The organism is Streptomyces sp. NPDC050264 (assembly GCF_040655895.1).
Lineage (GTDB): Bacteria > Actinomycetota > Actinomycetes > Streptomycetales > Streptomycetaceae > Streptomyces.
The window spans coordinates 1-353,471 of sequence record NZ_JBFAKV010000010.1 but is presented as its reverse complement, the minus strand read 5'-3'; the positions used below and the strand labels follow the sequence as shown (position 1 = coordinate 353,471).

The following is a 353,471-nucleotide window of genomic DNA, read 5'->3' as shown; positions in this document are numbered from 1 at the left end:
ACCGTCCCTCGTACGGTGGCGGTGACCGTGATCGCGATCGTGGTCCGCGCCGTGACGGTGACCGGCCCCCCTTCCGCCGGGACGACCGGCGCGATGACCGTCGGGACGACCGCCGTGGTGGCGGGCGCTACCGCGACGAGCGGGAGCGGGATCGTGAGCCGATCAAGCGGCTGCCGATCCCCGAGGACGTTTCCGGCTTCGAGCTCGACAAGGACGTACTGCAGGAGCTGCAGTCCCTGCCGAAGGGGCTTGCGGAGGACGTCGCCAAGAACCTGGTGATGGTTGCCCGGCTGATCGACGATGACCCTGAGGGTGCTTACGGGTACGCGAAGGTCGCCCTGCGGCTCGCGTCCCGTGTGGCCGCTGTGCGCGAGGCCGCCGGGTTCGCCGCCTACGCGAGCCAGAACTACAGCGAGGCCCTCGCCGAGTTCCGGGCCGCGCGGCGTATGACCGGTCACGTGGAGCTGTGGCCCGTGATGGCCGACTGCGAGCGCGGGCTCGGGCGGCCCGAGAAGGCGCTCGACATGGCCGGGGCGCCCGAGGTGCAGAAGCTCGACAAGGCCGGGCAGGTCGAGATGCGGCTCGTCGCCGCCGGTGCCCGTCGGGACCTGGACCAGTTGGACGCCGCCATCGTCACGCTGCAGAGTCCCGAGCTGGCCTCGAACTCCGTGCAGCCGTGGACCGCGCGGCTGCGGTACGCGTACGCCGACGCGCTGCTGGCCGCCGGGCGCGAGGACGAGGCCCGCGAGTGGTTCGCCAAGGCCGTGGAGTCCGACAAGGACGGCAGCACGGACGCGTCGGACCGGCTGGCCGAGCTGGACGGCGTCGAGTTCGTGGACGCTTTCGACGGTGACGACGCCGATGAGGCTCCGGCGCCGGCCAAGGGCGACGACAAGGACGACGACGAGGACGACGCCGAAGAGAAGTAGGCAGCGGGTGATGTGACGGGCGGGTTCCTTCGGGGCCCGCCCGTCAGTCGTTCGTGAGCGTGCGAAGGACCAGACCCGTGGCCGGCTTCGGGCCGAACGACGTCGACTTGCGGGGCATCGTCACACCCTGACGGGCCAGCTCGCGGACGACTTCCTCGCGGACCGGATGCATGAGGACCGCCGTGCCGCCGTCGTGCCGGGCCTTCTCGACCGTCGCCTCCGTGTCGTGGATGTAGGCGATGTCGGCGGGGGAGTCCTCGGGGATGCCCCAGACATGGCCGAGGAGCGTGGAGTGCAGGACCGTCGCGTCCAATGTCCGCCAGGCCTCCGGCCGGCCCGTCGGGATCGTCCGGGCGAGGAGAGCCGGGTCCGGGCGGTCGAGGAGGTGGTACGTGTCGTCGGCGCCCGTGAGCAGATACGCGTTGCCGAGGTGCGCGGCCTCGGCGAGGGTCTTCAGCACTTGGGGCAGAGTGCCCGGGACTTCTCGTACGCGGAAGTAGGGGGCGGCCGCCGCCAGTGCCTGGTCGACCGGGAGGCGGTTGAGGAGACGGTGGATGGCGCGGACGCGCAGGGGGTAGCGGGCCGTGTCGACGAGGAGGACCAGGCCGTGGTCCCACGGGGTCGGCGACGGATGTTCGGCGCGCAGTCGCAGATAGGTCGCCCAGCGGTGGTGGCCGTCGGCGATCAGGGCCTGGTGGCGGGCCAGGTCGTCATGGACCGTGCGGACGTCCGACGGGTCCGTGAGGGCCCACAGACGGTGGCTGTAGCCGTCCTCGGTGGTCGTGGAGAGGAGCGGGGGGCGTTGGACCGTGTGCTCGACTACGGCTGCCGCGCCCGTCGCGTCGCCGTTTCCCCGGTAGGTCAGCAGGAGGGGTTCGAAGTTCGCCGCCGTGGTGCGCATCAGGCCCGCGCGGTCCGCGACGACGTGCGGCATGACGTCCTCGTGCGGGAGGACCACGCCTTCGGAGGCCTCCGACAGGCGCAGGGCGCCGATGACGCCGCGCTGTAGCAGGTCGCCGTTGCGCTGTTCGTATACGTAGAGGGCCGGTTCGGCGTCGGGTGCGAGGACGCCGTCGGCGAGCCAGCGGTGCAGGGTGGCGGCCGCCTGGTCGTTGCGCGACTGCGGGGACGTGGCCTGCGGGAGGATCAGACGGACGATGTTGTGCGGGTCCGCGCTCTCCAGGTGCAGCAGTCCGTCCGGGCGGACGACGACGTCGTACGGCGGCGAGGTGACGGCCGCGAGATTGCCGATGCGCTCGGGGACGTAACGCACCCCTCGGAACGGGCGCAGATCCAGGCCGTCACCTGCAGTGTTCATCCGTGCATCGTACGAGTGTCAGAGGCTTGGGGGATGATCGGGGGAGTGGGATCGAAGGAAGGCGATACGGAATGAGCCAGAGTGCGAGTGGTACGCGTGACGGGGCGCCACGGGTGCGGCCAGGGAGCAGTACGCGGGCGCTGAGCGAGGCGTACGACACGGCGCTGCTCGACCTGGACGGGGTCGTCTACGCGGGGGGTCATGCCATCGCGCACGCCGTCGAGTCGTTGGCGGACGCCCGGGACGGAGGCATGGGGCTCGCGTACGTCACCAACAACGCGCTGCGCACGCCCGACGCCGTCGCCGAGCATCTGACCGAGCTCGGGATCCCGACCGGGGCGGACGACGTCATCACGTCGGCGCAGGCCGTCGCGCGGCTCATCAGCGAGCAGGTCCCCGAAGGGGCTCGGGTTCTGGTGATCGGCGGGGAAGGGCTCCGGGTCGCGTTGCGGGAGCGGGGGCTCGAGCCGGTCGACTCCGCCGACGACGAGCCGGTAGCGGTCGCGCAGGGGTACGGCGGGCCCGACATGGCGTGGAAGCGGTTCTCCGAGGCCTGTTATGCCATCGCGGCGGGTGTTCCGTGGTTCGCCTCCAACACCGACCTGACGATCCCGAGCGCGCGGGGAATCGCTCCGGGGAACGGGGCGGCGGTCGAGGTCGTCCGAATCGCGACGGGGGCCGAGCCGCAGATCGCGGGCAAGCCGCTGCCGCCGATGCACCGGGAGACCATTCTGCGGACCGGGGCCAAGACGCCGCTGGTCGTGGGGGACCGCCTCGACACGGACATCGAGGGCGCGTTCAACGGTGAGGTGGATTCGCTGCTCGTGCTGACCGGTGTGACGGACGGGGCGCAACTGCTGGCCGCGCCGCCGCAGCACCGGCCCACGTATGTGGACCGCGATCTGCGCGGCATGCTGACCGGGCAGCCGGAGGTGACCGAGGAGCAGAGCGGATTCGGGTGCGGCGGGTGGACCGCCACGGCCGGGGACGAGCGCCTGGAGCTGGAGGGGGACGGCGACGCCGTCGACGGACTGCGGGCGCTGTGCGCCGCCGCCTGGACGGCGGCGGGGGACGGGGCGTGCGAGCTGGACTCGGCGAAGGCGCTGGCGCGGCTGGATCTGTAGTGACGGCGTGGCGGGCGCGCCCCGTGAGGGCGCGCCCGTTCAGGCGGCTTCGCCGGACTGGGCCAGGGCGTCCTCCGAGGTTCCCTGGCGCCAGTACCCCGAGAACTTGACGCGTTTGCGGTCGAAGCCGCGCTCCTTCACCAAATGGCGGCGAACCGACTTCACCATGGACGACTCACCGACTACGAAGGCGTAGGGAGTGCCCTCGGGGAGAGCAGCCGCGCGGATCGCCTCCGGGGTGGTGCCCGAGGCGGTGAGCCAGGTGATGTCCGTGTCCGCGCCTGTGGGAAGGGCCTGGCGGTCCTCCGGCGTGGGCACCTCGATCCAGGCGCGGACGGGGACGGAGCCGGGCAGGTGGGCCAGGATGTTGGCGATGGCCGGCAGCGCCGACGGGTCCGCCGTCAGCAGGATCCAGTCGGTGTCGGCGGGCGGCCTGAACTCGTAGGCCTGGTTGGTGTCGGTGACCGGGGCGAAGACGCCCACCCGGTCGCCGGGGCGCGCCCGCAGGGCCCAGCGGGAGGCCGGGCCTTCGTCGCCGTGCGCCGCGAAGTCGACCGTCAACTCGCCTGCGGGGGCGTCCAGTTCACTAATCGTGTAAGTGCGCATGATGCCGCGCGTCGCGGGGTCCAGGGCCTGCCACGTGGCGTACCACTCGCCGGCGGCGGTTTCCGGTAGGTGCGGGGCCTGCTGCCCCGGCGACGGCAGGAACAGTTTGATGCGCTGGTCGCGGCCGGCCGTCGCCATGCGGGGCATGCCGGGGCCGCCGAAGACCACGCGGACCATGGACGGCGTGAGGCGTTCGACGCGCAGGACGTGCAGGGCGAAGAGGTCGAAGGGGGCCGGGGCCGGTTCCGTGGCGGGCGCGGCGGCAGTGGTCGTGGCGGCGGGCGCGGTGGGGGCGGCTGTCTCTGTCATGTCGTGAGCCTCGGGACTGTGCGTGTCGGAGGGTTTGCCGTTGCCGCACGGGGTGAGCAGTGCACCGGGGCCGAGCGCTTCGCCGGGCGCGAGCAGTGCGCGGCGGGGGCGGCCCGTGACAGGGCAGGAGGCATGGGAGATGCTTCTCTCGGTGCGGCTGGAGCAGCGGGGTGCGGTGCAGCAGGATGTGGCCAATTTGGAGGGTAGGCTAACCTAACCTCGTGTTGGTCGACAGTCCCCCAGAAACGAGCGCGGACACCGCTCCCGCGCCCCCCGGCCGCCGTGCGGCGATACGCACGGCCGGGCTTCTCGCCTCGGCCGTCGTGCTGGTCGCCGTCCTCGTGGCGAGCATTGCCGTCGGTGCCAAACCGCTTGCCCTGGACCAGGTCTGGCACGGGCTGTTCCACGACACGGGTACGTACGCGGACATCGTCGTCGGTGAGCGCGTCTCGCGGACGCTGCTCGGTCTGCTGGCCGGACTCGCGCTCGGCCTCGCCGGCGCCGTCCTTCAGGCACTGACCCGCAACCCGCTGGCCGACCCCGGCATCCTCGGCATCAACATGGGTGCCTCCGCCGCCGTCGTGACCGCCATCAGCTTCTTCGGGGTGACCTCGCTCAGCGGCTACGTGTGGTTCGCCTTCTTCGGCTCCGCCGCGGTCGGCGTGCTCGTGTACGTCCTCGGCGGCACGCGCGGCGCGACGCCGGTGCGGCTGGCCCTCGCCGGCACCGCGATCACCGCGGCCCTGTCCGGCTACCTCTACGCGGTGATGATCACCGACGACGTCGCGCTCAACCGCATGCGGTTCTGGCAGGTCGGCTCGCTGGCCAGCGCCAAGATGGACACGATCCAGCAGGTGCTGCCGTTCATCGCCGTCGGCGCGGTGCTCGCCCTGGGCCTCGCCAGGCCGCTCAACGCGATGGCCATGGGCGACGACACGGCCCGCGCCCTCGGCGCCCACCTCGGCCGGACCCGCGCCCTGAGCATGGCCGCCGCGACCCTGCTGTGCGGCGCCGCCACCGCGGCCTGCGGGCCCATCGTCTTCGTCGGACTGATGGTGCCGCACATCGTGCGCTCGTTCACCGGGCCCGACATGCGCTGGATCCTGCCGTACGCGGCGGTCCTGTCGCCCGTCCTGCTGCTCGGCGCCGACGTCGTCGGCCGGCTCGTGGCGCGCCCCGCGGAGCTCCAGGTCGGCATCGTCACCGCCGTCATCGGCGCGCCGGTCTTCATCGTTCTCGTACGCCGTCGGAAGTTGGCCCAGCTGTGAAGGCGATACGCACCCCGGGCGGGCTCTCCGTACGGCTCCACGTCCGCTCGGCCGTCGTCGTGGCCGTCCTGGTCGTGGCCGCGCTCGCCGCGAGCGTCGTGCTGATCGGCACCGGCGACTTCCCGATCCCGGCCCTCGACGTGCTGCGCACCCTGGCGGGCCACGGCGACGTCGGGCAGGAGTTCATCATCAACGACCTGCGGCTGCCGCGGGTCCTCGTCGGCCTCCTGGTCGGCGGCGCGCTCGGCCTGTCCGGCGCCCTCTTCCAGTCCATCTCGCGCAACCCGCTGGGCAGCCCCGACGTGCTCGGCCTCGGGCAGGGCTCGACCGCGGGCGCGCTCGTGATGATCGTGATCTTCGGCGGCAGCGCCACGCAGGTCGCCCTCGGCGCGCTCGTCGGCGGACTCGTCACCGGCTTCGCGATCTACGTCCTCGCGTGGAAGCGCGGCGTGCACGGCTACCGGCTCGTCCTCGTCGGCATCGGCGTCTCCGCTTTCGTCACCGCCGTCAACGGCTATCTGCTCACCAAGGCCGACTTCGTGGACGCGGCCCGCGCAACCGTGTGGATGACCGGGTCCCTCAACGGCCGCGGCTGGGAGCAGGTGTGGCCGCTGCTGGTCCTGTTCGCCGTGCTCGTCCCGGTCGTCGCCGCGTTCGGGCGTCCGCTGCGCATGCTGGAGATGGGCGACGACGCGGCCGGCGCCCTCGGCATCCGCGTCGAGCGCACCCGGCTGCTGCTGCTCACCGCCTCCGTCTTCCTCACCGCGGCCGCGACCGCCGCGGCGGGACCCGTCACCTTCGTGGCCCTCACCGCCCCGCAGATCGTCCGGCGCCTGACCAAGTCGCCCGGCCCGAACCTGCTGGCCGCCACCTGGATGGGTGCGACGCTGCTGATCGTCGCCGACCTGGTCTCGCAGCGGATGTTCGGCGCGGACCAGCTGCCCGTCGGCGTGGTGACCGGCGTCGTAGGCGGTGCCTATCTGCTGTGGCTCCTTGTCACCGAGCGCAAGGCGGGGCGGATATGAGCACCCGTACGCACACCTCTCAGGGGAACCGGGCGGACCAGCCGCACCAGAACCAAAGGAGCACCGCAGTGAACAGGCTGATAGCCGACGACGTGACCCTCGGATACGACCAGCGCGTCATCGCCGAGAAGCTGTCCGTGGAGATCCCCGACAACTCCTTCACGGTGATCGTCGGCCCGAACGCCTGTGGCAAGTCCACGCTGCTGCGCGCCCTGTCGCGGATGCTCAAGCCGAGCGCGGGCCGGGTCCTGCTCGACGGCAGCGTCATCCAGTCGATGCCCGCCAAGAAGGTCGCCAAGACGCTCGGCCTGCTGCCGCAGTCGTCGGTCGCCCCCGACGGCATCACCGTCGGCGACCTCGTCGCCCGCGGCCGCTACCCGCACCAGGGGCTGCTCCGGCAGTGGTCGCCGGAGGACGAGACGGTCGTACGGGAGTCCATGGAGTCCACCGGCGTCGCCGAACTCGCCGACCGGTACGTCGACGAACTCTCCGGCGGCCAGCGCCAGCGCGTGTGGATCGCCATGGCGCTCGCCCAGCAGACGCCGCTGCTGCTGCTCGACGAGCCGACGACCTTCCTCGACATCCAGCACCAGATCGACGTGCTCGACCTCTGCGCGGAGCTGCACGAGGAGCAGGGGCGCACGCTCGTCGCCGTCCTGCACGACCTCAACCACGCCGCCCGGTACGCCACCCACCTCATCGCGCTGCGCGGCGGCGAGATCATCGCCGAGGGCGCGCCGAAGGACATCGTCACCGCCGACCTCGTCGAGCGCCTCTTCGGGATGAAATGCCAGGTCATCGACGACCCGGAGACGGGGACCCCGCTGGTCGTGCCGGCGGCGCGCAAGGCGCGGCAGCAGACCCACGCGAAGGCCCCGGACGTGGCTAAAGCAGCGTCCTGAGGCGCAGCAGGTCGCGGAACGAGGCCTCCAGCCCGACCCGGCCGGTGGCCCAGGCCTTCGCGAAGTTCAGCCGGCCGTTCACCATCGCCACCAGGTCGTCGCCCGTCATCGAGAGGCGGATCTGCGCCTTCTCGGCGGGCGGCCCGGGGCGGGTGTCGAGCACCGTGATCCGGCCGTTCTCGAGGCGGCCGGAAAACGTCACGTCCAGGTCCGTGATCCGGCAGCTCAGCGAGCGGTCGAGCGCCACGGCGGACCGGACGTCCCCGCTCGCGCCCGCCATGTTGTCCGAGAGTTTGTCGAGCGCCGTGCGGCACTCCTCCGTAGTGGCCATCGTGATCGACGGTACACCGGGCTTCCGGGGTAGCGTCTTGGCATGAGTGAGACTCCCGCCGAAGCGGAGGCCGAGGCCGCACCCGGGGCTCCGGCTCCCGGCGAACCGTCGTACGAGCCCGCGGCCCCCGCTCCCCTCGGCATCGAGCGCACCCTCACGGGCAACGCCGACGTGGACGCGCAGCTGGAGCGGCTCGGCGATGTGGACCACCTCGCGGCGGACGGACACGTCGAGGTGTACGAGGATGTACACCAGGGGCTGCGGACCGCGCTGACCGCGCTGGACGCCGCGCCCCGACCGTCGTCCCCGTATGAGCACAGGAGCTGAACCGACCGTGGCAGGTGTGACACGTCGCCGCCTCGACGCCGAACTCGTCAACCGCAAGCTGGCCCGCTCGCGGGAGCATGCCAGCCAGCTGATCGCCGCGGGGCGGGTCAGCGTCAGCAAGATCGTCGCGACCAAGTCCGCGACACAGGTGGACACGGGTGTGTCGATCGTCGTCGCCTCGGACGACAGCGATCCCGAGTACGTCTCGCGCGGCGGGCACAAGCTGGCGGGCGCGCTGGCCGCGTTCGCTCCGCAGGGGCTCGTGGTGCAGGGGCGGCGGGCGCTGGACGCCGGGGCGTCGACCGGTGGCTTCACCGACGTCCTGCTGCGGGCCGGTGTCGCGCACGTCGTCGCCGTCGACGTGGGGTACGGGCAACTCGCCTGGTCCCTGCAGAGCGATGAACGCGTCACCGTCAAGGACCGTACGAACGTACGCGAGTTGACGCTGGAGGCGATCGATGACGTACCCGTGGACGTGGTGGTCGGGGACCTTTCCTTCATCCCGCTGGGCCTTGTGCTGCCTGCCCTCGCGCGGTGCGCGGCGCCCGACGCGGACCTCGTGCTGATGGTCAAGCCGCAGTTCGAGGTCGGCAAGGAGCGGCTCGGCAGCGGAGGCGTCGTGCGCAGCCCCGAACTGCGGGCCGAGGCCGTGCGGGGCGTGGCCGCGCAGGCGTTCAGGCTGGGGCTCGGTGTGCGGGGCGTCACCGCGAGCCCGCTGCCCGGGCCCTCCGGGAATGTCGAGTACTTTCTGTGGCTGCGTGCCGGGGCGCCCGAACTCGACCCGGCCGACGTTGACCGTGCAGTGGCGGAGGGGCCGCGTTGACACAGAGCCGAGCTCGTACTGTTTTCCTGCTCGCGCACACCGGGCGGCCCGCGGCCATCCGCAGCGCCGAACTCGTCGTCCAGGGGCTGCTGCGCAGCGGCCTCGGGGTGCGGGTGCTGGCCTCGGAGGCGGCCGATCTGCCGCTGCCGCCCTCCGTGGAACTGGTGAAGGAGGCCACGCCGGCCTGCCTCGACGGATGCGAGCTGCTCATCGTCCTCGGCGGCGACGGGACGCTGCTGCGCGGCGCCGAGTTCGCCCGGGCCTCGGGGGTGCCGATGCTCGGCGTGAACCTGGGCCGCGTCGGCTTCCTGGCGGAGGCCGAGCGCGACGACCTGGACAAGGTCGTCGACCGGGTCGTCACCAAGGAGTACGAGGTCGAGGAGCGCATGACGATCGACGTCGCCGTGCACCGCAACGGAGACGTCGTGCACCGCGACTGGGCGCTGAACGAGGCCGCCGTGCAGAAGACCGAGCCCGAGCGGATGCTGGAGGTCGTCCTGGAGATCGACGGCCGGCCCGTCACCGGGTTCGGCTGCGACGGGATCGTGTGCGCGACGCCCACCGGGTCGACGGCGTACGCGTTCTCGGCCGGCGGGCCCGTGGTGTGGCCCGAGGTCGAGGCGCTGCTGATGGTGCCGATCAGCGCGCACGCGCTGTTCGCGAAGCCGCTGGTCACCTCGCCGGACTCGGTGCTCGCCGTCGAGGTCCAGCCGCACACGCCGCACGGCGTGCTGTGGTGCGACGGGCGGCGGACCGTGGAGCTGCCGGCCGGGGCGCGGGTGGAGGTACGCCGTGGCGCTGTGCCGGTGCGGCTCGCCCGGCTGCACCACGCGGTGTTCACCGACCGTCTGGTGGCCAAGTTCGCGCTGCCGGTGGCCGGGTGGCGCGGGGCGCCGAACTAGCCCGGCCGCAAGGGCTCGTCAGGGGCCGTTGTCAGAGGCGTGTGCCAGAGTCCCGCTCATGCTCGAGATCGTGGTGACGACAGAGAACCGGCAGCGGCATGTCCGCCCGTCCGCCGAGGCGTTGGACGGGCTGGTCCGGCGTATCGGGGGTGACGGCGACCGGTTCCTCGTGGTGCAGCCGATACCCGACCTGCCGGACGTCTTCGCCCAGGTCTGGCACGAGAGCGGCGGGGACTACACCCTGGAGCGCCGGGACGGGTCCGCCGACCGGCACTTCCAGGCGGGGGTCGGCAGCCCGGAGACCGTGAGCGCGGCGTTGACCGGCTGGGCCCGCCGGGAGCCGGGCCGGGACGCCGGGCCGGCCTGGAGCCTGCTGGACATGGGGCCCGCCCGCGAGGTGCCGCCGCTCGACCTCGACACGGGCGAGCGCGAGGAGTGGGAGGAGCACGTCCGCGAACTCCTCACCGGCGGCTACGCCACCCGGGCCGAACTGACCGAGGCCGCCGAGGACGGCCTGGTCACCGAGGACCGCAGACCCGTCTCACGCATTCAGGCGGAGGCGCTCGCCGACCGGATGTGGCTGGAGCGCGTCGCCGAGCAGGGGCGGTGGGAAGGGGAGACCGACCCCGAGCGCCTCGCCCGGGCCTTCGCCGCGCTGGAGGAGTCCGGCATCACCGCCCGGGAGAACTTCGCCTGCTGCCGCTCCTGCGGCGACACCGAGATCGGCGCCGAGGCGGCGCCCACCGCCCGCGGCTACGTCTACTTCCACAGCCAGTGCACCGGCTCCGCCACCGCGGGCCACGGCCTGATGCTCCTGTACGGCGGATTCGACGGCTCGGAGGAGACCACGGGCGCCGTCGGCCGCGAAGTGGTCGCCGCACTCGACGCCGTCGGCCTGCCGACCGTCTGGGACGGCGACCCCGGCCGCGCCGTCCATGTCACCCCACTGGACTGGCGGCGCCGTCTGATCGGCTGAGCGGCCGGGCCGCCACCCCCGCGGGTGACAGAGCCCTCCACGGGCCCCGCGCCACCTGCCGATTCGGTCCGCTGGGCCGGGGCCCGTCGCACAGACGGTCCCCGACCTCGTAAGGTCGTGTCCGTGTTGGAGGAGATGCGGATACGGTCGCTCGGAGTCATCGACGACGCGGTGGTCGAGCTGTCACCCGGATTCACGGCGGTGACGGGCGAGACCGGCGCGGGCAAGACGATGGTCGTCACGAGCCTCGGGCTGCTGCTCGGTGGGCGGGCCGACCCCGCGCTCGTGCGGATCGGCGCGAAGAACGCGGTGGTGGAGGGGCGCGTCGCCGTGCCCGCCGGTTCGAATGCGCTGGCGCGCGCCGAGGAGGCCGGCGCCGAACTGGACGACGGGGTGCTGCTCGTCAGCCGTACCGTTTCGGCCGAGGGGCGCTCGCGGGCCCATCTGGGCGGCAGATCCGTGCCGGTGGGAGTCCTCGCCGAGCTGGCCGACGAACTCGTCGCCGTGCACGGCCAGACCGACCAGCAGGGACTGCTGAAGCTCGGCAGACAGCGCCAGGCGCTCGACCGGTACGCCGGGGACGCCGTCGCGGTGCCGCTCGCCGAGTACGCGACCGTGTACAAGCGCCTGAAGGCCGTCGGCGCCGAGCTGGACGAGATCACCACGCGCGCCCGGGAGCGGGCCCAGGAGGCGGATCTGCTGCGCTTCGGGCTCGACGAGATCGCCGCGGTCGAGCCGCGCGCCGGTGAGGACGTCGAGCTGGCCGAGGAGGCCTCGCGGCTCGGGCACGCGGAGGCGCTCGCCTCGGCCGCCGCGACCGCGCACGCCGCGCTCGCCGGGAACCCCGAGGACCCGGAGGGCGTCGACGCCACGACCCTGGTCGGCGGCGCGAACCGGGCCCTGGACGCCGTACGGGCCCACGATCCGGCCCTGGCCACGCTCGCCGAGCGGATCGGTGAGGTGCAGATCCTGCTCACCGATGTCGCCGCCGAACTCGCCGGGTACGCCGACGACCTGGACGCCGACCCGCTGCGGCTCTCGGCCGTCGAGGAGCGGCGGGCCGCGCTCACGCAACTGACCCGCAAGTACGGCGAGGACGTCACGGGCGTGCTCGGCTGGGCCGAGGCGAGCGCCGCGCGGCTGCTCGAACTCGACGGCGACGACGAGCGGATCGACGAGCTGGCCGCCGAACGTGACGCGCTGAGCCGTGAACTCGGCGTACTGGCGCAGGAATTGACGAACGCCCGGACCGAGGCCGCCTCCCGGTTCGCGGCCGCCGTCACGGCCGAACTGGCCTCGCTCGCCATGCCGCACGCCCGCGTCTCCTTCGACATCCGGCAGAACGAGACCGACGCGGGCGACGGCGTCGAGATCGACGGCCGGAGCGTGGTCTGCGGACCCAGCGGTGTCGACGAGGTCGAGCTGCTGCTCGCGCCGCACCCCGGGGCGCCGCCCCGCCCCATCGCCAAGGGCGCGTCCGGCGGTGAGCTGTCCCGGGTGATGCTCGCGGTGGAGGTCGTCTTCGCGGGCACCGATCCCGTTCCCACGTACCTCTTCGACGAGGTCGACGCCGGTGTCGGCGGCAAGGCGGCCGTCGAGATCGGCCGGCGCCTCGCCAAACTCGCCAAGTCCGCGCAGGTCGTGGTCGTCACGCACCTGCCGCAGGTCGCGGCCTTCGCCGACCGGCAGCTGCTGGTCGAGAAGACGAACGACGGGACCGTGACGCGCTCCGGTGTCACCGTGCTCGAAGGCGAGGACCGCGTACGGGAGTTGTCGCGGATGCTCGCGGGCCAGGAGGACTCGGAGACGGCGCGGGCCCACGCGGAAGAGCTCCTGGAGACGGCTCGGTCCGATGCCTGAGGCGCAGGCCGGAGCCCTGGGGTGACCGCATGATCGACGTCACCCGCACCCTCCGTTCCGCCGTCCTGGCAGCCGGCGTCACCCGCGCCGCACGCACCGCCTTGCGCCGTACGAAGCCGGGTGGCGCGGAGCTGTGGGAGCGGACGAACCACGCCGGCCGCCCGGTCGATCTGTGCTCCGGGCCCGCCGTCACGGTGGGTGTCGCGGCGGGCGCGCTCGCCGCGGAGCCGGGCACAAGGGCGGCGGCCCTCGTCGCCACGCTCGCGGGCGGAGCCTGTGGCGCCTACGACGACGTGGCCGGGGCGGGCGATCCGCGGCGCGGCTTCCGGGCGCACCTCGGGGCGCTGCGCGACGGCGAACTCAGCAGCGGCGCCGTGAAGTTGTTCGGCATGTCGGCGGCCGGGCTCGTCGCGGGCGCGCTGCTGAAGGAGCGCGGTGTCGACAAGGTGCTCGCCGGTGTCGTCGTCGCGGGCACGGCGCATCTCATCAACCTCGTGGACGTACGCCCCGGCCGGGCGGCGCAGGCCGCGCTCGCCCTGGGCGCCGCCGGGCTGCTGCGCGGGTCGCTCGCGGCCGCGCCGATGGGGGCCGCCGCGGCCGTGCTCCCCGACGATCTCGCCGAGCACGGCATGCTCGGCGACTGCGGCGCACACGCCCTGGGTGCCGCGCTCGGCGTGGCGATCGTCGCGGGCAACGGGAGGGCCGGGCTCGCCGCGCACGCCGCCGGTATCGTGGCGGCGGTCGCCTGCGGGGAGCACGTGAGCGCGTGGGCCCGCAAGGATCTGCCCCAGGTCCTGGAGCAGGTCCTGGAGCAGGTCCGCCAGCAGGGCGTGCGGCAGGCGGACGACTCACCCATGTGAGTGGTCCGGTGCGCCGTGTTGCCCATGGCCGCGCGGTGGGGGACCGTGACCGGTGCCGGAACGTGCGTACGGGCTGGCATCCTTGGCCGAGACCGTTCGAACCGACCCCTCAGGAGCCCCGCCGCGTGAGCCACGTGAGCAGCCACTCAGCGCACGGACAGTCGCCGCTGCGCACCGTGCAGGTGCTGGGTGGCGGCAGTGCGGGCAGCAGCGCCCATGTCCGGTCGCTGGCCGCCGGGTTGGTGGCCCGCGGGGTGCGGGTCACCGTGTGCGCGCCGTCCGAGGCCGAGCGGGCGTACGGATTCGGCGACGTCGGCGCCCACCATCTCGCGGTGCCGCGCAGCAGCGACCCGGCGTCCGTCGCCGCGCTCCGCGTGGCCTGTGCCGACGCCGACCTGGTGCACGCGCACGGGCTGCACGCGGCGCTGCGCGCCTCCCTCGCGCTCAGCGGCCGCCGCGTCCCGCTCGTCGTCACCTGGCACACCCGCGGTTACGCCGAAGGGGCCCGCTCCCACCTGCTGCGGATCCTTGAGCGGCGCGTCGCCAGGGCCGCGTCCGTGGTCCTCGGCACCTCCTCCGACCTGGTCGACCGGGCCAGAGCGCGCGGCGCCCGCGACGCCCGGCTCGCCGCGGTCTCCTTCCCGCCGCCGCGCCGCGCCGCGCGCACCGACGACGAGGACGCCGAGCGCTCCCGCCTCAAGACCCGGGCCGAACTCGGCGCCCTGGGCCGCCCGTTGCTGATGGCCGTGGGCAGTCTGGAGCGGCACCGGGGCTACGACGTCCTGCTCGACGCCGCCCACGCCTGGCTCGGCCTCGACCCGGCGCCGCTGCTCGTCATCGCCGGGGAAGGGCCCGAACGGGCCGCGCTCCAGCGGCGTATCGAGACCGAGGGGCTGCCCGTGCGGCTCGCGGGCCGGCGCGACGACGTCTCCGAACTGCTGCCGGCCGCCGACCTCGCGCTGCTCCCCAGCGGCTGGGAGTCGCGTTCGCTGCTCGCGCAGGAGGCGCTGCACGCACGGGTGCCGCTGGTCGCGACCGACGTCGGCGGCATCCCCGAACTTGTCGGAGAGGGCGCCGAGTTGGTGCCGTACGGGGACGCCCCGGCGCTGGCCCGGGCGGTCGAGCGGCTGCTCTCCGACCCCGGCCGCCGCGCGGAACTCAAGGACCGGGGCAGTGCGCAGGCCGCGTCCTGGCCGACCGAGGACGCCACCATCGCGCAAGTCCTCAGCGTCTACGATGAGTTGACCGGCGTGTTCTGAGCCTTCCGCGTCGCGGCCGGGTCTACGGCACGTGGCGGCGGGCCCGCAGCGCGAGACTCAGCGCGAGCACGGTCTGCGGATCGTCGAGGTCCGTGCCGAGCAACTCCCCTATACGGGCCAGGCGGTTGTAGAGGGTCTGCCGGTTCAGATGCAGCTCGCGTGCCGTCTCCGCCTTGCGTCCCGCGTGCGCCAGATAGGTCTGGAGCGTGGGCAGCAGGGGCGGCTTCGAGCGCTTGTCGTGGTCCCGCAGCGGACCGATGGCCCGCTCCACGAAAGCCGACAGAGCCCCTTCGTCGTGGCAGTGCAGCCGCCACAGCAGCAGATCGATGTCCAGGCGCCGCGCGTCGTACCAGGCCCTGTCGTCGAGCCCCTGCGCCGCCGTCGCCGTCTCCGCAGCGTGCCGCAGACCTGCCGCCGCGGCGGCCCAGCTCCCCGCCCCGCCGACCACCACGACCGGCGCCTTGGCACCCGTCCGCTGCATCCCGGCCCGCTCCACCCCGGTCCGCAGCGCCGTCGCGACCCGCTCGGCGACCGCCGTGCGCTCCGACTCCGAGCGCAGGCCGAGCAGCAGCGGCACCCGCCCTTCGACGGGCCGTACGCCCAGCAGGACCGGCACGCCGACCGAGGCCAGCTCCTCCGACACGGCCCGCGCGAGCACCGCCCAGCCGCCGCCGGGGGAGAGGCCCACCGTCCCGGCCGACGCCTCCGGCAGCCGCATCACCACCGGGAGCAGCGGCCCCTGGCCGGTGGGCTTGAAGCCGAGGACCCGGGCCTGCGCCGGGGCGTCCTCCGGGGTGATCCGGCCCTCCGCGAGATCGGTGAGGAAGTCGCCGCGCCCGCGCGCCGCCAGCTCCTCCTCCTGCCGGGCCTGCATCAGCACCACGGCGAGCGACCCGGCGGCCCGCTCCGCCGCGATCCGGTGCACCGGCGCGAGCGGCGCCGTCACCGGCAGCAGCACGAGCCGCGCCCGTACCGAACCGGCCCCGGGACCGCCGCCGGGCACGTCCACGAGCACGGCTCCGCCCGGCGGCTCGTCCTTGTGGGTGGCGCGCATGCCCTCCCAGACCTGCAGCGGATCGGCGATGTCGGCGGCCACGCCGGCCGCGTACAGGAGCTGCCCGTCGGCGGTCTCCAGGAAGGCCGGGTTGCCGCTGAACTCGGCGAGGATGCGCAGTACTTGAGGAACGCCACCGCCGCCGAGCAGGGCCTCGGTGCACCGGCGGTGCACTTCCTCGGCCCGCTGGAGCAGCGCGTAGTGCCCGTTGACGATCTCGGTGTGGATCTCCTCGGTGACCGTCACGAACGGCACCTCGCGGTGCAGCTGCACCAGCGGCAGGCCCGCCGCCCGCGCGGTCTCCACGAGCGCCGCGGGCAGCCGCGCGAACCGCTGCCCGAGCTCGATCACCAGCGCCGCGATGCCCCGGTCGGCCAGCTTGCGCACGAAGGCCCGCTGCTCGGCGGGGCGCGTCCCGATGCCGTACCCCGTGGTCAGCAGCAGTTCACCGCCCTTGAGCAGCGACGCGATGTTCGGCACCTCGCCCGCGTGCACCCAGCGCACCGTCCGCCGCAGCCGGTCCCCGCCCGCCACCACCTCGGGCAGCCCGCTGCGCAGCCCCGGCAGCTCCAGTGCGCGCTGCACGGTGATGCCGCCGGGGGTGCTCTGCGGGGCCGACGGGGTGAGGGAGCTGTCCATGGAGCGGACGGTACCGGCGGGTGCGCCCCGCCGGCATTCCGGGGTCAGCCGCTGTACGCCCCCGAGGAGGTCAGCCGCAGTGCCGTGTCGATCAGCGGCACGTGGCTGAACGCCTGCGGGAAGTTGCCGACCTGACGCTGCAGGTGCGGGTCCCACTCCTCGGCGAGCAACCCCAGGTCGTTGCGGAGGGCGAGCAGCTTCTCGAAGAGCCTGCGGGCCTCGTCGACCCGGCCGATCATCGCCAGGTCGTCCGCCATCCAGAACGAGCAGGCGAGGAACGCGCCCTCGTCGCCCGGCAGCCCGTCGACGCCGGAGTCCTCGCCGTCCGTCGGGTAGCGCAGGATGAACCCGTCGGTCGTCGACAGCTCCCGCTGGATCGCCTCGATGGTCCCGATGACCCGCTTGTCGTCCGGCGGGAGGAAGCCCATCTGCGGGATCAGGAGCAGCGACGCGTCGAGCTCCTTGCTGCCGTAGGACTGCGTGAAGGTGTTGCGCTCCGGGTCGTAGCCCCGTTCGCACACGTCCCGGTGGATGTCGTCGCGCAGTTCGCGCCACTTCTCCAGCGGGCCGTCCGCGTCACCGGACTCGATGAGCTTGATGGTGCGGTCCACGGCCACCCACGCCATGACCTTCGAGTGCACGAAGTGCCGGCGCGGCCCGCGCACCTCCCAGATGCCCTCGTCCGGCTCGTCCCAGTGGTCCTCCAGGTACTGGATGAGCCGCAGCTGCAGCAGCGAGGCGTAGTCGTTGCGCGCGAGCCCCGTCATGTGCGCGAGGTGCAGCGCCTCGGTCACCTCGCCGTACACGTCGAGCTGGAGCTGGTGCGCCGCCCCGTTGCCGACCCGCACCGGCGCCGAGTTCTCGTAGCCGGGCAGCCAGTCGAGCTCCGCCTCGCCCAGCTCCCGCTCGCCCGCGATGCCGTACATGATCTGCAGGTTCTCCGGGTCGCCCGCCACGGCCCGCAGCAGCCACTCGCGCCAGGCGCGGGCCTCCTCGCGGTAGCCGGTGCGCAGCAGTGACGACAGCGTGATCGCCGCGTCCCGCAGCCACGTGTACCGGTAGTCCCAGTTGCGTACGCCGCCGATCTCCTCCGGCAGCGAGGTGGTGGGCGCGGCCACGATGCCCCCGGTCGGCGCGTACGTCAGCGCCTTCAGGGTGATCAGGGAGCGCACGACGGCCTCGCGGTAGGGGCCGTGGTACGTGCAGTGCTCGACCCACTCGCGCCAGAAGTCCTGCGTCGCCGCGAGGGCGCCCTGCGGGTCCGGCAGCGGCGGCTGGTCCTTGTGCGAGGGCTGCCACTGGATGGTGAACGCGACCCGTTCGCCGGGCGCCACCGTGAAGTCCGAGTACGTCGTCAGGTCCTTGCCGTACGTCTCGGTCTCCGAGTCCAGCCACACGGAGTCCGGACCGGCCACCGCGACCGTGCGCCCGTCCACTTTGTGCACCCACGGGGTGATACGCCCGTACGAGAAACGCATCCGCAGCGCCGAGCGCATCGGGACGCGCCCGCTGATGCCCTCCACGATCCGGGTCAGCTGGGGCGCGCCGTCACGCGGCGGCATGAAGTCCGTGATGCGGACCGTGCCGCGCGGGGTGTCCCACTCGGATTCGAGAATCAGCGAATCGCCGACGTAGGTGCGCCGCGCCGCGGTCGGCGGCTGTGTATCGGCCGTATGCGCGGGGCCGAGGCGCCAGAAGCCGTGGTCCTCGGTGCCGAGCAGCCCGGCGAAAATGGCATGCGAGTCGAAGCGGGGCAGGCACAGCCAGTCGACTGTGCCGTCCCGGCAGACCAGGGCAGCGGTCTGCATGTCTCCGATAAGTGCGTAATCCTCGATGCGCCCGGCCACGTGCATCTCCAGTCGAACGGCCACGTACGCCCTTTGACTGCTGTGGAGCGTCGAGGGGCGATCGCAATGCGGTCTCAGCGGTCAACGGTCTAGATCGGTCAACGATCAACGGTAAGGCAACGGTAAGGAGAGTCGACGATCGTCTTGATACGCCGTCGGGATGGGTCGTTGTCAAACGAACTGACGAGCCGGTTGTTCCGGCAGAGACACCGGCGATCGGATCTCGCGCTCCGGTGAACGGTCGGGAACGGACAGGGGTGGTGCCGTTGTGGTGCCGTTTTCCTGATGTGACTCGCCAGCCGCATGGTCCGAGCAGGATACGTCGCCCCCAAGTGATCCGCGTGCCGCTCCTGGCAACGCGCCTGCGCCGAACGGGTGAGCGCCCCGTGATGAAGTCGTGTGCTCGTGGTGACACGTGTGCGGAGCGTGGCCGGAAGCACCCTCGTCCCGTCGCTGATACCCTGGTAGCCCGTGAGCCGGTGGTCCCAGAACCCCCGAACCGCAGCGACGGCGCCTCCCCCGAAAGTCCGGAGAGCACGCCGGTACGCACCCTCCAGACCGCGACCACGGGAGCCCCCTCTTGGCCATGACGCCCAAATCCACGACGACCAAGCACATCTTCGTCACCGGGGGTGTCGCCTCCTCCCTCGGCAAGGGCCTCACGGCCTCCAGCCTCGGGATGTTGCTCAAGGCACGGGGCCTCCGCGTCGTCATGCAGAAGCTCGACCCGTACCTGAACGTCGACCCCGGCACGATGAACCCCTTCCAGCACGGCGAGGTGTTCGTCACGAACGACGGCGCCGAGACCGACCTGGACATCGGCCACTACGAGCGTTTCCTCGACGTCGACCTCGACGGCTCGGCCAACGTCACCACCGGCCAGGTCTACTCGCAGGTCATCGCCAAGGAGCGGCGCGGCGAGTACCTCGGCGACACCGTCCAGGTCATCCCGCACATCACGAACGAGATCAAGCACCGCATCCGCCGGATGGCGACGTCCTCCGACGCTGTCGATGTAGTGATCACCGAGGTCGGCGGCACCGTCGGCGACATCGAGTCGCTGCCCTTCCTGGAGACCGTCCGCCAGGTCCGCCACGAGGTCGGCCGGGACAACGTGTTCGTGGTCCACATCTCGCTGCTGCCCTACATCGGCCCCTCCGGGGAGCTGAAGACCAAGCCCACCCAGCACTCGGTGGCCGCCCTGCGCAACATCGGTATCCAGCCGGACGCCATCGTGCTGCGCTGCGACCGCGAGGTGCCGACCGCCATCAAGCGCAAGATCAGCCTGATGTGCGACGTCGACGAGGACGCCGTCGTGGCCTGCCCGGACGCCCGCTCGATCTACGACATCCCGAAGGTCGTGCACACCGAGGGGCTCGACGCGTACGTCGTCCGCAAGCTGGACCTGCCGTTCCGCGACGTGGACTGGACGACCTGGGACGACCTGCTCGACCGCGTCCACAACCCCGACCACGAGATCGTCATGGCCCTGGTCGGCAAGTACATCGACCTGCCCGACGCGTACCTGTCGGTGACCGAGGCGCTGCGCGCCGGCGGCTTCGCCAACAAGGCCCGCGTCAAGATCAAGTGGGTCACGTCGGACGACTGCAAGACCCCGGCCGGCGCCGCCAAGCAGCTCGCCGACGCCGACGCGATCTGCATCCCCGGTGGCTTCGGCGACCGCGGTGTGTCCGGCAAGGTCGGCGCGATCCAGTTCGCCCGCGAGAACAAGATCCCGCTGCTCGGCCTCTGCCTGGGCCTGCAGTGCATCGTGATCGAGGCCGCGCGGAACCTGGCCGACATCCCCGACGCCAACTCCACCGAGTTCGACGCCGCCACCGGCCACCCGGTGATCTCCACCATGGCCGAGCAGCTCGACATCGTCGCCGGTGAGGGCGACATGGGCGGCACCATGCGGCTCGGCATGTACCCGGCCAAGCTCGCCGAGGGCTCCATCGCCCGTGAGGTGTACGACGACAAGGAGTACGTCGAGGAGCGCCACCGTCACCGCTACGAGGTGAACAACGCCTACCGCTCGGAGCTGGAGAAGAAGGCCGGTCTGCAGTTCTCCGGTCTCTCCCCGGACGGCAAGCTCGTCGAGTACGTCGAGTACCCGCGCGAGGTCCACCCGTACCTGGTCGCCACCCAGGCGCACCCGGAGCTGCGCTCGCGCCCGACGCGTCCGCACCCGCTGTTCGCCGGTCTGGTGAAGGCCGCCGTCGAGCGCAAGGTGGCCGCAGCCGCGGGTGCCGCGGGTTCCGCGGGTTCCGAGGGCACCGCGGGGGCGAAGAAGGCCAAGTAAGGCTTGTCACACAAGCGATGTACGGTTACCGGGGTGCGTGCCTTATGTGGCACGTGCCCCGGTTTCTTTTTTGTGCGTGGGAGGACGTGTCGACATGACGACGATCAAGGACACCGCCGAGAAGTGGGAGGTCCGGGCCACCGAGACCCCCTTCGTCGGGAACAAGACCTCCGTGCGCACGGATGACGTCGTCATGCCCGACGGGTCGGTGGCGCGCCGCGACTACCAGGTCCACCCCGGCTCCGTGGCCATCCTCGCCCTGGACGACCAGGAGCGGGTCCTCGTCCTGAAGCAGTACCGCCACCCCGTCTCCATGAAGCTCTGGGAGATCCCGGCCGGCCTCCTCGACATCCCCGGCGAGAACCCGCTGCACGCCGCGCAGCGCGAGCTGTACGAGGAGGCGCACGTCAAGGCCGAGGACTGGCGCGTCCTCACCGACGTCTACACGACGCCGGGCGGCTGCTCCGAGGCCGTGCGCATCTTCCTCGCACGGGACCTCTCCGAGGCGGAGGGCGACCGCTTCGAGGTGGAGGACGAAGAGGCCGACATGGAGCTGGCGCGAGTGCCGCTGGCGGACCTCGTCCAGGGGGTGCTCGCCGGTGACCTGCACAACAACTGCCTTGTGGTGGGCGCGCTTTCGCTGAGCGCCGTGCTCGCGGGGAGTGCGGGCGGGGTCGACGGGCTGCGCCCCGCTGAGGCGGAGTGGCCCGCGCGGCCGTTCGAGGTGTAGCGCCCCGCGTCCGCCAAGTCCGGTTTCGTCTGCGCCCCCGGTCCGGTGGGGCCGCGGCGGAACGGAACGTGGCAGATGCCACGCCGATGCGACGATCCGCTGATCCGATCAGGGGACCTACGCGCGCCGCCCGCCAAGGACGAAGCCGCCCCCTGAACTAGGCTCGGACCGCCCCTGCCGACCCCCGGAGGGGATGGGTGAGACGGAGCGTGGCCCGTGACGGATCAGGCGGTCGAGTCGGACGACGAGGCGGCGGTCGAGACGTCCCGCAAGCGGCGTCGCGCCCGCCGGGGTCAGGACGTGGCGGGGCGTCAGTTCCTGGGGCGCAGGCGAGAGTTGAAGGAGCTGCGGTCCGACATCGAGCGGGCCGGGCTCGACACCCTGTCCGGCCGCAAGACCCCGCGCGCCCGCGTCCTGCTGATCGCGGGCCGCCCCGGAACCGGTCGTACCGCCCTCGCGGAGGAGCTGCTCGACCAGGTCGCCGACCGGTACCCGGACGGCGCCGTGCGCACCCGGCTGACCGCCCCCGACGGCACCCCCGTGCCGACCGAGCGCGTCGCCCGCGAGCTGCTGACCGCGCTCGAACTGCCCGCGCCGCCGGGCGAGTCGGCCGACGACCTGACCGCGCGTCTGCGCGAGGGACTGGCCGTCCGCCGGGTCGTGCTGCTGCTCGACGACGCGGGCGATGCCGAGAGCGTCGACCCGCTGCTTCCCGACTCCCCGGACTGCCTGGTCGTCGCCGTCGCCGAGGGGCCGCTCACCGGGATCCCGGACGTGCGGCCCTGCACGCTGGGCGGGCTCGACACCAAGTCCGCTCTCGAACTCCTCACTCAGCACACCGGGTCCGTCCGGGTCACCTGCGACCCGCGCTCCGCCGAGTCCCTGGTGGAGCTGTGCGGCGCCGAACCCGCCGCGCTGGAGATCGCCGGCGGCTGGCTCGCCGAACGCCCCGAGGAGTCCGTGGCCGACCTGGCCAAGCGACTGCACTCCGTCGAGGGCGTCGGCGAGGGGCCCGCCCTCGCGCGGGCCTTCCGGCACTCCTACGCCTCGCTGGCCGGGCCCGCCGCGCGGATACTGCGCTATCTGTCGCTGGCGCCCGAGGGCTATGTCGACCCGCACACCGCGTCCGCGCTCGCGGGCTGTTCCGTGTCCGCCGCGCGCACCACTCTGGACGACTTCGTCGCCCTCGGGCTGGTCCGCGCCGTGGACTCCCGGCTGCCGCAGTACGAGGTGCCCGGCTGCCTGGTGCCGTTGCTGCGCGGGCTCACCGAGACGGCGGACCGGCCGGCCGAGGTGCAGCTGGCCCGCGCCCGGATGCTGGAACGGACCGTCCGGCTGCTGACATCGTGCCGCGCGATCACCGAGCCGGACGGGACCCCGGCCCGCAAGAAGCTCGCCGGGCTGCCCAGCGCCCTGCGCTTCGCGGACCCGGCGGCGGCCGCCGAGTGGCTGCGCGTACGCCAGCCCTCGCTGCTCGCCGCGGCCCGTCTCGCCGTGGCGGACGGCGAGCTGGACACGCTGGCCAGGCGGCTGATGGCCGCGCTGGTGCGGGCCATGGTGGCGCACCGGGGGACCGAGGCCGCCGCGCCCGAGCTGTACGGGATCCACCGGCTGGTTCTCGATGTCGCCGAGCGCAGGAACCTGCCGAGGGAGAAGGCCGCCGCGCTGCTCAACCTCGCCGACCTCGATGCCGCGACCGGGCGGACGCAGGAGGCCCTCGCCCGTTATCGGGCCGCGCTGGACGCCGGACGGGCCGCGCAGGACCCGTACGCGACCGGCCGCGCGATGGAATCCGTAGGCGGCGCCCATCAGGAGCTGGGGGACTGGCAGCGGGCCGCCGACTGGTACGGCCGGGCGCTCGCCCAGCGCCTCACCCGGGGCGAGCGGGCCGACGCCGCGCGCCTCCACGGGCGTATCGCCGCGGTCCACACGTACGCGGGGCGCTACGGCGAGGCGCTGCGGGGCTGGCGCTCGGCCGTCGCCGGGTACCGCAAGGAAGGCGACGTCCCCGCCCAGGCGAGGGCGTTGAGCGAGCTGGCCCGGGTGCAGGAGTACGCGGGGCGGCCCGAGGAGTCGCTGCGCACCTGCCAGGAGGCGGTCGAGTGGGCGCGGCAGGCCAGGGACGTACGGCTGCAGGCGGCGCTCCAGCTGCGGCTCGCGGACACGCTGGAGCGGCTCGGCGACCCCGCCGCGGCCAAGCTGCACCGGGGTGCGGCCGAGCGCATGCTGGGAGAGGAGATGCCCGGCGGCCCCGTCGGCGGCGCCCCGAAAGCAAACCCTTCGGAACAAGCCACTAACACCTACGAAATCCGTAGTACATCTGCGGAAGATTGATGCATCGAAAGGCTAGACAGCGAGAAGACCTTCATTAGACTGGCTCCGCCGCGTACTTCCGTGGCGTCTCCCGGTGTGTCCGACGGCGCACTGGTATGCAGTGTGTTGTCCGAGATATCCCCTGAGCCAAGGACCGTGATCGACGATGAAGGTCGGCATCCCCCGCGAGGTCAAGAACAACGAGTTCCGGGTGGCCATCACCCCGGCCGGCGTGCACGAGCTCGCCCGCCACGGCCACCAGGTCTTCGTCGAGCGGAACGCCGGTGTGGGTTCCTCGATCACGGACGCCGAGTACGTCGCCGCGGGCGCGCGCATCCTCGACACCGCCGACGAGGTGTGGGCCACCGCCGACCTGCTCCTGAAGGTCAAGGAGCCGATCGCGGAGGAGTACCACCGCATCCGCAAGGACCAGACGCTCTTCACCTACCTGCACCTGGCCGCGTCCAGGGAGTGCACCGACGCGCTCCTGGAGTCCGGCACGACCGCCATCGCCTACGAGACGGTCGAGACGGCGAGCCGTCAGCTGCCGCTGCTCGCCCCGATGTCCGAGGTCGCGGGCCGACTCGCCCCGCAGGTCGGCGCCTACCACCTGATGGCCGCCAACGGCGGCCGCGGCGTGCTGCCCGGCGGTGTCCCCGGCGTCGCGGCCGGCAAGGCGGTCGTCATCGGCGGCGGCGTCTCCGGCTGGAACGCCGCGCAGATCGCCATCGGCATGGGCTTCCACGTGACCCTGCTCGACAAGGACATCAACAAGCTCAGGGAAGCCGACAAGATCTTCGGTACGAAGATCCAGACCGTCGTCTCCAACGCCTTCGAGCTGGAGAAGGCGTGCCTGGAGGCCGACCTCGTCATCGGCGCGGTGCTGATCCCCGGCGCCAAGGCCCCGAAGCTCGTCACCAACGAGCTCGTCTCGCGCATGAAGCCGGGAAGTGTCCTTGTCGACATCGCGATCGACCAAGGCGGCTGCTTCGAGGATTCGCACCCGACCACGCACGCCGAGCCGACCTTCCCGGTCCACGACTCGGTCTTCTACTGCGTCGCGAACATGCCGGGCGCCGTGCCCAATACGTCGACATACGCGCTCACCAACGCCACGCTCCCGTACATCGTGGAACTGGCCAACCGCGGCTGGGTCGAGGCGCTGCGCCGCGACCCCGCGCTCGCCCTGGGACTCAACACCCATGACGGCAAGGTGGTTTACAAGGAGGTCGCGGAGGCGCACGGCCTGGAGCACCTCGAGATCGAGGCCCTGCTCGGCTGACCCCCGTCAGTGACGACGTCAACAGAAGTCGTCAATCTCACGCCTGCGGCCGGACCTTGCGAGGGGTCCGGCCGTAAGCGCATGGGTACGGACTTGGTCAACTCGCCTTGAACGTAACCCTTTAACCGATTCGCGCACCCATGAAACGCGCCGAAGAACCGTCGCACGCCCTTGACATGAGGGTGTCCCTTTGCCGACACATCGAGTCGGGAACGACGGATTGTGTTGCTGCGGAGCGGTGACACGCCATAGAGTCGCCAACCGTCGGCAAGGTGCCACGCTGACCTATCGATAAATGTTCCTGGTCACATCCAAGGAGGTAAGACGACTTGTGAATGAGTCGACATTTACTCCCGGAGGTGGCCAGCCAGGCGGACAGGGACCCGCGGGGCTTCAAGCTGTCGGCTCCGTAGCTGTGCGTACCTTCGCGGCCCGCCAGAGCGGCTACCAGAGCAGCCCCCAGCAGAAGCCGACGCAGACAGCACACCAGAGCATGGATGGCCATCACGTGAACGCCATGGCCGGCGACCGAAGCGGCGACACACACAGCCACTTCGCCGACTACGACGAACTGTCCCCCGAGGGGCACTTCTACGACCCAGACGCCGAGTACGAGCCCGACCCCGAGTACGCGGCCACGCTTGCCCCGGACGCTGCCCGTCAGCGCCGCGAGCGCGTCGGCCCCACCGGGCGTCCGTTGCCGTACTTCCCGATTCCAGGACCGCTGACCGATCACGGCCCCGCGAAGATCATCGCGATGTGCAACCAGAAGGGCGGCGTGGGCAAGACCACGTCGACCATCAACCTGGGTGCCGCGCTCGCCGAGTACGGCCGCAGGGTCCTGCTCGTCGACTTCGATCCGCAGGGCGCACTGTCGGTGGGCCTGGGTGTGAACCCGATGGAGCTCGACCTCACGGTCTACAACCTGCTCATGGAGCGGGGGATGTCCGCGGACGAGGTCCTTCTCAAGACCGCCGTACCGAACATGGACCTGTTGCCGAGCAACATCGACCTGTCCGCTGCCGAAGTGCAGTTGGTCAGCGAGGTCGCGCGCGAGTCCACGCTGCAGCGGGCGCTGAAGCCGCTGATGGCCGACTACGACTACATCGTGATCGACTGTCAGCCCTCGCTCGGCCTGCTGACGGTCAACGCGCTGACGGCCGCGCACAAGGTCATCGTGCCGCTGGAGTGCGAGTTCTTCGCGCTGCGCGGTGTGGCCCTGCTGACCGAGACCATCGAGAAGGTCCAGGAGCGCCTGAACCCGGAGCTGGAGCTCGACGGCATCCTCGCCACGATGTACGACTCCCGCACGGTGCACAGCCGTGAGGTCCTGGCCCGCGTGGTCGAGGCCTTCGACGATCACGTGTACCACACGGTGATCGGGCGCACGGTCCGCTTCCCGGAGACCACGGTCGCCGGTGAGCCGATCACCACGTACGCCTCGAACTCGGTCGGTGCCGCGGCCTATCGTCAGCTCGCCAGGGAGGTGCTCGCCCGGTGTCCCGCCGAGTGAGTCTGCCGGGGGCCGACGAACTGTTCCGTACGACCGGGGGAATGGCACTGCAGTCGTCGTCGCCACGGCGTCCGGCAAACGGTGAGGTGCGGGTCCCGGGACCGGCGGGCGAGAGCGACGAGGCGGCCGCCTCGTCGTCCGCCGCGGACGAGGGCGACGCGGCCACGGGGTCCGCGCCCTCCGCCGAGCACACGGCCGCGGAGGCCGAGTCGGATGCCGGCTCGCGCAGCCGGGCCGCCGCCGAGGCCGGGGAGAAACCGGCCAGGCGTGCTTCCACGGGTGCGCAGGAAGGTTCTGGCAGCGGGCGCGGCTCGACCGCGGCCGCCCGGCGCCGCTCCCGCGCCGCCAACCGGCGCCCCAGCGGCCGTGAGCGGCACGACGAGAAGATCACCGTGTACGTCTCCGCCGAGGAACTGATGGACCTGGAGCACGCACGCCTGGTGCTGCGCGGTGAGCACGGGCTCGCCGTGGACCGGGGCCGGATCGTCCGCGAGGCGGTCGCCGTGGTCCTGGCCGATCTGGAGTCCCGCGGGGACGCGAGCATTCTCGTACGCCGGCTGCGTGGGCGCTAGCTGCGTCGGCGGTAGCCTCCGGCAGTGATGCCCGTGAACGATTCCTCTCCCTCGCCCGACCGGAGCGCCCGACGGCGTGCGCTGGGTCGCGGTGTGGCCCCGCCGGCCGAGGCGGAGGCCGCGGCGCCGGGTCCGCAGACCGCCGGGCCGGCTGTTGAGCCTGTATCCGAGCCGGAGCCCGCGGCCGAGGCCGAGGCCGACGACGGGCGCTTCACGGTGCGGCTCGCCAACTTCGAGGGGCCGTTCGATCTGCTGCTGCAGCTGATCTCGAAGCACAAGCTGGACGTCACCGAGGTCGCGCTGTCGAAGGTCACCGACGAGTTCATGGCCCACATCCGGGCCATGGGGCCGGACTGGGACCTCGACCAGACCACCGAGTTCCTCGTCGTCGCCGCGACCCTGCTCGACCTCAAGGCCGCCCGACTGCTGCCCGCCGCCGAGGTGGAGGACGAGGCCGACCTCGCGCTCCTCGAAGCCCGTGACCTGCTCTTCGCGCGGCTGCTGCAGTACCGCGCGTACAAGCGGATCGCCGACATCTTCAGCGGGCGCCTCGACGACGAGGCGCGCCGGTATCCGCGAACGGTGGGTCTGGAGCCGCACTACGCGGAGCTGCTGCCGGACGTCGTCATCCGGATCGGCGCCGAAGGGTTCGCCGAGCTCGCGGTGAAGGCGATGCAGCCCAAGCCCGAGCCGCAGGTGTACATCGACCACATCCACGCCCCGCTGGTGAGCGTGCAGGAGCAGGCCGGGCTGGTGGTGGCCAGGCTGCGGGAGCTCGGCGAGGCCAGTTTCCGGGAGCTGGTGGCCGACACCGACGACACGTTGACCGTCGTGGCGCGGTTCCTGGCGCTCCTGGAGCTGTACCGCGAGAAGGTGGTCGCCCTGGACCAGGAGACCGCGCTCGGGGAGCTGCTCGTGCGCTGGACCGGCGGCGAGGACGAGGCGGAACCCGTCGTGACCGACGAGTTCGACCGGGCCCCAGAGGTGCCGGGCGACAGGGATCCGCAGAAGGAGAGCGCGGAATGAGCGTGCAGACCGACAGCGCGGGCGGCGACGTGACCGGTGGAGACAGGACCGGTGTGGCCGGGCTCGCCCTCAAGCCCGCTCTCGAAGCCGTTCTGATGGTCGTCGACGAGCCCGCCACCGAGGAACACCTCGCCAGGATCCTCCAGCGGCCCAAGCGCGTGGTCGCCGACGCGCTGCGGGAGCTGGCCGACGAGTACACCGTGCAGGGGCGCGGCTTCGAGCTGCGGCTCGTCGCCGGGGGCTGGCGCTTCTACACGCGGCCCGAGTACGCCGAGGCCGTCGAGGGTTTCGTGCTGGACGGGCAGGTCGCCCGGCTCACCCAGGCGGCCCTGGAGACTCTGGCGGTCGTCGCGTACCGCCAGCCGGTGAGCCGGTCGCGGGTCTCCGCGGTGCGCGGAGTCAACTGTGACGGGGTCATGCGGACCCTGTTGCAGAGGGGTCTGGTGGAGGAGGCGGGCGCGGAACCCGAAACAGGTGCGATCCTGTACAGGACGACGAACTACTTTCTGGAGCGGATGGGCCTGCGCGGCCTGGACGAGCTGCCGGAACTCGCGCCCTTCCTCCCCGAGGCGGACGCGATCGAGGCCGAGACTCTCGAAGGGGTTCCGTCGTTCGACCCGGACGCACCCGATGCGCCGGGTTCCGAGCACACAGCCGACTAGACGGAATTTTGATGCGAAGCAGCAGCGGCAGGAACAGCAGCGGAAACAACGGCGGGAGCCGTGGTGGCAACAGCGGCGGCCGCGGCGGGAGCAGCGGTCGGAGCAGTGGCGGCCGCCCCGGAAGCAGTGGTGGCGGCCCCCGCGGAAGCGGTGGCGGTCGCGGTGGGAGCAGCGGTGGTGGCCCTCGTGGGAGCAGTGGCGCCGGTAGCGGCGGTCGCGGCGACTACCGCGGTGGCGGTAACGACCGCGACGACAAGCAGCCCGCCAGGCCCAAGAACCCGCGTCCCGAGGAGCGGCGTTACGACGTAGGTCCCGGCGGCACGCAGGACGGCCCGAAGTCGGGCCGCGGCGCCTCGGCGCGGGGCGGCGCCAAGGGCGGTCCCAAGCGCGGACAGCAGTCGGGCGGCCGGACGACTCCCTCGCGCTCCCGCGAGTACGAGACGCGGACCGAGGAGCGCAACCGCGACCGGTACGCGGGCAAGCCGGAGATCAAGCTCCCGAAGACCTTCCCCGGCGCCGAGCAGGAGGGCGAGCGCCTGCAGAAGGTGCTGGCCCGTGCCGGTTACGGCTCGCGGCGTGCCTGCGAGGAACTGGTCGAGCAGTCCCGCGTCGAGGTCAATGGCGAGATCGTCATCGAGCAGGGCATGCGCGTCGACACGGAGAAGGACGAGATCAAGGTCGACGGCCTCACCGTGGCCACGCAGTCGTACCAGTTCTTCGCCCTGAACAAGCCGGCCGGCGTTGTCTCCACCATGGAGGACAACGAAGGACGTCAGTGCCTCGGTGACTACACGAACAACCGTGAGACGCGGCTGTTCCACGTCGGGCGGCTCGACACCGAGACCGAGGGCGTCATCCTGCTCACCAACCACGGCGAGCTGGCGCACCGGCTGACCCACCCCAAGTACGGGGTGAAGAAGGTCTATCTCGCGCACATCGTCGGCCCGATCCCGCGCGACCTGGGCAAGCAGCTCAAGGACGGCATCCAGCTGGAGGACGGGTACGCGAAGGCGGACCACTTCCGCGTCGTGGAGCAGACCGGCAAGAACTACCTGGTCGAGGTCACTCTGCACGAGGGCCGCAAGCACATCGTGCGCCGGATGCTCGCCGAGGCCGGGTTCCCCGTCGACAAGCTGGTCAGGGTCTCCTTCGGGCCGATCGCGCTCGGCGACCAGAAGTCGGGCTGGCTGCGGCGTCTGTCGAACACCGAGGTCGGCATGCTGATGCAGGAAGTCGACCTGTAGGACCCGTAGAACCCTGAAGGACCTGCCTCAGGGCTTGTCTGCAGCAGCCCCCTCCCTTTAAAGTCGCTTAGACCAATAAGGGAGGGGGCTGCTGTATGCACGGCTACGACAAACACGCCTATGAACCCTTCGCCGTCACCGTCGACCTCGCCGTCTTCACGCTCCGGGCCGGCCGGCTGCACATCCTGCTCGTCGAGCGCGGCCAGGACCCGTACGCGGGGCGCTGGGCACTTCCCGGCGGATTCCTGGAGCCCGACGAGTCCGCGGAGAGCGCGGCGCGGCGCGAGCTCGCCGAGGAGACCGGGCTGACCGATGTGGCCGGGCTCCACCTGGAACAGCTGCGCACCTACAGCGAACCGGACCGGGACCCCCGGATGCGGGTCGTCTCCGTCGCCTTCGCCGCGCTGGTCCCGGACGCACCGCAGGCCCAGGGGGGCGGGGACGCCGCCCGCGCCGCGTGGCTTCCGTACGAGCCCGGCGCCCGTGGCGCGTACGGGCCGCTCGCCTTCGACCACGACCTGATCCTCGCCGACGCGCACGAGCGGATCGGCGGCAAGCTCGAGTACACCTGCCTGGCCACCGCGTTCTGCCCGCCCGAGTTCACGCTCGGCGAGCTGCGACAGGTCTACGAGGTCGTGTGGGGGACGGATCTGGACCCCGCCAACTTCCGCCGCAAGGTGCTCGCCACACCCGGCTTCGTCGAGCAGGTGCCCGGTGCCTCCCGGCTGACCGGGGGCCGGGGGAAGCCGGCGGCGCTGTACCGCGCCGGGGGCGCCCTGTCCCTGCTGCCGCCGCTGCTGCGGCCCGCATCCGAATCCCCGGAAGGACCCCGCTCATGACCAAGAGGCCCGCGACCGGATCGCTGCTGGGGCTCGCGCTCGGTGACGCGCTCGGATTCCCGACCGAGTTCAACGACGTGCCGTCGATCCTCGCCACATGCGGACCGTGGCGGGAGATGGAGCTGCCCGGCCACCCCGTCGCGTACATCACGGACGACACGCAGATGGCGCTGGCCGTGTCGCGCGGGGCCGCCAGGGCCGCCGGACGACTGTGCGGACCCGAGCGGTACGCGCACATCATGCGGCAGGAGTTCATCGCCTGGAACCGCTCGCCCGACAACAACCGCGCCCCCGGCAACACCTGCATCACCGCCTGCCGCCTCCTGGAGGACGAACAGCGGGACTGGCGTGACGCCAGCCAGGTGCAGTCGAAGGGCTGCGGCGCCAACATGCGGGTCACACCCCTCGGCCTTCTGCCCCACCTGACCGGCGAGGTGCGTGCCGCCGCCGCGCAGACCCAGGCCGCGCTCACCCATGGCCACCCGACCGCGCTCGCCGCCTCCGATCTGACGGCGTACGCCGTACGGCTCCTCGCCCAGGGAACCGAACCCACGGGCCTGGTCGGGCGGTTGCGCTCGTACGCCCTCGACAACCGCACCCGGTACTGGGAGAAGTGGCTCGGCGACCTGTGGCGGCGGAGCGGGCAGGACGCGAGTCCCGAGGCGTTCATCGCACGGGGCTGGGACGAGTGCCTCGCCGTGCTCGAACGGCTGGAGACGGCGCTGCGGGACGTCAACCCGGAGACCGACCCGTGCCTGGCCACCGGCGCGGGCTGGATCGCCGAAGAGGCGCTCGCCACCGGCCTGTTGTGCTTCCTGCTCTTCGTGGACGAACCGGTGCTCGCCCTGCGCCGCGCCGCCTGTACGTCCGGCGACTCGGACTCGATCGCGGCCCTGGCCGGTGCCTTCGCGGGTGCTCACCTCGGGGCGGACGCCTGGCCCGAGAAGTGGGTGGAGCGCATCGAGCACCGGGACGAGCTGATCGCGTTCGGGACGAAGTGGGACGCGCGTTAGCGGTCGCGCCGGCGGTCGTCAGAGGGACTCAAGGGCCGAGGCGCGGCGGGTGCGGGTCAGGAAGGCCTCGACGCGGGCCCGGTCCGGTTCCGCCGGGAGCGCGGTGCGGGTCGCCGCCTCGTCCGTCTCGGCCGCGAGGCGCGTCATCCGGCGGTCGATCTCGGGCCACGGCACCTCGCCCCGCCTGACCGCGAGCAGCGACTCGCGCCGGTCACCCACGTCGATGGTCAGCGCGCCGGTGCGCAGCAGGTCCCGGCAGGACATCAGGAGGCGCAGCATGTGCATGGCGTGCTTCCAGCGCGGGGCGCCGTGGACGCGGACGTCGGCCTCCAGCTTTCTGTGCTGGCCGGCCGCGTAGCGCGCGAACGTGTCGTGGGCCCGGCGGGAGAGGAACGCGTCGCGCAGGGAGAGCAGTTCGCGGCCCGTCCGCGAGACGTGCTCGACGAGCGGTGAGTGCAGGCACTCCAGGATGTTCGGGTTGGCGCGCAGGGCCAGTTCGCAGAAGCGCTCCAGCTCCCAGGAGAACTGCTCCCGCGCAGGGCCCTCGACGTGGGTCGGCGGCTTGTCGAACCGCCAGTACAGCGGAGTCGGCGCCAGATACACCCCGCGCCGGTCCGTGTCGCTCGCGTCCGTGGCCAGGCCGAAGGCGCGCGAGCCCATGACGCAGGCGTAGATCGTGTGGTCGCGCACCAGGTCATCGGGGCGCGGATGTGCCGGTTCCATGCGGGGAGCGTAAGGCGTCGCCTCAGCCGAGCGAGATCGATTTTCCGCTGACCGTGATCTTCCGCGGCGGCAGCGGGCGCGGCGCCGGGCCGCCCGCCACCGTGGCATCCGCGATCCGGTACTTCGACCCGTGGCACGGGCAGTTGATCGTGCCGCCCGACACGGACTCGACCGTGCAGCCCTGATGCGTGCAGACCGCGGAGAACGCCTTGAAGTCGCCCTGGACCGGCTGTGTCACCACGACCTTCTTGTCGGCGAACACCTTGCCGCCGCCCACCGGGATGTCCGAGGTCTTCGCCAACGCAGCTGCCGCGGGCGGCTGTTGAGCCGATTCCCCCGGGGCGGTGGGAGTGGGAGAGGCCTCCGGCGGAGTGTCGCCCCCGCCGCCTTCGTCGCCGTACTTGCTGCAGCCGGCCGCGAGCGCCGCCGCACCCGCGACGAGCACGCTCCGCCGGGTCGCGACCGGTTTCATGTCGTCACCCCCACCGTCCGGAAGAACCACAGCGCCGACGTCACCCAGAGCAGCGTCAGGACCGCGAACACGAGACCGCCGACCACCGGCAGCAGCCAGCCGGGCAGCCGCTCCGCGCGCAGCAGCAGCATCTTGGCGCTGAACGCGCCGAAGAAGAAGCAGCCGAGGAACGAGTGCCACAGGACGCGGGTCGAGTACGTCTGGTAGCCGAGCCCGTAGAGACAGTGCACCGCGACCGGCACCGCCACCAGGAACGCGATCCGGCCCGACCAGCGGTGCAGGGCCGGCGCCCACGACGGGCCGCGCAGTCTCCCGTACACCATGAACGCCGACACGACCTGCACCAGCGCGAAGGCGAACGCCACCGTCGCCAGCCAGGACTTCACCGCGCTGGTGCTGGAGAACCCGGCCAGGTTGAAGGCCGTGCCCGCCGGGTCGTGGACCTTGCCGTACGTGCCGAGCGCCACGGCGACCACGGCCGCGACGGCGGCGGGCACCAGGTAGCGGGCCGGGTGCGGGCGGCGGTGGCCGGGGTCGGGGCTCGGGAAGCTCTGGGTCGCGGCGTTCGGATCGACGGTCATGGTTATCCCTCGCGAAGGTCGGGAGGTCGACGGGGATCAACAGGGGCGCCGGGCGGGCGGGGTGGTCAGGGCGTCACCGGGCGCGCGTTCAGCGGCTCGCCGTCGACGGTGACGGCACCCGTCTCCGGGTCGATGCGGGGCGCGGCGGACGGTTCGTCGTCGCGGCGGACGATGCCGACCTGGCGGCCGTCGGGCAGCACGATCCAGCCGCCGTCGATCTTCGCGCCGCGCACCTGGGCGGTGGCGCGGTACAGCCCCGACGGCTTGACGGCCTTCTTCGCGGTGAAGCCGTACGGGCGGTCCTCGATCCGGACGGTGCCGCGGATCCGGGCGTCGGCGAGTTTCCCCTCCAGCTCGGCGCCGTGACGTCCGCTGAGCTTCATCGAGCCGTCGTCCTCGACGCTCCCCTTCAGCCAGGACTCCTTGGAGCGGCCGTCGCAGAAATAGGCCACGGCCTTGTCACCGCGTACGGAGACGGAGACGGCAGCGGTGTCGTCGTCGGTGCGGCCCGCATAACTGGTCTTCGCGCTCGGGCTGCTGCTCGGGCTCGACGCCGTGCGGGTCGGCGAGGCCGACGGTGCCGGGGTCGTCGTGGCGGCGGGAGCGCCGGCGAACGACGCGCTTCTGTCGCCCGTCGTCGCGTTGAGCGACAGCATGATCACTGCCAGGGCCAGACCGGCGAACAGCGTGTAGAGGGGTCCTGCGCGCTTCATGACGAGCCTCCCCCGAGGCTGGACAGTGCCGTCCTCCATGCAAGCAGCTCCCGACGAGTGGCGACAGAGGGTGGTTGGGGTGACATTGGGGTGTTCGGCGGCTGTCTCGACAGACGGGCGCCGTGCACCGGCGCGCGGCGCCCCAACTACGCTGGACGGCGGCAAACGTACGGACATGACCAAGGAGTGACACCGTGGCGGTACGAGCGGTCCGGGGCGCCGTCCAACTCGAGCGGGACGAGGCCGGCCACATGGACGAGCAGGTCAGCGAGCTGCTCACCGCCGTCCTCGAACGGAACCGGCTGACCAGCGATGACCTGATCTCCATCTGGTTCACCGCCACCCCCGACCTGCACTCCGACTTCCCGGCGGCCGCCGCCCGCAAGCTCGGCATCGTCGACGTACCGCTGATCTGCGCCCAGGAACTGGACATCGCGGGCGCCATGCCGCGGGTCGTCCGGATCCTCGCGCACGTCGAGACCGAGCTGCCCAAGGCCGAGGTCGCCCACGTCTACCTCGGCGCCGCGGCCACCCTGCGCAAGGACATCGCCCAGTGAGAACCGCACTCGTCATCGGCACCGGCCTCATCGGCACCTCCGCCGCCCTGGCCCTGGCCTCGCGCGGCGTCACCGTGCACCTCGCCGACCACGACACGACGCAGGCCCGCACCGCGGCCGCGCTCGGCGCCGGGACGGACGAGCCGCCGCAGGGCACGGTCGACCTGTGCCTCGTCGCGGTACCGCCGGCCCATGTGGCCGCGACCCTGGCCGACGCGATGCGGCGCGGCACGGCCCGCGCCTACCTGGACGTCGCGAGCGTCAAGGGCGGCCCGCGCCGCGACCTGGAAGCGCTCGGCCTCGACCTCACCGCGTACATCGGCACGCACCCCATGAGCGGCCGGGAGCGCAGCGGCCCGCTCGCCGCGACCGCCGACCTCTTCGAAGGCCGCCCCTGGGTGCTGACCCCGACCCGGGACACCGACACCGAGGTCCTGAACGTCGCCCTGGAACTCGTCGCGCTGTGCCGCGCCGTGCCCGTCGTGATGGAAGCCGACGCCCACGACCGGGCCGTCGCACTCGTCTCGCACATGCCCCACCTGGTCTCCAGCATGGTCGCGGCCCGCCTGGAGAACGCCGAGGAGAGCGCCGTACGGCTGTGCGGTCAGGGCATCCGGGACGTGACCCGGATCGCGGCCTCCGAGCCCGGCATGTGGATCGACATCCTGTCCGCGAACCCGGGACCGGTCGCCGACCTGCTCTCGGCGGTCTCCGACGACCTGGACGAAACCGTCCGGGCCCTGCGGTCCCTGCAGTCATCCGACGACGCCAAGCGCCGCGAGGGCGCCGACGGCGTCGAGACCATGCTGCGCCGGGGCAACGCGGGGCAGAGCCGGGTCCCCGGCAAGCACGGAGCGGCCCCCGCGGCGTACGAGATCGTGGCCGTCCTCATCTCCGACCAGCCCGGCGAGCTGGCCCGCATCTTCGCGGACGCGGGCGCCGCCGGCGTCAACATCGAGGACGTTCGCATCGAGCACGCGACCGGTCAGCAGGCCGGTTTCGTGCAGCTCATGGTGCAGCCCGCCGCCGCCCCGAAGCTGGCGGCCTCGCTGCGCGAGCGCGGCTGGGCCATGCGGCAGTAAGAGGCGCCCGCAGGAGCCAGTAACCTTGTGCGGGGTGCTTTCGCGCCCCGCCCTCCTGCCCCGTGCACTCAGAAAGGTGTCCGTCACCGTGGAAACCGCCGCCCCGGCAGCCGTGATCGTCGCCATCGACGGACCCTCCGGCACGGGCAAGTCGAGCACCTCGAAGGCCGTCGCCGCCCAGCTCGGCCTGAGCTACCTCGACACCGGCGCCCAGTACCGGGCCATCACCTGGTGGATGGTGAACAACGGGATCGACCTGACGGACCCGTCCGCCGTCGCCGCGGTCGCCGGCAAGGCCGAGATCATCTCCGGCACCGACCCGGCCGCGCCCACCATCACCGTCGACGGCACGGACGTCGCGGGCCCGATCCGCACGAGCGAGGTCACCTCCAAGGTCAGCGCCGTCAGCGCCGTCCCCGAGGTGCGCGCCCGCATCACCGAGCTGCAGCGCTCCATCGCGGCCTCGGCCGCGACGGCCGGCAAGGGCATCGTCGTCGAGGGCCGTGACATCGGTACGACCGTGCTGCCCGACGCCGACCTCAAGGTCTTCCTCACCGCGTCGCCCGAGGCCCGCGCCGCCCGCCGCTCCGGCGAGCTGAAGGGCGCCGACGTCAAGGCCACGCAGGAGGCCCTGATCAAGCGGGACGCGGCCGACTCCAGCCGCAAGACGTCGCCGCTGGCCAAGGCCGGCGACGCCGTCGAGGTGGACACCACCGACCTCACGCTGCAGCAGGTCATCGAGTGCGTCGTCACCCTCGTCGAGGAGAAGCGGATCTCCCAGTGACTCCAGTGAGCCCGGTGAACCCTTCGGAACGTGGGGCCGAGGTCGGCCGGCGGATCGGCGTCGGTCTGATGTACGGGCTGTGGAAGCCGCGCGTGCTCGGCTCCTGGCGGGTGCCGGCGAGCGGCCCGGTCATCCTCGCCGTGAACCACTCCCACAACGTGGACGGCCCCATGGTCATGGGCGTCGCGCCGCGCCCCACCCACTTCCTGATCAAGCAGGAGGCCTTCGCCGGGCCGCTCGGCACCTTCCTCGAAGGCATCGGGCAGGTGAAGGTCGACCGGTCCGGCGCGGACCGGACGGCCATCACGCGGGCGCTCGGCGTCCTCACCGACGGGGGAGTGCTCGGCATCTTCCCCGAGGGCACGCGCGGCGACGGCGATTTCGCGTCGCTGCGGGCCGGGCTCGCGTACTTCGCGGTGCGCAGCGGTGCGCCGATCGTCCCGGTCGCCGTACTGGGAAGCACGGAGAAGCGCGGACGGTTGATAAAGGGGCTGCCTCCACTGCGCAGCCGGGTCGACGTCGTCTTCGGGGACCCCTTCGAAGCGGGCGACGGCAGCGGACGGCGTACCCGCACGGCGCTCGACGCGGCGACCGTGCGCATCCAGGAGCGGCTCACCGCGCACCTGGCGAACGCCAGGCGCCTGACCGGGCGCTGAGCGAGACTTTCAGTAGTGGACCGCGGTCCGCCGCGGAACACCGATCACCACGAATGAACGACGAGGTACGGACTTCATGAACGACCAGATCCAGCCCGAGGGCTCCCCGGAACACGAGCACGGGGCGCTCGGCGATGCCGAGTACGCGGAGTTCATGGAGCTCGCCGCCGAGGAGGGCTTCGACGTCGCGGACGTCGAAGGCGCGCTCGAGGAGGCGGGCCACGGCCCGCTGCCCGTCCTCGCCGTCGTCGGCCGCCCGAACGTCGGCAAGTCGACCCTCGTGAACCGCATCATCGGCCGCCGCGAGGCCGTCGTCGAGGACAAGCCGGGCGTCACCCGGGACCGCGTCACCTATGAGGCCGAGTGGGCGGGCCGCCGCTTCAAGCTCGTCGACACCGGTGGCTGGGAGCAGGACGTGCTCGGCATCGACGCGTCGGTGGCCGCGCAGGCCGAGTACGCGATCGAGACCGCCGACGCGGTGGTCTTCGTGGTGGACTCTACGGTCGGCGTCACCGACACCGACGAAGCCGTCGTCCGGCTGCTCCGCAAGGCCAACAAGCCCGTGGTGCTCTGCGCCAACAAGGTCGACGGCCTGAGCGGCGAGGCCGACGCCACCGCCCTGTGGTCCCTCGGCATCGGCGAGCCGCACCCGGTCTCCTCGCTGCACGGCCGCGGCACCGGCGACATGCTCGACGCGGTCCTGGAGGCGCTGCCCGAGGCGCCCGCGCAGACCTTCGGCACGGCGGTCGGGGGCCCGCGCCGGGTCGCCCTGATCGGCCGCCCGAACGTCGGCAAGTCCTCGCTCCTGAACAAGGTGGCCAACGAGGACCGCGTCGTCGTCAACGAGCTGGCGGGCACCACCCGCGACCCGGTCGACGAGCTCATCGAGCTCGGCGGCGTCACCTGGAAGTTCGTCGACACGGCGGGCATCCGCAAGCGCGTCCACCTCCAGCAGGGCGCCGACTACTACGCCTCGCTGCGGACGGCCGCCGCCGTCGAGAAGGCGGAGGTCGCGGTCATCCTGATCGACTCCTCCGAGACGATCTCCGTACAGGACCAGCGGATCGTGACGAGCGCCGTCGAGGCGGGCCGCGCGATCGTCGTCGCGTTCAACAAGTGGGACACCCTCGACGAGGAGCGCCGCTACTACCTGGAGCGCGAGATCGAGACCGAGCTCGCGCAGATCGCCTGGGCGCCGCGGGTGAACGTGTCGGCGCGTACCGGCCGCCACATGGAGAAGCTGGTCCCGGCGATCGAGACCGCCCTGGCCGGCTGGGAGACCCGTGTCCCGACGGGCCGCCTGAACGCGTTCCTCGGCGAGATCGTCGCCGCCCACCCGCACCCGATCCGCGGCGGCAAGCAGCCCCGCATCCTCTTCGGTACGCAGGCCGGCACCAAGCCGCCGCGGTTCGTGCTCTTCTCCTCCGGGTTCATCGAGCACGGTTACCGGCGCTTCGTGGAGCGGCGTCTGCGCGAGGAGTTCGGGTTCGAGGGGACGCCGATCCACATCTCCGTGCGGGTCCGGGAGAAGCGCGGCAAGAAGAAGTAGCGCTCAGCGTTCGCGGCGCGGACCGGGCGGCAGCGCGGCGGGGAGGAGACCTCCCTGACCGTGCTGCCGCCCGTTCGTCTGCCAGTGGTGCTGCTGGGCCGTCTGGTGGTGCGAGGTGTGGATCCGGGTCCCGTAGGGCGCCGTTCCGAAGGCCGTGAACCCCAGGTCCTCCTCGCCGCTGCGGTCGCCGGGCAGGGTCCGGAAGGACCGGCGGTACTCCGCGAACAGGGCGTCGTAGATCGGCGTGGCCGAGCGGCCGGCCGAGTAGTCCTCCGCGGGACGCATCGACGGGATGTAGTTCTGATACGGCTGGCGCCGTCCGGCGGATGAGGTGGGGTCGTATGGGTGCACGTATGTGCCAACGACCCGGGCCCCCGACGGATGCGCCCTTGGCCTCGGCTTTCGCGGGGCGTCAGGAGGGTGACCGGCGCATTCGTCGGGGGCCCGGGTGCGGATCGGGCCGCGGCTCAGGTGCCCGCGAGCGGCATGGCGGCGGCGACCAGCCTCCCGTTCGCCGCGGCCTTGTCGAGGGCGTCCCGCAGCAGGTCCTCGCGCGGCTGGCGGCCGATCGAGCCGGCGGGGGCGGCGCAGACGAGCACCGTGTGCGTCTTGTTGGCCGCGGCCCGCCAGCCGTCGGTGACCTGGAGCGGCTGGTGCGCCTGCCACCAGGCGACCTGGGAGGGGGTGCCGCCGGTGCCGGGCTGCAGCACGGCGTGCAGCTGGCCCATGGCGAGCAGGACCGACCAGCCGGGCAGCGCGTGCGGCGCCTCCGTCAGTTCGGTGACCGGCATGAAGCCCTGCTCGATCAGGAGCGGCAGGAAGTCGTCGCCCCCGCCGGGCTGGGCGCCGGGGCGGGCGATGGGGCCGGTCGGTTCGATGACGAGCGTGGGGTGCAGTTCCCCCGCGATCAGCAGCAGGCCGCTGGTCACGCCGAGCACGGCCTGCGTACCGCCCACCGGCGGTTCGCCGCCGCCGACCGGCTCCGGGGAGCCGGCCACGGACCGGACGGCGCCCTGGAGCTGGTCCTCGGCGACCTGGACCACCTGGGAGGGCAGGCAGCCGGCGTGGGCGAAGGCGAGGACAGCGGTCTCGTCACCGACGAACAGGACGGTGCTGGTGCGTTCCTGCGCGGAGTCGCCCGGGGTACGGCAGGAGGTGCAGTCGTAGCTGCCGGGGGTGTGGTCGCCGGCGAGCAGGCGGTCGGCTTCGTCGTCGCCGATCTCGGCGCGTACGTCGTTACTCACGTCGAGCAAGCGCGGCACGGGGGCTCCTCTGGATCGGATGTGTGCTTATGAAGGAACAACGGGCGATCTGTGGCCGGGGTCACGCCCGGAAGCGAACGGAATCCACCCATCCGAAGCGCACGGTGAAGAGACCCCCGGAATCTGTCACTCCACGGCAACTTCTAGGTAGTCCAAGCAAGTTGAGGGAGTGAGCTGAGTCACAGATCGTCGGGGCGACTGGTCGACAAATCCCGATATCGGCCAATGAAGTGGGTGGCCTGAACTCGTCGCTACTACGAGTAACAGTGAACTGGCCTGGAGCGACAAGAGGGTGGTTGATGCGAGTCCCGTGGGCTGCCTAGATTCCACCGCCGTCTGCACCTCGCAGCCCACGAGAGGGAATCTCATGTCCGTGCCGATACGTACGGCTCGAACGACAGCGGTGATCGCCGGAGCGGCTCTGCTCGCCCCCCTCGGCCTCCTCGCGACCGGTGGCTCCGCCCACGCGGCCGACCACGGAGTCTGGGACCGCATCGCCCGTTGCGAGAGCGGCGGTAACTGGCACATCAACACCGGCAACGGCTACTACGGCGGGCTCCAGTTCTCCGCCGGGACGTGGCGCGCGTACGGCGGAGGGGCCTACGCGGCCACGGCCGACGGGGCCACGAAGGGCCAGCAGATCGCCGTGGCCGCGAAGGTGCAACGCGCACAGGGCTGGGGCGCCTGGCCCGTCTGCTCGGGGCGGGCCGGCGCGTACGGCGACGCCCCGTCGGTCTCGGCGGCCAGGCCGAAGGCGGCCGAGCCGAAGGCCGTGAAGCCCGAAACGGTGAGGCCCGAGTCGGTGGAGCTCAAGTCCGCGCCGGCGGAACGCGGTTCGACGGGTGCCGACCGCGGCTCGATCCGGCGCGGCGGCTACGTCGTCCGCGACGGCGACACCCTGGGCAGCATCGCGGCGGCCCACGGCGCCACGTGGGGGAGCCTGTACTCCGTCAACAAGACGGTCATCGGTGGCGACCCCGACCTGATCCTGCCGGGCCAGCGGTTGCTGGTCGGGTAGTCCGAGTGGTGCCCCGCGGTTCCGCCCGGTGCGCCGACCGGGTGGGGCCGCGGCCGCCGCGGCGCGGCAGCGGGGGTGCCCCCGCCCCCGCTGCTTAGCGTTCCGCATGCACCTGATGCCCACGAGGCCCACGACGCCGCCGCCGAGGACGTACGTCCGGGCGGTGGTCCTCCTGGGCGGACTGCTCGCTCTGGCCTTCGCGCCGGCCGCCGCGTCCGCCGCCCCGCCGTCCGCCCGCGGTACGGCGGGCGTCGCTTTCCGGCCGCACGACTGCGCGCGCGAGCAGTGGCCGTGGTCCTGCCTCGCCGAGTGCGAGAGCGGCGGGCGCTGGAACGCGAACACCGGGAACTCCTTCTATGGCGGGCTCCAGTTCCGGCAGTCCACCTGGGAGGAGTACGGCGGCCTGAAGTACGCGCCGCGCGCCGATCTCGCGACCCGCGCCGAACAGATCGAGATCGCCGAGGAAGTGCTGCGCGGTCAGGGCTGGCGGGCCTGGCCCGCGTGCTCGAAGAAGTACGGGCTCGCCGGGCGCGTCCACGTGGTGCGGCGCGGCGAGACGCTCGCTTCGATCGCCCGCCGCTTCAAGGTCAAAGGCGGCTGGCAGGCGCTCTACGCGGCCGACAAGGAGATGATCGGGCCGGACCCGGACCGGCTCAACGCGGGCACGATGCTGCTCATCCCGCCGGCCTGACCTCACCGGCCTCGCCGCTGAACACCACGGCTCCGCGCCGGAGTTCGTGCACCAGCACCGCCGCCTCGCCCGGCCCGGCCGTCCGCAGGCCGGGCGGCAGCCGCTGTTCGGCCAGGACCACGCAGGCGTCGAGGCCGCGCAGCAGGGCGTACGTGCGGGCGGCCACCCCGGGCGACATGCCCTGGGCGGGTTCGTCGACCAGGACGACGCGGGCGCGGGAGAGCAGGGCGCGGGAGACGGCGACCATGCGCTGTTCACCACCGGAGAGGGTGCCGGCGCGGCGGGCGAGGAGCGGGCCGGGTTCGGGGTAGGCGGCGAGGGCCGGGGCGAAATCGCCGTCCGGGGCAGCGAGCCGCAGGTTGTCGGCGACACCGAGTGCGGCGAAGACGGCCTGCCGGTCGGGGACGAAGCACAGGCCGGCGACGGCCCGGGCGCGCGGCCTCCGCCGGGTGACGTCGGCGCCGTCCCACACGACGGTCCCCGCGGTGAGCGGGACGGTGCCGGCGAGGGCGCGCAGGGTGGTCGTGCGGCCGGACCCGTTGCGCCCCAGCAGCACGGTGACCGTCCCGGCGGGCGCGGCGAGACCGATGCCGTGCAGGGCTTCCAGGGGGCCGGAGTGCACGTGGGCGGCGCGGAGTTCGATGCCGCGTCTCATGGGTTCGACCCGGCCGTGCGGTCGAGGACGGTGCCCGGCGGGCCCGAGGCGACGATGCGGCCCGCCGCCATCAAGTGCACCGTGTCCGCGAGATCCGCCACCAGGTCCAGGTCGTGCTCGACGACGAGCAGGGCCGTCCCGTCGGCGGCCAGCGCCCTCAACAGCCGTGCCGGCGCGGCCACTTCGGTGCCGTCGAGGCCCGCGGCGGGTTCGTCGAGCAGCAGCACGTGCGGGCGGCCGGCGAGGGCGCGGGCCAGTTCCACGACAGCAGGATCAAGGCCAGCGCCGGCACCTGGATCGACGTATGAAGATCCGGGCCCGCGAAGCCCAGCGGCAGCAGGAACAGCACCGCCACCACCGGCCACACACCCGGCGGCACGGGCTTCGCCGCCCGCGGCAGCGCCCCTCGCCCGCCGATCCCCGGCAGGACGAGCGCAGCGACGAGCAGTGCGACCACGAAGAGATTCGCCCCCCACCGCCCGCAGCAGCGGCTCCGCCCAGCCGCCGGGGTGCAGCCGGGTCAGCCCGCTCTGCGCCACGCCGATCGCGAGCGCCACCGGCACCGAGAGGTACCGCATCCGCGCCGCGACGGCGACCGCCACGACCACCATCACCAGCAGCGGCAGCCCGTACGGGTCGAGGCGTACGAAGGGGGCGAGGAGCGCCCCCGTCAGGCCCGCCGTGAACGCGCCGAAGGCCCGGCCCGCCGCCACCCGGTCCGCGTCGATGCCGCCGAGGACGGCAAGCGGCCGGTTGTCGACGACGGCCCGCAGCTCGCCGCCGAACCGCGTCCACCGTGTCACCGCCCACACCGCCACCGCGATCGCGCAGACGACCGCGAGCTGCCCCCACGGATCGGCCGCGATCAGCGTCGGCGCGTCCTCCCGCGCGCCCGTGCCCCACAGCAGGGCCGCCGCCCCGACCAGGAGCACGAAGACGCCGATGGAGGCGACCAGAGTGCGCGCCGGATCGCCGCCCGCCGTCGCGAGAGGTCTGAACACCCCGCGTTCCAGGGCGAGTCCGAGTCCGGGGGCGACGGCCAGGAGCACGACTGCCGCGCCCGCCCACAGCGGCCAGGACCACACCACCGCGAACTGCCGCAGCAGATACGCGCAGAGCATGGCGATCGCACCGTGCGCGAAGTTCAGGACGCCGGTCGCGCGACAGGTGACGATCAGCCCGATCCCGGAGAGCGCCGCCGCCGCGCCCACCGAGAGACCCGCCGGCGCCAGGTCGTACGTCAAGGACGCCACGCCTCAACTCCCGTCAGGCGGCTCGCAGATGGGGCACGGTCCGAGTCCGTCGGCCGTCACGGCACCGGCGTCGGCGGGCACGGCCTCCGGCTTGCCCTCGACGAGCGGGCAGTCCGCCCGGTGCCACAGCGTGCCGCCGGGGACCATGAGGAGAGTGGCGTCGGAGGCGATCGGGGTGGCCGCCCGCGGCGATTCGGCCGGATCGGCGGCGACCAGCAACGTGTACAGCTCCTCCACCCGGGACGTGGCGAGGGCGCTCCTGCCGTGGGTGAGCAGTACCGCGCCCGCGACGATCAGCGCGGCGCCGGGCACGGTGCACGAGGCGAGATACGGCAGTTGGCGCTCGGCGAAGCGTTCGCCGGACATTCGTACCAGTCGGCGACACACAGCCCGGCCCCCGCGGCGACGGCGACGAGGCCCGCCCACAGGACGGGGCGGACGGTTCGGAGCCGGGCAGTCCGCATCGGTGACCCCCATGTCAGGGCGGAGTGTTCCTGCCTGTATCTGTCTGTATGTGCCTGCGTCTGGTCTTGGCGGCCGATCGCTTGCACTATGCCTTCTGGAGGCCAACCCAGCCAGCTCCGGGCGGAGTTGAGGCCCGGACCGACACCCCGGTGGTGAGCCAGATGGTTCTCGGGAGCAAGAAAAGGCCGGCCCGGCGCGGACGGGGCGCCGCCTTCATCCTCGCCGCGGCCCTGGCACTCGGCCCGGCCCTCACGGCGTGCGGCGACGACAGCGGCGGCGGCGAGAGCGTGCCGCCGACCCCGTCCTCACCGCAGCCCTCGACGCAGGGCCCCTCCTCGAAGGCGCCCGCACCGACGGCGCCCGCGGACAAGGCCGCGGCGGAGAAGGAGATCAAGGAGAACTGGAAGAAGTTCTTCGACCCGGCCGTGCCGTTGAAGGAGAAGCAGGACGTCCTGGAGAACGGCACCCGGATGCGGTCGGTCCTGGAGAGCTTCAACGGGAACAAGCGCGGCGGCCAGGTACAGGCGAACGTCGACACCATCACGTTCACCTCGCCGACCGCCGCCGACGTGGCGTACTCACTGGCCCTGAAGGGCGCGACGGTGCTGCCCGCCGCCAAGGGCACCTCGGTCGAGCAGGACGGCACGTGGAAGGTGTCCGTCAAGACCCTGTGCGCGCTGGTGCAGCTGAGCGGCAATGCGTCGCCGGGCCCGGGCTGCTGAGGCACTCGCGGCGGGACTCGCCCTTCTCGTGCTCGCCGGCTGCGGTTCACGGCTGCCGGAGAGCGCCTTCGAAGGCGGGGCGTCGCGCGGTGCGCCGGTGAACACGGCGGCGCCGATCCCCGTCGGCATCATCACGAGCGCCACGAGGCTGGGCCGCCGCGATGTGGTTCACGGACGCGGCGCGCTCCTGCCTCAAGGGCGGGGCCGGCCCCACGCGCGCGTGCCTCGACCGGTTCATGAGCCGCGGCACCCCGTACACGGCCGACGGACTTCTGCTCCCTGTGACGTACAGCATGCGGGCCCAACCGCCCACCACCCGAAAGACGTGTCTTTCGGTCGCCCGGTGGACGGACGGCCAGGGCTGGGTCACTCAGAATGGTGACATGAGGCGGACGTGCTTTGACGTCCCGCAACTCTCCTACCAGCCATGATGCGCCCCTGATGGACGAAATGGCCAAACGGTTCCGGAAAATACCTACCAATAAGGCAACTGTTCTGGAACAACATGATGATGGAGAACAACCCTCGCCAGGGCATCCCTGTCTAACCATCCGGTAGGCGGAGCACCCGGGCTGTTTCAGACCGATCAGACTGTCCGGACTGTCCGCGAGGAATGGTGGGATACGGGGACGCATGCAGATTTCTTTCTTGATTCACAATGCGTATGGGATCGGAGGGACGATCCGCACCACGTACAACCTCGCCAACACGTTGGCCGAGCAGCACGACGTGGAAGTCGTCTCCGTGTTCCGGCATCGTGACGAGCCCGTCTTCGCGCCCGACCCCCGCGTGCGGCTCCGTCACCTTGTCGACATCCGCAAGGGCTCCGCCGGGTACGAGGGCGAGGACCCCGAGTTCAAGAAGGCCGCCTCGGTCTTCCCCCGGCACGAGGGGCGCTTCGACCAGTACAGCGCGCTCACCGACCGGCGCATCTCCGAGCACCTGGCCGGCGTCGAGGCGGACGTCGTCGTCGGCACCCGGCCCGGCCTCAACGTGCACCTCGCCCGGCAGACCAGGCGCGGCCCGCTGCGCGTCGGCCAGGAGCACCTCACGCTCGACACGCACCCCCTCGGGCTCCGCCGGGAGCTGCGCAGCCTCTATCCGCGGCTCGACGCGCTGACCACGACCACCGAGGCCGACGCCCGCGCCTACCGCGACCGGATGCGGCTGCCCGGCGTCCGCATCGAGGCCATGCCCAACCCGGTGCCCGCGCCCGGCGTCGCGCCGGCCGACGGCAGCGGCAAGTGGGTCGTGGCCGCGGGCCGGCTCGCGCCCGTCAAGCGGTACGACCTGCTGATCAGGGCCTTCGGCAAGGTGCGCGCCGAGCGCCCCGACTGGCGGCTGCGGATCTACGGCGGCGGCAAGCAGAAGGACAAGCTGCGCCACCTCATCGACGAACTCGGCCTGTACAACCACGTCTTCCTCATGGGCACCGCCAACCCCATCGAACCGGAGTGGGCGAAAGGTTCCGTCGCCGCGGTCACGTCGACCTTCGAATCGTTCGGCATGACGATCGTCGAGGCGATGCGGTGCGGCCTGCCCGTCGTCGCCACCGACTGCCCGCACGGCCCCGGGGAGATCATCGACAACGGTGTCGACGGACGCCTTGTCGAGGTCGGCAACGTCGAGGCGATCTCCACCGGCCTGCTCGAACTCATCAACGACGACGAGCTGCGCCGGCGGATGGCGGAGAAGGCGCTCGTCAACTCCGCCCGCTTCGACCCCGCGCGGATCGCCGAACGCTACGAGGACCTCTTCGGGTCGCTCACCGCCCGCGGCGGCTCCACCGGGCTGATGCACCGGGCACGCGGCTCCCTGATGGGCGGCGCCTACGCCGTGCGGGACGCCCTCAAGTCGCAGGGGAAGGGACGCACCGCATGACGACGCCACTGGCCACGCCCAGACCCGTTCCCTCGTCCGACGACAGGACCGCCAGCATGGCACCCCGCGCCGACTGCATCGCCGATTCCGCCGGTGGGCTCACCTTCGACGTCTCCGACCACGGGTCGCCCGCCCCCGCCCACCTCGTGCTGGTGAACCGGGCCGGCGGGGAGGAGGTGCGACTGCCGCTCACCCCGGTGGGTGACGGCCGGCTGCGCGCCTCGCTGCCGATCAGCGTGAGCCTCGCGGAGGGGCGCTGGGACACGTACGCGCAGGTCGCGGGGGACGAGCCGGTCCGCCTCGTGCCCGGCGTGAACGATCTGCGCTCGCTGGTCGACCGCGCGCCCGGCGGTTCGCGTGGCTACGTGGCCGTGCGCATCCCGTACGCGACCAAGCACGGCAATCTCACCGTGCGCAGCTGGCTGCGGACGCCGCACGCCGAGGCCGGTGAACTGCGTATCACCGGGGGCGAGTTGACGGTTCGCGGGCGCGTCTACGGGACGCAGTTCTCGGCCAAGGCGCATGTGGAGATACGTTCCCGCGCGGCGACCGGACCGGTCCTGCGGGGCGAACTCACCGTGGACAATGCCGAGTTCGCGTTGCGTATCGGGTACGACGAGCTCTCCGAGGGGTATTGGGACCTGTGGCTGCGGCCCGGCGGTGACGACGGCCCCGCGGTGCGGGTGGCCCGTCTCCTCGACGACATCGCCGACAAGAAGCCGATCTTCGCCTATCCCGCGGCTCAAGTGACGGTCTCCGGGCGGGAGTTGTCGGCAGAGCCGTACTACACCGCCGACAACGACCTCGCGGTCGTGGTGAGCGCTGTCGCGTAGCGCCGGTCAGTCGCCGATGTGTGCCTCGGTGTCCGGGTTGTGCGCGCCCGGGGCGGCGTCCCCGTACGCCGCGAACTCCGGGTGGTGCAGGTCGAACGCCGGGGATTCCGAGCGGATCCTCGGCAGCGTCGTGAAGTTGTGGCGGGGCGGCGGGCACGATGTGGCCCACTCCAGGGAGCGGCCGAAGCCCCAGGGGTCGTCGACCTCGACCTTCGTGCCGTACCTGGCCGTCCGCCAGATGTTGTAGAGGAACGGCAGGGTCGACAGGCCGAGCAGGAACGCGCCGATGGACGAGAGCGTGTTGAGGGCCGTGAAGCCGTCCGCCGTGAGGTAGTCCGCGTACCGGCGCGGCATGCCCTCCGCGCCCAGCCAGTGCTGCACCAGGAACGTCGTGTGGAAGCCGACGAACAGGGTCCAGAAGTGGATCTTGCCGAGCCGTTCGTCGAGCATCTTCCCGGTCAGCTTCGGCCACCAGAAGTAGAACCCGGCGAACGTGGCGAAGGCGACCGTCCCGAACACCACGTAGTGGAAGTGCGCCACGACGAAGTACGTGTCCGAGACGTGGAAGTCCATCGGCGGCGAGGCCAGGATGACGCCGGTCAGGCCGCCGAACAGGAACGTGACCAGGAAGCCGACCGACCAGAGCATCGGCGTCTCGAAGGACAGGGAGCCCTTCAGCATCGTGCCGGTCCAGTTGAAGAACTTCACGCCGGTCGGCACCGCGATGAGGAAGGACATGAAGGAGAAGAACGGGAGCAGCACGCCACCCGTCACGAACATGTGGTGCGCCCACACGACCACCGACAGGCCGGTGATCGCCATCGTCGCGCCGACCAGCATCGTGTAGCCCCAGATCGGCTTCCGGCTGAAGACCGGCAGGATCTCGCTGATGATGCCGAAGAACGGCAACGCGATGATGTAGACCTCGGGATGTCCGAAGAACCAGAAGAGGTGCTGCCACAGCAGCGCGCCTCCGTACTGGGCCTCGAAGACCACCGAGCCGAAGCGGCGGTCGGCCTCCAGGCAGAGCAGCGCGGCCGCCAGGACCGGGAACGCGAGCAGTACGAGGATCGACGTGAACAGCGTGTTCCAGGTGAAGATCGGCATCCGGAACATCGTCATGCCGGGTGCCCGCATCCCGATGATCGTGGTCAGGAAGTTGACCGAGCCGAGGATCGTGCCGAACCCGGCCAGCGCGAGCCCCATGATCCACATGTCGGCGCCGACGCCGGGGGAGCGGGTCAGACTGTTCAGCGGCGCGTACGCGAACCAGCCGAAGTCCGCGGCCCCGCCCGGCACCACGAGCGAGCCGAGCACGATCAGGCCGCCGAAGAGGAACAGCCAGTACGAGAGCATGTTCAGGCGCGGGAACGCGACGTCGGGCGAGCCGATCTGCAGCGGCATGATCTCGTTGGCGAAACCGGCGAACGTCGGGGTAGCGAAGAGCAGCAGCATGATCGTGCCGTGCATCGTGAACAGCTGGTTGTACTCCTCGTTGCTGAGCATCTGCAGCCCGGGACGGGCGAGTTCGGCCCGCATCAGCAGGGCCATGAGCCCGCCGACCAGGAAGAAGGCGAACGCGGTGATCAGGTAGAGGTGGCCGATCTTCTTGTGGTCGGTGGTGGTCAGCCAGTCCACGACCACACGGCCCGGCCGCCGCTCCCGCACCGGCCCCACGGCCGCGGCCCCGGCCTGCACACCGGTCGTTCCCATCGCTTGCCCCCTCGCTGCGCGCGCCTCGGGCCTGCTTCCGAACTCCCGCCATGATGCTCGCGTCGCTCCCGCCGCGACAGAGGGCGGGTACCTCTTTCTGGCATGAACAGTTAATTCCCGGACTATCTCAACTCGCCCGGAGCGCCGCCGGATTCGGAATGCGGGGAGAATTGCGCGGGGCGGCTCTGGTAATGGACCGGGCCGCGCGCGGACGGATTCGCGGGGGCCTTCCGAATTCCGGACACCGAGCCCGGCGGAGCGTAGGTGAGAAGTGCGTGAGAAGTAAGGAACCGCCCGATCGTGTGAGGAAGTTCGACAGAAACAACCGTCGTGATCTTGTGACGAAAGCGTGACCGTACATAGCCGTGGCGGGCCCGCGCGGGCGAGCCTGGCGCCGCCCGGTCGCACCGCCTACGGTGGCTGTATGGCACCCATTCCGACCCCGCCCGCAGAGCCCCAGGACACCCTCGACGCGTACGTCGGACTCGGCGCCGAGCCGGCCGAGCGGCAGGCCCGCGGCCGTGGCTGGTCGACCGTCCGGCAGTTGCCGCCGGGAGCGATCATCACCATGGAGTACCGCGCGGGCCGGCTGAACTTCGAGGTCGACAACGGCACCGTGACGCGCTGCTGGAAGGGCTGACGTACGCGAAGGGCCCCGGAGCCTCTGGGAGGTTCCGGGGCCCTTCGCCGTGCGGGCTGGTTGTGCGTACCGGGCCCGCTGTCCTGGGGACGCGCGGTGAGGCGCTGTCCTACGCCCTCTGAGGGTCTGTCGTGGCCGCCCGGGCGGTGCCCCGCGCCACGGCGGGACGGCGGCTGCCGGCCGGACTGGCCGGCGTGCGGTCGCCCCGCGGGGTGTGCGGGCCCGGCGCGAGCAGGGCCGACGGGCGGGCACCGGGGCGACCGGCGCTCACCGGCTCGCGTGCCCGTATCCCGTCGTCGGCGGGGGCCGGGGTGCGCGTCGGGACCGGCGCGGGGGCCGGGGCGACGCCCGGCGCGGGCGCGGTGGCACCGGCGCGGCGCTCGCGCAGGCGGGCGCGGACCGAGAAGACCACGGCCTCGACGCGGGCGACCAGCGGCTCGAACCAGGGCAGCGCCAGCAGGATGAGCAGACCGGCGGCCCAGCCGAGAAGTACGTCGCTCAGCCAGTGCGTACCGAGGTAGACGGTGGTCAGGCCGACGCTCAGGGAGATCACCGCGGAGACCGCGGACAGCCAGCGGCGGGCGCGCGGCGTGGAGGCCAGATAGGCGAGGATGCCCCAGGTCACCACCGCGTTCGCGGTGTGTCCTGAGGGAAATATATCGCCGTTCTTCCACATCTCGTTCGAGCCGATGAGGGTGGCGTAGTGCGGGCCGGCGCGGCCCATGCCCAGCTTGGCGGCGCCCACCGTCACGTTGAGCAGCAGCAGTGCGGTACCGAACATCAGCAGCGGGCGCAGCGTGTGCTGCCGCCACGAGCGCCACCCCAGCCACGCCATCACCATGACGGCGGTCGGGCCGCGCTGGCCCAGGACCACCCAGTAGTCGAGGAAGGCGTGGATCTCGGGCCACTGCTGGTAGGGCCGGAAGAACATGACCTGCCAGTCGAAGGCGACCAGCCACGACGTGGCGAGCACGGCCACCACGATGGCGAGGTAGAAGGACAGGGTCAGCCCGAGGAGCACGACCCGGTGCCGGCTCATCCTGGGCATGTCCAGGTTGGCCGGCCGTTCGGGCTCGCGGTCGAGCCGGGCGAAGACCCGCTCCAGGCGGCGGGTCAGGTTTCGTTCGGTACGCACCCAATCGACGCTACAGCGGGCGCGCGGCGGACCAGCACGGAACAGTGGCTTTGTGATGACGATGTGATGTGGGATTGATCTCAGGACGCCGTCTATTCCGGGTAATCCGGTATCCGGGAAGGCAAGTCCGTGCGAATTCAATGATCGTTTCCGGGGGCTGATTATCGCGCGCTTATATGTGCGTTCACCAGGTGCTGGCACGGAATTCTCCGTCCGCTCATCGGGCCCACGGGAGTCGATCAAGGTCGCGCAAGATCGATCAGGGTCGCTCGGGTCCGGTCACGGCGGACCCGAGCCGTTGAGCCAGAACGCCCCGTAGACCGCGGAGACCAGCGCCAGCACGCCGAGCAGCCACGCCGACCTGCCGGTACGCCACCGGGCCAGCCCCACCGCGATCGGCAGCAGCAGCGGGAAGGCGGGCAGCAGCAGCCGCGGCTTCGATCCGAAGTACCCCGAAGCACACAGGGCAAGCGCGACGACGATCCCGGTGTAGACGAGCAGCGGCACCGGCTGCCGCTGCCGCACCCCGGCCACGTACAGCCGGATCACCAGCGCCACCCCGACGATCAGCCCGATCCCGGCGAGCGCGCCCAGCGGGGACGTGAACTTGTCGGCGACGAAGCGGGCGAACGCGGCGCCCCCGTCGAACCCGTTGCCCCACTGCCCCTGCACATCGAGGTAGCCGAACAGCCCGCCGCCGGTCCGGTGCCCGACCCACAGCACGTACGCCGCCGCGCCCACCGGGGCGAGCAGCACCCCGAGCACCAGCCGCCAGGAGGCGCGGCGCGCACGCACGGTCCACAGCACGGCCGCCACCCACACCGCCGCGACGACGGCCGCGCCGATCGGCCGGGTCAGCCCCGCGAGCGAGGCCAGCAGGCCCGCCGTCACCCAGTGCCGCCGCAGAACCGCGTACAGGCCCCAGGCCGCGAGGGCGGTGAACAGGGGCTCGCTGTACGCCATCGACGCCACGATCCCGACGGGCAGCGCCCCCCACAGGACGGCCAGGCAGATCCCCGCCCGGCGCCCGTACAGGTGATCCCCGACGGCGAAGATCCCCCAGGCCGCCGCGAGCGAGGCGAGCCAGCCGACGACCAGGCCGGCATCGGCGTAGGAGAGCGGGCCGACCGCGCTGACGAGGCGTTCCAGCCACGGCAGCAGCGGGAAGAACGCGAGGTTCGAGTGGACGCTGCCGTCCGGCAGCGTCACCGACCAGCCGTACCCCTGCCCGGCGACCCGGGTGTACCAGAGGGAGTCCCAGCGCGCGGTCAGCAAGGTGTGCGGACTCTTGCCCGCGGCCGCGCTCCACAGGGCGAGCGCGAGCAGACCGAGCGCGCGCACCCCCGCGTAACCGAGCAGTGCGGGCAGGGCCCGCCGCAGGGCGGGCCGCTCGTGTGGATCGACGTCGTTCACGGCCCCGATTATCGGTGCCGGCCCCAGCGGACCCGTGCGCCACCCCCGCCGCGCGAGTGGCGCACGCCACACGAGTGTGAGGACATCATGAGAGGTCCGCCACGTGTCAGTGGCCTGAACTCGCGTACTCTGACGGCTTACTCGCCTTTCGTAGCGGGGCCGGGAGAACCGCTCCTCCCGAGCCGAGACCATGGGCATCCCCAGCCCTCGGATCCGCCGATCGCGAGGACCACTGGGAGGTACGCACATGTCGAGGACGAGCACGGCCGCCGAGCGGCTGCGTCATCGGCCGGCCGCCACGGGAGTCCGCACGAACCGCTGGGTCGTCCTGGTGGTCCTGTGCACAAGCCTGCTTCTGGTCGCCCTCGACTCGACCATCCTGTACGTCGCTCTGCCCTCGGTCACCGAGGAGCTGCGGCCCACCTCGATCGAGCTTCTCTGGATCGGCGACGCCTACCCCCTGATCTGCGCCTCGCTCCTGATCCTCTTCGGCACCCTCGGCGACCGCGTCGGCCGCAGACGCATCCTCCTGCTCGGCTACGCCCTGTTCGGCGCCGCCTCCGCGCTCGCCGTGTTCGCCGACTCCGCCCAGGTACTGATCCTGGCCCGCGCCCTGCTCGGTATCGGCGGCGCGATGATCATGCCCGCGACCCTGTCGATCCTGCGCGACGTCTTCCCCGACCGGAACGAGCGGGCCGTCGCCATCGGCGTATGGACAGCGGTCGCCGCGATCGGCGCCGCCACCGGGCCCGTCCTCGGCGGCTTCCTCGTCGAGCACTTCTGGTGGGGCTCCGTCTTCCTCATCAACATCCCGCTCATGGCGGTCATGCTGCCGCTGTGCCGGATCCTCGTGCGCGAGTCCAAGGGGCGCGCGGACGGTCCCTGGGACCTCTTCGGCGCGCTGCTCGCGGCCCTCGGCGTCCTCGGTGTCGTCTACGGCATCAAGGAACTGGGCATCGACCGCGATCTGCTCGACGCGGGCGCCGTGCTGCCGTTCGTCGCGGGCCTGGCGCTCCTCGTGCTGTTCGTACGCCGTCAGCGCCGCCGCGAGCACCCGCTGATCGACATGCGGCTCTTCTCCCGCGCCGCGTTCTCCACCTCCGTCGGCTGCATCGTCATCGCGATGCTGGCGCTGGTCGGACTCGAACTGATCGCGGTGCAGTACCTGCAGCTGGTGCTGGGGATGAGCCCGCTGGAGACCGGTCTGCGGATGCTGCCGCTGACCTTCGCGGCCATGGTCGCGGGCGTCTTCGGCTCCGCGCTCCTGCGCCGGTTCGGGCCGCGCGCCATGGTCAGCTGCGGCTTCACGCTCACCGCCTGCGCCGTGCTGCTGCTCTGTCTGATGGGCGAGCAGGACCGGCCGTGGCTGCTCGGCGCCGGGTTCATACTGCTCGGCTTCGGCTTCCAGAGCACACTGTTCGGGGCCTACGAGTCGATGCTCACCGAAGCGCCGGCCGATGACTCCGGCGGCGCGGCCGCGATCGGCGAGACCTCGTACCAGCTCGGCGCCGGCATGGGCATCGCGCTGCTCGGTTCCGTGATGAACGCGGCCTACGCACCCGGTCTTACCCACGTGAACGGGGTGTCCGGCACGGCGAGCGGCGCGGCCGGGCACTCGCTGGGGGAGGCGTACCAGGTCGCCGCGCGGCTCGGTGGCGGGGCGGGGGACGCGCTGCGGGATGCCGCGCGGGCCGCGTTCGTGCACGGGCTGCACGTGACGCTGGTCGTCAGTGCCGTGCTGCTGTTGCTCGGCGCGGTGGCCGCGCTGCGGTTGCCGCGGCGGATGGAGTGCGACGTGCCTCCGGCGGATGAGCCGGAGCAGGCCGCGCCCCGGGCGTCGTCCCGTGCGGAGTCGTCGGTCGTGTGAGCGTCGGCGGGGTGTGACCCCGGCCTGCGGCCGGCGTGTGCACCCTGCCACCCGCCCGCGTCCCCGCAATCAACAGCGCGGGCAGGGGTGCTGGGCGGGCGCGCTCGGCCGGTGGCCGGGCGCACCACCCGGAACCGTCCCGAGCGGAGCGCCTCAGCTCTGGTTGAAGAAACCATCCGGCTGGTTCCTCGCCTCGCGGCCGGAGACGATCTGCGTGTCCGCGGGGGTCAGCAGGAACACCCGGGTGGCGACCCGGTCGATCGAGCCGCGCAGACCGAAGATGAGCCCCGCCGCGAAGTCGACGACGCGCTTGGCGTCGGACGGCTCCATCGCCGTGAGGTTCATGATGACCGGGACACCGTCCCGGAACATCTCGCCGATCCGCCGCGCGTCCCGGAAGCTGTCCGGGGTCACGGTGCCGATGCGGCGGTCCTGCTCCTCGGCCTCCTCCGCGACGACCTTCACGCGCGGGTCCGTCACCCAGGCGGCTGCGCCTGCGGCGGGCTCGGGCCCCTCGTCGTAGTCGTCGTCGTAATAACGCTCGTCATCGTTGTCGTCGACGAGGCCAAGCCAGGCACTCGCCTTGCGCACCGATCCCATGGACGCCTCCTCTCACAGCGGTTCCTCTGCGTTCCGTATCCCTATCGTCGTCCATCATGCTGATACGGCGCCAAGTGGATAGTCGCCGCGCGGGGTTTTCGTGACGGTACTGGTGCACAGTCAACACGGTGTTGTCCCCGTGTTCCCAAGGGCTGTACGGGGTACGGCTGCTGACAGGGAGTGAAATATGATTCTTCACGGCGTTCGGGTGACGTACGGTCCGTACGGGTGACCGAAGGGCGTCGCTGTGGCTCGGTACCATGCCGTGGTTCCTGGTTCACGAGACGTTGGCGCGGCGTGTCGGCTTGTTGACGGACCGTCATCCGGCGTACGGGGGAGTCGCCTTGTTCGGAATTGTCCGACCTTGCAGTCATCGGCTCGGTGAGGGACTGAAGGCTCAGTGGATGGCTCATCTCTGCGGGCTGTGCCTGGCCCTGCGCGGCGATCACGGGCAGTTCGCCCGGGTCGTCACGAACTACGACGGTTTGCTGGTCTCGGTCCTGACGGAGGCTCAGGCCGAACGGGCCGACGGCGGGCGCAGACAGGCGGGTCCCTGTCCGCTGCGCGGGATGCGTACCGCGTCCGTCGCGCGGGGCGAGGGCGCGCGGCTCGCCGCCGCCGTCTCCCTGGTGCTCGCGTCGGCGAAGGTGCGTGACCATGTCGACGACCGGGACGGTCTGTTCGCCCGCAGGCCGGTGGCGCTCGCCGCGCGGAAGGTCGCCGCGAGCTGGGGCCGGGCCGGGGCCCGTACCGGATCGGACGTCGGGTTCGACACGGCGGTGCTCGTCGACGCCGTGGAACGGCAGGCCGGGATCGAGGAGCTGGCCGGGCCCGGAGCGTCGGTGCTGACCGTCACCGAGCCGACCGAGACGGCGACCGCCGCCGCGTTCGCGCACACCGCCCGCCTCGCGGGCCGGCCGCACAACGCCGAACCGCTCGCCGAGGCAGGGCGGCTGTTCGGGCGGCTCGCGCATCTCCTGGACGCCGTGGAGGACCGCGAAGCCGATGCCGCCGCCGGCGCCTGGAATCCGCTGACCGCCACCGGAACCGGCCTCGCCGAGGCGCGGCGGCTCGCCGACGACGCCGTGCACGGCATCCGGCTCGCGCTGCGCGAGGTCGACTTCATGGACGGGAAGCTGGCGCATCTGCTGCTCGCGCACGAGGTGGGGCGCGCGGTGGACCGGGCGTTCGGGGCGGGCACGTGTGCCACGGGGCATGCCGCGCACTCCGGTTCGGCGTCCACGCCTCAGCGGGGCGGCGGGCAGGAGGGCTGGCTGCCGACCGGGGCTCCGGGCAGCCCGTACGCGCCCGGCGGGTCGGGGGCGTACACCTCGAACAATCCCTACGGGGGCGGCGATCCGGGTGGTCCGGGCGGCCCCGGCGGGCCCGGTGGCTTCGGGGGCGGGCCGTCCTTCCAGCCGCCCAGGCCCGGCAAGCGGGGGCTGCTCGCCGGGTGTGCCGTCGCGCTCGGGCTCTGCTGCACCTGCCAGGTGTGCTGCGCCGACGAGTATGAGGGCCCCTGGTCCCGGAAGAAGCGCGAGGGTCTCTGCGGCAACTGCAACTGTGGCGACTGCTCGTGCTGCGAGGCGTGCGAGTGCTGTGAATGCTGCTCGTGCTGCGACTGCGGACTGTGAGGCAGGGGTGCCGGTTCCGGCCGGGGCGCGGGGCCCCGGCCGCGGAACCGTCTCAGGCCCTGACCTCAGTCCTTGATCTCGGGCGGTGAGATCTGGGACGTGTCGACCGCCGACGCCGTCGTGCCCCACTTCTTGAGGATCTTCGCGTACGTGCCGTTCGCGATCAGCTTGTTCACCGCGGCCCGGAACGCGGGGGCCAGGGGCGTGCCCTTCTTGAAGGCGAAGCCGACGTCGAGGCGGTGGAACTCGTTGAGGAACTTCAGCCCCTCCTGCTGGTCCACCGCGTACCGCAGGCCGTTGATGGTGCTCATCACCACGTCGGAGCGGCCCTGCTGGAGCGAGGACCAGACGGCGCTCGACTCGGCGTACGTCTTGACGTCGTACGCCTTCTTGCCCGCTTCCTTGCAGATCCCCTTGTTCTCCTCCAGCGTCGCCTCGAAGGTCGTGCCCGCACCCGTCGCCACGTTCAGCCCGCACAGCTGCTTGAGGTCGGTGACCTTCTTCAGGTCGCTGTCCTTGCGGACGGCGAAGCCCTGGCCGTCGTTGATGTAGGTGACGAAGTCGATCGTCTTGCGCCGCTCGTCCGTGACACCGAAGTTGCCCGTGCCCAGGTCGTACTTGCCGCTGTCCAGGGCCGGCAGGATCGCCTCGAAGCCGGCGACCTCCTGGTTCAGCTTGATGCCGAGCACCTTGGCGACCGCGTTCGCGAAGTCGATGTCCTGGCCGACGATGGTCTTTCCGTCGGGCAGATACGTCGAGTTGGGCGGGGAACCGCCGACACTGACCGCGATCTTGAGGCTGCCGCTCTTGCGGACGTCCGCGGGGAGCAGCTTCGCCGCCGCGGGGTCCTTCGTGACGGCCGACACCACATCCTTCGTGGGGATCGTGGCGTTCTTCGCGGCGGCGGGTGCCGCGTCGTCGCCGGCGCCACCGGAGCCGCAGGCGGTCAGACCCAGCGCGGCGACGGTGATCAACGCGAACGTCGAGGTCAGGGATGTGGTGCGCATGGGGTGGGTTCTGCCCTTCGGTGATGACCGGCACGCGGGGTGGGGCGAGGGGAGGGGAGGGCGCAGCAGGGTGAAGGCGCGGGCGGATACGCGGAACTGCGCGTACCGGGACGCGTGGAAAAGAGGTGGGGAAGTGACGCGAAGACGCGAGGAGAAAGAAGAGTGACGCGCGCAGAAGGCGTCAGAAGGGCATCAACAGGACGCGGACCACACTCGACCGAAGTCGATGTGGGAGCGCGTGACCAGCCACTGCTGCGGATGCATGGGCACAAGTGGAACAGGCATCCGTTTCGGCGTCAACTCATCTGAGACGTACGGCTCACAGTCTGGACACCCTTGACAACGCAGCCGAACCGCCCCGTACTCTCAGGGGCGGTACCGCTGCTGAGGGGCTCCGGTGCCGATCTCGTACGAGCGACAGGCGTGCGAGCAACAGGTGTGAAGGCAAGACCGTGCTGGATGTCCAGCCCCACGGAGCCTTCTCATGTCCTCAGACACCCTCGCCAAAGTCCCGCCCTCGGCCCCGCCCGCCGAGACCGCCGTGCCGCGCATCGTCCCGCGGCGCCGCACCGGTCAGTGGGTCGCCGCGGCCCTCGTCCTCATTCTGCTCGGCCTCGCCGTCAACTCGGTCCTGCGCAACGAGGCGTTCCAGTGGGACGTCGTCGGGGAGTACTTCACCTCGACGTCCGTGCTGCGCGGGCTCGGGCTCACCCTGTGGCTGACCGCCTTCGTCATGGCGCTCGGCTTCGCCATCGGCACCCTGCTCGCCGTCATGCGGCTCTCCGCCAACCCCGTGCTGCGCGCGGTGAGTTGGGGGTACGTATGGCTGTTCCGGTCGATGCCCATCCTGGTGCAGCTGCTGTTCTGGTTCAACATCGGCGCCCTGTACCCGAAGCTCCTCGGCGTGAAGACGGTCGACCTGTTCGGGCCCGTCACCGTCGCCATCATCGGGCTGACCCTGCACGAGGCCGCCTATGCCGCCGAGGTCGTGCGTGGCGGCATCCTCTCCGTCGAGCGCGGCCAGATCGAGGCCGCCCAGGCGCTCGGGCTGAGCCGCTTCAGGCGCTGGCGCCGCATCGTGCTCCCGCAGGCCATGCGCTCCATCGTGCCGCCGGCCGGGAACATGCTGATCGGCACCCTCAAGGGCACCTCCATCGTCAGCGTCATCGCCGTCCAGGACCTGCTGTACTCGGTACAGCTCGTCTACCACCGGACGTACCAGGTCATACCGCTGCTCCTCGTCGCCACCATCTGGTACATCGTCGTGACCTCGCTGCTCAGTGTCGGCCAGTACTGCATCGAGCGGCACTACGCGCGCGGGACGACACGATGAGCGCGGCACGCTCGGTCCGGCAGTCCCTGGTGATCGTGGGCGCCGGTCCGCGGGGGACCGGCGTCCTGGAACGCATCGCGGCCAACACCCGTGACGACGCGCGGTCGTTGGAGCTCGACGTGCATCTCGTCGACCCGTACCCGCCGGGCCCCGGACGCATCTGGCGGCGCGAGCAGTCGCCGCTGCTGTGGATGAACTCGCAGGCCCAGGACGTCACCATGTACACCGACGACACCGTGCAGGTCGACGGGCCCGTGCTGCCGGGTCCCGCGCTGCACGAGTGGGCCGGGATCGACGGGCGCGTCTTCGCCGACCGGCGCAGTCAGGGCGGCTATCTGCGGTGGGTGTACGAGAAGGCCGTCGCCGGGCTGCCCGACGGGGTCGTCGTCCACCATCACGCACGAAAGGCGCTGCGGGTCGGCGGGCCGCGCCACGGCCGCCAGCAGGTGTGGCTGGAGGACCGCCCGAGGCCGCTGCTCGCCGATGTCGTCATCCTCGCCCAGGGCCACCTCGACGCCGAACTCGACGCCGAACAGGGGGCGTTGAGCGCGTACGCCGAGCGGCACGGCCTGGTCCATCTGCCGCCGGACTTCACGGCGGACACCGATCTGAGCGCGCTCGCACCGGGACAGGACGTCCTCGTCCGCGGCTTCGGGCTCGCCTTCGTCGACCTGATGGTGCTCCTCACCGAGGGGCGCGGCGGGCGCTACGAGGGTGATCGCTATCTCCCTTCCGGCCGCGAGCCCGTGCTGCACGTCGGGTCGCGACGCGGCGTGCCGTACCACTCGAAGATCGGCTACGACTGGGACGCGGCGGCGGGCGAGCGGCCCCCGCTGCCACGCTTCCTCGGTCCCGCGCAGATCGACGAACTCCTCGCCAGGCAGGGCGGGTTCGGCTTCCTGGCCGACGTGTGGCCGCTCATCGACAAGGAACTCGGCTACGCGCACTACCACCGCCTGTTCACCGCGCACCCCGAGCGCACCGCCATGGCCTGGGCCCACTTCGAGGAGAAGTACGCCGCCGCCCCGCTCGGGGCCGAGCTGCACGCCCTCGTCACGTCCGCCGTGCCCGACCCGGCCGACCGGCTCGACCTCGCCGCCCTCGACCACCCCCTCGACGGCGTCCGGCACACCTCGTACGAGGAGCTCCAGGAAGGACTGCGCGGCCACATCACCGCCGACCTGGAGCGCCGCCACGACCCCGCGCACAGCCCCGACCTCGCCGTCTTCCTCGGGCTGCTCTCCGTGTACGGGCAGGTCATGCGGCTCGGCGACATCGGCACCTGGTGGCACGGCTTCTTCAGCTACCTGGCGTCCGGGCCGCCCGGACCGCGGCTGCGCCAGCTGCTCGCGCTCTCCCGCGCGGGCGTCGTGAAGTTCGTCGGCGCCGACATGCGGATCAGCGCCGAGGGCGGGGTCTTCCGGGCCACCGGTGTCACCGTGCCGGGCCACGTCGTCGAGGCCCGCGCCCTCGTCGAGGCCCGCCTGCCGCAGCCCACGCTCGCCCGTACCCGCGACCGGCTGCTGCGCGAGCTGCACGAGGACGGGGCCCAGTCGACCCCCGCGGGGCTGCTGGCCGTCGACCCGGACGACGGGCGCGTCCTGTACGGCGACGGCAGCGCCCACCCGCGCCGCTTCGCACTCGGCCCGCACACCAACGCGCGCGGCGCCGGAGCCTTCACCCGGCCGCGGACGAACAGCCCCTCGTTCCGGCAGAACGACGCCACCGCGCGAGCGGTCCTCGCGTTCCTGCGCGACCTTTCCTGTCGCGCCACCGCGGCCTGACAGCGCCTGCCACATATCCCGGCGCCCGCTCCGCCCTCCCTTCCGAGCTTTTGATCTTTTGAGGTACCCCTATGCCGCTGACCAGTGATCCACCCATCGAGAAGAGCGACAAAGCCGCCACGGCCGCGCCCGCCACCGACTACGGCCGGCTGAAGGTCGTCCCCGTACGCCACCCCTGGCGCTGGGTCGCCATCGCCGCGACCGCGGTGCTGCTCGCCCAGTTCGTCCACGGCCTGGTCACCAACGCAGGCTGGGAGTGGGAGGTGTTCGGCGAGTTCTTCACCGCCGACGTCATCCTCAAGGCCGTCTGGACGACCCTCCAGCTCACCTTCTACGGCACGGCGCTCGGCTTCGCCCTCGGAATCATCCTGGCCTTCATGCGGCTGTCGCAGAGCCGGTTCCTGAAGACGGTGGCCTTCGGCTACATCTGGGCGTTCCGCTCGATCCCGCTGATCGTGCAGCTGCTGTTCTGGTTCAACCTGGCTTATCTGTACAAGGAGTTGCAGTTCGGCGTCCCCTTCGGGCCGGGCTTCTTCTCCTTCGACACGATGGGCCTGGTCGGCGCGATGAGCGCGGCCGTCCTCGGGCTCGCCCTGCACCAGGCCGCGTACGCCGCGGAGATCGTGCGCGGCGGTGTACTCGCCGTCGACACCGGCCAGTTGGAGGCCGCGGCCGCGCTCGGTATCCCGCGCCTGCGGCAGATCCGCCGGATCGTGCTGCCGCAGGCGATGCGCTCGATCCTGCCGAACGCGGCCAACGAGGTCATCTCCCTCTTCAAAGGCACCTCGATCGTCTCCGTCATGGCGATCGGCGAACTCTTCTACCAGGTGCAGGTCATCTACGGCCGCAACGGCCGCGTGGTGCCCCTCCTCATGGTCGCCACCGCCTGGTACATCCTCCTGACCAGTGCGCTCTCCGTACTCCAGTACTACGTGGAGCGCCACTTCGCGAAAGGCACGACCCGATGAGCGCCCCCGCTTCCGTCCCCGCGCCCGCTCCCATGGTCGACATCAAGGCCGTCCACAAGAGCTTCGGAACGCTCGAAGTGCTGCGCGGCATCGACCTGGAGGTGCGGGCCGGCGAGGTCACCGTCGTGCTCGGCCCGTCCGGCTCCGGCAAGTCGACGCTGCTGCGCACCATCAACCACCTGGAGAAGGTCGACAGCGGCTGGATCAGCGTCGACGGAGCGCTCGTCGGCTACCGCCGCTCCGGCGACAAGCTGTACGAGCTGCGCGAGCGCGAGATCCTCAAGCAGCGCACGCACATCGGCTTCGTCTTCCAGAACTTCAACCTCTTCCCGCACCTCACGGTCCTGGAGAACGTCATCGAGGCGCCCGTCGCCGCGCTCAAACGGCCCCGCGCCCAGGCGACCGAGAGCGCCCGCACGCTCCTCGACCGGGTCGGGCTCGCCGACAAGGCCGACGCCTACCCCCGCCAGCTCTCCGGCGGCCAGCAGCAGCGCGTCGCCATCGCCCGCGCTCTCGCCCTGGAGCCGAAGCTGCTGCTCTTCGACGAGCCGACGTCCGCGCTCGACCCGGAGCTGGTCGGCGAGGTCCTCGACGTCATCAAGGACCTGGCGCACCAGGGCACCACGATGATCGTCGTCACGCACGAGATCGGCTTCGCGCGGGAGGTCGCCGACACCGTCGTCTTCATGGACGAGGGCCGCATCGTCGAGCAGGGCGCCCCCCGCGACGTACTGGACGCCCCGCGCGAGGAGCGCACTAAGGCGTTCCTGTCGAAGGTCCTCTGAGCTCCCCCCCCTCAACTCACTTACGCAGCACCCTCTTTAGGAGTACGCCCATGCTGTCCCGTCGCACCCTCGCCGCCTCCGTCGCCGCGCTCGCCGTCGCCCCGCTGCTCGCCGCCTGCGGAGGTGACAGTGACGCCTCCACGAGCAGCGGCAGCGGCGGCACCAAGAAGGTCGGCAACATCAACATCGGCCCCGACCAGAACCGCATCCGCGGCAAGAAGGTCGACAAGATCGCGGCCCTGGTGCCCGCGGCGATCCGCAAGCGCGGCACGCTGCGGCTCGGCGGCAGTGCCGACGCCTCGCCACCGCTCGGTTTCTTCGCCACCGACGACAAGACCCGGATCGGCTCCGAACTCGACATCGCCACGCTCGTCGCCGACACCCTCGGTCTCAAGCCCCAGCAGGAGCAGGTGAGTTGGGAGAACCTCTTCGTCGGACTCGACAGCGGGAAGTTCGACGCGGTGTTCTCCAACGTGACGGTCACCGAGGAGCGCAAGGAGAAGTACGACTTCGCGACGTACCGGCTCGACAACATCGCGTTCGAGGCGAAGAAGGGCACGAGCTGGCGGGTGAAGGGACCCAAGGACGTCGCGGGCAGGACCATCGCCGTCTCCTCCGGCACCAACCAGGAGAAGATCCTCGTGGACTGGAGCAAGGAGAACGAGAAGGCAGGCCGGAAGCCCGTCACCATCAAGTACTTCCAGAAGGACACGGACTACTACCTGGCGCTCCAGTCCGGCCGCATCGACGCCTACCTCGGCCCGAACCCGTCCGCCGCCTACCACGTGGCGTCCGCCGGACAGTCCCAGATCATCGGCACCGTCTCGGGCGGCGGCGACCTGGTGCAGGGCAAGATCGCGGCGACCACGAGGAAGGACAGCGGGCTCGTCGACGCCTACGCCGCCGCCCTGGACCACGTGATCGAGGACGGGTCGTACGGGCGGGTGCTGAAGCGCTGGGACCTGTCGAGCGAGGCCGTGCCGAAGTCCGAGATCAACCCCAAGGGCCTGCCCAAGCCGTAGGCCCAGCGGGTCGCCGCGCCCCCGCGTGCTCGCCAACCCGACTGTCCTGCCGAAAGGTTCACCCACCCATGACCAGTAAACCCGGCCGGGGCCTGCCGCATCTCGCCGCGGCCGTCGACCTGCCCGGCACGTACGACGCCGAGCCCTACCTCCAGCTCGCCCGGCTCGCCGAACACGGCGCCCTCGACTTCGTCACGCTCCACGACAGCTTCGGCACGGCGGGCCCCGACAGCCTCTCCGTGCTGTCCAGGATCGCCCCGCGGACCTCCCGGGTCGGGCTCGTGCCGACCGTCACCACCACCCACACCGAGCCCTTCCACGTGCAGGCCGCCGTCGCCACGCTCGACTGGGCGAGCCGCGGCCGGGCCGGCTGGCGCCCCGACGTCTCGCTCGGCGACGACGAGGCACGCCTCTTCGGGCGCAGGCACGCTGCCGCGCCCGCCGACCTGTGGCAGGAGGCCGGCGAGGTCGTCGACGCGGCACGCCGGTTGTGGGACAGCTGGGAGGACGACGCCGAGATCAGGGACGTCGCCACGGGACGGTTCGTCGACCGCGGCAAGCTGCACCACGTCGACTTCGAGGGGCGTACGTTCTCCGTGCGCGGCCCGTCCATCGTGCCGCGCCCGCCGCAGGGCAACCCCGTCGTCGTGGTCGACGCCACCCAGCCGTACGCGTACGACGTCGCGGCCCGGCACGCGGACGTCGCCCTCGTCGGCGTCGCGGATCCCGCCCAACTGGCCGACGTGCGGGCCGGTTTGCGGCGCAGGGCCGTCGAGCACGGCCGCGACCCCGAGGCGCTGCGCGTCCTCGCCGCCCTGCGGATCGACCTCGGCGGCGGCGAGCACGCCGCCCAGCCGGGGCACGGCGGCGGCCCGCTGCCCACCGAGGACGGTCCGCTGTACCGCGGCGGCCCCGTGGACCTCGCCGAACTCATCACCGACTGGCACCGCTCCGGCGCCGCCGACGGCTTCCACCTGACGCCGCTCGACCCGCGCCGCGACCTGGAGCGCCTGGTCAACGGGACCGTGCCACTGCTCCAGCACCGCGCGCTGTTCCGCACGTTCTACCCGGGCAGCACGCTCAGGGAGCACCTGGGGCTCGCCCGGCCCGCCAACCGGTTCGCAGCCCTCGCGGGGGACCCGGCATGACCTCGACCCGTACCGCACGCAAGCAGATCCATCTCGCCGCGCACTTCCCCGGCGTCAACAACACGACCGTCTGGGCCGACCCCCGGTCGAAGTCCCAGATCGACTTCACCTCGTTCGAACACCTCGCCCGCACCGCCGAACGCGGTCTCTTCGACTTCTTCTTCCTCGCCGAGGGGCTGCGGCTGCGCGAGCACAAGGGCCGCATCCACGACCTCGACGTGGTCGGGCGGCCCGAGTCGCTCACCGTCCTGAACGCGCTCGCCGCCGTCACCGACCGGCTCGGGCTCGCCGCCACGGTCAACGCGACCTTCAACGAGCCGTACGAGATCGCCCGCCGCTTCGCCTCCCTCGACCACCTCAGCGGCGGCCGCGCGGCCTGGAACGTGGTGACCTCCTCGGACGCCTTCACCGGCGAGAACTTCCGCCGCGGCGGCTACCTCGACCGCGCGGACCGCTACACCCGGGCCGCCGAATTCGTAGAGCTGACAAGGGAGTTGTGGGACGCGGGCACCGAGCGCCCGTTCCGGCACGACGGGCAGCACTTCACCGTCGAAGGGGAGTTCACCGTCCCGCGCCCGCCGCAGGGCCACCCCGTCGTCATCCAGGCGGGGGACTCCGACGAGGGCCGGGAGTTCGCCGCGTCCGCCGCCGACGTCATCTTCACCCGGCACGGCACCCTGGAAGCCGGACAGGTCTTCTACGCCGACGTGAAGGCGCGGCTCGCGAGGTACAGGCGCGAGCCCGACGACCTCAAGATCATGCCGGGCGTGACGGTCGTGCTCGGCGACACGGCCGCCGAAGCACAGGAGAAGGCGTCGGAGATCCGCCGCCGACAGGTCTCGCCGCAGAACGCGATCCTCGCCCTGGAACAGATCTGGGGCGTCGACCTGTCCTCGTACGACCCGGACGGTCCGCTGCCCGACTTCGACCCGGTCGTCGACTCCGGCCTGACCCAGGGGCGCACGCACCGCGGCGACGTGCTCACCCTCGCCGAGAAGTGGCGCACCCTGTCCCACGCCAAGGGGCTGTCCATCCGGCAGACCGTGATCGAGGCGAGCAGCCGGCAGTCGTTCATCGGGACGCCCGACGCGGTCGCCGCCGAACTCGACGCGTTCGTCCAGGGCGACGCCGCCGACGGATTCATCCTCGTACCGCATCTGACCCCCGGCGGGCTCGACGACTTCGTCGACGACGTCGTGCCGCTGCTCCAGGAGCGCGGCGCGTTCCGCACGGAATACGAGGGCACCACGCTCCGCTCCCATCTGGGACTGCGCACGCCCGCACCGCACCACGAAAGGACCCCGGCATGAGTGACGCCGCCGACCTCTGGAAGCAGTGGCACGAGGAGCGGACCGCCGCCGTCTCCGCGCCCTACGGCCCGCTCTCCCTCGCCGGCACGCACTGGCTCGACGACCATCCGGAGGGCCGACTTCCGGCCATCCCCGGACAGTGGCGCGCGGACGGCGACGCGCTCGTCCTCACCGCGAGCGCGGCCGACGGGCTCGCCGTGGAAGGACAGCAGGTCGACGGGGAGGTACGGGTCGCCGCCGACGCCACCGTGACGCTCGGCGAGCGGCACCTTGTCGCCATCGCGCGCGAAGGCCTGTGGGCCGTACGGGACTTCGACCCGGCCGCGCCCACCCGCAGGGCCTTCCAGGGAATCGACATCACCCCTTACGACCCGCGCTGGTCGGTCGAGGGACGCTTCACGCCGTACGAGAGCGCGCGCGAGATCCGCGTCGGGAACGCCGACGGCAAGGAGCGCGGGCTGGGGCTCGCCGGCGAGCTGACCTTCACGCTCGCCGGCCGGCGGCACACCCTGCGGGTGGCGCGGCAGGGCGACGGCCGGCTGTGGGCCGTTTTCGCCGACGCCACCAGCGGGACCAGCACCTTCCGGTTCCGCTTCCTGTATCCGCAGGCGCCCGACGAACAGGGCGGGACCACCGTCGACCTCAACCGCGCGGTGCTCCCCAATTGCGCCTTCGCCGACCACTTCATCTGCCCCTTCCCGCCCCCGGGCAACACGCTCGCCGTCGCGGTCGAGGCCGGGGAACGGAACCTGACGGCCCCGAATTCCGTCTGACCTGAGGAGCCGAGCCCCGACGGCGTACGGACCGTACGAGAGAAGCCGTCGGGGCAGGCCGCCGTGCATGGCCGAAGTCCGAAAGGCGCTCTTGCGGCGATCAGTTGACTCGTCGAATACTCCCGGACAGCGCTTGTCAGGGGCACGGCGTGTTCGGAATCCGGGCTTTCGCCGTGCCACCTGGCTGCGCCTCACGGGCCCCAACCCCACGTGGGCCCCCGACTTCCCTCGGGAGGAACGAGCAGTGAGGATCAAGCGCACCACCCCTCGCAGTGGCATAGCGAGACGGACCCGGCTGATCGCCGCGGGTACCGGCTTCCTTGCCGCGGCCGCTTTCGCCGCACCCTCGGCGCACGCCGCCGAAACCCCCCAGGCCTTCAGCGCCGCCGAACTCACCCAGACCAGTGATGCGGTGCGTGGCGCCGACATCGCCGGTACGGCGTGGGCCGTCGACGCGAAGACCAAACAGGTCGTCGTGACCGTGGACTCCACGGTCTCGCAGGCCGAGATCAACAAGATCGAGAAGGAGGCCGGAGCCACCGCGGGAGCGCTCAAGATCGAGCGCACGGCCGGCACCTTCAAGAAGCTGATCTCGGGCGGCGACGCCATCTATGCGAGTAGCTGGCGCTGCTCGCTGGGCTTCAACGTCCAGGACAACAGCGGGAACTACTACTTCCTGACCGCCGGGCACTGCACCGACGGCGCGGGCACCTGGTGGTCCAACTCGGGTCACACGACGACCCTGGGCACCACCTCGGGGTCCAGCTTCCCGGGCAACGACTACGGCATCGTGCGATACACCAACAGCTCGGTGGCCAAGTCCGGCGCGGTCGGCAGCCAGGACATCACGAGCGCGGCCACGCCGTCCGTGGGCACGACCGTCACCCGGCGCGGTTCCACCACCGGCATCCACAGCGGTAGGGTCACCGCACTGAACGCCACCGTCAATTACGGCGGCGGCGACGTCGTGTCCGGTCTCATCCAGACCACCGTGTGCGCCGAGCCCGGCGACTCCGGCGGTCCGCTGTACGGCGGGACGACGGCGTACGGTCTGACGTCCGGCGGCAGCGGCAACTGCACGTCCGGCGGTACGACCTTCTTCCAGCCGGTCACCGAGGCGCTCAGCGCGTACGGGGTGCACGTCTTCTGACCCCGTCGTCCGTGATCCCTCACGTACGATCCTGAACCGCAGCCAGCAGCGGGAGCCCCCGCCGGTCGATCCGACCGGCGGGGGCTTCTCTTGTCGGTCACCGTGGTCCGGCCCTCCCGTTGCTCCCCTGACGGGGCTACCGTCGAAGCAGAGGTCTGTCGCGCCCACTTCGGACCCTGGGGGGCCGTGCGATGGTGGAGGAACTGGTGGCGGCGGGAGTGGCCGTCGTCTGCGCCGGATCGGTGTACGGGATGGCTGCGGCGCGGGTCGTCAGGCAGTACGAGCGGGGGGTGGTCTTCCGCCTCGGCCGCCTCAAACCGGCGGTGCGCGGACCCGGGTTCACGATGATCGTGCCGTTCGTGGACAAGCTCCGCAAGGTCAACATGCAGATCGTGACGATGCCCGTGCCCGCGCAGGACGGCATTACGCGGGACAACGTCACCGTGCGGGTGGACGCCGTCATCTACTTCAAGGTCGTCGACGCCGCCGAGGCCGTGGTGCAGGTGGAGGACTACCGGTTCGCGGTTTCGCAGATGGCGCAGACCTCGCTGCGTTCGATCATCGGCAAGAGCGACCTCGACGATCTGCTGTCGAACCGCGAAAAGCTCAACCAGGGCCTGGAGTTGATGATCGACAGCCCGGCCATCGGGTGGGGCGTACAGATCGACCGGGTCGAGATCAAGGACGTGTCGCTGCCGGAGACCATGAAGCGGTCGATGGCCCGGCAGGCCGAGGCGGACCGCGAGCGGCGGGCCCGCGTCATCAACGCCGACGCCGAGCTGCAGGCGTCGAAGAAGCTCGCCGAGGCCGCCGGGGTGATGTCCGACCAGCCCGCAGCGCTCCAACTCCGCCTGTTGCAGACGGTGGTGGCGGTCGCCGCCGAGAAGAACTCGACACTCGTCCTGCCGTTCCCCGTGGAGCTCCTGCGGTTCCTGGAGCGGGCCACCCCCGGCGACGCGGGGCGCGCCGCGCAGGCCACCGTCCAGCAGCTGACGGAGCTGGACAGAGAGCCCCGGGGCGGGGTGCCCGGCGCCGCGGAGCCTCCGGCCGTGGACGGGGATGCGCCGTAGCGGCGCTTTCACACCGGCGATTTTCGGACAGGACTAGGCCTTACCCTCAGCCAGCCACTCTGTGCACAGGGTGTTTGCAATGGGAACCGACATGGGCGGGGCGGGGGCACTCAAGTGGTGAGGGGCGCATGGGGGTTCTCGGACGCGCGTCCTGAAGTCGACCTTGTGTGCTCCCTGTGACGGTCGGGATAGTGGGCGCGTCAGCCTCACGGATCCGGCCCACCCCCACATCGGGCCTGTTCCCAACCCCCCACAGGAGGCAGTGAGTTGAAGCACCGACGCATACCCAAGCGGCGCGTTGCCGTGGCCGGAGCGGGCATCGCCGCCCTGGCAGCCGCGGGCATCACCTTCCAGACTGCGAACGCGAGCACCGAGACGCCGAACGCGGCGCCCCGGACCCTCTCCGTCGCGAAGGCCGGAAACCTCGCCTCTGCTCTGACGAAGAACCTCGGCGCGGATACGGCGGGCAGCTACTACGACGCCAAGGCCAAGAACCTCGTCGTCAACGTGCTGAACCAGGACGCCGCGCAGGCCGTCCAGGCGGCCGGAGCCCGGGCCAGAGTCGTGGAGAACTCCCTCTCCGCGCTCAAGAGCGCCCGGACGACCCTCAAGAGCGACGCCACCATCCCGGGTACCTCCTGGGCCACCGACCCCGCGACCAACAAGGTCGTCGTCACCGCCGACCGCACGGTCAAGGGCGCGGCCTGGGACAAGCTGGGCAAGGTCGTCGACGGCCTCGGCTCCAAGGCCGAACTCCAGCGCACGCAGGGTGAGTTCAAGCCCTTCATCGCGGGCGGTGACGCCATCAGCGGTGGGGGCGGTCGCTGCTCCCTCGGCTTCAACGTGGTCAAGGGCGGCCAGCCGTACTTCATCACGGCGGGCCACTGCACCGAGGCGATCTCCAGCTGGTCCGACTCCAGTGGCCAGGAGATCGGCACGAACGAGCAGTCCAGCTTCCCGGACAACGACTTCGGTCTCGTGAAGTACACGGCCGACGTTCCGCACCCCAGCGAGGTGAACCTCTACAACGGTTCCGCGCAGCAGATCACCCAGGCCGGCGACGCGACCGTCGGCCAGAAGGTGACCCGCTCCGGGTCCACCACCCAGGTCCACGACGGCACGGTGACCGGCCTGGACGCCACCGTGAACTACGGCAACGGCGACATCGTCAACGGCCTCATCCAGACCGACGTCTGCGCCGAACCCGGTGACAGCGGCGGTTCCCTCTTCGCCGGTGACACGGCGCTCGGTCTCACCTCCGGCGGCAGCGGCGACTGCACCTCGGGCGGCGAGACGTTCTTCCAGCCGGTACCGGAAGCGCTCTCCACTTTCGGGGCGGAAATCGGCTGACCCGCAGTTTCGCACCCCGCCCCCGCAAAAGCGGGGGCGGGGCTTTTTCGGATATTCTTGTGAAAGCGTTCACAAGCGTTCACAAGCACTCAAGGGGCTAAGGTCCAGCCCTGTTCCGGCAGGTGAGAGCGGGTATCGGGTGATCCTTCGGTACCCCGTCGGGACTTTCTCCCTGTGGGCTGAGGCCCTTTTCCGCCCGCTGAGCCGACCGTATAGGTGTGGAATTTAACCATCAGCGAAAAGGTCGTGGAAAAGGGAGCCTGCCGTGGAAACCGAGGGCAAGGTCGACGAACTGGTCGCGCGTGCGCGGGCGGCGCTCGCCCGGTTCGAGACGTTCGACCAGGAGCAGGTGGACCACATCGTCAAGAAGGCGTCGCTCGCGGCGCTGAGCCACCACGGTGAGCTGGCGAAGGCGGCCGTCGAGGAGACCGGGCGCGGTCTGTTCGAGGACAAGGCGGTCAAGAACCTCTTCGCGTGCGAGCACGTCGTGAACTCGATGCGCGGACTGCGGACGGCCGGTGTCATCGCCCGCGACGAGATCAACGGCATCACCGAGATCGCCGAACGGGCTCCGAGGTCACCCCCTTCGCGGTCATCTCGGACCCGGCCGCCGCCCAGAAGTACCCCCTCGCCGACTACGCGCTCACCCCGGACGTCGCGATCGTCGACCCGATGCTGCCGATGCACCTGCCGCCGGCCGTCACCGCCGACTCCGCATTCGACGCGCTGACCCACGCCACCGAGGCGTACGTCTCCGTCTACGCGAACGACTTCACCGACGGCCAGTGCCTCCAGGCGATCAAGCTCATCTTCGAGAACCTGGAAGCGTGCGTGACGGACGGCGCGAAGAACCCCGGGGCGCGCGCGAAGATGCACAACGCCTCCACCATCGCGGGCATGGCCTTCGCGAACGCCTTCCTCGGACTCGTCCACGCCATGGCGCACACCCTCGGCAACACCTTCCACGTCGCCCACGGCCGCACCAACGCACACTGCTGCTGCCCCACGTCATCCGGCACAACGGCACCGTCACCCACAAGGCCACCCCCTGGCCGAAGGCCGAGACGTACCGGGCCCCCGAGCGGTTCCAGGAGATCGCGCGGATGCTGGGCCTGCCGGCCGCGACCCCGGCGGAGGGCGTGGAGTCGTACGCCAGGGCCGTCGAGGCGCTGCGCGACCGCTGCGGCGTCCCCGCCTCCTTCCAGGCCGAGGGCGTCGACGAGCGGACGTTCATCGAGGCGCTGCCTCAGCAGGCCATGAACGCGTACGCCGACCAGTGCGCGCCCGCCAACCCGCGGATGCCGATGATCGACGACATGCGGCAGCTGATGCGGCAGGCGTACTACGGAAACTCCGAGGGCGTCCCGCAGTTCTGAGCGGTTCCGAGCGGTCGCGGTCCGCGGGTCACCGCTTCGGCCAGTGCCACAGCGGTTCGTCCGGCAGGCCCTCGCGCCCCGCCACCGCCGTCCGGCCGGACTCCTTGACCAGTTCGATGGAGTCGAGGTCGACGCGGTGGCGGGGCGCGCCGCGTTCCAGGGCGTCCGCGAGCGGCCGGGCGTGCGTGACCACGACGACCTGGGAGTTCTTGGCCGCGGCGAGGATCAAGTGGGCCAGCGGGTCCAGGAGTTCGGGGTGCAGGCTGGTCTCCGGCTCGTTCAGGACGAGGAGTTCGGGCGGGCGCGGGGTGAGCAGCGCGGCCGCCCAGAGGAGATAGCGCAGGGTGCCGTCGGAGAGCTCGGCGGGACCCAGCGGGCGCTTCAGACCGCGGGCTGAGCTGGATCTCGAACCGGCCGCCGCTGTCGGCCACCCGGACCCGGCTGCCGGGGAACGCGTCCGCGACGGCCTCGTCGAGCGCCGCGTCGTCGCCGGTCTCCCGGATGGTCTGCAGGGCGGCGGCCAGGTCGGCGCCGTCGGGGGAGAGGACCGGGGTGCGGGTGCCGACGCGCGCCGCGCGGGCGGGCGCCCCGGCGTCGGTGCGTACATGGTCGTAGAACCGCCAGGAACGGATCAGCTCGCGCAGCCGGAGCAGATCCGGGGCGAGCCCGGGGTCGGCGAGCTCGCTCAGCATGCTGTCGTACGGGCGAAGCCCCTGGGTGCGGTGCCAGCTGCCGTCGGCGGCGCGGGTGCGCACCGCGGGGCCCGCGCGGTCGCACAGCAGGGCGGCGGGGCGCAGCACCGGTCCCGCCCAGGTGCACTCCCGCTTGATCTCCGGGTCGAGGGCGAACAGGGAGGGGGCGCCGCCCGGTCCGGCGCCGCTGGAGGAGGGCAGTCCGAAGTCGACGGCGTACCCGAACGCGTCGCCCGCGAAGCCGAGCCGCAGGCCCACCGGGCCGGTGTCGCGCTCGCCCGCCCAGAGCACCGAGGGAAGCCCGCCCTCGTGCGCGAGCGCGGCGACGGCCCCGCCGCGGGCCGCTTCGGCGAGCAGCCGCAGCGAGCGGTACAGGCTGGACTTGCCGGTGCCGTTCGCGCCGGTGATCACGGTGAGGCGGCCGAGCGGGACGATCAGACGGCGCAGGGAGCGGTAGTTCTCGACGGCGAGGGTCGTGAGCACGGAGCCTCCCGGACGGGTCTGCTTCGAGGCGTACTGCGAGATCTCCTACGACGTCACGACTCGACGGGGTCCGGCGGCGCCAGGAAGCGGCCCATCGGCAGTACCGGGCGGCCCCAGGTCGACGCCATGAGCTGGCCGGCGAGCAGATACAGCGCGCCGAGCGTGGCGCCGAGCCCGAACCAGCCCGCGACCCGGTTCCAGCCGACCAGGCCCGTGAAGCCGTTGCACGTCATCGCGACGAAGACGACAAGGACGCAGCTGAAAGTCAGCAGCAGGACCAGGTGGATGCGCCAGCTCGCCAGCCACAGCACGAAGACCACGAACACCCAGGGGAGCGTGAACAGGCCCATCGCGTCGCCGTGCAGCGACGGGTCGAGCGACGGCAGCACCCACAGGAGCATCAGCGCCTTCGCCATCCAGAACAGGCCGAAGCCGCCGAAGACCGTGGCGTGCCAGGTGTCGCCGCGCTGCACCTGGAACAGGCCCGCGAGCAGTTGCGCGAGACCGCCGATGAAGAAGCCGACCACGGGCACGTCGGCAGCCGCCAGTTTCTCGGGGAAGACCCCCGCGTCGATGCCGGTGGCGATCATCGTGACGACGATGAAGCCGGTCAGCCCGAGCGGGCCGAGCTGGGCCTGGGCGGTCGGCTCCATGCGCTTGACGGAGACGGCCTGGGCGGCAGGGCCCGAGCGGTTGAGGAAGCTCACGAGGCCACGCCGACGTGCGTCGACCCGTCCTCCGCCGCCCCGCCGCGCCGAGTACCGCTGCGCCTCTTCTCGCGCAGGCCGGGCAGCAGCAGCGTCACCACGACGCCGACCACCGCCCACGCCGAGAGGACCAGCAGGGACTTCGTGACGGCGTTGCCGTCGAAGTAGGCGATCGAACGGGCCGCCCAGGTGCCCGCGCCCGGCGGCAGCCAGGGCCCGATGGCCTGCCAGAACGGCGGCAGCATCGGCAGCGGGAACGCGCCGCCCGCGCTCGGGTTGCCCGCGACGACGATCAGCAGCACGGCCAGCCCGATGCCGACGATGCCGGTCAGCTCCTCCAGGGCGAGCGTGATCGCGCCGACCGCGAAGGTGACGAGCGCGCCGAGCCCGGCCAGGGCCCAGAAGGAGCCGGGCAGCGCGCCGAGGATCGAGTCGCCGATGATGAGCGAGCCGCCGATGCCGCCGACGATCGAGACGATCGCCATGGTGCCGAGCCGGATCGCCGCGCGCTGCGGGTTCGCGGCCTTGGACCCGGCGCTGATCGACATGATCGAGGCACACAGATACCCGCCGACGCACCAGCCGACGACGAGATAGAAGGACGAGAGACCGTCGAAGTCCTGGGCGGAGGCCGGTGCCACGTCGACCGTCCGCACGGTCCGTCGCTCCGCGCCGTCGACCTTGGTGGCGAGCGTCTCCAGGGCGTTCGCCAGGACGGTGCCGCCGCCGGACGCGACGAGCAGGGTGTCCTTGCCGCCCCGCGGGTCGAGGATCAGCGCGCCGTCGATCTTCCTGTCCATGATCTGCTGCCGCGCCGTCTTCTCGTCGGCGACCACGCGCGGATCCAGCGGGGAGCCCGGCAGTTTCGCCAGCCGCTGCTCGGTCTGCTGGGCGGCGGCCGGAGCCGGGGCCGCGACGCCGAACGGCACGTCCTTCGGCTTCGGATTGTGCAGCGCCCCCACGTACGAAGCGATGAACAACAGCTGCAGGGCGAGTACGCCGATGACGAGCAGCGCGGCGCGGGGAGTGACGGCGTTCCTGAACTCATCGGCGAACTTCATGCCCCCCACGGTCCGGCGGGGGGCCACGTCCCGCAGGCGGGGTGGGCCGAACGAGTACCGCCCACCCATCGTCGTACAGATGTTCGAAACTTGGTCTATGGTGGAGGTGGGGAAGGTGAGATCCGATTGGCTCGAGGTGTGCTGGAGGTGCGTGTGCCGGGCTTCACGCATCTGCACACCGTGTCCGGGTTCTCCGTGCGCTACGGCGCGTCCCACCCGGAGCGGCTGGCCGAACGCGCCGCCGAGCGCGGCATGGACGCCGTCGCCCTCACCGACCGGTCCACCGTCGCCGGCACTGTTCGATTCGCCAAGGCGTGTGCCAAGCACGGGGTGCGGCCGCTGTTCGGTACGGAACTCGCGGTCGGGAACCCCGAGCGCGGCGACCGGCGCCGGGCACCCGTGCGCGGCGGCGCCTTCATCGACGAATCGACACCCAGGGTCACCTTTCTCGCCCGGGACGGGGCGCGCGGCTGGGCCGAGCTCTGCCGCATGATCACCGCCGCGCACGCCGAGGACGCCCGGGACGCCCGGCTGCCGTGGGAGGAGAACCATGGGACCGGCCTCACCGTGCTGCTCGGGCCCGCCTCCGACGTGGGCCGCGCACTCGCCGCCGGACGCCCCGACAAGGCGGCCGGCCTGCTCGCCGCCTGGCGCGACATCTACGGCGACGACCTGCGCCTCGAAGCCGTCCACCACGGAAGGCGGGGGACCGGCCCCGGCTCGCTGCGGCTCGCCGCCCGCACCGTCGGCTTCGCCGCCGAGCAGGGGGTGCGCCCCGTCCTCAGCAACGACGTCCGCTACGCCGACCCGGGCGCGGGCCCCGTCGCCGACGTCCTGGACGCCGCGCGCCGCCTCGTGCCCGTCGACCCGGCCAAGGAGCTCGACAGTGGCGAACGGTGGCTGAAAGACGCCGACGCCATGCTGCGCGAGGCCGAGCGGGTCGTGGAGGCGGCCGGCTTCCGCCGCGACACCGCCCACCGGCTGCTCGAACAGACCCGGTCCACGGCCGACGCCTGCCGCGTCGACCCCGAGGGCGACCTCGGCATCGGCTCCGTGCGCTTCCCCGAACCGCACCTCGTGGGCGCCGGGCGGCGCACCGCGCACCGCGTCCTCGCCTCCCGCGCGACGGCCGGCCTGGTCCGCCTCGGCCACACGGGCGACCGCGCCTACTGGGAGCGGCTCCACCGTGAGCTGGACATCATCGCGCACCACGACTTCGCCACCTACTTCCTGACGGTCGCTCAGGTCGTGGACGACGTACGGGACATGGGGATCCGGGTCGCGGCGCGCGGATCGGGCGCCGGGTCGCTGGTCACCTACGCGCTCGGCATCGCCAACGCCGACCCCGTCGAACACGGCCTGCTGATGGAGCGCTTCCTGTCCGAGCGGCGCTATGTGCTGCCCGACATCGACCTCGACGTCGAGTCTGCGCGCCGCCTGGACGTCTACCGCGCGATCCTCGACCGGTTCGGCGCCGAGCGCGTCGCCACCGTCGCGATGCCGGAGACCTACCGGGTGCGGCACGCGATACGTGATGTCGGCGCGGCCCTGTCCATGGACCCCGCCGACATCGACCGCATCGCCAAGGCGTTCCCGCACGTCCGGGCCCGCGACGCCCGCTCGGCCATGGCGGAACTGCCCGAACTCCGGCAGATCGCCGGGGAGTTCGGGGACAGGCCCCGGCTGTGGGAACTGGTGGAGGCGCTCGACGCGCTGCCCCGCGGGGTCGCCATGCACCCGTGCGGCGTGCTGCTCTCCGACGCCTCCCTGCCCGCCCGCACACCGACCGTGCCGACCAGCGGCGAGGGCCTGCCCATGGCGCAGTTCGACAAGGAGGACGTGGAGGACCTCGGGCTGCTCAAGCTGGACGTGCTCGGCGTGCGGATGCAGTCGGCGCTGGCGCACGCCGCGGGAGAGATCGAGCGCGCGACCGGTACCCCCGTGGACATCGACGCGGTGCCGCAGGGGGACCCGGCGACGTATCGGCTCATCAAGTCCACCGAGACGTTGGGGTGCTTCCAGATCGAGTCGCCGGGGCAGCGGGATCTGGTGGGGCGGCTGCAGCCCGCCACCTTCCACGACCTGGTCGTGGACATCTCCCTGTTCCGCCCCGGGCCCGTCGCCGCCGACATGGTGCGGCCGTTCATCGAGGCGCGGCACGGCCGGGCGCCGGTCCGCTACCCGCACCCGGACCTGGCGGAGGCGCTGGAGGAGACGTACGGCGTCGTCGTCTTCCACGAGCAGATCATCAAGATCGTCGACATCATGACGGGCTGCGGGCGCGACGAGGCCGACCGGGTGCGGCGCGGGCTGTCCGACCCCGAGTCGCAGGGACGCATCCGGTTCTGGTTCGCGCAGCACGCGGCGGTGCGCGGCTATGACGCCGACACCATCGCGCGGACCTGGGAGATCGTGGAGGCGTTCGGCAGTTACGGGTTCTGCAAGGCGCACGCCGTGGCCTTCGCCGTCCCCACCTACCAGTCGGCGTGGCTGAAAACCCACCACCCGGCGGCGTTCTACGCGGGACTGCTCACGCACGACCCGGGGATGTACCCGAAGCGGCTGCTGCTCGCCGACGCGCGACGGCGGGGGGTGCCGGTGCTCCCGCTGGACGTGAACCGGTCCGCGGTCGCCCACCGTATCGAACTGGTGTCCGAGTCCGGCGGCTCCGCCGGCCCCATGGAGAAGTGGGGCGTGCGTCTCGCGCTCTGCGACGTGTACGGGATCAGCGCGGCGGAGGCCGCGCGCATCGAGGAGCAGCAGCCGTACGCCTCGCTGCTCGACTTCTGGGAGCGGGCCCGGCCGAGCCGCCCGCTCGCCACCCGGCTCGCCCAGGTCGGGGCGCTCGACGCGTTCGGCGCCAACCGCCGTGATCTGCAACTGCATCTGACGGAGCTTCAGCGCTCCGGGCAGGGCGCGCGCGGCGAGCAGCTGCCCCTGGCCGGCGGGCGGCGCACCGCCTCGGCCGGGCTGCCCGACCTCGGCGACACGGAACGGATCAGCGCCGAGCTGGGCGTGCTCGGCATGGACACGTCGCGCCACCTCATGGGCGACTACGAGCAGTTCCTGCGGGAGCTGGGTGTCGTGTCGGCGCGGCGGCTGCGGGAGGCCGAGCACGGCAGGACCGTGCTGGTGGCCGGGGCCAAGGCGGCCACCCAGACCCCGCCGATCCGCTCCGGCAAGCGGGTCGTCTTCACCACCCTCGACGACGGCACGGGCCTCGTCGACCTCGCGTTCTTCGACGACGCGCACGCCGCGTGCGCGCACACCGTCTTCCATTCCTGGCTGCTGCTGGTGCGCGGCACCGTGCAGCGGCGCGGGCCGCGCAGTCTGAGCGTCGTGGGCGCGGCGGCATGGAATCTCGCGGAGCTGACGCAGGTGTACCGCGAGAAGGGGCTCGACGAGGTGGCGCGGCGGATGGCCGCGCCCGGCCCCGAGGAGGAGACGGCCGCCCCGGACGGCGCCGACCGGCGGATCCGGCTCCCCAACGGGTACGAGATGCACCCGTGGGCCGACCTCAAGCCGGCCGGTGACGGAGTGCCGGGCAGTCATCGCAAGTTGTGGCACCAGAGTTCGGGAAGTGCGGGGTGAGCGCGGTGGACAGTGAACGCGAGAAGCGGGACGCAGAGTTGAGCGGGGAGCCGGGCGGTGTGCTGTGCGTGCGGTTCCTGCTGCCGCCCGCGGACGAGGCGCCCCTGCCCGGACTCCTCGCGCTGCTGGGCGAGTTCAGCCCGGCCGTCGAGGCGCTGCCGCCCGACACCGCGCTGGTCGACCTGCGCGGCGCCGTACGGTACTTCGGACGGGACGCGCGGCAGATCGCGTCCGTCATCCGGGTGCGGGCCGTCGCCCTGTACGACGTGGAGTGCGTGATCGGGGCCGGGCCCGGACCGATGCTCGCCCGGATGGCCGCACGCGGGGCCGCGACCGGCGTGACCGAAGTGGTCGGTGACGTAAGGGAGTTCCTCGCGGGGCGGCCCGTCGGCGCACTGCCCGGGATCGGCTCCGCGACCGCGCGGACGCTGTGCGAGTACGGGCTCGACACGGTCGGGCGGCTCGCCGCCGCACCGCTCTCCACGTTGCAGCGCCTCACCACGGCGCGCCTCGGGCGCGAGCTGCACGACAAGGCGCGGGGCATCGACCGCACCCGGGTCGTCCCGAACGCCGCCGCACGCTCCCTCGCCGCCGAACGCTCCTTCGTGCGCGACGAGTTGGACCCCTACCGGCACCGGCGCGCCCTGCTGTCCGCGGCCGACGAGGTGGGCGCCCGGATGCGGGACGAGGGGCAGGTGTGCCGCTCGCTGACCCTGACGGTGCGCTACGCCGACCGGTCCTCGACCGTACGCAGCCGGGTGCTCCCCGAACCGACCGCCCACTCCGTCGCCCTGGCGGGGGCCGCGTACCGGATGTACGAGGCGCTGGGGCTGCAGCGGGCCCGGGTGCGCGGTGTCTCCTTGCGGGCGGAGGGGCTCGGACCCGTCGAAGGCGCCTCGCGGCAGCTGACCTTCGACCCGGTGGACGAGCGGGCCCGGGTGCTCGAGGCGGTGGCCGACCGGGCGCGGGCCCGCTTCGGCCCCGGGGCGATCGTCCCGGCCTCGCTGGCCGCGTGAGACCTCAGGCGTTCGCCCGGGGCAGCGCGAGGCGCGGGCGGCCGAGGAGGCCGCGGCCGACGCGGTGCGGCCCTGGGCGGAGCGCCTGGGGGAGGGCGAGACCCGCGCGCTGTGCGAGCGGCTGACGGCGGTGGCGCCCAACGGACCTGTGCGACCCGCATGGTGACAACCCGTCAGAGTGGCTTCGCGCAACCACGCCGAGAAGTTTTTACCGACGCGTAACTTCACGCCTGTACTACCGGCGCGTAACTTGACGTGAGCACAGCAAGTTCCGTGCAGCCCCTGGCAACCTCCGCGCACCGCCCGTGCGCCCCCGAGTCACGCCCGTGCAACTCCCTTGAGCCGCAAGGAGATTCACGATGCTGCCCAAAAGCATGCTGCCCAGAAACAGCTGGCGGCGGGCGCTGCGCGCCGCGACCGTCGCCGCCGCGCTGTTCGCCGCCACCGCCACCCCCCTCACCGCCGCGCACGCGGCCACCGCGCCCACCAGCGGCTGGAACGACTACTCCTGCAAGCCGTCGGCCGCGCATCCGCGGCCCGTCGTCCTCGTCCACGGCACGTTCGGCAACTCCGTCGACAACTGGCTCGTCCTCGCGCCTTACCTGGTCAAGCGCGGTTACTGCGTCTTCTCACTGGACTACGGGCAGCTGCCCGGCGTGCCCCTCTTCAACGGGCTCGGGCCGATCGCGAAGTCCGCCGAACAGCTGGACGCCTTCGTCGACAAGGTGCGCGGCGCCACCGGCGTCGCCAAGGTCGACCTCGTCGGGCACTCGCAGGGCGGCATGATGCCGCGCTACTACCTGAAGTTCCTCGGCGGCGCCGCCGAGGTGAACGCGCTGGTCGGCATCGCGCCCGACAACCACGGCACGACCCTGAGCGGCCTGACCGAGCTGCTTCCCTACTTCCCGGGCGTGGAACCGCTGTTGACGCTCGCGACGCCGGGCCTCGCCGACCAGATCGCCGGATCCGACTTCGTCACGAAGCTCAACGCGGGCGGCGACACCGTGCCCGGCGTCCACTACACCGTCATCGCCACCAAGTACGACGAGGTCGTCACCCCGTACCGGACCCAGTTCCTCGACGGACCCGACGTGCGCAACGTCGTGGTGCAGGACCTCTGCCCCGTCGACCTCTCCGAGCACGTGACGATCGGCACCGTCGACCTCGTCGCCTACCACGAGGTCGCGAACGCCCTCGACCCCGCGCACGCCACCAGGACCGACTGCTTCAACTAGCAGGCGTGAGAGCACAGTTGAGGGCCGCCGCCTCCCGCAGGGCAGGGAGACGGCGGCCCCGTATCAAGGGTGCGGGTCAGCGGCTGTGCCGGCCGCCCGCCACCGCGCGGCGGCGCACCGAGGCGAACATGCCCGCCGCGCCGACCGCCAGGGCGGCCGCGCCGCCCATCGCGATGTACGCGGTGGTGGAGTCGCCGCCGGTCTCGGCGAGGTTCTCCGTGGTGCCCTGCGCGGCGAGCTGCTCGCCCGAACCGCCGCTCGTGCCGGCGTCGTCACCCGCGGTGTCGCCCGCGGCCGGGGACGCCGAGTCGTGGCCCTCGTGCGTCGCGGTGCCGTCGCCGCTCATGTCCATGCCGCTGTGGTCGACCGTCGACTTGTCGGCGTCCTCCGCGATCTGCTCGTCGGACGGCGTGGACGCCGCCGGAGCCGCGCCCGAGGCGGCGGAGCCGCTGCCGTCGTACGCCACGTCCGAGCAGGAGTAGAACGCCTCCGGGCTGTCCGACCGCTGCCAGATGCCGTAGATCAGCTGGCGGCCCGTGCGCTCGGGCAGCTTGCCGGAGAAGGTGTAGAAGCCGCCCTCGGCCGTCGGATCCGTGCTCGTCGCGACCGGGTTCTGCAGGTCCAGGTCGGACCAGGCCAGCGGCTTGGAGGCGTCGTAGCTCTGCTTCGTCATGTACAGGTTGAAGGTGCCCTTGTGCTGGGCGGTCACCTTGTACTTGAAGGTGTACGAGCCCGCCGAGACCTTCGTGGCGGGCCAGTCGTCGCGGGCCAGGTCCAGGCCCTTGAACTCGTCGGAGTTCGCCGAGCACAGCTTGCCGTCCGGGATGCGCTCCTGGGACTTGCCGCCGGCCTCGCCGTCCCGGATGCCGTTCCAGTCGTACAGGGCCTGCGAGCCGCCCGCGGCGACCGCCGCCTTGCACGCCGCCGACGTGGGGTTCTCGGCCCCCTCGGCGTAGCAGGCCGCGACCCGGCTGGCCGGGTCGCCGAGCGTGCCGTGCGCCGCGGCGGGCGTGGCGGACAGGACGGTGAGGGCGAGCGGGACGACGCCGGTGGCGGCGAGGGCGACGATTTTGCGGCGTTGGGGTATCCCCTGCTCGAACGTAGTGGAGAGCTTGGGGAAGGCCATGGGGAACTCCTTGATCGGCGGCACAGGGGTGGGGGGAGGTGCCGTTCGCTGCTGTGCCGAACGGACCCCGGTGACAGCGAAGTTAGCCCGGGAAATCGCGCCGATCGCCCCTTCCGGAGCCCCTGAGTGGATCTTTATGGCGCGCTTAAGGCCGGGCTCAGACTGTGCTCAGGCAGTCCACCGGTACCGGCGCTCGGGCCGCCCCGTGCCCCCGTAGCGGAGCGACACCCGGGCCCGGCCCGTGACGGCGAAGAACTCCAGGTACCGACGGGCGCTCACCCGCGACAAGGAGCCCGCCTCCAGGGCGCACTCCGCGGCCGACAGCCCCTCCGGGTGGGCGCGCAGGGTGCGCTCCACCAGCTCCGCGGTGTGCGCGGCCAGGCCCTTCGGAAGCTCCCGGGAGCCCGGCGGACGCGCCCCGAAGATCTGGTCGACGTCCTCCTGACGAGCCTCGCCGAGACCGTCGAGCCGCGCCCGCATCGCCGCCACGTGCCGCAACTGCTCCTGCAGAGCGGCCTGGTTGAACGGTTTGATGAGGTAGTGCAGCGCCCCGGCGCGCAACGCCGCCCGCACGATCTCCGCGTCCCGCGCCGCCGTGATGAACAGCGCGTCCACCGGCGCGCGCGAGGGGTCCCGCTCCTCCGCCGCCCGCAGCTCCCGCAGCACGTCGATGCCGTCCATGTCCGGCAGATACACGTCGAGCAGCACCAGATCGGGACGTACCGCATCGGCGGCGCGCAAAGCCTCCGCGCCGCTGTGCGCCACCCCGGCCACCACGAATCCGTCCAGCGCGGACACGTACCGGCTGTGCAGCTTGGCGACCATGAAGTCGTCGTCCACGACCAGCACCTTTGTCACTGGCGCAGGGTAGGTGCGCGACCACAAGGACCACAACGTTCCTTGCTTGCGGAAGAGAGACAGGCCGTCAACGCCTGGGCAACATGTGGGCCACCTCACAACCCGGAACCCCGTATCTCGACAGGTGGTGGCACCCGTGCGCCTGCGCACACCCCTCGCCCTGCTCGGGGCCGCGGCTCTCGTCCTGGTGGGTCCGCCGCTGCTCACCACGGGCAGCGGCGCCGACACCGGCACACAGATCCCCGGCCTGCGGCTCATGGTCCCCAACACGCCCGGCGGCGGCTACGACATCACCGCGCGCACCGCCGCGAAGAACGCCGAGGACGCCGGACTCACCCACAACATCGAGGTGTTCAACCTGCCGGGGGCCGGCGGCACCGTCGGTCTGACCCGGCTCGTCGGCGAACACGGCAACGGCAAGCTCGCCATGTCCATGGGCCTCGGCGTCGTCGGCGCCGCCCGCTCCAACCACGCACCGAAGACCCTCGCCGACACCACGCCCATCGCCCGCCTCACCGAAGAGGCGGACGTCGTCGTGGTCGCCAAGAACTCCCCGTACAAGGACATCGGGCAACTCGTCGACGCCTGGAAGAAGAACCCCGGGAAGCTGCCCGTCGGCGGCGGCTCGTCGCCCGGCGGCCCCGACCACCTCGCCCCGATGCTGATGGCGCGGGCCGCCGGCATCGCCCCCAAGAAGGTCAACTACATCCCCTTCGACGGCGGCGGCGAACTCCTCGCCTCCATCCTCGGCAACAAGGTCGCCTTCGGCGTCTCCGGCGTCGGCGAGTACCTCGACCAGATCAAGAGCGGCGAACTGCGCCTCCTCGCCGTCACCGGACCCGAGCGCGTCGCGGGCCTCGACGGCCCCACGCTCAAGGAGTCCGGCTACGACGTCGACTTCACCAACTGGCGCGGCATCGTCGCCCCACCCGGCCTCTCCGACACCCAGCGCTCCAAACTCACCGCGCTCGTAAGGAAGTTGCACGCCTCGAAGGAATGGAAGCAGTCCCTGAAGAAGAACGGATGGGACGACGCGTTCCTCGTCGGCGACGACTTCGGGACCTTCCTCGCCGCCCAGGACAAGAACGTCGTGTCCGTACTGAAGGAGCTGGGGCTGTGACGCTCACCGAGACCCCGGAACAGCCCCGGACCCGGCGTGCCTGGCTGCGCGACCACTCCGAACTCGGCGTCTGCGTCCTGCTGTCGGCGCTCGGCGCGCTCGTCCTCACCGACGCGCTCACCATGGACGTCGACCTCACCCAGCGCGGACCCGTCGGCCCGAAGACCGTGCCCGTCGTCGTCGGCATCGGCCTGCTCGTCGTCGCCGTCCTGCTCGCCGTCGACGTCCTGCGCGGCGGCCGCGGCGAGGCCGAGGGCGGCGAGGACATCGACCTGTCCGCACCCGCCGACTGGCGCACGGTCCTGCTCCTCGCCGGCGTCTTCCTCGCCACCGCCGTACTCATCGAACCGCTCGGCTTCCCCATCGCGGGCGCGCTGCTGTTCTGGGGCGCCGCGTACGCACTCGGCAGCCGCCACCTGCCACGCGACCCGCTGATCGCCGCCGGACTCTCCCTGCTCACCTACGCCGTCTTCAACAATCTGCTCGGCGTCCCCCTGCCGGGCGGCCCCCTGATGGGAGCGCTGTGACGCCATGAACGCCCTCAACTCCCTCATGGACGGCTTCGGTACCGCCCTCACGCCCATCAACCTGCTCTGGGCCGCGATCGGCGTCCTGCTCGGCACGGCCATCGGCGTACTGCCCGGGATCGGCCCGGCCATGGCGGTCGCCCTGCTCCTCCCGGTGACGTACGGACTCGAACCCACCGGCGCGTTCATCATGTTCGCGGGCATCTACTACGGCGCCATGTTCGGCGGCTCGACGACCTCCATCCTGCTCAACACCCCGGGTGAGAGCGCCGCCGTCGTCGCCGCCATGGAGGGCAACCCCATGGCGAAGGCCGGACGCGGGGCACAGGCCCTCGCGGCCGCCGCCATCGGGCACTTCGCCGGCGGCATGATCGGCACCGTCCTGCTCGTCGCGCTCGCGCCCAAGGTCGCCTCGCTCGCCGTCGACATCGGCGCGCCCGACTACTTCGCCATCATGGTCCTCGCGTTCATCGCCGTGACGTCCGTGCTCGGCTCCTCGCGCGTACGCGGCCTCGCCTCGCTCCTCATCGGACTCACCATCGGCCTGGTCGGCCTCGACCAGATGACCGGCCAACAGCGGCTCACCTTCGGCTCCTTGCAGCTCGCCGACGGCGTCGACGTCGTCATCGTCGCGGTCGGCCTCTTCGCGATCGGCGAAGCCCTGTGGGTCGCCGCGCACCTGCGCCGCACCAGCGGCGAGGCCATCCCCGTCGGCCGCCCCTGGCTCGGCAAGGCGGATGTGCGGCGCACCTGGAAGTCCTGGCTGCGCGGCCCGCTCATCGGCTTCCCGTTCGGCGCGATCCCCGCCGGCGGCGCCGAGATCCCCACCTTCCTCTCCTATGTCACCGAGAAGCGCCTCTCCCAGCACAAGGACGAATGGGGCAAGGGTGCCATCGAGGGAGTGGCGGGCCCCGAGTCCGCGTCCTCCGCGTCGGCCGCCGGCACGCTCGTCTCGATGCTCACGCTCGGCCTGCCGACAACGGCCGTCGCCGCGGTGATGCTGGCCGCCTTCCAGCAGTACGGCATCCAGCCGGGCCCGCTCCTCTTCGAACGCGAACCCGACCTCGTCTGGGGTCTCATCGCGTCCCTCTTCGTCGGCATGGTCCTGCTCCTCGCCCTGAACCTGCCGCTGGCCCCGGTCTGGGCGAAACTGCTGCGCATCCCGCGCCCCTACCTCTACGCCGGAATCCTCTTCTTCGCCGCGGTCGGCGCGTACGCGGTCGGCGGCGAGTCCCTGGACCTCGTCATCCTCCTCGTCATCGGCCTCATCGGCTTCGGCATGCGCCGCTACGGGCTGCCCGTCCTGCCCGCCGTCATCGGCGTCATCCTCGGCCCGAACGCGGAACAACAACTGCGCCGCGCCCTGCAGATCAGCGACGGGAGCGTCAGCGGGCTCGTCGACACCCCGTTCTCCGTGACGGTCTACGCCCTTGTCCTGCTCATCGTGGCCTGGCCACTGGCGAAGAAACTGCTGAAGAAGCCGGTGGTGCGGGGGAGGGGGAGTGACGTAGACAAGGCGGCATGAGCAGCGAACCCCATACGATCCGCCGCGCCGACGCGGCGGACGTACCGGCCGTCAAAGCCGTCACCGACGCGGCGTACCAGCCCTGCATCGCGCGCATCGGCGTCGTGCCCCAGCCCATGGAGGCGGACCACGCGGCGAACGTGGCGGCGGGCCGGGTGCACGTGACAGGGAACCCGGAGGTGATCGGCCTGGTCGTCGTCGAGGCGCGCCAGGACCATCTCTTCCTCGACAGCATCGCGGTCCACCCCGACGCCCACGGACAGGGAGTGGGCCGCGCCCTGCTCGCCTTCGTCGACGAGCACGCGCGCGCTTCGGGGCTGCCCGAAGTACGGCTCTGCACCAACGCGTCGATGGTGGAGAACCGGAGGCTCTATCCGCGGTACGGATACGAGGTCGTGGAGCGCCGGACCGACGGCCCCTACGACCGCATCCACTACCGCAAGCGTCTCACTCGCATCTGACCGTCCCGCCTACTCGTCGGGCCACCACGTCCTGCGCACATCCTTGCGGACCTCCGGACGCTCGCGCGCCGTCTCGGTCGCCTCTTCCCGCAGCCGGCGCGTGATGGTGCTCGCTCCGGTGGGCTTGTGCATGGTCACTCGGCGCATCGTGCCTCCTGTACCTACACGGGTTCCAACCTGCTGCCGTTGTAGACCTGTTCCCGGAGCGTTGCTCATCGAAGCGCAATTGTCAGTGGCGGTTGTCACGATGTGGGGATGACGCACTCACTGGGAAGCATCGAATGGGACGCGGCGGCGGCCGATTTCGACGACGAACCCGACCACGGCATGCGGGACCCCGAGGTCCGCGCCGCCTGGGCGGGGCGCCTCGCGGGCTGGCTTCCGCAGGCCCCCGGCGACCTCCTGGACCTCGGCTGCGGCACGGGTTCCGTGTCGCTCCTCGCGGCCGAGCGGGGACACCGCGTGACCGGCGTGGACTTCGCGCCGAACATGGTGGAGCGGGCCCGCCAGAAGCTCGCCGGGCATGACGCGGAGTTCCTGGTCGGGGACGCGGCGTCACCTCCCGTACCGGCGGCCTCGTACGACGCGGTGCTCGCCCGGCACGTGCTGTGGGCGCTGCCCGACCCGGCGGTCGCTCTGCGGCACTGGGTGACATTGCTGCGGCCCGGGGGGCGGCTCGTGCTGGTCGAGGGGGTGTGGGGCGAGGTGAGCCCCGCGGGGATACCGGCGACCCGGCTGGTCGGCCTGGTGCGGGACCTGGCCGACGACGTACGGCACGAGGAGTTGTCTCCCGACGCGCGGCTGTGGGGGAGAGCGGTGCGGGACGAGCGGTACGCGGTGGTCGCGACGGGACGCTGACCGGAAGGCGGCCGCTCAGCGCAGCAGCGCCGTGAACCTCCCGTCCCGCGCCAGCAGTTCGAGATCGTCCAGGGCCCGGGTCGCCGCTTCGGCTGCGGCCGGGTCCCGTTCGGTGAGGCCGCTCTGCGCGAACTCGTCCTCGTCCAGGCGGATCACCCGCGTGCCGTCGGCCGACACCCACAGGTCGAGGTCCAGGTCGACGGAGACGATGTCGCCGCTGTCGTCGCGGACCGCGGGGCGGGTGATGTCGCAGTACCAGCCCTTCAGCGTGCCGTCGCCCGACCTGACCTCCTTGATCGCGTACCAGCGGTCGCGCCAGTAGTGCTCCGTGAACACGTCGCCGGGCTCGAAGCGCACGAAGCCGAAGTCGCGCACGTCCTCGCCCGCCCAGTCGGCGCGCACGGCGACGTGTGCGCCGTCGTCGGACAGCAGCTCCGCGGGGTAACCGATCTTTGTGCGGCCCGCTTTGACGAGCCGCACGTTCACCACTTCACGGTGCACTTCAGGATCCGAGGGTGCGGACATGGCGGACCTCCGTCGCGTCGATTTCGTAGCCGAACCACCGGTTGATCGCGAGCATCGGCTCGTTGCCCGCGTCGTTGCCCGTGTACGCCACCGTGCAGCCGGCCGCGCGGGCGCGGTGCAGCGAGTCGTTCTTGGCGAGCTTGGCCAGGCCGCGGCCGCGCAGCGCGCGGGCCGTGCCGGTCATCCCGCTCGCGTAGCGGCCCTCGCCGTCCGTGTGGGCCAGGGTGAACGCGGCCGGGCGGCCGTCCACCACCGCCACCGTCGTCAGCGCGGGGTCGAGGAGCGGGTGGCGCCAGGTGTGCGTCAACCAGTGCTCGTGGTCGGCCGGTTCGGCCCCGATGTCGCCGGGCTCGTCGGCCGCGGTCTCCGCGTCCAGCGCGAACAGCGGGCGCGGATCCGCCGCGAAATCAGCCGCCGTGCGCAACTCGACGCCGGGTGGCGGCACTTGGAGGGGCGGCAACGCGTCGGCGGTCAGATCCAGACGCAGGAAGTGCGCGGAGCGGCTCCTGCGGTAGCCGTGGGCCGCCGCCCACGCGAGGTTCCGCGGACCGTCCAGGGACCAGCAGTGGACCCGCGTCGCACCGTGCCGGGCCAGATGCTCCTCGGCCGTCCGCAGCAGCAGGCCGCCCGCGCCACGGCTTTCACGGTCCGGGTGCACGTACACGTTGGCGTAGCCCTGGCCCGGCTCCGGGCTGTCGTACGCGAGACCGACCTGCGCCGTGCCGATCAGCTCACCGTCGCAGGCCACCGCGACCAGCTGGCGGTAGTGGGCGTCGGGGTGCGCGTGCGCCGCGTCGTGCGTGACCGACGCGGCCGTGGCGAGCATCCCGGGCAGACAGGTCCGACGGACCCGGGCGAAACCCTCGGCGTCCGCCGGGTCACCGGGGCGCAGAGCGCGGACGGTCACGGTCATGGGCGGCACGTTACGTGCCGCCCACGGCCGGGCGCCCCTCCTTTACGGCCGGCGCTGCGGGACGATCCGCGCTGCGGGACAATCGGGCGCGTGACCCTGAAGATCCGCATTGACGACAGCGCCGCCCCCTACGAGCAGGTGCGGGCCCAGATCTCCGAGCAGGCCAGGGCCGGGGCCCTGCCCGTCGGCTACCGGCTCCCCACCGTGCGCGGCCTCGCCGAGGAGCTCGGGCTCGCAGCGAACACCGTGGCCAAGGCGTACCGCGCCCTGGAGGCCGACGGGGTGATCGAGACGCGGGGGCGCAACGGCACACTGATCGCCGCCGCCGGGGACGCCGCCGACCGGGAGGCGTCGCTCGCGGCGCAGGCCTTCGCCGACCGGGTCCGGCGGCTCGGGCTCTCCGAGGAGGCGGCGCTGGCCGCGGCACGGGACGCGGTGCGCGCGGCGTACTCCTGAGGCGCGGGCTACAGGTACAACCCCGCTTCGGTGCCGCCCCGCTGGTCCGGCACCGCCGTCGGGGAGATGCCCCGGCGCAGCGCGTACAGCTCGGCCAGGGTCGCGCCCTCGCGGCCGAGACCCTCTTCCGTGCCCAGCCAGTTCGTGGCTTCGCGGCGGGTCAGCGGGCCCACCTCGATCCGGGCCATGCAGCGGCCGGGGCGGACCACGGCGGGGTGCAGGCGCTCCAGGTCCTCGTTGGTGGTGACCCCCACCAGCACGTTGCGGCCCTGGCCGAGCAGGCCGTCCGTCAGGTTCAGCAGCCGGGAGAGCGCCTGGCCCGCCGTGTGCTTGGCCTCGCCGCGGATCAGCTCGTCGCAGTCCTCCAGGAGCAGCAGCCGCCAGCGGCCGTTGGCCGTCCCGTCGTCCTCGCCGATCGCGATGTCCATCAGGTAGCCGACGTCGGAGAAGAGCCGCTCGGGGTCGAGCACGCAGTCCACCTGGCACCAGTCCCGCCAGGAGCGCGCCAGCGTGCGCAGCGCCGACGTCTTGCCCGTGCCCGGCGGGCCGTGCAGCAGGAGCAGCCGGCCCGCGATGTCCTCGGGCCGTGTCTTCATCAGCTGGTCCATGGCCTCGGCGACGGGTTCCGTGTAGTTGGACCGCACCTCGTCCCAGGTGCCCGCCGAGATCTGCCGCGTCGTACGGTGCGGGCCGCGCCGCGGCGACACGTACCAGAACCCCATGGTCACGTTCTCCGGCTGCGGTTCCGGCTCGTCGGCCGCGCCGTCCGTCGCCTGCCCGAGCACCTTCTCCGCCAGTTCGGGCGTCGTCGCCGTCACCGTGACGTCCGCGCCCCGGTTCCACCGGGAGACCAGCAGCGTCCAGCCGTCGCCGTCGGCGAGCGTCGCGCTGCGGTCGTCGTCGCGCGCGGAGCGCAGCACGCGGGCGTCCGGCGGCAGCAGCGTGGCACCGGAGCGGACCCGGTCGATGTTCACCGCGCGCGAGTGCGGCTGCTCGCCCGTGGCGAAGCGGCCCAGGAACAACGCGTCGACGACATCGGAGGGCGAGTCGCTGTCGTCGACGCCCAGCCGGACCGGCAGAGCGTCGAATGGGTTCGCAGACATGCCGCCATGATCCGGCACGAACGCGCGGCCCGCACGGGATTTCCGCAGCACGCCCCAGGCGTCCCGCGGTGAACCCTGTGACGATCCTGTGGCAACGGAAGCTGTTCCTCCGCCAACACGGCTCGTTACCCTTGCCCTTGATGGGACGTCATGGGTGGAATTCGGGGGCTCAGCGGTGGCGGATCACCGCCCTGATCGGTGTGGGGGTGGCCGTTTTGGCTCTGGTGCTGACGGTGATCAGCACCCTGCACGACAACACGGTGAACATCGCGGGCACCACGCCCGACGGCGACAAGGTGTACGGCACACCGGCCAAGCCGGCGAAAGCGCCGGGGCCCCGGGTCGGCTGGGGTTTCACCCACACCGAGCACTCCGCGGACGAGGGCTCCGACGTGGCCACCGAGCGCGCCGAGAAGCTGCTCGGCGAGCGCCCGATGCCGCAGAACGAGGCGCTCATGGGCTGGGGGGCGGACAACCCCGAGCCGGCAAAGGGGCGTTACGACTTCGAGGACATGGACCGCCGGATCGAGTTCATTCGTAAGTCGAGCGGCACTCCCGTGGTCACCCTGTGCTGCGCGCCCGACTGGATGAAGGGCGGCAGGGCGGGCGTCGACAACACGAACTGGAGCCAGGCGAACCTGGAGAAGGCGCCCGACCCCGATCACTTCCAGGACTTCGCGAACCTCGCGGCAACGGTCGCCAAGCGCTATCCCGACGTCCGCCACTTCATCGTGTGGAACGAGCTCAAGGGCTTCTGGAACGACGGGCAGGGCCGCTGGGACTACGAGGGCTACACGAAGCTCTACAACCTCGTCTACAAGGCGCTGAAAAAGGTCGACAAGGACATCATGGTCGGCGGCCCGTACCTGGTCATGGACAGTCTCGATCCGAAGCAGACCGACGGGGCCTCTGATGTCGTCAAGGGCGCCTGGGGGCGCCTGGACCAGCGGATCGTCGACGCCTTCGCGTACTGGAACAAGAACAAGGCGGGCGCCGACTTCGTCGTGGTGGACGGCTCCAGTTACACGAACGACGACGAGCCGCTGCCCGACGAGTTCAAGGCCACCGACAAGTTCACCGACGTCAGCAGATGGATCGAGCGGCAGACCGGGAACCTGCCCCTGTGGTGGGCCGAGTACTACGTCGAGCCCGCGGACAGGAACGACGCCCGCAAGGGCTGGAGCGAACCGCACCGCGTCGCCGTCCAGGCGGCTGGCCTGATGGCCATGGCGAGAGGTGGCGTCACCTCCGGTTTCTACTGGAACCCCGAGACGCTGAAGGGCAGTTCGTGCGCCGGCTGCATGTGGCGGCCCACGGACCGCGACTCCGGGGGCGGCGCGCTTCCCATGTACGACCTGGTGGCCACGTTCAACGAGGAGTTCGGTCCCGGGACGACGTACCGGCGCGTGGACATCGCCGCGGACGACAAGCCCAATGTGCGGGTGCTCGCCGACGACAAGGCCGTCCTGGTGGTGAACACCCTGAACCGGGCCATCAGCGCCAAGATCGACGGCAAGCGGTTCCAGATGCAGGGGTACGAGGTGAAGTGGCTGCGGCGGTAGAGCGTCCCGGCCGCGCACGGACGGGACGCTCTCCACTGGGTCCCTAGGTCCTAGTGCAGACCCATCGTGATGAACCGCTGGATCAGCGACGCGAGGACCACCGCGAGCAGGGGCAGTGAGAACCAGAACGTGGACTGCAGCCAGCGCTGTTGCCGCATGCTCGGGCGCACCGCGACCCGGACCGCTTCGCGCGCGGTCAGCAGCACGATCAGGGCGATCGCCGCCAGGGCGCCCACCACCGACCACGGCGTCCAGGTGATCTGCGGGCCGATCGGACCCGGGGCCGCCTTCTCGACCGCGCCGGCGGGCTCCTCGCGCAGCTGGTACATGGTCACGTCCTCGTTGACGTAGACCTTCTTCAACTCCTGGCGGTTGTCCAGGTTCTGGACGAGCCGGGTCGGCCACGTCCTCGCGTAGCCGACGTCGAGCTGGAGGTAGACGACCTGACTCTTGTTGATCATCAGATACGAGTTCGGGCCCGCGTCCTTGAGCGCCTTCACGAGGCCGCCGACCAGGACCGGGTCGACCGGCGCGAGCGTCGGCACGTACTGGACCTTCTCCATGTCGCGGGCGCCCCACGGAAGCGACGGCGTCACGTTGTCTACGGTGTCGTTGCTCATCCACAGCAGCCGGACCGTCGGGTCGTCGTGGGCGTAGACGAAGTCCATCGCCGCGACCTCGCCCGGCAGGATCCGCTCGAACGGCTCGTTGCCCCACCGGGCCACCAGGAATCCGCCCATGAGCAGCAGTCCGGCCATCAGCGCGGCCAGCGGGCCGAGACCGACCCGGTCCCGGTCCCGCTCCTTCGCGGTCGCCCCCGTGCGCGGGAACAGCGCGAGGCCGGCCAGGAGCGCGGCTCCCGGCAGGGCGAACATGAAGACGCGCAGCGCCATCTCACCGCCGTACGACTGCATGCCGAAGCCCAGGAACGGCACGAAGGTCAGCACGACGAGCGAGCGTTCGCGGTACTTCCAGTCGCGCCGCCGCCACCAGCCGTAGCAGGCGAACGCCATCACACCGCCCGCGAGCAGCACCCGCGTGTACAGGACCAGCTTGTGCGTCGAACTGCCGCCCTGGATACGGCCGGAGACCGAGGAGGTGACGTTGCCGCCGACGCCGCCGACGCCGCCGAACAGGTCGTTGAAGTGCCCCGACCAGTACGGCTCCGCGAGGAAGCCGAGCCAGACGACGACGATGACGCCGAACAGCAGCGGCAGGCCGCGCAGTTCGGAGCGGCCCACCAGGACCAGCACCGCGAGGACGCCCAGCATCACGAACGGGGTGAGCTGATGCGCCGGGACGGTCGCCGCGAACAGGGCGATGAGGACGCCGAGGAGCACCGCGCGCTGGCGGCGGTCCGTCGGCTCGACCTCCAGCTCGCCCGGCCGCCGCGTGGTCCACAGCACACGAGGCGCCCGGAACCAGACCAGCAGGATCGCCACGAACACCAGATAGAGGAGGTACGTGAAGCCCTGCGGCGAGAAGTAGTCCTGGCCCACCCAGCCGCTCAGGACGAAGATCCACAGGCCGGACCACTTGGCCCGCCAGCTCGCCCGGACCGACCGCAGCAGCAGGAACATCGGCGCCAGGTACAGGAGTTGGATCACCGTCGGCCACCAGCGGATGACCTCGGTGAGATCGCTGACGCCACAGGCCTTCGCCAGGAACGCGGCCGCAGCGAAGAAGCCGGGCCAGCTCCACCGGGCGTCCAGGTCGGGCACCGCGGAGCCCGTACGGTCGATGTAGTCCATGAAGCCCAGGTGCTGCCAGGCCGTCGCGAACCGCGGCTCCGTCTCCAGGACGGCGGGCAGCGCGTGCAGCGACACGACCGTGGCGAGCAGTGTGAGCAACAGCAGCCATCTGTTGGGGCGTTCGAGCCAGAGCAGGGACGCGAAGACGCCGATGAGCAGCGCGGCGCCGAGCAGCGTCATGGGCGGCAGGACCGAGATCAGCCCGAGCCCGCCCATCGCGTCCAGGTCCGCGTCGCCCATCCCGAGGACCGGACCCCAGTACAGGCCGAGCGCCGCGACGAGGAGCAGCGCCAGGACGACGACGGCCGGGGTCGGCCGGCCGGTTCGCCGGGATGGCTCGGCCGGCTCGCCAGGCCCGACCGGCTCGCCAGGCTCGACCGGTTCGGCCGGCTTCGCGGGGAGACCGGGCGCGGGCGCCGCCGGTTCCCGCGTGGTGAAGGGCGCGTCGACGCCCTCGTCCGCGCCGAGGAGCCCGGTGCCGCGCCTCCGCGACAGATCGACCGTCTCCCGGGACCCCGGCACCCCGGACCCGCCCTCGATGTGTCCGCCGCTCGACGCCTGCGAGGCCGAGGGCTTTTCCTCCACGAGCTCTACGGGTTCTGCGGCTTCTGCGGGCTCCGTGTGTTCCGCGGGCGCCGAACGCCCGCCCGCGCGGGGGGTCTTGAGAGCCCAGGTCGGCTGGTGCTGCGTGCCGCGCGGCGGCGTGACCGGTCCCGGCCGGACGTCCGGGCGCCACTCCTGGTGGTCCAGATTGAGCTGCACCGCGAGATGCAGCGTGTCGGAGTCCATCGCGTCGCGCAGCGCCCACTTCGGGCCCTTCTCCTGCGCGGCCGCCGGCACCTTCGGCGTGCCCAGGTCGGCGAGGTCGCCGTCGGGCGCCGCGTCCTCGACGAACGCCGCCCGGGGGGCGACGCGCACGACGCGCCACAGCTTCGGCGCGGCGATCGACACGATCACGGTGAGCGAGGAGATCTCGGCGACGCCCGCCCCCGTAAGCCCCATCCGGGGCAGGAGCAGCAGTGTCAGACCGAGCACCAGGACGCAGAGCAGACCCTGCAGCCAGGCCAGACCGGACGTCCGGCTCTGCGCCCGCAGCACCGCGAAGTACGTCTCCATGACCACCCGCAGCGCCGCGCCGACCGCGAACCAGCGCAGCAGCGGTGTGGCCGCGTCCGCGTAGTCCTGCCCGAACACGTGCAGCACGTACGGCGCGAGGAGGAAGAGCAGTCCGCAGACCGGGATCATGATGCGAGCCATCCGGCGCAGCGCGGCCCGGGTGTTCGCGGCGAGCTGCGCGGGATCGTGCGAGCCCTCCACGGTCAGAGAGGCACCCATGTTGATGGCCAGCAGATTGACCGTGCCGCCGATCGTGGTGGTGATGTAGAAGTACGCGTTGTCGGCGGAGCTGACCTGCGAGGCGATGAGTACCGGCACGAGATAGACCACGGCCAGCGAGAACAGCGAGCCCGTGTAGTCGCCCGCAAGGAAGCGGCCCATCTCGCGCAGCGACGGCGGGCTCGTCTTGCCGTCGGTGGCCGCCATGCGCCGGGGCACGAGCCGTCTGAAGACGAGCCAGCCCAGCGGCACCACGGAGAACGCGATCGCGACGACCCACGACACGAAGACGCCGGTCGTCGGCACGGCTGCGGCGAACGCGACGAGCAGTCCCAGCTTCACCGTGGAGAACACGGTATTGCCGACCGGTACCCACAGAGCGTTGCGCAGTCCGGTGAGCACGCCGTCCTGGAGCGTGAGCAGTGACCAGGCGATGACGGCCGCGATGAACCCGATCCCGTGCAGCGGGCCGTGCAGGAAGCGGTACGAGGGCCCCCATACGTCGAGCGTCAGCAGGAAGACGACCGCCGCGAGTGCGACGGCGACCGAACTCCCCGCGTACGTGCGGAAGATGAAGCGCCCGGTGGCGCGCCCGGCGATCGGTATGAAGCGGGCCAGGGCACCGGTCAGCGTCACGGCGGTGATGCCCGCGAGGAACTTCATCGCCGCGATGGCCGCGGAGCCCTGGCCGACCGAGTCCGCCGAGTAGTAGTGCGCGGCGGCCAGCCAGAAGCCGACGCCCAGGACACCGGAGATGCCGGTGTTCAGCATCAGCGCGTAGGCGTTGCGGAAGAGCTGGTTCCCACCCCCCGACCCCATGCCGTCCTCGCTGCCCTTCCTTGCGCGGCCCATGCCGGGCAGCCTGAGTCTGCGGCCGGGCGGCGCCTGCGGCCCGGTCGTCTGCGTCGGTGGTGCGGCCTGGGCCGTCGTCGTGTCAGACACGGGTACGGATTGCCTTCCGGCGGGCCTTTCGGACTCTGCGGACCAGGGCGTATCCCTTGGTGAGGGCGCGGTCCCCGGCGAAATTACGGCCGATCGCGCGGCCCTCGACCAGCCGCTCGAACTCGGCGGGGCCGGTGGACCGGCGCACGGTGACGCGCCGCAGGGCGTAGGGGCCCTGGCCGCGCCGGGCGAGACCGTTCCCGACGGCGAGCGACTGGGCGAAGCCGGCCGCGCGCACCGCCCGCCGCACCCTGCGGTCGGAGTGACCGTAGGGGTAGGCGAAGGAGACGGGTGTCGCGCCCAGCTCCCCGTCGACGATCTCCTTGCAGTGCCGCAGCTCGAACTCCAGCTCCTCGTCGCCCAGTTGGTCGAGCTGCGGATGCGTATGGCTGTGTCCGCCGATCTCCACGCCCTGCGCGGCCAGCGCGCGTACCTGGTCCCAGTCGAGCATCGTGTCCAGCCCGCCCCCGGTGTCGTACGCGCCCCGCAGCCACCCCGTCGAGACGAACAGGGTGGACGCGAAGCCGTACTTGGCGAGGACGGGCAGGGCGTGCCGGTGCACGCCCTCGTACCCGTCGTCGAAGGTGATCAGGACGGGCCGGTCGGGCAGCACCCGGCCGCCGCCTCGCCAGATCGCGGCGAGGTCGGCGGTGGTCAGCGGGGTGCACCGGTGATCGGCGAGGAACTGCATCTGCTCCGCGAACTGCCCGGGCGATACGGACAGTCCGCGGGTCGCGGGGCTCGGCTCGTGGGCGACCGCGTGGTACATGAGGATCGGGACGGGCGTGCCGTCCGGCCTCCGTGCCTGCGCACTCATGCCGCCGCCTCCGCTTCGTCCGCCGTCCCCGCCGTTCCCGCCGTCCCCTCCGGTTCCGGGTCGATCCGCACCACGGAGAAGGCGGCACCTGCCTTGCGCGCCCGGAAACTCCCGAGAACGTACCCACCGGCCGCCGTGGCCACTCCGGTCACGATGGCCCCGGCCCGGCCCGCGCCGCCCGGCCGGGCGAGCACGAAGTCCCGGAGCCCGCGCGCCACCCCGGTCGGCAGGACTCTGGTGGCGTAGGCACGCTCGGACTCGAGCCCCTTGCCCGCACCGACACTCCGGGCCACCAGAGCCTTCGACAGGCCTTCCGCGTAGGTGCGCGCACGGAAATAGGCGAACCGCTCCCGGCCGGCCGGGACCCGGTGATGGATCACGGCACGGTCGTCGATCAGCAACACCGCGTCCGGTCTCGCGCGGCCGAGGCGGATGCACAGCTCCGTCTCCTCGCAGCCGAGCGGGCGCTTGTCGCCGTCCCGGCCGATGCCCGTGGCGAAGCCGCCCGCCGCGTCGAAGGCGGTACGCCGGAACGAGGCGTTGCCGCCCAGCACGTTGCGCACCCGGACCTTGCCGCGCGGCAGCCCCTCGTAGGTGCACCCCACGACCCAGTCGAACTCCGCCGGGAACCAGACGGGCCGGCGCCCCGACGCCCAGATGGGCTCGGTGCGCCCGCCGACCGCCATCACCCGCGGGTCGGTGTACCCGTCGGCGAAGTGCCGCAGCCAGTCCCGCTCCGCGACCGCGTCGTCGTCGAGGAACGCGATGATCTCGCCGGCCGAGGCGGCGATGCCGGTATTGCGTCCGGCGGACAGGCCGCGCGGGCCCGCGTTCGCCAGCACCCGGACACCGGCCATCTCCTTGTACTCCTTGCCGAGACGGTCGAGCAGCGCCGGGTTGTGGTCGACGACCAGCAGGGTCTCCAGTGCCGGGTACGACTGGGCCCGTACGGAGTCGACCGCGGCGAGGATGTCGGTCCAGCGGTCCTCGGTGTACACGCAGATGACGACCGAGGCCGTCATCCGCATGGCGTGACGTCCCGTCAAGACCCGTCTCCTCGCACCGCGTTGAGCCTGGCCGCCGCCATCCTGGTGCGAAGGGCCCGCCGGTTGGAGCGCTCCTTCAGGATGACCTTGAGCACGCGCAGCCCGTCCCGCACGGCGCGCAGATTGCTCGCGCCGTGGATCCGCAGGTACTCGTGGCTCGGGATCTCCTGGACCCGCAGGCCCGCCTTGACGACCCGGATGTTCATCAGGGTCTCCACCTCGAAGCCGGTGCAGTCGAGGTCGATCTGGTCGAGGCAGTGCCGCCAGAACGCGTTGTACCCGTAGCACAGGTCGGTGTAGCGGGCCCCGAACTTGGCGTTGACGACCGAGCACAGCGCCCAGTTGCCGAGCTTGCGGATGGGCGTCATGTCGTCGGTGCCGCCGCCGTTGGCGAAGCGCGAGCCCTTGGCGAAGTCGGCGCCGGAGACGAGAGCGGAGACGTAGGAGACGATCTCCTCGCCGTCGGCCGAGCCGTCCGCGTCGACCATCACGATGATGTCGCCGGAGCACGCCTCGAAACCGGTGATCAGGGCATCCCCCTTGCCCTTTCCGCTCTGCGGTACGACGACGACCTCGGGCCACAGGTCCCGGGCCACCTCGACGGTGTTGTCGGTGGAATTCCCGTCCACGAGGACGACTTCGTGGATCCATTCCGGCAATGTCTTGAATACGTACGGAAGGTTTTCCGCCTCGTTCATGGCGGGAATGACCACGCTGACCCGTGGCGCGATGGCCAGGTGCGTGGAGATCGCCCGGTACTGGGCGGGTATTCGCGCCGGCGTGGCCCCGTCCGGGATCGCCGGTCGCACAACGGAACTGCTCATGAGTCTGGTCCCTCTCGTCCGGTGGACCGCCCGCCCCCGGGCGGTCCGGCTGAATATCCGGTTCGAAAGGGGGGTTCTCACCTACGGACATGACGGCATGGATCTCCGTACAGGCCGGGTGAGTTGGCAGAACACACCGGTTGGTTGGACCGGTCGCGCGGCACGCGACTCGGCGACCCACACAGCTGAGACGAGCGGTTCACCGAGCACGGCACCCCCCTACCGCGCCCCGCCCCGGTCCGTCGCGATCTTGAGCCCTCCCCTAGATCGCATTGCGTGATGGACCAATGCGGGTGGATGTATGACGGTATTGATGATTGAGACTGTATGGCAAGACCTGGAACGTGGCCTCACGTTTTTGTTGTTTTGACCCTTGCATGAACTGCTGTCCCTCTAGCGGATTTTGCCCATTCGTTTACGGAATCGGGCGGCCCACTGGAGCAGAAGGGCGAGGGCGCTCAGTGCCCCCACGGCGATCACCCCGCCGTCGACCGACCAGCGATGGGTGGCGAGCATGCCCTGGGCCACCAGCATCACCACGGCGATCGCGCCTGCGGCGGAGGTGAGACATCGGGCCCATGGGTCGAGGCCGCGCAGCGCCGCGGCGAACGCGGCGCCGGGCGCGGCGAGCAGGAAGAAGAGCGCGAGCGGTCCGCGCAGCGGCGAATCGGCGCCCGAGAGGACGAGGACGAGACCCGCGCCTCCCGCGACGACGCCCGCTCCCGACAGCAGGTACGGCGTGTCTCTGCCCGGTGGCGCGTCGACCGCCCCGCCCTCCGGGCCGTCCCCCGATGGTTGCTTGGTACCGATGGTCTGCATTGGCGACTTTGCCCCCCGACGCGCCGGATGCCGGGCTTCAATGTCGCGCAGCGGCGGGGGCGGCGTCAAGATGCGCAGGGTATGTGCGGAGTTCCCCGGAGGCGTCGGATGCCTCCGGGGAACTCCCCAATGCCTACGTTGAGTTGACGGGCCCTCAGGTGATTACTGGACGATCTTGAGCAGCTTGTTCGGCGAGCCGGAACCCGGGCTCGTGACGACGCCCGAGGTGGCGCCGCTCACCAGAGCCGAGGCGACCTGGGCCGGAGTGGCGGAGGTGTGGCCCGCCAGGTAGACGGCGGCCGCGCCCGCGACGTGCGGCGTGGCCATCGACGTACCGGAGATGGTGTTGGTCGCGGTGTCGCTGGTGTTCCAGCCGGCCGTGATGGACACGCCCGGCGCGAAGAGGTCGAGCACGGAGCCGTAGTTGGACCAGCTGGCCTTCGCGTCGGTGTTGCTCGTGGCGCCGACGGTGATGGCCTCGGTGACGCGGGCCGGTGACGAAGTGGACGCGTTCGCACCGGAGTTGCCGGCCGCGATCGCGTATGTGACGCCACTGGCGATGGAGTTGCGCACCGCCGTGTCGAGGGTGGTGCTGGTGCCGCCGCCGAGGGACAGGTTGGCGACGGACGGGCCGCTGTGGTTGTTGGTGACCCAGTCGATGCCCGCGATGACGCCCGCGGTCGTGCCCGATCCGTTGTTGTCGAGCACGCGCACCGCCACGATCTTCGCCTTCTTGGCGACGCCGTAGGTGGTGCCCGCGATGGTGGTGGCCACATGGGTGCCGTGGCCGTTGCCGTCCTGCGCGACGTTGTCCCCGTCGACGGCGTCGTAGCCGTTCGAGGCGCGGCCGCTGATCTGCGCGTGCGTGATCCGTACGCCGGTGTCGATGACGTACGCCGTCACGCCGCTGCCCGCGGAGTCCGGGTAGGTGTACGTGCCGGAGAGCGGCAGGGCGCTCTGGTCGATGCGGTCCAGGCCCCAGGGGGCGCTGGACTGGGTGGCGTCGACGTGGACGCGCTGGTTCTGCTCGACGGAGGCGACGGCCGGGTCGGCCGCGAGTCTGCCGGCTTCGGCCGAGGTCAGGCTGCTGACGGAGTACCCGTTGAGCGCGGTTTTGAAGGTCTTGCGCACGGCGCCGCCGTACTCGGATATCAGGCCCTTGCCGTCGGCCGACGCGGCCTTGAGGCCGGCCGCGCTCTGTGCGGGCTTCCTGAGCGTGACGATGTAGCTGCCCTTGATCGCCTCGGCGGATCCCGCCGCGAGGACCTTGCCCGTGGCCGGGGTGGCGGCCTGGGCGGGCAGGGCGGTGAGCGAGCCGAGCAGGCCGACGGCCGCCGCGGTCGAGGCGGCCGCGGTCACGAATGCTTTGGAGAGTGCCATTACGAGGGAGTCCTCCTCATAGGCGGCGCGCGCCGGGGAACGGGCGCGCGTCAGTGGGGGGTGTGCGCTGGGTGGCGCACACGGACCGTTGGAGCGAGGTGTTCCGTTCCCGGCCCGATCAGCAGACTCCGGCATCTACAGGCGTAGCTCAAGCGAGTTGAGGGTATGTCACAAGCATGACATGTACCTGCAATTGAACGACAAGCGAATCTCTGTCGTAGGTACTTCCCGGTAACTGTGTGGCGTGCTACCACAGTTGTGGCAGAAATCCTGCTAAGGGAGGTTCCATGAGACGTTTCCGACTTACGGCATACGTGACCTCGTTCCTCTTCGCAGCCGCGGCCGCCCTCACCGGGGCGAGCGTGGCCCAGGCAGCCGAAAACGCCGCGGCCACCGGCTATGTGGCCCTCGGCGACTCGTACTCCTCGGGGGTCGGCTCCGGCAGCTACGACAGCGGCAGCGGCGACTGCAAGCGCTCCACCAAGGCGTACCCCGCTCTGTGGGCAGCCGCCCACTCACCCTCCAGCTTCAACTTCACCGCCTGCTCGGGCGCCAAGACGGGTGATGTTCTCTCCGGACAACTCGGCCCGCTCGGCTCGGGCACCGGTCTCGTCTCCCTCAGCATCGGAGGCAACGACGCGGGCTTCGCCGACGTCATGACGACCTGCGCCCTGAGCTCCGAGTCCACGTGTCTCAACCGGATCAACACGGCACGCGCGTACGTCACCTCGACCCTCCCCGCCAACCTCGACAAGGTGTACACGGCGATCAGCGCGAAGGCTCCCGCGGCCCACGTGGTGGTGCTCGGCTACCCCCGCTTCTACAAACTCGGCGGTTCCTGTCTCGCGGGTCTGTCCGAGACCGAGCGGTCGGCGATCAACTCGGCGGCCGACCTGCTCAACTCCACCACCGCCAAGCGCGCCGCCGACCACGGCTTCACCTTCGGTGACGTGACCACCAAGTTCAGCGGACACGAGATCTGCTCCGGCTCCGCCTGGCTGCACAGCGTGAACTGGACGAACATCGGCGAGTCGTACCACCCGACCGCCGCCGGACAGTCGGGCGGCTACCTGCCCGTGTTCACGTCCGCGGCCTGACAGCCCGGCCCGTTCCCTAGTACGCGGGCGAACCGGTGGTGGCTCCGGTCGACGGGGTCACCACCTCGCACGTGACCGAATAGGCCACATGGCCGGAGGTCACGGCGAGGGGGCTGCGCACCTCGACACCGATCCGGTCGCGCAGCGTCCCGCCCGCCTCGTACGCCGTCCGGATCGTGTCGACCGTACGGTCGCGCGCGCCGCCCGAGCCGAAGCTCAGGGTCTTCCACTCCGGGTCGGACGGCTCCCCGCTCTTCGTGACCCAGCGGTACTCGACCTCGGCCGGGACGCGCCCCACAGTGATCGTCGCCGTGAACGCGGGTGCCTGGGCCGCGGGCACCGGGCACGCCCCGGAGTAGCTGCCCCGCACCGCGCTCACGCTGACCCGCACGGACTGGGCCGGGGTCGTGGTGTGCCCGCCACCACTTGCACCGCCGCCACTTGCACCGCCGCCGCTTGAGCTGCTGGCACTCGGACTTCCGCCGCCTGAATCGGTGTTGCCGCCCCCCGCACCCGAATCGCCCTTGCCGCCGGTGGAGCCGGAACTTCCCCCTGCGGAGCCGCCGCTCGAACCGCCGCCCCCTGAACCGCTGTTGGCGCCGCCCCCGTCGTCCTGGGAGACCAGCGCGTACGTGAGACCGCCGATGGCGAGCAGCAGGACGACGATGCCGGCCATGAGGGCGAGCGAGGCACGGCGCGCGGAGCGCTGGCCGTCGCCGGCGGGCGCCGTCGTCGCGGTGGCCGCGGCCCCGGCGCCGAACGGGGCCGCTACCGGAACGGCCAACGGGAGCGCGGGCGTGGCCGGTTGCTGCCGCGAAGTCACCGTGGGCGAAGCGGCGGCCGGCGACGCCTGCACCGGCCCTCCGCGCAGGGCCCCGCCCGCGCCCACGATCCGCAGATCGTGCTCGGCGTCCGCCGCGCTCGTCCGCTCGGCCGGATCCTTGCGCAGCAGCCCCTCGATGACCGGCGCGAGCGCGCCCGCCCGGCGCGGCGACGGCAGCTCCTCGTCGACGACCGCCCGGAGCGTGCTCAGCGGAGTGTCCTGCCGGAACGGCGAATGCCCCTCCACGGCCGCGTACAGCAGCACCCCGAGCGACCACAGGTCGGACTGCGGACCCGGGGCGCGCCCCAACGCCCGCTCGGGGGCGAGGAATTCGGGCGAGCCGATGATCTCGCCGGTCAAGGTCAGCGCCTGGGTGCCCTCGACCATGGCGATACCGAAGTCGGTGAGCACGACCCGGCCGTCGTTCGACAGCAGTACGTTCCCGGGCTTCACGTCGCGGTGCAGCACACCCGCCTCGTGCGCGGCACGCAGCGCGGCCAGCACCTCGGCTCCGATGTGCGCGGCGCGCTGCGGGGACAGCGGCCCCTCGGCGTCGAGCTGGTCGGCCAGGGAGACCCCGCGCACCAGCTCCATGACGATCCACGGCCGACGGTCCTCGGTGGCGACGTCGTACACCGTCACCACGTTGCGGTGCGAGACCCGGGCCGCGGCCCACGCCTCCCGTTCGAGGCGCGCGTACAGCCGCTCGACCTCGGCCGTCGGCAGCCCGGCCGGGGCCCGCACCTCCTTGACGGCGACCTCGCGGCCGAGCACCTCGTCGCGCGCCCGCCACACGGTGCCCATGCCGCCTTCGCCGAGCGGCTCGAACAGCCGGTACCGCCCCGCGATCACACGCTCCGTCACGGTGCCCCCATTCGCGGCATGACAAGTCTGAACAAAAGTAGCTCAACCGAGCGCTGTTGCAGCCCCCTTGAAGACCAGGCCGCAGCCGAGCGCGAGGACGACGCAGGCCGAACCGAGCGGCACGAGACGCTGCGCCGCGCGGCGGGTCCGCGTCCGCCGCCCGGCGATCCGGCGGGCCGCGAACGCCCCCGCCCGCACCACGACGAACCCGGCGGCGGTCAGGGTGACCGCCAGTCCGGCCCCGTAGGCCACGACGAGCAGCACGCCGAACCAGGCCTGCCCGAGCGCGGCGGCGCCGACCAGGACGACGACGGCGGACGGACTGGGGACGAGCCCTCCGGCGAAGCCGAGGAAGAGGGCCCCGCGGAGACTCGACCTCGGGTGGTCGTGGTGAGGGCCATGGCTGTGGCTGTGCCGGCCATGGGGGTGGGGAGGCGAGTGTCCGTGCGCGTGTCCGTGCGCGTGGGTCCTGGTGCGCCAGGCCTTGTGTACGAGCGTCACGCCCGCGGCCGTCACCAGGACACCGCTGGCCACGCCGAGCCAGGCCACGACCGACGGCGCCGCCGCCGAGCCGCCGATGACGAGGGCGCCGAGCGCGACCACGCCGAGCGTGTGCGTCACCGTGACCGAGGCGGCCAGCGGCAGCACGTCGCGCAGCCGGGCCCTGCCGCGGGCGGCCGCGGTCGCCGCCATCAGGGTCTTGCCGTGGCCGGGGGCCAGCGCGTGCAGGGCACCGAGCAGCAGGGCCGTGGCCAGGGCGAGCGCGGCGAACCCCGGGGTCAGGTCGTGCCGGGCGACCAGGCCGGTCAGCGCACTGGTCCACCGGTCGGCGCCGCGCGGCAGCACACTCGTCGCCGCGGGCCTGTCCGGGCCGTCGCCGCGCAGGGCAGGGCCGCCGGGCGTGACGTCGAGCGCGGCCGTCGTGGTGTGCGGCGGCGAGCCGAGCAGATCCCGGGGGTACCGGGTGAGGCGGTGCGAGAGGGAGGCGCGGGGGACATCGCTGCGGGCGAGGGTGGTCCGGTCGCCCCGGGCGGTGATCTCGTGCCAGCCGGGCCCCGGCCGGGCGGCCGCGTGGAAGGCGATGCCGGTGGTGTCACGGCCGCGGGGGAGCGGGGCGGTCGCCTCGCACTCCACGCGCAGGGTGCGGAGCCCGGCCTGACCCGGCCGGTACGCCCCGCCGCTCTCGCGGAGGGTGACGGGGGTGCGCGCGCCGCCGACGGTGAGCCGGGCCCCGCGGACCGCGTCACGGCACCGGTCCGCGGCCCAACCCGCCATGCCCGCACGCCTGATGGCGGGCCCCTCCTGGGTCGCGGGGATCTCGGCGAGGTCCTCGATGTGGGTGACGCGCAGCTGGGCGGGGGCCGTGACGAGACCGTCGTACGTGTTGGTGGTGAAGTTCCCGAGGGGGTGGGCGTGGGCTTTGGGCGCGGGGAGCAGGAGGGCGATGAAGGTGACGAGGGCGACGAGGGGGCCGAGCGCGGCCCACCGCGTACGCCGGGCGCCCGTCGTCGATGCGCAACGACTCACGACGCCTCCCGCAGCAGGGCGCGCGCCTCGGCGGCGCCGACCGGCGAGAACCCGGGATTGAGGCGCACCGCCCGCCCCAGCCACTCGTGCCGCTCCGCGCCCCGCGCGATGACACCGCGGTGGTAGAAGAAGGACGCCTCGCGGAACCCGGTCCGGGTGGCGAACCGGGCGAGGGGGAGGGCTTCGCCGTCCCGCCCGTTCACGTGCAGCGCCCAGGCCAGCGCGTCGGCCGTGTGCACGGTGTGCCGCCGGGCCCACTCGGCACGCGCCGCCCGCAGCGCGGCGGCCCGGTCGCCGTGGTCCGCAGCGGCGAGCGCCGTGTCGAGATCGACGTCGACCCCGTTGGCCCGGGCCAGCCTGGTCCATGCCGACACCAGCCCGTACTGCTGTCGGGCCGCCGCCTTGTCGCCCCGCGCCTCGTACAGTTCGCCGAGTGCGACCAGCGGGCCCGGCAGCGGGTAGCGCGCCACCACGTTCCGCAGGTCCCGCACCGCGTCGGCCGTGTCGCCCCGCCCGGCGCGCGCCCGGGCCCGGCACTCCAGCGCCGGCACGTACCCGGCGTCGGCACGCAGTGCCTGCCCGCACCGTCGCAGAGAGATGCCGAAATCCCCCTGTCGCCAAGCGAGTTGGCCAAGCGTGGTCGCGATGTACGCGACGTCGCCGGGTGACGTCGCCCCGGCCAGCGCCCGCGTGAGCACGCGGCGTGCGCCGGTGACGTCGCCGCGCAGTTCCCGTACGTAGGCGAAGCGCGTGAAGACGGGTACGCCGGGGCGCCGGGCGTCCGCCTCGTCCGCGGCGCGCGCCGCCCGCGCGTACCGACCGAGCTCGACGAGCGCGTCGATCCGGGTGGCCAGGGCACGCTCGCCGTAGGGGTTCACGGCGAGCGCGCGGCGGGCGTCGCGCAGCGCCCCGTGGAAGTCGTGCCGGGCCGCGGCGAGGGCGGCGCGTCCGGCGAGGGCGGCGTCGTTGCCGTCGGGGTGCAGCCTCAGGGAGTGGGCCAGGGCCCGGTCCGCCTCCGCGTACCGCGACGGGTCGCCCTGGGTGCGGGCCTGTTCCACGTACGCCGTGCCCAGGTTCGCCCAGCCCGCGAAGTCCTTCGGCTGGGCCCGCAGATGGGCCTGGAGCGAGCGCACGCCCTGGTCGAGGGCGCCGGTGCCGAGCCCCTGGAGCGGCGCGGCGGGTGCGACGGCGGCGGGCGCCGGAGCCTGCCCGCCGCCCCCGCCGATCGCGACCGCGCCCCCGGTGAGGGCGAGCGCCAGCGCGCAGGCGGCGACGGCGGTGCGTCCTGAGAAGCGCGGTGCCATGAACCGTGCCTTTCCGTGCGAAGGGTGGTCGAAGGCGCGGCCCGCGGGGGGACTTCACGCGAGCCGCGCCGTAGGGGAGGGGTCAGACGGTGCCGCGCCGCCGTCCCCGCGATCGCCACCAGAGGAGTCCGAGCCCGACGAGCAGCACGCCCGCCGCACCGGCCGAGGCCGACGCGATCACCAGGACGTCACGGTCACCGGACGGTCCGGTCGACGAACTGGCATTCAGCGCGCCACCGTTGAGGGCGCTGCGCGCCGCGTCGTCGCCGTTCTGCTTCTTCGCCGGCCGGCCGCGCGACCCGGACGTGGGCAGCGCCACGTACGGGAAGGAGTCGCCGAACTTCTGGTCGTTGGCGTTCACCGCGTCGCCCAGGTCGTTCTTGTTGCCGAGCAGTTCGCCCTCGACGGCCTGCAGTTCGATGTCGACGACGTCGTCGGCGAGCCGTCGGCCGTTGGGGAATCCGGCGTTGTCCCCGTCGAGGACGCCGAGTCGCTTCGGCGAACTCGCGGGCTCGATACCGGTGTTGAGGCGGAGTACCTCGGCGGGCCGCACGTTCGGCGGCTGGGTCAGCCCCTTCACACCGGTCAGGAACACCGACACCAGGTCGTCCCGGGGCTCCGCCGGGGCTTTGAGTTCGTAGATGGCCTGAAGGAGCTTCGGCAGCTCGGGCTCGGTCACGTACGGAAGGAAGTCGGCGTCGTTCCACGGATGCGAGGCGTTGAACTTGTCCTTGTCCTTCTGCGGGATCACGACCTCGTTGACCAGCGGCGAGCCGAGGCGCGACACCTGCGTCCAGCCGCCCTTCGCGTTCTTGCGCTGCGTCGTCGACCAGACGCCGACGATCGGCTGCTCCGCCGACTGCCGGATGGCGGCCGTCGGGACCTGCAGGGCGATCGTGTTGACGTTGTAGCCGGCGAGCGTGTCCCGGCCGACCTCGGACAGGTCGCCGCCGTACAGCAGGTCGAAGACGCGCAGGTCCAGGAAGAACGGGTCGTCGGCCTGCCCGGCGAACGCGGTCCCGCCGCCCCGCACTTCACGTATCGCCTGGGCGCGCAGGGTTTTGTAGTCCGGCATCGAGGCCTTGCCGACGTTCGACGGCGCGACCGGCACATCCTGGGCGACCTTCGACGTGGACACCACCTTCTGGTCCTTCAGCTTCAGCAGGTCGATGTCGTAGGTCTGCGAGACGTTGAGGTCCGGGTCGTCGAGCGAGCTCACCGGCCCGGTGTTGTAGAGGAAGGTGTCGCCGTTCCTGGTATGCGTGTCGAACGTCCAGCGGTAGAGCAGATCGCCCTGCCCGTCGCCGTCGCTGTCGATGTGGATGTCGTGCTGGGACTCCTCGGCGAACGGATAGAAGTTCGGCCCGCCCGCGGGCTCCTCGAACGGCGACCAGTTGGCGACGAGCGTCGTCGTGTCCGGCTTGTCGGGGCTGACGAACGCGTACACGTCCGTGTTGTCGTGCTGCGGGTCCCCCGAGATCAGCGGGGCCTCCCGGTGGCTGGAGGCGCGGGCCTGTCCGGGCTGAAGTGCCGTCGCGCCGGCGGCGGCGAGCCCCCCTGCGGCCAGCGCGCCGGTGACGAGCGCGGCCAGCGGGCGAACTCCGCGGCGGCTCAAGGCAGTTGATGTCATCGCGTCCGAGTCCCTGTCTCTGGTGTGTCCTCGGTGCCCGCACCGCGCGAGCCTCTCGACGGCCATTCGGGGCCGGGGGCGCGACGGATTGGTGCGGGATTCCGGCGGCCGTCGCCCATCCGCCCGAACCCCTGTCCCCGAACCACCTCCGGCAGCACAATGTGTGCGCGGACGGGAACGATGGGGGACCGCATGGACGGGGTGGACACCGCCGACGAACTGCTCGTCCGTGCGGCACGCGGCGACCACCGGGCCTTCGAGGAGCTGTACGGGAAGGTGTCGGGCCCGGTGTACGGCCTCGCGCGGCGCGTGCTGCGCGACCCCGCGCAGGCCGAGGAGGTGACACAGGAGGTGCTGCTCGAACTGTGGCGCACCGCCGCCCGGTACGACCCCGCACGCGGCAGCGCCCTCTCCTGGGTCCTCACCCTCGCCCACCGCAGAGCCGTCGACCGGGTGCGCAGCGCCCGCGCCGCCGGGGAGCGCGAGCAGCGCGCCGCCCGCCACGCGGACACCCCCGCCTTCGACCAGGTGGCGGAGGAGGTCGAAAGGGGGCTCGAACGGGAGTGGGTGCGCCGCTGCCTCGGCCGCCTCACCGACCTCCAGCGGCAGGCCGTCACCCTCGCCTACTACGACGGCTACACCTACCGCGAGGTCGCCCGCCGGCTGTCCGTGCCGCTCGGCACCGTCAAGACCCGGATGCGCGACGGACTGCTGCGGCTGCGCGCCTGCCTGGACGGGGCCCTGGCGTGAGCCGCCTGCCGTGGCCGCCGCGCGGCCGTCACTCACTGGCGGCGCCCTACGCCCTCGACGCGCTCGGCCCGCGCGAACTCGCCCGCTTCGAACGGCACATGGCCCGCTGCGAGCGCTGCGCCGCCGAGGCACGCGACCGTTCAGCCGACGCCCTGCGGCTGGCCCGTGCGACCGCCGTCCCGGCGCCGCCGGGCCTGCGTGACCGCGTCCTGGCCGCCGCACGCACCCTCGAACAGGAACCGGCCCCCGCACCCCCCGCCCCCGCACCCCGGCCGCGCCGCGCTCTCCTCGTGCCGCTCGCCGCCGGTGCCGCCGTGCTGGCCCTCGTCGCGGCGGTGCTGCTCGGGGTGGAACTGACCCGCACTCAGGACCGGCTCGACGCGCAGCGGTCCGAGGCACGTGAGATCGCCCACGTTCTCGCCGCCCCGGACGCCCGCGCGACGCGGGACGAAGGGCTGTCCGTCGTCGCTTCCGCCGCCCGCCGCAGCGCCGTGATCACCGTCGCGGACCTCCCCGCTCCGCCGCGCGGACGGGACCGTCAACTCTGGGTGCTGTCCGCCTCCCGGCCGCCGCGTTCCCTCGGCGTATTGCCCGATCAGGGCCCCGACACGCCGTTACTGGCCTCCGACTTGACGGCGAGCGCGACTTCACTCGCTGTAACGACCGAGCCGGACGGCGGCTCAAAACGGCCCACAAGTGCCCCTCTTGTCCAACTCGCCCTGAAATCAGTTGGATTCGGAGAGTAATCACCGAGGGGTCGTCAACCTCCCTGTGGGGTAGGTGAATCCTGTGACCGGGATACACGAGTGTCCCGCGGGGGCGATAGGGTTAACCTGCCCGGGCCGGGTGCCCTCGTATGGGTGGGGAGTGACATGGAACAGATAACAGTGCGCAGCAGGCCGCGTGTGCCTGCGATCACGTGTGGGAGCAGCGCGACCAGCTCGCGTCTCGACCGCCATCTCTCAGTGCTGGGCGGTCCCGCCGTCCCGCAGCGCGAGGTGGCAGAGGCGACGACGCTGATGCGTGAGCTCACCGCGCGTGACACCGCGCACAGCCGCGGCGACCTCGCCGCGCGGGTGCGACGGGTCTCGCTCTTCGCGCCACTGCGGCGACTGCGCCGCACGTTGTTCGGCGGCCGCTGACAGGCCGCCCGTCCAGCCGGGTTCAGACCCGTATCCGACCTCCACGCCGACCGGCGTACCGCTGCCTTTTCGCGACCGTCATCCCCACGGCATGCGGCGGGCGCCCCGGCGGGGGACTCGGATGCGGGTCTTTCCCGTTCCCTTGCGTACATTCCGCGTACGTTCGGCGCGCGCCGTAACACCCGTGTCATGCACGGATGTTGACGGAGCAACGTCCGGGACCCACTGTGTCGCTCGATCGTCGATGGCCGGTGTTGAGCTCCGCTCACCGTTCGCCGCGCGTGTAGCGGCGGACGGCGAGCGGTACGCACAGCAGGAGCAGGACCGCGCACCAGGCGAGCGAACCGGCCATCGGGTGCGCCACCGGCCAGGACGCGCCGTGCGGCACCGGAGCGTTGCCGAACAGGTCGCGGACGGCCGTGCACACGGCGCTGATCGGATTCCACTCGGCCAGGGTGCGCACCCAGCCGGGCATGCCGTCGGTCGGGATGTACGCGTTCGACAGCAGCGGCAGCATGAACGTCGCGCCGCCCAACTGCCCGGCCGCCTCCTCGCTTTGGGAGACGAGGCCGAGCAGGATGCCCACCCATGTCGTCGCGAACCGGAAGAGCAGCAGCAGCCCGAACGCGGCCAGGGCGCCCGGTACCCCGCCCTCGATCCGCCACCCCATCGCGAGCCCCACGAGAATCAGTGGCACGAGCCCGGCCGCGGTCGTCACCAGATCGGCGACGGCCTGGCCGAGCGGCACGGCGGCCCGGCTCATCGGCATCGTGCGGAAGCGGTCCATGACGCCGCGGTGCGTGTCCTGCGCCGACGTGAACATCCCGGTCATGATCCCGTTGGCCGCCGTCGCCACCAGCATGCCGGGCACGAGATAGGCCCGGTAGTCGCTGCCCGGCATGGCCAGGGCGCTGCCGAAGACGTACCCGAAGAAGAGCAGGAACACGATCGGCATCGTCTGCGTCATGATCGGGATCGCCGGGGCGTGCTTGATGCGCTGGAAGTGGCGGCCCAGCATCGCCGTGCCGTCGTACAGGATCGCGGTGCTCATGCGGCGACCTCCTCGGTCCGGTGGTGGGTACGTGTGAGACGCAGGAACACCTCGTCCAGCGTCGGCGGGCGCAGGGTGGCGTCCATCAACGGGACGCCGGACGCGTCGAGTTCGCGGACGACACGGGGGAGCGTGACGGCCGGGTCGAGGACGACCACGCCGACCGTGCGCCGCTCGGGGTCCAACCGGGGCCGCGCGCCGGTCAGTTGGTCCAGGACCACGGCGGCCGCGTGCAGCGCCCGCTCGCCCGCGTCGTCCGGGACGACGATCTCCGCGTAGTGGCCGATCTGCGCCTTCAGCTCGGCGGGGGTGCCCGAGTGCGCGGCGCGGCCCTCGTCGATCAGCACGATCTCGTCGGCGAGCTGATCCGCCTCGTCCAGGTACTGCGTGGTGAGCAGCACGGTCGTGCCCGCGCGGGCCAGCTCGCGGACGGCGTCCCAGATGGCGTTCCTGCTGTGCGGGTCGAGGCCGGTCGTCGGCTCGTCGAGGAAGAGGACGGCGGGCCGGGTGACCAGGCTCGACGCGAGGTCGAGGCGGCGGCGCATGCCGCCGGAGTACGTGCGCGCGGGCCGGTCCGCGGCGTCGGCGAGCGCGAACCGCTCGATCAGTTCGTCGGCCCGGGACCGGGGCGCGCGCAGCAGCCGGGCGAACAGACGCAGGTTCTCCCGGCCGGTCAGCTCCCCGTCGACCGACGCGTACTGTCCGGTGACGCCGATGCTCCGGCGGACGGCGTCCGGGGCGCTCCTGATGTCGTGCCCCGCGACACGCGCGGTGCCGGCGTCGGGGCGCAGCAGTGTGGTGAGCAGCCGGATCGCCGTCGTCTTGCCCGCCCCGTTCGGCCCGAGCAGGCCGCACACCGTGCCTTCGCGTACGGCCAGATCGAGGCCACGCACCGCGTGCACGGCCTTCGCGCCCGAGCCGAATCGCTTCTCCAGACCTTCACTAAGTACAGCGTACGTAGAAGTCATGGCGTCACCATAGCGCACTACGTACGCCGTACGTAACTACGATGGTGGGCGAGGTGATGATCAATGGCGGTCCGACCGGCCGTACCCGAAGTGATCTGGGCGCGCCCCGAGCGCGCCGGACGCGGCCCCCGGCCCGCGCACAGCAGGGCCGACATCGCGGCCGCGGCCGTGCGCGTGGCGGACGCGGAGGGCATCGACGCGGTCTCCATGCGGAAGATCGCCGCCGAGCTCGGCATGGGCACGATGTCGCTCTACAACTACGTGCCGCGCAAGGAGGACCTGTACGAGCTGATGATCGACGCCGTCAGCGCCGAGTACACGTACCCGGAACTCACCGGAGACTGGCGCGAGGACGTCCTCTCCCTCGCCCGCCAGGCCCGGACGCTGATGCACCGGCATCCGTGGATGCCGCGGCTGATGTCCCCGGTGTACGGATTCAGCCCGAACGCGCTCACGTACCTGGAGTACTGCCTGAGCTGCCTTGATCCGCTGGAGCGCCCGTACGGCGCGAAGTTGGAGCTGATCGCCGCGGTGACGAGCGTGGTGACGACGTACGTCGCCAACGAGATCGCCACGGGCGAGCGGACCCGGTCGCTGCCGTGGAGCGCCGAGCAGGAACAGGCGGTGCGGATCGCCTACCTGGGCGGGCAGGTGGCGTCGGGCCGCTATCCGCGGCTCGCGGCGGCGTTCACCGAGGATTCGGGGCCGATCGATCTGGAGGCGGTCTTCGAGCGCGCGCTGCGCAGGACGCTGGAGGGGTTCGTCGCGGTCCCGCCGGAGGGCGGCTGACGGGAGCGTCGCAGGCCCGTCCGTCACGGCGGGTCTGCGGGGGCGCCCCTGTCAGAGCAGGGCGAACTGCCCTCCGGGGCCTTCCTCGGGGAGGCCCCACACGGATGCCGGGCGGCGTGCGTTCTCCGGTACCGGCAGCACCCGCGCGCCCCGCAGTTCGTCCGGGCCGATCAGCTCACCGAGAGAACCCCGCAACTCCTCCTGCGGCGGCCGCAGTTCGGCCAGCAGGGCCAGAACCGTGACGAGTTCCAGCAGCTCCGACGTCCACGGCTGCGGCCACGTCGCCGGGCGCACGGCCGCCAGCGTGCCCTTCTCGGCCGGCGCGGTGCGGCGCGCGAACCACTGCTCCAGGACCCGGACCCCGCTCACGTGGAAGTCCCAGGACGCGGCCGGGACCGGCGAGATGCGCCCGTCGCCGACGAGGAGGGCCTCCTCCTCGCGGTCGTAGAGCAGCTCGGTGGGGCGGGCCGGCAGCGGGGCGCGGACGTAGGGGCGGCGGCCGCCCGGCAGCTTGGGGCGGCCGGCGCCCGCGCCGCGGCGGTGCAGCCACAGGACGCGGCGGCCGAGTTCGACACCGCGGGCCCAGACGCCCGGGTCCTTTGGCAGCGGCACCCGGCACTCCTTGGCGTCCCGGGCGGCCACCGCGAGAATCCAGGCCAACAGGTCCTCGGGCCGCACCTCTTCGTCGTAGGTGCCCGACAAGCGCGTGAGCAGGCCGGGCGCGACATTGGGTTCGGCGCCGCCGGGGCGGCGGTACAGCGGGCGGATCCGGCCCGGCCGCCCGGCGGGGGAGCGGCCTTCCGGCAGGACGGCGCAGGCCAGCACCGCGGGGCCGCCCGCGTCGGGCACGTACCCCTGCTCCACGAGGAACAGCTGTTGTTCGTCCGCCACCCGCCACAACTCGGGTCTGGCCGCGTCGATCAGCCGCTGGTCGGGGAGGAGCCACTGCTCGTCGAACGGTCCGTGCAGCACCCGCACCGGCTCCGGGCACGGCCCCTCGGCCCGCGCCAGCGGCTCGGTCCCCGCGCCGTGACCGGGCAGTTGGGCGGCGGCGGTGTGCAGGGTCCGGGACCGCGACGGTTCGAGCAGCGCTTCGCGCCGGTCCCGGGGTGAGCGTACGAACGTGTCCCAACGGGCTTTCAGGGACGCGGCGTCCGGCGCGACGGGCCAGCCGCGGCCCAGGCGCAGGGGCGCCACGGACCACGGCATGAGGTCCGCGAGCGGCATGGCGTCGGTGAGCGGCCCGTCGTTCGTCACGCCCGGCATGGTACGTCGCGCCTCCGCGGCAGGTCAGTCGGCGTCCAGCGTCACCGTGAACGAGAAGCGGTCCCCGCGATAATGGATGACCGCCACGTCGAGTACCTGCCCCTCCTCGTCGTACGTGATGCCTGTGTAGTGCAGGATCGGGCTGAGCAGCGGGACCTGGAGCAGCCGGGCCGTCTCCGGGTCCGCGAGCCGCGCCTCCACCGAGTCCGTGATCCGGCTGATCCGCACGCCGACCACGTCCCGCAGCACCTTCGTCATCGGCCAGCGCGCCAGGTCCGCCACGTCGACCCGCTCGCCCAGGTCGGGCCGCAGGTAGTTGCGGGCGTGGTTCGTCGGCTCGCCGGTCTTCTCGTCGCTGCGCAGCCGGTGGTACGTCGCGACGGACCCGGTCCCCGGGAACAGCTCGGCGTATGCCACCGGAACCGGTGCCGTGCCGTGCCCGAGCAGCTCGGTCGTCATCCCGGACTGCTGGGCCACGATGGCGTCGACGGAGCCCAGCAGACGTACCGGCGCGCCCTGCAGGGCCGTCGGCTCGATGAACGTGCCGCGGCGCCGGTGCCGGGTGATGAGCCCCTCGTCCTCCAGCTCCTTCAGGGCCTGGCGCATGGTGAGGACGGACACCCCGTAGTGCCCCGCGAGCTGTTCCTCGGTGGGCAGCCGCAGCGGGTCCCGCGGTGACCGGCCGAGTATGGAGGCGCGCAGGGATTGCGACACCTGATACCAGAGCGGCAATTTGCGGTTCAGGACGATCGAGTCCGGGGCGAATGACGTCACGGGTTATCCGTATCGGTCGCGGGCCTGCGATGCAATGCGGTGTCCGGAAGTGCGGCGCCCGCCCTCACGGCCTGAAATGGCGTTCGAGGCCGCGCCAGACGTCGTCGTAGGAACGCTGCAGGTGACCGGCGCCCGCGGCCTGGGCCGTCGCGGTGACGGGCCACCGCGTCTCGAACATGAACGCCAGCCCGTCGTCCACCTTCTGCGGCTTCAGCTCGGCGGCGCTCGCCCGGTCGAACGTCTCCCGGTCGGGGCCGTGCGCCGACATCATGTTGTGCAGCGAGCCCCCGCCGGGGACGAAGCCCCCCTTGCCGGCGCCCTTGGCGTCGTACGCGCCCTCGATGAGCCCCATGTACTCGCTCATCACGTTCCGGTGGAAGTACGGCGGGCGGAACGTGTCCTCGCCGACCAGCCAGCGCGGCGCGAAGACCACGAAGTCCACGCCCGCGAGGCCGGGGGTGTCCGACGGCGAGGTGAGCACCGTGAAGATCGACGGGTCCGGGTGGTCGTAGGAGACCGTGCCGATGACGTTGAAGCGGCGCAGGTCGTACACGTACGGGACGTGGTTGCCGTGCCAGGCGACGACGTCGAGCGGCGAGTGGTCGTACGTGGCCGTCCAGAGGTTGCCGCAGAACTTGTTGACGACCTCCACCGGCCCCGCGGTGTCCCCGGCGTCCTCGTACGCGGCGACCGGAGCCCTGAAGTCCCGCGCGTTCGCGAGGCCGTTGGCGCCGATCGGGCCGAGCTCGGGGAGGTGGAACGGGGCGCCGTAGTTCTCGCACACGTACCCGCGGGCCGCCCCGTCGAGGAGTTCGACGCGAAAGCGCACCCCGCGCGGGATCAGCGCGACCTCGCCCGGCGCGACGGCGAGCAGCCCGAACTCGGTGCGCAGCAGCAGTCCGCCCTGCTCGGGCACGATCAGCAGTTCACCGTCGGAGTCGCTGAACACCCGAGCTGCCATAGGGGAGTTGGCGTGGTAGAGGTGCACGGCCATGCCGGTGCGCTGCGTCGCGTCGCCGTTGCCCCCGAGGGTCCACAGGCCGGCCAGCCAGTCCGTACCGGGCGCGGGCGCGGGCAGCGGGTTCCAGCGGCGCCGGTTCGGATCGGGGACGGTCTCCGTGAAGGGGGCGGTGCGCAGCGCGCCGTTCTCCGCGCGGGTGAACTCCGGGTGCGCCGCCGACGGGCGTATCCGGTACAGCCACGAGCGGCGGTTGTGCGCGCGGGGCTCGGTGAAGGCGGTGCCGCTGAGCTGCTCCGCGTAGAGGCCGAGGGGGGCGCGCTGCGGAGAATTGCGCCCCTCGGGCAGAGCGCCCGGCACCGCTTCCGAGCTGTGCTCGTTCCCGAAACCCGACAGATAGGTCAGGTTTTCGGCCGTCTTGCGTGCGTCCCCGCTCATCTTGGCTCCCTAGCTCCTGATTCCTATGCTCAACCGTAGGATTCGGCGGTACCCCGCGCAAGAGGCCATCCCGCCAAGGCCTCCGCCCCCGAGACCTCCGTCCCAAGGCCTCCTCCCCGAGAGGGATCCCGGAACGTGAGCGTTCCTCTACTGTCCTGTGCATGCCCAGGACGCAGCAGGCCCGCGCCGCCGCGGCCGCGACCCTCCTGGCGTGCGCCCTGCTGACGGGCCTCGCCGGGTGCGGGAGCGACGGCGGCGGCCCGCGCCACGTCGGCACCGTCCTCGACAGCACCGACGACGAGGGCGGCCGCTACCGGCAGATCCCGAAGAAGGACGCCCCGGAGATCGGCGTCGTCGTCCAGCCGGACGCGGCCCCGCCGGGCGGCTGGGACATCCGGATCCGCATACGCCACTTCCGCCTCACCCCCAAGGGCACCCCGGCCCACGCCGTGCACGGCCGCGGCTACGTCCAGCTCTACCTGGACGGCCACCGCCTCGCCCGGCTGCGCACCACCGACCACCGGCTGCCCGCCACCCGCGTCACCCGCGGCACGCACCACGTCACCGCCCGCCTCTACGCCGACGACCACACGGTCTGGGCGGTCGACGGCGAACCCCTGGAAGCCACCGCCGACCTCACCGCGTCCGGCGCCGAGACCGACCCTCCCACCGGGCAGGGCCTAGGCTGACCGGCATGGCCCACCCCACGTCCCTGCGCCGCGCGCCCGTGCAGCGGCGCAGTGCCGAGCGGCTGACCCGGATCCTCGACGTCTGCGCCGAACTCCTCGACGAGGGCGGCTACGACGAGCTGAGCACGCGGGCCGTCGCGACCCGCGCCGACGTGCCCATCGGCTCCGTCTACCGCTTCTTCAGCAACAAGCGCGCCATGGTCGACGCCCTGGCCCAGCGCAACCTGGAGCGCTACGCCGGGCAGGTCGCCGAGCGGCTCGGGGCGATCCCGGCGGACGACTGGCGCGGCGCCATGGACGCCGTCCTCGACGAGTACCTCGCCATGAAGCGCACCGCGCCCGGCTTCTCCCTCGTCGACTTCGGCACGCAGATCCCCGTCGGCGACCCCGACGCCGACCCCAACCACCGCGTCGCCGACACCCTCACCGACCTCCTCGCCCCCCACCTCGGCCGCACCCCGGACACCACCCTGCGCCGCACCTTCCTCGTCGCCGTCGAATCCGCCGACGCTCTGGTCCGGCTGGCGTTCCGGCTCGACCCGGCGGGGGACGAGCGGATCATCGAGGAGACCAGGGAGTTGCTGCGGGCTTATCTGGCACGGGTGCTGGACTGACCGGCCCCTGCCCGCACACACCGCCGCGACCTGGAGTTTTGCGCTTATTGCTCGCGTGTCAACGTCTTGTTAACGCGATCGCACGGCCCCTAACGTCGCGCTGACCGCCATCCCCGGGCGGCAGTTCAACGGCGAACGTAGGGACCCACTCCATGCTGACAATCCTCGGATTCGTCATGATCGCCACCTTCCTGGTGCTGATCATGATGAAGAAGGTGTCGCCGATCGCGGCGCTCGTGCTCATCCCCGCGCTCTTCTGCGTGCTGGTGGGCAAGGGAGCGCACCTCGGCGACTACGTCATCGCCGGCATCGGCGACCTGGCGCCCACCGCGGCGATGCTGATGTTCGCGATCGTCTACTTCGGCGTGATGATCGACGTCGGTCTCTTCGACCCGGTCGTACGGGCCATCCTGCGCTTCGCCAAGGCCGACCCCGTCCGCATCGTCGTCGGCACCGCCGTGCTCGCCGCGATCGTCTCCCTGGACGGCGACGGCTCCACCACCTTCATGATCACCGTCTCGGCGATGTACCCGCTGTACAAGCGCCTGAAGATGAGCCTCGTCGTGATGACCGGTGTCGCCGCGACCGCCAACGGCGTCATGAACACCCTGCCCTGGGGCGGCCCGACGGCCCGCGCGGCCACGGCCCTCAAGGTCGACGCCAGCGACATCTTCGTGCCGATGATCCCCGCGCTCGCCGCCGGACTCGTCTTCGTCCTCCTCCTCGCCTACGTCCTCGGGCGCCGCGAGCGCAAACGGCTCGGCCATCTGTCCCTGGACTCCGTGGTCGACGACGCCGGGACCATGGCGGTGACCGGGACCGTCACCGAGACCGCCGACGCGAAGGTCCTGGTCGGCGCGGGCGGTGGCGGCAGCGGCGGCAGCGGCAGCGGTACGGCGGCCACCGGCGGGGGCGGCCACGCCGCGTCCTCGTACGAGAACGAGGACGGCGAGACCTTCTCCGGCCTCGACCCGCACCGCGCCACCCTGCGCCCCAGGCTGTACTGGTTCAACGCGCTCCTCACGGTCGCCCTGCTCACCGCGATGATCATGGAGCTGCTGCCGATCCCGGTCCTGTTCATGCTCGGAGCCGCGCTCGCCCTCTCGGTCAACTACCCGCACATGCAGGACCAGAAGGCCCGCATCGGCGCCCACGCCGAGAACGTCCTCAACGTCTCCGGCATGGTCTTCGCCGCCGCCGTCTTCACCGGCGTCCTGCAAGGCACCGGCATGGTCGACCACATGGCCGAGTGGGTCGTGAACGGCATCCCCGACTGGATGGGCCCGCACATGGCCCTGGTCACGGGCGTGCTCTCCATCCCCTTCACGTACTTCATGTCCAACGACGGCTTCTACTTCGGCATCGTGCCGGTCCTCGCCGAGGCCGGGAACGCGCACGGCGTCTCCACCCTGGAGATCGCACGGGCCTCGCTCGTCGGCCAGCCGCTGCACATGTCGAGCCCGCTGGTGCCCGCCGTGTACGTTCTCGTGGGCATGGCCAAGGTCGAGTTCGGCGACCACACCAGGTTCACGGTGAAATGGGCAGCGCTGACCGCCCTCGTGGTCCTCGGCGCCGGCCTGCTGTTCGGGATCGTCTGAGGAAGGCACCGTGACGTACAAGCCCGGGGAGACGCGGACCTGGCTGCTCCGCCTCGTCATCGCCTTCAGCTTCGCGCAGGCGGCGGTGTCGATGGCGCGGCCCGCCGTCTCCTACCGGGCCCTCGCACTCGGCGCCGACGAACGGGCGGTGGGTGTCATCGCCGGTGTCTACGCCCTCCTCCCGCTGTTCGCCGCCGTCCCGCTGGGCCGGCGCACGGACCACGGCCGCTGCGCCCCGCTGCTGCCCCTCGGCGTCGTGCTGATCTCCGGCGGCTGCGCGCTCAGCGGCCTCGCGAACTCCCTGGCGGCGATGGCCGCTTGGAGCGGTGTGATGGGCCTCGGCCACCTCTGCTTCGTCATCGGAGCCCAGTCGATCGTGGCCCGCCAGTCCGCCCCGGACGAACAGGACCGCAACTTCGGCCACTTCACCATCGGCGCCTCCCTCGGCCAGCTCATCGGGCCCGTCGCGGCGGGCGCCCTGATCGGCGGCCCGGACATGGCGGGCACCAGCGCCCTCGCCCTGCTCGTCGCGGCGGGCGGCTGCGCGGTCGCGCTCACGTCGTTGTGGCGCATCGAGTTCTCCCGTACGAGGACGGGTTCGCGGCCGGCGAAGGGCGCGGCGCGCGTCCCCGTCCACCGCATCCTGCGCACCCGCGGCGTCCCCGGCGGCATCTTCATCAGCCTCGCCGTGCTCTCCGCGACCGACATCCTCACCGCCTACCTCCCGGTGGTCGGCGAACACCGGGGGATCGCCCCGTCCGTCATCGGCGTACTGCTGAGCCTGCGGGCCGCCGCGACGATCGCGTGCCGGCTGGTCATGACGCCGCTCATCGACTGGCTGGGCCGGGCCGTCCTGATCTCCGCGACCTGTCTGCTGGCCGCGGTGCTGTGCGCGGGCATCGCACTGCCCGTCCCGGTCCGGGCGCTCGGCGTGATGCTGGTGCTGCTCGGTTTCTGCCTCGGCGTCGGGCAGCCGCTGTCCATGACCACCGTGGTGCAGGCGGCCCCTGCCGACGCCCGCTCCACCGCCCTGGCCCTGCGCCTGACCGGCAACCGCCTCGGCCAGGTCGCGGCCCCGGCCTCCGCGGGCCTGGTGGCGGGGGTGGTGGGCACGGCCGCGCCGTTCGTGATGCTGGGCGGGCTGTTGCTGGTCGCGGCGGGGCTCGGGGCGCGCGGGGTCCGGGAACCGGATGCGGCGCGAGGTGACGGGCGTCTCTGGCGTCGGAAAACTATCAGCGCTAGTTTGGGGGCGACGGCGAGGAAGACGACGAGTCCGCACCAGAAGGAGAGCCCATGAAGGCCCACGACGGGATGTACATCGACGGTGCCTGGCGCCCGGCCGCGGGCGGCGACACCATCGCTGTCGTCAACCCGGCCGACGAGCAGGTGATCGGCCACGTCCCCGCGGGCACCGCCGAGGACGTCGACACCGCCGTCCGTGCCGCCCGCGCCGCCTTCCCCGGCTGGGCCGCGACCCCGCCCGCCGAGCGCGCCGCCGGGATCGCCGCGCTCCGCGACGTGCTGCTGGCCCGCAAGGACGAGGTCGCCGAGACGGTCACCGCCGAGCTGGGCGCCCCGCTGCAGTTCTCGCAGGCGGTGCACGCCGGGGTGCCGGTCATGGTCGCGGGTTCGTACGCCGAACTGGCCGCGAGCCACCCCTTCGAGGAGAAGGTCGGCAACTCGACGGTCTACTCGGAGCCGGTCGGCGTCGTCGGCGCCATCACGCCCTGGAACTACCCGCTCCACCAGATCGTCGCGAAGGTCGCCCCGGCGCTCGCCGCCGGCTGCACCGTCGTCCTCAAGCCCGCCGAGGACACCCCGCTGACCGCCCAGCTCTTCGCCGAGGCCGTCCACGAGGCGGGGATCCCCGCGGGCGTCTTCAACCTGGTTACCGGGGTCGGCGCGGTCGCGGGCCAGGCCCTCGCCGAGCACGCGGACGTGGACCTGGTCTCCTTCACGGGCTCGACCGCGGTCGGCCGGCAGATCGGCGCGACGGCGGGCGCGGCCGTCAAGCGCGTCGCCCTCGAACTCGGCGGCAAGTCGGCCAATGTCATCCTGCCCTCGGCCGACCTCGGCAAGGCCGTCAACGTCGGCGTCGCCAACGTGATGGGCAACTCGGGTCAGACGTGCAGCGCCTGGACCCGCATGCTCGTCCACACCTCGCAGTACGACGAGGCGGTCGAGCTCGCGGCGACGGCGGCCGCGAAGTACGGCGACCGCATCGGCCCGCTCGTCAACGCCAAGCAGCAGGCGCGCGTGCGCGGTTACATCGAGAAGGGCGTCGCGGAGGGCGCCCGCATCGTGGCGGGCGGACCCGAATCCCCGCGCGAGCAGGGCTACTTCGTGCAGCCCACCGTCTTCGCCGACGTCACGCCGGAGATGGCCATCGCCCAGGAGGAGATCTTCGGCCCGGTCGTCTCGCTCATCCGCTACGAGGACGAGGACGACGCCGTGCGGATCGCCAACGGCACCGTGTACGGGCTCGCCGGCGCGGTCTGGGCGGGCGAGGAGGCGGAGGCCGTCGCCTTCGCGCGCCGCATGGACACGGGGCAGGTCGACATCAACGGCGGCCGCTTCAACCCCCTGGCCCCGTTCGGCGGTTACAAGCAGTCGGGCGTCGGCCGCGAGCTGGGCTCGCACGGCCTCTCCGAGTACCTCCAGACCAAGTCCCTCCAGTTCTGAGCCAGTTCCCTCCGGTTCCGCGTCAGCACCGAGTCCCGTTCAGGAGTTCCTCCATCATGGTTCGCGCCGCTGTACTGCCCGCCGTCGGCTCCCCGCTGGAGATCGCCGACATCGACCTGCCCGAGCCGGGACCCGGCCGGGTCCGCATCAAGCTCGTCGCCGCCGGGGTCTGCCACTCCGACCTGTCCCTGACCAACGGCACCATGCGCCTGCCGGTCCCCGCCGTCCTCGGCCACGAGGGCGCGGGCACCGTCGTCTCTGTCGGCGAGGGCGTCACGCATGTCGCGCCCGGCGACGACGTCGTCCTCAACTGGGCTCCGTCATGCGGCAGTTGTCACGCGTGCGCGCTCGGCGAGGTCTGGCTCTGCGCCAATGCCCTGGCCGGCGCCGCCGACGTGTACGCCCACCGCTCGTCCGACGGCTCCGACCTGCACCCCGGGCTCAACGTCGCCGCGTTCGCCGAGGAGACCGACGTCGCCGCGAACTGCGTCCTGCCCGCCCCGGCCGGTGTCCCGCTCACCGACGCCGCGCTCCTCGGCTGCGCCGTCCTCACGGGCTACGGCGCCGTCCACCACTCCGCACAGGTCCGCGAGGGCGAGACCGTCGCGGTGTACGGCGTCGGCGGTGTCGGCCTCGCCACGCTCCAGGCGGCACGCATCGCGGGCGCCTCGAAGATCGTCGCGGTCGATGTCTCCCCGGAGAAGGAGGAGTTGGCCCGCCGGGCGGGAGCCACCGACTACGTGATCGCCTCCGAGAACACCGCCCGCGAGATCCGTGCCCTCACGGGCGGACAGGGCGTCGACGTGGCCGTCGAGTGCGTCGGCCGCGCCGTGACGATCCGCACGGCCTGGGAGTCCACCCGGCGCGGCGGCCGCACCACGGTCGTCGGCATCGGCGGCAAGGACCAGCAGGTCACGTTCAACGCCCTGGAGATCTTCCACTGGGGCCGCACCCTGGCCGGCTGCGTCTACGGCAACTCCGACCCGGCCAGGGACCTCCCGGTCCTCGCCGAGCACATCCGCGCGGGCCGCCTGGACCTGAGCGCGCTGGTGACGGAACACATCACCCTGGACGACATCCCGGCGGCGTTCGACAACATGGTGGCCGGCAAGGGCGGCCGGGCCCTGGTCATCTTCTGAGCGGTACCGAGCCCATTCCGCGCCTGAGGTGGCGCACACAGTGCGCGCCTCAGGCGCGCGCGGAACCGCGCGAGAAGCCCCACCGGGCAGCGGCCGGGCGGACGAGACGGCGGGGGCCGCTCAAAAGACCTCCCGGACTCCCAGCTCCGCCGAGAAGAACGCCGCCCCGGACCCGGTGACCCGAACCGCCCGCTCGGACCCGATCCGCTCGACCCAGCCGGAGGCGAACGCGTGGCGGCACAAGGCCGCCCCCGCGACCCCGGCCAGATGAACGCGCCGCTCCGTCCAGTCGAGGCACCCCCGGGCGAGGGGCCGCCGCCCACCCGGATCGAGTGCGGCCCCGAGCACGCGGAACCAGCCGAGACCCGCGTCCGTCAGCGAGAACCCCGCGTCGACCCGCAAGAGCCCCCGCTCCGCCATCCCGTCGGCCACGGCGATCCCGAGCCGCCCGGCCAGATGGTCGTAACAGGTGCGCCCGCGCGCCATCGCGTCCCGCGCCGACGACGCCCGCAGGGTCGGGGGCCGCTCGCCGCCACCGGGCACGGCGTACGCGGCGAGCCCTTCCACGAGTTGCGCGGCCGGTGCGTCGGCGAGGCGTACGTACCGGTGCCTGCCCTGCCGTTCCTCCGCGAGGAGCCCGCCCGCGACGAGCTTGCCGAGGTGCTCGCTCGCGGTGGAGGCGGCGACCCCGGCGTGCCGGGCGAGTTCGCCCGCGGTCCAGGCCCGGCCGTCGAGCAGGGCCAGCAGACACGCGGCCCGGGTCTCGTCGGCGAACAGCGCGGCCAGCGCGGCCAGCCGCGGGGCACCGGGTTCCTTGGAAGCAGCCATGGCTCAAGGATGCGCCGGGCACGCTTCGGCGCGGACCGAAACATCGGCTGCCGGCACCGGTCAGTGCGCGGTCGCCACGACCTGCTCGTACTGGACGGAGAGCCCGTCGAGCAGCGCCGTGAGCCCCGTCTGGAACGCCCGGTCGTCCACGACGTCCTGGTGCTCCGCGAGCAGGTGCGCCTGTCCGAGGTGCGGATAGTCGGCCGGGTCGTACGCCGTCTCGTCGTCGACGAACCCGCCGGCGAACGAGCCGAGCGCGGAGCCCATCACGAAGTACCGCATGAGCGCGCCGATGGAGGTGGCCTGCGCGGGCGGCCATCCGGCGTCGGTCATGGAGCCGAACACGGCGTCGGCGAGCCGGAGCCCGGCGGGCCGCCGCCCCGGCCCCTGGGCCAGCACGGGCACGATGTTCGGGTGTTCGCGCAGCGCGGCCCGGTAGGAGACGGCCCAGTCGTGCAGCGCGGTCCGCCAGCCCCGGGTGTCACCGGAGTCGAACATCGACAGGTCGACCTGCGCGCTCACCGAGTCGGCGACCGCCTCCAGGATCTGGTCCTTCGTGCGGAAGTGGTTGTACAGGGACGGCCCGCTCACCCCGAGCTCGGCCGCGAGCCGCCGGGTCGAGACGGCCGCGAGCCCCTCGGTGTCGACGAGGGCGCGGGCCGCGTCGACGATGCGGTCGGTGCTCAGGAGGGGCTTGCGCGGTCGGGCCATGCGGCACATAGTAGGGCTGTCAGCCAAAAACTAGCAGTGCTAATTTAATGGCATCTGCCGCACGTGCCTGGGAGTCGTCCATGAATCTGGAGCTGAGCGAGGAGCAGACGGCCGTCCGTCGGCTCGCCAAGGACTTCGTGGACCGCGAGATCGCACCGAACGTGGTGACGTGGGACCGCGCCGAAGAGGTCGACCGCGGGATCGTCAAGAAGCTCGGCGAGGTCGGCTTCCTCGGCCTGACCATCGACGAGGAGTACGGCGGCTCGGGTGGCGACCACCTCGCGTACTGCCTGGTCACCGAGGAGCTGGGCCGTGGCGACTCCTCCGTGCGCGGCATCGTCTCGGTCTCCCTCGGCCTGGTCACGAAGACCATCCAGTCGTACGGCACCGAGGAGCAGAAGCGGGACTGGCTGCCGAGGCTCACGGCGGGCGAGGCCCTTGGCTGCTTCGGGCTCACCGAGCCGGGCACCGGCTCCGACGCGGGCAACCTGACGACGCGGGCCGTGCGCGACGGCGGCTCCGACGGGGACTGGGTGATCAACGGCTCGAAGATGTTCATCACCAACGGCACCTGGGCCGATGTCGTCCTGCTCTTCGCCCGCTCCACCGACGCCCCCGGCCACAAGGGCGTCTCCGCCTTCCTGGTCCCCACCGACACCCCGGGGCTGACCCGCCGCACCATCCACGGCAAGCTCGGCCTGCGCGGCCAGGCCACCGCCGAACTGGTCCTGGAGGACGTCCGCGTCCCCGCCACCGCGCTGCTCGGCCCCGAGGGCAAGGGCTTCTCCATCGCGATGTCCGCGCTGGCCAAGGGGCGGATGTCGGTGGCCGCCGGCTGCGTCGGCATCGCCCAGGCCGCGCTCGACGCCGCGGTCGGCTACGCGGGCGAACGCGAGCAGTTCGGCAAGTCGATCGCCTCGTACCAGCTCGTCCAGGAACTGATCAGCGACATCGCCGTCGACGTGGACGCGGCCCGCCTGCTGACGTGGCGCGTCGCCGACCTCATCGACCGTGGCGAGGAGTTCGCGACGCCCGCCTCGAAGGCCAAACTCTTCGCGTCCGAAGCCGCGGTCCGCGCCGCCAACAACGCCCTCCAGGTCTTCGGCGGCTACGGCTACATCGACGAGTACCCGGTCGGCAAGCTGCTGCGCGACGCGCGCGTCATGACCCTGTACGAGGGCACGAGCCAGATCCAGAAGCTGATCATCGGCCGCGCCCTGACGGGGGTCTCGGCGTTCTGAAGGCATCGCACTGAAGTCGTCGCACCGGGGGCGTCGCCCTGAGTACGTACATGAGTAGGGGAGCGGATGTGACTGCGGCCACATCCGCTCCATGCTGTGCCGTATGAGTGAGACATCGGTCAAGCAGCAGAACACCACGGCCTTCTACGGACAGGCCCTCGCCTCCTTCGCGGTGGCGCTCGCGGCGGTGGCCATCGGTATCTACAGCCTCGATGTGAGCGGCTGGATCCGCGCGTTCCTCGCCATCTCGGTCCTGTACCTGACGACGTCGGCCTTCACCCTGTCGAAGGTGATCAGGGACCGCCAGGAGGCGGACCAGATCGTGAGCCGGGTCGACCAGGCCCGCCTGGAGAAGATCCTCGCGGACCACGACCCCTTCAAGCCGGTCGTCTGAGCCACACGATCATTCCGGCCTAAGCGCCCGCTCACCCCGGAGGGTATGGTGTGGGCGCACGTACCCGGGAGGATGTGAGCGGACCGATGACGCAGGACGAGCGGGTCGAGGACCAGGCGATCGACGAGATGCCGTGGGCCGAGGTCACCCCCGACGCGGCCCGGCGACTGCTCGTCGCCGCGGTCGAGGCGTTCGCCGAGCGCGGTTACCACGCCACCACGACCCGCGACATCGCGAGCCGCGCCGGCATGAGCCCGGCCGCGCTCTACATCCACTACAAGACCAAGGAGGAGCTCCTCCTTCGGATCAGCCGCATCGGCCACGAGAAGGCGCTGGCGATCCTGCGCCGCGCGGCCGACGGCGAGGGGAGCGCCGCCGACCGGCTGGCGGAGGCGGTGCGCTCCTTCGTGCGCTGGCACGCCGGGCACCACACGACCGCCCGCGTCGTCCAGTACGAACTGGACTCGCTCGGCGAGGAGCACCGCCCCGCCATCGTGGAACTGCGCCGCCGCAGCGACAACGCCGTGCGCGAGATCATCAACGACGGGGTGAAGGCCGGCGAGTTCGACGTGCCGGACGTCCCCGGCACGACGGTCGCGGTGCTCTCCCTCTGCATCGACGTGGCCCGCTGGTTCAACACGGAAGGCCGCCGGACCCCCGACGAGGTCGGCGCCCTCTACGCCGACCTCGTGCTCCGGATGGTGGGAGCGCGGTCTCAGAAGTAGTAGCGGGACACCGACTCCGCGACGCAGACCGGCTTCTCGCCGCCCTCGCGCTCCACGGTGAACGCCACGGACACCTGCACCCCGCCCGGCACGTCCTCCACGGACGTGATCTTCGCCGTCGCCCGCAGCCGCGAGCCGACCGGCACCGGGGCGGGGAAACGCACCTTGTTCGTCCCGTAGTTGACGCCCATCTTCACGCCCTCGACCGCGATCAGCTGCGGACCGAACAGCGGCAGCAGCGACAGCGTCAGGTAGCCGTGCGCGATGGTCGTGCCGAACGGTCCCGCCTTGGCGCGCTCCGGGTCGACGTGGATCCACTGGTGGTCACCCGTCGCCTCGGCGAACCGGTCGATCCGCTCCTGCTCGATGCCGACCCAGTCCGTGTGGCCCAACTGCTCGCCGACGGCGGCCTTCAGCTCGTCTGCGTCCTTGAAAACCCGCGGCTCCGCCATGTCCAGTGACCTCCCAGGTCCATTGTCTAAGCGCTTGCTCAGACCTCCTGGCATGCTAACAACGCCGACCGCCGGGGCACTAGGCTCGGCCGGGTGCCACAGATCCCGGAGAAGATCCACGAGCTCACCGTCGGCCAGTTGTCGGCGCGCAGCGGCGCCGCCGTCTCCGCCCTGCACTTCTACGAGTCCAAGGGTCTGATCGACAGCCGCCGCACCTCGGGCAACCAGCGCCGCTACACCCGCGACACCCTGCGCCGGGTCGCCTTCATCCGCGCCGCACAGCGCGTCGGCATCCCGCTCGCCACGATCCGCGACGCCCTCGCCGAACTCCCCGAGGAGCGCACCCCGACCCGCGAGGACTGGGCGCACCTCTCGGAGGCCTGGCGGTCCGAACTGGACGAGCGCATCACGCAGTTGAGCCGCCTGCGCGACCACCTCACCGACTGCATCGGCTGCGGCTGCCTCTCCCTGGAGACCTGCGTGCTCTCCAACCCGGACGACGTCTTCGGCGACCGCCTCACCGGCTCCCGTCTGATGGCGGAGCGCCGGGACCGCCGGGCGCCGTGACCCGGGGACCCAGGGCCCGGAACACCGCGCTCAGGGCCACCGCCGCGATCGCCCCGGCCGCGACGCCGCTGCCGAACAGGGTGCGGGCCCAGGACGGCAGGTCCGCGTACATCTCCGGCGCCACGATCGGCAGCATGCCGACCACCAGGGCGAGCGCGATGACGACGCTGTCGGTGCCGTGCGTCAGATCGGTACGGGAGAGCATGCCGAAGCCCATCACCGCGATCACCGCGTAGATGACCAGGCCCGCGGCGCCCACCACCGGCTCCGGGATCGCCGCCAGCAGCCGGGTCAGCGGTGTCAGGAGCCCGCACACGATGAGCAGCACCCCGGCCGCCGCGGTGACGAACCGGCTGCGGACGCGGGTGAGCTGGACGATGCCGATGTTCTCGGCGCTGGTCACCATCAGCGACGTACCGAAGATCCCGGAGCCGAGCGAGACGAGCGCGTCGGCGCGGGCGATGCGCGGCACGTCCCGGCCCGGGTCGGGGGCGCGGCCGACGGCCTCGCTGTTGAGGACCGTCTGCCCGGTGGCCTCGGCCAGCGAGGCGAGCGCGAAGACCAGCAGCGGGATCGCGGCGAGCAGGTCGATGTGCGGGGCGCCGTACGGGAAGAGGTCCGGCAGGGCGAACGTGCCGCCGTGCGCGACCTGCAGTTCGGTCCCGGTGAGGACGGCGATCAGCGTGCCGCAGACCAGGCCGAGCAGCACCGCCATCTGCCGCCACACACCGCGCAGGACGAGGAAGAAGACGGCGATGACGCCGAGCGTCGCGAAGCCGAGCCCCGGTCCTGAGGCGACCATCGGTGCGGTCACCTTGATCATGTTGATGCCGATGAGGACGACCGTCGTCCCCATCACGAGCGGCGGGAAGAGCCGGACGAGCCGGCCGTAGAACGGCAGCACGCAGAGCAGGAAGGCGGCCGAGACCAGCACCGATCCGGACGCCGTCGCGGGGCCGTACTCCTGCGCGATCTGCAGGAAGATCGCCACGGCGGCGCCGCCCGGCAGCATCAGGAACGGCAGCCGCGCCCCCACCCGCAGCACGCGCACGCCGAGCGACTGGAGCAGCGCGCCGATCCCGCACAGCACCAGCGTCGCGCTGAGCAGCGACGCGGTCTGCCCGGTCGACAGCTTCAGCGTCGTCGCGATGAGGATGACGGAGGAGACGGGGGCGGCCACGCCTGCCAGCAGGTGCTGGCAGGCGAGGGGGGCCAGTCGCCGCAGTGGAAGGCGCTCGTCGACGGGTGCCACGGTCGCCTCGGCCGGGCTCGCGGTGGAGGTCACCGGTTCAGCCAGGGCAGCTCGGCGGCGGAGTAACGGTAGGAGCGGAACACGGCGTTGGGTTCGGAGGGGAACAGCTTGCGGACCTCTTCCTCCTGGTAGCCGCCGAAGAACGGGACGACGTACTCCCAGCAGAGATAGCCGTCCTCGGTCACCTCGAAGAGGCGGCCCGCGGGGGAGTCGGTGACCAGGGTGTTCCCGTTGGGCAGGCGCTGGGCGCTGCCCATGAACGGGGCGAAGAACGACTCGCGCGCCGGGTCGTGATACTCCCAGACGACCTTGCCGCTGCTCCGCTCGATCTCGATGACGCGGCTGAACGGCACGTCCCAGCGCGGCCGGAAGACGCCGTTGTCGAAGACGAGGAAGTTGCCGTTCTCCAGCTCGGTCGGGCAGTGCTGCTGCGAGACGACGCCCGGCTCGGAGCGCCACACGATGTTTCCGGTGGCGCGCTCGATGACGACGACGGCCGACACGGAGCGGAAGCTGGCGAGGATGTTCCCGTCGGCGAGCGGCAGCACGCTGTTGATGAGCGGGTAGTGCTCGCGGGAGTAGTCCGGGTGCAGGGGGAAGTCGTCGCGGCCGAGCCGCTCGGAGACCTTCCACTCCCAGATCCTGTTCCCGTCGGCGTCGACCTCGACGATCGTGTCGGCCCACACCGTGGAGCCGCCGGCCTCGGAGCCGGGGACCCCGCCGCGCACGGCCGCGGCGGCGTCACCGGTGAGCGGTTCGAGGGCGGTGTACAGGATCCGGCCGTCGCCGTAGTGGTGGGCGTCGTGGTGCTGGAGCGGGTCGCGGTGCTCGCGCACGACCGTGCCGTCCGGGGTGATCTCCTGCATCAGGCCGCCGCGGTACTTGTGCCACATCGGGAACAGGGCGGGTTCGTCGGGCAGGACGCCGCTGTAGGCGAGGTTCCCGTTGGGGAGGATGCGGGCGTGCCGGCCCGGGCGGTGCGGAAGGTTCCACCGGTGCACGACCTCGCCGCGCAGGTCGATCAGATACACCTCGCCGGCGCCGGTCAGCGGCGCGAACAGCGTGTAGCCGTCGTACGCGGTCTCCTCGTCCAGCGCGATCAGGCCGGTGCCGCGGCGGCGCCGCTGGTTCTGGTCCACACGAGCCATGGAGGCCCCTCCCGTGGTTAACTTTTTTAAGTGACAGTGAAGGAGTTAAGCACGGCGATAAGGTGCGCTGGAACAGGGGACGGATGAGAAGGGTGTTACAAGTACATGAACGTGGGACCGGGCATCCGGCGCAGGCGGCGCGCCCTTGAGCTGACGCTCGCCGCTGTGGCGGGGCGGGCCGGGGTCTCCGTCCCGTTCCTGAGCCAGGTCGAGAACGGCCGCTCGCGCCCCAGCATGAACTCGCTGCAGCGCATCGCCGACGCGCTCGACACCACCGCCGTCGAACTCCTCGCCGCCGCCGAGGCGCCCCGCCCGGTCGACGTGGTCCGAGCCAGTACCCCACCGGCGACCGAGGGCGGGGCACGCCCTCTCGTGCGTGGTCAACAGCGTCTGCACGCCCTGGAGTTCACCGGCGACCACGACTGGGACCGGGAGTACCGGCACGCCGGTGACGAGATCCTCTACGTGGCCGATGGCTCGGCGGAGGTGGAGGCGGACGGCACGCGCTACGTGCTGGAGCGAGGTGACACCCTCTACTGCGCGGCCGAACTCGCGCACCGCTGGCGCCCGTTGGAACCGGGCACCAGGGTCCTGGTGGTAGGCGTGGCAGGCCCGTAAGGGGTGCGGGGCAGGCGTGAAGCCGGGCCTTCAGCCGCCCAGGGCGGCCCTCACCAACTCCGCGTTCCCCGAAGTCCGCGCCCCGTCCGGCAGGACCATCGTGTCCTCGAGCCCGATCCGCATGTCCAACCCGAGTCGCGCGGCAAGCCTCAGCACCGGCCAGGCCCCGCCCTCCTCCCCGTGCAGCAGCACGGGCCGCCCGTGCGCGGAGCCGAGGTCGTCCAGCAGTGCGCGGGCCGTGCCCTCGGCCGAGCCGGGATCGGGGTCGGTCACCTCGGCGAGCACCCGCAGCACCCGCGGCGCGAGCGGCGAGGCCGCGAACCGCTCCGCCCCGTCCGTGCCCGACCAGACCCCCGCCTCCACCCCGACGCCCCGCTCCAGCAGGGCGGCGGCCAGCGCCTCCGCGCCCTCCTCGTGCCAGTTCACCGACGCGTGGTCCGGCAGGGTCGTCCACGCGCGGATCCGCTCCAGTCGCGCCGCCGGGTCGGGCTCGGCCCACGCGCCCGTGGTCACGCCGACCGGCACCGCCACCCGCTCCCGGACGGCCCGGAGCGTCGCCGCAACCGAACGTGGCGACAACGTGTCTTTACCACAGGGGGACTTGGGGTGAACATGCACATCCGACGCACCGGCAGCGACCGCCGCCCCGGCGGCCTCGGCCAGCGCGCCGGGAGACAGCGGGACCACCGCTCCGTCATCCGCACCACGCGCACCGTTCAGGCATACCTGCACGAACACCATGGGGCGATGGTGCCAGCAGCCACTGACAACGGGGGCCGGAAATGCCAGTTGCGATCAGCTCACTCAAGTACGAGTCCGCGCACTCGGGCGCGCAGAAGATCACCTACGACAGCGACGGCTACCACCTCGTGCGCTTCCCGTACGCGGCGGCCGAGGAGTCGTACGACCCGTGGAACATGCACGACGCGGCCGGTGGCGGGGGCGCCTCCGCGTACCCGGACGCCCGCTCCGGGCTGATCTGGCCGAGTCACGACGGCTGGGGCACCCTGTCGGCGCTGGTCTTCTGGGCGGCGGACAGCCGGGCCACCGAGTACCGCGCCCGCTTCGTGCGCGACCCGCTGAACCTCTCCACCGGGTACGACTCGACCGCCACCACCGACATCTCGGCCACCGGCGGCGGCCAGTACCGCTCCTACACCTGGCAGATGTTCGTGCACCCCGGCACTCCGGTCGGCCTGAAGATCTCGGCGCGGAGGGGGGACACCGGCATCGCGGTGCCGATCATGCTGGCCGAGTTCAAGCTCGCCATCCAGACGGACGTGATCAGGCCCTGATGTCCCTAGGGTTACTTACTGTTCCCTCAAGCGGGCGTCCTCAGGTAAGTTCAGGGAGTGCAACGACAGTACTACTCCCTTGACGAAATCGCCGACCTGCTCGGCCTGCACGTCCGGACCGTGCGTGGCTATGTGCGCGACGGACGGCTGAAAGCCACCCAGGTCGGCCGCCGGTACCGCGTCACCCGTAACGACCTGGAGGCCTTCACGGGCGCCCCGGCCGCGCCCCGCCCGGCCGGCGGGGCACACGCCGAGGCGTCCGTCATCGTGCAGGTCGACGGCGTGGACCGGGAGGCCGCGATGCGATTGAGCAACACGCTCGTCGCCTCGGCCAACAGCACCGGCGGCGACCGGCGCGGCGCGCGGCTGCGCGTGGAGAGCGTCTACGACGAGGAGCGCGCCGTGCTCAAGATCGTCGTGCTGGGCTCACCGGCCGAGGCGGCCGAGGTGTTGAGAATCGTCGACATGCTGGTGGAGGATCCGCGATGACCGAACCGAGCGACGTACTGCGGGAGATGGCGGGCGCATCCGTGTTCGTGTGCTCCCCGGACGGACCGCCCCTCGACGGCGAGCGCGCCGCGATCGACCTGATCGGCGAGGCCGGGTACCGCGGCGCCGCCTGGGTCGCCGTTCCGGCCGAGCGGTGCGGCCCGGACTTCTTCCACCTCCGCACGCGGGTCGCGGGCGACGTGGTCCAGAAGTTCGTCAACTACCGGATGGGGCTCGTGATCCTCGGCGACATCGACGCGAGAACCGCCGCCAGTACGGCACTTCGCGACTTCGTACGGGAGAGCAACCGGGGCCGTCAGTTGTGGTTCCTGCCCGACGCCGACGCGCTTAAGGCACGCCTCGTAGAGTCGGGGCGTGACACCACACGACGCGCCTGACCCTCATCTGCCCCTGCTCACCGCCGCGCGGGCCGACCGGCTGCGCGGCCTCGTCGCCGACCGTCTGCACGCCTGTACCGGCGCGCGCCCCACGGTGGCCGGCGACACGGCCGAGGCCGGCGGCCACCGTCACCCGCTGACGAACCTGGCGCAGCGCTGCCACGCCGCACCCGAAGAAACCTGGCCGGAACTGGTCGACGAGTTCTTCGCGAGTCTCGCCACCGCGTCCCAAGGCGGGGAGAGCACCGAGGAGTTGCTGGAGCGGACGTGCCTGCGTCTGGTACCGCCCGGCGCCGTCCCCGCCGACACGGCCGACGGGTTCAGCTACCTGCGCGGCGTCGCCGAGGGGCTGAACCTGGCGCTCGCCCTGGACGGCCCCGACTCCGTGCGCCTGCTCACCGACCAGGACGTGGCGCGCGCGGGCGCCGACGCGCTGTGGGCCGCCGGGCAGCGCAACCTGGTGCGGGAGCCGCTGCGTTACGAAGAAGTGCGGCTCGACGGGCACGCCGTGCTGTACTCCGTGTACGGCGACTCGCCGTTCGTCTCGACCAAGGCGCTCGTCCTGCAGGAACTGGTCGCCGAGGTCACCGGGCGGCGCATGCCCGACGCGGGCGCGCTCGTCGTCGTACCGACCCGGCATCTCCTCGCGTTCCATCCGATCGTCGACGGCAGCGTCGTCGACGCCGTCAACGACCTGGCCACGTACGCCTTCAAGGCCCACGAGGACGGCCCCGGTTCGCTGTCGCCGCGCGTGTACTGGTGGCACGAGGGGCGGCTGACCTCGCTCACCGTCATCGACGACGAGACCCGCACCTTCTCGGTACGGCCGCCCGCCGAACTTCTCGACGTGATGAAGGCGCTGCACGGACTCGACCGGGCCGGGCGCCTCGCCCAGTCCGCCACGGCGGCACCCGGTATCGACGAACTCGGCGCGGCGGCAACCGAGTCGGTCCGCGCGTTCGACGCCGACCCGGGCGGCCTGGACGACGCCTTCACCGCCGCGGTCGCCCTCGCCCACGCACATGCCGCGACCGACCCGGACGCCGGCCGGGTGGAGACCTGGGACGCCTGGTCCGCGGCCGTGCAGCTCGGCACCACCCTGTTCACCCCCGCCGCCGGGGGTCGCGCGCACGCGGACGCCCGTGCCTGGCTCGACGCCTTCTACCTCACCCTGGTGACCCGCGAGCGCGAGCGCACGACGCGGCTGTGCCAGGTGCCGCTCGACGATCTGCGCGGCGGCGACGTCCCGGTCGACGACTACGTCCTGCACTGGATCGACACCCTGCAGACCCACTGGCTCGACCGCCCCATGGACGACGTCGTGCAGAAGCTCGTCACCACCCTGGAGACGTCGCATCCGGAGGCCGCCACACTCGCCCCGAAGGACTTCCTGAACGCCGTCGAGTACCAGCCGGTCGCGCTGTTCCACCGGCTGCTCACCCAGGACCACGACGCTTTCGGCGAGGCACTCGCGGGCGCCCTTGCGCAGCACGGGAGTTACTGGGGGGACTCGGCCGCGCCGCGCGCGCGGGTGGCGCTCGGTCCGCTGGCGCTGGCCTGCCTCGCGTACGACATGGAGTTCCCGGTCGGCCTCGACGCGCCGTACCTGCCGAAGTACCTGCTCAACCGCGAGCGGCTGGAAGTGATCCCCGGCCAGGGGTGAATCCGGGGGTGCGCCGGTGTCGGCCCGCACCCCCGTCGCGCTGTACGTCGCTCTACGCCGTGACCAGCAGCCGCGCCCGCCTGGCCTCCGCCAGGGCCGCGGGGGTGAGAACGGGGCGCGGCACCACGATGCCGCAGTGGGAACAGACGGGGCCCGACGACGGTTCGTGCGCCAGGTCGTGCTTCCAGACGAGCGCCGTGCCGGTGCACACGGGGCAGTTCTCGCCGGGCTCGCGCTCCAGTGCCGCGATCAGCCGGCGGAGCACTTCGGCGAGCGGCTCGGCGGGGTGCACCGACGGGTCGTCGCACCAGGCGACCCCGAAGCCGCCCCAGGTCAGCCGGTGCCAGTCGTCCACGCTGCCCGGGCGGCGGAGCCCGTCGTGCTTCTCCTTGCGCCGACGCTGTGCGAAGGCGACTTCGTACGCGAGCCAGACGGCCCGCGCCTCCTCCAGCTCCTCCAGGGCCGCCACCAGGCGGGCCGGGTCGGGGGAGCGGTCCTCGGGGCCGAACCCGGCCCGGGAACACAGGTGGTCCCAGGTGGCCCGGTGGCCGTAGGGAGCGAATCTCTCCAGGCACTTGCGCAGCGAATAGCGCCGCAGTGCCAGGTCGCTCAACGGGTCGCGCACCTGTCTTGCCAGACTCCGGAATCCAGCCATCGCCCTGCACCTCCGTCACACGTACGTCGGCATCGCCGCAGCCATGAAGCGACGTCGCCGAGTAGACGTATCGACACGCGATTCGGATCCCTCTTCCGGGCGGTCGGTCCCATCCGATTTCCGATGGGGCCCATCACCGGCACCTTCTGAGGCCGGGGAGTCTTCGAGTGATCCCTGTGGTGATTCCGAAAACGTGACGCATGTTCATCTTCTGTCGTGGGCTAACCGCCGGTAACCTCCGGCTCACCATCGTCGGGAGGACCAGGCATGCGACGACGCATCCCACGAACCACCCAGCACAGAAAGTCCAGTAGCCCTCTGCGGAGACTTACGGCCACCGCGGCCCTCGTGCTCACCGCGGGACTGCTCTCCCCTCTCTCGACGGCCACGGCCGCCGACGAACCCGCGCCCGTCAGCGACTACTGCAAGGGGCAGTGCGCGGACATCCTGCCGCCCGGGGCGAACGGCAGCGCCACGCTTGCCGAGATCCTCGGCAACAAACTGTTCGGCACTCAGCCCGCACACGCCGACGATCAGCTCGGCCCGTACGACGCCCTTTCGTCCGGCTACCCCTCACTCACGGACGACACGCTCACGAACTTCTTCAACGACGCCTCCTTCGGTGTCCCCAGCGATCAAGTGGGATCCGTCACCCGCCCCCGCGACGACGTGACAATCACCCGTGACAAGAAGAACGGCGTACCCCACATCAAAGGTTCCACGCGGTACGGAACCGAGTTCGGCGCCGGTTTCGCCGCAGGTCAGGACCGCCTCTGGCTGATCGACCTGTTCCGCCACATCGGCCGCGGCGAGCTGACGTCGTTCGCCGGCGGCGCCCTCGCGAACCAGGGCCTGGAGCAGGAGTTCTGGCCGCAGGCCCCGTACACCGAGGACGATCTGCAGAAGCAGGTCGACTACATCAAGAACTCCGGCGGCGAGCGCGGCAAACAGGCCATGGACGACGCGCAGGCCTATATCGACGGCCTCAACTCCTACCGCGAGAAGTCCAAGAACGGCCGCTACTTCCCGGGCGAGTACGTCCTCACCGGCAAGATCGACGCGATAACGAACAGCGGCGAGATCCAGCCGTTCAAGGTGACCGACATGATCGCGCTGGCCTCGGTGGTCGGCGGACTGTTCGGCAACGGCGGCGGGGGAGAGGTCGACGCGGCCCTCTCGCTCATGAAGTCCCAGGAGAAGTACGGCGTCGAGAAGGGCACCCAGGTCTGGGAGTCCTTCCGCGGCCGCAACGACCCCGAGGCCGTCACCACCATCCACGACGGCACGAGCTTCCCGTACGGCGGCAAACCGGCGAACGCGCGCGGCCAGGCCCTCCCCGACAAGGGGTCGGTCTCCAAGGAGCCGCTCGTCCATGACCGCACGGGCTCGGCGGCGACGGCCGCCAAGTCCGGCACCGTGACCAAGGACCCGGTGCAGGCACCGACGAAGCTCAAGCCGCTCCAGGGCATGTACGACGACGGGGTACTGCCCGCCGACATGTTCACGGACTCGGCCTCCAAGAAGGGCATGTCGAACGCCCTCGTGGTCTCCGGCAAGCACACCGCGTCCGGCCACCCGGTCGCCGTGTTCGGCCCGCAGACCGGCTACTTCGCGCCACAACTGCTGATGATGCAGGAGCTGCAGGGCCCCGGGATCAGCGCGCGCGGCGTCTCCTTCGCGGGCGTCGGCATGTACATCCAGCTGGGCCGCGGCCAGGACTACTCCTGGTCGGCGACGTCCGCGGGACAGGACATCACCGACACGTACGCGGTGCCGCTCTGTGAACCGGGCGGCGGCACGCCCACCAAGCAGTCGACCTCCTACCTCTACCGGGGCACCTGCACCCCGATGGAGAAGCTGGAGAAGACGAACTCCTGGAAGCCGACGGTCGCCGACTCGACGGCCGCGGGCTCGTACCGCATGCAGGTCTTCAGAACGAAGTACGGCATCGTCACGGACCGCGCCACGGTCGACGGCAAACCCGTCGCGTACACGGCGCTGCGCTCGACCTACCGCCACGAGGCCGACTCGATCATCGGCTTCCAGATGCTCAACGACCCGTCGTACGTCACGGACGCCGCGTCCTTCGCGAAGGCGGCGCAGCACATCAGCTACGCCTTCAACTGGTTCTACGCCGACTCGCGGGACACCGCCTACTACAACAGCGGCGCCAACCCGGTGCGGGCCAAGGACATCGACATGTCGCTGCCGGTCAAGGCCGAACAGGCCTATGAATGGCAGGACTTCGACCCCACGGACAACACGGCGGCCCTGACGCCCCCGTCCCAGCACCCGCAGTCGGTCAACCAGGACTACTACATCTCCTGGAACAACAAACAGGCCAAGGACTTCACCGCGGCCAACTTCAGCCTGGGCGCCGTGCAGCGCGCCAACCTCCTCGACGACCGCGTGAAGAAGCTCACCGCCGCGGGCGGCGTCACCCGGGCCTCGCTCACTCGGGCCATGGAGGAGGCCGCGGTCACCGATCTGCGCGGCGAACAGGTGCTGCCGGAGATCCTCAAGGTGATCCGCAGCAAGCCCGTCGACGACCCGCAACTCTCCAAAGCCGTGCAGCAGTTGGAGGCCTGGGGCAAGGCGGGCGCGCAGCGCAACCAGACGTCCGCGGGCTCGAAGGCATACGCGCATCCGGACGCCGTACGGATCATGGACGCGTGGTGGCCGCTGCTGGTCAAGGCCGAGTTCCAGCCGGGCCTCGGCGACGACCTCTACCAGGCGCTGACGGGTCAGCTCACCGTCGACGAGGCGCCCTCGGCCGGACACGGACCGACCGGATCGCACGCCGGGTCCTCGTTCCAGTACGGCTGGTGGGGTTACGTCGACAAGGACCTGCGGACGGTGCTCGGGCAGCCGGTGCAGGGCAAGTTGGGGGACACGTACTGCGGTGCCGGGGATCTCTCGGCCTGCCGGGACGCGCTCCTGACGACGCTGGCCACCGCCGCGGCCGAGCCGGCCACCGAGGTCTACCCCGGGGACGACAGCTGTAAGGCCGGTGACCAGTGGTGCGCGGACACCATCATCCACCGGGCGCTCGGCGGGATCACGCACCGCGGGATCCAGTGGCAGAACCGGCCCACGTATCAGCAGGTCGTGGAGTTCCCGGCACACCGGTAGGTCCGGCAGCACTGTCCGGAACGCAGCGGGTGGCGCGAAGCCGCCCGCTGCGCGCCGCCCGCGCTAGGCGCGCACCCGCCCGGCCGCGAGGATCACCCGGGCCAGCTCCTCGTGGCAGATGTCGCTGTGCGCCCCCGCGGGAGGCGATCCGCGGCGGACGACCTGGGCCGCGTCCACGCTCACGCACCCCGCGCCCGGGACGCCCGTCCGCAGCGCGTCCGCGAGGGTGAGGCGGGCCGCGCCGGGAAGGTCCTGGACCCCGTCGTACCCCATCGCGCCCCAGCGGGCGCCGAGGTCGAGGAGCCCCCGGTCGTCCCCGGCGAGCCGGGACGCCAGCGGGTACATCGTGCTCAGCGCCGTGTCGAGGTGCGAGTAGCACGCCACCAACGGGCCGTCGATCCGCGCGTGTTGCCCCTTCAGGGCGCCTCGGCTCGCGAACGCGTAGTGGGAGAAGGCGCCCTGGAGCAACGTCACCGACTTCACGTTGCGGTCCGCGGCCCCCAGACCGGCCAGCGCGAACGACACGAGACGCGCCCCGAAACTGTGCCCCACCAGATGGACGCGCACGCCCGGCGTGTCCTGCGCCAGCCGGCCGAGCAGCGGGCCGAGCCCCTTCTTCCCGACCGTTCCGGCGCGCTTCTTCATCGCGAAGTACGTCGCCTGGCGCAGCAGTTCGTGGGCGCCCTGCCACGCCCTGGCGAAACCGCCGGGCAGCGCGAAGGCCGCCCCCGCCGTCGCCTCCAGAGCATCGGCGAACCCGAGGCACACGGCCTGCGTGTTCTCCTGGAGCATCGCGGGAACGGCGTGCGGGGAGCCGTCTTCCTCGGTGTCCGCTCCGCAGGCGGTGGGGTGGATACCGGCCAACTGCCGCACCAGGCCGCCGAACCGGTCGAACGCGTCGGCCCCGTCCGGTTGCCGGTCGAGGAGCCGGGCCAGCTGCTCGACGACCGGCCCGCTGCCCGGGAAGGTCGCGACGAGCGCGCGCCGCGTGCTCTCGTCGAGCGTGGTGCGCGGCGCCGCCGCCGCGGCCGTGAGCGAGGGGTCGAAGTCGGGGATCGGTTCGTCGGCGAACCGCATGGACGGCCACTGCACGCCCACGTACCCGAGCCGGGCCCCCGGCACGAGTGTCGGGAACGGCGCGAAGAAACGGTCGTAGAGGCGGGTCGCCATGGGCCGGTCGTTGTTCCAGCCGTGCGCGAGGACGACGAGGTCCCGCACCCCGCGCTCGCCCACCCCCCGCAGCAGCCGGTCGCGCCGCCCGGGTTCGGGGTCGCCGCCGGCGTCGAACATCAGCTCCCAGTAGGGACGTACATGTACTTCCGGTACGGTCATGGCCAACCCCCGTGGCAATCGTCCGTGCGGTGTGCCGCATCGTCCTGCCACAGGCGGGGGTTGGCCAGATCTGCGGTCATCAACCGCCTTATAAATCAGGCGAGTTCGCGCTCACGCGTCTCCGGCAGCGCCAGCACGCACAGCAGCGAGACGACCGCCATCGCGCTCACGTACCAGCCCACCGACGACGAACCGAACGCGCTCTGCAGCCGTGTCGCCACCAGCGGGGCCACCGCGCCGCCGAGCACACCGCCCAGGTTGTACGCGAAGGAGGCGCCCGAGTAGCGCACCCGGACCCCGAACAGCTCCGGCAGGTACGCGCCCATCGGGCCGTACACCACACCCATGCAGAACAGGGCCCCGCCGAGCGCGAGCGCGATGAGCGCGGGCTGCTCGGTGTCCATCAGCGGGAACAGCAGGAGGCCCCAGACGATCGCGAGGCCGGAGCCGGCGAGCACCATCTTGCGGCGGCCGCCCGCGTCGGAGCGCGTCGCGGCGAGCCAGGTGCCGGCCGCCAGGAACAGACACGCCACCAGCGACACCGCGAGCATGGTGCTGCGCGGCACGCCGAGCGTCTTCGTCCCGTAGGCGAGGCAGTAGGTCGTGGCCGTGTAAAAGAGGCCGTACGCGATGACCATGCCGCCCGCGCCGAGCAGGATCTCCTTCGGGTGGCGCTTGAAGACCTCCAACGCCGGTGCCTTGCTGGCCTCCTGATCCCGGATCACCTTGGCGAACACGGGCGTCTCGCTGATCTTCAGGCGGACGAAGAGGCCCACGGCGACCAGGAGGAAGGAGAGCAGGAACGGGATGCGCCAGCCCCACGACTTGAACGCGTCGTCGGACAGCGTCTCCGAGAGCAGCCAGAAGATGCCGGTCGCCGCGAAGAAGCCGACAGACGGGCCGAGTTGGGGGAACGCCGCGAACATGCCGCGTTTGCCGCGCGGCGCGTGTTCCACGGCGAGCAGCGCCGCCCCGCCCCACTCGCCGCCGAGGCCGACGCCCTGGAGGAACCGGAGCAGGACGAGCAGGACGGGCGCCCATACGCCGAGCGTGCCGTAGCCGGGCAGCAGCCCGACGCACGCCGTGGACAGGCCCATCAGGAGCAGCGAGGCGACCAGCACCGACTTGCGGCCGATCCGGTCCCCGAAGTGCCCGAAGATCAGCGAGCCGATCGGGCGGGCCGCGAACGCGACGGCGTACGTCGAGAAGGAGGCGAGGGTGGCGTTGAGGGAGGAGAGGTTCGGGAAGAACGCGTCGTTGAGGACGAGGGCGGCGGCGGTTCCGTAGACGTAGAAGTCGTAGAACTCGATGGCCGTACCGATGAAACTCGCCACCGCCACGCGGCGCAGGCTCTCCGGTTCGGGGCCGGCCTGCGCCGCGTCCGCGAGCGCGTTCTCCCTGGTTGAGTCGTCTTTGAGCACGTCGAGCACTGTCTCGGTAGGTGCATGGGGCAGTCAATGCTTGGGACGCGCCGTCTCGGGTGCTGAGACCTGCCGGGCGTGGCCCGCCTGTCCGTCCGCCCGCCGGTCTGCCCGCCCGTCCGCCTACTTGTATGTCAGATAGCGGCGGCGGACATTCCGGAACTTCGCCAGCTCCGCCTGCCACGCCCCCACGATCTCGTCCGTCGACGCTCCGGCGTCGACCATCGTGCGGACCCGGGTGGAACCGCTGAGCCGGTCGATCGCGTTGTCCGCGCGCCAGGCGAAGTCGCTCCACACCGCCTTGGCGGTGACGAGCAGCGCGATACCGGTGCGGACCGGGTCGTACGCCTCCCGGTCGTCGACGTGGATCTGCACGCCGCCGATCGTCTTGCCCTGGAACTTGGAGAACGTCGGGGCGAAGTACGCCTCTCTGAAGTGCACGCCGGGCAGGGCGAGTTCATTGGCCTTCGCCGCCCAGTCGCCGTCGATGCCGTCCGCGCCGAGCAGTTCGAAGGGGCGCGTGGTGCCGCGTCCCTCGGAGAGGTTCGTGCCCTCGAAGAGACACGTCCCCGAGTACACCAGCGAGGTGTCCGGCGTCGGCATGTTGGGACTCGGCGGCACCCAGGGCAGGCCCGAGGCGTCGTAGAAGTCGCGGCGCTTCCAGCCGGTCATCGGGACCGTCGCCAGCTCGACGGGGTGTGCCAGGTACTCGCCGTTGAAGAGGCGGGCCAGCTCCGTGACCGTCATGCCGTGCGCCTGGGAGATCTCCCGGCGCCCGACGAAACTCGCGAACTCCTTGTGCAGGACCGGCCCGTAGGCGCCCCGGCCGGTCACCGGGTTCGGGCGGTCGAGGACGACGAACTTCTTGCCCGCGAGCTGCGCCGCCTCCATACAGTCGTACAGCGTCCAGATGTACGTGTAGAAGCGGGCGCCCGCGTCCTGGATGTCGAAGACGATCGTGTCGACGCCGGACGCCGTGAAGATGTCCGCGAGTGCCTTGCCGCTCTTCAAGTAGGTGTCGTAGACCGGGAGTCCGGTCGCCGGGTCGTCGTAGCGCCCCTCCGAGCCGCCCGCCTGCGCCGTGCCGCGGAAGCCGTGCTCGGGCCCGAACACCGCGACCAGGTCGACGCGTTCGTCGGGGTGCATCACGTCGACGATGTGCCGCACGTCGCGGGTGACCCCGGTCGGGTTGGTGACGATGCCGACCTTCTGGCCGTCGAGCAGGGCGTAGCCGTCGGCGGCCAGCCGCTCGAAGCCGGTGCGCAGGCCGTGCCCGCCGCCGCTGGGTGCCGCGCTCGCCGTCCCGGCGCCGGCGGCAAGGCCGCCGACCGCGCCCACCGCCCCCGCGCCCGCCGCGAACAGGACTCGCCTGGACATGCTCATGCTGGGACCTCCGTGATCATCGGAACTGGCATGGTCATGCACGCTAGTGCCCGGACGGGCGGCACGGAACGACCTGGCGGCGAACCGCCGTGATCACCGGACGGAACCCCTTCCCCCACTCCATACCGACTGGTTAGTCTGCTGAGGCAACCGAGCCGTTTCGCGTCGTGTCGAAGGAGACCGATGGTGGAGAGTCTGCAGGGCCAGGGAGTCGTCGTCACCGGCGCGGGCGGCGGCATCGGCGCCGCGCTCGCCCGCCGGTTCGCGGCCGCCGGAGCCCGCGTCGTCGTCAACGACCTGGACGCGGCCAAGGCCGGAGCGGTCGCCGCCGAGATCGGCGCGACGGCCGTCCCCGGCGACGCCTCCGCGATCGTCGACGACGCCCGCGCCGCACTCGGCGGCACCGTCGACGTCTACTGCGCCAACGCCGGACTCGCCTCGGGCGGCACCGAGGCCGCCGCCGAGCAGGTCTGGGCAGCGGCCTGGGACGTGAACGTCATGGCGCACGTCCGCGCCGCGCACGCGCTGCTCCCCGACTGGCTGGAGCGCGGCAGCGGCCGCTTCGTCTCCACCGTCTCCGCCGCCGGACTGCTCACCATGGTGGGCGCGGCCCCGTACAGCGTCACCAAGCACGGCGCGTACGCCTTCGCCGAGTGGCTCTCCCTCACCTACCGGCACCGCGGGGTCAAGGTCCACGCGATCTGCCCGCAGGGCGTGCGCACCGACATGCTCACGGCGGCGGGCTCGGCGGGCGACCTGGTCCTCGCGCCGACCGCCATCGAGCCGGAGGACGTCGCCGAGGCGCTGTTCGCGGGGATGGCCGACGACCGCTTCCTGATCCTGCCGCACCCGGAGGTCGCCGAGTACTACGCGGCCCGCGCCACCGTCCCCGACCGCTGGCTGACGAACATGAACCACATCCAGCAGAAGTGGGAGACCTCCCTGTGACGGACACGACGAACATGACGGACGCGACGGACGCGACGGGCTCGATCTACGCGGCCCGGCCCTGGCTCGGCGTCCTCAGCGACGCGCAGAAGGCACCGGTCACCCCGGCCGCCACCGTCGCCCACGTCTTCGCCGACGCCGTGCGCCGCGCCCCCGACCGCACCGCCCTGGCCTACTTCGACGGCCGTCTCTCGTACGCCGAGGTGGACGCCCTCTCGGACTCGGTGGCCGGTCACCTGACCGCCCGGGGCCTGCGCCGCGGCGACCGGGTCGCGATCATGCTGCAGAACACCCCGCACTTCGTGCTCGCGCTGCTCGGCGCGTACAAGGCGGGCGCGGTCGTCGTCCCGGTCAACCCCATGTACAAATCGGGTGAGGTCGGGCACGTCCTGCACGACGCCGAGGTGACGGGACTGGTCTGTACGGACCGCGCCTGGGACACGTATCTGCGCGAGACGGCCGCCGACTCTCCCGTACGTATCGTGCTCACCGCCTGTGAACTCGACCTCCAGGAGCGGAACGACGAGCGGGTCCTGAAGTTCGACCGGGTGACGCCCGCGGCCGAGGACGCCGACGATCTGGTGACCGTGGCACGGGCCGGGCACGCGGCCCCCGCCGACCGCGAACTCGGCCCGGACGACACCGCGTTGATCAGCTACACGTCCGGCACGAGCGGCACCCCCAAGGGCGCCACGAACCTGCACCGCAACATCATGTACAACGCCGAGCGGCAGCGCACCGGGCTCGGCCTCCCCGAGGGCGCCACCTACTTCGCGCTGGCGCCGCTGTTCCACATCACCGGCATGGTCTGCGAACTCGTCGCGAGCTTCGCCAACACCGGGACGCTCGCCCTCGCCTACCGTTTCGAACCGGGTGTCGTCCTCGACGCGTTCACCGAGCACGAGCCCGCGTACACGGTCGGCCCGTCCACCGCCTTCATGGCGCTCGCGGCCCAGCCGCAGGCGACCCGCGAACACTTCGCCTCCTTCGCCTCCATATCGTCGGGCGGCGCACCGGTGCCGCCCGCCCTGGTGGAGAAGTTCCGCGCCGCCTTCGGCCCCTACATCCACAACGGCTACGGCCTGACCGAGTGCACCGCGCCCTGCGCGTCCGTGCCGCCGGGCGTCGAGGCCCCGGTCGACCCGGTCTCCGGCACCCTCGCGGTCGGCGTGCCCGGGCCCGACTCGGTCGTCCGCATCCTCGACGACCTCGGCAACGAGGTCCCCTTCGGCGAGCAGGGCGAGATCGCGGTCCGCGGCCCGCAGGTCGTGCCCGGCTACTGGCGCCGCCCCGACGCCACCGCCGAGGCCTTCCCCGACGGCGAACTGCGCACCGGCGACATCGGTTTCATGGACGCCAAGGGCTGGCTGTACGTCGTCGACCGCAAGAAGGACATGATCAACGCGTCCGGCTTCAAGGTCTGGCCCCGCGAGGTCGAGGACGTCCTCTACACCCACCCCGCGGTGCGCGAGGCCGCCGTCGTCGGCGTCCCGGACGCCTACCGCGGTGAGAGCGTCAAGGCGTACGTGAGCCTGCGCCCCGGCGCGGACGCCACCTCCGAGGAGCTGTCCGCGTACTGCAAGGAGCGGCTCGCCGCGTACAAGTACCCGCGCGAGGTGGAGGTCCTGCGGGAGCTGCCGAAGACGGCAAGTGGGAAGATCCTCCGACGGGAACTGCGTTCCCCCTCTGTATGACCGGCCCGATGACCGGCAGAGAACAGGAAAGGAAGGTGGCGGCAGTGCCCAGGACGACGACGGACGGCGACGGCACGCCCGTTCCGCAACGACTCCTCGCGGCCGCCACCCGGCTGTTCGCCGAGCGCGGCTACGACCGCACGTCGGTGCAGGAGATCGTGGAGGCGGCGGGCGTCACCAAGGGCGCCCTCTACCACTACTTCGGCTCCAAGGACGATCTGCTGCACGAGGTGTACGCGCGCGTGCTGCGCCTCCAGCAGGAGCGGCTCGACGCGTTCGCCGGCGGGGACGAACCCGTCGAGCGGCGGCTGCGCGCGGCGGCGGCGGACGTCGTCGTCACCACGATCGACAACCTCGACGACGCGTCGATCTTCTTCCGCTCCATGCACCACCTCAGCCCGGAGAAGAACAAGCAGGTACGGGCCGAGCGGCGGCGCTACCACGAGCGGTTCCGGGCGCTGATCGAGGAGGGCCAGAAGACCGGCGTGTTCTCCCGCGAGACCCCGGCCGACCTCGTCGTCGACTACCACTTCGGCTCGATCCACCACCTGTCCACGTGGTACCGCCCCGACGGCCCGCTCACTCCGCAGCAGCTCGCCGACCAGCTGGCCGACCTGCTGCTGCGGGCGCTGCGCCCGTAAAGCGGTCCAACAGCGCCTCGGCCGCCGGATTGCGCGGCCGGGGCGCACGACCCGCCAGGACGATCGCCCGTCCCGGCTCGGGCTGCCGGATGGTCACACACGGCAGCCCGGCCGCCTCACCGATCCGCCGCGGCACGATCGCCACCCCGATCCCGGCCCGTACGAGTTCCACGAGCAGCCCGATCTGGGTCACGTCACACGTGATGCGTCGTTCCAGGCCGCAGTGCGCGGCGAGCCTGCGTACGGCCGTCTCCAGACCGGTGCCGGCCCGGAAGTCGACGAACGGCTCGTCGGCGAGATCCTTGATGAGCGTGCGGCCGGCGCGGGCGAGCGGATGCCCGGGCGCGGTCACCAGCACCAGGTCTTCCCGCCAGATCCCGAACGAGGCCAGTCCGTCGGGCAGTTGACGGGCATCCGGCGCGAGGAACGCCAGATCCAGCTCCCCGGCCCGCAGCCCGTCAAGGAGCTCCGCCACGGGCGCCTCCCGTACGGACACCTGAATTCCGGGCCACTCCCGGTGGAACGCCGCGAGTTCGGCCGCCAGGTCGATACAGGTCAGCGTCTGGATGGTGCCGATCGCCACGCGCCCCGCGCCGAGCCCGGACACCCGGGCCACGGCCTCCTTCGCGGCGGCGGCCCCCGCGAGCAGCTGCCGCGCCTGGGGGAGCAGCGCCCGGCCGGCCTCCGTGAGCACGACGCGGCGCCCCGACCGGTCGAACAACTCCGCGCCCAGCTCGCGTTCCAGATTCCGGACCGACGTACTGAGCGCGGACTGCACGATGAGTTCGGAACGGGCCGCCGCGGTGAAGCTGCCCTCGTTCACGACCGCCACGAAGTGGCGCAGCTGACGTATCTCCACCCATCGATTCTATCGATGGGACCGAGCGAAACGATCTGTTGGACCCCGGCAGGGGCCCGGCGCGAGGGTGGTGGCCATGGATCACGTACCCCTGCTCTGGACCTCCTCCCACGCTCCGCGGATCCCGGCCGCCGTGCGGTTGGCGTCCCGCCAACTCCTGCGCGTGCGCTGCTTCTTGCGCCGGCTGGCGCTGATGGATCACGTGGGCGGCGGCGGATACTGACCCAGGGCCTGTCTTCAAACTCCCCTCGTCGCCGGGCAGAGGGGAGTTTGAAGACAGGCCCGAGGACCCTGGAGGAGCTCCAGAACCTACAGGTACTGCTTCAGCTCTCGTCGTGCCAGCGACCGCTGGTGCACCTCGTCGGGACCGTCCGCCAGGCGGAGCGTCCGCGCTCCGGCCCACAGCTCCGCCAGCGGGTAGTCCTGCGAGACACCGCCCGCTCCGTGCAGCTGGACCGCCTTGTCGATGATGTCGACGACCGTGCGGGGCGTCGCGATCTTGATGGACTGGATCTCGGTGTGGGCCCCGCGGTTGCCGACCGTGTCCATCAGCCAGGCCGTCTTCAGGACGAGGAGGCGCAACTGCTCCACAGAGACCCGCGCGTCCGCGATCCACTCCTGCACCACACCCTGCTGCGCGAGCGGCTTGCCGAAGGCGGTACGCGCGACGGCCCGCTTGCACATCAGCTCGATCGCCCGCTCCGCCATGCCGATCAGCCGCATGCAGTGGTGGATCCGGCCGGGGCCGAGCCGCGCCTGCGCGATGCCGAAGCCGCCGCCCTCCTCGCCGATCAGGTTGGCGGCCGGCACGCGCGCGTGGTCGAAGACGACCTCGGCGTGGCCGCCGTGCCAGTGGTCCTCGAAGCCGTACACCTGCATCGCCCGGCGCACCTCGACACCCGGGGTGTCGCGCGGCACCAGCACCATCGACTGCTGGCGGCGGATGTCCGGCCCGTCCGGGTCCGTCTTGCCCATCACGATGAAGACCTTGCAGTCCGGGTTCATGGCACCGGAGATGTAGAACTTGCGGCCCGTGATGACGTAGTCGCCCGAGCCGTCGGGGTCCCGCTCGATGAGCGTCGTGATGTTCGTGGCGTCCGATGAGGCGACCTCGGGCTCCGTCATCGCGAACGCCGAACGGATCTCCCCGGCGAGCAGCGGCTCCAGCCACTGCTTCCGCTGTGCCTCGCTGCCGAACTGGGCGAGCACCTCCATGTTCCCGGTGTCGGGCGCGGCACAGTTCAGCGCGGTGGGCGCCAACTGCGGGGAACGGCCGGTGATCTCGGCCAGCGGCGCGTACTGCAGATTGGTCAGCCCCGCGCCGTGCTCGGCGTCCGGCAGGAACAGGTTCCACAGGCCCTGCCGACGGGCCTCGGCCTTCAGTTCGCCGACCACGGCCGGGGTGTCCCACGGCGAGTCGAGCGCGGCGCGCTGCTCGGCCGCGACGGCCTCGGCGGGGTACACATGCGCGTCCATGAAGGCGAGAAGCCGCTCCCGCAGTTCCTCGGTACGGGCGTCGAATGCGAAGTCCATGGGTGGGTTCAGCCTTCCTGAAGGTCCTGGAGGGTGGTGCGGCCGTGCTCGATGAAGACCGGGACCAGTTCGCCGATCCGGTCGAAGCCCGCGCCGACCGTCTGGCCGAGCGTGTAGCGGTAGTGGATGCCTTCGAGGATCACGGCGAGCTTGAACCACGCGAACGCCGTGTACCAGGAGACCGCGGACACGTCGCGCCCCGAGCGCGCGGCGTACCGCTCGACCAGCTCGGCCGGGGCCGGGTGCCCGGCGGCGGTGGCGGTCGTGGAGATGGGGGAGCCCGGCAGTTCGAGGCGGGCGCTGTACATCACGAGCAGGCCGACGTCCGTCAGCGGATCGCCGAGCGTGGACATCTCCCAGTCGAGGATCGCCTTGATGCGGTCGACGCCGTCCGGGTCCTGGCGGACGAGGACGTTGTCGAGGCGGTAGTCGCCGTGCACGATCGTCGGCGCGGGCGAGGCGGGCAGCGAGCGGCCGAGCGCCGCCTGCAGCTCGTCGATGCCGGCCAGCTCCCGGCTGCGGGACGCGTCCAGCTGCTTGCCCCAGCGGCGCAGCTGCCGGTCGAGAAAACCCTCCGGGCGCCCGAAGTCGCCGAGGCCCACCTCGGCCGGGTCCACCGCGTGCAGGTCGACGAGCGTGTCCACCAGGCCGAGCACGGCGGCGCGGGTCCGCTCGGCGCCGAGCGGGGCGAGCTCCTCGGCGGTCCGGTACGGCGTCCCCTCCACGAACTCCATGACGTAGAACGGCGCCCCGAGCACGTCCTCGTCCTCGCACAGCAGCAGCGGCTCGGGGACGGGCACGGCCGTCGGGTGCAGCCCCGCGATCACCCGGTGCTCGCGCTTCATGTCGTGCGCCGTGGCCAGCACATGGCCCAGCGGCGGCCGCCTGACCACCCACTTCGCGGCCCCGTCGCTGACCTCGTACGTCAGATTGGAGCGTCCGCCCTCGATGAGCCGCCCGGACAGCGGACCGCCGACCAGGCCGGGCCGCTCACGGTCGAGGTGGGCGCGCAGCTGATCGAGGTCGAGGCCAGGGGGGTGACTCATCGCGGTCCTCCGGGAGTCCGGGTGGGTGAGGGGACGGAAGCAGCAGTGGGCATCATCATGCCGACCAGTCGGTATGTCGTCCAGTGGCGCACGGAAATGTGATCGTCCCAACCCTGCCTACGGTGCCCTGCCGCGGCGGCGTGCGAAAGGGCCCGGCACCAGGTGCCGGGCCCTTTCGCACGCCGATACGGGTATGCCGATACGGGATCAGTGGTCGTCCCAGTGCCCCTCGTGCTCCGCGTGCCGGTGGCCGTCGTGCAGGTAGTCGACATGATCGCCGTGGACGACCGACCGGTGCCCGCAGTCCGCGCCGTGCCGGTGCTCGTGGCCCTGGTGCGGCACGTGGGAGCGGGGTTCGCACTCGTCCCAGTGGCCGTCGTGCTCGGCGTGCAGATGCCCGTCGTGCGCGTAGTCGACGTGGTCGCCGTGCGGCACCGCCCGGTGGCCGCAGGCCGGGCCGTGCGCGTGCTCGTGGACGGGGTGCTCCTGATGGGAGGTGGTCATGCAGCTCACCTTCGGTGACGTCCGTGGTTGACGCGTCGAAGGCTAGCCCGAGATGTCCAAATAGATCCGGATCCGCACTGCGGGAATGTCACACCACGAGAGCCGCCGCGAACACGGCGAGCGCCATGGTGCACAGGGCCGCCGTCGCCGCGCTCCGCCGGGACAGCAGCGGGGGCGCCGCCTCGTTGAGGGCGAGCCCGGTGATCCTGCGGTGCGCGACCCACAGGAATCCCATCCACACGCCCAGGCACAGCGCCGCGGCCACGACGGCGAGCGGCCCGGCCCCGCCGTGCAGCACGGTCTTCACGGCCAGCACGGCCGCGACCGTGCAGGACAGCGTCGTACGCCGCCATGCCAGCCGGGTCCTGGCCGGCTGCAGACCGGGGTCGCGCGCGGGGCCGCCGCTCTCGCTCACCCCTCCCACCCCACGATCACCACGAAGACCATCGCCACGGCGACCAGCGCGACGACCAGACTCAGCACCGCCGGGAACCGCGACACCGGCAGATCCGCCCCGCGCCGCATCGCCCGCTCGCAGCGCACCCAATGGCTCACTGCCCGCAGCGAGCAGAGCACCCCGGCGGCGAGCAGCGCGAGCGCGAGGCCGACGCGCCAGGCCCAGCGCAGATCCGGCAGGAACTGGTCCACGGCGAAGCCGCCGCCGATCAGCGCCAGTGCGGTGCGCACCCACGCCAGGAAGGTGCGCTCGTTGGCCAGCGAGAACCGGTAGTCGGGCGTGTCGCCCTCGTCTTTGATCCGCTCGGGTGCGAACCATAGCCGGACGTTGCGCACGAATTCGATCACTCGCAGGACACTACCCGTGCGTCACCGATGAGCTTTCAGGCGCTCGTACGCCTCGAGGCCGTCCGGCGTCCACGACCACTCGTCGAGCCGCCGCTCCAGCTCGTCCGGGCTCAGGAACCCGTACCAGTCGATCTCCTCGGCCTGCGGCTTCACCGGCAGAGCGCAGATGACCTCGTAGACGTACGACCACCAGGAGCCCCGGGCGTCGCTGTCGTACAGGAACTTGAACAGGGGGGCGGGCGCCGGCAGGCCGCTCACCCCGAGCTCTTCCTCGGCCTCCCGCAGGGCGGCCGCGTCATAGCTCTCCCCGGCGCCGACGACGCCGCCGACGAACATGTCGTACATCCCCGGGAAGACGAGCTTGGTGGGGGTGCGGCGGTGCACGAAGACGTCGCCCCGCGGGTCGCGGGCCAGGATGAACACGCACCGGTGCCGAAGCTTTTCGGCGTATGCCTCGCCGCGCGGGGCCTGCCCGGTGACCCGGTCGTGTTCGTCGACGATGTCCAAGATTTCATCAGCGGGATTCATGAGGGGAGGGTATGTGCCCCGTAAGGGGCGCGGGGAACCGTGCGACCGGCCACGGCGTACGCGCCGCTCGGCGACGAATCGGCAACCCAGCGACGGCGCCGAGCCCCGCGGCTTCGTCCCGGCCCCCGCTCCTCAATCGTCGGAGGCGCTTGATTTGCCCGAGGTCACATGAACCCGCTCCCGGGCGCCGGCGCCCGGCATGGCCGGATGCAGCCCCAGCAGCACCACGCCCACCACGATCCCGGCCAGCCCGGCCGCCTCCCACGCCAGAGCCCCCGTGTCCATTCGCAGCCGGTCCCCGAGAAAACCCACCCCGCAGACGATCCCCGCCAACGGCTGCGCGGCGGTGAGCGCGGGCAGCGACATCCGCAGCGGCGCCGTCTCGAACGCGCTCTGAACCAGCACCAGGCCCGTCACTCCCAGGGCGAACACCGCGTACGGCTGCCATCCGGTGAGCAGGGCCTCCCAGCCGCCGGCGGCGAGCCGCTGACCGCTCACCCGGGTCAGCGCGTCCTGCACCCCGTACAGGAGGCCCGCCGCGACCGCGAGCAGCACGGGCCCGGCGCTGAGCCGGGATCGTTTCGCGAGCGCCGCGAGCGACAGGGCGCCGCCGACCATCACGCCGATGATCAGCCAGTGCCGCAGCGGGTCGGTGACCGCGCTGCCGCCGCGCGGCTGCCCGGCCACGATGAACGCCGTCACCCCGCCCGCCAGGAGCAGCAGCCCGGCCCAGCCCTGCCGGCCGAGCGGCTGTCTCGTCTGCCGGCGCGAGAGGACCAGGGCGAACAGCAGGTTCGTGGCCAGCAGTGGCTCGACCAGGGTCACCTCGCCCTTGCCGAGCGCGACGGCGCCGAGCGCCATGCCGCACACCATCAGCCCGATCCCGGCGAGCCAGCGCGGCACCCGGATCAGGTCGAGCAGCAGCCGGGGAGAGAGGAAGTCGCCGAGCGGGGCGTGCCGTGCCGCGTTCTGCTGGAGGACGAAGCCGATGCCCAGGCAGAAAGCCGCGCTCACGGAGAGGACGAGTACGAGAACCGACACGCTGCGCACCTCGGACGGCTGCTGAACGGGCAGGAGTGGCTATCTGCCGACGATAGCGTCCCGCGGCGCGGTCCGCCCCACGGGCGCTTCGGGCCGGCCCCCGGCACCCGGCCGTGATGTACTCGTGTCATGTGGGCAACACCGCAGTTCACGGCGGTGATTGGAGAATCCCGGCCGCGAACTGCTCGGACGTCGAGCCGAGTTGGTCAAGTCCATAACCGGCCCACTCTTGACGCGGAGGCCCCCGTACCGGTTTGCTGTGCGTGATCTTTCGTTCCGGGCCGCGCAGAGTCGCGTCGGCGTCCCACGTTCGTTGCTTCGTATCTGAAAAGTCGTGAAGGAACCGCCGCGGTGTCCCCACCCCCGCCTCCGCTCGGGCGCCCCCGCAAGAAGGCAGCGCACTCCTTCGACCCCGCGCTCGACGACACCGCACTCGTCACCGCCCGCACCGCCCTCGCCCAGGGCCGGTGGACCGAGGTACGGGCACTGCTCGCCGCCACCGGCGAGGACTGGGACCGCCGCGGCCACCGTGTGATGGGCCTGGCGCAGGAGCCCACCGCCGCCGCCTGGGTTGGCGACTGGCGCCTCGCCGAACCCGAGTCCACGGACGCCCCCGTCCTCCTCGCCTGCGCCGCCGTGTACCGCGCCGTGGCCGGCAGGACGCGCCCCGACAAAGCCCGCGACGCCTGCATGGAAGCCGCCGCACTGGTGCCCCGCGACCCGACGCCCTGGCTCGGACTGCTGCTCCTGGAACGCGAGTTGGGCCGCGAAGAGGATGTCGTACGGCTCTTCGACGAGGTGCGCCTGCGCCACCCCGCCCACCACCACGCCCACCACCTGATGGTGGCCCGGCTCGCCGAGCGGCGCGCCGACGCGGGACAGGACCCGCTGCACGAGGTGTACGACTTCGCGGCCTGGGCGGCCGAACAGGCGCCGCCCGCCTCGCCGTTGGCGGTCCTCCCGGTCATCGCGCACGCCGAGCGTTACCGCGTCCTCGCCCGGGCCGGCGTCGAACCCCCCGACCCGAAGGCGTCCGGGCACTGGGCGGGGCGGCGGGCCCGGCTCGTCATGAAGGCCGCGTTCGACTGGTGGCTGGAGTGGGGCGACCCGCACGACCGGGCCGGCGCCGCGCACCCGCGGGGCCGCATCGACCTCAACTTCCTGGCCCACGCCAAGTACTGCGAGGGCCGCCCGGCCGAGGCGGCCGCCCTGTTCCACCGCATCGGCCAGCACGTCACCCCGGCCCCCTGGTCGTACCCCGACCGGGAACCGTACGAAGCGTTCCGTGCCGCGCGCAGTGCCGCGCTCGGTACGGCGTAGGTGATCAGCCATCAACCAGTTCACATCGGAAGGGACAACCCCGCGATGACGACGGGCAGTTCGAGCACGAGCGGCAGAGCAGTGGCGGCCGAACCGGGCATCAGCACGTATCTGGGCGAGGAGAGCGCGCTGCGCGCCGGCCGGCTCGGCACAGCCGGGCTGCTGCTGTCCGTGCTCGCCGCGACCGGGCCGCTGATGGTGGTGGCCGGCGTCATGCCGACCACGTTCGCGGTCATGGGCGTGGTCGGCCAGCCGCTGCTCTTCCTCATCCTCGGCGTCGTCCTGACCCTCTTCAGTGTCGGCTACGCGGAGATGAGCCGGCACGTGCACAACGCGGGCGCCTTCTACGCGTACATATCCCGCGGGCTCGGCCCGACCACCGGCGCCGCCGCGGCCCTCGTCGCGCTCGTCGCCTACAGCGTGCTCCAGGTCGGCATCTTCGGCATCTTCGGCTTCGAGGTCTCTGGCCTCTTCCAGCAGTACCTCGACGTCGAACTCGCCTGGTGGATACCGGCCCTCGTGGCCGTCGTCGCGGTCGGCGTGCTCGCCCTCCTCAAGATCGACGTCAACGCGAAGGTGCTCGGCGTCCTGCTGCTCATCGAGGTCGCCGTCGTGGTCGTCTTCGACATCGCGGCGATCGGCGACCCGGGCGGCCAGGGCCTGTCCCTGCACGCCTTCAACCCGTCCACGCTCTCCGGCGTCGGCCTCGGCACCGCCCTGTGCTTCTGCATCGCCGGCTTCACCGGCTTCGAGCAGGCGCCCGTGTACGCGGAGGAGACCAGCCGCCCGCACATCCTGGTGCCCCGCGTGATGTTCCTGGCCGTCGGCGGCGTCGCCGTCTTCTTCGCGTTCAGCTCGTGGGCGCTCACCGTGGCCACCGGCCCGTCGGGCATCGTGGGCGCGGCCCAGAAGCAGTCGACGGGCCTCCTCTTCGGCCTCACCGAGGACCGCCTCGGCGGCACCTTCACCGACATCGTCCACGTCTTCTTCGTCACCGGCATGTTCGCGGCGGTGCTCAGCTTCCACAACGTGGTGGCCCGCTACGCGTTCGCGATGGGCCGCGAGGGGCTGCTCCCCGCCCGGTTCGGCCGCACCAACAGCGGTACCGGCGCGCCCGGCACGGGCTCGGTCCTGCAGTCGGTGATCTCGCTGATCGTCGTCATCTGCTTCGCGATCGCCGACGACGGCAAGGCCGGCGACCCGACGGCGCCGGTCCTCCACCTGTTCACGTGGGGCGGCAACGTGGGCGCGCTCGGCGTCATCCTGCTCATGGCCACCGCGTCCCTCGCGGTCATCGTCTTCTTCGTCAAGCGCGGCGCGGCGGGCGCGCAGGCCTGGCGCCTGGTGGCCTCCGGCATCGCGGGCGTCGCCCTCCTGGTGATCGCCGGCTACACGATCAAGGACTTCGACGTCCTGGTCGGCTCCGGCCCCGACTCCTCCCTGAACTGGGTGCTGCCCGGCATCATCGCCCTGGCCGCGATCGTCGGCGTCGTCTACAGCCTCGTCCTGCGCTCCCGCAATCCCGAGGCGCACGCCCGGATCGGACTGGGCAACGAGGCGTTCCAGCTGGAGAAGAAGGCGGGCTAGCCGGATGGGCCCGAGCGGGGAAACCTGACGGAACGGTGACAGTCATCGGTCAAGGCTGGCCTTCCGGCGGGCCCGGTGCTCGAATCGGAGCGTGAACGCACAACCCGGCCGTCCGGCCGACGAAGAAGGCGGCGCCCCCGTGGGGCGCCGCCTGATCCTGGGCATGCTGGGCGCGGGAGCCCTCACCGTGGCGGCCGCTCCCGCCCTCCAGCACGTCCTGGAGGGCGTCGCCCAGAAGGACCCCACCGGCCTCAGCGGTCTCCTCCCCAACGGCGGCGGCTTCCGTTACTACTCCGTCGCCTCCTCCGTCCCCCACAAGTCCGCAGGGAACTACCGCCTCACCGTCGACGGCCTCGTCGAGAGACCCGGCGCCTACACGCTCCCCGAACTGCGGGCACTGCCCCAGACCCGCCTCGTCCGCGACGTCCAGTGCGTCACCGGCTGGCGGGTCCCGGCCACCCCCTTCGAGGGCGTCCGGCTCTCCCGCATCCTGGACGCGGCCGGAGTGCGCCCGAGCGCCAGGGCCGTACGGCTGACCTGTTTCGACGGGACGTACAGCGAGAGCCTCACCCTCCAGCAGGCGCGCCGCGCCGACGTGTTGGTGGCACTGAAGATGCGCGACAAGGATCTGGCACACGCCCACGGCGGGCCGGTGCGTCTCTACGTGGCGCCCATGTACTTCTACAAGTCGGCCAAGTGGCTCTCCGGGATCACCGTCACCGACGAGGTGCGGCCGGGCTACTGGGAAGAGCGCGGCTACGACGTCGACGCCTGGGTCGGCCGGTCGAACGGACGCGGCGATGACCCCACCGTCTGAACTCCCCACCCGCGTAAGGCGGTTCACGCCCGCCGAACGCTGGGTGCACCGCGCCACCGCCGCGCTCATGGGCGTCTGCGTCGCCACCGCGGCCTGCCTCTACCTGCCGCAGCTCGCCGAACTCGTCGGCCGCCGCGCCCTCGTCGTCACCCTCCACGAATGGTCGGGGCTGCTGCTGCCCGCCCCCTTCCTGCTCGGCCTCGCCTCCCGCGCCTTCCGCGCGGACCTGCGCCGCCTGAACCGGTTCGGCCCGCACGACAGGGCCTGGCTGCGCGCGGTCGTGCGGCGCGGGCCGGGCCGCCGGGCGGGCAAGTTCAACGCCGGGCAGAAGCTGTGGGCGGCCTGGCTGGCCGGCGCCGTGCTGGTGATGCTCGGCACCGGCCTGCTCATGTGGTTCACGCACCTCGCGCCGCTGGCCTGGCGCACCGGCAGCACCTTCGTGCACGACTGGCTGGCGCTCGCCCTCGGCGTCGTGCTCGCCGGACACATCGGCATGGCGGTCGGTGACCCCGAGGCGCGCAGGGGGCTGCGCACCGGGTTCGTCGAACGGGACTGGGCCGCGCGCGAACACGGCGAGTGGCTCGACCGGGAGCCCGCCCCCGAAGCCGCGCCGGCCCGCCGCCGGTCACCAGGCGAAGGCCTCCGGGGACGGTCCCGGGCCCGGGAAGATCTCGTCGAGTGAGGCCAACAGGCCGTCGGGGAGGTCGAGTTCGACCGCGCGCAGCGCCGAGTCCAGCTGCTCCGCGGTGCGCGGACCCACGATCGGACCTGTCACCCCGGGCCGGCCGAGCAGCCACGCGAGAGCCACCTCGCCGGGTTCGAGACCGTGCTCGGCGACGACCTTCTCGTACGCCTCGACCTGCCCCCGCACCACCGGGTCCGCGAGCCCGTTGCCCGAGCGGCCGACGTTGGTGCGCGAACCGGTGCCCTCGCGCTGCTTGCGCAGCGCGCCGCCCAACAGGCCCTGGTGCAGCGGCGACCAGGGGATGACGCCGAGGCCGTACTCCTGGGCGGCCGGGATCACGTCCATCTCCGCGCGCCGCTCGAACAGGTTGTAGAGGCACTGCTCGCTGACCAGACCGACCAGGCCGCGCGTCCGCGCCGTCTCGTTGGCCTGGGCGATCTTGTAGCCGGGGAAGTTGGAGGAGCCCGCGTAAAGGATCTTGCCCTGCTGGATCAGGACGTCGATCGCCTGCCAGATCTCCTCGAACGGGGTGGCCCGGTCGATGTGGTGGAACTGGTAGACGTCGATGTGGTCCGTCCGCAGGCGCTTGAGCGAGGCGTCCACGGCGCGGCGGATGCTGAGCGCGCTGAGCCGGTCGTGGTTGGGCCACGACTGCCGGTTCCACGGGGTGCCGTCGTTCGTCATGTTGCCGTAGACCTTGGTCGCGAGGACGACCTTGTCGCGGCGGCCGCCGCCCTGCGCGAACCACGAGCCGAGAATGCGCTCGGTGGCGCCCTTCTCGTCGTCCGTGCCGTAGATGTCCGCCGTGTCGAAGAAGTTGACGCCCGCGTCGAGCGCGGCGTCCATGAGTGAGTGGCTGGTCTTCTCGTCGGCCTCGCCGCCGAAGTTCATCGTGCCGAGCACGAGTCGGCTGACCTTGAGTCCGGTGCGTCCGAGCTGGGTGTACCTCATGGCCGCACAGTCAACGCGCTGGAGTGTTCTCGAAGTCAAGCATGTGTGCGTACGGCACTCAGTTGCCGAAGTCGAGCAGCACCTTGCAGGAAGCGGCCCGGTCCGCGGCCAGTTCGAAGGCCCGGCCGGCCTCGGCCACCGGGACCACGGCGCTGACGAGCCCGGCGAGCGAGGGCTCACGCGCCAGGAGTTCCAGCGCGGAGTCGAACTCGGTGTCGAAGCGGAACGCGCCGCGCAATTCGATCTCCCGGCTCACCACCAGGTTCCCGGCGAACGGGCTCTGCCCCGGCGGCAGCATGCCCAGCTGCACCACCACACCGCCCCGCCGCACCCGGTGCAGACAGGCATCGAGCCCGGCCGCCACCCCGGACGCCTCGATCGCCACGTCGGCCTCGTCCGGCCACCCGGGATCGGCCGGATCATCCGCCCGTACGAGGATGTCGGCGCCCGCGACGGAGGCGTACTCCAGGGCCTTCGGGAGCAGGTCGGTGACCGTCACCCGGGCCGCGCCCGCCGCTTTCGCCGCGGCGACCACGAGGCATCCGATCGGGCCCGCCCCGGTCACCAGGATGTGCCGCCCGGCGACGTCCCCGGCCCGGCGCACCGCGTGCAGCGCCACCGAGAGCGGTTCGGCGAGCGCGGCCCGCTCCAGTGGCAGGCCCTGGGGAAGGGACCTCAACTGGTCTGCGGGGACGGCGAGTTCGGCGGCGAAACCGCCCTGGACGTGCGGGGTGCGGGCCGCGCTGCCCAGATAGCGGGTGTCGCGGCAGACGTTGCGCCGCCCGTCCCGGCACTCCGGGCAGACGCCGCAGGGGGTCGCCGGGTGCACGGCCACCGGGGTCCCGGGCGCGGGGCCCGAGGCGCCGGGCCCGTACGAGACGACGGTGCCGACGACCTCGTGCCCGAGCACCATCGGCTCGCGCAGCCGGAAGTCGCCGACGCCGCCGTGCCGCCAGTAGTGCAGATCGGAGCCGCACACCCCGCCGTACCGGACCGCGACCAGCGCCTGGCCGGGCCCCGGCACGGGGGTGGGGAGTTCGTCGACGCGCAGATCACCGGCGCCGTGGATCACGCAGCCCACCATGGCAACTCCCGAACTGGCTCGGACTCGGACTAGAGAACGCTGGTCATGCCGCCGTCGACGTACAGGATCTGTCCGCCGACGAAGTCCGCCGCGGGCGAGGCGAGGAACAGCACACCGCCCACGAGGTCCTCGGTGCGGCCCCAGCGCCCGGCCGGGGTCCTGCGCCGCACCCAGGCGCTGAACTCCTCGTCCCGGACGAGGGGCTCGGTCAGCTCGGTCTCGATGTAGCCGGGGCCGAGTCCGTTGACCTGGACGCCCGACGGGCCCCAGTCGGCGCACATGCCCTTGGTCAGCATCTTCAGGGCGCCCTTGGTGGCCGCGTACGGGGCGATGCCCGGGCGGACCACCTCGCTCTGCAGCGAGCAGATGTTGACGATCTTGCCGTGGCCGCGCTCGACCATGCCGCGCGCGGCCTCCCGGGCCACGAGGAACGCACTCGTCAGATTGGTGTCCAGGATCCGGTGCCAGTCGGCGTCGGCGAACTCCAGGAGCGGGGCGCGCAGTTGCATGCCCGCGTTGTTGACGAGGATGTCGAGCGGGCCGACCCGCTGTTCGACGTCGGCGATCCCGGCGGCCACGGCGGGGCCGTCGGTGACGTCGAACGCCGCCGTGTGGACCGTGCCGCCGAGCTCTCGGGCCGCCTTCTCCAGCTGACCGGAGTCCCGGCCGTTGAGCACGACCGTGCAGCCGGCCTCCAGGAGTCCGCGGGCCAGGGCGAACCCGATCCCGCGGCTGGACCCGGTGACCAGGGCGGTGCGGCCGCTGATGTCGAACAGGGGGTGACTCATCGACGTACGACTCCTCAAGCGGCCTAGATGACGAGCGACAGCAGCAGGACCAGGGCTCCCGCGACCACGGAGATGATCGTCTCCATGATCGACCAGGTCTTGACCGTCTGCCCGACGCTGAGCCCGAAGTACTCCTTGACCAGCCAGAACCCGGCGTCGTTGACATGGCTGAAGAACAGCGAGCCCGCGCCGATCGCGAGGACCAGGAGCGCCGTGTGGCTGTCCGACATGTTCGCCGCGAGGGGCGCGGCCAGACCGGCGGCCGAGACGGTCGCGACGGTCGCCGAGCCGGTGGCCAGACGGATCACCACGGCGATCAGCCAGGCGAGCAGCAGCGCGGGGATGGACCAGTCCTTGGAGATGTCCAGGACCATCTGGCCGACGCCGGAGTCGATGAGGGTCTGCTTGAAGCCGCCGCCCGCGCCGACGATGAGAAGCACGCCCGCGATCGGGGCGAGCGACTTCTCGGTGGTGGACTGCAGCTTGCCCTTGGTGAACCCGGCCGGGCGGCCGAGCGTGAACATGGCCACGATGACGGCCACGAGGAGGGCGGTCAGCGGGTTGCCGATGACGTCGAAGACGCGCTGGATCGTGTGGTCGGGGTTGTCCACGAGGATGTCGACCAGGGCCTTGGCCAGCATCATGACGACCGGCAGCAGGATGGTGACGACCGCGGCGCCGAAGCTCGGCCGCTTCTCCAGGTCGTCGGAGGCCCGCCCGGGGACCATCTTGTCGGGCACGGGGACGTCCACCCAGCGGGCGGCGTACTTGGAGAAGACCGGGCCCGCGATGATCACCGTCGGGATGGCGACGACGATGCCGAGCGCGAGCGTGATGCCCAGGTTGGCGTGGACCGCGTCGATCGCGACGAGCGGGCCGGGGTGCGGCGGGATCAGACCGTGCATGACCGACAGGCCGGCGAGCGCCGGGATGCCGATCCGCATCAGCGAGTAGTTGCCGCGCTTGGCGACCATCAGGACGACCGGGATCAGCAGCACGATGCCGACCTCGAAGAAGAGCGGAAGCCCGATCACGGCGGCGATCAGGACCATCGCCCAGGGCATCGCCTTTCCGCCGGACTTCCCCGCCCTGGCGAGGATCGTGTCGACGATCTGGTCCGCGCCGCCGGAGTCGGCGAGCAGCTTGCCGAGGATCGCGCCGAGCGCGATCAGCACACCCACACCGGCCACCGTGGAGCCGAGGCCCGCGGAGAAGCTGGTGATCGCCTTGTCGAGCGGTGCCCCGGCGAACGCGCCGAGCGCGAGCGAGCCGATGGTCAGGGCCAGGAAGGCGTGGAGCTTGAACTTCGTGATGAGCAGGACGATGACGGCGATGCCCGCGAGGACGGCGATCCCGAGCTGGGCGTGGCCCGCGGAGGTGATCGGCTCGACGGCGTCCGCTGCCAGCATCTCGACGCTGAGTCTGGTCACGGTCTATCCCTTGGTACGTGGGGAGGGGGGTTTCTGGGGGTTACTCGGAGTCGAGCGCGGCGAGGGACCGGACGGCCCGCTCCGCGATCTCGTCCGGGGAGCCCGACACATCGACGTCGACGCCCGTCTCGTCCGCCGCGAGCGGCTGGAGCGTGGCGAACTGCGAGTCGAGGAGCGCGGTCGGCATGAAGTGACCCTGCCGGTGGGACATCCGGTCCTCGATGAGCGCGCGGTCACCGGTGAGGTGGACGAAGACGACACCGGGCGCCTCGGCCCGGAGCCGGTCGCGGTAACTGCGCTTCAGCGCGGAGCTGCTGACCACCCCGCCGAGCCCGGCGCGGCCGTGGGCCCACTCGCCGATGGCGTCCAGCCACGGCCAGCGGTCCTCGTCCGTGAGGGGCGTGCCGGCCGTCATCTTGGCGATGTTGGCCGGGGGATGGAAGTCGTCGCCCTCGGCGTACGGAACGCCGAGCCGCTCGGCGAGCAGGGGACCGATCGTTGTCTTGCCGGTGCCTGCCACGCCCATGACCACGACGACGTGGGGGGTACTCATCGCTGCCTCGCTGTCTTCATCGACATGCTGTGTCACGTCACTGAAACCCAATAGGTCTGATTAATTCAAGAGCCTGTGACTTAAAAGTCAGACTTTTTGTTGCTCGTGCCGGAACCGTACGCTGACTGCATGACCACCAAGGACCGGGGGCTCCACGCCCGTGTACTGGACAGCCTCGGTCCCGCCATCACCGCGGGTGAGTACCCCGAAGGCAGCGTGTTGCGGACGGACGAGCTCGCCCAGCGCTACGAGGTGTCGCGCTCGGTGATGCGCGAGGCGGTGCGCGTCCTGGAATCCATGCATCTGGTGGCGTCGCGGCGCCGGGTCGGCGTCACCGTGCGGCCCGCGGGCGAGTGGAACGTCTACGACCCGCAGGTCATCCGCTGGCGACTGGCCGGCACCGACCGGCCGCGTCAGCTGCGCTCGCTCACGATGCTGCGCTCGGCGGTCGAGCCGGTCGCCGCGGGGCTCGCGGCGCGGTACGCGTCGGCGGAGCAGTGCGCGGCGCTCACCGAGTGCGCGCTCGGCATGGTCGCCACCTCGCGCGGCCAGCAGCTGGAGGCGTACCTCGTCCACGACATCGAGTTCCACCGGGTCGTGCTGAACGCGTCGGGCAACGAGATGTTCGCCCACCTCGGCGACCTGGTCGCGGAGGTCCTCGCGGGCCGCACCCACCACCAGGTCATGTTCGAGGACCCGGACCCCGCGGCGGTCACCCTGCATGTGCGGGTCGCCGACGCGGTGCGCGAGGGGAACGCGGAGCGCGCCGAGGCGCTCACGCGGGAGATCGCGGTCGGGGCGCTCCAGGAACTGGACATCCTGGCACCCTGAACCACCTTGTACGGCAGGGGAGTTACCGGCCCTTCGTCGTCACTCGATGAAGTCCCCGTCCACGTACACCCACGCGCCGGCCATCCGCAGGAACTGGCTGCGCTCGTGCAGCGAACCCGCGCGGCCGCCGTCCTTGAAGCGGGCGCGGAAGGTGACGGTGCCGCTCTGGTGGAACGCGGAGCCCTCGGTGGTCTCCAGGATCTCCAGGCCGGCCCAGGTGAGCGCGGGATCGAAGTCGATGGCCGGCGGCCGGGTGTCCGGGTGCCAGGTGCGCAGCAGGTACGCGGCGTCCTTGCGGGCGAACGCGGCGTACCGGGAGCGCATGAGCGCTTCCGGCGTGGGGGCGGCGGCGCGACCGGAGTGGTAGCGGCCGCAGCAGCTCTCGTACGGCTCGGGAAGTCCGCAGGGGCAGGTGGGGAGGGTGGGGCGTGCCATGAGCACATTGTCCCCCACCCCCGCTCAGGCCGGAGCGACGGTGAGCGGCGCCCCCTGGGTGCGGTCCGACGCAGGGCCCGTCTCCAGCGCGAACTCGCCCGGCTCCACGGCGAGTTCGAGGTCGCGGCCGACCGAGGCGAGCGTCTCGGCGGTCACCTCGAAGGACACGTCCCGGCGCTCGCCCGGCGCGAGGTCCAGGCCGGTGAAGCCGCGCAGCTCCCGCACCCGGGGCCACGACGAGCCGCCCGAGACGCGCCGCACATACAGCTGCACGGTCTCGCGGACGGCCGTCCCGCCCGTGTTCTCGACGGCGACCGTGCAGGTCAGACGCGGATCGCCGGCGGATACGGAAGTGCGGTCCAGCGTGGGCGGGCCATAGGTGACCGTCCCGTACGACAGCCCGTGCCCGAAGGCGTACCGCGCGGTCGCCGGCTGGTCGACGTAACCGCGGTAGCCGTGATCCTTGCCGTTGTAGAACACGGGGAGCTGGGCCGCCGAGCGCGGCACCGACACGGGCAGCCGCCCCGCGGGCGCGGCGATTCCGAAGAGTACGTCCGCGACGGCCCTGCCTCCCCACGGCCCGGGGTACCACGCGCTCAGCAGCGCCCCCACCCGCCCGGAGAGATCGGGCAGCGCGTGCGGCCGGCCCTGCACCAGTACCGCCACGACCGGCGTCCCGGTCGCCGCGACCGCGTCGAGCAGCGCCGACTGGCCCTCGGGCAGGGAGAGTTCGGCCAGATCCACGCCCTCGCCGCACGTCATGCCGACCGGGTTGCCGGACGAGACGACCGCCGCGCCGTTCGCCTCGAACCGGGTGCCGTCCTCGCGGGCGCTCGACCCGCCGAGCACGAGCACCGCGACGTCCGAGGCAGCGGCCAGGGCGACCGCCTCGCCGAGCCCGGACCGGTCGCCGCCGACCAGTTCGCAGCCGCGCGCGTACGTCACCTCGCGGTCGGCCCCGGCGGCGGCGCGGATCCCGTCGAGCACGGTGCTGCCGGTGCCGGGCCGCTGCGGCGCCGTGTAGTCGCCGATCTGCTGCGGCACGGAGTCGGCGTTCGGGCCGAGGACGGCGATCCGGCGCGCGACGGGCGGCAGGGGCAGGGTCGTCCCGTCGTGCTCCAGCAGCGTGACCGACGCGCGCGCGAGCCGCTCGCTCAACTCCTTTGCTTTGAAGGAGCTTTCACCGCTCTTGACGTACGGATCCTCGAACAGGCCGAGCCGGAACTTGAGGGTCAGGACCCGCCCGACCGCCGTGTCCAGCGTCTCCTCGGCCACGAGGCCGCGCTCGACGGCCTCGCCGAGCCGCGGGAAGCTCTCGTCCCACAGGCTGAGATCCGTGCCCGCCGTGAGCGCCATCGCGCCCGCGGCCGCCGGATCACCCGCGAGCCGGACCAGGCGGTCGAGCGCGCACCCGTCCGCCATCACGATCCCGTCGAACCCCCAGCGCTCCCGCAGGAGTCCGGTCAGCAGGTACGGGCTGGCCGCGCACGGCAGACCGTCGAACTCGTTGTACGCCGCCATCACCCCGGCGGCCCCGGCCCGCACCCCGGCGCGGGCCGCCGCCAGATGGATCTCGTGCAGCTCGCGGGCGCCGAGCTCGGTCGCCGCGCTGTTGCGCCCGCCGGCCGTGGCACCCTGCCCGGCGAAGTGCTTGAGCACCACGCCGACGCCCTGTGACCGCATACCGCGCACCAGCGCCTCGGTGAACCGGGCGGCCAGGTACGGGTCCTCGCCGAAGCACTCCTCGGCCCGGCCCCAGCGCGGGTCGCGCACCAGGTCGAGCGCGGAGACCAGCGCCACGTGACCGCCCCGGGCCCGGAGCTCCTGCGCCGCAGCACTCGCCGCCGCCTCGTAGAGGTCCGGGTCCCAGCTCGCGCCGACCGACAGATTCGCCGGCAGCACCGTGCCGTCGAGGGCCTGATGCCCGTGCGGCACCTCCTCGACCATCAGGACCGGGATGCCGAGCCGGGTGCCCTCCACGACGTGCCGCTGCACCGCGTCGGTGACCTGGGCCGCGTCCGCCGCCGTGATGCCGTCGGCGAAGGTCACGCCCGACCAGGGATCGGCGCGCTGCAACCCGTACAGGGCGCCCATCCCGTCGTACACCGCGACCTCCGCGCGGAACGCGTCGGTGAGCCGGTGATGCCCGTCGGCGCCGCGCTCGTAGGCGTGCCAGCCGTACAGGCGCTGGTTGACCTGGCCGACCTTCTCCGCGAGCGTCATCCGGCCCAGCAGATCCCGCACCCGGTCGGGCACCGGCGCCGCCGGGTCGCGGTACAGCGGCTCGCTCATCGCAGCTCCAGTACGCGGACGCCGAAGGCGGGCAGCGTGACGTCGCCGACCGCCTCGCCGGAGGCCAGGTCGTGCAGCGTCCCGTCCGCCGCCGGGCACACCGTGACCTCGTCGTCGGCCTGGCTGACCAGCCACACGAACCGGCGCCCGTCCTCGTGCACCAGTACATCGGCGCCGACGAACGGCTCGTCCACCGTCACCGCCCGCTGCACACCCGCGAGTTGGGCGAGCGCCGCGTACAGCCGGTGCGTCTGCTCGGGATTGACGCGGGCCGTGCGGGCGGCCATGTGCTCCAGCGGGTACGTGGCGAGCACGGTACGGCCGCGTCCCGTCTCGCGGCACAGCAGCGCGGGCCGGCCGTGTCCGTCCACCGCCACGACCCGGGCGTCCCGGGGCACGACGGGCAGGTAGGCGCGGCTGTCCTCGTTGCCCGCGACCGGGAAACGCAGCACCTCGCCCGCGCGGATGGAGCCGAAGTCCTCCTGGAACGTCATCTCCAGGGTGTCGTCCTCGATCGGCTCCGCGACCCCGTACGACAGCTGCTGCTCGACGCCGAACAGGCCGTCCAGGTCGTCGAACCAGGGGCCGCGCGTGCCCGGGTGCTCGCCCGAGCAGAACGACAAGTAAACGGTGGCGCCCTCGTCCGCCCTGCGTTGCAGCGCCCGCCGGGTCCGCGTCGTCAACTGCCGTGTCGCGGGCAGCAGATACAGGTCCACGTCCTCCGCGATACCGTCCGCCTCCCGGGTGAGACCCACCGGCAGATCGGCGGCGCGCGCGGCGACGTACCCCTGGTGCAGCGACGTGAAGATCAGCGGGCGGTCGGCGGGGCGGCTGTAGGGGTAGCCGCGCTCCAGGAACGCGGGCACGACCAGGGCCGCGCCCGCGTCCGCGCGACGGCACCGCGCGAAGTCGACGTCCTTCAACACCTCGGCGAACGCGGCGAGTTCACGCAGCGGCTCCTTCGGCGCGCCCGTGCTGTCCGTGATGCCGAAGTGCATCTCGAAGGGGTGGTGGTCGTAGGGCGACTGGTCCCACAGGTCGTCGTAGTCCGTGTTGTTCCAGGCCATCCAGCCCGTCGCGCCGCCGAGCAGCGAATTGTGCAGGGTCTGGCGGTAGTACACGCCCGCGTTCTTCGCGGACACCGTGTCCGTCGACAGGCCGAACTCCTCCAGGACCACCGGCTGCCCGGTGACCCCCGCCAGCTCGCACTCGAACGCGGCACGGTAGTGCTGGCGCGGCCGGTCCGTGTCCGAGCGGTACACGTGCGGGCCCACGAAGTCGACGTACTCGGCGGTGTCGCGCAGCGAGAACCCGTTGTCCCGGCCCGTCACCTCGATGCCCCACGCGCCGTCGCCGAGCGAGACCGGCTGCGTCGCGCCCGCCGCCCGCACCGCGTTGCACATCGACTGGGCCCACGCCGTCACGACATCGCTGGACGGCGGATCGACCTGGTAGATGCGGCCGTAGCCCGGCATCTCGTTCGTGATGAGCCAGCCGGTGACCGCCGGGTGGTCCTTGAAGCGGCGCGTCATCTGCGAGGCGAACCAGGCCTGGCGGCCCACCATCCACACGTCCTCGTACAGATCGCGGTTGCCCCGCCACGCCGGGTCCCAGTTCTCGCCGGACATGTGCCCCACGATGAACGTCGGCACCGTCCCCATGCCCAGTTCCCGGTGCGCGTCCAGGAAGTCGCGGAACCGCTCGCACAGCTCCTCGTCGATCCGGTGCGGCTCGGGGTGGAAGTCCGGCCAGTAGAAGAACGACCGCGTCATGTTCAGGCCGTGCTCACGCAAGCCCTGAAGCTCCTCGCGCACCACCTTCGGGTCGTAGTCGCGCCACATCAGGGGCCCGCCCGTGCGGGACCAGAAGTTGGCGCCGAGCCAGGGCAGGACGGCGGCGTCGTGGGTGAGGTGGGCGCTGTGGCGTCGCATGGTGGTACGGGTCTCCGATACTGAAGTGCGTGGTGCTGTACGTCAGTTGAGTGGGGCGGGGCCGGTCGACTCGCGGATCACGAGGCGCGGCCGGTCGTCGAGGCGCGCGGCGGGCAGGTCCTCGCCGCACCGGGCGAGCAGGGTCCGGGCGGCGGCCGCGCCGACCCGCTGCACCTGCTGGTCGACGGTGGTCAGGCGCGGGTGCAGCCAGCGGCCGAGCGGCAGGTTGTCGTAGCCGACGACGGACAGGTCCTCGGGGACGCGCAGGCCTGCCCGCTGGGCGGTGCCGATGCCGCAGACAGCCATCGAGTCGTTGGCGTAGACGAGGGCGGTGGGCCGCTCGCCGTCGGCGAGCAGTTCACGGGTCGCGGCGACGGCCGCGGCCTCCGAGAAGTCGGTGTGCCGCACCGCGGCGGGCGCGAGCCCGGACGCCGCGAGGGTCTCCTCGAAGACGGCGAGCCGCAGCCGGGTGTGCTGCAACTCGGCGGGGCCGGCCACGTACGCGATCCGCGTGTGCCCCAACTCCCGCAGGTGCTCGACGACGTCCCGCACACCCGCACCCTGGTTGCCGAGCCCGACGACCGGCACGTCCGTATTCGGGGTGGGCGCGCCGAGCAGGACGGCGGGCAGCCCGAGGCGGGTCAGGAGCGCCGGACGCGGGTCGTCGGCGCGGGCGTCCGTCAGCACGGCCCCGTCCACCCGGTTCTCGGCGGCGAGCCGTTCGTACAGCGCGCTTTCCTCCTCGACATCGGCGACCAGGTGCAGCAGCAGGCCGTAACCGCGCGGCGCCAACTCGCCCTCTATACCGGTGATCAGCTCGCTGAAGTGCGGGTCGGCGCCCAATACGTCGGTGGGCCGCCGCACGACCAGCGCGAGCGTGCGCGTACGGGCACTGCGCAACGCCGTCGCCGACGCGCTCGGCGACCAGCCGAGGTCCAGGGCCGCCTCCAGGATCCGCTGCCGCGTCGCCTCGGCGAGCCGGCCCTTGTCGTTGAACGCCTGCGACACCGCCGCCGTCGACACCCCCGCCGCGGCCGCCACCGCCTTGATGGTCGGCCTGACTCCGGTCTTCTTGCCGCTCACATCTTCACCGCCCCACTCACCAGTGCCTGCTGCATCCGCTTCTGCAGCACCGTATAGACCACCCACACCGGGACGAGCGTGAGGACGGTGCCGGCGGTCAGCACGCCGTAGTCCGTGCCGGTGATGGACTTCAGGGTGGGCAGCGCCACCTGGACGGTGCGCTGCGCGGGGTCCGGCCCGATGATGACGAGGGAGTACAGGTACTCGTTCCAGAAGGTCAGGAAGTTGAGCAGCAGCACCGTCGCGATGCCGGGCAGACACATCGGCGTGTAGATGTGCCGCAGGACCGCGAAGGTGGACGCGCCGTCCAGGCGGGCCGCCTCCTCCATCTCCTTGGGGATCGTCCGCATGAACTGCACCAGGATCACCACCGACAGCGGCATCGCGGTCGCCGGCAGGAACAGCACCATGAACGTCCGCGTGTGGAACAGACCGGTGGCCGCCGCCAGCAGGAACGTCGGGAACAGCGCCGCGAACGTCGGGATCAGGAAGCCGAGCGAGAACACCTTCTCGACGACCGAGGCCAGCCGCCCCGTCGAGCGGGCCAGCGCGAACGCCGCCGGGATCGCGAGCGCCAGCGTCAGGACGAGCGAGAACACCGTCACCAGCGCCGAGTTGACGATGGCGAGGCCCAGGTCCGCGCTCTCGAAGGCGGTCGAGAAGTTCCCGAAACCGTACGAGGACGGCAGCGCGAAGGGGTGCGCGAAGATCTCGTCGTTCGTCTTGAACGCCGAGGCGATGAAGTAATAGAGCGGGATGACGAGCAGCACCGCGTACAGCCAGACCAGGATGTGGGCGGGCAGCCAGGCCCGGCCGAACTTCGACCGCTTGCCAGAACTCACAGCAGACTTCATGGCGTACGACTCCGATCAGTAGCTCTGCCGGAACGCGCGCCGGATGGCGAGCAGTCCGACGAGGCCGACGAGGAAGAGGATGACGCCGACGGTCTGGCTGTAGCCGAGGTCCGCCGCGATGAACGCCTTCTGGTAGACGAGGAACGACAGCGTCGTCGACGAACTCCCGGGGCCGCCCTGCGTCAGGAGCAGCACATGCTGCGCCGAGCCGAACAGCGTCCACAGGAACTGCAGCATCGTCACCACGCCCACGTAGTCGCGGATCACCGGGAAGTGCACGCGCCACATGGTCCGCCAGTGCCCGGCCCCGTCCAGCTGCGCCGCCTCGCCCAGCTCGTCCGGCACACTGCCGAGCCGCGCCGCGAACAGCACCGCGGTGAAGCCGATGCCCGCCCAGATGTCGAGCGCGATCAGACACGCGAGCGCGGTCGAGGGAGAGGCCAGCCACGCGTCGGCGAGCGAGCCGAGACCGACCGCCTGCAGACCGCCGTTGACCAGACCGTCGGGGGAGAGGGCGGCGTAGAAGACCATGGCCTTCGCGGGCGTCGAGATCAGCCCGGGAATGAACAGCAGGTACCGGATGACGCGGTGGCCCGGCGGTTTCTGCGCCACGTAGTAGCCCAGCATGTACGCGCACACCACCATCACCGGGATGGCGACGACGAGCTGGATCGCCGTGTTGCTCACCGCGTCCCAGAACACCGGGTCGTCGAAGACGGTACGCACGTTGTCGAACCCGGCGAACGACACCGGCTGCAGCATGCCCGGCCAGTGCAGCGCCGCCACCACGAAGATGGCGATCAGCGGCCCCACCATGAAGACCAGGTACCAGATGAGCGCGGGCAGCGCGAGGATCGTGCCGCCCTGCCGGCGCGGACGGCCGCCGGAGCCGGGGGAAGGCGGGGTGGGGCGGCTGACCGCTGCCTCGCCCGCTGTCGACGTCATCGTCGTCATGGAGCAACTCCCTTACGTGAGAGGAGAGATGGGGCGGAGCGGTCAGACGCCGCGGTAGGCGGCTTCGAGGACCTGGCGGACCTTGGTGGCACTCGTGCCGCGCGTGAACGACGTACTCGTGGCGGTGACCAGCGGCTGCGTCGCCGCCGGTGGTACGAACAGGTCGGGCAGCAGCACCTGGCCCACGTCGGAGCCGAGCCGCTGCGCCGCCGCGACCAGCGGGAAGTCCGTGCTCACCGCGTCGGAGTGCAGCGCCATGTCGCGCCCGGACTCCTTGATGAACCGCGCGACCGTGTCCTCGCGGTAGAAGAACTTCAGGAACTTCTCGACGGCATCGATCTTCTTCGTGCCGTTCGGGCTGATCCAGAAGCCGATCAGGGTGTACGTGCGCAGGATCGTCGGCTTGTCGTGCGAGGCGCCCGGCGCCAGCGGCCAGCCGCCCACGTCCGTGTGGCGCGCCACGGTTTCCGGCACCTTGGCGAGCGCCGACGACATCGCCGACTGCATCGCCGCGGCCTGCGTGTTGAACTGCGTGGTCATCGTGTCCGACGTCAGTCCCTGCGCCTTGTCGGCGAAGACCCCGGCGTCGCGCAGCTCCACGAAGTAGTCGATGCCCCGGCGGGCCCCGCGGCTGCCGCTGAAGTCGCCGGTCGTGTAGACGTGCCGCGCCTCGTCCTCGCTCAGGAACGTCTGGATGATCTGCGCGAGCAGCTTCTGCCCGGTCCAGTCGTTGCCGCCGGTGGTGACGGGCGCGATGTTCTTCTTGCGCAACTTGCCGGCGGCGCTGATGAGTTCGTCGCCGGTCACGGGGACGCGGTCGACGCCGGCCCGGTCGAGCAGCGCCCGGTTGAAGGCGATCGGCCAGTTCGTGGCGAAGTAGGGGAAGGCGCGCAGCCGGTCCTTGCTGTCCGTCCAGGCGTCCAGGGCGACGGGCAGCACGCGCTCCCGCAGGCCCCAGTCGTCCAGATAGCCCTTGACGTCGACGGTGGCGCCGACGTCGGTCCAGGCCAGGGTCTTGTCGTACAGGTTGACCATGACGACGTCCGGCTCTTTGCGGGCCAGCCGCGAGGTCTCGTAGACCTGCGCGAGGTCGTCGCCGTTGACGAGGTTCCTGACCTTGAGGCCGGGGTTCTCCTTGCGGAACCGGTCCAGGGCCGAGAGGTAGGTGGGAGAGCCCGGCGCGGTGGTGCCGAGCTGGCTGTGCACCACGAGCGTGTCGGGGTCGTCGTCGGCCGCGGCGAGGGAGGAACAGCCGGACAGGGCGGGCAGGGCGGAGGCGGTGGCGAGCGCGCCACCGGCGGCGAGGAAACCGCGCCGACTCATCCTCGAGAACAGCACAGGGGGCACAGCGGTACGTCTCCAACCGGGATTGGTTAATCGATATACCTGCGGGGGTGCGAGCACCGTACGAGGCCCCTGGGGAACGGTCAACCCCCCGTTGCGCATGCTGAAACGGGGGGTCGCGGGGATATTGCGGGGGCTGAGGTCCGACCTGCTCGGGCCGGCTCGGCTCAGACCTGCTCGGCGCGGAAGGCCGCCGGTGTCGCCCCCGTGTGCTGCTGGAAGAACTTGGAGAAGTTCGCCGAGTCCCCGAAGCCGACCGCCACCCCGATCCGCCCCACCGGCAGCTCCGTGTGGGCGAGCAGCCGCTTCGCCTCCAGGATCACGCGCCGGTCGATGAAGGCCTTGGGGGTCTGGCCGGTCGCGGCGCGCACCGCGCGGACCAGGGTGCGGCGCGAGTAGCCGAGCTCGTCGGCGTACGCGCTGACGCTGTGGTTCGTCGTGTAGCCCTGCTCGACGGCGGCGCGGAACCGGGTGAACGTCGTGTCCGGCTGCGGCTCGCACGCGTCGGCCGCCGCCTGTGCGGAGACGTGCGCCACGCGCAGCATGAACGCCGTGAGCGAGTGCCGCAGCACCGACGTGTGCAGGCTCAGCGGCAGCGTCGCCGTGTCCAGGTACTCGCGCTGCAGCAGATCCAACGAGGCTTCGATCGCGGCGAGTTGGGCCGCGTCGGGGTGGAGCAGCGGCGGCCTGTCGTAGCGGTACAGGCCGGTCGCCTCGACGATCGCGCGCGGCAGGAAACCGGGCTGCATCGTGAGCGCGGTGCCGACGTACCGGTCGGCCGCGGAGAAGCCGTGCACCTGGCCGGGCCGGATCCACAGCACGTCCCCGGCACCGACCTCGTACTCCGTGAAGTCGACCATGTGGCGGACGGGGCCCTCGCGGAAGAAGAGGAGGACGTGGAAGTCGATGCGGTGCACGCGTCGCGACAGTCCTACGCCGCCCGCCCAGGGCCCGTCGGTGCCCATCGGCCCGACCTGCATCCCGACGCCGGAGACGCTCGCGCTCGGGTCGAAGGGATAGGTGCGGATGTGCGCTCGTTCCGCGGGGAGGGCTCCCAGATGTGCGCTCGTCTGCGCGGCGCTCTGCTCCGTCATTCACATTCCTTGGCTTCGACCGGTGTGCGTGTCCCATTTTCACCGAACGCTGGCACGCGGGCACCTACACAGCAAAAAGTATGACCTTTACCGTCGTAGGTGGTTCGACCAGGGACTTTGATTCTGGAAGGCCAGTGCCTCGTGGCACGTCAAGAGCACCACGGATGCGAAGGAAGCACTACAGATGAGCACGCAGACACCGGACGGCTTCGACCCCTTCGAGGGCCACTTCGAGTGGACCGAACTCGACCAGCGTGCCGTCGACACCGCCCGCCTCCTGGCGGCCGACGCCGTGCAGAAGGTCGGCAACGGGCACCCCGGCACGGCCATGAGCCTCGCCCCCGCCGCGTACACGATCTTCCAGAAGGCCATGCGCCACGACCCGGCCGACCCGGAGTGGACGGGCCGCGACCGCTTCGTCCTCTCGCCCGGCCACACCAGCCTCACCCTCTACACCCAGCTCTTCCTCTCCGGCTACGAGCTGGAACTGGACGACCTGAAGGCGTTCCGCACGCAGGGCTCGAAGACGCCAGGACACCCCGAGTACGGCCACACCGCCGGTGTCGAGACGACGACGGGCCCGCTGGGCCAGGGCCTCGCCAATGCCGTCGGCATGGCCATGGCCGCCCGCTACGAGCGCGGCCTCTTCGACCCCGAGGCCCCCGAGGGCACCAGCCCCTTCGACCACACCATCTGGGCGATCGTCTCCGACGGCGACCTGGAGGAGGGCGTCTCCGCCGAGGCCTCGTCCCTCGCCGGGCACCAGAAGCTGGGCAACCTCGTCTTCCTCTACGACGACAACCACATCTCCATCGAGGGCGACACCGCGACCGCGTTCTCCGAGGACGTCCTCGCGCGCTACGAGGCGTACGGCTGGCACGTCCAGCGCATCACGCCGCGCGCCGACGGCGACGTCGACGTCGAGGCCCTGCACGCGGCGCTCGCCGCCGCCAAGGCCGAGACCGGGCGCCCCTCGATCATCGCCATGCGCACGATCATCGCCTGGCCCGCCCCGAACGCGCGGAACACCGAGGCCTCGCACGGCTCCGCGCTCGGCGACGACGAGATCGCCGCCACCAAGCGCGCCCTCGGCTTCGACCCCGAGCAGTCCTTCGCCGTCGAGGACGAGGTCATCGCGCACACCCGCGCCGCCCTCGACCGCGGCGCCGAGGCCCACGCCGCCTGGGACAAGCGGCTCACCGAGTGGCGCGCCGACAACCCCGAGCGCGCGAAGCTGTTCGACCGCGTCGTCGCGGGCCGTCTTCCCGAGGGCTGGGAGGAGGCGCTGCCCACCTTCGAAACCGGTACGGGTGTCGCCACGCGCGCCGCGTCCGGCAAGGTGCTGCAGGCCCTCGGCCCGGTCATCCCCGAGCTGTGGGGCGGCTCCGCCGACCTCGCCGGCTCGAACAACACCACCATCGACAAGACGTCGTCCTTCCTCCCCGCGGGCAACCCGCTGCCCGAGGCGAACCCGTACGGCCGCACGGTCCACTTCGGCATCCGCGAGTTCTCCATGGCCGCGGAGATGAACGGCATCGCGCTGCACGGCAACACCCGCATCTACGGCGGCACGTTCCTCGTGTTCTCCGACTACATGCGCAACGCCGTCCGGATGTCGGCCCTCATGCAGCTGCCCGTCACCTACGTGTGGACCCACGACTCCATCGGTCTCGGCGAGGACGGCCCGACGCACCAGCCCGTCGAGCACCTCGCGTCGCTGCGCGCCATCCCGGGCCTCAACGTGGTCCGCCCGGCCGACGCCAACGAGACGGTCATCGCCTGGCGCGAGATCCTGCGCCGCGGCTCGGTCAAGCCGGCCCCGCACGGACTGGCGCTGACCCGGCAGGGCGTGCCGACGTACGAGGTCAACGAGCTTGCCGCCAAGGGCGGTTACGTGCTGGCCGAGGCCTCCAAGGAAACCCCGGACGTCGTCCTGATCGCCACCGGTTCCGAGGTGCACCTGGCCGTCGACGCCCGGCTGCGGCTGGAGGCCGAGGGCATCGCCACCCGCGTCGTGTCGATGCCGTCCGTCGAGTGGTTCGAGGAGCAGGACCAGAGCTACAGGGACAGCGTCCTGCCGCCGTCGGTGAAGGCCCGCGTCGCCGTCGAGGCCGGCATCGGTCTCACCTGGTACCGCTACGTCGGCGACGCCGGCCGCATCGTCTCCCTGGAGCACTTCGGCGCCTCCGCGGACGCGAAGATCCTCTTCCGCGAGTTCGGCTTCACCGCCGAGAACGTCGCCGCCCAGGCCCGCGAGTCGCTCGCCGCCGCCCGCGCCTGAGCACCCCACCGCTGTACCCAGAGCTGTACGAACGCTGTACCGAAAGAAGATGAAGCAGAACATGAGCAACGCCGCCTCCGCTGCCCCCTCGACGGCACCCCTCGCCTCCCTGTCCGACGAAGGCGTTTCCATCTGGCTGGACGACCTGTCCCGCAAGCGCATCGAGTCCGGCAACCTCGCCGAGCTCATCGAGAAGAGCCACGTCGTGGGCGTCACCACGAACCCCTCGATCTTCCAGGCCGCCATCGGCTCCGGTGAGGGCTACGAGGACCAGCTCGCCGACCTGGCCGTCCGCAAGGTCACCGTCGACGAGGCCGTCCGCATGATGACCACGGCGGACGTCCGCGCCGCCGCCGACATCCTGCGCCCCGTGTACGACGCGACGCAGGGCCGCGACGGCCGCGTCTCGATCGAGGTCGACCCGCGCCTGGCCCACGAGACCGAGGCCACCATCGCCGAGGCCAAGCAGCTCTCCTGGCTCGTCGACCGCCCCAACGTCATGATCAAGATCCCGGCGACGGAGGCGGGCCTGCCCGCCATCACCGAGGTCATCGGCCTCGGCATCTCCGTCAACGTCACGCTGATCTTCTCCCTCGACCGCTACAAGGCCGTCATGGACGCCTACCTCGCGGGCCTGGAGAAGGCGCACGAGCGGGGCATCGACCTCGCCGGCATCCACTCGGTCGCCTCCTTCTTCGTCTCGCGCGTCGACGCCGAGATCGACAAGCGCCTCGACAAGGCCGGCACGGACGAGGCCAAGGGCCTCAAGGGCAAGGCCGCGCTCGCCAACGCCCGGCTCGCCTACGAGGCCTTCGAGCAGGTCTTCGCCGGTGAGCGGGCCGCCAAGCTGGAGGCCGCCGGCGCCAACAAGCAGCGCCCGCTGTGGGCCTCGACCGGCGTCAAGGACCCCGCGTACAAGGACACCCTGTACGTCGACGAGCTGGTCGCCCCGGGCACCGTCAACACCATGCCGGAAGGCACCCTGAAGGCCACCGCCGACCACGGCGACATCCACGGCGACGCCGTCACCGGCACCTACGACGCCTCGCGCGCCGAGATCGCCGCCGTCGAGAAGCTCGGCATCTCCTACGACGAGGTCGTCCAGCAGCTCGAGGACGAGGCCGTCGCCAAGTTCGAAGCCGCCTGGAACGACCTGCTCGCCACGGTGGCCGGCCGCCTCGCCGGCAAGGAAGGTTCCTCCAAGTGAGCGTCACCGCCTGGCAGAACCCGCTGAGGGACCCGCGCGACCGGCGTCTGCCGCGCGTCGCGGGCCCCTCCGGGCTCGTCATCTTCGGCGTCACCGGCGACCTCTCCCGCAAGAAGCTGATGCCGGCCGTCTACGACCTGGCCAACCGCGGCCTGCTCCCGCCCGGCTTCTCGCTCCTCGGCTTCGCCCGCCGCGAGTGGGAGGACCAGGACTTCGCCCAGGTCGTCCACGACTCCGTGCGCGAGCACGCCCGCACCCCCTTCCGCGAAGAGGTCTGGGCCCAGCTCGCCGAGGGCATGCGCTTCATCCCGGGCGACTTCGACGACGACACCGCGTTCAAGCAGCTGCGGGACGCCGTCGACGAGCTGGACGAGAAGCGCGGCACCAGCGGCAACTACGCTTTCTACCTCTCGGTGCCGCCGAAGTTCTTCCCCAAGGTCGTCCAGCAGCTCAAGAAGCACGGCCTCGCCGACGCCCCCGAGGGCTCCTGGCGGCGCGCCGTCATCGAGAAGCCCTTCGGCCACGACACGACGTCGGCCAAGGAACTCAACCGGATCGTGCACGACGTCTTCGCGCCCGAGCAGGTCTTCCGCATCGACCACTACCTCGGCAAGGAGACCGTCCAGAACATCCTGGCGCTCCGCTTCGCCAACCAGATGTACGAGCCGATCTGGAACCGGTCGTACGTCGACCACATCCAGATCACGATGGCCGAGGACATCGGCATCGGCGGCCGCGCCGGCTACTACGACGGCATCGGCGCCGCCCGCGACGTCATCCAGAACCACCTGATCCAGCTGATGGCCCTCACCGCCATGGAGGAGCCCGCCTCCTTCGACGCCGAGTCGCTCGTGACGGAGAAGCTCAAGGTCCTCAGGTCCGTCCGGCTCCCCGCAGAGCTGGCCGAGTCCACGGTCCGCGCCCAGTACGCCGCGGGCTGGCAGGGCGGCGAGCGGGTGAAGGGCTACCTCCAGGAAGACGGCATCGACCCCGAGTCGAAGACCGACACCTACGCCGCAGTGAAGCTGGAGATCGACAACCGCCGCTGGGCGGGCGTCCCCTTCTACCTGCGCACGGGCAAGCGCCTGGGCCGCCGCGTCACCGAGATCGCCGTCGTCTTCCAGCGCGCCCCGCACTCCCCGTTCGATTCGACGGCCACCGAGGAACTCGGCCAGAACGCGATCGTCATCCGCGTTCAGCCGGACGAGGGCATGACCGTACGCTTCGGATCGAAGGTCCCGGGTACCTCGATGGAGATCCGCGACGTGTCCATGGACTTCGCGTACGGCGAGTCGTTCACGGAGTCCAGCCCGGAAGCGTACGAACGGCTCATCCTGGACGTCCTGCTGGGTGACGCCAACCTCTTCCCGCGCACGGAGGAGGTCGAGGAGTCCTGGCGCATCCTCGACCCCATCGAGGCGCACTGGGACGAGCACGGCAAGCCCGCCCGGTACGCCTCGGGAAGCTGGGGCCCGAAGGAAGCGGACGAGATGCTCGCACGAGACGGACGGAGCTGGCGCAGGCCATGAAGATCGACCTGACCGACACCACGGCAAGCAAGGTCAACAAGGCGCTCGTCCAAGGGCGACGCGAAATCGGGACCCCGGCCGTGGGCATGGTCCTGACGATGGTGATCGTCACCGACGAGGAGAACGCGTACGACTCGATCAAGGCCGCCGAGGAGGCGTCCCGCGAGCACCCCTCGCGCACCCTCGTCGTCATCAGGCGCACCGCCCGCACCCCGCGCGACCGGCAGGGCAACCGCCTCGACGCGGAGGTCCGGGTCGGCTCCGACGCGGGCACCGGCGAGACCGTGATCCTGCGCCTGTACGGCGAGGTCAGCAAGCACGCCGACTCGGTCGTCCTGCCGCTGCTGCTGCCCGACGCCCCGGTCGTCGTGTGGTGGCCGGTGGACGCCCCGGACGAGCCCGCCAAGGACCCGCTGGGCGCGCTCGCCGCCCGCCGTATCACCGACCTGTACGCCGACGTGGACCCGCTGGACGCCCTCGACCGGCGTGCCGCCTCCTACGCGCCGGGCGACACCGACCTGGCCTGGACCCGCCTCACGCCGTGGCGCTCCATGCTGGCCGCCGCCCTCGACCAGGCCCGCGCCGACATCGTCTCCGCGGCCGTCGAGTCCGAGGCCGAGAACCCCAGCGCCGAACTGCTCGCACGCTGGCTCGGCACCCGGCTCGGCGTTCCGGTCGAGCGCGTCACCACGGCAGGACCCGTCGTCACCGCGGTGCGTCTCGGCACGGCGAACGGCGAGATCCGCATCGACCGCCCCGACGGCCCGCTGGCCACGCTGTCCCTGCCGGGGCAGCCGGAGCGCACCCTCGCCCTGAAGGTCCGCTCGACCGCCGAGCTGATCGCCGAGGAGCTCCGCCGCCTCGACGCGGACGAGATGTACGCCGTGGCGCTCCACGGGGACGTCCCGGGCGCCGCCGACGCACAGGCCGCGCAGCCCGCGAAGACGGCCCAGCCCACGAAGGCGGCGCAGTCCGCGAAGACCGCGCAGCCCGCAAAGACCGCGAAGGCTTCCAAGGAGTCCGTTCGAGATGCCTGACACCACCCCCCTGCTGACGCGCCGCCCGCAGTGGACCGCCCTGGAGGACCACCGCGCGAAGTTCAACGGCACGCATCTGCGTGAGCTGTTCGCCACCGACCCGGGCCGCGCCGGGCGCTACACCGTGAACGTCGGCGACCTGCACATCGACTTCTCCAAGCACCTGGTCACGGACGAGACGCTCGCCCTGCTCCAGGAACTGGCCACCGCCACCGACGTGTTCGGTCAGCGCGACGCCATGTTCCGCGGCGAGAAGATCAACACGACCGAGGACCGCGCCGTGCTGCACACGGCGCTGCGCGCCCCGGCCGGCGCCGTGATCGAGGTCGACGGTGAGAATGTCGTACCGAAGGTGCACGCCGTCCTCGACAAGATGGCCGTCTTCGCCGACAAGGTCCGCTCGGGCGAGTGGACCGGACACACCGGCAAGCGCATCAAGAACGTCGTCAACATCGGCATCGGCGGCTCCGACCTCGGTCCCGCGATGGCTTATGAGGCCCTGCGCCCGTACACCGCGCGGGAGTTGACGTTCCGCTTCGTGTCGAACGTCGACGGCGCAGACCTGCACGAGGCCGTCCGCGACCTCGACCCGGCCGAGACGCTGTTCATCGTCGCCTCGAAGACGTTCACCACGATCGAGACGATCACCAACGCCACAGCGGCCCGCGGCTGGCTGCTCGCGGCGCTCGGTGACGAGTCGGCCGTCGCGAAGCACTTCGTGGCGCTGTCGACCAACGCCGAGAAGGTCTCCGACTTCGGCATCGACACGGCCAACATGTTCGAGTTCTGGGACTGGGTCGGCGGCCGCTACTCCTTCGACTCGGCCATCGGCCTGTCCCTGGTCATCGCCATCGGCCCGGCCGCGTTCCGCGAACTCCTCGACGGCTTCCACCTCGTCGACGAGCACTTCCGCACGGCCCCCGCCGAGGCCAACGCGCCGCTGCTGCTCGGCCTGTTGGGCATCTGGTACAACAACTTCCACGGCGCCCAGTCGCATGCCGTGCTGCCGTACAGCCACTACTTGTCGAAGTTCACCGCCTACTTGCAGCAGCTCGACATGGAGTCCAACGGCAAGTCCGTGGACCGCCAGGGCCGCCCGGTGGAGTGGCAGACGGGCCCGGTCGTCTGGGGCACCCCCGGCACCAACGGCCAGCACGCCTACTACCAGCTCATCCACCAGGGTACGAAGCTGATCCCCGCGGACCTGATCGGCTTCGCGAAGCCCGTCGAGGAGCTCGGTGAACTGGCGGGCCAGCACGACCTGTTGATGGCCAACCTCTTCGCGCAGGGCCAGGCCCTCGGCTTCGGCAAGACCGCCGACGAGGTGCGTGCCGAGGGCATCGCCGAGGAGCAGGTCGCCCACCGCACGTTCAAGGGCAACCACCCCACGACGACGATCCTCGCCACCGAGCTGACGCCGTCGGTCCTCGGCCAGCTCATCGCCCTCTACGAGCAGAAGGTCTTCGTCCAGGGCGCGATCTGGAACATCGACTCCTTCGACCAGTGGGGCGTCGAGCTCGGCAAGGTCCTCGCCAAGCGCGTCGAACCCGCCCTCACCGAAGGCGCCGAGGTCCCCGGCCTCGACGCCTCCACCCAGTCCCTTGTCACCACCTACCGCGCCCTGCGCGGCCGCAACACCACCGAAGGTAAGTGAACTGACATGCAGCTCGGTCTTATTGGTCTCGGCAAGATGGGCGGCAACATGCGCGAGCGCATCCGCCGCGCCGGCCACACCGTCATCGGCTACGACCGCAACCCCGAGGTCTCCGACGTCGCGTCCCTCGCCGAACTCGTCGAGAAGCTCGAAGGCCCGCGCGTGGTCTGGGTGATGGTCCCGGCGGGCGCCGCCACCCAGTCGACCGTCGACGAACTGAAGGAACTGCTCTCCGAGGGCGACCTCGTCGTCGACGGCGGCAACTCCCGCTGGACCGACGACGAGAAGCACGCCGTCGAGCTGGGCGTCAAGGGCATCGGCTTCGTCGACGCCGGTGTTTCCGGCGGTGTCTGGGGCCTGGAGAACGGCTACGCCCTGATGGTCGGCGGCACCGACGAGAACGTCGCCAAGGTCAAGCCGGTCTTCGACGCGCTCAAGCCCGAAGGCGACTTCGGCTACGTCCACGCCGGCAAGGTCGGCGCCGGGCACTTCTCCAAGATGGTCCACAACGGCATCGAGTACGCCATGATGCAGGCCTACGCCGAGGGCTGGGAGCTGCTCGAGGCCGCCGACTCGGTGACCGACGTGCGCGAGGTCTTCCGCTCCTGGCAGGAGGGCACGGTCATCCGCTCCTGGCTCCTCGACCTGGCCGTCAACGCCCTGGACGACGACGAGCACCTGGGCAAGCTGCGCGGTTTCGCCGCCGACTCCGGCGAGGGCCGCTGGACCGTCGAGGCGGCCATCGACCACTCCGTGCCGCTGCCCGCGATCACGGCCTCCCTCTTCGCGCGGTTCGCGTCCCGCCAGGACGACTCGCCGCAGATGAAGATGATCGCCGCGCTGCGCAACCAGTTCGGCGGCCACGCGGTCGAGTCCGCCAAGAAGTAACCGTCAAGAAGTAGCTGTCAAGAAGTAGCGGTACCCCGCGGCCCCGGCATCTGCCGGGGCCGCTTCGGCGGTCAGCCGTACATCCGGATCGACGACGGCGTGATGCTGGCCAGACTCAGCTCGAACCGCGCCCCCGATCCGAACACCGGGATCACCGCGTCGACGAACGGCACGACGTCCACGTTCCCGACCAGCGCGGCCTCGGCGTCCCGCCACGCCGCGCAGCCCGCGGAACCGGTCGACCGCCCGGCCCTGTCGGCCAGGGCGTCGTACTCCTTGTTGGCGATGCGCGAGAAGTTCGTACCGTCGGGCGGCGTGGGGCCCGAGACGAACGGTCGGATCTGCGACGGCAGCCCCACCGCCACCGGCAGCAGCACCGCGTCCCAGGAACCCGCGCCGGACAGGATCTGGCTGATGCCCGCGTTGTCGATGCCCTTCAGCGTCACCTTCGCTCCGACACTCTGCCACGCCTTCTGTACGAGCTCCGCGCCCGCGGCCGCCGTCGTCCCGATGGACGTGGCATAGCCGAAGGTGAGGGTGAGGCGCTTGCCGTTCCTGACCCGTACGCCGTCCGGGCCCGCCCGCCAACCCGCCTTGTCCAGCGCCGACTTGGCGGCCGCCAGATCATGCTCGGGCAATGCCCCGGTGGCGGAGTCGCCCGGACAGGCCTTCGGCGCGAGGGCCGCCATGCCGCGCGACGGTTTGCCGGTGCCGCTGGTGAGGACCTTGCCGAGTTCACTCAGATTCAGCGACCGGGTCAGCGCGCGGCGCACGGAGACGTCCGCGCCCGACCGGCCCGCCTCCTGGTTGAACCACATCTCGCCGAGCGCCGTCTCGGACGTGGCGGCGAACTGCTTCCTGGCCGTGAGGCGTTGCCGGTCGGGGCCGACCACTTGCGCCGCGTTCAGCTCGCCGGACAGCAGCAGGTTCGCCGAGGTCGTCTCGTTGGCGATGATCCGCACCCGGACCTTGTCGGGCAGCCCCTTCACGTCCTTGTGCCACGCGCCGGGCCCCCAGGCGTAGTCCTTGCGCCGGGTCAGCGTGTAGTGGTCGTTCGGCACGGTCTCGGTGAGGGTGAACATGCCGGTGCCGTGGCGTCCCTTGGCCAGCGAGGAGCGGTCGGCGAGCCCTTTCCCGCAGGCGATCGGCAGACCGCCGACGTTGCGCAGGAGGAAGGCGTCCGGCGTCTTCGACGTCACCCGGACCTCCCGCGCGGCCTCGTCGGCCCGCGCCACGGTGCCGGGACTGACGTACAAGCCGGCCAGCGGTGACTTGTTCCTCGCATCCCCTACGAAGTTGATGTTCGCGGCGACATCCTTCGCGGTCAGCGGGGAGCCGTCCGCGCAGGTGATGCCGCGGCGCAGCGTGAAGCGGGCGGTCGTGGTGCCGGCCTGCCACTTCTCGGCGAGCCCGGCCGTCGCGCCGCCGCTCTTGTCGAGGTTGATCAGCGGGTCGTAGAGGAACCGGTCGAGCTGGACGGCGCTCGACAGCACGGTCATGGCCGGGTCGAGGGTGCCCGGATCGGACGGGAGCGCCATGGTGAACGTCTTCCCGTCGACCGGGCTCCCCGCGGTCGAGGCGCCCCCGCCGCCCTGCGCCCCGCCGCACCCGGCGAGCCCCAGGACGGCGACGCCGACGGCCGCTGTCGCTCTGCGCGCTGAACTCATCCGTGTCTCCCGCGGGTTCGTGTGACTCGTGCGACTGGATGGACCGAGCCGTGCCGTGCCGGGGCTCCGTCGATGGCCACAGAGGCTAGAAGCAGGACCGCCGCCGGGCTTCGTCCGCGCGCACGAGCCGGACCCTCGCGATCCATCGGCTGCGACAAGGTGCGGTGCGGCGCCAGGCTCTCAGAGCCGTGGCCACAGCCGGAGTTGCAGCATCGCCGCGAACCGGGCGTCCGCGTCGGTGAGGTCGAGGCCGCCCACCTCCGCGAGGCGGCGCAGCCGGTAGCGGAACGTGTTGGGGTGCACGTGCACGGCCGCCGAGGCCGCCACGACGTCGCCGAACGCGTCGAGCCAGGCGCCCAGCGTCTCCACCAGACGGGTGTGGTGCGCGGCGTCGTAGGCGACGAGCCTGGCCACCGGGCCGGACGGCGGGTCGCCGCGCTCCGCGATCAGGTCGGAGAGTTCGAGCAGCAGCGAGTCGACGAGCACATCGGACAGGCGCGCGACGGGGCCGGGGCCCGACCCGGCCCGCAGGACCCGCAGCGCCCGGTCGGCGCAGGCGCGGGAGAGCGGGAGCGCGGTGACGTCCCGCGCGACGGGCCCCACGCCGGCCAGGAGCCGGTGCCGGTCACCGACGCGGGCCAGGAACTCGGCCGCCACCCTGGCCGCGCGCTGCTCGGCGTCCGCCTGGTCCGCGGGCACCGGCACGACGCCGTAGACGACATCCCCGATCAGCGCGGCCGCCGAACGGGGATGCACGGCGCTCAGATGCATCGCGAACGCGTCCGCGATGCGCTGCCGCTCCCCGACATGGCGTGCGTGCCACGCCGCGGAGCCGTCCTCGCCCGGGCCCTGCGCGAGGGAGAGGGCGAGCACCACACCCGGCTGCTCGGCGAGGCCGAGCCGGGCCACCGCCTCGGCCACCCCCGGGCCACCTTCGAGCGCGGTGCCGACGAGATCCGCGCGCAGCCGCCGCTCCACGTCGGCGCCGGCCCGCTGCCGCAGCAGATGCAGCGCCACCAGCTTGGCCGCGTCACCGAGGGCGCGGCCGCGCTCCGCGCTGAGCGGGCCCCGCACCGCCGCCCAGATCGAACCGAGGATCTCGTCGCCCGCGCGCACGGCGAGCGCCACCCGCGGCAGGCTCACCTCGGCATCGGCGTCGGCCGCGGCATCCACCAGAGGGTCCACGTACACCGCCCGGTCGTTGCGGTACAGGTCCTGGAAGACGCCGCGCTCCTCCATGCTCCGGGTGAACCGCTCCGGCACCTGGCGGCCGAGGATCGTCTCCACCCGGAACGGGTCGGCCTCGTCCTGGCGCCCGGAGAAGGCGAGCACCCGCCAGCTGCGGTCCTCGATGGTCACCGGCGCGTCGAGGAGCGCCGCGATCGCGTTGGCCAGCGCGAACAGATCGCCCGACGGCACCCCGCCCAGCGTCTCCTGGCCCGGCCCGCCGATATCGCCCTCGGCGATGAGCGAGCGCACCATCGCCGCCAGCTGCGCCCAGGTCGCGCCCCGGGTCAGCCCGAGCAGCGCCACACCGGACCGGGCGACCGCCTCGGTGACGCCCGCGTCGACGGTCACGGGGGAGCGCACCACGAGGCCCGCCGCGCCGTGCTTGCCCAGCGCGTCGAGCAGCGCGGCGATCTGCTCGGGGGTGTGGACGGCGACGCCCAGGACGAGGGCCTGGCGCGGTGGCACCGGTTCGTCCAGGGGGTCGTGGATGACGACCCCGCCGATGTCGTCGGCGCGGTCGGGATCACCGAGGACGAGGTCGAGGAGGGTGGAGCCGAGATCGTCCAGGACGCGCCGGAGACTGGCTCGAGGATGGGCGTTCACCGGGATGAGCACGCTTCCTACCGTATGGACGCGAAGGGGACCCGAGTTCGTCGTATGCGCCGAGATCCTAAGCGCCGTTCGTCGCGCACGACAGGGGTACCGCCGCGGCACGTCCTATGCCGCGACCCACTCCGTGTCCACCGTCACCTCGGCGAGCGCGTCGGCGAGCGGCTCGACGCCGAGTCCCGGCCCGGTCGGCACCGCCAGATGGCCGTCCGCCAGCGTGAACGGCGCCGTGATGTCGGTGCGGTAGTAGCGGTCGGACGCCGAGGTGTCGCCGGGCAGCGTGAACCCGGGGAGCGCCGCGAGGGCCACGTTCGCGGCGCGCCCGAGGCCGGTCTCCAGCATGCCGCCGCACCACACGGGCACCCCGTGGGCCACGCACACGTCGTGGATGCGGCGGGCCTCCAGGTAGCCGCCGACCCGGCCGGGCTTCACGTTGACGACGCTGGTGGCCCCGAGCGCGATCGCGTCGGCGGCCGAGCGGGCCGAGGTGATCGACTCGTCCAGGCAGATCGGCGTACGGACCTGCCGGGCCAGCTCCGCGTGGCCCCGGATGTCGTCCTCGGGCAGCGGCTGTTCGATGAGGAGCAGGTCGAACGGGTCGAGCCGGGCCAGGTGCCGGGCGTCGGCGAGCGTGTACGCGGTGTTGGCGTCGACCTGGAGCAGCACGTCGTCGCCGAACCGCTCCCGCACGGCACGCACCGGGGCCACGTCCCAGCCCGGCTCGATCTTCAGCTTGATCCGCGCGTACCCCGCGTCCAGGTATCCGGCGACCGCGTCGAGGAGTTCCGGCACCGAGTCCATGATCCCGACGGAGACCCCGCACGGGACGCGCTCGTGGACGGCGCCCAGCTCCCGGGCGAACGGGACGCCCCGCTCGCGCAACTCCGCGTCCAGGACGGCCATTTCGAGGGCTGCCTTGGCCATCAGGTGCCCTTTGAAGGGGGCGAGGGCCGGGGCGACGAGGGTCGCGTCGAGCCGGTCGCGGCGGGTCAGCGCGGGGACGAGGAAGCGGCGCAGCACGTCCGCGCAGCCGTCGACGTACTCCGGCGAGTACAGCGGATCGCTCATCGCGACGCACTCGCCCCAGCCCTCGCCGTCGGCGCTCTCGACCCGCAGCAGCAGCGTCTCGCGCACGGTCTGGGTGCCGAACGAGGTCCGGAACGGCGCGACCAGCGGCATCCGGATCCGGCGCAACTCCACTCCGCTGAGCTTCACTTGGCCACCTTCCTCTCGTGATCCCCGCCGTGCGGGGAGGTGTCGACGATGTACCAGCCCGACCGGTCGAAGCCGGTGATGCGGGCGCCCCCGGCGAGCAGCCCGTCGAGCGTCTCGCGCAGCGCCCGCCGCCACTCCGCGGCGCGGCCGGGGTCCTGGGCGCGCAGCGCCTCGATGTCCTCGGGGACCGCGACCAGGACGGTGGGCCCGTCGGTGGAGCCCCGCACCGGGCGGCCGTCCGGCGAGACGCCGAGGCCGACGACGGCGCCGGGGAGGTCCGCGGCCCGCAGGGCAGGCGCGGGCTCGCCGGAACACGCCGCCGTGACCTCGGGCGCGTCGAGCAGCCAGCCGACGAGCAGCCGGTCGGTGTCGTCCGAGCCGTTGATCTCGTCGTTCATCGGGCCGTAGAAGTTGGCCAGGTACTCAAGGGGCGAGGCGGCGAGTTTGCCCAGGTTGAAGTAGGCGTTGCGGCGCACCAGCGGATCGAACGTCCAGGAGACGGACGCCACCCCGCGCTGCAACGACCAGGCCCGCTGGTGCACCTTGAGCGCGTAGCCGACGCTGCGTCCGCGCATCCGGGCCGCCACGCCGGCGATGTGGCTGTGCAGCGCCTCGTGCGCGGGCGGCGAGAAGAACCCGACGCAGGCGCCGACGAGTTCGTCACCGTCGAAGGCGCCGCCGACGTAACTGCCCGCCTTGGAGAGCGCCCGCAGCAGCTCGGTCGTCACGGGTGGCGTCTTGCCGTCGGGCCGCCAGATCTTCTCGTACAGCCGCTGCACCGCCACGAGGTCGGGCAGCGCGTCCAGTTGGCGCACGCTCACCTCGGCGGTGCGGGCGGCGGTGTCCGCCGCGGCCACGGCACTGTCGACCACGCCGGCGGGCGGATGGGAAGGACTGGAAAGATCAATCACAGGTGTCATCTTCTTTGCCGTGGGTGCGCCGGTCATGGTGTGCGCGGACGAGAAGGAGCGGTCCGGCTCGTCGGCGCCGACTGCTTCAAGGGCGGTTCGCCGAACAGGAGTTGGTGGACGAGTGTGGCGACGAGGGCGGTGCGCCGGGGAAGTTCGGCCACTTCCACGTGCTCGTGATCGGCGTGTGCCCCGCCGCCCACCGCGCCGAGCCCGTCGAGCGTGGGGGTGCCGACGCCGGCCGTGAAGTTGCCGTCCGAGGCGCCGCCGACCGCGACCCCGCGCAGCGGCCCGAGGCCCAGGCCGTCCGCGACGCCGGCGGCCCGTGCGAACAGGTCGCGGGAGGCGTCGGCGTCGAGCGGCGGCCGGTTCGGACCGCCGCGCACCTCGACCCGGGACCCGTCGAGTACCGGCCGCAGGGTCCGCATCGCCCCGTCGACGCGGGCCTGCTCGACGGCGTCCCGCACCCGAACATCGACCGCGAACCTGCCCTGTGCGGCAACGGTGTTGGTGGTCGTCCCGGCCGTGAGCACCGTCGGCGTGACCGTGGTCCCCGCCGCGCCGTCGCCGAGGGCGGAGACGGTGAGGATCTGGTGCGCGGCCTCGACCGTCGCGTTGACGCCGAGGTGCGGTTCGAGCCCCGCGTGCGCGGCCCGCCCGTGCGCCAGCACCTCGTACAGGGACACACCCTTGCGTTCCGTCTTGAGGGCCCCGCCGTCCGCCGACGCCTCCAGGACCAGCGCGGCGGCACAGCCCCGCGCCTCGTCCTCGATGAGCGCCCGCGACGACGGCGAGCCCAGCTCCTCGTCCCCGGTGATCAGGATGCTCACCCCGGCGGGATCGCCGAGCGCGGCGACGGCGTGGAACGCCATCACCACCCCGGCCTTCATGTCGAAGCAGCCCGGACCGCGCAGCACCCCGCCCTCGACGGAGAACGGGCGCGCGGCCAGCGAGCCGAGGGGCCACACCGTGTCGTGGTGCCCGAGCAGCAGCACCCGGCGCGGCCCGTCGCCCAGCCGCCAGCGCAGATGCGTGACCCCGTCGAGCGCGATCCGCTCCGGGGCGGCGCCGAGCAGCGCCGTCCCGAGCCGGGCGGCCACGTCGGCGCTCCGGGCCACCGCCGCCAGATCGGCGGACGGCGACTCGGTGCGCACCAACTGCCCGATCCCGTCGAGCAGTTCGGGCAGTGCCGCTTCGAAGGTCCGTACGTCCACGTCAGCCGGCCTTCGGGTTGGCGCGGGCGCCGAAGTGGACGTAGGGCTCACCGGTCGCCAGCGTGTAGAACGTCACCGGGATCCACGTCTGCGTCCCCGCTTCCCGGCACACGTACAGATCGTCCTCGACCGGTACGAGGCCGAACTCCTGGACCGGCGTCGGCGTGAGGCTCGCCAGCGGGCCGGTGACGGTGTGCGTCAGCCTCAACCCGCCCTCGGCCTCGGTGACTTCGATGTGGGCGCCGGACCGCTCGTACACCCCCAGGTGCCGTGACGCGTCGACGGCCGGCGGTGCGGCGGCCGGGGCGAGCCGCGGCGGCACGGCGACCCCGGCGACCTCCGAGAAGATCTCCTCGAAGAGGTCCTCGTACAGATCCCGCGCGTTGCCGCCGTTCGTGAGCAGCGTGACCGCGAGCCCCTGTTCCGGCAGCAGCCGCAGGAACGCCGACTGGCCGATCGTGTTGCCGTCGTGCCCGATCAGCCGGTGCCCGTCCCAGTCGAAGCGCATCCAGCCGAGCCCCCACGAGTCGCCCAGCGTGTGCCGGTCGGGCAGCTCCGCCTGGTGCGCGGCCATCGCTGCGGCGGATGCCTCGCTCAGCACCCGGGTGCCGTCGGGCGCGAGGCCGCCGGTCAGGTGCAGCCGGGCGAAACCGAGCACGTCGGCGGCGGCCGCGGTGACCAGACCGGCGGGCCCGGCCGAGCGGGGCAGCCCCCACACGGGCGCCGGAGCGGGCTCGGCGCCGCCCTCGGCGACATGCCCCACGGCGGCCCGGTGCAGCAGTGCCTCCTCCGGCAGCGTCACCGCGCGGGCCAGCCCCAGCGGGGCGACCAGACGCTCGCGCAGCGCCTGGTCCCACGTCTTCCCGGTGACCTTCTCGATGACCCGGCCGAGCAGGCTGAAGCCCGAGTTGCAGTACGAGAACGTGGCGCCCAGCGGGTGGTTCTGCCCGGCCTCGTCGAGCCGGGCGACGTACCGCTCCAGGCAGTCGTCGCCGCGCCCGGTGTCGGTGAACACGTCCCCGTCGATGCCGCTCGTGTGGGTCAGCAGATGCCGCGGCGTGACCGCTTTCGTGACCTCCGGGTCCGAGAGGCGCAGGTCGGGGAGGACATCGGCGACCGGGGCGTCCAGGTCGAGGAGGCCCTCGTCGACGAGTTGCAGGATCACGGTCGCCGTCCACACCTTGGTGATCGACCCGATCTGGAACAGGGAGTCGTCGGTGGTGCTCACGCCGGTCGCCGTGTTCAGCACGCCGTGCCCCGCGAGGAGCCTGTCGTCGCCCGCGCCGTCGGTGCCGAGCCGCAGGATGCCGAGCGTCGCGCCCGGAACCCGGTGCCGACGGGCGAGGTGCGCGAGGCGGCGCTGCCAGTGCGCGGTGTCCAGGGCCGGCCTGCGCGGCTGTCCCGGCGCACCGGCGTACTCCTCGACCCAGTGCACGACGCGCCGACCGTAGTCGACGCGGTGCGAGGGCCGCCCGTCCAGCTGGAGCAGGTGCGTACCGCCCGGGTACAGCACGAGCCGGGCCGGGACGCCGCGCGAGCGCAGCGCCTGGAACCACTGCTCGGCCTGCCCGGCCGGGCACCGCTCGTCGCTGTCGCCCTGCGCGATCAGCGTCGGCGTGCGCACCTGGTCGATCCGGCTCAGCGGCGACCACTCGGCGTACCGCCCGGGGATCTCCCAGGGCAGTCCGCCGAGCTCGGCGACGGCGAGTTCCCGCCCGGCGTCCGAGGTGCCCGCCATGCTGGTCAGGTCGCTGATCACACCGCCCGCGACGGCTGCCGCGAACCGGTCGTCGCGGCTGGTCAGATAGCAGGTCATGAACCCGCCGTAGCTGTACCCGGTGACCGCGAGGCGGCGCGGGTCGGCGACGCCCTCGGCGACCAACTGGTCGAGCGGCCCGGTGAAGTCGGCCGCGTCCGCCGTCCCCCAGCCGCCGATCACGGCGGTGAGGAACTCCTCGCCGTACCCGTCGCTGCCGCGCGGATTGAGCAGCAGCACGCTCCAGCCGCGCGCCACGAGCTCCTGTTGGTACAGGCGCACGGGGTCGAGCGCCCCGTGCCACGCGTTGTGCGGCCCGCCGTGGATGTCTAGGAGCAACGGCCCCGCGTCCTGCCGCGCGGGGTCGCGCATCAGCCAGCCGTGCACGACGGTCCCGTCGGAGACGGTGAACTCCCGCTCCTCGCGCACGAACGGCACGGCCCCACCGGCGTCGCCGTGCGCGGTACGCACGGTCACCTCGCCGGACCCCGGGTCGACGACGGCTATCTCCCCGTACGAGGTGGCGGTGGCGAGCACGATCGCCGCGCGCCCGCCGCCCGCCGACAGGCCCGACACCTGCTGCGATCCGCCTCCGACGAGCAGGCGCGGGGCGCCCCCCGCCAGGGCGACGGTGTACAGGTGCGTGTGACCGCGGTCGCGCAGGCAGAACAGCACGGCGCGCCCGTCGTCGGTGAGCTGCGGCGGCCCGCCCGGGTAGCCCGGCCCGCCGGGCATCAGGTTGCGGTCCAGGACGCCGGTGAGGTCGGTGCTCGCGCCGCCGTCCAGCGGTTCCCGCACGAGCCGGGTGAGACCCGCGTCGAACCGTACGGTGCGGGCGACGAGCAGCGCCTTCCCGTCAGCGGTCCAACTCGCGGCCGCGGCGACGCCGTCGGCCGTGCCGACGAGGACCGGCTCGGCGTGGCGCGGCGCGACCTCGACGACGTACGCCGCACGGCGCAGCGTCAGGTCCGCGTCGGCGTCGCGCGCCGCGCAGAAGGCGAGACGGGCGCCGTCCGGCGACCAGTCGGGGCCGCCCGCCTGCCAGTCCCCGTGGGTGAGCTGCCGCACGCGCCGGCCCGCGAGGTCCAGCACATGGAGGTGTTTGCGCACGGTGCGCAGCAGGCCCGCGCCGTCCGCCTTGTAGCCGAGCCGGTCCGCGACGACCGGCTTACTCGCCCGCGACGCCGGGGCGGCCGGGTCCTCGCCGTCCGTCGCTTCGAGGTCGACGGGGGCGGTGAACGCGAGCGCGCTCCCGTCCGGGCTCCACACGGGGGCGCCCGCGCCGAGCGGCAGCGCCGTCAGCCGCTCGGCCTCGCCGCCGTCCACCGGAAGCAGCCATATCTGGGCGGGGCCGCCGTCCGGGGCGCGCAGGAACGCGAGGGACGCGCCGTCCGGGGACCAGGCGGGCGCGAAGTCGGCGCTGCCGCGCGTGAGTTGACGGGCCGGCCGGTCGCCCGCGCTGTCGACCCGCCACAGAGAACGGACGTCGCGGTCGGCGGCCCGGTCGCCGCCGCGCAGCACGTACACGATCTCGGTGCCGTCGGGCGAGATCGCGGGCTGCTCGGGCAGCGCGATGTCGTACAGGTCGTCGATCCGCGGGCGTCGGGTCACGGTGCGGTACCTCTTCCTCGAATGTCCCGGAGGGGCCGGTCAGGTGAGAGTGCTGGTGAGCAGGGCGCGTACGTTGCCCCCGAGCACCCGGGCGACATCGTCCGCGGCCCAGCCTCGCCGCAACAGCGCCCCGGTCACCAGGGGGAGTCCCGCGGGCCCTTCGAGGCCTGGCAGGAAACGGTCGGTCGGGACGCCCTCCACCGGGGCGTGCTCGCAGCACGGCGGAGTGGTGTCGGCGAGGACCTCCTTCACGAAGTCCGGTCCGAGACCTACGTGCCGGACGCCCGCGACGGACGCCAGATGTTCGATGTGGTCGACGAGCCGGTCCACGGTGAAGTCGCTCTCGTGCAGGAACGGGGCGAAGAAGTTCACGCACACCACGCCGCCGCCCGCCGCGACGTCCTTCACCTGCGCGTCGCTGAGATTGCGGTGGTGGTCGCGCAGGGCCCGCGCCGACGAGTGCGTGGCGATGACCGGGCGCGTGGCCAGTTCCAGTACGTGCTCCACGCCCGCGGCGCCGAGATGGCTGATGTCGTAGAGCATGCCGAGGCGTTCCATCTCGGCGAGCGCGGCCACCCCGGCGCGGGTGAGCCGGCTCCCGGCGCCGTCCTCGCCGCTGCCGTCGGCCAGCGCCGTCCGCCCGAAGTGGGCGAGCGAGGCGATCCGCACGCCAAGCCGGTGCAGAGTCTCCAGAAGCTCGACGTCCTCGCCGACGCCCGGGGCGCTCTCCAGGGCGAGCACGAGGGCGATCCGGCCGTCGGCGAGCGCGGCCTCGATGCCGCTACCGTCCACGCAGAGCCGCACCGCGTCGGCGTTCCCCTCCGCGATCCGGTGCGCGGCCTCGATCATCCGCAGCGTCCGGCGCAGCGCTCCCTCGGGCCGGTACGCGTCGTCGACGAAGACGGGGAGGACCTGTATGTCGACGCCGCCCGCCCGGAGTTGGGGAAGCCACCGCTCGCGGAAGAACACGGCCCAGCGCTCGACGGGCCGCGCCACCACCGCGCACAGCAGATCGTTGTGGGTGTCGGCGACGACGCTGCGACGGTGCAGCTCGGCTGCGGCGCTCATGCGCGAACTCCGTTCGTTTCTAAGGGAGATGAGAAATCGGATCTACGGGAGATGAGGGCGCGGCGAAATGGCAGGCGGCCCGGTGCGCGCGCCCCGCCGCGCCGTCGGCCGGGTCCGTCGTGACGCACAGCGTCCGCTCGGCGTGCACCAGGGGTCCTCGCGGGCAGCGCGGGTGGTAGCGGCAGCCGGCCGGCGGGCGGTGCGGGTCGCTCGGCTCCACGTCGGCGACTTCGCTCACCGTGTCCTCCAGCAGCGAGGTGTGCCAGGAAGGTGCCGCGGCCACCAGGTCGCGCGTGTACGGGTGTTGCGGGTCGGCGAGAACCTGCTCGGTCGGCCCGGCCTCCACGATGCGGCCGAGGTACATGACGGCGACGAGATCACTGACGTAGCGGACGACGGCGAGGTTGTGCGAGATGAAGAGCATGGAGAGGTCCAGCCGGCGCTGCACGCCACGCAGGAGGTTGAGCACCGCGCCCTGCACGGACACGTCGAGGGCCGAGGTGATCTCGTCGGCGATCACCACTTCGGGCCGTCCCGCCAACGCCCGTGCCAGTGCCACCCGTTGACGCTGCCCGCCGGAGAGGAGGCCGGGCCGCGTCGCCGCCCGGTCCGGGTCGAGGCCGACCAGTTCGAGCAGCCGGGCCACCTCGGTACGCCGGTCGCGGCTGCCCCGCGGCATGGCCTCGCCGATCGACGCGCCGATACTCATCCGCGGGTCGAGCGAGGAGTACGGGTCCTGGAACACCATCTGGAGCGGGCGCCTGCCGCGGCGGGTGCGGCGGCCCACGTCCTCCCCGTCGAGCAGCACCCGGCCCCCGCTGAGCGGCGCGAGCCCCACCGCCGTGCGGGCCAGCGTCGACTTGCCCGACCCCGACTCGCCGACCAGGCCCACCACTTGGCCGGACGGTACGGTGAGGGAGACGCCGTCCACCGCGGTCAGGGCCGAGCGCCCGCTGCCGTAGCGCACCCGCACCTCGTCGAAGGTCAGCTCACTCATGTGCCACCTCCGGCAGCTCCACCACGGACGGGTTCCCGGCGGCGACCACGGCGCCGTCCCGCGGATGCCAGCAGGCGACCCGGTGCGCGTCCCCCGCGGCCGCGAGGGCCGGGTCGGCGCTGTGGCACCGCTCGTCGGCGAACGGGCAGCGCGGCGCGAACGCACAGCCGGACAGCGCCTCGGCGGGCTCCGGGGGCCGGCCGGGGATCACCGCGAGCGGCGCGTCCCGGTCGGTGTCCAGGGCGGGCACGGCGGCGAGCAGCGCCCGCGTGTACGGGTGGCGGGCCGCGGTGAGCAGCCCCGCGGTGGGCAGGTCCTCCACCACCCGGCCCGCGTACATGACGAGGATCCGCCGGCAGGCCCCCGCCACCACGGTGATGTCGTGGCTGATCAGGAGAAGCGCCGTCCCGTCACTCTCGCGCACCCGGGTGAGGAGCCGGAGCACCTGCCGCTGCACGGTCACGTCGAGGGCGGTGGTCGGCTCGTCGGCGACCACGAGACGCGGCTCGACCATCAACCCCATCCCGATCATGGCCCGTTGACGCATGCCGCCGGAGAACTCGTGCGGGTACTGCCGCGCCCGCCGCGCCGCCGCCGGCACCCGCACCGCACGCAGCCGGTCCACGGCCCGCGCGTGCGCCTTGCCGCGCGTCAGCCCCTGGTGCTCCTCGGCGACCTCGGCGAGCTGACGGCCGATCCGCCGGGTCGGGTTGAACGAGGTCATCGGGTCCTGGAACACCATCGCAAGGGACGTGCCGAGCAGCCCCCGCACCTGCCGCGCCGGGGTGTCGAGCAGCGGCGTACCGAGGAAGTCCAGACGGTCCGCCGTGACCACGCCCGGCCGCTCGATCAGCTGTGAGACGGCGAGGGCGGTGAGGCTCTTGCCCGAGCCGGACTCACCGACCACGCCCACCGATTCGCCCGCGCCCACGGCGAAGCTCACGCCGCGCACCGGCGTCGTCCGGCCGCCGGGCCCGCGGCCGTCCGGTCCGGGAAAGGAGACGCGCAGGTTCTCCACGACGAGCACCGGGTCACCGGGTGTGCCACCCGAAGGCGCCGGCGCGGGGACCGGCGCCGGCGGGGGAGTGGACACCACCCGGGTCCGTGCTCCCACCGCCGCGGCCAGGGTCTCCCCGAACAGGTTGAAGGCGAGGCCCACGATCACCACCGCGGCGCCCGGCGCGAGCGCCGCCGCCGGGTTGACGTAGATCTGGTTGAGGCCCTCGCCGAGCAGCCGCCCCCAGTCGTAGTCGGGCGCCTGGACACCGAGCCCGAGGAAGGAGAGCCCGGAGAAGGCGAGCAGCGCCATGCCCGCGCCGACGGTGGCGTTCACGATCAGCGGCTCGGCGATATTGGGCAGGACGTGCCGCACGAGCAGCCGCGCCCGCCCCACCCCCGCCACCCGCGCCGCCGCCACGAAGTCGCGGCCCGACACCGACGCGGCCAGGGTCTGTGCGAGGCGCGCGAAACCCGGCGCCATCGCGAGCCCGATCGCCAGGACCGCGCCCTTCGCGCCGACCCCGAAGACGATCGCGAAGAACAGGGCGAGCAGCAGCCCGGGAAAGGCCACCGCGATCCCCACCGCGGAGGTCACCAGGCGCCCCGCCCACCGGGGCAGCACGCTGGGGGCCGTGCCCAGGACCGTGCCGCTCGCCACCCCGATCAGGGTGGCGAGCACGGCCAGTTCGACCGAGAGCCTGCTCGCCACGAGCACCCGGTGGAGGATGTCGCGGCCCAGGTTGTCGGTGCCCAGCGGATGCGCGCCCGACGGCCCCTGCTGGAGGGCGCCGGTGTCCACGACCGAGGCCCGGTCACCCCAGATCAGCGGCGCGAGGACGGCCAGCGCGAGCACGAGGACGACCAGCGCCGTCGCGCAGCCGCCCACCGGGGTGCGCAGGACGGACAGCCGCCCCGGCGCCTTGCGTACCGGCATCGGATCACGCCTCCCGGATCGCGGAACGGGGGTCGAGCAGGGCGAGCGCCACGTCGACCAGGAGATTCACGGACAGCACGCCGATCCCGTAGACGAGGACGACGCCCTGCACCGCGGGATAGTCCTTCTGCTGGATCGACTGGACGATCGTCGAGCCGAGCCCCGGCCAGGCGAAGACGTTCTCGACGAGGACCGTGCCCGCGACGAGCCCGGTGAGGACGAGCCCGCCGAGCGTCAGCGTCGCGGTCAGCGCGTTGGGCAGCGCGTGCCCCGCGTACACCCGGCGGGCCGGCAGCCGCTTGGCCCGTGCCGTGCGCACGAACTCGGCGCCGAGCACCGACAGCATCTCCACGCGCACCATCCGCGCGAGCACCGCCGCGGGCCCGACCGCGAGGGACAGCACCGGCAGGACGTAACTGCCCGCCCCGCCCCGGCCCGCCACCGGGAACCAGCCCAGCCGCACCGCGAACACGGACACCAGGCCGACCGCGAGCAGGAACTCGGGGATCGCCGCCAGGAACACGCTCGTCGACGTGAACGCCAGCTCCCCGCCGCGCCGCCGCCCGCCCCGCGTGAGCACCGCCATCAGCGCGCCCAGCGGCACCGCGATGACGACGGCGACCACGAACGCGGGCACCGCCAGCTGCACCGTCGCGGGCAGCCGGTCACCGATCAGCTCCGACACCGGGGTGCCGCTCGTCATGGACGTACCGAAGTCCCCGGTGAACAGCGACCCCAAGTAGTGCGCGTACTGCACCGGCAACGGATCGTCCAGACCGAGTGCCGCGCGCCGGGCCCGCACCAGTTCGGCGGGCGCCGTGGTGCCGAGCGCCGCCCGCACCGGGTCGCCCGGCACCAGGTGGATCATCAGGAACGCGGCCGTGAGCAGCACCCACAGCGACACCGCGAACCGCCCGGCGCGGCGCCGCGCGAACGACACCCACGGGCTCGCGAGTACGTCCGTCGGCGCGCTCGGCGCCGTCGGTCTGGCAGCGGCCGGTTCGGTCACGGGCAACGACCTCCGTAGGGCTCCGCGTGGGGACCCGCCGAGTGTCGCGCCGCGCGGGCGGCCGCGTGTTCGTCGCCGCCGACAAGAAGTCGCGCCTCGACTGGTGCCCGGAGACGAACGGATGCATCGGGTTCACTCGCGGACCGTCTTGACAACCGCATTGGTCCATACCAACTTATGAGGGCCACAGGAACGACATGGTTTGCGCACGTCCCCAAGTCCCCTTTGAACACAGGGAGTTCGCGTGTCCCCACACCGAACGCAAGGCCGCACCAGACGCACCGGCAGATCCCGTCTCCTCGCCCTCATCGGCGCCGCCGCCCTCGCACTCGGCGGCGCGGTCGCGCTGCCCGGCACCGCCCAGGCGGCCAACATCCTGACCGACCCCGGCTTCGAGTCGGGCTCGCTCGGCTCCTGGTCCTGCTCCGGCAACCTCGGCTCCGTGGTCTCCACCCCCGTCCACGGCGGCACCAAGGCCCTCGCCGGAGCGGCGAGTTCGAGCGACAACGCCAAATGCAGCCGGACCGTCGCCGTCCAGCCGAACACCGCGTACACCCTCTCCGGCTGGGTGCGCGGCAACTACGTCTACCTCGGCGTCGACGGCGGCGCGTCCACCTGGACCCAGTCCCCGTCCACGTACAGCCAGTTGACGGTGAAGTTCACCACCGGCGCGGCCCAGACCAGCGCCACCCTCTACACCCAGGGCTGGTACGCGCAGGGCACCTACTACGCGGACGACATCAGCCTCGACGGCCCCGGCGGCGGGGGCGGCTCCGACACCCAGGCGCCGACCGCCCCGACGGGCCTCACCTCCACCGGCAAGACGTCCTCCAGCGTCTCCCTCTCCTGGGGCGCGGCGAGCGACAACACCGGTGTCGCCGGCTACGACATCTACTCCGGCGGCAGCAACAAACTCCTCACCGTGTCCGGGACCTCGGCCACCGTCTCCGGTCTGACGCCGTCCACCGCGTACAGCTTCACGGTCAAGGCCCGCGACGCGGCAGGCAACAGCTCGGCCGCGTCCAACGCCGTCTCCGTGACCACCAGCGCGGGCTCCGGCGGCACCGGCTTCAAGCAGGCAGCCCCCTACCTCTACACCGGCTGGGGCGACCCGCCCAGCCCCACCACCGTCATGAACGCCACCGGCGTCAAATGGTTCACCATGGCCTTCATCCTCTCCTCCGGCGGCTGCACCCCGGCCTGGGACGGCCAGCGCCCGCTCACCGGCGGCCAGGACCAGACCGCGATCAACGCCATACGGTCCGCGGGCGGCGACATCGTCCCGTCCATCGGCGGCTGGAGCGGCAACAAGCTCGGCCCCAACTGCTCGACCCCGGAAGCGCTCGCGGGCGCGTACCAGAAGGTCATCGACGCGTACGGCCTCAAGGCGATCGACGTCGACATCGAGAACAGTGACGAGTTCGAGAACACGGTCGTGCAGGACCGCATCCTGAACGCCCTCAAGATCGTCAAGGCGAACAACCCGGGTCTGCGCACCATCCTCACCTTCGGTACGTCGACCACCGGCCCGACGTCCTTCGGCAACCGCCTCATCGAGCAGTCCAAGGCGCTGAACGCGAACATCGACGTCTTCACGATCATGCCGTTCGACTTCGGCGGCGGCAACGACATGTACGGCAACACCGTGAACGCCGCCGAGGGCCTCAAGACCAAACTCAAGTCGGTCTACGGCTGGGACGACGCCACCGCCTACGCCCACCTCGGCATCTCCGGGATGAACGGCCTCAGCGACCAGCAGGAGACCACGACCCCCGCCATCTGGACCCAGATCAAGGACTGGGCCAACAGCAAGCACATCGCCCGTCTCGCCTTCTGGTCGGTCAACCGCGACCGGCCGTGCGCGGGCGGCGGCGTCGCCGAGAACTGCTCCGGCATCAGCCAGGACAACTGGCAGTTCACGAAGATCACGGCCGGCTTCACCGGCTGAGCAACTGCACTACTGGTACGGGGACTTACGCGCGGCAGCCGCGCCGCGCGTAAGTCCCCGTAGAGCCCCGTTCGGTTACGCAACTTTACCGACGGTTCCACTGGGGCTCGCCTCCGACGCGAGGAGCTCCCCGTGCCCTCAGCAGCAGACCCGGTCCTCCTGGCTCTCGACTTCGGTGGCACCAGGACGGCCCTGACCGTCGCCGACCCGCACGGCACCCGGCTGCGCGACCTCACGGTCGGGACCGCCGCCGAACATCACCCACGACATCGCGAGCGCCCGCTACCTCTCCGAGCGCATCGCCGTCATGTACGGCGGCCACGTCGTCGAGACCGGCCCCACCGAGGACGTTCCCGCCCCGCCCCGCCCCGCCACCCGTACACCGGCCTGCTCCCGTCCGCCGTTCCCGACCCGCGTGCGCCCCTCGACATCGACGCGGCCACCGCGAGGCGGGGGAGTGGGCCGCGGCGCCGATCTCCTGCTGACCACGGTGTCCGGGACCCTGTACCGCCTCACCCCGCTGCGCCCCCCCGCGTCGAGGCCGGCACAACGGGTGACGACGCGGTCCTCATCGGCGCCCTCACCACGGCCCTGCGGGCGGCCCGCCCGCTGGTCTTCGAGCGCGGACACAAACAAAAAGACCCCAGATGAACTGGGGTCTTTCGCTGTGTCCGAGGGGGGACTTGAACCCCCACGCCCGATAAAGGGCACTAGCACCTCAAGCTAGCGCGTCTGCCATTCCGCCACCCGGACAAGGTGTCTGCCGCTTGTGCGGGGCGTTCCCCGCGGCGACACGGAGAACATTACCAGGGATTACGAGTGCTCCGATCACGCCTCCCGACCGGCCGCCGGGCCTGTGAACGGCACGTGACGAGGGTGGCCCGGCCTTGGGCGGGGGCGGCGCAAGAGAGAGGATGAGGGGGATCCACAGGGAGAGAGGAACAAGCGTGAGCGAGTCGAGCACGGGCAGGGCCGTCTCCGGACAGGACGAGGTCGTCGACCTCTGCCGTGAACTGATCCAGATCGACACCAGCAACTACGGCGACCACTCGGGCCCGGGCGAACGCAAGGCCGCCGAGTACGTCGCGGAGAAGCTCGCCGAGGTCGGCCTCGAACCGAAGATCTTCGAGTCCCACCCGGGCCGCGCCTCCACGGTCGCCCGCATCGAGGGCGAGGACCGCTCGCGGCCCGCGCTGCTCATCCACGGGCACACCGACGTCGTCCCGGCCAACGCGGCGGACTGGACCCACCACCCCTTCTCCGGCGAGGTCGCCGACGGGTGCGTATGGGGCCGCGGCGCCGTCGACATGAAGGACATGGACGCGATGACCCTCGCGGTCGTCCGCGACCGGCTGCGCACCGGCCGCAAGCCGCCGCGCGACATCGTCCTGGCCTTCCTCGCCGACGAGGAGGCGGGCGGCACGTACGGCGCCCGGCACCTCGTCGACCACCACCCCGACCTGTTCGAGGGGGTCACCGAGGCGATCAGCGAGGTCGGCGGCTTCTCGTTCACCGTGAACGAGCAGCGCCGGCTGTACCTCGTCCAGACCGCCGAGAAGGGCATGCACTGGATGAAGCTCTCCGTGGCCGGCACCGCCGGTCACGGATCGATGATCCACCGGGACAACGCGATCACCGAGCTGTCCGAGGCGGTCGCCCGGCTCGGCCGCCACAAGTTCCCCGTCCGCGTCACGAAGACCACCCGGGCCTTCCTCGACGAGCTCGGTGACGCGCTCGGCACCGAGCTCGACCCCGAGGACATGGAGTCGACGCTGGCCCGGCTCGGCGGCATCGCCAAGCTCATCGGCGCCACGCTGAGCAATACGGCCAACCCCACGCAGCTGGGCGCGGGTTACAAGGTCAACGTCATCCCCGGCGAGGCCACCGCACACGTCGACGGGCGGTTCCTGCCCGGCCACGAGGACGAGTTCCTCGCCGACCTCGACCGCCTCCTCGGCCCCCAGGTCAAGCGCCAGGACGTGCACGCGGACAAGGCCGTCGAGACCACCTTCGACGGGGCGCTCGTCGAGGCCATGAAGTCCTCGATCGTCGCCGAGGACCCGATCGGCAAGGCGATCCCGTACATGCTCTCCGGCGGCACCGACGCCAAGTCCTTCGACGACCTCGGCATCCGCGGCTTCGGCTTCGCGCCGCTGCAGCTGCCGCCCGAGCTGGACTTCGCGGGCATGTTCCACGGCGTCGACGAGCGCGTCCCGGTCGACGGACTCAAGTTCGGTGTCCGGGTGCTCGACCGGTTCATCGACGCGTCCTGAGAACGGTTCGCGTCAACACCATGTGATCGCAACAATCGTCCGTACGTGCGTACTTGCCTGAAAAGAGTGAAAGCGACCATAGGCTCGTAGCCTCATAACTTTCTCCTCGTTACAGGGAGTGCAGTCCGCGGCTGGGACTGCATTGCCAACGAGGAGGAATTATGATCAAGAAGATCGTCGCTGCTGCTGTTGCCACTGGTGGTCTCGTGCTCGCGGGTGCGGGCATCGCCGCCGCCGACGCGGGTGCCCAGGGTGCCGCTGTGGGCTCCCCCGGCGTGCTGTCGGGCAACGTTATCCAGGCGCCCATCCACGTGCCGGTGAACGTTTGCGGCAACACGGTCTCCGTGATCGGGCTGCTGAACCCCGCCTTCGGCAACACCTGCGTCAACAAGTGACGTTGTTGGGCCGCACCCCTTGAGGGTCTGAGTCCGTCGGCCCCGGAGCGCGCGCCATGCGCTCCGGGGCCGACTGGGCATTCGGCGCGGGTGCATACCGGCCCGCGCCCTTCGGTAGTGCTTGGGAAAAGTTCTAAGGCAGGGAAAGCTATGCGACAGGTCACCCGCAAAGGCCTGATCACTGTGGCGGCGGCGAGCGGTGTACTCGCGGTCACCGGCGGCTACGCGCACGCCGACTCCGGCGCGCACGGAAGCGCGTCGAACTCGCCGGGCGTCGCGTCCGGCAACTCGATCCAGGCCCCCGTGCACGTGCCGGTCAACCTGTGCGGCAACACGGTCAACGTCATCGGGCTGCTCAATCCGGCAGCCGGCAACAACTGTGCCAACACCTCGGACGGCCGCGGCAGCGGTTCGCACAAGCCGTCCCACGGCGGATCGAAGGCCGACGGGCACACGAGCGGCTCGCCGGGCGTCGGCTCCGGCAACCACGTGCAGGCCCCGGTCGACGTGCCGGTCAACGCGTGCGGCAACACGGTCTCCGTGGTCGGCCTCGGCAACGCGGTCACCGGCAACGACTGCGCGAACCCCGGCGGCGGCCACACCACCAGGCCGCCCGGCAAGCCGCAGCAGCCGCCGTCGAAGCCGGGCAACCCGGATGACCCGAACAACCCGGGTGACCCCAACAACCCGGGTGACCCGCACAACCCGGGTGACCCCGGAAACCCCGGCACTCCGGACGAGCCGGGCACTCCGTCGACCCGGGGCGGACACTTCGTCGGCCACCTGGGCACGGACACCCCCAACAAGCCGGAGACGCAGAGCGTCAGCCGGTCCGAGGGCAAGTCCCAGCTCGCGATGACCGGCAGCTCGCTGCCGCTCGGCGCGGCCATCCCGGTCGGCGCGGGTGCGCTCCTCGCGGGTGCGGTGCTCTACCGGCGGGCCAGGGCCGCCGCGTGACGGCCTGAGCCGAGCAGGCGGAACGGCAGTACGGCAGGACGAACGGAGCGGGCCCCGCACTGGCGGGGCCCGCTCCGTTTCCGTCGGCCCAGTCGTCAGGTTCAGGTCACCATGTGGCCCGTACCTGACGGATGATCCGCCGGCGCAGCCGCACGCGGCGACTGCCGTCGCGGCGCAGACTCAGTCGGTCCAACTCCCAGTGTCCGTACTCTGCATGGTCCGTCAGCAGACGCGTCGCATCCTTGCGGGAGACCCCGCGCGGCACGTACACGTCGACAAATTCGTATTCCGGCATCGCATCTATTGTGCGGGCAGTGGCCCGGTACGGATAGCGTCTGCACTATGTCTGATGCTGCGCAGCCCACCGCTGCCGAGGTACGCGCCGCCGCCGAGGCGGTCAAGGCTGCGCTCGACCGCCACTTGGCGGCTGTCGAGCGCAGGTCGGGAGAGGACGACCCGGCCGTCTACGAAGCGTTCAACGAGCTCGCCGCCGCGGCCGAGGAGTACGACGAACTCCTCTACGACCGCCACGACGAGGTCACCCCCTTCGAGATCCCCGGCGGCGAGGACTCGCTGCCGCCGTACACCGGTCCCGAGGAGCCGAACGCGCTGAGCGTGCTGATCCGACGCGACTACGCCGTGGTGGAGCCGCAGCGTCTTCTCGCCCAGGCCGGCCGGGTCGCCGACCTCGACGGCGACCCGGACATCGACACCGAGTCCGCGACCGGGGCGGGCAGCAGCGTCCACGCCGCGCTCGGTGTCCTCTTCGGCGAGTTCGAGCCCGACGAGATCGCCTCACGGCACAAGGAGTTCGGCCTGGAGGAGGGCGACTCCACGCTGTGGGTGATGGCCGCGGACGAACAGGCGGAGCCGGGGGAGTGGCTGGAGACCCCGTTCGACCAGGCGGACCCCCAGCGGGTCGTGTGCCGCTTCGACGTCAGCGCGGTCTTCGACGACGACGATGTCGATCCGGACGACGTGGACCCGGACGACGTGGAGGACGTGGAAGGCGTGGAGATCGACGAGGCACTGGAGGACGCCGACCGCCGGTGACGGCCCTGTGGTGCACGCCCCCGGCCGAGGGCGTGCACCTGGATCAGGCGCCGGGCACCTGCGCCCGGACCAGGTTCTGCAAGCGGGTGGTCCGGGGCTTCGCCGGTACCTCCGCGACAGCGCGCGGCAGCGCCGCGTCCGCCCCGTGCACGATCGACAGATGCCGCTCCCCGCGCCCGAACGCGGCGTACACCCAGGGCCGGCTCAGCGCTTGCGTCGCATCGCCGGGCAGCACCACCACGGCGGCCGGCCAGCGCAGCCCCACGGCCTGATGTCCGGTGACCGCCCAGCCGTGCCGCACGGCCCGCTCCACCTGCTCCTTCGGTACGACGACGGGCTCGCCGTCGCACTCCAGGCGCAGCCCCTCCGCGTCGGCGCCGAGCACCCGGCCGGGCCGGACCCGCCCGGGCGTCGGCACGTACACCACGCGGTCACCGGCGTCGAAGCCCCCGAACCGTCCGGGGCCGGGGTTGAGCCGCTCCTTCAGCGCCGCGTTCAGCGCCCGCGTCCCGGCCGCACCACCGTGTCCCGGGGTAATCACCTGGGTCTCCTCGGCCGGCACACCGATGGCCCGCGGCACCGAGTCGGCGACGAGCTGCACCGTGCGGTGGATCGCCTCGGCCGCGTCCCGCACCGGCACGATCACGACTTCCTTGCCCGGCGCCTCCACCTGGTTCAGCTCACCGATGCCGATCCCGGAGACCAGCTCGCCGATCGGCCCGAAGTCCGGGACGCGGGAGGAGACGCGGGGGCAGATCCCCGCCGCCAGGAGATCCGCGAACACCCGCCCGGGGCCCGCCGACCACAAGGTGCCGGGGTCCCCGCCGAGCAGGAGGCCGGTCCCGTCGGCGAGCAGCTCGACGAGGATCGCGGCGTCGTCCACGTCCAGCTGCGGGGCGTCCAGGACGACGAGCAGGTCGACGGCGATCGCCCCGTCGGTGTCCCGGCCGGGCCCCTCCGTCTGCGCGAGCAGTCCCGCGACCGTCGCCGTGGTCTCGGGGGCGCTCTCGGGGAGCTCCGCGCCGAGCTGCCGCGCGGCCCGGCGCCGCCCGTCCGCACTGTGCGCGACGACGCACACCCGAAGGCCGAGCCGGGCGGCGACGGCCGCCGCGGCGACCGGCTCCGCGCGGGCGGCCTCGCCACCGGTGTGCAGGACGAGCCGGTGCGCGCCGACGGCGCGGATCAGCTCGGCCGTCGTGCCCTTCGCGGCGGCCGCCGCGTCCTCCCAGCCCTCGCCGAGCGCGTCCCCGCCGAGCGGGCCGCCCTCCTTGGGGCCGGAGTTGATCAACCGGGCGATGCCGTCGGCGAGGCTCTCCTCGGCGAGTGCCGTCCGCTCCAGTCCGACCAGGACGCGGACCGGCCGCTCGACCTCCGCCTCCTCCTCGCCCTCGGCGGGCTCGGACTCCGGTACGGGCGCGTCGTCGAGGGCGTCCTGGAAGAGCAGCGCGTCCCCCTCCGCGACCGAGCTCTGCACGGCGGCGTCCGGGTCCGGCACGCCGCGCTTGCCGAGCGCCTCGACGAGGACGGGCAGGTCGAGGGCGGTGTGCCCGGCCACGGCCGCCTGTTCGAGCAGCCAGAGTGTGACGGCCCGGCCGCGCCGCTCGTCGTCCGGGGCGCACTCCGCGCCGAGCAGCGCCCGCGCGAACCCGTCGGCCTGCTCCGGTCGGACGCCGGTCAGGCGCAGCAACTGCCAGGGATCCGCGCGGAGTTGCTCGTCCGCGCCCTCGCCCAGGGTTCGGGCGGCCGACGTGGCGAGCGTGTCGGGCGCCCCGCCCTCGACGAGCACGGCCCGCACCGCGCCCACGGTCTCGGTGTCGGGCCCCGCGTCGACGGCGGGCGCGACGGGCTCGGGCCTGCGCGCCGGCTCGGGCACGACGACCCGGCGCGGCCCGCGCTCAGGCTCCGCGAACACGGTGGTGGCGGGCTTCTCCCCGCTCTCCACGGCGCGTACGGCGGCCAGCAGATCGGCGGCTTTCCCGCTCAGCTTCGTCCCGGCTTCGACCGGGCCTGCCTTGGCGGCCTTCCGCTCCGCGATCTTCTCCCGAAGAGCCCGCTGAGCGGCCAGTTCGGCCTCGGCCTCGGACGGTTGCGCGGCCTCTTTCTGCTCGGCCCCTTCGCCCTCGGCCCGTTCGCCTTCGGCGGCAGCCGCGCCGTCCTCGGCCGGCTCCGCGCCCTCTGCGGCGAGCGGCTCGTCCGGCCCGGCGTCGGGGCGTGCCCCGGACTCGTTCTCCGCGGCAGCGGACTCCGTACTCACAACGTGCTCCAGTCCTGATCGGGATAGCGGTGCACGGGCGCCGACACGTCGTCGAGCGCCTGGCAGATCTCGTCAGGAAGACTAAGCGCCTCCACTGACAACGCGGCCGTGAGCTGCCGCGCGTTGCGCGCGCCGACAATCGGCGCGGCCACCCCGGGCCGGTCCCGCACCCACGCGAGAGCGACCTGCAGCGGCGTCACCGCAAGACCGTCCGCCGCTATGGAGACCGCGTCCACGATGTGCCCGGCCGCCTCGTCCAGATACGGCGCGACGAACGGCGCCATGTGGTCGGAGGCGCCCCGCGAGTCCGTGGGCGTGCCCGAGCGGTACTTGCCGGTGAGTACGCCCCGGCCCAGCGGCGAGGACGGCAGCAGTCCGATGCCCAGGTCGAGCGCGGCGGGCAGCACCTCGCGCTCCACACCGCGCTGCAGCAGCGAGTACTCCATCTGCGTACTGGCCAGGCGCGTGCGCACACCCGGCGCCGCGAGCTGCCACGTGCCCGCCTTGGCCAGCTGCCACCCGCAGAAGTTCGAGACGCCCGCGTAGCGAGCGCGGCCGCTGCTGACCGCGATGTCGAGGGCTTGGAGCGTCTCCTCCAGCGGAGTCCCGGGGTCGTAGGCGTGGATCTGCCACAGGTCGACGTAGTCCGTGCCGAGCCGGGCCAGCGAGGCGTCGAGGGCGGAGAGCAGATGGCCGCGCGAGCCGTCGAAGCGCCGGTCCGGGTCGGGCACGCTGCCCGCCTTGGTGGAGATGACCAGATCCCGCCGTGGCACGAGGCCCTCGACGAGCCGCCCCAGCAGGTACTCGGACTCCCCGTCCCCGTACACATCGGCCGTGTCGACGAGGGTGCCGCCCGCTTCCCAGAAGGCTTTCAACAGGTCGGCGGCGTCGTGCTCGTCGGTGTCCCGGCCCCAGGTGAGGGTGCCGAGCCCGATCCGGGACACGCGCAGGCCGGTGCGGCCGAGATGCCTCTGCTCCATGAGCGCTGAGATTACTGGCCGAAGGTCATGATGTGGCCCCCTGTGGATAACTGTGCTTCGGCCCGGGACGCTAGGGTGCCGAGCAAGAGACGTTACCGATGGGTAAACCAGCGGATCCGTACGGCGTTAAGGGGATGTGGTCAATGAAGCTCGGCATCAATCTCGGGTACTGGGGCGCGGGCATGGACGCGGACAACCTGGCCGTCGCGAAGGAGGCCGACCGGCTCGGCTACGCGGTGTGCTGGGCCGCCGAGGCGTACGGCTCGGACGCTGCCACCGTCCTTGCGTTCGTCGCCGCGCAGACCGAACGGATCGACGTCGGCTCGGCGATCTTCCAGATCCCCGCCCGCCAGCCCACGATGACGGCGATGACGGCATCGACCCTCGACACCCTCTCCGGCGGCCGCTTCCGCCTGGGCCTCGGCGTCTCCGGGCCGCAGGTCTCCGAGGGCTGGTACGGCGTCAAGTTCGACAAGCCGCTGGCGCGCACCCGTGAGTACGTCGAGATCGTCCGCAAGGCGATGAGCCGCGAGCGGGTCTCCTACGAAGGCGCGCACTGGACGCTGCCGCTGCCGGACGGCCCGGGCAAGCCGCTCAAGCTGACCCTGCACCCGCAGCGCGAGCACATCCCGCTCTACATCGCCGCGATCGGGCCGAAGAACCTGGAGCAGACCGGCGAGATCGCCGACGGCGCCCTGCTGATCTTCCCGGCGGCCGAGCACCTGGAGGAGACCGCGATCGCGCCCCTGCGCGCGGGCCGTGAGAAGGCCGGCAAGACCATGGAGGGCTTCGACGTCTGCCCGACGCTGCCGCTCGCCGTGGGCGCCGACAAGGACGTGGCCGCCCTCGCGGACTTCTTCCGCCCCTATACCGCCCTCTACGTGGGCGGTATGGGCAGCCCCAAGCAGAACTTCTACAACCGGCTCGCGCGGAGCATGGGGTACGAGAAGGAGGCCGCCGAGATCCAGGAGAAGTACCTGGGCGGCGACAAGGAGGCAGCGGCCGCGGCCGTCCCGCACCAGCTCATCGACTCCACGACGCTGCTCGGTTCCGTGGAGCGGATCGCCGACCGGATGCAGGCCTACGCCGCCGCGGGCGTCACCACGCTGACCATCAATCCGGCCGGTTTCACGCTCGACGAGCGGGTGGCCGCGCTGCGGGCGGGCACGGAGGCGCTGGAGCGGGCCGGGCTGGCGTAACGGGAGTCGCGAGACGCACGATTCCGCGGCCGTGGTGGGGGCTCGGGGGGTCTTCCCCGCCACGGCCGTCACGGAGAACAACGCGCCATCGTGCGCGCGGTTACGCCTTCGTTCGGCACTCCGTCTCCTCCGTTCGGCCGAGTTGCACAGCACAGCTGTTGCCCCCCTTCGCCCACCGCATTTGACTCGTCTTTTGCGGAACACCGGATGCGGTACGCGGGCATGGAGGAACCACGATGCTGTCGGCCAGGAGCCTGTTCCAAGAGATCATCGACAACGACGAGTCGTTCCGGCTGTTCTGCTCCATCGCGGCCAGCGGCGAATCCCAGGGCGGCTGGGAGAACGGGCGGATCGCCGCGCTCGTCCCCGAGAGCGAACGCGCGCTCGCGCCCAAAGTGGCGCGGCACGGCGCCGACGAGGACAAGCACGGCCGCATTTTCAACGCCCTCATGAAGAAGCGTGGCCTGCGGCCGGTGCCCGTCCCGCACGAGACCGACTACACGATGCTGCTGGAGAAGCACGGCATCGGGCTCGCGCACGAGCAGCTCCAGCGGGACGAGCCGCTCTCCGTGCAGGACGTGGTCACCTACCTCGCGCACAGCCGCGTCACCGAACAGCGGGCCTCCGAGCAGATGGAGCTGCTGCGCAAACACTTCGCGGGCCATCCCGACCTCGGCCGCGCGGTGAAGATGATCTCCCACGACGAGGACAACCACCTCGCCTACTGCCACGAGGAACTGCTCCGCTTCGCGTACGCGGGCCACGGCCGGACCATCCAGAGCATCCTGCGCGAGTGCGCCCTCGTGGAAATCGCCGTCTACAGGGACGTCAGTCTGGCCGTCATGGACCACATGGGCCGCATTCTGGGGTGGTCCCGCGTGAAGTCGGCCGTGCTCGCCGCCGGGATCCACGCCGTGTACGCCTACGAGCGGGCCGGCGGCTGGCGGCGCATGGTGTCCCTGACGATGCCGCGGCGGCGGGACGCCCTCGGCGGTCGGGCGACCACCTCGGTGGAGTTCGTCTGACCCGCGCTACAGCCAGCCGCGTTTCTTGAACAACCGGTACAGGCCCAGCTCCAGGGCGGCCATCAGCACGATCACCGCGGGGTAGGACCACGCCCAGTGCAGTTCGGGCATGTGGTCGAAGTTCATGCCGTAGATGCCCGCGATCATCGTGGGCACCGCGGCCATCGCCGCCCACGCCGAGATCTTCCGCATGTCGTCGTTCTGCCGCACGCTCATCTGCGCCAGGTGCGCGGACAGGATGTCCGACACCAGCCGGTCCAGGCTGTCCACGGACTCGTTGACCCGCGTCAGGTGGTCGTTCACGTCGCGGAAGAACGGCTTCGCGCCCTCGTTCACGAACGGCACCCGGGCGAGGCCCCAGGGGCCCGCGCCGGAGAGCCGGTCGAGCGGCAGGGCCAACGGGCCGGTGGCGCGGCGGAATTCGAGGACCTGCCGCTTGAAGGTGTAGATCCGCGACGCGGTGTCCCGCGAGCCCCCGCGATCGGGGGAGAAGACCTCCGCCTCCAGCTCCTCCAGGTCGGTCTGCAGCTCGTTCGCGACCTCCAGGTAGTGGTCGACGGTGGCGTCCGCAATCGAGTAGAGGACCGCCGTCGGCCCCTGCTTGAGGACCTCCTGATCGGCCTCCAGACGCTGCCGCACCGCTTTCAGGGGCGCCCCCTCGCCGTGCCGCACCGTCACCACGAAGGAGTCGCCCAGGAACAGCATCAGCTCGCCCGTGGACACCTTGTCGCTCCGCGCCTCGTACACGACCGGCTTGAGGACCACGAAGAGCGAGTCGTCGTAGACCTCCAGCTTCGGCCGCTGATGCGCCTTCAGGGCGTCCTCGACGGCCAGCGGATGCAGCCCGAACTCCTGACTGACCAGGTCGAACTCGTCCTGGGACGCCTCGTGCAGGCCGATCCACACGAACGCGTCGCCCGTCGACCGCGCGGTGTCGAGAGCGTCGGAGAAGTCCGACGGGCCCTCGGTACGGCGCCCGTCCCGGTAGATGGCACAGTCGACGATCATGAGGCGCATTCTCCCCAGGGGCCCCCGGGGACGCACGCCCGCGTGCGCTTAGGCTGGCCCGTATGCCCACGCTGATCCTCGTCCGGCACGGACGCTCCACCGCCAACACCGCGGGTCTGCTCGCCGGGTGGACCCCCGGTGTGGCCCTCGACGAGCGCGGCGCCGCGCAGGCCGCCGCGCTGCCCGAGCGCCTTGCGGAACTGCCCCTCGCGCAGATCGTCGTCAGTCCGCTGCAGCGCTGTCAGGAGACCCTCGCGCCGCTGATCGCCGCGCGGCCCGACGTGGCCGTGAGCACCGAGGAGCGCATCGGCGAGTGCGACTACGGCGACTGGTCGGGCCGCAAGCTCGCCGAACTGACCGACGAGCCGCTCATGCAGATCGTGCAGCAGCACCCGACCGCCGCCGCGTTCCCCGGTGGGGAGTCGATGCGGCAGATGCAGCACCGGGCCGCCGAAGCGGTACGTGAGTGGAACGCGCGCGTGGAGCGCGAGCACGGCACGGATGCCGTCTATCTGATGTGCTCGCACGGCGACATCATCAAGTCTCTGGTGGCGGACGCCCTCGGGCTGCATCTTGACCTCTTTCAGCGCATCTCCGTAGAGCCGTGTTCCATCACAGCGATCCGTTACACACGAACGCGCCCCTTTCTCGTACGACTCGGTGACACCGGCGACTTCGCGTCCCTGGCGCCGCGCGAGGAGCCCGGGGAGGCGGACGCACCCGTCGGGGGCGGTGCGGGCGCACCGTGATCGTCGGCCGCAGTAGGGTGAAGCAGCCGTAAGCACGGTCGGGTTCGGTCGCAACGGCCGAGCCCTGCCAGTCGATCCCCAGATCCCCATGGAGACAGGACGTGTCCCGTCAGGTGTACCTCTACGATCCTCCGGAGCGGTTCGTGGCCGGTACGGTCGGGCTCCCCGGGCGCCGCACCTTCTTCCTGCAAGCCTCGGCAGGAACCCGGGTCACCAGCGTGGCGCTGGAGAAGACCCAGGTGGCCGCGCTCGCCGAGCGCATGGACGAGCTGCTCGACGAGGTCGTGCGGCGCAGCGGCGGCAACGCGCCGGTGCCCGCCGTGTTGCCGGGCGAGTCCTCCGACACCGCGCCCCTGGAAGCGCCCGTCGACGAGGAGTTCCGCGTCGGCACCATGGCGCTCGCCTGGGACGGTGACGAGGAGCGCATGATCGTCGAGGCGCAGGCCCTCGTCGAGCTGGACGCCGACTCCGACGAAGACCTGGCCGAAGCAGAGGAAAGGCTTCTCCAGGACGAGGAGAACGGTCCGCCGATGCTCCGGGTCCGTCTCACCGGGGTGCAGGCCCGCGCCTTCGCCAAGCGGGCCCTCGACGTCGTGAACGCGGGCAGACCGCCGTGCCCGCTGTGCAGTCTGCCGCTCGACCCGGAGGGACACGTATGTCCGCGCCAGAACGGATACCGGCGCGGCGCGTGAGCGACCAGGACCTCGTGCTCCTCGCCCGGGGAGAGCTGCGCGTACAGGGACAGATCCGCGACGCCTCGAACGCCGTCCTGCTGTGCACCGTCACGCACGAGGGCCGTGAGGCCCGCTGCGTCTACAAACCGGTGCGCGGCGAGCGCCCCCTGTGGGATTTCCCCGACGGGACGCTCGCACAGCGCGAGGTCGCCGCGTACGAGGTCTGCGAGGCGCTCGGCTGGGGCCTCGTGCCGCCGACCGTGCTGCGCGACGGCCCGTACGGCGAGGGCATGTGCCAGCTGTGGATCGACGGCCCCGCCGATGACGCTGAGGATGCTGAGGACGCCGAAGACGCCGAGGCTCTGGGCGTCGGGAGGCTGCTTGCCCTCGTCGACGCCCAGGAGCCTGCGGAGGGCTGGAAGGCCATCGGGTTCGCCGAGGTCGAGGAGGGGCGCACGGCGCTGCTCGTGCACGCCGACGACCCACGGCTGCGCCGGCTCGCCGTACTCGACGCGGTGATCAACAACGGCGACCGCAAGGGCGGACATCTGCTCGTCGACGCGGGGGACCACCTCTACGGCATCGACCACGGGGTGACCTTCAACGTCGAGGACAAGCTGCGCACCCTGCTGTGGGGCTGGGCCGGTGAGCCGCTGACCGAGGAGGCCACCGGCGCGCTGGAAGGGCTGCGGGAGCGGCTGCGGGACGGCGAACCGCTGGCCGTCCGGCTCGGCGAGCTGATCACCGGGGCCGAGCTGGAGGCCGTACGGGAACGGGTGGCCGCCCTGCTGAAGTCCGGCCGGCACCGGGAGCCGAGCGGCGAGTGGCCCGCGATTCCGTGGCCGCCCATCTGACCTGCGGTTCCGCCGTGCCCGAGGGCGGCTGTCAGTGGCCGGCGCTACCTTCGAGGCATGACCAAGCTGATTGTCGAGGACCGGATCGACCGTCCGGTCGAAGACGTGTTCCGCGCGATCGTCACGCCCGAGGGCCTGTCGAGCTTCTTCACGGCCGAGGCCTCCGCCGCCATGGTGCCCGGCACCACGGTGACCTGGCGCTTCGGGCATGTCGACGCGACGTTCGAGGTGCTCATCGGCGAGATCGAGCCGGATCGGCTCATCTCCTGGACCTGGCCGGGCGGCCAGGTCACCATCGAGCTCGCGGACGCGGATGGTGGCACCCGGCTGACCGTCACCGAACAGCCCATGGCCGACGGGATCGAGGGCGCGGCCCAGGCGGTGGGGCAGACACAGGGCTGGACGTACTTCATGTGCGGCCTGCGCGCCCATCTGCTGCATGGGATACGTCACTTCGGTCTCTCGGACGCGATCCGGGCCACGGTCGTCGCCTAGCGGGTGTGACATGGACGCGCAAGAGGGCCTGCTCGGCCAGGTGATCCGGTCCGGTTCGTATGCGGAAGGTCCGTCCGGTTACGCTCAAGGCATGCATGCCTGGCCCGCTTCTGAGGTCCCCGCCCTGCCTGGCAAGGGCCGCGACCTTCGGATCCACGACACCGCGACCGATGGGCTCGTCACACTCGACCCCGGTCCCGTCGCCCGTATCTACGTCTGCGGCATCACGCCGTACGACGCGACCCATATGGGTCACGCGGCGACTTACAACGCGTTCGACCTCGTGCAGCGCGTGTGGCTCGACACCAAGCGGCAGGTGCACTATGTCCAGAACGTGACGGACGTGGACGACCCGCTGCTCGAGCGAGCCGTGCGCGACGGCATCGACTGGTCGGGCCTCGCCGAGCGCGAGACCGCCCTGTTCCGTGAGGACATGACCGCCCTGCGGATGCTGCCGCCGCGGCACTACATAGGCGCCGTCGAGGCCATACCCGGCATCGTGCCGCTCGTCGAGCGGCTCCGAGACTCCGGTGCCGCGTACGAGCTCGACGGCGACGTCTACTTCTCCGTCGAGGCCGACCCGCACTTCGGTTCCGTCTCGAACCTCGACGCCGAGGCGATGCGGCTGCTCTCCGCCGAGCGCGGTGGCGACCCGGACCGCGCGGGCAAGAAGAACCCGCTCGACCCGATGCTGTGGATGGCCGCGCGCGACGGCGAGCCCAGCTGGGACGGCGGTTCGCTGGGGCAGGGCCGTCCCGGCTGGCACATCGAGTGTGTCGCCATCGCCCTCGACCACCTCGGCATGGGCTTCGACGTGCAGGGCGGGGGGTCCGATCTGGCCTTTCCGCACCACGAGATGGGCGCCTCGCACGCGCAGGCGCTGACCGGTGAGTTCCCGATGGCCAAGGCGTACGTCCACGCCGGGATGGTCGGACTCGACGGCGAGAAGATGTCCAAGTCCAAGGGCAATCTGGTCTTCGTCTCGACGCTGCGGCGCGACGGCGTCGACCCGGCCGCGATCCGGCTCGCGCTCCTCTCGCACCACTACCGGGCCGACTGGCAGTGGACGGACCAGGTCCTCGCGGACGCGGTCGCCCGTCTCGGGCGGTGGCGGGCAGCGGTGTCGCGGCCCGACGGACCGTCCGCGCAGGCGCTCGTCGAGGAGATCCGCGAGGCGCTGTCCAACGACCTCGACGCTCCCGCGGCGCTGGCCGCGGTCGACCGCTGGGCCGAGGCGCAGGCCGCCGGCGGGGGTACGGACGAGGGGGCGCCCGGCGTCGTCTCCCGGGCCGTCGACGCGCTGCTCGGAGTCGCTCTCTAGGCTCCCGATCCACCCGTTTCCCACAGCTGCTCCGGGGTCTCCCCGGAGCAGCTGTTTTTTTGTGGCTGTCACGGCCCTCTAGGCGCATGCTTGTTTCTGCGCTAAACACTGCTCATGCAATCAGCATCGAGCACGTCCACACGTCTCAGATCGTTGATCACCGTCGCCCTGCTCGGCCTCGCGGCCGCTTTCGCCGGGCCCGGTCTCGCGCGGGCGGACGCGTCCGGCACCGTCGGCGAGGTCACCGGATTCCATCCCGACGGGTCCCGCTACACGTTCGACGCCGGAAGCGCCGAGGCCCGCGTCAGTTTCGTCTCGAGCGAGAGCTTCCGCATCGAGCTGGCCCCCGACGGGAAGTTCACCGATCCGGCCGGCGACGACATCGTCCTGCCACAGGGCAGCCCGCCCGCGACCCACTGGAAGGACAAGGGGGACCGGTACGAGCTGAGCAGCAGCAAGGTCACCCTGCGCGCCTACAAGTCCCCGCTGCGGTTCGCCCTGTTCCGGCACGACGGCACCCAGGTGTGGGCCGAGAGCGCGCCGATCAGCTGGACCGCCGACAGCACGACGCAGAGCCTCGAACGCCGCGGCGACGAGCAGTACTACGGCGTCGGCATGCAGAACGGGCGAGGCAACACCTCGCTGCGCGGACAGACCGTCGAGGCCGAGGTCGACTACAACTGGGACGACGGGGGGCACCCCAACTCCGTCCCCTTCTACCTCTCCTCGGCCGGATACGGCGTCTTCCGAAACACCTACGCCCCCAACACGTACACCTTCGGCGAACCCGTCACCGCCGCGGCCAGGGAGCGCCGCTTCGACGCTTACTACTTCGCGGGCAGCGGCTCCGACAGCGCCAAGGACGTCATCGGGCAGTACACGAAACTGACCGGCAAACCCTTCCTGCCGCCGGTCTACGGCCTTGAAGTGGGCGACGCCGACTGCTACCTGCACAACGCCAACCGCGGTGAGCGGCACACCCTCGACGCCCTGAAGATCTCCGACCAGTACGTCGAGAACGACATGCCGCTGGGCTGGATGCTCGTCAACGACGGCTACGGCTGCGGCCACGAGAACCTCGCCGAGACGGCCGCGGGCCTGCGGGCGAACAAGACGCAGCTCGGCCTGTGGACCGAGGACGGCATCGACAAGATCGCCGACCAGGTGAAGGCCGGACAGCGCGTCGCCAAGCTCGACGTCGCCTGGGTCGGCGCCGGATACAAGTTCGCGCTCGACGGCTGCAAGGCCGCCTACCAGGGCATCGAGGACAACTCCGACGCGCGCGGCTTCACCTGGGCCCCCGAGAGCTGGGCGGGCGCGCAGCGCTGTGGTGTCCAGTGGTCGGGCGACCAGTCCGGATCCTGGGACTACATCCGCTGGCAGATCCCGACCTACGCCGGTGCCACGATGTCCGGGCTCGCCTACACGACGGGCGACGTGGACGGCATCTTCGGGGGCAGTCCCAAGACGTACGTACGCGATCTGCAGTGGAAGTCGCTGCTGCCGGTGACCATGACGATGGACGGATGGGCGGCCAGCGACAAGCAGCCGTTCCGGCAGGGCGAGCCGTACACGACCATCAACCGGAAGTACCTGAAGCTCCACGAGTCGCTGCTGCCCTACCTGTACGCGTACGCGCATGAGGCGACGAAGACGGGTGTGGGCGCCGTGCGGCCGCTCGCCCTCGAATACCCGGACGACCCGAAGGCCGCGACCGACGCCGCCAAATACGAGTTCCTGACCGGCGAGGACTTCCTCGTCGCGCCGGTCTACAAGGACACCGCCGTGCGCGACGGCATCTACCTGCCCAAGGGCACCTGGACCGACTACTGGACCGGCCGCGTCTACCGGGGGCCGACCACGATCGACGGGTACAGCGCCCCGCTCGACACGCTCCCGCTGTTCGTCAAGGGCGGTGCCACCGTGCCGATGTGGCCCGGCATCCGCTCCTACAGCGACCGCACCGCGGGCTCGCCGCTCGCGTGGGACATCTATCCGCAGGGCAAGTCCTCCTTCCAGCTGTACGAGGACGACGGCGTGACGCGCGCGCACCGCGAGGGCGCCTTCGCGACCCAGCGGGCCGACGTCGACGCGCCGCAGGCCGGTGCCGGGGACGTGCGGATACGCATCGGGGCGAGTCAGGGGGAGTTCAAGGGGAAGCAGAGCGCGCGGCCCTACTCCTTCACCGTGCACACCGCCGACGCGCCGAGCCAAGTACGGCTCGATGGCCGGAAGTTGAGCCGGGCCGCGTCCAAGAGCGCGTACGAGAAGGCCGCGAGCGGCTGGTTCTACGACCAGGACGACCGGGGCGGTGTCGTGCTCGTGAAGACCGGCAAGCTGTCGGCCCGGCACGCCTTCACGCTCGACCTGCGCGACACGGCCGCCGTGGGCGGGGCCGTGCCGGGCGCCGCCGCCGCGGTGAGCGCACCGGTGGATCAGGAGGTGGGCGCGGGCGTCGGCGGGAAGGTCGCCGTCGATGTCACCGCCGGCAGCAAGGACGCCACGGACGTCTCCGTGGCGCTGGGCCTGCCCGACGGGTGGCGGACCGACGGCGCCGTGACCGTCGGCCGCGTCCCGGCCGGCGCCACCCGGCGCGTGGAGCTCGCGGTCACCCCCGCCAAGGGCGCGAGCCCGGGGGAGCAGCCGCTCACCGCGACGGCCCAGTACGGCGCCGCCGGACAACAGCACACCGCGCAGGGGCACTTCGGGGTGAGCGTGATGCCGGAGCCGCCCACCGGGGACGCCTGGGCCAGTGATCTGGCGTGGCTGACGTCGACCAACGGGTACGGGCCCGCCGAACGCGACCGCAGCAACGGCGAGTCCGGCGCCACCGACGGACACCCCCTGACTCTCGCAGGGAAGACGTACGCCAAGGGCATCGGCGTGCACGCCGACTCCGACATCGAGGTCTATCTCGGGGGGCGGTGCACGGAGTTGACCGCCGACGTCGGGATCGACGACGAGATCGACGGGTACGGCGAGGTCGCCTTCTCGGTCGAGGCCGACGGCACAGTGCTGTGGACCTCGCCGAAGGTCACCGGCGCCTCGTCGGCCGTGCCGGTGGACGTGGACGTGTCCGGCGCGCGGCACGTGCGTCTGAAGGTGACCGACACGAACGGCTCGAAGACCGGCGACCACGGGGACTGGGCAGCCGCCGCGTTCACGTGTGCGGGCGGGAGCTGACAGGCATGGCGCTGTAGGCACCGGGACACGGGAGAGGGGCGCCTCCTCGCTGCGGAGGAAGCGCCCCTCGTTTCACCTGATGTGGTCGGACCCGGTTGGTCGGATCCGGTGGATCAGATCTTGCGCACGTGGATGCTGCGCAGGACCTGCTGCGAGTTGGAGTCCCAGATGCCGACGACCTGGTGGCCGAACGCGAAGGCTTCCTGGACCAGGTCGTGGGTCTGCGGGTTGGGGTTGGCGAAGATCCTGAACTGACCCTGGATGCGCAGTGCGATGAGACTGGGCTGGCCGGGCAGCGGCTGGACCACGTCGATGTAGGCGTCCGCGATGCCGGCCTGGAGCACCTGCTGCTGGACTTGCTGCTGGGCGTGTTGCACCGCGATCTGGGCGATCTGGTGGAGATGCTGCTGCACCTGCTGTTCGACCTGTTGCTGCTGGCCCTGCTGGCCCTGCTGCTGTTGGCCCATCTGCTGCTGCTGGCCGAGCTGCTGGATCAGCCCCTGGAAGGGCTGCTGCTGGCCGAGCTGCTGCAACTGCTCGAGCGAGCCGCCCATACCCATCGGCTGCTGCTGGCCGAAGCCCTGCTGACCGAAGGGTTGTTGCTGCTGCTGGCCGAACGGCTGCTGCTGGCCCTGCTGGCCGAAGCCCTGCTGGCCCTGCTGGCCGAACGGCTGCTGCTGCTGACCGAACGGCTGCTGCTGCTGGCCGAACGGCTGCTGCTGTTGCTGGTGTTGCTGGTAGGGCGACGTGCTCGGGAATTGCTGCCCCTGCTGACTCATCTGCGGGGTGATGCTCATGCGGGTGCCACCTTCCATCAATGGTTGGTTGCGTTGCGTCAGCCCGTGATCACCAGACCGACGATCTCGTCGTCTGAGAACCAGACACGTACATCGGGCCGTCCTCCCGCGAAGGCGGAGTGCACCGCCTGGCGGATGTCGGGGGACGGGTCGGTCAGATTGCGCCAGGTGCCCGCCACGAAGAGCCTGATCCGGGGCGGGAGTTCGGGCGGATACGGGATCAGCTCGTCCCAGTACCGGTCCGCCTGGCCCGAGCCGACCGTGGACGGCAGCACGTTCGTGACCGCCGCCTTGAGGTCGGGCCGGTTGCCGATCCGCTGCGAGGCGGGCCGGCCGGGGGCGTCCTGCTGCGGTGAGCCGCTCGCCCGGAGCATCTCGCGCGCCCGCCGCGATGTCATCGGACGCTGGCCCCCTGCCTTGAGCATGCCCTGGAGGGAGGCCAGCGCGCCGACGACCACAGGCGAGGCGGACGACGTGCCGGAGAAGGTGTCCGTGTACCAGGCGATCTCCTCGCTGCCGCCCTGCAGATCGCCGGGCCGGTCCCAGGAGCCGCCGGTGGTGGTGACCTCGCGGCCCCAGCCCTGGGCGTCCACGCGGGCGCCGTAGTTGGAGAAGGCGAGGCGCGAGCGGTCCGGGCCGTGGTCGCGGCCGTGCGTGCCCGGAGGCGGCGCGCCGGCGCCCACGAGGACCGCGTCGGAGGACCTGTTCGACGGGTTGAAGGGGTTGTGCCACCACGCCGGGAACTCGTCGGGCCGCCGCTCGTACACCGCGTCGTCGAGCGACTCGGCGCCGTTGCCCGCGGCGCCGACGACCACGACGCCCTTCGACGTCGCGTACTTGATCGCGGCGAAGTCGTCCGGCCACCACTCCAGCGGGATGTAGCCGCGTTGGTCGTCGCGCTCCGCGAAGTCGAACCGCGGACCCGGGCGGTGCAGCTCGATCAGCACGATGTCACCGGGGGAGAGCCGCTCCGCGGCCGCGTGGATCGCCGCCGCCGTACCGACGCCCTGGAACGACGCCGCCGCCGTCACGGCCTCCGGCGCGATGCCGGTGACCCCGTGCTCGCCGCGATCGCCGCCGATCACGCCGAGCACCGCCGTGCCGTGGTTGCGCCAGGCCACGTCCGAGATCGGCGTGCCGACCACGATGCCGGCCAGCTTCGCCGACAGGTCCTCGTGCCCGAGCTGCCAGGCGCCCTCGACGTCGATGACGGTGATGCCCTCGCCGCTGCCGCCGAGCCGCTGCCACGCCCAGTGCGCGTTCACGCCCTCGGGCGCGGGGCCCAAGTAGCGCTGGCGGGTGGTGAAGTCGGGGGTCGCGGCGGTCTTCTCCTTCATGCGCCGCGCCTCGTCGAACTCCTCCGGCATGGCGGCGGGCACCGCGCCCGGCTTCACATATGCCGTCACGATTCCGGGCAGTGCCGCGATCCGGGCCCGCAGCTCCTCCGTGCGGTCCGCGCCGCCGCGGACCCGGTAGAACAGCGCCAGGTCGGGGAAGTCCGCCCCGGCCGCCGCGGCCTCGGACACCCCCCGCAGCCGTTCCTCGCTGCCGAACAGCGGCTCGAAGGCGAGTTGTTCGTCGTCCAGGAACATGTTCAGAGCCGACAGATCGGTGCCCGCCGCCGAGCGCACGCCGTCGGCCTGGACGCGTAACTGGGCCTCAGGGCGGGCCAGGACGATGAGTTCTTCCTCTGCCCCGCGATAGCTGAAACCGGAACCTTCCGGCCCCGGGCCGGACGCTCCCGGCCCCGCCCCCGGGCCTCGCGCCGATTCCGCGTGCTGATCGGTCATCGCTCCACAGCTCCCCTCGCCCTGTCCGGCCGTTCGGATGTGCCCGTGCCGTGCTCGTCCGGGGCACACCTTGCTACGGCCGCGCCCGCCCGTCCACCCCTTGTTGGCCAAAGTGCGTTTGAAAACAAGTTGAATGGGGAACCCCCTGCAATCCGCAAGGAATCCGGTGTCACGCCACAAACCGGCCAAAGGGAAATCGGCACATGCCGTCGGACCTCGCCGGAGGCGGGTTCCGGGCCCATGGGCCCGTGACAGAACCGGAAGCATCAAGCCAATGAGTCCACGACGGAGGCGGGCGCCCGCGGCACCGTTTTTCCGGCACCGCGGGCGCCCGCCCGCTGCTTGTCCTACGACCTACTTGACTTGTTCTGCGTCTCCGCGGCCTAGTCGTCGCCTTCGTCGCCCTCCGGACGCGGTGGCTTCGGCGGGCGGGACCGGCCGCTCGGGTTGTCCCTCAGGTACGTCGAACCGTCCCCGCCGTCCGTCGCGTGACCGCTCGGCGGAGCACCCGGATCGCGACGCCGCAGATAGCGCTCGAACTCGCGGGCGATCGCCTCACCGGACGCCTCGGGCAGCTCCGCGGTGTCCCGCGCCTCCTCAAGACTCTGGACGTACTCGGCGACCTCGCTGTCCTCGGCCGCCAGCTGGTCCACGCCCAGCTGCCAGGCGCGCGCGTCCTCGGGCAGCTCGCCCAGCGGGATGCGCAGGTCGATCAGGTCCTCCAGGCGGTTGAGGAGGGCCAGCGTCGCCTTCGGGTTCGGCGGCTGCGAGACGTAGTGCGGGACCGCCGCCCACAGGGAGACCGCCGGGACGCCCGCGTGCGTGCACGCCTCCTGGAGGATGCCGACGATGCCCGTCGGGCCCTCGTACTTGGTCTCCTCCAGGTCCATGCGCGTAGCGAGATCCGGATCGGACGTGACCCCCGACACCGGCACGGGGCGCGTGTGCGGGGTGTCACCGAGCAGCGCGCCCAGGATGACGACCAGCTCGACGCCCAGCTCGTGCGCGAAGCCGAGGATCTCGTTGCAGAACGAGCGCCAGCGCATGGACGGCTCGATGCCCCGGACCAGGACCAGGTCGCGCGGCTTGTCGCCGCCGACACGGACCACCGAGAGCCGGGTCGTCGGCCACGTGACCTTGCGCACACCGTCTTCGAGCCAGACGGTCGGCCGGTTGACCTGGAAGTCGTAGTAGTCCTCGGCGTCCAGCGCCGCGAACACCTCGCCCTTCCACTCCTTGTCGAGATGCGCGACCGCGGATGAGGCGGCGTCGCCGGCGTCGTTCCAGCCTTCGAACGCGGCCACCATGACCGGGTCGACCAGCTCGGGAACCCCCTCGAGCTCGATCACCCAGCGCCTCCTTCCGACGTGCCCTCGCGTACCTGCCCACCTTACGGCGTCCGCGGGGACCCTCAGCAGCCCCCTGGAACCCGGCGGCTGCCGGAATCACTGCCCCGCGTCGCGGGGCCGCACTCCACCCGTGCGCCCTGTCACAGTGTCGAGCGCAGCCACTGCTCCACGCTCGCGATGTGCACCGTCGCCCACGACCGCGCCGCCTCCGCGTCGCCGTCGCGCAGTGCGGCGAGGAGCGCGCGGTGCTCGTGCAGGGTGCGGCTGACCGCGTCCTCCTGTGTCAGGCCGCGCCAGATGCGGGCCCGGGTGGTCGGTCCGGAGAGGCCGTCGAGCAGGGAGCACAGGACCGAGTTGCCGGAGGCCTTGACGATGCCGCGGTGGAAGTCGAGGTCGGCGGCGACCAGCTCCTCCACCGACGGCCCGGCGCCCAGGGCGTCCAGCTGGGCCGAGAGCTTGTCGAGCTGCTCGGCGTCGATCAGGGTCGCGGCCATCGCCGTCGCGGCGGGTTCCAGGATGCGGCGGACGGCGAGGAACTCCAGGACGGTGTCGTCGCGGTGGAAGTCGACCACGAAGCTCAGCGCCTCGAGCAGCAGTTGGGGGTCGAGGCTCGTGACGTACGTGCCGTCGCCCTGGCGCACGTCGAGGATGCGGATCAGGGAGAGCGCGCGCACCGCCTCGCGCAGCGAGTTGCGCGACAGGCCCAGTTCCGCGGCGAGTTCGCTCTCCTTGGGGAGCCGGTCGCCGGGGCGCAGCGCGCCCGAGACGATCATGCCCTTGATCTTCTCGATGGCCTCGTCGGTGACGGCCATGGCAGCCCCCTCTGCTCGTCCGGAGGGCCGATACCTCCGATGTCTCGGACCATTATGTGGCCACGAGCGGCGCGGGAGAGCCGGATGGGGGCCCGCACCCGACTCGCATCCCGGCGAGCGGCGCGCCCTCGGGCTCAGGCGGTGGCCTGCTCCTCGGCGCCCGCGCGGTACAGGCGGCGCAGCCGGACCACGCCCAGGTCGTGCTGGTAGAGGTTCTCGCGCTGGTCGGCGTCGGCCGGCATCGCCTCCAGCATCACCCGGTCCTGCTCCAGGACCGCCCAGTGGCGCTCCTCGATCAGCGTCTTGTAGAGGAACCGCCAGCTGTCGCGCCGCCAGCCCTGGACCGTGCGGTAGCGCCAGAAGAAGACGGCGCAGCGCTCCGCGTCGACCGGCCGCACCATGCCGACGATGCCGAAGGGGCCGCCGGGGCCCGCCGACGGCGGGTACGGGATCGACAGGTCGACCCAGTCCACGCCGGTGCGGCACAGCTCGACCCAGTCGAAGTTGACGCCCCGCTGGTCCGTCTTTTCGAAGAAGTAGCCGCGGTCGGTCTCCCGAATGCGGAACTTGGCGGTGGTGTCGCCGTCGAACATCGTGTGCGAGTCGTGGTGCAGGAACGCGTCGTGCATCGGGTCGAGCAGGTTCTCTACGGCGTAGCGCCACGGCACGTCCCACTCGGCGTAGCACAGGATCGCGTCGACGTCCGGGTCGGTCAGCGGCTCCGGAAGCGTCAACTCGACCGGCCCTGCCCGCTGTTCGCGCCCCCCTTGGCGTACTGCATGCGAACTCCGGCGGGCCGGCTCGCCGACTCCGGGCTCGTCTCCTCGGCCGGCGTCACCCTGCGCATGGACCGCCTGGAGAAGGACGGCCTCATCGTGCGGGAGCGCGACGCCGACGACCGGCGCGTCGTCTACTCCCGGCTGACCGGCGAAGGGCTCGCCAAGGTCGACGAGGTGTTCGCCGAGCACCTGGACGACGAACGCCGGATGCTCGCCGGGATCTCCCCGTCCGAGCGACGCCAACTCGCCCGCCTGCTCGGCAAGTTGGAGCGCTCGATCGTCGACTCGGACGAGGAGGAGTAGCAGGCGGTGGCCGGGCTCACTCCCAGAGCCGGCTCGGCGCCTCCTCGCGCACCACCGGCGCGATCTCCTCGGCGAACCGCTGCAGCGTCTCGATCTGCTCGCTCGTCCCCTGGCCGAAACCGTCGACAGTGATCGACTGCAGGTCGTGCCGGTACACCTCGTGGTACCCGAGGAGCTTGTCGATGATCTGCTGCGGCGAGCCGATCAGCTGCGGCCCGTCCGCGATGGCGTCCTCGATCGTACGGAACGGCGTGTTGTAGCCCGCCTTCTCGGCCAGGTGCGGCCTGAAGGACTGGGCGACCTTCGCCTCGTACAGCTCCTTGTACCGCTCGACGGCCTGCTCGTGCGTGTCCGCGATCAGCAGCCCGCCCGAGCCCGCCGCCACATGCGCCTTCGCCGGGTCGTGGCCGTACGCCTCGAACCGCTCCCGGTAGTGATCGATGAGCTTCGCGTACGCGGCCCGCGGCTGGATGGCGTTCGCCGTGAACAGTGGGTCGCCGTGGAGCGCCGCCAGCTCGGGGGAGTTGAGCGACGTCGCCGAACCGTGCCAGATACGGGGGAGTCCCGCGTACGGGCGCGGCACCGTCGTCACCGCCTTCAGCGCGGGCCGGAACTCGCCCTCCCAGTCGACGCCCTCCTCCGTCCACAGCCGGCGCAGCAGCTCGTACTTCTCCTTCTGCAGATCCCACTGGCGCGCCTCGTCGAGGCCGAACAGGTCGAAGTGCCCCGCCTCCGCCCCCTTGCCGATCACCAACTCGACGCGGCCGTGCGAGAGCTGGTCGAGCGTCGCGTAGTCCTCGGCCACCCGCACCGGATCGAGGATCGCGACGACCGTGACGCCCGTCAGCAGCCTGATCCGCGTCGTGCGCGCCGCCAGCGCGCCGAGCACCACGGTCGGACTCGACGACAGGAACGTGCCCGCGTGCCGCTCGCCGACCGCGTACGCGTCGTAGCCGAGCTCCTCCGCCGCGACCCCGACATCGACGACCTGCGCCAACCTGTCGGCCGCGGAGGGGAGTTCCCCGGACAGCGGATGCGGCGTGTGGCCGATGATGGACAGGACCTGGAACTTCATGGTGTCCCCTCGCTCACTGTGCCTGCGCGAGACCGAGGTGGCCGCGCAGCGTTCGGGTCTCGTACGTCACCGGGAGCAGCCCGCGCCGGATCAGCTCGGGCACGGCGCTGTCCACGAGGGCGTACACGTCCTCGGGCACGGCGACCGGCCGGATCCGGAAGCCGTCGGCCCCGCCGTCCCGGTGCCACTCCTCCAGCCGGTCGGCGAGGCCCTCCGGGGTGCCGGTGAACAGAGCCGCGTCGGACGTGAACTCCCCGAGCAGGGAACGCCGTTCGGCCGCCCGGGACTCGGTCGGGGCGAGCACCACGTTCAGCTCGGCCAGCACCTTGAGCGTCCGGCCCTCCGCGGCGGCGAGCGCGTCCACCTCGGCCCGGGTCCTGCGCAGACCCGCCACGTCGAACGGGGTGATCAGTACGGCGTCCGCGCGGCGTGCCGCGAACCGGTACGGCACGGTGTCGTGCGCGAGGGAGATCAGCGGCGGCCGGCCCTGCGGAGCGGTCCCGTCCTTGTCCCACTCCTCCGCGACCCGGCCGATGAACTCGGCTGCCCTGTCGAAGAGTTCGCCGACCAGGACATCACCCTCCGGCGTGCCGATGAGCCGCAGGATCCGGTCGTGCTCCACATCGTCGGCCGCGATCCTCGGCCGCACCCCGGCGCGCCCGCCACTGATGAGATCGAGCGTCGCGAACCGTGCCGCGTACCCGGCGGGCTGCCCGAGCACCGGGCCGAGCGGTACGAGCCCGATGCGGGTCGTCTCCCGCGCGGCGAGCGTCAGCAGCAGCGTCGAGTCGAGCCGGCCCGGACCGTCCTCGACGGTCACGAAGCCGAGACCGGCCGCCTCGGCCCGGCGCACGAGTCGGACGAAGTCGTCGGGCGCCTGCGCGGGATCGCCCGTCAGGGCGAGTCCGAGAACGAGCGGCGCTGTGCCCTGTGTCATATCAGTCCCCACTCCCGCGCCAGCAGCTCGTACGACCGGACCCGGTCACCGTGGTCGTGCGTGATCGTCGTCAGCAGCAACTCGTCCGCCCCGGTGGCCCGTTGCAGCACCCTGAGCCGGTCCGCCACCGTCCGCGCGGAGCCCACGAACTGGGTGTCCACCCGGTCGGCCACCAACTCCCTGTCCTCCGACGTCCATTGGTGTCGCCGCGCCTCCTCGGGCGTCGGGTACGCGATCGCGCCCTCGCCGCCGCGGATGGACCGCACCCACGGCGCGTACCCGGCGGCCAGCTCCCGCGCGGCCGCGTCGTCCTCGCCCACGACCACGTCCGCCGACACCACGACGTACGGCTCGGCCAGCACATCCGACGGCTTGAACGCGGCACGGTACGCCGCCACCGCCTCCAGTACCGTTCCCGGGCTGACGTGGTAGTTCGCCGCGAACGGCAGCCCCCGCGCCCCGGCGAGCTCCGCGCTCTCGCCGCCGCTGCTGCCGAGCACCCACACCTCGACTTCGGCGCCCTCGCCCGGTACCGCGTGCGCCCCCGGCTCCGTACCGGCGAGCAGCCCGAGCAGCTCCGCGAGCTGGTCCGCGTAGGCCGGGGTCTGCGCGCCCGGCTGCTGCAACAGCTCCAACTGCCGCTTGAAGCGCGGTGATTGCACGAGCCGGCCGAATCCGGTGAACCGGGGCGGGACGTAGAGCCCTTCGTCCGTGAAGGTGCCCTCGCCCGGCCCCGAAGCCCCGGCGGCCCCCGGCGGCGCCGCATTGCGCGGGCGGCCCGAACGGCCGAGTCCGAGATCGATCCGCCCGGGGAAGAAGGCGTCGAGGATCCCGAACTCCTCCACCACCGACAGCGGTGTGCGGTGCCCGAGCAGCACCGCGCCCGACCCCACCCGGATCCGCGAGGTCGCCTGCGCGACCGCCTGGATCACCAGTGCGGGGGCGGACCCGGCGACCCCGGGGTTGAGGTGGTGCTCGGCCAGCCAGTAGCGCCGGAAACCGAACTCCTCGGCGGCGCGCGCCAGTCGGACGGTCTCCCGCAGGGCGGTGGCCGCGTCGGAGCCGGAGGTCAGGGGCACGAGATCGAGCACGGAGAGCGGAACCGGAGGCATCTCCCCACTCTCGCTCGCGGACATTGCGGGTGTATGTACACCGCATGGCAGCAGCCCCGGGCACGCGTGAGGGGCGGCTCCCTCCGTGGGAGCCGCCCCTCAACTGAAGTGCCTGGAGGCCTACTTCTCTTCGAGAAGGGCCTGCACCTTGCCGCGCACGTCGTCCGTGGCGAGGCCCCGGATGGTCAGCGTGGTGCGGCGGCGCAGCACGTCGTCGGCCGTCTCGGCCCACTCGTGGTCACGCGCGTACGCGACCTGCGCCCAGATCTCCGGCGCGTCCGCGTGCACGCGCTCGCCGAGCGCCGGGTTCTCGTTGGCCAGGCGCGCGATGTCGAAGGCCAGCGAGCCGTAGTGCGTCGCCAGGTGCTTGGCGGTGTCGGCGGCCATCTGCGGACCGGACGCCGGGTTGTCCACCAGGAGGCGGTGCTCGACGGCCCGCGGGTTGGCGACACCGGGGAGCGGCATCCGCTTCGGCAGCTCGTTGATCGGCGCGAAGTCGTCACCGAGCGGGTGGCCCGGCAGCGACTCCAGCTTCTTCATCACCGTACGGCCGATGTGGCGGAACGTCGTCCACTTGCCGCCCGCGACGGACAGCATGCCGCCCTTGCCCTCGGTGACGACCGTCTCGCGCTTGGCCTTCGACGTGTCGCCGGGACCGCCCGGCAGCACCCGCAGACCGGCGAACGAGTAGGTGATGAGATCCCGCTTCAGCTGCTGGTCGCGTACGGAGAAGGCGGCCTCGTCGAGGATCTGGTCGATGTCCTTCTCGGTGACCGAGACGTCCGCCGGGTCGCCCTCGTACTCCTCGTCGGTCGTGCCGAGCAGCAGCATGTCCTCCCAGGGGAGGGCGAAGGTGATGCGGTACTTGTCGATCGGGGTGGCCAGCGCGGCCTTCCACTGCGAGGTGCGCTTCAGGACCAGGTGCGCGCCCTTGGAGAGGCGGATGGAGGGGGCCGCGTCGGGGTCCTCCAGCTTGCGCAGGTGGTCGACCCAGGGGCCGGTCGCGTTCAGCACGAGCCGCGCGCTCACGCCGAACTCGTCACCGCTCGTGCGGTCCTTGAGCTCCGCGCCGGTGACCCGGCCCCTGGTGAAGCGCAGGCCGGTGACCTCCGCGTGGTTGAGCACGACGGCACCGGCGTCGACGGCGGCGCGCACCGTCATCAGTGCCATCCGCGCGTCGTTCATCTGGTCGTCGCCGTACACGGCCACGGCCTTGAGGTTCTCGGTACGCAGCTCGGGCACGTCCTGCTGCGCCTTGCCGGGGGAGAGCAGGTGCCCGACACCGTCACCGAACACCGACAGCGCGCTGTACGCGAAGACGCCCGCGCCCAGCTTGGCCGCGCCGTGCGGGCCGCCCTTGTAGACGGGCAGGTAGAAGGTGAGCGGGTTCGCGAGGTGCGGCGCCACGTTCCGGGACACCGCCCGCCGCTCGAAGTGGTTCTCCGCGACCAGCTTCACCGCGCCGGTCTGCAGGTAGCGCAGACCGCCGTGGAGCAGCTTGGAGGAGGCGGAGGAGGTGGCGCCGGCGAAGTCGCCGGCGTCGACCAGAGCCACCCTGAGACCGGACTGCGCCGCGTGCCAGGCAGTGGAGATGCCCAGGATGCCGCCGCCGATCACCAGTAGGTCGTACGTCGCCTTGGAAAGCTGCTCGCGGGTCTCGGCGCGGCTCGGGTTGGAGCCGGTGGCCGGGTGCGTTCCGAGGGCAGGCACGGTCTGCAGGGTGGACTGGGTAGTCATGGTGGGGTCTTACTCCTCGACAGAGCTGTCTTCGAGCCAGCCCATGGACCGTTCGACGGCCTTGAGCCAGCTCTTGTACTCACGGTCACGGGTCTCCGCGGCCATGTTCGGGGTCCATTCCGCGGCCCGGCGCCAGTTGGCACGCAGATCCTCGGTGTTGGTCCAGAAGCCGACGGCGAGACCGGCGGCGTAGGCGGCGCCGAGGCAGGTGGTCTCGGCGACCATCGGGCGCACCACGGGTGCGTCCAGGACGTCGGCCAGGGTCTGCATCAGCAGGTTGTTGGAGGTCATGCCGCCGTCGACCTTGAGGGCCGTGAGCTCGACGCCGGAGTCCTTCGTCATGGCGTCGCTGATCTCACGGGTCTGCCAGGCCGTGGCCTCCAGGACGGCGCGCGCGATGTGCGCCTTGGTGACGTACCGGGTCAGGCCGGTGATCACGCCGCGGGCGTCGGGGCGCCAGTACGGGGCGAACAGGCCGGAGAAGGCGGGCACGAAGTAGGCGCCGCCGTTGTCCTCGACCGACGACGCGAGCGTCTCGATCTCGGCTGCCGACTTGATGAGGCCCATCTGGTCACGCATCCACTGCACCAGCGAACCGGTGACGGCGATGGAGCCTTCCAGGGCGTAGACCGGCTTCTGGTCGCCGATCTGGTAGCCGACCGTGGTCAGCAGCCCGGAGTAGGAGTTGATGGCCTTGTCACCGGTGTTCATCAGCATGAAGGTGCCGGTGCCGTACGTGGACTTGGCCTCGCCCTCGGCGAAACAGGTCTGGCCGAACAGGGCCGCCTGCTGGTCGCCGAGCGCCGAGGCGACGGGGACGCCGCGCAGGACGTCGCCGAGCGTGCCGCCGGTGACCTCGCCGTAGACCTCGGCGGAGGAGCGGATCTCGGGCAGCATCTCCATCGGGACACCGATGGAGGAGCAGATGCGCTCGTCCCAGCGCATCTCGTGCAGGTTCATCAGCATCGTGCGCGAGGCGTTGGTGACGTCGGTGACGTGCTTGCCGCCGTTCACCCCGCCCGTCAGGTTCCAGATGACCCAGCTGTCCATCGTGCCGAAGAGGATGTCGCCGGCCTCGGCGCGCTCGCGCAGCCCCTCGACATTGTCGAGCAGCCAGCGGGCCTTGGGCCCGGCGAAGTACGAGGCGAGCGGCAGACCGGTCTCGCGGCGGAAACGGTCCTGCCCGACATTGCGCCCGAGCTCACGGCACAGGGCGTCGGTGCGGGTGTCCTGCCAGACGATCGCGTTGTGGACGGGCTCACCGGTGTTCTTGTCCCAGAGGAGAGTGGTCTCGCGCTGGTTGGTGATGCCGATGGCCTTGATGTCGTCCCGCGTGATGCCGGCCTTGGTGACGGCACTGGCGACGACTTCCTGGACGTTCGCCCAGATCTCGTTCGCGTCGTGCTCGACCCAGCCCGGCTTCGGGAAGATCTGCTCGTGCTCCTTCTGGTCGACGGAGACGATCCGGCCGTCCTTGTCGAACACGATGCAGCGGCTCGACGTGGTGCCCTGGTCGATCGCCGCGATGAAGGGGCCTGCGGTGTGTGCGTCGGTCACGGGGTGCTCCTGAAAGTTCTCGATGCTCGGTCGGGGTGCTCGCGGTGCCGGGCCGGTCTACTTGAACGCGATGTTGTAGAGGCCACCGGCGATGGCGCCGCCGATCAGCGGTCCCGCGACCGGGATCCAGGCGTACGACCAGTCGGAGCCGCCCTTGTTGGGCAGCGGCAGCAGCGCGTGCACGATGCGCGGACCGAGGTCACGGACCGGGTTGATCGCGTAGCCCGTGGGGCCACCGAGCGAGAGACCGATGCTGACCACGACGAGCGCGGTGATCAGGGCGCCGAGGGTGCCCAGGCCGTTGCCGCCGTCGTTCAGGCCCTGCGTGAGGATGGCGAGGACCAGCACGACCGTCGCGATGATCTCCGTGATCAGGTTCTGCACGACGTTGCGGATCTCCGGGCCCGTCGAGAACACGCCGAGCGTGGGGCCCGCCTTGGGCGCGGCCTTCTGGTCGACGAGGCCGTCATCGTCCGGCTGCGCGGCGAGGACCTCCGGGTCGGTCAGGTGCGCGCGGAACTGTCCGTAGTACGTCGCCCAGACCAGCACGGCGCCGATCATCGCGCCGAGGAGCTGCGAACCCAGGTAGAGCGGTACGTCGCTCCACTTGGTGCCGCCCTCGATGGCGAGGCCGATCGTCACCGCGGGGTTCAGGTGGGCGCCGGAGACGCCGCCCGCGAGGTAGGCGCCGGTCAGGACCGCGAAGCCCCAACCGAAGGCGATGGCGACCCAGCCGGCCTCGTACGCCTTCGAGCGCTTGAAAGTGACGGCGGCGCACACGCCACCGCCCAGCAGGATGAGCACGGCGGTACCGATGGTCTCGCCGATGAAGATGTCGGAGCTGGACACCCGCGACTCCTTTGTCCTTCGTCCAGGGGAAAACCGAACCCCGGGGTCCCTCTCCGGTGGTCCGCGCCCTCAAGTGAGGGCGGTTTCGGCTGGCCTCGTCACACTCTAACGCTTATTGCCGGTAGGTGTTCGACAATGCCGACCGATGGACGCGAGTCTCGCCCCGGGGTTACACGATCGTCAAGGGTTCTGTTATTCAAACCACGATCGTTATTGATCGATCGTGCTTATCGGTGACTGTGTGGTGAGGGGCGTTCATCGATGGTCGCGCGGAAAGGTGCACTCTGCACCCTGAGACGGCGAAAGCCCCGTCCGGAGACGGGGCTGGAGCTGGGGGCGGAGTCGGCTCAGAACCGGCTGGCGCCCAGATCGCGCGAGACGGCACGGGCGCAGTCCCGTACGGCGGCGATCAGCTCGGGACGCAGCGCGCCCTTGTCGTCGGCCTTGCAGACCCGCTCCACCGCACCGGTGATGCCGACCGCGCCCACCGGCATCCGGTGCCGGTCGTGGATCGGCGCCGCGACGGAGGCGACGCCCTCCCAGGTCTCCTCGACGTCCTCGGCGTACCCGCGTGCGCGGGTCAGGTCGAGCACCGTCTCGAAGCCCGCGAGATCGGAGACCGTCCGCGCCGTGAAGTCCTTCCGCTCGGCCTCCATGGCCTCGCTGTGCGCGACCGGGTCGTACGAGGTCAGTACCTTGCCCAGGGCCGTCGAGTGCAGCGGCTGCATCGCCCCCACCTCCAGGACCTGCCGGCTGTCGTCGGGCCGGAAGACGTGGTGCACGATCAGGACGCCCTGCTGGTGCAGCACCCCCAGATAGACGGCCTCCCCGCTGGAGCGGGCCAGATCGTCCGTCCACACCAGGGCGCGCGCCCGCAGCTCGTGCACGTCCAGATAGCTGTTCCCGAGGCGCAGCAGTTCGGCGCCCAGCTGGTACCGCCCCGACGCCGCGTCCTGCTCGACGAAGCCCTCGGCCTGCAGCGTGCGCAGGATGCCGTGGGCCGTGCCCTTGGCGAGGCCGACGGCGGAGGCGATGTCCGAGAGACCGAGCCGCCGCTCACCGCCCGCGAGGAGCCGCAGCATCGCCGCGGCCCGTTCGAGCGACTGGATGTTGCGTGCCATCGCAGTCCCTTCCTCCCTCGGTTCCTCTCGCGACAGGGGTCGCATGGCATCGTTCGACAATGCTGAACAGTATCGGTCGTTGCCGACCTCCCGCTAATGCGGCGTGAGCCTATATTTCGGCCCGTTTCCTGTCAGCGACCGCCGCGGGCCCCCGGGAGACAGTGTGGCGTGGCACGCCGGGCGACATTCCACGCCGTGGACGTCTTCACGAGAGGACCTTGGTCCCGGCTACCCTGGCCGGGTGCGCCTCCAGCAGTGGAGCCGCAAAGCCGACAGCCGTCGCACCTCAGGGAGCACTTTCATGGCCTCGTTGCCAACGCCCGCCACCGATTCCCGAGCCCGCGTGGATGCCCTCCGCGAAGCCCTCGCCACCCGCGTCGTGGTGGCCGACGGCGCCATGGGCACCATGTTGCAGGCGCAGGATCCCACCCTTGAGGACTTCCAGCAGCTCGAAGGCTGCAACGAGATCCTGAACATCACCCGGCCCGACATCGTGCGCTCCGTCCACGAGGCGTACTACGCCGTGGGGGTCGACTGCGTCGAGACGAACACGTTCGGCGCCAACCATGCGGCGCTGGGCGAGTACGACATCGCCGAGCGGGTCTTCGAGCTCTCCGAGTCCGGGGCCCGGGTGGCCCGCGAGGTCGCGGACGAGTTCACCGCGTCGACCGGGCAGCAGCGCTGGGTGCTGGGCTCGATGGGTCCGGGCACGAAGCTGCCGACCCTGGGGCATGCCCCGTACACGACGCTGCGCGACGCCTACCAGCGCAACGCGGAGGGCCTGATCGCGGGCGGCGCGGATGCCCTGCTGGTCGAGACGACCCAGGACCTGCTGCAGACGAAGGCGTCGATCATCGGGGCCCGGCGCGCGCTGGACGCCACCGGTACGAACCTGCCGCTGATCTGCTCGGTGACGGTGGAGACGACCGGCACGATGCTGCTCGGTTCGGAGATCGGCGCGGCGCTGACCGCGCTGGAGCCGCTGGGCATCGACATGATCGGCCTGAACTGTGCGACGGGTCCGGCGGAGATGAGCGAGCACCTGCGCTATCTGTCCCGGCACTCGCGCATCCCCATCTCGGCGATGCCGAACGCGGGCCTGCCGGTGCTGACCAAGGACGGCGCGCACTATCCGCTGACCGCGCCGGAGCTGGCGGACGCGCAGGAGACGTTCGTCCGCGAGTACGGGCTGTCCCTGGTCGGCGGCTGCTGCGGCACCACGCCCGAGCATCTGCGCCAGGTCGTGGAGCGGGTCCGCGACCTGCAGCCCACCCGGCGTGAGCCGCGCCCGGAGCCGGGCGCCGCCTCCCTGTACCAGACCGTGCCGTTCCGGCAGGACACCGCCTACATGGCGATCGGTGAGCGGACGAACGCCAACGGCTCGAAGAAGTTCCGCGAGGCCATGCTGGAGGGCCGCTGGGACGACTGCGTGGAGATGGCCCGGGACCAGATCCGTGAGGGCGCGCACATGCTCGACCTGTGCGTGGACTACGTGGGCCGTGACGGTGTGGCCGACATGGCGGAGCTGGCCGGCCGGTTCGCCACCGCCTCCACGCTGCCGATCGTGCTGGACTCCACCGAGGTGCCGGTGCTGCGGGCCGGGCTGGAGAAGCTGGGCGGCCGCGCGGTCCTGAACTCCGTCAACTACGAGGACGGCGACGGACCCGAGTCCCGGTTCGCGAAGGTGACCCAGCTGGCGCAGGAGCACGGTGCCGCGCTGATCGCGCTGACCATCGACGAGGAGGGCCAGGCCCGGACCGTCGAGCACAAGGTCGCCATCGCCGAGCGCCTGATCGAGGACCTCACCGGCAACTGGGGCATCCACGAGTCGGACATCCTGATCGACTGCCTGACCTTCACGATCTGTACGGGTCAGGAGGAGTCACGCAAGGACGGGATCGCCACGATCGAGGCGATCCGTGAGCTGAAGCGGCGCCGTCCGGACGTGCAGACCACGCTGGGCCTGTCCAACATTTCCTTCGGTCTGAACCCGGCCGCCCGGATCGTGCTCAACTCCGTCTTCCTGGACGAGTGCGTGAAGGCGGGTCTGGACTCGGCGATCGTGCACGCCTCGAAGATCCTGCCGATCGCCCGGTTCGACGAGGAGCAGGTGCAGACCGCCCTCGACCTGATCTACGACCGGCGGGCCGAGGGCTATGACCCGCTGCAGAAGCTGATGGCGCTGTTCGAGGGCGCCACGGCGAAGTCGCTCAAGGCGGGCAAGGCCGAGGAGCTGGCGGCGCTGCCGCTGGACGAGCGGCTCAAGGCGCGGATCATCGACGGCGAGAAGAACGGCCTCGACCAGGACCTGGAAGAGGCTCTTGCGACCCGCCCGGCGCTGGAGATTGTCAACGACACGCTGCTGGAGGGCATGAAGGTCGTCGGTGAGCTGTTCGGGTCGGGGCAGATGCAGCTGCCGTTCGTGCTGCAGTCGGCCGAGGTGATGAAGAACGCGGTGGCCTACCTGGAGCCGCACATGGAGAAGTCCGACGCGGAGGGCAAGGGCACCATCGTGCTGGCCACCGTGCGCGGGGACGTCCATGACATCGGCAAGAACCTGGTCGACATCATCCTGTCCAACAACGGCTACAACGTGGTCAACCTGGGCATCAAGCAGCCGGTCTCGGCGATCCTGGAGGCGGCCGAGGAGCACCGGGCCGACGTGATCGGGATGTCCGGGCTGCTGGTCAAGTCCACGGTGATCATGAAGGAGAACCTGCAGGAGCTCAACCAGCGCAAGATGGCCGCCGACTACCCGGTGATCCTCGGCGGCGCCGCGCTGACCCGCGCCTACGTCGAGCAGGACCTGCACGAGATCTACGAGGGCGAAGTCCGCTACGCCCGCGACGCGTTCGAGGGGCTGCGCCTGATGGACGCCCTCATCGCGGTCAAGCGCGGCGTGCCCGGCGCCACCCTGCCCGAACTGAAACAACGCCGGGTCAAGGCCGGCAACGTGGTGATCGAGGAGCAGGAGGACGAGGGGCCCGCGCGCTCCGACGTCGCCGTCGACAACCCGATCCCCGAGCCGCCGTTCCGCGGCACCCGCGTCATCAAGGGCATCCAGCTCAAGGAGTACGCCTCCTGGCTCGACGAGGGCGCCCTCTTCAAGGGCCAGTGGGGCCTGAAGCAGGCGCGTACCGGCAACGGGCCCACGTACGAGGAGCTGGTGGAGACCGAGGGCCGGCCACGGCTGCGCGGCTGGCTCGACGAACTGCACACCAAGAACATGCTCGAAGCGGCTGTCGTCTACGGCTACTTCCCGTGCGTCTCCAAGGGCGACGACCTGATCATCCTGGACGACGACGGGAACGAGCGGACCCGGTTCACCTTCCCGCGCCAGCGCCGCGGCCGGCGCCTGTGCCTGGCCGACTTCTTCCGCCCGGAGGAGTCCGGCGAGACCGACGTCGTCGGCCTGCAGGTCGTCACCGTCGGCTCGAAGATCGGGGAGGCCACCGCCGAACTGTTCGCCTCCGACTCCTACCGCGACTACCTCGAACTGCACGGCCTGTCCGTCCAGTTGGCCGAGGCGCTCGCCGAGTACTGGCACGCCCGCGTCCGCTCTGAGCTGGGCTTCGCCGGCGAGGACCCGGACGCGATGGAGGACATGTTCGCCCTGAAGTACCGGGGCGCCCGCTTCTCCCTCGGCTACGGCGCCTGCCCGAACCTGGAGGACCGCGCCAAGATCGCCGCACTGCTCGAACCCGAGCGGATCGGCGTCCAGCTCTCCGAGGAGTTCCAGCTCCACCCCGAGCAGTCCACCGACGCGATCGTCATCCACCACCCCGAGGCGAAGTACTTCAACGCGCGCTAGCGCGGAGATCCAGCCGAAGTCGCGTCCGGATATATGACAACGCGCGGTATTCCGTGGCAGTCGTACACTGGTCGGTCCAGCGCAGGCCGGTCGCTCTCCCGTTCAGGGAGGGTGACCGGCCTTCTCGTCCCTCATGGAGGTGTACTCGGATGACCAGTACGGTCCCCGCATTCGGTACCCGAACGGCCGAAGGCTCCACGCTGCAGGCTGTGCTCCTCGACATGGACGGAACCCTCGTCGACACCGAGGGATTCTGGTGGGACGCCGAGAGCGCCGTCTTCGCCGGCCTCGGTCACACCCTCGACCCCGCCTGGAAACAGGTCGTCGTCGGCGGCCCCATGGCCCGTAGCGCGGGCTTCCTCATCGAGGCGACCGGCGCCGACGTCACCATCCCCGAAGTGACCGTCCTGCTCAACGACGCCTTCGAACGACGGATCGGCGAATCGCTGCCCCTGATGCCCGGCGCCGCGAGACTGCTCGCGGAGCTGGCCGCGCATCAGGTGCCGACCGCGCTCGTCTCCGCCTCGCACCGCCGCATCATCGACCGCGTCCTGCACTCGCTCGGCACCCAGAACTTCCGGCTCACCATCGCCGGCGACGAGGTCTCCCGCACCAAGCCGCACCCCGACCCGTATCTGATCGCCGCCTCGGGACTGAGCGCCGAACCCGGGCGCTGCGCCGTCATCGAGGACACCGCCACAGGAGTCGCCGCCGCCGAGGCCGCGGGATGTCACGTCGTCGCCGTACCGTCCGTGGCGCCGATCGAGCCGGCCCACCGGCGCACCGTCGTCCCCTCCCTCGAACACGTCAACCTGCCTTTCCTGCATGGCCTGATGACGATCTGACGGCTGCCGCTTGGCTGGATTCCGTTACCCGCCAACCCAGTTGAAGGTGTGACCTTTCCCACTTGACAGAGGGTCGACAGGTTCGGACAGCCGTGCTGCGCGACCGCCTCGCGCGCCGCCCGGCGTGACCTTGTGTCCCGATTGGTAGCCCCCTGCGCCTAACCTTCCTCCTGAGGTGTTTTCGGTGCGTCCACGCCTGATTCCGCTGCGTGATGGGCGCCCGGCTCCAGTGCCTGCGGACCGCGACGGCGAGCGCATTAATGTCGTCGCGAGAACATCGACGTAACCCACCCGTGTCCCGCGTGCGCCACCCCTGCCCGGCCCCACGGGAACGACAGCTCTGGAGAACTTCGAGCATGAACCGCAAGACTTTGGTGCTGCCGGCCGTCATCGGTCTGCTGGCCCCCGTGCTCGCCGCGTGCGGCGGGTCCGACAGTGGGGGCGAGAGTGGCGACGCGATCGCCGTGGGCACTACCGACCGGTTCGTTGCGTCGAAGGCGGTTCCCGCTCCGTTCGACCCCGCGTACGCCTACGACGTCGGCTCCTGGAACGTCCTGCGCCAGACCGTGCAGACGCTGATGGCGATGCCCCGCAGCGGCAGCGGCGACCCGGTGCCCGATGCCGCCGAGAGCTGCATCTTCACCGACAGCGGCAGCGAGCGGTACGTCTGCAAGCTGCGCAAGGACCTGAAGTTCGCCGACGGCCAGGCGGTCACCGCCGCCGACGTGAAGTACTCCTTCGACCGCGTCCGCGCCATCAAGAGCGACAGCATGGTGTACGGCCTGCTCTCCACGATCGACACGATCGAGACCCAGGGCGACCGTCAGGTGATCTTCCACCTCAACACGCCGGACGCGACCTTCCCGTACAAGCTGGCCACGCCCGTCGCCGGCATCGTCAACCCCGACGACTACGCGAAGAAGGCCTTGCGCAACGGCTTCGAGATCGACGGATCCGGCCCGTACACGATGAAGGCCGAGGTCAAGGACAACACCCTCGTCAAGGCCGTCTTCAGCAAGAACCCCAACTACAAGGGGCAGTTGCAGCCGAAGAACGACGCGGTGAACCTGGTCCCCTTCACCAGCGCCGACGCCATGGGCAAGGCGCTGGAGAAGGGTGACGTCGACGTGATGACGCGCGCCATGTCCCCGGAGCAGATCAGCACGTACTCGACCAACCCGCCGGAGAACATCAACCTGGTCGAGATGCCGGGCATGGAGATCCGCTACATCGGCTTCAACACCGCGACGGGCAGCGCCAAGGACAAGGCCGTCCGCCAGGCCATGGCGCAGGTCGTGGACCGCGGCGAGCTCGTGTCGAAGGTGTACGGCACCACCGCCGACCCCCTGTACTCGATGGTGCCCGCGGGCGTCACCGGTCACCAGAACTCGTTCTTCAACAAGTACGGCGACCCGGACAAGGCGAAGGCCACGGCGACGCTGAACCAGGCGAACATCACCACACCGGTCAAGCTCACCATGCACTACACGACCGACCACTACGGCTCGGCCACCAAGAAGGAATTCGAAGTCCTGCAGAAGCAGCTGAACGCGAGCGGCCTGTTCGACGTCGACATCAAGGGCGACGTCTGGGACACCTTCCGCGCCGCCGAACTCAAGGGCAAGTACGACGTCTACGGCATGGGCTGGTTCCCCGACTTCCCGGACGCCGACAGCTTCCTCGCGCCGTTCCTCGACAAGGACAACACGCTCGCGTCCCCCTACGCGAACAGCACCATCCGCACCGATCTGATCCCGGCCGAGCGCCGCGAGGCCGACCGGCTCACCGCGTCCAAGAGCCTCCAGCAGATCCAGAAGATCGTGGCCGAGGACGTGCCCCTGCTGCCGCTGTGGCAGGGCAAGCAGTACGTCGCCGCGCGTGACGACATCACGGGCGTGGAGAGGTCGCTGTCCTCCTCCTCCGTCCTCCAGCTGTGGGAGCTCGGCCGCGGCGTCAGCGGCTGAACCCCCGCACGGCACACACGAAGGCGGCGGCCACCTCCGGGTGACCGCCGCCTTCGCCGTACGTCCTCTGCGCCCCGCGTGACTACTGGGCGCCCGGGCGGACGAGCCCGCTCTCGTACGCGTACACGGCCGCCTGTACCCGGTCGCGCAGCCCCAACTTCGTGAGCACATGGCCGACATGCGTCTTCACGGTCGTCTCGCTCACGAAAAGGTCGGCGGCGATCTCCGCGTTCGACAGACCGCGCGCCACCAGCTTGAGCACCTCGACCTCGCGCTCCGTCAGCGTGTGCAACGTGTTCGGCACCGGCTCGTCACCCGACGGCAGATGGTCCGCGTACTTGTCGAGCAGGCGGCGGGTGATGCTCGGCGCGAGCATCGCCTCACCGCCGGCGACCACACGGATCGCCTGCACCAACTCGTTCGCCGGGGCGTCCTTCAGGAGGAAGCCGCTGGCCCCCGCCCGCAGCGCCTCCACGACGTACTCGTCGAGGTCGAACGTGGTCAGGACGAGCACCTTCGCCGGACCGTCCCGGTCCGGGCCGGTGATCTGCCGGGTCGCCTCGACCCCGTCCATCCGCGGCATCCGGATGTCCATGAGCACCACATCGGGTTGCAACGCCCGGACCTGATCGAGAGCCTGCAAGCCGTCGCCGGCCTCACCGACGACCGCGATGTCCTGCTCGGCCTCCAGAATCATGCGGAAGCCGGTGCGCAGCAGCGGCTGGTCATCGACCAGTAGGACGCGGATGGCCACGAAACTCTCCTTCGATAGTCCGGGCCCATTCTGCCCTGCTAGACCCCGCCGGACTCGGCCACCCTGACCTGAAGCGGCTGCGGCTCCCCGGCGAGGACCCCCGGGCCACCGGCCGGATCGTCCGCGGACGAGCGCACCGGCAGCGGATAGGGCGGGGGAGTCCCCCCGAATTCAGGACAGACCGCCCGGTGATCGCACCAACCGCACAGCTTCGTCTGCCGCGGCCGCCACTCACCGGTCTCGGTGGCCTGCCGGATCGCGTCCCACAACGCGTGCAACTTGCGCTCCACACGCTCCAGGTCGGCGATCACCGGGTCGTAGGTCAGGACATCCCCGCTCCCCAGATAGACGAGCTGCAGCCGCCGCGGCACCACACCCTTCAGCCGCCACACGACCAGCGCGTAGAACTTCATCTGGAACAGCGCGCCCTCGGCGTACTCGGGCCGGGGCGCCTTGCCCGTCTTGTAGTCGACGATCCGCACCTCGCCGGTGGGCGCCACGTCGACCCGGTCGATGATCCCGCGCAGCTTCAGCCCGGACTCCAGCTGGGCCTCGACGAACAGCTCCCGCTCCGCGGGCTCGAGCCGGGTCGGGTCCTCCAGCGTGAACCACCGCTCGACCAGCCGCTCCGCGTCGCCGAGCCACCGCGTCATCCGCTCGCCCTCGGCATCGTCGGCGAACAGCTCGCTCAACTCCGGCCGCGCCTCCCGCAACCGGTCCCACTGGCCCGGGATCAGCGACTTGGCCCGCGGCGCGGTCCGCTCCCCGGCCGGCGCGTCGAACAGTCTCTCCAGTACGGCATGGACCAGCGTGCCCCGCGTCGCCGCCTCGCTCGGCTTCTCCGGCAGCTTGTCGATCACCCGGAACCGGTACAGCAACGGGCACTGCATGAAATCGCTCGCGCGCGACGGCGAGAGCGACGCGGGCGCGACCGCGGCGACGACCCTGCCGGGGCCGCTCTCGGGGCCGGACTCCGGGCCCGTCTCGGTACTGGTCTCCATGCCACACGACGATACGGCCCGCCACTGACAGTCAGGCACCTGCGCGTTCCCCGCGTCTTGCGTAGCGTGGCCCGGGGGAGTCGCCCGGGGCTGCCGGACACCGTCCGCATACCATCGACGCCAGAACGTCCCGCTCCGGCGGGAGACGCTCGAACGAGGGGACCGAGGGATCACCGTGGACGAGAGCGGGCAGCCGCAGTCCGGCACCGGCGAGGCGACGCCGCCCACGCAGGACACCGGGAGGCGTCCCGCCCACCCCCACCCGACCGCGCCACCCACCCCGGCCGACCCCACCAACGAGGCCCCCGGCGCGCCCCGGACCCCCTCGGCCGAGCCGTATGACGCCGCACCGGCCGCCGGAGACACCTCCCCGCAGCAGCCCGCGGCCGATCCCGCCCACGAGGACTCCAGCGCGGGCCGGGGCCCTTCGTCCGGGCCGGACGACGCCGCGCCGGTCTCCGCAGACGCGTCCCCGCAGCAGCCCGTGGCGGATTCCGCCCGGGAGGGCTTCGGCGCGGGCCGGGGCCCTTCGTCCGGTCCGTCCGGGCCGGGTGGCTCCGCGCCGGTCTCCGCAGACGCGTCCCCGCAGCAGCCCGTGGCCGATTCCGCCCGGGAGGGCTTCGGCGCGGGCCAGGGCCCTTCGGCCGAAGCCTCCGGGCCGGGGGACTCCGCGGCCAAGAACCCCAGCGCGGGCCAGAGCCCCTCGGCTGAGCCGCCCGGCCCGGGCGACTCCACCCCGGCCAACGCGGCCGCACAGTCCGGCCCGGGTGACTCCACCGAGGTCAAAGCGGCCCCGTCCCCGGACCCGCGGGACGCGACCCCGGCGCACCCGTACGACACCCACCCCGACCGCAGCGCCGCCACCTCCGGCAGGCGCCAGCGCAAGGGGCCGGCCAAGCGGCCCGAGCCCCGGGGCGGCATTCTCATGGGGCGCCCCTTCGGCGTGCCGGTCTATGTCGCGCCCAGCTGGTTCCTCGTGGCAGCGCTCATCACCTGGGTGTTCGGCGGCCAGCTCGACCGCGTCCTGCCCGAACTCGGCGCCGCCCGCTACCTGGTCTCCCTCTTCTTCGCGGTCGCGTTCTACGCCTCCGTGCTCGTCCACGAACTCGCCCACGTCGTCGCCGCCCTGCGCTTCAAGCTCCCGGTCCGCCGGATCATGCTGCAGTTCTTCGGCGGGGTCTCCGAGATCGAGAAGGAGTCGGAGACCCCGGGCCGCGAGTTCGTCCTCGCCTTCGTCGGGCCCCTGCTCTCCCTCGTCCTGTCCGGCGTCTTCTACCTGGGGATGATGGCGGTCGAGCCCGGCACCGTCCCGGGCGTGCTGCTGGCGGGCCTGATGGTGTCCAACCTCATCGTCGCCGCGTTCAACCTGCTGCCCGGCCTGCCCCTCGACGGCGGCCGCATGCTCCGCGCCGTCGTCTGGAAGATCACCGGCAAACCCATGAGCGGCACCGTCGCCGCCGCCTGGGTCGGCCGCGCCCTCGCCGTCACCGTCCTCATCGGCCTGCCCCTGCTCACCCAGTCCGGCGCCCTCGGCCAGAACGCCGAGGACGTCAGCGGCATGGACACCGTCACCGACGCCCTGCTCGCCGCCATCCTCGCCGCGATCATCTGGACCGGCGCCGGCAACAGCCTCCGGATGGCCCGGCTGCGCGAACACCTGCCGGAGCTGCGCGCCCGCACCCTCACCCGCCGCGCCGTCCCGGTGGAAGCGGCGACCCCGCTCTCCGAAGCACTGCGCCGCGCCAACGAGTCCGGAGCCCGCGCCCTCGTCGTCGTCGACGTCGACGGCGAACCCCGCTCCCTGGTCCGCGAGGCAGCCATCGTCGGCGTTCCCGAACACCGCCGCCCCTGGGTCGCCGTCAGCGGCCTCGCCCAGGACCTCACCGACGGCATGCGCGTCTCCGCCGAACTGGCCGGCGAGGACCTCCTCGACACCCTCCGCGCCGCCCCCGCGACCGAGTACCTCGTCGTGGAGAACAACGGCGCGATCTACGGCGTACTCTCCGCGGCGGACGTCGAACGCGCCTTCGTGAAGGCGATGGCCCGCCCCTCCTAGAACACCCGGGAACCCGCGTGGTCGGCGGCCACCGCCAGGCCCGGTAGGCTGGTCACATGTCCGAACCGACCGGTGCCGCCCGCCGACGCGGGCCCTTCAAGGTCGGGGACCAGGTACAGCTGACCGACCCCAAGGGCCGCCACTACACGTTCACGCTCGAGGCCGGGAAGAACTTCCACACCCACAAGGGTTCCTTCCCGCACGACGAGCTGATCGGCGCTCCCGAGGGCAGCGTTGTCCGCACCACCGGAAACGTCGCCTACCTCGCGCTGCGCCCCCTGCTCCCCGACTACGTCCTGTCCATGCCCCGCGGCGCCGCCGTGGTCTACCCCAAGGACGCGGGGCAGATCCTGGCCTTCGCCGACATCTTCCCCGGCGCCCGCGTCGTCGAAGCGGGCGTGGGCTCCGGCTCGCTCAGTAGCTTCCTGCTGCGGGCCATCGGCGACGAGGGCATGCTGCATTCGTACGAGCGCCGCGAGGACTTCGCCGAGATCGCCAAGGGCAACGTCGAGCGCTACTTCGGCGGCCCGCACCCGGCCTGGCAGCTGACCGTCGGCGACCTCCAGGACAACCTGACCGACGGTGACGTCGACCGCGTCATCCTCGACATGCTCGCCCCGTGGGAGTGCCTGGACGTCGTCAAGAAGGCGCTCGTCCCCGGCGGCATCCTGTGCTGCTACGTCGCCACGACCACGCAGCTCGCCCGCACCGTCGAGTCCATCCGCGAGATCGGCTGCTTCAATGAGCCCACCTCGTGGGAGTCGATGATCCGCAACTGGCACGTGGAGGGCCTCGCCGTCCGTCCCGACCACCGGATGATCGGCCACACCGGCTTCCTGCTGACCGCCCGCCGCCTCGCGGACGGCGTCGAGCCGCCCATGCGCCGCCGCCGCCCCGCCAAGGGCGCGTACGGCGAGGACTACGACGGCCCGAACGCCGACGGCGGCAACCGCGGCCGCTGAGCCGTCGCCCCCGGAACGTACAACCGCACAACGCACCGGCGCCGCCGCCGAGTTCCCCACCGCCTACGGGAACTCGGCGGCGGCGTCCGTTCGTTGGCACAGCGGCAGCACCACAACCAGAAGCCACTCCGGAAAACGCCTGCCCCGGCGTTCCCCCGCACTGTGACGTATGGCACGATGCAGGCCATCCCCACCGGCACAGCCCTCACGGGAGACACTCCTAGTGCAGCAACCCGCCGTCCCGGAACTGGCGCACACCACCACCCGTCCCATCCACTGGCTGGCCACCGCGGCCGCGCTCGCCGCCGTCGTCGCGGCCTCCGGCTTCCTCCAGCCGGGCGCCGCCACCGCCGCCCAGGCCGAATCCAAGACGCCCGGCACCACTTCCCAGGCCGTCGCGCCGCCCGATCCGGCCGCGGTCCACTTCCCGCTCAACTGCGGCCCGGTCAAAGTCGTCGTGCAGAAGAAGGCCTCCGGCGACCTCGACGGCGACGGCAGACCCGAGACGGTCGCCGTCGTCCGCTGCGACGCCGGATCCGGTACCCCGCCCAACGGGGTCTATGTCCTCACCCAGCCCGCCGGGGCCAAGCCGCGGATCGTCGCCACGCTCCTGGACCCGAAGGACCGATTCTCCGTCAGCGCCTTCGGCGTCCGGGACGGAGCCGTCACCGCGACCCTCGACGGCTACTCCTCCGACGAGGTCCCGCGTTACCGCCCGGACGTCCACGACAAGGCCAAGTGGCAGTGGCAGGGCGGGCGGTTCGTCCGCTCCACCCCGGCCCGGGCCAGCAGCGTCTGAACCCGCGCGAGGGGCCCCGCACACCGGCATTCCGGTATGCGGGGCCCCTCGTCGTCGGTGCGGGCGGTCACCTGGCCGTCACGCCGCGTCGGGACCGTACACCTCGACGCTGTCCGAAACGCGTCGTACATGGATGCAGTCACCCGGGCACTCCTTCGCGGACGCCACGACATCCGTGAGAAGCGGAAGCGGTACGGGTGTTGATGCACCCGCGTCCTGCAGCAGCTCGTCGTCCGCGCTCTTCACGTAGGCGAGACCGTCGATGTCCAGCTCGAAGACCTCCGGCGCGTACTGGGCGCAGATCCCGTCACCGGTGCACAGGTCCTGGTCGATCCACACCTCCAGCGGAACACTGCTGTCGGTGCCGGATCCGGCCTCTTGCTGCACGGTCATGTCTCCTGCCGTTTCCTGCGTCGTGGCCCGGAAATTCGACTTCACAGGAGCAAGTCGGGCCGGGCCTGACGGGTGTTGAACAGTTCGACCCTACAACCGTCCGCTTTCCGATGTTGTTGGGTGGGTATTCACCTGACGTGAGGGAGAGCGCAAGGGTGAAGATCGGACACACCTCGACCGTCTTTGTGATCTAGGGGTTTCAATCAACACCCACCCAGGTAGGGTCTGGAAGCGTCCAGCTCCCCTTGGAGGAGGTGAGGACCGTGGCAGCCCACGACGACGACATCAACCGCGGCATCCGCCCGGGACGAGGGTCCGACGACCCCGCCGGGCAGATTGCCTATCTCGAGCAGGAAATCGCCGTCCTGCGGCGCAAGCTCGCCGACTCTCCGCGTCATACGAGGATTCTCGAAGAGCGGATCGTCGAGCTGCAGACCAACCTGGCCGGCGTGTCCGCTCAGAATGAACGGCTCGCCAACACACTCCGCGAGGCCCGCGACCAGATCGTGGCCCTCAAGGAAGAAGTCGACCGGCTCGCGCAGCCGCCGGCCGGCTTCGGAGTCTTCCTCACGGCAAATGAGGACGGTACCGCCGACATCTTCACCGGCGGCCGCAAACTCCGTGTGAACGTGAGCCCGAGCGTCGAGCTCGACGAGCTCAGGCGCGGCCAGGAAGTAATGCTCAACGAAGCGCTCAACGTGGTCGAGGCCATGGAGTACGAGAGCGTCGGCGACATCGTCACCCTCAAGGAGATCCTCGAGGACGGCGAGCGCGCCCTGGTCACCGGGCACACCGACGAGGAGAGGGTGGTCCGGCTCGCCGAGCCGCTGCTCGACGTCGTCATCCGTCCCGGCGACGCGCTGCTTCTCGAATCCCGTTCCGGCTATGTCTACGAGGTCGTACCGAAGAGCGAAGTAGAGGAACTCGTCCTCGAAGAGGTCCCGGACATCGGCTACGAGCAGATCGGCGGCCTGGGCAACCAGATCGAGCTGATCCGCGACGCGGTCGAGCTGCCGTACCTCTACCCGGACCTCTACAGGGAGCACGAACTGCGGCCGCCGAAGGGCGTGCTGCTGTACGGGCCCCCCGGATGCGGTAAGACCCTGATCGCCAAGGCAGTCGCCAACTCCCTTGCCAAGAAGGTCGCCGAGGTGACCGGACAGGGCCAGGGAAAGAGCTTCTTCCTCAACATCAAGGGTCCTGAGCTTCTCAACAAGTACGTCGGCGAGACCGAGCGGCAGATCCGCCTCGTCTTCCAGCGTGCCCGTGAGAAGGCCAGCGAGGGTACTCCCGTCATCGTCTTCTTCGACGAGATGGAATCCCTCTTCCGCACCCGTGGCTCAGGCGTCAGCTCGGACGTGGAGAACACCATCGTCCCGCAGCTGCTCGCCGAGATCGACGGTGTCGAAGGCCTGCAGAACGTGGTGGTGATCGGTGCCTCGAACCGTGAGGACATGATCGACCCCGCCATCCTGCGGCCCGGACGACTCGACGTGAAGATCAAGATCGAGCGCCCGGACGCCGAAGCGGCCAAGGACATCTTCGGGAAGTACCTCACCCAGCGCCTGCCGCTGCACGCCGACGACCTCGGCGAGCACAGCAGCGACCGGGCGGCCACGGTCCACAACATGATTCAGACCGCCGTGGAGCACATGTACGCGGAATCCGAGGAGAACCGCTTCCTGGAAGTCACGTACGCCAACGGCGACAAGGAAGTTCTGTACTTCAAGGACTTCAACTCCGGCGCAATGATCGAGAACATCGTCGGCCGCGCCAAGAAGATGGCCATCAAGGCCTTCCTCGAGCAGAAGCAGAAGGGCCTCAGGGTCTCTCATCTCCTGCAGGCGTGCATCGACGAGTTCAAGGAGAACGAGGACCTGCCCAACACTACTAACCCGGACGACTGGGCCCGGATCTCCGGAAAGAAGGGCGAGCGGATCGTCTACATCCGCACCCTTGTCACCGGAAAGCAGGGCGCGGACACCGGACGCTCCATCGACACGGTGGCGAACACCGGTCAGTACCTGTAAAAGACAGGGTGGCTGCGGGTGCCCGTACCGGGTGCCCGCAGCCCATTGTTTTTCCAGGCAACTACCACCGGGCCCCCCGCTCGACGTCGGAGCGAAGCAATGACGCAAATGATCTCCCCACCAGCGCAGAGGCGTTCTAGGCTCTTCAATGCCGCCGAGTCGCGCCGTGCGGGGACGGGCACCGCACACGCACCGGAGAACCAGCGGTACTTGAGCGCCGCCCCCGACCGAGGGCGGCGCCGGGCAAGGAGGGCCGCATGACCGTACGGCGAGTAATGGGCATCGAGACGGAGTACGGAATCTCCGTCCCCGGCCACCCCAATGCCAATGCCATGCTCACCTCGTCCCAGATCGTCAACGCGTACGCGGCGGCGATGCACCGGGCCCGCCGCGCCCGCTGGGACTTCGAGGAAGAGAACCCGCTGCGCGACGCCCGGGGCTTCGACCTCGCGCGCGAGTCCGCCGACTCCAGCCAGCTCACCGACGAGGACATCGGCCTGGCCAACGTCATCCTCACCAACGGGGCGCGCCTCTACGTGGACCACGCGCACCCCGAGTACAGCTCCCCGGAGATCACCAATCCCCGCGACGCCGTCCTGTGGGACAAGGCAGGCGAGCGCATCATGGCGGAGGCGGCCGACCGCGCGGCCCAGTTGCCCGGCGCCCAGCCGATCCACCTCTACAAGAACAACACCGACAACAAGGGCGCCTCTTACGGGACGCACGAGAACTACCTGATGAAGCGGGAGACCCCCTTCTCGGACATCGTGCGCCACCTGACGCCGTTCTTCGTCTCCCGTCAGGTCGTCACCGGTGCGGGCCGTGTCGGCCTCGGTCAGGACGGACACGAGCACGGCTTCCAGCTCAGCCAGCGCGCGGACTACTTCGAGGTCGAGGTCGGCCTGGAGACCACGCTCAAGCGCCCGATCATCAACACCCGCGACGAGCCGCACTCGGACGCGGAGAAGTACCGCCGGCTGCACGTGATCATCGGCGACGCGAACCTCTCCGAGATCTCGACGTACCTGAAGCTCGGTACGACGGCCCTGGTGCTCTCCATGATCGAGGACGGCTTCATCGCGGTCGACCTGGCCGTGGACCAGCCGGTCCGCACCCTCCACCAGGTCTCCCACGACCCCTCGCTCCAGCATCTGATCACTCTCCGTAGCGGACGCACGCTCACCGCGGTCCAGCTGCAGATGGAGTACTACGAGCTCGCCAGGAAGTACGTCGAGGAGCGCTTCGGTGCCGACGCGGACGACCAGACCAAGGACGTCCTGACGCGCTGGGAGGACGTCCTCGGCCGCCTGGAGACCGACCCCATGAGCCTCTCCGGAGAGCTCGACTGGGTCGCAAAGCGCGAGCTCATGGAGGGCTACCGGCGCCGGGACAACCTCGACTGGGACGCGGCGCGGCTGCACCTGGTCGACCTCCAGTACGCCGACGTACGGGCCGAGAAGGGCCTGTACAACCGCCTCGCGGCCCGCGGCAAGATGAAGCGCCTGCTGACCGAGGACGAGGTCGAGAGGGCCCGTACGGCGCCGCCCGAGGACACCCGGGCGTACTTCCGGGGGCGCTGCCTGGAGCAGTACGCGGACGACGTCGCCGCGGCCTCCTGGGACTCGGTGATCTTCGACCTGCCCGGCCGCGACTCACTGCAACGGGTCCCAACCCTCGAACCCCTTCGCGGAACGCGAAACCACGTGAAAGAGCTGCTCGACCGGTGCCGGACCGCCGAGGATCTGGTGCGCGTACTGTCCGGCGGCTGATCCGCGGCTGAAAGGCCGGCGGCAGGGGAATCACAGAGATGGGTCCCGCACGTTCCACAAACTGCGGGGCCGATGTCGGACCCGACTTGTAGGGTTCTGATCACGAACGGCCTGTACGACACGTACGACGTGTATGTCGAACCGAGCGGGGTGAGCTGGATATGGCGACCAAGGACACCGGCGGCGGACAGCAGAAGGCGACGCGCTCCACCGAGGAGGTCGAGGAGCAGGCACAGGACGCGCAGGCGACCGACGACCTCAAGGAGCGCCAGGAGAAGCTGAGCGACGATGTCGACTCGGTTCTGGACGAGATCGACGACGTCCTGGAAGAGAACGCAGAGGACTTCGTGCGCTCCTTCGTGCAGAAGGGTGGCCAGTAGGTCACTCCGGGCTTCGACCCGATGGTTCCCCTTGTGCGTGCCGGAGCCCGCGATGCGTTTTCGCACGGCTCCGGCCGCACATGTGGATCACCGCCACGAGATGGGTAGGGTCCGTGGCGTACTGTGCTTCAACTGCATTTACGTGGAAGGAAACGCGTGGAAGCCAACCCTCGTAGCACCGGGCGTCTGCCGGCGGCCTTCCTGACGCCCGGGTCGTCGTCCTTCATGGACTTCCTGTCCGAGCATCAGCCCGAGATCCTGCCGGGCAACCGGCAGTTGCCGCCGACGCAGGGTGTCATCGAGGCCCCGCACGGCACGACCATCGTCTCCGTGACGTTCCCCGGAGGCGTCGTGCTCGCCGGCGACCGGCGGGCCACGATGGGGAACGTGATCGCGCAGCGGGACATCGAGAAGGTGTTCCCGGCGGACGAGTACTCGGCCGTCGGCATCGCCGGCACCGCCGGTCTTGCCGTCGAGATGGTCAAGCTCTTCCAGTTGGAGCTGGAGCACTTCGAGAAGGTCGAGGGCGCCCAGCTGTCGCTGGAGGGCAAGGCGAACCGGCTGTCCACGATGATCCGGTCGAACCTCGCGATGGCCATGCAGGGGCTGGCCGTCGTGCCGTTGTTCGCCGGGTACGACGTCGACCGCGAGAAGGGCCGCATCTTCTCCTACGACGTCACGGGCGGGCGCAGCGAGGAGCACGGCTACGCCGCCACGGGTTCGGGTTCCGTCTTCGCGCGCGGGGCGATGAAGAAGCTCTACCGCGAGGACCTGACGGAGGAGCAGGCGACGACGCTGGTCGTGCAGGCGTTGTACGACGCGGCGGACGACGACTCGGCCACGGGTGGTCCGGACATGGCGCGGCGGATCTTCCCGATCGTCACGGTGATCTCGGAGGACGGGTTCCGGCGTCTGACGGACGACGAGTCGGCGCAGATCGCCCGCTCGATTCTCGAGCGGCGCCTGGAGCAGCCGGACGGTCCGCGAGCCGCTCTGCTGTGAGCCGCCCGTTCGCTCCTCTTTGCCCACTGACGCGTTACTGACAGAAAGGGACGGATAGCCGGTGTCGACGCCGTTCTATGTCTCACCCCAGCAGGCGATGGCCGACCGCGCGGAGTACGCGCGCAAGGGCATCGCCCGCGGTCGCAGCCTGGTCGTGCTGCAGTACGCCGACGGCATCGTGTTCGTCGGCGAGAACCCGTCCCGTGCCCTGCACAAGTTCAGCGAGATCTACGACCGGATCGGCTTCGCGGCCGCCGGCAAGTACAACGAGTACGAGAACTTGCGTATCGGGGGCGTTCGGTACGCGGATCTGCGTGGCTACACGTATGACCGTGACGATGTGACGGCCCGTGGTCTGGCGAACGTGTACGCGCAGACGCTGGGCACCATCTTTTCCAGCGCGGCCGAGAAGCCGTACGAGGTGGAGCTGGTCGTCGCGGAGGTCGGGGAGACCTCCGAGGGGGACCAGATCTACCGGTTGCCGCACGACGGATCGATCGTGGACGAGCACGGCTCGGTGGCGGTCGGCGGCAACGCCGAGCAGATCAGCAACTACCTCGACCAGCAGCACCAGGACGGCATGTCGCTGTCCGAGGCGCTGAAGCTGGCCGTGCAGGCGCTGTCGCGGGATACGAACGGGAGCGAGCGGGAGATCCCCGCGGAGCGTCTCGAGGTGGCGGTGCTGGACCGCAAGCGGCCGCAGCAGCGCAAGTTCAAGCGGATCGCGGGACGGCAGCTGTCGCGGCTGCTCACGGCCGAGGGCGCCGCCGAGACGTCGAAGGCCGCGTCCGACGCGGTGTCCGACGACGCCTCCGACGACGATTCCGCCGGGGAGTAGTCCGCAGTCCGTCATACGTGTGTGCCCCGGCCGGTTTCCGAACCGGCCGGGGCACACACGTATGTCAGGACTCGGTGCGCGGTGGAGGCGCTGTGGAGCCGCGCACGACCAACTCGACCGGAAGGGGCGCGGTTTCGGGTTCGCGGCCTTCCAGGACGGCGAGGAGCGCCGCCATGCCCCGTTCGCCGAACTCTTCGGCCGGCAGGCGCACCGTGGTGAGTTCGGGTTCGACGGCGGTGGCCAGTGAGAGGTCGTCGAAGCCGGTGACCGAGAAGTGTTCGGGGACGCGCAGCCCCAGGCGCCGGATGGCCTTGTAGGCGCCTGTGGCGAGCTTGTCGTCGTCGCAGACGATCGCGGTGGGCCGGACCGGACCGGAGGTGTGCAGGGCCCGCTGCGTGGCCGCCAGGGCGTCCTCGACGGTGAGGGCGGAGCGGACGGTGCGGACCGTGGTGCCGGGCACCTGGGCGGTTCTGGCGGCCAGCTCGTGGGCGCGTACGTCGAAGGTCCAGGACCGCACCGCCGAGGCGATGTGCAGGAAGTGCCGGTGGCCGAGGTCCAGCAGGTGGCCGGCGATCTGCCGGGTGCCGTCGGCGAGGTCGAGGTTCACGGTCGTGGCGCCGAGGCTGCCGGCCGGGTCGCTGTCGAGCATGACGAGAGGCAGGTCGTCGCCGCGCAGCGCGGCCACGGCGTCGGCGGCCATGGAGGAGGCCAGGATGCCGTCCAGAGCGGCACTGGCGGAGGGGAACGGGTCGCGGGCGGGGCCGACACCGTCGGGGGAGGGGTAGAGGACGACACCGAAGTCGTGCCGGGCCGCGATGCGGGCGGCCCCGGTGTAGACGCCCGCGAAGAACTCGTTGGTGAGGGCCGGGACGACGAGCAGGGCGGTGCGGGTGCGGCCCAGCCGGAGGTTGCGGGCGGCGAGATTGGGGCGGTAGCCGAGGTCGCGGGCGGCCGCGCGGACGCGGTCGGCGGTGGCCGCGGAGACCCGGCCGCGCCATTTGTCACCCATGACGAGGGAGACGGCGGCCTGCGAGACGCCCGCGGCGCGGGCCACGTCCCGGCTGGTGGGGCGGGCGGTCGCCGCTCCGTCCGTACCGCTGGTCACTGCTGCCTCCGTGTGTCGTGTCCCGGGGTGGTCGACGGTATCGGGTGGCTCCCCGGGCCCGGTGCGTGGTACGTATAACCCCGCGACGTTATACGTAACACTTCAGGCGGGGGCGGGCGATGGCCGCGGGATATGCGGAGATCCTCAGGGCGCGGCACGCGATGCGGCTGCTCACGGGCACGCTGGTCGGCAGGATGCCGAACGCGACGGCGGCGATCGCCATCGTGCTGTTCGTCCGCGCCGAGGGCGGCACCTACACGCTGGCCGGCGCACTCGCGGCGGTGTACGGGGTGGCCAACGCGATCGGTCAGCCGGTCCTCGGCCGCCTCGTCGACCTGCGCGGCCAGCCGAAGGTGCAGTTGCCGGCCGCTGTCCTGTCGGCCCTCGCGATGAGCCTCTTCGCGTTCGTCGGCACCGACTCACCCGTGTGGGCGTACGGGGCCGTGGCCGCGGCGGGACTGTTCACGCCGCCGCTGGAGGGCGGCCTGCGGGCACTGTGGCCGAGCGTCCTTTCGCGCGAGGACCAGGTGCACACGGCGTACGCGATGGACGCGATCGCGCAGGAAGTCATGTTCACCGTCGGCCCGTTGCTGGTGACCGTCTGCGTGTCACTGTGGTCGGCGCAGGCCGCACTCGTCGTCCTGAACGTCATCGGGGTGCTCGGCGCCCTCTCCGTGGTGGTGTCGAAGCCCTCCCGCGAGTGGCGCTCGGCGCCGCGCGAGGCGCACTGGCTGGGCGCGCTCCGCTCACCGGGCCTGCTCGTCCTGCTCGCCACCTTCCTGTTCATCGGACTCGCGCTCGGTTCCATCACCGTGGCCGGGGTCTCGTACGGGGACAGGAATGGCGGCGATGCGGTGTACGGCTGGATGATGGCGGCGCTCGGGCTCGGCGCCCTCGTGGGCGGAGTCGTGTACGGCGCGCGGCAGTGGAGTGGCGCCCCGGAGGCGCGACTTCGGTGGCTGGTGGCACTACTGGCGTTGTTCTACGTGCCGTTGACGCTGGTGCCGGGGCCGGTCGCGATGGTGGCGCTCACCGCCGTCGCCGGGGTGTTCCTCGCGCCGGCGCTCGCCTGCGCGTTCATCGTCGTCGACCGGCACGCGCCGCAGGGGACGGTGACGGAGGCGTTCTCCTGGCTCGTGACGACGTTCACGGTCGGGGCCAGCGTGGGGACGGCCGTCGCGGGGCCGGTCGTCGAATGGGGCGGCACACGGTGGGGGTTCACCGTGCCGGCGGCCACCGGGGCCCTCGCGCTGCTCGTGCTGCTGGCCACGGGGCGGGTTCTCGCGGCCCCGCGCACGTCCGGGCGTGTCGCGGCCATATCGGAAAATGATCCAAACCGTGCTGTCGAACCCCGTTTCAGCTCGGGGGATCGGGCGTAATGTTCAGTCATGGACCGCCGCATTTTCGGGCTGGAGAACGAGTACGGCGTCACATGCACGTTCAGGGGACAGCGACGCCTGTCTCCTGACGAGGTGGCGCGGTACCTCTTCCGCCGTGTCGTGTCATGGGGCCGCAGCAGCAATGTCTTTCTGCGGAACGGTGCCCGTCTCTATCTTGACGTGGGTTCGCATCCGGAATACGCAACACCGGAATGTGACAACGTGACCGAGTTGGTCACCCACGACAAAGCGGGCGAGCGCATTCTGGAAGGCCTGCTCGTCGACGCCGAACGACGCCTGCACGAGGAGGGAATCGCAGGCGACGTATACCTGTTCAAGAACAACACCGACTCGGCTGGAAACTCCTACGGCTGCCACGAGAATTACCTGGTGGCACGGCACGGGGAGTTCTCGCGGCTCGCGGACATCCTCATTCCCTTCCTGGTCACGCGTCAGTTGCTGTGCGGCGCGGGCAAGGTGCTGCAGACTCCGCGCGGTGCCGTGTACTGCGTGAGCCAGCGGGCCGAGCACATCTGGGAGGGCGTCAGTTCCGCGACGACGCGTTCCCGGCCGATCATCAACACCCGGGACGAACCGCACGCGGACGCCGAGCGTTACCGGCGCCTGCACGTCATCGTCGGCGACTCGAACATGTCCGAGACGACCATGCTCCTCAAGGTCGGCGCCACCGACCTGGTGCTGCGCATGATCGAAGCGGGCACGGTGATGCGTGACCTGACCCTGGAGAACCCGATCCGGGCGATCCGCGAGGTCAGCCACGACATCACGGGCCGCCGCAAGGTGCGTCTGGCCAGCGGCCGCGAGGCCTCGGCTCTCGAAGTGCAGCGCGAGTACTACGAGAAGGCCGTGGACTTCGTGGAGCGCCGCGGCATCCGCACGGGCACCGTCGACCAGGTCCTCGAACTGTGGGGCCGCACGCTCGACGCGATCGAGGCGGAGGACCTCGACCGCATCGGCACCGAGATCGACTGGGTCATGAAGTACCAGCTCATCGAGCGGTACCGGGCCAAGCACAACATGACCATGTCGCATCCGCGGGTCGCGCAGATAGACCTCGCGTACCACGACATCCACCGCCGCCGAGGCCTCTACTACCTCCTGGAGAAGAAGGGCCAGGCCGCTCGGATCTGCAATGACCTGAAGATCTTCGAGGGCAAGTCGGTACCGCCGCAGACCACGCGTGCGCGGCTTCGCGGCGACTTCATCCGCCGGGCCCAGGAACAGCGCCGTGACTTCACGGTCGACTGGGTCCATCTGAAGCTGAACGACCAGGCGCAGCGCACTGTGCTGTGCAAGGACCCGTTCCGCAGTGTGGACGACCGGGTGGAGAAGTTGATCGCCGGTATGTAGCCGCACTCACGGCTTCGTCCCGGTTCGGCCAATCCGGCGAAGGGCCTCGTACGAATCATTCGTACGAGGCCCTTCGGCCGTCCTTGGAAAAGGGGAGCGAGGGCCTAGAGTGGCCGAACCGTACTCGAGCGACTTGAGGATCACTGTGCGACGCCGACTTGCAGCTCTACTGATCGTGCCGGCACTGGCGCTGACCGCGACGGCCTGCGGCAGCGACGACGGCAAGAAGGACGCGACGGACAAGGCGGATTCCTCGTCCGCGTCGCCGAAGGCGGCCGAGGTGCCCAAGGCGGTCGACACCGCGGCCCCGATGCCGAAGGTGACCGGCGACGTCGGCAAGAAGGCGACGATCACGCTGCCCAAGGGCGACCCGAGCGGCAAGTTCGTCGTGCACACCCTCTCCGAGGGCGACGGCGCGGAGGTGAAGAAGAACGACCTGGTGTCGATGAACTTCACCGGCAAGCTCTGGAAGGGCGGCAAGGACCTCGGCACCACGTACGGCGCGCAGGGCGGCGGCGACCAGATGGTGACCGCGGGCGCGGAGGGTCAGCTCCCGGCGTTCGCGCAGGCCGTGGTCGGTCAGAAGGAAGGCAGCCGCGTCCTCGTCGTGGCGCCGCCGGCGGCCGGCTTCGGCAGTCAGGGCAACTCCCAGGTCGGCATCTCCGCCACGGACACGCTCGTCTTCGCGCTCGACGTCGGCAAGGTGATCCCGAAGAAGGCCGAGGGCACGCAGGCCGCGATCCCCTCGGACCTGCCGCAGATCAAGGCCGACAAGGAAGAGCCGGCCACGATCTCCGTCCCGAAGAACGACCCGCCGAAGAAGCTCGTCGACCAGGTCCTCATCAACGGCAAGGGCGCCGAGGTCAAGAGCGGCCAGACGGTCACGATGCAGTACAGCGGTGCCGCGTGGAAGCTGAACCAGGGCAAGGAGAAGGCGGAGCTGTTCGACTCCTCCTGGAAGACGGGCCAGCCGTTCTCCACCGCCATCGGCCAGGGCCAGGTCATCAAGGGCTGGGACACCGGCATCGTCGGCAAGCACGTCGGTGACCGGGTGCTCCTGGTGATCCCGGCCGACCAGGCGTACGGCAAGGAGGCCAAGGGCGAGACCCTGCCGGCCAACTCGACGCTGGTCTTCGTGGTGGACATCCTCGCGGCGCACTGACCGCGGGGGGAATGGCAGACTGTCCCGGTTGCCCAAACGCCAACAAGCAGGAGCATTTCACGTGAGCATCGACAAGCCCGAGATCGACTTCCCCGAGGGCCCGGCCCCGACGGACCTGGAGATCGTGGACCTCTGGGAGGGCGACGGCCCCGAGGCGAAGCGGGGCGCCACCGTCTCCGTGCACTACGTGGGCGTGGCCTTCTCCACCGGCGAGGAGTTCGACGCCTCCTGGAACCGCGGCAACCCGCTGCAGTTCCAGCTCGGTGCCGGCCAGGTCATCCAGGGCTGGGACCAGGGCGTGGAGGGCATGAAGGTCGGCGGCCGTCGCCGGCTGACCATCCCCGCGCACCTCGCGTACGGCGACCGCGGCGCCGGCGGCGGCCGCATCGCCCCCGGTGAGTCGCTGATCTTCGTCTGTGACCTGATCGCCGTCTGAGTTCGTCGGACATCGACCGCAAGCGGTCATCGGAGGGCCCATGCCAACAGGCATGGGCCCTCCCGTCTCCCTCCACCACCCTCAACCGGGCCCCTTCGGGACGCACCTCTTGCCCTCGGCTTTTGCCAGTACACCCCCGAGCGGTACGGTCATCCGTCGGGAGCTACATGAGGAAAGGGCGTCGATGGCCATTGCCAAGGCCGAGCGGCTGATGAATCTGGCGCTGTGTCTGCTCGGGACGCGGCGGCCGCTCAGCAAGCGCGAGCTGCGGGGGTCCATCGAGGCCTACCTGGAAGCGGGCAACGACGACTCCTTCAACCGGATGTTCGAGCGCGACAAGGACGATCTGCGCGAGCTGGGCCTGGTCATCGAGACCGTGGAGAACCTGGACGGCGAGGTCGGCTATCTCGCCCGCCGGGACAGCAACCGGCTGCCGCCCGTCACCTTCGACGGCGAGGAGGCCGCCGCGCTCGGTCTCGCGGCGAAGGTGTGGCAGCAGGCCCGCCTCGCCGGCGCCGCCAGCGGCGCCCTGCAGAAGCTGCGCGCCGCGGGGATGCCCGAGGACGTGGACCCGTACGAGAGCCATGGCGCGCTCGAACCCCGGATCCCCGTGCACGAGGCGTCCTTCGAGCCGCTGATGCTGGCCTGCCGCGACCGCAGGCCCGTCGTCTTCGACTACCGCAAGGCGACCGCCGCCCGGCCCGAGCCCCGGCACGTCGAGCCGTGGGCCCTGGAGTGCTGGCGCGGCCACTGGTACCTGGCGGGCTGGGACCGCGACCGGCAGGCCGAGCGGGTCTTCCGGCTGTCCCGGATCACCGGCAAGGTCCGCTCGCGTGCCGGCCAGTTCAAGGCGCCGGTACCGGACGTGGTGACCGTACGCGAGACCGTCGCGAGCTGGGCGGGGGAGAGCGCCACGCGCTCGGCGCTGATCAGGCTGCGCACGGGCGCGGGCTACCCGCTGCGCGCCAAGTCCGTCTCCGTACGGGAACTGGGCGACGGCTGGGACGAGTTGGAGATCCCGTACGGGCACGGGCTCGACGCCTGGCTCGTGGAGTTCGGCCCCGACGTGGTCGTGCTCGAGCCCGCCGAGCTGCGGGCCGATGTCGTGGACCGGCTGCGCGCCGTGGCCAAGGGCTGAGGGGGATAACAACCGTATGGCTTCCCATGCCATCGACCAGACCCGGCGGATGCTGTCGCTGGTGACGTACCTGCGCGAGCGCCCCGGCGCGCGCGTCGAGGATGTCGCCCGGGCCTTCGGCATCACCGAGGACGAGCTGATCTCCGACCTGGACGTGCTGCCGCTGTGCGGGACCAGCTTCCGCGGCGGTGATCTCCTCGACATCGACACCGACGGCGACCGCATCTGGTGGCACAACCCGGACGACGTGGCCGAGCCGCTGCGCATCGCCGCCGACGAGGCGACCGCGCTGCTGGTGGCCGCGCGTGCGGTGGCCACGCTGCCGGGGCTGCGCGAGAGTGACCGCCTCGCCCTGCTGCGCGCGACCGCGAAGCTGGAGGCCGCGGCCGGTGAGGTCGCGGGCGCGAGCGCGCGCCTGAACGTCACCTTCGAGTCCGAGGGCGGCGTCTTCGCGGACGTCGACCGTGCGATCTCCGAGCGGCGCCGGCTGTGGATCCGCTACTACTCGCCCGCACGCGACGAGGTCACCGAGCGGGAGATCGACCCGATCCGGCTGGTCAGCGTCGGCCACACCTACGTAGAGGCGTGGTGTCGCAGGTCCGAGGCGCGGCGTACGTTCCGGCTCGACCGGGTTGCCGAGATCCGGGTCCTGGACGAGGCCGCGGCGCCGCCCGAGGTCGAACTGCGTGATCTCTCCGAGGGACTTGTGCAGCCCGCGGCCGAAGACCCCGAGGTGGTGGTCGAGGTCGGGCCCGGCGGGCGCTGGGTCGCCGAGTACTACCCGCACGACAGCGCCGAGGAGTTGGCCGACGGTGGTCTGCGGATCACACTGCGTACGCCCGACCCCTCCTCGCTGCGCCGGCTCGCGCTGCGGCTGGGCAGGGACGGGCACATCGTGGCGCCGGCCGAGCTCGCGACCAGCGCGCGGGACGCGGCGCGGCAGGCGCTGGCCGCGTACGACGGGGCCGCGTGAGGAAGTTGGGCACGGCCTCGGGGACGTACGGCGCAGAAGTGATGAAAGGTGCGAAGGTGGTCAAAATGACTGGTGTGGCCGGTTTCACTGATATCGCCACGATGTCCGCTACGGTCGCCGCTCCGGCGCCTGTCGTCTTCAAGGCGGCCTGCCCGGACTGCCGCGCCCGTTTCGAACTGGACGCGACCGCGCTGCGGCTGGCGATCGGGGCCAGCCGGCGCACCACCTTCTACTCCTTCACCTGCCCCGAGTGCGGGACCGCGGTCCGCAAGCCCGCCGGTGAGCGCATCATCGAACTGCTCACCGGTGGCGGGGTGCGCACGCTCCGCCTCCACCAGACCGTCTAGGCTCGGCGCATGTTCTGGGCGATGCTGGCCGTGGCTGTGGGTTTCGTGGGACTTGCCGTGCTGGCCGTCTTCGCGATCAAGGTGTTCGTCGAGGCGCAGCGCCTCGGGCGTCAAGTCGCCGACACCACACAGCAGATCAACCGCGCCGCCGAGGAGCTGGAGCGGGCCGCGGTGAGCGTGGCGAAGGCCGGCGGCGACGCCGTCTGAGGGCCCGGTGCTGTGTGGTGCGGGATGGAAAGCGCTTTACCGCTGTGACCTGTCGGATCCCCAGGCCGGGCGGGTACGCTCCCTTAGGTGGCCTGGTAGTGAGGCGCGGGCCGCAACTGGGAGTACGCACAGGGATTGCCCCCTGTTCACCCCCACGGGATACGATCGCTGCCAGCACGGTGGTCGGACAACAGTCCGAGGTCCGATCGGTACCGGCAGTCCCGCCCCTGCCGCCTCAGTGAGAAGGTAAACGCATATGTTCGGTGGAAAGATCGGCGCCCCCGAGTTGATCATCCTGCTCGTGGTCGTCCTCCTCCTGTTCGGCGCGAAGAAGCTTCCGGACATGGCGCGCTCGCTCGGCAAGTCGGCCCGCATCCTCAAGAGCGAGGCCAAGGCCATGAAGAGTGAGGGTGGCAACAAGGATGCCGCTCCCTCGGACCCGCCGAAGCAGGACGACCAGCAGCCGCCGGCCCAGCGCACCATCCAGGCCTCCCCGGGCGACGTGACCAGCTCGCGCCCCGTGTCCGAGCCGACCAACCAGACGACGCAGAGCTGATCAAGAGCTGATCGAAGGCCGTCACTGCCACGGCGGCCTGTCGCACGAGATGAGGACGTGGGTTGCTCAACTCTGCCCGCAAGCAGGAAAAGGACCCCGAGGGGCGGATGCCACTCGCGGAGCACCTGCGTGAGCTTCGCAACCGGCTCGGGAAGGCCGTCCTGGCCATCCTCGTCGTCACGATCGTCGCTGCCTTCTACTACAAGGACATCATCGAGTTCTTCACGAACCCGGTGCTGGACTCCGTCGGCTGTGACAAGACCTTCTCGGAGCTCACGGCCAAGGCCGTCGAGAACAAGGACGCCAACGAGCAGTGCGCCCGCATCGTGCTCAACGGCCTGATCACGCCCTTCACGCTCGCCCTGAAGGTGTCGCTGATGGCCGGCGTCATCGGGGCCTCCCCGATCTGGCTCTACCAGTTGTGGGGCTTCGTCGCGCCCGGCCTGCACAAGCATGAGAAGAAGTACGCCACCGGCTTCGTGGCGACCGGCGTACCGCTCTTCCTCGGCGGCGCCTTCTTCGCGTACAAGACGCTGCCGACGATGGCGCGGGTGCTGCTGGACTTCTCGCCGGCGAACATCGACAACCAGCTGCCGCTCGACGATCTGCTCGACCTGATCACCCGCATGGTCATCGTCTTCGGTCTCTCCTTCGAGCTGCCGCTGCTCCTGGTCATGCTCAACCTCACGGGCGTGATCACCGGCAAGCGGATGCTCGGCTGGTGGCGCGGGATGATCATGGGCATCACGGTCTTCGCCGCGGTGGCCACGCCCAGCACGGACCCGCTCACCATGCTCGCCCTCGCCGGGCCGATCTGGGTCCTGTACTTCGCGGCGACGGCCTTCTCCTTGCTGAACGACCGTCGCAGGCGTCGGATCGAGGCGGCGGGCCCCGGCGACGACGAGGCGTCCGAGCTCGATCTCACCCCCGAGGACATCGACGAGGTGGAGCCGGTCTCGGCCACCCGGTCGCTGCCCGAGCAGTCCACCGGCGAGAACAACCGGATCAACGGTTACGACGATGTGACCTGAGGCAACCCCCGCTCGTGGCCGGACAGTTGTTAAGGTCCGGCCCGTGACCAGCGAGATCACCCTCTTCGTCAATCCCACCGCGGGACGCGGCCGGGGCGCGGGCGCCGCGCAGCCGGCCGCTTCCGCGTTGCGGGCGGCCGGCTTCTCCGTGCGTACCGTCATCGGGGAGGACGCCGCCGACGCACTGGTACGCGCGCGTGCCGCGGTGTCCCGGGGCACCGGCGCCCTCGTGGCCGTCGGCGGGGACGGTCTGGTGAACCTCGCCCTGCAGGCCGTCGCCGGCACGCGTACCCCGCTCGGAGTGGTCGCCGTCGGCACCGGCAACGACTTCGCGCGCTCCCTGGGACTGCCCGTGCGTGAGCCGGCCGCGGCGGGCGCGCTCGTCGCCGAGTCCCTCAAGGGAGCGCTGATCCGTTCCATCGACCTGGGGCGGATCGGCGGCCACTGGTTCGGCACCGTGCTCGCCTCCGGCTTCGACTCCCGGGTCAACGACCGCGGCAACCGGATGCGGCTGCCGCTCGGCCGCTTCAAGTACGACCTGGCGATCCTCGCGGAACTGGCCGCGTTCAAGCCCGTGCCGTTCCGCCTGACGCTCGACGACGGCTCCGTGCGCGAGATCGCCGCGACCCTTGTCGCCGTCGGCAACGGCACGTCGTACGGGGGCGGCATGCGGATCTGTGCCGACGCCGACATGAGCGACGGGCTGTTCGACATCACCGTGGTCGGGGAGTGCTCCCGTACGACATTGCTGCGCGTGTTCCCACGCGTCTACAAGGGGACGCATCTCACGCACCCCGTGGTCAGCTCCTACCGGGCGGCGCGCGTCGAGCTGGCCACCGCGGACGCCGCCGGCGTCACGGGTTACGCGGACGGGGAACCGGTCGGGCCGCTGCCGATGGTCGCCGAGTGCGTGCCGGGGGCGGTGCGCGTCCTTACCGGATAATGATCGTCCGTTGTCAGTGGTGGCCGGTAGGCTCGAAAGCACGATGACAGAGGACCTCTCCCCGGCCGAGCGGTATGCGGCAGCCCGTCAGCGGGCCGCAGAGCAGGCCACCGCGCTCGCTTCCTTCCGCGAGATGTACGACTTCGGCCTCGACCCCTTCCAGATCGAGGCGTGTCAGGCGCTCGAGGCGGGCAAGGGCGTCCTGGTCGCCGCACCCACCGGTTCGGGCAAGACGATCGTCGGCGAGTTCGCCGTGCACCTCGCCCTTCAGCAGGGCAAGAAATGCTTCTACACGACGCCGATCAAGGCGTTGTCGAACCAGAAGTACCAGGACCTCGCCAAGCGCTACGGCGCCGACAAGGTCGGCCTGCTGACCGGCGACAACAGTGTGAACAGTGACGCACCCGTGGTCGTGATGACCACCGAGGTGCTGCGCAACATGCTGTACGCGGGCTCGCAGGCGCTGATCAATCTCGGCTACGTGGTCATGGACGAGGTGCATTACCTCTCCGACCGTTTCCGGGGCGCCGTATGGGAAGAGGTGATCATCCACCTCCAGGAGTCCGTGACGCTGGTCTCCCTGTCGGCCACGGTGTCGAACGCGGAGGAGTTCGGCGACTGGCTCGACACGGTGCGCGGCGACACCGAGGTGATCGTCTCCGAGCACCGGCCCGTGCCGCTCTTCCAGCACGTGCTCGCCGGGCGCCGGATGTACGACCTCTTCGAGGAGGGTGAGGGCAGCAGGAAGGCCGTCAACCCGGACCTCACGCGGATGGCGCGCATGGAGGCGAGCCGTCCTTCCTACCAGGACCGGCGGCGCGGGCGTGCCATGCGCGAGGCCGACAGGGAGCGGGAGCGGCGCCAGCGCTCGCGGATCTGGACGCCGGGCCGGCCCGAGGTCATCGAGCGGCTCGACTCCGCCGGTCTGCTGCCCGCCATCACCTTCATCTTCAGTCGCGCCGCGTGCGAGGCGGCGGTGCAGCAGTGCCTGTTCGCGGGGCTGCGGCTGAACGACGAGGAGGCCCGGGCCAGAGTCCGCGAGATCGTCGAGGCGCGGACGGCCTCCATCCCGGACGAGGACCTGCATGTTCTGGGGTACTACGAGTGGCTCGAAGGGCTGGAGCGCGGGATCGCCGCCCACCACGCGGGCATGCTGCCGACCTTCAAGGAGGTCGTCGAGGAACTGTTCGTCCGTGGGCTCGTGAAGGCCGTCTTCGCCACCGAGACGCTGGCGCTCGGCATCAACATGCCTGCCAGATCGGTGGTGTTGGAGAAGCTCGTCAAGTGGAACGGGGAGCAGCACGCCGACATCACCCCCGGTGAGTACACGCAGCTGACGGGGCGCGCGGGCCGCCGGGGCATCGACGTCGAGGGGCACGCCGTCGTGCTGTGGCAGCGCGGCTTCAGCCCGGAGCACCTCGCGGGGCTCGCGGGGACGCGCACGTATCCGCTCAAGTCGAGCTTCAAGCCCTCGTACAACATGGCGGTGAATCTGGTCGAGCAGTTCGGCCGGCACCGCTCGCGCGAGCTGCTCGAAACCTCCTTCGCGCAGTTCCAGGCCGACAAGTCGGTGGTCGGGATCTCGCGTCAGGTGCAGAAGAACGAGGAGGGACTCGAGGGCTACAAGGAGTCCATGACCTGCCACCTCGGGAACTTCGACGAGTACGCGCGGCTGCGCCGCGAACTCAAGGACCGCGAGACGGAGCTGGCCAAGCAGGGTGCGGTCCAGCGGCGTGTGCAGGCGGCCGCTGCGCTGGAGAAGCTCAAGCCCGGCGACGTCATCCACGTACCGACGGGCAAGTTCGCGGGTCTCGCGCTCGTGCTCGACCCGGGGCTGCCGGCCGGGCGGACCAACGGACACCGCGGGTTCGAGCACCACGACGGCCCGCGGCCGCTGGTGCTGACCGCGGAGCGCCAGGTCAAGCGGCTGGCCTCGATCGACTTCCCGGTGCCCGTGGAGGCACTGGAGCGGATGCGGATCCCGAAGTCGTTCAACGCGCGCTCGCCGCAGTCGCGCCGTGATCTGGCGTCGGCGCTGCGCACCAAGGCCGGACACATCGTGCCCGACCGGCACCGCAAGGGGCGGGCACCGGCCGCCGACGACCGCGAGATCACGCGGCTGCGGGCGGAGCTGCGGGCCCATCCCTGCCACGGCTGCTCCGAGCGGGAGGACCATGCCCGCTGGGCCGAGCGCTACCACCGGCTGCTGCGGGACACCGGGCAGCTGGAGCGCCGGATCGAGGGCCGCACGAACACGATCGCGCGCACCTTCGACCGCATCGTGAAACTGCTGACCGAGATGGACTACCTGCGCGGCGACGAGGTCACCGAGCACGGCAAGCGGCTCGCACGGCTCTACGGAGAGCTGGACCTGCTGGCGAGCGAGTGCCTGCGCGAGGGGGTGTGGAACGACCTGAACCCGGCCGAACTCGCCGCGTGCGTCTCGGCGTTGGTGTTCGAGGCACGGGTCTCCGACGACGCGCTCACACCCAAGGTGCCGTCGGGGAAGGCGAAGGCCGCGCTGGGTGAGATGGTCCGGATCTGGGGTCGGCTCGACGCCCTGGAGGAGGAGTTCCGGATCAACCAGGCGGAGGGGGTCGGTCAGCGCGAGCCCGATGTCGGGTTCGCCTGGGCCGCGTACCAGTGGGCGTCCGGCAAGGGCCTCGACGAGGTGCTGCGGGAGGCCGAGATGCCCGCCGGGGACTTCGTCCGCTGGTGCAAGCAGGTCATCGACGTGCTGGGGCAGATCGCGGCGGCGGCCCCGCACGACGCGTCGTCGACGGTGGCGCGCAACGCGCGCAAGGCCGTGGACCAGTTGCTGCGGGGCGTGGTGGCCTACTCGTCGGTGGGCTAGAGCGCGTCCGCGGAGCAAGGCCGAAGGGCCCGGGACCGAGCGTCCCGGGCCCTTCGGCTGTTCCTTACGCCGCCGCCGCGCGGGACGCGTCCCGCTTCGCCACCTCTTCGCGGACGATCGGGATCACGTGGCGGCCGAAGTCGATCGCGTCGTCGAGCAGGTCGTAGCCGCGGGCCGACAGGATGTTCACGCCCAAGTCGTAGTAGTCCAGGAGGGCTTGGGCCACTGTTTCCGGGGTGCCGACCAGCGCCGTCGAGTTGCCGGCGCCGCCGGTCTCCGTCGCCGTGGGGGTCCACAGCGCGCGGTCGTGGCGCTCGCCCTGGGCCGCTGCCGCGAGGAGGCGCCGGGAGCCCGCGTTCTCCGGGTTCTTCAGCGGGTGGCGGCGGGAGAGCGGGCTGCCGGCCTTGCGGGCCCTGATGCGGGCCAGCGTGGCGTGCGCCTTCTCCCAGGCCAGCTCCTCGGTCGGCGCGATGATCGGACGGAACGCGACCTGGATGCGCGGCACGTCCGTGCGGCCCGCCGCCTTCGCCGCGGCCTTGACCGACTCGATCTGCTGGGCGGTCTCGGCGAGGGGCTCGCCCCACAGGCAGTAGATGTCGGCCTCCGCGCCGCCCGCCGCGTACGCCGCCGGGGACGAGCCGCCGAACGAGACCTGCGGGTGCGGCTGTTGGACCGGGAAGGTGTCGCTCACGAAGTCGCGGAAGCGGTAGTGCGTGCCCTCGTGGTCGAACGGCTCGTGCGACGTCCAGGCCTTCTTGATGATCTGGATGGCCTCGCGGGTGCGGGCGTAGCGCTCGTCCTTGGTGAGGAAGTCGCCTTCGCGCTGCTGCTCGTGGTCGTTGCCGCCCGTGATGAAGTGGACCGCGAGGCGGCCGTCGCTGATGCGGTCCAGGGTGGCGAAGGTCTTCGCGGCGAACGTGGGGTACGAGACGTTCGGCCGGTGCGCCACCAGGATCTGGATCTTCTCGGTGCGCGCGGCGATGTAGGCGGCCGCCGGGGACGGGTCGGGGGAGCCGGAGCCGTACGCGAAGAGGACGCGGTCCCATCCGTGGTCCTCGTGGGCGCGGGCGAGCCGCAGTGTGTAGTCCTTGTCGAAGGACGCCCCAGAGCGGACGGTGACTTCGGAACCCTCGTTGGTCGCGGCTATGCCGAGGAACTCTACGGGCACGGTGATACGCCTCTTCAGCTGTAAGGGGATGGTGTGTGGCGGGCCTGATCGATGTCAGGCGCAACACGCCGCCGACCACACACGACCGAAGTCGATGTGGTCGCGGGTTACCAGCCGCGGCTGAGGGCGCATGTGCTCAGTGGAACAGGGCGGCGCGTGAAACGTCAACGTCTGCTCCCTGGACGTGGGTTCGGACGACCGGACGCCCTTACTCCATGTGTGCGAATCGATGCTGAGCGTACAAATGGGAGCGAGTGTATGCCCGCCGCGCGCTTATTTCAGGGCCTTGCTGAATATGACTCAGCGATGATCCGGTCGGACTAAGCTCGCCCGCAGCGCACCGAGTTGAGATGGATTCGGGCGTTTGTTCTCCCGTGCGCTGATGGTTCGTATTGATCCCGGAACGTAGCGCGGCGAACCATCGCAAACTTCCCCGACCCGACCGTTCAGAGGGCATACATGGTGAGTGTTCAATCGCCTCCCGGTGGCCGAGACGTCCCCTACACACGCGTGCTGTTGCTGCCCGCCATGATCATGGCCGCCGCCACCGGAGCGGCCGTCGCCCTGGTCACGCACCCGGCACGCCCCGCCGTCGCCCTGTGCGGCGCGCTCGGCACGCTCCTGGTGGTCGCCGTCGCGGCCGAGACCGTCCGGCGCGGTCGCATCGTCAAGGGCCTGCGCGCCCAGTACGCGCGGCACACCGCCGAGCTGGAAGCGCGTATAGCCGCCCAGGAACACCGCACGATGCGCGTCGCCAAAGAGGTCCTGCCGCACGCCCTGTACCGGATGCGCACCGGCGACAACCCCAGGGACGCCGTCCGCAACACCTGCGACTCCGACCCCGCCTTCCGCGACACCACGCAGGGTGAGCGCGAACTGCTGCGCCTGGCCCTCAAGGAGATCGACCGCGAGGAGGCCATGCGCGACGCCGCGCAGCGCGCCTTCGTCTCCATCGCCCGCCGCGTCCAGGCCATCGTGCACAAGCAGGCCCAGGAACTCCGCGAGATGGAGGAGGACCACGGCCGCAACCCCGAGGTCTTCGACGACCTCCTGCGCATCGACCACGGCACCGCCCTGATCGGCCGCCTCGCCGACTCCGTCACCGTCCTCGGCAACGCCCGGCCCGGCCGCCAGTGGCCCAAGCCGGTCCGGCTCTACAGCGTGCTGCGCGGCGCCATGTCGCGCATCCTCGAATACCCGCGCATCGATCTGCACGCCATCTGCGACGTGGCCATCAAGGGCGTCTCCGTCGAACCCCTCATCCACGCCTGCGCCGAACTCCTCGACAACGCCACCCGCTACTCGCCGCCGCAGACCCGGGTGCACGTCACCGCCGTCGAGGTGCAGACCGGCATCGCCATCGAGATCGAGGACGGCGGCGTCAGCCTGGGCGAGGAGCAGCGCGCCAAGGCCGAGCGGATGCTCGACAAGGCCAAGTCCGGCATCGACCTCAACGACCTCGGTGAGAACCCGCGCCTGGGCCTCGCGATCGTCGGCCGGCTCTGCTCGATGTACGACATGCAGATCTCCCTGCGCCAGTCCGCGTACGGCGGCGTCCGCGCCGTCCTCGTCGTCCCGCGCGACATGATGAGCAGCGGGCCCGCGCCCGGCCTCGCCCACGGCATCGGCGCCACGGCCGTCCCGCGCGTCGACCACAACGGCGTACCGATCAAGGAAGAGCCGCGGTTGAAGAAGACGCGTCGTCCCACCACGGGACCGCGCCCCTCCGCCCCGCTCGTCGCCGCGGCGGAGGACGACGAACCCGTGGTCACGGAGTGGCGGGAGAACGGGCTGCCGCAGCGCCGCAGGAAGGTCGACACGAAGGTCATCGAGAACCAGATCATCGTGACGCCCCGCCACCCGGACCTGACGATGCCGCAGTCCGGTGCCAGGACCGCGGCCGCTCCGGCCGCCGCCACCGGGCCGGCCGTGGAGCCGGAGCACGAGCGGCCGGCGCAGCCCGAACCCGGCCTGTGGGTCGAGGCGTTCATGAACGGCCTCAGGCCCGACGAGGCCGCCGCGGACAAGCCGCACGACGACGCCTACAACCAACAGGCCGACCAGCAGGCCGACGAGGGAGAGCGCCAGTGATCCAGCAACGCGCCAATTTCGACTGGATGCTCAAGGAGCTCGCCGACGGCGTGCCCAATGTGCGCCAGGTGGTGGTGCTCTCCGCCGACGGGCTGCGCATCGCCCGGTTCGGCGGCGACCCCGATGGCGCCGACCGGATCGCCGCGGCCTGTGCGGGACTTCAGTCCCTCGCCTCCGCCGTAGCCTCCGAGATCGCGGAGAGCAACGGCAAGATGAACATGGTCATCATCGAGGTCGACGGCGGCTTCTTCTATCTGATGGCCGCGGGCAAGGGCGCGTACCTCGCCGTCCTCGCCGACCCGTACGTCGACGCGGGCCTCATCAGCCACCAGATGCGCGACCTCGTCATCCGGATCGGCGCCCACCTCACCAGCCCGCCCCGACGCAATGGCCAGACCGTATGACTCCTCGCTCCCCCGAACCCCCGTTCAGAGAAGAAGAACCGGCTCCCCAGCGCGAGCGCCGTGCGCAGGATCCCAAGGATCCCGAGCGGCTCTACGTCATCACCGGCGGCACCGACGGCGCCGAGCGCGCGCCGCTCGACCTGGTCACCCTGATCGTGGCGCGGGCCGACCCGCCCGTGGCCGCGCCGCCCGAACAGTCCGCCGTGCTGCGCATGTGCCGGGCGCCGCTGTCCACGGCCGAGATCTCGGCCTACCTCAACCTGCCGTTCAGCGTGGTCACCGTGCTGCTCGGCGAACTCCTCGCGGCCGAACTGGTCCAGTCGCGCGCACCGGTGATCCGCGGCGCCGTCGCGGACCGTTCCCTCCTCGAAGCGGTGATGCATGGACTACAGAAGCTCTGACGGCACCGGCGCCATGGACACGGCGGTCGGCAGCGTGCACATCCCCGGCCCGCGCGCCGAGGACCGGATGCCCGAGACCGTCACCTCCGCCGTGAAGATCGTCATCGTGGGCGGCTTCGGTGTCGGCAAGACGACGATGGTGGGCTCCGTCAGCGAGATCCGCCCGCTCACCACCGAAGAGACCATGACGCAGGCGGGCATCGGCGTCGACGACAACTACGGCTCGGAGACCAAGACCGCCACCACGGTCGCCATGGACTTCGGGCGGATCAGCGTCACCGACGAACTCGTTCTCTACCTCTTCGGAACACCGGGCCAGGAACGGTTCTGGTTCCTGTGGAACGGCCTGTTCGAGGGTGCGCTCGGCGCCGTCGTGCTCATCGACACCCGGCGCCTCGAAGTCAGCTTCGACGTGATCGGGCGGCTGGAGGAGCGCGGCGTGCCCTTCGTCATCGCCAACAACGCCTTCCCCGACGGGCCGAGCTACCCGACGGACGAACTGCGCAACGCCCTCGATCTCGACGCGCACGTCCCGATCATCGAGTGCGACGCGCGGCGCAGGGCCTCCAGCCGTGACGTCCTGCTGACCCTCATGCGCTATCTGCACGAGATGGCGTTGCATCGCGCCTGATGGCCCGAAGCGACAGCGCCTTGTCAACCACCCGTGCACGTTACCCAGTTGCCCATACGACCGGAGCGATCACCGTGACGCCTCCCTCCCAGCCCTCCCCGTCGTCCGCCGGATTCGACGACCTCGCAGACCCCTCGCCCGCCCCGCCGCCGGGCTGCCCCGCACACGCCCTCGGACCGGACGGGATGCGCCGGCTCTACGGGCCCGAGGCCGACGCGGACCTCGCGTCCGTCTACGAGAAACTGCGCGCCGAACACGGCTCGGTGGCCCCGGCGCTGATCCACGACGACGTACGCATGTGGGCGGTGCTCGGCCACGGTGAGAACCTCCACATGGTCCGCTCCACCTCCCAGTACAACCGGGACGCCCGGAACTGGACGGCCCTGAAGAACGGCACCGTCAAGCCCACCCACCCGCTCGCCCCCGTGTTCGGCTGGCAGCCCATCTGCTCGATGGCCGAGGGCGCGGAGCACCTCAGGCTGCGCGGCGCCGTCACCCACGCCCTTGAGATCATCGACCACCGCAGCCTGCGCCGCGCCATCAACAAGGCCTGTCAGGAGATCATCAACCGGTTCTCCGAGCGCGGCGCGTGCGATGTCGTCGGCGAGTTCGCCGAGCATCTGCCGATGATGGTGATGCTGGACATCTTCGGTGCCTCCGAGGCGTACAGCGAGCGCTTCGTGCAGGCCGCCCGCGACATGATCAAGGGCACCGAGACGGCGATCGCCAGCAACGAATACATCATGGGCATTCTCATGGAGCTCACGGCCCGGCGCCGGGCCGCCCCCGACGACGACTTCATCAGCCGTCTCATCGCGGCCCCCGCGGCCCTCACCGACGACGAGGTGGGCCAGCACCTGCGGCTCGTCCTCATCGCGGCGTACGAGGCCACGGCCAACCTCATCGCGAACGTGCTGCGCACCGTGCTCACCGACCCGCGCTTCCGGGCCCAGCTCAACGGCGGGCAGATGACGGTGCCGGAGGCGGTCGAGCAGTCACTGTGGGACGAGCCGCCCTTCAGCGCCATGGTCGCCTACTTCGCCAAGGTCGACACCGAACTCGGCGGGCAGCACATCCGGGCCGGTGACGGTCTGATCTTCGGCATCGCGCCGGGGAACGTCGACCCGGCCGTGCGGCCCGATCCGACCGAGCACATGCAGGGCAACCGCTCGCACCTCGCCTTCGGCGGCGGGCCGCACGAATGCCCCGGGCAGGACATCGGGCGTGCCATCGCCGACATCGGGGTCGACGCGTTCCTCATGCGGCTGCCGGATGCCGAACTCTCCGTCGACGAGCGCGAGTTGAGGTGGCGGTCCACCATCCTGTCGCAGCATCTCGTCTCGCTGCCCGTGGCCTTCACGCCCCGGGCGCAGCAGGATGTCATCACCAAGCCCAGCATGGTGCCGCCCCCGCGGACGGACTGGCAGGTCTCGTCCGGCGCGCCTGCGCCGGCCCCGGCCCCGGTCGCCCCCGCTCCGGTCGCGCCCGCGCCCGCCGCTGCGGAACCGGCCCGGGCCGGGACCGGTGCCTGGCAGAGGTTCCTGCGGTGGTGGCGCGGCTACTGATCCCACGTGTCGTACGACTCCCAGGCCCCCAGCTGTCGCTCGCTCACGAACCGGTGCTCCCGGCCGGTCACCGGGTCCCTGAACTCCAGGGTGCGCGCGAGGAGTTGCAGGGGTCTGCGGAAGTCGTCGGGCGCAGTCGGCTCCGCGATCCGGGGGTAGAGCGGGTCCCCGAGGAGCGGCAGGCCCAGGGCGTTCATGTGGACGCGTAGTTGGTGGGTGCGGCCCGTGCGGGGGGTCAGGTGGTACAGGGCCAGTGCGTTCTTGGGGCGCGCGTTCCTCGCGTCGTCCCTGACGCCTTTGAGCCGGACTGTGCTCTCGGCGTTGGGGGCGCCGCCCGGCACCTCGTACGCGGTGAGCACGCCCCGTTCCTTCTCGATCCTGCTGCGGACCGTGACCGGCAGCTCCACCGCCGGGTCGTACCCGGCCACCGCCTCGTACTCCTTGGTGACCAGCCTGTCCCGGAACAGGGTCTGGTACTTGCCCCGCTCCTCGGCCCGTACGACGAACAGCACGAGTCCGGCGGTCAGCCGGTCCAGGCGGTGTGCGGGGCTGAGGGTCCCAATGCCCGACTCCCGCCGCAGCCGGGCCAGTACGGTCTCGGCCACGTGACTGCCGCGGGGGGTCGTGGCGAGGAAGTGCGGCTTGTCGGCGACGAGGATGTGCTCGTCGCGGTACACGGTGTCGACCGCGAACGGTACGGGGGTTTCGGGGGGCAGGTCCCGGTGGAACCAGACGTGGCCGCCGGGCTCGTAGGGCGTGGTGGTCGTGACGGGTGTTCCGTCCCGGCCGACGATCCCGCCTTCGGCGATCATCGCGTCGATCGTCCCGTCGCCGGCGGCCAGCCGGGCCACCAGGTGGTTGCGCACCGTGTCCCAGTTGCCGTCGGCCGGCATCCGTACGCGTACGGGGTCGATGCCGTTCCGTTGGGGGAGCGGGGAGGGTGGGGTGCGGCGGTGTCTCATGTCAGGGGTCAGCGTACGGGCGCTGCGCGGGGGCGCGCTTCGAAGGGAGGGTGGCCGTCTGGTGTGCGCGCGTGCAGGGGTGCTGCGCGCGCATGCCCCGACCGGCCCTCCCGTCTCGTACGTGTCTGAACGCCGGGGGTGGTGGTCCGTCAGTTGGAGGCTGTCGGAGATTCCTGCTCCGCCTCCACCTGGGCGTTCCAGTCCCTCTTCGATGCCTGCCAGCCGTCCTCGTTGTGGCCCAGGCGCCAGTAGCCGGAGATCGACAGGTCCTCGCGCGGGATCTGCCGGTCCACGCGCAGGTGGCGGCGGAGCTCCTTCACGAAGCCGGCCTCGCCGTGCACGAAGGCGTGCAACCGGCCCTCGGGGAAGTCGAGCCCGGTGACGGCGGCGATCAGCGCCTGGCCCACCGGGTGGCCCGACCGGTGCAGCCAGGTGACCTCGACCGGGGAGTCGATCTTCTGCTCCTCCTCGGGGCCCTCGATCTCCAGGAAGACCTGCGCCCGCGCGCCCTGGGGCAGCGCCTCCAGGGCCGCGGCCACGGCGGGCAGCGCGCTCTCGTCGCCGACGAGGAGGTGCCAGTCCGCCGAGGCGTCGGGTGCGTAGGCGCCGCCCGGGCCCATGAAGTGGATCGTCTCGCCGGGCCGGACGCTCGCCGCCCACGGGCCGGCCAGGCCCTCGTCGCCGTGGACCACGAAGTCGAGGGTGAGTTCGCGGGCCGCCGGGTCCCAGGCGCGCACCGTGTACGTGCGGGTCACGGGCCACTGCTCGCGCGGCTGCTCTTCGCGGATGCGCTCCACGTCGAACGGCTCGGCGTAGGTCACTCCCGCCGGCGGGAAGAGCAACTTGACGTAGTGGTCGGTGTATTCGAGCTCGGGGAGGTCCGCGAGTCCGTCCCCGCCGAGCACCACCCGCTGCATGTGCGGGGTCAGTCGCTCGGTGCGCACGACCTGAGCCGAGCGGGCCTTACGGGGCTTGCGTGCGGGACGCTCGGCCATGTGCGGTCTCCCTTGTGTCCATGCTGGTACGTAAGTTAGGTAACCCTAAGCTAACACCTCATTCTGAGAGGGTGGTGAGGAGTCGGTGCAAAGATCCGCCCAATCCCCAGCGGGCCGCCAGTCGATCGAGAAGCTCCGGGTCGCGCGGCTCGCGCGGCAGTGCCGTGGTGACGGTCGGCAGGGGCACGTCTGCCGCCACCTGGACCACCTTCGGTGCCACCGCCAGATACGGGCGGGACTCGTCCAGGCGCTTGCGCTGGGTCGGTGTCAGTTTGGCCTTCGGGTCGTCGACCGCGGCCATGATCCCGGCCAGGTCCCCGAACTGCGCCAGCAGCTTCGCGGCCGTCTTCTCGCCGATGCCGGGGACTCCGGGCAGGCCGTCGCTCGGGTCACCGCGCAGCAGCGCCATGTCCGCGTAGCCGGAGCCGTCCACCCCGTACTTCTCGCGCAGCAGGTCCTCGTCCGTGATCTGCAAGGTGCCCACGCCCTTGAGGGGGTAGAGGACGCGGCGCTCGCGTTTGTCGTCGACCAGTTGGAAGAGGTCGCGGTCGCCGGTGACGATGTCGACCGGGCCGGTCGCCCGGCCGGTGAACGTGCCGATCACGTCGTCCGCCTCGTAGCCCTCGACTCCCACGCGCGCGATGCCCACCGCGTCGAGCACCGCCTCGATGATCGGCACCTGCGGGGAGAGTGTGTCGGGGATCTCCTCCTCGTCCGGCGTGCCGGACGCCGTCTCCTCGGCGACGCGGTGCGCCTTGTAGGAGGGGATGAGGTCGACGCGCCACTGCGGACGCCAGTCCGCGTCCATGCACGCCACGAGATGATCGGGGTGGTGGTCGTGGACGAGCCGGGTGATGAATTCGAGCAGCCCGCGCACGGCGTTGACCGGTGTGCCGTCCGGGGCCTTCACGGAGTCGGGGACCCCGAAGTAGGCCCGGAAGTACAGGGACGCGGTGTCGAGCAGCATCAGGCGCTGGTTGGCCGGGGTTTCCTGAGTCACGTCTCGCATCATGCCGCACCTCACTGACAGTCACGGGTTGTGCGGGAAGTGTGGGTGATTGTGGACGTGATGTGAGCTGGGTCACTCTTCTGTTTGCTTGGCATAAGCCTGGGCAGGCGCCGACTCGGAGCGGACCCGGTCACACGTTCAACTAATGAACGATTGGCCGGTTCAGGCGGGCAGACCCCGTACCGCACCACGGCCCGCCGGCGGGGGAGGCGGGCCGTACTGGTTCGACCCGAGAGGTGTATGTGTCCAGGCTTGAAGCCGAAGACCTGTACAAGGTGTTCGGCAGACGACCCGATGAGGCGGTGGAGCAACTCCGCCGCGGAGCCGACCGTGAGGAGCTGCGCGCCGACGGCACGACGGCCGCCGTGATCGACGCGTCATTCACCGTCGAGCCCGGCCAGATCTTCGTGGTCATGGGTCTGTCGGGATCCGGCAAGTCCACCCTTCTGCGCATGCTGAACGGACTGCTGGAGCCCACCGCGGGACACGTCCGCTTCGACGGTGACGACCTGACGCAGTTGTCGCCCCGCGAGCTGCGCGAGGTCCGCTCGAAGAAGATCAGCATGGTCTTCCAGCACTTCGCGCTGTTCCCGCACCGCTCCGTCCTGGAGAACGCGGGGTACGGCCTGGAGGTGCAGGGCGTCCCGCGCGTCGAGCGCGAGGCGAAGGCCACCGAGGCGCTGCGCCTCGCGGGCCTGGAGGGCTGGGAGAAGTCCTTCCCCGACGAGCTGTCCGGCGGTATGCAGCAGCGCGTGGGCCTGGCCCGCGCCCTGGCGACCGACGCCGATCTGCTCCTCATGGACGAGTCGTTCAGCGCGCTCGACCCGCTGATCCGGCGCGACATGCAGGACCAGCTGCTCGACCTGCAGAAGACCCTGAAGAAGACCATCGTCTTCATCACCCACGACCTGAACGAGGCCATGCGCCTGGGCGACCGCATCGCCGTCATGCGTGACGGCCGCATCGTCCAGATCGGCACCGCCGAGGACATCCTCGTCACCCCGGCCAACGACTACGTCGCGTCCTTCACCCAGGACGTCGACCGCTCCCGCGTGCTGACCGCGGGCGCGATCATGGCCACGCCCGAGGCGGGGTACACGGCGGCCGACGCTCCGGCGACGGTCACCGAGGACACCCCGATCATCGATCTCTTCACGCCCTGCTCGACCAGCTCCATACCCGTCGCCGTGACCGGCGAGGACGGTGCCGTCGTGGGTGTCGTGCCGCGGGAGCGGCTGCTCGCCGTTCTCGGCGAGCCCATGAAGTCCGTGGAGAGCGCGGACGAGAACAACGGCGCGGCCACGGGCCTCGTCAAGGAACCGAAGGACACTGTCTCCACGCCGCGTGGCGAGGGCGACGGTCCGGTGGAGAAGGTGAACGCCGGTGCCTAGGATTCCTTTCGGTGACTGGGTCAACGACGTGGTCGACTGGCTGCTCAACCACGTCGCCTGGCTCTTCGACTTCTTCAAGACCGTCTTCGACGGCGTCTACAACGGCCTCACAGACGTACTGCAGGCCCCTGAACCGCTGCTGCTCGCGGGCATCTTCGCCGTCATCGCCTTCTGGCTGCGCGGCACGCTCGCCGGTGTACTGACCTTCGTCGGATTCTGGTTCATCCAGAATCTCGAACTGTGGGACAACGCCATGATGACGTTGTCCCTCGTCCTCGTGTCGACGGTGATCGCGCTCATCATCGGGGTGCCACTGGGCATCTGGGCGGCCCGGTCGAATCGGGTCAGCGGCTTGTTCCGGCCGGTCCTCGACCTCATGCAGACGCTGCCGGCGATGGTCTACCTCATCCCGGCCATCCTGTTCTTCGGCTCCGGCGCTCCCGCCGGCATCGTCGCGACCCTGATCTTCGCGGTGCCCCCGGGCGTGCGCATGACCGAGCTGGGCATCCGGCAGGTCGACAAGGAACTGGTCGAGGCCGCCGACGCGTTCGGCACGAAGCCGAGCAACACCCTGATGCGCGTCCAGCTGCCGCTCGCCCTGCCGACGATCATGGCCGGTGTCAACCAGGTCATCATGCTCGGCCTGTCCATGGCCGCCATCGCGGGCATGGTCGGCACCGACGGACTCGGCGGCGACGTCAACGAGGCCATCGGCCAGCTCAACGTCGGCCTCGGCGCCGAGGCCGGTCTCTCGATCGTCATCCTGGCGATCTACCTCGACCGCATGACCAGCTCCCTCGGTCAGCAGGTCTCGCCGATCGGCCGCCGCGCGCTCGCCAAGGTGCGCGCCGCGCACGGCCTGAAGATCTGGTCCTACCGTCCCCGGCCGGCCGTCGCCGTGGTCGGCGTCGTGGTCCTCGCGCTCGTCGCGGGCGGCATGGGCATGTTCGGCGGATCCACCTCGTCGACCGCCTCGGACGACGGCACCAACGTCGGCCAGGGCAAGAAGATCTCCATCGGCTACATCCCCTGGGACGAGGGCGTCGCCTCCACGTACCTGTGGAAGGAGATCCTGGAACAGCGCGGATTCGAGGTCGAGACCAAGCAGTTCGACGCGGGCCCGCTCTACACCTCGCTCGCCCAGGGCACCGTCGACTTCGAGACGGACTCCTGGCTGCCGACCACGCACGCCCAGTACTGGAAGAAGTACGGCTCCAAGCTGGAGGACCTGGGTTCCTGGTTCGGCCCCACGTCCCTGGAGCTGACCGTGCCCTCGTACATGAAGGGCATCGACTCGCTGGCGGACCTCAAGGGTCAGGGCGCCAAGTTCGGCGGCAAGATCACCGGCATCGAGTCGAGCGCCGGCGAGACCGCGCTGCTCAAGAGCAAGATCCTCAAGGCGTACGGCCTCGACAAGGAGTACAAGGTCGTCGACAGCTCCACGCCGGCGATGCTGGCCGAGCTGAAGCGCGCCTACGCCAAGAAGCAGCCGATCGTCGTTCCGCTCTGGTCGCCGCACTGGGCGTACAACGACTACGACCTGAAGAAGCTCAAGGACCCGAAGGGCGCCTGGGGCAAGGGCGACGGCGTGCACTCGCTGGCCCGCAAGGGCTTCGGCACCGACTTCCCCGAGGTCAACACGTGGCTCAAGGACTTCAAGATGAGCGAGAAGCAGCTCACGAGTCTTGAGGCCGAGATCAACAAGACCGGTAAGGGCAAGCAGCAGGACGCCGTCAAGGCCTGGCTGAAGAAGAACCCGGGTGTCGTCGACAAGCTGGCACCGGTGAAGAAGCAGGGCACCGCGGGCGACTCCAAGGACCCCGTGAACGTCGCCTGGTTCCCGTGGGACGAGGACGTCGCCGTCACCTACCTCTGGAAGAACGTCCTGGAGAGGCGCGGCTACAAGCTGAACCTCAAGCAGATGGACGTCGGCCCGGTCTACACCGGTCTCGCCAGCGGTGACCTCGACGTCAACTTCGACGCCTGGCTGCCGTACGCGCAGAGCAACTACTGGAACAAGAGCAAGGACAAGCTCAAGGACCTGGGCAGCTGGTACAGCCCGACCTCCTTGGAAGTCGCCGTTCCGTCGTACGTGAAGGGCGTCAAGTCCCTCGCGGACCTCAAGGGCAAGTCGAAGACCTTCGACGGGAAGATCATCGGCATCGAACCGGGCACCGGCGAGATGCAGCTCCTGAAGAAGGACGTGCTGCCGGGCTACGGCCTGGACAAGGAGTACAAGGTCGTCGACGGCTCCACGCCGGCGATGCTGGCCGAGCTGAAGCGCTCCTACGCGAAGAAGGAGCCGATCGCGGTCGTGCTCTGGTCGCCGCACTGGGCGTACAGCGAGTACAAGCTGAACAAGCTGGCCGACCCGAAGAAGAAGTTCGGCGAGGGCAACACGATCCGGACGATCTCCAACAAGGACTTCCCCGGCAAGTACCCGCAGCTCACGAAGTGGTTCAAGAACTTCAAGATGAGCGAGGACGAGCTGGGCAGCCTGGAGGCCGAGATCAAGAAGCGCGGTCAGGGCCAGGAGGAGAAGGCCGTCTCCGCGTGGCTCGAGTCGCACCAGGACGTCGAGAAGCGGATGACCGCTTCCTGATCCTGTAGGTCCTGTCCGGGGATGACCCCGGAGGTCCGAGCCGAGGGGTGGGTTCCGTCGCAGCGGTCGCTGTGAGGGAACCCACCCCTCGGTGTGTTCCGCCCGAACGGGTCGTCTCCGTACGCTCGGTGGCACCGTGACCGCCGCCTGGCCCCGTGCCTTCGCCGCCACCGCGCTCGCCGCTCTCCTGCTCCTGACGCAGCTGCCCGCCGCCGGCGCCGCCCCGGCCTCGGCGGCCACCGCCCGTTTTGCGGCACTTGCCTCGGATGTCACCCAGGCGGACGGTCACCGCTACGGCATGACCGACGACACCGGGCGCACCATGGACGCCGCCCAGATCCTCCAGGCCGCCGACGGAACGTATCTGGCCGTGTACCACACGATGCTGCCCGACAGCCGCTTCCACGCCGCCGTCGCCACCTCCACCGACCTCGCGCACTGGCAGCGCCGCCACGACTTCGGCGCGGGATCCAGCCAGCCGACGCTCGCCGCCGACGGCCGGGGCGGCTATCTCCTCGCGTACGAGAAGGACCCGGACAACCACATCGCGGTACGCGGCTACGCCGGTCCGCGCGCGCTGCTCGCCGGGCGCGCCGCGCACTCCTTCGACGCGCCCCGCACGCTGTCGTCCTGCGCCGAGGGCACCCCGGCGATCACAGCCGTGCACGGCGCCACCGTCGAGCTGACCGGGCACTACCGCGCGGACTGCGACACCGACCGCCAACTCACCGCCACACTGCGGGACTTCACCCGCTGGCACGCGGAGCCCGCGCCCCGCCTCGACCGGGCCGTGCAGGGGTACGGCAACACCGGCAACATAGGCGACCGCGCGCCGCTGCGACTGGCCGGGCAGCCGATGGTGCTCGTCGAGGGGCAGCGCCGGCGCGACGACTTCGCGAGCTGGTCCACGTACGCCTACGATCCCGCGTCCGGCCGAGCCGACCGCGTCGGATTGCGCACCGCGGGCGGCTCGACGTCCTTCGCCAATCCGTCCGCGACCCTGCTCACCGACCCCGACGGCCATCCCGCGCTCCTGGTCAGCCTGTTCATCCCCCGCGAAGGGGCGGCGCCGGGGGAGTCCGGACAGCTCGTGTACTGGCGAGAGCTGTAGCGGACGCCCCGGCCGGGACGCACGGCTTCCCGCGCTCGCATGAAACCCGCGGGCGAAACTGCGTAGGGTGCATTTAAACGAGCAGGACAACGCGGTGGGAGGGAGCGGACGTCATGGACGAGCACAAGGAGCCACTGCGCGTGGGCGCGGCCGTCCGGCGCCGTCGCCGGACCCTCGAACTGACGCTCTCGGCCGTGGCCGAGCGCAGTGGCCTGTCCGTACCCTTCCTCAGCCAGGTCGAGAACGAGCGGGCCCGGCCCAGCCGCCGCTCCCTGGAGAAGGTCGCCGACGCCCTGGGCACCACCGCGGTCGAACTCCTCGCCGCGGCGGACCCCGCCCGCACGGTCGACCTGGTGCGCGCCGACGACACGAGCGTCGAGGACGTCTCCGCGGAGGACGGCGGCGACTTCGTCGTCCGCACCCTCGTCCGCGGCCACCACCAGATGAACGCCCAGGAATTCGTCGGCGACCACGACCCGGGCCGCGAGTTCCAGCTGCGCAACGACGTCCTGATGCACGTCACCGAAGGCGCCGTCGAGGTGGAGGCCGAGGGCCGCGCCTACCAGCTGGTGCGCGGCGACACGCTGTACCTGACCGGTGGCGTACGGCACCGGTGGCGGGCGACCATGGCGGAGGCGCGGGTCCTCGTGGTGGCCGTCGCGGAGCACATCGACGCGGTCGACGAACCCGGACCGAAGTAGCGGCCGTGCGGGTCGTCTCCCTGGTCCCCTCGCTCACCGAGGCCGTCGCGGTGACCCTGCCGGGCGTGCTGGTCGGCGCGACCGACTGGTGCAGCCGTCCCGAGGGGCTCGACGTGGTGCGGATCGGCGGCACCAAGAACCCCGACGTGGCCGCGATCGTGGCCCTGCGCCCGGACCTGGTCGTCGCCAACGAGGAGGAGAACCGGGAGCCGGACCTGGCCGCCCTGCGCGCCGCGAGGATCGAGGTCCTGGTCACCGAGATCCGCCGACTGCCGCAGGCGCTACGGGAATTGGACCGGGTGCTGGGCGCGTGCGGGGCGGCCTCGCGGCCCCGCTGGCTGGACGAGGCAGAGGCGGCGTGGTCCGGACAGCCCACGCCGGAACGCCGGTCGCGGGCCGTCGTGCCCGTCTGGCGCCGCCCGTGGATGGTGCTCGGCCGCGCCACCTTCGCCGGCGACCTGCTGGCCCGCCTCGGCGTCGACAACGTGTACGCGGAGCACGCCGAGCGCTACCCGCGCATCCCGCTCGACGAACTGCGGGCGGCCGGAGCGGACCTGATGGTGCTCCCCGATGAGCCGTACCGGTTCACCGCCGACGACGGCCCGGAGGCGTTCGCGGTCCCCGCGGCACTGGTCAGCGGGCGCCATCTCACCTGGTACGGACCGTCGTTGGGGGAGGCGGCGCAGGTGCTCGGCGCCTCCCTCCGCGCCGTGAACCTGCCCTAGCTCAGGCGCGCGGGCGTCGGCGCCACGAGCAGGCGGCCGTTGAGCAGGCCGCGCGTCGTGTGCGCCGCGGCCACCGCCCAGGCCGCGACCAGGACGACGTACAGCGTGACGGCCAGAGCGTCGAACGCGGCCAGGCCCGTGTGCTTGCCCAGGCCCTCCGCGCCGGTGACACAGGTGCCGACGGGGAAGGTGAACGCCCACCACGTCATCGCGAAACCCATGCCCCTGCGGCGGGCCCGCACCACCAAGGCGGTGGCGAGCGCCAGCCACAGCAGGGCGAAGCCCAGCACCGGGACGCCGTAGAGCACCGCGAACGCCGTGAAACCGTGGGCGTAGGAGGCGGGCAGGACACCGCCCGCGACGTCGGCGAACTTGTTGGCGGCGGTCGTCGACTGGCCCAGCGGGCCGAGCACGAGGAAGAGGGTCGGGGTCAGCGCGACCGGCAGCGGGCCCGTAGTGACGAGGCGCGCGAAGATCACCGGCAGCATGACGAGGGTCGCGAGCAGGCTGATGCCGAACATGCCGTAACAGGCGAGGAGAAACGTCTGCTGCCACGGCCCGGGCGGCAGATGCGGCACGAGCAGCGGGCCGACGGCGGCGGACACCATGGGTGCCACCACGGGCAGCAGCCACACCGGGGAGGCCTGGCCGGGCTCGATCCGGTGCCGGACCATCATCAGATACGGGATGACGACGGCCGCGGCGAGCCCGGTCAGGGAGCCCGCGACGAACAGCACCGTGTCGACGGCGACCGCCGCGCCGAGTCCGAGCCAGTCCCGGCCCACCAGCATCGTGCCGCCGCCGACCGCGAGCAGCGCCATCGACAGGCAGCCGTAGAAGGGGGCCACCGAGGGGTCCAGGAGGTGCGCCCGCGCCTGGTCGCGGTGGTGCGTCCAGTGCAGGGCCCGTGCCGCGAGGAGCACCAGCAGCGCCGCGAACGACAGCGCCCACACCAGGGTGCAGGCCGTCCGCAGCCCGGTGAACCCCACCGGCAGGGTCGCGCCGGCGTTCGCCACGATCGCGGTGCCCATCACGGACGCGTACCAGTTGGGGCCGAGGTGGCGGACGGCGGCGGCGCGGAAACCGCGGGCCCGCGTGGTGGACGCGGCGGGCGCGGCGGGCGCGGTGGGGTGGGCGACGGTGACCATGACTCCACCGTCGCGCGCGGCCGGAGCCCCCACCAGGGACGTTGCCACTATGGGGACATAAGCTTCCTTTATGAGCCAGGAGCGCAGTGAGCCCACGGACCCCATGAATCAGCCGCCGGGCATGCTCGCGCACCGCGTCCCCGACCTCGGCGCGCTGGAGCTGCTCCTCGCCGTGGCACGGCTCGGCAGCCTCGGCGGGGCCGCGCGCGAGCTCGGCATCACCCAGCCCGCGGCGAGCAGCCGGATCCGTTCCATGGAGCGGCAGCTCGGCCTCGCACTCGTCGACCGTTCGCCGCGCGGCTCCCGGCTCACGGAGACGGGCGCCCTGGTCACGGACTGGGCGCGGCGCGTCGTGGAGGCGGCGGAGGAGTTCGACGCCGGGGCGCAGGCGCTGCGCGACCGGCGGGACTCGCGGCTGCGCGTCGCGGCGAGCATGACGATCGCCGAGTACCTGCTGCCGCGCTGGCTGATCGCGTTGCGGGCGGCACGTCCCGACACCGCGGTGTCGCTGCTCGCCGGCAACTCCGCCGCGGTCGCCGGGCGGCTGCTCTCGGGCGAGGCGGACCTGGGGTTCGTCGAGGGTCTTTCGGTCCCCGCGGGGCTCGACTCGACGGTCATCGCCCACGACCGGCTGATCGTGGTGACCGCGCCGAGCCACCCGTGGGCCCGCAGACGCCGGCCGCTCACGGCCGCGGAGCTCTCCGCGACTCCGCTCATCCTCCGGGAACAGGGGTCCGGTACCCGGCAGGTCCTCGACGCGGCGCTCGGGGGGCTTGCCCGGCCCCTCATCGAGCTGTCCTCGACCACGGCGGTGAAGGCGGCCGCGGTGAGCGGGGCGGGGCCCTCGGTGCTGAGCGAGCTGGCTGTGGGGGAGGAGCTTTCCGCTCGGCGGCTGGTCCGCATTCCGCTGGAGGAGGTGCGGCTTGCGCGGGACCTCCGGGCGGTCTGGCCGACGGGGCACCTGCCGGTGGGGCCCGCCAGGGATTTGCTCGGGTTGACCCGGTCGGCCTGAGTTTTCTGCGGCGCGCCGCCGGTCCGGTCCTGTGCGCGGCGTCGGCGCTGAGGCCACGGGGCTCCGCCCCGGACCCCGTTCCTCAATCGCCGCAGGGGCTTGAACTGGTTCCGGCGGACGGGCTTAAAGTGACCCCGGTGAGCCAAGTACCGTCCGCCCGAGGTGATCGCGTGCCCTGGGACGCTCTTCCCGGGCACGTCGAGCAGGCCCTCGCCGATGCGCTCGGGGCCCCGGTCGTGGCGGCCCGGACGCAGGTCGGGGGGTTCTCGCCCGGGGTCGCGGCTCGGGTCGCCCTCGCCGATGGGCGTCGCGCCTTCGTCAAGGCAGTCAGCGGCGACGTGAACCCGGTGAGCCCGCACTTCCACCGTGCAGAGGCGAAGAACGCCGCCGCGCTGCCCGCCGACGTGCCCGCGCCGCGCTTGCTCGCCACGTACGACGACGGTACCTGGGTGGCGCTGGCCTTCGAGGATGTCGACGGCGCTCAGCCGCAAGTTCCCTGGGTGGAGGCGGAGTTGGGTCGGGTGCTCGATGCCGTCGAGCGGCTCGCCCGCACCCTCACGCCCGCGCCGCTCCCGGCGGCCCGGGTCGGTGACGCGTTCGCCGAGAACTTCGGCGGCTGGCGCCGACTAATGGAGGAGGGGCGGGTGGAGAGCGCGGGCCTCGGCGCATGGGCCACCCGGAACGCCCCCGCGCTGGCCGAACTCGCCGCACCCTGGGCCGAGTTCGCCCACGGCGACACTCTCGCCCACGCCGACCTGCGCGCCGACAACATACTCCTCACCGCGCGGGACGTGGTCTTCGTCGACTGGCCGCACGCGGTGCGCGCCGCCGACTGGTTCGACCTGCTCGTCATGCTGCCGTGCGTCCGCGCCCAGGGCGGCCCCGATCCCGAAGTCCTGTTCACCGGCCACCCGTTGGGCCGCGCCGCCGACCCGGAGGGCGTCACGCGGACGCTGGCCGCCCTGGCCGGCTTCTTCCTCGACCAGGCCGCGCGCCCGGCCCCGCCGGGGCTGCCGGGGCTCCGGGCGTTCCAACGGGCCCAGGGCGAGGCCGCGTTGGACTGGCTCAGAAGCCGTGCGGAGCGGCAGCGGCTCGTACCAGGCCTTCGGTGACCCGCGCGTCCTCGCCCATCTCGGGGTGCCACTGCACCCCCATGACCCAGGTCATGCCGAGCAGTTCGACGGCCTCGACCGTGCCGTCCGCCGCGTACGCCGAGGCCACCAGGCCCTTGCCCATCCGGTCGACGGCCTGATGGTGGTAGGTCGGGACGTCCGTCACCTCCGGCACCAGATCCCCGTACCGGGTGCCGGGCACCGGCGTCACGGTGTGGCGACCGAAGGTCCCGACCTCCTTCACGTGGCCGTCGAGGTGCTGGGTCAGCGTGCCGCCGAGGGCCACGTTCAGCAGCTGCATGCCCCGGCAGATGCCGAGCAGCGGTGTGCCGGACATCATCGCGGCCCGGATCAGGGCGAGCTCCCAGGTGTCCCGCTCCGTCGCCGCCGGACCCGTACGGGGGTCGCGCTCGGCGCCGTACCGCACGGGGTCGACGTCCGGGCCGCCCGCGACGATCACCCCGTCGAGCCGCGCCACCACCGAGGGCGCGTGCTTCGGGTCGTCGGGCGGCAGCATCACGGCGAGGCCGCCCGAGTCCTGCACGAGCCGGGGGTAGCCGGCCGGCAGGAGCGCCGCGGGCAGCTCCCACACACCCCAACTGGCCTGCTTCTCCAGGTAGGTGCTGATGCCGATCAGCGGCCTGCTCACCATGGTGCCGTGCTCCCCAGCCTCGGTCGTGCGGTCGTGCGGTCGTGCGGTCGCGCTCCGCGCGGCCTCAGAGCGTACGAGATCGTCGCGCCGGACACCGTGACGTTCAGCATGCGGGCACCGAGGACCCGAGCCAATGGCATCGACCCATACCTTTGTCAGGTCAGGAAGCCGCGCAGCAACGCCGCTGTCCCGGCGCAGTGCTCGCGCATCATTTCGCGCGCGCCGTCCGCGTCCCCGTCCAGCACCGCCTCCACCAGGGCGGTGTGCTGGGCTTGCGAATGCTCCAGGTTGCGTACGAGCAGCGGGATGCAGTCGAGGAGATCGTTCACCGTCGCGCGCACCGCGGCGTACTGGGCGGCGAGGGAGGGGGAGCCGCACAGTTCGGCGAGGGTGAGGTGCAGGAGCGTGTCCTGGCGGCGGTAGTCGGCGAGCGGTGCGTCGTGGGTGCCGGCGAGGGCGGTGCGCAGGCGTGCGGCCCGGGTGCCGTCGAGCCCGTGGGCCGCGCACAGGCCGGCGGCGCCCGCCTCCAGCACCTCCCGGAAGCGCAGCACGTCCTCGACGTCCACGCCCTTGGTGCGGCGCCGCAGCTCGTCCTCGCCCGCCGCGCCGGTGCGCGGCAGCACGAACGTGCCGCCGTACCGGCCTCGCCGCGACTCCACCAGGCCCTGGTCCTGCAGGACCTTCAGGACCTCCCGCAGGGTGACCCGGCTGATCCCGAGCCGCTCCGCCAACTCCCGCTCCGACGGGAGCCGTTCGCCCTGTGGTACGAGGCCGAGCCGGACGACCTGGAGGATCTGCTCCAGCGCCTCCTCGAAGCCGTTGCCCGCCCGGACGGGCCGCAGCACCGTCGCGAGGCCGCCGACGGCGTCCGTGTGCGACATCTGGCCCAACCCCCTTCCCAACCAAAGGTTCCCGGCAATACCTTATGGCTCTCGGCCGACCCAAGGGACCCCCGGGCCCCAAGGAGGTTTTTCCCGTGGCAGACCGCACACCCCCGCTCGCCGTGGAGGAGCTGCACGCTCTCGTCGCGGGCGGCGAGATCGACACTGTCGTCCTGGCCTTCCCCGATATGCAAGGGCGGCTTCAGGGCAAGCGGTTCGCCGCCAGGTTCTTCCTCGACGAGGTACTGGAGCACGGCACCGAGGGCTGCAACTACCTGCTCGCCGTCGACGCCGAGATGAACACCGTCGAGGGGTACGCGATGTCCTCCTGGGACCGCGGCTACGGCGACTTCGCGATGCGCCCCGACCTGTCCACCCTGCGCCGCGTCCCGTGGAACGCGGGCACGGCGATGCTGATCGCCGACCTCGCCTGGGAGGACGGCTCGCCCGTCGTCGCCGCGCCCCGGCAGATCCTGCGCCGTCAGCTCGACCGGCTCGCCGACAGCGGGCTGAGCGCCCAGGTCGGCACCGAGCTGGAGTTCATCGTCTTCAAGGACACCTACGAGCAGGCCTGGGACGCGAACTACCGGGGCCTGACCCCGGCCAATCAGTACAACATCGACTACTCCGTCCTCGGCACCGGACGCATCGAGCCCCTCCTGCGCCGGATCCGCAACGACATGGCCGTGGCCGGCCTCACCGTCGAGTCCGCCAAGGGCGAGTGCAACCCGGGACAGCACGAGATCGTCTTCCGCTACGACGAGGCCCTCGTCACCTGCGACCAGCACGCCGTCTACAAGACGGGCGCCAAGGAGATCGCCGCGCAGGAAGGCGTCTCGCTCACCTTCATGGCGAAGTACAACGAGCGCGAGGGCAACTCCTGCCACATCCACCTCTCGCTGACCGGCAAGGACGGCACGAACGTGATGGCCGGGCCCGACGGGATGTCCGAGACCATGCGCCACTTCCTCGCCGGACAGCTCGCCGCCCTCCGCGACTTCTCCCTCCTCTACGCCCCGCACATCAACTCCTACAAGCGGTTCCAGCCGGGCTCCTTCGCCCCGACCGCCGTCGCCTGGGGCCACGACAACCGCACCTGCGCCCTGCGCGTCGTCGGCCACGGCCGCTCGCTGCGCTTCGAGAACCGGCTCCCCGGCGGCGACGTCAACCCGCACCTGGCCGTCGCGGGCCTCGTCGCCGCGGGCCTGTACGGCGTCGAGCACAAGCTCGAACTCCCCGACGCCTGCACGGGAAACGCCTACGACGCCGGCTACGAGCAGGTCCCCACCAGCCTGCGCGAAGCCGCCGAACTGTGGGAGAACAGCGCCATCGCCAAGGCCGCCTTCGGGGACGAGGTCGTCGCCCACTACCGCAACATGGCGCGGGTCGAACTCGACGCGTTCGACGCCGCGGTGACCGACTGGGAGCTGCGCCGCTCCTTCGAACGCATGTGAGGACCAACCCGTTGCTCCCGTCACTCGAGGTACTGAACCCGGCGACCGAAGAGGTCGTCGCGACCGTCCCCGCCGCCACGGCCGAGGACATCGACGCCGCCGTCGTACGTGCCGCACACGCCCAGCGCGGCTGGGCGGCAGCCGCCCCCGCCGACCGCGCCCGGCTGCTCCGCCGCTTCGCCGACACTGTCGGCCAACACATCGAAGAATTGGCCCAGTTGGAGGTGCGCGAGGCCGGACACCTCATCGGCAACGCGCGCTGGGAGGCGGGCAACGTACGCGACCTCCTGCTCTACGCGGCCGGCGGCGCCGAACGCCTCAACGGGGCACAGATCCCCGCCCCCGGCGGCTTCAACGTCACCTTCCACGAACCGCTCGGCGTCATCGGCGTCATCGCCCCCTGGAACTTCCCGATGCCGATCGCCGCCTGGGGCACGGCCCCGGCGCTCGCGGCCGGCAACGCCGTCGTCCTCAAGCCTGCCGAGACGACCCCGCTGACGGCGCTGCGGCTCGCCGAACTCGCCCTGGAAGCGGGCCTGCCCGAGGGACTCTTCCAGGTTCTGCCCGGCCAGGGGAGCGTCGCGGGCCGCGCCCTGGTCGACCACCCGGGTATCGCGAAGATCGTCTTCACCGGCTCGACGCGCACCGGCCGCGAGATCATGGAGCGCTGCGCCGCCCGGGTCAAGCCGGTCACCCTCGAACTCGGCGGCAAGAGCCCCAGCATCGTCTTCGCCGACGCCGACCTGCCGAAGGCCCTCGACCCGTTCTCGTTCCTCGACAACTCCGGCCAGGACTGCTGTGCCCGCACCCGCATCCTGGTCCAGGAGTCCGTGTACGAGGAGTGCGCGGCGCTTCTCACGGAGGCGCTCGGCGCCGTCGTCGTAGGCGACCCGCTGGACGAGAAGACGCAGATGGGCCCGCTGATCAGCCGCCATCAGCTGGACCGTGTACGGGACTTCGTGCCGGACACCGCCGTCGGCATCCGGGGCGGCGTTCCCACCGGACCCGGATTCTGGTTCCCGCCGACCGTTCTCACGGGGGAGGCGGCCGACTCCGCCGCGGCCACGGAGGAGATCTTCGGGCCCGTCGCGGTGCTGCTGCCGTTCACCGACGAGCAGGACGCGATCCGCCTCGCGAACGCCACCCCGTACGGTCTCGCGGGTTCGGTCTGGACCCGGGACCTGGGCCGCGCTCTACGGGTGTCGGCGGCCGTCCGCGCCGGGAACCTGTCCGTCAACTCGCACTCCGCCGTGCGCTATTGGACCCCGTTCGGCGGCTACAAGCAGTCGGGCCTGGGCCGCGAGTTGGGCCCCGACGCCCTGACCGCCTTCACCGAGACCAAGAACGTCTTCATCAGCACGGACAGCACGGACAGCACAGACAGCACCGACAGCACCGACAGCACGGAGGCCTGAGCCCCTTATGACCGAAGAGAACATCTGCCGCCGCCTCGTCGGCCGCACCGCCGTCATCACCGGCGCCGGCAGCGGCATCGGCCTCGCCACCGCGCGCCGGCTCGCCTCCGAGGGCGCGCACGTCGTGTGCGGCGACATCGACGAGGCCGCCGGCAAGAAGGCGGCCGAGGCGGTCGGCGGGACGTTCGTGAAGGTGGATGTCACCGACGCCGAGCAGGTCGAGGCGCTCTTCAAGACCGCGTACGACACCTGCGGCAGCGTCGACATCGCCTTCAACAACGCGGGCATCTCACCGCCGGACGACGACTCCATCCTGGACACGGGCCTGGAGGCCTGGAAGCGCGTCCAGGACGTCAACCTGACCTCCGTGTACCTGTGCTGCAAGGCGGCGATCCCGTACATGCGGCGCCAGGGCAAGGGCTCGATCATCAACACGGCGTCGTTCGTGGCACGGATGGGCGCGGCCACGTCGCAGATCTCGTACACCGCCTCCAAGGGCGGTGTCCTCGCCATGTCCCGCGAGCTGGGCGTGCAGTTCGCCCGCGAGGGGATCCGGGTCAACGCCCTGTGCCCGGGCCCGGTGAACACCCCGCTCCTGCGGGAACTGTTCGCGAAGGACCCGGAGCGCGCCGCCCGGCGCCTCGTACACATTCCGGTGGGCCGGTTCGCCGAGGCCGAGGAGATCGCGGGGGCCGTCGCCTTCCTCGCCAGCGACGACGCCGCCTTCGTGAACGCCACCGACTTCCTTGTGGACGGTGGGATCTCGGGCGCGTACGTGACACCCCTCTAGACACCTCTGTGGGAACCCTGTGGCGGCGCCGCTCGTGCGTGTACGGTCCACTCACATGCGTAACAGTCATGTTGCCGCGTGGACTTCGGCCGTGGTCACCACCCTGGTGGCCGCGGCTCTCGTCTCCCCTGCGGCCGCCGCCACGTCCGCGTCCCCCGCGCCCGCCGCTTCCCGCGCCTGCCCGCAGCTGTCGAAGAAGCTGCAGTGGTACGGGAAGAACCGGGCCCAGCTCCAGCGCATGATCGACGAACGGGGCAGCTGCGCGGGTCACCGCGGCCCGCGCCCCGTCGCCGCCTTCGACTGGGACAACACCGTCTCCAAGAACGACGTCACCGACGCGACCATCGCCTGGTCCCTCAAGCACGACAAGATCCTGCGCCCCGCGAGCTGGAAGAAGACCAGCAAGTGGCTGACGGACGACGCCGACGAGGCGCTCACCGCGGCCTGCGGCACGGACGTCCCCGTGGGTGCCCCGCTGCCCACCTCCACCGACACCGACTGCACGGACGAGATCTTCAACATCCGTGAGTCCGGCAAGACCATGAGCGGCGCCGCCGCGTTCGCGGGCGACTGGAACCACCGCCGCACCGTGCCCCAGTACGCGTGGGTGCCGCAGCTGTTCGCCGGGCGCACCGTCCCGGAGCTGGAGTCGTACGCGGCCGCCGCCCGCAAGGAGGCCCTCGCCGCGCCTGTCGGCGCCACCCAGAAGCTGGGCACGCACACCATCCCCGGCTACGTCCGCTACTACGACCAGCAGCGCGATCTGATCCGGACGCTCCAGAAGGCCGGCTTCGACGTCTACATCGTGTCCGCCGGGTCCGAGCCGGTGACCGAGGTGTGGTCGCGGGGCGTCGGCATCGACCGCGAGCACACCATCGCGATCCGCTCCGAGCTGGACCGCAAGGGCCGCATCACCACGTACAACCAGGGCTGCGGCGGCGTCCCCGTGAGCCAGGGCGAGGCCATCCCGTACATCGACGGCAAGCGCTGCTGGATCAACCAGGAGATCTTCCACATCAAGGGCAAGGCGGCCTGGAAGAAGCAGAGTTGGGGCAAGCGCATCGCGCTCGGTGGCGGCGACGCCGACACCGACGTGACGTTCGTCGGCGACGCGACGGGCGCCCATCTCGTGCTCAACCGGAACAAGAACGAGATCATGTGCCGCGCCTACGACAACGCCGACGGACGCTGGGTCGCCAACCCGATGTTCATCGAGCCGCTGCCACGCAAGTCCGGCACGTACCCGTGCTCGACGGCCGCCGACAACCTGCCCGGGGGCGGATTCGGACCGCTGCTGAGGGACGACGGTTCGGTCGTGCCGGATCAGGTCGACTCGGTGTACTGACGCGCTACCGATCTCCGGAGCGGCCTACAGTGCCGGGATGAGCATGCCGCCGCCGCCCGGCTGGTACCCGGACCCCCAGGCCCCGGCCACCGAACGCTGGTGGGACGGGACCGCGTGGACCCGGGCCCACAGACCGGTGCCGGTGGCCCTCGCGCGGCCGCCCCGGAAGCCGGGCGGCGGCCGCGGCAGGGCCGTCGCCGTGGCCGCCACGGGGATCGCGCTGGTGGCGGCCATCGTCGCCGGTGTCGTCGTGGTCGTCTCCGGTGACGGGGACGCGGGCGGCACCGAGGCGCGGAACGGGCCCACCGCACGGTCCGGTTCGGCGTCGGCGCCGCCCACCACCAGCGCGGCGCCCTCCCCGACGGAGGACGCCACCCGCGTCACCGATCCGCTCAACGGCATCACGCTGCCCGTCGTCGACGGCTGGCAGAAGGCGGAGAACGTCGCCGACGACGACGTCCTGCTGACCACACCGCGCACCTACACCTGCCCGTACGACGACGGCCTGTGCCGCCACGGCACCGTCGCCACGCACACCGTGACCGGCGTGGCGGCCGGCGCGAGCGTGCGCGGCCTGGCCGCGAAGGACGTCTCCGACGCCGCCGACCTCGCCTACGACACCAACGCCGTCGGGCAGCGGCCGTTCGGCGGCATGACAGCCCACGAGGTCGTCGCCGCGCGGCAGGTCGCGGTCGCCGGGCGCGCGGGCTTCCTCGTGCGCTGGAAGGTCACGACGGCCGAGGGCCCCGGCGGTTACGTGCAGTCCGTGGTGTTCCCGTCCAGCGTCGGCTCCCAGTCCCTCGTCGCCGTGCGCTGCACCCTCGACGCGAGCGACGCGTCCCCGCCGCTCTCCGACTTCGACACGATCGTCAAGGGCATCCGCCCGGTGGGCGCCGCCGGCGGCGGGGGAGTGGGCAGCAGCGTCGGCCCGACCGACTAGCGGTGTCTACAGAAACGTGTAGCCCTCGCCGCGATACGTCGGCACGGCCGCCGTCACCGCGTCGCCCTCCACGAGGTGCAACACCTCGAACCGCTCGCACAGTTCACCGGCCTTCGCGTGCCGGAACCACACCTTGTCCCCGAGGAGCAGATCGTCGGCGGCCGAGCCGAGCAGCGGCGTCTGCACCTCGCCCGGACCCTCCTGCGCGTCGTAGCGCAGCCCCTCCGGCAGATACGGCACCGGCAGCCGGTCCGCGCCCGCGGCGCCCGACGCCGGATACCCGCCGCCCAGCACGGTGACGACCCCGACCCCGGGCCTGCGCACCACAGGCTGGGCGAACAGCGCGGCCGGCCGGCCGCTGAACGACGTGTAGTTGTCGAAGAGCCGCGGCACATAGAGGCCCGACCCGGCCGCGATCTCCGTGACCGCGTCCTCGGCGGCGGTGTGCTGCACACTCCCCGTCCCGCCGCCGTTCACGAACTCCAGGTCCGGCGCCACCGCGCGCACCGCCCGCACCACCTCGCCGCGCCGCACGGCCAGCTCCTTGCGCGCCGCGGCCTGCATCAGCCGGATCGCCCGCGACCGCACCGGACGCCCCGCCAGCGCGTCCCCGACCCCGGCCACATGACCCTCGTACGCCATGATCCCCACGAGCCGGAACCCGGGCCTGCGCGCCACCGCCCGTGCCAGGTCCGCGAGTTGGCCCGGGGTGCGCAGCGGGGAGCGCAGGGCGCCGATCCGGACCCGTCCGCCGAGGAGCTGCCACGACGTGTCGAGCTCCAGGCAGACCCGGATCTCCTCGCGGCCCCCGTCCCTGGCGTCGTCGATCAGCCGCAGCTGCGCCGGATCGTCGATCATCACGGTCACGGCGGCGGCCAGCTTGGGGTCGTGCGCCAGCTCGGCGAAACCGGCCCGGTCCGCGGACGGATACGCGAGGAGCACGTCCTCGAACCCCGACCGCGCCAGCCAGACCGACTCCGCCAGCGTGAATGACATGATCCCGGCGAACCCGTCCCGGGCGAGCACCCGCTCCAGCAGGGCCCGGCACCGCACGGACTTGCTCGCCACCCGGAGCGGCTTCCCGGCGGCACGGCGTACGAGATCGTCGGCGTTCGCGTCGAAGGCGTCCAGATCCACGATCGCCACAGGGGCGTCGAGATGTGCGGTGGCCCGGTCGAAGCGGGCCCGGTCGGCGGCGCGCGGTGTCATGACCGAAGCCTGCCAGAACCGATTACCGCAGGGTAGAGGGACGATCCGGGCAGATCGGTTGAGCCCGTGGACTGATGGGGCCGGTCCATGGGCAGGCCCGTTAGAGTGACGCGCACGCAGGCTGAGGAAACGGGGAGGCATGAGCACGGAAGCCCGACGTGTCCCTCCGCGCCCCACGACGCCACCGCCCCCGGCCGCCCCACCCCGCCCGGCGCACGCGCCCGCGCACGGGGACGACCCGCAACTCCCTCCCACGGCGCCCCCGTTGCCCAAGACCCCACCCCCGCCGGTGCCGTCGTCCCGCTTCCCGGACGCACCACCGCCCAGAGCCGCGAACACCACCGCGGCCCCCACGGGCACGACGGCCCCCCGCGCGACGCCCCTCCCGCCCGAGGCGACGCCCCCCAGGGGCACGGGGAACAGTGCGGCCCCCGCCGACACGGCCGCGGCCCCGCCCGCCGCGCAGGCGCCCCGAGCCATGCCGCTCCCGCCCGTGGCAACCGCGCCCGACCACAGCGCCACCACCCCCTACGACGGCGCCGCCCCGCACCTGAACGAGACCACCACCCGCCTCCGCCCGATACCCCCGGCCCCGCCGATACCGGCACCGACCCCCCGCAGAGCCGCCGGCACCGTCGACCTCACCCCGGTCCCGGGCACCGCCGGCAGGCCCTTCGTCCGGTTCGCGCGCCCCGAGCACTACGACGACAGCACGACCCGGCTGCGCCCCATCGGCGCCCGGCTGCGCCCCCGCGCCGCGGCCGCGGCGGCCTGCCTCGTGCTCGGCCTCGGACTGATAGGCGGCGCCGCGACCGGCACCCTGCTCACCGGTGACGACGGCGACGGCACCCTGAGCGCGCAGGCCGCCTACCGCGACGCCGCCGAACTGTGGCACGGCATCCCCGTCGACCGGCTCTTCCCGCGCACCCTGAACGGCGAGGGGGCAGGACCCGGCGGCGCCGACCGCACCTGGACCCGGATCGGCGTCGCCCCCGACAGCGGCTGCCGGACGGCCTTCGACCCGCTCCTGTACAAGGCGCTGCGCCCCGGCGGCTGCCAGCGCCTGCTGCGGGCCACCTACACCGACGCCACCCAGAGCAACGTCACCACCGTCGGCCTGATGTTCACCAGCGCCGACGCCGAGACGGCCAAGGCGCTGCGCACCCGCTTCACCGAGGACGGCCTCGACCGGCGCCCCGACCTCGTGCCCCGCCCGTACGCCGTGCCGGGCACCGTCGCCGCGGACTTCGACGACCCCCAGCGCGCGTCCTGGTCCATCAACGTCCTGACCGACGCCCCGGTCGTCGTCTACGCGGTCTCCGGGTTCGCCGACGGCCGCACCGTCGCGACACCCGAGCCCGCCGCCGAGGCCATGAAGGCGGGCGCCACCGACGCCGCCGCCCAGGCGGGACTGGGCCACGAGGCCCAGGGCATCGCCGACCGTGTCGAACGAGGCCTGCGCAAGGCCGTCCAGAAGTCCACGGAGCAGCCGTCATGAAGCACCCCCACCGGATCGCCGCCCTCGCGGGCGCCGCGGCTCTCACGCTGCTCCCGTCCGCCGCCGCGCACGCCGACTCGGTCCGCTCCCAGCAGTGGGGCCTGGCGGCCATGCACACCCAGGAGGCCTGGCGCACCACCAAGGGCAAGGGCATCACCGTCGCCGTCCTGGACACGGGCGTCGACGACCAGCACCCCGACCTCGTGGGCAACGTCCTCGAAGGCAAGGACCTCATAGGCTTCGGCGCGGGCCGCGGCGACCGGCCCTGGGCCCGCCACGGCACCGCCATAGCGGGCATCATCGCGGGCCACGGACACGGCACGGACAACGGGGACGGCGTCATCGGCATCGCCCCCGAAGCCACGATCCTCCCCGTCCGCGTGATCCTGGAGGACGGCGACGCGTCCCGCGCCAAGGCCCGCGAGACCCGCGGCAACGCCCTCGCCGACGGCATCCGCTGGGCCGCCGACCACGGCGCCGACGTCATCAACCTCTCCCTCGGCGACGACTCCCCGACCGCCCACGCCGAGGCGGGCGAGGACGAGGCCGTCCAGTACGCGCTGAAGAAGGGCGTCTCCGTCGTCGCCTCCGCGGGCAACGGCGGCAAGAAGGGCGACCACATCTCCTACCCGGCCGCCTACCCCGGCGTCATCACCGCCACCGCCGTCGACGCGGCGGGCAACCGCGCCTACTTCTCCACCCGCCGCTGGTACGCCACCGTCGCCGCACCCGGCCGGAACATCGTCACCGCCGACCCCGACCGCAAGTACTACTCGGCGTGGGGCACCAGCGCCGCCTCCGCGTTCGTCTCGGGCGCCGTCGCCCTGGTCCGCGCCGCGCACCCGGGCCTGAACCCCGCCCAGATCAAGCAGCTCATGGAGGACACCGCCGAGGACCCGCCGACCGGCGGCCGCGACGACTCACGCGGCTACGGCCTGGTCGACCCGGCCGCCGCGATCCGCGCGGGCGGGAAGCTGAAACCGCAGGGCCTGACCTCGGCCGCGTACGGCGAGAAGTACTTCGGCCCCGGCCCGGACGAAGCGGACGACGGAGGACCGGCCGGCTGGGTCGCACCGGTCGCCTACGTCCTCGGCGCGCTGCTGCTCGGCGCGGCCGTCCACCTGTGGCGCGGCCACCGGCTCAGCCGTCGTCGCTGAGCGACGGCACCGCGGCCTTCGCCACGTCCTCCACGAGCGAGATCCCGCCGTCCTTGGTGGCGCTCCCGTTGGAGAGCACGGCCACCAGATACCGCTTGCCGTCCACGCTCACCCGGCCGACGCTGTTGATGTCCCACAGCCCGGTGGTGCTGCGCTGCAGCCACCCGTTCTTCAGCTCGGCGCCTGCCGACCCCGCCGCGGAGACACCCCACGCCTGATCGCTCTCGACGTTCCCCATCAACTCCTGGACGTACGCCTGCGACGCCGTGCTCAGCGCGCTGTCCCCGACCCCGAACACCTGCTTGAGCAGGGTGAGTTGATCGGCGGCCGTGGTCTGCGTGAGCCCCCACAGCGGCCCGTCGCCGCCGCTGGTCCCGGTCAGCCCCAGGCGCTCGTTCGCCGCGTCGAGCCCGTCCGCCGTACCGATGGCGTCCCACAGCGCGGTCGTCGCCGTGTTGTCACTGTTCTCGATCATCGCGGTGGCGTACGCCTTCTCCTGCGCGGTGAGCGCCCGCCCGTCGTCCTGCGCCTGCAACAGCAGCGCGGCCAGCACGTCGACCTTCACGATGCTCGCGGTGTCGTACGTCCCGTCGCCGGACGCGTACGTCGCACTCGTACCGTCCGTCACGTCGAGGACGGCCACCGAGACCTCGCCGTCGTGCCCGTCGGCCGCGCTCCGCACGGCGTCGGCGAGCCGGGCGTCCCGGTCCACGGTCGGTGAGGGAGACGGTGACACGGAACCCCCATCGGCGGCGGCGACCTTCGACACGAGGGCAGTCGCGTCGTGCGCCTGCGCCTTCACGTAGACCGTAGTGCCGGCGGTGGCGGCGAGCAGCACCGCCGAGGCGACGGCCGCGTGGACGAGGGGACGCCGACGACCGGTACGTGCCCGCCGCCGACTGGTTCCGTGGGACATGCGACCGAGGGTGCGGCGCGGTCCTGTGAGGACCATGAGCCGCACCTCTGGGTCCGCTGAGAACCCGGGCCCGTCCCCTCGGTAGGGTCGGTGAACGTGGCGAACAAGAACATTCCCGACCCCGGCTTCTCCGACGACGACGGCACCGCGGACCCGCGCCTCGCCGAGGCGCTGACCGCCTGGTCACAGGACCGCACGGCCCACGGCCCGGTCCTGGAGGCGCTGAAGGACGCCCGTCTGCTGGTCCCGGTCGTCGCGGTCCTGGGCGAAGTGGAGGAGGACGAGAACGGTCTGCGCCGCGAGAAGACGAGTGACATGGCGGTGCCGACGCTCAAGGCCGGCCACCGCACCGCACTGCCGGCCTTCACCTCGACGCGCTCCCTGGCCCTGTGGGACCCCGAGGCCCGCCCGGTCGCCGTCCCGCTGCACCAGGCGCTCCAGGCCGCCGCCCACGAGAAGGCCGACACGGTCGTCCTCGACCTCGCGGGCCCGGTCCCGTACGAGATCACGGGCGCCGCGCTCTACGCCCTCGCCGAGGGCCGCACCACGGCCGACCCGCTGGCCGATCCGGCGGTCACCGGCGCGGTCCGCGCGGCGGTCGCCGCCGAGCCCGCGGTGCGCCGCGCCCACCTGGGCCCCGGCGCGGCGGACGGCGTCCTCGCCCTGGTCATCGACCCCGAGGCCGACCCGGCGGCGACGGCGCGGTCCGTGGCCGGGCGCATCGCCGCCGACGAAACACTGAGGGCCCGCCTGGTGCGCGGCCTCGACCTGGCACTTCTGCCGGCCGGGGCGACGCCACCGGGCGAGCCCTTCTACGTACGGGAAAGTTCCTAGCCGTACACGGCGCCCGTGTACTTCTCGCCCGGGCCCTGCCCCGGCTCGTCCGGCACGATCGACGCCTCGCGGAACGCCAGCTGCAGCGACTTCAGACCGTCGCGCAGCGGCGCCGCGTGGAACGAGCTGATCTCCGTCGCGCTGCCGTCGAGCAGTCCGGCCAGGGCGTGGATCAGCTTGCGGGCCTCGTCGAGGTCCTTGTGGGCGTCGCCCTCCTCGGTGAGGCCCAGCTTCACCGCGGCGGCGCTCATCAGGTTCACCGCGACCGTCACGATGACCTCGACGGCGGGCACCTCGGCGATGTCGCGGGTCAGCGCGTCGTAGTCGGGGGTCTGGGGCGAATCCAGAGAAGGGGCTGCGGGGGTGGCGTCACTCATGCCCCACACGATATGCCGCCCGCGCACCCGGTTGGGCGCACCCCCCAAGTACTGCTAACCTTGTGTAACGACCGGCCGGATACCCACGTCCACGACTGAGTAACCGGCCCACAAGTGGAGGCTCCGATCTCCCACCTGACTGCCCTCGCGGGCGGCGGGTCACCGGTCAGATGGTCCCCATCGTTCCGTACGGACGATGGAACCGTCCGAGTTTGCGCCCCGCGGTCCACCGTGGCGGTGCTCCGGTAGTTCTTTGGAGCCCCGCGTGTGTACCGTCCGGGGCATTTTTCATGTGCCGGCACGGTTGGTAGTCACAGAAAAGTACGCGGCGGTCCGCCAGGCCGTCGTGTGGTGCTAACCGAGGAGGATCCATCAGCGCCGAGCCCCGCATCAACGACCGGATTCGCGTTCCCGAAGTGCGACTTGTCGGTCCAAGCGGCGAGCAGGTCGGGATTGTTCCGCTTGCCAAGGCCCTTGAGCTCGCTCAGGAGTACGACCTCGACCTGGTCGAGGTGGCGGCGACAGCCCGTCCGCCCGTCTGCAAGCTCATGGACTACGGGAAGTTCAAGTACGAGTCGGCCATGAAGGCCCGTGAGGCGCGCAAGAACCAGGCGCACACGGTCATCAAGGAGATGAAGCTCCGGCCGAAGATCGACCCGCACGACTATGACACCAAGAAGGGTCACGTCGTCCGGTTCCTCAAGCAGGGCGACAAGGTCAAGATCACGATCATGTTCCGTGGTCGCGAGCAGTCCCGGCCGGAGCTCGGCTACCGACTGCTGCAGCGTCTCGCGAACGACGTCGAAGACCTCGGGTTCATCGAGTCGAACCCGAAGCAGGACGGCCGAAACATGATCATGGTTCTCGGCCCGCACAAGAAGAAGACCGAGGCGATGGCCGAGGCCCGTGAGGCGCAGGCCGCCCGCAAGGCCGACGCGAAGGCCAACCCGGGACGTTCGCAGAACGCCGCCGAGGAGCTTTCCGAGGACGATGCCGAGGCTCCGGCCGAGGCGTCCGCCGAAGCCCCCGCCGAAGCCCCCGCCGAAGCCCCCGCCGAAGCCCCCGCCGAGGCTCCTGCCGAGGCATGATCCGGCGGCGTACAGCCTGTGCGCCACGGATATCCACTGACACGTATGACGTTCCCCCGCTGCCGGTTCGAGCCACGGCGCGAACCGGCAGGGAACGCCACTGACGAGGAGAGAACGGCGCTATGCCGAAGAACAAGTCGCACAGCGGTGCCAGCAAGCGCTTCAAGGTCACCGGCTCCGGCAAGGTGCTCCGTGAGCGCGCCGGCAAGCGCCACCTGCTCGAGCACAAGTCGTCGCGCCTGACGCGCCGCCTGACCGGCAACGCCGAGATGGCCCCGGGCGACGCCAAGAAGATCAAGAAGCTTCTCGGCAAGTGACGTGCCGGCGCCTCGGCGCCGCGCACGTACCAGACCGGGACCTATTCGAATTCGGGCCGGGTGAGTCCAACCCCGGCCCCGCTACAAGGAGTTAAAAAGTGGCACGCGTCAAGCGCGCGGTAAACGCGCACAAGAAGCGTCGGGCGATCCTCGAGCAGGCCAGCGGCTACCGCGGTCAGCGTTCGCGTCTGTACCGCAAGGCCAAGGAGCAGGTCACCCACTCCCTGGTCTACAACTACAACGACCGCAAGAAGCGCAAGGGCGACTTCCGTCAGCTGTGGATCCAGCGCATCAACGCCGCTGCCCGCCAGAACGGTATGACGTACAACCGCCTCATCCAGGGTCTGAAGGCCGCCAACATCGAGGTGGACCGCAAGATCCTCGCGGAGCTGGCCGTCAACGACGCCAACGCGTTCGCCGCGCTGGTCGAGGTCGCGCAGAAGGCGCTGCCGGCTGACGTCAACGCCCCGAAGGCTGCCGCCTGATTCGCGGGTTGACCTGTACTTCGGACCCGTAGGCCTGTTGGTCTACGGGTCCGAGTGCGTCTGCCCCCGTCCGCCCCTAGGCATGATCATCCCAAGGTGAGTCACATGATCCCCGAACTGATCTCCCCCAAGTCGCCCCGCGTCTCCGCCGCCCGGCGGCTGGCCAAGCGGAACTTCCGGGGGAAGGAGCGGCTGTTTCTCGCCGAGGGGCCACAGGCCGTACGGGAGGCCGCCGCGCACGGGGCGCTCGTCGAGATGTTCGCGACCGTCGAGGCCGCCGAACGCTACGCCGACATCGTCGCGGAGGCGCGCGGCGCCGACGCCCGGGTGCACCTCGCCGACGAGAGCGTCATCGCCGACATCTCCACGACCGTGACCCCGCAGGGACTGGTCGGCATCTGCCGGTTCCTGGACACACCGTTCGAGGAGATCCTCGCGGTACGGCCCAAGCTCGTCGCCGTACTCGCCCACGTGCGGGACCCCGGGAACGCCGGGACCGTGCTGCGCTGCGCCGACGCCGCGGGCGCCGAGGCCGTGGTGCTCACGGACGCCTCCGTCGACCTGTACAACCCCAAGGCCGTACGCGCCTCCGTCGGTTCGCTGTTCCATCTGCCGGTCGCCACGGGCGTCCCCGTCGAGCAGGCCGTCGCCCGGCTCAAGGACATCGGCGTACGCATCCTCGCCGCCGACGGAGCCGGGGACGACGACCTCGACGACGAGCTGGACAAGGGCGCCATGGGCACCCCGACCGCCTGGGTCTTCGGCAACGAGGCGTGGGGGCTTCCCGAGGAGACCCGCGCGCTGGCCGACGCCGTCGTCCGCGTGCCGATCCACGGCAGGGCCGAGAGCCTCAACCTCGCGACGGCCGCCGCCGTATGTCTGTACGCCTCCGCGCGCGCCCAGCGCGCCCCCGGTGGATGCCGCCGCTGACCTGCGCCGGTCCGCGCGCCCGCCCCGCGCGCTCTCTCTGCGTCACCGGTGACTGGTAGTCCGTCACCCACGACTAGTAGGGTGGCGAACTCGGGGCCCACTGTGCCGTTGCGAGAGGTGGGGTACGGGGAGATGACGGTCCGCACCAGCAGGACACCGGGGGTGAGCGGACCCCCTGGGGCGGCCACGCCCGGTCTTGCCGGAGCAGGCCTCCACCCCGACGAACTGCCCGACGGACTCGTCGTCGCCGACGAGAGCGGCCACGTCGTCACGTTCAACGCCGCCGCGCAGCGCATCACCGCCGTCCCCGCCGCCGACGCCCTCGGCGCGCCGCTGGAGCGGGCGCTGCCCCTGGAGGACCTCGAAGGCCGTCGCTGGTGGCAGCTGACCGACCCGTACGGCGGCCTCGCCATCCGCGGCGGACAGCCCGAGCGGAACCTGCTGCTGCCGGGCGGCCGGGAAGTCCTGGTGACCGCGCGCTACGTGCGGACCCGCCCCACCGGACCCGTGCGCAGCGTCGTCGTCCAGATCCGCGACACGGAGGCCCGGCGGCGCACCGAGCGCAGCCACGCCGAGCTGATCGCCACCGTCGCCCACGAGCTGCGCTCCCCGCTGACCTCGGTCAAGGGGTTCACGGCGACCCTGCTCGCCAAGTGGGAGCGGTTCACCGACGAGCAGAAGCGGCTGATGCTGGAGACCGTCGACGCCGACGCGAACCGCGTGACCCGGTTGATCACCGAGCTTCTCGACATCTCACGGATCGACTCGGGCCGGCTCGAACTGCGGCGGCAGCCCGTCGACATCGGCGCCGCCGTCTTCCGGCACATCCAGGCGCACGTCGCCGCAGGTCAGGCGCCCGACCGCTTCCTGCTCCGGGTCGAACAGCCGCTGCCCGACCTGTGGGCCGACCCGGACAAGGTCGACCAGGTGCTGAGCAACCTGCTGGAAAACGCAGTGCGGCACGGCGAGGGAACCGTCACCATTGACGTGGAGCCCTCCACGACGGCCAGGGAATCGACCTCGGTCACCGTCAGCGACGAGGGCCCCGGAATCCCGGAGGAGTCCATGAACCGCGTCTTCACCCGCTTCTGGCGGGGCAGCAAGCGCGGCGGCACCGGGCTCGGCCTGTACATCGTCAAGGGCATCGTCGAGGTCCACGGCGGAACGATCACCGTCGGGCGGGCGCCCGGTGGCGGCGCCCAGTTCCGATTTACGTTGCCCGTGGCGGCGCCGGCGTACCTCAACGCCTGAGCATCGGCCCCACGGGCGCATTCACACACGTCACCCCCGCCAGACGAGTAGATCCGCGCACGCACCAGGCCGATCCGGTCCCGCCCTTCGGGCGAACGACGGGAGCGCGGATCCACTCGTCTAGACTCGTCCTTTGGCACATTGCGTCTCCACGTCAGAGACGGTTCGTCAGCCAATGCGGGACGGGTCGTAGACGGGGCCATCCGCCAGCCAATCGGAAGCACGGGAAGAGATGTCGGCACCGAACAAGTCGTACGACCCGGTCGAGGTCGAGGCACTGAAACCGGAAGAGATCGAGCGCGTACGGGACGAGGCGCTCGCCGCCTTCGCCGCCGCGGACTCGCTCGAGGCGCTTCAGGAGGCCAAGGTCGCGCACACCGGCGGCACCGCGCCACTGTCGCTCGCGAACCGCGAGATCGGCGCGCTGCCCCCGCAGGCCAAGGCCGAGGCGGGCAAGCGCGTCGGCCAGGCCCGCGCCGCCGTCGGCCGGGGCCTCGCCGCCCGCCAGACCGAGCTGGAGGCCGAGCGCGACGCGCGCGTCCTGGTCGAGGAGGCCGTGGACGTCACGCTGCCCTACGACCGCACTCAGGCCGGCGCCCGCCACCCGCTGACGACCATGATGGAGCGCGTCGCGGACGTCTTCGTGTCCATGGGATACGAGATCGCGGAGGGCCCCGAGGTCGAGGCGGAGTGGTTCAACTTCGACGCCCTGAACTTCACCCCGGACCACCCGGCCCGGCAGATGCAGGACACCTTCTTCGTCCAGGGCCCCGAGGGCACCGACGGCGACGAGTCCGGCGTCGTGCTGCGGACGCACACCTCCCCGGTGCAGGCCCGCTCGCTGCTCGACCGGGAGCCGCCGGTCTACATCGTCTGCCCCGGCCGCGTGTACCGGACCGACGAGCTGGACGCCACGCACACCCCGGTCTTCCACCAGATCGAGCTGCTCGCCGTGGACGAGGGCCTCACCATGGCTGACCTGAAGGGCACCCTGGACCACATGGTCAAGGCGCTCTTCGGCGACGACATGAAGACCCGGCTGCGGCCCAACTACTTCCCCTTCACCGAGCCGTCCGCCGAGATGGACATGGTCTGCTACGTCTGCCGCGGCGAGTCCGTCGGCAACCCGGACCGGCCCTGCCGCACCTGCGGCAGCGAGGGCTGGATCGAGCTGGGCGGCTGCGGCATGGTCAACCCGCGCGTGCTGACCGCGTGCGGCGTCGACCCGGAGAAGTACAGCGGATTCGCCTTCGGGTTCGGCATCGAGCGGATGCTGATGTTCCGCCACAACGTCGAAGACATGCGAGACATGGTCGAGGGTGACGTCCGGTTCACCCGGCCGTTCGGGATGGAGATCTGATGCGGGTCCCGCTTTCCTGGCTGCGGGAGTACGTCGACCTCCCCGCCACCGAGACCGGCCGCGACGTGCAGGCCGAGCTCGTCGGCGTCGGCCTCGAGGTCGAGGCCGTCGAGCAGCTCGGCGCCGACCTCAAGGGCCCGCTCGTCGTGGGCAAGGTGCTGACCATCGAGGAGCTGGAGGGCTTCAAGAAGCCGATCCGGTTCTGCACGGTCGACGTCGGCACCGCCAACGGCACCGGCGAGCCGCAGGAGATCGTCTGCGGCGCCCGGAACTTCGCCGTCGGCGACAAGGTCGTCGTCGTCCTGCCCGGCGCCGAGCTGCCCGGCGGCTTCGCGATCGCCGCGCGCAAGACGTACGGCAAGACCTCGCACGGCATGATCTGCTCCACCGACGAGCTGGGCATGGGCGACGACGGCACGCACGGCATCATCGTGCTGCCGCCGGAGCACGAGGCGGGCACCGACGCCATCGAGCTGCTCGAGCTCGTCGACGAGGTGCTCGACATCGCCGTCACGCCCGACCGCGGCTACTGCCTGTCGATGCGCGGCATCGCCCGCGAGACCGCCACCGCGTACGGGCTGCCGCTGCGCGACCCGGCGCTCCTCGACGTTCCCGCGCCGAACGCGTTCGGCTACCCGGTCCAGGTCTCCGACCCGATCGCCTGCGACCGCTTCACCGCGCGCACGGTCACCGGTCTGAGCCCCGAGGCCCGCTCGCCGATCTGGCTGCAGCGCCGCCTGCAGAAGGCCGGCATGCGCCCGATCTCGCTCGCCGTCGACGTCACGAACTACGTGATGCTGGAGCTCGGCCAGCCGCTGCACGCCTACGACCGCTCCCTCGTCCAGGGCGCGATCGGCGTGCGCCGCGCGCTGTCCGGCGAGAAGCTCAAGACCCTCGACGGCGCCGAGCGCACCCTCGACTCCGAGGACCTCGTCATCACCGACGAGCGCGGCCCGATCGGCCTCGCCGGAGTGATGGGCGGCGCCAACACGGAGATCGCCGACCACGCGGAAAACGCCGGGACCACCGACGTCGTCATCGAGGCCGCGCACTTCGACGCGCTGACCATCGCCCGCACCTCGCGCCGCCACAAGCTGTCCTCCGAGGCGGCCAAGCGCTTCGAGCGCGGCGCCGACCCGCAGGCCACGTCCGCCGCGGCCCAGCGCGTCGTCGACCTTCTCGTGCTCCTCGCGGGCGGCACGGCGGAGGAGGGCGTCACCGAGGTCATCTCCCCGGGCGCACCGCGCACCATCACCATCCCGGCCGACCACCCGGACAAGGTCGCGGGCGTCCGTTACGGCCGCGAGACCGTCGTACGGCGGCTGCAGGAAGTCGGCTGCGACGTCTACGGGCAGGACGCCCTGACCGTGACCGTGCCGTCCTGGCGGCCCGACCTGACCGACCCGAACGACCTGGCCGAAGAGGTCATCCGCCTGGAGGGCTACGAGAACCTGCCCTCCACGCTGCCGAAGCCCCCGGCGGGCCGCGGCCTGACCGAGCGCCAGCGCACGCACCGCCGGGTCGGCCGCGTCCTGGCCGGCGCCGGATACGTCGAGTCGCTGAGCTACCCGTTCATCGGCGAGGCCGTCTTCGACCAGCTCGGCCTGGAGAAGGACGACCCGGCCCGCCGCGTCGTCACCCTCGTCAACCCGCTCTCCGACGAGGAGCCCGCCCTCCGTACGACGCTGCTGCCGGGCCTGCTCTCCGCGCTGCGCCGCAACGACGGACGGGGCAGCCACGACCTGGCCCTCTTCGAGACCGGCCTGGTCTTCCACCCCCAGGACGAGCTGCGCATCGCCACCCGGCTGCCCGTCGACCGGCGTCCCACCGCCGAGGAGGTCGCGTCCCTCACGGCCGCGCTCCCGGACCAGCCCCGGCACGCCGCGGTCGTCCTCGCCGGCGCCCGTGAGCAGAGCGGCTGGTGGGGCAAGGGCCACCCGACGACCTGGGCCGACGCGGTCGAGGCGGCCCGCGTCGTCGCCCACGAGTCGGGCACCGAACTCGCCGTGGACCAGGGCCAGTACGGCCCCTGGCACCCCGGCCGGTGCGCCGCTCTGTACGTCGCGATCGACGGGGTCAAGACCCTCGTCGGCCACGCCGGTGAGCTGCACCCGCGCGTCGTCAAGGCCTTCGGCCTGCCGGCCCGCACCAGCGCCATGGAGCTGAACCTGGACCTCGTGGAGCAGGCGAGCGCCGGTGTCCTCCAGGCGCCGCGGATCTCGACCTTCCCCGTCGCCACCCAGGACGTCGCGCTCGTCGTCGGCAAGGACATCCCGGCCGCGGCCGTGGAGAACGCGCTGCGCGTGGGCGCGGGTGAACTCCTGGAGTCCCTGCGCCTGTTCGACGTGTACGAGAACGCGGAGCAGCTCGGCGCGGCGAAGAAGTCCCTCGCCTACGCGCTGCGCTTCCGTGCCGCCGACCGCACCCTGACGGTCGAGGAGGCCAGCGCCGCCCGCGACGCGGCGGTCGCCCAGGCCGCCGGGAGCACGGGAGCGGTGCTGCGCGGCGCGTAACGGCGCAGGCGGGACGTGGGTGAGGGGCGCATCCGGATCACCGGGTGGGCCCCTCACTCGTTCGGGTGAGGTGTCACCTGATCCGGTCACATCTGGGCAGGCGGTCGTCATGCGTACCAAGACCAGGGCGCCCACCCGCGGCTTCCGTACTTTCTTACGCACCTCACTCGGCAGGCGCCTGACCAGGGCCGTTCGCGCCGAACCCCAGCGCATCCGGCGCGCGTTGCTGATCGGTCTGCCCGCGCTCTGGGGCGCCGCCGCCATCACGTACAAGCTGACCTGCCCGCTCGCCCAGCAGAACAGCCTGTGCGTGCGCCTCGTGAGCAGCGCCGTCTTCTTCGTGGTGGGAAGCGGGCTGATGCTGCACGTACGGCACAGCCTGATGCGGGAGTTGCGGGACATCACGGCCGTCGCGGGCGCCGCCCAGTCCGTGCTCCTGCGACCGCTGCCGCCCCGGCTCGACGGGCTCGCCCTCGCCGCGGGCCGGCTCTGCGCCGACCGCGGTGCCAGCATCGGCGGCGACCTGTACGACGTCGTCGCCACCGATCACGGCGTCCGGGTGGTCATGGGGGACGTCCGCGGCCACGGGCTCGGCGCGCTCGCCACCGTGGGCGCCGTCCTCGGCAGCTTCCGCGAGGCCGCGCACGACGAGGACGGGCTCGACCGCGTACTGCGCCGGCTGGAGCGGACCCACGCCCGGCATCTGCGCCAGCGCTCCCGCGACGAAACCCCGGCCGCCGGAGAGGGCGATGCGGAGAACCCCCTCGCCGAGGACTTCGTGACCGTGCTGCTCCTGGAGATCCGGGCGGACGGCGCGGTGTACGCCCTCAACTGCGGCCATCCCTGGCCGTATCGGCTGCGACCGGGCGCGGCGCGCTGCGTCGAGCCGCTGACCGGCGGCGACCCGCTGCCCCCGCTCGGCCCGTTCCCGCTGCCCGCCGAGCTGGCGCCCGTGCGGTGCGGGCGGGTCCTGCCGGGGCAGGGGCTCCTGTTGCACACCGACGGTATCGAGGACGCCCGCGACGCGCATGGCCGGTTCTTTCCCCTGCAGGCCGAGCTCACCAAGGCGGTGCGCCGCCGGACCGTCGTGCCGGAGGCAGTCATCAGCGCCGTGTACGACCGGCTTCTGAGCCATACCGGCGGGCCGCCCAGCGACGACGCGACGCTCCTCGTGCTGCGCAACGACCGCGGGCGCGTTCCCCTCCAGCACGGTGAGTCCGTCGTCCGCACTGCCCACACGGTCGTCTGACGACGCGCACCGCCGGGGGACGTCGTCCGCCCGCCGCGGAGTTGTGGGCAGGCGAGCGGGCGGACGACGCGGGTTCGGGCCGCCGTCTGTACGAGGGGGAGCCGGCGGCCCGGCCGGCCTCTTGCGAGGCAGTTCAGTCAAGCGGGTGGAAACCGGCCACAACAGAGTGCACGGCGCCCGGAGTTGAGCATTCCGATCACACCCCGTGTGAAGGCGCCCGGACTAGGCTGGGAATACCGAGCCAACGGAGGGCATCCATGCAGCCCAACACCCTGCTCGACGCGATTCTCGACGAAGCCGGGATCTCTCATGCGGGCCTCGCCGCACATGTGAACCATGCGGGCCGGGCCCGCGGGCTCGCCCTGCGGTACGAACACACCGCCGTCGCCCGCTGGTTGAAGGGCCAGCGGCCGCGCGGCCAGGTTCCCGACCTGATCTGCGAGGTGCTCACGGGGCGCCTCCAGCGGCACGTCACCCTCGACGACATCGGCCTCGGCATCCCCGGCGGGCCGGCCGCACCGCACAGCTCCTCGCTCTCCGGCTTCGTGGAGCGGGCCACCGCGCTGTGGCGCTCCGACGAGCAGCAGCGCCGCCACATCCTCGACGCCCCGGCTGTCACCGGCACCCCCGCCGTGATGCCCGTATGGGAGTGGGAGAACCCGCCGGAGGACACCGATGTCTCGCGCGGCGGACGGCTTCTGGTCAGCCCCGCCGACATCGAGACGATGCGTTCGGCCCGCACCCACTACGAGCAGATGTACCGCAAGGCGGGCGGCATCGCGACGCGGACCCGCATCGTCGGCTTCCTCAACGCCGAGGCGGCGCCGCTGCTGCGCGGCCGGTACACCGATGCCACGGGCCGCCAACTGCACCGCGCGACCGGCGGGTTGGTCGCCATCGCGGGCATCTGCGCGTACGACTCGGACGCGCACGGCCTCGCCCAGCGCTACTTCCACCAGGCCCTGCGCCTGGCGAAGGCCAGCGGGGACAGGGGACTCGGCGCCTATGTGATAGCGCTCCTCGTCAACCAGTCGCTGCACATGCGCGAACACCGCCAGGCCGTCGCCTTCGCCGAGGCCGCGCTGCGCGCCGCCGGCCGGCACATCACCCCCGCGCTCGCCTCCGATCTGTACGCGATGCAGGCGAAGGCGTACGCCCACCTCGGCGACGGCACGAGCGCCCTGGAGTGCATAAGGCGTGCCGAGTCGGCCGCCGGGCGCATCAGACGCGGGCACGAGCCGGACGAGACCGGGTACGTACAGCCCGGCTTCGTCAACGTACAGATCGCCGAGGCCCTGTTGAGCCTCGGCGACTACGCGGCCGCCAGGGAGCACGCCGCCGAGGCCGTGCACAGCCCGGCGCACGACCGCGGCCGCGTGCACCGGCTGGCCGTGCTCAGCCAGATCCAGCTCCGCCAGGGCCACGCCGAACAGGCCGTGGCCACGGCCGTCGAAATGGCCGAGACGGCGCGGGGGATGGAGTCCCAGCGCCTGCGCGACAGACTCCGGGCGGTCCGCGAGCACCTGGTGCGCAGCGGCTGCGCCGGCACGGCCGAGGCCGCCGAACTCATCGACGGGGCGCTGCGCGTACCGCTCTGAGCCCTTACGTAGGACGCCCGGGGGCGCCGCTGCTGCGATATTGCCATCAACTAAGCGGAAGGTGGCAGAACCGTGCAGTGGACGAAACAAAACGAACAAACTGTGTATGAAAACCGCTGGTTCAGCGTCAACCTGGCCGACGTTGAACTCCCGGACGGCCGGCATCTCGATCACTTCGTCATCCGGCTGCGGCCGGTGGCCGTCGCCACGGTGGTGAACGAGGCGAACGAGGTGCTGCTGCTGTGGCGGCACCGCTTCATCACCGACAGCTGGGGATGGGAACTGGCGGCGGGCGTCGTCGAGGACGGCGAGGACATCGCGTACGCGGCCGCCAGGGAACTGGAGGAGGAGACCGGCTGGCGGCCGGGACCGCTGCAACACCTGATGAGCGTCGAACCGTCGAACGGCCTCACGGACGCCCGGCACCACATCTACTGGACCGATGAGGGAACGTACATCGGCCACCCCCAGGACGACTTCGAGTCGGACCGCAGGGAATGGGTCCCGCTCAAACTCGTCCCCGACATGATCGCTCGCGGAGAGGTCCCGGCCGCCAACATGGCGGCCGCGCTGCTGCTACTGCATCATCTGCGGCTCGGCTGACGCCTCCCGCATACCGGACGCCCGGACGCTAGTGCCCGAGCGCCTGCCATACCGTTATGGCCAGTGCCCCGACCGTGGTGAGCGCGGCGACCGCGGGCAGGGGCCAGCGGGTGTGCTCGAGTGCGGCGATCCGTGAGCTCAGATCGTCCTGATCCTTGACGGTCTGGTCGTCGCGGTGGGACAGCAGGGCGAGTTGGCCGTCGACACGGGTCAGTCCCACCTCGACAACACGGCGTAACTCTGCGAGTTCTTCAGGGACCACGGAATTCTCCGGGTCGGTGGTCACAGCTCCGCTCCTCTCCGTAGTCGTCACATCTTTGATGTGCGCATCGGAAGTCAACTCGCCTGGTGGACGCGGCGGGAGCGTGTGCGGAGGGCATATGCGAGTCCCCCGCTCACTCCCCGTGCGAACGAAGTGGGCCCGGTGCTCCGAAGAGCACCGGGCCCACTGGCGAGCACGGAGTGTGATCAGGGGTAGGTGTAGAAGCCCGACCCGGACTTGCGGCCGAGGCGGCCCGCGTCGACCATCCTCTGGAGCAGCGGGGGAGCGGCGTACAGCGGCTCCTTGTACTCGGTGTACATCGAGTCCGCGATGGAGGCGATCGTGTCGAGACCGATCAGGTCGGAGAGCTTGAGCGGGCCCATCGGGTGGGCGCAGCCCAGCTCCATGCCGTTGTCGATGTCCTCGCGGCTGGCGATGCCGGACTCGAACATCCGGATCGAGGAGAGCAGGTACGGCACGAGCAGCGCGTTGACCACGAAGCCCGAGCGGTCCTGGGCGCGGATCGCGTGCTTGCCGAGGATCTTCTCCACCAGCGCCTGGGCGCGGCTGATGGTGCCCTCGGACGTGGTGAGCGCCGGAATCAGCTCGACGAGCTTCTGCACCGGGGCCGGGTTGAAGAAGTGGATGCCGATCACGTGGTCCGGGCGGGACGTCGCCACGGCCAGCTTCACCAGCGGGATGGACGAGGTGTTCGAGGCGAGGATCGCGTCGCGCCGGGTGACGACCTGGTCGAGGACCTGGAAGATCTCCGTCTTGACCTGCTCGTTCTCCACGACCGCCTCGATGACGAGGTCACGGTCGGAGAACTCGCCGAGGTCCGTGGTGAAGGTGAGCCGCTCCTGCGTCTCCGCCAGCTCCTCCTCGGTGATCTTGCCGCGCTCGGCCGCCTTGGCGAGGGAGTTGAGCAGCCGGGTACGGCCGATCTCCAGGGCCTCACCGGTGGTCTCGGCCACCATCACGTCCAGGCCGCTGCGGGCGCAGACCTCTGCGATCCCGGCGCCCATCTGGCCACAGCCCACCACGCCGACGCGTGTGATGTCAGTCAAGGTGTCTGTCACCTCGTGCCTTTCGCTGTTCGTCCGGGGCCGCCGGCAGGCAGGATCCTCCCGGGTCTTTCGGATCTGCACGTTACCCCGTAGACATGGGAGCGGTGGAGCCCGGGTTAACGGCTGTTCAACCAGGCATCACCGTGGCACAGGAATCAGAGGGGAACCATGGGACGTATCTCACGTCGTGCTGTCACGCTCGGGGCCGCGCTCACGCTGGCCGGACTGACGGCGGGCGACGCCGTAGCCGGGGCCGGTCGCCGGGGCCGCCCCCGGCACGAGATGCGCGGCATGTGGCTGGCCACCGTCGCCAACCGCGACTGGCCCTCACGCCCGGGGCTGACCGTCGCCCAGCAGCGGTCCGAGCTCCTCGCGCACCTGGACACGGCGGTGCGCCGCCGTCTGAACGCGGTGATCTTCCAGGTGCGGCCCACCGCCGACGCCTTGTGGCCGTCGCCGTACGAGCCGTGGTCCGACGTCCTCACCGGTACCCAGGGCAAGGACCCGGGCTGGGACCCGCTGGGCACCGCGGTGACCGAGGCGCACCGCCGCGGCCTCGAACTGCACGCCTGGTTCAACCCGTACCGTGTCGCCAACCACACCGACCCCGGCCGGCTGATCCCGACGCACCCGGCGCGCGTCCACCCCGACTGGGTAGTGCCGTACGGAGGGAAGCTCTATTACAACCCCGGACTGCCCGAGGTCCGGCGCTTCGTGCAGGACGCGATGCTCGACGCGGTGCACAAGTACGCCATCGACGCCGTGCACTTCGACGACTACTTCTATCCGTATCCGGTCGCGGGCCAGACCTTCGACGACGACGCGGCGTACCGCACGTACGGCGGTGGCTTCACGGACCGGGCGGCCTGGCGGCGCGACAACATCGACCGGCTGATCCGGGAGACCGCGCGCCGCATCGACCGGACCCGGCCCCGGGCCCGGTTCGGGATCAGCCCGTTCGGGGTGTGGCGCAACCGGGCGACCGACCCGGAGGGGTCGGACACGGCGGCCGGCGTGCAGACGTACGACGACCTGCACGCGGACACCCGCAAGTGGGTGCGTGAAGGATGGATCGACTACATCTGCCCGCAGGTGTACTGGAACATCGGCTTCGCCGTCGCCGACTACGCCAAGCTCGTGCCGTGGTGGGCCGACGCCGTGCGGGGCACCGGGGTACGCCTCTACATCGGCGAAGCCCTCTACAAGGCGGGCGATCCGGCGCAGCCCGCCGCGTGGCAGGACCCCGCCGAGCTGTCCCGGCACCTCACGTACGCGGCCGGATTCCCCGAGGCGCGCGGGCACGTCTACTTCTCCGCGAAGGAGGCCGGGCAGGACCGGATCGGCGCCATGGCCCGGGTCGTCGCGGACCACTACGGCCGCTTCGGGGGCTGATCACTCGCGTCGGCCGACGACGGGCCGCACGACCGCGTCGGGGCCCGGCGACATGATCGCCTCGTGGCCGTCCTCGAAGCGGACACGGAACGGGGGACCGCCGTCGCTGCCGAGGACTTCGATGATCTGGGCGACCCGGTCGTGCTGACCGACGATCCGGCCGTGCACCAGGAGCCGGTCGCCTACGGTTGCGCGCATCAGGAGTGCCCTCCTCGCCATGCCGTGAGTTCCGGCAAGTCTACGGCGCAGGAGGGGAGTTGGGACCCCTGACGGCCGCTCAGCCGCGGGCGCGCTGGGTGACCGCGATGCACACGAGAACCGCGCCCGCCGTCAGCGGAGCCGCGACCGGCAGCTCCTCGCCCAGCAGGAACACCGACCACACGAGCGTCAACAGCGGCTGGGCGAGCTGGAGTTGACTCGCCTTCGGGATGCCGATCACGGCCATGCCCTTGTACCAGACGACCAGCCCGAGGAACTGCGAGCCCACCGCCACCCACAGCAGGCCCGCCACCGCGTGCCCGGTCAGCCGTACCGGCTCGTGCGCCAGCGCGACCGCCGCGCCCGCCACGGCGACCGGCAGGCACAGCACCAGCGCCCACGCGATCACCTGCCAGCCCGGCATGACCCGCGCGAGCCGGCCGCCCTCGGTGTAGCCGGCCGCGCAGATCAGCAGCGCGCCGAACAGGTACAGGTCGGCCCGGGTGAGGGCACCGCCGCTCTGCTGCACCGTGAACGCGATCACCGCCGCGGCGCCCGCGCACGCCGCGATCCAGAAGGTGCGGGAGGGCCGGGCCCCGGTGCGCAGCGAGGAGAGCACGGCCGTGGTCAGCGGCAGCAGGCCCACCACGACCGCCGAGTGCGCGGTCGTCGCCGTCCGCAGGGCGAGCGTGGTCAGCATCGGGAAGCCGAGGACCACACCGGCCCCGACGACGGCGAGCCCTCCCCAGTGCCGTCGCCGCGGAAGTGGTACGCGCAGAGCCAGCAGGCACCCGCCCGCGATCACGGCCGCGAGCACACTGCGGACGCTCACCAGCGACCAGGGGCCGAAGCCTTCGAGCCCCCACGCGGTGGCGGGGAAGGTGAGGGAGAACGCGACGACGCCGAGAGCGGCCAGGAGCGTGCCGGGGGCCGCTCCCGATGCCGGGGCCGGTGCGGCTCCGGAGGCGGACCTCCCGGCAATTGCTATCGCATCGTGTTCGGTAGCGCTATTCTCAGTCCTCATGCAAGAGCGTAGCAGCGTGGGTGAACTGGCGAAGCGGCTCCGGGACGAACTGAACCGCTACTCAGAAGGTGAGAAGCTGCCGTCGAGCCGGGCTCTCGTGGAGCGGTTCCGGGTCAGCCCGGTGACCGTCTCGCGGGCACTCGCCCGGCTCGCCGCGGAAGGGCTCGTGGTGACCCGGCCGGGCGCCGGCGCCTTCCGCTCCACGCCCCGCGCCGCCGCCCCCGCGGGCGACACGTCCTGGCAGGAGGTCGCGCTGAGCGCCGACTCCGCCACGGAACCCGTACCGCGCGCGGTGGACGCCTCGGGGGTGCTGATCACGCTGGCCGCGTCACCGCCCGGGGTCGTCGAGCTCAACGGCGGCTATCTGCACCAGGTGCTCCAGCCCGTCGGCGCGCTGGCCGCCGCGCTCGCCCGCGCGGGCCGGCGCCCCGGCGCGTGGGACCGGCCGCCCGTCGAAGGACTGCCCGAACTGCGCGAGTGGTTCGCCCGCGGCATCGGCGGCGCGATCACCGGCGCCGAGGTGCTGATCACCTCCGGCGGCCAGTCGGCGCTCGGCACCGCGCTGCGGGCGCTCGCCCCGCCCGGGGCCCCCGTCCTGGTCGAATCGCCCACGTATCCCGGCATGCTGGCGATCGCGCGGGCCGCGGGTCTGCGCCCCGTGCCGGTCCCCGTCGACCGGGACGGCGTCCGCCCGGAGCTGCTCGCGCGGGCCTTCGAGGCGACCGGCGCCCGCCTGTTCGTGTGCCAGCCGCTCTTCCAGAACCCGACCGGCGCAGTGCTCTCCGCCGAGCGGCGCCCGGAGGTGCTGCGCATCGCGCGCGAGGCCGGCGCGTTCGTCGTCGAGGACGACTTCGTGCGCCGCCTCGTGCACGACGACGCCGGCCCGCTGCCCCGCCCCCTGGCGACCGACGATCCCGACGGCGTCGTCGTGCACGTCTGTTCCCTCACCAAGGCGACCTCGCCGAGCCTGCGCATCGGCTGCCTCGCCGCCCGCGGCCCGGTCCTGGAGCGGCTGCGCGCCATCCAGGTCGTCGACCAGCTCTTCGTGCCGCGCCCCTTGCAGGAGGCCACGCTGGAACTCGTCGGGTCCCCGGCCTGGCCGCGCCATCTGCGCACGGTGGCAGGGGAGTTGAGGGCCCGCAGGGACACCCTCGCCGCCGCCCTCGCCCTGCGGCTGCCCGAACTGTCCGTGCCGTACATCCCGGTCGGCGGCTACCACCTGTGGGCCCGGCTGCCCGACGGTACGGACGAGCGCCGGCTCGTCGCGGGCGCCCTGCGCGCGGGCGTCGCCGTGGCGCCCGGCCGCCCGTACTTCGCGGCCGAACCACCGGCCCCGTACCTCCGGCTGAGCTTCGTGGCGGTCGCCGGGACGGCGGAGATCACCGAGGGCGTACGCCGCCTCAGGGCAGCCTGCGACGAGCTGCTGCCCGGGCCGCTGGAGACTCAGACCCTGCGGTAATCCGTCGTGAGGACCAGGTCCTTCGCCGGTCCCTTCACGCGCCACACCGTCCGCCAGCTGTCGGCGTCGTAGACCTCGAACTCACCCCGGTAGAGGTCGGCCGAGCAGGGGTGATCCGCGATGTGGTGGCCACCGCGCAGATCGAGGCCGTGGAAGAAGCGGCCGTCCGAGAAGCGGACGACAGCCGTGCCGGGCGTCCCGTCCGGCAGATAGCGCAGGGTCCGCTCGGCGGGGCGCGCCACTCCGCGCCATTCGAAGACGCCGGACTCGACGTGCAGCAGCCCTCCGCCGTCCGCCGCGGTGAACTCCGTGGTGCCGGTGAACCTGCCGGTCACGTCGTCGGCGAGATCCCGCACGGTCCGCTCCACGTGCCAGCTCCCGGCCAGGAACGCCAACACATCGGAAACCGGCCAGAGTTCACTCTTCACGCCCACCACTCCCGTACACCTCTGCGCGAACCGTTGACGCGCGTACCGCCACTTCCTATCTTGCCGTTCGGAGTTTAGGACGCCGTACGAAATCTCGAACGATCTGGCCAGGGAATGGGGAGTACGCATGACGCGTGGACGACGCAGGCGCTGGAGAATCGGGCTCGGGGCCGCGGTGGGCTCCCTGCTCGCCGGGACCGCCGTGCTGCCGTCGTCGGCCGCCGACGCGGCCGACGCGGCCGACGTCACCGACTACACGGTCACCGTCGACCCGAGCCGCACCGGCGCGACCATCGACGACTCCATGTACGGCGTCTTCTTCGAGGACATCAACCGGGCCGCCGACGGCGGGCTCTACGCCGAACTGGTGCAGAACCGCTCCTTCGAGTACACGACCGCCGACAACAAGGCGTACACCCCGCTCACCGCGTGGACGGCCGGCGGAACGGCCCGGACCGTCGACGACGACGGCCGGCTGAACGCGCGCAACCGCACCTACCTCTCGCTCGGCGCGGACGCGTCCGTCACCAACTCCGGCTATGGCACCGGCATCACGGTCGCCAAGGGCAGGACGTACGACTTCTCGGTCTGGGCCCGCGCCGACTCCGTGCTGACCGTCACCCTGGACGATGCGGACGGCGCGCTGGCCGCGCCCAAGCGGGTCAGAGCGAAGGGCGGCTGGACCAAGTACACGGCGACGTTCACCGCGAAGCGCGCCAGCACGACCGGCCGCCTCTCCGTCGCCACCACGCGGACCGCCGCCCTCGACATGGTGTCCCTCTTCCCCCGCGACACCTACAAAGGACGCGAGAACGGCCTGCGCAAGGACCTCGCCGAGAAGATCGCCGCCCTGAGACCCGGCTTCGTGCGCTTCCCCGGCGGCTGCCTCGTCAACACCGGGTCCATGGAGGGCTACGACGCGGCCTCCGGCTACCAGCGCACCCGCTCCTACCAGTGGAAGGACACGGTCGGCCCGGTCGAGCAGCGCGCCACGAACGCCAACTTCTGGGGCTACAACCAGAGTTACGGCCTCGGCTACTACGAGTACTTCCAGTTCGCCGAGGACATCGGCGCGATGCCGCTGCCCGTCGTGCCCGCCCTGGTCACCGGCTGCGGCCAGAACCAGGCCGTCGACGACGACGCGCTGCTCGAGCGGCACATCCAGGACACGCTCGACCTCATCGAGTTCGCCAACGGGCCCGTGACCAGCGAGTGGGGCAAGAAGCGTGCGCAGATGGGTCACCCGAAGCCCTTCCACCTCACCCACCTCGAAGTCGGCAACGAGGAGAACCTGCCCGAGGCGTTCTTCGCCCGCTTCAAGGAATTCCGCGCCGCCATCACCGCCGAGTACCCCGACGTCTCCGTCATCTCCAACTCGGGCCCTGACGACAGCGGTTCGGTCTTCGACGCGGCATGGAAGCTGAACAAGGACGCCGACGTCGACATGGTCGACGAGCACTACTACAACAGCCCGCAGTGGTTCCTGCAGAACAACGACCGCTACGACTCCTACGACCGCAACGGCCCCAAGGTCTTCCTCGGCGAGTACGCGTCCGGCGGGAACACCTTCGCCAACGCCCTCTCCGAAGCCGCCTACATGACGGGCCTCGAACGCAACGCGGACGTCGTCAAGCTCGCCTCCTACGCGCCGCTGCTCGCCCGCCAGGACACCGTCCAGTGGCGGCCCGACATGATCTGGTTCGACGACCAGAAGGCGTGGGGCTCCGCCGACTACGAGGTGCAGAAGCTGTTCATGCGCAACGTCGGCGACCAGGTCGTCCCGTCCACCGCCACGAACACCCCCTCGACGACCGCGCCCATCACCGGCGCCGTCGGCCTGTCGACGTGGGCGACCAGCGCCGCGTACGACGACGTGCGCGTCACCGGCGCCGACGGCACGAGCCTGCTGAACGACGACTTCAGCGGCGACGCCGGACGGTGGACCCCGTCCGGCAGCGGAAGCTGGAGCATCCAGGACGGGCGGTACGTCCAGTCCGACGAGGCCGCCGAGAACACCCTGGTCACCGCGGGCGACCCGAGCTGGCACGACTACGACCTGCACGCCAAGGCCACCAAGGAGTCCGGCAAGGAGGGCTTCCTCGTCGCGTTCGGCGTCAAGGACACCGGCAACTACTACTGGTGGAACCTGGGCGGCTGGAACAACACCCAGTCCGCCGTCGAACAGGCCGTGAACGGCGGCAAGTCGACGCTCCTGGCCACGGCCGGATCGATCGAGACCGGCCGCGCCTACGACATCGACATCAAGGTGCGCGGCCGCCAGGTGACCCTCTACCTCGACGGCCAGGAGTGGGGCTCGTTCAAGGACGACAAGCCCGCCGAGCCGTTCCGCCAGGTCGTCACGCGCGACAAGAAGACCGGTGACCTGATCGTCAAGGTCGTCAACGCGCAGGACGCGCGGGCCCGTACGACGGTGAAGCTCGGCGGCGCGAAGGTCGCGAAGTCCGCGGCCGTCACCACGCTCGCCGCGGCGCCCGAGGCGGAGAACACCGCGAGCGAGACCCCGGTGAGGCCCGTGACCTCGACCTTCGCCGGCGTCGCGGACACCTTCTCGTACACGTTCCCGGCGAACTCGGTGACGTTCCTGCGGATCAAGAAGCGCTGAACCCGTCGTGGCCCGGAGCCACGACGGGAGCCGCCGGAAACGCCGTGACCGCGCAGTCCACGCGGGCCGCGCAGCCGGTGGCCCCGCACTCGCAGGAGAGCGGGGCCACCGCGGCGCGCACGTCGCCGCGTGACCAGGGGCGGGCGAAGAACGCCGTGTACTGCGCTACGACGGCTTCGTTGGCCTCGCGGAGCAGTGCGCGGCGTTCCGCGCGGGAGGCGGAGTGAGGCCCGGCGGCGAGTGGAGCCGCCCAGCGTGCCGCCACCTCCTCGGTGACGTCGGTGTCGATGTCGACGGTCAGGAAGGGCGCGCCGGACGCCCGCACCTCGTCCTCGATGACGTCGGCGAGGCGCCGGTACAGGGCCAGCGGACCGGGCTTCAACTCCCTTTCCGCGAGCCGCTTTTCGAGGAGCGCGGGGGTGGGCAGCAGCCACAGGGCGGCCCGGCCGGGCAGGGCCCGGGCCGTCGCCGGGGTGATCACCGTGCCCTCGGCCACGGTCAGCGGGCCCGCGGGCAGCGCCCGTACGTCGTCCGCGACCATCCGCCCGCGCTCGTGGTGCAAGGACATCGCGAGCAGGTCCGGCACGGGCGCCGCCCAGCGGTCCTCCGGCGAGAGGGACTCGAAGCGGAGCGCCGCCGGACAGCCCGCGGCGAGCGCCCGGTCGCGGTGCGCCCACGTACGGGTGTCCGCGTGGTAGCGGCGCAGCCCGTGCCGCCGGGCCAGCCGCTCGGCGACCGTCGACTTTCCCACCCCGGGCGGTCCGCCCAGCCACACAACTGCCGTCACCCGGCTAGCCGTTCACGAACTTCAGGCTGCCGTCGTCGTAGCGGGCGCCCGCCACCGCGCCCGCGGGCGCCGCCGCGTCGATCGCCGCGAGGTCGTCGGCGGACAGCTCAAGCGTGGTCGCCGCGACGTACTCCTCCAGGTACGTCTGACGCCGGGTTCCCGGGATCGGCACCACGTCGTCGCCCTGGTGCTGGACCCACGCGAGCGCCAACTGCCCGGCCGTGACGCCCTTACGGGATGCGATCTCCTCCAGGCGGTCGACGATGGCGAGGTTGCGCTCCAGGTTCCCCTCGGCGAACCGCGGCTGGCCGCGCCGCATGTCCCCGTCCTGCAAGCCCTCCGTCGACTTGTAGCGGCCGGTGAGGAAGCCCCGGCCCAGCGGCGAGAACGGTACGAGCCCGATGCCCAGCTCCCGGCACACCGGCAGCACTTCGGACTCCACGTCCCGCGTCCACAGCGAGTACTCGCTCTGCAGGGCCGCGATCGGATGCACGGCGTACGCCCGGCGCAGGGTGTCCGGGCCGGCCTCCGACAGGCCGAGGTGGCGGACCTTGCCCTCGTTCACCAGCTCGGCGAGCGCGCCCACCGTCTCCTCGATCGGCACGCTGCGGTCCACCCGGTGCACGTAGTACAGGTCGATGTGGTCGACGCCGAGCCGCCGCAGGGACGCCTCGCACGCCTCGCGGACGTACGCCGCGTCACCCCGGATCGCGGTCGCCTCGCCGAGCTTGTTCGCGAACCCGAATTTCGTGGCCAGCACGGCCTGCTCGCGCCGCCCCGGCGCCGCGAGGGCCCGGCCGATCAGCTCCTCGTTGTGCCCGGCGCCGTAGAAGTCGGACGTGTCGAGCAGGGTGACGCCCAGGTCCAGCGCGCGATGGATCGTACCGACCGACTGCTCGTCGTCGGACGCGCCGTAGGCGTGGCTCATGCCCATGCAGCCGAGACCCTGCGCGGAGACGGTGAGCGAGCCGAGGCGGCGGGTGGGAAGGTCCGACATGAGTGCTGCCTCCTGTGATGGTGCCGGTGCGGAACGTACTCGACGCTATGACCTTGAGTGCGCTCCAGGTCAAGCGGGCGGCTGCGGTCTCCGGCGTCGAGGGCTCACTTGATTGCATAAACGTGCACAGCGACGTATAGTCATGCCATCCAAGAGGAGGGTTCCATGGCGGTACGCGCAGCAGTGGCGGGAGCGAGTGGATACGCGGGCGGCGAAGTGCTGCGCCTGCTGCTCGCGCACCCCGAGGTGGAGATCGGCGCCCTGACGGGCAACTCGAACGCGGGACAGCGGCTCGGCGCGCTGCAGCCGCACCTCCGCCCGCTCGCCGACCGTGTACTCCAGGAAACCACCCCCGAGGTGCTCGCGGGGCACGAGGTCGTCTTCCTGGCGCTGCCCCACGGGCAGTCCGCCGCCGTCGCCGAGCAGCTCGGCCCCGATGTCCTCGTCGTCGACATGGGCGCCGACTTCCGGCTCCAGGACGCGGGGGACTGGGAGAAGTTCTACGGCAGCCCGCACGCCGGTACCTGGCCCTACGGACTTCCCGAACTGCCGGGCGGCCGCGCCGCGTTGGAGGGCACCAAGCGCATTGCCGTGCCCGGTTGCTACCCGACCGCCGTGTCGCTCGCGCTGTTCCCGGCCTACGGGGCGGGGCTCGTGGAGAGCGAAGCCGTCATCGTCGCCGCGTCCGGCACCTCCGGCGCGGGCAAGGCGGCCAAGCCCCACCTCCTCGGCAGCGAGGTCATGGGGAACATGACGCCGTACGGCGTCGGGGGCGGCCACCGGCACACCCCCGAGATGATCCAGAACCTCAGCGCGGCCGCCGGCGAGAGGGTCTCCGTGTCCTTCACGCCGACGCTCGCCCCGATGCCGCGCGGCATCCTCGCCACGTGCAGCGCCAAGGCCAAGGACGGCGTCACCGCCGAGACGGTCCGGGCCGCGTACGAGAAGGCGTTCGCCGACGAGCCGTTCGTGGACCTGCTGCCCGAGGGGCAGTGGCCCGCCACGGCGGCGGTGTACGGGTCGAACGCCGTGCAGATCCAGGTCGCGTTCGACGAGGCCGCGGGCCGCGTCATCGTCATCAGCGCCATCGACAACCTCACCAAGGGCACCGCCGGCGGTGCCGTTCAGTCCCTGAACATCGCCCTGGGTCTCGACGAGACGACCGGGCTCTCTACGATCGGAGTCGCGCCGTGAGTGTGACGGCAGCCAAGGGATTCCAGGCCGCGGGTATCACCGCCGGAATCAAGGACAGCGGGACCCCGGACCTGGCCCTCGTGGTCAACCGCGGACCCCGCCTGGCCGCCGCGGGCGTCTTCACCTCCAACCGCGTCAAGGCCGCCCCGGTCCTCTGGTCCGAGCAGGTCCTCAAGGGCGGACTCGTCTCGGCGGTCGTCCTCAACTCCGGTGGCGCCAACGCCTGTACGGGTCCCAAGGGCTTCCAGGACACGCACGCCACCGCCGAGAAGGTCGCCGAGGTCCTCGACCTGAACGCGGGCGAGGTCGCCGTCGCGTCCACCGGGCTCATCGGCGTCCTGCTCCCCATGGACAAGCTGCTCCCGGGCGTGGAGACCGCGGCCGCCCGGCTCTCCGAGCACGGCGGCGAGAAGGCCGCCATCGCCATCAAGACCACCGACACCGTGCACAAGACCGCCGTGTACGAGGGCGACGGCTGGACCGTCGGCGGCATGGCCAAGGGCGCGGGCATGCTCGCACCCGGCCTCGCCACCATGCTCGTCGTCCTCACCACCGACGCCGACCTCGACAGCGACGCCCTCGACAAGGCCCTGCGCGACGCCACCCGCGTCACTTTCGACCGGGTCGACTCCGACGGCTGCATGTCCACCAACGACACGGTGCTGCTGCTCGCCTCGGGAGCCTCCGAAGTCGCCCCGGAGTACGCCGAGTTCGCCGAGGCCGTCCGCTCCGTCTGCGACGACCTCGGGCGCCAGCTCATCGGCGACGCCGAGGGCGCCAGCAAGGACATCAAGGTCGAGGTGGTCAACGCGGCGAGCGAGGACGACGCCGTCGAGGTGGGCCGCTCCATCGCCCGCAACAACCTCCTCAAGTGCGCCCTCCACGGCGAGGACCCCAACTGGGGCCGCGTCCTCTCCGCCATCGGCACGACGCGGGCCGCTTTCGAACCGGACCGGCTCAACGTCGCGATCAACGGCGTCTGGGTCTGCAAGAACGGCGGCGTCGGCGAGGACCGCTCCAAGGTCGACATGCGCTTCCGGGAGGTCACCATCACCGCCGACCTCGCCGCGGGCGGCGAGACGGCGACGATCTGGACGAACGACCTGACCGCCGACTACGTCCACGAGAACAGCGCGTACTCCTCATGAACCAGCCCGCCGCGCGGAAGCACACCGCGCTCCCCAAGGCCCAGATCCTCATCGAGGCGCTGCCCTGGCTGACCCGGCACCACGGCAAGACCGTCGTCATCAAGTTCGGCGGGAACGCCATGGTGGACGAGGAGCTGAAGGCCGCCTTCGCCCAGGACGTCGTCTTCCTGCACCACGCCGGGCTCAAGCCCGTCGTCGTGCACGGCGGCGGCCCGCAGATCAGCAAGGCCCTCGACCGGCACGGCATCGTGAGCGAGTTCAAGGCGGGCCTGCGGGTCACCACCGAGGACGCCATGGACGTCGTACGGATGGTGCTCGCAGGACAGGTCCAGCGCGAACTCGTCGGCCTGCTCAACCAGCACGGCCCGCTCGCCGTCGGCCTCACCGGCGAGGACGCGCACACCATCACCGCCACCAAGCACCAGCCCCGCATCGAGGGCGAGTTGGTCGACATCGGCCGCGTCGGAGAGATCACCGAGATCGACACCGGCGCCATCGAGGCCCTGCTCGCCGACGGCCGTATCCCGGTCGTCTCCTCGATCGCCCGCTCCCAGGACGATCACCATGTCTACAACGTCAATGCTGATACGGCGGCTGCGGCACTCGCTGCTGCGCTGGACGCCGAGACGCTGATGGTGCTGACCGACGTCGAGGGCCTCTACGAGGACTGGCCCCACAGCGACGAGGTCATCAGCCGGCTCACCGCCACCGAACTCGAGAAGCTGCTCCCGGACCTGGCGAGCGGCATGGTGCCGAAGATGGAGGGCTGCCTGCACGCCGTACGCAACGGCGTGCACACCGCCCGCGTCATCGACGGCCGCGTCCAGCACTCGATCCTGCTGGAGATCTTCACCGACGAAGGCATCGGCACGATGGTCGTGCCCGACGCACAGGACCACGGGGAACAGGGGGACGCAGCATGACCGGCACCGCGAACCAGGAGCTCACCCAGCGCTGGCAGGGCGCCCTGATGAACAACTACGGCACGCCGCGACTGCCCCTGGTCAAGGGCGCCGGCACCAAGCTGTGGGACGCCGACGGCACCGAGTACCTGGACTTCGTCGGCGGCATCGCGGTCAACGCGCTGGGCCACGCCCACCCGGCGGTCGTCGAAGCGGTCAGCACCCAGATCGGCTCGCTCGGCCACGTATCGAACCTCTTCATCGCCGAGCCGCCCATCGCCCTCGCCGAGCGGCTCCTCCAGCTCTTCGGCCGGGACGGCGCCGTCTTCTTCTGCAACTCCGGCGCCGAGGCCAACGAAGGCGCCTTCAAGATCGGCCGGCTCACCGGGCGGCGCCACATGGTCGCCACGACCGGCGGCTTCCACGGCCGGACCATGGGCGCTCTCTCCCTCACCGGCCAGCCCGGAAAGCAGGACGGCTTCACGCCGCTTCCGGGCGACGTCACACATGTCCCGTACGGGGATGAGGACGCGCTCCGGGCAGCCGTCACCGAATCCACGGCCTTCGTCATCATCGAGCCGATCCAGGGCGAGAACGGTGTGGTCGTGCCCGGCGACGGATACCTCAAGGCGGCCCGGGAGATCACCCGGGCCACCGGCACCCTGCTCGTCCTCGACGAGGTGCAGACCGGCGTCGGCCGGACCGGTCACTGGTTCGCGTACCAGGCGGCGGAAGGCATCGAGCCGGATGTCGTCACGCTCGCCAAGGGCCTCGGCGGCGGCCTGCCGCTCGGCGCGACCATCGCCTTCGGCGAGGCCGCGAAGCTGCTCAAGCCCGGTCAGCACGGCACGACGTTCGGCGGCAACCCCGTCGCCTGCGCCGCCGGGCTCGCCGTCCTCGACACCATCACGGCCGAGGGCCTGCTGCAGAACACCAAAAGCATCGGCGAGAAGCTCACGGCCGGAATCGAATCGCTCGGCCACCCGTTGGTCAGCCATGTCCGGGGCGCGGGCCTTCTGCTGGGTATCGTGCTCACCGGGCCGCGCGCACCCCAGGTGCAGCAGGCGGCCCAGGACGCGGGCCTCCTGGTGAACGCGCCCGCACCCGACGTCGTCCGGCTCATGCCCCCGCTGAACCTGACCGACGCCGAAGCGGACGTGTTCCTCGCGGCGCTGCCCGCGGTCCTGGATGCTGCCGCGGCCGACGGGGAAGCAGGAGTCTGAGGAATGGGACGACGACGATGAGCAGCAAAGCGGAGCACGCAGAGAACCTTGAGCGGACCGCCACGAACGCCGCGCTCGCCCACGGCCCTGCCGTGCCGCAGACGCGCACCGCGCGCCACCGCCGGATCGTGGATATCCTCAACCGGCAACCGGTGCGCTCACAGAGCCAGTTGGCGAAGCTGCTCGCCGACGACGGACTCAACGTCACCCAGGCCACGCTCTCCCGGGACCTGGACGAGCTGGGCGCGGTCAAGATCCGCAACACCGGTGGCGAGCTGATCTACGCCGTGCCCAGCGAGGGCGGCTTCCGCACCCCGCACGCCCCGCTCGGCGAATCGGCCAAGGAGGAGCGCATGCGCCGCCTCGCCGGCGAGCTGCTCATCTCCGCGGAGGCCTCGGCGAACCTGGTGGTGCTCCGCACACCGCCGGGCGCGGCCCAGTTCCTGGCCTCGGCCATCGACCAGGCCGAACTGCACGTCATCCTCGGCACGATCGCGGGCGACGACACGCTGATGCTGATCAGCCGGGACCCGGCAGGAGGCCAGGCCCTGGCGGAGCACCTGCTACGCCTGGCGCAGAACGACCACTGACCGCCCCCGCAACAAGCAAGCCCCTCCGGCGCTTGAGGAGCGGGGTCCGGGGCGGAGCCCCGTGACCTCGACTTCAACGCCGGGGGAGCGTCAGACCAGCCCGAGCACCTCAGCCAGCGCGGGCCCCACGAACGAGGCAAGCTCACCCCGGGTGGGCCCGGTCGCAGGCCCCCTACGGGTAACGGCAAGCGCCGCCGCCGCATTGGCACCCCGAGCCGCATCAACCGCCGCAACCCCCCGCCCCAACAGCGCCAAGAACGCCCCGACATGCGCATCCCCGGCCCCGTTGCTGTCCACGGCCTCCACGGGGAACCCAGGCACATGCACCACATCCCCGGAGCCGGGCGGAGCCAAGAAGCACCCGTCCGCGTCGGCCCGCACCAGCACCCCGGCCCCGTCCCGCAGCCGCCCGCGCAGCGCGAGCGCAGCCTCCCGCGGTTCGGCCACACCGGACATCAGACGGGCCTCCCGCGCGTTGCAGGACAGCCAGTCCGTGCGGGCCAGCACCGGATCAAGCACCTCGGCCGGAATGTCCGCCACCAGAGGCGCCGGGTCGAAGCAGACCCGTACCTCGTCGGGAAGGCCTGCCACCAGCGCGGACAGCAGCGGTCCGTTGACCTCCATCACCAGGCCGTATCCGGAGACCTGCACGAGGTCGCCGGCGCGCACGGCAGCGGCGATGCCCGCCGCCTCGTCCCGCGTCATGCGCGCGTCGACCCCGAAGCTCGTCACGAACGTCCGCTCGCCGCCCCCGTCGACCAGCGCCACACAGAACCCCGTGTCGCCGTCGGTACGTACCGGAAGCAGCGCCTCGACACCCTCCGCCGCGAGCGAGGCCCGCACCAGCTCGCCGTAGGGGCCGGTGCCGTGCAGCCCCGCGTACACGGCCCGGGCACCGAGCCGCCGTGCCGCCGTCAGGGTGTTGAAGCCGCCGCCCGCGTACAGCGCGGTACGGGTACCGATCACGTCGCCGCCGCGCTCCGGCAGCGTAGGAACGTCGATGACCAGGTCGGCGATGACGTTCCCGGCGAGCACGACACGGGAGTCGGCGGTGGTCGGGCCGGTCATCGGGTGGCCTCCTCAAGGGCGAAGGAGTCGGAGTCGGGGGAGTCGAGGGTCACCGGCGTGCGGCGCCCGAGCAGCGCGTACACCGCACCGCCCACGACGATCGCGACGAGCCAGCCGAGCCCGTTCTCGCCGAACCACGAGCCGGCCAGCGGCCCCTCGAACCACACGTCGTCGGCGCTTGTCGAGGCCGTCGTGAACAGCAGGCCGGCCACGATCGCCGCCACCCACGCGAGAACGGCGGGCAGATGGAAACCGCCGCGGTACCAGTACCGGCTGCCTCGCCCGGTGTCCATCACCGCCGACGGGTCGTACGCGCGGCCGCGCAGCATGTCGACGGCGATCACCCCGATCCACGCCGAGATCGGCACGGCGAGCAGCGTGAGGAACGTGCTGAACGGGCCGTAGAAGTCGTCCGCGATCAGCATGAAGTAGACGCCGCCGAGGAACATCAGGACGACGTCCACACAGACGGCCCAGGCCCGCGGAACGCGCAGGCCGAGCGTGATCATCGTCAGGCCGGCCGAGTACGTGGACAGGTGGTTGGACATCAGCAGTCCGCCGAACGCCGCGATCAGGTACGGCACCGCCATCCACGACGGCAGCATCGCGTTGATCGCCGCGACCGGGTCGGCCGACGTGGCGAGCGACGGGTCACCCGCCGTGAGCAGCGAGCCGAGCGAGATCAGCAGCACCAGCGGGATGCCCGCGCCGAACGCGGAGGCCCGCACGAGCCGCCCGCCGGGGATCGAGCGCGGCAGGTAACGGGCATAGTCCGCACCGGCGTTGGCCCATCCGATGCCGGTGCCCGCGGCGATGAAACCGATCCCCGCGACGACACCGCTGACCGGTCCCGCCGGGGTGTCCAGGACCTTCGACCAGTCCACGGTCGCGACGAGGAAGCCCATCACGATCAGGTTCAGGACGCCGAAGACGACCGTCGCCCACTTGTTGATCCACATGATGGTGGCGTGCCCGAGCCCGCTGATCAGCAGCGTGCAGACGATGAAGACCAGCAGACAGACCAGCGTGAGCACGGTGCCCTTGCCGACACCGAAGAGCGTGTTGAGCAGGGCGAGCAGCGCGTACGCCGCCGTGGTCGTGGTGATCGTCTCCCAGCCGACCCGGCTGAGCCATGACACCAGCGTCGGCCCGTGGTTGCCGCGCTGTCCGAACACCGCGCGGGACAGGGTGAGTGCGGGCGCGCCGCCCTTCTTGCCCGCCAGACTGAGCGCGCCGACCAGCGCGAACGAGCCGACCGCGCCGACGACCGCGACGAGCACGGCCTGCCAGATGTTCAGGCCGCGGAAGGCGACCAGCGTCGCACCGAGCGGCAGCCCGAGAATCGAGATGTTGGCGGCGAACCACGTCCAGAACATCTGGCCCGCGTGGCCGTGCCGCTCGCTGTCGGGGACCGGTTCGATCCCTCGGGTCTCCACGGTGCCGACGCGGTCGTTCTTCGTTGAAGCGGCCATCGCGGAACCTCCTTGCTCAAGTTCGGTACAGACGGGGGTGAGGACGGGGACAGGGGTGAGGACGGGGGCGGGGGTGAGGCCGGTGGCTCTCAGGGGGCGGTGCGGAAAGTGAGCAACTGCCTTGTCAGCGGCTCCAGTTCGAGCCCGTTGACCTCGCGCAGGGTGCGTACGGCGTCGGCGGGCAGGGCGCCCAGACCGCGGACGGAACCGGCGATCGCCCCCGCGATGGCGCCGATCGTGTCGCTGTCGCCGCCGAGGTTCGCCGCGAGGAGCGCCGACCGCCACGGGTCGCCGCCGGTCAGCGCGAGCACCGCGAAGGCCGCGGGGACGGACTCCTGGCTGGCCACGCTGGTGCCGATGAGCGTGTCGATCCGGTCGAGCGCCGCGGCCTCGTCGAGGCCCACGACCAGCTCGCGCGCCCAGCCGATGCGTGCCGGGATGCTCGCGCCCGCGATCCAGTGGCCGCGCCGCGCCCCGGCCGCCGACGCGGCGATCGCCGCGTCGAAGACGTCGTCGAGCGAGCCGCCCCCGACGCCGGTGGAGACGGCCGCGGCGACGGCCGCCGCGCCCGCGATGCCGATGTTCGTGTCGTGCGTGACCTGGCAGGACTCGACGACCCGGTCAAGGAAGGACTCGGTGTCGGCCGGGGACGAGGTGGGGGTGCGGGAGAAGGCGATGCCGACCGGGGTGACCCGCATCGCGGAGCCGTTCGTGGTGCCGTACTTGCCGGCCTCCTTCGGGTCGGTGCCACGGGCCACCGCGTCGAGCGCCGCCTTCGTCGAGGGGCCGAGCAGGTCGAAGGAGCCCTTGGCCTTCATCTCCCGTTCCCAGGACAGGAGTTCCTCGGCGAACCGCAGCGGGTCGACGTGCCCGCCGCCCTCCACGATCAGCCGCGCCACGATGACCGCCTGGTCGGTGTCGTCCGTGACGGACCCGGCGGGCATCCCGGCGCTGACCGGGTTGTCGGGCCGCGCGGGCTCGAAGCCGCTCAGGGTGCCGTAGGCGCGGACGACCTCCTCGCGCGACATGACCTGCGTCGGCATGCCCAGGGCGTCGCCGAGCGCGAGCCCGTAGAACGCCCCTGCGGCGCGGTCGAAAAGGACGGGGTCGGGGGTGTCGCTCACAGGTGGCCTCCTCGGCCGGTACGTACGTGCAATTGGAAACGGGACGGGTCCAGCAGGCTCGTCACCTGCTCGACCACGCCCCCGTCCGCGTCGCGGAACACCTGGGCGACGCGGAGGAAGGACTCGCCGGGGGAGCGCCGCAGGGCCGCGGCATGGGGCGCGTCGAGTCCGGCGACGGCGATGTGCGCCTCGCCGGACTCGGGGACCCGGCCGGCCGCGGCGAGCGACCGGCTCAGGGAGCCGCCGTCGAGGCCGCGCTCGACCAGATCGGCCAGCGGCCCGACCGCGGGCACCCGGCTGAACTCCAGCGACACACCGTGTTCGTCGGGCAGTCGCCGGACGCGGTCGAGCGCGATGAACTCGGAGCTCTCCAGGCCGAGTTCGGCGGCGAGAGCCGTGTCCTGTATCCGCTCGAACCGCAGCGTCCGCGTGGTGAGTTCCGTGCCCTGCTCGGCGAGCGCGCGGGTCCAGCCCAGGCGCTGGTCGAGCGGGGTGCCGTCGAAGGTGACGATCGAGCCGATCCCCGCGTGCGTCTCGATGAGTCCCTGCTCGCCGAGGACGCCGAGGGCCTGCCGTACGGTCGTCCGGCTGACCCCGAACCGCTCGCGCAGCGCGTGCTCGCCGGGCAGCCTGCTGCCGTCGGCGTGCACGCCCGTGCGGATCTCTTCGGCCAGTACGTGGGCGACTCGGTGATGCTTGTGAACCTGTCCAGGCATGTCTAGACCGTAGACACGAAGAAGCCGACCTGTCTACACCTGTCCAGTGTCGACTTGGTCGGCTTCTGTCGCCCGGCTGAGAACTCAGGCCTCGCTGACGGCCTTCTCGGCCGCCCGGGCCCGGTACGACATCCAGGCCGCGACCAGCGCGCCCGACACGTTGTGCCACACCGAGAACACGGCGGCGGGCAGCGCGGCCAGCGGGCTGAAGTGGGCCGTGGCCAGGGACGCGGCGAGGCCGGAGTTCTGCATGCCGACCTCGAACGCCATCGCCCGCGACGCCGGCGGCCCGAGCCGCGCGACCTTTCCGGCGCCGTAGCCGAGGGCGAGCCCGAGCCCGTTGTGCAGGACGACGGCCAGCAGCACCAGGGCGGCCGCCGACTTGATGGCCTCGGCGCTGCCCGCCACCACCACCGCGACGATCACGGCGATGGTCAGCGCGGAGAGCCAGGGCAGCACGCCGAGCACCCGGTCCACGTAGCGGCCGAGCACCAGCCGTACGACCAGGCCCGCCAGGACCGGCAGCAGCACGGTCTTGAGGATGTCCGTCATCATCGACCCCGCGTCCACCGGCAGGTACGCGCCCGCGAGCAGCAGCGTCAGCGGCGGGGTGATCAGAGGCGCGAGCACGGTGGAGACCGTGGCGACGGAGACGGACAGAGCGACGTCGCCGCGCGCCAGGAAGGTCACGACATTGGACGCGGTGCCGCTCGGCGCGCAGCCGACGAGGATCACGCCGGCCGCCAGCTGCGGGGACAGGCCGAGCGCGTGCGCGATGAGCCAGCCGAGCCCCGGCATGATCACGTAGTGCGCGACGAGCCCGAGCCCGACGGCCCACGGACGCTGTGCGACGCCCTTGAAGTCGCCGAGGGTCATGGTCAGGCCCATGCAGAACATCACGACGCCGAGCAGGTAGGGCACGTTCGTGCCCCACCCGGCGAAGGTGCCGGGCGTGGCGAGTCCCAGCGCGCCCGCGACGAGCACGAGTACGGGGAACACGGTGACCGCGAGCCGGGCCGCCCGGTCGGCGGACCCGCCCGCCCCGGGCGGCGTCTCGGGGGAACTGGGGATCGTCTGTTCGGTTTCGCTGTGCACCGGGCGATGCAACGCCGTCGTCGTACGCGGATGCAAGCGCGTCTCGATATGTGGTCGCTACATGCGTATGGGTGCCGGGTGGGGTGCCGGGTTCAGTACCGGGTGAGGGCCGTCGCCCCGCCCGACGTTCCGATGGCCATGTGAGGGGACCGCCCCGGCCGCACCCAGGTGAGGATCCGCCGCATGTCCGCCTTCGGCACGGACACGCAACCGGCCGTCGCCGCGCGCCCGTTCACATGGAGGAAGATCCCGGCGCCCCGGCCGCGCACCGGCCGCCGGTAGTTGAAGCCGATGACCAGGGCGTGCGCGTACTGCGTCCCGTAGTCGGCGAGGCGCTCGGACTCGGCGGCGCGGCAGTCGCGCGGGCGCGGCTCGGTCCAGCGGTTGTAGGAGCGCGAGGCGTTGTCCTGGCACCACCAGGAGGTGCCGCGCACCCGGCGGTACGGCACGGAGGTGCCGCCGGGCGCCGCCGCGTTGCCGAACGCGAACGGCAGGTCGTAGAGACCGGTGGGCGTCGTGTTCGTGCCCTGCTTGCGCCGGACCCCCTCGACGAGGCCCTTCGCGCCGAACCGCGCGGGCGCCGAACCGGCCTTCGCCCACCGGCCGTCCGCCCGCCGGTCCCACCAGGTGACGGTGCCGCTCGTCGAGGACGCGCGAGGCGCCTCGGCCGTGATCAGCTGGCTGCCGCCGCCCGTGTCCGCCATGCGGGCGGGCAGCGGGGCGGCGGCCGAGGCGGCGGGTGCGGGCGCGGCGCCGAGTACGGCACAGACCACGACAGCGCTGGCGATACCTGCTCGTAAGGGACGCATGGGTCAGAACGTAGCGGGCGGCAGCGGCAAGGGCAGCCCCGGTAGCCCGTCCAGGCTGAACTCGACGTGTTCCTTCTTGTGGAAGTAGGCGTCGAGCGAGGCGTCGTCCTCGCGCGCGAACCGCTTGCTGTGCAGATCGCGGTCCTCGTCGTACGTCATGAACGGCACCGCGTACCCACAGGTGTCGCGGATCAGGTCGGCCCGTACGACGATGACGGCGCGCAGGCCGTGCCGGGTCGGGTCGATGGTGGGGAAGTGGCCGAGCAGTTCGGTGAAGCGCGGGTCGTCGCGGAAGACGGGCTCGCCGCGGCCGTGCACCCGGACGATGTTGGGCGGCCCTTCGAAGGCGCACCACATGAGCGTGATCCGGCCGTTCTCGCGGAGGTGGGCGATGGTCTCGGCGTTCGAGCCCGCGAAGTCCAGGTAGGCGACGGTCAGTTCGTCGACGACGGCGAAGGAGCCCTTGAGGCCCTTGGGGGAGAGGTTCACCGTGCCGTCGCCGTCGAGCGGCGCGGTGGCGGTGAAGAAGACCGGCTGTGACTCGATGAAGGTGCGCAGACGACCGTCGATGCGCTCGTAGCTTTTACCCATGCCGGGATTATGACCCCGACGGGTGACCGGATTGACGATTCATGCGGAACTCTGCATAATCATGCAGAGCGATACTGTGGTCCGTGAATGTGATCCGTGCAAGCGGTCGGTGCACGTGGTCGCACATCATCCGGCTTGAGGAGCAGAGCACGTGAGCAGCAACACCGGCGATGTCCGCCTCTGGGGCGGCCGGTTCGCCGACGGCCCCGCCGAGGCCCTGGCGAAACTCTCCGCCTCCGTCCACTTCGACTGGCGCCTCGCCCCGTACGACATCGCGGGCTCCCGTGCCCACGCGCGCGTGCTCCACAAGGCCGGCCTGCTCACCCAGGACGAGCTCACCCGCATGATCGACGGCCTGGACCGGCTCGAGGCCGACGTCGCGGACGGCTCGTTCGTCGGCACCATCGCCGACGAGGACGTGCACACCGCCCTGGAGCGCGGCCTCCTGGAGCGCCTCGGCCCGGACCTCGGAGGCAAGCTGCGCGCGGGCCGCTCGCGCAACGACCAGGTGGCGACGCTCTTCCGGATGTACCTGCGCGACCACGCCCGCGTCATCGGCGGCCTGATCGCGGACCTCCAGGAGGCCCTCGTCGGCCTCGCCGAGGCGCACCCGGACGTCGCGATGCCGGGCCGCACACACCTCCAGCACGCCCAGCCCGTGCTCTTCGCGCACCACGTCCTGGCCCACGTCCAGCCCCTGTCCCGGGATGCCGAGCGGCTGCGGCAGTGGGACGAGCGGACGGCGGTCTCCCCGTACGGCTCGGGCGCGCTCGCGGGCTCCTCGCTCGGTCTCGACCCCGAGGCGGTCGCGGCGGATCTCGGCTTCGAGCACGGCTCCGTCGGCAACTCCATCGACGGCACGGCCTCCCGTGACTTCGTCGCCGAGTTCGCCTTCATCACGGCGATGATCGGCGTCAACCTCTCGCGGATCGCGGAGGAGATCATCATCTGGAACACGAAGGAGTTCTCCTTCGTCACCCTCCACGACGCCTTCTCCACCGGCTCGTCGATCATGCCGCAGAAGAAGAACCCGGACATCGCCGAGCTGGCGCGCGGCAAGTCGGGCCGCCTCGTCGGGAACCTCACCGGGCTGATGGCGACCCTCAAGGCCCTGCCGCTCGCGTACAACCGCGACCTCCAGGAGGACAAGGAGCCGGTCTTCGACTCCTGCGACCAGCTCGAAGTACTGCTCCCGGCGTTCACCGGCATGATGGCCACGCTCACGGTCAACCGGGAGCGCATGGAGGAGCTGGCCCCGGCCGGCTTCTCGCTCGCCACGGACATCGCCGAATGGCTGGTGAAGCAGGGCGTGCCGTTCCGCGTCGCGCACGAGGTCGCGGGCGAGTGCGTCAAGGAGTGCGAGCAGCAGGGCATCGAGCTCGACGAACTCACCGACGAGCAGTTCGCGAAGATCTCCGAGCACCTCACGCCCGAGGTCCGCACGGTGCTGAACGTGCCGGGGGCCCTGGCCTCCCGCTCCGGCCGCGGCGGCACGGCGCCGAGCGCGGTCGCCGTCCAGCTCGCCGAGGTCAAGCGGGACCTGACGGTGCAGCGGGAGTGGGCCGACGCGAAGAAGTAGCGGCCGTATCCCTGCTGAAGGGCCCGGTTCGTCCGTGCGTGGACGGGCCGGGCCCTTCGGCATGCATCAAGCGGGGAAGGGGCGCAGGGGTTCAGCGCCGGGACCGCGCCCCGCCCCCGTAGCTGGACAGGTCGAGCAGCAGCCCGCACAGCACCACGATCCAGCCGATGCCCTGCACACCGGCGACGGGGGCGTACGCGAGGACGAACCCCAGGGTCGTCCACGGCAGCAGGATCAGTCCGAGCAGCGGCAGCAGAACGCCGTTGAAGGCGCGGTCCACGAGGTTCGTGAACAGCCAGGTGAGGACGAGCGCGACCCGCGGCCCGATCGCCGCCATCGCCGCGAAGATGCAGCACCCCATGCCCGTACCTCCCGGAGACGTGAACGTACCGACAGTCGTAGCACTCGGTGAGCGGCCGGGCCACCGGAGTGATGAGCCTTATATCGATGAGACATTGATGTCTCATATGGGTTAACGTCGTCTCATGACGGTTGATCGCGAACAGGTGCTGCGCAGCGCCGCCGCCCTGCTCACCCGCAAGTCCACGGCCACGATGGACGAGGTCGCGCGGGCCGCGGGCATCAGCCGCGCCACCCTGCACCGGCAGTTCGCGGGCCGGGACGCCCTCGTCCGCGCCCTGGAGGACCTCGGCATCCGCGAGTGCGAGGCGGCTCTCGACCGGGCCCGCCTCGACGAGGACCGGGCCGAGGACGCGCTGCGCCGGCTCATCGGCGAGATAGAGCACGCGGCCCCGCTGCTCGCCCTCCTCGTCACCGAGAACCAGCTCTTCGAGGGCGACGGGCAGAACGTCGGCTGGGCCCGCCTGGACGCCCGGATCGCGGCGCTGTTCCGGCGCGGCCAGGAATCCGGCGAGTTCCGGATCGATCTGACCCCCGCGTGGCTGACCGAGGCGCTCTACGGCCTCATCGGCAGCGGCGCCTGGGCCGTGCAGGACGGCCGCGTGGCCGCCAAGGACTTCTCATTCATGATCGCCGAGTTGCTGCTCGGCGGCGCACGACGGAGCGTGGAACCATGATCAGCACGAAGCAGCACACCTCCGCGGCGGAGGTGGTGTCGCGCCCCGGACGGTGGCTCGCCCTCTGCGTCCTCGTGCTCGCGGTGCTGCTCGTCGCCGTGGACGCGACGGTCCTCGGCCTCGCGACGCCGTACATCAGCGAGGACCTGAAGCCCTCCGGCACCCAGCTCCTGTGGATCGGCGACGTCTACTCCTTCGTCATCGCCGGACTCCTCGTCTCGATGGGCAGCCTCGGCGACCGCATCGGCCGCAAGAAGCTGCTGCTGGTCGGCGCCGTCGCGTTCGGCGCGGTCTCGGTCCTCAACGCGTACGCCACGACACCGGAGTTGATGATCCTGGCGCGCGCCCTGCTGGGCGTGGCGGGCGCGACGCTCATGCCGTCGACCCTGGCCCTGATCCGCAACATCTTCCACGATCCGCGCGAGCGCTCCCTGGCCGTCGGCATCTGGGGCGCCATGGCGTCGGCGGGCGCGGCGGTCGGACCGGTGGTCGGCGGCTTCCTGCTCGAACACTTCTGGTGGGGCTCCGTGTTCCTCATCAACCTGCCCGTGATGGCGGTCCTCGTCGTGGTCGGCGTGAAGCTCATCCCCGAGTCGAAGAACCCGGTCCCCGGCCCCTGGGACCTGATCAGCGTCGGGCTCTCCCTGATCGGCATGATCGGCGTCGTCTACGCCGTGAAGGAAGCGGCGGCGCACGGCTTTCACTGGCAAGTGGCCGCCACCGCGGTCATCGGCGTCGCGGCGCTCATCTGGTTCGTCCGCCGCCAACTCACCCTCGACTCACCCCTGCTGGACATGCGCCTGTTCCGCAACCGCGGCTTCTCGGGGGCGGTCCTGGCCGACCTCCTGACCATCCTCGGTCTGTCCGGACTCGTCTTCTTTCTGTCCCAGTACCTCCAACTGGTGCAGGGACGGCGGCCGTTCGAGGCAGGTCTGGCCGAACTGCCCGCCGCCGTGGGCGCGGTGGTGGCCGGCCTCGTCGCGGGTGTGGTGGCGCGCCGCTTCTCGGTCCGTGCCGTCGTCGCGGGCGGCCTCGCGGCCGTCGGCATCGCCCTGGCCGCGCTCACCACGCTGAGCCAGAGCACGGGCTACCCGCTGCTCGGCGCGGTGCTCCTGGTCGTCGGTGTCGGGGCGGGTTTCGCGTTCACGGTCACCGCCGACGTGATCCTCTCCAGCGTGCCCAAGGAGCAGGCGGGCGCGGCGTCGGCGGTCTCCGAGACGGCGTACGAACTCGGCGCGGCCCTCGGCATCGCCCTGCTCGGCTCGATCGTCACGGGCGTCTACGCGGGCTTCACCGCGCCGCCCGGCACCGCCGCGGACGTGGCGTCGGCGGCCCACGAGTCACTGGGCGGCGCCGTCGAATCGGCCTCGTCCCTCCCGGCCCAGCAGGCCGACGCGCTGCTGACGGCCGCCCGGACGGCCTTCGTCGACGGCCTTCAGGTGGCGGCGGGCATCGGCGCGGCGGTCCTGCTGGCGACGGCGGTCGCGGCGTGGTTCCTGCTCAGGGGCCAGCACCTGGAGAAGTAGTTCAGGGCGAGAGCCCGGACGGCCGCGGAAACGGCTGGGCCCCGGCCACCGGAGAACTTCGGCGGCCGGGGCCCAGGCCCCTACGTCTGTGTGTCTACGCGGCCTTCGCCTTGGTGGCGTACATGTCCACGTACTCCTGTCCCGACAGCCGCATGACCTCCGCCATCACGGAGTCGGTCACGGCCCGCAGGACGTAGCGGTCGCGCCCCATCCCGTCGTAGCGGGAGAACTCCATCGGCTCACCGAACCGCACGGTCACCCGTCCGGGCCGCGGCATGCCAGAACCGCCCGGCTGCAGCTTGTCGGTGCCGATCATCGCGAACGGGACGACGGGCGCGCCCGTCATGAGGGTCAGCCGCGCGATGCCGGTGCGGCCGCGGTACAGCCGGCCGTCGGGGGAGCGCGTGCCCTCCGGGTAGATCCCGAAGATGTTGCCGTCCTCCAGGATGCGGCGGCCGGTCATCAGCGCGGCCACACCGCCGTTGGCGCCGTCCCGGTCGACCGGGACCATGCCGACGCCCGTGAAGAACCAGGCCATCAGGCGGCCCTTGAAGCTCTTGCCGGTGACGTACTCGTCCTTGCCGATGAAGCACACCTGCCGGTCGCAGACCAGCGGGAGGATCATCGAGTCGATGAACGTCAGATGGTTGCCCGCCAGAATGACGGGGCCGGTACCCGGAATGTTCTCGGCGCCTTCCACACGCGTGCGGAACATCAGGCGCATGATCGGTCCGAGCACTGCCTTGATGAACGCGAAGCGGGACAACGGGCCCTCCGGTGTCAAGGAATGGATGATGGGGTCTGTGCAGGTGAGGACGATACTCGCGGGCGGGTACCCCGTGCACATCGGGTTCACCGACCCGATACGCAGAGTTGACGCGAGTTCGCGCCCTGTTGATGTCCGTAAGACGCCCAGGAGTCATCCCGCGGCACCCTGACGTTCTGTCCGAGGTCTCCCACTCGTCACTCCCGCACACCTACGATCGATTCCGCTTTGACAGGTGCAAGGCGGGACTTGTGGGAGGAGTGCTTCATGGGGAACGAGAAGTCACAGAGGGCGCAGGACGCTCAGGAGACGCGCGGCGAGGGGGCGATGGGCCGCCGCTCCCTGCTGGGCGCCGCGGTGCTGAGCGCGGGCGCGGCCGCCCTCGCCGCACCCGGAGTCGCCAGAGCCGCCGAGCGCGACAGTGGCAGGAATCACTCCGGACAGGGCTACCGGAGCCTGCCCGTGCCGACGATCGTCGCGCACCGCGGCACCAGCGGCTACCGCCCCGAGCACACCCTGGGCTCGTACCAGTTGGCGCTCGACATGGGCGCGCACGTCATCGAGGCGGGTGACATCGTCCCGACCAAGGACGGTCACCTCGTATGCCGTCACGAACCGGAAATCGGTGGCACCACGGACGTGTCGGCGCACCCCGAGTTCGCCTCCCGCAAGACCACGAAAATCATCGACGGCGTCTCCACGCCCGGCTGGTTCACCGAGGACTTCACGCTCGCCGAGCTGAAGACGCTGCGCGCCAAGGAGCGCATCCCCGGCACCCGTCAGCACAACACCCTCTACGACGGCCGCTGGGAGATCCCCACCTTCGAAGAGGTTCTCAAATGGCGGGCGGCGCAGAGCAGGAAGCGCGGCCGCGAGGTGTGGATCCACGTCGAGACCAAGCACCCCACCTACTTCCGCAAGCTCGGCCTGGGCCTGGAGGAGCGCCTCGCCAAGCTGCTGCGCGCGTACAAGCTCGACCAGAAGAACTCGCCCGCCTTCCTGCAGTCCTTCGAGCCGACGAGCATCCAGCGTTTGAACAAGCTGGTCGGCAACCCCCTGGTCGTCCTGCTCTCCACGGCGAACTCCCGCCCGGCGGACTTCGTCGACACCGGCGACCCGCGCACCGTCGCCGACCTGATCACGCCCAAGGGCCTCAGGGAGATCGCGTCGTACGCGCAGGGCATCGGCCCGACCCTGGACCTGGTCATCCCCAAGGACTCGGCGGGCAAGCTGCTGGAGCCGACCACCCTGGTCAAGGACGCGCACGCGGCCGGGCTGATCCTGCACCCGTACACGATGCGCAACGAGAACACCTTCCTGCCCGCCGACTTCAAGAAGGGCACGGACCCGAACGCCTACGGCGACGCGTTCGGCGCTTTCCAGGCGTACTTCGCCACGGGTATCGACGGGATCTTTTCGGACAACTGTGACACCGCCCTCCTCGCCCGTGAGGACTTCGTCAACGGCTGACCCCCGGGAGCCGGTTGGAGTGAGACGCGGCCGCCCCGGCAACCGGGGGCCGAGCCGGCCGCGTCCCGCCGGGCATGACGTATGACACGGTGATCGAGACCCTGCGGCCCCTGCTCGCCGCGGAGGTGCGCGCGGAACTCCCCGGCGCCGCCGAGCCCCGCGACCTCGAACAGGCCGTATGGGTCCGCCTGCTGGAGCACCTCGGCACCCAGGGGCCGCCCCGGGACCCGGCGGCCTGGCTCGCGGCGACGGTCCGCGCGGAGGCGAACCGGCAGCGCGGCGCGGCCCTGCGCGAGTCGTCGTACGTCACCGAACCCGCCGCCGACACGGACGGGTCGGACCCCGAAAGCCAGGCGCTGGACCGGGAGCGCGCCGGCGCCCTGCACGCCGCCGTCCGCCGGCTCCCCGGCCGCTGCCCCCGTCTCATTGGTGCGCTGCTGTCCCCGAAAGACCTCACTTACCGCGAAATCGCAGGCGAGTTGGGTATGTCACAGGGCAGTCTTGGGCCGGAACGTTCCAGATGTCTGGGATGCCTGCGCAGAATCCTCGCGTCCGAGGTTGCGCCCGCGGCCGGTAGGGGAAAAGGGTGAGGGACAACCGGCGGACAGGTGAGCGGGAGGCATGCACACATGGGCATGAGCGTGACCATCTCTGCGGCGACCGAAGCGGACACCGAGCAGATTCTCAAACTGCAGTACCTCTGCTACCAGAGCGAGGCTCAGCTCTACGGGGACTACTCGATCGAGCCGCTCAGGCAGTCCCTCGACTCGGTGCGGGCCGAACTGACGGGCGGCACCGTCCTGGTGGCCCGCCTCGGCGACGAAGTGGTGGCCTCCGTACGCGGCACGATCGACGCGGACGGCACCGCCCGGATCGACAAACTCATCGTGCACCCGCGCATGCAGCGGCACGGCCTGGGCGGCCGCCTGCTGTCCGCCGTCGAGTCGGCACTGGGTACGGCGGGCACGGCCAAGCGCTTCGAACTCTTCTCGGGCCACCGCAGCGAACACAACCTGCGGCTGTACCGCAAGCACGGCTACACGCCGGTGTCGACGAAGCGGGTGGACGACCGGCTGACCCTGGTGACGCTGGCGAAGGATGTCGAGGCCGGCGCCCTGGCGACTAGCGCGTAGCGGTCTGTGCCCGGCGCAGCCAGAACAGGGCGGAGACGGGCAGGAGCACCGGGATGAACAGGTACTCCATCCCGTAGTCGGACCAGACGGTGGAGTCCGCGAACGCCGAGGGCTCCACCAGTGTCCAGGTCCCCACCGCCAGCACGCCCACGAGCTCGGCGGCGCAGCACACCAGCGCCGCCTTGCGGGCCGTCTCGCCGCCCCGCACGAGCGAGTACGTGATGAAGCCGTAGACGACGCCGGCGACCGCGGAGAGCGTGTACGCGAGCGGGGCTCTGCCGAAGTCCGTCGCGATCTGGAAGACCGAGCGCGACACGGCGCCCACGACCATCACGCCGTACAGCCACACGAGCAGCGTGCCGGGACCGCTCGTCAGCCGCCGGGACGCCTTCTTGTTCTCGGTCTCCTGCGAAGTCACAGCCACCTCATCCTCCCCAGATGTCATAGAGCCGTACTTCGAGAACGGCGAGCACCACGCCACCCGCGGCGACCGTCACCGAACCCCAGCGCGTGCGCTCGGTCAGCGACATGAACCCCGCCGCGGGGACACAGGCGAACGCCCCGATCAGATACGCGACGAAGATCGTCGTGCCCTGCTCCGGCTTCTCGCCCCGCGCCAGCTGCACGATCCCGACCACCAGCTGCGCCAGCGCGAGAACCGAGACCACGGCCATGCCGATGAAGTGCCAGTCCTTGGTCGGCTGGTCGCGGTAGGCGGCGAAACCGCACCACGCGGCGAGCGCGAGCGCGGCGAGACCCGTCACCAGGGTCAGGGCAGCAAGCATGGCCAGACCCTATTACGGGCCAAAAGACCTGATGCGCCCGCCCCCGGGGTGGCCCGTAGCCTTGGGAGACATGAAGATCACCGCTGACGCCCTGCTGTTCGACAACGACGGAACCCTCCTCTCGTCCGTGGAGTCGGTGTACCGCTGCTGGACCCGCTGGGCGCAGGAGTACGGGATCACCGCCGAGGACTTCGCCGCCGTCGAGCTGCACGGCCGCCCCGCCGCCGAGATCGTCGCCGACCTGCTGCCCGCCGAACGGGTCGCCGAGGCCGTGGCCCGCATCGAGCAGCTCGAGGTCGAGGACGTGCCGAGCGGCGGCACCCACGTCCTGCCCGGCACCTTGGAACTGCTCGCCTCGCTCCCGGCCGGCCGCTGGGCCGTCGTCACCTCCGCCACCCGCCGCCTCGCCGAGGCCCGGCTGGCCGCCGTCGGCATCGACCCGCCGCTGCTCATCGCCGCCGACGACATCACGCGCGGCAAGCCGGACCCCGAGCCGTTCCTGCTCGCCGCCGGGAAACTGGGCGTGGACCCGGCGCGCTGCGTCGTCTTCGAGGACGCCCCGGCCGGTCTCGCGGCGGGCCGCGCGGGCGGCATGACCACCGTGGCGTTGACCACAACGCACGAGGCCCGCGAACTCTCCGCGGACGCCGTGGTGAAGGACCTGTCGGCCGTGGCAGCGCTGGTCACCGAGGCCGGTGTGGAGATCACCGCCGCGGCCTGAGCGCCCGCACGCACCCGTCCAGCGCTGTCCGCTATTCGGACAGCGCGGGCGGCTCGCGTTCTCACGTCTGCTTTACTTGCCCGCATGACCACGACGAGCAGCCGCACCCTTGCGACCGAGGCGACGATGACGCCCGGTGCTCGTTGTATGTGTCGAATGTGCGCCTTCTGAGGGCCCCCGCCCGTTCTCGCGCCCCCGAAGCGAGTGCCCGCGTGCCCTGTCCGTAGGGAGTGACTCCGCAGGGAGAAGCAGTTCACCTACGTGACCGGGCCTGCCCCGCGCACAGATTCTCCGTACTGATGCCAGTACCGCTCCCCGTCCGGAGCGAGAGCCTGCCGCGCCCGGAACTCAGCCGAGTTCCCGAGATGTTTGCCCCGTGCCCGGCGCCACCCGTGCCGCGCACTCGACAGTGACGGAAACCCACGTGATCACCACTCAGGGCCTCACAAAGGTCTACCGCTCGCGCGGCCGCGAGATCACCGCCCTCGACGGCGTCGATCTGCATGTGCGCGAAGGTGAGGTGTACGGCGTCATCGGCCAGTCCGGCGCCGGCAAGTCCTCGCTGATCCGCTGCGTGAACCTGCTGGAACGTCCCACCTCCGGCACCGTGACGGTGGCCGGCCGGGACCTCACCGCCCTCGCCGGGCGCGGATCGCGCGCCGGCAAGGAGCTCCGCGAGGCGCGCAGCCGCATCGGCATGGTCTTCCAGCACTTCAACCTGTTGTCCTCGCGCACCGTCCAGGACAACATCGAGCTGCCCCTCGAAATCCTCGGCAAGTCGGGGAAGGAACGTTCCACCAAGGCGCTGGAACTGCTCGACCTCGTCGGCCTCGCCGACAAGGCCAAGTCCTACCCCGCCCAGCTCTCCGGCGGCCAGAAGCAGCGCGTCGGCATCGCCCGCGCTCTCGCCGGCGACCCCAAGGTGCTGCTCTCCGACGAGGCGACCAGCGCCCTCGACCCGGAGACCACCCGCTCCATCCTCCACCTCCTGCGCGACCTCAACCGGCAGCTCGGCCTGACCGTCCTGCTCATCACGCACGAGATGGACGTCGTCAAGACCGTCTGCGACTCGGCCGCGCTCATGCAGCGGGGACAGATCGTCGAGTCCGGCACCGTCGGCGAACTGCTCGCGACGCCCGGCTCGGAGCTCGCCGCCGCGCTCTTCCCGGTCAGCGGCGACGCCTCCGGCGCCGACCGCACCGTCATCGACGTCACCTTCCACGGTGAGTCCGCGACCCAGCCGGTCATCTCGCAGCTGGCGCGCACGTACAACATCGACATCTCGATCCTCGGCGCCGCGATGGACACCGTCGCGGGCAAGCAGGTCGGCCGCATGCGCATCGAACTGCCCGGCCGCTACGAGGAGAACGTCGTCCCGATCGGCTTCCTGCGCGAGCAGGGTCTCCAGGTCGAGCCGGCCGGGAGCACCGCCCGCGCGGACCGCGCGTCCGCACCGCAGAAGGAAGGTGTCACCAAGTGACCTGGTCGGAGATGCAGCCCCTGCTGTCCCAGGCGTGTTGGGACACCTTCTACATGGTCGGCTGGTCCACGCTGATCGCCGTCGTCGCGGGACTCCCGCTCGGCATCCTGCTCGTCCTCACCGACCGCGGCGGTCTGCTGCAGAACGCCGTGGCGAACAAGGTCATCGGGCAGATCGTGAACATCGTCCGGTCGATGCCCTTCATCATCCTGATGGTCGCCCTGATGACCTTCACGCGCTGGATCGTCGGCACCACCATCGGCCGCGAGGCCGCCATCGTGCCGCTCGCCGTCGGCGCCATCCCGTTCTTCGCGCGGCTCGTCGAGACGTCCGTACGCGAGGTCGACGGCGGGCTCGTCGAGGCCGTGCAGTCGATGGGCGGCAACACCTGGACCGTCGTCCGCAAGGTCCTCGTACCCGAGTCGCTGCCGTCGCTGATCTCGGCCACCACCACGACGATCGTCGCCATCATCGGCTACTCCGCCATGGCCGGCACGGTCGGCGCGGGCGGCCTCGGCGACCTCGCGATCCGCTACGGCTACCAGCGCTTCGAGACCCAGATGATGTGGATCATCGTGGCGATCCTCGCCGTCGTCATCGCCCTCATCCAGTTCGCGGGCGACAGCGGAGCCCGCGTCCTGCACCGCCGCGCCGGCAAGGGCGGCGAACCGCTCCGCTTCCGCGTACTCGGCGGCTTCCTGCCCGGCGGCCCGGCCGCCGCGGAGACCGCCCCCGCCAAGACCCGCTGACCCGCGGACCCGCAGATTCCTGTCTCCCCGTCCCACCCCGGCGGGTTGCACCACCCATGGAGAAAGGCACTTTTCGTGCGTAACACCTTCAAGATCACCGCAGCTGTCCTCGCCACCGGCGCCCTCACCCTGGGCCTGACCGCCTGCGGCTCCGACAAGGCCGACACCAAGGCCGACGCCAACGACAAGCTGGTCGTCGCGGCGACCCCCGTCCCGCACGCCGAGATCCTCGAGTACATCAAGAAGAACCTGGCGAAGAAGGCGGGCCTCAACCTCGAGGTCAAGGAGTTCACCGACTACGTCACGCCGAACACGGCGACCGAGGACGGGTCCGTGGACGCCAACTACTTCCAGACCACGCCGTACCTGAAGGACTTCAACAAGAAGCAGGGCACCCACCTCAAGTCGGTCGCCACCGTCCACCTGGAGCCGCTCGGCCTCTACTCCGAGAAGGCCAAGAAGCTCGACGGACTCAAGAAGGGCGGCACCATCGCCCTTCCGAACGACGCCGACAACGAGAGCCGCGCCCTGCGCTTCCTCGCTCGCAACGGGATCATCACCCTCAAGAGCGGTTCCGAGGCCACCGCGACGCCGCAGGACATCGCGAAGAACCCGAAGGACCTGGAGTTCAAGGAGGTCGAGGCGGCCCAGACGCCGCGCTCCCTCAAGGACGTCGACGCCGCGGTGATCAACGGCAACTACGCCATCGGGGCCGGTCTCAAGCCGGCCAAGGACGCCCTCGCCCTGGAGTCCACGAAGAACAACGCGTACAACAACGTGCTCGCCGTCAAGGAGGGCAACGAGGACGACCCGCGCGTGAAGAAGCTCGCCAAGCTCCTGACGTCGCCCGAGGTGAAGAAGTTCATCGAGGACAAGTACAAGGGCTCCGTCCTTCCCTCGTTCTGAGCGACCACCTCACAGCGACGACTTCACAGTTCTGAGAATCCGATGCGCACCGTCACCCTGCCCGCCGCCGTCATCGCCGGAGCCCTCGCGCTCGGCCTGACCGCCTGCGGGTCCGGCTCCGGCGCCGACGACAAGAGCGGCAAGCTCGTCGTCGGCGCCACTCCGACCCCGGCCGGCGAAGTCCTCACGTACGTACAGCAGAACCTGGCGAAGAAGGCCGGACTCGACCTGCAGATCAAGGAGTTCACGGACTACGTCCTGCCGAACACCGCGCTCCAGCAGGGCGAACTCGACGCCAACCTGTTCCAGCACACGCCGTACCTGGAGGACTTCAACAAGTCCAAGGGCACGACCCTGACCCCGGTCACGCAGGTCTACCTGCCGCCGCTCGGCTTCTACTCCAAGAAGACCGACGACGTCACCGAGCTGCGTGACGGGGCGACCGTCGCCCTGCCCAACGACGCGACCAACGAGGCGAGGGCGCTCGAACTCCTCGCCTCCCAGGGCGTGATCGAGCTCAAGAAGGGCGCCGGTGTGAACGCGACTCCCAAGGACGTCGTGAAGAACCCGAAGCACCTCACCTTCAAGGAGCTCGAAGCGGCGCAGCTGCCCCGCTCGTTGGACGACGTCGACGTGGCCGCCGTCAACAACAACTTCGCACTCGACGCGGGTCTCGACCCCAAGAAGGACGCCATCCTTCTGGAGAGCGCGAAGAACAATCCGTACAACAACGTCCTCGCCGTCAAAAAGGGCAACGAGGACGACCCGCGCGTCAAGAAGCTGGCGAAACTGCTGACTTCGCCCGAGGTGAAGAAGTTCATCGAGGACAAGTACAAGGGCTCCGTGCTCCCGGTCACCGGCGCCTGACCGACACACCGCGCATGGGAGCCGCTCCTGGCAACAGGCGCGGCCCCCATGTGCAGTTACGTGCCTTCATGCTGCATGCTGGGCACTTCACCCGGCCGACACGATGCTTTGAAGCGGCCACGAGGGTTACGGAGTGCCGCATGACGAAGACCTTCCCCGAGATCTCCATCAGCACGGAGCGCTTGGTGCTGCGTCCGCTCGACGAGGACGACGTCCCGGCCCTGGCCGAGATGATGAACGACGAGCTGATCGCCGCGTGGACGTCCGTGCCGCAGCCCTTCGACGAGGACGGGGCGCGTGACTGGATCACCGACTACGCGCCCGAGGAGCGGGCCGCCGGAACCGGCCTCGACCTCGCCATCACCGAGTTCCTCACCCAGCGCCTGGTCGGCGTCATCCAGCTGACCAAGACCAACTGGCACGTACGTTCCACCGAGCTCTCGTACATCGTCGCCCCCTGGGCCCGCGGCGAGGGCTACGCCTCCGAGGCCGCGCTCGCCATGGCCCAGTGGCTCTTCCGCGACCAGGGACTCGAACGCATAGAGCTGCGCACCGCCGCCGACAACACCGCCTCCCAGCAGGTCGCCCAGAAGATCGGCTGCATCAGTGAGGGTGTCCTGCGCAACGCCTGCATAGCCCGCACCCGCACCGAGGACGGCACCTGGGCCGAGGTCCGCACCGACTTCATCGTGTGGAGCCTGCTGCCCGAGGACATCGAGGGCGTCACCGAGCAGCTCGCCGAGGCCGGGGGTTTCACGGCCTTCTCGGACTGGAACTGACCCCACAGGCAGCCGCCAGACCCAGCAGGTACGCTCTCGGTGCCCCGCCCGGCCTCCTGTCACCCGGCGGCTTCCCCCGATCCGCGTACGCACGCGACGTATGTACGCACCCGAGCACACCCTGGAGACTGACGACGATGGCCGACCGGGTCACGGTGATCGGCTGGGACGGCTCTCCGCCGACCGCGGCGGCCCGCTCCGCGCTCGCCGCGGCCACCCTCGTGGCCGGAGCCGCCCACCACCTGGCGCTGCCCGAAGTGCCCGAGCGCGCCGAGCGGATCCGGCTGGGCAGTGTGGCGCTCGCCGCCCGCCGCATCGCGGGACACCGCGGCACGGCCGTGGTCCTCGCCGACGGCGACCCCGGCTTCTTCGGTGTCGTGCGCACCCTGCGCGCCCCGCAGTACGGCCTCGAGGTCGAGGTCGTACCCGCCGTCTCCTCGGTCGCCCAGGCCTTCGCCCGCGCCGGCATGCCCTGGGACGACGCCCAGGTGGTCGTCGCCCACAGCCGCACCCTGCGCCGCGCGGTGAACGTGTGCCGCGCCCACACCAAGGTCGCCGTCCTCACCTCACCCGGCGCGGGCCCCGCCGAACTCGGCCTCCTCCTCGAAGGCGTCCACCGCACCTTCGTCATCTGCGAGGAACTCGGCACCGACCGCGAACAGGTCACCGTCGTCACCTCCGACAAGGCCGCCGACCACGCCTGGCGCGACCCGAACGTCGTCATCGTCATCGGCGGCCCGCCCGCCGCCGGCGCCCCGGAGAACGGCGGCTGGCTGTCCGGCGGCGACCCCGACACCGCGCCCCGCGGCTGGGCCCTGCCCGCCGCCGAGTACGAGGGCCCCTTCGCCGAGGGCGAGAGCGAGCAGCTGCGCGCGGCCCAACTCGCCCGCCTGGGTCCTCGGCCCGGCGACCTCGTCTGGGACATCGGCTGCGGCAGTGGCGCGTTCACGGCGGAGGCCGGCCGCTTCGGCGCCGCCGTCATCGCCGTCGACCAGGACCCCGACGCCTGTGCCCGCACGCTCGCCGCGGCCCGCCGCTCCGGCGTCCAGGCCCAGATCGTGCAGGGCGCCGCCCCGCACATCCTGGAGGATCTGCCCGAGCCCGATGTCGTACGGGTGGGAGGCGGGGGAGCGGCCGTCGTCTCGGCCGTCGCCGACCGGCGGCCCGCGCGCATCGTCACGCACGCCGCGACACGCGACGCCGCCGAACTCGTCGGCCGGAACCTGACGGAGCACGGATACGACGTCGAGTGCGCCCTCCTGCAATCCGTCGAACTGGACACTCGTGCCTGGACGGAGAAGGAGCGGACCGTGGGGTTCCTGCTCTCGGGACGTCTGCAGGACCGCCACCCGTGACCCTGACGGCCCAACGCGCGCGGTAGGCTGGCCGATCGTTGTACCGCACCAGGACATGCACCGGTTCGTCGGCCAATGTCCGGGAAACGCACCACTTTTGGAGTGCGTGTGGTACAGCAGTGACCGGAGGACGCGCAACGTGGCGCAGTCCACAGAAGGCCGTGGCCGATCCAGGTGCCGTGGCCGGGATCCGGCCGGGACAATACCTGTTGTCCGGGACGGTTCGTGCCGCGCGGCGCGCGTGCTCGTTCTTCATACGGGCGGACTGCGCGCCGCTCCGGTCAGCGGCTCAGAAGGGGCTCGCATCTCCGGCGGTCGGCCGGGAGCGGCCGGGAAGTTCTCATCGATGGGCGAGGGGTAGGCATGACCGACACCGGTCAAGTTCCGGGCGAAGGGCTGCCGGAGAACGCAGGTGCGGTGGGACAGCCGGGCGCTCCCGCCCCGGGTGCGTACACCTACCTCGATCCCGCCGACGCCACCGTCGAGGACGACGAGATGCTCCTCATGCCGGGCTCCCAGGGCGCCTGGGGCGAGCCCCCGGCCCCGCTGCCCGCGCAGCAGCAGTACTCCCAGGAGTACGCGGCGGCGCCCGCCGTGCACGAGCCCGGCCCGCACGAGACGGGCGGCCGCGACAGCGGTCACCACGACCTCGGCGCGATGCAGACCCCGGCGCCGGCGGGAACCGGCCAGAGCGCCGGACGCCGCCCGCTGCACATGGGCCCGCCCACCCCGGAGACGGGCGGCGGCGCGGTGCGCTCGCTGGCCGACCGCGGCCCCGCGCAGCAGACCCCGCCCCACCAGATGCCGATGCGCCAGTCGGGTCCGCCCACCACCGGCCCGGAGTATCTCGACATCCCGCCGCAGGGCGCCGCTCCGTGGCAGTCCGCCGAGGCCGCGCAGCAGCAGTCCGCGCCCGCGATGCCGTCGGAGCCCGCGGAGATGCCCGCACCGGACCCCTCGGCCTTCTACGCCGAGCCGGACCCGCACTTCCCCCACCCGCAGACCCCGGCCGCCGGGGAGTTCGTGCCCGCCGCCGAGCCGACGCCGGTCGCCGCGTACGCGGGCCAGGGCGATCAGTCCGGCCAGTACGCCGCCGCGCACGAGCCGCTGCCGTACGACTTCCCGCCGGAGCAGGAGTCCGTGCCGGCGCAGCCCTTCGGCCAGTTCGTGCCCGTCGAGGGCACCGTGCCCACGACGCCGCATCTGGCGCCGACGCCGCCGCAGGCCATGGTCGTCCCGCCGCTGCCCGAGCCGGCCCCCGAGGCCCCGGAGTTCGCCGAGCTCCCCGACACACCGGAGTTCACCGACGCCCCGCAGGAGCCGGCCGTCGCCGGGCCCGTCGCGGAACCGGTCGCCGAGCAGCCGATCGTCGAGCCGGTCGCGGAGCCTCTGCCGCCCCAGACCTCCGAGGCCGCGCCGATTGAGCCCGCACCGGCCGAGACGGTGCCCGCGGAGACCGCACCCGTCGAAACCGTGCCTGTCGAAACCGTGCCGGTCGAAGAGCCGGCGCAGGAGATCCCGCCCGTCGAGGCCCCGCCCGTAGAGGTCCCGTCGGTCGAGGTCCCGGTCGCCGAGGTTCCGGTCGTGGAGACCCCCGTCGAGCAGCCGGTCGAGGCCGAGGGCGAGGGCGAGTTCGCGTCCGAGGCCGAGGGCCTGGCCGTCGTGCCCGCTCCCCGTGACGGCGGCCCCGTCGCGCCCCCGGCGCCGGAGCACGTCGAGCCGTTCGACGCCGAGGAACCCGACCTGATCGAGGTCGCCCCGGAGCCCGAGCCCCGGCCCGTGCCCGCCGCCGACGAGCAGCCCGTGGCCGAGCCCGAGCCGCTGCCCATGGACTTCGAGCCGGGCGCCGCGGCCGTCTCCGGGTACGACGACGCCGAGCGCGAGGCCGTCCTGCGCGTCATGCGCGAGCGCCGTGACATCCGCAACGGCTTCCGCAGCGACCCCATCCCGCACGAGGTCCTGCTCCGCGTGCTGGAAGCGGCGCACACGGCCCCGTCCGTGGGCCACTCGCAGCCCTGGGACTTCGTCGTCATCCGCTCCGCGGAGACCCGGCGCACCATGCACGAACTGGCCATGCGCCAGAAGGACGCGTACGCCAAGTCCCTCCCCAAGGGCCGGGCGAAGCAGTTCAAGGAACTGAAGATCGAGGCCATCCTCGACACCCCGGTGAACATCGTGGTCACCGCCGACCCGACCCGCGGCGGCCGCCACACCCTGGGCCGGCACACCCAGCCGCAGATGGCCCCGTACTCCTCGGCCCTCGCGGTCGAGAACCTGTGGCTCGCGGCCCGCGCCGAAGGCCTCGGCGTCGGGTGGGTCAGCTTCTTCGACGAGCGCGAGATGGTCCGCACGCTGGGCCTGCCCGAGCACCTCGAAGTCGTCGCGTACCTCTGCGTGGGCTACGTCGACGAGTTCCCCGAGGAGCCCGAGCTGATGCAGGCGGGCTGGTCCAAGCGCCGCCCGCTCTCCTGGGTCGTGCACGAGGAGACGTACGGGCGTCGGGCCCTGCCCGGCGAGGACCCGCACGACCTGCTCGCCGAGACCGTCTCCAACATCCGCCCGCTGGACGCCAAGGCGCTCGGCGAGGCGTGGGAGCGGCAGAAGCGGATGACCAAGCCCGCGGGCGCCCTCGGCATGCTGGAGATCATCTCCGCGCAGCTGTCGGGGCTCTCCCGGATGTGCCCGCCGCCGATCCCGGAGCCCGCGGCCGTCGCGATCTTCGCCGGTGACCACGGCGTGCACGCCCAGGGCGTCACCCCGTGGCCGCAGGAGGTCACCGGCCAGATGGTCGCGAACTTCCTGGGCGGCGGCGCGGTCTGCAACGCCTTCGCGAACCAGGTCGGCGCCGAGGTCTGCGTCATCGACGTGGGCGTGGCGAGCGAACTCCCGGCCACCCCCGGCCTGTTGCCCCGCAAGGTCCGCGCCGGCACGGCCGATATGACGACCGGCCCCGCCCTGACCCGCGAAGAGGTCAAGGCGGCCATCGAGGTCGGCATCGAGACGGCCCGCGACCTCGTCGCGGCGGGCAACAAGGCGCTGCTCACCGGCGAGATGGGCATCGCGAACACCACCGCGTCGGCCGCCCTGATCTCCGTCTACACCGAGGCCGAACCCGCCGAGGTCACCGGCCGCGGCACCGGCATCAACGACGAGACGCACGCCCGCAAGGTGGAGGTCGTGCGCCGCGCCCTCGACGTGCACCAGCCCGACCCGGCCGACCCGATCGGCGTCCTCGCGTCGGTCGGCGGCCTGGAGCACGCGGCCCTGGTGGGCCTGCTCCTGGGCGGCGCCTCCCTGCGTACGCCGGTCATCCTCGACGGCGTCAGCGCCGGCGCCGCCGCCCTGGTCGCCCGCGCCATCGCCCCCGAGGTGCTGGCCGCCTGCATCGCGGGCCACCGCAGCGCCGAGCCCGGCCACGTCGCCGCGCTCAACAAGCTGGGGCTGCGTCCCCTCGTCGACCTGGACCTGCGCCTCGGCGAGGGTACCGGCGCCCTGCTCGCCCTGCCGATCGTGCAGAGCGCGGCGCGCGCGATGCACGAGGTCGCCACGTTCGACTCGGCGGGCGTCACCGAGAAGTAGCCCCGCACCGATCGGAACGCCTGTCCACCGCTGTGGGCAGGCGTTCCGCACGGCGGAACCAGCGCCAGAGCACCGGCGAGCCCTGTCGACGGGCCAGGACATAAGCTGACCGCACCGGAAACCGCACGTCACCGGGCTCCGACGTCGCAGCCCCAAGAGCCCAGCCGCATCAGGAGCCGTACGACATGCCTCCCGCACAGCACCCCGCCTACCCGGTGGGACTCCGCCTCACCGGCCGCAAGACCGTCGTCATCGGCGGCGGCCAGGTCGCCCAGCGCCGCCTGCCCGCGCTCATCGCGGCCGGCGCGGACCTCACCCTGATCTCGCCCTCGGCCACCCCTTCCGTGGAGGCCATGGCGGACGCGGGGGAACTCACCTGGGTCAGGCGCCGCTATGAAGAGGGCGACCTCGAAGGCGCCTGGTACGTGCTCATCGCCACCGGCGACCGCACCGCGAACGAGCGGGCCTCCGCCGAGGCGGAAGCGGCCCGCGTCTGGTGCGTGCGCTCCGACGACGCCGAGGCGGCCACCGCCTGGACCCCGGCCACCGGCCGCACCGAGGGCGTGACCGTCGCCGTCCTGTCCACCGAGGCCGCCGACCGCGACCCGCGCCGCACGGCCGCCGTGCGCGACGCCCTCGTGGAGGCCCTGCGTGACGGCACCGTCAGCACCGAGCGGACCCGCACCCCGGGCGTCGCCCTGGTCGGCGGCGGTCCGGGCGACCCGGACCTGATCACCGTGCGGGGCCGTCGCCTCCTCGCCGAGGCCGACGTCGTCATCGCCGACCGCCTCGGCCCGCGCGACCTGCTCGACGAACTCCCTCCGCACGTCGAGGTGATCGACGCCGCGAAGATCCCGTACGGCCGTTTCATGGCCCAAGAGGCGATCAACAACGCTCTGATCGAGCACGCCAAGCAGGGCAAGGCCGTCGTCCGTCTCAAGGGCGGCGACCCGTTCGTCTTCGGCCGCGGTATGGAGGAGGCCCAGGCGCTGGCCGCCGAGGGCATCCCGGTCACTGTCGTCCCCGGCATCTCCAGCTCGATCTCGGTCCCCGGCGCGGCCGGCATCCCGGTCACGCACCGCGGTGTCGCCCACGAGTTCACCGTGGTCAGCGGCCACGTCGCGCCGGACGACGAGCGCTCCCTGGTCGACTGGGCGGCGCTCGCCAAGCTGACCGGCACCCTCGTGATCCTGATGGGCGTCGACAAGATCGGGAAGATCGCCCAGGCGCTGGTCTCGTACGGAAAGGCGCCCGACACCCCCGTCGCGCTGGTCCAGGAGGGCACCACCGCCGCCCAGCGCCGGGTCGACGCGACGCTCGCGACGGTCGGCGAGAAAGTGGTCGCGGAGGGCGTCAGGCCCCCGGCGGTCATCGTCATCGGTCCCGTGGTGCACGAGCGCCCCACACGTAACCAGCGGTAACAAGGGCAGTGCTCAACCGTTGGCACCACTCCCAGGACAAGGCAGTATCGACCCGTGGCTGAACCTCAAGGTCTCATCACCATCGAAGACCCCGACGACCCGCGCCTGCGCGACTACACGGGCCTGACCGACGTCGAACTGCGCCGAAAGCGGGAACCGGCCGAGGGCCTGTTCATCGCCGAGGGCGAGAAGGTGATCCGGCGCGCCAAACTGGCGGGCTACGAGATGCGCTCGATGCTGCTCTCCGCGAAGTGGGTCGACGTCATGCGCGACGTCATCGACGAGGTCCCGGCCCCGGTGTACGCCGTCGCCCCGGACCTCGCCGAACAGGTCACGGGCTACCACGTGCACCGCGGCGCCCTCGCCTCCATGCAGCGCAAGCCGCTGCCGACGGCCGACGACCTCCTCACCACGGCCCGCCGCATCGTCGTCATGGAGTCGGTCAACGACCACACCAACATCGGCGCGATCTTCCGCTCGGCGGCCGCCCTCGGCATGGACGCGGTACTGCTCTCGCCCGACTGCGCGGACCCGCTCTACCGACGCTCGGTGAAGGTCTCCATGGGCGCCGTCTTCTCCGTTCCGTACGCCCGCCTGGAAGCCTGGCCGAAATCTCTGCAGAACGTCCGTGAAGCAGGCTTCAACCTGCTCGCGCTCACCCCGGCGGAGAAGGCCAAGTCCCTGGACGAGGTGGCCCCGCACCGCATGGACCGCGTCGCGCTCATGCTCGGCGCCGAGGGCGAGGGCCTGTCGACCAAGGCCCTCATGGCGGCCGATGAATGGGTCCGCATCCCGATGGCCCACGGAGTCGACTCGCTCAACGTGGGCGCGGCGGCCGCGGTCGCCTTCTACGCGGTGGCGACCGGCCGGCCCGAACTCTGAACCCGCCCCGCCGGGGCGAGGATCACAGGCTCTGAGCCACCGCGATGGCCAGCGCCACGAGCAGCGTGACCACCACGAACACGAACAGCCGCTGGCGCAGCAGCCGCGGATTGGCGGGCCGCAGCTTCTTGCCGGGGCCCGTGCCGTTCGTACGGGGAGCGGGGCGCCCGGCGCCACTGCGCGGAGCGGGCCTGTTCCCGGACCGGGACGTCGTGGAGCGCGGTCCTGAACCGCCGCCCGTCCGCCCGTTGCCGGTCCGCGGCGGGGGCGTACCCGGCTGCGCACGCCGCTGGGTGCGCTGTTCCGCGTAACTCTCGGCGAGCCGTCCCGTCGGCCGGTCCACGTCGGAGCGCGGCGCCGGCGGCCGCGCCTCACCCAGACCCTGGGCCTCGCGGGCCGCGATCTCCTTGAGCCGCAGCGACAGTTGAAGCGTGCTGGGCCGCTCCTCCGGGTCCTTGGCGAGACACGCCCGCAGCAGCGGCGCGAGCGCGTCCGGCACCCCGCGCAGCTGCGCCTCCTCGTGCACCACGCGGTAGAGCATGACCTCGGAACTGCCGTGCCCGAAAGGCGATTCACCCGTGGCCGTGTACGCGAGCGTGGCCCCCAGGGAGAACACGTCGGTGGCCGGGGTGACGGCCGCGCCGCGCACCTGCTCCGGCGCGAGGAATCCGGGGGAGCCCACCGCGGTCCCGACATGGGTCAGCGTCGAGGCGCCGGTGGCCCACGCGATCCCGAAGTCGATGATCCGCGGCCCCTTCGGGGACAGCAGGATGTTCGACGGCTTGAGGTCGCGGTGCACGACCCCGGCCTCGTGCACGGCGACGAGCCCCTCGGACAGCGCGGCACCGACGGCCGCCACGTCGGAGGCGGCCAGCGGACCCTCCTCGGCGACCTTGTCGTGCAGCGAGGGGCCGGGCACGTACTGCGTCGCGAACCACGGCCGCTCCGCCTCCAGATCGGCGGCGACGAGCCGCGCGGTGCACCCGCCCCGGATCCGGCGTGCGGCGGAGACCTCGCGCGCGAAGCGCGAGCGGAACTCCTGATCCTCCGCCAGGTCCGGCCTGATCACCTTGAGGGCGACCCGCTGCCCGCGCCGGTCGGAGCCGAGATAGACGACGCCCATCCCGCCGGCGCCGAGTCGTCTGTGAAGCCTGAACGAGCCGACGACGCGCGGGTCCTCGCGCCTGAGGCGCATCATCGCCATGTTCATCCCCGCTGCTGCCCGGTCTCGTCTGACGAGCCACAGCTTACGTTTACGCGGCCGATCGTGTGCTCAGGCCGCGCCCTCACGCCGGATTGGATTGTCAGTGTCGGGTGGGAAACTTGAAAGGTGGTCAGGGAGCGCGGGATCAGGGCGGCTTGCGGCGGCCCCGGCTGCCAACCACCCGTCGCAGAAGGGGGATTGAGCCCATGAAGGGTGATCGGGTCGAGATAGTCGTAGATGCCGGGGACACGACGCGCACATACGAGGTGGTGGCCAGTCGCGCGGGGCGCAGAGTGGAGACCGCGGTGCGCAGAGGGGTGGTGGAAGTGAGCGAAGTCACCCGCTCCGGCTCCGTGGTGCGTACCGCGCGCTTCATGGCGACGCGGGTCCTCGCGCTGGTCGAGCAGCCCGTGCCGCGGGAGGACGCGGCGGAGAAGGCGGCCCGCACGAGCCGCCCCCTCGGGGAAGACCCCGAGACCGAGTAGAAGATCGGGGGCGCGTCTCCACCCAGGGGAGTACGCGGGGCGGGAGCGGTCATCCTCCGGGAGGCCCGGCAATCGGTACGAGGGCATGACGTCCCCGGTGGCCGCCGCCCATAGATTTGAGGTCAAGCGGCGGGTGCAGCACTCGTCCCCCGAGGTCAGGCACCCGCCGCTGCACAACTCAAGATCCTTCCGGACCAGTCCGGCGGGACCCGAGGATTCGACCGGGAGAGGGCCATGGCGCACACGACACCGCGGACGACAGCGTTCCGCAGCACGTGGGCCCGCAGGGCTGTGTCTTTCAACAGCCCCGCGACCGGCCGCCGCCACCCGCTGGTGGCCACGGCCATGGTTCTCCCTCTCGCGGCCCTTCTCGTCGTAGTTTTCGGCGGCTGGGACGCGGTGGTCGCACAAGCGTCGTCCGTGGGCGTGATGCTGGGGCGCTGAGCGGCGCCTCCAGGCCCGGAAGAGCGGTCCGGGCGGGGACATCCGACCATGAAACCCCGTGGGGACGGGGGTGCGGCGGACGGCACAAATGCCGCGTGCAGCTGGGGAGCTGCACGCGGCATTGCTTTTCCCGGCCACTTTTCGGCACAAGAGCGGCCGGGCAGGCCCTGATCGGGTCCGCGCATGCCCGTAGGGTCGGGGCGTGACCATGCCCATCGTGTCCGCGCTCCAGGCCACGGCCCGCGGTTCCGTCCACCGGGATCCCGGCTCCTGCGTCTGTGGTGCGGGGACCCTCGCCGACCGCCCCGACGGCACCGTCGTCCGGCACGGCGACACGGTCGCCAAGGCCCACGCCCCCGGCACGGACCCCGCCGACCTGCGACTGCGCCTCACGGTGGCCGCTCACCCCGCCCTCGCCGGGGTACTGCTGCCGCCCCTGCGCGGCGCCGCGGCGCCCTTGCACGACCGCCTGGTCACGTTCTGGCCGCACGGCACACCCGTCGACCCGGACCACCCGGAGCACGCCCCCTGGGAGGCCGCCGCCACCCTGCTGGCCCGCCTCCACACCACGCCCCTCCGCCCGCTCCCGCAGGCGCTTCCGCCGATGAGGGGGCCGGCCAAGGCGGCCCGCGCCCTGGCCAGGCTGGGCGCCACGGCCCCCGGTCACCCTGCCGCCCGGCCCGTCCGGGACGCCTGGCGCACGCTCCCGCCGTGGGCCCGCGCCGAAGCGCCGTACGAGCACGCCCGCGCGCTGTGCCACGGCGACCTGCACCTCGGTCAACTGGTCCGCCACCCGGCCCGCTCGGGGCCCTGGCTCCTCATCGACGTCGACGACCTCGGAATCGGCGACCCCGCCTGGGACCTGGCCCGCCCGGCAGCCTGGTTCGCCTGCGGTCTGCTGCCCACCGAGGACTGGACCCGTTTCCTCACCGCGTACCGGCAGGCGGGCGGCGCACCGGAACTCGCCGCCCCGGACCCCTGGCCCGCCCTCGACGTACCGGCCCGCGCCCTGACCGTGCAGACGGCGGCCCTCGCCGTCTCGAAAGCCACCGAGGCCGGCCGGCCCCTCGACGAGGTGGAAGTGGCCGTGGTCGACGCCTGTGACCGAATGGTGCGCGTACCGACCGAGTTGGGGTCCGAATCCGCCAAGTAGGGTGCGCAGGACGGAAGCCGGGAAGTGTTCCGGCGAAGCAGTGCCGAACGGCGAGGAGTTGACCCGTCCATGCAGTGTCCCAAGTGTCACGCACCGATGCACACGTACAACCGAAATGGCGTCCAGATCGAGCAGTGCAGCGGTTGCCGCGGGATATTCCTCGACTACGGCGAGCTGGAGTCGCTGACCCGGCTCGAGTCGCAGTGGCAGCAGCAGGCCCCACCCGCGCCACAGGCGTACCCGTCCGCCCCGGCCCCGGCCTGGGGAGCACCGCATCACGGCGGTCATCACGGCGGACACCACGGCCACCACAAGGGCGGCTTCGGCCGGATGCTCTTCTCCTCCTGAGCGGCTGAGGGACTGAGTCTCCGAGCACGAAGAAGCCCCCGGTCCGAGGACCGGGGGCTTCTTGCTGGTGCGCGATACTGGGATTGAACCAGTGACCTCTTCCGTGTCAGGGAAGCGCTCTCCCGCTGAGCTAATCGCGCGGGAACGGGCCAGACTCTACCAGGCTCCGTGAGGTGTGCTGCGTGCGCGATACTGGGATTGAACCAGTGACCTCTTCCGTGTCAGGGAAGCGCTCTC

320 protein-coding genes, 2 tRNA genes and 7 pseudogenes are annotated in these 353,471 nt (G+C 71.5%); 192 read left to right on the top strand and 137 right to left on the bottom strand.

Translation table 11 applies throughout. The annotated features are described in order from the left end of the window. Positions 1 to 170: 170 nt before the first annotated feature. Positions 171 to 929: a hypothetical protein gene (locus AB0J02_RS20855; protein WP_363195205.1), complete on the top strand. Its 759-nt coding sequence runs from the start codon at positions 171 to 173 to the stop codon at positions 927 to 929. 43 nt (positions 930 to 972) lie between these two features. Here AB0J02_RS20855 and AB0J02_RS20850 read toward each other — a convergent pair whose 3' ends face one another. Then, a complete protein-coding gene (locus tag AB0J02_RS20850) occupies positions 973 to 2,247 on the bottom strand; it encodes a DUF1015 domain-containing protein (protein WP_363195182.1) in 1,275 nt (424 codons plus the stop codon). 71 nt (positions 2,248 to 2,318) lie between these two features. Here AB0J02_RS20850 and AB0J02_RS20845 point away from each other — a divergent pair, with 71 nt between their 5' ends. Then, positions 2,319 to 3,371 carry an HAD hydrolase-like protein gene (locus AB0J02_RS20845; RefSeq protein ID WP_363195181.1) on the top strand — a complete coding sequence of 351 codons (1,053 nt, stop codon included), beginning with the start codon at positions 2,319 to 2,321 and terminating at the stop codon, positions 3,369 to 3,371. Between the two features lie 39 nt (positions 3,372 to 3,410). Here the strand turns inward: AB0J02_RS20845 and AB0J02_RS20840 are convergent, their stop codons facing one another. Continuing rightward, positions 3,411 to 4,286 (bottom strand): siderophore-interacting protein, encoded by an 876-nt coding sequence (locus AB0J02_RS20840; RefSeq protein WP_363195180.1) that lies wholly within the window; start codon positions 4,284 to 4,286, stop codon positions 3,411 to 3,413. Positions 4,287 to 4,507: 221 nt separating this feature from the next. Between AB0J02_RS20840 and AB0J02_RS20835 the strand changes: the two genes are divergently transcribed. From AB0J02_RS20835 to AB0J02_RS20825, 3 genes are read left to right on the top strand one after another with little or no spacing between them, the layout of a single operon-like run. Further along, positions 4,508 to 5,554, top strand: coding sequence for an iron chelate uptake ABC transporter family permease subunit (locus tag AB0J02_RS20835; protein WP_363195179.1), 1,047 nt, complete (start codon positions 4,508 to 4,510; stop codon positions 5,552 to 5,554). After that, positions 5,551 to 6,579 carry an iron chelate uptake ABC transporter family permease subunit gene (locus tag AB0J02_RS20830; protein WP_363195178.1) on the top strand — a complete coding sequence of 343 codons (1,029 nt, stop codon included), beginning with the start codon at positions 5,551 to 5,553 and terminating at the stop codon, positions 6,577 to 6,579. The genes AB0J02_RS20835 and AB0J02_RS20830 overlap by 4 nt, the downstream gene beginning before the upstream one ends. Beyond that, the gene (locus tag AB0J02_RS20825) at positions 6,576 to 7,481 is read left to right on the top strand and encodes an ABC transporter ATP-binding protein (RefSeq protein WP_363195177.1); all 906 of its coding nucleotides are present in this window, start codon (positions 6,576 to 6,578) and stop codon (positions 7,479 to 7,481) included. Before AB0J02_RS20830 ends, AB0J02_RS20825 begins: the two co-directional genes overlap by 4 nt. On the opposite strand, the gene AB0J02_RS20820 is transcribed toward AB0J02_RS20825, so the two are convergent. Further along, positions 7,465 to 7,812, bottom strand: coding sequence for an SCP2 sterol-binding domain-containing protein (locus tag AB0J02_RS20820; RefSeq protein ID WP_363195176.1), 348 nt, complete (start codon positions 7,810 to 7,812; stop codon positions 7,465 to 7,467). The genes AB0J02_RS20825 and AB0J02_RS20820 overlap by 17 nt on opposite strands. Positions 7,813 to 7,854: 42 nt before the next feature. On the opposite strand from AB0J02_RS20820, the gene AB0J02_RS20815 reads away from it, so the two are divergent. The 7 genes from AB0J02_RS20815 to AB0J02_RS20785 all read left to right on the top strand — a co-directional run bounded on the left by AB0J02_RS20815 (position 7,855) and on the right by AB0J02_RS20785 (position 14,819). Then, a complete protein-coding gene (locus tag AB0J02_RS20815; RefSeq protein WP_363195175.1) occupies positions 7,855 to 8,139 on the top strand; it encodes a hypothetical protein in 285 nt (94 codons plus the stop codon). A gap of 7 nt (positions 8,140 to 8,146) precedes the next feature. Continuing rightward, the gene (locus tag AB0J02_RS20810) at positions 8,147 to 8,962 is read left to right on the top strand and encodes a TlyA family RNA methyltransferase (protein ID WP_363195174.1); all 816 of its coding nucleotides are present in this window, start codon (positions 8,147 to 8,149) and stop codon (positions 8,960 to 8,962) included. Then, positions 8,959 to 9,864 carry an NAD kinase gene (locus tag AB0J02_RS20805; protein ID WP_363195173.1) on the top strand — a complete coding sequence of 302 codons (906 nt, stop codon included), beginning with the start codon at positions 8,959 to 8,961 and terminating at the stop codon, positions 9,862 to 9,864. The genes AB0J02_RS20810 and AB0J02_RS20805 overlap by 4 nt, the downstream gene beginning before the upstream one ends. Positions 9,865 to 9,922: 58 nt before the next feature. Continuing rightward, entirely contained in the window at positions 9,923 to 10,840 is a 918-nt protein-coding gene (locus AB0J02_RS20800; protein WP_363195172.1) for a hypothetical protein, read from the top strand. 135 nt (positions 10,841 to 10,975) lie between these two features. Continuing rightward, positions 10,976 to 12,700 (top strand): DNA repair protein RecN, encoded by a 1,725-nt coding sequence (gene recN / locus AB0J02_RS20795; protein WP_363195204.1) that lies wholly within the window; start codon positions 10,976 to 10,978, stop codon positions 12,698 to 12,700. A 29-nt stretch (positions 12,701 to 12,729) separates the two neighbouring features. Next, positions 12,730 to 13,560: a hypothetical protein gene (locus tag AB0J02_RS20790; protein WP_363195171.1), complete on the top strand. Its 831-nt coding sequence runs from the start codon at positions 12,730 to 12,732 to the stop codon at positions 13,558 to 13,560. Between the two features lie 125 nt (positions 13,561 to 13,685). Continuing rightward, entirely contained in the window at positions 13,686 to 14,819 is a 1,134-nt protein-coding gene (locus tag AB0J02_RS20785; protein ID WP_363195170.1) for a glycosyltransferase family 4 protein, read from the top strand. A gap of 22 nt (positions 14,820 to 14,841) precedes the next feature. Here AB0J02_RS20785 and AB0J02_RS20780 read toward each other — a convergent pair whose 3' ends face one another. Both AB0J02_RS20780 and AB0J02_RS20775 read right to left on the bottom strand, forming a co-directional pair. Continuing rightward, entirely contained in the window at positions 14,842 to 16,512 is a 1,671-nt protein-coding gene (locus AB0J02_RS20780; protein WP_363195169.1) for a PucR family transcriptional regulator, read from the bottom strand. A 44-nt stretch (positions 16,513 to 16,556) separates the two neighbouring features. Beyond that, complete coding sequence (locus tag AB0J02_RS20775; protein ID WP_363195203.1) at positions 16,557 to 18,359, bottom strand: glycoside hydrolase family 15 protein; 1,803 nt, start codon at positions 18,357 to 18,359, stop codon at positions 16,557 to 16,559. Positions 18,360 to 18,945: 586 nt separating this feature from the next. Here AB0J02_RS20775 and AB0J02_RS20770 point away from each other — a divergent pair. From AB0J02_RS20770 to AB0J02_RS20720, 11 genes are all read left to right on the top strand, one after another. Next, entirely contained in the window at positions 18,946 to 20,661 is a 1,716-nt protein-coding gene (locus AB0J02_RS20770) for a CTP synthase (protein WP_363195168.1), read from the top strand. Positions 20,662 to 20,755: 94 nt separating this feature from the next. Beyond that, entirely contained in the window at positions 20,756 to 21,391 is a 636-nt protein-coding gene (locus AB0J02_RS20765) for an NUDIX hydrolase (protein ID WP_363195167.1), read from the top strand. A 336-nt stretch (positions 21,392 to 21,727) separates the two neighbouring features. Then, positions 21,728 to 23,725, top strand: coding sequence for a tetratricopeptide repeat protein (locus AB0J02_RS20760; protein ID WP_363195202.1), 1,998 nt, complete (start codon positions 21,728 to 21,730; stop codon positions 23,723 to 23,725). A 145-nt stretch (positions 23,726 to 23,870) separates the two neighbouring features. Then, complete coding sequence (gene ald / locus AB0J02_RS20755) at positions 23,871 to 24,986, top strand: alanine dehydrogenase (protein ID WP_363195166.1); 1,116 nt, start codon at positions 23,871 to 23,873, stop codon at positions 24,984 to 24,986. A gap of 331 nt (positions 24,987 to 25,317) precedes the next feature. Continuing rightward, a complete protein-coding gene (locus AB0J02_RS20750) occupies positions 25,318 to 26,499 on the top strand; it encodes a ParA family protein (RefSeq protein WP_363195165.1) in 1,182 nt (393 codons plus the stop codon). Beyond that, positions 26,484 to 27,071, top strand: a complete 588-nt coding sequence (locus tag AB0J02_RS20745; protein ID WP_363195164.1) for a hypothetical protein — start codon at positions 26,484 to 26,486, stop codon at positions 27,069 to 27,071. The genes AB0J02_RS20750 and AB0J02_RS20745 overlap by 16 nt, the downstream gene beginning before the upstream one ends. A 27-nt stretch (positions 27,072 to 27,098) precedes the next feature. Then, positions 27,099 to 28,097 (top strand): segregation/condensation protein A, encoded by a 999-nt coding sequence (locus tag AB0J02_RS20740; protein ID WP_363195163.1) that lies wholly within the window; start codon positions 27,099 to 27,101, stop codon positions 28,095 to 28,097. After that, complete coding sequence (scpB, locus tag AB0J02_RS20735) at positions 28,094 to 28,759, top strand: SMC-Scp complex subunit ScpB (RefSeq protein ID WP_363195162.1); 666 nt, start codon at positions 28,094 to 28,096, stop codon at positions 28,757 to 28,759. Before AB0J02_RS20740 ends, scpB begins: the two co-directional genes overlap by 4 nt. 11 nt (positions 28,760 to 28,770) lie before the next feature. Then, on the top strand, positions 28,771 to 30,003 hold the full coding sequence (locus AB0J02_RS20730) for a pseudouridine synthase (protein ID WP_363195161.1): 1,233 nt from the start codon (positions 28,771 to 28,773) through the stop codon (positions 30,001 to 30,003). Between the two features lie 95 nt (positions 30,004 to 30,098). Further along, a complete protein-coding gene (locus AB0J02_RS20725) occupies positions 30,099 to 30,842 on the top strand; it encodes an NUDIX domain-containing protein (protein WP_363195160.1) in 744 nt (247 codons plus the stop codon). Continuing rightward, entirely contained in the window at positions 30,839 to 31,855 is a 1,017-nt protein-coding gene (locus AB0J02_RS20720) for an ADP-ribosylglycohydrolase family protein (RefSeq protein WP_363195159.1), read from the top strand. The genes AB0J02_RS20725 and AB0J02_RS20720 overlap by 4 nt, the downstream gene beginning before the upstream one ends. Positions 31,856 to 31,873: 18 nt before the next feature. Here AB0J02_RS20720 and AB0J02_RS20715 read toward each other — a convergent pair whose 3' ends face one another. From AB0J02_RS20715 to AB0J02_RS20700, 4 genes are all read right to left on the bottom strand, one after another. After that, positions 31,874 to 32,578 (bottom strand): nucleotidyltransferase domain-containing protein, encoded by a 705-nt coding sequence (locus AB0J02_RS20715; protein WP_363195158.1) that lies wholly within the window; start codon positions 32,576 to 32,578, stop codon positions 31,874 to 31,876. A 22-nt stretch (positions 32,579 to 32,600) separates the two neighbouring features. Beyond that, a complete protein-coding gene (locus tag AB0J02_RS20710; protein WP_363195157.1) occupies positions 32,601 to 33,050 on the bottom strand; it encodes a Rieske (2Fe-2S) protein in 450 nt (149 codons plus the stop codon). Continuing rightward, positions 33,047 to 33,631 carry a DUF6529 family protein gene (locus tag AB0J02_RS20705; protein ID WP_363195156.1) on the bottom strand — a complete coding sequence of 195 codons (585 nt, stop codon included), beginning with the start codon at positions 33,629 to 33,631 and terminating at the stop codon, positions 33,047 to 33,049. The genes AB0J02_RS20710 and AB0J02_RS20705 overlap by 4 nt, the downstream gene beginning before the upstream one ends. A 65-nt stretch (positions 33,632 to 33,696) precedes the next feature. Further along, positions 33,697 to 34,344 carry a hypothetical protein gene (locus AB0J02_RS20700; RefSeq protein WP_363195155.1) on the bottom strand — a complete coding sequence of 216 codons (648 nt, stop codon included), beginning with the start codon at positions 34,342 to 34,344 and terminating at the stop codon, positions 33,697 to 33,699. Between the two features lie 194 nt (positions 34,345 to 34,538). Here AB0J02_RS20700 and aroH point away from each other — a divergent pair, with 194 nt between their 5' ends. The 5 genes from aroH to der all read left to right on the top strand — a co-directional run bounded on the left by aroH (position 34,539) and on the right by der (position 38,972). Continuing rightward, positions 34,539 to 34,901 carry a chorismate mutase gene (gene aroH / locus AB0J02_RS20695; RefSeq protein ID WP_363195154.1) on the top strand — a complete coding sequence of 121 codons (363 nt, stop codon included), beginning with the start codon at positions 34,539 to 34,541 and terminating at the stop codon, positions 34,899 to 34,901. Beyond that, entirely contained in the window at positions 34,898 to 35,983 is a 1,086-nt protein-coding gene (locus AB0J02_RS20690) for a prephenate dehydrogenase (RefSeq protein ID WP_363195153.1), read from the top strand. The genes aroH and AB0J02_RS20690 overlap by 4 nt, the downstream gene beginning before the upstream one ends. 88 nt (positions 35,984 to 36,071) lie before the next feature. Then, positions 36,072 to 36,767, top strand: coding sequence for a (d)CMP kinase (cmk, locus tag AB0J02_RS20685; RefSeq protein WP_363195152.1), 696 nt, complete (start codon positions 36,072 to 36,074; stop codon positions 36,765 to 36,767). After that, on the top strand, positions 36,725 to 37,423 hold the full coding sequence (locus AB0J02_RS20680) for a lysophospholipid acyltransferase family protein (RefSeq protein WP_363195151.1): 699 nt from the start codon (positions 36,725 to 36,727) through the stop codon (positions 37,421 to 37,423). Before cmk ends, AB0J02_RS20680 begins: the two co-directional genes overlap by 43 nt. A 76-nt stretch (positions 37,424 to 37,499) precedes the next feature. After that, positions 37,500 to 38,972 (top strand): ribosome biogenesis GTPase Der, encoded by a 1,473-nt coding sequence (der, locus tag AB0J02_RS20675; RefSeq protein WP_363195150.1) that lies wholly within the window; start codon positions 37,500 to 37,502, stop codon positions 38,970 to 38,972. A 3-nt stretch (positions 38,973 to 38,975) separates the two neighbouring features. Here der and AB0J02_RS20670 read toward each other — a convergent pair whose 3' ends face one another. Both AB0J02_RS20670 and AB0J02_RS20665 read right to left on the bottom strand, forming a co-directional pair. After that, positions 38,976 to 39,257 carry a hypothetical protein gene (locus AB0J02_RS20670; protein ID WP_363195149.1) on the bottom strand — a complete coding sequence of 94 codons (282 nt, stop codon included), beginning with the start codon at positions 39,255 to 39,257 and terminating at the stop codon, positions 38,976 to 38,978. Between the two features lie 182 nt (positions 39,258 to 39,439). Continuing rightward, positions 39,440 to 40,234 (bottom strand): hypothetical protein, encoded by a 795-nt coding sequence (locus AB0J02_RS20665; RefSeq protein WP_363195148.1) that lies wholly within the window; start codon positions 40,232 to 40,234, stop codon positions 39,440 to 39,442. Between the two features lie 367 nt (positions 40,235 to 40,601). On the opposite strand from AB0J02_RS20665, the gene AB0J02_RS20660 reads away from it, so the two are divergent. Together AB0J02_RS20660 and AB0J02_RS20655 are read left to right on the top strand one after the other, a co-directional pair. Continuing rightward, on the top strand, positions 40,602 to 41,252 hold the full coding sequence (locus AB0J02_RS20660; RefSeq protein WP_363195147.1) for a transglycosylase family protein: 651 nt from the start codon (positions 40,602 to 40,604) through the stop codon (positions 41,250 to 41,252). Positions 41,253 to 41,367: 115 nt separating this feature from the next. Then, positions 41,368 to 41,943 carry a transglycosylase family protein gene (locus tag AB0J02_RS20655; protein WP_363195146.1) on the top strand — a complete coding sequence of 192 codons (576 nt, stop codon included), beginning with the start codon at positions 41,368 to 41,370 and terminating at the stop codon, positions 41,941 to 41,943. On the opposite strand, the gene AB0J02_RS20650 is transcribed toward AB0J02_RS20655, so the two are convergent. The 3 genes and pseudogenes from AB0J02_RS20650 to AB0J02_RS20640 form a co-directional block, all read right to left on the bottom strand. After that, positions 41,927 to 42,598, bottom strand: a complete 672-nt coding sequence (locus AB0J02_RS20650) for an ATP-binding cassette domain-containing protein (protein WP_363195145.1) — start codon at positions 42,596 to 42,598, stop codon at positions 41,927 to 41,929. The two genes, AB0J02_RS20655 and AB0J02_RS20650, sit on opposite strands and share 17 nt — an antisense overlap. Beyond that, positions 42,595 to 43,851, bottom strand: coding sequence for a hypothetical protein (locus tag AB0J02_RS20645; protein ID WP_363195144.1), 1,257 nt, complete (start codon positions 43,849 to 43,851; stop codon positions 42,595 to 42,597). The genes AB0J02_RS20650 and AB0J02_RS20645 overlap by 4 nt, the downstream gene beginning before the upstream one ends. A 3-nt stretch (positions 43,852 to 43,854) precedes the next feature. Then, positions 43,855 to 44,315: pseudogene (locus tag AB0J02_RS20640) on the bottom strand (hypothetical protein). Between the two features lie 162 nt (positions 44,316 to 44,477). Between AB0J02_RS20640 and AB0J02_RS20635 the strand changes: the two are divergent. The 4 genes and pseudogenes from AB0J02_RS20635 (at position 44,478) to AB0J02_RS20620 (ending at position 47,752) form a co-directional block, all read left to right on the top strand. Then, positions 44,478 to 45,038 carry a hypothetical protein gene (locus tag AB0J02_RS20635; RefSeq protein WP_363195201.1) on the top strand — a complete coding sequence of 187 codons (561 nt, stop codon included), beginning with the start codon at positions 44,478 to 44,480 and terminating at the stop codon, positions 45,036 to 45,038. A 146-nt stretch (positions 45,039 to 45,184) separates the two neighbouring features. Beyond that, a pseudogene (locus AB0J02_RS20630) lies at positions 45,185 to 45,469 on the top strand (amino acid ABC transporter substrate-binding protein); the annotation flags it as partial. Positions 45,470 to 45,671: 202 nt separating this feature from the next. Continuing rightward, positions 45,672 to 46,919: a glycosyltransferase family 4 protein gene (locus AB0J02_RS20625; protein ID WP_363195143.1), complete on the top strand. Its 1,248-nt coding sequence runs from the start codon at positions 45,672 to 45,674 to the stop codon at positions 46,917 to 46,919. A 56-nt stretch (positions 46,920 to 46,975) separates the two neighbouring features. After that, a complete protein-coding gene (locus AB0J02_RS20620; protein WP_363195200.1) occupies positions 46,976 to 47,752 on the top strand; it encodes a hypothetical protein in 777 nt (258 codons plus the stop codon). A gap of 6 nt (positions 47,753 to 47,758) precedes the next feature. Here the strand turns inward: AB0J02_RS20620 and ctaD are convergent, their stop codons facing one another. Then, complete coding sequence (gene ctaD, locus AB0J02_RS20615; protein ID WP_363195142.1) at positions 47,759 to 49,465, bottom strand: cytochrome c oxidase subunit I; 1,707 nt, start codon at positions 49,463 to 49,465, stop codon at positions 47,759 to 47,761. Between the two features lie 424 nt (positions 49,466 to 49,889). Between ctaD and AB0J02_RS20610 the strand changes: the two genes are divergently transcribed. Next, positions 49,890 to 50,105, top strand: coding sequence for an I78 family peptidase inhibitor (locus tag AB0J02_RS20610; RefSeq protein ID WP_363195141.1), 216 nt, complete (start codon positions 49,890 to 49,892; stop codon positions 50,103 to 50,105). Between the two features lie 109 nt (positions 50,106 to 50,214). Here AB0J02_RS20610 and AB0J02_RS20605 read toward each other — a convergent pair whose 3' ends face one another. Beyond that, positions 50,215 to 51,240, bottom strand: a complete 1,026-nt coding sequence (locus AB0J02_RS20605) for a phosphatase PAP2 family protein (protein ID WP_363195140.1) — start codon at positions 51,238 to 51,240, stop codon at positions 50,215 to 50,217. Between the two features lie 279 nt (positions 51,241 to 51,519). Further along, positions 51,520 to 52,653 (bottom strand): hypothetical protein, encoded by a 1,134-nt coding sequence (locus AB0J02_RS20600; RefSeq protein WP_363195139.1) that lies wholly within the window; start codon positions 52,651 to 52,653, stop codon positions 51,520 to 51,522. 247 nt (positions 52,654 to 52,900) lie between these two features. Here AB0J02_RS20600 and AB0J02_RS20595 point away from each other — a divergent pair, with 247 nt between their 5' ends. Further along, the gene (locus AB0J02_RS20595) at positions 52,901 to 54,520 is read left to right on the top strand and encodes an MFS transporter (RefSeq protein WP_363195138.1); all 1,620 of its coding nucleotides are present in this window, start codon (positions 52,901 to 52,903) and stop codon (positions 54,518 to 54,520) included. A gap of 153 nt (positions 54,521 to 54,673) precedes the next feature. Here the strand turns inward: AB0J02_RS20595 and AB0J02_RS20590 are convergent, their stop codons facing one another. Beyond that, positions 54,674 to 55,120 carry a cell division protein SepF gene (locus AB0J02_RS20590; protein WP_363195137.1) on the bottom strand — a complete coding sequence of 149 codons (447 nt, stop codon included), beginning with the start codon at positions 55,118 to 55,120 and terminating at the stop codon, positions 54,674 to 54,676. 344 nt (positions 55,121 to 55,464) lie between these two features. Between AB0J02_RS20590 and AB0J02_RS20585 the strand changes: the two genes are divergently transcribed. Beyond that, entirely contained in the window at positions 55,465 to 56,754 is a 1,290-nt protein-coding gene (locus AB0J02_RS20585) for a DUF5685 family protein (protein WP_363195136.1), read from the top strand. 65 nt (positions 56,755 to 56,819) lie between these two features. Here AB0J02_RS20585 and AB0J02_RS20580 read toward each other — a convergent pair whose 3' ends face one another. Then, a complete protein-coding gene (locus AB0J02_RS20580) occupies positions 56,820 to 57,761 on the bottom strand; it encodes an ABC transporter substrate-binding protein (RefSeq protein WP_363195135.1) in 942 nt (313 codons plus the stop codon). 484 nt (positions 57,762 to 58,245) lie between these two features. Between AB0J02_RS20580 and AB0J02_RS20575 the strand changes: the two genes are divergently transcribed. From AB0J02_RS20575 to AB0J02_RS20525, 11 genes are all read left to right on the top strand, one after another. Further along, positions 58,246 to 59,094, top strand: coding sequence for an amino acid ABC transporter permease (locus AB0J02_RS20575; RefSeq protein ID WP_363195134.1), 849 nt, complete (start codon positions 58,246 to 58,248; stop codon positions 59,092 to 59,094). Continuing rightward, positions 59,091 to 60,878 carry an FAD/NAD(P)-binding protein gene (locus tag AB0J02_RS20570; protein WP_363195133.1) on the top strand — a complete coding sequence of 596 codons (1,788 nt, stop codon included), beginning with the start codon at positions 59,091 to 59,093 and terminating at the stop codon, positions 60,876 to 60,878. Before AB0J02_RS20575 ends, AB0J02_RS20570 begins: the two co-directional genes overlap by 4 nt. 71 nt (positions 60,879 to 60,949) lie before the next feature. Further along, a complete protein-coding gene (locus AB0J02_RS20565; protein ID WP_363195132.1) occupies positions 60,950 to 61,846 on the top strand; it encodes an amino acid ABC transporter permease in 897 nt (298 codons plus the stop codon). After that, a complete protein-coding gene (locus tag AB0J02_RS20560; RefSeq protein WP_363195131.1) occupies positions 61,843 to 62,631 on the top strand; it encodes an amino acid ABC transporter ATP-binding protein in 789 nt (262 codons plus the stop codon). The genes AB0J02_RS20565 and AB0J02_RS20560 overlap by 4 nt, the downstream gene beginning before the upstream one ends. A gap of 50 nt (positions 62,632 to 62,681) precedes the next feature. Further along, entirely contained in the window at positions 62,682 to 63,653 is a 972-nt protein-coding gene (locus AB0J02_RS20555; RefSeq protein ID WP_363195130.1) for an ABC transporter substrate-binding protein, read from the top strand. Between the two features lie 68 nt (positions 63,654 to 63,721). After that, positions 63,722 to 64,801, top strand: coding sequence for an LLM class flavin-dependent oxidoreductase (locus tag AB0J02_RS20550; RefSeq protein WP_363195129.1), 1,080 nt, complete (start codon positions 63,722 to 63,724; stop codon positions 64,799 to 64,801). Beyond that, complete coding sequence (locus AB0J02_RS20545; RefSeq protein ID WP_363195128.1) at positions 64,798 to 66,111, top strand: LLM class flavin-dependent oxidoreductase; 1,314 nt, start codon at positions 64,798 to 64,800, stop codon at positions 66,109 to 66,111. The genes AB0J02_RS20550 and AB0J02_RS20545 overlap by 4 nt, the downstream gene beginning before the upstream one ends. Beyond that, positions 66,108 to 66,884: a DUF1684 domain-containing protein gene (locus tag AB0J02_RS20540; RefSeq protein ID WP_363195127.1), complete on the top strand. Its 777-nt coding sequence runs from the start codon at positions 66,108 to 66,110 to the stop codon at positions 66,882 to 66,884. Before AB0J02_RS20545 ends, AB0J02_RS20540 begins: the two co-directional genes overlap by 4 nt. 244 nt (positions 66,885 to 67,128) lie before the next feature. Beyond that, the gene (locus AB0J02_RS20535; RefSeq protein WP_363195126.1) at positions 67,129 to 68,034 is read left to right on the top strand and encodes a S1 family peptidase; all 906 of its coding nucleotides are present in this window, start codon (positions 67,129 to 67,131) and stop codon (positions 68,032 to 68,034) included. A 191-nt stretch (positions 68,035 to 68,225) separates the two neighbouring features. Continuing rightward, positions 68,226 to 69,104 (top strand): slipin family protein, encoded by an 879-nt coding sequence (locus tag AB0J02_RS20530; RefSeq protein ID WP_363195125.1) that lies wholly within the window; start codon positions 68,226 to 68,228, stop codon positions 69,102 to 69,104. Between the two features lie 267 nt (positions 69,105 to 69,371). Beyond that, complete coding sequence (locus tag AB0J02_RS20525; RefSeq protein WP_363195124.1) at positions 69,372 to 70,454, top strand: S1 family peptidase; 1,083 nt, start codon at positions 69,372 to 69,374, stop codon at positions 70,452 to 70,454. Between the two features lie 232 nt (positions 70,455 to 70,686). On the opposite strand, the gene AB0J02_RS20520 is transcribed toward AB0J02_RS20525, so the two are convergent. Continuing rightward, positions 70,687 to 70,938, bottom strand: coding sequence for a hypothetical protein (locus tag AB0J02_RS20520; RefSeq protein WP_363195123.1), 252 nt, complete (start codon positions 70,936 to 70,938; stop codon positions 70,687 to 70,689). Between the two features lie 80 nt (positions 70,939 to 71,018). Between AB0J02_RS20520 and AB0J02_RS20515 the strand changes: the two are divergent. Then, positions 71,019 to 71,830, top strand: a pseudogene (locus AB0J02_RS20515) (iron-containing alcohol dehydrogenase); the annotation flags it as partial. A gap of 28 nt (positions 71,831 to 71,858) precedes the next feature. On the opposite strand, the gene AB0J02_RS20510 reads toward AB0J02_RS20515, so the two are convergent. The 3 genes from AB0J02_RS20510 to AB0J02_RS20500 form a co-directional block, all read right to left on the bottom strand. Beyond that, a complete protein-coding gene (locus AB0J02_RS20510) occupies positions 71,859 to 72,437 on the bottom strand; it encodes an AAA family ATPase (protein WP_363195122.1) in 579 nt (192 codons plus the stop codon). A 621-nt stretch (positions 72,438 to 73,058) separates the two neighbouring features. Further along, on the bottom strand, positions 73,059 to 73,712 hold the full coding sequence (locus tag AB0J02_RS20505) for an acetate uptake transporter (RefSeq protein ID WP_363195121.1): 654 nt from the start codon (positions 73,710 to 73,712) through the stop codon (positions 73,059 to 73,061). Further along, positions 73,709 to 74,773, bottom strand: a complete 1,065-nt coding sequence (locus AB0J02_RS20500) for a DUF3533 domain-containing protein (protein ID WP_363195120.1) — start codon at positions 74,771 to 74,773, stop codon at positions 73,709 to 73,711. Before AB0J02_RS20500 ends, AB0J02_RS20505 begins: the two co-directional genes overlap by 4 nt. A 153-nt stretch (positions 74,774 to 74,926) precedes the next feature. Between AB0J02_RS20500 and AB0J02_RS20495 the strand changes: the two genes are divergently transcribed. From AB0J02_RS20495 to AB0J02_RS20480, 4 genes and pseudogenes are all read left to right on the top strand, one after another. Then, on the top strand, positions 74,927 to 78,364 hold the full coding sequence (locus AB0J02_RS20495; protein ID WP_363195199.1) for a DNA polymerase III subunit alpha: 3,438 nt from the start codon (positions 74,927 to 74,929) through the stop codon (positions 78,362 to 78,364). A 5-nt stretch (positions 78,365 to 78,369) separates the two neighbouring features. Continuing rightward, positions 78,370 to 79,380 carry a hypothetical protein gene (locus tag AB0J02_RS20490; protein WP_363195119.1) on the top strand — a complete coding sequence of 337 codons (1,011 nt, stop codon included), beginning with the start codon at positions 78,370 to 78,372 and terminating at the stop codon, positions 79,378 to 79,380. A 34-nt stretch (positions 79,381 to 79,414) separates the two neighbouring features. Further along, positions 79,415 to 79,546, top strand: a pseudogene (locus AB0J02_RS20485) (MarR family transcriptional regulator); the annotation flags it as partial. Between the two features lie 208 nt (positions 79,547 to 79,754). Further along, positions 79,755 to 80,615, top strand: coding sequence for an alpha/beta fold hydrolase (locus tag AB0J02_RS20480; RefSeq protein ID WP_363195198.1), 861 nt, complete (start codon positions 79,755 to 79,757; stop codon positions 80,613 to 80,615). Positions 80,616 to 80,691: 76 nt separating this feature from the next. On the opposite strand, the gene AB0J02_RS20475 is transcribed toward AB0J02_RS20480, so the two are convergent. Next, positions 80,692 to 81,741: a lytic polysaccharide monooxygenase gene (locus AB0J02_RS20475; RefSeq protein ID WP_363195118.1), complete on the bottom strand. Its 1,050-nt coding sequence runs from the start codon at positions 81,739 to 81,741 to the stop codon at positions 80,692 to 80,694. Positions 81,742 to 81,909: 168 nt separating this feature from the next. Further along, complete coding sequence (locus tag AB0J02_RS20470) at positions 81,910 to 82,599, bottom strand: response regulator (protein ID WP_363195117.1); 690 nt, start codon at positions 82,597 to 82,599, stop codon at positions 81,910 to 81,912. Between the two features lie 136 nt (positions 82,600 to 82,735). Here AB0J02_RS20470 and AB0J02_RS20465 point away from each other — a divergent pair, with 136 nt between their 5' ends. Genes AB0J02_RS20465 through AB0J02_RS20450 form a run of 4 tightly spaced genes read left to right on the top strand, consistent with a single transcriptional unit; the run spans position 82,736 to position 86,232 of the window. Continuing rightward, a complete protein-coding gene (locus AB0J02_RS20465; protein ID WP_363195116.1) occupies positions 82,736 to 83,719 on the top strand; it encodes a tripartite tricarboxylate transporter substrate binding protein in 984 nt (327 codons plus the stop codon). Next, positions 83,716 to 84,246 (top strand): tripartite tricarboxylate transporter TctB family protein, encoded by a 531-nt coding sequence (locus tag AB0J02_RS20460; RefSeq protein WP_363195115.1) that lies wholly within the window; start codon positions 83,716 to 83,718, stop codon positions 84,244 to 84,246. The genes AB0J02_RS20465 and AB0J02_RS20460 overlap by 4 nt, the downstream gene beginning before the upstream one ends. A gap of 4 nt (positions 84,247 to 84,250) precedes the next feature. Further along, positions 84,251 to 85,771, top strand: a complete 1,521-nt coding sequence (locus tag AB0J02_RS20455) for a tripartite tricarboxylate transporter permease (RefSeq protein WP_363195114.1) — start codon at positions 84,251 to 84,253, stop codon at positions 85,769 to 85,771. Then, positions 85,768 to 86,232 (top strand): GNAT family N-acetyltransferase, encoded by a 465-nt coding sequence (locus AB0J02_RS20450; RefSeq protein ID WP_363195113.1) that lies wholly within the window; start codon positions 85,768 to 85,770, stop codon positions 86,230 to 86,232. The genes AB0J02_RS20455 and AB0J02_RS20450 overlap by 4 nt, the downstream gene beginning before the upstream one ends. A gap of 9 nt (positions 86,233 to 86,241) precedes the next feature. Here the strand turns inward: AB0J02_RS20450 and AB0J02_RS20445 are convergent, their stop codons facing one another. After that, positions 86,242 to 86,379 carry a hypothetical protein gene (locus tag AB0J02_RS20445; protein ID WP_363195112.1) on the bottom strand — a complete coding sequence of 46 codons (138 nt, stop codon included), beginning with the start codon at positions 86,377 to 86,379 and terminating at the stop codon, positions 86,242 to 86,244. Positions 86,380 to 86,487: 108 nt separating this feature from the next. On the opposite strand from AB0J02_RS20445, the gene AB0J02_RS20440 reads away from it, so the two are divergent. Beyond that, the gene (locus AB0J02_RS20440; RefSeq protein WP_363195111.1) at positions 86,488 to 87,090 is read left to right on the top strand and encodes a class I SAM-dependent methyltransferase; all 603 of its coding nucleotides are present in this window, start codon (positions 86,488 to 86,490) and stop codon (positions 87,088 to 87,090) included. Positions 87,091 to 87,105: 15 nt separating this feature from the next. Here AB0J02_RS20440 and AB0J02_RS20435 read toward each other — a convergent pair whose 3' ends face one another. Beyond that, positions 87,106 to 87,615 (bottom strand): DUF402 domain-containing protein, encoded by a 510-nt coding sequence (locus AB0J02_RS20435; protein ID WP_363195110.1) that lies wholly within the window; start codon positions 87,613 to 87,615, stop codon positions 87,106 to 87,108. Continuing rightward, positions 87,593 to 88,528, bottom strand: coding sequence for a GNAT family N-acetyltransferase (locus AB0J02_RS20430; RefSeq protein WP_363195109.1), 936 nt, complete (start codon positions 88,526 to 88,528; stop codon positions 87,593 to 87,595). Before AB0J02_RS20430 ends, AB0J02_RS20435 begins: the two co-directional genes overlap by 23 nt. Positions 88,529 to 88,618: 90 nt before the next feature. Here AB0J02_RS20430 and AB0J02_RS20425 point away from each other — a divergent pair, with 90 nt between their 5' ends. Beyond that, entirely contained in the window at positions 88,619 to 88,984 is a 366-nt protein-coding gene (locus AB0J02_RS20425; protein WP_363195108.1) for a GntR family transcriptional regulator, read from the top strand. An 8-nt stretch (positions 88,985 to 88,992) separates the two neighbouring features. Here the strand turns inward: AB0J02_RS20425 and AB0J02_RS20420 are convergent, their stop codons facing one another. Then, positions 88,993 to 90,087, bottom strand: a complete 1,095-nt coding sequence (locus tag AB0J02_RS20420; RefSeq protein ID WP_363195107.1) for a DUF5925 domain-containing protein — start codon at positions 90,085 to 90,087, stop codon at positions 88,993 to 88,995. 140 nt (positions 90,088 to 90,227) lie between these two features. On the opposite strand from AB0J02_RS20420, the gene AB0J02_RS20415 reads away from it, so the two are divergent. Beyond that, complete coding sequence (locus AB0J02_RS20415) at positions 90,228 to 91,649, top strand: xylan 1,4-beta-xylosidase (RefSeq protein ID WP_363195106.1); 1,422 nt, start codon at positions 90,228 to 90,230, stop codon at positions 91,647 to 91,649. Positions 91,650 to 91,699: 50 nt separating this feature from the next. On the opposite strand, the gene AB0J02_RS20410 is transcribed toward AB0J02_RS20415, so the two are convergent. The 6 genes from AB0J02_RS20410 to AB0J02_RS20385 form a co-directional block, all read right to left on the bottom strand. Beyond that, positions 91,700 to 95,587, bottom strand: coding sequence for a lipopolysaccharide biosynthesis protein (locus AB0J02_RS20410; RefSeq protein WP_363195197.1), 3,888 nt, complete (start codon positions 95,585 to 95,587; stop codon positions 91,700 to 91,702). Positions 95,588 to 95,669: 82 nt separating this feature from the next. Then, positions 95,670 to 96,494 (bottom strand): polysaccharide deacetylase family protein, encoded by an 825-nt coding sequence (locus AB0J02_RS20405; protein WP_363195105.1) that lies wholly within the window; start codon positions 96,492 to 96,494, stop codon positions 95,670 to 95,672. Further along, the gene (locus tag AB0J02_RS20400; RefSeq protein ID WP_363195196.1) at positions 96,491 to 97,516 is read right to left on the bottom strand and encodes a glycosyltransferase family 2 protein; all 1,026 of its coding nucleotides are present in this window, start codon (positions 97,514 to 97,516) and stop codon (positions 96,491 to 96,493) included. Before AB0J02_RS20400 ends, AB0J02_RS20405 begins: the two co-directional genes overlap by 4 nt. A 20-nt stretch (positions 97,517 to 97,536) precedes the next feature. Continuing rightward, a complete protein-coding gene (locus AB0J02_RS20395) occupies positions 97,537 to 98,364 on the bottom strand; it encodes a glycosyltransferase family 2 protein (RefSeq protein ID WP_363195104.1) in 828 nt (275 codons plus the stop codon). A gap of 393 nt (positions 98,365 to 98,757) precedes the next feature. Then, positions 98,758 to 99,183, bottom strand: coding sequence for a hypothetical protein (locus AB0J02_RS20390; RefSeq protein WP_363195103.1), 426 nt, complete (start codon positions 99,181 to 99,183; stop codon positions 98,758 to 98,760). Positions 99,184 to 99,345: 162 nt separating this feature from the next. Further along, complete coding sequence (locus AB0J02_RS20385) at positions 99,346 to 100,563, bottom strand: S8 family peptidase (RefSeq protein WP_363195102.1); 1,218 nt, start codon at positions 100,561 to 100,563, stop codon at positions 99,346 to 99,348. 287 nt (positions 100,564 to 100,850) lie between these two features. Here AB0J02_RS20385 and AB0J02_RS20380 point away from each other — a divergent pair, with 287 nt between their 5' ends. Beyond that, complete coding sequence (locus AB0J02_RS20380; RefSeq protein ID WP_363195101.1) at positions 100,851 to 101,660, top strand: SGNH/GDSL hydrolase family protein; 810 nt, start codon at positions 100,851 to 100,853, stop codon at positions 101,658 to 101,660. A gap of 16 nt (positions 101,661 to 101,676) precedes the next feature. Here AB0J02_RS20380 and AB0J02_RS20375 read toward each other — a convergent pair whose 3' ends face one another. From AB0J02_RS20375 to AB0J02_RS20360, 4 genes are all read right to left on the bottom strand, one after another. Then, on the bottom strand, positions 101,677 to 103,287 hold the full coding sequence (locus AB0J02_RS20375; protein WP_363195195.1) for a serine/threonine-protein kinase: 1,611 nt from the start codon (positions 103,285 to 103,287) through the stop codon (positions 101,677 to 101,679). Between the two features lie 102 nt (positions 103,288 to 103,389). Beyond that, positions 103,390 to 104,793, bottom strand: a complete 1,404-nt coding sequence (locus AB0J02_RS20370) for a sulfite exporter TauE/SafE family protein (RefSeq protein WP_363195194.1) — start codon at positions 104,791 to 104,793, stop codon at positions 103,390 to 103,392. Between the two features lie 77 nt (positions 104,794 to 104,870). Beyond that, positions 104,871 to 106,178 carry a hypothetical protein gene (locus AB0J02_RS20365; protein ID WP_363195100.1) on the bottom strand — a complete coding sequence of 436 codons (1,308 nt, stop codon included), beginning with the start codon at positions 106,176 to 106,178 and terminating at the stop codon, positions 104,871 to 104,873. Positions 106,179 to 106,260: 82 nt separating this feature from the next. After that, positions 106,261 to 107,808: a DUF4331 domain-containing protein gene (locus tag AB0J02_RS20360; RefSeq protein ID WP_363195099.1), complete on the bottom strand. Its 1,548-nt coding sequence runs from the start codon at positions 107,806 to 107,808 to the stop codon at positions 106,261 to 106,263. 192 nt (positions 107,809 to 108,000) lie between these two features. On the opposite strand from AB0J02_RS20360, the gene AB0J02_RS20355 reads away from it, so the two are divergent. From AB0J02_RS20355 to AB0J02_RS20345, 3 genes are all read left to right on the top strand, one after another. Next, positions 108,001 to 108,558 carry a sigma-70 family RNA polymerase sigma factor gene (locus AB0J02_RS20355; protein ID WP_363195098.1) on the top strand — a complete coding sequence of 186 codons (558 nt, stop codon included), beginning with the start codon at positions 108,001 to 108,003 and terminating at the stop codon, positions 108,556 to 108,558. 5 nt (positions 108,559 to 108,563) lie between these two features. Continuing rightward, on the top strand, positions 108,564 to 109,304 hold the full coding sequence (locus AB0J02_RS20350; protein WP_363195193.1) for an anti-sigma factor: 741 nt from the start codon (positions 108,564 to 108,566) through the stop codon (positions 109,302 to 109,304). Between the two features lie 126 nt (positions 109,305 to 109,430). Beyond that, the gene (locus AB0J02_RS20345) at positions 109,431 to 109,700 is read left to right on the top strand and encodes a hypothetical protein (RefSeq protein WP_363195097.1); all 270 of its coding nucleotides are present in this window, start codon (positions 109,431 to 109,433) and stop codon (positions 109,698 to 109,700) included. Between the two features lie 265 nt (positions 109,701 to 109,965). On the opposite strand, the gene AB0J02_RS20340 is transcribed toward AB0J02_RS20345, so the two are convergent. After that, a complete protein-coding gene (locus tag AB0J02_RS20340) occupies positions 109,966 to 110,751 on the bottom strand; it encodes an ABC transporter permease (RefSeq protein WP_363195096.1) in 786 nt (261 codons plus the stop codon). Then, the gene (locus AB0J02_RS20335; protein WP_363195095.1) at positions 110,748 to 111,719 is read right to left on the bottom strand and encodes an ATP-binding cassette domain-containing protein; all 972 of its coding nucleotides are present in this window, start codon (positions 111,717 to 111,719) and stop codon (positions 110,748 to 110,750) included. Before AB0J02_RS20335 ends, AB0J02_RS20340 begins: the two co-directional genes overlap by 4 nt. Before the next feature lie 63 nt (positions 111,720 to 111,782). On the opposite strand from AB0J02_RS20335, the gene AB0J02_RS20330 reads away from it, so the two are divergent. Continuing rightward, complete coding sequence (locus AB0J02_RS20330) at positions 111,783 to 112,508, top strand: TetR/AcrR family transcriptional regulator (RefSeq protein ID WP_363195094.1); 726 nt, start codon at positions 111,783 to 111,785, stop codon at positions 112,506 to 112,508. Positions 112,509 to 112,559: 51 nt separating this feature from the next. On the opposite strand, the gene AB0J02_RS20325 is transcribed toward AB0J02_RS20330, so the two are convergent. From AB0J02_RS20325 to hmgA, 3 genes are all read right to left on the bottom strand, one after another. After that, the gene (locus tag AB0J02_RS20325; RefSeq protein ID WP_363195093.1) at positions 112,560 to 113,774 is read right to left on the bottom strand and encodes a type ISP restriction/modification enzyme; all 1,215 of its coding nucleotides are present in this window, start codon (positions 113,772 to 113,774) and stop codon (positions 112,560 to 112,562) included. A gap of 24 nt (positions 113,775 to 113,798) precedes the next feature. Further along, positions 113,799 to 114,548, bottom strand: a complete 750-nt coding sequence (locus AB0J02_RS20320; protein ID WP_363195092.1) for a GntR family transcriptional regulator — start codon at positions 114,546 to 114,548, stop codon at positions 113,799 to 113,801. A gap of 64 nt (positions 114,549 to 114,612) precedes the next feature. After that, complete coding sequence (gene hmgA, locus AB0J02_RS20315; protein ID WP_363195091.1) at positions 114,613 to 115,944, bottom strand: homogentisate 1,2-dioxygenase; 1,332 nt, start codon at positions 115,942 to 115,944, stop codon at positions 114,613 to 114,615. 161 nt (positions 115,945 to 116,105) lie between these two features. On the opposite strand from hmgA, the gene AB0J02_RS20310 reads away from it, so the two are divergent. From AB0J02_RS20310 to AB0J02_RS20285, 6 genes are all read left to right on the top strand, one after another. Continuing rightward, positions 116,106 to 116,633 (top strand): hypothetical protein, encoded by a 528-nt coding sequence (locus AB0J02_RS20310; protein ID WP_363195090.1) that lies wholly within the window; start codon positions 116,106 to 116,108, stop codon positions 116,631 to 116,633. Positions 116,634 to 116,638: 5 nt separating this feature from the next. Beyond that, on the top strand, positions 116,639 to 117,247 hold the full coding sequence (locus AB0J02_RS20305; RefSeq protein ID WP_363195089.1) for a TetR/AcrR family transcriptional regulator: 609 nt from the start codon (positions 116,639 to 116,641) through the stop codon (positions 117,245 to 117,247). Positions 117,248 to 117,399: 152 nt separating this feature from the next. Next, the gene (locus AB0J02_RS20300) at positions 117,400 to 118,845 is read left to right on the top strand and encodes a CitMHS family transporter (RefSeq protein ID WP_363195088.1); all 1,446 of its coding nucleotides are present in this window, start codon (positions 117,400 to 117,402) and stop codon (positions 118,843 to 118,845) included. Positions 118,846 to 118,855: 10 nt separating this feature from the next. Further along, positions 118,856 to 120,142 carry an MFS transporter gene (locus AB0J02_RS20295; RefSeq protein WP_363195087.1) on the top strand — a complete coding sequence of 429 codons (1,287 nt, stop codon included), beginning with the start codon at positions 118,856 to 118,858 and terminating at the stop codon, positions 120,140 to 120,142. Next, positions 120,139 to 121,527 (top strand): aldehyde dehydrogenase family protein, encoded by a 1,389-nt coding sequence (locus AB0J02_RS20290; RefSeq protein WP_363195086.1) that lies wholly within the window; start codon positions 120,139 to 120,141, stop codon positions 121,525 to 121,527. The genes AB0J02_RS20295 and AB0J02_RS20290 overlap by 4 nt, the downstream gene beginning before the upstream one ends. Before the next feature lie 56 nt (positions 121,528 to 121,583). After that, on the top strand, positions 121,584 to 122,666 hold the full coding sequence (locus AB0J02_RS20285; protein WP_363195085.1) for a Zn-dependent alcohol dehydrogenase: 1,083 nt from the start codon (positions 121,584 to 121,586) through the stop codon (positions 122,664 to 122,666). A gap of 120 nt (positions 122,667 to 122,786) precedes the next feature. On the opposite strand, the gene AB0J02_RS20280 is transcribed toward AB0J02_RS20285, so the two are convergent. Continuing rightward, positions 122,787 to 123,494 carry a winged helix-turn-helix domain-containing protein gene (locus AB0J02_RS20280; RefSeq protein ID WP_363195084.1) on the bottom strand — a complete coding sequence of 236 codons (708 nt, stop codon included), beginning with the start codon at positions 123,492 to 123,494 and terminating at the stop codon, positions 122,787 to 122,789. A 60-nt stretch (positions 123,495 to 123,554) separates the two neighbouring features. Beyond that, positions 123,555 to 124,205: a TetR/AcrR family transcriptional regulator gene (locus tag AB0J02_RS20275; RefSeq protein WP_363195083.1), complete on the bottom strand. Its 651-nt coding sequence runs from the start codon at positions 124,203 to 124,205 to the stop codon at positions 123,555 to 123,557. A gap of 80 nt (positions 124,206 to 124,285) precedes the next feature. On the opposite strand from AB0J02_RS20275, the gene AB0J02_RS20270 reads away from it, so the two are divergent. The 3 genes from AB0J02_RS20270 to AB0J02_RS20260 all read left to right on the top strand — a co-directional run bounded on the left by AB0J02_RS20270 (position 124,286) and on the right by AB0J02_RS20260 (position 126,565). After that, positions 124,286 to 125,446, top strand: coding sequence for an acyl-CoA dehydrogenase family protein (locus tag AB0J02_RS20270; RefSeq protein WP_363195082.1), 1,161 nt, complete (start codon positions 124,286 to 124,288; stop codon positions 125,444 to 125,446). 103 nt (positions 125,447 to 125,549) lie between these two features. Further along, entirely contained in the window at positions 125,550 to 125,840 is a 291-nt protein-coding gene (locus tag AB0J02_RS20265; protein WP_363195081.1) for a YiaA/YiaB family inner membrane protein, read from the top strand. Between the two features lie 86 nt (positions 125,841 to 125,926). Continuing rightward, positions 125,927 to 126,565 carry a TetR/AcrR family transcriptional regulator gene (locus AB0J02_RS20260; RefSeq protein WP_363195080.1) on the top strand — a complete coding sequence of 213 codons (639 nt, stop codon included), beginning with the start codon at positions 125,927 to 125,929 and terminating at the stop codon, positions 126,563 to 126,565. Here the strand turns inward: AB0J02_RS20260 and AB0J02_RS20255 are convergent. Continuing rightward, positions 126,556 to 127,017 carry a MaoC family dehydratase gene (locus AB0J02_RS20255; RefSeq protein ID WP_363195079.1) on the bottom strand — a complete coding sequence of 154 codons (462 nt, stop codon included), beginning with the start codon at positions 127,015 to 127,017 and terminating at the stop codon, positions 126,556 to 126,558. The genes AB0J02_RS20260 and AB0J02_RS20255 overlap by 10 nt on opposite strands. Before the next feature lie 93 nt (positions 127,018 to 127,110). Here AB0J02_RS20255 and soxR point away from each other — a divergent pair, with 93 nt between their 5' ends. Continuing rightward, on the top strand, positions 127,111 to 127,584 hold the full coding sequence (soxR, locus tag AB0J02_RS20250) for a redox-sensitive transcriptional activator SoxR (RefSeq protein ID WP_363195078.1): 474 nt from the start codon (positions 127,111 to 127,113) through the stop codon (positions 127,582 to 127,584). Here soxR and AB0J02_RS20245 read toward each other — a convergent pair. After that, on the bottom strand, positions 127,535 to 128,869 hold the full coding sequence (locus tag AB0J02_RS20245; RefSeq protein ID WP_363195077.1) for a solute carrier family 23 protein: 1,335 nt from the start codon (positions 128,867 to 128,869) through the stop codon (positions 127,535 to 127,537). The two genes, soxR and AB0J02_RS20245, sit on opposite strands and share 50 nt — an antisense overlap. Beyond that, positions 128,866 to 129,984 (bottom strand): aryl-sulfate sulfotransferase, encoded by a 1,119-nt coding sequence (locus tag AB0J02_RS20240; RefSeq protein WP_363195076.1) that lies wholly within the window; start codon positions 129,982 to 129,984, stop codon positions 128,866 to 128,868. Before AB0J02_RS20240 ends, AB0J02_RS20245 begins: the two co-directional genes overlap by 4 nt. Positions 129,985 to 130,089: 105 nt before the next feature. Between AB0J02_RS20240 and AB0J02_RS20235 the strand changes: the two genes are divergently transcribed. Then, positions 130,090 to 130,602, top strand: coding sequence for an XRE family transcriptional regulator (locus AB0J02_RS20235; RefSeq protein WP_363195075.1), 513 nt, complete (start codon positions 130,090 to 130,092; stop codon positions 130,600 to 130,602). A 30-nt stretch (positions 130,603 to 130,632) separates the two neighbouring features. Here AB0J02_RS20235 and AB0J02_RS20230 read toward each other — a convergent pair whose 3' ends face one another. Beyond that, positions 130,633 to 131,343: a 3-keto-5-aminohexanoate cleavage protein gene (locus AB0J02_RS20230; RefSeq protein WP_363195074.1), complete on the bottom strand. Its 711-nt coding sequence runs from the start codon at positions 131,341 to 131,343 to the stop codon at positions 130,633 to 130,635. A gap of 41 nt (positions 131,344 to 131,384) precedes the next feature. On the opposite strand from AB0J02_RS20230, the gene AB0J02_RS20225 reads away from it, so the two are divergent. The 4 genes from AB0J02_RS20225 to AB0J02_RS20210 are packed head-to-tail and all read left to right on the top strand — an operon-like array spanning position 131,385 to position 134,447. Continuing rightward, entirely contained in the window at positions 131,385 to 131,897 is a 513-nt protein-coding gene (locus tag AB0J02_RS20225; protein ID WP_363195073.1) for a hypothetical protein, read from the top strand. 57 nt (positions 131,898 to 131,954) lie between these two features. Further along, a complete protein-coding gene (locus AB0J02_RS20220; RefSeq protein ID WP_363195072.1) occupies positions 131,955 to 132,386 on the top strand; it encodes a helix-turn-helix domain-containing protein in 432 nt (143 codons plus the stop codon). Next, positions 132,383 to 132,784 (top strand): DUF4180 domain-containing protein, encoded by a 402-nt coding sequence (locus AB0J02_RS20215; protein WP_363195071.1) that lies wholly within the window; start codon positions 132,383 to 132,385, stop codon positions 132,782 to 132,784. The genes AB0J02_RS20220 and AB0J02_RS20215 overlap by 4 nt, the downstream gene beginning before the upstream one ends. Next, on the top strand, positions 132,762 to 134,447 hold the full coding sequence (locus tag AB0J02_RS20210; protein ID WP_363195070.1) for an immunity 49 family protein: 1,686 nt from the start codon (positions 132,762 to 132,764) through the stop codon (positions 134,445 to 134,447). Before AB0J02_RS20215 ends, AB0J02_RS20210 begins: the two co-directional genes overlap by 23 nt. Before the next feature lie 52 nt (positions 134,448 to 134,499). Here the strand turns inward: AB0J02_RS20210 and AB0J02_RS20205 are convergent, their stop codons facing one another. Continuing rightward, complete coding sequence (locus AB0J02_RS20205) at positions 134,500 to 135,102, bottom strand: hypothetical protein (RefSeq protein ID WP_363195069.1); 603 nt, start codon at positions 135,100 to 135,102, stop codon at positions 134,500 to 134,502. Positions 135,103 to 135,369: 267 nt separating this feature from the next. Here AB0J02_RS20205 and AB0J02_RS20200 point away from each other — a divergent pair, with 267 nt between their 5' ends. Continuing rightward, positions 135,370 to 138,234, top strand: a complete 2,865-nt coding sequence (locus AB0J02_RS20200; protein WP_363195068.1) for a penicillin acylase family protein — start codon at positions 135,370 to 135,372, stop codon at positions 138,232 to 138,234. A gap of 63 nt (positions 138,235 to 138,297) precedes the next feature. Here the strand turns inward: AB0J02_RS20200 and AB0J02_RS20195 are convergent, their stop codons facing one another. The 3 genes from AB0J02_RS20195 to AB0J02_RS20185 form a co-directional block, all read right to left on the bottom strand. Next, entirely contained in the window at positions 138,298 to 139,566 is a 1,269-nt protein-coding gene (locus AB0J02_RS20195; protein ID WP_363195067.1) for a serine-threonine protein kinase, read from the bottom strand. A gap of 95 nt (positions 139,567 to 139,661) precedes the next feature. Further along, on the bottom strand, positions 139,662 to 140,915 hold the full coding sequence (locus AB0J02_RS20190; protein WP_363195192.1) for an MFS transporter: 1,254 nt from the start codon (positions 140,913 to 140,915) through the stop codon (positions 139,662 to 139,664). A gap of 195 nt (positions 140,916 to 141,110) precedes the next feature. Beyond that, positions 141,111 to 142,370: a DUF1343 domain-containing protein gene (locus AB0J02_RS20185; RefSeq protein ID WP_363195066.1), complete on the bottom strand. Its 1,260-nt coding sequence runs from the start codon at positions 142,368 to 142,370 to the stop codon at positions 141,111 to 141,113. A 183-nt stretch (positions 142,371 to 142,553) separates the two neighbouring features. Here AB0J02_RS20185 and AB0J02_RS20180 point away from each other — a divergent pair, with 183 nt between their 5' ends. The 3 genes from AB0J02_RS20180 to AB0J02_RS20170 are packed head-to-tail and all read left to right on the top strand — an operon-like array spanning position 142,554 to position 145,653. Then, complete coding sequence (locus AB0J02_RS20180; RefSeq protein WP_363195065.1) at positions 142,554 to 143,318, top strand: SDR family NAD(P)-dependent oxidoreductase; 765 nt, start codon at positions 142,554 to 142,556, stop codon at positions 143,316 to 143,318. 14 nt (positions 143,319 to 143,332) lie between these two features. Continuing rightward, on the top strand, positions 143,333 to 145,012 hold the full coding sequence (locus AB0J02_RS20175; protein WP_363195191.1) for an AMP-binding protein: 1,680 nt from the start codon (positions 143,333 to 143,335) through the stop codon (positions 145,010 to 145,012). 44 nt (positions 145,013 to 145,056) lie between these two features. Beyond that, positions 145,057 to 145,653, top strand: coding sequence for a TetR/AcrR family transcriptional regulator (locus AB0J02_RS20170; RefSeq protein WP_363195064.1), 597 nt, complete (start codon positions 145,057 to 145,059; stop codon positions 145,651 to 145,653). Here the strand turns inward: AB0J02_RS20170 and AB0J02_RS20165 are convergent. After that, positions 145,592 to 146,512, bottom strand: coding sequence for a LysR family transcriptional regulator (locus AB0J02_RS20165; RefSeq protein WP_363195063.1), 921 nt, complete (start codon positions 146,510 to 146,512; stop codon positions 145,592 to 145,594). The genes AB0J02_RS20170 and AB0J02_RS20165 overlap by 62 nt on opposite strands. A 76-nt stretch (positions 146,513 to 146,588) precedes the next feature. Between AB0J02_RS20165 and AB0J02_RS20160 the strand changes: the two genes are divergently transcribed. Then, a complete protein-coding gene (locus AB0J02_RS20160) occupies positions 146,589 to 146,735 on the top strand; it encodes a hypothetical protein (protein WP_363195062.1) in 147 nt (48 codons plus the stop codon). A gap of 86 nt (positions 146,736 to 146,821) precedes the next feature. Here AB0J02_RS20160 and AB0J02_RS20155 read toward each other — a convergent pair whose 3' ends face one another. The 7 genes from AB0J02_RS20155 to AB0J02_RS20125 form a co-directional block, all read right to left on the bottom strand. Further along, positions 146,822 to 148,045 carry an acyl-CoA dehydrogenase family protein gene (locus AB0J02_RS20155; protein ID WP_363195061.1) on the bottom strand — a complete coding sequence of 408 codons (1,224 nt, stop codon included), beginning with the start codon at positions 148,043 to 148,045 and terminating at the stop codon, positions 146,822 to 146,824. A gap of 8 nt (positions 148,046 to 148,053) precedes the next feature. Beyond that, positions 148,054 to 149,091: a phosphotransferase family protein gene (locus AB0J02_RS20150; protein ID WP_363195060.1), complete on the bottom strand. Its 1,038-nt coding sequence runs from the start codon at positions 149,089 to 149,091 to the stop codon at positions 148,054 to 148,056. Positions 149,092 to 149,298: 207 nt separating this feature from the next. Next, the gene (locus AB0J02_RS20145; protein WP_363195059.1) at positions 149,299 to 149,595 is read right to left on the bottom strand and encodes a hypothetical protein; all 297 of its coding nucleotides are present in this window, start codon (positions 149,593 to 149,595) and stop codon (positions 149,299 to 149,301) included. Positions 149,596 to 149,683: 88 nt separating this feature from the next. Beyond that, positions 149,684 to 150,010 carry a DUF202 domain-containing protein gene (locus AB0J02_RS20140; protein ID WP_363195058.1) on the bottom strand — a complete coding sequence of 109 codons (327 nt, stop codon included), beginning with the start codon at positions 150,008 to 150,010 and terminating at the stop codon, positions 149,684 to 149,686. Further along, on the bottom strand, positions 150,007 to 150,399 hold the full coding sequence (locus AB0J02_RS20135; RefSeq protein ID WP_363195057.1) for a DUF202 domain-containing protein: 393 nt from the start codon (positions 150,397 to 150,399) through the stop codon (positions 150,007 to 150,009). Before AB0J02_RS20135 ends, AB0J02_RS20140 begins: the two co-directional genes overlap by 4 nt. Positions 150,400 to 150,420: 21 nt before the next feature. Next, positions 150,421 to 150,927: an NUDIX domain-containing protein gene (locus tag AB0J02_RS20130; RefSeq protein ID WP_363195056.1), complete on the bottom strand. Its 507-nt coding sequence runs from the start codon at positions 150,925 to 150,927 to the stop codon at positions 150,421 to 150,423. Positions 150,928 to 151,059: 132 nt separating this feature from the next. Then, positions 151,060 to 151,968 (bottom strand): DMT family transporter, encoded by a 909-nt coding sequence (locus AB0J02_RS20125; RefSeq protein WP_363195055.1) that lies wholly within the window; start codon positions 151,966 to 151,968, stop codon positions 151,060 to 151,062. A gap of 351 nt (positions 151,969 to 152,319) precedes the next feature. Between AB0J02_RS20125 and AB0J02_RS20120 the strand changes: the two genes are divergently transcribed. The 4 genes from AB0J02_RS20120 (at position 152,320) to AB0J02_RS20105 (ending at position 156,374) form a co-directional block, all read left to right on the top strand. Further along, entirely contained in the window at positions 152,320 to 153,288 is a 969-nt protein-coding gene (locus AB0J02_RS20120; RefSeq protein ID WP_363195054.1) for a hypothetical protein, read from the top strand. Positions 153,289 to 153,333: 45 nt separating this feature from the next. After that, positions 153,334 to 154,875 (top strand): APC family permease, encoded by a 1,542-nt coding sequence (locus AB0J02_RS20115; RefSeq protein ID WP_363195053.1) that lies wholly within the window; start codon positions 153,334 to 153,336, stop codon positions 154,873 to 154,875. A gap of 163 nt (positions 154,876 to 155,038) precedes the next feature. Beyond that, positions 155,039 to 155,692, top strand: a complete 654-nt coding sequence (locus tag AB0J02_RS20110; protein WP_363195190.1) for a molybdopterin-dependent oxidoreductase — start codon at positions 155,039 to 155,041, stop codon at positions 155,690 to 155,692. Continuing rightward, the gene (locus tag AB0J02_RS20105; RefSeq protein ID WP_363195052.1) at positions 155,676 to 156,374 is read left to right on the top strand and encodes a cytochrome b/b6 domain-containing protein; all 699 of its coding nucleotides are present in this window, start codon (positions 155,676 to 155,678) and stop codon (positions 156,372 to 156,374) included. Before AB0J02_RS20110 ends, AB0J02_RS20105 begins: the two co-directional genes overlap by 17 nt. On the opposite strand, the gene AB0J02_RS20100 is transcribed toward AB0J02_RS20105, so the two are convergent. From AB0J02_RS20100 to AB0J02_RS20080, 5 genes are read right to left on the bottom strand one after another with little or no spacing between them, the layout of a single operon-like run. Beyond that, positions 156,318 to 157,328: an aldo/keto reductase gene (locus AB0J02_RS20100; protein ID WP_363195051.1), complete on the bottom strand. Its 1,011-nt coding sequence runs from the start codon at positions 157,326 to 157,328 to the stop codon at positions 156,318 to 156,320. The two genes, AB0J02_RS20105 and AB0J02_RS20100, sit on opposite strands and share 57 nt — an antisense overlap. Positions 157,329 to 157,386: 58 nt before the next feature. After that, on the bottom strand, positions 157,387 to 158,412 hold the full coding sequence (locus tag AB0J02_RS20095) for an L-idonate 5-dehydrogenase (RefSeq protein WP_363195050.1): 1,026 nt from the start codon (positions 158,410 to 158,412) through the stop codon (positions 157,387 to 157,389). A 29-nt stretch (positions 158,413 to 158,441) separates the two neighbouring features. Next, entirely contained in the window at positions 158,442 to 159,200 is a 759-nt protein-coding gene (locus AB0J02_RS20090) for an SDR family oxidoreductase (protein WP_363195049.1), read from the bottom strand. Between the two features lie 23 nt (positions 159,201 to 159,223). After that, a complete protein-coding gene (locus AB0J02_RS20085; RefSeq protein WP_363195048.1) occupies positions 159,224 to 160,630 on the bottom strand; it encodes a gluconate:H+ symporter in 1,407 nt (468 codons plus the stop codon). A gap of 40 nt (positions 160,631 to 160,670) precedes the next feature. Next, entirely contained in the window at positions 160,671 to 161,183 is a 513-nt protein-coding gene (locus AB0J02_RS20080) for a gluconokinase (protein ID WP_363195047.1), read from the bottom strand. A 129-nt stretch (positions 161,184 to 161,312) separates the two neighbouring features. Between AB0J02_RS20080 and AB0J02_RS20075 the strand changes: the two genes are divergently transcribed. Continuing rightward, a complete protein-coding gene (locus AB0J02_RS20075) occupies positions 161,313 to 162,014 on the top strand; it encodes an FCD domain-containing protein (RefSeq protein WP_363195046.1) in 702 nt (233 codons plus the stop codon). A gap of 39 nt (positions 162,015 to 162,053) precedes the next feature. Here AB0J02_RS20075 and AB0J02_RS20070 read toward each other — a convergent pair whose 3' ends face one another. From AB0J02_RS20070 to AB0J02_RS20035, 8 genes are all read right to left on the bottom strand, one after another. After that, positions 162,054 to 162,449, bottom strand: a complete 396-nt coding sequence (locus AB0J02_RS20070; protein WP_363195045.1) for a YchJ family protein — start codon at positions 162,447 to 162,449, stop codon at positions 162,054 to 162,056. Between the two features lie 24 nt (positions 162,450 to 162,473). Beyond that, positions 162,474 to 164,741: a glycoside hydrolase family 3 N-terminal domain-containing protein gene (locus AB0J02_RS20065; protein WP_363195044.1), complete on the bottom strand. Its 2,268-nt coding sequence runs from the start codon at positions 164,739 to 164,741 to the stop codon at positions 162,474 to 162,476. Beyond that, positions 164,738 to 166,672, bottom strand: a complete 1,935-nt coding sequence (locus AB0J02_RS20060) for a cellulase family glycosylhydrolase (protein ID WP_363195043.1) — start codon at positions 166,670 to 166,672, stop codon at positions 164,738 to 164,740. Before AB0J02_RS20060 ends, AB0J02_RS20065 begins: the two co-directional genes overlap by 4 nt. Positions 166,673 to 166,714: 42 nt before the next feature. After that, positions 166,715 to 167,755: a LacI family DNA-binding transcriptional regulator gene (locus AB0J02_RS20055; RefSeq protein ID WP_363195042.1), complete on the bottom strand. Its 1,041-nt coding sequence runs from the start codon at positions 167,753 to 167,755 to the stop codon at positions 166,715 to 166,717. Continuing rightward, entirely contained in the window at positions 167,752 to 168,597 is an 846-nt protein-coding gene (locus AB0J02_RS20050) for a carbohydrate ABC transporter permease (RefSeq protein WP_363195041.1), read from the bottom strand. Before AB0J02_RS20050 ends, AB0J02_RS20055 begins: the two co-directional genes overlap by 4 nt. A gap of 27 nt (positions 168,598 to 168,624) precedes the next feature. After that, positions 168,625 to 169,563, bottom strand: a complete 939-nt coding sequence (locus AB0J02_RS20045; protein WP_363195040.1) for a sugar ABC transporter permease — start codon at positions 169,561 to 169,563, stop codon at positions 168,625 to 168,627. Between the two features lie 42 nt (positions 169,564 to 169,605). Then, positions 169,606 to 170,898: an ABC transporter substrate-binding protein gene (locus tag AB0J02_RS20040; RefSeq protein WP_363195189.1), complete on the bottom strand. Its 1,293-nt coding sequence runs from the start codon at positions 170,896 to 170,898 to the stop codon at positions 169,606 to 169,608. 176 nt (positions 170,899 to 171,074) lie between these two features. Next, entirely contained in the window at positions 171,075 to 172,001 is a 927-nt protein-coding gene (locus tag AB0J02_RS20035; RefSeq protein ID WP_363195039.1) for an AraC family transcriptional regulator, read from the bottom strand. A gap of 184 nt (positions 172,002 to 172,185) precedes the next feature. Between AB0J02_RS20035 and tkt the strand changes: the two genes are divergently transcribed. Genes tkt through gnd form a run of 6 tightly spaced genes read left to right on the top strand, consistent with a single transcriptional unit; the run spans position 172,186 to position 180,597 of the window. After that, positions 172,186 to 174,282, top strand: a complete 2,097-nt coding sequence (tkt, locus tag AB0J02_RS20030) for a transketolase (RefSeq protein WP_363195038.1) — start codon at positions 172,186 to 172,188, stop codon at positions 174,280 to 174,282. A gap of 49 nt (positions 174,283 to 174,331) precedes the next feature. Then, on the top strand, positions 174,332 to 175,489 hold the full coding sequence (gene tal / locus AB0J02_RS20025; protein ID WP_363195037.1) for a transaldolase: 1,158 nt from the start codon (positions 174,332 to 174,334) through the stop codon (positions 175,487 to 175,489). Further along, positions 175,486 to 177,018, top strand: a complete 1,533-nt coding sequence (gene zwf, locus AB0J02_RS20020; RefSeq protein ID WP_363195036.1) for a glucose-6-phosphate dehydrogenase — start codon at positions 175,486 to 175,488, stop codon at positions 177,016 to 177,018. The genes tal and zwf overlap by 4 nt, the downstream gene beginning before the upstream one ends. Continuing rightward, a complete protein-coding gene (gene opcA, locus AB0J02_RS20015; protein WP_363195035.1) occupies positions 177,015 to 178,055 on the top strand; it encodes a glucose-6-phosphate dehydrogenase assembly protein OpcA in 1,041 nt (346 codons plus the stop codon). The genes zwf and opcA overlap by 4 nt, the downstream gene beginning before the upstream one ends. Further along, a complete protein-coding gene (gene pgi / locus AB0J02_RS20010) occupies positions 178,048 to 179,709 on the top strand; it encodes a glucose-6-phosphate isomerase (RefSeq protein ID WP_363195034.1) in 1,662 nt (553 codons plus the stop codon). Before opcA ends, pgi begins: the two co-directional genes overlap by 8 nt. Positions 179,710 to 179,715: 6 nt before the next feature. Then, positions 179,716 to 180,597 (top strand): phosphogluconate dehydrogenase (NAD(+)-dependent, decarboxylating), encoded by an 882-nt coding sequence (gene gnd / locus AB0J02_RS20005; protein ID WP_363195033.1) that lies wholly within the window; start codon positions 179,716 to 179,718, stop codon positions 180,595 to 180,597. Positions 180,598 to 180,668: 71 nt separating this feature from the next. Here gnd and AB0J02_RS20000 read toward each other — a convergent pair whose 3' ends face one another. The 10 genes from AB0J02_RS20000 to AB0J02_RS19955 form a co-directional block, all read right to left on the bottom strand. Beyond that, entirely contained in the window at positions 180,669 to 182,264 is a 1,596-nt protein-coding gene (locus AB0J02_RS20000) for an ABC transporter substrate-binding protein (RefSeq protein ID WP_363195032.1), read from the bottom strand. Between the two features lie 180 nt (positions 182,265 to 182,444). Further along, complete coding sequence (locus AB0J02_RS19995) at positions 182,445 to 184,109, bottom strand: helix-turn-helix domain-containing protein (protein ID WP_363195031.1); 1,665 nt, start codon at positions 184,107 to 184,109, stop codon at positions 182,445 to 182,447. Positions 184,110 to 184,211: 102 nt separating this feature from the next. Further along, the gene (gene menC, locus AB0J02_RS19990) at positions 184,212 to 185,318 is read right to left on the bottom strand and encodes an o-succinylbenzoate synthase (RefSeq protein WP_363195030.1); all 1,107 of its coding nucleotides are present in this window, start codon (positions 185,316 to 185,318) and stop codon (positions 184,212 to 184,214) included. Further along, positions 185,315 to 186,229 carry a GNAT family N-acetyltransferase gene (locus AB0J02_RS19985; RefSeq protein ID WP_363195029.1) on the bottom strand — a complete coding sequence of 305 codons (915 nt, stop codon included), beginning with the start codon at positions 186,227 to 186,229 and terminating at the stop codon, positions 185,315 to 185,317. The genes menC and AB0J02_RS19985 overlap by 4 nt, the downstream gene beginning before the upstream one ends. 32 nt (positions 186,230 to 186,261) lie before the next feature. Then, positions 186,262 to 187,440: a M20 family metallopeptidase gene (locus AB0J02_RS19980; protein ID WP_363195028.1), complete on the bottom strand. Its 1,179-nt coding sequence runs from the start codon at positions 187,438 to 187,440 to the stop codon at positions 186,262 to 186,264. Position 187,441: 1 nt separating this feature from the next. Beyond that, the gene (locus tag AB0J02_RS19975; RefSeq protein WP_363195027.1) at positions 187,442 to 190,807 is read right to left on the bottom strand and encodes a serine hydrolase; all 3,366 of its coding nucleotides are present in this window, start codon (positions 190,805 to 190,807) and stop codon (positions 187,442 to 187,444) included. Between the two features lie 39 nt (positions 190,808 to 190,846). Continuing rightward, positions 190,847 to 191,875 carry a membrane dipeptidase gene (locus tag AB0J02_RS19970; RefSeq protein ID WP_363195026.1) on the bottom strand — a complete coding sequence of 343 codons (1,029 nt, stop codon included), beginning with the start codon at positions 191,873 to 191,875 and terminating at the stop codon, positions 190,847 to 190,849. 19 nt (positions 191,876 to 191,894) lie between these two features. Continuing rightward, positions 191,895 to 192,872, bottom strand: a complete 978-nt coding sequence (locus AB0J02_RS19965) for an oligopeptide/dipeptide ABC transporter ATP-binding protein (RefSeq protein WP_363195025.1) — start codon at positions 192,870 to 192,872, stop codon at positions 191,895 to 191,897. After that, positions 192,865 to 194,805 carry a dipeptide/oligopeptide/nickel ABC transporter permease/ATP-binding protein gene (locus AB0J02_RS19960; RefSeq protein ID WP_363195024.1) on the bottom strand — a complete coding sequence of 647 codons (1,941 nt, stop codon included), beginning with the start codon at positions 194,803 to 194,805 and terminating at the stop codon, positions 192,865 to 192,867. Before AB0J02_RS19960 ends, AB0J02_RS19965 begins: the two co-directional genes overlap by 8 nt. 4 nt (positions 194,806 to 194,809) lie before the next feature. Beyond that, positions 194,810 to 195,814: an ABC transporter permease gene (locus AB0J02_RS19955; RefSeq protein ID WP_363195023.1), complete on the bottom strand. Its 1,005-nt coding sequence runs from the start codon at positions 195,812 to 195,814 to the stop codon at positions 194,810 to 194,812. A 244-nt stretch (positions 195,815 to 196,058) separates the two neighbouring features. Between AB0J02_RS19955 and AB0J02_RS19950 the strand changes: the two genes are divergently transcribed. Further along, the gene (locus tag AB0J02_RS19950) at positions 196,059 to 197,762 is read left to right on the top strand and encodes a carbohydrate binding domain-containing protein (protein WP_363195022.1); all 1,704 of its coding nucleotides are present in this window, start codon (positions 196,059 to 196,061) and stop codon (positions 197,760 to 197,762) included. Positions 197,763 to 197,900: 138 nt separating this feature from the next. On the opposite strand, the gene AB0J02_RS19945 is transcribed toward AB0J02_RS19950, so the two are convergent. After that, positions 197,901 to 198,032 carry a hypothetical protein gene (locus AB0J02_RS19945; RefSeq protein WP_363195021.1) on the bottom strand — a complete coding sequence of 44 codons (132 nt, stop codon included), beginning with the start codon at positions 198,030 to 198,032 and terminating at the stop codon, positions 197,901 to 197,903. Positions 198,033 to 198,430: 398 nt separating this feature from the next. After that, positions 198,431 to 198,515, bottom strand: a tRNA-Leu gene (locus AB0J02_RS19940). A 194-nt stretch (positions 198,516 to 198,709) separates the two neighbouring features. On the opposite strand from AB0J02_RS19940, the gene AB0J02_RS19935 reads away from it, so the two are divergent. The 3 genes from AB0J02_RS19935 to AB0J02_RS19925 all read left to right on the top strand — a co-directional run bounded on the left by AB0J02_RS19935 (position 198,710) and on the right by AB0J02_RS19925 (position 201,387). Next, positions 198,710 to 200,035, top strand: coding sequence for a M20/M25/M40 family metallo-hydrolase (locus AB0J02_RS19935; RefSeq protein WP_363195020.1), 1,326 nt, complete (start codon positions 198,710 to 198,712; stop codon positions 200,033 to 200,035). Positions 200,036 to 200,196: 161 nt separating this feature from the next. After that, positions 200,197 to 200,430, top strand: coding sequence for a chaplin (locus AB0J02_RS19930; protein ID WP_363195019.1), 234 nt, complete (start codon positions 200,197 to 200,199; stop codon positions 200,428 to 200,430). Between the two features lie 150 nt (positions 200,431 to 200,580). Beyond that, positions 200,581 to 201,387: a chaplin family protein gene (locus AB0J02_RS19925; protein ID WP_363195018.1), complete on the top strand. Its 807-nt coding sequence runs from the start codon at positions 200,581 to 200,583 to the stop codon at positions 201,385 to 201,387. 106 nt (positions 201,388 to 201,493) lie between these two features. Here the strand turns inward: AB0J02_RS19925 and AB0J02_RS19920 are convergent, their stop codons facing one another. Continuing rightward, positions 201,494 to 201,682 carry a DUF5703 family protein gene (locus tag AB0J02_RS19920; protein WP_111666225.1) on the bottom strand — a complete coding sequence of 63 codons (189 nt, stop codon included), beginning with the start codon at positions 201,680 to 201,682 and terminating at the stop codon, positions 201,494 to 201,496. Between the two features lie 47 nt (positions 201,683 to 201,729). On the opposite strand from AB0J02_RS19920, the gene AB0J02_RS19915 reads away from it, so the two are divergent. Then, positions 201,730 to 202,440: a hypothetical protein gene (locus tag AB0J02_RS19915; RefSeq protein WP_363195017.1), complete on the top strand. Its 711-nt coding sequence runs from the start codon at positions 201,730 to 201,732 to the stop codon at positions 202,438 to 202,440. Positions 202,441 to 202,483: 43 nt separating this feature from the next. Here the strand turns inward: AB0J02_RS19915 and AB0J02_RS19910 are convergent, their stop codons facing one another. Both AB0J02_RS19910 and AB0J02_RS19905 read right to left on the bottom strand, forming a co-directional pair. Beyond that, the gene (locus AB0J02_RS19910) at positions 202,484 to 204,694 is read right to left on the bottom strand and encodes a helix-hairpin-helix domain-containing protein (RefSeq protein WP_363195016.1); all 2,211 of its coding nucleotides are present in this window, start codon (positions 204,692 to 204,694) and stop codon (positions 202,484 to 202,486) included. After that, complete coding sequence (locus AB0J02_RS19905; RefSeq protein ID WP_363195015.1) at positions 204,691 to 205,674, bottom strand: aldo/keto reductase; 984 nt, start codon at positions 205,672 to 205,674, stop codon at positions 204,691 to 204,693. The genes AB0J02_RS19910 and AB0J02_RS19905 overlap by 4 nt, the downstream gene beginning before the upstream one ends. A gap of 143 nt (positions 205,675 to 205,817) precedes the next feature. Here AB0J02_RS19905 and AB0J02_RS19900 point away from each other — a divergent pair, with 143 nt between their 5' ends. Beyond that, a complete protein-coding gene (locus AB0J02_RS19900) occupies positions 205,818 to 206,873 on the top strand; it encodes an LLM class F420-dependent oxidoreductase (protein WP_363195014.1) in 1,056 nt (351 codons plus the stop codon). A gap of 236 nt (positions 206,874 to 207,109) precedes the next feature. After that, entirely contained in the window at positions 207,110 to 207,898 is a 789-nt protein-coding gene (locus AB0J02_RS19895) for a ferritin-like domain-containing protein (RefSeq protein WP_363195013.1), read from the top strand. 6 nt (positions 207,899 to 207,904) lie between these two features. On the opposite strand, the gene corA is transcribed toward AB0J02_RS19895, so the two are convergent. Next, positions 207,905 to 208,906 (bottom strand): magnesium/cobalt transporter CorA, encoded by a 1,002-nt coding sequence (corA, locus tag AB0J02_RS19890; RefSeq protein WP_363195012.1) that lies wholly within the window; start codon positions 208,904 to 208,906, stop codon positions 207,905 to 207,907. Between the two features lie 62 nt (positions 208,907 to 208,968). Between corA and AB0J02_RS19885 the strand changes: the two genes are divergently transcribed. The 6 genes from AB0J02_RS19885 (at position 208,969) to AB0J02_RS19860 (ending at position 216,182) form a co-directional block, all read left to right on the top strand. Next, entirely contained in the window at positions 208,969 to 209,655 is a 687-nt protein-coding gene (locus AB0J02_RS19885) for a histidine phosphatase family protein (RefSeq protein ID WP_363195011.1), read from the top strand. 101 nt (positions 209,656 to 209,756) lie between these two features. After that, positions 209,757 to 210,347 (top strand): DUF3090 domain-containing protein, encoded by a 591-nt coding sequence (locus AB0J02_RS19880; protein WP_363195010.1) that lies wholly within the window; start codon positions 209,757 to 209,759, stop codon positions 210,345 to 210,347. Beyond that, positions 210,311 to 211,183, top strand: coding sequence for an SCO1664 family protein (locus AB0J02_RS19875; protein WP_363195009.1), 873 nt, complete (start codon positions 210,311 to 210,313; stop codon positions 211,181 to 211,183). The genes AB0J02_RS19880 and AB0J02_RS19875 overlap by 37 nt, the downstream gene beginning before the upstream one ends. A gap of 57 nt (positions 211,184 to 211,240) precedes the next feature. After that, positions 211,241 to 211,678: an SRPBCC domain-containing protein gene (locus AB0J02_RS19870; RefSeq protein WP_363195008.1), complete on the top strand. Its 438-nt coding sequence runs from the start codon at positions 211,241 to 211,243 to the stop codon at positions 211,676 to 211,678. Between the two features lie 91 nt (positions 211,679 to 211,769). Next, positions 211,770 to 212,999: a cysteine--1-D-myo-inosityl 2-amino-2-deoxy-alpha-D-glucopyranoside ligase gene (gene mshC / locus AB0J02_RS19865; RefSeq protein WP_363195007.1), complete on the top strand. Its 1,230-nt coding sequence runs from the start codon at positions 211,770 to 211,772 to the stop codon at positions 212,997 to 212,999. 114 nt (positions 213,000 to 213,113) lie between these two features. After that, positions 213,114 to 216,182, top strand: coding sequence for an NPCBM/NEW2 domain-containing protein (locus AB0J02_RS19860; protein WP_363195006.1), 3,069 nt, complete (start codon positions 213,114 to 213,116; stop codon positions 216,180 to 216,182). 113 nt (positions 216,183 to 216,295) lie between these two features. Here the strand turns inward: AB0J02_RS19860 and AB0J02_RS19855 are convergent, their stop codons facing one another. From AB0J02_RS19855 to AB0J02_RS19835, 5 genes and pseudogenes are all read right to left on the bottom strand, one after another. Beyond that, on the bottom strand, positions 216,296 to 216,979 hold the full coding sequence (locus AB0J02_RS19855; RefSeq protein WP_363195005.1) for a hypothetical protein: 684 nt from the start codon (positions 216,977 to 216,979) through the stop codon (positions 216,296 to 216,298). 38 nt (positions 216,980 to 217,017) lie between these two features. Further along, positions 217,018 to 218,769: a S8 family peptidase gene (locus AB0J02_RS19850; RefSeq protein WP_363195004.1), complete on the bottom strand. Its 1,752-nt coding sequence runs from the start codon at positions 218,767 to 218,769 to the stop codon at positions 217,018 to 217,020. A gap of 383 nt (positions 218,770 to 219,152) precedes the next feature. Next, entirely contained in the window at positions 219,153 to 220,118 is a 966-nt protein-coding gene (locus AB0J02_RS19845) for a PAC2 family protein (RefSeq protein ID WP_363195003.1), read from the bottom strand. 140 nt (positions 220,119 to 220,258) lie between these two features. Continuing rightward, positions 220,259 to 220,930, bottom strand: a complete 672-nt coding sequence (locus AB0J02_RS19840) for a FadR/GntR family transcriptional regulator (protein ID WP_363195002.1) — start codon at positions 220,928 to 220,930, stop codon at positions 220,259 to 220,261. 134 nt (positions 220,931 to 221,064) lie between these two features. After that, positions 221,065 to 221,673 (bottom strand): annotated as a pseudogene (locus AB0J02_RS19835) (3-phenylpropionate dioxygenase); the annotation flags it as partial. 48 nt (positions 221,674 to 221,721) lie between these two features. On the opposite strand from AB0J02_RS19835, the pseudogene AB0J02_RS19830 reads away from it, so the two are divergent. Continuing rightward, positions 221,722 to 222,012 (top strand): annotated as a pseudogene (locus tag AB0J02_RS19830) (MarR family transcriptional regulator); the annotation flags it as partial. Positions 222,013 to 222,028: 16 nt separating this feature from the next. On the opposite strand, the gene AB0J02_RS19825 reads toward AB0J02_RS19830, so the two are convergent. From AB0J02_RS19825 to AB0J02_RS19795, 7 genes are all read right to left on the bottom strand, one after another. After that, positions 222,029 to 223,087, bottom strand: coding sequence for an LLM class flavin-dependent oxidoreductase (locus tag AB0J02_RS19825; RefSeq protein WP_363195001.1), 1,059 nt, complete (start codon positions 223,085 to 223,087; stop codon positions 222,029 to 222,031). 13 nt (positions 223,088 to 223,100) lie between these two features. Then, complete coding sequence (locus tag AB0J02_RS19820; protein WP_363195000.1) at positions 223,101 to 224,024, bottom strand: LLM class flavin-dependent oxidoreductase; 924 nt, start codon at positions 224,022 to 224,024, stop codon at positions 223,101 to 223,103. Then, entirely contained in the window at positions 224,021 to 225,136 is a 1,116-nt protein-coding gene (locus tag AB0J02_RS19815) for an LLM class flavin-dependent oxidoreductase (RefSeq protein WP_363194999.1), read from the bottom strand. Before AB0J02_RS19815 ends, AB0J02_RS19820 begins: the two co-directional genes overlap by 4 nt. Before the next feature lie 120 nt (positions 225,137 to 225,256). Then, entirely contained in the window at positions 225,257 to 226,873 is a 1,617-nt protein-coding gene (locus AB0J02_RS19810; RefSeq protein WP_363194998.1) for a glycerol-3-phosphate dehydrogenase/oxidase, read from the bottom strand. Between the two features lie 9 nt (positions 226,874 to 226,882). Further along, positions 226,883 to 228,430 (bottom strand): glycerol kinase GlpK, encoded by a 1,548-nt coding sequence (glpK, locus tag AB0J02_RS19805; protein ID WP_363194997.1) that lies wholly within the window; start codon positions 228,428 to 228,430, stop codon positions 226,883 to 226,885. A gap of 57 nt (positions 228,431 to 228,487) precedes the next feature. After that, complete coding sequence (locus tag AB0J02_RS19800) at positions 228,488 to 229,279, bottom strand: MIP/aquaporin family protein (protein WP_363194996.1); 792 nt, start codon at positions 229,277 to 229,279, stop codon at positions 228,488 to 228,490. A 347-nt stretch (positions 229,280 to 229,626) separates the two neighbouring features. Next, entirely contained in the window at positions 229,627 to 230,400 is a 774-nt protein-coding gene (locus AB0J02_RS19795) for an IclR family transcriptional regulator (protein WP_363194995.1), read from the bottom strand. A 301-nt stretch (positions 230,401 to 230,701) separates the two neighbouring features. On the opposite strand from AB0J02_RS19795, the gene metH reads away from it, so the two are divergent. From metH to AB0J02_RS19780, 3 genes are all read left to right on the top strand, one after another. Beyond that, positions 230,702 to 234,211 carry a methionine synthase gene (metH, locus tag AB0J02_RS19790; protein ID WP_363194994.1) on the top strand — a complete coding sequence of 1,170 codons (3,510 nt, stop codon included), beginning with the start codon at positions 230,702 to 230,704 and terminating at the stop codon, positions 234,209 to 234,211. Positions 234,212 to 234,360: 149 nt separating this feature from the next. Beyond that, positions 234,361 to 235,056 carry an HAD family phosphatase gene (locus AB0J02_RS19785; RefSeq protein WP_363194993.1) on the top strand — a complete coding sequence of 232 codons (696 nt, stop codon included), beginning with the start codon at positions 234,361 to 234,363 and terminating at the stop codon, positions 235,054 to 235,056. A gap of 356 nt (positions 235,057 to 235,412) precedes the next feature. Beyond that, entirely contained in the window at positions 235,413 to 237,020 is a 1,608-nt protein-coding gene (locus AB0J02_RS19780) for an ABC transporter substrate-binding protein (protein WP_363194992.1), read from the top strand. Between the two features lie 82 nt (positions 237,021 to 237,102). Here AB0J02_RS19780 and AB0J02_RS19775 read toward each other — a convergent pair whose 3' ends face one another. After that, entirely contained in the window at positions 237,103 to 237,774 is a 672-nt protein-coding gene (locus AB0J02_RS19775) for a response regulator transcription factor (protein ID WP_363194991.1), read from the bottom strand. Between the two features lie 38 nt (positions 237,775 to 237,812). Continuing rightward, positions 237,813 to 238,775 carry a RecB family exonuclease gene (locus AB0J02_RS19770; protein WP_363194990.1) on the bottom strand — a complete coding sequence of 321 codons (963 nt, stop codon included), beginning with the start codon at positions 238,773 to 238,775 and terminating at the stop codon, positions 237,813 to 237,815. A gap of 175 nt (positions 238,776 to 238,950) precedes the next feature. Here AB0J02_RS19770 and AB0J02_RS19765 point away from each other — a divergent pair, with 175 nt between their 5' ends. From AB0J02_RS19765 to AB0J02_RS19755, 3 genes are all read left to right on the top strand, one after another. Continuing rightward, positions 238,951 to 240,831: a site-2 protease family protein gene (locus AB0J02_RS19765; RefSeq protein WP_363194989.1), complete on the top strand. Its 1,881-nt coding sequence runs from the start codon at positions 238,951 to 238,953 to the stop codon at positions 240,829 to 240,831. Between the two features lie 56 nt (positions 240,832 to 240,887). Continuing rightward, positions 240,888 to 241,793, top strand: coding sequence for a tRNA (adenine-N1)-methyltransferase (locus AB0J02_RS19760; RefSeq protein WP_363194988.1), 906 nt, complete (start codon positions 240,888 to 240,890; stop codon positions 241,791 to 241,793). 223 nt (positions 241,794 to 242,016) lie between these two features. Continuing rightward, positions 242,017 to 242,592 (top strand): hypothetical protein, encoded by a 576-nt coding sequence (locus AB0J02_RS19755; protein WP_363194987.1) that lies wholly within the window; start codon positions 242,017 to 242,019, stop codon positions 242,590 to 242,592. A 78-nt stretch (positions 242,593 to 242,670) separates the two neighbouring features. On the opposite strand, the gene AB0J02_RS19750 is transcribed toward AB0J02_RS19755, so the two are convergent. After that, entirely contained in the window at positions 242,671 to 242,985 is a 315-nt protein-coding gene (locus tag AB0J02_RS19750) for a ferredoxin (protein WP_363194986.1), read from the bottom strand. A gap of 263 nt (positions 242,986 to 243,248) precedes the next feature. Here AB0J02_RS19750 and arc point away from each other — a divergent pair, with 263 nt between their 5' ends. The 6 genes and pseudogenes from arc to prcA all read left to right on the top strand — a co-directional run bounded on the left by arc (position 243,249) and on the right by prcA (position 249,004). Beyond that, positions 243,249 to 245,015, top strand: coding sequence for a proteasome ATPase (gene arc / locus AB0J02_RS19745; protein WP_363194985.1), 1,767 nt, complete (start codon positions 243,249 to 243,251; stop codon positions 245,013 to 245,015). Between the two features lie 257 nt (positions 245,016 to 245,272). After that, positions 245,273 to 246,784, top strand: a complete 1,512-nt coding sequence (gene dop, locus AB0J02_RS19740) for a depupylase/deamidase Dop (RefSeq protein WP_363194984.1) — start codon at positions 245,273 to 245,275, stop codon at positions 246,782 to 246,784. A 161-nt stretch (positions 246,785 to 246,945) separates the two neighbouring features. Further along, on the top strand, positions 246,946 to 247,164 hold the full coding sequence (locus tag AB0J02_RS19735; protein ID WP_037739193.1) for a ubiquitin-like protein Pup: 219 nt from the start codon (positions 246,946 to 246,948) through the stop codon (positions 247,162 to 247,164). Between the two features lie 67 nt (positions 247,165 to 247,231). Beyond that, positions 247,232 to 247,369, top strand: a pseudogene (locus AB0J02_RS19730) (endonuclease domain-containing protein); the annotation flags it as partial. Next, positions 247,321 to 248,166, top strand: coding sequence for a proteasome subunit beta (gene prcB, locus AB0J02_RS19725; protein WP_363194983.1), 846 nt, complete (start codon positions 247,321 to 247,323; stop codon positions 248,164 to 248,166). The pseudogene AB0J02_RS19730 and the gene prcB, both read left to right, overlap by 49 nt. 61 nt (positions 248,167 to 248,227) lie before the next feature. Further along, a complete protein-coding gene (gene prcA / locus AB0J02_RS19720; RefSeq protein ID WP_363194982.1) occupies positions 248,228 to 249,004 on the top strand; it encodes a proteasome subunit alpha in 777 nt (258 codons plus the stop codon). Positions 249,005 to 249,068: 64 nt separating this feature from the next. Here prcA and AB0J02_RS19715 read toward each other — a convergent pair whose 3' ends face one another. Then, entirely contained in the window at positions 249,069 to 250,109 is a 1,041-nt protein-coding gene (locus AB0J02_RS19715; RefSeq protein WP_363194981.1) for a LacI family DNA-binding transcriptional regulator, read from the bottom strand. A gap of 119 nt (positions 250,110 to 250,228) precedes the next feature. Between AB0J02_RS19715 and AB0J02_RS19710 the strand changes: the two genes are divergently transcribed. The 12 genes from AB0J02_RS19710 to AB0J02_RS19655 all read left to right on the top strand — a co-directional run bounded on the left by AB0J02_RS19710 (position 250,229) and on the right by AB0J02_RS19655 (position 262,506). Next, complete coding sequence (locus AB0J02_RS19710) at positions 250,229 to 251,488, top strand: MFS transporter (RefSeq protein WP_363194980.1); 1,260 nt, start codon at positions 250,229 to 250,231, stop codon at positions 251,486 to 251,488. 9 nt (positions 251,489 to 251,497) lie between these two features. Continuing rightward, entirely contained in the window at positions 251,498 to 252,859 is a 1,362-nt protein-coding gene (gene pafA, locus AB0J02_RS19705) for a Pup--protein ligase (protein ID WP_363194979.1), read from the top strand. 145 nt (positions 252,860 to 253,004) lie between these two features. Further along, the gene (locus tag AB0J02_RS19700; RefSeq protein ID WP_363194978.1) at positions 253,005 to 254,021 is read left to right on the top strand and encodes an FKBP-type peptidyl-prolyl cis-trans isomerase; all 1,017 of its coding nucleotides are present in this window, start codon (positions 253,005 to 253,007) and stop codon (positions 254,019 to 254,021) included. A 61-nt stretch (positions 254,022 to 254,082) separates the two neighbouring features. Beyond that, a complete protein-coding gene (locus AB0J02_RS19695; protein ID WP_363194977.1) occupies positions 254,083 to 254,457 on the top strand; it encodes an FKBP-type peptidyl-prolyl cis-trans isomerase in 375 nt (124 codons plus the stop codon). A gap of 184 nt (positions 254,458 to 254,641) precedes the next feature. Next, a complete protein-coding gene (locus AB0J02_RS19690) occupies positions 254,642 to 255,595 on the top strand; it encodes a WYL domain-containing protein (RefSeq protein ID WP_363194976.1) in 954 nt (317 codons plus the stop codon). A gap of 16 nt (positions 255,596 to 255,611) precedes the next feature. Further along, on the top strand, positions 255,612 to 256,568 hold the full coding sequence (locus tag AB0J02_RS19685) for a WYL domain-containing protein (protein WP_363194975.1): 957 nt from the start codon (positions 255,612 to 255,614) through the stop codon (positions 256,566 to 256,568). A gap of 101 nt (positions 256,569 to 256,669) precedes the next feature. Next, positions 256,670 to 256,915, top strand: a complete 246-nt coding sequence (locus tag AB0J02_RS19680) for a hypothetical protein (RefSeq protein ID WP_363195188.1) — start codon at positions 256,670 to 256,672, stop codon at positions 256,913 to 256,915. Positions 256,916 to 256,924: 9 nt separating this feature from the next. Further along, positions 256,925 to 257,122, top strand: coding sequence for a hypothetical protein (locus AB0J02_RS19675; protein WP_363194974.1), 198 nt, complete (start codon positions 256,925 to 256,927; stop codon positions 257,120 to 257,122). Positions 257,123 to 257,378: 256 nt separating this feature from the next. Continuing rightward, positions 257,379 to 257,678 carry a Sec-independent protein translocase subunit TatA gene (gene tatA, locus AB0J02_RS19670; protein ID WP_363194973.1) on the top strand — a complete coding sequence of 100 codons (300 nt, stop codon included), beginning with the start codon at positions 257,379 to 257,381 and terminating at the stop codon, positions 257,676 to 257,678. A 62-nt stretch (positions 257,679 to 257,740) separates the two neighbouring features. Then, entirely contained in the window at positions 257,741 to 258,709 is a 969-nt protein-coding gene (gene tatC / locus AB0J02_RS19665; protein WP_363194972.1) for a twin-arginine translocase subunit TatC, read from the top strand. Positions 258,710 to 258,752: 43 nt separating this feature from the next. Next, entirely contained in the window at positions 258,753 to 259,652 is a 900-nt protein-coding gene (locus AB0J02_RS19660; protein ID WP_363194971.1) for a diacylglycerol kinase, read from the top strand. 43 nt (positions 259,653 to 259,695) lie between these two features. Then, complete coding sequence (locus AB0J02_RS19655; RefSeq protein ID WP_363194970.1) at positions 259,696 to 262,506, top strand: DEAD/DEAH box helicase; 2,811 nt, start codon at positions 259,696 to 259,698, stop codon at positions 262,504 to 262,506. A 64-nt stretch (positions 262,507 to 262,570) separates the two neighbouring features. Here the strand turns inward: AB0J02_RS19655 and AB0J02_RS19650 are convergent, their stop codons facing one another. Then, positions 262,571 to 263,674 carry an LLM class flavin-dependent oxidoreductase gene (locus AB0J02_RS19650; protein ID WP_363194969.1) on the bottom strand — a complete coding sequence of 368 codons (1,104 nt, stop codon included), beginning with the start codon at positions 263,672 to 263,674 and terminating at the stop codon, positions 262,571 to 262,573. 459 nt (positions 263,675 to 264,133) lie between these two features. Here AB0J02_RS19650 and AB0J02_RS19645 point away from each other — a divergent pair, with 459 nt between their 5' ends. The 5 genes from AB0J02_RS19645 to AB0J02_RS19625 all read left to right on the top strand — a co-directional run bounded on the left by AB0J02_RS19645 (position 264,134) and on the right by AB0J02_RS19625 (position 268,766). Continuing rightward, on the top strand, positions 264,134 to 265,765 hold the full coding sequence (locus tag AB0J02_RS19645; protein WP_363194968.1) for an ATP-binding protein: 1,632 nt from the start codon (positions 264,134 to 264,136) through the stop codon (positions 265,763 to 265,765). Further along, positions 265,762 to 266,169, top strand: a complete 408-nt coding sequence (locus AB0J02_RS19640) for a roadblock/LC7 domain-containing protein (RefSeq protein WP_363194967.1) — start codon at positions 265,762 to 265,764, stop codon at positions 266,167 to 266,169. Before AB0J02_RS19645 ends, AB0J02_RS19640 begins: the two co-directional genes overlap by 4 nt. Then, positions 266,166 to 266,570: a DUF742 domain-containing protein gene (locus AB0J02_RS19635; protein ID WP_363194966.1), complete on the top strand. Its 405-nt coding sequence runs from the start codon at positions 266,166 to 266,168 to the stop codon at positions 266,568 to 266,570. The genes AB0J02_RS19640 and AB0J02_RS19635 overlap by 4 nt, the downstream gene beginning before the upstream one ends. Positions 266,571 to 266,583: 13 nt before the next feature. Further along, complete coding sequence (locus tag AB0J02_RS19630; RefSeq protein WP_363195187.1) at positions 266,584 to 267,201, top strand: ATP/GTP-binding protein; 618 nt, start codon at positions 266,584 to 266,586, stop codon at positions 267,199 to 267,201. 185 nt (positions 267,202 to 267,386) lie between these two features. Further along, the gene (locus AB0J02_RS19625; RefSeq protein WP_363195186.1) at positions 267,387 to 268,766 is read left to right on the top strand and encodes a cytochrome P450; all 1,380 of its coding nucleotides are present in this window, start codon (positions 267,387 to 267,389) and stop codon (positions 268,764 to 268,766) included. Here the strand turns inward: AB0J02_RS19625 and AB0J02_RS19620 are convergent. From AB0J02_RS19620 to AB0J02_RS19610, 3 genes are all read right to left on the bottom strand, one after another. Beyond that, positions 268,760 to 269,728, bottom strand: a complete 969-nt coding sequence (locus AB0J02_RS19620; protein ID WP_363194965.1) for a pseudouridine synthase — start codon at positions 269,726 to 269,728, stop codon at positions 268,760 to 268,762. The two genes, AB0J02_RS19625 and AB0J02_RS19620, sit on opposite strands and share 7 nt — an antisense overlap. Before the next feature lie 149 nt (positions 269,729 to 269,877). Continuing rightward, positions 269,878 to 270,723: a siderophore-interacting protein gene (locus AB0J02_RS19615; RefSeq protein ID WP_363194964.1), complete on the bottom strand. Its 846-nt coding sequence runs from the start codon at positions 270,721 to 270,723 to the stop codon at positions 269,878 to 269,880. 58 nt (positions 270,724 to 270,781) lie between these two features. Then, positions 270,782 to 271,732, bottom strand: coding sequence for a 5'-3' exonuclease (locus AB0J02_RS19610; RefSeq protein ID WP_363194963.1), 951 nt, complete (start codon positions 271,730 to 271,732; stop codon positions 270,782 to 270,784). Between the two features lie 242 nt (positions 271,733 to 271,974). On the opposite strand from AB0J02_RS19610, the gene AB0J02_RS19605 reads away from it, so the two are divergent. The 5 genes from AB0J02_RS19605 (at position 271,975) to AB0J02_RS19585 (ending at position 278,262) form a co-directional block, all read left to right on the top strand. After that, entirely contained in the window at positions 271,975 to 273,123 is a 1,149-nt protein-coding gene (locus AB0J02_RS19605) for a glycine betaine/L-proline ABC transporter ATP-binding protein (RefSeq protein WP_363194962.1), read from the top strand. Next, positions 273,116 to 275,725, top strand: coding sequence for an ABC transporter permease/substrate binding protein (locus AB0J02_RS19600; protein WP_363194961.1), 2,610 nt, complete (start codon positions 273,116 to 273,118; stop codon positions 275,723 to 275,725). Before AB0J02_RS19605 ends, AB0J02_RS19600 begins: the two co-directional genes overlap by 8 nt. A 136-nt stretch (positions 275,726 to 275,861) precedes the next feature. Continuing rightward, a complete protein-coding gene (locus AB0J02_RS19595; protein ID WP_363194960.1) occupies positions 275,862 to 276,836 on the top strand; it encodes a hypothetical protein in 975 nt (324 codons plus the stop codon). A 113-nt stretch (positions 276,837 to 276,949) separates the two neighbouring features. Continuing rightward, positions 276,950 to 277,537 (top strand): XRE family transcriptional regulator, encoded by a 588-nt coding sequence (locus AB0J02_RS19590; RefSeq protein WP_363194959.1) that lies wholly within the window; start codon positions 276,950 to 276,952, stop codon positions 277,535 to 277,537. Between the two features lie 5 nt (positions 277,538 to 277,542). Beyond that, a complete protein-coding gene (locus tag AB0J02_RS19585; RefSeq protein ID WP_363194958.1) occupies positions 277,543 to 278,262 on the top strand; it encodes a helical backbone metal receptor in 720 nt (239 codons plus the stop codon). On the opposite strand, the gene AB0J02_RS19580 is transcribed toward AB0J02_RS19585, so the two are convergent. After that, a complete protein-coding gene (locus AB0J02_RS19580) occupies positions 278,259 to 279,410 on the bottom strand; it encodes a TDT family transporter (protein ID WP_363194957.1) in 1,152 nt (383 codons plus the stop codon). The genes AB0J02_RS19585 and AB0J02_RS19580 overlap by 4 nt on opposite strands. Positions 279,411 to 279,480: 70 nt before the next feature. On the opposite strand from AB0J02_RS19580, the gene AB0J02_RS19575 reads away from it, so the two are divergent. Then, entirely contained in the window at positions 279,481 to 280,422 is a 942-nt protein-coding gene (locus AB0J02_RS19575; RefSeq protein WP_363194956.1) for a LysR family transcriptional regulator, read from the top strand. 170 nt (positions 280,423 to 280,592) lie between these two features. Next, positions 280,593 to 281,534, top strand: coding sequence for an aminoglycoside phosphotransferase family protein (locus AB0J02_RS19570; RefSeq protein ID WP_363194955.1), 942 nt, complete (start codon positions 280,593 to 280,595; stop codon positions 281,532 to 281,534). Here AB0J02_RS19570 and AB0J02_RS19565 read toward each other — a convergent pair. Together AB0J02_RS19565 and AB0J02_RS19560 are read right to left on the bottom strand one after the other, a co-directional pair. Then, on the bottom strand, positions 281,488 to 282,186 hold the full coding sequence (locus AB0J02_RS19565; protein ID WP_363194954.1) for a gamma-glutamyl-gamma-aminobutyrate hydrolase family protein: 699 nt from the start codon (positions 282,184 to 282,186) through the stop codon (positions 281,488 to 281,490). The two genes, AB0J02_RS19570 and AB0J02_RS19565, sit on opposite strands and share 47 nt — an antisense overlap. A gap of 155 nt (positions 282,187 to 282,341) precedes the next feature. Further along, entirely contained in the window at positions 282,342 to 283,067 is a 726-nt protein-coding gene (locus AB0J02_RS19560) for an FCD domain-containing protein (RefSeq protein WP_363194953.1), read from the bottom strand. A 95-nt stretch (positions 283,068 to 283,162) separates the two neighbouring features. Here AB0J02_RS19560 and AB0J02_RS19555 point away from each other — a divergent pair, with 95 nt between their 5' ends. Genes AB0J02_RS19555 through AB0J02_RS19535 form a run of 5 tightly spaced genes read left to right on the top strand, consistent with a single transcriptional unit; the run spans position 283,163 to position 289,011 of the window. Beyond that, positions 283,163 to 284,521: a glutamine synthetase family protein gene (locus AB0J02_RS19555; protein WP_363194952.1), complete on the top strand. Its 1,359-nt coding sequence runs from the start codon at positions 283,163 to 283,165 to the stop codon at positions 284,519 to 284,521. An 11-nt stretch (positions 284,522 to 284,532) separates the two neighbouring features. Further along, entirely contained in the window at positions 284,533 to 285,936 is a 1,404-nt protein-coding gene (locus tag AB0J02_RS19550) for an aldehyde dehydrogenase family protein (RefSeq protein WP_363194951.1), read from the top strand. A gap of 7 nt (positions 285,937 to 285,943) precedes the next feature. Then, on the top strand, positions 285,944 to 286,726 hold the full coding sequence (locus AB0J02_RS19545) for a 3-oxoacyl-ACP reductase (protein ID WP_363194950.1): 783 nt from the start codon (positions 285,944 to 285,946) through the stop codon (positions 286,724 to 286,726). 55 nt (positions 286,727 to 286,781) lie between these two features. Then, complete coding sequence (locus AB0J02_RS19540) at positions 286,782 to 288,071, top strand: haloacid dehalogenase-like hydrolase (RefSeq protein WP_363194949.1); 1,290 nt, start codon at positions 286,782 to 286,784, stop codon at positions 288,069 to 288,071. A gap of 37 nt (positions 288,072 to 288,108) precedes the next feature. Beyond that, a complete protein-coding gene (locus AB0J02_RS19535; RefSeq protein WP_363194948.1) occupies positions 288,109 to 289,011 on the top strand; it encodes a DUF2510 domain-containing protein in 903 nt (300 codons plus the stop codon). A 6-nt stretch (positions 289,012 to 289,017) separates the two neighbouring features. On the opposite strand, the gene AB0J02_RS19530 is transcribed toward AB0J02_RS19535, so the two are convergent. Then, positions 289,018 to 290,220, bottom strand: a complete 1,203-nt coding sequence (locus AB0J02_RS19530; RefSeq protein WP_363194947.1) for an amino acid deaminase/aldolase — start codon at positions 290,218 to 290,220, stop codon at positions 289,018 to 289,020. Between the two features lie 493 nt (positions 290,221 to 290,713). Between AB0J02_RS19530 and AB0J02_RS19525 the strand changes: the two genes are divergently transcribed. Both AB0J02_RS19525 and mycP read left to right on the top strand, forming a co-directional pair. Continuing rightward, positions 290,714 to 291,718: a hypothetical protein gene (locus AB0J02_RS19525; protein ID WP_363194946.1), complete on the top strand. Its 1,005-nt coding sequence runs from the start codon at positions 290,714 to 290,716 to the stop codon at positions 291,716 to 291,718. Next, positions 291,715 to 292,875: a type VII secretion-associated serine protease mycosin gene (mycP, locus tag AB0J02_RS19520; RefSeq protein WP_363194945.1), complete on the top strand. Its 1,161-nt coding sequence runs from the start codon at positions 291,715 to 291,717 to the stop codon at positions 292,873 to 292,875. Before AB0J02_RS19525 ends, mycP begins: the two co-directional genes overlap by 4 nt. Here mycP and AB0J02_RS19515 read toward each other — a convergent pair. Continuing rightward, positions 292,859 to 293,791: a serine hydrolase gene (locus tag AB0J02_RS19515; RefSeq protein ID WP_363194944.1), complete on the bottom strand. Its 933-nt coding sequence runs from the start codon at positions 293,789 to 293,791 to the stop codon at positions 292,859 to 292,861. The genes mycP and AB0J02_RS19515 overlap by 17 nt on opposite strands. A 96-nt stretch (positions 293,792 to 293,887) precedes the next feature. On the opposite strand from AB0J02_RS19515, the gene AB0J02_RS19510 reads away from it, so the two are divergent. Continuing rightward, positions 293,888 to 294,625, top strand: coding sequence for an SseB family protein (locus AB0J02_RS19510; RefSeq protein ID WP_363194943.1), 738 nt, complete (start codon positions 293,888 to 293,890; stop codon positions 294,623 to 294,625). Here the strand turns inward: AB0J02_RS19510 and AB0J02_RS19505 are convergent. Further along, positions 294,622 to 295,002 (bottom strand): DUF1844 domain-containing protein, encoded by a 381-nt coding sequence (locus AB0J02_RS19505; protein WP_363194942.1) that lies wholly within the window; start codon positions 295,000 to 295,002, stop codon positions 294,622 to 294,624. The genes AB0J02_RS19510 and AB0J02_RS19505 overlap by 4 nt on opposite strands. A gap of 371 nt (positions 295,003 to 295,373) precedes the next feature. Here AB0J02_RS19505 and infC point away from each other — a divergent pair, with 371 nt between their 5' ends. The 10 genes from infC (at position 295,374) to AB0J02_RS19455 (ending at position 306,396) form a co-directional block, all read left to right on the top strand. Continuing rightward, the gene (gene infC, locus AB0J02_RS19500; protein WP_363195185.1) at positions 295,374 to 296,090 is read left to right on the top strand and encodes a translation initiation factor IF-3; all 717 of its coding nucleotides are present in this window, start codon (positions 295,374 to 295,376) and stop codon (positions 296,088 to 296,090) included. A 122-nt stretch (positions 296,091 to 296,212) separates the two neighbouring features. Further along, positions 296,213 to 296,407, top strand: a complete 195-nt coding sequence (gene rpmI / locus AB0J02_RS19495) for a 50S ribosomal protein L35 (protein ID WP_007829094.1) — start codon at positions 296,213 to 296,215, stop codon at positions 296,405 to 296,407. Between the two features lie 98 nt (positions 296,408 to 296,505). Continuing rightward, positions 296,506 to 296,892, top strand: a complete 387-nt coding sequence (gene rplT / locus AB0J02_RS19490; protein WP_006350245.1) for a 50S ribosomal protein L20 — start codon at positions 296,506 to 296,508, stop codon at positions 296,890 to 296,892. Positions 296,893 to 296,997: 105 nt separating this feature from the next. Then, complete coding sequence (locus AB0J02_RS19485) at positions 296,998 to 297,822, top strand: RNA methyltransferase (RefSeq protein ID WP_363194941.1); 825 nt, start codon at positions 296,998 to 297,000, stop codon at positions 297,820 to 297,822. 132 nt (positions 297,823 to 297,954) lie between these two features. Further along, positions 297,955 to 299,073, top strand: a complete 1,119-nt coding sequence (locus AB0J02_RS19480; protein WP_363194940.1) for an ATP-binding protein — start codon at positions 297,955 to 297,957, stop codon at positions 299,071 to 299,073. A 232-nt stretch (positions 299,074 to 299,305) separates the two neighbouring features. Beyond that, complete coding sequence (gene pheS, locus AB0J02_RS19475; RefSeq protein WP_363194939.1) at positions 299,306 to 300,433, top strand: phenylalanine--tRNA ligase subunit alpha; 1,128 nt, start codon at positions 299,306 to 299,308, stop codon at positions 300,431 to 300,433. Next, the gene (pheT, locus tag AB0J02_RS19470; RefSeq protein WP_363194938.1) at positions 300,433 to 302,946 is read left to right on the top strand and encodes a phenylalanine--tRNA ligase subunit beta; all 2,514 of its coding nucleotides are present in this window, start codon (positions 300,433 to 300,435) and stop codon (positions 302,944 to 302,946) included. The genes pheS and pheT overlap by 1 nt, the downstream gene beginning before the upstream one ends. A gap of 226 nt (positions 302,947 to 303,172) precedes the next feature. Continuing rightward, complete coding sequence (locus AB0J02_RS19465) at positions 303,173 to 304,195, top strand: PP2C family protein-serine/threonine phosphatase (RefSeq protein WP_363195184.1); 1,023 nt, start codon at positions 303,173 to 303,175, stop codon at positions 304,193 to 304,195. Between the two features lie 257 nt (positions 304,196 to 304,452). Beyond that, positions 304,453 to 305,793: a transcriptional regulator gene (locus tag AB0J02_RS19460; RefSeq protein ID WP_363194937.1), complete on the top strand. Its 1,341-nt coding sequence runs from the start codon at positions 304,453 to 304,455 to the stop codon at positions 305,791 to 305,793. A 72-nt stretch (positions 305,794 to 305,865) separates the two neighbouring features. Next, positions 305,866 to 306,396, top strand: a complete 531-nt coding sequence (locus tag AB0J02_RS19455; RefSeq protein WP_363194936.1) for an NUDIX hydrolase — start codon at positions 305,866 to 305,868, stop codon at positions 306,394 to 306,396. Positions 306,397 to 306,424: 28 nt separating this feature from the next. On the opposite strand, the gene AB0J02_RS19450 is transcribed toward AB0J02_RS19455, so the two are convergent. Continuing rightward, positions 306,425 to 306,682 (bottom strand): hypothetical protein, encoded by a 258-nt coding sequence (locus tag AB0J02_RS19450; protein WP_363194935.1) that lies wholly within the window; start codon positions 306,680 to 306,682, stop codon positions 306,425 to 306,427. A 182-nt stretch (positions 306,683 to 306,864) separates the two neighbouring features. After that, entirely contained in the window at positions 306,865 to 307,725 is an 861-nt protein-coding gene (locus tag AB0J02_RS19445) for a 3-hydroxybutyryl-CoA dehydrogenase (protein WP_363194934.1), read from the bottom strand. Positions 307,726 to 307,893: 168 nt separating this feature from the next. On the opposite strand from AB0J02_RS19445, the gene AB0J02_RS19440 reads away from it, so the two are divergent. Continuing rightward, positions 307,894 to 309,117, top strand: a complete 1,224-nt coding sequence (locus AB0J02_RS19440) for a family 10 glycosylhydrolase (protein WP_363194933.1) — start codon at positions 307,894 to 307,896, stop codon at positions 309,115 to 309,117. Here AB0J02_RS19440 and AB0J02_RS19435 read toward each other — a convergent pair whose 3' ends face one another. Both AB0J02_RS19435 and AB0J02_RS19430 read right to left on the bottom strand, forming a co-directional pair. Beyond that, positions 309,118 to 309,315, bottom strand: a complete 198-nt coding sequence (locus AB0J02_RS19435; RefSeq protein WP_363194932.1) for a DUF1918 domain-containing protein — start codon at positions 309,313 to 309,315, stop codon at positions 309,118 to 309,120. It lies immediately after the preceding gene. A 79-nt stretch (positions 309,316 to 309,394) separates the two neighbouring features. After that, positions 309,395 to 310,339, bottom strand: a complete 945-nt coding sequence (locus AB0J02_RS19430; RefSeq protein ID WP_363194931.1) for a DMT family transporter — start codon at positions 310,337 to 310,339, stop codon at positions 309,395 to 309,397. On the opposite strand from AB0J02_RS19430, the gene AB0J02_RS19425 reads away from it, so the two are divergent. Further along, complete coding sequence (locus AB0J02_RS19425) at positions 310,338 to 311,798, top strand: PLP-dependent aminotransferase family protein (protein ID WP_363194930.1); 1,461 nt, start codon at positions 310,338 to 310,340, stop codon at positions 311,796 to 311,798. The two genes, AB0J02_RS19430 and AB0J02_RS19425, sit on opposite strands and share 2 nt — an antisense overlap. Here the strand turns inward: AB0J02_RS19425 and AB0J02_RS19420 are convergent. Further along, on the bottom strand, positions 311,783 to 312,226 hold the full coding sequence (locus AB0J02_RS19420) for a DUF6314 family protein (protein WP_363194929.1): 444 nt from the start codon (positions 312,224 to 312,226) through the stop codon (positions 311,783 to 311,785). The two genes, AB0J02_RS19425 and AB0J02_RS19420, sit on opposite strands and share 16 nt — an antisense overlap. Positions 312,227 to 312,353: 127 nt before the next feature. Here AB0J02_RS19420 and AB0J02_RS19415 point away from each other — a divergent pair, with 127 nt between their 5' ends. After that, entirely contained in the window at positions 312,354 to 314,849 is a 2,496-nt protein-coding gene (locus tag AB0J02_RS19415; RefSeq protein ID WP_363194928.1) for an alpha-L-arabinofuranosidase C-terminal domain-containing protein, read from the top strand. Here the strand turns inward: AB0J02_RS19415 and AB0J02_RS19410 are convergent. Both AB0J02_RS19410 and AB0J02_RS19405 read right to left on the bottom strand, forming a co-directional pair. Beyond that, entirely contained in the window at positions 314,836 to 315,600 is a 765-nt protein-coding gene (locus AB0J02_RS19410) for a hypothetical protein (protein ID WP_363194927.1), read from the bottom strand. The genes AB0J02_RS19415 and AB0J02_RS19410 overlap by 14 nt on opposite strands. A 40-nt stretch (positions 315,601 to 315,640) precedes the next feature. Continuing rightward, positions 315,641 to 316,633 (bottom strand): aldo/keto reductase, encoded by a 993-nt coding sequence (locus AB0J02_RS19405; protein ID WP_363194926.1) that lies wholly within the window; start codon positions 316,631 to 316,633, stop codon positions 315,641 to 315,643. Positions 316,634 to 316,798: 165 nt separating this feature from the next. On the opposite strand from AB0J02_RS19405, the gene argC reads away from it, so the two are divergent. Genes argC through AB0J02_RS19380 form a run of 5 tightly spaced genes read left to right on the top strand, consistent with a single transcriptional unit; the run spans position 316,799 to position 321,690 of the window. Beyond that, positions 316,799 to 317,827, top strand: coding sequence for an N-acetyl-gamma-glutamyl-phosphate reductase (gene argC, locus AB0J02_RS19400; RefSeq protein ID WP_363194925.1), 1,029 nt, complete (start codon positions 316,799 to 316,801; stop codon positions 317,825 to 317,827). Beyond that, positions 317,824 to 318,975 carry a bifunctional glutamate N-acetyltransferase/amino-acid acetyltransferase ArgJ gene (gene argJ / locus AB0J02_RS19395; RefSeq protein WP_363194924.1) on the top strand — a complete coding sequence of 384 codons (1,152 nt, stop codon included), beginning with the start codon at positions 317,824 to 317,826 and terminating at the stop codon, positions 318,973 to 318,975. Before argC ends, argJ begins: the two co-directional genes overlap by 4 nt. Next, positions 318,972 to 319,898 (top strand): acetylglutamate kinase, encoded by a 927-nt coding sequence (gene argB / locus AB0J02_RS19390; RefSeq protein WP_363194923.1) that lies wholly within the window; start codon positions 318,972 to 318,974, stop codon positions 319,896 to 319,898. Before argJ ends, argB begins: the two co-directional genes overlap by 4 nt. Continuing rightward, positions 319,895 to 321,100 (top strand): acetylornithine transaminase, encoded by a 1,206-nt coding sequence (locus AB0J02_RS19385; RefSeq protein WP_363194922.1) that lies wholly within the window; start codon positions 319,895 to 319,897, stop codon positions 321,098 to 321,100. The genes argB and AB0J02_RS19385 overlap by 4 nt, the downstream gene beginning before the upstream one ends. 17 nt (positions 321,101 to 321,117) lie before the next feature. Continuing rightward, positions 321,118 to 321,690: an arginine repressor gene (locus AB0J02_RS19380; RefSeq protein ID WP_363194921.1), complete on the top strand. Its 573-nt coding sequence runs from the start codon at positions 321,118 to 321,120 to the stop codon at positions 321,688 to 321,690. A 90-nt stretch (positions 321,691 to 321,780) separates the two neighbouring features. Here AB0J02_RS19380 and AB0J02_RS19375 read toward each other — a convergent pair whose 3' ends face one another. The 7 genes from AB0J02_RS19375 to AB0J02_RS19345 all read right to left on the bottom strand — a co-directional run bounded on the left by AB0J02_RS19375 (position 321,781) and on the right by AB0J02_RS19345 (position 328,565). Next, entirely contained in the window at positions 321,781 to 322,758 is a 978-nt protein-coding gene (locus AB0J02_RS19375) for a PfkB family carbohydrate kinase (RefSeq protein WP_363194920.1), read from the bottom strand. Then, a complete protein-coding gene (locus AB0J02_RS19370) occupies positions 322,755 to 324,230 on the bottom strand; it encodes a cytosine permease (RefSeq protein ID WP_363194919.1) in 1,476 nt (491 codons plus the stop codon). The genes AB0J02_RS19375 and AB0J02_RS19370 overlap by 4 nt, the downstream gene beginning before the upstream one ends. 89 nt (positions 324,231 to 324,319) lie before the next feature. Further along, the gene (locus AB0J02_RS19365; RefSeq protein ID WP_363194918.1) at positions 324,320 to 325,354 is read right to left on the bottom strand and encodes an ADP-ribosylglycohydrolase family protein; all 1,035 of its coding nucleotides are present in this window, start codon (positions 325,352 to 325,354) and stop codon (positions 324,320 to 324,322) included. Further along, positions 325,351 to 326,070, bottom strand: a complete 720-nt coding sequence (locus AB0J02_RS19360) for a GntR family transcriptional regulator (protein ID WP_363194917.1) — start codon at positions 326,068 to 326,070, stop codon at positions 325,351 to 325,353. Before AB0J02_RS19360 ends, AB0J02_RS19365 begins: the two co-directional genes overlap by 4 nt. Positions 326,071 to 326,154: 84 nt before the next feature. Further along, positions 326,155 to 327,165 carry a bile acid:sodium symporter family protein gene (locus AB0J02_RS19355; RefSeq protein ID WP_363194916.1) on the bottom strand — a complete coding sequence of 337 codons (1,011 nt, stop codon included), beginning with the start codon at positions 327,163 to 327,165 and terminating at the stop codon, positions 326,155 to 326,157. 92 nt (positions 327,166 to 327,257) lie between these two features. After that, on the bottom strand, positions 327,258 to 327,974 hold the full coding sequence (locus AB0J02_RS19350) for a L,D-transpeptidase family protein (RefSeq protein WP_363194915.1): 717 nt from the start codon (positions 327,972 to 327,974) through the stop codon (positions 327,258 to 327,260). Between the two features lie 3 nt (positions 327,975 to 327,977). After that, positions 327,978 to 328,565 (bottom strand): pyridoxamine 5'-phosphate oxidase family protein, encoded by a 588-nt coding sequence (locus AB0J02_RS19345; protein ID WP_363194914.1) that lies wholly within the window; start codon positions 328,563 to 328,565, stop codon positions 327,978 to 327,980. A gap of 151 nt (positions 328,566 to 328,716) precedes the next feature. Between AB0J02_RS19345 and argH the strand changes: the two genes are divergently transcribed. Next, positions 328,717 to 330,144, top strand: a complete 1,428-nt coding sequence (argH, locus tag AB0J02_RS19340) for an argininosuccinate lyase (RefSeq protein ID WP_363194913.1) — start codon at positions 328,717 to 328,719, stop codon at positions 330,142 to 330,144. A 91-nt stretch (positions 330,145 to 330,235) separates the two neighbouring features. On the opposite strand, the gene AB0J02_RS19335 is transcribed toward argH, so the two are convergent. Further along, positions 330,236 to 330,505, bottom strand: coding sequence for a hypothetical protein (locus AB0J02_RS19335; RefSeq protein ID WP_363194912.1), 270 nt, complete (start codon positions 330,503 to 330,505; stop codon positions 330,236 to 330,238). A 124-nt stretch (positions 330,506 to 330,629) separates the two neighbouring features. Between AB0J02_RS19335 and AB0J02_RS19330 the strand changes: the two genes are divergently transcribed. Then, the gene (locus tag AB0J02_RS19330; protein WP_363194911.1) at positions 330,630 to 331,181 is read left to right on the top strand and encodes a helix-turn-helix domain-containing protein; all 552 of its coding nucleotides are present in this window, start codon (positions 330,630 to 330,632) and stop codon (positions 331,179 to 331,181) included. Continuing rightward, entirely contained in the window at positions 331,178 to 332,707 is a 1,530-nt protein-coding gene (locus AB0J02_RS19325) for an MFS transporter (RefSeq protein ID WP_363194910.1), read from the top strand. The genes AB0J02_RS19330 and AB0J02_RS19325 overlap by 4 nt, the downstream gene beginning before the upstream one ends. 94 nt (positions 332,708 to 332,801) lie before the next feature. On the opposite strand, the gene AB0J02_RS19320 is transcribed toward AB0J02_RS19325, so the two are convergent. After that, positions 332,802 to 333,554 carry a lysophospholipid acyltransferase family protein gene (locus tag AB0J02_RS19320; protein ID WP_363194909.1) on the bottom strand — a complete coding sequence of 251 codons (753 nt, stop codon included), beginning with the start codon at positions 333,552 to 333,554 and terminating at the stop codon, positions 332,802 to 332,804. Positions 333,555 to 333,740: 186 nt separating this feature from the next. Between AB0J02_RS19320 and AB0J02_RS19315 the strand changes: the two genes are divergently transcribed. The 3 genes from AB0J02_RS19315 to AB0J02_RS19305 all read left to right on the top strand — a co-directional run bounded on the left by AB0J02_RS19315 (position 333,741) and on the right by AB0J02_RS19305 (position 336,076). Continuing rightward, positions 333,741 to 334,943: a glycerophosphodiester phosphodiesterase gene (locus tag AB0J02_RS19315; protein ID WP_363194908.1), complete on the top strand. Its 1,203-nt coding sequence runs from the start codon at positions 333,741 to 333,743 to the stop codon at positions 334,941 to 334,943. A gap of 74 nt (positions 334,944 to 335,017) precedes the next feature. Next, entirely contained in the window at positions 335,018 to 335,533 is a 516-nt protein-coding gene (locus AB0J02_RS19310; protein WP_363194907.1) for a sigma-70 family RNA polymerase sigma factor, read from the top strand. Between the two features lie 39 nt (positions 335,534 to 335,572). Continuing rightward, a complete protein-coding gene (locus AB0J02_RS19305; protein ID WP_363194906.1) occupies positions 335,573 to 336,076 on the top strand; it encodes a GNAT family N-acetyltransferase in 504 nt (167 codons plus the stop codon). On the opposite strand, the gene AB0J02_RS19300 is transcribed toward AB0J02_RS19305, so the two are convergent. Beyond that, positions 336,066 to 336,521 (bottom strand): hypothetical protein, encoded by a 456-nt coding sequence (locus tag AB0J02_RS19300; RefSeq protein WP_363194905.1) that lies wholly within the window; start codon positions 336,519 to 336,521, stop codon positions 336,066 to 336,068. The genes AB0J02_RS19305 and AB0J02_RS19300 overlap by 11 nt on opposite strands. Next, positions 336,502 to 336,861 (bottom strand): hypothetical protein, encoded by a 360-nt coding sequence (locus AB0J02_RS19295; protein ID WP_363194904.1) that lies wholly within the window; start codon positions 336,859 to 336,861, stop codon positions 336,502 to 336,504. Before AB0J02_RS19295 ends, AB0J02_RS19300 begins: the two co-directional genes overlap by 20 nt. A 70-nt stretch (positions 336,862 to 336,931) precedes the next feature. On the opposite strand from AB0J02_RS19295, the gene AB0J02_RS19290 reads away from it, so the two are divergent. From AB0J02_RS19290 to AB0J02_RS19245, 10 genes are all read left to right on the top strand, one after another. Beyond that, on the top strand, positions 336,932 to 337,582 hold the full coding sequence (locus AB0J02_RS19290; protein WP_363194903.1) for an HAD-IA family hydrolase: 651 nt from the start codon (positions 336,932 to 336,934) through the stop codon (positions 337,580 to 337,582). 424 nt (positions 337,583 to 338,006) lie between these two features. Further along, a complete protein-coding gene (locus AB0J02_RS19285) occupies positions 338,007 to 339,062 on the top strand; it encodes an ATP-binding cassette domain-containing protein (RefSeq protein ID WP_363194902.1) in 1,056 nt (351 codons plus the stop codon). Beyond that, positions 339,059 to 339,811, top strand: a complete 753-nt coding sequence (locus tag AB0J02_RS19280; protein ID WP_363194901.1) for a methionine ABC transporter permease — start codon at positions 339,059 to 339,061, stop codon at positions 339,809 to 339,811. The genes AB0J02_RS19285 and AB0J02_RS19280 overlap by 4 nt, the downstream gene beginning before the upstream one ends. A 75-nt stretch (positions 339,812 to 339,886) precedes the next feature. Then, on the top strand, positions 339,887 to 340,717 hold the full coding sequence (locus AB0J02_RS19275) for a MetQ/NlpA family ABC transporter substrate-binding protein (RefSeq protein WP_363194900.1): 831 nt from the start codon (positions 339,887 to 339,889) through the stop codon (positions 340,715 to 340,717). Positions 340,718 to 340,759: 42 nt separating this feature from the next. Next, the gene (locus AB0J02_RS19270) at positions 340,760 to 341,584 is read left to right on the top strand and encodes a MetQ/NlpA family ABC transporter substrate-binding protein (protein WP_363194899.1); all 825 of its coding nucleotides are present in this window, start codon (positions 340,760 to 340,762) and stop codon (positions 341,582 to 341,584) included. Positions 341,585 to 341,724: 140 nt separating this feature from the next. Beyond that, positions 341,725 to 342,363 carry a GNAT family N-acetyltransferase gene (locus tag AB0J02_RS19265; RefSeq protein ID WP_363194898.1) on the top strand — a complete coding sequence of 213 codons (639 nt, stop codon included), beginning with the start codon at positions 341,725 to 341,727 and terminating at the stop codon, positions 342,361 to 342,363. Between the two features lie 137 nt (positions 342,364 to 342,500). Next, positions 342,501 to 343,718 carry a precorrin-6y C5,15-methyltransferase (decarboxylating) subunit CbiE gene (cbiE, locus tag AB0J02_RS19260; protein ID WP_363194897.1) on the top strand — a complete coding sequence of 406 codons (1,218 nt, stop codon included), beginning with the start codon at positions 342,501 to 342,503 and terminating at the stop codon, positions 343,716 to 343,718. A gap of 363 nt (positions 343,719 to 344,081) precedes the next feature. Then, positions 344,082 to 347,297 carry a nicotinate-nucleotide--dimethylbenzimidazole phosphoribosyltransferase gene (cobT, locus tag AB0J02_RS19255; protein WP_363194896.1) on the top strand — a complete coding sequence of 1,072 codons (3,216 nt, stop codon included), beginning with the start codon at positions 344,082 to 344,084 and terminating at the stop codon, positions 347,295 to 347,297. Positions 347,298 to 347,482: 185 nt separating this feature from the next. Further along, positions 347,483 to 348,718, top strand: coding sequence for a uroporphyrinogen-III C-methyltransferase (gene cobA / locus AB0J02_RS19250; RefSeq protein WP_363194895.1), 1,236 nt, complete (start codon positions 347,483 to 347,485; stop codon positions 348,716 to 348,718). A 54-nt stretch (positions 348,719 to 348,772) separates the two neighbouring features. Continuing rightward, on the top strand, positions 348,773 to 349,600 hold the full coding sequence (locus AB0J02_RS19245) for an RNA methyltransferase (RefSeq protein WP_363194894.1): 828 nt from the start codon (positions 348,773 to 348,775) through the stop codon (positions 349,598 to 349,600). A gap of 22 nt (positions 349,601 to 349,622) precedes the next feature. Here AB0J02_RS19245 and AB0J02_RS19240 read toward each other — a convergent pair whose 3' ends face one another. Continuing rightward, positions 349,623 to 350,810 (bottom strand): serine/threonine-protein kinase, encoded by a 1,188-nt coding sequence (locus tag AB0J02_RS19240; RefSeq protein ID WP_363194893.1) that lies wholly within the window; start codon positions 350,808 to 350,810, stop codon positions 349,623 to 349,625. Between the two features lie 200 nt (positions 350,811 to 351,010). Here AB0J02_RS19240 and AB0J02_RS19235 point away from each other — a divergent pair, with 200 nt between their 5' ends. The 4 genes from AB0J02_RS19235 to AB0J02_RS19220 all read left to right on the top strand — a co-directional run bounded on the left by AB0J02_RS19235 (position 351,011) and on the right by AB0J02_RS19220 (position 353,234). Beyond that, positions 351,011 to 351,289, top strand: coding sequence for a hypothetical protein (locus tag AB0J02_RS19235; RefSeq protein WP_363194892.1), 279 nt, complete (start codon positions 351,011 to 351,013; stop codon positions 351,287 to 351,289). 234 nt (positions 351,290 to 351,523) lie between these two features. Beyond that, positions 351,524 to 351,733, top strand: a complete 210-nt coding sequence (locus AB0J02_RS19230; RefSeq protein ID WP_363194891.1) for a hypothetical protein — start codon at positions 351,524 to 351,526, stop codon at positions 351,731 to 351,733. Positions 351,734 to 351,941: 208 nt separating this feature from the next. Next, complete coding sequence (locus AB0J02_RS19225) at positions 351,942 to 352,886, top strand: aminoglycoside phosphotransferase family protein (RefSeq protein WP_363195183.1); 945 nt, start codon at positions 351,942 to 351,944, stop codon at positions 352,884 to 352,886. Between the two features lie 69 nt (positions 352,887 to 352,955). Continuing rightward, positions 352,956 to 353,234, top strand: coding sequence for a zf-TFIIB domain-containing protein (locus AB0J02_RS19220; RefSeq protein WP_363194890.1), 279 nt, complete (start codon positions 352,956 to 352,958; stop codon positions 353,232 to 353,234). 65 nt (positions 353,235 to 353,299) lie between these two features. Here AB0J02_RS19220 and AB0J02_RS19215 read toward each other — a convergent pair. Next, positions 353,300 to 353,374, bottom strand: a tRNA-Val gene (locus AB0J02_RS19215). Positions 353,375 to 353,471: the final 97 nt, after the last annotated feature.

Excerpts from the sequence above, each read along its gene's own strand:
- pheT (WP_363194938.1), top strand. The coding sequence starts at position 300,433 with ATGCGGGTCCCGCTTTCCTGGCTGCGGGAGTACGTCGACCTCCCCGCC.
- AB0J02_RS20155 (WP_363195061.1), bottom strand. The coding sequence starts at position 148,045 with ATGGACTTCGCATTCGACGCCCGTACCGAGGAACTGCGGGAGCGGCTT.
- AB0J02_RS19615 (WP_363194964.1), bottom strand. The coding sequence starts at position 270,723 with ATGGCCGAGCGTCCCGCACGCAAGCCCCGTAAGGCCCGCTCGGCTCAG.
- AB0J02_RS19435 (WP_363194932.1), bottom strand. The coding sequence starts at position 309,315 with ATGCGCGCAACCGTAGGCGACCGGCTCCTGGTGCACGGCCGGATCGTC.
- AB0J02_RS20160 (WP_363195062.1), top strand. The coding sequence starts at position 146,589 with ATGGATCACGTACCCCTGCTCTGGACCTCCTCCCACGCTCCGCGGATC.
- AB0J02_RS20095 (WP_363195050.1), bottom strand. The coding sequence starts at position 158,412 with ATGGTGGGCTGCGTGATCCACGGCGCCGGTGATCTGCGCGTCGACGAA.
- AB0J02_RS20090 (WP_363195049.1), bottom strand. The coding sequence starts at position 159,200 with ATGAGTCACCCCCTGTTCGACATCAGCGGCCGCACCGCCCTGGTCACC.
- pheS (WP_363194939.1), top strand. The coding sequence starts at position 299,306 with ATGTCGGCACCGAACAAGTCGTACGACCCGGTCGAGGTCGAGGCACTG.
- AB0J02_RS20580 (WP_363195135.1), bottom strand. The coding sequence starts at position 57,761 with ATGCGCACCACATCCCTGACCTCGACGTTCGCGTTGATCACCGTCGCC.
- AB0J02_RS19850 (WP_363195004.1), bottom strand. The coding sequence starts at position 218,769 with ATGACCGATCAGCACGCGGAATCGGCGCGAGGCCCGGGGGCGGGGCCG.
- AB0J02_RS20815 (WP_363195175.1), top strand. The coding sequence starts at position 7,855 with ATGAGTGAGACTCCCGCCGAAGCGGAGGCCGAGGCCGCACCCGGGGCT.
- AB0J02_RS20840 (WP_363195180.1), bottom strand. The coding sequence starts at position 4,286 with ATGACAGAGACAGCCGCCCCCACCGCGCCCGCCGCCACGACCACTGCC.
- AB0J02_RS20305 (WP_363195089.1), top strand. The coding sequence starts at position 116,639 with ATGGCCCACCCCACGTCCCTGCGCCGCGCGCCCGTGCAGCGGCGCAGT.
- AB0J02_RS19485 (WP_363194941.1), top strand. The coding sequence starts at position 296,998 with ATGATCCCCGAACTGATCTCCCCCAAGTCGCCCCGCGTCTCCGCCGCC.
- AB0J02_RS20300 (WP_363195088.1), top strand. The coding sequence starts at position 117,400 with ATGCTGACAATCCTCGGATTCGTCATGATCGCCACCTTCCTGGTGCTG.
- AB0J02_RS19620 (WP_363194965.1), bottom strand. The coding sequence starts at position 269,728 with ATGAGACACCGCCGCACCCCACCCTCCCCGCTCCCCCAACGGAACGGC.
- AB0J02_RS20540 (WP_363195127.1), top strand. The coding sequence starts at position 66,108 with ATGAGTGACGCCGCCGACCTCTGGAAGCAGTGGCACGAGGAGCGGACC.
- AB0J02_RS20260 (WP_363195080.1), top strand. The coding sequence starts at position 125,927 with ATGACGCAGGACGAGCGGGTCGAGGACCAGGCGATCGACGAGATGCCG.
- argB (WP_363194923.1), top strand. The coding sequence starts at position 318,972 with ATGAACCAGCCCGCCGCGCGGAAGCACACCGCGCTCCCCAAGGCCCAG.
- cobT (WP_363194896.1), top strand. The coding sequence starts at position 344,082 with ATGACCGACACCGGTCAAGTTCCGGGCGAAGGGCTGCCGGAGAACGCA.
- AB0J02_RS20510 (WP_363195122.1), bottom strand. The coding sequence starts at position 72,437 with ATGTACGCACCGACGCCGGGGCGCCCGCCCGCGCGGCGCGCGTCGGCA.
- AB0J02_RS19380 (WP_363194921.1), top strand. The coding sequence starts at position 321,118 with ATGAGCAGCAAAGCGGAGCACGCAGAGAACCTTGAGCGGACCGCCACG.
- AB0J02_RS20195 (WP_363195067.1), bottom strand. The coding sequence starts at position 139,566 with ATGACCGTACCGGAAGTACATGTACGTCCCTACTGGGAGCTGATGTTC.
- AB0J02_RS20355 (WP_363195098.1), top strand. The coding sequence starts at position 108,001 with ATGGACGGGGTGGACACCGCCGACGAACTGCTCGTCCGTGCGGCACGC.
- AB0J02_RS20825 (WP_363195177.1), top strand. The coding sequence starts at position 6,576 with ATGAGCACCCGTACGCACACCTCTCAGGGGAACCGGGCGGACCAGCCG.
- AB0J02_RS19675 (WP_363194974.1), top strand. The coding sequence starts at position 256,925 with ATGTTCTGGGCGATGCTGGCCGTGGCTGTGGGTTTCGTGGGACTTGCC.
- AB0J02_RS20200 (WP_363195068.1), top strand. The coding sequence starts at position 135,370 with ATGCGACGACGCATCCCACGAACCACCCAGCACAGAAAGTCCAGTAGC.
- AB0J02_RS20730 (WP_363195161.1), top strand. The coding sequence starts at position 28,771 with ATGCGAAGCAGCAGCGGCAGGAACAGCAGCGGAAACAACGGCGGGAGC.
- AB0J02_RS20595 (WP_363195138.1), top strand. The coding sequence starts at position 52,901 with ATGTCGAGGACGAGCACGGCCGCCGAGCGGCTGCGTCATCGGCCGGCC.
- AB0J02_RS19630 (WP_363195187.1), top strand. The coding sequence starts at position 266,584 with ATGGACACGGCGGTCGGCAGCGTGCACATCCCCGGCCCGCGCGCCGAG.
- AB0J02_RS19220 (WP_363194890.1), top strand. The coding sequence starts at position 352,956 with ATGCAGTGTCCCAAGTGTCACGCACCGATGCACACGTACAACCGAAAT.
- AB0J02_RS20335 (WP_363195095.1), bottom strand. The coding sequence starts at position 111,719 with ATGACTTCTACGTACGCTGTACTTAGTGAAGGTCTGGAGAAGCGATTC.
- rpmI (WP_007829094.1), top strand. The coding sequence starts at position 296,213 with ATGCCGAAGAACAAGTCGCACAGCGGTGCCAGCAAGCGCTTCAAGGTC.
- AB0J02_RS19820 (WP_363195000.1), bottom strand. The coding sequence starts at position 224,024 with ATGACACAGGGCACAGCGCCGCTCGTTCTCGGACTCGCCCTGACGGGC.
- AB0J02_RS19560 (WP_363194953.1), bottom strand. The coding sequence starts at position 283,067 with ATGTCGCACACGGACGCCGTCGGCGGCCTCGCGACGGTGCTGCGGCCC.
- AB0J02_RS19900 (WP_363195014.1), top strand. The coding sequence starts at position 205,818 with ATGAAGCTCGGCATCAATCTCGGGTACTGGGGCGCGGGCATGGACGCG.
- AB0J02_RS20045 (WP_363195040.1), bottom strand. The coding sequence starts at position 169,563 with ATGACGACGATGACGTCGACAGCGGGCGAGGCAGCGGTCAGCCGCCCC.
- AB0J02_RS19840 (WP_363195002.1), bottom strand. The coding sequence starts at position 220,930 with ATGGCCGTCACCGACGAGGCCATCGAGAAGATCAAGGGCATGATCGTC.
- AB0J02_RS20310 (WP_363195090.1), top strand. The coding sequence starts at position 116,106 with ATGCCCAGGACGCAGCAGGCCCGCGCCGCCGCGGCCGCGACCCTCCTG.
- AB0J02_RS20265 (WP_363195081.1), top strand. The coding sequence starts at position 125,550 with ATGAGTGAGACATCGGTCAAGCAGCAGAACACCACGGCCTTCTACGGA.
- AB0J02_RS20720 (WP_363195159.1), top strand. The coding sequence starts at position 30,839 with ATGACCAAGAGGCCCGCGACCGGATCGCTGCTGGGGCTCGCGCTCGGT.
- AB0J02_RS20740 (WP_363195163.1), top strand. The coding sequence starts at position 27,099 with ATGCCCGTGAACGATTCCTCTCCCTCGCCCGACCGGAGCGCCCGACGG.
- AB0J02_RS19925 (WP_363195018.1), top strand. The coding sequence starts at position 200,581 with ATGCGACAGGTCACCCGCAAAGGCCTGATCACTGTGGCGGCGGCGAGC.
- AB0J02_RS20065 (WP_363195044.1), bottom strand. The coding sequence starts at position 164,741 with ATGAGCGAGCCGCTGTACCGCGACCCGGCGGCGCCGGTGCCCGACCGG.
- AB0J02_RS20575 (WP_363195134.1), top strand. The coding sequence starts at position 58,246 with ATGTCCTCAGACACCCTCGCCAAAGTCCCGCCCTCGGCCCCGCCCGCC.
- AB0J02_RS19655 (WP_363194970.1), top strand. The coding sequence starts at position 259,696 with ATGACAGAGGACCTCTCCCCGGCCGAGCGGTATGCGGCAGCCCGTCAG.
- AB0J02_RS20215 (WP_363195071.1), top strand. The coding sequence starts at position 132,383 with ATGACCGAACCGAGCGACGTACTGCGGGAGATGGCGGGCGCATCCGTG.
- AB0J02_RS20115 (WP_363195053.1), top strand. The coding sequence starts at position 153,334 with ATGACGACGGGCAGTTCGAGCACGAGCGGCAGAGCAGTGGCGGCCGAA.
- AB0J02_RS20375 (WP_363195195.1), bottom strand. The coding sequence starts at position 103,287 with ATGGGCACCGTGTGGCGGGCGCGCGACGAGGTGCTCGGCCGCGAGGTC.
- AB0J02_RS19795 (WP_363194995.1), bottom strand. The coding sequence starts at position 230,400 with ATGGCACGCAACATCCAGTCGCTCGAACGGGCCGCGGCGATGCTGCGG.
- AB0J02_RS20705 (WP_363195156.1), bottom strand. The coding sequence starts at position 33,631 with ATGACCGTCGATCCGAACGCCGCGACCCAGAGCTTCCCGAGCCCCGAC.
- AB0J02_RS20205 (WP_363195069.1), bottom strand. The coding sequence starts at position 135,102 with ATGGCTGGATTCCGGAGTCTGGCAAGACAGGTGCGCGACCCGTTGAGC.
- AB0J02_RS20255 (WP_363195079.1), bottom strand. The coding sequence starts at position 127,017 with ATGGCGGAGCCGCGGGTTTTCAAGGACGCAGACGAGCTGAAGGCCGCC.
- AB0J02_RS20590 (WP_363195137.1), bottom strand. The coding sequence starts at position 55,120 with ATGGGATCGGTGCGCAAGGCGAGTGCCTGGCTTGGCCTCGTCGACGAC.
- AB0J02_RS20845 (WP_363195181.1), top strand. The coding sequence starts at position 2,319 with ATGAGCCAGAGTGCGAGTGGTACGCGTGACGGGGCGCCACGGGTGCGG.
- AB0J02_RS19375 (WP_363194920.1), bottom strand. The coding sequence starts at position 322,758 with ATGACCGGCCCGACCACCGCCGACTCCCGTGTCGTGCTCGCCGGGAAC.
- AB0J02_RS20000 (WP_363195032.1), bottom strand. The coding sequence starts at position 182,264 with ATGAGTTCAGCGCGCAGAGCGACAGCGGCCGTCGGCGTCGCCGTCCTG.
- AB0J02_RS19815 (WP_363194999.1), bottom strand. The coding sequence starts at position 225,136 with ATGCCTCCGGTTCCGCTCTCCGTGCTCGATCTCGTGCCCCTGACCTCC.
- der (WP_363195150.1), top strand. The coding sequence starts at position 37,500 with ATGAACGACCAGATCCAGCCCGAGGGCTCCCCGGAACACGAGCACGGG.
- AB0J02_RS19240 (WP_363194893.1), bottom strand. The coding sequence starts at position 350,810 with ATGAACATGGCGATGATGCGCCTCAGGCGCGAGGACCCGCGCGTCGTC.
- AB0J02_RS19565 (WP_363194954.1), bottom strand. The coding sequence starts at position 282,186 with ATGGTGAGCAGGCCGCTGATCGGCATCAGCACCTACCTGGAGAAGCAG.
- AB0J02_RS19350 (WP_363194915.1), bottom strand. The coding sequence starts at position 327,974 with ATGCGTCCCTTACGAGCAGGTATCGCCAGCGCTGTCGTGGTCTGTGCC.
- AB0J02_RS20380 (WP_363195101.1), top strand. The coding sequence starts at position 100,851 with ATGAGACGTTTCCGACTTACGGCATACGTGACCTCGTTCCTCTTCGCA.
- AB0J02_RS19710 (WP_363194980.1), top strand. The coding sequence starts at position 250,229 with ATGGCCGCGGGATATGCGGAGATCCTCAGGGCGCGGCACGCGATGCGG.
- AB0J02_RS19895 (WP_363195013.1), top strand. The coding sequence starts at position 207,110 with ATGCTGTCGGCCAGGAGCCTGTTCCAAGAGATCATCGACAACGACGAG.
- AB0J02_RS19885 (WP_363195011.1), top strand. The coding sequence starts at position 208,969 with ATGCCCACGCTGATCCTCGTCCGGCACGGACGCTCCACCGCCAACACC.
- AB0J02_RS20475 (WP_363195118.1), bottom strand. The coding sequence starts at position 81,741 with ATGGCCTTCCCCAAGCTCTCCACTACGTTCGAGCAGGGGATACCCCAA.
- AB0J02_RS19415 (WP_363194928.1), top strand. The coding sequence starts at position 312,354 with ATGACGCGTGGACGACGCAGGCGCTGGAGAATCGGGCTCGGGGCCGCG.
- AB0J02_RS20625 (WP_363195143.1), top strand. The coding sequence starts at position 45,672 with ATGCAGATTTCTTTCTTGATTCACAATGCGTATGGGATCGGAGGGACG.
- AB0J02_RS19540 (WP_363194949.1), top strand. The coding sequence starts at position 286,782 with ATGCGTAACAGTCATGTTGCCGCGTGGACTTCGGCCGTGGTCACCACC.
- tal (WP_363195037.1), top strand. The coding sequence starts at position 174,332 with ATGAAGCAGAACATGAGCAACGCCGCCTCCGCTGCCCCCTCGACGGCA.
- AB0J02_RS19915 (WP_363195017.1), top strand. The coding sequence starts at position 201,730 with ATGTCTGATGCTGCGCAGCCCACCGCTGCCGAGGTACGCGCCGCCGCC.
- AB0J02_RS20530 (WP_363195125.1), top strand. The coding sequence starts at position 68,226 with ATGGTGGAGGAACTGGTGGCGGCGGGAGTGGCCGTCGTCTGCGCCGGA.
- AB0J02_RS19780 (WP_363194992.1), top strand. The coding sequence starts at position 235,413 with ATGAACCGCAAGACTTTGGTGCTGCCGGCCGTCATCGGTCTGCTGGCC.
- AB0J02_RS20570 (WP_363195133.1), top strand. The coding sequence starts at position 59,091 with ATGAGCGCGGCACGCTCGGTCCGGCAGTCCCTGGTGATCGTGGGCGCC.
- AB0J02_RS19235 (WP_363194892.1), top strand. The coding sequence starts at position 351,011 with ATGAAGGGTGATCGGGTCGAGATAGTCGTAGATGCCGGGGACACGACG.
- AB0J02_RS20340 (WP_363195096.1), bottom strand. The coding sequence starts at position 110,751 with ATGAGCACCGCGATCCTGTACGACGGCACGGCGATGCTGGGCCGCCAC.
- AB0J02_RS20285 (WP_363195085.1), top strand. The coding sequence starts at position 121,584 with ATGGTTCGCGCCGCTGTACTGCCCGCCGTCGGCTCCCCGCTGGAGATC.
- AB0J02_RS20450 (WP_363195113.1), top strand. The coding sequence starts at position 85,768 with ATGAGCAGCGAACCCCATACGATCCGCCGCGCCGACGCGGCGGACGTA.
- AB0J02_RS20565 (WP_363195132.1), top strand. The coding sequence starts at position 60,950 with ATGCCGCTGACCAGTGATCCACCCATCGAGAAGAGCGACAAAGCCGCC.
- AB0J02_RS19530 (WP_363194947.1), bottom strand. The coding sequence starts at position 290,220 with ATGACACCGCGCGCCGCCGACCGGGCCCGCTTCGACCGGGCCACCGCA.
- metH (WP_363194994.1), top strand. The coding sequence starts at position 230,702 with ATGGCCTCGTTGCCAACGCCCGCCACCGATTCCCGAGCCCGCGTGGAT.
- AB0J02_RS19325 (WP_363194910.1), top strand. The coding sequence starts at position 331,178 with ATGATCAGCACGAAGCAGCACACCTCCGCGGCGGAGGTGGTGTCGCGC.
- AB0J02_RS19735 (WP_037739193.1), top strand. The coding sequence starts at position 246,946 with ATGGCGACCAAGGACACCGGCGGCGGACAGCAGAAGGCGACGCGCTCC.
- AB0J02_RS19305 (WP_363194906.1), top strand. The coding sequence starts at position 335,573 with ATGGGCATGAGCGTGACCATCTCTGCGGCGACCGAAGCGGACACCGAG.
- AB0J02_RS20105 (WP_363195052.1), top strand. The coding sequence starts at position 155,676 with ATGACCCCACCGTCTGAACTCCCCACCCGCGTAAGGCGGTTCACGCCC.
- AB0J02_RS20275 (WP_363195083.1), bottom strand. The coding sequence starts at position 124,205 with ATGGCCCGACCGCGCAAGCCCCTCCTGAGCACCGACCGCATCGTCGAC.
- AB0J02_RS20070 (WP_363195045.1), bottom strand. The coding sequence starts at position 162,449 with ATGGCACGCCCCACCCTCCCCACCTGCCCCTGCGGACTTCCCGAGCCG.
- AB0J02_RS19330 (WP_363194911.1), top strand. The coding sequence starts at position 330,630 with ATGACGGTTGATCGCGAACAGGTGCTGCGCAGCGCCGCCGCCCTGCTC.
- AB0J02_RS19225 (WP_363195183.1), top strand. The coding sequence starts at position 351,942 with ATGCCCATCGTGTCCGCGCTCCAGGCCACGGCCCGCGGTTCCGTCCAC.
- AB0J02_RS19290 (WP_363194903.1), top strand. The coding sequence starts at position 336,932 with ATGAAGATCACCGCTGACGCCCTGCTGTTCGACAACGACGGAACCCTC.
- AB0J02_RS19905 (WP_363195015.1), bottom strand. The coding sequence starts at position 205,674 with ATGGAGCAGAGGCATCTCGGCCGCACCGGCCTGCGCGTGTCCCGGATC.
- AB0J02_RS20150 (WP_363195060.1), bottom strand. The coding sequence starts at position 149,091 with ATGAGTCACCCCCCTGGCCTCGACCTCGATCAGCTGCGCGCCCACCTC.
- tkt (WP_363195038.1), top strand. The coding sequence starts at position 172,186 with ATGAGCACGCAGACACCGGACGGCTTCGACCCCTTCGAGGGCCACTTC.
- AB0J02_RS19315 (WP_363194908.1), top strand. The coding sequence starts at position 333,741 with ATGGGGAACGAGAAGTCACAGAGGGCGCAGGACGCTCAGGAGACGCGC.
- mshC (WP_363195007.1), top strand. The coding sequence starts at position 211,770 with ATGCATGCCTGGCCCGCTTCTGAGGTCCCCGCCCTGCCTGGCAAGGGC.
- AB0J02_RS19535 (WP_363194948.1), top strand. The coding sequence starts at position 288,109 with ATGAGCATGCCGCCGCCGCCCGGCTGGTACCCGGACCCCCAGGCCCCG.
- AB0J02_RS19310 (WP_363194907.1), top strand. The coding sequence starts at position 335,018 with ATGACGTATGACACGGTGATCGAGACCCTGCGGCCCCTGCTCGCCGCG.
- AB0J02_RS19515 (WP_363194944.1), bottom strand. The coding sequence starts at position 293,791 with ATGTCCCACGGAACCAGTCGGCGGCGGGCACGTACCGGTCGTCGGCGT.
- AB0J02_RS20790 (WP_363195171.1), top strand. The coding sequence starts at position 12,730 with ATGATCGACGTCACCCGCACCCTCCGTTCCGCCGTCCTGGCAGCCGGC.
- AB0J02_RS19580 (WP_363194957.1), bottom strand. The coding sequence starts at position 279,410 with ATGGTCACCGTCGCCCACCCCACCGCGCCCGCCGCGCCCGCCGCGTCC.
- AB0J02_RS19970 (WP_363195026.1), bottom strand. The coding sequence starts at position 191,875 with ATGAGCGCCGCAGCCGAGCTGCACCGTCGCAGCGTCGTCGCCGACACC.
- AB0J02_RS19265 (WP_363194898.1), top strand. The coding sequence starts at position 341,725 with ATGACGAAGACCTTCCCCGAGATCTCCATCAGCACGGAGCGCTTGGTG.
- AB0J02_RS20610 (WP_363195141.1), top strand. The coding sequence starts at position 49,890 with ATGGCACCCATTCCGACCCCGCCCGCAGAGCCCCAGGACACCCTCGAC.
- AB0J02_RS20800 (WP_363195172.1), top strand. The coding sequence starts at position 9,923 with ATGCTCGAGATCGTGGTGACGACAGAGAACCGGCAGCGGCATGTCCGC.
- AB0J02_RS20480 (WP_363195198.1), top strand. The coding sequence starts at position 79,755 with ATGCTGCCCAGAAACAGCTGGCGGCGGGCGCTGCGCGCCGCGACCGTC.
- AB0J02_RS20780 (WP_363195169.1), bottom strand. The coding sequence starts at position 16,512 with ATGGACAGCTCCCTCACCCCGTCGGCCCCGCAGAGCACCCCCGGCGGC.
- AB0J02_RS20770 (WP_363195168.1), top strand. The coding sequence starts at position 18,946 with ATGACGCCCAAATCCACGACGACCAAGCACATCTTCGTCACCGGGGGT.
- AB0J02_RS20075 (WP_363195046.1), top strand. The coding sequence starts at position 161,313 with ATGACCACCAAGGACCGGGGGCTCCACGCCCGTGTACTGGACAGCCTC.
- AB0J02_RS19335 (WP_363194912.1), bottom strand. The coding sequence starts at position 330,505 with ATGGGGTGCTGCATCTTCGCGGCGATGGCGGCGATCGGGCCGCGGGTC.
- AB0J02_RS19645 (WP_363194968.1), top strand. The coding sequence starts at position 264,134 with ATGGTGAGTGTTCAATCGCCTCCCGGTGGCCGAGACGTCCCCTACACA.
- AB0J02_RS20850 (WP_363195182.1), bottom strand. The coding sequence starts at position 2,247 with ATGAACACTGCAGGTGACGGCCTGGATCTGCGCCCGTTCCGAGGGGTG.
- cbiE (WP_363194897.1), top strand. The coding sequence starts at position 342,501 with ATGGCCGACCGGGTCACGGTGATCGGCTGGGACGGCTCTCCGCCGACC.
- AB0J02_RS20395 (WP_363195104.1), bottom strand. The coding sequence starts at position 98,364 with ATGAGCAGTTCCGTTGTGCGACCGGCGATCCCGGACGGGGCCACGCCG.
- AB0J02_RS19685 (WP_363194975.1), top strand. The coding sequence starts at position 255,612 with ATGGCTTCCCATGCCATCGACCAGACCCGGCGGATGCTGTCGCTGGTG.
- pgi (WP_363195034.1), top strand. The coding sequence starts at position 178,048 with ATGCCTGACACCACCCCCCTGCTGACGCGCCGCCCGCAGTGGACCGCC.
- AB0J02_RS20445 (WP_363195112.1), bottom strand. The coding sequence starts at position 86,379 with ATGCGCCGAGTGACCATGCACAAGCCCACCGGAGCGAGCACCATCACG.
- AB0J02_RS20325 (WP_363195093.1), bottom strand. The coding sequence starts at position 113,774 with ATGCCGGGCGTGACGAACGACGGGCCGCTCACCGACGCCATGCCGCTC.
- AB0J02_RS20290 (WP_363195086.1), top strand. The coding sequence starts at position 120,139 with ATGAAGGCCCACGACGGGATGTACATCGACGGTGCCTGGCGCCCGGCC.
- cobA (WP_363194895.1), top strand. The coding sequence starts at position 347,483 with ATGCCTCCCGCACAGCACCCCGCCTACCCGGTGGGACTCCGCCTCACC.
- corA (WP_363195012.1), bottom strand. The coding sequence starts at position 208,906 with ATGATCGTCGACTGTGCCATCTACCGGGACGGGCGCCGTACCGAGGGC.
- AB0J02_RS20715 (WP_363195158.1), bottom strand. The coding sequence starts at position 32,578 with ATGGAACCGGCACATCCGCGCCCCGATGACCTGGTGCGCGACCACACG.
- AB0J02_RS19405 (WP_363194926.1), bottom strand. The coding sequence starts at position 316,633 with ATGTCGGACCTTCCCACCCGCCGCCTCGGCTCGCTCACCGTCTCCGCG.
- AB0J02_RS20330 (WP_363195094.1), top strand. The coding sequence starts at position 111,783 with ATGGCGGTCCGACCGGCCGTACCCGAAGTGATCTGGGCGCGCCCCGAG.
- AB0J02_RS19635 (WP_363194966.1), top strand. The coding sequence starts at position 266,166 with ATGACTCCTCGCTCCCCCGAACCCCCGTTCAGAGAAGAAGAACCGGCT.
- AB0J02_RS19425 (WP_363194930.1), top strand. The coding sequence starts at position 310,338 with ATGCAAGAGCGTAGCAGCGTGGGTGAACTGGCGAAGCGGCTCCGGGAC.
- AB0J02_RS19920 (WP_111666225.1), bottom strand. The coding sequence starts at position 201,682 with ATGCCGGAATACGAATTTGTCGACGTGTACGTGCCGCGCGGGGTCTCC.
- AB0J02_RS19575 (WP_363194956.1), top strand. The coding sequence starts at position 279,481 with ATGAGCCAGGAGCGCAGTGAGCCCACGGACCCCATGAATCAGCCGCCG.
- AB0J02_RS20655 (WP_363195146.1), top strand. The coding sequence starts at position 41,368 with ATGCCCACGAGGCCCACGACGCCGCCGCCGAGGACGTACGTCCGGGCG.
- AB0J02_RS19430 (WP_363194931.1), bottom strand. The coding sequence starts at position 310,339 with ATGAGGACTGAGAATAGCGCTACCGAACACGATGCGATAGCAATTGCC.
- AB0J02_RS20385 (WP_363195102.1), bottom strand. The coding sequence starts at position 100,563 with ATGGCACTCTCCAAAGCATTCGTGACCGCGGCCGCCTCGACCGCGGCG.
- AB0J02_RS20345 (WP_363195097.1), top strand. The coding sequence starts at position 109,431 with ATGGAACAGATAACAGTGCGCAGCAGGCCGCGTGTGCCTGCGATCACG.
- AB0J02_RS20500 (WP_363195120.1), bottom strand. The coding sequence starts at position 74,773 with ATGAAGTTCGCCGATGAGTTCAGGAACGCCGTCACTCCCCGCGCCGCG.
- AB0J02_RS19480 (WP_363194940.1), top strand. The coding sequence starts at position 297,955 with ATGACGGTCCGCACCAGCAGGACACCGGGGGTGAGCGGACCCCCTGGG.
- AB0J02_RS20620 (WP_363195200.1), top strand. The coding sequence starts at position 46,976 with ATGGCACCCCGCGCCGACTGCATCGCCGATTCCGCCGGTGGGCTCACC.
- AB0J02_RS20240 (WP_363195076.1), bottom strand. The coding sequence starts at position 129,984 with ATGGCTCGTGTGGACCAGAACCAGCGGCGCCGCCGCGGCACCGGCCTG.
- AB0J02_RS20560 (WP_363195131.1), top strand. The coding sequence starts at position 61,843 with ATGAGCGCCCCCGCTTCCGTCCCCGCGCCCGCTCCCATGGTCGACATC.
- AB0J02_RS19690 (WP_363194976.1), top strand. The coding sequence starts at position 254,642 with ATGGCCATTGCCAAGGCCGAGCGGCTGATGAATCTGGCGCTGTGTCTG.
- scpB (WP_363195162.1), top strand. The coding sequence starts at position 28,094 with ATGAGCGTGCAGACCGACAGCGCGGGCGGCGACGTGACCGGTGGAGAC.
- AB0J02_RS20405 (WP_363195105.1), bottom strand. The coding sequence starts at position 96,494 with ATGAGTGCGCAGGCACGGAGGCCGGACGGCACGCCCGTCCCGATCCTC.
- AB0J02_RS19230 (WP_363194891.1), top strand. The coding sequence starts at position 351,524 with ATGGCGCACACGACACCGCGGACGACAGCGTTCCGCAGCACGTGGGCC.
- opcA (WP_363195035.1), top strand. The coding sequence starts at position 177,015 with ATGAAGATCGACCTGACCGACACCACGGCAAGCAAGGTCAACAAGGCG.
- AB0J02_RS20430 (WP_363195109.1), bottom strand. The coding sequence starts at position 88,528 with ATGACCGTGACCGTCCGCGCTCTGCGCCCCGGTGACCCGGCGGACGCC.
- AB0J02_RS20180 (WP_363195065.1), top strand. The coding sequence starts at position 142,554 with ATGGTGGAGAGTCTGCAGGGCCAGGGAGTCGTCGTCACCGGCGCGGGC.
- AB0J02_RS19750 (WP_363194986.1), bottom strand. The coding sequence starts at position 242,985 with ATGACCGTGCAGCAAGAGGCCGGATCCGGCACCGACAGCAGTGTTCCG.
- AB0J02_RS20130 (WP_363195056.1), bottom strand. The coding sequence starts at position 150,927 with ATGAATCCCGCTGATGAAATCTTGGACATCGTCGACGAACACGACCGG.
- AB0J02_RS20545 (WP_363195128.1), top strand. The coding sequence starts at position 64,798 with ATGACCTCGACCCGTACCGCACGCAAGCAGATCCATCTCGCCGCGCAC.
- AB0J02_RS20420 (WP_363195107.1), bottom strand. The coding sequence starts at position 90,087 with ATGTCTGCGAACCCATTCGACGCTCTGCCGGTCCGGCTGGGCGTCGAC.
- AB0J02_RS20435 (WP_363195110.1), bottom strand. The coding sequence starts at position 87,615 with ATGTCCGCACCCTCGGATCCTGAAGTGCACCGTGAAGTGGTGAACGTG.
- hmgA (WP_363195091.1), bottom strand. The coding sequence starts at position 115,944 with ATGAGCGGGGACGCACGCAAGACGGCCGAAAACCTGACCTATCTGTCG.
- AB0J02_RS20700 (WP_363195155.1), bottom strand. The coding sequence starts at position 34,344 with ATGAAGCGCGCAGGACCCCTCTACACGCTGTTCGCCGGTCTGGCCCTG.
- AB0J02_RS19320 (WP_363194909.1), bottom strand. The coding sequence starts at position 333,554 with ATGTGCACGGGGTACCCGCCCGCGAGTATCGTCCTCACCTGCACAGAC.
- AB0J02_RS20660 (WP_363195147.1), top strand. The coding sequence starts at position 40,602 with ATGTCCGTGCCGATACGTACGGCTCGAACGACAGCGGTGATCGCCGGA.
- AB0J02_RS19385 (WP_363194922.1), top strand. The coding sequence starts at position 319,895 with ATGACCGGCACCGCGAACCAGGAGCTCACCCAGCGCTGGCAGGGCGCC.
- AB0J02_RS20230 (WP_363195074.1), bottom strand. The coding sequence starts at position 131,343 with ATGGTGTTCGTGCAGGTATGCCTGAACGGTGCGCGTGGTGCGGATGAC.
- recN (WP_363195204.1), top strand. The coding sequence starts at position 10,976 with ATGCGGATACGGTCGCTCGGAGTCATCGACGACGCGGTGGTCGAGCTG.
- AB0J02_RS20280 (WP_363195084.1), bottom strand. The coding sequence starts at position 123,494 with ATGGCTGCTTCCAAGGAACCCGGTGCCCCGCGGCTGGCCGCGCTGGCC.
- AB0J02_RS20650 (WP_363195145.1), bottom strand. The coding sequence starts at position 42,598 with ATGAGACGCGGCATCGAACTCCGCGCCGCCCACGTGCACTCCGGCCCC.
- AB0J02_RS20710 (WP_363195157.1), bottom strand. The coding sequence starts at position 33,050 with ATGAAACCGGTCGCGACCCGGCGGAGCGTGCTCGTCGCGGGTGCGGCG.
- argC (WP_363194925.1), top strand. The coding sequence starts at position 316,799 with ATGGCGGTACGCGCAGCAGTGGCGGGAGCGAGTGGATACGCGGGCGGC.
- AB0J02_RS20440 (WP_363195111.1), top strand. The coding sequence starts at position 86,488 with ATGACGCACTCACTGGGAAGCATCGAATGGGACGCGGCGGCGGCCGAT.
- pafA (WP_363194979.1), top strand. The coding sequence starts at position 251,498 with ATGGACCGCCGCATTTTCGGGCTGGAGAACGAGTACGGCGTCACATGC.
- AB0J02_RS19505 (WP_363194942.1), bottom strand. The coding sequence starts at position 295,002 with ATGAGTGACGCCACCCCCGCAGCCCCTTCTCTGGATTCGCCCCAGACC.
- AB0J02_RS20765 (WP_363195167.1), top strand. The coding sequence starts at position 20,756 with ATGACGACGATCAAGGACACCGCCGAGAAGTGGGAGGTCCGGGCCACC.
- AB0J02_RS19370 (WP_363194919.1), bottom strand. The coding sequence starts at position 324,230 with ATGGCCGCTTCAACGAAGAACGACCGCGTCGGCACCGTGGAGACCCGA.
- AB0J02_RS20725 (WP_363195160.1), top strand. The coding sequence starts at position 30,099 with ATGCACGGCTACGACAAACACGCCTATGAACCCTTCGCCGTCACCGTC.
- AB0J02_RS19930 (WP_363195019.1), top strand. The coding sequence starts at position 200,197 with ATGATCAAGAAGATCGTCGCTGCTGCTGTTGCCACTGGTGGTCTCGTG.
- AB0J02_RS19345 (WP_363194914.1), bottom strand. The coding sequence starts at position 328,565 with ATGGGTAAAAGCTACGAGCGCATCGACGGTCGTCTGCGCACCTTCATC.
- AB0J02_RS19300 (WP_363194905.1), bottom strand. The coding sequence starts at position 336,521 with ATGACATCTGGGGAGGATGAGGTGGCTGTGACTTCGCAGGAGACCGAG.
- AB0J02_RS20360 (WP_363195099.1), bottom strand. The coding sequence starts at position 107,808 with ATGACATCAACTGCCTTGAGCCGCCGCGGAGTTCGCCCGCTGGCCGCG.
- AB0J02_RS19770 (WP_363194990.1), bottom strand. The coding sequence starts at position 238,775 with ATGGAGACCAGTACCGAGACGGGCCCGGAGTCCGGCCCCGAGAGCGGC.
- AB0J02_RS20145 (WP_363195059.1), bottom strand. The coding sequence starts at position 149,595 with ATGACCACCTCCCATCAGGAGCACCCCGTCCACGAGCACGCGCACGGC.
- AB0J02_RS19870 (WP_363195008.1), top strand. The coding sequence starts at position 211,241 with ATGACCAAGCTGATTGTCGAGGACCGGATCGACCGTCCGGTCGAAGAC.
- AB0J02_RS19965 (WP_363195025.1), bottom strand. The coding sequence starts at position 192,872 with ATGAGTGAGCTGACCTTCGACGAGGTGCGGGTGCGCTACGGCAGCGGG.
- AB0J02_RS20400 (WP_363195196.1), bottom strand. The coding sequence starts at position 97,516 with ATGACGGCCTCGGTCGTCATCTGCGTGTACACCGAGGACCGCTGGACC.
- AB0J02_RS19295 (WP_363194904.1), bottom strand. The coding sequence starts at position 336,861 with ATGCTTGCTGCCCTGACCCTGGTGACGGGTCTCGCCGCGCTCGCGCTC.
- AB0J02_RS20390 (WP_363195103.1), bottom strand. The coding sequence starts at position 99,183 with ATGCAGACCATCGGTACCAAGCAACCATCGGGGGACGGCCCGGAGGGC.
- dop (WP_363194984.1), top strand. The coding sequence starts at position 245,273 with ATGACCGTACGGCGAGTAATGGGCATCGAGACGGAGTACGGAATCTCC.
- AB0J02_RS19760 (WP_363194988.1), top strand. The coding sequence starts at position 240,888 with ATGTCCGAACCGACCGGTGCCGCCCGCCGACGCGGGCCCTTCAAGGTC.
- AB0J02_RS20670 (WP_363195149.1), bottom strand. The coding sequence starts at position 39,257 with ATGCGTCCCGCGGAGGACTACTCGGCCGGCCGCTCGGCCACGCCGATC.
- ctaD (WP_363195142.1), bottom strand. The coding sequence starts at position 49,465 with ATGGGAACGACCGGTGTGCAGGCCGGGGCCGCGGCCGTGGGGCCGGTG.
- AB0J02_RS19680 (WP_363195188.1), top strand. The coding sequence starts at position 256,670 with ATGTCCGCTACGGTCGCCGCTCCGGCGCCTGTCGTCTTCAAGGCGGCC.
- AB0J02_RS19860 (WP_363195006.1), top strand. The coding sequence starts at position 213,114 with ATGCAATCAGCATCGAGCACGTCCACACGTCTCAGATCGTTGATCACC.
- AB0J02_RS19810 (WP_363194998.1), bottom strand. The coding sequence starts at position 226,873 with ATGACTACCCAGTCCACCCTGCAGACCGTGCCTGCCCTCGGAACGCAC.
- AB0J02_RS19825 (WP_363195001.1), bottom strand. The coding sequence starts at position 223,087 with ATGAAGTTCCAGGTCCTGTCCATCATCGGCCACACGCCGCATCCGCTG.
- AB0J02_RS20080 (WP_363195047.1), bottom strand. The coding sequence starts at position 161,183 with ATGAGTACCCCCCACGTCGTCGTGGTCATGGGCGTGGCAGGCACCGGC.
- AB0J02_RS20415 (WP_363195106.1), top strand. The coding sequence starts at position 90,228 with ATGGGACGTCATGGGTGGAATTCGGGGGCTCAGCGGTGGCGGATCACC.
- gnd (WP_363195033.1), top strand. The coding sequence starts at position 179,716 with ATGCAGCTCGGTCTTATTGGTCTCGGCAAGATGGGCGGCAACATGCGC.
- AB0J02_RS19785 (WP_363194993.1), top strand. The coding sequence starts at position 234,361 with ATGACCAGTACGGTCCCCGCATTCGGTACCCGAACGGCCGAAGGCTCC.
- AB0J02_RS19960 (WP_363195024.1), bottom strand. The coding sequence starts at position 194,805 with ATGCCGGTACGCAAGGCGCCGGGGCGGCTGTCCGTCCTGCGCACCCCG.
- AB0J02_RS20100 (WP_363195051.1), bottom strand. The coding sequence starts at position 157,328 with ATGAGGTACACCCAGCTCGGACGCACCGGACTCAAGGTCAGCCGACTC.
- AB0J02_RS20820 (WP_363195176.1), bottom strand. The coding sequence starts at position 7,812 with ATGGCCACTACGGAGGAGTGCCGCACGGCGCTCGACAAACTCTCGGAC.
- mycP (WP_363194945.1), top strand. The coding sequence starts at position 291,715 with ATGAAGCACCCCCACCGGATCGCCGCCCTCGCGGGCGCCGCGGCTCTC.
- AB0J02_RS20555 (WP_363195130.1), top strand. The coding sequence starts at position 62,682 with ATGCTGTCCCGTCGCACCCTCGCCGCCTCCGTCGCCGCGCTCGCCGTC.
- AB0J02_RS20035 (WP_363195039.1), bottom strand. The coding sequence starts at position 172,001 with ATGACGGAGCAGAGCGCCGCGCAGACGAGCGCACATCTGGGAGCCCTC.
- AB0J02_RS20110 (WP_363195190.1), top strand. The coding sequence starts at position 155,039 with ATGCTGGGCGCGGGAGCCCTCACCGTGGCGGCCGCTCCCGCCCTCCAG.
- AB0J02_RS19545 (WP_363194950.1), top strand. The coding sequence starts at position 285,944 with ATGACCGAAGAGAACATCTGCCGCCGCCTCGTCGGCCGCACCGCCGTC.
- AB0J02_RS19945 (WP_363195021.1), bottom strand. The coding sequence starts at position 198,032 with ATGTCGTGGGTGATGTTCGGCGGCGGTCCCGACCGTGAGGTCGCGCAG.
- AB0J02_RS19440 (WP_363194933.1), top strand. The coding sequence starts at position 307,894 with ATGGGACGTATCTCACGTCGTGCTGTCACGCTCGGGGCCGCGCTCACG.
- AB0J02_RS20455 (WP_363195114.1), top strand. The coding sequence starts at position 84,251 with ATGAACGCCCTCAACTCCCTCATGGACGGCTTCGGTACCGCCCTCACG.
- AB0J02_RS20410 (WP_363195197.1), bottom strand. The coding sequence starts at position 95,587 with ATGGGCCGCGCAAGGAAGGGCAGCGAGGACGGCATGGGGTCGGGGGGT.
- AB0J02_RS20225 (WP_363195073.1), top strand. The coding sequence starts at position 131,385 with ATGCCAGTTGCGATCAGCTCACTCAAGTACGAGTCCGCGCACTCGGGC.
- AB0J02_RS20270 (WP_363195082.1), top strand. The coding sequence starts at position 124,286 with ATGAATCTGGAGCTGAGCGAGGAGCAGACGGCCGTCCGTCGGCTCGCC.
- AB0J02_RS20365 (WP_363195100.1), bottom strand. The coding sequence starts at position 106,178 with ATGGCACCGCGCTTCTCAGGACGCACCGCCGTCGCCGCCTGCGCGCTG.
- tatA (WP_363194973.1), top strand. The coding sequence starts at position 257,379 with ATGTTCGGTGGAAAGATCGGCGCCCCCGAGTTGATCATCCTGCTCGTG.
- AB0J02_RS20635 (WP_363195201.1), top strand. The coding sequence starts at position 44,478 with ATGGTTCTCGGGAGCAAGAAAAGGCCGGCCCGGCGCGGACGGGGCGCC.
- ald (WP_363195166.1), top strand. The coding sequence starts at position 23,871 with ATGAAGGTCGGCATCCCCCGCGAGGTCAAGAACAACGAGTTCCGGGTG.
- AB0J02_RS19460 (WP_363194937.1), top strand. The coding sequence starts at position 304,453 with ATGCAGCCCAACACCCTGCTCGACGCGATTCTCGACGAAGCCGGGATC.
- AB0J02_RS19855 (WP_363195005.1), bottom strand. The coding sequence starts at position 216,979 with ATGAGCATCACCCCGCAGATGAGTCAGCAGGGGCAGCAATTCCCGAGC.
- AB0J02_RS19875 (WP_363195009.1), top strand. The coding sequence starts at position 210,311 with ATGTCCGCGCCAGAACGGATACCGGCGCGGCGCGTGAGCGACCAGGAC.
- AB0J02_RS20175 (WP_363195191.1), top strand. The coding sequence starts at position 143,333 with ATGACGGACGCGACGGACGCGACGGGCTCGATCTACGCGGCCCGGCCC.
- AB0J02_RS19610 (WP_363194963.1), bottom strand. The coding sequence starts at position 271,732 with ATGCGAGACGTGACTCAGGAAACCCCGGCCAACCAGCGCCTGATGCTG.
- AB0J02_RS20235 (WP_363195075.1), top strand. The coding sequence starts at position 130,090 with ATGAACGTGGGACCGGGCATCCGGCGCAGGCGGCGCGCCCTTGAGCTG.
- AB0J02_RS20060 (WP_363195043.1), bottom strand. The coding sequence starts at position 166,672 with ATGCGACGCCACAGCGCCCACCTCACCCACGACGCCGCCGTCCTGCCC.
- AB0J02_RS20550 (WP_363195129.1), top strand. The coding sequence starts at position 63,722 with ATGACCAGTAAACCCGGCCGGGGCCTGCCGCATCTCGCCGCGGCCGTC.
- AB0J02_RS19270 (WP_363194899.1), top strand. The coding sequence starts at position 340,760 with ATGCGCACCGTCACCCTGCCCGCCGCCGTCATCGCCGGAGCCCTCGCG.
- AB0J02_RS20185 (WP_363195066.1), bottom strand. The coding sequence starts at position 142,370 with ATGAGCATGTCCAGGCGAGTCCTGTTCGCGGCGGGCGCGGGGGCGGTG.
- AB0J02_RS19590 (WP_363194959.1), top strand. The coding sequence starts at position 276,950 with ATGGACGAGCACAAGGAGCCACTGCGCGTGGGCGCGGCCGTCCGGCGC.
- AB0J02_RS19625 (WP_363195186.1), top strand. The coding sequence starts at position 267,387 with ATGCGCCGGCTCTACGGGCCCGAGGCCGACGCGGACCTCGCGTCCGTC.
- AB0J02_RS19360 (WP_363194917.1), bottom strand. The coding sequence starts at position 326,070 with ATGCCTGGACAGGTTCACAAGCATCACCGAGTCGCCCACGTACTGGCC.